Origin of the sequence: Sporosarcina sp. FSL K6-1540 (genome assembly GCF_038620285.1) — a bacterium.
Lineage (GTDB): Bacteria > Bacillota > Bacilli > Bacillales_A > Planococcaceae > Sporosarcina > Sporosarcina psychrophila.
This window is the reverse complement of record NZ_CP152018.1, coordinates 3,630,247-4,091,619: the sequence shown is the minus strand read 5'-3', so window position 1 is coordinate 4,091,619 and position 461,373 is coordinate 3,630,247. Positions and strand designations below refer to the sequence as shown.

The following is a 461,373-nucleotide window of genomic DNA, read 5'->3' as shown; positions in this document are numbered from 1 at the left end:
GCTTAACTACAGAAAATATTGACCCTTCCCTCCTTACATCATTAAATGGATTCATATCAGCTTTAAAATCCCAAGTACGCTTTATAATATCAAATTTGCAAGAGAACCTAAGTAATATGAGTGAAAAACAATTTACAGATTGGTCTAACAATATTAATCAAAAAAGTTTGATAGCTAAGTTACTAAAGGATGTAAAAATAACAAATAGTGAAGAAACAATTATATCAAACTTTACTCGAGAAACATTAAGTGGTCTTGAAGACCTTTATGGACAAGTTCGTAACAATTTGAAAGTAAAAGTCTATCTTAATCATGAAGAAAATGAAATTTCTTTTGCTGAAGCTAGCAATTTATCCTTGTCTCAGCCAGAACAATCTAAAAGGCACAATGTATTTAGAGAACTAAACAAAACCCTTGAAATAGAAGCAAATATTTTTGCTTCTATTTATAATCAAATGGTTGGAATAAGACTTAATGAAAACAAGATAAGAAAAGTAGATTACCTTGATGAATCATTACAATTGAATGGCATATCCAAATCAACACTTAATACTATGTGGGATGCAGTAGATTCCAATATTCATGACCTTTCCGGCTATTTAAGAATTAAAGCAGAAGAAGTAGGGAAAAAGAATATTTCTTGGCATGAGTTGATGACTTCATCTCAAGAAGTTTCTCTTCAGATTACTTTCTCACAAGCGATCGATGGAATAACAAAGTCTCTTGTAAATATTGACAGGAGTATGTGTGAATTTGTAAAAGAAGTAGTTACAAAGGGATGGGTAGATGCAGAACAACGTAAAACAAAATCTTCGGGTGGGTTTTGTGCTCCATTTACTCCAGAAGGCGAATCACGGATTTCATTAAATTATGACAATAGCATAGACAGTGCTAGAAGACTTGCACATGAATTAGGTCATGCTTGGCATTTCCAACAAATGAAATATGTTCCATCCCTTTCGTTCTCAGAAGATACATTTGAAATGACAATGGCGGAAACCTCTTCAATCTTTTTCGAAACTGCATTTATTGATTATGTAATTCAAAACACAAACGATGTGTCTATTAAAAAAGCAATTCTTGGTTCGAAGATTGAGCGTTCCCTAAATTACTTGATGTCTATTAGAGGAGCCTTCTTATTTGAAAAAAGGTTTTATGAGTTTAGAAAAGATGGACAATTAGATGCAAAACAGATGGAAGAACTTTCGTTACAATTTCAGGAACAAGCATATGGAAGCAGTTTAAGTGAAAATGAGCCTTTTGTATGGATTAAATATGGACAGTTCTATCAAGCGAATACTCCCTTTTATAATTATCCATACTCTTTTGGCTTCTTGTTAAGTATTGGACTTTTAGAACTTGCTAAAACGGATGAATCATTTAATCAAAAGTTTAAAGGGTTCCTAAGTGAAACTGGGATGCTGCCACTTGAACAACTAATTAAAAAACATTTCCAATTAGATCTTTCTGAGTTGGAATTTTGGCAACAGTCAGTCCGGAGGTTAATTCAAGATATAGAGCAGTATAACCAAATTTTATGAAATATTGTACTTCAACTTCCATGAAAATTAAATGCCAAACTTCGCAAAAATGACAACGCTAAAGGAGACACTGCTCAATATTTTTAAAAAAGAGTGCAGCGTCTAGTTCCTGACTCAGATTATTTGTTGGATTAGGAGACTTCTGGTTCAGTGATTGTAACGTTGTACCCTAAGTTTTCGAGCCTTCGAACAGAATACCGTACAATGGATTGTTGTTTTTGTTTGTCGAAATAATCTTCGCCTAAGTCTACATACATCTCTTTGCGTGTTAAGAGATAATAGGCGATCCTTAAAATGGCATGGGTGACTGAAATACCTGCACGTTTTTTACCTTTTCGTGCTGCAGTGCGCCTATACATGACTCCAAGATAGGTTTTTGACCCTCTTATTGAGTGAGCGGCTTCTATTAAAGCTGACTTTAAATATTTGTTTCCTTTTTTCATATTCGTGGATTTCCTTTTGCCAGCACTTTCGTTATGGCCAGGAACATAGATGGTAAGAGCTTGGAAATTGATTTCCGACATCGGTTCCGACTTCAGCTAAGATTTGTTCAGCCATACGTGTAGCAATGCCAGGAATAGAATCCAACCGCTCAATATCTTCTTGGTGTGAGGATAGTCTAGAAGCTACTTCCTGGTTTAGTAGCTCAACTTGCTCACTTAGAAAGTCAATATGAGTGAGAATGGTTTTTATCATGAGCCGTTGGTGTGAATTGATGTATCCACGAAGAGCGAGTTCAAGATCATCTTTTTTCTTTTTCATTGTACGTCGAGCGAAGCGCGCAATTTTTATAGGATCATCCTCGCCATCTGCGATGGCATTAAGCATGTCACGAGCTGAAACACCCATAATATCGGAGACTACGGAGCCCAACTTGATATTCGCTTCCTTCTAACACTTGTTGAATCCGATTATGTTGTCTTGCACGCTCTTCAATAATGCTGCGATGATAGCGAACCAACCCCGAAGTTCCCGTTGATTTCGATCAGGAATAAAACTCGCTTTGAGTAGTCCATGACGAAGTAACTTGGCAATCCATTCGGCATCCTTCACATCGGTTTTGCGACCCGCACTACTTTCATATGTTGGGCATTCACGACTAGAAACTCAATATTCTCAGATTCTAGTATGTTAACGATAGGCTTCCAAAAGACGTCTGTACTTTCCATCGCGACGTGGGTACACTAATGCTCCTTAATCCAGTCAATCAACTGTAATAGAAATACAGTCTTGGTAGAAAACATTCGAATCTCCTTTCCTTTTGGAGTCATAATACACGCAGTAATCGAATCTTTATGAACGTCCATACCGCATGCATGCTCAATGATTACTTCCATTGTAATCATCCTTTCTACGGCGAATAGTATTGGAGGCTAGTGCAACAACTAGAGTAGGATTAATCTCCCATGAGTGCTACTCGTAAGGGAGCGACATTCTGTGATGCACCGTGGTCGTTGGAGTCAGACTAACGGATGGGCTCTATGGCACCATAGTTGATCGACCTTCCTCTCCTAGCCTAAATATCCAATACCCGTTCTGTACACATTTTCATCCTCTGTGGTGTAGCGCTGACTTTGCGCTACATGTATGGCTAACGGGGCATTATAGTTGAATAATACATTTCAACTATAATAAATAAATGTTAGTATAAAATTATAATATTAAATCAATCTGAACTTACGCGGTTGAGGGAGGGCGATTTGTGAAAAATTTATTATTAGCAATCTTAGGGGCAGTTGTGGCAGCGGTAGTATTAAGTTTGATAACAAAAGATTTTGAAATGGATGTATTAATTTTCCTTATCTTAGGTATTGTACTTGGTTATAGCATTGGAAAGAAAGAAAAAGCAGACTCGAATTAGGGAACTATCTAACTGAATAGGGAAATTATTTTAGTAGTGTTACAATATCTTTTATTAAACTCCCATGAAAATTAAAGAACTCTCAAAATCAATAAAATGGCATAAAAAAAAGACTCAGAAATAGTTTTTTAAAAAAAGGCTGAGCCTACAAAAAGATTATATTAAGTTGAAAGTTAATCAAAAACCAACTCCATTCTTCATAGAATAAAGGCAGGCTGGTGCAATAACCAGAGTAGGATTAATCTCTCATGAGTGCTACTCGTATAGAGTGCGACAGTCTGTGATGCACCGTGGACGTTGGAGTCAGACTAACGGATTGGGTTCTATGGCACCATAGTTCATCGATTTTCTTCGCCACCCGTCCTAATCTATACCCGCTCTGCACACATTTTCATCCTCTGTGGTGTAGCGCTGATTTTGCGCTACATGTATGGCTAACGGGCGACTTAGTTGAATTATTAAACGTATTCAAAAATAGAAAGCATCAGTGCTATAATTGATGCTTTTTTGGTCTATAAAATAAGTGTTACTGTTTATGTCTTTTATCATTTTCCCCTTAAATAGAACCCATTACTGTATTTGAAGTCCTTTTTGTTTATAAATGATTTGCCCACTATATTAGTGATTACGGTCATAAGAATGTACCGCTTCTGCCATGTTTTTCACCAGCGATTCCCGCAAGACTAACCACTCGTTGCCAATGAGTTTACCAATGTGGTAACGTCAAGAAAGAGCAAAATTACAATGGTAAGGATTTTGAAAGATAAAAAAGCCTAACCCCATCGTATCTTGAAAGAGGAATTAGGCTTATGATCTTCCATAATCGCACCCGTTAATGGAACAATGGATTGGTAAAGTGATTTATATTTTTTTACTTAGGACTTCCCCTGATAAACCGTCTATTACACAAAACTCTTGGGATTCAAAACCCAGGTTACTCAATATCTTTTTAGAAGGGAGATTCTCTGGATCAATAATAGCTTTTAACACCATAATTTCTAATTGATTTGCAATTTCAATTATTTTTTTGGCCGTCTCTGTCCCATAACCTTTCCCCCAGTATTCTGGTAGCAACATATATCCAATTTCTGCTTCACTAATTTGTTTTTCATTTAGTGTCAAATGCCCAAGTCCAACAAAGGTCTCATCGAAACAATCATAGACTTTATACGATCCGTATTTTTCATATTTTTCATTGCGTTTTAACAACTTTTGAAAATCTACTTTGGCTTCGTCATAAGGGATAGCCCGCTCTGTTATTTGCGCCATTACACTCTCGTTCGAAACAAGACTATAATAACTATCAAAATCATCTTCTTGAAATTTTAATAATTCTAAGTCCATATTTACCCCCAAATTATTATTTTGTGTGCATATTAATTAACAAATTGTATAGTCAATAAATATCTTAATCCTTACTTAATTATCTGGCCCGATTGTGGAAGAGTAATTATTTGTTGTCTGGATGCCATTTCAAAAACATTTCTCTCTCTATTACATTCAAAATGCATGGTGAATTCACTTGCGATTCTAACTTACTATGTTCCTCTAGAAACTCTGATTGTACACCAATTCTTATATAAGGAAGATTCTCTTGGGCCTTTTGAGAACGGACATTTGATAACTTCGCTCCTGCAAATACATGTTCTAAATTCAATATTGTAAAGGCAATATATAGAATTTCTGATTTAGCTAATGCGTTATAACCTTTTCCCCAATATTGATGCCCTATCCAAGTACCAATATGACAAGTTTTAGTGATGCTATCAATGTCTTTTAGTGTAATTACGCCAATTAAATTTTCGGTTTCATCAAGAATGACTCTTGAATATTGCTTACCTAGTCTTTCTTGCACCAGAATAAACTTGATAAAATCAATAGTACCTCCAAGTGAAGTTTGGTCATTGGTAAGTCCTAATGCATCTTTTACTTGAGGTGCCGATGATAGTGCAGACATTGATTTTGCATAGATTTTATTATGTGGCACTAATGAAATCTTTAACAATCTTATCCCCCCAAAAATATTGATATTTAAAACTCTATCTAACAATCAATCTGGTCCGTTTGCGAAAGGTTGATCTTATTGAAAATCAGTCAAATTTATATAACTAGTATAACATTATCAATTCCGGAAAATCTGGTTTTCTATCTTTGATCAACCAGAAGGTATGAAGTGGTAATAACTATGTCAAGGAGGGTACATTTCATTGGGCGTAGTCAAATAAGCTATTATTGTATAGAAAGAGAGGGTATTTTGTATTTGCATTGAAACAATAGGCTTTATTAAGGTCTATTGTTAGTTTTTTGTATTCAACTAACGGACAGGTCAGTACATCAAAATACAAAAACAACGCCTAGATTGATAGGTTTAAATTATGGAGGAATGTTTATGTTATCTGACTTAGAATTGATGGAAAATCATGTAAACGTGTTATTTAAACACGATACTGAAAATCGAGTAACAGTCGTGAATGAACCACCATACGATGTTGCAACAAGAATTTTCATTGGCGGCACCAACCTGGGGAGTGTAGTAAGGTATTCAAATAAGCTGGATGCGAGCCTTGTAGGGAAGTTAGAACAGGTTATTGGTACAAATCCTGATGCTTATCTAGGAGAAGTAATCAATGTTTTAAGCATAGACAGTAAATTAAATAATTTATGGATTGGACCAGCGTATGTGTTTTCTGTTGTAAGGGACAAGGCCCATACACAAGCAATACAAGTAACTCATGAAAATAAAGAACTTTTAAAGCCTTATTTTCCATATACATTTGAGGATTTTGAGCATAAGCAACCTTGTTTTGTAATAGTTGAGGACGATATTCCAGTTTCCATTTGTTGTAGTGCAAGGAGTACCACAAAAGCAGACGAAGCAAGTATATTCACACATGAAGATTACCGTGGACGAGGATACGGTATAGATGTTACAAATGTTTGGGCAACAGAGGTGCAAAAACAAGGACGAATTGCTTTATATAGCACATCGTGGGATAACTTTGCATCCCAATCTTTGGCAATGAGGCTAGAATTGCTTCGGTATGGAACAGACATTCATATAAGTTAAAGTAACCGTAAAATGTAAGACTCCTTCTTCAGCTAACGAGTAGGTTTAATTTAGTTGAATTATTAAACGTATTCAAAATAGAAAGCATTAGTTATAGCTAAGCCGTTCAGTCTATAAAAGGGTACTAATTATTAATGGGATATGATTTTTGAAAGATATATGCTTAAAAATCTGAATAGTATTAGTGGACTGTTATTCAACTCCCGTGAAAATAAAAAACTCTTATTATTGATAATAGCACATAATAAAAAGCTCAGAAAAAATTTTTAAAAAAAGACTGAGCCCTGCAAAAAATAAAATTGAATTGAAAGGTAGATCAAGGATCAACTCGATTCTTCAAAAAAAATATAGCAAGGGTGGTGCAGTAACCAGAGTAGGATTAATCTCCCATAAGTGCTACCCTTATTGGGTGCAACATTATGTTATGCACCGTGGTCGTTGGAGTCAGACTAACGGATAGGGCTCTACGGCATCATAGTTCATCGACCTTCTTCGCCAGCCGTCCTAATCTATACTCGTACTGCACACATTTTCATTCTCTGTAGTGTAGCGCTGATTTTGCGCTACATGTATGGCTAACGGGGCAGGTTACTTGAAGAGTTTTTTATAATTTGTGTTCAACAATCGGACCAGGTTGTTGAACAACGCCAATCAATCTACTTTTAGGAGTTTATTATGAAAAAAATTAATTTCCCTATAATTTTTAATTTAATAGTTCTTTTATATTTATTTGCAACTTTTTTTCTTCAATATGAATTTTTATTTATAACTCGTATTGTTTTAATTGTTTTTACAATAGTATTTTTAGTGATTCAAATAAAAAAAGAGTATTTTTTGGTAAATAAAATGATATTTATTATTTTTAGCGTGATTATTATAATTGCTTTAATAGTAAGTATACTATTCGATAATACTTCCGCGAATAGCCTGACAAATAATAGGTTTTTTTTAATCCCTGTATTTGTTTTTACTCTTGTTGGTATTATGTATAAAGATTTATATGATAATAACAAATAATAAAAAGCTCCTTTTAGTTCAACCGTAAACGGCACTGACCTAGAAATATGAGACAAATAAAAACACCTTTCGTTGAAAAACGGGTATTGATACCCTAACTAGACAACGTGGAGGTGTTTTTTTATGGGAACAAGAGTGAGCTATCCAGTAGAAGTGAAAATGAAGGCAATTGAGATGCGTTTGGCCGGAATACCCGTGAAAGAGGTATTAGCGACGTTAACTATTCGGAACCACTCTCAATTAAAGACATGGATGAAATTGTATCGTGAGGGTCAATTACACCGCCTAGAACAACCAGTTGGAAAACAATATGCCTTCGGCAAAGGTCCTCAGTACGAAACGGAGACAGCTAAATTACAAGTAGAAAATCGTTATTTAAAACAACAGATTGAGGTCTTAAAAAAGTACGCAGAGTTGGAGAGGACGTGGTTCCCAAAATAGTCGTGCAGCTTGTCGAGGAATTAAGCGAAATTATGCCAATCACGGAAATTTGTAAGCATCTGGGTGTACCTCGTTCAACCTATTACCGTTGGAAAAAGGAAAGTGGAATTGAAACAAAGAAGGACAAGCATCTTACAAAGTGAACAAGTAATTTGTGAGAAAACAGTCCAAGATGTGATGCGAAAATACGGGTGGCAATGTCGTGTGAAAGTGAAGAAACGTAAGCGTACTGGACAGCTAGCTTATATTGCGCCGAATTTATTAGCACGTAATTTTAGATCGGAGAAACCGTTTGAGAAGCTGGTCACAGATATTACTTACTTGCCTTTTGGTCAATCCATGTTATATCTTTCAAGTATTATTGATTTGTTTAATAGCGAGGTCATTGCCGAAACGATTGGGCAAACGCAAGATACACAATTTGTCTTAGATACACTCAAGCAGTTGCCAGACTTGCCAGAGGGCTGTATCTTGCATAGTGATCAAGGTTCGGTTTACACGTCGTATGCCTATCAACACGCAGTGAAAGAAAAAGGAATTACCATGAGCATGTCCCGCAAAGGCACGCCCGCTGATAATTCCCGAATTGAGACGTTTCACTCCTCACTAAAGTCTGAAACGTTCTATCTCGACGAAATTCACCGGACAACAAATGCATATGTCATCCAAATCGTCGAAGACTACATTGATTATTATAACAATATCCGTATTCAAACGAAATTAAACAGCCAGTCGCCGGTAAAATACCGTCAACTGGCTGCACTATAAGGTGTTTTCTTACTGTCTCAAAAACGACAGTCAGCGCCAACTGAAAGGGGCTTTTGTTATAATAAGAGACTGTTAGTTGAAGAAAAATAAAGCTAATTAGCATTCTTGTTTCTATATTCGTTATTCCATAATAGTGTGCAATTGTTTAATAAGTGTCTCTGTTCTTCTTAAACTCACATGAAAATTAAAGAACTATCAAAATCAATAAAATAGCATAACAAAAAAGACTGAGCCTACAAAATGATTATATTAAGTTGAAAGTTAGTCAGTAACCAACTCCATTCTTCATAGAATAAAGGCAGGCTGGTGCAATAACCAGAGTAGGACTAATCTCCCGTGAGTCCTATTCGTATAGAATGCGACAGTCTGTGATGCACCGGGATCATGGGGGTCAGACTAACGGATGCTTTAGTTTAAGATCGAGAGGTCTTAGTTAGCTTTTTTTCTTGTTGAACTAACGAAGCAGTTTAGCTTAATAAGATATTAAAATATTGATATAATTCTACAAGTGAGGATAATTTGAAATAAATTAATTTTTAGGGGAGGGAAGTCTGAATGAGAAACATTATCTTGATACAGCATTGTCAATCAGAACACCATATAAATAACATGTCAGGAGGATGGACAGATACACCTTTAACAGATTTAGGGAGAAAACAAGCAAAACTTATAGGGGACAAATTAAAAGAGGAAATAGTAGATAATAACGAATATGCTTTTTATTCATCTGATTTATTAAGAGCAGCACAAACAGCAGAAATAATTGGCAATCAGATAAACTTAAAAGTCATCAAAAATAAAGGACTTCGTGAAATAAATACTGGTATTGCAGCAGGAAAAACAAAGGATTGGGCAAGAGAAAATAGAATACCAAGGAAAAATAGTGGATTTGATTTAGATTATCAAGAATTTAAAGATGGAGAGACATGGAGAGAGTTTTATAGTCGTGTTTGTAGTTGTATGGATAGGATATATGAAATGGAAAAGGGGGGAAATTTATTGATTGTCACACATGGTGGTACTTTGGGTTATATTATAGCTTGGTGGATGAAATTTGAACCTAAAAGGATTGTTAACGCATACTTTTCTTCATCAGTAGGAGGTATTACAGTTCTAAGTCAAAATAGTTTTCAGCAGAATGTTTTAAATAAGTTTAATGATACCTCTCATTTTCCTTTATTGAACTAACGCAGCATGTTAGTTCAATAAGGGATTCCATTTTTATAACAAAAAAGAGTTCGAAATAATATGATTAAACAAGAAATTGTACAGGGGCTTAATAGGGGAGATGGAAATATTGAAAATAATAAAAGTTATCTTATCAGTTATTGTTATAGCATTAGCAGGTTATGGTCTAATTACTAAAAACTTTGAGTTTATGCCATATATGATGTTGTTCTTAGGTGTGTTTATGTTGGTTACGGGGATTTCGGAACTACAAGCAAAAAAGAAAACAAGTGCGATATCTTTTATCCTTGCAGCAGCATTTTTATTTTTTGTTGCCATTTACACTTTTTAAGCTTACGGGGCAGGATACTAAATAAAGAGGGGAGTTGTATAAATACCAACTTGTCAGAATTGTGGTCGGAAATGGAGTTGGAAAGACACGATCACTCAGGTATTTAGAATCAATTTGAGATGTCCTTATTGTGAAGGTGTCCAGTATTTATCTGCAAAATAAAGGGTACGTGCTTCTCTTTTATATCTTCCAGTCCTTATTATTCAATTCTTTTTATTAACTTCGCATCTATCCTATTCTAGTATTATAGGAATCAATGTTATTTTGCTGGCTTTAGCAACCGTTCATATGCCATTCATTTATTAATTATGCAATGAAGAAGAACCTCTCTGGTAGAACTTTTCAATTCATTGTTATTCCATTAAAGAAAGGCTGCTTAAGTGGAAGATCATAGAGTTGCTAAAGCATCTCCTTTTTTACTTGAACTCCAATGAAAATTAAACGCCAAACTTCGCAAAAATGACAACACTAAAGGAGATACTGCTCAATATTTTTTAAAAAAGAGTGCAGCGTCTAGTTCCTGACTCAGATTATTTGTTGGATTAGGAGACTTCTGGTTCAGTGATTGTAATGTTGTACCCTAAGTTTTCGAGCCTTCGAACAGAATACCGTACAATGGATTGTTGTTTTTGTTTGTCGAAATAATCTTCGCCTAAGTCTACATAAATTTCTTTGCGTATTAAGAGATAATAGGCAATCTTCAAAATGGCATGGCGACAGAAATACCTGCACGTTTTTTTCCTTTCCGTGCTGCTGTACGCCTATACATTGCTCCAAGATAGGTTTTTGACCCTCTTATAGAGTGAGCGGCTTCTATTTGAACTGCTCAAATTGATTAGTTACCCATCGCTCTTGATTTTTCACAATGTATTTTCAACCGCTATTAATCAATGGTATTAGGGCGTTTGTTTGTTAAATTCATAAAACGAAACGATCTTTATCACGAACCTTACAGCTCATTTCATGCAGCAAATAATCCTCAACAGCTACTCGTATCTTTCCTTCCGATTCATTCCATCCCACCCGGTTTTCCCGATAGTTAATTTCTTCCTCTAGCCACTAAAAAAGGGGAGTAAGCACTTTGTAATTGTAAAATAAAAATGTATACCTCTAAAATTTCCTTTTGGTAATGTGCATATTAATAATATGTGTAACATTATAAACAATCTATGATGTAATAAAACATCATGTACAATTTCTTGTCTTTAATCATACAGAGTAGAGTGGGTGCCTTTTTTGTTTGTCGAATTAAAAAGGTATTCGTATGAATCAGGACTAATAAAGAGCGATGCTCTGTTTTTCTTCAACTATTGGGGAGATTAGGACAACAATCAGTTATTGTAGAAGTATAGAAATACGAGGGGGATAATAATGCTTATTGATTTATTGTCGAACCGGTCTGATTATGTTAATGATGTTTCAAATATGATATATAAAGAATTTGTAGTAAATACAGGTAGTAAAATGACTTTTGAAGAAGTCTGTATATACTTTTCAAATACAAATTCCGAACGATTTCCAATTACTTTAATTGCAATAGAAGAAAACGAGTGTACAGGTACTATATCAATATTTGAAAATGATTTAAAGGAACGGGAATTGTACAAACCATGGCTCGCTTCTTTATATACAAAACCTGAGCATCGGGGTAAAGGAGTAGGGCAAAAGCTGATAACTGAAACTTTAAAAGTTATAAAGAAATTAGGTTATAAAGAATTATATTTAAGAACAGAAAATGCTTCAGATTACTATCGAGATAGAGGATGGAGTTTTGTCGAGACTATTACAGATGATAAAGGTCAAAAAATTGATGTTTTCAAGTTTGATCTTAACAATAAAAAAATAATCAATTAAAGAGTGGTAATCAATAACTAATTAACTATTCCAATTACTTATTTTTCGGCATAATTAAAAGGAAGAGGTTGTCAAAATGACGAAAGAAGTTATTTTAAATTACGATGATTTATTAAATATGTTAGATAATCAATTAAGAGAACCTAGAGAATTTTGGGAAGGTTTTTATTCTAATCGTGATAAGGAAATACCATTCTTTAAAATAAAAGGTCCTGATGAGAACTTAGTTGAGTATTACGAGAATGGTCTAAATCCAACTCGTGTACTAGAAATTGGTTGTGGACCAGGTAGAAACGCTATTTATATGGCTCAAAAAGGTTGTAAAGTGGATGCTCTAGATATTTCACAGAATGCTATTGATTGGGCAATGGAAAGGGCAAGAAAAGATGAAGTAGATATAAACTTTTATTGCCATTCATTATTTAGTTTTCCCTTTGAACCTAATTCATATGACTTTGTTTACGATTGTGGTTTACTTCATCATTTAGCGCCACATAGGCGGTTATCATATTTAGAAGTAATTAAAAAAGCACTTAAACCAAATGGCTATTTTGGTTTGGTGTGCTTCAATACAGATGGTGCATTAGATACTTCTGATTGGGAATTTTATAGAGCGGGTAGTTTAAATAAAGGTATAGGTTATACAGAAAAGAGACTTAAAGAAGTATTAGCAAAGGACTTTGACATCCTTAATTTCAGGAGAATGAAAAAGATTACTCAACAAAGTGAATTTTTCGGAGAAGAGTTTTTGTGGACAAGCTTAATGCAAATGAAATAGTTTTTGAAATAACCGGGAGCGTTAGTTGAACAAAAAGAGATCTTCTATTGACGGTCTTACATTTGCTTGCTAGACGAACGTTTATTCGGTATAATGAATCAAGACAGGGAACGAATGTACGCAATCGGTTAATTAAGTCAGTTGAATATGACGAATCCCTAGATATGGATATACATGGCTGCAGACGAATCTAATCAGCAAACGAAGAATCAATGTACTGCAGGTCGCTGAGGTATCATTCCATGCCTAGTGTTTCTACGTAACCCCAATCAGAAATTTACACTTGATAACGTGCTGGCGCTTGTTCCCATCGTATATAAAGAAAGAATGGTGATCTAATGCCGTTAATCCCAGGAGAAGCATTACCGTATTTCGAGAATATGATTTATTTACCGATGATTATAAGTATCTTGGAGAGAGACCGAGAAGTGATTGAAACAAGCTCATTCAAGTTGAAAGCACCTTACACCTATATCGTTGAAAGTGCGTTAAAGACCGTTCGAGCTGAATTGGCAGAAACGAATAATTATGCACGAAGAAAAAACATGAAGTTAATTAAAAGGGGAAAAGATGGGACGTTCACCGAGTATGCATTTATTCATGGCGGCTATGAGGACAAGAGACGCTACTTGAATATACGGCTACGTAACAGGACGGAAGAATTGATTGGTATTTATTTTGCAATGGTAGAAAATCAAGGCATAAGGGGAGTTGCTACAACGTGATTGATCAGAGCGCTGAAGAGTTGGCCATATCACTGATGTTTAGGGAACACCTAGCGGAATTAAGAGACTGGTACAGAAAGAATGATGAAAATGGTAGCACTTCCAAAACCACCGAAATCAAAGGCTGCAGCGGTAGGCCCAAAACTAATAGGAACAGATGTTCTTGAAATTGGCGGGAGAATTGGTGAATCAATAGAATTCGCCGTAGAAGTTGGAATCATGATATTTGCCCATATGCGGTATGAATCATTTACAGGAGTCGTTAAAGATATAGAAAATCAGCGAGGTTTTTCGGTTTATGCAAAATTATGGAATTAACGTCTCGAACCAGTACAACGAGTTGATTATAGACGTAGCAAGCAACACTTATGCGGATATAAAAGAATGTGAAAATGGTAGTTGTATTTAATCTTTGTCGTCAGATTGGCAAGGGTTTAGAAAAGAAACAAGCTAATAGGTTGGTAGAAAAACTCAATAAATACTTTCATACTGAATTAAGCGGAGAGGACTTACATTTGATATATTTGGAACTCTGTTATAGGTCTAAGTTTGAAGATTTTAAAGACTTTATAAAACGCGGATTCCCTATTGAAGAACTAAGAAGGTAACACACAGTACAAACAAAGCGCATATAAAAAAAAGCCGATTAGGTTTAATCAGCTTTTGGTTTCTTGATTTTTATTATTTGGTAGATGTCATATAAAATCCTAACTGAGAATATAGAGACTGCTAACGCTTTCATCAGTATACTTCCGTTTTGGAGGAATAGAATTACATATATCAATACAAGTAAAAGGAAAATATTTATAACTTTGTTAGTTACCTCTGATATAAACAAGTAGAACACCAACTTTCTAAATATAAGCTTCGCTGGCCTCTGCCTTATGAATAGACCGAACGAAGGAACGAAGGAATGTGGGTACATGATGCCAAGAGACTTGGAAGGGTACGTCGACATAAGAAAACGCAGAGATCCAATGTGCATAACATATTGGATTAAAACCAGTTATTAGAACTGGTTTCGGCGAAGCGTACTACCATACTCGCAATTTTTAACACAAATTACATTATGTGTTTCTAAGACGGTTGAAAAATATTTTTTGGCACTCTGAAAAATGGTGATAACCGTTGGTGCATCAACATTTATAGGGGGAGTTATCTAATTTACGTATGTAAAACCAATAAGTTTCAAATGTTTCAATAATAATTGAGTCACGGTACGAACATTAAATGTAGGAAAAGAGACAAATCACTCTGTCTTTTTACCGTTAAATTTGTTTGGAATTTCTTTAAGTATAGTATTTCGTTCTTTTTGGACATTGATAAAACTGATAACGAACCAGATAATAACCAAATAAATAATGAAAATAAATATCGGAGTGAAAGACCCTATTGGATATCCCTCCCTTTTTAACTCGTTAAGGAGTATGACATAAAGTCAATTAAAGGTGAGTGATCAGTACAAAGAAGCAACGAATGGGGGAACCAAGTGACAGGTGAAAGTAGTGAATAAAATACTTGAATTGTTTGGTGGTATTGGTGCTCCAAGAAAGGCATTGATCAATCTAAGAATCAACCATAAATCCATTGATTATTAAGTGGTATTCGTATAAAATTGGGCAAATAAAGAACAATGCTCTGTTCTTATTCAACTGGCGGGACAAATTCGTTAAATAAGATCCCTTCCATCTGTTTGATTGTGTGTCAGCTCATGTTATAATGAGGAGCTTAGGATAATTACGACTTTAACTCATAATAGAACGGATGCCCAAAAAAAGCCTCCGCCTATAGATAAAATATGGAGGTGTAAGAGAATGATTAAACGATGGACGATCGATAAAATTAGAGAATTTGTTGAGAAAAACTCAGAAAGTAAGTTGTTAACGACTGAATATCTCGGTTTTTCTCAAAAGTTACAATTTAAATGTGCATGTGGTAGCAACTTTGAAAAAACATTTACGAAATTTAATAATAATAACCAACGTAAATGTGACGTGTGCCAACCGCCAAAAGCGTCACGCAGCGTAGAGTGAATAAATGAAGTGCTGATTTCTATTAAAGAGAAATTGGCGCTATTTTTATTTTATGGGAGTAAGATGAGATGCCCTTATCAAAATACAAACAGATGAACCATACATGTCTATAAAAGAAAGGAAACAAAATGAAAAATATGAATTTTAGTGAAGCCGTTGAACGTTCTTTACAATTAAGAAAAACCTACCATAATTTAGAACGACAGTATCATGAAAAAGAATGGACAGTAGAAGAAGATGCGCTAGCTTTCCTGACAGATGCTGGTTTGGTAGGTCGTCTAACAATGTCTCAACAAGGGCGTTGGCCAACAAATGGAGAAACTGAATCTGAACTTGAACATAAGCTTGGTGAATGTATGTGGTGGCTGATTAATTTGGCTGACCGCACGGATATTGATATTAGTGAAGCATTGGAAAAATTCTTAACCAAAACCGAAAAGAAAATAGGGGATTGAGCTAATAAGCTTATTGATAATAGCGCATAACCAAAAAAGCTGAGCTATAAGAATGATAATATGGAATGGATAGGTAAATGAAAAATCATCCCCATACATCCACCCACCCTAGAATATAGGCAAGGCTGGGGCAGTAACCAGAGTAGGATTGATCTCCCGTAAGTGCTGCCAATATTGGGTACGACAGTCTGTGATGCACTGTGGTCGTTGGAGCCAGGGCTTCTCTGCCCATCATAGTAGATCGACCCAATACCCGTTCAGCACACATTTTCATCCTCTATGGTGTAGCTCTGGTTTTGCGCTACATGTATGGCTAGCATGCGCATTAGTCGAACAACAGGAGATTATCTATTGACAGTCTTTAATATGGATAATCCGAGAACACTGTGGTATCAACGTTGCCTAGTTATCCATGAGAAGGTTAAATAAGTACAAAACCAAAGCTACCTGTCCACAAATTGAAATTGTGGCTGGGTCGCTTTTTTACGTTAAGCAAAAAGTTGCGTAATATCAAACCAAAAAGAGGACTTCCTCACTGTAAGTCGAATTACAAGTGTGGGGGAAGATGTAAATGCGTTACGATAGAAACAACTTAATCGTATTAATGAAAAGTGACCTTGCAAATGATCCTTGTCGAAAATATAATGATGAATCATTCACTAATAACGAATTATCAAAAAAGGATAAACAAATTATTGATAGTAGTAAATATAAAAAATGTAATGGGTGTGGTGGTAATATGTCTGCAGAAGAAAAAGAAAGAGAGAGATTAAAGGCAAAAGAACAACAGAAAAATCCAGGTAGCACTTTAAATAATACGTGGGCACAAGCAACCACAGGTGCACCAAGTGGTAGCTGTTTAATAAATATTATTTCATTCATTATGATTATAGTATTTGTGTTTTTAATTAGGGCTTGTTCAAATTAATACTTATTCAACTTACTGGAGCATCAGTTGGAAAAAGGATAAAATCTTTAAGAATAGCCGATTCTTCTTCAATAAGTAAGGTAGACGAAAAACTATGTTAGATTCAATTCGGCGAAAAATTGGAAAGGAGTTTCCACTTATGGATACGTTAACAATTAAAGAACTTCAATCACGCAATGAAATTATTGAAGCATTTCCTGTTATGAAGCAGTTACGAACTCACTTGGATGAAAATACTTATCTTGAAATAGTAATTGCTGCGCAAGAGAATGATAGATATAAAATGTTCGCTTTACTAGATGGTGGTGAAATTGTTGCAGTTACTGGTTTGAAGCCGATGATAACACTTTCTAGTGGCAGATTTATTTGGATTTGTGACTTGGTTACAGATACTACTATACGTTCAAAAGGATACGGTGAAAAACTACTTACATATGTTCATGAATGGGCAAAAGAAAATAATTATGAAAGTGTTTCTTTATCTTCAGGATTACAGCGTACAGATGCACACCGTTTTTATGAGGATAAAATGAAGTATGCCAAAACTAGTTATGTGTTTAAAACAACTTTAAAATAAATATGATATTTCACTAATGGATGTAATAGTTGAACAAGAGCATTCATTCTGTGCGTTTGGTGAAAAGAGGAAACTAGTGTGCATAATAAATGTGCTACAGGTTGGAGAAGTATCATTCCGTGTTAATTGTTTTCTATGCAAAACCAATTAAAGGGGCCTTACATCAATCTTATAGAAGAAACATCTTACGTTTTTGTATGATATTCAGTGGTGTGCCATTATAAAAATTCCTCTTATTGTTAGTCAGCTAACGACTATGATGAATGGGATTTTATAATGGCCATTTTTTGTCTAAGTTTAGTTGGCAAAGTTAATTATATAACTAGAATAAATTCAATCAGTAACTATCAAGCCTAATAGAGAAGCAAATTGAATTGCTTGGAAAGAACTCACTTTGCAGCCTTTAAGATCTGCTAGAGATACTGTAAGTGATTCAAAAGTAGAATTACTAATATCGATTCCTTTAAGTGGTGTCTTTTCAAAGGTTGCACTGTTTATGTTGCATAATCTAAATTCGACGTTTTTAAATATACAATCATAAAAATCAGAGCTTACTAATGATGTGTCTAGAAATTTAACTTTTTCTAGTTTTGAATTTCCGAATGAGGCTAAGTTCAGTGAAGAATTATCAAACTCAACATTGCCAAATCGAGACTCTGTAAAATCCAGACCTAATAATTTACAATTTTTAAATACCGTCCTATGTATAGAAGAACTACTCAAGTTAGCATTTGAAAAATCGCAGTTATCAAAAATAACATCAGTAATGTCGATATTACTAAAATTAGTATTGTTAAACTTACAATTTTTTAAAGACATTTTAGATAATCGCACTCTATGCAACACTTCATTAGCAAAAAAGGAATCATTAATTATACATAATTCAAGTTCTGGATCTTCTTGGTAAAAAATATCTTGGAAATTGATTGTAGGTAAATCGTTTGGTATTCTTGGTGAATCGATTTTCATTTAACTACCTCTCTCAAATATAAATTTTGTGCATTTGTTTAAGGAAAGTACTTCATCCCTTGAATAGCAACTCTAAGCTATTATTGATTATTATAAAAGACTATATTTTTAAGGGAATCTGTGTGCAACGTTAGGAGCTTTTCTTAAATTAACGGCGAGATTCAGTTAAATACGCGAAGTTTCTCCAACGCTAACTTATCAACATCAAGAAAATAAAGTATTCATTTCACTTTAATTTTTGTTATCGATGGATACTCAGAATAGAAAGTTATGGGTATTTGGGCAAGATGTGTCTGAAGATGATGGTAGAAAATTAAAAGACCTGCGAGCGAAAAGACAGAACTCAATGCAATCATTAAGGGGGAACCTGAATTACTATGTCACCATAGTCAAGGTGATATGATTTTCAGCTTTAATCAATTCTATAAAATATCTTGGTTTGATTCTATTTCTACAACAAACGAACACCTAGGTTGAGAGGTGTATTTTTTATGACCAATCTGAATCCTTTTATTAGGATTGATATTCCTTTTTTTGTCGGATATTATAGTATTTAAGCATTAAGGTGTTAGAGTGTTAAAGTATTAGATATATGAGGAGTGGTTTTATGAGTGGGGCTGTCAAAGTTTATGCTATTACTGAATTTGGACTGGGAGCTAGAGGGAGCAGTGAAGGAATTGTTGATTTTCAAACTGCGCAATTGATGATGGATGCGGACATTGTTAGGATAAGCAATAAATGCTACCGAGTAAAATACAAAGAGGTTACAGAATGTGGGAAAATAAATTTTTATTCTGAAGAAATTATCAGAAAAAGTTTTACGGAATTGAAATTAAGTGAAATCGAGTAATACTATAACGTTCGTCCATCACTGGCTATTATTTATTTAAAGGATTCCTTCCTCATTTGTCGAATGGTAGAAGGAAGAGGAGGGATTACATATGACTAATGAAGAAAGAAATAAATTATCAGATATACTATTACAAAGTCTTTATGATTATCATTTCGCTAATAATGGAGGAAGTTATAAATTACCCAAAGCAATGATAAATGCAGACGTAAACAGCAAACTGGCTATTGAATACCTAATCGAAAAGGAATATGCCATAGACAGTGGGCAAGGGTCAGATAATCTAGTATTAGCAATAACAACGCAAGGGATGGACTATATAAAAAACAAATAACTGTATGCATTAATCGATTAACAAGAACGTCTATCCGGGCGTTCTTTTTTATTTACCCATAAATAGAGAAAAGGGGAGTGAGGAGACAAGTGGAGGGGAAGAACATGCAGGATATAGTACAGGCCCCGGAAAAGAGGATTATCAGTCTGGAGTAGAACTATTAAGAAGTTCAACGTGAAGTGAAAAAATGACCGACACAATCGTCAGCAGCTCGATTCGTTGTCAGTGAGAAGGTTAAATTGAACAAAGCTAGAGCGACCCGTCCACAGATTAGTGAGGAGGTCGCCAATTCGAACATCAAGTAAAGTAATGAATGGGATGGACGCGTTCAAAGAGAAAGAACGATAAATTGTTATTTTTGATAAGTATATGGACACATTTGGTCGGCGTATTGCTCTACAGAATGTGGGACTGGATATGAGGTGGTTTCTTTCACTCTGTTACAGTCCTTTGGGGGTCCGATAAATGTAGAAGGCTCAACGGGAGCAATTGCTTTTTTCCATTGACTCTCATCCATACAATAGGTATGTGCCATAATATTCGAAGGCGTTAATTTTAAGAGGTCAGACCCTAGAATTACTTCCGGAGTTGGTGCATCAAAAATACCTAAAAAATGAGTGTTATTAGCAGTAGCTACTATATAGTGCCACCATCCTTGCGGCACGTTTGCAACTTGCCCAGGGGTAATAGGATAATTTTGGATTTCTTTTGTAAAAGGATTCAGAAATGAAACAGTACAAGCTCCAGAAATACAATAAACAAGCTCTGCAGCATGTTGATGGTAATGTGGCTCGATGACATTGCCAGCGCTAAGAAAGATATCAAGTAATGACACATTTTCTAATGTGTTTAATTGTTTGATACCTAACACATTAATAAAATTTTGATTGTCTTTTTTGAAAATCGGACTGTCATTTACGTCAAAAGTGAACTGAGTTGCTGGTGAAGTGTAATCAATATTCGAACTCATAAGTACATCCTTCCTTATATGATGTCAAATATGCATTGGTAGCATACTTTTACAGGATATGTATGAATCCACTTTAGTGTGAAGGGTCATTTACTTTCTTGCGCTGATACATGTGCGGTCCGATAAACAGTGGACACATTATGTGAAATAAAAAAAGCCATTAAAAATAGAAATAGACTTAATCGTCTATTTCCTTCTGCATCGCTGCCCATTGTGCTTTATGTTTAGATTTTGGGATGCCATGATACTGTTCATAGCAGCACATTCTACAAGAACAATGGACTTTTCCTTTGCTTAATGTCCCACGCACGGGCATGGACTCGCCTTCTCGTTGCAGAGCATCTTTTAGAATTGCCCATTTTCTTTGAATGATTCTCTCTCGCTGATGGCGAGTATAGGCTTTGGAACGGTTTTTCATTTGGATCAGCTCCCTTGGAGAAACCCGAGCTTGCAAGGCACGTCAAGGGGTGTTGCAGCACGCCCTACAAGCTGGGTATTGAGCTGATCAACTGTATTAATATAATCATGGCTTTAGTTCCTTTCATTATGTATTAAATGATAGTACCACAGAGGCAATCGAAACACATTATGAAAACTGTTTAATACGCAGTTTGAACATTAAGCGAAAGAGCAATATATGAATCCGATAAACTTAATAGCAAACATATCAAACGCATATCGCGCACGTATTTCCGAGTGAGGATAATACGGATATCATGCCTAAATTGATTGAAACAACAAAAGTAAGTGAATAATAAAAGTACATTATTGTTGTTCCAAGAAATGAGGGTATGGTATGAGTGAGAAATTGACGGGAGAGGAAGAATGTGTGAATATAACTTATTATTTCACGGTGATATTCACAGCAATTGGAACCGTTTTAGTCTTCTATTTTTTGTACCAAAAAGTAGGGAGGGTAGATCTTTTTATTATTTTACTTTCAACCTCTGCAGGCGGTATACCTATAGGGTTCATTGGTGCATTTATTGATTATAAGGTTTCAGCATATAAGTTTGAAAAGAGAAGTTATGAGCAATGAAAAAAGTCCGAATTCCTCTCGTATAACACTGTGAGGGGATTGGTAATGGCGGAATTAATAATAGAGTTTGCTATAGTGGATAAGTACTCCGGTTAGCTATACACACATGGCACTATTCGCAACACTACCCTCATAACGTGATAGAATGTAAACTAGACACTCTATTGAATGTTTGGTTATTTTGTGTTTTCACTGGGATATGTGATTGTAGCACCACACACTAATTATTATTTTAAATCTACGGTTTGCTATGCTAGACAGAAAGCTCGAATTATAAAAAATAGCGAACCACTTGGGTACGCATGACAAAGAGCCGTCTATGAAGATTTATTTAATTGTAAGACGGCTTATTTTATTTAGTGTTACATGCCACTTTAGTGTGAAAAGATACTCTCCATTACAGTGTTGTCCCAGCAGTTTTCTCTTCTTGACATGCTTGGAATAAAGCCAAGTTTCTTTGATTGTTTATGGTGTTGAAGTGATGTAAAGACAGTTCCTTGATCAATATGGAGAAGAAAACCTTCCATCCTAGATAGGATAATTAGAGTTCTTGCATAGACTAGACTATACCCTACTTTGTCCGTTTTAGGGGGATGACCAGAGTTTCCCTCAGCAATGAACGCCCAGAGCTATTTGTTTTACTGAAAGAAAGGAACGAGTAAATGTCTAAAAAAGTAACTAAACAAAACGCATTTCTTATTATTTTCGCGATTTTTGCGATATCCATTAACATGAGGCCAGCTATCACTTCCATTGGGCCCATGCTTGAAACAATTCGTGAGCAGTTGACGTTATCTAATGCACAGGTGAGTCTATTGACGGCGGTACCTGTCATTTGTATGGGCGTTTTTGCCTCAATGGCACCGGTGTTGAACCGGAAATTTGGATTGAAGTATACAATCTATGCAATGCTTATACTAATTGGACTAATGACCGCTTTACGCGGGTTCATTTCCAGTTTTTTAATTCTAATCGGAACAGCCTTCCTTATAGGTATCGCTATTGCAGTAATCGGGCCACTCCTTTCCGCAATGATCAAGCAGTATTTCCCGGACCGCGCTGCATCTGTTATCGGAATTTATTCATTCGGGATGGGGGTCGGGTCTGCAGCTAGTGCAGGACTGACGGCTGTATTTTTTGATAGAACAGGATCCTACTTGTTTGCACTTAGTATTTGGTCCATGCTAGCACTTCTCGGTCTAGTTGCCTGGTTTTTAGCAATGAGAGGGAACATGGAAGTACGTCAACTCGATTCCGTTGTCGTAAAGGGGAAACAGAAAAAGGTGAGATCCCCATGGAAAACACGGAAGGCATGGCTATTCTTACTATTTTTCGGTTTGCAGTCATCTGCATTCTTTTCAATTATTACTTGGCTCGCGCCAATTGCAATTTCTTCCGGAATGACATTGCTGCAGGCGGGAACTCTCCTTAGCATTATGACGACGGTCCAAATCTTTTTAAACATTCTCCTACCTTTGCTGATGGAGCGTTTTCCAGCACGAAAGTTTTGGCTTATGCTAATGCTTATTGCGGGGATGCTCGCAGTTGCGCTGTTCTGGACAGGGATCCATCCACTCATGTGGGCAGGCGCATTCATCATGGGGATACCACTTGGCGGTTTATTCCCCATAGCACTTCTTTTACCACTTGACGAGACAAAGACAGCTGAGGAAGCAAGTTCTTGGACTGCAATGATGCAAACAGGCGGTTTCATCATAGGGGGATTATTGCCTCTTCTGATTGCAGTTGTTTATGACGGGACGGCGAACCATCATTATACGTTCGGCATTATCATGTTACTGTATGTGATGATGCTCATCCTGACGTTTATGATTGGCGATAAAAAAATGCGTGAAGAATAATGAAGTAAATAGAGTGAAAACCCCACAGAGAAATATGTTCTTTGTGGGGTTTATTCAATTTAAGAGCTTTTAGAATAGAACTATTTTTACACTTCAGCTATAAATAAACATTTAAATGGTATTTTTACATTAAAAAAAGGTTTCCATTCGGTTCAAGAATGCTTTTGCAGATTGACTTAAATATTTATCAGTACGATAAAACATCTCTAAGTTCCTAGTAGGGGAATCCTTGATTGGAATAGCACGGATACCGAGTGATTGGAAACTTTCAATTAGTTGACTAGGTTGAATAGTAGCCCCAATCCCTGCTTTTACAAGTTGAAACAAAGATGTGGCTGATCCTGTTTCCAACAGGGCATCGATAGCAATTTCTTGACTTAAACACCAAGTCTCAATCAAATCTCGTCCAGAGAATCCCTTCGGATACATAACTAAAGGCAGATTTTCTAAGTCAGCAGGCAAGATAATACCTTTGTCTGCTAATTCATGGTCTTTAGTAACGAAAAGACTATACGATTCGGTATAAAAAGGGATGCGATTTAAACGACTGTCTGGTTGAATCGCTAGCCCAACACCAATATCAACTTCATTTTCTAACACCTTATTTAAAATATCAATCGATGGAATCACTTGCACTTTAGTATTTGGAAATTCTTTGTGAAAATCGATTAGTAATGCTGTTAATCGATAATCAAGATCGGATGGTAATACTGCTACACGTAAGTGACCGGTATTCAGATTTGTAAGATCTTCTATAGCATTTTTTGCGTTTTCTAGTTGTTGAACAATTTGCAATGCGTAGTGCTCAAGGAGATTACCTGCTTCGGTCTTAACGGTTTTTTTTCCAAGGCGATCGAACAGAGGTAGGCCTAATTCATCTTCCAATACCCGTATTTGCTGGCTTAGGGTTGGTTGTGAAATACCTAGTTTGTAGGCAGCTTCAGTAAAATGAAGTTCTTTGCATAACATAAGGAAATAGTGTAACTGCCTGATTTCCATTTAACATGCTCCTTTTATGATAGCTTACAGCTATGGTTTGTATAGAAAAAATAGTATTGAACTATTATAAGCGCAAATATACAATGAATGCAATGCTTAATGAAGGAGATGTTTCACATGCGTTTTGTTTATCTTGTGATGATTATATTTTTTGTTTCATTAAATTTAAGACCGTCGATTACTTCTGTTGGGCCTTTACTTGATATCATCCAAACGGATTTAGGTATGAGCGGGGTGACAGCTAGTTTACTAACCGCACTACCGGTTTTTTGTATGGGGCTATTTTCCATATTGGCCATTAAGTTAAATAAGCGTTTGGGAATGGAGAAGTCTCTGCTTATAGCAATGACTTTGATATTCGTTGCTACATTCCTTCGTATGTTCATTCATAATAGCTTTTTGTTGTTTGCGACAGCTTTATTCTCGGGGATTGGAATAGGGATTGCTGGACCATTAATTACAGGATTTATAAAAAAATACTTTCCCAACAATCATGGTTTAATGGGGGTTTATTCCGTGTCAATGGTGATTGGTGCAGCGGTTGCATCCAGTCTTTCTGTGCCTACATACCAGAGGATGAATGAATCTTGGCAACACGCATTAGGTTTCTGGAGTATATTAGCGGTTCCTGCATTTTTACTACTTATTCCACTTCTAAAAAAAGCAGAAAAGAGTACAGATACCCTGCCTATTTCAGCTTTGTTTGTAAAAAATAAAAGGGTGACATTATTCATGTTGTTTTTTGGATGCATGGCGGCTATCTTTTATTCGCTAACAGCTTGGTTAGCACCAATCGTACAATCAATGGGTTTCAGCTATTCTCAATCCGGTTTGATTCTGACTCTATTTACAGTAATCCAAATTCCCATAAGCTTTTTACTACCTATACTCGTTAGCAAAACGGGTAATAGAAAAGTTTGGTTACTAGTCTGTAGTTTTTCAGAAATAGTAGGGATTTTGATTTTACTGCTAAATTACTCTCCGTGGATAGCTACAGTTTTCCTTGGTATTGGGGCTGGTGGTTTGTTTCCTTTGGCACTACTTCTACCTATTCAAGAGGCCAAAAATAGTGAAGAAACAGTGTCTTGGTCTGCGATGATGCAATTTGGTGGTTATCTACTCGGGGCCCTCGGTCCTGCATTTATTGGATTAACAATTGATGTTTTTGATAATTTTGTTCCAGCATTGGGAGGACTATTGATTATTTTATGTGTAATGCTTTTCACAATCTTAAAAATAGGGAACAATGAACAAGTTGAAGGATGAAATTGCTAAATTGTATTGAAAGAGGCTATTTAAATATGAAGAATTGATTTATTGATTTGGCGCTGTGAAAATTTAATGTTGTTCTTTTTATTGTGATTCTACAATAAGAAGGTAGAATTTAGAATAGTAGCTACGTTTAACTGTGAAAAATTGGAGAGAAAAATCAACAATAACATTTACCAAAGCTGATAAAATCACAGAAATTGAGTTAACAATAAATAAGTAGGTGAAAAAAATGGAAATTATATATGAGACTAAACGTTTATATCTATGTGTGTTTAATGACTCTCACTTAGATTCAGTGAAAAAGTTTTGGGGTGATGAAGAAGTGATGGCATTATGCGATGGTGCTTCTTCAAGTGATGTGTTGGGCCAAGTTATCGAAGGCTATAGGAAATGTCATGAAATTAACGGTTTATCCGTGTACGCAGTAAAAGATAAAGAATCTAAAGAAATTATAGGTGCTGCTGGATTTAATTGTGTGAATTCATTAAGCGATGTGGAATTAATTTATCATTATAGTAAAAAATCTTGGGGCAAAGGTTTCGCAACAGAAGCGGCGTATGCTTGTGTAGAAATCGCCATAAATCATGGGGAAGTACAGGTTATCACTGCTTCTGCAAGTCCAGAGAATAAAGGGTCTTTAAAAGTATTAGAAAAGATTGGATTTCCTTTTAAATGCATGAAATGGTTTGAAGATACAGAGCAAGAAGAACTTTATTATGAATATAGGATATAGAAGTTATAAATAATCTACGAACTATAATGAATTGATAATAAAAAATCTCTAAAACCTCTTTTCTTTTTTTCCTATTTCGTGATAGAGTAGTCCCTTATGCTTCACGCGCAACTCTGATTTCGCTTTTTATGTTACCGTCGCGCGTATGTATCAACGGTTGAAATACTGTTGCTTTAAAAAACAGTTTGACAATCACCTCAAGATGGGCAAATTTTTCATACCTACTTGCTATCTGTGCTTGGAAGCTTTATGCGGTACATCTACGACATATAATAGCAAGTAAAGGATTTCTATCCATTCAAGACTGTATTGAATACACTGTTGATAGTAATTTTAGCGAGTTTTATCGAATATGGTTACATAGAGTTAACCGAAGACAAAAGGTAGACGAGCATTATTAGGAATTACCTAAAAAGGTTTGCTGAAAAATAAGGGGGTGCTGCATGTTAGATTTGAATCCGGATCAATTTATTTTGAAACCGGCATTTGCCACTATTCATTGTGAGCCGACTTGGAAATGGAAAAAGCGCGATAAACCGTTCCCTAATTATGATTTATTTTATGTTTGGAGCGGTGAAGGAATATTGGTACTAAACGGAAAGTCTTATGATATACAAAAAGGGCACTGTTTTCTTTTTAAACATGGAGACGTGACAACTGCCACGCATAATCCCCAAGACCCCCTAGTATTAACCTATATTCATTTCGACTTAACTGAAACACCACAATTGGTCCCTACCGCCCATCGGATGGTTGAAAATACTTTCAGTTTTGAATCACTCTTAACTCAATACGTTCGCTTGTTATTAGTGAAAACATTTGGAATGGAAATAGAGGCAAAGCTCATCTTAAAGCAACTAATGATTCACCTATTGAGAGCAGAAGAAGAAGAAGAAGAAGAAAAGGTAGAGCAACTGGCTTACACGAGCAATATCTTGCTGGAAACTGTTCGGGAAATAGCTAACTATATTCAGCAGCATCCCGGTGAACAACATTCAATTGGAAGTTTAGCAGCTCGGGCCAATCTTTCTCCAAGATATTTTTCTCTGAAGTTTAAACAAATAATTGGCCATACGGTTAGATCATATATCATTCGTTCGCGCATTGAACGAGCGGAACATTTACTCCGTTATTCAGGTATGACAGTGACAGAAGCTGCGTATGTCCTTGGATACAGCGATCTCCATTTTTTCAGCAGACAATTTAAAAAGTACACAGGTAAAAACCCTTCAGAAATTCGTTAAACTCGCCAGGCTCTTATGCTTGGCTTTTTTTATTGCAAATTTACTGTATCACTAAAAAAGTGCAAATGTTTAAGCAATAAGTCTAAATCAATTCCATTTAATAATCGATATTATAAAAGTAGAAAATGAATTCAAATAGTAGAGGAGAACAGAGGTAGGTTGGGCTATTCAAGAAGTATGGAGGTAGTCATTGAATGTAATGAGTACATCATAAGCAAAATGTCATGAATGTTTTGGGGGAATAGATATGTCAGCTGATTATATACAACAACTGTTTGCAGACCGTTTAGGGGGTCCGCAATTTGGTTTAAAAGAGGAAATCTATAAATTTGAAAAAATAAAAAGAATAAAAAAAGAAGCATTGCAGGCAAATCCTCATATGGAATTGATCGATCTTGGCGTTGGAGAGCCTGATGCAATGGCAGATGAAGCAGTTGTGGAAATATTGGCAGAAGAAGCAAAGAAGCCTGAAAATCGCATGTATGCGGATAATGGGATAGTTGAGTTGAAGCATGCAGCTGCCAAATATATGAAACATGTATTTGGAGTGTATGACCTCGACCCAGAAACCGAAATCAACCATTCGATCGGATCAAAGTCAGCCTTGGCGATGCTTCCTGCAGCCTTCATCAATTCTGGTGATATTACACTTATGCCATCGCCCAGTTATCCTATTTTAGGCACTCACACAGAATACTACGGAGGAGAAATTGTCCATCTGCCGCTATTGGAGAGTAATTCATTTCTGCCAAAACTAGATTCATTGAATGAGGGTATTCTCAAGAAAGCGAAGCTACTTTACTTGAATTATCCGAACAACCCAACAGGGGCTGTAGCAACTGTAGAATTCTTTGAGGAAGTAGTCCAATTTGCAAAGAAAAATCAATTGATCGTTGTGCATGATGCTTCTTATGCTGCTCTCGTATTCGATGATGAAAAGCCGTTAAGCTTCCTTTCTGTACCCGGGGCAAAGGAGGTTGGAATAGAGCTTCATTCCTTATCGAAATCATTCAATATGACAGGCTGGCGCATTGGTTTTATGGCAGGAAATTCGAAACTTGTCAAAGTGATTAAGACAGTGAAGGACACTATTGACTCTGGTCAATTTATCGCCATACAAAAAGCAGCGGAATTTGCCCTTTCTCATCCAGAAATTACAGAACAAACTGTAGCTAAGTATTCACGGCGTCACAATCTTTTGGAAAAAGTTTTACGTGAGTGTGGCTTTAATGTTAAAAAACCGAAAGGATCATTTTTCTTATATACAAAGATACCAAAAGCGGTAGCAAGCGGTCCTCACTTTCAGTCAGCGGAAGAGTTTAGCCAATATTTATTACGTGAACATTTAATATCCAGTGTTCCATGGGATGATGCCGGACACTATGTGCGATTTTCGGTTACGTTTCAAGCGAAAGGAGTGAAAGAAGAGCAACGAGTAATCACTGAAATCAAAGCGAGGTTGAGTACATCCAAATTCATCTTTTAAGGGGGGGATAAAGTTGTTGTTTACTAAAATGCATGGTTTGGGAAACTCCTACGTTATTTTCAATCAATTAGAAACTGAAATGGACTACCAAGACTATAATCAGCTTGCTCAAATAGTATCTGATGTGAACTTCGGTATCGGGTCTGACGGCATAATAATAATAGGCTCTTCGGATATAGCAGATTTTCAAATGAGAATTTTTAACGTGGATGGATCGGAAGCAAGGAATTGTGGCAACGGATTGCGTTGTGTAGCAAAGATTCTTTTTGATCAAAAGTACGCTACAACATCTCCTTTTACAATTGAAACGTTGGGTGGGGTGGTGAGTTTGGAAGTAGATGTAGACCATGAAAAGTACGTGCAGTATGTAACTGTTGATATGGGCGAGCCCAAACTACTAAAAAACAGGATACCGATGCAAGGAAATCCATTCTCGGTTGCGATAAATGAACCGCATTCTTTTGGAGGAGATGTGTATTACATGACTTGTGTATCGATTGGGAATCCACACGCAATCATGTTTGTTGATGATGTGAATGAAGTGCCATTAGATAAAATAGGTCCTGTAATTGAACACTCTGATTTGTTCCCAGAACGAATAAACGTCGGAATTGTTCATGTCAAGAACAGCCAAGAAATTGATTATCGAGTGTGGGAACGTGGATCGGGTATAACAATGGCTTGCGGAACAGGGGCTTGCGCTGCGGTAGTAGCTGCCACATTAAACGATATGTTGGATAGACATCTTCCGATAACCGTTCATCTACCTGGAGGAGACTTGACGGTAAGCTGGGATGAACATGGCCACATTTGGAAAAGAGGAAAAGCAACATATATCTGCCATGGAGAATTGGGGAGAGACACCTATATTAATGGTTCAGTAATCGATGAAGGCAATGATTTTAGACAAAAGGGGAGGATCTAAGTATGAACAGAGAATCTATTTTAGATTTGGCTAAGATGCAAAATGTAAGGTATGTTCGACTACAATTTACAGACTTATTCGGAAAAATAAAAAATGTTGAAATTCCGATTAGTCAGTTGCCGAAAGCACTCGATAACAAAATGATGTTTGATGGCTCATCAATTGAAGGATTTGTACGTATTGAAGAATCTGATATGTATTTATACCCAGATTTAGATACGTTTATTATCTTTCCTTTTACAACAGAAAAAGGAAAGATCGCGCGTCTCATCTGTGATATTTATCATCCAGATGGAACACCATTTGAAGGTGACCCTCGCAATAATCTCAAAAGGATTTTAAATGAAATGAAAGTACTTGGGTTTTCTGATTTCAATGTTGGACCTGAACCTGAATTTTTCTTATTTAAACTCAATGACAAGGGTGAACCATCATTGGAATTGAATGATCATGGCGGTTATTTTGATCTTGCACCAACTGACTTAGGGGAAACTTGCCGTCGCGATATCGTATTTGAACTGGAAGAAATGGGATTTGAGATTGAAGCTTCCCATCATGAAGTAGCACCGGGCCAGCATGAAATTGACTTTAAATATCAAAGTGCCATAAGAGCCTGTGATGATATTCAAACCTTTAAGCTTATCGTTAAAACAATTGCTCGCAAACATGGGCTACATGCGACATTTATGCCTAAACCATTATTCGGCATAAATGGATCTGGCATGCATTGTAACTTGAGCTTATTCAAAAATGGCGAAAATGCATTTTATGATCCAAACGGGTCGCTAGAAATAAGTGATACTGCAAGAAATTTTGTGGCAGGAATTCTGAAACATGCTCAGAGTTTTACTGCTATTACAAACCCTACTGTAAACTCCTACAAAAGGTTAGTTCCCGGGTATGAGGCGCCATGCTATGTGGCTTGGTCAGCAAGAAATAGAAGTGCACTTATTCGAATCCCCGCATCACGTGGAATGAGTACACGTGTAGAGGTTCGTAGTGTTGACCCTGCTGCAAATCCATATTTAGCCATGGCAGTCTTGTTAGCTGCGGGATTAGATGGCATTAAAAATAAATTAACACCTCCTGAAACAATTAACAAAAATATCTATTTGATGTCAAAAGAAGAACGGGAAAAAACCGGAATCATTGATTTGCCGGCTACTTTAGCTGAGGCACTAAAAAAATTAAAAGCAGACAAAGTGATTACTCAAGCTATAGGCAGCCATTTGTTGGAACGGTTTATTGAAGCAAAAGAAATTGAATGGGATATGTATAGGACACAAGTACACCCATGGGAACGCGATCAATATCTGTCGCAATATTAATGAAGCGGTGGATAGTGAAAAAAAGCTAATATGTAAATTTCTAATGAGAAGGAGTGATTGCGAGTGTGTGGAATAACAGGATGGATTGATTGGCATCAAGATTTGACACAGCAAGTATTCATTGTGGAAAAGATGGCGAATTCATTGACGAAGCGTGGTCCGGATGCTTCTAATGTATGGAGTTCGCGCCATCTGTTACTTGGTCATACCCGGCTTATAGTTGTCGATCCTGCCGGAGGTATACAGCCGATGTCAATAGAAAAAAACAACCATACTTTTACTATCGTATATAACGGAGAGCTTTATAATACAGAAGAAATTAGAAAGGAATTACTACAAAGAGGGTACTCTTTTCAGTCATATTCCGATACGGAAGTGTTACTGACGGCATATATCGAGTGGGGAGAAAATTGCGTAATGCATCTAAATGGAATTTTTGCATTTGCTGTTTGGGATCAACACCGAGAGCAGCTTTTTATGGCAAGAGACCGACTTGGTGTCAAACCTCTATTTTATCGTGAAGAAAACGAATCGCTCATATTTGGTTCAGAGATTAAAGCAATACTTGCACATCCAAAAGTGAAAAGTGAAGTGGACAGAGAGGGGTTTCAGGAAATATTTGGATTAGGTCCATCCCGGACTCCTGGTCATGGTGTCTTTCGGGGCATTAATGAACTTCGCCCAGCTCATGCATTAATTTACAATCGAAATGGACTGAAAACTTGGCGGTATTGGAATGTAGAAAGCAAAAAGCATCATCATACGTTAGATGAGACGGCTGAACAAGTAAAAATTCTTGTAAAGGATGCCGTTGAGCGCCAGTTAGTTGCTGATGTACCTGTTTGTACATTCTTATCTGGAGGAATTGATTCGAGTGCTATTAGTTCATTTGCTTCAGAATATTTTAAAAAAGAGGGACGCGGTACCCTTCATACGTACTCCATTGACTACGAGCACAACAATCAATATTTCAAAGCGAGTTCCTTTCAGCCTGATCAAGATGCACCATGGATAGAGAAAATGCAACAATATTTGGGGTCTATTCATCACTCGGCTATTATAAATAATGATCAGCTGGCAAATCTGTTGGAAGAAGCAGTGATGATGAGAGATTTACCTGGTATGGCAGACGTAGACTCATCATTGTTATGGTTTTGCGAACAGATGAAACAAGATTATACAGTTGCATTGTCTGGTGAGTGTGCGGATGAGATCTTCGGAGGATATCCATGGTTCTATAAAGAAAAACTGCTGCACGGAAAGGAGTTTCCGTGGATGCGGTCACAAACGGAAAGACAGCAGCTGTTGCTTCCACATTGGCAAAAGAAACTCGATTTGGAAGGGTATGTGAGGGATCGCTATAACGAAACGATTAGTGAAGTGCCTCTTCTAGGGGGAGAAACCCAAATAGAAGCACGGCACCGGGAAATGTCTTATTTAAATATGATTTGGTTTATGTCAACGCTTCTGGAGCGAAAAGATCGCATGAGTATGGGAGCAAGTTTAGAAGTACGGGTTCCATTCGCCGATCACCGAATTGTTGAATATGCCTGGAACATACCGTGGGAAATGAAAATGCTGAACGGCCAAGAGAAAGGAATATTACGAAAGGCTTTAGAAGGAGTACTTCCTAATGAAATTCTATACCGGAAAAAGAGTCCGTACCCTAAAACACATCATCAAACATATATGAAACTCGTAAAGACTAAGTTAAACAACATCCTAGATAATAAAACATCTCCCCTACTAGAACTTGTCTCAAAACAAAGAGTCAAGGACATCATCGATTCAGACGGATCCTCATTCAAAGTTCCTTGGTTCGGTCAGCTTATGACAGGCCCCCAACTCATCGCCCACCTATCCCAAATTAACATGTGGTTAGTAAACTACAACATAAACATCATTGATAACTAATCTCCTTCGTTCTTTATTGTTATTAAGTGGCCGCAAGCAGCAAACGTTTTATGTCAGTGACTCCGCTCATTTATATAGCTTGCTTGACGTGTGAATAAAGTAACCCCACGGGAATTAGCATAATCCTTGGGGTTATTATTCCCATATTATTTCGTTCAAAAGGTTTTTTCGCTTACCTTAAGAAAGAGAGGAAACCCCTGAGAATATAACCACAAAATGAACATGGATTTCAGGATATATTCATAATTAATTACTCCTTTGACGTAGCTAATGAAATTATAAATACTGCTGAATTTAATTGTATGAATTTATTAAGTAATATAGAATTAACTTATCATTATAATGAAAAATATAGTGGCAAAGGTTTCGCAAGAGAAACAGCGTAGTCTTACTTAGAAATTGCCGGAAATCATGTAGAAGTGCACGTGTACACAGCATCTGGAAGTCCTGATAGTCAAAGGTCACTAAAGGTATTGGAAAAGGTCGGCTTTACTTTTTTAGGTATGAAATGATTTGAGGATACGGGCCAGTATGAACCTAACTATGAGTATCCTTTTTAACTAATCATACATAAACTGTATTGGATACAACCAAAAAAAGCTTGATAATCCATTTTCTTTGTTGTAGGATATTAACTAATTCGATTTCAATGAATTTTAACTATACTTGTAACAGCGATGATAAAGACATGAATTGTTTTGATGGTTTCCAGAGAGGGAAGTATTGCTGAAATCTTCCTAACTTAGAAAAACAATTTACCACTTTTGAGCTGCATGAAGCCGTCTATGCTACGTTACAGCACCATGAGCAAACGCCATTGTTGGATGGTGTTAGAAATTTGGGTGGAATCACGAGCAAACACACTCGTCCCTTTACTAGGGATGGGTGTGTTTATTTGTATAGAAATATAACTGAATAACGATAAAAGCGATGACAAAGACATGAATTATTTTGATGGTTTCCAGAGAGGGAAGTATTGCTGAGAACTTCCTAACGCAGAAGATAATTTACCACTTTTGAGCTGTATTAGTGAAATGAAGTAACTAATTCCGTTAATGCTACGTTACAGCGCCATGAGTTAACACCATTGTTGGATGGTGTTAGAAATTTGGGTGGAATCACGGGTAAATCATACTCGTCCCTTTATTTGGGACGGGTATTTTTTTATACAAAAAATTGGATGGGGTGTTTTAAGATGAATGACAAGCAAATTGAGATTCGATTTCCAGACAGTAGCCGAAAGAATTTTCCTCTAGGTATTACATTAGCGGATATTGCACAGTCCATTAGCTTAAGTTTGAGAAAGAATGTTGTAGCGGGAAAAGTGAATGAACAATTATATGATTTATCACAATGCATTATGGAGGATGCTGCGATTACACTTTTCACAAAGGAATCGATAGAAGGACTCGAAGTTCTAAGGCACACAACTGCACATGTGCTAGGGCAGGCGGTTAAAAGACTTTATGACGATTCGAAGTTAGGGATTGGACCCATAATTGAACACGGTTTTTACTATGACCTTCTATCGGATACAAGCGTCACTTCGAATGATTTAGTAATGATTGAAAAAAAGATGCAAGCTATTATCGAAGAAGATTTGAAAATTGAACGTATAGAAGTCACGTATGGAGAGGCAGAAGAACTATTTGAGAAGCGTGGCGAATTGTTTAAGTTAGAACTATTAAAAGACATACCAGCGGACGAGAAAATTTCCCTTTATAAACAAGGAGAATTTATAGACCTTTGCCGCGGACCACATTTACCGTCAACTGGATGGATAAAAGCATTCAAGTTAACGCAGGTGTCAGGTGCTTATTGGCGGGGAGATAGTGATAATCAAGTGATGCAACGTATCTATGGAATTTCCTTTTTGAAAAAGAAAGACTTAGAACAGCATTTGTATTTTTTGGAGGAAGCAGAAAAAAGGGATCATCGAAAACTTGGAAAGCAACTTGAATTATTCATGTTCTCTGAGGAAGCACCAGGCATGCCGTTCTATTTACCGAATGGGCAGATAATACGCACTGAGCTAGAGAACTTTTCACGTGCACTTCAGACGAAGGCGGGGTACGCAGAAGTCCGCACGCCTTTCATGATGAATCAACGTCTGTGGGAGCAATCGGGGCACTGGGATCATTACCATGAGAATATGTATTTTTCAGAAGTGGAAAACGCAAAATTTGCGATGAAGCCGATGAACTGTCCTGGCCATATGCTAATTTTCAAAAATAGTCTTCATTCATACCGTGATTTACCAATACGTATGGCTGAATTCGGTCAAGTCCATCGCCATGAATTTAGTGGTGCTCTTAACGGACTATTAAGGGTTCGAACATTTTGCCAAGACGATGCGCATATTTTTGTGAGACATAATCAAATTAAAAGCGAAATAAAGCAAGTTATTCATCTTATTGATGAAGTTTATCGAACTTTTGGTTTTGAATATTCGATTGAACTTTCAACTAGGCCAGAACAATCACTAGGAAGTGATGAGATTTGGAATGATTCAGAAGAGGCTCTAAAGAATGTATTAGAGGATCTAGCGGTTACTTATCAATTAAATGAGGGGGATGGTGCATTTTACGGACCAAAAATTGACTTCCATATTAAAGATGCACTTGGACGCAGCCACCAATGCGGCACAATTCAACTCGATTTCCAAATGCCTGAAAAGTTTGACCTCACGTATATTGATGAAAACAACGAAAAAGTTCGGCCGGTGGTCATTCACCGTGCAATTTTTGGCTCAATCGATCGTTTTTTCGGCATACTGATTGAACATTTTGCAGGTGCTTTTCCAACATGGCTCGCTCCTAGGCAAGTACAAATTGTTCCTGTTTCAAGTGTACATTTGGATTACGCATTGTGTGTACAGTCCGTTTTAAGAAATGAAGGCATACGTGTTGAAATTGATCAGCGGAACGAAAAGTTAGGTTACAAGGTAAGAGAAGCCCAACTTCAGAAGGTTTCTTATACACTTATTCTTGGTGACAAAGAGGTTAGTGATGGAACGGTGAATGTTCGGGAATTTGGTAGTCAGAAAACGGAGTGTTTATCTATTGAAGGCTTTGCTTTGTTGATTAAACAACAGATAGAGCAGCGTGTCCTTTAAGAATCTCAAATCTTCGAAATTGTGAGTAGTTGGAATTGACGGTATAATTAGTTAAAAGGATATCTTTCCAATAAGTACAGGGGGGAATTGTCAATAGTAGAAGTTATACGTTTAAGACGTGAAATCACTAGTTTTCAGGAGAAAGAAATTCTGGGGACCTACTGGATCAAATCATAGATTCAGCTTTATGCACCTTCAGGGAATAATTTTCCTTCCCGTGAATTTATCGTCATTGAAAAACGTGGAAAAACTGGCTGTTTTGAAAAACGACACCCTTCATGAAATGGCTGTCTACTGCGCAAGTGGCGATTGTTGTGACTGGGCGAGCTGGTATCAGTAAATAGTGGCTGCAAGATGCATCCATCGCGACAGCATTTATGTGGTTAGCTGCATCGGATCTACAGCTCGGCGTTGGGTTTGATGCTGTCTATCATTCAGAGGATGCAGAAGAGTCGAGGGTTCGTGAAACAGATGTGAGGGAAGCTTTAAACATCCCGTCAGACCTAAAATTGTTGCAATTCTAGGTCTTGGTTTTCCTATAGAAAAACCAAAAGTCAAAAAAATATTGAATCGAGATGATATCGTCCATTACGAATTATTTCAAACCGACAACGAATAATAAAAAATGCTTACCTGGATTAGTTATTTCAGTTCTGAGTAGGCATTTTTTAGTTGGGCATAGTTTGACGCATACGTTTACTTAATACTTATCTTTACTTTCCGATACTATTGCTATTATTTTTACGTAAAATGTAATATTAAATGCAACAAAACATAAAAGTCCCCATTAACCATGACTCAGGCGATGTTAGCGAGTTCTTCTAACAAGCACTCTTATGGCGTGCGGTAGTCTAGAATCTTTCTAGGTAGACGGTTGCGCCAGTCCTCGGCGTAACGGATTGTTTCTTCCACATCAGAGTTACGAAATCCTGCAGCAACTCACCTTCACAAGGCCGGTAATGCTCACTATTAATTATTTGAAGGTCCAACATAAATTTCATCCTTGCATCGTTTGCTTTCCCATCCCCTTCAGCATTATAATAATCTCCTCGATCACAATTTCCGGTTCATCGTGATGAATATAATGTCCGCTCCGACCAGCAATCCGGTGTTTGCTTGACGTTGACAGCCACTGGAAATCTACTTGCAGCCTTTGCTCAATTTCCAGTATTTCCTTATCAGGCCATTCCCCGTCACTCTTATCCGGTAAGCCTCTTGTGATAATTGAGAGAGGAATGTCACTTATTCGGAAATAATCAACGATTTGTTTATAACTCTGTACCTTATCGATCTTCTCACTATTTAACATAGGATTCTCGAAATATTCCCTATTTCCTGCAACCAACTTTTCAGGCAAAACCTTTTCATACGCAAGCTCTTTATATTCGGGCGCAGCATCAACCAAAACTATACCGGAAATGACCTGCGGATAAAGGCTTGCATACAATCTGGCGACCAAACCGCCAAAAGAATGCCCCACCAATACATAGGGCGGTTGGACCTCAAGCTCTAGCAACAATTCGGAAAGCTCCTCTACCAGATCAAGGCAAGTCCGCGGGGCGGATGTCACACGGCTCCTGCCAACACCCGCCCTGTCGTAAGAAAAGGTAGATGTTTCCTGAGATATTCGGCCTTGGACCTCGTTCCAAGTCTCACAACTATCGCCTAATCCAGCTATGAAAATTACGCTCGGTGTACTTTTTTGTGAATATTTACTGTACAGCCTGCGGTTATCGCAGGTATCAATTAACTTTTTACGTTGAATAGTCACTTTTAATCACCCATTTAAATTATAAGCTAAACACTATTAATTTTTCTACCTTAAATGCAATAAATCATGAAAGTACAGACGAACCGTTACTCAAGCTATATTGGAGAGTTCTTCTAAGAAGCATTCATCAGGCGTTTGATACCCAAGAATCTTTCTAGGCAGGCGATTACACTAGTTTTCTGCATAGCGAATTGTATCTTCAGAAACTGAAGTGATTGTTTTCCACTTCGGGATAAAACGATGGATTAATCCATTATGGTCCTCATCCGTTCCACGTTCGCAAGATGTATAGGGATGGGCAAAGAAGACCTCTGTACCTTCACGGAAGACGGAAGTATTAAGTTCGGAGAATTCGGATCCGTTATCAGCGATAATTGTTTTAAACAGCTTTGCGAAGTTAGTCTCGTAGTTCACAGAAAGCAGCACTTACCGCTTAGCTACTCTTGGCAAGAATCCTTAAGGTGATCTCCTTACGGGTTTTACGTTCAGTAATTGTGAAAAGTGCCTCGTCCTGGCTCTTCTTTCCGATGGCAGTATCGATTTCCCAATCGCCGAATACTTCACGATCCTCGACTTCAGTCGGGCGCTCTTCGATACTACGACCAAGAACACGCTTGTTTACCCGGCTTCTTTTTGTTTTTGTGTTTAGGCGAACCTTCATAGGTAAATCAATATTTTTGACAGTGATGAGTCTGAGCTCAATATAGTTGTAAAATGTTTTTGTACAAACGCGTGCCTTATCAAAGAGATTGTTGCGCTATGCAAATCCGCAGACGTCGTCGGGTGACCACTCATCATACAATATCTTAGCCTCTACAAACTTGATAAATTCAATGGTTTCATCAAGCTTGGGTTTGGCACCGCAAGCTTTCTGATTTTCTTGGTATTTGACTTGGGCTGTCTCTGGGAAGTGGGCTTCGTACATGGTGCGGCCGGTTTTCAACTGTGTTACGGTACCACGCTTTAATTCACGCCAGATTATACTACGGTCATAGTCGATCGAGTTTGAGATGTCCTGCATGGATTTTCCCTTCGCCGTGAAGCGCTGCAATCATGCCTCGTTTATAGGTGCGTTTAAATGTGGTAGAATGTGTTTGTGCCATAGATAAACCTCCGTATTGATTGTGTTTTAGTCGACCTAATCATACACGGTTTGTCTGTGGCTTTTCATGTTTTAAGGTTGTTGCATTTGATTATACAACTAGTCAAAATAAGAAAGCTTGACTTGAAGGGAATGAAATTCATGGATGTTGTATTTAAAACTGAAAAAGCTGTATTTAATTATCGAGTAGCTGGAATTTGGATTGAAAATGGGCATGTTTTATTACATCGGGATGTAAATGAGTCGCAATGGTCTCTTCCTGGGGGAAGAGTTGAAATTGCGGAGGATTCGCAAAGCAGCCTTAAAAGGGAATTTCGTGAAGAATTGGGAATTGACGTGCATGTGGACCGAATGGCTTTGGTCATCGAGAATTTCTTTGAACATGGCGGGAGAGATTTTCATGAAATTGGCTTTTATTATGCGATAACATCAAAGGGGAATCCATCTTCATATAACGAAGCCCCTTTTCATGGCATTGAAGGCGAGCGATTAATATTTAAATGGACACCAATCAAAGAACTGAATGAAGTCGCATTATACCCTGAATGTTTACGTGCCGTTTTAAAAGATATGACGCCGTATATCCAACATTTTGTAGTTAAATAATAGAAGTTTATCAATCTTAATTCTAGTAAAATTGATTATTCTTTTAGAACAGGAAAAACTAAATAATGAGTACTTTGATAAGCGCTCATTATTCAGTTTTTTACATATATGATGGGACTTAGCTTGGAAGTCCTGCTTTAATCCCAAAAATAAAGAATATCATAGAAATTGCTAGTAGTTTAACGAAATACATTGTCGGGCACTCCAGTTCTTACTGTTACGACCAGTGCCCTGCGATAAATTCATCCCGACCAGAAAGTGCGCGGTCTTCTTCGTAATGCTCTTGTTCTTTTGCGTGATAATCCTGGTGATAGTCTTCTGCACGGTAAAATGTTTCAGTGGGACGGATTGGTGTCACAATCGGTTTAGAGAATGTACCGCTTGCACCAAGTTTATCTTTAGACGTTTCGGCAATTTGACGCTGCTCATCTGTATAATAGAAGATAGCTGTTGAATACGAATGTCCGCGGTCTTGGAATTGTCCATCTGCATCGGTCGGGTCGATTTGCTGCCAAAATACATCCAGTAATTTATCATAGGAAAAAACGGATGGATCATATGTGATTTCGACGACCTCTAAATGACCAGAGTCGCCCTTTTTGACATCTTCATATGTAGGATTCACAACATGTCCTCCCATATAACCGGATACGACGTCGTGGATACCGTCCCACTCTTTAAATGGTTTCACCATACACCAAAAACAACCACCAGCAAATGTGGCTTTTTCAACTATTTCTTTAGTCATCGTTACCAACACCCTTTCATTGCATATAAGTAAATTGTATCATAATTAGAATAGTAGAAAATAGTTGTTTGCCTCTGTTTAGTACAACAGCAAAAAGAGCGCCTACTAAGCGCTCTTACAGTTGAGAGATGCTAATGAGCGGTTGAGATTGGATTATTTTTTATATTAATAGATGAAGCTTGCGCCAATGATTATCAATAGTATAAAAAGCACAACAAGCAAAGCAAACGAGCTACCTTCTCCACCACCATGTTCACGTCCCATATCTTACACCACCTTTCTTCACCAACATCTATGTAACATATGCAGGGATGTAATGGGGGGAGTGGGGAACTGTTGTAAATCGACCATTATAGAATAAATATTAATGGATATAACTACATTAACAGACCTAGATCCGCGCAAAAAATAGTTAAGGTTAACCTCAAGGGCCCATCGTGTTATAATTGAAATAATTAGACGCAACCAAGAGACTTCCTGTTCGTCCTAATGGAGATATCACTTTTTGGAGGAATCAATAATGGAAGAACATTATGAAGGGCCAGTACCGAAAAGAAGAAGAAAGAAAAAACTTCGCATCGGCAGGGTCATCTTTTTAATAGTCACACTCTGTTTTATCGGAGCTGGGTTGTATTCATATACTGAATACAATGCGGGGAAATCGTTGGCAAAAAACAATGGGATTGACCCGGGTCCGTTTAAAGGGGATGCTACAGATCCGAAGTATACATCCGTTGAAAATTACTTACTGCTCGGTGTGGACGATGATGGCAGTGGGAAATCGCGGACAGATACGATGATGGTGCTATCTTGGGATAAGGGTGCTGGGAAGATACGGGTGATTTCATTTATGCGTGATATTTATGCGGAGATTCCAGCATACAAGTCGTATAAGTTAAATACCGCCTATTATCTCGGCAAACTGCAGACTACGAAAGACACGATAACAGGGATGTTTGGTGTCCCTATTCATCACTATGCAATTGTTGATTTTGCTAACTTTGAATCGATTGTTGATATTGCGTTTCCAGGCGGAGTAGAGATTGATGTTAAAAAAGAAATGTCAGAAAAGATTGGCGTTACACTTATGCCAGGAAAAAAACAGTTGAACGGCAAGGAATTACTTGGCTATGCGCGTTTTCGTGCAGATGAAGAAGGTGATTTTGGTCGAGTTGCACGACAACAAGAAGTAATCTCTGCGATGAAGGACGAAGCGATGCGACCAGGAATGATTGCAAATGTGCCGAAGCTTGCAGGAGCGTTATCAGGTTTCATCAATACGGACTTAACGTCAAAAGACGAAATTTCACGTGCAATCTCCCTTATAATGAAAAAAGGTGCAGAAGTTGAAACGATGACTGTTCCAATAGAGGGATCCTATTCATTTAATTCGTATCCACACGCTGGATCTGTTATTGAAGTGGATAAAGTGAAAAATAAAGAGGCGATCTCAAAATTCCTTAATATGAAGTTGGATTAATAGCACAAACTTGACGAGAGTAGAGGATGCCCATGGAAGCTGATGAGAATAGAAATAAACCGATTTCGAATATAATTCGTTTTTTAGGTGGGCGTAGCACGTTGTTTGTTCTCATTTCACTATTATTGATTGGCTTAATCATACTTATTTTTAATCGGATTTCTTTCATTTTTTATCCGATTACTGTCTTTTTCTCGACGGTAGTATTGCCAGTCATTCTTGCAACAATTGCTTATTACTTACTAAGGCCCATCTTACGTTTATTAGAAAAAATCAAAATACCACGAATCTGGGGTATATTAATTCTATTCATCGGAGCCATGGGTCTTATCACCTTGCTGGTCTTTATGGTATTTCCATTCTTGAAAATACAGTTTAATAACCTTGTCGAAGACTTCCCTACATATTTCAGCCAGATGGTGCTGAAAATCGATGAGTTTTTAAGAACATCGATTTTCGCTTCTTATTATGAAAGTTTGGATATTAATGTAAAAAATATCCTTGAATCTGGGCAAGGGGATATCGGAAAGTATTTCACGGATGCGGTCGGTGGAATTGCAAGTGGTCTTAGTTCTTTCATTTCTGCTTTAACTGGTTTTGTTCTTGCAATTATTACGGTGCCCTTTATTCTCTTCTATTTATTGAAAGATGGGGAGAAGCTGCCACGTTACTTTGTTCAGATGCTGCCTCCGCACATGCGTAATGACGCTAAAACCATTCTTCGCGATGCGGATCACCAAATTAGTTCTTATATCCAGGGGCAAATTCTTGTCGCGATTTGCATTGGTGTCATGGTTTCAATTGGGTTTCTTATCATCGGAATGAAATACGCGTTACTGCTCGGTGTCATTGCAATGTTTACAAGTGTCGTCCCGTACCTAGGACCGCTTATCGCAATTACTCCTGCAGTCATTATCGCCGTGGCATCGCCCTTCATGCTTATCAAGTTAGCAATCGTTTGGACAATTGTTCAACTCATCGAAGGGAAGTTTATTTCACCGCAAATTATGGGGAAATCATTGCATACACATCCGGTCACTATCATTTTTGTTTTACTCACTGCAGGATCGTTGTTCGGTGTGCCCGGTGTCGTTCTCGGAATCCCGGGATATGCACTCATTAAAGTTGGGGTAACACATTTATTTAAATTGTTCAAAATACGGTATAATAAACATGTAGCTGCTGAAGGCTTATATTATGAAGATCCGGATGGTCGAAGATTGGGGGAATAGAACATGGTAAGGCAGTTTTTATCAACGATTGAATATGGAGAAATGACCGTTAATACAAACGTCGATGGACCGAATGTCGCTTTTGGTGAAACACTTTCCGGCACGGTTTATATCGATGGGGATGCCAGTGATGAACTCGTCGATTTTATTGTGATTGAGTTGTTGAAACGGTCGGAAATTGATGAAGTGATTATTGCAAAACAATCTATTGAAATAATGAGTGACATCAAATCAAAAGAAACATGGATGATTTCGTTTGAAATGGTACCTGACGAGCGATGGGAGAGCGAATCGGAAACTCGAATCCAAACGCTTATTTTAAAGACCACGGTTCATCTCAAAAATGGAATTGATATCCAAGATGAAGGCGAAATTACATATACATGATATCCAACGCGTCCAACTATATGGACGCGTTTTTGCATTTCGCCAAAGCCACTCATATGCAAGGGATTGAATTTTCTATCAATACAGTTACTTATACTTTTCTTGCTGTATAATTGTAGAAAGAGTTGGTGGGGGGAATTCATTAATGGAAAAAATTATTCCTATTTTTCACTCGTTATCTAAAAGCATGCGTGGCATTCATAAGTCGAGTTGCAATGTGATTTCAATCGTTCAAAGTTCAATACTTTATGAGATTTCATTAATGAATAAACCGTCCATGCAAATGGTGGCTGAAGCTGTCGGTATGGACATCACGACGTTTTCCAGACAGATTGGTACGTTGGAGAAGAAAGAGCTGGTCGTCCGAACTCCTTATGAAGGAGACCGGAGAATATATTTATTGTCGTTAACTGGAAAGGGCAGTGACATGGTGGTGGCCATCAATGGAATCATTGCTTCCAAAATGGAGAATGCCTTGGCTTCTATGAATGACTTTGAACGTGAAACAGTCCTTCGCTCTATGCATGTATTGGAGGTAAAGCTGCGAGGGAACTAAGTAGTAATCAGGGATGAGGGGATTACTATGTGTGAAATTTGCATATTGCAAGTGATTAAATTGTCGATAAATTGCGGCATGTAAATAGATGAGGTAAATAATTTGCGAAATGCAAGTGAATAACTTCGCTTTTTTCATGAGGGTAGGTTGGTTTTGCTAATTATTTGTAGAGTGCAACTATTCTTTATATGTATACGAGTTACTAACTACTTGGTGTTTACGTATTAAGAATAATTTATGGACAGACCTTTTTAATAAGATTGATAAAGGAAAGGGTTCATACATTTCTAGCCGTTCATTCATGGTCTTTTTATTAACGAAATGTGTTTAAGTGACGGTTTGAATAGCTGTCACCAAATACTATTATAAGGTTTTTATAGCTTTTGCTTTAAATCTCGCTTGCTGAATTTCGTAATAAGTTTGTGAAGAAAGAATTCGTGATTAATTTATCAGTAGTAAAAAAAGAGGGACTTCAAAAAGAATAGTAAGGGACAAATCAAGAACGTCTAATCAGGCGTTCTTTTTAATTACCCAAAATAAGGAGTGATGGAATGGCTGACGGAGACGTTAAAATGATCATCTAACGGGCATTAAGACTTTTTTTAGCACAATGGCTAAAAATGACATGACTGAAGCTTTAGAATCCGCTAATTCGGCTTATTACAAGTTCGATAAGGGGGTAAGACGATATTGTATGTTGAACGGCACAGTGACTGTAGGAGTCCACATTGTAGTAATGGTAGCTTTGTTGTGGCAAAACATTCAATGGAAATACAGGAAATAGGCCGTTACCGAAAGGACGAGTAGTTCATAAAATAGTAGAAGGGAAAGAGGTGATTAAATGTTTGAAGTTTACGATGTAGTCTTAATTCCTCTGATATTGGGGATTGTGGAGTTGTTTAAAAGGGCTGGCGTGAGTAAAAAAGTGTTGCCGTTTATCGCTTTAGTAATCGGTATTGCTGTAGGTGTGATTTATGTGGCTGACTTTGATTTAAAACAGGGTATATTAGTTGGTGCAATGTTAGGGTTATCAGCCTCAGGATTGTATTCAAGTGCTAAAAACACTGTAGAGAAGAGTGACGAGTAATCGTTACTCTTTTTTAGGTGTAGCTTTGTTAAAATCTGATGAGAACGTACGCCCTTGCTTTGCTGGGATAAACAATAGAGAACGGAATTGTTTTGGATGATTTCCAAGGTAATGAATGTAGAAATCAGAAAGCTACTTATAGCGGGGCAATATAGGTTAAAAGAGTTTTTTTCTTACATAGAGGATTATTATCGAGGCTTCTCATGAGTTGTGTAAACTTTTGGGAACCTTCTTTTTTCTTTTCTTGTGTTACGTGGAGATAGACATTCTTGGTGATTTGATCATCTGAATGGGCAAGTCTACCCATGATTTGTTCGAGTGCGACACCTGCTTCTGCTAAAAGTGAAGTGTGTGTATGTCTCAATAAGTGAGGTGTTTAGTCTTTGTTTAATTTTGTGATTGCAATAAGTCTAGCTATCCTGAGTTGTACCATTTTAATGACGATAGGATATCTTGGATGTCTCTCTGTTTTAGCAAAGATGAAGTCTTGATTATTGTAAGCATCACCTAACTGCTGAATGGTTTTTGCTTGAGTTTCTTTGTGAAGGCTCAAAGCTTTGATCACATCTTCATCCACAACAATTTTCCGTCTAGATTTTTTCGTTTTTGGTGTCACCAACTGAAACTGTTTTCGTTTCCAATTAAAAGGAATGAAATGTTATTACTTATATTAAAGAAGGTTGCTTTTCTATTATAGGTGGAGAAAGCTTTAATACGATATATGCTACAATATTAAAAAAGGTAAACTTTGGAGGCACACCACTGCAATGAGACTTATAACGAAATTAAGTTCTTGATATATCCTGTCAAGGACATATTAAGAAACAATGCTTTAATAAAGGAGTTGTATAAAATGAATGAAAATAAAGGTACAGAAATAAAACGCTCATCAAAAGCAGAAAACATTCTCCCTCAGATCAATAGTAAAACTAAGCTAGGCGACTTACGAAAAATCGCGAAGGACATTAAAAAAGATCACGAACTAGCTGTGGAACTTTGGTCAACCGAAGAGTTCTTGCCCAGACTATTAGCAATCTTAATTATGGACAAAAAACTTCTTTCACAAGATGTGCTAAATAAGCTTGATAAGGATATGCAAACTCACACTTTTGATGAGCGAAATAACTTAATGGATTGGTTAATGGCTAATCAGCTCACCAAAGACAAGAAGAAAATTGCATTGATGGAGTCATGGGGAAATAGTCCTTCTGCTCTTCAAAGGCGAGCTTTCTGGTATTATCAAGGGCGATTGAGATGGACTGGACAAACACCGCCTGATAACACCGCAGACTTGCTATCTGCATTAGAAGCTAATATTACGCAGGAAGAACCGGAAGTTCAATGGGCTATGAATTTCACCGCAGGCTGGATAGGCGTTTATGATGAAAAGAATCGCGCACGTTGTATTAAACTTGGTGAGAAAACGGGTCTTTACAAAGATGAAATAGTAGCAAAAGGATGTACTCCCAGCTATTTGCCAGAGTTCATTAGGATTGAAGTTAACAAACGACTTAATAATTAGTTACCTCTGAAAAATTCATTAGGGTTTGATGCAAAAAATAAAGGAATTCAAAGCCTCAATATGAAAATTGTAATAGGCTTGGACCGGAAAATAAAGAAAACAACGCGTTTTGGCATCTATTCATTCGTTAAAGGAGACGAATTGAGATGACTAGAAAGAGTAACACAACTGCCATAATTCAACTATCCAAAGAAAAGTCGGAGAAGACAAGAATTAAGGTTGAAAATACAATTTCAGAGATGACATTGAAAAAAGAGAAGATTAATTTTAATTCCGTTGCACAAAAAGCAAATGTTTCAAAGTCATGGCTTTACAAACAAAAAGATATTAGAACTAGAGTGGAGACATTAAGGGATGCAAATGAGTGAGTTAAACCCTCGTAAAACTAGTAAAAGTGTCCGTTCAGAGGAAGTATTAATAAAGACCTTAAAAAAACGTATAAAGGCACTAGAAGAAGAGAACAAACAATTAAAAGATCAAGTTCAAAAATTACATGGTAAGTTGTTTTAGCTTTTTCGGTTTTCTTACTTTTAAATAGAAATTCAATGAATAGGTAGTGTTTTTAGTGTGATTTTAAAATAAAACTATTTCCATATAGAGGTGGATTCTGTGGCTAAAATTGACAATGTACTAGTAATTCTATGGATGCTTAGTTCAGGTGAAAAAATTACTGCAAAACAAATTTCAGAAAAGCTAGAGATGAATATAAGAACTGTATATCGTTATATTGATACACTTTCAATAAGTGGTGTACCTATAATTTCAGACGCAGGACATAACGGTGGGTACACTTTATTGAACAATTTTATTGAAGCTCCACTTTTTTTTGATTTTGAGGAGCAAACCTCGCTATTTCACGCTGCTATTTTTGCAGAAGAAGCGGGATATTATGGAGGTGAAGCACTAAATAGGGCTATTTCAAAGCTAAGAAAATATTCGAATCAAGAGCAGGAAACAAAGATAAATCAACATTTAACTAGTCTTGAAGTAATAAGTCGATTAAGTTCCCTCGCTATGGAACCTTTTTTGAAGGAATTGGAGCAGGCCGTAGCTGACGGATACTCTGTAAAAATTCTATACTATAAAAGTGGCGAAGGGCAATCAAAGTATAGAATGGTGGATCCGTACAGGATTATTTATTGGAATAATAAGTGGTATGTGATTGGATTTTGTCATCTTAGGAATGATATCCGTAGTTTTAGAGTAGATCGAATGGAAAGTCTAATGTTAACCGAAAATAAGTTTAACCGACCAGAAAATTTTTCAGCACGTGACTTCTTTATGAAAAACCTTGTTCCAACTATAGAAGATAAGGAAGGGATTATTTCTTTGGTTATTAATGGAGATAAAAGGGCATTGGGTGATATTTGCCAACATTGGTTTTTAGGACATTATTTACAAGAGTGGACTTCAAATCAAGCAGTATTTCTCCTTGAGAAAGATATGATACATACATATGTACCTTATTTGCTTTTACCGTACGGTAAATCTATTCGAGTTATTGAGCCAATCAGTCTTAAGAAAAGACTGGTTGAAGTTTTGTCGGAATTAATAAAATTTCATCAAATTTGTTAACTTCCCTGACGCTAGGTGTCAGGGAAGTCATGTTATATTTGGCTATATTAAATGTGATTGGAGTGTTATTGGATGCAAACAAAAAAAGTTTTTCTTTATGTATTTAATACAATGTCGGACTGGGAATATGGATATTTAATTGCTGAACTAAACTCAGGAAGATATTTCAAAAAAGATTTAGCACCATTAAAAGTAATTACAGTAGGAGCTAATAAAGAAATTATTACTACAATGGGAGGACTGAGCATAAAACCAGATATTTCCCTTGATGAGTGTACTCTTGAGAGTACGGATCTTATAATTTTACCTGGAGGGAATACTTGGGGAGAAGATATTCATCAACCTATTTTGAAAAAAATTGGCGAGGCTTTAAAGCTAGGCACTATTGTTGCTGCAATTTGTGGTGCAACTGAGGGACTAGCGAATGTTGGATACCTAGATTCTAGAAAGCATACAAGTAATGACTTAGAGTATATTAAAATGGTCTGTCCTAATTATAAAGGAGAAAAATTTTATGAGATGGAACCTGTAGTATCTGGCGAGAATTTGGTTACTGCATCAGGGGTAGCTCCTCTGGAATTTGCGATGGAAGTAATGAAGAAATTAGATGTATTTGCACCAGATACATTGCATTCATGGTATAACCTAAATAAGACTCATAAACCCGAATATTTTTTCCAGTTAATAGACTCAATAAGTAGATGAGCTAAAAAAATCAACTTAGCAGTTTAATATTAGTTTAAATAAAAACCATGCTTTAGACGATGTCTAAAGCATGGTTTTTGTATATAACTTAAAATAAAGACCTTAAGAAGCAGTATAAATGCAACTTGATCTTTCATTCTTTTTACCTGTTTTTCATAAAATAAGTAATTTAATTATGCCGACTTTGAAGTCATGTAGTCAAAGCAAAGAGGTTGCTGTCAAAATATTTTTTCACTTTACTCTTGATATTATGAACACTCCGCAAAGGAAGAGAGTGTGAATAGATGCTAACATTTTGCTCACGCAATCAAATGAAAAACGCTTAATTCTCGTTAAAGATGTTACACCTCTGATTAGCTAAAACTTTGATATACCGTACTTTTAGAACACATCGTTAAAGATATTACACACTTTCACCTTACGGGCGGCATGATGTAAGAAGAACCTTGAACCCTTGATATGTAAGGATTTGTAAGGTGAGAATTAGAGTAATGTCTTCTTCAAATTTCAATACGATATTAAACTGCTATTTAGAGAAGATCTTTTGTAAGTTCACTGAACTCACAAAAGGTCTTTTCTTCGATGTTTTTTGGTCATATTAGCGTAAATGTGAATTGTTGTATTAATATATTGATGTCTGAATGACCTAATCGCTCTTGGATATCTTGTACGACTGCCCCCTGCTTCAATCTGAGGGAAGTATGCTTATGTCAAAAGTTATTCGCCCTATCATTCGTCTCTTTAATAAATCCTTAAAACTCTGTTTCTCTTTGATTTATTAAAATTACACACCTTTAAATTGATTAATTTTTTTAAAAAATCAAAATTCATATTGACAGAATCTTCCCGGTTAAAGTACAATTAGACCACAGTCCAACTAGACTCTAGTCTAGTAATTAGAATGCATCTGTTTACTGACAGACTTTATTTATTGCAACTGAATCTTTAGCAACTAATCATCAATCACAAGAAAACACTTTCTCAAGGGGGATGAAAAATGAAAAAGGTAATTGAAAAAGAGGAATTAAGGGATTTAGTTAAAAGTGGCGATAAGTTATTAGTTGGCGGATTCGGTTTGTCGGGAACCCCATTAACAATTTTAGATGAGTTATTGGAAACTGACATCAAGAATTTGACAATTGTAAGTAACAATTTGGGAGATGACGGTCAAGGCTTACACAAATTATTCATGCAAGGGAAAATTAAGAAAGCGATTGGGTCATTTTTTACAACGAACAAAGAAGCAGTAATTGCTTGGCAAAATGGTGAATTAGAAATTGAATTAATACCCCAAGGAACACTTGCTGAGGCGCTTAGAGCTGGCGGTGCGGGCATTGGCGGATTCTATACAAAAACAGCTGTAGGAACAGAGCTGGCTAAAGGTAAGGAAGAGCGTGAAATTGATGGAGAACGTTATATTTTTGAAAAGGCCATTAAGGGAGATGTTTCACTAGTTAGAGCTAAGAAAGCAGATAAACTAGGTAACTTAATTTACCACACGACTGCGAGAAACTTTAATCCTATGATTGCGACGGCTGGTAAAATTGTCATCGCCGAGGTGGATGAGATTGTCGATGTTGGAGAATTAGACCCAGAATATATTGTGACACCACACGCTTATGTAGATTACATTATTGAAAGTAAATATGTAAAGAAAGGTGGCACATACGTTGGTTCAAAATAAAAGGTATTTAATCGCCAAACGCATTTCAGAAGAGTTAGAAGAAGGACAAATTGTAAATTTAGGAATTGGCATACCTACTTTAGTTACCGAGTATTTAGGAGGTAGGAAGATTTACTTACAGTCGGAGAACGGGCTGCTAGGCATGGGGCCTTCACCCATAGAGGAGAAGATTGACATAGATCTAATTAGTGCAGGTAAGGAGCCAGTGAGTATTTTAAAAGGTTCTTCATTTTTTAGTAGTGCTGACTCTTTTGGACTCATTCGCGGTGGTCATGTAGATGTTGCAATACTAGGAGTGTTGCAGGTTGATATAAACGGAGAAATTGCTAATTGGGCGGTTCCGAATCAACCAATTCTAGGTGTTGGTGGGGCGATGGATTTATTAATAGGAGCTAAGAAAGTCATTGTCGCGGCAACATTATTTAACAAACATGGAGAATCTAAGCTCGTCAAAAATCTAACATATAACACAAGTGGTATAAGGCGGGTAGACTTATTAGTTTCTGAATATGCTGTTTTTAAATTTACTGAAAATGGTGTTAAAGTGGTTGAAATACTTGAAGATATCACTATTGAAGCATTAAGTGAGAAAGTGGGCTTCGAATTAACGTATTTGAAGGACAAGGTACTAGAACGATAGAAAGCTTGGTTATTGAGATTAAGTTCTATTCAGTAGGAAAGGGTGAAACGTTTTGATTAAACAAGTTGGAATTCTTGGCGCTGGTACGATGGGTTTTGGGATTGCTTTTCAATTTGCACTTAATGGAACGAAGACGATGTTATGTGATCTATCTGAAGAAGCGCTTGATATTGCGAAGGGGAAATTCGGTATTTACTTAAAAATATTTCGTGAAGAGGGATATAACATTCCTATAAGTGTTGAAGAAGTTATGTCCAATATAACATTTACAACAAAATTAAATGATTTGGCAGACCGTGATTTCATCATCAAAAGTATTTCAGAAAATTTAGCATTGAAACAAAGGATCTTTCAAGAATTAGATGTTATTTGCGGGGAACAAACAATTCTAGCTTCTAACACGTCGAGTTTACGACTTTCAGAAATTACTGTGAATGTTGAGAAGCACAAAGATAGAGTAATGTTGACACACTTTTTCAATCCAGCCCATATCGTTCCTCTTGTAGAACTTTTAAGAACTGAAGAGACAGATGATAAGGTATTTAATGAAGTAAAAGATTTTTTAGAAGTGAATAATAAAGTAACGATTGAAGTTAAAAAAGAAGTAGCTGGCCTTGTTGCTAATCGGATTCAGATAGCACTTGCAAGAGAGGCACTTTCCTTAGTTGAAGATGGCGTGGTCAGTGAAAAAGATCTCGATACAGCTATTTTCGCCGGTCCTGGTTTTAGATTTTCTTCTAGTGGTTTAATGAAAATTATGGATTTTGGTGGGCTAGATATTTGGAACATAACCATTCGCGAATTACAGTCCAAAATTGAATCGAGTGACCGAAGTTACAAAATTATTGATGATCGAATTGAGGCAGGTGCATTTGGTGTGAAGTCTGGACAAGGATTTTACAACTATCCAGGCAAGGGCCTTGATGGTTATGTTATTGAACGTGATACGGACTTAATTAAACATTTACTAAGTACCTATCCAAGTTTAAAAAAGCAAAAGGAGGAAGCTAATAAATGAATACTTATATTATTGATGGTGCAAGAACTGCATTTGGTACCTTTGGAGGATCTTTAAAGGATATTAGCGAAGTCGATTTAGGAGTGATCGCAACAACACAGGCGATTAAGCGAAGTAGTATTCCAATTACGGATATTGATGAAATTATATTTGGTAACATCATTCAAACGAATAAAAATTCAGCGTATTTGGCTCGACATATTGGCTTAAAAAGTGGTTTAGAAGAGAAATCTTCGGCATTAACATTAAATCGACTTTGCGGATCAGGTTTACAGTCGATTGTATCTGGGGCACAGTCCATTGCTTTAGGGGATGCAAATGTAATCGTAGCGGGTGGGACAGAAAATATGAGCTTATCCCCACATGTATTAAGAAGTACACGTTTTGGATCACCAAACAAGGCGCCAATTGTTGAGGACATGTTATGGGAGACGTTAACAGATAATCATGTTGGATGTGGAATGGGAATGACGGCTGAGAACCTAGCAACAAAATATTCGATTTCGCGTGAAGAACAGGATCAATTTTCCGTAGATTCACAAAACAAGGCAATTGCTGCAAGAAATAGTGGTCGTTTTGCAGAAGAAATCGTCCCGGTTAGATTAAAAGGTAGAAAAGGTGAGGAAATCATCTTTGATAGGGATGAGCATATTCGTGAAGGCACATCTGTAGAAGGTTTAGCCAAGTTGATGCCTGCTTTTAAGAAGGAGGGAACTGTCACGCCAGGTAATGCTAGTGGAATTAACGATGGGGCGGCTGCTGTATTATTGGCATCTGAGGAATATATATACGAACATAATATAAAACCGCTTGCGAAAATTGTCTCGTGGGGCGTTGCAGGGGTAGATCCTAGTATTATGGGAATTGGTCCTGTACCAGCTAGCAAAAAAGCTTTAGAAAAAGCAGGTTTAACACTTGAAGATATTGATTTATTTGAGCTAAATGAAGCTTTTGCAGCTCAGTCTTTAGCGGTAATTAAAGAATTAGGACTTGATGCGAGTAAAGTTAATGTTAATGGAGGTGCTATTGCTCTAGGCCATCCGGTCGGCTCAAGCGGGACCCGTATTACATATTCATTAGCTTTAGAGTTAAAGAAAAGAGGAGCTAAGTATGGTCTAGCTTCACTTTGTATCGGTGGTGGACAAGGTATTGCCATTATTATTGAAAATACTGAGGCTTAAATAATTCAATTCTATCAAATAAAAACATAAGTGCTAATTGCAATCGATGGCAATATGTATGAAGAAAATGTATTTGGTTGCTAATGATGAAAGCGTTTTCGTTAGATTAGGCGTGTGGAAAGGCATTAACTCATCAATCGCAGATGTTGTTTTTTATGCGACGCTAGTGATCAACTCTCAGTAAATAGTAAGGAGGCTGATTATTATGTAAGGGTTTACACGCTTTTGGGATTGGTATCTTGGATATATTTGTTGGTCACAGAATATTTCTTAATACTAAACTTAACTTTGTTATCAGAAAAAAATGAGGGGGATTAAGATGAGAAAAAAACTTGTTAGTTCAATTCTTTTAAGCGTTTTATTACTTGTTACCGCTTGTAGTAATGAAAAAGAAGGTAGTAGTTCACCTAAAGAAGGTAATAGTTCACCTAGTGAAATAGTAATTGGTAATATCGGAGCGATGAGTGGAACAAGTGCTGTACTTGGGAAAGCGCAGTCACAAGGAGTAGAACTTGCGGTAAAAGAAATTAATGAGAATGGAGGTATCATGGGTGCTCAGGTGAGAATCGCCACACGTGATGATGAGGCTGACCCGACAAAATCCAAAACATTTGTGGAGGAATTAGTGGACAAGGAAAAGGCAAACTTTCTGATTGGACCTACAAATTCGACTCCAGCAGCAGCTTCAATGGCATATCTTCAGGAAAGTAAAGTTATTTCTATGTTGCCAGTAGCGACAGGTACAAATCTTATCAGCAAAGACAATCCCTATGCTTTTAGAATAACGCCGTCTAATGCTACACAGGCAAAGGCTCTTGTCAAAATTGCAGTAGAGAAAAAATATAAGAATATTGCTTTGGTTGCTGATACCTCTGCCCTTGGCGTGGATGGAATTGCTGTTATGGAAGAGACGCTAAAAGAATATGGCGTTGAGCCTACTATAATAGCTACTTATAAGTCGGATGATCCAGACATGACGCCTATCGCACAAAAAATAAAAGAGGCTAACGCAGATGTTGCACTGTTCTGGACCTTAGGAGCTGACGGGGCAAAGATTGTAAGGTCTCTGGAACGAATCGACTATATTGATAAATTGAATATTTTAGGCTATACAGGAGTGGCCATGCCAAACTTTAAGGAACTGGCTGGCCCTGGAGCTAATAAAGTGTCAGTTATTTCTATGAACAACTGGGCAGTGGCTTCTGGTAAAACAGAGTTAGAGCCAAAATATTGGGAGATATATCAAAATATTATTAATGAATACGGCGAATATGAAAAACGTGATACAAACCCTACTTCCGTAGTACCAAGTTATGAGGCAGTTTATTTACTAAAGTGGGCAATTGAAAAAGCAGGTACAACTGATACCGATGAAGTTAAAAAGGTATTGGAAAATAGTGTGGAGGAATTCGAATCGGTTTTTGTAAAACAATATGCCTTTTCGGAGGAATCTCACGAGGGATACCCTTTAGCAGAATTGGATATGGCCAGCATCTCAGAAATGTTTAATGGCGATCTTTATATAAAAAAATAGTTTAGAACTATATGATGTCGGTCTCCTTAATTTTTAATGTGATCCTTCTTTATCTGGTTAGCTGACAATGATGAGCAGTATTAGGGTAGTGAAGGAATTTGGGGAGGCCAACTTAACTTGGGTTTTATGTAAGTGGGAGACTTATCCTTTATATATGACCAGGAAATCAATAAAAGAAAATCTTATATAAGTTTAAATTTTGAAGCCGTGATCATTTGGAAAATAGAATTCAGAGATGAAATTCGGTTTAATTTTTGGGAGGGTAATATTATGGGGAAATTAAAAAGTAAATACGCAATTGTTACTGGGGGTGGTAAAGGTATCGGTGAATCTATAGTTAATCGTTTTCTAAAGGATGGTATTGCAGGTATTGCAGTACTTGAATATGATCTGAACATGGCGAAAGAAATGATTTCAAGACTCGATAATAGTGGTGCTAAAGTTCTGCCCATTCAGTGTGATGTATCAATTGAAAAACAAGTAGAAATAGCTGTCTCTCAAGCTATGGAACATTTCGGTACTATTGACATACTTGTCAATAATGCTGGTATTACACAGGACAGTATGTTTCACAAGATGTCAGAAGAGGCTTGGGATGCTGTTATAAATGTAAATCTTAAAGGTGCATATTACCTTTGTAAACACGTTATACCCATTATGAGGAATAAGGCCATCGGAAAGATTGTAAACATCTCGTCCATATCTGCATTTGGTAATGTAGGTCAGGCTAATTACGCAACATCAAAAGCAGGATTAATTGGCTTTTCAAAAACTCTGGCGAAGGAAGGGGGACCAAAGAATATTATCGTGAACTGCGTTGCTCCTGGTTATATTGAAACAGACATGTATAAAACTGTCCCAAAGGAAATTATGGATGAACATATAAAGAACACCCCCTTAGGAAGACTTGGAAAACCTAATGAAATTGCCAGTGTTGTGTCTTTCCTTTCTAGTGATGATGCAAGCTTCTTATCAGGGCAATGCATAATTGTAAGTGGCGCTGCTACAACATGATGAGACTGGGAAGATAAGAGAGGAGAGGAGAGTATATATGCAGGAACTAATATTTGCTCTTGCTAATGGAAGCATGTATGCCTTAATGGCGCTTGCCATAGGTATAATTTATTCTACAACACGTATCATTAACTTTGCACATGGCTCCGTTATTATGATAGGAGCCATGACAAGCTACTGGTTCATAAGTGCTTTTAATATGAATTACTTAGTTGCTATTTTGTTAGCAATACTTATTAACATATTACTAAGTATATTGATTTATAAGACAGCGGTCGAAAGATTAGGAGATTTATCGAAAAATTCAAGTTGGATTGTAACTCTCTTCGGTGCAAGTATCATTATAGACAATATTGCCCGAATGCTATTCGGAACGGAACCAAAAGCTTTCCCATTCCTTTTTGATGGTCAGGATATCCGTATTTTCGGTGCAAATATTATGTTGCACGAAATCATGATGATTATCATTGCAATATCGATAGGTATAGTTTATCAATTTGTAATTCAGAAAACTAGTTTTGGTAGAGCTGTTAGGGCTGTATCTTATAAACCGGATACAGCAAGAATCATGGGTATTCGAAGTAATGTCGTTGTGTTGACCTGTTTCGCGATATCAGGTGGTGTTGCGGCAATAGCAGGTGCACTTATTGCACCCATAACTTTTGCTAGCTATACAATGACATATGCAGTTGGTATCAAGGCTTTCGCAGCAGCGTTAATCGGAGGTTTAGGTAATACCAAAGGAGCGTTTGTTGGTGGGATTACCTTAGGTTTGTTAGAGGGAATTGTTGGAACGATGATCCCTGGTGGATTAAAAGATGCCGTTATCTTTTTAGTTATGATTATATTCATTATAGTTTTACCGGGAGGGATATTAGGTGCCAAAATTTTCAATAAAGGCAACTTCAGCGCAGAAAAAATATAGAATTTATTTCACTATCCTTTGGGTTGCTCTTTTATTGATTAGTTTAGTTATTCCACTAATGGCAGGTAGCTACTACTTGCGATTAGTAAGTTTAATATTCATATATATTATCCTAGCAATTGGATATAACATTTCTGCAGGCTTTAGTGGTATAACTTCTTTTGCTTTTGCCGCACATTTTGGTGTTGGGGCATATGTTTCAGCAGTGGCCATTACCGCCTACAACATGCCGTTTTTCGCGGGACTTATAGCAGGGGCACTAGCAGCTGCTTTAGTGGGTTTGCTAGTTTCCCTTCCGGCATCTAAAGTAAAACACCATTACCTAGCTCTTATAAGTATTGGTTTACTAGAAATGGCGCATCGAGTGTTTAATGAATGGACCTGGTTTACTGGTGGTTCACAGGGGCTATTCGTCCCTACTTGGAATATTTTCGGATTCACTCTAGATACCCTTCAAAAGTACTATTTCATATTACTAATAGTAGTAATTTGTGTTATCGTACAGAGGAACATCGTTAAAAGTCGATGGGGTAGAGATTTAATTGCAATGACAGACAATGAGATTGCAGCAGCCGGGGTCGGAATTAACTTTAGTAAATATAGAATAATAGGCTACTTTTTTAGTTCATTACTGGCTGGAATAGCCGGAGGTATTTATGCTAGTTATAGTGGCTATTTAAGCCCTGATACCTTCAGTTTTCAATTTACAGTATTCATTCTTTTGATGGTGGTTTTGGGTGGACAAGGGACTCTGAGTGGTCCAATAGTCGGTGCTATCATTGCTACGATGATACCGGAATTATTTAATGCAGCACCTGACTTGAAACAGATTGTCTATGGCGCTCTTCTTGTCATAATCCCACAAGTACTTCCGGCGGGTATCGCAGGAACCATTAAGAAGCATTTTAGAGAAATAGATGATAATCAATATATTATGGAAAAAAGGGACCAAAAAGTATTTGATATTAAGCGGAATGTTGTGAGTAATGGTAATAATTTTGATAATGATGATATTTTAATTATCAAGAATCTTACTAAGAAATTTGGGGGACATACAGCTGTAGAAAATCTAAACATGACGATTAAAAGAGGGACGGTTCACTCACTAATTGGTCCGAATGGTGCCGGCAAGACCACAACTTTAAACATAATTACTGGAGTTGATAAGCCATCAACAGGAATGGTTATTTTTAATGATAAGGACATTACAGGTAAAAGTATTATTGATCTAGTTAGGCAGGGGATCTCGAGAACATTTCAACATGTGAGACTCTTTAACAATCTTTCGGTGGTTGATAATGTTGCAATGGGGGGACGTCTATTTTATAGCTATTCACTGACCGATACCATGTTCCGTACAAGGAAAATGAAGAATGAAGAAAGAAAATCAATTTATGAAGCAATGGATTACCTTGATTTAATAGATCTAAGTAATCAAGCGAATAATGAACCGGAAAGCCTTTCAGCGGGCCAACAGAAGTTATTAGAACTGGCGCGAGCTCTGAGTATGAAACCAGAACTTCTAGTACTAGATGAACCATGTGCTGGCCTTTCAGATACAGAGACTATGGAGTTTTCTAAGTTGCTTAATAAAGTCCGGGAGGCTGGGATTACCGTTTTGATGATTGAACATCACATGGATTTAGTAATGGAAATATCCGATTATATTACAGTACTTGATTATGGCAAAAAAATAGCTGAGGGTGATCCGGCAAGCATAAATTCCAATCAAGTTGTCAGAAACGCTTATTTGGGTGAAGGGGCGTGAAACGATGTTACAAGTAAAGAATTTAACTGTAGGCTACGGGAAAACTGAAGTTGTTCATAATATCTCTTTCCAAGTAAGTCAAGGTGAGATCGTTACAATATTAGGAGCGAATGGTGCTGGAAAAAGCACAATTCTCAATACAATTGTTGCACTTCATAAGGGGAAAGGTGGAAGTATCTGCTTTCAAGGCAAAGAGATTTCCAATGATCGTCCCGATCAGCTAGTGCGCAAGGGAATTCGAATAGTACCGGAGGGGAGACAGATATTTCCTCAACATACTGTAATGGAAAACATTCTTTTAGGAGCGCATATTGTAAAGGATTCTAAGAAAACGCATGTTCTAATACAGTCGATTTTCGAACGTTTTCCACGACTCGAGGAAAGAAAAATGCAATTAGGGGGGACCCTTTCTGGGGGAGAGCAACAGATGCTAGCCATTGCAAGGTCGCTTATGACGGAACCATCCTTTTTAATTCTTGATGAACCCTCACTAGGACTTGCACCTATCATTGTAAATGAGGTTTTTGACCTTTTAAAGCAAATTAATTCCTCGGGTGTTACGGTGCTTTTGGTTGAGCAGATGGCAAATAGTGCATTAAAAATATCCGATCGTGCCTACGTCATAGAAACTGGGCGTATTGTTTTAGAGGGTACAGGAGAAGAGATACTTAATAATCCAGATGTCGCAAAAGCGTACCTTGGAAATGTATGAAATAATTCACTAGCGTCGGATAAAAAAATAGAATTCTAATAATGTAAATAGAGTTTTCTTTAAACATTTTTTCCATATCAATTTCTTGTAGAGGGCTTGATTATCTGCTCTTAAGTGAACGCGAATGTGTTTATATACAAGAAGATCGATGCTTTCATAAGCCTTCAACTAGTTGGAGTTGCGGGCTTGCTGGAAGGCAGTAAAATTGCTTCAATACGATGTTCATTCTAATAAAAAACAGAAGTTCACATAACTTGATCGGTGTTGAACAAAAATAATAAGAACAGGGGGATAAAGAATGAAATTTGTAAGTTTTATAAACATAAATGGTGAAGAAAGAGCTGGATGGATTGAAGGTCAAAAAGTTTACGACATGAATGAGCTATCTGATGGGATATTACCTTCTAAGCTACTTACATTTATTGAAGACCATGAAAAATATACCCCTATTCTTAAAGAATTATTAAAAGAAGAGCATAGCGGTACATATAACCTAGGGGATACTGAGCTTCTAGCTCCTATTCCAAGACCGCCAAGTGTGCGAGATTTTATGAGTTTTGAGTTGCATTTGAAAAATGCATATAAAAATTTAGAAAAAGAGATACCTAAAGAATGGTACGAAGCCCCGGCTTTTTATTTTACTAATCATCATGCGATTATCGGTCCGGAAACACCATTATCTTATCCCTCTTTTACAAAGTGTTTGGATTTTGAACTTGAGATTGCCTGTGTAATTGGAAAACAAGGTAAAGACATTAAAGCTGGAGATGCTGAAGATTATATTTTTGGATTCACGATTCTCAATGATTGGTCGGCTAGAGATATACAGATGGAGGAAATTAAAATAGGTTTAGGACCTGCAAAAGGAAAAGACTTTGCGACGTCAATTGGTCCGTATATTGTCACTAAAGAATCTCTACAGAAATATAAGATTGAAAATAGACATGATTTAACAATGACGGCGAGAATTAATGGGCAAGAAATTTCCAAAGGTAATTTAAAAGATATTCACTATTCATTTGCAGATATGATTGAAAGGGCGTCAATCAACGCCACGTTATACCCAGGAGATATTATTGGATCAGGAACAGTTGGAACAGGATGTCTATTAGAATTGAGTGGGGTCCAACAATCTTGGTTAAAACCAGGTGATACCGTTGAATTAGAAGTAACTGAGTTAGGTATTTTGAAAAACACGATTGTGGAATAACTAAATTGATTTCGCACAAGGAAGTTAAGATATAGGACACGATATTAACATGCTGCATAGTAAGTTAATTATAAGAGAAAGGTGACTTGAAAATGAAAATTGGTATAGTAGGCGTTGGAGCAATAGGAACTGTGTTAGGAACATTATTAAACTCAAAAGGCATTGAAGTGGATTTAATAGATGGCTTTAAAGAAAATGTAATAGCAATGCAAAAAAATGGTACTGAAATAAGAGGCTCTATTCAAGTGAAAACACATGGGCATGCTTATTATCTAGATGACTTAACTGATAAATACGATTTGTTATTTCTACTAACAAAGCAATTCGATAACAAAGAGGTCTTAAATAAGCTTTTACCACATCTTCATTCTACTAGTATTATTTGTACTCTTCAAAACGGGGCTCCCGAAGAAAGTGTAGCAGAAATTATTGGAAAAGATAGAACGATTGGCGGAGCTGTGGGTTTTGGAGCGACATGGATTAAACCCGGTGTTACTGAATTAACATCGAAGAAAAAGGCTTTAGAAGAGTTTGCCTTTGAAATAGGAGAAATGAATGGAGAAGTTACTGAAAGAATTAAAGCAGTTAACGCAATTCTGCAAAATGTGGGTGGTTCTGAAGTATCTAATAACTTGCTTGGCATTAGATGGTCTAAAATATTAATGAATGCTACTTTTAGTGGGATGTCGGCCGCGCTTGGCTGTACTTTTGGTGAGGTATTAGACGATCCTAGGGGCTATTGGTGTCTTGCACATCTTGCCGACGAAACGATTAAAGTAGCCTACGCGCAAGGTATAGATTTAGTTAAAATGCAGGACCAGGATCTCGGACTTCTGGAGTTTAATGATCGTACCCCAAAAGAAATACTAAGTAAATTTCCTTACTTTAAAAAGACCTGGGATCAACACCGTGACACGAAAGCAAGCATGTTGCAAGATTTGGAGAAAGGAAGAACAACCGAGATTAATTACATAAACGGAGTTGTTAGTAACAAAGGAAAAGAATACGGTATTGCAACCCCCTATAATGATATGGTAGTTAAAATTGTGAAAGCCAAAGAAAAGAACAAGGAAATTAAAACGCTTCATTATATTGATGAATTCTTTAAGTGAAAAGATGTTAGAATTTCTGAGGCTGTATAGGTGCAATTGAACGAAGCGAATCCAGTCGCAATGTAAGGTTTCGATTCTTTTGGTTAGGTGAATAATCAATAATAGACCGCATATTGAAAGGCAGGAATCAGAGAAGATTATCTCCTCTGATTCCTGCCTTTTTTATGCAGTATGAGTGAATTAATAGGACCAAGCTATTTGATAAATTCCCTTCGAATAGTGGCTTATAGAAAGGGGTGCTTGCAGGGGTACATTCTCGAATAATTAAACTTTCATAATTTCTGATGTGTAAGTGCCCATTTAAATATGGGGATAATCCACTTAGGGCAAATGAACCTCGTTCAAACTTTTCAGACCTTTGATCATTGTTTTTGTAACGTATTGAGCCAGCTCAGGTAACTTTCGATCGTCTTGGCTAACACTCCAATAGTATATAACGCCCATCATTGTTTGACTCATCATCATTAATAAATCCTCTACTTGAGAAGCAGAATCTATCGGTTGGTTTCTTTGGATTTCTTCAGCGAAAGATATGAAAATACGAGTTAGTTCTCGATCTTTATTTAAGAAATAAGTATGGTCATTTGAAACAAGCGCGGAACTATAAATGACTTTCATTAAGTCCTTTCCCATCTGATCATTAATGATACACAAAGCCTCATGAAAAAATATTGATATTTTTTCATACACATCGATATCTTCCGGCATAGCTTCTATTACTTGGGCATAGTGGTTATCTACTTCAAAGAATTTCACTAAAAATATAGTTGATTTTGATGAAAAATGCTGATAAAAAGAACCTTTAGATGACTCACTCTTTTCGCAAATTTCATCAACGGTTACTTTATCATAGCCTTTTTCAGTGAATAATTTCAATGCAGTTTCTAAAATTCTTTTTTGAGTCATTTTACCTCTACTTTGTTTATTTTCTTTTTTCATCAAAAAAATCACTCCAATATAGTGTTGTCAGAATATTATCTATTATATCATAATCAGGCTGCAATCCAGTTGAATTTGTACTTGGGTCTGGTTATGAAAGTTATTTTATAGTAAGTCAATCATTTTAGCAATTAATACTCAAGTAAACACTGGGTTTTGGAATTGTTTTAATGGTACTCTAATATCCTGTTGACAGAATATTGCTTCTTAAATTACAATTAGACTACAGTCTGATTGGAATTGTGCTGCAGTTTGGTTGAAAAACAATTTAATCTTGTTGGTGATAAATACTCAAGTAATAGAGAGCACTTTCATAGGTTTGAAGTCATCAATTATGAAAGTACGCTTCGAACTAGAGTATTTAAAGGGTAGAGTACTAGCTTAAAGAAATATACAAGGGGGAATGGGAATGTGGAGTATAACTACGATAGTTCTTTCATTAATTTTATTAATATTCCTTGCGTTAAGGGGATTTACAATTATCATTATTGCCCCGATTGTCAGCTTATTTGTTATAGTGCTAAACGGTATGCCAATTTTAGAAACATTTCAAAATGACTATATGGCTGGGTTTGTTAACTATGCAAAGAATTACTACTTAATTTTCCTTTTTGCTGCAATGTTTGGGAAATTCATGGATGACAGTGGAGCAGCAAGAAGAATCGCAGAATCATTGTTGAAAGTTTTAGGTAAAAACAGTAAATATAAAGTATTGGTTTCAATTATGGTGATTTGTGCATTTTTAACATATGGCGGTATTAGTTTGTTCGTTGTTATTTTTGCAGTTTTACCAATTGCTAAACCACTTTTCAAAGAAATGGATATACCTTGGCATTTATTTTTGGCACCCTTTTTCATTGGAATCGGAACATTTACGATGACAATGTTACCTGGAACACCTTCAATTCAAAATATTATTCCAATCAGTTATTTAAACACTAGTGTTACATCGGGAGCATGGATTGGAATTGCAGGAACCATCACTGTCCTTGTGCTTAATCTTTGGTATTTAAAATATGCCTTAAATAGGTCTGAGAAAAAAGGCGAAACTTATGCAACAATGAAAAATCTTGAGGATAAAAAAGATGAGGAAATCATCGATAAGTATGCTAACAAAAAATTACCCAATTTAATGTTAAGTATGACCCCGCCAATACTTTTATTAGTTTTATTAAACTTATTAAAAATAGAAGTCTTATATACATTAATGATTTCTGTTTTAATTTGTACAATCGTCTTTTGGAATTATATCGATATGAAAAAAGAAACAATCAACATCGGTGCAACGAATGCAGTTTTACCACTAATTAATACAAGTGCGGACGTTGGCTATGGAGCTGTTATTGCGGCAACATCAGGCTTTGCTATTTTCGTAGATATAATGACAAATGTTCCGGGAAGTCCGTTGATTTCACTTTATATTGCAACAACGGCTCTAGCTGGTATTACTGGATCAGCATCCGGCGGTTTAGGGATAGCGATGGAAACTTTATCAGAGACTTATGTGAATTTAGACTTAGATCCGAACGCAATTCATAGGATTGCAGCAATGGCATCTGGTGGTTTGGATTCCTTACCTCACAATGGAGCAGTAATAACGACTTTAGTTGTAACAGGACTAACACATAAAGATGGATACATACATGTTTTTATGACTTGCGTAATAGCTCCTATTCTATCAGCTATTCCGGCATTACTAGTTGCAATTTTGTTCTATTAATTATTTGATTAATCATGTTTATGTTGTTAGAGCGGGAATTCGGTATTTACTTAAAAATATCTTGCGGAGAGGTAATTGTTACTATCCTGCTTCAGAGAATTTAATAGTCTAGTAAGTCATTAGGACTTGTTATATTCCGTGTTGGAGGTGGTCAAGGTGTCGTAATCATTATAGGGGCAATGTGAAAGAGTACCAGTTGTTGGTGCAGCTGCAGCTACGTTATTTGGTAAACAAGGTGCATGGGTAGTCGTTCTTGATTTTGATCAACAAGCTGGGGATGCAAAAGTACAGGAATTACATTCATCCGGTATTGACGAGACTTTTTTCAAAGAAGATGTGTCGAACAACGAAGAAGTAGAAATAACGGCTACACAAGTACTTGAAAAGTTCGGGATAACGCTTTTCATCAAACGGAGAGTTAGCCTCAAAGTTAGTTGAAGCATGGATAATAAATGAATAAGAAGATAGCGAATCTATTTGTTTTAAAGAAGGGGACAAGAAAGAGCAATGATGATTGTAAGTTTTCTTTTAATCGGTTGGATATTAAGTTAGTTTAAGTTTAATGCGTTGTTTATTCAGGCATTCAAAGAACTGTTTAACAATGAAATCACGATTGCAAGTTATTATGTTGTGTTTTTTTGTGTTGGTACACTTGGCGATTTGATTTTATTTTTTAATGGAGCCTATAATGTTTGTTTTTACAAATCGTTTCTTCAACTAATAAGGAACTTTAGTTGAAGGTGGGCGTGAGATCATATACGGGCCATCTATTTGCATTGAAATCCGCTGGTCCAAAATATTCCGCAGCTGTAACTGTATGGGTGTTAGCGGTTAATATACTTGTTGCGATAAATAAGTAAGATAAAGTAAAAGCGACCCATCCACAGATTAGCGGATAGGTCGCATTTTGATTAATTACAGTCATTTATTTAATATAAACATGAACTACTCGTTTTACTAAGCTTTCCGTACCATTTCCAGTAACATATGCGCTAATGTGTGTTGCGCTTCTTTAGAACCGGAATTCCAAAGTTCCATTAGCATTTTTTCCTCCCTATTGCGGGGCTCTTCGTGTTTGGCGAGATAATTTGCAACTAATTCTGTAGTTTTGGCAAGTTTTTCTTCACTCAAGCCCATGTTTTCCCCTAACTCAACTTTCTCCGAAAGATACTGTTTGAATCGATTAAAGTTTTCTAAAATTTCGTCCTTTTTCTCGACGTCAATCTGAGATAATTCTTTTTGTACTTTATCCTTCATATCCACTAAAAACACTCCCTTTTTTGTTTGAACTTATAGTGTTCACTTAAACTCAGTGCTATAAACAGGAAAATAATTACTTCGATTTCTTTATGGAAATGAGTTTTTTATTTATATTACAAACAATAACTCGGTATGGTGAATCAAAAGGGGAAGCAAGTGTGTGCAATTAATTAGTTACGTCTGTTGAATATAAGGAGTCATTGTAAAGGATGTACATGGCGAAAGACTATTTAATCGGTAAATTGAATATGAAGTTTTTATAGAAGAATCCGAAGACGTGCGCGATAAAGTCAGCAATATACTTGAAAAGCTGAACAATAAAAGCAGTCAGCTTCTCAATCGAGATGATAGCTGTTTTTTTTTCGTTATGGGTTGTGCGCCTATCAGCGTTTTTTAAAATCCTCCCCAACCATCCTGTTTTATATCACTTCTTTTACAAAGCTGTATAATGTGAAGAAGCGCTAAACGCTGATATTACTGGGTTAGTAATTAATAAATACCTTCATTTGATAACCGTTGTTTATATTGAGTTTACATGCATCTATTAAAATGAATTAATTGTTGAGCAAAGAAAGAAGGTGTTCAAGCATGGCGAAGGTATTAATTGTAGATGATGATCCACATATGCGCGAGTTGGTCGGACTTTTCTTACGTCCAGACGGCCTTGAAATTGTTGAAGCATGTGATGGTGTTGAAGCTTTGGCAGCACTGGAGTCATTTAAGGCAGACCTAGTTATATTAGATATAATGATGCCAAACATGGATGGATGGGAGTTATGCCGAGAAATTAGAAAGCAGTATGATATCCCGTTGCTGATGCTGACAGCCAAAGGAGATACGACACAGAAAGTCAAAGGGTTTGAGTTGGGTACAGACGATTATCTTGTGAAACCATTTGAGCCAGCTGAACTTGTTGCACGGGTAAAAGCGCTACTTAAACGCTATCGAATTGCAATTTCGCAGACGGTTCAGGTAGGCGAACTGATGATGAATCGCAAAACATATGAAGTGTTCTTGGAAAATCGAAACGTGGAGCTACCGCTGAAAGAATTTGAATTGCTGTTTAAATTAGCGAGCTATCCAGGTAAAACCTTTTCGCGGGAGCAGTTGATTGAGGATATATGGGGGTATGATTACGAAGGTACAGATCGAACGGTTGACGTGCATATTAATCGATTGCGCGAGCGTTTTTCCGATCACTGTGATTCCTTTAAGATTAGCACCATTCGTGGATTAGGTTATCGCCTAGAGGTAGAAGGTTGAGAAAAGTGCTGCGTATTGGAACGGCCGTAATTGCGTGGTTAATCGTCACTGTTTGCTACTGGTCGCTAGCTTACTTAGGAACTTCGTTCATTCATAAGAAATGGGATTTGCATATCAGTGACTTCTCTAGAGGGCTGATTACACTATTTGCAATGATCTTCCTTTTTATTCTTACTAGCTGGATTTTTTCGAGGTTTGTTTCTCCACGCCGAATGGATTTTTTCACAATGATGATTGATGCCATGCGAAGAATTTCCAAGGGCGATTATGATGTCAAGTTGGCGAATCAATTTAAACATAAAAAGAATCATCCTTTTGGAAAAATAGTAGAGAGCATTAATGAGATGGCGGTAGAGCTGAATCAAATAGAGCAAATGCGTCAAGAGTTTATCTCCAATGTCTCGCATGAAATCCAATCGCCACTTGCCTCGATTAGTGGTTTTGCTACTGTCTTAAAGCAAAGCGATTTAACGTTAAAGGAACGGGAACATTATCTTGGGATTATTGAAACCGAGAGTAGGCGATTAGCCAATCTAAGCGATAATTTACTGAAGCTAACATCCATAGAATCTCAACATCATCCTTTTGAGCCAGTAGCGTATCGTTTGGATAAACAAATTCGTGAAATCATTCTATCTTGTGAACCTCAATGGGTTGCTAAATCGTTGGAGTTGGATATTTCATTAGATGAAGTGGAAATCATCGCTGACGAAGAGCTGATGAGTCAGGTATGGATTAATCTCATTAACAATAGTATCAAGTTCACACCTAGTGGTAGTAGTCTGAAAATAGTTCTATATCAGCGTGCGCAGGAAGCAGTTGTGACCATTGCGGATACAGGAATGGGTATAGCTGAGGAAGATCAAGCGCATATATTTGAGCGCTTCTATAAAGTGGATAAATCACGTAATCGTATGCTAGGTGGAAGTGGCTTAGGTTTGTCCATTACGAAGAAAATCATCGACATGCATGATGGTTCTATTCAAGTACAAAGTAAATTGAATGAAGGCACTATTTTTACAGTTACTTTGCTAATTTAAGAAAGTGATTGTCAGGAAGTCTATAGAACAAGGAGAATCTGTGGAATGTTAAAATTGTTAAAAAATTTATCCGTCTACAAATGGATTGTACTAGCGATATTAGGACTTGTTTTCATTCAATCGATGTCGGATCTATTTTTGCCGACGCTAATGGCGGATATTATCGACAAAGGAGTCGTTATTGGTGATATCCCGTATATTTGGAAGATTGGAGGAATCATGCTCTTAGTTGCTGCACTTGGGGCGATTGCATCTGTTGTTGCAAGTTACTACTCTTCAAAAGCGGCAATGGGATTAGGTCGGGATATCCGCCGAAAAGTATTTGATCATGTGGAGAATTTTTCACTTCAAGATTTTGATGAAATTGGCACGGCATCACTGATTACTAGAACGACAAATGATATCACGCAAGTGCAGCAAGTGGTCATTATGATGCTAAGGATGGTCGTAAGTGCTCCGATTATGCTGGTTGGCGGTATAATTATGGCTGTTTCAAAGGATGCAAAGTTATCGTTAATTATTGTTGCGGCGATGCCTATATTAATCGGTTCAGTGTTACTTATTCTTTATAAAGGAGTACCACTGTTCCAAACTGTGCAAACGCGATTGGACCGGCTAAACCTTGTTTTACGCGAGAACTTAACAGGTATTCGTGTGATTCGTGCGTTTAACCGTGAAAAACAAGAACAGGTTCGCTTAAAGAAAGCGAATAAAGATCTGACTGATGTATCGATAAAGGTTAACAAGATGATGGCATTTTTAATGCCTGTTATGATGCTCGTTATGAACCTAACCGTTGTTGGGGTAATTTGGTTTGGTGGGCTTAGAATTGATAATGGTGCCATGCAAATTGGGGATTTGATGGCATTTATACAATACGTTATGCAGATTATGTTCGCACTTGTTATGGCATCGATGATGTTTGTTATGATACCTCGAGCTGCTGTTTCAGCAAAACGGATTAACGAAGTTCTTGCGATGCAACCAACGTTTCTGGATGAAGGTACTAAAAAAGCGGACAAAGAGCCCGGAACACTTGAATTTGACAGTGTATCATTCAGCTACCCAGGTGCCGAGGCGCCAGCATTATCGGATATTAGCTTTACGGCAAAATCGGGTAAAGTGACCGCTATTATTGGCGGAACAGGCGCGGGAAAAACAACGCTTATTAACTTGATTCCACGCTTTTATGACGTTACTTCCGGTACGATTCGCGTCAATGGTGTTGATATTCGCGAATCATCACAAGAAGAAGTACGATCGAAAATCGGCTTCGTTCCACAAAAAGCGCTGCTCTTTTCCGGTACGATTGCTGAAAACATTCGTTTCGGCAAACAAGATGCAACGCAAGCTGAAATCGAGCATGCTGCTCGTACTGCGCAAGCTGAAGATTTCATTTCAAGGATGGATGACGGCTACGATGCTGTTATTTCTCAAGGTGGGTCGAATGTGTCAGGAGGTCAAAAACAACGATTGTCCATTGCGCGTGCGTTAATTCGCAAACCGGATATTTACATTTTCGATGATAGTTTCTCTGCACTTGATTACAAAACGGATGCAAATTTACGTGCTGCTTTAAAAGATGAAACGGAGCAAGCGACTGTCCTCATCGTTGCACAACGTGTTAGTACCGTAATCGATGCGGATCAGATCATTGTCATAGACAACGGCGGAATTGCCGGCATTGGTACGCACGAGGAACTTCTTGAACATAATCAGGTCTATCGTGAAATCGTCGAATCACAGATCTCGGAGGAGGAAATCGCATGAGTGAACAAAAACAGTCACGACCTCAAGGCGGAGCCCCAATGGGACCTGGCGGAGGAAATATGATGATGATGACAGGGAAAAAGGCCAAGGATTTTAAAGGTACATTACGCCGCCTGATTGGTTATTTAAAACCCCGTCGCAATTCATTAATCGCTGTATTTTTTGCGGCAATTTTAAGTACAGTCTTTATGATTGTAGGACCTAAAATAATGGGGAATGCGATTACCGAATTATTTGAAGGTGCTTATGGCAAGGCCACAGGTGTGCCTGGTGCAGGAATTGATTTTGAGGCAATCGGTAAGTTACTCCTTTTACTCGCAGGGTTATATGTCATCAGTAGCCTATTTAGCTATATTCAACAATACATCATGTCGAGTGTGGCACAAAAAACGGTGTATGATTTACGGGAAGACGTCAACGGCAAGCTTAAGAAACTACCGCTTAAATATTACGACGGCCGCCCGGTTGGTGAAACACTTAGCCGGGTAACGAATGATATTGATACAATTGGAAGCACATTGCAACAGAGTTTGACGCAATTTATCACATCAGTTGTTACAATTGTTGGGATTCTTATCATGATGTTAACGATCAGCCCTGTGTTGACACTTATTGCGCTCGTCAGTTTACCCCTATCGTTGTTTGGCATTCGGCCAATTTTGAAGAGGTCACAAAAGCATTTCGCTGCCCAACAACGTACGCTTGGTCAATTGAATAGCCATGTTGAAGAGATGTACACAGGTCACCAAGTCGTCAAAGCATTCGGCCATGAGCGAAAGTCCGTTGCTGAATTTGATGAGGTGAATGAACAATTATATGATGCTGGCCGTAAAGCCCAATTCATTTCCGGGATTATCATGCCAGTGATGTCTTTGATTGGGAACCTCAGCTATGTCGTTATCTGTGTAGTTGGTGGTATTTTAGTAACACAGCGCGCTATTTCAATCGGGGATATTCAAGCGTTCATTACGTATACACGTCAATTCACACAGCCGATTATGCAAACGGCAAATATCGCGAATATCATTCAGTCGACTGTCGCCGCAGCGGAGCGGGTCTTTGAACTTCTTGATGAGGGAGAAGAAATAAAAGAAGTTACAATAGCGAGTTTAACGCGTGCAGAAGGTACAGTGACATTTGAACAAGTCGACTTTGGTTACGGGGACGATTTGTTAATTGAAGATATGAACATTGACGTGAGCCCAGGTCAAACAGTCGCCATTGTAGGGCCAACTGGTGCCGGGAAAACAACATTGATTAATTTATTAATGCGTTTTTACGAACTGAACGGCGGGAAGATTACAATTGACGGACTCGACACACGTGATATGTCACGTGAAGATCTTCGAACGACTTTTGGAATGGTTCTACAAGATACATGGCTCTTTAATGGGACGATTAAAGACAATATCGCTTTCGGGAAAGAGGGCGCAACGGATGATGAGATTTTCGCTGCATCCAAAATGGCTCATGCCGATCACTTTATTCGAACATTGCCGGAGGGCTATGATACAGTCTTGAATGAGGAAGCATCTAACATTTCTCAAGGACAAAAGCAACTTATTACGATAGCTCGTGCCGTTCTGGCAAATCCTCCTGTTATGATTTTGGATGAAGCGACGTCGAGTGTAGATACACGGACAGAGCTCCTCATTCAACAGGCGATGAACCGCTTAATGGAAGGGAGAACGAGCTTTGTCATTGCTCACCGTCTTTCAACGATCCGGGATGCTGATCTAATCATCGTAATGGATCAAGGGAAGGTAATTGAACAAGGAACACATAACGAGCTGTTGGAAGAGAACGGCTTTTACGCAGATTTGTACAACAGCCAGTTTTCTAATAAACCTGCAGTGTAACAGCAAAAGCGGAAGCGTCTGTTCTGCCCCGATTAGCACTGGAAGGCTTGAAGATAAAGGCGCTCTTTGCCTTTATCAGCAAGACTGAAGTGACTCGAGGGGCAAGGCGCTGGAAGTCTGGACGAGACAAAAGCGGAAGCGCCTGTTCAGAGGCACTTAAGTCTAGACGAGGTAGAAATACCCCATCCACGAATTGATTTCTTGGATAGGGTATTTTTTATGCCTTGCGAAAGGTCCACTTGAGGTGCATACTATTTTAGTAGCTTATTATACGTATAGGAGTTAATAAAAAATGAAAACTGATGTAGCAACACTCAAAAAAATGACGCCTGCTTACGATCCATGGGAAGCATACTTGGATGTACAGGAGCATGGTAAACTGACATTGTCTAGCATTGAATTCACGACGACGTATTTATGCAATATGCGTTGTGAACATTGTGCAGTCGGGTATATGTTACAGCATAAAGATCCTGACGCATTACAAGTAGCATTGCTACTGTCTCGCCTAGATGAAATTCCACAATTACGAACTATAAGTATCACAGGCGGAGAGCCGATGTTCTCTAAAAAGTCGGTAGAGAACTATGTTCTACCGTTATTAAAGTATGCGCATGAACGTGGAGTCCGTACACAAATGAATTCGAACTTAACGATGCCACTCGACCGCTATATGGCAATTGCACCCTATTTGGACGTCTTACATATTTCACATAACTGGGGCACAGTTGACGACTTCGTGGACGGTGGATTCGCTAATATGGAACGTAAACCACCTCGAGAGCGTCGCGCTGAGCAATTCCAGCGGATGATCGATAACAGCCGAGCATTGGCTGAAGCAGGTGTCATGGTTTCAGCGGAAACGATGTTGAATAAACGGACGTTGCCGCATCTAGAACATATTCATCGACAAGTCGTAGAGGAAATGAAATGTGCGCGCCATGAGGTGCACCCGATGTATCCAAGTGATTTCGCTTCTCAGCTTGAAGTGCTTTCATTAGATGAAACGCGGAAAGCGATTCATGAGCTACTGGATCATCGTGACGAAGATGTCTGGATGCTGTTTGGTACATTGCCATTTTATGCGTGCAGTGATAACGAAGATGATTTGGCGCTGTTAAAACGAATTTACAACAGTAAAAACGTATCAGTACGTAATGACCCAGATGGCAGATCCCGTCTGAACGTCAATATTTTCACTGGTGATGTGATTGTCACGGATTTTGGTGATACACCGCCAATGGGCAATATTCAAACGGAATCGCTTCCTGTAATGCTCGACCGCTGGCTTGAGCGCCCACTTGCAAAAACGATTGGTTGCCATTGTCCCGCGGTTAACTGCTTAGGGCCTAATTTATTGGTAAAAGAAGCATATTATCCTGAGATGGACTTCACGAAGAGGATTACGGCTATTACACGTTAATCTAAACTAAAAACGACACGACTATGAGCATTGATCGCTTATAGTCGTGTCGTTTTTACGTGGATGCAGTGTTTTTCTTTAATTGAATAAAACATTAGGATTATTATGATAAAATGGAAGTGGGAAAAGAAAATGGAGGAGAACATAAAAAATGCCAATGATAACTATTGAAAAGGCATCAATAGCATGCGGAACTATTAACGAAGATTAAGAAAAAAACATTTGATGAAGAGGCTAGAAAATGGCTGCCAAAACAAAAGGATATTATTGATTATAATATCCAACCTTCAAACTATGCTTCAATCGAAGTTGCTAAATATATGATTAGAGAATTGAATTATTATAAGATTATCTATAATGGAGAGATTGTCGGTGGTGTTGTTACATTGTCGGGGAAAACTCACGGGAGAATTGACCGTTTATTTATAATTCCTTCATTTCAAGGGAAAGGCATAGGCTCAAAAGTCATTGGTTTATTAGAAGAATCGTTCGCTAAAGTTTTAACTTGGGACCTGGAAACCTCTAGTAGACAACTTAATGATCACTACTTTTACGAAAAATTGGGCTTTAAGAAAACCTTTCAAACTGAAGAGGAATACCGTTACAAAAAGCGGAAAAAAGTGTTTCGTTAGGAGTAGATTTACAAAGCCAAAGTTTAGAAATTAGGAATTTTCAAGTTCAAAATAAAGACCTTTCTAACATACAGTATGAAAATTGCGGTATGGTTGAAACCGATTATTATCAGGTTAACCTAACGGGCAGTTCATTTGATAATAGTAATCTGATGAAAATCCATTTTAACAATTGCAATCTTAGCCATTCAAAGTTTCAAAACATAAATCTAAGAGATACTCTGATTGCTGATTTAAATCTATCAAACAGTGATTTTACGCTGGTTACATTGGGCGGGGTTCATTTCACTGATACAAATCTTGGTGAAACAAAAGCGCCACTATCTTTTGAGAGGTGCGATCTTGAAGGAAGCAAGTTTATTGACTGTAATCTTAAGAATATTGATATACAACAAAGTGAGTTTTCCGGTATGAAAATTAATGGCATTCTAGTTGAAGAACTACTTGAAGCATATTATCAAGTAACTAAATCACCATAAAGAGGCATTCGTGAAAAGTGTCTTCAAAAAAAGAACATATGATTTAAAATAGAAAAATGACTTGTGACAATTAAATAAGGGAAATGAAAATGGTTTGAGGGAGGGTTAAAGTGGAAATTAATTTCAATAATTTTTTTAGAGAAGAATTAACGATTAATGATATACAAGCAGCTATGGAAAACGGAGAAGTAACGTCAAAAGAGTTGATCATGTATTACCTCTATAGAATAGCAAAGTATGATCAAAATGGTACAAAAATAAATTCTGTCCTTGAAATAAATCCTGATGCAATCTTTATCGCTGAAGCACTAGATTACGAAAGAAAAACAAAGGGTGTTAGAGGACCTTTACATGGTATTCCTGTATTACTTAAAGACAATATTGAAACAAATGATTCCATGCATACGAGTGCAGGAACAATCGCATTAGAAAGTCATAGTAGTAGTGAAGATGCATTCCTTGTTGAAAAACTTCGCAAAGCAGGTGCGGTGATCTTAGGTAAGGCAAATATGACAGAATTAGCGAATGGGATGTCGAATACAATGTGGGCAGGCTATAGTTCCAGAGGTGGGCAAGTACTGAACCCATATGGTGATGCTGAACTTTATGTTGGTGGATCGAGCTCAGGCTCTGCTGTGGCAGTTGCGGCAAATTTTACAGTATTGTCAGTTGGCACTGAAACAGATGCTTCTATTCTAAGTCCGGCGGTTACAAACTCGGTGGTAGGTATAAAACCTACTGTTGGATTGATTAGCCGTACTGGAATAATCCCTTTCACATATTCTCAAGACACGGCAGGACCAATGGCAAGAACGGTTACGGACGCAGCAATTTTATTAGGAGCTTTAGCTGGTGTCGATAAACTTGACGCTGCAACTCATAAAAGTGAAGGAAGGCAACAACAGGATTATTCAATTTACTTGGATTCTGTGGGGTTAAAGGGTGCTAAAATAGGTGTATTCACCAACGCTTCTAAAAAGTTTTATGAATCTGAGGAATACGATGATGAATTATTTAAGAATGCCATTCAAACCTTTAGTGAAGAAGGTGCTATGGTCATTAAGGATATCGAAATCCCTTCTTTTCATAGAGAGTGGAAAAGGGTGGTATTAATATCTGAGTTGAAACATAGCTTAGAAAATTATCTTTCCAAGCTTCCCTCTCATTTGCCTGTACACTCTATAACTGAATTGATTCAGTTTAATAACAGTGCCGCAGATAGAGCATTAAAATATGGGCAGAATAAGTTGGAGGAAATGGTTGGATTGCCTAACACGCTTAGGAATCCTGAATATTTGAAGGCAAAACTGGATGATTTATATTTTTCTCAGATAGGAATTGATTCTGCTTTAAAAAAGTATGATCTAGATGCTATTCTTTTTCCATCCTATATAGGTTCAACGATCTGCGCCAAAGCTGGGTATCCTTCCATTGCTATTCCTGCGGGCTATATGAGAAGTGGACGACCTTTTGGTATAACTTTGGCAAGTACTGCTTTTAATGAAGGGATTTTAATAAAACTTGCCTATGCATTTGAACAGGCTACTAATCATCGAAAAATACCTAACTTGATATATCACGAAAGTTAAATTGATGAGCAGCTATTTTGCGGTACTGTCACTCATTCAAACACTGCACTTTTCCATATTATCTCTAATGGATGTACCAAAAAGCACCCGATAAAGCGGCGGAGAGTGATAGGTAGCCTTACCGTCTTTTTCGCTAAATTAAAAACTCGTTATTGTTATTCAATCGTACTCTATACGATAAGAAATTGTATATCGCTCAATAATTGAGCTGAGATTGTTATTAATTACTATAATTCGAGCAAAAAGGAGGGATAAAAAAATATCTTATCCATATTGGATGAAATGAAACATGGATTTTGTCTGTATTACTTCACTTAACGGGGACTCTCTTGTAAATTTGGTAACCTGAATAGTTGTTTTCTTTCTTGCCAAAAAGAATATAAAATATTCGATGGAATCATTGCTTTTATTCCTAATTTCAATCTTGGCGAATGTCTCTTTAATCCAAAAGATAAATGGTCACAAGAGTTAATTCACTCAAGTTATGAGGTTTCACCAATTATTTTGCTAACTAATAGAAGGAGTTAAGCAACGAGTTCACTAAATTTAGTTGAACTCGTTTTTTATTGAAAAAAATAAAATGAACGATTTACCAGTTTGAGCTGTCTAATAGGTAACAGGGGGTGGGAGTATGGAGCTGGATTTGGCGAAAAGGGCCATTGCGGGTGATGAACAGGCATTGGTGAAGCTGTTGGCACAACATGAAGATACGCTCTATCGTACGGCTTATGCGTATTTGAAAAATGAGCATGATGCTGTTGAAGCTATGCAAGAGCTGACGTATCGAGCTTTAAAAAAGATGCATACCGTCAAAGAACCAACGTACATAGCAACCTGGCTTGTCCGAATTATCATCAATATTTGCCTAGATATGAAAAAGAAACAAGAGAAATTAGTCTACAATCATGAAATTGAACTAGCGTCGACAGATCATCAACCATTTGAAATGGCCGATATTATCACAAGTCTGCCAACAGAACAACAAGAACTTATCTATTTAAAATACTTCCAGGATCTGAAGAACGGAGAAATTGCACACTTGAAGCAAATTCCCGAAGGTACTGTGAAATCAAGGCTACATAAGACGTTAAAAAGATTACGCGTACTCATTGCAAAGGAGGAACTATAAATGACCAACTTGAATGAGCAGGACTGGCAGAAGCTAACTGAGGAATTGGAAGCGATTGAAATTCCTAAAGAAGCATTGCATCAAGCACGTACAAAGGCCATCCATCAGCATCGGTTGACCAAGAAGAGAAAGCGCCGTCTGTATTCAGTCGCCAGTGTAGCTGTTATTGTACTGCTACTTTTTGTGACGTCGATTCGCGTTTCTCCTGTGTTTGCACAGGCGGTGGCCAAAATTCCAGGGTTTTCTTCTGTCGTTGGCATGATTGCTTATGATAAAGGAATTAGTGACATTGTAGAAAATAATTACTATGAAGAACTCGGAATTGTGGTAACGCAAGGCGACTATACCTTGACTTTACAGAATGTCGTAGCTGATCATTCGGGTATGACTATATTTTATAAGCTTGAATCCCCCTTTGATCTTTCTAAAGTGAGTATAACTTCTTTAGAGGTGTCTCAACAAGGTATTCCATTTGGTGTCGCAAGTTCATACAATGTCTCTAGATCGGGTGAAAGGACTGTACAGGAAGACAAAGTTGAAATTACGTCTGCTGATGAATTATCGTATGCTAATATGTCATTTGAATTTAATTTGGACTTGAGTGATCCATCAGAGACAAAGTTCGCCGTGCCATTTACACTCACCAAGCCCATTAAACAACCAAAAGTATATGAAGTGAACCAATCTGTTGTCGTAGATGGTCAAAAAATTGACATTAAACAATTGAAAATTTCGCCGTTACGCGCAGAAATCCGACTAACTACTGACGAACAAAACACAATGCATTTACTAAAGTTTACATCGGTTCGTTTGATTGATGAGAATGGTGAAGATTGGGGTCAACTAAGAAATGGAGATGGCGGTCTATTGCGTGATGGCGAAGTAAGTTTATTCATGCAGAGCAATTACTTCAGGCAGCCGAAAAAACTAACGTTAGTGATGGAGAGGATCGAAGCACTTCCAAAAGGCTCGGATTATATCGAGGTCGATTTTGAGCAACAGAAAGTGCTGTATGTGCCGAGTGGACTGGATATTGCTGTGCAAGTGCCATCCCGCAATACATTGGAAGTCACTTATCGACCTGGCGGTTGGCTATTATTGGCTGGATTATTTGACAAAGAAGGCAATGATTTAAGTAATAGTTTAATCGAAATGCATGCTAGCAGAGAAGCACCTTATGTCACAACAGTCTCTACATTTGATTTTGAGAATGAAGTGAATCCAATTCGTCTGAATATTAATAGCTATCCGCTGTATTTGGACGACAAGGTGGAAGTGGATATTCCACTTGATTAATAAGTTTTCGCATCCTACCCATCAATTGAATATTGGCTATCAATTCATCAGGTTTTAAAACATAATGAAAACGATGTCTCTATGAGTAAATGAAATCTCATAAAGGCATCGTTTTTAATTTTCAAATAATGAAATGAATAGGTTGTTAGTAACGTATTAATGATAAAAGATACTTTTAGCAGAGTTAGCTATCTGAACAGAAATAAACCACTATTATTACAAGGAGCGCTGTTGTGAAAAAGCGATTATCGTTAATTGTTCTGATGTTACTATTAACCGGGTGCAATTCGGATTTTTCATTTTCAGAAATAAGCATAGGTAATGCAAATGATGCTGTACAGGAATTTATTGAATATGCTGAAGTGAAGAATGGTAATTATCTCTACCTTGATGGTGAAAAAAATATGTATGTATTTATAAATGGAATTTACGTTAATCAAGGAAATGATGCAGTTTATTTTAGTGACTTTAACGTAAGTGCTCAACAAGACACATTGAACGTGTTTATCAATCAAGAATATGATTCTGACTACTCAAACACCAAATTAAAATATCAAGTATTATATAAAATCAAAACGGTAGAGAAATATGATACGATAAACCTTTTTATCAATGGAAAACCCGTTTCGTTCGATGAAATATTCGGCAATGAACAGTTAATCGTGTATGAAATGTAGATACGCGTAATTGCTAACGACAATATGAGCGGCCCAATTTTGAAAGCTATTCATATGTGTCAACAAAACATATTGAAGGATCCTGAGAAGTCTTTGGATACATGATGACTACGCCTACTTGCAACTCCGAGTATTTCAATGGTTTTCCTGTCGCTATGAAGGTATCTTACATAAAGATAGGCTATCCGGAATCAGCAAAAACGTATAAAATGGATAATAAGGTCGGTAAAGTGGATATTGTTTATAGATCAAGATAAAAGGACTTACAGAAATGGGGTACAAGGATGGCTGGCTATAGTGAACCTTCCTTCTTACTATTTTCAATGGAGCATATGGCGGCAATAGGCGTGTTGTGCCTATCCATCTTATTGTTATTTATTTTAAGAAGGCGATGGTCGGTGTCGTCGAAGTATGAACGCCTTTTTGCGTTGACTTTATTGGTAATGGAAGTCTTTTATCATGTTTGGATGATTGTAACTGGGAGATGGGGATTTAGCGATTCGTTGCCGCTAGAATTATGCAGCATTAGTTTACTTGTTGCGATTGTTCTCTTATGGACAGGGAATAGGCATTTGTATGATTTCATCTTTTTTGCAGGTATTGGAGGGGCGCTTCAAGCGATGGCGACTCCTGTATTAGATGTTGGATTCCCGCATTTCAGGTATTTCCACTTTTTTTACACGCATATTGGAATCATAATAACGGCACTATACTTTACGTGGATGAAAGAATACAGACCTACTTTTATAGGAATCATCAAGACAATGATTATTTTAAACTTGTTGTTGCCACTTATATTTGCGGTTAATGTGTTTTTCCAAGGCAACTATATGTTCTTAAGGGAAAAACCAGTCAACGGAAGTTTGCTTGACTACTTAGGACCCTATCCGTGGTACATTTTAGCGCTCGAAGGAGTAGCATTTTTGATCTTCGTCTGTTTGTGGCTACTATTTAGAAAGTGGCGTTTTCGTGATGGGTCACGTTAACTACATCTTAAGACTGAGTTGCAATCACTTCTCAGGTCCATTTGAATTAAAATCCTATCCATTATACTAATTTGTAATCAGTGAATTGATTGCAACAGAGAGAAGGGTACAGAATTATGGTTGACTATACGATGAAAGTTCAAGAGGAGTTGCATTTTTGGAAGCGGAAAATGACAAAGCGATCAGGCATTATTAGCCGTACGTCAAAAAAAGCGCAAATGAAAGTGAATGGTCTTATTCCAGAAAAGTTTCATCAGGTAATGACAGAGAGCATAAAAAACATGGTGAAAGTCACTTTGGTCGGCTCTACTATCACGACGAAAAAAAGGCAATCAACCGTGCTAAGTCTATATGAGAGGGATGAGTTATTTAAGGAAAAGCTTTCGTCATTCCGCAAAACTGCTGTTATTGAAGGTGCAGGAACTGGAGCAGGGGGAATAATGCTAGGCCTTGTCGACTTTCCGCTTCTATTATCCATTAAAATGAAGTTTCTGTTTGAAGCCGCTGCGGTTTATGGATTTGATACGAATGAATATGAAGAGCGATTGTTCATTTTACATGTGTTCCAGCTTGCATTTTCAAGTGAGGAAACAAGGAAAGAGACATTATCTATTATTGAGAATTGGGAAGAAGAGAAACTTCTGATTGCTGATATGGATTGGAGGGACTTTCAGCAAGAATACCGAGATTACATTGATTTAGTGAAAATGTTTCAATTAATTCCTGGCTTCGGCGCGATTGTCGGCGCGTTTGCCAACTATAATCTGCTTGACCAGCTCGGGGAAGCGGCTATGAATTCATATCGGCTTCGTTTAATGCAAAGAACCTCGGATACAGAAAAAACTTAAAATCATAAATAAGGAGGTTTGGCATAAAATGTTTATTAGAAATAAAGTGTTCATTATCGTAGCGTTGGTATTGCTTATTGTTGGTGGAATTGCATTGATGTTCAATTCCGGGAATCACTTTGAAAATAACGCCAAGAAAAAAGTGATTGATGATCAATCATTTACGAGTATTGAAATTTTGACGACCAATGCAATGGTCGAGATTGTGCCAACCAAAGATTCGATAACGACAGTGTCGTATTCAGGGAAGACAAAGAAAAGGTCGAAATTCATTTTCGAGGCTGTTGTAAAAGAAAACACACTATCTGTTCAGTTCAAAGAAAAGCGGCGAAGTTTCATTAACTTTGGCTTATCCTCATTAAACTTAAAGCTAATCGTGAAAGTGCCTGAAAAACAGTATGATCGAATTCAAGCGGAAAGCAATAACGGCCGGATCAAAGTGGAGAATATTCAAACGAAAGAGTTGGCACTGGAGACAGACAATGGCACGATTGAGTTAAAAACCATTGATGCTACAGCTGTCAATGTTAAAACTGATAACGGAGCAATTATCCTAGATCATGTTGACGGTACGATTGTCGGAAGAACAGATAACGGGAGAATTTCCCTTGTAACAAACAATTTAGATCGACCGATTGAATTAACGACAGATAACGGTAAAATCGAGATTCAAACTGAAAAGGAACCGACGAATGCTACGATTGACGTTAAAACGGACAACGGAAGAATCGATGTTTTTGGATATGAAAACAAACATACGAAGTTCGGAAATGGTGAGAATTTAATTAAATTAAGAACGGATAATGGAAGAATAACGATAACGAAATGATAGGATACATTCTATCATTTCGTTTTTTCTATTAATTGGAGTGCTTCGTAATCAGCCTCTGTATCGACATCGAATACTAGCCTCTTATCAGCACAGGGTAATAGCTTTCCCATTTGGAGAAAATCACCTTGTAAAATTGCTTTTGCTCCTTTATCTCCGCGTAACTCCATCAGTTCGTTGTACATGGAAGACGAAAAAAGGACAGGCGGCATGATTGTCTGTTCATATGTGGTAGCGACGAATCTGCACATCTGGTTGTTATTCGTGCACGCAATCATTTCTTCGAGCATTTGGACGGTGATAAAAGGTTGATCCGCCAATATGACGATGACGGCATCCATGCGATCAGTTTGTGCCTCTTGAATGCCGTAGCGCAATGATTCGGATTGGCCATTATGAGCAGTTGGACATTTTATGAATGAACATCTCGCATCTAGTTTCATTTCAGCGGGAAGCCAATCTGCATCGTCCTTATCCTTTGTAATGATATAGACTTTATCGAGCGATGATTTCAAAGCTGTTTCAAGCGCTAAGCTACCTACTGTCATGGTTCCAACAGGTAGTGCTAATTTATTACTCCCCATACGGCTGCTGTTTCCAGCGGCAAGATAAATACCTGCGATTTTCATGAAATTCCCCCGCGTCTCACTGCTATAAGTTCTGCTACAATACTAACAGCGATTTCCTCAGGTCCATCTGCACCAATAGAAAGCCCTATAGGTGAATGAATCCAATTGGGAATTTCTTCGCCTAGTAAACGTTCAGTTCGTTTTTTTGACCCTAAAATACCAAGGTACAATAATTGATGGTCGCGGAGTCTATGCATTAGTTTCGCATCCAACTGGAAATCATGCGTCATAATGACAACTGAATCGAGTGGACTTAAAGAGATATTGTCGATTAGTTTCTCGGTGTCGTCAACCTGAAAAGATACTGCAGTAGGAAAATGAATTTCATTACAAAGTGCACTCCGAGAATCAAGCAGATGAACCGCATACCCAACGTTTACAGCAAGTCGTGCAAGCGGCCGTGCATCAACGCCTGCACCGATTATATAAAGGGCAGGTTGAGGCCATATAAGTTGAAAATACATCATTTCGTCTTCGTCGTCCTTACTTTTTTGTCCTACTTTGTTTTGAAACGGAGTGAAGGCATCTAGTTCGAAGGGGATTTCACTTTGCCAGTGGTCGAGGCAGTTTTTGCTTTCATTTAAAAATGCATAGTTGTCAAACTCACTTATTGATTGGATAAATAAAACGGGTTCCATGGCCAAGAACTGTTTGTGCATTAAGGTTAGAAAGTGCCGGAAATCATTATCGATATCGCGCACAAATATTGAGACAACTCCATTGCATCCCGCACCACGCCCCCAACCAAGGTCATCTTTAGCACTTAAGTCATAGTGAACAATTTCTACTTTTCCTGTATTAAACATTTCTATGGCACGATTATGTAAATCACTTTCAAGACAACCACCGCTGATGATACCTGTATGTGTACCATCCTCTTGAATGAGCATCCAAGTACCTTCTTTCCGGTAAGCTGATCCTTCCACCTGAATAATTATCGCAAGTACAACGGGTTGGGTATCAATCAAAACAATTTCAATCATTTGCTGAATCGATTGCAAATCCACACCTCATTTCTTTCCACCCACTGTCGCCATTTAGCTAACCTTCTATTCATTCTCTAATATCGTTACCACATTATAATCTGTCGTTGTTTTGGTTAGAATGCGAGAGAAGTATATAACTTTTCGGGGGTGTAGTATTTGGATAACTATTTACTTCCGGTCGTAGTCGGAATTGTTTTTGGATTTGTGGCACGAACACTCTTGTTACGTACTGATTTTCGGCAATACCCAACGTATCCGACAGGGCGAATCATTCACCTTTCCTTTGGTTTCATTGCGGCATTCATCGGTGCCGTAGCGATTCCAGCAGTGTTGGAATCTGATTGGACTGCCGTGACATTCCTTGGTCTTGCTGCTACACAGTTTCGTGAAGTTCGGAAGATGGAAAGGGAGTCACTTCAAAATATCGATAACTTCGAACTTGTAGAGCGTGGGACGCCATTTATTGAGGGGATGGCACAAGCGTTTGAAAGTCGGAATTATTTAGTGATGTTCACGGCTCTTATCACTACATTGTGTGCTGTGTTTTCCTTCTGGTTGGGAATTATCGGTGGGATTGTCATGCTAGTCATGGTGAAGTTCAATATGTCAGGACAGTTATTGAATGCAATCGCGGATGTTACAGAAGCAGAGATTCGTTTTGAAGGTCCGACGCTTTTTGTGGGTGATATCCTTATTAAAAATGTAGGACTGAAAGATACAAGAAAAATAATTACCGAAAAGGCAGTTGGTGCAATTATCATCCCGAAAAATCAAAACAGTATTGTCACTTTGTCCTTCCTAGGGCAGCGACAAGCAATGTTGCACCATGTTGCTACTGTACTGGGCAGTTATCTAGATTCCGGTGAACCGGCATTGATTCCACTTACGAAAAGAGATATGGAGGACGGGCGAATCGCATTGTTCTTTTTGCCGCGGGAAAAAGATTTCCATCAAATCAAGGCCGTATTAGACAATGTCCCCGTATTGGATAGTGCAATCCGGATGCCTAAAGAAGCGGATAAAGGAAAATAGGGGAACTAAATCTAAAATGCGTGACGTTTAAAGGACAGTAATCTGGAGTCTGTACTATAAGGAGTTGAGTGGTTTGGAAAATCAGCATGCAGAGATTGTCGCTATCATCACGATAAAACCAGAATCACTACAGGGCGGCGGCGCGCCTGTTTTCATTGTGAAAGATCAAAAGGAATTACAGAAAATCAGCATGACACTAGAGAAGATAATGGATGCTTCAGCGCATGAAGTTGACACGGATACACTTGTTATTGTTGCACGTTAAATTTTGTCCAGGAGGCGTTTGTGAATGACGAATAAAATATGGACAACGGTTGGCAAGTCTGAACAACGAATTGATGTGGTAGAAAAATCGACGGGCAAAGTTAGATATGTTGGGGATTATTCGGTACCTGGCCTAATGCACGCGAAACTTGTGAAAAGCACTCAAGCACATGCCTTGATCAAATCCATTGACACGACTGAAGCGTGGAAAATGCCTGGCGTGCGTGCAATCGTGACAGGAGAGGTTTTCCCATTTCATATTGGCCCGATTCTTGCAGACCGCCCACCATTGGCATTCGGCAAGGTGCGGTATTATGGGGAGCCGATAGCAATTGTTGTGGCGGATTCTGAACATCAAGGAAAACTGGCGGCAAACAAGGTAAAAGTAGAATACGAACCGCTCCCCGTCGTGAATTCAGTCCAGCAGGCATTCCAAGCTGACGCACCATTAGTACATGACAATTCCGGAGACTATACAAAAATAATCGATAACGTCTATCCTGTCCCTGGTACAAATATCGGCAGTCACATTAAAATCCGTAAAGGAGATATCGGAACTATCTGGGCGAATTGTGCAGAAACGATATCGGCTTCTTATTCATTCAACCTTTCCGATCATGCCGCGATGGAAACGCGAAGTACCCGGGTGGAGATCAATCCGGACGGGAAAGTGATTATCCATTCCTGTTCTCAATCCCCCTATATGATAAAAAAGGTATTTAACCAGTTTTTTAATATTGAAGTAGGTAATGTTATCGTTCACATCCCGTTGATTGGTGGTGCTTTCGGTGGGAAAGGAGCTATTCAATTAGAGCCACTTGCTTATTTGGCATCGAAAGCTGTCGGTGGGAAAATGGTCAGGCTACAGTATGAGCGCGAAGAGGATATGATAACCGCCCCGTGTCATATCGGACTTGATGCAACGATAAAACTGGGTGTGACGAAAGAAGGGAAATTGATGGCGGGACAGTATACCTTCCTCGTTGATTCAGGTGCTTATACAGACCATGGGGCGGGTATAACGCAGGCAATTGCACTCGATTGTACGGGGCCATATAATGTTCCAAATGTATGGTGTGACTCCTACTGCATGTATACGAATCATCCGTTCGCAACGTCATACCGAGGCTATGGGCATCCCGAGCTGACTTTTGCTGTTGAGAGAACGATGGACATATTAGCTAAGCAATTGAATATGGATCCGATTGAATTACGAATATTGAATGTGATTAAACCCGGAGACACAACACCTACCCAAACAGTACTCACTACAAATAATATAGGGGATACTGAAAAATGTATTATTCGAGTAAAAGAATTGATTGGCTGGGATGAAGGGCAAAGAATCGCAGTTGGTGAAAATTTAGTGCGCGCAAAGGGAATCAGTTTGTTTTGGAAAACGTCGAAGACTGCGACGAATGCCCAAGCAGGAGCAGTTATCACATTTGAACCAGATGGAGCTGTGAATTTAAACTGTGCTGCGATTGAGCTTGGACAAGGAACGAAAACCACCCTTGCACAGATTCTTGCTGAAAAGTTGAATATGCCGATGGATAAAATTCACGTGATCATGGAAGTGAATACACAGTATGATCCACATCAATGGAGCACCGTAGCGAGCAGCACGACATTCTTAGCGGGACGTGCAGTACTAGCTGCCGCTGAAAGTGCAATTAAGCAAATGAAAAAAACGGCTTCCATCGTATTGCAATGTTCTGAAGAGGATTTGGAAGTGGGAGGCGGACGCGTCTATTTAGTACCTGACCCCGCTTACGGAGTCGAAATAAAGGACATTGCTTTAGGTTACACATTACCTAGCGGCCATGCGGTAGGCGCGCAGATTATAGGAACTGGTTCTTATATTCAGCGCCATTTGACACCGATGGATAAGGAGACTGGTTTCGGGAAACCGGGGTCATGGTGGTCTGTCGGTTCACAGGCGGTAGAAGTCGAATTGGATGAACGTAATTTCACGTACAAAATACTTAAAGCTGTCACGGTGCTTGACGGCGGTACCATTATTAATCCCATGATGGCGACGCAGCAAATGCGGGGCGGCATGTATTTAGGGTTAAGTTTTGCTAGCAGTGAATCGTTTCATTTTGATGAAAATGGGGTAGTAGAAAACGCGGATCTGCGCACTTATCATATGCTTCGTTACGGGGAACAGCCGGTAGAGTATTTGGTCGATTTTATCGAAACACCATTTGCGGACGGACCGTATGGTGCACGGGGAATCGGGGAACACGGAGTAATCGGTATGGCACCGGCGTTAGCGAATGGACTTTCCGAGGCTGCGCAAGTTGAATTGAACGAACTACCGCTCATTCCAGAATTAATATGGAAAACAAAGAAGGAGAGCGGACAATGATTGCATTCGATTTTAACTACTATAAGCCTTCAACCATTGCGGAAGCTATAGAGACGTATATTACAGCGACTAGTCTCCGAAAAAAAGTTATCTATTATTCAGGAGGAACAGAATTCATTACGTTCGCACGGACGAATAAAATGCATGCCGATGTGGTAATTGATATTAAAGGGATTCCTGAATGCAATATATGTGAAATCCAGGGAGGGCAGCTTATTATTGGTGCGGCGATTTCGTTAAATAAACTGGTGGAAACAAATCTGTTTCCCTTATTAAGCCAAACTGTTAAGCAAATTGCCAATCATTCTTCACGAAACAAAATTACGATAGGCGGTAATATAAATAGTCAATTGATATATCGGGAAGGCGTTTTACCATTTCTATTAGCGGATGCAAAGGTGAAGATCGCCTCACAGGGAGAAGAAAAAGTTGTTTCATTGAAAAAAATATTCGATCGAAAGATGACTTTAGATGAAGGCACATTCCTTGTTCAAATTATCGTCGATGCATCATTTATCGATTTGCCTTACCTTAGTTTGAAACGGACTCAAATGACTAAAGTGGGTTATCCTGTCGTCACTTTGGCGGCTTTGTTGAAAGAGAACCAAATCCGTGTCGCTTTTAGCGGGTTGTGTAGTTTTCCATTTCGTTCAAAGAAGATAGAAGCGATTGTTAATGATGATTCATTATCTGAGAGGGAAAGAATAGAACAAATAGCCTCCCATCTTCCAGCATCAATTGTGGATGACTCGCATGCATCCGCAGCTTACCGTGGATTCGTGTTAAAAAACCTGTTAGTAGATACGTTTGAAGTTTTGGAGGGGAAAAAGTGATCAATTCCATTGATACAACAAAAACAATTATTAAACTTCTTGTGAATGGTGAAACCCATGACGCGGTCATCCGGTCTGCCGATACGCTTTTGCATACATTACGCGAGCAACTTGGCTTAACTGGTGCAAAAAAAGCATGTGAAAACGGCGATTGTGGGGCTTGTACAGTCCTTGTAAACGGGGAACCAATGCATTCATGTCTATCCTTGTCAGTTGAAGCGGTAAATGAACCAATTATAACAATCGAGGGGTTGTTGGATTCTCCGGTTCAAAAAGCATTCATTGAGAAATGGGCCATTCAATGCGGCTACTGCACGTCAGGGTTTATCGTCAATGCACATGCCCTTATTGAAAAGCATCCTGACGCTGAAGATGAGACGATTGAAGAGTGGCTTCAGTCGAATCTATGCAGGTGTACGGGCTATCAGGAGATTAAAGAAGCAGTAAAAGCGGCGTTACTTGAAAAGAAAAACCTGCCTTCGACTGGTTGAATGAGTCGAAGGCAGGTTTTTAACCTTTTTTGAAGCTATTATTTCCACTATTTAGCGAGTGGATAAGCTGTAAGGTTTGCGCAGCCTGTTCGATTTGTTGCCGAACTTGCTCCAATTGTTGCTGAACTGCGGTAGTCGATTTGGTAACCGCAGTCCCTTGCATTTGAACCAGCAGCTGTGATGCTTGTTGAAGTTGATGCTGTGCTTGTTGCAACAATTGGAGGTCAGTCGTAGAAGTGCTCAACTGAATCGTTTGCATTGCCTGTTGCATTGCTTGTAGTGCTTGTTTCTTTTGACCTTGGAATTGTTGCTCCGTATGTGCTTGGTTCTTATCAGACTGTTGTTTCAAGAGGAAGACTCCTTTCGTTTGAAATAGACTTGTCCTCGTTAGTGTTAGTGAAATCAGTCCTTTTTAATCAATGATTATAGGGACAGATTTGACAATTCAAAACGATATAAAAATAACCCATCCCTGAGTAAATAGCTCATTAGGATGGGTTATTTAAGCTTATTGGTAAGCAGTTGTTACGCTGATTGAGTGGTCTTTTTTATTCTAATCAATCTAATTTCGCGTGAATTATGTCCGGAATACAAAAAAAATCCTCAACCTTACCACTTTAATGTCATTAGTAAATGACAACATTCACCTGGATTTTCATCGTTGTTTAATTCAATACGAATTCCAGTTGGACTAAAATATGTTTTGATTTTTAATGTGATGCCTGTTGATACAATTAATTCATCTACCTTTTTTGTATTTGATAGTTGTGCTGCTTCCATTAACTCATGTGCGAATTCTTTAGAGTTAACGATCTTGCTTGCTAATAAATCCGCTTGTTTCAATAGATCTTGAAATCTTAGGGCCGAAGTATTCAACACTTGCGTATTTATAGATGGAAAAGGACTTGGCGGTCTTAAAATGGTCTGTGGTTGAACATGCTCGTTGTACAGCCACCGTGGATTAGAATAAGGATTGGCCCAGTGTGGATAAGGGTTATAGTGCATAAGAGTGCCTCCATTCCAAGTATCGGGTATCCTATCCTATGTTCAGTGACTCTGTACGGTTAAGGTTATTGGAAGTATCGATAATGAAAACTAGCGTATTTTTCGGATAGTAAAGTTGTCTTCCAGTAACAACCAATTTTGTGGGAATGGGTAACCAAGAACCCAGTAACTAATTCCGCGTAAATTATAGTCCTTTACCACATCAAACTTTGCCTGTGCACTGCGGGCATCTTCGAACCAGACTTCGTGGTTACGCCCCTCTGCATCCGTGTAGCGATAAAATGGTGACTGCGCTATTGGGTCATATTGAATGGCCACCCCATATTGAATAGCCCGGCGAATTGCTTCCTGTTGGCTAAATGTTTCTGCCTCTTGTCCTTGCACATGAGGAAGTAACCAGTCGCGCGCATAGATTTGAAAACCAAACAAGATTTTGTTTCTTGGTATTACGGTAACAGCGTAATCCAGCACCCTTTTTATTTCATTTAGCGGTGAAATTGCCTGTGGAGGACCTAATCGATAACCCCATTCATAGGTCATCAATACGACGAAATCGACAATTCTTCCGTGTTCTGCGTAATCATGTGCTTCATATAACAACCCTTTTTGCTCATCGCTAATCTTTGGAGCAAGGGCTGTTGAGACGGAATAACCTTCCGGATGCAAGCGATCCACTGCACGCTGCAAAAATTGGTTATAGTTTTCACGGTCGGCCGGCAACACATTTTCAAAGTCAATATTTAATCCTTGATAGCCTTTTTCTTTCATGACTTTTAAAATATTTGTTAATAAAACATCCTGGATATCAGTACTTGCAAGGACTGAATGCGCCAGACTAGATCCAGCGGCCGTGGCACTGAAATTTGTAATGGCCATCACAGGAACAACTCTTTCGGCAGCGGCAGATTGAAGCATAGCGGTATCGTCGATGGTACTTAGCCCACCATCTTCACGAATCGTATAAACAAAAGGCATCCAATAGGTTAAATATTGGCCAACTTCTTGAATTTCCCTAGCGCCTGTTTCCCCAGTATTGATTGTGTAAGCATTCACATCAATAACTGGTTTATGGGCGGGGATGGTTAAAATAGTTTCGGATAAAATCATATTGGGATTTTGAATTTGATTTATCTTACTAATTTCTTCGACAGTTGTACCATAACGCTGTGCAATTTGTGTTAAATTCTCACCAGGTTGTACAGTATGTGTCTGAGTAGGTGTTGGAACGACTAGAGCCAACCCACTTACTAGTTTACTTGGACTTTCCAACTGGTTGGCTGTCACGATTTGAGTTACGGTGACGCCGTAACGTTGTGCAATCAACCATAATGTTTCCCCTGGATGTACTACATGAATTTGCATATAGTTCTCTCCTCATATATTCATCTCTTTTATGATATTCAAAAGGGACGGGGGATAGTATTGCAAGAGTGTGAAATACCTCTTTTTGTATTTTTGAAGGTATTATTCCCGCTGTTAAATGATTGAATATATATATGTCACTACTTGTAGATAATCTCAGTAAAAAAGGACGGACTATGGCAATTAACGGACTTCCTAATCATGATATCTAATTACCAAGAATAGTTTTTCATAAATAAATTATTAAAATACCCATAAGATCTCCCCATGCCATCATTAGATAAAGAGAAAGAAGAATTTTCATTCTGGAGGTGGATGGTCATGGCGAAAAGAAACCGAGGAAAAGCAATAAAAAAGCTCCCTTCAAAAGGAAGAGGAGACTGTCCGTTGTGTACTCGAAATAGAATTAAGTTATTATACAATCATAAAACGGAAGCGAAAGAACTCATTAAAGTATGTAAAAACTGCAGGGATAGATAAGCTTACAAGGCTACTTTAAACGACTTTTTCATTTTAAATGTAAGGCATCTTTTTAGATGCCTTTATATTTACATAAAAATGATGATAGAGGTATAAATCTTTCATACAGGAATAGTGGAATTTGGGTTTGGAGGAACGTATGTATGGTATAATAGAAGAGTAATAGAATAGGTGACTCAAGGGTGGTCGGCTCACTTCCGTACGAAAGGGGGTGGTGCCAATGACAGTATTCGAATCGTTAATGTTTGCAATTTCTTTTGCAACATTGATCGTATTGGTACTTGCATTTAACCATAAAAAATAACCCATCCTTGAGTTAAAGGCTCGATGGGTTATCCCTGTCATTTTGCCAATCCCCTTGTAGGGAACCTGCTTATTACATTGACCGTTTGGTGTTAGCGCACCAAGCGGTCTTTTTTATTGTATTCTAATCTTATTCTTATTATACGTTTGAGGGGTTTAACTTTCAAGTGTTTGATTCGAATAAGCTTTTGGATATTTGTATTCTCGAATGAGCTCGGCAAACAATTTAATCATGTTGCGATGAAACCGCATGGTATATTAATGAAAAAGGGGTTGCTGTGTGTGAGGAATGAATTAACGATTAAGGAGCTTCAAACACGTAATGAAATTGTTGAAGCATATCCGATTATGAGGCAGTTGCGAACACATTTGGATGAAGATACCTACTTGGAATTAGTCTGTGAAGCACAGAGAAAGATCGTTACCAACTGTCTGTGTACAAAGTGAAAGGGATATCGTTGCAGTAATCGGTTTCAAGCCAATAATCACACTTTATTATGGTCGATTCATTTGGATTTGTGATTTGGTGACGGATACCACGAAACGGTCTAGTGGGTATGGGGAGAAGTTACTTACCTATGTCCATAAGTGGGCAAAAGACAACGGCTATGAAAGTGTTGCGCTGTCATCAGGCTTGCAACGAACAGCGCACATAGGTTCTATGAAGAGAAAATGGAGTATGACAAAGTGAGTTATGTATTAAAAAAGTCGTTAGAATAGATATTTAAGATAAACAGGGAAGTTAGGTGGTGTATTACTTGGATAACGAATGGTTAGTCATCTGGTTTAATAACAGCGGGACGGTATGAAGTATGAAATCTGAAGAGACTATCGTTGGGGAAGTACTGGCAGACAAAAGTGGAAGAGTTATTTCATCATGAACTATTAGTTAATCTAAGAACGTCTGTATGGTATAATTAAGAGGTAATAGAATAGGTGACTCAAGGGTGGTCGGCTCACTCCCCATGAAAGGGGGTGATGTCGATGTCAGTTTTTGAAACGTTAATGTTTGCTGTAGCTTTCGCAACTTTAATTGTGTTGATTCTGTCATTTAACCATAAAAAATAACCCATCCTTGAGTTAACGGCTCATAGGGATGGGTTATTCTCACTCCGTAAGTGCTGATCCCCTTGTAGGGAACCGACTATTGCATTGATTGATCGATGCTACAACATCGATCAATCTTTTTTTATTCTAGTCAAGCTATATCCTCATTATACGTTTGAATTGCGCCCCTGACAACTTATTAGTATATTTGGATTTAAGTAAATAGCTTAAAGGGAATAGTTCCGATCTTTACCGCCCTAGAAACTCACTTATTATTTCACATCGCTTACTACCTGACTTCCAAATTTTTCTATACTCGAATTGGCTTCTTGTTAAAATCCACTTGAGTTTTCAGCTTCACGCAAGTTGACGAGGCAGGCGGTGTTATCACCCATGAATCAATGAAAAAATAAGGAGTGATTTAATTGAAGGTCGCATTTTTTGATAGGGATGGGACTATTATTGAAGACTATCCTGACCACAAGTGGACGGATATAAAGAATCCTGTGTTTTTAGCCGATTCAGTTCAGACTTTAAAGAGCGTTGACCAAAGAGGCTATGAAATAATTATCATCACGAACCAATATCTAATAAACGAAGGATTTATATCATTAGAGCAGTACCATGACATTACAGCAAAGATGCTATATGAATTATCATGTCATAAAATAAAAATCCTGGATGTATTTCACTGTCCTCACAGTAGGGATGAAGGTTGTGATTGTATAAAACCTCAAACCGGGATGATTATGAATGCAATACTGAAATACCCAAATATAAATATTGATCAATCATTTATGATTGGCGACTCAATCGTTGATGTAGAACTAGCTATCAACATGAAGATGAAGGGGTTTGGAATAGGGGTAGGTTCATCTTCCAATATGAAAAACATTTACGTTCTGGACAATCTCAAAGAGGTACTCGCTTATATATAAATTCACTCCTTATAAGATATGTAATCGCCTATCCTCTTTATCAGCCATCATTTCGTATTCTTAACCAGTGATGACTCTAAGAGGCGAGACGAAACTACAACTTCGAGTGAGGAAATTGTATAATTAGACAAAAGCATTTTAGGAATTGTCTATTGGAATAATAATAATCCTATCTGATCCAACGGGAAAAGGGGTTATAAAATTGAACGCTATGAATAATGAATCAATTCCAATCAACTTAGTAGCTGATTTTGATGAGTTTGTTAGCTATATAAGCGGACATGTAGTTCAGCTAACAAAGGCAAAAGAGTACATATCAAGAAAGCATCTGCCCGCGATTAATGAACGTATGACCATAAGAACCAAGGATTGTACATCGTATACTGAACAGGCCTATTATTCTTTCATCCATTTCATCTATCACTTGGCTTTAAGCGGATGTTTGCTGGAAAAGGTGTCGGTAAAATCGGGACCGCTCCAACTGAAAGTAACAGAAAGAATGGATTTGTATAAAGAATTAACAGATGTAGAAAAATACTTTTTTTACTCGAAACGTTCTGGGTCGATGTGAATTGGGCGAGACTTCAGGATAAACAACATAATTCAATAGCTTTAACGCTCCCCGAAGTGTTTTCTATATTAAGTCGGGATGAGCCAGGACGAACTTGGGTAGTGAAGAACCCAAAAACCGATGTCGGGCGGATACTAGCAAGTTGTACATATGATTGGTATTACTTCAATCTCTATTTTGAGTGGTTGGGTTTATGGATTTGCGAAGAGGATGTAGAACGTAAAGAACAACGTGATAGCAAAAGTGTATATTACGCCAAAAAGATTGAGGTTACGCAGTTCGGTACTCAAATGATGCCTATTTTACTTATTTCGCGAAACGTATGTGCATGGAATATCGCGTTGCGTCGGGAAGATGGAGAGTTCAATGTTATACCAGGTTCAATATTAGATGGGAGATTCGGTGCGTATTTATCCGATGAAGACCAAAGCGCCCAGCCATTTTTTCAACCGTTTATAAATTTATTTTCAAAAGATGAATTGATGCATACCTTGCCTAGAAACCGAAAGCAATTCATTGATGGTCGTTACACGTTTAAGGTTTCACTAACAAATAAAATATGGAGAAAACTAACTTTTTCAGCTAAGCATACAATGGACGATTTCCATCAAATCATTATCAAAGCATTTGAATTTGACGATGATCATCTGTATTCTTTTTTCATGGATGGTGAAAAATGGTCACATGATTGTATCGCATCTCCTAATGATGACTTTGGTCATGCGGATGCTTCTAAAATACAAATTTGTGCTGTTGGTTTTATCACGAGGCAAAAGTTTCTGTATATTTACGATTATGGTGACGAATGGACATTTTTAATAGAAGTAGATGACATAAACGAGAATGCTGAACAAATACTTAATCCTTATGTGCAAGAGACAAGGGGAGAGGCACCAGAGCAATACAGTGACTTCTACTAATTAAAGTAATTAATGAGTAATCACTAACACCATGGAGAAAGGCGAGTGTTTTCAAATGACTATACCAATTAACCAAAGAAAATCAGAGCATATTCAAATCACGTTGAATGAGCACGTAACGGGTGACACTATCACAACCGGCTTCGAGAAGGTTAAATTTATCCATAATGCGTTGCCTGAAATCAATTTCAATGATATCGCAATCGATACGACATTTTTAGGTCATGATTGCAAAACACCATTTATTATCAGTTCGATGACGGGCGGGGCTGCATTTGCAGAAACAATTAATCGGAATCTTGCCGAAGCTGCAGAACAAAGAGGCTGGGGATTAGCTTTGGGTTCGACACGAGCGCTGATAGAAAGTGCGGAACATCGAGCTTCTTTTCAAGTAAGGAAATATGCACCGAGCATCCCAATAATCGCTAATTTAGGCGCGGTTCAGCTTAACTATGGCTTTGGCGTAGATGAATGTCGCCGAATCATTGACATAACAGAGGCGAATGCACTTGTCCTCCATTTGAACAGTATTCAGGAAGTGATTCAACCAGAAGGAAATACGGATTTCAAAGATTTATTGGAGAAAATTGAACGACTTTGCAGTGAGTTGGGAGTGCCAGTTGGTGTGAAGGAAGTTGGGTGGGGAATTGACGGGGCCACAGCTAAACGTTTATGCGATGCAGGCATTTCCTTTATCGACGTAGCGGGGGCAGGCGGCACATCATGGAGTCAGGTCGAAAAGTTTCGTTCAACATCTACAGTAAAGAGAAAAGCAGCTGAAGCGTTCAGTGATTGGGGCATCCCAACAGTCGAATGCATTACTTCGGTAAGGGGTAAAATTGTGGAGCAACCAATAATCGCAAGCGGTGGAATGCATACTGGCCTAGATGGAGCCAAAGCCATTGCACTTGGTGCAGACATGGTCGGATTCGGCAGATCGATTCTGAAGGAAGCCACGCAGTCTATGGAGGATGTCTTGGAAGTGATGGAAACGAGGGAATTGGAACTACGGATGGCAATGTTCGGTATAGGGTCGGCTTCGCTGGCTGAGTTGAAAGAGACGGATAGAGTCAGTTACCAGATCCGTTAACATCTAGAATACTATGTGGATAGTGAGTTATGGCAGACTTCGATGCGCCGTGGGATTACAATCACCCTGAAGAAACCGAGCGGGAATTTACGAGTTTGCTAAATTTGATTTGCCAAATAATCTACTGAATACATTGCAGGTGATTTTCAAAGAAGAAGACATGGTCAATGAGTGTATATGCAGAAGAGGCACTGTGAGAGAAGATTGAAAGGCAAGAGAAGACAGAATGATAGTTACCCTATAAAGAAAAAGAGCTGAATTTAAGCTCTTTTTTTGCTTTAATGAGATTAAAGCAAAGAAATGTCTCAAAATCCATAGGTATTCCAATTGAATCTAATAATTTATTACTAAAATGTTTAGCTGTGATAGGACTTGGAGTCATTACTTATAGTATATCTGTTTTACGAGATGGGTTACTCGACTAATTATATATGCTATAATTTTCTGAAATGTTAAATGTAGGAATGATTAATTGTCTAAAGAGGATAAATTTATAGCTATTGACGGACAAGCAGCTTACATTAAATAACCAAAAAATCCGAATTATATGCGTTATTTTTTAAGTGGTTGTTGTGCTTTTGTGTTGGAGAATAGTAGTGAATGGGATGAGAATATAAAAAAAGAATTATTTAGTGATTTATTAGACGGAAGGTATAACTAGTAGACTAATAGAGCCCAGTAGTAATCAAATTGAGGAAGGGTGTGTCAGGTGTGAATCTTATATTGACTAAAGGACTAGCTGAAAAAATAGAACAATCCGAAGTTGATGCACTGCTTTCAAGGCTGACTGCTGTACAAGAAATAAAAGGTAACCCTATGGGAGTCGACATACAAAGGTTTGGAAATGCCACAGCATTTTCAGTCAAAAATATTCCAGGGCCATCTTTTAATACGATTAAAGGGTTAAAAGATGGCGATGAGCAGTTTGTAGATCAACTAATCGAATTTTATAATGACAGAGAAATTCCTGTGCGTTTTGAGTTGACTCCTGCACACGTTTCTTCAGATTTCCTTACTTATCTCAATAAGTCAGGATTTTATCAGTCAGACTTTCATACAACTCTATATGCTTCGCTGTCCCAAGACTTAGCGCCAATTAATCCAAAGATTTTAATCCGCAGGTTGGAGAAAAATGAATTTGATACGTTTGCAGAAATTTATGCAAAAGGATTTCAAATGCCTGCATTTTTACAAAGTGGGATTGCTCAAAATAATGAAATCTTATATGACAATGAAGATTGGACTTTTTATCTTGCAATTGTTGAAAATGAACCCGCTGGAATTGGTGTGTTGTTCATTAAAGACGGGATAGCTACTCTTGCGGCGGCAGCTACTGTTCCACACTTAAGATATAAAGGAGTACAAAATGCTTTGATTAGAGAACGCATTCGTCATGCTAATACACTAAACAGCAAGTTAGTTGTAGGGCAAGCCAGATTCGGTTCCATTAGTCAAAACAATATGGAAAGAGTAGGAATGAAAATTGTCTATACAAAGGCAATTTGGGTAAAACAATAGTCTTCTTTCTTGAGTCGACATTCGGTGAATATGCTTGTAAACGATTGTTGGTACACATAGTTAGTGCTAAATAGGGGGGACTTGATAACTTAGACTCTATCTTCGGAATGACTCAGCTATTTTGATTAAAGGAGAGGTTTTTATGTTTACTTATAAAATTGATGAAAAAACAAAATTGAAAATGCTAAATCTAAATGACACAGAGCCATTATTTATGTTAACAAATCAATCCAAAGATAGTTTGAGAGAATGGTTACCATTCATTGATAGTACTAAATCCTCGGCAGATACGGAGGCCTTTATTAGGGGAACCATGAAACAATTTAGTGATAATAATGGGTTTCAAGCAGGAATTTGGTTTGAAGAACAAATTGCTGGTGTAATTGGATTTCACAAAATTGATTGGAACAACAAATCGACGAGTTTGGGGTACTGGTTAGGAAAAGGGTATGAAGGCTCAGGATTAATGACTAAATCGGTTAGGGCTTTTGTGAATCATGCGATCGGCGAGTTGGGTTTAAACAGAGTCGAGATCCGGGCGGCTGAAGAAAACACGAAGAGTAGAGCTATTCCAGAGAGATTGAATTTCACAGAGGAAGGCCGTGTTCGAGAAGCCGAATGGCTATGTGACCATTACGTGGACCATATTGTTTATGGAATGCTAGCTAAGGATTGGAACAAGAGTAATAAATAATGAAGTTTTATTTGAACAGTTGAAAATCTTTAAGGGTTCTTATAGTAAAAGAAGCATTAAAGAATGGATGATAGGTTTCAATGTGATAAAACTTGAGTGGAGGTTAATTTAATGGGAAAAGAATTTCCAATAATTGAAACTAGAAGATTAATCTTAAGAGAAGTAACAGCAGAGGATGCTAATGATGTGTTTAAATATCTATCGGATAAAGAGGTTGTGACACCTATGGGGTTAGCACCTTGCCAAACAGTAGAAGATGCTCAGAATGAAATAAGGTGGTATAAATCGATATACGAAGATGGTACAGGAATTAGATGGGGGATTACGCTAAAAGATTCTGGTGAGGTTATAGGAAGTTGTGGCTTTCTTAATATGCTTACCAAACATCATCGAGCTGAAGTCGGATATGAATTACGCAAAGATCACTGGGGTACAGGGATTGCTAGTGAAGCATTGGAAGCCGTTATTAAGTATGGCTATCAACACTATCAGTTAGAAAGAATTGAGGCTTTGATTGAACCGACGAATCTCCCGTCACAAAAGCTAGTAGAAAAGCAAGGATTTAGAAGAGAGGGATTACTGAGACATTATGAATTTACTTGTGGTAAATTCGATGATTTATATATGTACTCGATCATAAAAGCAGATCTTAATATTGACTACATAGATACTAAGTAATAGTGAGGAAATACAAATGGCGGCGGAAGAGAATGCGCTTATTAAGGAATTCCGCTTTATTGTCAATTACTAAGGTCAAATCGGTAAAAGCATTATAAAAGAAAGAAGGTCCATTGCTAATAAAATAGCAATGGACCTTCTTTTCATGGGAAATGTACTCAATAAATTGGAAACCCCATATATAAAATATTGATCAATGAGCTATTGTGAGTTTAAGTAAGTCGATAATAGTTCATACAATCCAACGCCTTAATTGGTAATGGCACGTAAGACAATCGAGAAGACGCTTTTGGGCAATTAAAATAAATTTTGATAAGGCGGCTTAACAGACTCTTTATGGAGTCTCGAAGTTGATCAATTAAGTGCACCTTAACTCTATTAACATCATCAAAAAAATAAGGCGCAAAGTTCGGTCAACTCAAAATGCGTATTGATATTGTGAACCACGATATAGTGGGGGCGGAAATGAAAATAGGGGAGCATACAGCGTTTATCCAACTAACACCAATCATGTAACATTTCCAATACAGTAAACGTTTGTTATATTAGCGAATTAAAAGAACACTAATTAAAAACACAAAGTGACTGAACGGCAGAAGAAAAACAACTATTGTTTAATGAGGTTGAAAGTAAGTTAACTGTTGAGGAAATTTAAGTTTTGAAGGTTTTAACTAACAATGTGTTCAAACGATGTTAAATCTTCATCGCAGACCAGCGTACAAGCTCGTATAAGCAGGCAATCTCAAAAAAGGATATAGTTAGCCTATTACGAAGAATCAGATGCTCTACAGCTCGTAGGAGTACAAATTAATGAGAAGGCGGCGGAAGCGAAAGTCGTCCGTAATAACGAAGCAGAATTGTTAAATAAGGGAATGCTATTTTTTTTAGCAATCCTACTGCAGGCGAAAACATTGGTCTATACGGCTATTCATTGTGGAAAAACCAAGAGCACACGTGGTTTTGGTTTTGGGGTAAATTGGATTATTCTAATTTAAGTGCCGAAATCACGAGGGTTGAACGTATGTTCCTATCGGTAGGAACATAATTGAGAGGTAAGAAACCATGTTCGAAATTTATTGTGGAAACAAAACGATATTTTAAACAAAACCAGTATATATTATCCAAGTAAAAAAGTTATTTTAGATTCTTTTGTTTAAAAACTCGTAATTTGGGTATATATAGCCCGAATAGAACACTAGTTCTATACCCTGTAAATGAGCATATTTTGTTGAGGGTATTGAATGTAATCAACGAAAAATCGTTCATTTATTAAGAAATGGCTCATCTATCAAGCTAATAGGAGGGAAGTGAAGGCTGTGTCGAGAAATCCAGGTATGACAGACGAAGCCATTATTAAAATGTATAAAAGTGGCATGTCGTTTAAAGAAATGGGTCCAATCGTCGGCCTGTCCGATCGGGCAATTCGGAATGTGATGTATAAGCATGGGATTTCAATGAATCGAGAACAATACTCTGGCCAACCTAGAAAGCATAAAGTGAATGAAGACTATTTTAAAGTATGGACACACGAAATGGCTTGGGTGTTAGGTTTATTCGTGACAGATGGACATGTGAATAAACAACTCCATAGCATATACTTTTCTCAAAAAGATGAACGTATTCTTCAATTGATTGCCAAGTACATGGAGGCAGACTATGTGCTTGTAGCTACAGGGCCAACAAAAACTACACCAACTTTAATCATTAATTCTAAAGAGATTAAAAAGGATCTTAAAATGTTGGGGATAATTTCTAATAAATCATTATCAGTTCCATTTCCCAATGTGCCAGAAGAATATTTAGCGTCGTTTGTAAGAGGCGTTATTGATGGGGATGGCTGGGTACAAAAATCAGGTTACGTTATGAATGTTACGTCAGGCAGTCAGGATTTTGCAGCTAGGCTCTTGTTCGTATTTCAATCATGGCAATTACGTTCAGAAATCACGATAACAGTAAGTCCGGCTGGAAATTATATTTATCGTATTTGGGTAAAAGGCAAATACGAGCTTCCAAAACTTGCGGAAATTATATATAATAATGCAGCATCTGATAATTTTATCTTACACAAAAGACAGCGAATGTCACAACGTTATTTCATATAGTAAGTAAAGAGTCCAGAATTAAATTTGAAATTTGATAAGGAGTGAATTAATTATGTGGAAGCTTGTAGATGGCAGATTGATTCAAACGACGGATACAGCAAGGACCAATTTTGTCACTAATATTAGTCAATCAATATTGGAAGATCTTAGATCCGTTGCAAAAGAAAATAACACGCATGTTAACTATTTAATTGAAAGTGGATTACAGTCATTATTGTCTGAAAATCAAATCTCATATAATAAAGATACTCGGCCAAAAGATCGAATAGCATTCAATAACAGCTGTGATAAAGAATTGCTTAATGAGGTTAAGCAGTTTGCCAAAGCGCATAAGTTATTCCTAAATGATGTGATAGAATATAGCGTTCAGTTCATAGATGTTGAAGATGCAAAGAAATCTAGTCATAGATACAGGATAGAGCTATGAATTTACGAGTTCATAGAACTACATGGTCATAATATATATTATCGGTAGTTGCGTTTCATTCGATAAGTATACTTGAAACAGTGAGATAAAACGGAAATTGTACAATGACAAGAATGTTTAAACTAAATGTTTAAACTAACTAAACAAGAAAACCTATACTAATTAGACTTTCTTGTTTAGTTTATTTGTACAAAACCCTATGGATTCATTGGTTAACACTTATTTATTCAGGCATCTAATAAATATTAGCTAATCCATTTAATTTTCAATCGTCTTTCGTCATCTTAATTACAAGACCCTGATAATTACTAACGCTACCCATTTGTCATCCATACAGCAAAAACACTGTACCACAGACTGTTATGAGAGTTTTCATGAAAGTTGAAAATGTTAAAGTATTACGCCTGAAAAGTCCCCTTTTAATACTTCTTTTTCATCCTGATTTTCACATACAAAAGATGCAGTAATAGCTGTTCTATTGTTTTTATTTTCTTGCCTTTCGTATTTTTCGATTTTAACTTCACAAATTATTGTATCACCAGTAAAAACAGGCCTTAAAAACTCAAAATTCATCGTACGAGCTAGCACATTATTGTCTCCACCTACTTTTGTTGGCAAAGTTGCCGTTAGTAACCCTTGAACTACAAGTCTTCCTTGTTCATCTGGGGTCAAGTGATGAATCCCTTCATCACCTGAAATCTCTATAAATAATTCAACATCCCTTACTGTAAATGACCGTTCAAACGTAATTATATCTCCTACTTTTAATGGCATATAAATTTCCCCCCTGAAGGTTTTATACTGTGTCGTTTATTAGGTGTGAATATTATGACTATTGAGAGCGGTATTCAACTATCCTTCTTCGTTATAAAAAGAGACTATTACTATCAGGTAAGATTCAACAGTTTTCCATCCACTTCCCACCTATTTTATTTATGTGACAAAGTAATGGGGTTCCCAATCTTTAGGTTTTATGTTCTTATTCATCCATTTCTCTTGTGGTGCTTGGTATGGCGCGGTAGCGATTAAATAATTGTTGTGCCAGCTAGCTGCACCGGAACGAATCATTTCATCGAGCAGGATTTGAATAAATTCTTCTGGCTGAACCTGGAAAGAGTAGCGTGCAAAATCTTGGAACCAGCCACATTTTAGTAGATAGTTACCGATATCTTCTTTTGCCAATCCGTTTTTAATGATTAGTGTGAATGAAAAAATCCTCTTGCAGGCATGCCATGAAACTTTGTCTGGCATACTAAGCCACTTTTCAAACCGTTTCCTCGCTGCATCAATGGCGGCCAGGGGATTCTCCATTTGAGGTCCATGCCCTGAATATGCCTGCTGAATCCGGAGCATAGACAACCGATCCAAACTTTCTAGTGATCGTTGGATAGATGAAACACCTTCGCGAAAGATATTCAACCATCCGATATCATTTTTGTGAAAGAGATCCCCGCAAATTAATATCTCTTCTTCAGGTTCATATAAAGAAATATGCCCTAACGTATGTCCAGGTGTATGCAGGACATTGAAGGTTCTCCTTCCCGTATTAATCTCATCGTTATCCAAGAGCCTTAGATCGACCCGATAAGGTTCCACAGGCTGATCTAACCATTCTGAACCGCATGCTTCAGTATCACAAGAATTAATTAAATCGGCTTCCCATTTATGAGCAGCAATCTTAACGCCATAATTTTTTTGAAGTTGATAATTGCCGCCTACATGGTCACTATGATAGTGCGTGTTAACGATGAGATGTAATTCTTCTGGTGAAACACCTTCTTCTTTAATTAATAGCTCAGTATCTTTCACATCACTTCCAAAACCAGTATCAATAAGAATCGGGAGCTGATCCTTAATAAGAATCATATTTGCACTTGGAAATTTTCTTTCAAAGAAAATAATATTGGATTTTTTCAGAAGCCATTCCTCCTTAAATTCAATGACTAAACAATTCTTTCTGCCACATCTATCAGATTTGAATTAACCTTATTTACACACCGACCTGACAAGAACCAAGTCTAACAATATGATATCTGTCTAGTAGTATTTCAGCATGCTATTCCATTAACATTGGTGATGAAATAATAATTAATACGAAAATCTTTTCTTTAATTTAAATGAGACATATATTCAAATGCCGTTATTCCATAGACGCTTTTAAAGTGTCTATTAAAATGGGTTAAATCAACAAAACCACATTCAGCTACTGCTGAATAAATATCTCCATTTTTACCTAATAACTGCTTTGCATGTTCTATCTTGCAGTTAAGAAAGTATTGGTATGGTGTGATACCAGTATGAGCCTTGAATAACCTGATAAACTGGAACTTCGATATATTAAGCTCTGCACAGATCTCGTCAAGTTTAATGACAGTTTCCAAGTTGGTATGCAGCATATCCTTTGCTATTCTAATTAGAGAGTCGTCTTTTTTAGTGTCCGTGGAAAGATTAGTTTGAATTAGGCTATCTGTGAGGGATATTAGTAATTCACTGCACAAAGTCTCGTCTTTTTCATTTAATATCGCATGGGATAGACGTAATACTCTTTGTTCAAGTCCATGATCATACACAATGGGGGTTGAAAAACGCACCAAATCCTTTTTCTCAATGACCTCCAACAGCAGTTGTTGTTCAATATAGAGCATGACATAATCAAGGCCTGTCTCATCATGTGCCATTCCGTCGTGTGCCTGTTCTGGATTAAAAAGCATCACACCATTTTGATAGGATAATTGTAAACTGCCATCTAAATTGTACTCTTGAATACCACGCAATGTTACCCCTATTGCATACTCCTGGTGAGAGTGCTTTTTATATGTAAAGTCAGTGATACTTGCAGCCAACGCAGTAATACCCGCCGATTTTTTATAGATAAATTTGTCCATTTAATTCACCTCAACATTAGCATTCCTACAACCATATCATGATTGCAGCATAAACTAAAAATAATGCCATAATAATATTAACAACTTTTTCATGCTTCTGTAAAAACTTCTTGAAGATTGTACCGAAAAGAACCCATGTCATAAATGCTAAAAACCCAATAAGTGTTATAACTATAACACTTATTGTTACCGCAGGAATTGCGGTATAATAGGGCAAAATAAAGCTAGGAAATACAGTCATTGTAAATGTTACTACTTTTGGATTTAAAAACTGCATGAGAAATCCTGACATAAAGGTCCCAGTCTGGTTTACGGTTTGTTTTGATTTATCCGTTTTACAGATTTGATAAGCAAGAAAGAGCATATAAATGCTTCCGATTATCTGCATAACAATCAAAATTTTCGGAATTACCGTTATAAGCATTGTATTCAACATAGCAGATAGGGCAAGCAATAAACCAAAAGCAATCGTTGCTCCATATGTATACTGCATTGCCCTTTTTGTCCCATGCTTATTCACAGTGGATAGTATGTCGATATTAGTCGGTCCTGGTGTGAAAGTAATAATAAAACAGTATATTAAAAAAGATGTAATATTCATGAGTAAACTCCTTTCACGTTTTCTCATGTAACTATACATCTTTATATTTAGTGGCTATAGTATGTTATTGCAGGATTAAAGCTTCTGTAATGTTAACTCTACAAATTCAGGATGCCGATATGTTGTATTTCATTCTGTAGCACAGATTAAAAGATGGATTTTACTAGTCATTGGGGAATATATGTGGTGAACTCGGACCTCGTGTCCAAGTGTTTAGAGGTTCCTGTCCTTGTAAAAAAACTTAAAAAACGTTCATCAAGCATTTACCGATGCTTGATGAACGTTTTTTAAGTCACTCTATGCTGATTTAAAAAAGTAAATCAGCTGAACTTCATTACAAATCCTGTACTTTTAGCAGTAAAACCATTTTTCAAATAAAATGAGTGAGCATCTTCCCTTTCAGCTCTATTTCCGCTATTTAAAGTGATTGCACTTCCACCTTTTTCAATAATGATTTCTTTTGCTCTTGCGATGAGCTGTTTACCAATACCATTTTTTCTATAGTGTTGATTCACTATTAAGCAGACAACTCTACCGTAACAACCACTAAATTCATATGATAGCCCAATGTATAATCCCAGTAGTCCTACTACTTGATTATCAATTTCCGCAACAAGAGTATGATAATCAGGATTGCAATTTAACTTCGATAATCTTTTAGTTACTTCCCTTTCGGTTGTTTCATACCCTAATTCAGACATAAGAGAAGTTATATCAGCTAAATCTGTTCCATGTGCATATCGTATTAATACCATGTAATCACCCCTTTCAAAGTAAAGTAACCTGCACCTATTACATCGATAAATACCAACATAAATCTCTTCTTCCCTATTGATTAAGTTACATTACTTAGTTCCCTCAATCTGCTTCTTCATAATAATGTTTATGCTGCTGACTAAAGACTTGAATACAAAGCAACAGCGTCATGACTACTGCGATACTAGCGAATCCAATAGCTGCCGTTTGTAGTGAGAACCACTCAGAAATCAGTCCTAGGGTAAAGGTAAATACAATTTGCATAAAGCTTTGGAACATCGACGCCAAACTACCAAAACGTCCCATGATCGCTGTCGGTACATTACTCTGGTAAAAAGTATCATAGCCTGCATTGCAAAATGCCATAAAGAATCCTAAAAAGATAAAAGCCACTGTTGCCGTCAAAAAATCAACTGTACTGTAGAACAACAAATAGCCGACTGCTGTTAAGACCATTCCAATACCTAAATACAATTGCAATGAGAAGCGCTTTGCAAAGGCGGCTGAAGCCGCTGCGCCTATTAATGCACCTACACCTGCAATACTGACGATGAGGCCATATAGTTGGTCAGACTGTGCTAGATCCTGCTTGATAAATGTGACCTCTTGGGAATCTAAAGCAAAAGCAATCATAAGCGAGGTCTGGAACAGCAAATAAACCTTCATAAAATAAGGATCCTGCTTAATGAACCCTTTTACAACTTGCCAATCAGAAGCCAGTATCTTCAAAGTAATTGGCTCACGTTGATTTAAGTTTTCATTTTCTACGTCAGGCAACCTTGCAATACAAAATGCACAGAAAAAGAACGTAACCGCGTTTAAAATCACACACCAAGTTGTACCAAATAAGGCGATGAGTACACCGGCTAGTGCTGGTCCGATTAAAAATGAACCTGAATTCATCATACTCATGATCGAGTTAAAACTTCTTCGATCGGTTTCAACCACAAATTTTGTGATATAAAAGGTCGAACTTGGACCAAAAAATGCTCCAGCGATATTTGTCGCAAATAGAATGGAGTAGACAATCCACAGCGAATCAAGAAATGGAACAAGTAAAATAAGCGAACCCCTTAGGACATCTGCTAAGACCATCAATTTTCGTTTATTAACACGATCAATGATGGAACCTGCCCAGAAATTTGTCAGCATTCGTGCAATTGGTCCGACAATGTAAATCCCTGCGACCGCAGCCGCTGAACCAGTCATATCTAGTACTAAAATATTTAACGCAATTAAATAAACCCAGTTTCCAAAAAATGAAACGCCTATACCACTTAACAGAAGTGAGTACTTCTTCCAAATTTTCATTGAAATCTCCCTGTATTCTTCGATGCCCTAAATTTCTAATTTAAGCTTATCAAATTTTTGGGGTAGAAATAGTTAGTTTTGGGGCAATAATGTGGATATTATGGGGTGAAAAGTTGAACCCCACTTGATTAAGTGGATAAATTCTGCTAAAAAGCTTATAATTAAAGAGTATAGAAAGGAGTCGTTTAGTGTGAAGGAAATTCAATTAAATTCTCCTGAGTTTAACCGCGTATTGAAAAATATGCAGCTTGAAAACTTACATTTAAGTCATTCGCTGCAACAAAAAGCTCTTGAAATTGTCAATTCGGGTATGCCAGTAACGCCTGCTTTGATTAAGGAAGCTTTGGCAAATGGCGAAATACAATGAATTTGAAAATGACGATTATCTTTTAACCACAAATTTGTTAGGTGTGACAAACTTTGCTGAGCTTGAGCAGGCCGAGGCGTTTACTTTCTCGATTCGTGCAACTCAAATTGAACAAGGCGCATACAACATCATGGATTTTTCGCTCATCAATTTTGTTGGACTTCACCGACATTTATTCCAAGACATTTACTCGTTTGCGGGACAATTCCGTGATTTGCAATTGATGAAAGGTAATACTCGCTTTTGCCAAGTACAATATATGGAGGCGTACGCGTCTAGTTTATTCACTCAATTAGACAATGAACCTGACTGGGATACTCTAGAGTATGCAGTTAAAAGGTTGGCTTATTTCAAATCAGAGCTGAATATGCTGCATCCATTTCGTGAAGGTAATGGTCGAACAATTCGTATTTTCCTACAAGCCTTTGCGAAGTCCAAAAGATTTTTATGGACATATGACAAAATCGATCGTGACGAATACATGCGAGCTATGATACGTGCAGTAACAAGTGAAGATTTCCTTGAAAAGTTATTGCTAGATACATTAAAACCCATAGATTAAATGCCGACGAACTTCCAAAATGGAAAGTTCGTTTTTTACATTATGTATAGAAAAAACCGCAAAAAGTTAAATACTTTTTGCGGCGATTTGTTTGGGTTGTTCTAATATGATATTTCTTTTTTTCATCTGAACAAAGAAAATTGCTGTCATGCTTAAACTGATTAATCCGAAAATGATAACCATTGATTGCAATCCGATAATATCGAGAAATGCACCTGCTGTTAGTAAAACGACCTGGAACATAACCCGTTCTAACATATTGCGGAACGAGAAGAATCGGCCATGGTACTCTTTTGGCATCTGTTTCTGAAATATAACCATTGCTGTTGGGAAAAAACAACCTAAGGCAAATCCAAGTACGGCAAAAGCACTTAACGTAATTACTATACTGTCTGCAAAAAAGAGCATGAATTCTGCTACTGCTACCATCGTTGCAAAGGAAAATAAGATTGTCGTCGTGCGCCATTTTTTAGAAATATACTTCACGGCAAATGTTCCGACCATGAATGCTACCCCTTCAAATGTATAAATAAGTCCTTTAATCGATGCAGAATCCTGGATTTCACTAATATTAATGACAATTAGATTGAATGATCCGATGAAAAGCAATGGAATAAGCGTCATAATGAGTGTCATGCCGACAGCAGGATATGCTTTCAACACAGGAAAAACTTCCATGAATCCACCCTTGTTACCCACCGATTTCACTTTGGCCTCTCTTCCCTCTCCCTCATCGATGCGCAACATCATTGTAAATAGTAGTAGGGCCCCGTAAGCAATCATAGATATCCAGTAGAGCGACATAAGCGACCAGTAGACGAGCATAATGCCCGCTAAGGCGGTGCCAAGCACACGTGAGATCGTAGCAACGTTCATATGCCACCCATTCATCGTCAGCAAATCATCATCTTTGACGACAAGCGGAATGGTTGCCTGCAGTGCAGGGAAGTAAAAGGTAGCAGATAGTTGAATGCTAACCATGAATGCAACCATCCACCAAACAGATCCGGTTGATATAGCAATCAGCATAAAGATAACACTGAGCATACGCCCTGCGCCTGATATAAGAAGTACGGTTTTTTTCTTTGATTGGTCTATGATTTTCCCTGCTAGCGGTCCCGCAATAATTCCCGCAAGAAGTCCTGCTGACATTATTAGTGCTTTAACGAAATCGGAAGGGATTTTTTCTTGCATAAACTCGAGATTTCCGATTATTCCCGTCCATAATCCTAAGCCTGCAATCATTTCCCCCGTTAATATTATCCAAATGTTTCTATTTTTCCACATACCCTATCCCCGTTCTATTATTAATAATTACTCAAAAAGTTCACACTTTTATAGGGTGTGCCATATTCTATATAGGTTGAAGAATTGAATGCGGTATATAAACTAGCGTAGGCGCCTGACAGTGGTAGCCGAAGCGTAATTCAATGAAATCAATCATTCAACCTATCTAGTACAAGTTCTCTTTTTGAACGTGCAATTTGTTTCGCTTATCGAACTATTATACGTTAGAAAAAATTAAAAGTCATGGGAAGATACTCCCATGACTTTTAAAGTTATTTATTCAATTTCAGCTTTTGGATCCTTGTAGATATGTGTTATGCTGCCATCTTTTTTCTCATCGACTAAACTACTACCGTTTGAATAGCGGTCAACTGGTCGCAATGATCCTGCTAAGATAGGGATTTTACTTCCCTTTTCCGTCGCTAAAACAATAATTTCATCATTTTTCACCATTAACGCCCCGCTAACACGATACGGATTTGACTTCAGTTCCTTCAGAACAACATTACCTCTTTGCGCTCTGGAAGCACTTTCGAGCTCTTTTAAGCCCATTCTTTTCACGCTGCCTCGCTGTGTCGCGATTAAGACGGAAGCCCCGTCATCTGAATTAATCTCCATAGCAACAAGCAGATCATCGTCCTTAAGGTTAATGCCACGTACACCGGCAGTCCTAATACCTGTTACTGATAACTCAGTAAGCGGGAAGCGTAGCGCATAGGCTTGCTGTGTGAAGAGGATAACATCTTCGTCCCCCCTAACGAGCCTTGCGTCAATCATTACATCATCCTTTTTCACGCCCATCGCTTTAAACAACCTTGAATAGCGCTGGACTTTAAAATCGGCAAGTTTTGATTGTTTGATTAGCCCATTTTGCGATGCTGTGACGATTAACGCTTCTTCATCGAAGTTTTCAAGGCCAATCGCTGCAACAATCGTTTCATTTTGCCCGAGTGGGATGATACTTGAGATATGTTGCCCAAGATCTTTCCATCTAATATCTGGCAACTCATGAATAGGCTGATAGAGATAGTTCCCTGCAGAAGTGAACAGCAAGAGATGATGCTGCGTGTTCATTGGCGCTTCTAATAGCGTATAATCGGATTCCTTCATTTCCTGTCCCGTGCCGTTTGAAGCGCTGTAAGAGCGGACGCTAGTGCGTTTCACATAGCCGTCTTTTGTGACGGATACAATAACTTCTTCACTTGGAACAAGGATATCAAGATCGACTTTAATTTCTTCGATTTTTTCCTCGATAACAGAGCGTCTTGGTTCTGCAAATTGTTTACGGATGTCAAGGAGCTCTTTTTTGATGACTGCAGAAAGTTTTTTATCACTTTTCAAAATTGCATCAAGCTGTTCAATCAGTTTTCGGAGTTCAGCATCTTCCTGCTGAAGTTCAGTAATATCCGTGTTCGTCAGTCTATAAAGCTGTAGCGAAACGATTGCTTCAGCTTGTATTTCGGAGAATTCGAATTTCGAGATGATATTATTTTTAGCATCACGTTTGTCTTTTGATGCGCGAATCGCTTTGATTACTTCATCCAAAATCGATAAAGCTTTCATAAGCCCTTCGACGATATGGAGTCGGTCTTGCGCTTTTTGGATATCATATTGGGATCTACGTGTGACAACTTCTTTTTGATGGCCAATATAGGCATCAAGCAACATCGGCAGTGACATTAATGTCGGTCTGCGCCCAGAGATGGCAATCATGTTGAAGTTATACGTCACTTGCAGGTCTGTATTTTTAAGAAGATATTGCAAGATCGCATTACCGTCGACGTCTTTTTTTAGCTCTATGACAACACGGAGGCCAGTCCGGTCCGATTCGTCCCTGACATCTGCGATACCATCTAGTTTTCGATCATGACGAAGCTCATCCATCTTCCTCACCATATTTGCCTTGTTAACGTCATATGGGATTTCCGTCACAACGATTTGCGATTTACCGCCTTTTAAGGGTTCGATGAACGACTTCGATCTGATGATAAAGCGTCCTTTTCCGGTCTCGTAGGCTGTTTTAATACCGTTTGTTCCTTGGATAGTACCGCCAGTTGGAAAATCAGGTCCTTTGATAACTGTCATCAATTCATCGACCGTAACATCCGGTTTGTCCATCCGCATAAGGACCGCATCAAGTACTTCATGAAGCGCATGTGGCGGGATATCCGTCGCATATCCTGCAGAAATACCTGTTGAACCGTTGACGAGCAAGTTTGGATATCTTGCGGGTAAAACAGTTGGTTCAGGTTCAGTATCATCGAAGTTTGGTATGAAATCGACAGTATTTTTACCCAGGTCACGTAGCATTTGCCCTGCTATTGTGGAAAGGCGTGCTTCTGTATACCGCATTGCAGCAGCCGAATCTCCATCGACTGAACCGTTATTTCCTTGCATTTCCACTAACATATGACGCAGTTTCCAATCTTGGCTCATCCGTACCATTGCTTCGTAGACGGATGTGTCACCGTGTGGATGATAGTTCCCGATGACATTCCCGACTGTTTTTGCGGATTTCCGGAATGCTTTCTCATGTGTATTACCTTCGTGGAACATCGCATACAAAATACGCCGCTGAACGGGTTTTAAGCCATCGCGTGCGTCAGGCAATGCCCGGTCCTGGATGATGTACTTACTATATCGTCCAAACCGGTCACCGATCACTTCTTCCAGGGGAAGGTCTTGGTAGCTTTCTGATGGTGTCATTCAAAATCCCCCTCAACGTGCAAAAATTCGTTGTCTAAAATATTGTGCTCTTCCTGTGTACCGAAATCGACGTTCTCTTCAATCCAGCGTCGTCTTGGCTCTACTTTATCGCCCATTAGTGTCGTTACTCGACGTTCAACTGTAGCGCTGTCTTCAATCGTTACACGGATCAATGTACGTGTTTCAGGATCCATAGTCGTTTCCCATAACTGATCGGCATTCATTTCCCCAAGACCTTTGTAGCGTTGGAGCATATATCCTTTGCCGACTTTCTCTATCGCTTTATTAAGTTCTGTGCCTTCAGTCCATGCATATGCAAATTTTTCGCTCTTCCCTGTCCCTTTGAAAACTTTGTAAAGAGGAGGCAATGCAATATATACTTTTCCTGCTTCAATTAGCGGTTTCATGTAACGGTAGAAGAACGTCAACAACAGCACTTGAATATGTGCACCGTCCGTATCCGCATCCGTCATTATGATTACTTTATCATAAGCGATGTCTGCGACTTGGAAGTCTGATCCTACGCCGCCCCCGATTGCATGGATAATCATATTGATTTCTTCGTTTTTCATGATATCCTCGAGTTTTGCTTTTTCAGTATTAAGTACTTTCCCTCGTAATGGAAGGATTGCCTGGAATACACGGTCCCGTCCTTGTTTTGCAGAGCCGCCGGCAGAGTCACCTTCGACCAGGTAGAGTTCGTTTTTCGCAGCATTCCTGGATTGCGCAGGTGTTAATTTACCCGATAGTAGTGTATCTGATCTTTTTCTCTTTTTACCTGAACGCGCATCTTCGCGCGCTTTTCGCGCCGCCTCACGTGCTTGATGCGCCCGAATTGCTTTACGTACGAGGGACGCACTTAAATCTGCATTCTCTTCAAGGAAATACAGAAGTTTTTGCGAAACGATTGAATCGGTTACGCCTCTTGCTTCACTTGTCCCGAGTTTGCCTTTCGTCTGTCCCTCAAACTGCAAAATTTCTTCCGGTATACGGACTGATACGATTGCCGCAATACCTTCACGGATATCCGCACCTTCAAGGTTTTTGTCTTTTTCTTTTAATAAACCCGCTTTTCTTGCATATTCATTAAATACACGTGTCATACCGGTTTTGGCACCGGTTTCATGTGTTCCACCGTCTTTTGTTCGAACGTTATTCACAAATGATAAAATCGTTTCTGAGTAACCATCACTAAATTGGAACGCAAATTCGACCTCTATGCCTTCTGATTCGCCTTCCAAGTAAGCTACCTCATGCAAAACGTCCTTCTCTTCATTCAGATAAGAGATGAAAGCTTCAATGCCAGTTTCGTATTGAAAGATTTCATGCTTGTCCGTTCCTTCTTCTTTTAGCTCGATTTTCAAGCCTTTTAACAGGAATGCAGACTCCCGTAAGCGTTCACTAATCGTTTCATAATGATATTTTAACGTAGAGAAGATCGTCGCATCCGGTTTGAAATGAATGAGCGTCCCTTTTTCACGTGTTGTTCCAATTTGTTCAAGTGTAGTGGCTGGCTTACCACCTTTTTCGAAGCGTTGACAGAACTTTTTGCCGTCACGAAAAATCGTGACTTCGAGTTTTTCTGACAATGCGTTTACGACTGATGCGCCAACGCCATGAAGTCCACCGCTTGTTTTGTATCCGCCTTGTCCGAACTTGCCGCCTGCGTGGAGAACGGTCAGGATTACCTCTGTCGTTGGTTTACCCGACTGGTGAATTCCTGTTGGCATCCCCCGCCCGTAGTCCCGCACACTGACGCTTCCGTCTTTATGAAGTGTAACGTCTACCTCATTACCAAATCCCGCTAGCGCCTCATCTACCGCATTATCTACAATCTCATAGACAAGGTGGTGAAGTCCACGGGAATCAGTTGACCCAATGTACATACCTGGTCTTTTTCGTACTGCATCGAGGCCTTCAAGTATTTGTATCGAATCATCATCATACGTATAATTATCTACGTTTTTCGTCAAAGTGCAACCTCCATCAAACAAATGTTCTCTATTATATAATCGTACTGCTTCCTTTAAAGCTTGTCAAATCAACGTTTTCGGAAGCTTGCTCAATTAATTGTATAGAAGATAGACTTTTATTGCAACGAAGACAGGAAATTGTTCGTCTCTCAAATCAGCTGTTAGGGGTACAAAAATCAGAAATCAGGCTATAACTGCTTAACTTGGTTCGCTCATTCTTCACATGAAGCCCATTGTCGCAACTTCACGGTTCTGCTAAACTAGGTCTATACATAGACAAACTAAAAAAGGAGTACGTCAATGGAACTTATCATACTTTTACTACTTGCTTATTTAATTGGCTCAATTCCTTCTGCACTCTGGGTTGGGAAACTTTTTTACAAGACCGACATCCGACAACATGGTAGCGGCAACCTAGGTGGTACGAATACCTTCCGTGTACTCGGCAAAACAGCGGGACTTACCGTAACTATTCTGGATATTTTAAAAGGTACTGCAGCTGCATTATTGCCGCTCTTGCCTATTTTCGACAGTGTTAGCGTCCACCCTCTTATTCCAGGACTTCTTGCAGTCGTCGGACATATGTATCCCGTCTTCGCCCATTTCAAAGGTGGCAAAGCTGTAGCGACATCCGGCGGTGTGTTGCTTGCCTATGAATGGCCTGTTTTCATCATTGTGCTCGCAACATTTTTCATCGCTTTAAAAGTAACGAAAATGGTGAGCTTATCATCAATGATCGTATCTGTCGTTGGATTTGTATACAGTATCTATTTTTACCTCCGAACAGGCGATATTTATTTGATGGTGATGATTGGTCTTTTCGGTGCCTTTATCTTCTATCGTCACCGGGAGAATATCGGTCGGATCAAAGCAGGAACCGAGCCAAAAGTGAAGTGGTTATAATACAATGGATGTAGCAACGGAAAGGCTGGTGTTTCCAATGAAGATTATTTTGTCGAAAGAAGCGCTTTTGTGGTTTAAAGAGGAGATGGAAGCTGAACCTGGTGATGCTATCCGCTTTTTTGCAAGATACGGTGGATCCAGTTCGATTCAGGCAGGCTTTTCACTTGGTGTAACGAAAGAGCAACCGGATGAAGTAGCCATTGAAACAGAGCATAATAGTGTTCGTTATTATATCGAAAGCCGAGACAAATGGTATTTCCTTGGTCATGACCTACATGTCAATGTGGATCCTAAACTGCATGAACTTATTTATTCATACGAAAAAGCGTGATGGCCATATGCCTCACGCTTTTCTTCATTTATTTATGAGTAGGTAAGGCTTTGCTGACAATAGACAATTATTAACTCCAAAAAACTTGAAACTGTTATACTACACACTCATTAAAGTAGATTGAACCGTTTTAATTGATTATGGAGTCCTTCTTTAAGTAAAATGTCTCGTTCGTGTTTACCAAACAAATCAAAATGAGGATAATCTTCCCTCATATCGATCCACTCCCGCTTCAATCCATATTGCTTGCCCCATTCGACAAGTTTGCTGATATCTGCGCAACCTGCTTTGGTTACTGTATTGTATCCTGGAAAGCGTTCATCAAGCCAGTAATGAGTTAAAAATGCCATTTCCCCTTCACTAACTGCTTTTTTCCAAGCTCGCAGTTCTACACGCTGTATCCCAAATGCCATTAGTCTTTACATCGCTTCACTTCTGTATATTTAGCATCCCAATCTGGCGCGATTTTCTTTAGGGAAACGGGACGAAATGAGCCTTTTCTCACGACGACATGTTCCGATTTTGCTGTTGCTGAAATTGTGCCGTCCTCATGGAGGATTTCATAGCCATAAGTTGTACGTAGCCTTCCGTGTGACTCTACCCACGTCCGTACAGTCGCTTTCTGTCCGTATTTCATCGCTGCCTTATATTGAATAGATAAGTCCGTCACCGGCGACAAGAAGCCATCTGCCTCCAGTTGCGCGTATGTATAGCCTAAGTCCTCAATCAACTTCGTACGTCCGATCTCCATCCATACTAAATAATTCGCGTGATAGACGATTCCCATCTGATCTGTCTCTGCATATCTGATTTCAATTTCTTTTTCACTGATAAACACTACCATCACCTCACTACCCATTATACAAAAGCCATGCTGAAAAAGCTGAACTGAAGTCTAAGCAGAAAAAAGGTGCCCGATTAAATCGGACACCTCTACCTATTAAAATTAGTTCGTTTTCATTTTATCACGAAGAACCATTTGCAGGATTCCGCCGTGACGGTAGTAGTCAACTTCAACTTCTGAGTCAAAGCGTGCTAGTACGTCGAATTCTTTGACAGAACCGTTTTTCGCAGTTGCTGTTACTTTCAGAATGTCGCGTGGTTTAACGCCTTCTGCGATATTAACGTTGATTTCTTCTTCACCAGTAAGGCCAAGTGTTTCAGCACTATCGCCTTTCATGAATTGAAGTGGAAGTACGCCCATCATAACAAGGTTTGAACGGTGAATACGCTCGTAGCTTTCAGCGATAACTGTTCTGATACCGAGAAGTGATGTACCTTTCGCAGCCCAGTCACGTGAAGAACCCATTCCGTAGTCTTTACCAGTGATGATTGCAAGACCCGTGCCTTCTTCTTGATACTTCATAGCAGCATCATAAATTGGCATAATCTCTTTTGTTGGCCAGTAAGTCGTGAATCCGCCTTCTGTGCCTTTCGCAATTTGGTTACGAATACGGATATTAGCGAATGTACCGCGCATCATTACTTCATGGTTACCACGGCGTGAACCGTACGAGTTGAAGAAACGAGGGCTTACGCCATTGTCGATCAAGTATTTACCAGCCGGTGTATCTTTACCGATTGCGCCTGCAGGTGAAATATGGTCCGTTGTGATTGAATCGCCAAATTTACCAATGACACGAAGCCCTGAAAGTGCTTGAATGTCAGCCGGTTCTTTTGCAAGTCCTTCGAAGAATGGTGGGTTTTGAATATACGTTGAGTTTTCATCGAAATCATACAATGAATCGTCTGTAGTTTCAATTGCATTCCATGCTTCGTTCTCAGTGAATACCCGTGCATATTCTTTACGGAATAACTCAGGAGTAACTGTTGATTTAACAACTGCTTGAATTTCTTCCGTAGTAGGCCAAATATCTTTGAAGAAGACATCAAAGCCTTCTTTGTCTTTACCAATTGGATCTTTTTCGAAGTCGATATCGACTGTTCCAGCAAGTGCATAAGCAACAACAAGTGGCGGTGAAGCCAAGTAGTTTGCTTTCACAAGTGGGTGAATACGTCCTTCAAAGTTACGGTTACCAGAAAGAACTGAAGACATTAGCATATCGTTGCCCATGATTGCTTTTTCAATTTCAGGAAGTAGCGGTCCAGAGTTACCGATACATGTAGTACAGCCGTATCCAACTGTGTTGAATCCGATTTGATCCAAGAACACATTAAGTCCTGAATCTTCCAGGTACCCTGTAACGACTTTTGAACCTGGTGCAAGTGATGTTTTCACGTAAGCTGGTGGTGTAAGTCCTTTTTCAACCGCTTTTTTCGCAACAAGTCCAGCACCCAACATAACATATGGGTTAGATGTGTTTGTACATGAAGTGATTGCAGCGATTGCAAGGTCACCTGTTTTAATTTCGACAGAACGTCCGTCTTCGAATTCGATTGTAGCTTTTTTCGTTAGCTCTTTAGGAGAGAATCCGAAACCTTGGTTCCCTTCAGGTGCAACAACTGCTTCGTTGAATGAGCTTTGCATTTCTGTAAGAGGAATCAAATCTTGTGGACGTTTCGGTCCAGCAAGGTTCGCTACAATACCAGTAAGGTCGATTTCGACAACATCAGTGTATGTTGGTTCTTCGTTTTCTACAGTGAAGAACATATCGTTCTCAACTAGGTATTGTTTAACTACTGCAATATCGCTATCTTCACGGCCAGTTAAACGCATGTAATCAAGTGCTTCTTCATCTACTGGGAAGAATCCGCATGTTGCACCGTATTCAGGCGCCATGTTCGCAATTGTTGCACGGTCTGCAAGTGGTAAGTGTGCAACACCTGGTCCGAAGAACTCAACGAATTTACCAACAACGCCATGTGCACGAAGTGTTTGTGTCACTTTCAGCGCTAGGTCAGTTGCTGTCGTTCCGTTTGGAAGCTGACCAACAAGTTTTACACCGATAACTTCTGGAATCGGGAAGTATGAAGGTTGTCCGAGCATGCCCGCTTCAGCTTCAATACCACCAACACCCCATCCAAGAACACCGATACCGTTGATCATCGTCGTGTGGGAGTCAGTTCCTACAAGTGTATCCGGGTATGTTTCGAATGTGCCATCTTCGTTTTCAACTGCATGGACAACATTTGCCAAGTACTCAAGGTTAACTTGGTGAACGATTCCTGTTGCAGGTGGTACTGCACGGTAGTTGTCATAAGCTTTTTGTGCCCAGCTTAGGAATTGGTAACGTTCTGCGTTACGCTCGAACTCAAGTTCCATGTTCAGGTTAAGCGCTTCTGCCGAACCATAACGGTCAACTTGTACAGAGTGGTCAATAACAAGATCAACTGGAATTTCAGGATTGATTTTATTAGGGTCGCCGCCCATTGCTGCCATTGCTGAACGAAGTGATGCAAGGTCAACAACAACAGGTACACCCGTGAAGTCTTGAAGGATAACGCGTGACGGTTTGAATGGTACTTCTGCATCCGCGTCCGCATCTTTCCCCCATTTCGCCAAGTTTTCGACATGATTGTCTTTGATGACATAGCCGTCGTGTTGACGTAGGACGGATTCAAGTAGCACTTTAATCGAGTAAGGTAGATTGGAAACTTTAGCGATACCGGCTTCTTCGAGTGCGGCAAGACGATAATAGTTATATGTCTTACCGTTCAGATCGAATGACGTACGGCTGTTGTGCAAATTGCTTTTTGCCATTATTGAATTCCTCCTTCTATCTGCTGAAAACTACTGAAAAGGCTATAAATAAGCGTCTTTTCTCTACTTCATCATATAATATCAACCCACATAAGTAAAATACATTAACTTTATAGTCTATCATAAGTTAATGTTATGACTCTCCTCCCTCTTAAGAACTCTTCATAATACGTAAGATAGTTTGCAAGTAATTTGTCAAAAAAACGCGACAAGGATCATATTGCTGTCGGATATGTTCATGAACCATTTGAGATTTGGTGACAGTTTCCGCATTTGTTCATTCTTCAAATCGTTCACTTTTTCGAAATGTGGCCGCCGTTGTATATCTCGATTAGCATGTATACCCATTAAATTTAGAGGCAAGCGTCCAATTCTTTGTACATAAGAAACGCGATGAACTCCGTTTCCTCTTCTTGCGTGGGACTGAGAAGAACATCATCATCAGTAGCGACTATGCATTCAATTGGGGGATGAACGCAAAATGGATGTGCATGCATGAAGTCATGAATTTCTTCGATGAAAGCTTCAAAAGTACGCTAGGGAATCGCATATTTCGTCTCTGTGAATTTGACGAGCTGCGGTGAAGGGAGCACTTAATAATACATACCCCTTTTTGGAGCGTTTGGAACACTTTTAGCAGAAATTAATGAAGTAGTCACTAAATTATGGCATGATGGAATGAAAAGGGGTGTTATAAAGTGAAGAAAGCGTTGTTAGTTATTGATTATACAATGGATTTCGTGGCTGAAGATGGTGCGCTTACATGCGGAGAACCAGGAATTCACTTGGAAAAATATATCACCGAGTTAACGGGGAAATTTTTAGACGACAATCATTTCGTTGTGATGCCAGTTGATGTGCATGATTTAGACGATTTGTACCATCCTGAAACAAAACAATTTCCTCCACATAATATACGTGGGACTTCCGGCAGGAATCTGTATGGTTCCCTTCAACAATTGTATGATGAGCGCAAAGAAGAAATCCATTGGATGGACAAAACACGTTTCAGTGCATTTGCGGGCACAGATTTGGAGTTGCTTCTTCGAGCACGCAGAATTACCGAATTGCATCTGGTTGGTGTCTGTACGGATATTTGCATCCTTCATACAGCTGTCGATGCATACAACCGCGGATTTGATATTGTCGTCCACGAAAAAGGTGTTGCGAGCTTCGATCCTACAGGTCATGCATGGGCACTTCGTCATTTTGAAAATACGCTAGGTGTTACTGTTGTCCGCTAACACTATTGAAGTTTCGGTAATTTTTTCCTTCAAGATGTTTAAAGGCATGTAATAAAGGTTATTGCAAAGACTATAGAGGAAATTTTAAATTACTAAAAAGGAGATGGACAGTATGAGTTTCATTTGGTTTTTGATTATTGGCGGGATTATCGGTTGGCTTGCAGGAATGATTTTGGGAAGAGATATCCCAGGTGGAATTATTGGTAACATTATCGCTGGTATTATTGGTGCATGGATTGGTGGAATGCTACTTGGGCAATGGGGTCCGAAAATTTCTGACTTCTATATTTTCCCTGCTTTCATTGGAGCGATTATCCTCGTGTTCATTGTGAGCTTTATTATGAAATCAATGCGTAAAGCTTCATAATTCCAATTAATAACGAAGTACAAAAGCGGAAACGCCTGCCACGTCTAGACGTGAAATATCGCCTTTCATAGGTGATCCCTAGGCCAAGAATTTTATAATTTACAAAGCAATAAAAAGATGGACCCCAATATACTGGCGGTCCATCTTTTTAATTTTATTTATTGGCTGCTTCCATGTCAACTCGTTGGACTTCGAATTCATTGAAAAATCGCAATACGTCCTGTACGTACTTTTCACTGCGGTTATAATTGAAAATAGCCTTTTCCAAGTCTCCATCTGCTGCGCCACTTTTTGAAAGATAGTTGGCGGCACTAAAAATTGCGTCTTCGATATCATATGGATCGGCTATGCCGTCACCATTCCCATCGACACCGTATCCGCCGTATTCTTTGATGATAGCGGGATTTGTCTTGTCTTTTTCAGGAATTTCGCCTTTTCCAAGACCGCTACATCCCGGGTAAGTCCAGCCGACAAATGTGCAAGGCATGAACTGCATATGTCCTTCTGCACCCACGGGTGAAAGAAGCGGATCCATCGTTGAAAACCGCGTTTCAATGCGGTGATGTGCTGCAAGGAGTGTCCACGGGATACCATAAACCTCCGCCGCCTCTTTATAGATAGGAATGTACTCTTCCGGAATTGACGTTGCAGTGTGACGTTCCCCTATGTCGAGCAATGCACTTGCAGATTTCCGAATTAGTTCTGGATTGTTCAAACCTGTCCAAATAATAGCTGTTAATATGAAGATAGTAACAGTAATCGGGATAAGCAGGATGATAAGCATTGCTTTCATTTTTATAGATAAGCCTTTACGTTTTTGTTTTTTCATCTTTCCACCCCGTTAGATCCAGTATTGCTTTTGTTTAGTTACGCACCTTCTTTACTAAGTGCTTTCATATCCTTGACGATTTCATCAAATGGTACATCTGTCATACCGTCATAGGTTTTGACGACTTCCCCTTTTTGATTGACAAGAGAAAAGTAAGTTGCGTGCATTACCTGATCCGAATCAGGTATATCAGCAACAAGCGTCTTGAAGGACTTCGCAGCGAAGTCAGTAATTTTCTCTTGTGTATACCCAGTCAGCATTTCCCATCTGCTTTGATCCAGGACGTCATACAAGTCAAGGTAATCTTGCATCGCTTCCGGTGTATCCACATCGGGATCAATACTGAATGATACGATTTTGTAATCTTCAATGCCTTCGTCAATAAGTTTTTTGTCAAGGTCTGCCATGTTCATCATCATCGGCGGACATGCACTTGTACAAACAGTGAAAACAAATTGTGCCAGCCATACTTTCCCTTTCATATCATCCAACGAAACCTTTTCATTGTGCTGGTTTGTAAATTCAAACGGTTCAATTTTATAATTATGCTCCGCTTTGAACCCACCAGCAGAACACGCACTTAAAATAAGCACTACAAGTAATACATAAGGTAGTAAAAGTTTTTTTCTCATTTGTCTTCCTCCACTATCAATTGATACGTTCATCATATCGGAAGTAATGGCTTCAAACAAGCGAGGAGCTGATTGCTTCCATGACGAATCCGTGACTTATTTGTGAAGTTCACTTCATCTTTAAGGAAAAGAGTACATAGTATATATCGACAAGTTTCGTTTCGATTCGGTGCAAGAGATAAAGTTAATCTTCAATCAGAGGGGGGGCTTCATCCCCCACTTATTCTTCTTGTGTCCTTGAAAACTTGAAATGGGGGTCTTACTGCCCATTAATGCGGGATAAAATGAAAAAAAGTGGAGAGTCATTTACCTCGAAAGCATCAGAATAAATTCCTCCAACCGCATTCTTAAATTTGCGGGTTGCCATGACTATCACCTTCTTTGTGTCCTTATATAGTCTGAAATTAAAGAAAGGAATACATTGTCCGTGTGTTTTTTTACAAAAGCTCTTATAATGGTGAATAGAATGGAAGAGGTGAAGACTGTTGCAGCAAGATCTATTTATGTGGTTCATCATTTTCTGGTGCGTTGTCCTCATAGGGCTATTCGGCATCGGCGGCTTTTTCATGTTCCGGAAATTTTTGAAAGTGTTCCCAAAAGCGGACGGAAAATCTACACTTGACTGGGAAGAGCATTATGTGGAGAGCTCTCTGCACCTTTGGAATGACGAGGCGAAACTTTTGTTGAATGAGCTAGTTGTCCCAGTACCGGAATTATTCCGCCCCGTAGCGAAGCAAAAAATCGCGGGTAAGATTGGCGAGATAGCACTTGAGGAAAATGCGAAGAAAATTGATTCCGATCTTATTGTCCGCGGATATATACAAGCAACGCCAAAACGGGACCATAAATTTTTGCGCAAGAAAATGGCCGAAATGAAGATTGATCTAACACCATATGAACATTTATTTTGATTGAACAAAAGTGGCTTAAAGGGCTTCTAAAATCTCTGAGTTTTAAATTATTCCCTGTGCGAGATTTCATTATTTTCTAAGGAACAAGTAAAAGGTGTCCGCATTTAATTGCGGACACCTTTTACTTGTTTACCTTCTTTTATTTTATTGTACTTGATAAGCATACCAATCCGCCAAGGGATAATCATGCCAAATGCAAGAATCCAGAACATGCCGCCCAGTTCCCCTACATCTATTGTATTACTTAGAAGCAGTTTCCCGACGAGCCGAACAATAAGAAGCCCAAGTAGAATAAATAGGAATGCTTTTGACCGTTTCATATAGATATCGTCATCTTTACGTTCGAAATTTGTCGTTTTTATCAAGATAATTGAGAACAGTATCCCAACAAGGAGGGCTTCTAGCACCTGGGACAGCGGCACCCGAAATTCTTCGAATATGAACATCAGCGCACCCGTCGACATAAAGAGGGGCGGCAAGATGATCTTCAGTGGGGTAACAGGTCTCTTCGCCGCTTTCGTCCTAACAATCAGCGCAATCAATCCCATAACTAGCGCAAGTACGGTTGAACCGATAATGAGGTAAACCGGGGGCACCTTTGTGAAAACTGTTTCAATTAGTTCGTTCATATTATTTCCCCCAAGCGATACTTCAATTCTTCTATTCGAATAAAACGTGCAAATCGCGCATACTCTTTCCCTTCATTGAACAGGAGGACAACTGGCGCTGTAAATAACGAAAGTTGTCCCGCTATTTCTGGCACTTCTGCCACATTCACTGTATAAAATGGAATTGGAAAGTCTACTTTCAGTGCTTTCACTTGTGGGTATAGTCCTTCACAGACTGAACAGTTATCGGTTTTCACGAAAAGGAGTAACGCGCTTTCTCTTTCAACGTATTCCATCCATTCACCGAATGATCCGATTTGCTTCATCGGAATCCCTCCCATTCAACTCAAAAACCTTGGAAATCTCCGAAAATCGGGCTGAGCAAACTTGTTAAATACGTCAATCCATCGAAGAACAGCAAAATTCCGAATGCAATCATGACGGCGCCCCCAATTTTCATTATCAAGCCACTATTTTTCCGAATCCAACCGAGACGCGTTATAAAGAACGACAGAACAAAGAATGGAATCGCAAAACCGAAGACATACATCAGCATATAGATAACTCCTGATCCTGGGTTTGTCGCAGAGAGTCCCATGATTACCCCGATTATCGGTCCTGAGCACGGTGTCCAACCTGCGGCGAATGCAAGCCCAATTAATACACTCCCAAAATAACCAGAAGGACGGTTTTTAAACTGTAGTTTCTTTTCGCCCATAAGAAACTTAGGTGTGTATACACCTGCAATCATAAGGCCAAATAACACCATAAAGACTGCCCCGAGTTGTCTTAGTATTTCTTGATTTTCTACAAAAAATGTCCCTACCAACGACGTAGCGAAACCAAGTACGACAAAAATAATTGAAAATCCGATTAAAAAGAACAGTGTATGTAGTGTACCGCTTCTGCTCATGCGTTTCGAATCCGATTTTAGATCATCCAGTGACATGCCCGTAATATACGAAATGAATGCTGGGTACAGCGGCAATGTACACGGAGAGATGAAACTTAAGAAACCGGCACCGAAAGCGAGAAATAGATTTAAGTCTGTTGCCATTATTCTCTCCCCTTCAATTTTTCTTCCTCAATCGTATCAAAAGAAGCGTCAAATTACGTCTAATATGTCTGTGAACAGTTTATGACAATTCCGCGGAACATAGTCACAGGTCTCTGTCTCTCGCTGCAATGACTGCTTAAAACCTATATACTGTCGGCTTAAAAACCGCCTACCCAATATGGGCAGGCGGTTTTAGTTCGTGACAATATGAAGGCAATCTAAATTCGCCACGTGCTGCGGGTGCATAGAAGGAGGTAGTTCAACCCTTCCTCATTGCATGGGCCACCCACTGCAGCTCAAGTCATTTATCAGATAACATCTTCCAAAATATTGTTTTGAAGGAGATACATCTTATGGTAGAGCCCTTTTTTCAGTAATAATTCCTGGTGTGTTCCACGTTCGACGATTTCGCCTTTGTGCAGGACGAGAATTAGTTCTGCGTCTTGAATTGTGCTGAGCCTATGAGCAATTGCGATTGTTGTGCGCCCTTTTCTCATTTTTTCAAGGCTCGATTGAATTGCCACTTCTGTTTCTGTATCGATATTGGCAGTTGCTTCATCCAGAACGAGAATTTTAGGATTCGTCGCGATTGTACGTGCAAATGCAACTAGCTGGCGCTGCCCACTTGAGAATGTGGAGCCACGTTCTGTTACTTTTTGAGCATATTTGTCTGGTAGTTTTTCGATGAATTCATTTGCTTGGACGAACTCAGCTGCTGCTCTTACTTCCCCAGACGTCATTTCCTTATCATGTAAACGAATGTTGCTTTCGATGTCCCCGTAGAATAGAAACGGGTCTTGCAAGACAAGTCCTGTCTTCTTCCGCAATTCTTCTTTCGGGTATTCTTTCAGCGAAACATCATCGATATAAATACCACCACGCTCATATTCATAGAAACGCATTAGCAAGTTGATGATGGAGCTTTTACCGCTACCGGTATGACCGACGAGGGCAACAGTCTCACCTGCATTCGCGGTGAATGAAATATTTTTCAGTACGTCGGCTTGTCCGTCATAGGAAAACGATACATCACGGAATTCGATTTTACCATTTTGAATTTCGGCTTGTTTATTATCTTGTTGCTCCGGTTCCATATCAGGATCATCCATTAACTTAAAGACTCGCGATGCTGCAACCATCGCTTGTTGGAAAATAGATAATCGTTGCATTACTTGTTGAACAGGTTGGAATAAACGGCCAATCAAAGTTGTAAATACATAGAGTATCCCCACTTCCACAGGACTGGCAAGAGATAAAAATCCGAAGTATCCGAGTACAAAAATGATTGCTCCAGCGTACAGTAAATCGATTGCTGGACCCAGCAGGACACTGTCAAATTTGATGTTACGCATTCCCGCACGGAAATGTTTTTCATTAATATCATCAAATTCTGCCTCTAACCGATCTTCCTGTCTAAAGGCTTGAATCATCCCCATTCCGGATAATGATTCAGCTATTTTAGCGTTGAGCTGACTTAATCGCTCACGAATATCTTGATAAAAATCAGCACTATAGCGTCTGTAGACGACAATAACGGCTAAAAACAAAGGCAATAATAACAAGGAAATAAACGCCAACTTTGCATTAAGTGAAAATAATGCAATATAAACGCCAATAATTACAAATATAGCTTGTAAAAACGTGACAATGACACTGACGAACATTTCTTTGATTGCTTCCGTATCATTCGTCACACGTGACACAATACTTCCAGCAGGTGTTTTATCAAAATAACGCATGCCGAGCCCTTGTACCTTTGAAAACACGTCGATGCGCATTTGCTGAATGATTTTCAGTGCAATATCTTGGAAACGTATCAACTGAAAATAAGAGACGATAACCATGAATATCTGAATAGCTATATAGACAATTGCGATATTCTTGATGAGACTCCTTTGAAAACTCATGGTAGCTAGATGGTTATCAATGAATTGTTGAATAATTAAGGGTCCTACGATACTGCCCGCGACCGTCAAAACAAGCAGGACAAGCGCAATAATTACGCTCTTTTTATGAGGGATGATATAACGCAACAATCTTATTAAGACAACCCATTGATCTTTCGCTGTTAATTTTGGTTGTTTTTCTGCTGACATTATTCCTCGCCTCCTTGTTCGACAAGCACTTCGAGTTGCTGCAGGTCATACATTTCTTTATATCTTCCATTCATTTCGAGTAGTTCTTCATGCGTTCCAGTTTCGACAATCGTACCTTCATGCAGAATGATGATTTTATGTGCATGTTGGAGGGCACTTAATCGGTGAGAGGTAATAATTGTCGTCTCGCCTGTACGTGTTTGTTTGAGTGATTGTAAAATCGCTTCTTCCGTTTTGGCGTCGACAGCCGATAAGGAATCATCCAAAAGCAGTAATTCGGGTTCCATAATTAATGCACGGGCAATGGAAATTCGCTGTTTCTGACCACCAGATAACGATACACCACGTTCTCCAACAATAGTGCCATATCCTTCCGTAAATCCTAAAATGTCTTCATGGATATGCGCAAGCCGTGCAGCTTCATGAATTTTCTCTGTTCCAATTCTAGGGTTTGTAAAGGCTATATTTTCAGCAAGTGTCGTTGAAAATAGGAAGTGATCTTGTGGTACATAACCGATCGACTCTCTTAAACGTTGCTGCTTATATTGATTGATAGGTTTGTCTCCATAGACGATACTTCCTTTGTATCCTTCAAACTCTCTAAGCAATAGTTTTAAAATCGCTGTTTTACCTGATCCTGTTTTCCCCACAACGCCCATTGTTTCTCCTCGTTTTAACGTGAAGTGAACATTGTGCAATGCAGCGCGTTCATCACCTGGGAATTTAAACTCGTCTATATCGAAGTGTAAATCGCCTTCTGGTCTTCTATCAATCGCACCCGTTACGTCTTTAATTTCTGGTGCAACGGACAACAATTCTGTAATCCGGCTGTAAGATGCATTTCCACGCTCTACAATATTAAATAGGAAGCCGAATGCAAGCATTGGCCAGACAAGAAGTCCAAGGTATGTACTGAACGCTACCATGTCTCCAATTGACATGTCGCCTGCAATAATAAACTTCGTTCCAAAATAGAAAGACAAAATGTATGAAATTGCAAATATCCCTGTAATCGTCGGATCAAATAATGCATCTACTTTGGCGACACGCATATTTTTACCAACGACATCTGTAGACAGGCTTGTAAAATCTTCAATATCTTCGTTTTTCTGACCGAATGTTTTGATGACCTTAATGCCAGATATACTTTCCTGCGTTTTGTCATTCAAATTCGAGAATGCTTCTTGGGCAAACCGGAATCGCTTGCGCAATAGTTTTCCATAATAGCTTGTCAGGAAAATCATGAATGGCAGTGGAATAAGTGCTATTAATGTCAATTTCCAATTGATGGTGATGGCCATCGTCAAAATGACAAATCCACCTGTTGAGATGGAATCGACCAGTGTCAAAATCCCCATACCGGCTGTTTGCTGCACAGCATTTATATCGTTTGTTGCATGAGCCATTAAATCTCCTACACGTCTTTTTTGGTAGAAAGATGGCGACATTCTCGTGAAATGATTGAATAACTTTTCACGCATTGTTCTGGATAACAAAACGGCTGAACCAAAAATCATAACACGCCAATAATAGCGCGCAATGTACATGAGGATACCTGCTACAGCTAGGATAATAAGCCATTTTGTGAGCCCTTCAGCTGTTAAAGAACCCTTTGTAATATCATCGACGATAATTCCGATAATTTTCGGAGGCAACAATTGCAATACGGAAACGAAAACAAGCATCGCAATCCCGAAAAGATACTGCTTCTTGCGCTGTTTAAAAAACCAGCCAAGTTGTAATAAAACCTTCACGCTACTCCCCCTACTTTTCATTAAAATTAGACCTTTGATTAGTTTAGCAAAAGTCTGAACAATATAAAAGGTCCGAGATTCAAATAATTCGGATTCAGAAGTAGTTTTAGTTTTCAAAATGGGATAATGTATGCTGCTTCTTCATATAATTGAGGTGAAACGCTAGCGGATCGTAAGGAGGTAATAAATATGAGGAACAAAATACACTTATATTTACTTGTACTAATAGCCATGATAGTCAGTTCAGCTTGTTCGTATACTAGTGAAAAAGCTGTTCTAAACGGTGATATCGTCAATATGCACGGGCCTGTCTATAACTATCCTGCGTTTGAATCGTTCTTGGAAAGTATGGAGATGGAGGAAGCAGCTACAGTCCGTATTGCGAATTACACGCTTGAAGGAGATCCAACATTATATAATCTTTCTTTCCAAGACTCCACGATCCACTTGGAGATAGATCGTTCAAAAAATAAAAATAGAGGCAAGGATCCCGTCAAAACGAATATGACATGTACGGATCTCCTAGAAGAGGAAGGGCAACAATTATTTATCTACACACTTAAAGGATGTGATTCATCCGCTGAAAGCTTTACGATTCTAAGCGTGTCGAAAGAGCATGTGGACGAACACGTGCATTAGGTATGGCTGATGGATACTTTATACAATGACTGATTTTCCAACACTTCTTGTAGTGGCATCCATATCTGGTACTCCCTTCCTTCTGGTATTGATTCTGAAACAAAAGAAAACAGATTAAGAGTTCTTTTACCAAAATGCGAAGAGTACGACGGATATCATTGGTAAAGTAATACACAGTAAAAAAGACCGTTTGATGTGCAACTACCAAACGATCTTTAATAACATAATATCGCTCCAAAGGCGATTAGCAAACTCTACAGAATAATCCGCTCATTTTCTTGGAGACTCAAGGGCGGATTATTTCATTTGTACTAATGCGATTTGAATAGCGAAGCGATCATAAGGACGATTGCTTGAAAGAGTTCACGAACAACACTGTCCTAGAGGATGTGGGTTATGCCTTGTAAAAGGTCCTCTCATGCTGAAGTAACCATTCCTTTCTCCACAAACCACCTGCATAACCTGTTAATTTCCCATTAGAACCGATAATTCGATGACAAGGAATCACGATACTTAGCTTGTTTTTTCCGTTTGCAGTTCCTACTGCCCTGACGGCTTTTTCATTCCCAATTGAAACAGCAATATCTTTGTAGGATACCGTTTCAGCGCAGGATACTTTTGTCAAAGCGCTCCAAACTGATTTTTGAAAGTCTGTTCCTTCAAAGTTATAAGGAAATGTAAATTCGTGACGCTCACCTTTAAAATATTGCTCAATTTGATCATAGCAAACCACTAAAGACGCGGGAGTTTCTGCTTGCATCCTATTTGTCACACTATCCTCTTCAGAAAACATTATTGAATATATAGCCTCATCTGTACCTATTATTTCAATTACTCCAATCGGTGATTCATAATCTAGTTTATGTAGTTTACTCATGTAAGAACCTCCGTAGATAAGGATGCTGATAATGAAGACTTTCGGATTGTATTAAGTCCCTCCTAAAACTTCTTTTGATTTTCTGTGTTAGATATTTAATGGGTACTAGTATTTTCTCAAATTGAAAAGAAATAGAAGTAGTTTTTTTCTTTCGTGAAACCGATTTTTTCATAAAGCTTTTGTGCTGTTATATTTTCTACATTGGTCTCAAGTAATATTCCTTTTGCACCTGTGTCCGCTGCAAATGAAATGGCTTTTTTAATTAACTTTTCGCCAAACCCTTTGCCACGAACACTTTCCATTACATACAAATCGTTTAAGATCCATGTCCGCTTCAGACTAACAGACGAAAAAGAAGGGTATAATTGAACAAAGCCAATAGGATTATTTTCATCAAAGGCTATAAAAATAACAGATTCCTCGTTGCTTAATCTGTCTTTAATAAACTCTTTTGCACCATTAATATTTGATTTTTGTTGATAAAATACTCTGTATAAGTCCAATAGTTCTGCTAATGAATCAAGGTCATTTCCTGTTGCTTTTAGAATGCTCATACGTGAATCCCCCTTATAATTATTATATTTCTGAATTAATCAACTTTACCATAAATTGATTTGTAATTGTCCTCGAACCAGCCTTTCTTTTTGTCCAGCTAATAGTTTGACTTGTTTTCTTTGAACTGTTATCCGAGGTTGAAAATAATTATTAGTTTACATAATAATATTATGTAACTTGAATTTGTTTAGCTTTCTATCCCACTTAACTTGACACTTTGTTCCTTATATAATCCTCATAACCAAAAAACGAGCTAAATATCAGCTCGTTTTTTGGTTACTAAAGATATTTATCATTCCATTTTCTCTTCCCTTTCAAATTTCTCCCGCACTGCCTCTTCCACATATTCACTCATTGACAGGTCTTTTTCTTTGGCAATCTCCTGCAATTTATCCAGCAGATTGTTTGGTAAATCAAATGTCGTGCGCCTGTATCCGCTAATAAGCGTCCACTCGCCTTCTTTAATTACAACATCGCCTAATACGAGAAATCTCTTTATAATACTTTCTGTAAGTATCTCCGGAACAGGTATAGATAGCTCAATTTCTCCGCTTTTTATCGACAAATCAATATGTGTGTCGTGCTCACGGATGCGAATGTTTTCAATCCCCCATATTTGATAGACGAAATCAAGGAAATCAAACGATTCCTGTAAGTCTTTTGGTAGTGAAAAGTCTGTATACCCTTTAACTCTACTATTCGGACGATGAATCGGATACACCGCTTCATACTGATAAATATGGATACCATTCGTAAAAGGAATCCATGTCCGCGATTGTAAATAGAAGCCCCATTCCTGGTTGTCGTTACGCAATACACGCATATCTTGTCCTTGTTGAGTACGGAAAAGCTGGTATAGTACGATGTCAAATTTAGCATCATAAAATTCAACCCGTGTCCCCCGCACAGACGCTGTCCGTTCGATTTCTTGTGTGATCCATACCGCCGTTTCATCTGGAATGGAATAGATTGTGCGTTCATCTCCAACAGGCAATTCATCCACGGGTAAATCAGTTTCTCGAATTAAGGCATAAATGCGCTGCGTTGTCACGCCCAATTGTTTAGCGAGTTCAGAAGGCCGAAGCCCCATCGGTTGATTGCGTTGTCGTTCTGCAGCAAGTGTGTCGACTTCTTCCCGTTTGTACCTCACTTCTCGTATCAGGCGATGTGGGTCTTCTATTTTAATGATTTTCTTTTGTTTCGCATAGTGGTAGACAGTAGCCTTCGATATACCAAGTATATCCGCTACCTCTAGTCTTGTGTACCAATCATTCAATTCAATCTCTCCTGTCTTAAGTGCATAAACTTAATAAATAAAATTAAATGAGCGTTACTACTTTATTTGACATAGCCTAAATTATATTTAGTAATTCAATTAATTTCACAATGATAAAGTCAGTGACATAATTCGATTAATAATAAATTCAATTCTTATATACTATAAAATAACTCAACTTTAATAGCAACTTAATATCATATCGAAATACAATAGAATTTAATCAATAAAATATTATACATAAACAAAGGAACTGTTTTTTTATGTTATATTAAAGTTGTGTTAAAATAGATAGGTTGATTGAAAATTAAAGTATCTAATTAAATGTTGAATGTTTTTCTATAGGGACTTGTTAGAAATATATAGATTTAGAATAAAGAGGGTTAAATCTTTACTATTTTAAAGGTAAATATAATAGTTGTAACTGACTATTTTCGAATTATTTACAGGACACACTAACTTTTCGTTTTATTATAAATAGTTTGACTTAAAAAGTGGAATTAGTGATAAAAATAATGATTGTATTCTAAAGAGACATAATGCGTATTTTGATGAATTGAATAAAGGGGTGTTAAGTCTATCGTATTTTCAGTGAGTGTAACTAAACAGTTGCAAATAAGTTTTTTAAAAATGGAGCTACAGGATCTATCAACTTTGCCGGCTCTTCAAAATCGTTTAGATGAAGCAGAGAAAGATGGACAAAAGGCTTTTCATGATTTTACGGATCCAGACATGATGAAATGGTTTCTTTACGAACGCCGCCACTTGAACCAAAAAAATGATCGGACGGAGAGGACAGTTAGAGAGTATGAGCGTGAACTTTTGCTCTTCATCGAACAGCTCTTAACATACAGTACAGAAATTGATGTAGATGTCGCCTATATAATAGAAGGTTCTCTGTTTAAATCACTTCAATCACGTCATTTAAGAAGGTATCAAGAGTGGTTAGCAACTGAAAGTCCGTATGTGGTGAGCAAAGGGGCATACTCCCCTGCAACGCTAGAACGGAAAACAACGATACTCAAAGCATTTATTGCATTTCTGCATCGTGTGGGCTATATTCAGGAACCGATTCACCAGGGATTACGGATTGCGACCGTTCGAAAAGATGATCGACCTAATCGGGATTTAGGACCAGTCGATGTCGTAATGCTACTGAATACATTTAGAGACATGCAGCAACCAATCATGTTTACGATTATTCACGTCTTAACAACAACCGGAATTCGGAATGAAGAATTTTGTACCTTGCAGGTGAAAGACTTAAAAGTGGATTCTATTCAAAGCGGCTATTATTTGGATGTGTTGGGGAAAGGCAATAAGAGACGGCATGTTCCGTTGAAAGAGAAAGTGGTCCATAGCATTCGTAGTTTTCGCAATGCACGGGGCCTATTGCCAATCGAACGAGCGCATCTGGATGATCCGCTTTTTACAACGAATACAGGACGAGCATATTCCCCCTCGTATTTATCGCAGTATGTGAAAAAGGAGATTACAAGCTTAGAACAGCTGAAGTTATCGGATCAAACGATGAAGATCACCCCACACGTATTCCGCCATGCCTTCGCAATCATCTCAAAGCTAAATGGCGTAGATATTTACGATATTATGAGAAGTCTTGGACATGAGAAGATTGAAACCACAATGATCTATTTGGAGAAGATCTTTGAGAAAGAACGCCACGCAATTCATGCATGGAAGCCAGATATATTTGGGGATTATATCTAATAAAAAAACCCTCGCTCAACAGGACTAAAACCGTAGTTTTAGAGCTGTTGCGCGAGGGTATTCCTCTTGAGTCGCATATGATTTATGAGTCTATTATACCATAATCGCCATTGTCATCAATCATCATTTCAGTTACCGCAACTTTCGACTAAAAGTTCTAATCAAATTTACCCTAAAAAAACAAGCCAGATCATTTGCGTACTGCTACCCATTTGTAAAAATAATGGTATTTAAATTTAAAACCAAAACATAAAACAAGCATAACCCCGTTCTAAATTAAGGACGGGTTATGCTAAGTTACTTCACTGTACAACTATTTTTTTCTGCTCCTGTGACCCCTCGACTATTAAAGTCCAGGCTTTGTTATACAGTATTTTCGGAATTAATTAACTTTCAATTCTACTTTCTCTTCATAATCTCCAGTTTTAGTCTGCCATTTAATTTCTATATAAGTGTGATTTAAGTCAATAATTGCTTCATCTTTAGTTGGTGGATGATTAGTTACGGACGTTCCAAAAGATATAGCGGTTTGGTTTTCTTCAGGATATCGTTCTCCCTTCCGGTTAGCTCCGGTGCTAGTAATTACCGCAAAAGTGACATAGATAAGTTCTTCATCTCCTGTATATTCAATCCCCCCTCTATCAGAGAGTTCTGAATTGGACACTTCGTATACCACATGCGCTTTCCAATATTCACCTTCACCAGCAGCTCGAATGGTTTCTTGTCTAGAACAACCTGTTAATAAAACGAAAACTATTAAAATTAATAAATTTATTCTATTCATGAAATTCTCCTTTCTACTGTATTTATTAATAGATTAATAATTAGTCCCTAATGCTGAACAGAAAATTAATTATCATATAAAATCATTACTTTTCCAAAGGTGAAAATTCATACCTTTTCATAGAAATAAGCTAAAGATTATAATTCTCACACGCGTTAACTCTCTAGATATTCGCAATTATAACATAAAACACATAATATATTGAATTATAATTTAAAAAATAAAATAGCAAAAGAAAAAACCATTTTGAATGCAATATTCAAAATGGTTTTTTCCTGATTAATCGACAGCCGAGTTACCATGTTTTATTATTTGAACGTTGAACACAAATGTAGAAGACCCTCTATTCACATTAACTGAAGTATTAGATGACACGCTGGCTACTCCAGTAAACATGCTCAACCACGGCCAAGTTGTTGGAGCGTGATATAGGTAAGAATTTGAGGTAGGGGATTTAACTTCATTACAATCATTATAGATGCATGCCTCTAATCCCACTTGTCCGTAGTGCACTTTTCTATTTGATAGAGAAAAAGCTGTATCTAATACTGTCCAACTTCCTTTGGTGCTAAAAACTTTCCATTTGATTTTCCCGTCATTCATTTGCTGCCAACGGATAGACACTTCACCACTTACGGTATATGAACCGTCTGTTTTGGTACCCGATGATCTTTCATCGTATACTACTACAGCATTTGTTACATAATCAGTAACTATTGACCCGTCTGATAATTGAGTTTCTTTGAGTTTCTGTGTAGTTTTAAACACTTCAAAGTCTTCTTCATTTATATCTTTCGAGTCACTTTTACTTAAAGATGGCTCAATTGCATTTTTCAAGCCATCTTTGGTAGTGATTTCAGTTACAGAAGGCACCACTTCAAAATCAAAATCATTTACATCTGTCTCTCCTTTAATAGCCCTTTCTACAATTTTGTCTATGTCCGTAATTTCCTCTTGTTCAAAAATTACTATTTCTTCAAAATTACCTGTGTTACTAGATGCAAATACAGAGTTAGGCACTAAAGCAATTAATGCTAATAAAAATACAAATACGCTTTTTTTCATTTTTCTCACTCCTTTTTATTGTGGATGAATCTCACTTTTGTTTATCAAGCTTATTTCAAATGAAAAAATTAATTAAACTAATTTTCAGCCTCCAGAAATCAACCAAATATCTAAAATAATAAAAATAATTTCCAATTTATTTCCCTCCTTTCTTATATAATAAATCTAAAGTACGGTATAAATACAAAATATGAGAAAAATAACAAATGGAGGGAATTATGTCGAATTATGGCGGGACAATTAAGAAGATTAGAAAAAATAAAGGATATACTCAAAAAGAGGTTACAGGAAACTTATTCACACAAGCAACCTATTCAAATTTCGAATCTGACAAATCGGATATTCTTTCGACAAATTTCATGCACCTTTTGTTACAACTCCAATTAACCACTGATGAACTTAGTTATATTCATAATGATTATCAATTCAATAAACCCACAGAAATAGTCAAAAGTTTTTTCCGTTTACCGTATAATAATAAGACTGAAATTTCTAAAGTTATAAGTTCAATAGATGAATATCATCTTTTTGGAAATAGAAATATTGTCTTAGAGGAATTGAGAAGTATCTGCGAATCTCTATTAATTATAGAGACTACTGGTGATTTTAAGAAGGCAAGAGAAAAAGTGAATAAAGTATGGGAAAGAATCTCATACTATGATCAATGGTATTTATTGGATATACAAATGATGAATGTAATTTTATACTTTTTTGATGATGATGTGGTTATATATATTACAGATAAACTTCTGGAAAGACTTAAAATTTATAAAAACTTTGAAGAAGCAATAAGGCTAAGATCAACTCTTACACTCAATTTATCGTTACTACTCATTAAAAACGGTATGTTTTCGGAAGCACTTAATAGATTGGAAAAACTTATAGAATCACATTTGCAAGAGTTATCCTATAAACCATTAGCAGTTTGTTATAATCGTATGGCAATATGTTATTCGTATACATCAAGGGGAAAAGAAGACACAATCAATCGAAAAATAGAACTTCTCTTAGAAATCTATGAGGATGAGTTGTTTAAACAGATGATTCAACTTGAATATAAAAAATACTCCTGTGACTGAATTTTTTTCATAACTTTGATTCCTTGCTATACAGGTTTTTTAAAAGTATCAATACATACCAATTTTAGCAGTACAGACCAATGCCTTGGTCTATACTGCTATATTTTTTATATAGCAGAGGTGTAGAGTAGGTTGTGTACTCCTTGGGAACTTGAACATAATAAAACAGACCTACTTCACTCCCCTCATTTGAGGTAGGCTTGAGTATCTTGGATCCTTTTAATCGTGTTCTAAGAAGATTGAAACGACAATGAACTATTTGGAGAAGATCTTTGAGAAAGAACGCCATGCGATTCATGCATGGAAACCAAACTTATTTGGGGAATACATCTAAGCATAAAAAAACTCACATAACAGAACTAAAACCGTAGTTTTAGAGCTGTTGCGCGAGGGTACTCCTCTTAAGTCGTCATCACAAAACAAGACATATAAAAAGGGTTACAAGGGCTTCACATCGTGAGAAGCCCTTGTAACCCTTCAATTTCTACCACAAAGATTCATCTTTATTACTCAACTTTAAGAATGTATCGTTGACACTTCCCGTTATTTTTTCCACTGGCGAAATAAAAAAAGAGTAACCGCAGCCACCCTTTTTTAAAAAACATTTGTCCAACAATCGCGCCAGATTGTTTTAAAATCAAATTACTTATTGTCCTCTCCCTTTTTAGCCCCGTAACCTAAGAGAACATCGATAAATAATGTAAACAAGTAATAATTACCGTCAAAGTTCTTTGTTTTTATACTTGACCAACAATAGCAAATATAAATGTCACAAATACAATTCCGAATAAGATAGAGATTACAGATATGTACTTCAAGAAACCCTTTTCTTTTATATATATAGCTATAAAACCTAGTACGATTCCAAGTAGGTAAATACTAAATCCAATAAAGATACCAGTCCATCCAAGAAAAGTTATATTCAATGGAGGGAACGACATAATCGACATGAAAATACCAATAATAATTAGTAATAATGAATAAATACTAAATTTCCTTTTCATTTGTAATCAACCTCTCTATTTACTTAATCTTCTAGTATCTCTTTTATTGACTTAGAATAACATAATCTATAATTGAACTAGGGATTTCCGTGACATTATTGATTTTTAATTTTTTTAAATCAAAAGATAAAAAAGTAGAATTATCATCTTTATTTGAAATAAAATACATCATATCTTTACTAAACTTCGGTTTTTCAATAGTATACCCTATTTCCGTACTTTCTAGTAATTTACTAAAATCATTATTATATTTAATTAATAATGACTTCCCAGAGTTAGAATATATAGCATAAACGTTATTTTTCTGTATATATACTCCAAGAATATTTTTTTCTTTTAATTTTTTTATTTCCAACTGCCAGTTTTCAAGGTTCAATGTATATATATAACTATCACCATTATCCATGTCTACCAGGGATATATATAACTCATTGTCATGAACAGACAAATCGGACGAAACCAAAGGTCCATCTATTACTAATTCTTTGACTATGCTATTGTCTATAGTATCGACAACACTTAATGTAAATTGATTTTCAATAGGTTCTGTAAAATCTCTACTGTAAATAAATAATGATTTTTTATCAGAAGTTATTGAAAAAGGAATTCCTTTTAGTCTGAATGGCTCTGAACCTTTTCGCCCTTCCATCTTATAAGTATAATAATTCATATCATTTTCTTTATCATAATTATAGACAAACATTTTTTCATTATTAAACGGAATCATAAATAAGGGGTGAGGGAGTTTAGAGTCAGTTATATCTATTTCATCTTTACTAACTGTAATATACTCAGATTTATAAGGGCTTATTGATAACAATTTTTCTTCATCATTGATCAATGACGTTAACCCATTACTTTTAATCACTTTTGTTTCTATTTCCTTGAGATTAGAATCTAAGAACAACAACTTACTGTCTTCATCTGTTAAATTACTTTCCAATAGTACAAAGTCTTCTTTTTGTTTCTGATTACACCCCAGCATAAATAGGAGAGAAAGGATTACAGTAATTAAGATAGATTTTTTCATTTCACATTCCCCTATTAAAAAAAGAAAGCAAATTCTGCTTTCTTTTTCACTTATTTAAATTGCTTTCACTTTACTGCCTTTAGTTAAGTCGATAGGCCAGACTGCAGTTCCTCCATTATAATCTAGTTCGACTCCTAGGTCATACCAAGCTCTCCATACTAATTGTGAGCAATAGAAAGCATCTGTTCTAGTTTTTTCATAGAATGAATAGTTATAAGGATCATAAAGTTCGTATTTAGCATTGTTAACTGCACTTTGCTTTTGACTTGCAGTTGCGCCAATTACTGTATAAGCCCGAGCATCTTTATATCGCTCTTTAAAGTTATTCGTCCAATATCTCACCCCATCAGTATCCTGCCTTAATCCCATAGCTTCTATTGTTGAATAACGATCAACAACAATTGCTGCGTGGCCTCCTACAGGTAGGGATGTAGAACTAAATCCACTTGGAGTATAAAGAATATCGCCTGTATTCCCCATAGAGCCATCTGGTATAGGTACAGCAAAAGTTTCTACATCGGAGTTAGTTAGTTTTTGATTTTCTAACTGCATATTTTTAATGTATTCAGCGGTATCTTTTTGTCCTTCCAAAACTTCATCATAGTAACCCTCAGGTATTGTGCTCTTAAATTCAATATTTTGGTCATTGACTTCTTCTGCTTTGACATTATTTTGTTGATTCGTTGCTAAAAAAGATACTGCTAATGCTAGAGATAACATGATTTTCTTTTTATACATATTTTCCATTCCCCTTTTTGGCATATTCAGTACTCACTAAATCAAGCGAGTAAATTTTATTTTCATTATTAGTCTGCAAGATAACCAAAAGCCGAAGTATTAGTGATATCCGGGTTTCCTCTATATACTTTAATTACATAAGTTGCTGGTACCATGTCTTTTATGGTAGTATTTAAAGTTTTTCCTGGTAGAACTACATATTCTTTAAGTAATTTATCAGGACCACCAGCATAAACGTAATAAATACCTACTGTAACAGCTCCATTTTCTGCTTGCATGTACACATTTCCTGTTCCGTCAATAATCTTTATACTATCCGATACAGCAACAAATTGATTTGTTTTTAACGTGACGCCAACCGCAGCAGAACCAGGATTAATAACAGCACTAGGTGTTAATGTTTCTTCACTGCTAATAGGTGTTAATATTTCTCCATCGCTATTAGCATATGCACTTTGGGATACCAAATTAAGAGATACAATAAGTATTACGAATAAAGAAATTATTTTTTTACGCATGAAATTTGCACCCTGCTTTCTAAATTTAATTTATTTTGGTTTACCGGTCAATTCTTTTAACCACCTCCAATAATCCATATATCTAACAAAACTAGTATAAATTCCATTGTGCACCCCCTGAATCTATAGTAAAGTAAGAATATTAAATAGCTACATAATATTCAAAAAAGAATATTGTTGAGGTGAAATAGTTTGCTGAATGGAAATACAATAAAAAAAATAAGGATAAATAAAGGGTATACACAAAAGTATGTTGCTAAAGACATCCTCTCCCAGTCATCATATTCTAAGTTTGAAGCTGAACTATCAGATGTTCATTCTATTGCCTATATAAATTTTCTGGATAGATTAGATATGACTTTGGAAGAAGTAAGATTTATTAATAATGATTTCAAACATGGACAGGTTCAGCAAATAATCAATAACTTCTTTTCATTACCCTATAATGATGTAACTGCATTGGAAAAGATAAAAATAGAAATTAATAATGCTTTAAAAAAACACCAAAACATTTTATTACTGGATATTAAACTTATATGTGAAGCACTAATATCCCTTAATATTAAGAATGATATTAATATCGTTCGTATAATTGTTGAACCAGTTTGGAATAGGCTTTCAAAACTTAATCAATGGTATTTAAGTGATATTCTTCTAATTAATACAATTTTACATTTCTTTCCAAATGATACTGCAATTGCAATTTCTTCTCGTATTATTGAAAGACTTGAACTTTATGATGGATTTCAGAATTCACAAAAATTAATAATTTCATTTAAAATTAATCTCACATTATTACTTATTAAAGAGGGAGACTTTTTAAAAGCGTTAGAAATGTTAACTATAATTATTCAAAAGCATAAAAAATCGATGTCATACCAATCACTTGCGGTTTGTTTTGCTAGAATTTCCATTTGCAATAATAAGTTAGGAAGAACCAACGCAACCACTTGTATCCAGCAAGCCCGACTGCTTCTAAAAATTTACGATGACTTGGATTTTTTGGTTAATGTCGAAAAAGAATATGCTTACTATAAATGATTAGATTGGTATAAAAATCCGAATGATAGATAAACTGGTAAGATGATTTTTCAAGTTGCATCTTCAGCTTCTGGTACTTCTAGGAATATAACAGTTAATGCATTTGCGTTAATCGCACTTTCAAAGTGAATCGGATATGATAAAAAAACCTTGAAACCTATACATACCAAGGACTCAGGGCTTTTTTGGGCATACATTAAATTCATGTTAATTACGACATCATGCGATCCCTTGGACACGAGAAGATTGAAACGACAATGATTTACTTGGAAAAGGTCTTCGAGAAGGAACGTCATGCAATTCATTCGTGGAAATCGGAAGGTTTTGGGGAGTATATTTAGAGATTAAATCAGGGCAGCCCCATAAGTCGTTGAAATTCCGACTTATGGAGCTGCCCTTTGTGACGCTTTCTATTTATCTGTAAAGCACTTGCTAGCTCAGTTGTTTCGAGTATTCCCAAGCTTTAAGATAGCCCTCTAAATCATGCGGATGGACCCTAATACAAATTCCGATCCGCGTATAAAGTTGGAAAATAACTTCTTCTATAAGTCTTGTTTCCTCTATAGGCACTTGTTTAAGTAATGAGAATGTTGAAAGCAATGTTTCTATATTCAAGTCATCAGATGATGAACAAAATGCATAGGTAAAGTCGTAGATTATAGGACCTACCATAGGTGATGGATCTATAATTCCGCTAAGTGTGTTATTTTGAAACACAAGATTGTGAACTCCGGTATCCCCGTGAAGCAAGTATTTAGTTTCCTGTTTTTCAACCGAAGCTATTCGTTCAACTATTGATTCCACCTTAAAATAATCTTCATTCGGCAATAAATCCCTTATATTTGTACGCGCTGATTCCAAACTACTTCTATTGAAATCATACCAAGTTTGTTGTGGTATTCCATCTAGTCTTCCCCAGCTGGCATTCTGATCGTATTTGACGTAGTGATTAAATAGTTCATTTACCAAAAGGGTCATCCATTCTATTTTTGAACCACGATTATAATGAGTAGTACCTTCTATATACGCATACAGAATAAACTTTTTTTCAGGATCTGTATAATAGAGTTTAGGAAGTAGACGAACATTTTGATACGTATGAAAAAAACGACTAGCAAAATTGATTTGTTGTGGATGATCCAATTTAAGCACATATTTGGGTACGTTATGTTCCGAAACGCTATAGACAAGGCCATCAGTCGTTCCACTCTTCATTTTAGTAATTCTTTGTTTATTGAGATTAATTATGCCTTTATCCTGTAGGCCAATGCATATTTCATCAATCTTTGATTGTTCGTTCATTAAATAACGCTCCTTGTAGACAATTCATTTTCATTTAATACCATCTGATGCTTTTAAGAAGTAAATAAAGGTTTATTTCTCACTGACAACACTAAGAAATCCAAATTATTAATTTGGATTTGCTGAATGCTACCCCTTTAGGATAAAAATGATGGACTGTTTGATTAAGAATGGACTGTTTTTATTTAGGAGTGAAATTAGCTTTCTCCCAATCGCTCAAATACATATTACTGGTTACGTTAGGATTGTTTTTCTCAACTTTACAGATAAATTCTAAACTGTTTCCATCTGGATCATTAAAATGTATTTTGGCATGGCCATATCTCTCGTTAGGCATAACGAATGGTTCGATTGGTTCAAAACCAAACGCTTTTTTAGCCTCGATATTTCTTTCTGCAAGCCATTTTCGCGAATTCCGTAAATCTTCTAGTTCTACATGGAAAGCAATATGTCGGATTGATGGGTGATAGTCGAGATTTACTTTGTCTGTTTGCCATAAACCTAACCAACTTTTGTCTTTTTCTATCCAAAGGAATGCTACTCGAGCCTCTATTCTATGGTCAAATTCTAATCCTAAACTTTCATAAAATTTAATTGAGCGTTCTAGGTCACTTACGGGTAAATGGGCTTCGTATAATCCTTTAATCATATTATTTTCATTATCTCCTATTTGTTTTCAACTGGTTAATTCCCTGTTCGTAGCAATGCTTTTCTCGATTGCATGAATACTCTCTTGATCAAAAGCCCTTATTCAACCAATCAATTTGAATACTCAACATTCACACCTAATTGCTGCAGTAAGTCAAAAAAAGTTGGACAAGTCTTTGACACACACCCTGGATCATTAATGAATACCCCTGGAACCTTTGCGCCAATCAATGCTAATGACATTGCCACTCGATGATCGTCATAGGAATCCAATGTTGCAGCTTGTGGTGTTCCTGGGTAAACGGTTAACCCGTCTTTATACTCTTCGACTTTAATGCCTAACTTTTGTAATTCTGTACAAATAGCGCTAATTCGGTCGGATTCATGATAGCGAATATGTTCCACATCTCGTATAGTAATCGGACCCGTTGCAAATGGAGCGATTGCGGCTAATGTCAACGTCTGATCTGACATATCGAGCATGCTAATCTCAAACCCGCCCTTCAACGTAGGTGTTCCAACTAACTCAATAAAGCCTTCTCCTCTAGTAACAGTGCACCCCATTTTTTCATAGACATTAATCATATTAATATCAGGTTGACTGTTTTCGGGTGAAAGATTGGTAATCTTAATGCGACCATTCGTAATAGCTGCTAAGGCTAAAAAATAACTTGCAGTTGAAGCATCTGCTTCTAAATCGAGATCACAGCTCTTGTATTCTGATTGAGGAATAACAATTTCCCTAAGGTCTTCAGTAAATTGGGCTTGTACTCCGAATTTCTCCATTAGATTTAGTGTTATTTCAACGTAGTCTGGCTGAACAATGTGATCAGGGATCGTTACAGTTACAGCTTTTTTTGCATACGGACTTGCCAGTAGCACGCCACTTATAAATTGACTTGAAATCTTTCCAGAAATACTAACTGAACCTCCCGTGAGTTCATTTGCTATTATACGGAGAGGGAAATAACCATCTTTATCCAGATAGTCGATCTTTGCTCCCATTGCGGTAAGTACGTCTATTAAAGGTTTTACTGGCCGTTCACTCATACTGTTACTTGCCTCAATAACCCAATTTCCGTTTTTCGCAACTGCTAATGCACCAGGAAGAAAACGAGCAATCGTGCCTGCAGCCCCAATGTATAAGTCTGCATTTTCATTTGGCCAAACTGCATTATTGCCATGAACGGTAATCGTATCCCCTTCTAGTTCGGTCTTGATGCCAAGGCTATTGAGTACATCGATACACCAATATGAATCATCACTTTTTAAGATTCCGGATAATGTTGAAGTTCCGTTAGCTAAAGCTGCTAGTATCAACGCTCTATTCGTAAGACTTTTACTCCCTGGTATGCTTATTTCACCGTTAATGGATTGCACTTCAGGTGGAGATAGACTTACACTTTGAACTTGATTTAAGTTTGACCACGGTGACCGTGCTTTCAAATCTACATTACTCAAATTAAACACCCTTCCCGAGATTGAATTTTCCGATATATCTTACTAGTACTTTATCATAAAACTACACTACTTGTGTTTATTTCAATTACAAATATGCTAAATAGATGTGTAATTCATACCGTTTTTAAAACGTAATGTAAGTATCTACGAACTTGGATGATTCGTTCAGTCAATGAAGCTGATACGATTATGTAGAATTGCTCACTTTCATCCGTTTTATATAATTTACGAATAGTTCTTCTTTCATCTGGCCAGAAACCAACCAATAAATTTGTTTCTTCCATTTCACGTGCTATATTGTACAAATAGCCATTAGATGGAGACCAACCAAACAAACTATTCAATTGCTCTTGAACCTCGGCCATATGAAAAGATTGACGATTTAAGCTAAGTCGCAGAGCCATAAATCGTACAACATCCTTTACAGATAGCAATTTTGATATAAATAATCTAAAGTCTGCGTGTAGTGGCTCAATCGAGGATTGTGGTAGCGATCCATTTTTAGTTAAAAAGTAATAGAACCTATCTATAACAGTCGAAACTTCACTAAAGCGAAGTGCATAAATAGTTTCGTATTCCAGAAGACGAGCTTTTCCTTTTTCAGTAATTTGAAAGACCTTTTTGCGGCCTTCTGTTCGGGAAAAAAGAAAACCATTATTTTCTAAAGCGGTGGTAGTACGTGCGACATATTCATAGGAAACGGAACGTCCTGGGAAATCCAAGTTAAAGTGTTCATAGAGTGCTTTTGAATAATTTTCTCGTTCAAGAATAGTTCTTAACAAGAACAAGGATAGGGCATCACCAACACTAAATCCAACAGCTTGCTGAAACGAAGGCAACTTCATAATTAGACAACCCCTAATATTTTTAATAATCATACACCTCGCTAGTACATATATCAATAGTATTATCGGTTGCGATGTTTCTTCATCATTTCAAGCTATCCCTCCTCCTTAGTTGATGTCAGTAATACTTATACGGGAGTGTTTTATAAGTGGAGAACAAACTAGTAGCGAGCGTTGTATTTTTATATGCACTAGCGAGGTTTCGTTTATCGGGTGTATATACACTATTCAAAATAATCTAAAGCAACCGTTAATTATATTTTTAGAGGTTCTGGCAGTAAAATATGGATTATCAACGTTAAGGAAAGTATAAATTAAAAAGCCCAATTTCTCTGAAAATTAAAATAGAGAAATTGGGCTTTAATGAAGTTCTTTCATCTATCTAGATTGAAACTTTTAATATTCTTTTAAGCCAAGCATTGATAAACCGCCATCAAATCACGTTTATTTAACTCACGTATACGATTGAAGATTGGAATATCTGCAACGGCCTCAGTATATAGGTTTTTCTCAACAACATCACTTACTTTACCAGTAAGCCATGTTTCAACTGCTATACCTTCGACAACTTCCTGAAGTCCTTCTTCAGTGATGCCACTTTCATTACAACTCACACATGGGATCGTTAATTTATATACGCCATCATGGAGATTATCTTCTGTAATGACTTTCTTTCCTTTACAGAATGGACATGGATGACTTTTTTTAATTTTATTAATTTGGGTTACAATTTTTTTATATCCAAAGGCTTCATAGACATAGACAAGCTTTTTATATTTTCCATTGGTGAAATACTTATCAATGATCGTTTCTCTGGTCTCAGTGATCTTATCAAAATCGCAGATCGTAACCTGGTTATTCGTGCTGATGGATTCGATATTGCTGCTAATTTTATCCCAGAATGGTAAGGCATTTTGTAACACCACTTCATAACCAGCAAAGCTTGCCATTTCCAATTCAAATACTTTCAGCGCGACTTGTGTTTCCCTAGGCAGTAAAGAGACATCTTCAGTCAAAGTCATATCTCCGCCGACAATAGATTTCAATTTTATCAGTTCAGGTAACGCTCCTACCGTTTTCAATGCTTGATCAATCGGCTGGTTTATAATCTCACGAATATCCGTATTTCCAAACTTGAGTTGATTATGATGGTTTAACACAGACCCTTCGCAAATCGGACATGATATTATCTCTTTGGATGCTTTCATATGCTCTTTAATAATCGATTTCGAAATAAACATATACATCCCAATTATACTATTGAAGCCTTGCCATGTTCTCTGTGCCTTAGCTGCTTTATCATAAAACGACTTTTCTAAATACCCATATAAAAAGGTATGCTTTTCTTCTTTTGTCATTTCATTATAACTTTTACTCATATCGTGACCGAGTTCATTCTTAATTTCATCAAAAATGAATTCCAATCTTGAATATTGATAATGTTTTAATACCTCCATCACATCTGGATGCAATAGGCCATCCCAGAACGGAGCGTTTTTGTCTTGAATCACAACATCTATATCAAACTTTTCAATCACTCGGCGGCCCGAGCAACTTGGACAATGATTGTCTTGATTATAGAAATCGAAGCGCTGCGTATTTTTATTGGTCGGATGAGCTGCTACAATATGGTTGATCAATCCACCCATTTCATAGAGAAAACTATATTGACTATACAAATGTCGTTCCAAATCAATGGCGATTACGGGTGCAATTGTTTCGGATTCGTATTCACCATAAATCAACCGTGCCATTGATGATAAGCTTTTTAAGATACCGCCCTTATAGACGTTTTCTGCATTTTTAAAATAGGCAATTTGATTTTCTTTTAAGTAGTTTACGCCATTTTGTTGATGGATGGTTGAAGAAATTTGCAACGGAGTAACTCTATCCGTCCTGTTTTGTTGACGATAATAATCATCATGACTCACAATATCAAGGTGTTGAACAGGTGCAAGCTGTCTTTTACCAAAATCAACGATAAAATCAGAGCTTTCCATCATATAAGAGTTATGTTCAATCATAATTATTGAAACAGATTCATCCTGTAGAATGACCCTAATACTATCAATGAATTGATTTAAAATATTTTGTGATAACCCTTTTGAAGGTTCGTCAAAAATAAAAAGCGTATGGGGGTTTCTCGAGTTGGCAAACAGCTCAGAAACTAAATGGACACATTGAAATTCACCATTCGATAAAGACTGTGTTTTTCTTTCCAACGTCAAATAACCAAGTCCAAGTTTAATCAATAGGCTCAGGCGTTTATAAGCGATGTCTTCATTCGGCAGTTCATCAATAATGTCTTCAATCGAGCGCTGAAAAATATCATCAATTTCTTCACTATATTTTTTGAGTTTCCTTTTAATATCAAGAAAAGTCGCAACTGTTGACCGACTGGTAATCGATTGGTTGCGATTTTGCCCCACCATTACCAATTTATCTTTTGGATATCGCTTCAGAAAATCTTTAGCCATACACTCATTGACAAGTGTAGATTTACCACATCCAGACTCACCCGTAAAAGTTATAAGTCTATTTTGGGGAATCTGAATTTCAGCCATTTGAATATTACGACAGTAAAGATCATGAAACTGGAAGTACTCCGTCGGCATTGACTGATTTCGTTCCGAAGAGATTGGTTTTGGACGTGGGGATTCTTCAACAATTTTCCCGCCATATTTACCACTACCAGGCCCAAAGAACAATTGCTGATCCGTTGTATCGAGCACCGTGTCAGAATGGTCAATGAGCCAAATTTGATTCTTATACCCCAATTGCTTAATCTCTGCTAAAATTTTCAATAGTGTTTGGTGATCAAGACCCACGGAGATTTCATCAATTATAATTACCGTATTTTCACTTGTTGCCATGAATTCTGCCAAGTAAAGTCGTGTTAATTCTCCACCAGACAATGTACCCATAATGCGATTTAAAGTTAAGTAACCAATATTCATATTGATAATATTTTTAAGAATATGTTGTTTCGCTTCACTAATATGTAATTCTTCTCCGAGAGAAAGAATTGATTCAATGCTTAAGTTGTTGATATCAGAAATGCTCTGTGGTTGCTCCAATAAATCTATCTTATATTGCTCAACTTCAGGATTATAGCGCCTGCCCTCACACTTTTTACATTCGACATTTTTAGTAGTTCCGCGACCTTTACAACCTGGACACCAGCCTAGCTCATTATTAAATGAAAAAACTTCTGGAGACAGTTCAAATTTTTCAGCAAGGGTAACACGAATGTCTTTAAATACGCCTGTATGTGTACCTATTGTAGAACGTGGATTGGAAGAAATCGCTGATTTTCCGAGAAAAAGGACTAAAGGCATTTCTTCCATCTTGATGGCACTGAAATTGGTTTCCATAATACGGGGAAATAAATACTGATATTCAGACTTTGGCAATAAGGAAACGAGACGCTTCTTGGATTCTTCACCAATTGTTTGACAAAAAGTTGTTTTACCAGATCCAGACAAACCAGCAATTCCTAACGATTTATCTACTGGTAGTGTTGCATCTAAGTTGTTAATATTGTTCGCAATTAATTGATTTATTTTCACAGTATTGTCCTCTCCATTCTCTAAATTTAGTCTTGCCACGTTTGCTAAATTATAATTCAAACAAAAATTGTTAGATTACTTAATCCTTACTTCCATTAAAAATGACGCTTTCCATGTTCCGGAAAAGCGCCATATTGTTGAAGAATGGATTATTTTTATAATAAAGTTAGTCCTGAAAAGCAGACATCATAAAGGATGAAGAAATCATTTTTACAGTTCTGCTAATACATTTTCGAGTTGCTCACCCATTTGCGTCCAAGCATATGTAGCTCCCTCGATGGCTCCTGGTTGTGCTTTTGTTGCTTCACTAAATCCAGTTTGATCGAAATGTAGATGGACAGTTCCATCTGAACCTTCTTTCAAAGTCCATGTAACAGTAGTGCTTTCTCCGGCACTTAGCCAAGTGTAAGATAATTTATGAGGCTCGTCCACTTCGAGCACCTCGCTATCTACAATGCCATCCCACCATTCGTTAGGCTCTGTCCGAAACTGGAATTTATGTCCAACGACTGGTTTAAAATCATTATCCCATATCCATTTCGCAAGTGTGTCCGAATCCGTTAAAGCGTTCCACACCTGCTCGATAGAACTTGTAAATTGATAATCTAATGATACATCTGATTTCATTTTTTCTCCTCCAATAAAAGATTTAATTTAGCAATTCTTTCATTCCAGAATCCTTCGTAAAAGGATACCCAATCTTGAACTTCTTTCAACGGGGTTGCATTCAGCCGATATCTTGTTTCCCTACCGACCTTTCGAGCAATTACTAGATTCGCCTCTTTAAGGATCGATAAATGCTTAGATACTGCTGTACGCCCCATTTGAAAATGAACGGTTATCTCATGTAGGGGTAATTCTTCAACATCCGCCAACATTTGAATTAACTTTCGCCTTGTTGGATCGGCAACAGCGTCATAAACATCCCTCACTTGACTTTTTTCGTTCAAAATCAGCCCCGCCTTTTCATTAATATTTCCTGTAACGTCACTGATTAAACTTCATAATAATTACGACACCTTTTGTTGTCTTATTTATTATAGGACACCTAAAGGTGACATGTCAAATTCCCTTGCTATTCTATTATCCGGTTCTTTAATGGAATTGGGCTGTATGGATTATTTTCTAATAAATTTAGCCCTGTATCCTTGAGTGATTTAATCTTGCATTTTCCCTCGTATTAAATCAATCAATTCAAATAAATTCTGCGTACTTCGAGTGATCCGAATTAAGTCTATAACGTAAATAATGTAATTTCCTCGTAGATACTCTAACAACTTCTAAAGTTGTTCACAATCCTTTGTTGCTTCAGAAAATTTTTCTTCAAAAAATATGTTTTTCAAGGTAAAAAGCCGGTAATTACGCCGGCTTTCGCAAAATGCTTATTCCTATTATTTCTTCATAAAATACTTCCGCCCCAACCGTTCGACAAGCGTCGGAGCGACTGCGTGGAGTTTACTCGTGACACCCATATACCAAGGTAAATTCACATCGCGAACTGGTTTCCCTACTGTTTTAACCACCGCATCGACCACGGTTTCCACAGTCAATAAATGCCTGCCAAGTGATGTGCGATAAGTACCTGTTTCATCCGCGAGATCCAGAAAGGGTGTGTCAATCGGACCTGGGTTAATAGTCGTCACATGGATATCGAATGGAGCCACTTCCATACGAAGCGCGTTCGTATAGCCGATAATCGCATGCTTAGACGCAGCATAAATAGAAGCCTTGGGTGTTGCCACTTTTCCAGCTTGTGAACCCAGAAAAATTAAATGTCCGCTGCGGCGTTCCATCATGCTCGGCAACAGAAGTTTAGTCAGCTGCATGGGTGCGATTACGTTGACTGTCATCATGCTTTGAATCGCTTCATCAGACGTTTCGTGAGCGAAATCGAATGAGCCAACGCCCGCCGAAAAGATGATGACATCGGGTGAACCAATCTTCGCCATCAATTGCTCAACATCTTCTTTTTTCGAAAAATCCGCAGGTATCGTATTCGCACCTTCACGTTGCAACTCCTCTAAAACGGCAAGTGCCCTACCTGTCGCCCACACCTCGTAACCTACTGCCAACAGCCGTTTAGTCAGTGCGTATCCAACCCCGCTAGTCGCACCTGTTATGAGTATCGATTTATGCTTGTTCATAATGCAGGACGCCGCCTTCATCCCTTGTTTCGCGAGCTAGCCCTTCATTGACAAGGTAATCAGTTTGCCCAATCGTTTCAGAGAGTGTAAGACCCAGTTCTTTTTCATAGACAGCCGGGAACAGTTCTCGGGTTAAATCGAAAATTGTCCTTGAGCCATCGTTCATCATAGCAAGTACCTTTAACGCACGTTCGCGCTGTTTCACTAGTCGACTTTCAATAAGTTCGTGAGCATTCCGTACTTCATTGCCATGCCCAGTATAAATAATGTCTACAGGCAATGTCAGTATACGTTTCAACGATTCGTTATATTGCAATAGAGAATGCGGCCGTCCCTGTGCAGGATCAAGTGGTGGTTCAATAAGCGGGTTTGAAGACACTTTTTCAAGCACTAAGTCTCCACCAATCATTGTTCTATTCTCTTCATCCCATAAGACGATGTGGCTTTGAGCGTGGCCAGGTGTTTCCATAACTGTCCAGCCAGTATGCCCCGGAAGCGCATCACCCTCGGCAATCATACTATCCAGTGGACGTTCCCCCATAAGTGCAGTGGATCGTTTCATCTTCTTAACCCAACCAAGGTACTGCTCAGGCACTCCTTCTTCGATAAGACAATCGAGATAAAACGCATCATGATAGCGGAAAAAAGCTTCATCCCGTTTGAGCCATAAATCGTTATACACATGACCAAGAACTTTAGCGTTATCAAACGCGTCAATCCAGCCAGCATGATCAGGATGATGGTGTGTCAAAATGACTTGTTCAATATCGTTGAATGCATACCCAGCTTCCTTGATGCCCTGTTGCAATGCTTCAAATGCTTCAGGGGTTTTCGGCCCCGCATCAACGAGTGACAATGTATCTCCTTTTATCAGAAATGCATTTACATCGCCAACTGCGAATGGTGTTGGTATAACAATTTTCTGTATCATATGTAAAATCCCCTTTATTAATATGAATGAGTATTCAGTCCATTGTACCTTTTTTAGTAGCAAGCGTCATCTTTTGAATCAATTCTCTACCATGAAGTTTTAAAATGGTATAATCAAAGTATCTATTTTAACAGTTATTTACGACGATATAGAATTACTAGGAGGGCTTAAGCATGGGATTATTCGGATTTTTCAAAAGTCAATTTATTGAAGTCATTGAATGGACGGACCAAAACGCAAGTACAATGGTTTACCGCTTCCCCGTCCAAAACAACGAAATAAAAATGGGTGCAGAATTAACCGTTAGGGAGTCACAAGTTGCCATTTTCGTCAATGAAGGTGAAATTGCGGATGTATTTGGGCCAGGACGTCATCTATTATACACACAAAACATGCCCATCTTAACGAAATTAAAGTCGTGGAAGTTTGGATTCGACTCCCCTTTCAAAGCGGAAGTCTATTTTGTGAATACGAAGCAGTTCATCAACCAGAAATGGGGCACTTCGAATCCAATCATGATGCGCGATTCGGAATTTGGCGTCATTCGATTACGTGGCTATGGCATATACTCATATCGCGTATCCGAACCTGTTGTTTTCTTAAAAGAACTGTTTGGCACGAGCGCATCCTATGACACCAGCAGCATTGAGGGTCAGTTGAAAAAAATGGTGCTGTCGGGACTTACAGATCTGTTTGCTGAATCGAATATTGCTGCTCTAGATCTAGCGATGAACTACGACGAATTAAGTGAAAAAGGCAAAGAGAAGATGAAGCAACGATTCAGTACATTCGGATTTGAAATCACTTCGTTGTATATTGAAAACTTATCACTCCCTGAAGAAGTGGAAAAAGTATTGGATCGAAAAACTGCAATGGGTGTTATTGGTAACATGAATCAGTATCAGCAATACCAGGCGGCAGAAGCAATTAGAGATGCGGCGCAAAATGAAGGCGGCGGATTAGCAGGTGCAGGTGCAGGCATTGGTGCAGGGGCTGCGATTGGCAGTGTGATGGCAAACGCTCTCCAAGGCAACCATCAACAAACTAATTCGCCTTCAGCACCGAAACCAGAAAAAATGACTTGCCCTCATTGTCAGGCACTCATTAATACGAACGCAAAGTTTTGCGGCGAATGTGGGGAAACTGTACAAAAGCAAAAAGTGCCATGCATTAGCTGTCAGGCGGCAATAAATGAAGATGCAAAATTCTGCGGGGAATGTGGCGCAAAACAAGTGACCGAAAAAACATGTGCGAAATGTGGAAAGGTAAATGCCCCGAATACAAAGTTTTGTGGGGACTGTGGCGACAATCTGCAACAGTGATGGATAGAGAGGTGTTCGAGTGTCCAGTTTAGAAAACAATGAGCGTGTGGAAGCGATGATAGTTGAACAAACGGAAGTGAATAAATGCTCTTCCTGCGGTGGTAATACAGTTTTTGATCCTTCAAGTGGAACACTTAAATGCCCATTTTGTGGGAGTGAAAAAGAAATCACGACATCGCGAGAAAACACGATTGAACTTGATTTCTTACAGGCACTAGAAAAAGAAGACCACAGTTGGGATGATGAAAAGCGAGTTTTCAAATGTGGAAATTGTGGTGCCGAAACCCTTTTAGATAAAGATAAGGTAGCAGATTTTTGCTCATTTTGTGGATCGTCGCATATTGCGGTAACGGAAAACCACGCAGGTATCAAACCAGCTTTGGTCCTCCCCTTTCAAATTACAAAAGACGTAGCGGTCGAAAAATTCAAGGTGTGGATGAAAAAGAAATATTTTGCTCCTTCCAAGCTGATCCAATCGTATAAATTAGACCATTTGGCTGGTGCTTATATTCCTTACTGGACGTTCGATTCTCAGACGAATTCATCCTACGTCGTACAAATTGGTACGTATTATTATGTTACAAAAACACGGACTGTAATTGAAGATGGCAAACCCAAACAAGTAACAGAACAAGTGAGAAAAATCAGGTGGCGTACAGAACATGGTCATTATAGCAAGTTCTTCGATGATGTATTGGTGAAAGCTTCACGTAATGTGGCCAGTGGATTGATTGATAAAGTGGAACCTTTTCATCTAAATGGACTTGTTGATTATAAAATGGACTATTTATCTGGATTTTTGGCAGAAAAGTATTCAATTCCATTGAAGGATGGATGGAATGATGCCAAAGTTGTCATAGACGATGGAATTACAAGTGGTATACACGGCAGAGTTCATGGCGATGTTGTTAATATAGTCAGTGTCTCCACCGACTATGACAGCATTACCTACAAACACATTCTATTGCCTTTATGGATTTCATCATTCCAGTTCAACAATAAGGTCTATCGCTTCCTCGTCAATGGACAAACTGGCAAAGTAAGCGGGAAATCCCCTGTGAGTGCCGTGAAAGTATCGATTGCCTTAGGGATAGTTATTGCGATTATGATTGCGATTTACTTTATCTTGAAAATGACCTAACGATAACTCAATAAAAATTAGATAGTTGACTTTTTTTAGACGACGTGCAATAATCGGTCTAATTCAAGTACATATAGGCGTTGACGAAGACAAGTAGTTGCGGCAATGGAGAACAGAAAATGTGGTCACCGGCTGAAAGCCACATCCCCTCTCCCGCTTCTAACCTCCTTCTGAGCTGCTGTGGAAACACAGGCGTGCCTTTCGCGTTAAGAAAGAACGAGATGTATCGGTGTTATGCCGGTAAATTTAGGTGGTACCGCGGAAACATGTGTTTTCGTCCTTATTTAGTAGGGACGAGAGCGCATTTTTTTATTGTCCAGATTTCAGCGCCTAGGTGCGTACGTTTTTATTAATGGAATGAAAGGGGTAATTTGAATGAAAACGATTGTATTTATAGGTGCCGGTTCTATGGCAGAAGCTGTTATTGCAGGAATTGTGGAACAAGGTGCAGTGGTACCTCATAATGTTTTTGTTATGAATAGATCTGATGATAAAAGGCTACTTTCATTACACAATAAATATGGTGTATCCATTGTCTGCAAGGAAAAAGAGGCGCTGAAAAATGCAGATCTCGTCGTTCTTGCGACGAAACCAAAAGATATCCATCAGGCGATGGCGGATGCACTTCCTTATTTGGACGATAAAACAGCGGTTTTGTCGGTTATTGCAGGCGTTTCAATTCAGACAATCGAAAATGGTCTTGGTGCAAGACCTATCGCACGCTCCATGCCAAATACCTCCGCTACAATCGGAAAATCTGCCAGTGGTATCGCGTGGAATCATGCGATTAGCGAGGAGTTGAAAAAACATATCCTCGGTCTCTTAGAGTCAATCGGAATGGTGAAAGAAGTAGAAGAAGATGACTTACATGCCGTCACTGCTCTTTCCGGTAGCGGCCCTGCATATGTCTATTATTTAGCAGAAGCACTTGAGGAAGCAGCGATCGGTAAAGGTCTTTCAAAAGACATTGCGCGCGCGCTTATCATCCAAACGCTTGAAGGCGCAGCGGCAATGTTGAAAGAAACAGGTACAGAGCCCGCGGAATTACGGAAAAACGTGACGAGCCCAGGCGGTACAACGGAAGCCGGATTGAATGCGTTGGAGAACGGGAAGTTCAAAGAAACGATTGCGCAATGTATTGGGAAAGCGGAGGCGCGTTCTCGTGAGCTAGGGGCGCAGTCTTAAAGCTATTCATTTTGCACTAAATAGTGGAACGCAAAACTCGAATAATAGGTCACTTTTATAAAACGTGTCTACTATTCGAGCTATCGTTCAAGTTTTAGAAGCTTGCCTTTTATCTTATCGAACTAGTTTACATATAACTAAATTTCCCCACTTTCAATATGACTAAAACGACTCGACGTCAAATCTTTCCTTCGATAGACACTTAATACGACCCCAATTAAAAAGGCATTCAATAGAATTGGCATTAATCCATAACTGATGAATGGCAATGACATAGAGGTCATCGGAAATTATCCGAATGACATTCCAATATTGCTAACAAACTGGATTGTATGCAGGTGCCCTACCGTCTTATTAAGAGGTAGGGCAACATTTTTTTGATTAACGTATTGAATTAAACCATTAGGAAATTAAATCCTGTATTCTATTCAAAGAGTTCATGAGGATAAGTAACGGAAACAGTGTAGCGAAAAAAATATGACTTCCCCAGACTGCAATCCAAAACTTCTCTCCCTTACGCAATTTTAAAATAAGAATGAGAATCGAAATGCTACTTGCAGTAAATAGAAACCAACAAAAATCTTTCTGCCGCTTTATTCCATAGTTCAATTCTTCAATTTTCCACAAATTATTTTCAGAAAATGATAAGGTAATGATATCCTTTTCTAGCCCAATTATATTAAATTTTTTTACGATTACACTGTCTTTTTGCTGTGAAACAATATCATAACCATTTGGTAAAAATGAAAGCTTGTAGACAGCAAGATATGACAGAGAGCCCACTATGATAATGAATAGAGTGAAGCCTAAAAGCGTTCTGATTTTATATTTTACTGAGGAATTCATTATTTTCATGCCTACCTTTATGCTTGGTCATTATTAACAAAGTGAAATAATCAACTATACCAAGCTATCGCTTTTCTATCAATCTCCAATGCTAGTTGTTCTTTTCCTTTAATGTATGATTCAATATCATAGGGAAAACGTTGAGACAGCTTCTCTTTTAAATCCCCATAATTTTGAGCAACATCTGGGTGTGCCCGTAAGTAATCCCGAAATGCAAGATGACGTTCAATTTCAGAATTCCCCCATTCATAAATATGAACATGATGAGTTCGATTATCTCCCCCTTTTTGGAAGTATCGACGTTCGGGTATACCATTTTCCTCCTTTGGATCATAGCCAATGGCAACCATTGCCTTGTGAAATTCATCAATTCGATTAATGTCCCTCACTACCGGCATTATATCTATAATGGGCTTTGCCAGCAGTCCAATTACAGAAGTGCTGCCGATATGGTGTATCTCGGTAATTTCAGAACCGAAAATCTCATGCAATTTATGGGACTCTTCTTCAAAGTTTGAAACCCATTGTTCATCATAAGGTTTAACTTCAACTATTCTCATTTAAATCTCACTTTCCGTCGTTCAATAAATCATTTTTTTTTATAGCTTTATTAAACGATGATGTTTATTCTGATGAACAGTATAAGAATTATAATAACAGGGGCTCATCTGTTCATTTATAAAATTATAGTCCCCGTTAACGAAAGCTAGTTCTTTCTTTCTCCTAAAAAGTATTAGAATAATAGCCGCATAAATCACATCTTCATTGCGAAAAATAAGAATTAGTAAAAAATATCATGATAATTAATCCTAACCCTGCTACTAGTAAATAGACTCCACTAACAGTGAAAAAAGATATCTCTAAAAGTTTACTAACCCTTTTTTTATTGATTTTCAAGCCTGCCATCCCCCTATTTAATCAAACAACGTCTCTTTATCAGGGTCCCTTGAAAACTCAAAAAGTGTTTTTATTTGTGATTCTATCACTCTATCTTCAGAAAGATCTGGTATATTGTTTTCAGAGAAAAACTGAATACCACTCGTTTCGATTCCGGTAGCTGGAATACCTCCAACAATTTCACACTGAATAAAAACTTTATAATAATGATACGGTTGCGGAGGATGCGGATGTTTATTTTTATCGAACAAAGCAAGCAGTTTCGTAGGAACTACATCATAGCCAGATTCTTCTTTTATTTCCTTTATAATATTTTCAGACGGCGACAACCCTATATCGCAAAAACCACCAGGTAAAGACCATCTATTATCCATATTTTCTTTTACCATTAATATCGTATTATCTTTAAAAACTACTCCACGAACATCGACTTTAGGGGTTTGATAACCTGTTTCATTCATAAATAAATCCTTGATTTTTTGCATTTCTACCCCTGTGTGTTCTTCCATGATTTCTGCACTAATCATGCGTAATTCTTCATAACGCTCGAGATCATACATGTCTTTTGAAAAGGTTAATCCTGATTGAGATATTGCTTGTATTCTCTTCGCCCATTCCAACCATTTAGTACTCATTAGTGACACCAATTTTCATAGAATCAATGAATTCTGTTACACTTTTAAAGATAGCATCAGGTTCAATCGTAAATTCCATTGAATGATAATCAGGTAACCATTGGACGCCTACAGTATGTACATTCGCTTGAACGCCAGCATCTATGTCTGCATCACTATCTCCGATAAATAGTGCCTCACTGCTTTCGACACCTAAAAGAGATAAAGCTTTTAATAACCCTTCTGGATCAGGTTTTGGTTTGTTCACATCATCCCCTGTTATGATGACTTCAAACAGCCCCTCCATCTGTAAAGCTTTCAAAGATATATCTAAACTTCTTTTTGCCTTTCCAGTAAAGATCCCAATTTTGAGTCCTACTTCTTTTAAGTGCTTTACCAGATCAACAATTTCCTTATGTGGTGTAACTAATTGGTTATGGCGTTCAGAGTACTTTGCATAGTACAACTCAATAGCTTCGTCTTTATTACTATTGGATAGGTTCTCTCGAATAATCCCAGTTTCTGACGGGCCAAACATTGCCTTTATTTCTTCAATAGAAAGATTTTTATTATCAAACTCCTGGAAGACACACTGAAAAGCATAATAACAAATTGGTAAGGTATTCGCTAATGTCCCATCAAAATCAAAAATAATCGCTTTGATAATCAACACGTCCTTCAATTCGATTTTCACTCCATCATTCGCCCTGTTTAGCGGAGACAAAATACGTACCACCTATAATATCGTAGATTCCTCTTTTATCTTCACGAAATATAAGGCTGGACTACCAATCCAGATTAGTCACTCTGTCCCCCATACTAATTCCTCCTCGTAAAGTCAAACTCTTATTTACTATTGTACCCTAATTGAATGAATTGTTGGAATTAATACAGTGAAACGAACTCTTTAAATGAAAAAAGACTTACCGATCAAATTAAATTGATCAGCAACTCTTTTATCCAACAATGATAGTACCACTTACCTCATTCTACCCCGCTCTCCAAAATCGAAAAAGTCCCCTTATCGCAATTGATCTTTGCCATCACACCGTAGGGCAAAACAATTTTTGGTTCTGTGTGGCCGAAATTCAAATTATAGAGAATCGGTAAATCCTCTAAGCCATACTCTTTCATGACCTGAAGAATAACTTCTTTATAGGATTCATAATATTTTTCGTCCTGTGGTTTCCCAAAAATGATGCCATTTGCCATTTGAAGAATACCTTGTGCAGCATAATTACGCAACCAGTATTTTATAAAACTAGGTTCGGGCTTTTCCTCCGATGTTTCGAAGAACAGAATGCTGTCCTTCCAATGCTTCTGTTCGGGCCAAATCTCTGTACCCTTCGCGAATTCTAGTACTTCGATACACCCACCAATCAATCTTCCTTGTACAACTCCCGACCCTTGAAGCAGTTCATATCCATGATTTGGTAGCATTTTCCGGCGTCTATTCTTATTCCTTTCATGCCATTCCAAACGCTCACTCGTCCATTTTAGAGCGGGTTTAATTTTACCGATAACATCATCAGAAAAAAGTATCCGCTTCAACATATCAATTGTATAGGAATCCATCTCAACGTTTTCAGCGAAATCAGTTAAAATCGCCGGACCATAAAAAGAAGATATACCTGCTTTATGGCAAAACAGATGAGTAATCGTCACATCAGAATAACCCATGAATATTTTCGGGTTTTTTCGTATTATGTTGAAATCAATATATGGTAGTAAACGAATACTTTCTTCCCCACCAATATTCGCAAAGATTCCTTTAATGCTCTTATCCTTAAATGCGGTCATTAGATCTTCTGCACGAGCCTGTGGATGTTCATAAAGGTACTCTGAACCTTTCAAACTATTCGGCATCGGGAGGACCTCAAGGCCAAAAATACTTTCTACTCTTTTAACCCCTTGGTCATAACGCCATCTAAGTTCTGAATCACCTGCCCCTCCCCAAGAAGGACTTACTGTTGCAATTTTATCTCCTGGTTGCAGTTTCTTTGGTTTTTTTAGCAAACTAATCCCCACTTTCCCCTGTTGTTATCAGTCTATGCAAAATATTGCTCATTATCAGCTTCAATCATTGAATAATCTTAAGGCCTATCGTAACTCATTACCCATATTATTACATCCTTTTTTTGCTTAGCTAGATAAGATTTTGCATCTTGGCAATCTGAACACATAGGTCTAGTGTACAATTTCAGTTACCTATTTTTACACTTAAATCCCCCTCTACACTAAAAAAAGCCATGCAGAATTTCCGCATGGCTTCATTCCTTTTACAATTTCACTTTTTGCAAGCGCAATGCATTCAATACAACGGACACCGAACTGAATGCCATCGCTGCCCCCGCAACCCAAGGGGCTAATAAACCAATTGCCGCAATAGGAATTCCGATTGTGTTGTAGAAGAATGCAAAGAATAGGTTTTGCTTAATATTGCGCATCGTTTTGCGACTCATAATAATCGCATCAGCTACACTATTAAGGTCTCCACGCATCAGTGTAATATCTGCTGCCTCTATCGCAATGTCTGTACCTGTTCCGACAGCCATTCCTATATTCGCCATCGCAAGTGCTGGCGCATCATTGATACCGTCCCCAACCATCGCAACTTTCTTACCTTGGTCTTGCAATTTTTTAATTTCATCACTTTTTTGTTCTGGTAACACTTCTGCAATGACATGAGATAGCCCAACTTGACGAGCTATTGCTTCCGCAGTTCGTTGGTTATCGCCTGTCAGCATGATTACTTCAAGACCCAATGCCTGCATTCTAGCAATGGCTTCTTTCGATGTTTCCTTCACTGTATCCGCGACTGCCACAATACCTGCAAGTTTATGATTCACAGCAATCAGCATCGCTGTTTTCCCTTCACTTTCAAACTTTTCCATAGCAGCATTCGAGTCTGAAATAGCGATTTTATAGTCGTTCATCAATTTTCTAGTACCGACTAATACTTCTTTACCACTAACATTTGCCCGGATACCATAGCCCGGTAATGCTTCAAAATCAGACACGTCAAGTAGTGATAACCCTTTTTCTTTGACGCCTAAAACAATGGCTTGTGCTAAAGGATGCTCGGACTGATTTTCAGCTGTTGCAACTAATTGCAGCACTTCATCTTCTGTAAAGCCTGCTGTCACTGTAATATCTGTTAACGCAGGTTGACCTTTTGTCACTGTACCTGTTTTATCCAACACGACAGTGTCAATTGAACGGGTATTTTCCAAATGTTCTCCGCCTTTAAAGAGTAAGCCCATTTCAGCTGCCCTACCTGACCCTGCCATAATCGATGTCGGCGTTGCCAAACCTAACGCACATGGACAAGCAATAACTAGAATCGAGATTGTTGGTATCAATGCCGAACGGAAATCGCCTGGTGTTACAATGAAAAACCAGATTAGGAACGTTGCAACTGCAATAACGACAACAACCGGTACAAAGATACCTGAAATTTTGTCTGCTAAACGTTGGATTTCAGCTTTCGAACCTTGTGCTTCTTCCACTACTTTTACAATTTGTGCCAATGCTGTATCTTTTCCAACTTTTGTTGCTGTGATTTGCAATGATCCATTCTTATTGATTGTCGCACCAATGACTTTATCACCTGCAACTTTATCAACTGGGATACTTTCACCTGTAATCATCGATTCATCGATGGCTGAACGTCCTTCAATAATTTCGCCATCCACCGGAATCCTTTCACCTGGCTTCACAAGAATTGTGTCTCCCACGATAACTTCTTCAATCGGCAGTTCCATTTCAACGCTACCTCTTAGGACTCTCGCTGTTTTAGCTTGTAAACCTAGCAACTTTTGAATCGCCTGACTCGTTTTACCTTTTGCACGAACTTCAAATAATTTACCAAGTACGATTAATGTAATGATGACAGCGGACGCTTCAAAATATAGCTCGGGACTTCCAACTTTGCCATTATTCATCCATTCAATCGATAAATAAAGGCTATAGAAGTATGCCGCACTCGTACCCAGAGCAACCAATACGTCCATGTTGGCACTTTTATTCCGTAGTGAATTAAAAGCACCTTTATAAAATTGAGCGCCAATGATAAATTGAACAGGCGTCGCAAATGCAAGCTGAAGCCACGGATTCATTAGAATATGGGGCATATAAATAAATGATAAAAACTCAAAATGCGCCACCATTGTCCATAGTAATGGAATCGTTAAAATCAGTGAAATAATGAACTTTTTCTCTTGCTTTTTGATTTCTTGTTCCTTGTGATCCATTTTGTCTTTGCTATCTTGTTTTGGAATTAATTCATAGCCCATTTTCTTAACGGCCGTAATCATCTCTGTTGTTTCAACTTGTTTACTATCATATTCGACTGCAATTGTTTCTAGCGCAAAGTTAACACTTGCGTTGGAAACACCATCCATCTTGCCAATACGTTTTTCGATTTTCGTCGCACATGCCGCACAAGTCATACCTGAAATGTCAAAAGCTACTTTTTCTTGAACGACGTTAAATCCAAGTTTTTCAACTCTCGCCTTAAACTCATTGACATTCGTTTTAGCTGGATCGTAGACGATTGTTGAACTTTCCAATGCAAAGTTAACGTTTGCTTTCTCAACACCCTCTATTTTTGAGAGCCCTTTTTCAATGCGATTCGCACATGCTGCACAAGTCATTCCAGTAATTTGTAACGTTTTTTCAGAAGTAGCCATTTGTCTCTCCTCCAATACTCGGTAGGGGTATATTTATTTCAAAAAGAAGGATCATACCAAAAAGTATAATCGTTTCTACTACTATATACCCCCACGTGGTGTAAGCTGACAGTCTATTCGTTAAACGAGTTCGTAGCCTTGCTCTTCAATCGTTTCCTTGATTTGCGCAAATGTAGTTGCATTGTCAAATTCTACTGATACTTCATTATTGCCAAGATCTACTTTGACTGTTGAAACACCCGTAAGTTCCCCAACGCTCGTTTCGATTGAATTAACACAATGATTACATGACATGCCTTCTACTTTTAACGTTTCTTTCAAATTAAAAACCTCCTGTTTTTGTTATTACCCTAAACTTACTATACCCCTGTTAGGTATGTCAAGCGAGGAGCATTTTTACTTCGTCATTGTTTTCATAACGTCCATCAATTCTTTAATAGCCGCATCACCATTCTGACCTTTAATGGCATTGACTACACAGTGATGTGTATGATCTTCTAACAAGGCTAAAGAAACCTTGTTCATGGCTGATTGAATCGCGCTAATCTGATGCAAAATATCGACACAATAGCGATCATTCTCGACCATTTGATGAACGCCTCTTACTTGTCCTTCTACACGTTTTAACCGGTTAAGAAGCTGTTGTTTATTTGGTTGGACTGTTGTTTTGGTTGATTCCTCCATGATTTTGCCTCCTTAAGCAGGTGCGCATACCCCGTACCCCTATATTAGCATTTTACTTGGTGTGGGTCAACGAGTTCGCTTTTTAGGTTATTTTCCTCAAAATAATGCACGAATTTGAAAAAAGATTCCCTTCTTTTGCCATGTTCACTATATTTTTCGGCTGCCTTAAATCGATCCGTCATCCCTGCAACTTTTCTTTCCACTACCTCAATGTACAGTTGCTGTGACGTCGTCAACTCCAGTTTATCGTCTTCCCCCATAATCATCCATTACTGCTAGTTGCTTGGAATTTAATATTGATCCAAATGCGATTCCACCATTCCCTGCTAGTTTAACCATTTTCTCTAAACTAAATCCTCCTTCATCTCTTTAGTTACACGATAGGTGTTGCATGTTGCAAATCAGACTTTTCAATTTGAATCGTTGTATGCATGATTTTAAACTGCTTCTCGATTTGTTGAATCGCTTGTTGAAGTATGCGCTGTTCATCTTGATTATCCTCTATTAGCAGGTGGCAAGTAAGTGAATCCAATCCGGATGTAATTGTCCATACATGAAAATCATGTACATTGATAACTCCTTCGATCGCTTCTAATGTCTGCTTGACCTCTTGCTGATCAATTGTAATCGGTGTCCCTTCCATTAGAATATGAATCGTCTGTTTAATAATCCCCCATGCACCTTTTAGGATTAACAACGCCACGACAACACTGATAATTGGGTCTGCAACATACCAGTCAAAGAAGTACATAACAATCCCGGCAATAATCGCTCCGACAGAACCAAGTGCATCGCCAAGGACATGCAGATAGGCACTGCGTAAATTTACATTATCCTTCACATCGCCTTTGCTAATTAAAAACCAAGCACTAAGTAGATTGGCCGCTAACCCAATGAACGCAATGATAATCATCGAACCACTCGCAACAGTCTGTGGCTCAAAGAAACGTCCATACGCATGATAAACAATCATTCCTGAGATGACAAACAACGTTACCCCGTTAAATAATGCCGCTAAAATCTCAAATCGATAATAACCGTATGTTTTTTTAGGTGAAGCCGCCCGCGCAGCAAACCAAATTGCCACTAAACTTAGCGCCAATGACCCCGCGTCACTCAACATATGCCCCGAATCGGCCAGTAAAGCCAAACTGTTCGTCAGCAAACCTCCAAAAAACTCTAACAGCATAATCCCGGCAGTAATTACAAATGCTATCGCAAGTCCTTTTTTATTTCCTTCTCTAGCGTGACTGTGATGATGACCGTGGTCGTGATCATGCATGATAAATCACTCCTTATCTTTTAGTCGTTCTCAAGTATAACTGTCGAGCTACTCATTTATGTTTGGCTATAATTATGTAGATTACCCATATACATAATGGGGGTATAATTTATTTAAAAAGAATGATTATACCTAAAGGCATAATCCCATAAACAACTTTCTACCCGTACATGACGTTTGAAACTGTTGATTTACTTATGTTGTAATTAGACGACGTTATAGCCTTCTTCAGTTCTTTGAGCATTATCAAACTCCACCACAACCTCATCACCACATACATCGACTTTGACAGAAGACACACCGATAAGTTTGCCAACACCACCCTCAATTGAATTGACACAACTAGTGCAAGACATCCCTTGTACTTGCATTAGACCCCTCATTTTGAACACCTCCTGTTTTATTAATGTTTTCAATTTACCATACCCCCATGCAGTATGTAAATCAAAGAATAAAAAGTCCATCCCTCATTATTTCGAAAAGGCTTACTATTAGTCTTCTAATACAATATCTTGTTTTTCAACCGTTATATAGAATAGCTCTAAAACTGTATTGGGGCGATGAAATCATACGGTTGTTTAAAATATGATAAGTCGACTATCTAGCAATCAAGGAACCTACATAATCAGCCGGTTTTCGGGCCGAAATTAACAATAATACATCTCGAATGGTAAAACCTAATTCATACGATGACTTCAAGTCATGAAATTGTCGGAACTCTTCCTCCATTTCGAATTTGCGAATGCTACACTGGATTAAATTGGTTTATCTGAGTAAATCAGATAAACAATATTAACAGTGAGTTGGAGGTTACTATTGGTATTGAAAATCAGACTTATGCATAAACATCAGTCATTCTACTCAGGTTGTAGTTTAAAGAGATCTTAAAAACATGTAAGAGGAGGCGTTCCATCTTGTCTACAAGTTCATTAATCAGTTTAAGCAGTACAGCACTTTATATATCCTTTTTTATCTACTTACTAGCAATTATTCCTTTTGGACTAGCAGTTAGGTCGAAAAGAAAGATATTTTCAATACTTGGAATAACACTGACTTGGGTAGGTTTCATTTTACAGATTGTTTATTTTATAACTAGATGGTCTGTTGCCGGACATGCACCAGTCAGCAACCTTTATGAATTCATGACTTTCTTTGGCATTATGCTCGTTGGAAGTTTCCTGATTATGTATTATTTATATCGCCAAAGTGTAATTGGACTCTTTGCTCTTCCGATAGCACTGCTAATTCTGGGCTATGCAAATGCATTTTCGAAAGATATAACGCCCCTTATTCCCGCTTTGCAAAGTAATTGGTTAACAATACACGTACTAACAGTAGCCTTTTCTAGTGCGGTATTGTCCATATCTTTTGTTACAGGTATTATCTACCTTTTAAAAATAGTTAATCCAACTGAAAAAAGCAAGAATACATTCTGTTTGGAGCTCGTCATGTATTTTATGGTAGTTGTATTGGGCTTCATTCTAATGACTAGCACATTTAATGCAGTCGGTTATACTAAAAATCTTCAATTCGAAAATCATAAATCTGAGGTGGACGTTTATAACTATAAATTACCAGCCATTACCGTTCCTAAAAACTCAGTAGTTGCCCAATCAGTGGATGCGAATTCTTATGAGACTGTCGATCAAAAAAACGGTATTATAGAGATTCCAAACTCGATTGATGCATTAAAATTGAATACAATAATATGGTCATTCCTTGTAGGGACTGTGCTCTACACAGTAATTCGTCTTTTCACGAAGCGAAAAATCATTTCTCTACTCAAACCACTTACTCATAAAGTAAATGCGAACTCTATGGATGAAATTACTTACCGAGCAGTCATCATTGGTTTTCCTTTGTTCACACTTGGTGGACTGATATTCGCTATGATTTGGGCCCAATTTGCTTGGAGCCGTTTCTGGGGGTGGGACCCGAAAGAAATTTGGGCTTTAATCACCTTCTTATTTTATGCCACAATGCTACATTTAAGGGTAGGGAAAGGATGGGAAGGAGAAAGAACTGCTTGGATGGCAGTCATTGGTTTTGGAATAATTATTTTCAATCAAGTCTTCGTGAACCTTGTAATTGCTGGGCTGCATTCATATGCTTAATAAAAAATATTGATAGATCGAGTTATGTTACTCACTAAACGCAAAAACGATTCCCCATTTCAACATGGTGGAATCGTTTTTTTTAACAGTTTGTTGAATTTAATTGTTAACTAAATTAAATCTCTAAATAGTAAATCAGACGATACAGGTTTCAATCCTATTTCTCTAGACCAAACAGATAATTGTCCAATATGATGAATTTCATGTGATAGTATATGTGTAATTATTTTATCAAACGAGAATGAATTAGTAGTACCATTTCTACTCTTTACTACCAAAGTTCTATCTTCAGATTCAGACGTATGTGATTTTATGAAGCTCTCTGTTGCTGGTTTGGTTAGATTAGAAAATGACTTAACATCATTAAGACTTGATATTCTATTTATATCTTTAATGATGACAGATGTACCTTGCATTTGATTAACCCATATTTGTTCGCAGTCAATTACATGAAATAGATTATGTATTATGCTCTGCATACCCCCCATACGTTTTTTAGTGAGTTCTTCGTATGGAATGGTTTCACACCACTTAAACCAGTCTTCTCTGATTTGCCAATTATACTGAAACATATTTATCAATTAAATCACTCCAAACTTTTTCAACGCGAACTCAATTCCGTCTTCACTTGACTTTTTAGTTACGAAATCTGCAATTGTTTTTATTTTTTCATTCCCATTCCCCATAGCTATACCAAGTCCTACTAATTCCAACATGTCTATGTCATTCTCTCCATCACCAAACGCAATAGCCTCTGATTTATCAATGTCGAAATACTTTAAAACTTTTATAATGGCTAATGATTTAGATACTTCTTCTTGTAGTACATTCAATACATAAGGATGCCATCTCTTAAATGTTAGATACGGAAAATTTTGAATATATTTCTCAACCATTTCGTCAGTTGCATACAAACACATTAAGTAAACCTCTTGATTATAAATCAGTTTATTTATTGTAGGATAGTTATTCAATGATAGAGTTTCCTTCAACGCTTTTACTATTTCAGTATCTTTTACACCATTCATGCTAAAATCTTCAGTGAAGAATGAAAGACCTTGATTCTCTGTGTAGGAAAATTCAACGACATCTTGAATCACATTTTTATCCATCGGCACTTTATGAATAACCTGGTGATTGTGTTTGACATACGCTCCATTCGCAGTGATGAACGTATCTATTCCTAGTGCTTTTATTTCTTCGCACATAGATAATGGTCTTCCTGTTGCCGCTACTACCCTTATTCCTTTGTTCACTAATGCTTTGACTGCTTCTTTAGTATTAATTGAAATACTCCCATCTTCATGGTGCGTAATTGTTCCATCAACATCGAAAAACACGATTTTGTAAGCCATAAAAATCCCCTTCAGTAGCAGTAAGTTGAAAAGTGAGAAAATTGACATTAAATCATACTATACGTTTTTGGATTAAGCTGCTGTTGCAGTAACTAATGATATACTTCGAAAATCTTAAAGCCATTTCAATTCTCTGCTCATCAGAAGTGAAAAACTCGATCCCAGCACCTTTACGAACATTTATTGCTTCCTTAATTATCTGATGCCATTCCTGTGGTAGATGCAGCAATCCATACTCGCCAGCACCAAGTTTTGATAGTACGTTATGTTCTTTTAAGGTATAATATTGGCGTAACAATCCGAGAATCGACCATTCAATTTCAAAATCAATCTCTTCAGCTGATAGATGAAGTAACTGTCCCAATGAACTCTCAATTCTTTGGATCCGTTGTGCCCAATACGTATTCATATTTTCATGTACATAAGAAACTAAGAGCTGTGGATCAACTTCAAATCTTAGCGCAGTTGGTTCTGGACCTAAAATGCTAATTCCATTCGTTTTCAGTATCCACCAAGTGATAGAGTTAAAATAAGCACCATAACTCAATTCACCATCGTTATAGAAAGGATAAATATTATCATCAGCTTCTAGTTTACCAATATCCTCCCAAAGAACATAGACTCCATCCATTTCTGGTTTTTGATAGTTACTGGCAATAATACTATGAATTTCGGCTAATACTTCCACTTCTTCTCCTGACAAACGGCGATTTATTATTGCAATAAAATCAATATCACTTGAATCATTCACATAGGCATTCAGTGCAATTGATCCTTGGATATAAAATCCTTCGAGTGTGTTTGGTAAACGCTCATGAAACAAGGCGATGTAGTCCTTTAGAATGGTCTGTACAACAACTGGTAATTGCTGCATCAAGTTCTCCCCTTAATAAAAATGCATAATTCTCCACTAGTACAATGAATCCTATTTACTGTGTTTTAAATAAACAATATCTCCATTTTTCGTCACATCAAAAACTTCGTTATCTTCTGAATATAAAATTTCCACATTGTCTGCAGAATCTGTACCTTCAAAGAATATCCCAAACTTATTACTCTCAGGATAGCCATATAGATAACAAACCACTTTTCCGTCTTTCACGAAAACGATTTGATTCATGCCCTCACTGACTGTTTCACTGATATTCCCCCACTTATATCCTATTATTTCATATATCGTTTCTTTTGAAAAATATGGAACGAATGAATAAACTTTATCCCATTCAAATGGGATAAATGTGGTCAAATTCACTTTTTTATTAGTTGCATTTTTTGATAAAATTTCATTTTTAAGCAATTTAAAATTAGAATCTCATATATCTTCTTTAAAAGGATTCATAACGAGTAAACTTACACATACAAGCAAAAACATTAAAATAACAACATATTTCCTTTGCTTCATAGTACATATCCCCCCTTTGTCAATGGGTTGCAAATTACTTCCATTAGTTAGACGAGCAGTATGACAAAAGGTTCAAATTATTAGCAAAATACAATAAAAGCTGCGCCGATTTAATACTAGAGAGGAGCCGGATTTCGATGTATCTTAGAATTAGGCTCCTTTCATTTTCTAACTTTACACACATACACCATAGAAGTACTTTTCACATTGAGCTCATTTTTATCCCAATCACCATATACCTGTAAGATCTCAAACCCATTCTCTTTAAGCACTCTTTCCATTTCGAGTGGAAATGAATAGCGTAATGAAATGCCATCTTGCTCTTTAGCAATTAAGGTTTCTCCTTGATAAATTTGTCGATCAGTATGGCAATGTAAGATCTGTGTCATCGAATTGTATTCTTCACGGTGAAATTCGATAATTTGATTACCATTATTATCGCTATACAGTTGCTCATATTCATCAACAGCTGCCAACTCGTGTAGTAAAGGATTTCGCGTGTCAAAAATAAAAATTCCATCCTCTACCAGATGTTGTCGGACAGATTGTACTAAGTCATCTTGTACTTCATTCGTTAGGAAATGTTGAAAGGAATTCCCAGTCATAAAAACTAACGAACTTTTGACGGATAAATTCAACTTCGTGCAGTCTTGCAATAAAAACTCAATTAATACCTTTTGTTCTTTCGCCTTTTGCTTTGCACGTTCCAACATACCCTCATGCAGGTCAACACCAACCATTTGAAATCCACGTTTTGCCATAGGAATGGTAAGTCGGCCTGTACCACACGCTAATTCAATAATCGGTTGATCTAGCTTGGCCCATTCTAAAATCAAGTTCAAATCCTTCTGATAACCTTCATATAAGTGGTCATACATTTCAGGATCAGCATATTTCTCAAAGTTTTCTTCAAATACATTCCTACTCATACATTCTTCCCTCCACAATTGCATATTCCAATGGTGTAGCAATAGGAAAGCAACCTTCAAAATTACTTTTCCACAAGGGAGAATTCCCGCAACATTGAAATACGCATAATAAATTCAGATTTAACCTAACAATTTAGACTATAGCTTGAAGGATCGTATACGATCTTGATAAGCCCTTCAAAAAGGTGTCTCTGGGATGGATTAGCCCAATCATCCTCTACATCGGCCATTAACCACATAACCTCATCTAGAAAAACATGCTCTACTGCTTTTTCCCAATAAACGTAATCTAGATCGGTAAGACTACTATATTTTTTATAGCCTTGCAGGAATAATTGCCATTGTTCAGGCGTAAATGGCTTGTCTGGAGCGGTTGATAATTCATTATGAAATAAAAGTAGGGCTAATGCTACATCAAAAATACGTGGAATCCAACTGGCATTATCAGGATCTATTAAATAAGGATCTGGTGTATAGATTAAGTTATTCGCTTTGAAGTCATGTGGAGTGAGTACAAATTGCAAACCGCTATTTTTCAATTCTTCTTGCTGAGTAACTACTTCTACTAATTTCTTTTTCAGTTGAATACCTTCAATTTTAAAATCATATCGTGCAGCGTTTTTTTCTATCTTTTGAACACTCTCTGCCACTTCGTCCACATTAAAATCAAAAACATCATATTCTTCTAATTCAAACGTATTTTCCATGGGCGAAAGGCTGTGTATTTCCCCCAATAGTTTGCCTGCTGCTATGATTTCGTCATTTTTACCGGAATACTGCACTCCCTTAATAAATGGATAAACTACATATGTATCCTCTCCGATTGATTGAGGGTTTTCCACACTTAAACTAACTGGTGTTACCACATTTACTCCATTTTCTTTTAAGTTGGTCGTATACCTCATCAGTCTTTGTGCACGCTCAATTGGTCTCTGTGTTTTCTTAACAATAAAATCATTCATTTCACTGTTAACTCGATATACCGGGGAGAAAGGATAAATACTTTTCGGTTCTTCTTGAGTTTGAAAGCTGAATCTCTTTAAAACTGCTAGTCCATTCATTATGTTTCCCCCCATATCAATTCACTTTGTTGATAGATTTATCGCCTTGAATACTTTCAAATTGAAAATCGCTTTTTGAGTATTCTCGTAGTGTAAGCTCCTTATTTTATAGTGTAGCAAAATCGAAACTAACCATTGAATGTCACTGACTCTTACACGAGTTCAAAGTTTATAAATGCCTTCATTAATTACAGAAAAAATGAGTTGCCGAAACAACTCATTTTTTCATTTCGACTATAAAACTTATATTTACCTCGTAACCATTAATATACCGCCACAATGCGATACGCGATGAAATTCACATTTACAAACATTTTTTAACGATGATTTGATTTCATTGGAGACTAAATAAAACTCATCCTCATCCCAATATTTAATGCTATCATTTCTACAAATTTCAAGCTCCTCACGTGTATGGAATGCAATATCACCAATGAATATTTTCCCATTCACTGAAAGTAGAGGTAGCAAACTCTTGATAAAGGTGATTTTCTCTTCATCCGCAATATGATGCAGCGCATATGTGCTTATAATAAAGTCATACTTATTGACTTCAAAAGAATCAGGTAAGCCCTTGGTAATATCCCACTCCACCAAATTTGCCATTGGCATTTTAGACTGAGCTACCGCAATCATCTGAGTAGAAAAATCTAAACCATCTATGCGATGCCCATTTTCATAAAGTCGACTCGTTAAAACCGCTGTGCCAAACCCTATATCTAAAATGGTTGATTGTTGCTTTTGCATGACCTCATTAAAAATAGTATTCAATATTTTTTTGTATCCAGCAAACGGATACAAATTATTTTCTTCACTTACTTGTACTGTTTGATCATAGTCATTCGCCCATAAATTAAATCCTAGCTGATTTAACATGAATGCTCCCCCTATAATTCGAACGAGCAATCGAGCATTTCTTTTTATTTAAAAATAGTCTTTTTAAATAATTTAATTTACCCGATTAGTCGCCGATCGTTTCCCCTAAGACGTTGCATCGATAGATAATAGTAGTTTTTTTCATAATAAACTCCACCTTTCATAGATACATAGATATTATCATAATATTCCGCATTTTGGAACCACTCAATATGAAATGATTTTTTTGAGGGATATAGCGCAACTCATATTTTGTGAAATAGTTTAGTATTGAAGACTTTCTGACAAAAGATTTAGCCTTATCCAGCATTTGATTTTTCCCATCAACGCTTCCTAGGGAGTAAGCCCTCGATGTTATTAACTTACAACGTTGAATAGCGGTTTAGTTATTGTTATACTCTCGAGCCTTTGCTTATATTGCATTCAATTTTAACTTTTCTAATTCGATCTCAATCTGATTTAAATCGATTCGTTCAAATAAAGGACTTACTTGAAAGGTTTGATATATTGATTTTTCTATGGGTTCCCAAGTAAATGGTGCTAAATTCAACATTGCTTTCACTTTATCACTTGAAAAAGGTAGGAATGGCGATAATAACTGAGCACAATTTGCAATAATATGCACACATGTAAGTAAAATATGCTTGCACTCTTCCCTGTTCTCATGGATTTCTTTCCAGGGTTGTTTTGTATCAAAGTATTTATTTCCGAAACGAATGGTTTCAAAAATCGTTTCAATCGCTTGTTTAAAATGACCTTGTTCAATCAAGTGACCAATCTCACCATATCTAAATTGAATCATTTCTATAATATCTAGATCCAGGTTTCCAGAAACAGCCCCTTCAAATGACTTGTCAATAAACTTCAACGTCCGATTTACGAGGTTACCGTAAGCACCAAGAAGCTCAGAATTATGACTGAAAATGAATTCACGCCACGAAAAATCAGCGTCTCTATTTTCAGGTGCATTTGCAGTTAGAAAGTATCGAATGGAGTCAGGATCATAACTTTCCAAAATGGCGGGAACCCACACAGCCCAGTTTTTGCTCGTTGATAGTTTCTTTTTTTCTAATGTTAAGTACTCGTTTGAAACGATATGTGTTGGAAAAGCGTCCTTTCCAATACCCGATAAAATAGATGGCCAAATAATCGAGTGGAAGGGAATATTGTCTTTCCCATGTACATAGTAAGATACGGTCTCTTCATTCCAAAAAGCTTCATCACTTTGATTAGTGTCAATCGCCCATTGTTGACTGGCCGAATAATAACCTGATACTGCTTCAATCCAAACGTACACTTTTTTATCCTCATAACCTTTTACTGGGACACTAACTCCATTTTGTAAATCTCTTGACACAGCGCGGTCATGTAAACCTTCTGTCAAATATCTTTCTGATAAATGGATGGCATTTTCTCTCCACGCTTTGTTTGCCCGAACCTTCTTAACTTGCTCTTCTAGCTCATGTTGAAATGAACTTAATGAAAAGTAGAAGTGTTCCGTTGCCTTTGTGGTTGGTTCATTGCCACAAATTTTGCATTTACGGTCAATTAAATCAAGCGGATCAAGGATGGTTGAACAATTATCACATTGATCCCCACGAGATGGATGTCCACAGTTCGGACAAACTCCCTCCACATACCGATCCGGTAAAAATTGGTGGTCAAACTCACAATAGGTTTGTTCAATCTCTTTTTTATAAATATATCCATTCTCAAGTAGCTGCAAGAAAATCCGCTGGACAACTTCATGATGTTGTTGACTATCCGTTCTGGAATAAAAATCATAACTAAATCCCAGTATCGCAAAGCTTTCTATAAATTCTTGATGATAGCGATCTGCGATATCTTGAATCGCTAGCCCTTCTTGATTGGCCCTAATCGAAATAGGTGTACCATTACAATCGCTACCAGACACATATAAGACGGATTCACCCTTTAGTCGGTAATACCTCGCTAAAATATCCCCCGGTAACAACGCTGCGATATGACCTAAATGCAATGATCCATTGGCATATGGCCACGCGCCCCCAATTAAAATTCTCAAACCAATTCCTCCTTTTTAGGGCATACAAAAAACCCCGCCACTTATCGTATCGATAAGGACGAGGTTAATATTTCACTCGTGGTACCACCTTAGTTCACAAATAGCTCACGCCACTTGTCTTAGTAAGTACGTCGCTACAAATCCTGCGAGTATACTTTGACATTTGTAACAAGTGCCAAATCTTGTTGCAGCCTACTCATCCGCGGATTTTCAGTGCAAAGCTCGGAGATCATGTTCATCAGACTAGTTTGCTTCATTTCCACCAACAGAAGCTCTCTATATAACATCGTCTCATTACTTTTCCTCGTCATTGCCGTTTGATATAAGGTTTGAATTGATTATAGAGAAGTGTGTGTGTAAATGCAAATAATAAATAAACGTATTTCGTGGTCATGTTAACCATACTTGTATCACAACGTCAGCGATACACTACAGTGGATTATTACAAGTAAAGGTGTCACCATGCATTACATATGGGATTTGTGAATAATGAGTTGCCCCAAAAATTATTTCGATTGTAAAACTTAATCTAGTTACTTTTATGTAAGTTATTTCCTCATTTAGACTATGCCATTTTGAGAACTTATATTCATTGTAATTATAATGTATTCTGTATAATTATATTTAAAATCTCTAATTTATCCAAGTCCTTATTGTTATTTTTTGTTCTTCTATAGCCATCTTCTAGCGATTTATTATAGACTTTAACGAAATCCAAAATCGTAGGTAAATAGTATTCTGAACCAGCATCTTCAAATAGGTTTAAACTTGTATAATCTACATCCGCAAATTCCAATAAATCTTCCGTAAAAGCAAACCCAATTTTAATATCATTTTTAATAAATTCATGTTCCTGTAAGTTAACCATTCTATAGCCTAGCTGTTCCATGGTATGTTGGAGAAATTTCCATTTTTCTTCTAAATAAGTTAAGGGCACAAGTATATCAATATCTTGAGGAGAAAAGTCGATATTTGTTACTTTTCCAAGACCTAATGAACCATATAAGACGGGTACAATGTCTAACTGTTGGTTTAATAATCCAGAAATACATATAAATTCTTCATATAAATAATGTTCTCTATTCATAATTTCCCCTTCTATCAGTCAAAACTATATTTATATATAGTAGTAACTTTCACTCGTTTTTTTTGCACAGAAATCGATTCGGTATTAAAGTTATTTATCATCTTTTGGTGAAAATTTAGCACTCTATTTTCCACTCCACTCATGAACTAAAATACTGTATAAAAGGGAATCACGCCATCCATCTTTTAGTAGTAAATCCTCACGCATTCTACCTTCTTTTGTCATGCCTATTTTCTCTAGCACCTTTGATGAAGCAACATTTCTTGGGTCGCATGTCGCATAAATACGATGGAGATTAAAATTTTTAAAACTGAATTCAATTAACAATTTCGCTGCCTCTGTTGCATATCCCATTCCCCAAAAATCTGGATTTATAATGTAGCCAATTTCTCCGATTTTATTGCTATAATCTTGGATATTTAACTCAGCTGCCCCAATCATGTTTCCGTTTCCCCTTAAAATTATGGCAAATACAAATCGACTTCTTGGTTTCTTTTTGGCATCTACAATAACTTGTTTTACAAACTCTTCAGATTCCTCCTCAGAGTTTGGTCCCCACGGTTGGTACTGACACACTAGTTGTTGCGATGCATATTTATGAACATCTACCCAATCTTTCTCTTCAATTTCTCGCATTATTACTCTTTCACTTTTAAGATATTCCCCAATCAAAAAAATCCCCATATCTAACTTTCCCACTCTCCTCTTCGTCAATTTTAATAAGGTTCAAGTCATTTTTTATTTAAAGGCTTGGAACCTTGTCAGTTCCTCTTCAATTCCATTCATAATGTCAGATGCTCCTGTTGACTTGTTTGAGCATACAACAACTATTTGAGATGAATTGGGAAAATAAGCGGAGTGAAAGCTAACTCCAGGATCATAGCCCATTACATGATACTTAAATACACCTTTTTCATTTTTCTTAATCCATATGCCATATCCATAAAAGCTATCTTCATCGACTTGAGTATGAGCCGTGAGTAACTGATTGGTTAGTACCTCATGTAGAAGTCGATGGTTCATCAAGGCTTCCCATAGCCTAACCATATCTTTTGCTGTTACATATGCTCCGCCATCCGAACCGCCTTTTACTGGTAGTGAATAAATATTCGTTTTCCATGTTCCGTCTGAATTATCTATATACCCTAAAGCAGTCCCTTGCGGAAGAGCATCAAACGCAAAGTATCCTGATTCTAACATGCCGACTTCTTTAAAAATACGTTCTTCAACGTAGTCAGTAAAGACAAGTCCACTTACTTGTTCAACTATCAAACCTAGCAAAATATAACCTGCATTATTGTAGTGAAACCGCCCTACTTTCGGAGATTTCATTTGCTCATTTTGAAAAAGTGGCAAAAAGTCGCTCAAACGTCTTAAGTGATACATCGGATTTTTGACCCACAGTTCCTCAAAGTCATCCATGACTTCTTCATCGAAATAATCTGGCATTCCTGTAGTATGCGTCAGTAAATGGTGGATGGTTATCTTTTCGTCTAAATATGGAAAATCTAAATCAAGACATTCTCCTAAAGTCGTATCAAAAGATAGTTTTCCTTCTTCTACAAGCTGACAAATTGCAATTGAGGTGAAAAGCTTACATCCAGACGCTATTCCATATCGAGATGTTCTTTGATTTTTTAATTGTTCAGAACGATTGGCATAACCATAGCTTACATCTGCCAAAATCTTTTCCCCATCTTTAACAAATACAGTACCTGAGAAATGATTACTACTTTGAATTTTTGCAATCTGCTCTGTAATTTTTATGTTCACTTTTATTCCCCCACTGTATTTGTTTTAAGTCATATCTTTGCTTCAACGTAAGTTAGATAGTTTATACTCTTTGACAAATTCCTCGTAATCCAATACTTCAATTACGTCTGACCAATGCCTAATGAAAATAACAGGTTTTCCATTCTCCTTGAAATCCTTAATAACATTCTTGATTATTGACAGCCCTCTTAAAAATTACCGAAACTCAAAATTCCATTTGTACATCTATAACTAATAAAGCCTCCATTTTCCACCTAATTTCCTTTGATAGATAACTCTTCTAGAATGATGATAACTTCTCCTGCTATATAGGGGGCCATTCACTGACACTTTTTTGTGAAATCGTGTTAATGCCAATCATCTTTCCAAGGCGGGACCCCCGCCTTATATTCCCGCATTTGTTATACTAATCGTATTAATCATTTAGGGGGTTAAAAACATGGCAAAGTTATTTGAACCATTTACAATACGCGATGTTGAATTTAAAAACCGCATCGTTATGTCACCGATGTGTATGTATTCGAGCCATAACGAAGACGGAATGATTGAGGATTGGCATAAGACACATTACGCCACACGTGCTGTCGGTCAAGTTGGCCTTATCATTGTTGAGGCTACAGCAGTACAACCTGCGGGACGAATTTCCTCACAAGATCTTGGCATCTGGAGCGACGACCATATTGCGGGATTAACAGAAGTGGTCCATCTCATGCAGCAGCAGGGCGCGAAAACGGGCATCCAGCTCGCACATGCTGGACGTAAAGCGACAGTCGACGGCGATATTTATGCACCGTCCGCAATTGCATTCAATGAAAAGTATAAATCGCCTGTTGAAATGACTTTAGACGATATAAAAACGACTGTACAAGCATTCAAGGAAGGTGCAATTCGTGCGAAGAAAGCCGGGTTTGACGTCATTGAACTCCATGGTGCACATGGCTATCTTATTAATGAATTCCTGTCGCCTTTATCGAATAAACGGACGGATGATTACGGCGGCTCTGCAGTAAACCGCTATCGCTTGTTACGTGAAATTATCGAAGTAGTTCGCACTGTTTGGCAAGGTCCCTTGTTCGTCCGAATATCTGCACATGATTATACTGACGGAGGCATGACGTCCATTGCGTACATTGAAATGGCGAAGTGGATGAAAGAGCAAGGCGTCGATCTAATTGATGTTAGTTCCGGAGCGGTCGTCCCAGCCGCAATTGATTCATTTCCTGGCTATCAAGTGAAATTTTCGGAAACAATTAAAGATGGTGCCGATATATTAACGGGCGCAGTTGGCCTGATCACAACTGGTATCCAAGCAGAAGAAATCTTGAAAAACGGCCGTGCCGATATGATTTTGCTGGCACGCGAACTATTGCGCGACCCGTACTGGGCATATACAGCGGCAAAAGACCTTCGTGTTGAGATCCAGTCGCCGAAACAGTATGAGCGAGGCTGGATGTTTTAAATAAGTTATCCTGCCAATATTGGACAGTAATTTATAAATGAAAAAGTAGTAGTGCAAACCCTGGCACGGGTTCGCACTACTACTTTTTTAGTGATATGCCTGTAGAGTATCCTCTTAGGTATCTACCAATAGTAAATATAATTTATTCACCTACTCGAGATATAAAATTCGTGGAAACTTCACGAACCAGATAAAGTATTTGTCTAACTCATTCAATTCTACGTAGTAGTTCCAAATATCTCCTAATGGAGTTATATAACCTTTCTGAGTGTTCACCAAAAATAAAGGTAAAGGTTATAACTTTGTAGAATATTGTCTATTAAACGAAAATGTTTGAAGGGATTGAGATAAATGCAGAAGTTAACGACTAGTGTTAAACAAGTACAAGAGAAACTATTGGAATTAGGACATCCAAACGAGGTCGTCAAATTGACAGACAGCGCTCGAACTGCTCAAGAAGCGGCAGATGCCTTAGGGTGTGAGGTCGCGCAGATTGCTAAATCGATTATATTCAAACTAAAAAGTACAAATGAGCCGCTATTAGTTGTTGCGAGTGGAATCAATCGCATTGATGAGAAGCTAGTTGCTCAAACGCTAAATGACAAACTAGGTAAAGCAGACGCTGATTTTGTCCGTGAATCCACAGGATTTGTTATTGGCGGGGTTCCCCCATTAGGGCATAAAAACTCTGTACTAACCTTAATTGACGAAGACCTTTTCAAGTATGAAACGATCTGGGCTGCTGCTGGACATCCGAAAGCAATATTTCAATTAACACCAGATGAACTCGAGAAAATGACAAATGGACAAGTTATTTCTGTAAAATAATGTTTGATACATACACTAAACCCGATTCTTCCTGCAATAGGAAAAATCGGGTTTCAGCTTACATATTTTCACATAAGATATTGCTATGTTCAAGTAGATGTAACGGCTGAAAAGCACCTATATCACTCTGAATTCATGTTTAGTCCCGAATAACTTCACCGTTTTTCCATTCGAACCGTGAGAAGTCTTCCGCAATATGGAGTGCAGGGAAAATGGCTTCCCCTTGTTTTTGCAATTGCGCCACGTCGCTAGGCATGAAACGGGCACTAATATGATTTGCAATAAGCGTTTTAGCTCCTGCTTCTTGCGCTACCCGTGCTGCATCCCCGATTGTTGAATGGCCATATTCTTTCGCCAGATTTCCCGTATCTATATCGAACGTAGCCTCGTGAACGAGAATGTCCGTGTCTTGCGCCAGTTCAACAGCGGCACTACAATAATTTGTATCACCAAGAATGGCAACTATAAATCCTTCTTGCGGTTCCCCGGTGACGTCCGAACTGGCAACAACTCGCCCGTCCTCCAATATCACATCTTCTCCGCTCTTCAACTGTTTCAGTAGCGGACCGTTTGGTACACCCGCTTCTTTCGCTTTGGTGATGAGTAACTTTCCTGGAAGAGGCTTTTGCTCAATCCGATAACCTAAACACGGGATAATATGCTGTAAACTTTTCGCAGTTACACGGTAATCGGCATCTTCAAAAACAACGCCTTCCCCGATTTCATGAACAATTAGCTCATAGTTTAAATGCGTATTGGTTACGCGCAACGTTGTCTTAATCCATTCATTCAACCCAGTTGGCCCATAAATGTCAAGTTGCTCCTCGCCACCAAGGAATGAGCGCGAGCCAATCAATCCGGGTAATCCGAAAATATGATCGCCGTGCAAATGCGTGATAAATATCTTGCCGATTTTCCGTGGTTTTAGCGATGTATGTAATATCTGGTGTTGCGTCGCTTCCCCACAATCGAATAGCCAATAACCGTCCCCTTCGGCCGATAAATTCAAAACGACAGCTGACGTATTACGCATTTTGGACGGCATACCCGCCCCAGTTCCTAAAAATTGTAGTTCCATAACGGATATCCACCTTTCATTTCATGCCCCGCTTCACTGTTCCAGGACCGAATTTTTGTTCCAACTGCGAAAGCAAAGTATCCATTGTCTCTTCTTTCGCATGTTTTTCAAAGTTATAAATTGATAGCTGTTCATGCAGTTCATTCATCATAACCACATTTGATATGGTAATACCAAGAAGACGAATTGGTTCGCCATCCCAATGCCTTGTAAATAAATCAGCAGCTTCTTTATAAATATCTTGTTCTTTATAAAGTGGATTAAGGACCGTCCTGCTTCGAGAATGATTACGCCAGTCTGCTGTACGTATCTGGATCATGACGACTGTGCCGGCTAATTGTTTAGTATCAAGACGGGCCGCTACTTTGGACGCCAACCATTTGAAAACCTTCAGGCATTCATCCAAATCAGTTTCATCTACCGGTAATGTCGTTGAGCTGCCGAAACTTTTTCGTTCTTCAGCAGCTTCAGGGTCTACAAGACGGTGGTCAATACCATTTGCACGTTCATGCAGTCGGATGCCGTGTTTCCCAAAAGACGATTTTATGGTGATCTCATCTGTTTTTGCCAAATCCCCGATTGTGAAAAGGCCCAACTCATTCATCTTTTTCTCTGTACTCTTCCCAATTCCATGCATTTCAATAACCGGAAGTGGCCACAAGATAGATTCAATTTCCCTCTTTCGTAAAATCGTAATACCCATCGGTTTTTTCATATCTGATGCAGTCTTCGCAAGAAACTTATTCGGCGCGATACCAATCGAACACGGTAAGTCCAGTTCCTGTAAAAGGCGTTGTTGCATAGCTGATGCAATATTTACAGCATTGGTCAATCCACCAATCGTTGTAATATCGATATACGCCTCATCAATTGACACCGGTTCTACAAGGTCAGTAAAGGTTCGTAACAAGTCGAAAACTGCAGACGAAGCGATTCGATATTTTTCGAAATCGGGCGGGACAATTACCAGATCCGGACATAGCCGTTTCGCCTCACCGACGGTCATCGTCGTGTAAATGCCAAACGATCTTGCTTCATACGAACACGTCACGAGAATGCCTTTCCGTGCTTTTGGATTACCGGCAACCGCCATTGCGATACCTTTCAAGGAAGGGTCATGCGCTTGTTCGACGGATGCGAAAAAACTATTCATATCCAGATGAAGAATGACCTTTGCTTGTGAATCACTAACCGTCGTCAAGACATATTCCCCTCCTTCACTTTAATACTACTTATGTAGAAATAAAGAATGCCATTGAATTCGCTCAGGTGCAAGGGGGATATCTCCCGCCCTAAGCCAAGCAGCTTTGCCACCATTCTTAGGGCCTCGTCTACCCCATTTAAGGCGTCTTCAGTTAGGTTATTTAGTATTCATTTGTTTAATATATTTAATTATAACATGCAAAAACCGGACAGATGGCACTGCCCGGCTTACAGGTTACTTTTCTTGTGCTAGTTGTGCTTCCACATACTCGCCGATTTTATCCATCCCAGCAAGCGTTTGGGATAAAATCTCAGGATCGACAACGGTAATCATTCGGTTTTCTAAATTTGCAACTGTCGTGAAATAAGGTGTTCTTGAGTACGCAATAAGCCCCGAGGAAGTTAAAGCACTTTCTGGAATATCAAGAATTTCTTTCGCATTCAGTACAAGTAAACCAATGTATAAACTGCCAGTTTGAACTACAACAACACGTGCATCTTCATATCCTTGTGCAGTTTTACCATAGAGAATCTGTTCAAAATCCAGAATTGGAACAAGTTCCCCACGAATCCGCATAAGTCCGAGCATATATTCAGGAAGATGTGGGATCGGGTTTATTTGTTCAAGACGCTCAATTGACACGACAGTATCAACAGCAATCGCGTATTCCTCGTTACCACATTGGACAATAACTGCTTTTAAATCACTCATCCTTTTCCCCCCTTTACTTATTTGCCGTTACATGGATGATTTCAAGCAAGAGTTCTGTCAGCTTGTTCAACTCATCAACAGGCATCCGCTCATTTTTCGTGTGAATTTCTTCGTAACCAACAGCTAGTGTAACTGTTGGAATACCTGCGCCATTGAATACATTACCGTCACTTCCACCGCCGCTAGTTATTAACTGTGGCGTTAGTCCGATATTCTTAATGGCCTTCATCGCCGTTTGCACGACTTCTGCGTCTTCTTCAAAACTAAATCCAGGATACATCAGCTGAACTTCTGTTTCAGCTGTTCCGCCCATTAGTTCAGCAGTCCGCTCAAATGTACGAATCATATGTTCTATCTGTTCATTCAGCTTTTCCTGATTGATAGATCTTGCTTCCGCTAAAATACGAACTTCATCACAGACAATATTCGTTGCTTGTCCGCCTTCAAAGCGTCCGATATTAGCAGTTGTTTCTGAGTCAATACGACCCAGGGACATTGCAGAAATCGATTTAGCCGCGATATTGATGGCCGAAACTCCTTTTTCAGGTGCAACGCCAGCATGTGCTGTTCTGCCATGGATTGTCGTCCATAATTTTGCTTGGAAAGGTGCAGCAGTTACGATACCGCCAACTTTTTGGTCACTGTCGACAGCATAGCCGTATTTCGCCGTAATCAATGATGCATCCATTTCTTTCGCACCGACTAGGCCACTTTCTTCACCTGCTGTTATAATGAACTGAATAACGCCGTGTGGTTTACCACTTTCTTTCAAAGTACGTGCCATTTCAAATAGGGCCGCAATTCCTGCTTTATCATCTGCGCCAAGAATTGTCGTACCGTCAGAATAGACATAACCGTCATCACGCAATTCCGGTTTAATACTTTGACCAGGAACGACAGTATCCATATGACATGTGAAATAAATTGGATCGATGCCTTCAGCAGTCCCTTTCAAAGTCGCAATAAGGTTACCTGCGCCATGTCCAGTGCGATCGTCAGAATCATCTTCCTCAACATCAAAACCGAGTGCTTCCATTTTTAGTGTTAAAACATCAGCAATCGCCCGTTCGTTTTTCGTTTCAGAATCAATTTGTACGAGTTCCAAAAATTCTTCTAGTAGTCTTTGTTTATTCATTTAAAGCATCCCCTTAATTATAACGGTATATTACCGTGTTTCTTCTTCGGTCTAGTCTCTTGCTTGTTGCGCATCATGTCAAGTGCTTGCAATAGTTTAATGCGTGTTTCACGAGGATCAATAACGTCATCGACCATGCCGTGTGATGCCGCAACGTAAGGATTTGAGAATTTCTCTCGATATTCCTCGATTTTTTCTGCGCGCATCGCTTCCGGATCGTCGCTATTGGCAATTTCTCTGGCAAAGATGATATTCGCAGCGCCTTGCGCACCCATAACTGCAATTTCAGCATTTGGCCATGCATAGACAATATCCGCTCCGATTGATTTAGAGTTCAGTGCTACATAAGCACCGCCAAATGCCTTGCGTAGGATAACCGTTATTTTTGGCACAGTTGCTTCCGAATAAGCGTACAAAATTTTTGCACCGTGGCGAATTATACCACCATGCTCCTGTTTAATGCCCGGGAAGAATCCAGTTACATCTTCAAAAGTAATGATTGGAATATTGAAAGAGTCACAGAATCGGATAAAACGTGCAATTTTATCGGATGAATCAATATCAAGGCCACCCGCCATTACTTTCGGCTGATTACAAACGAGTCCGACCGGTTCCCCTTTCATACGGGCCAATCCGACGACAGCATTTCTTGCAAATTCAGCTTGAACTTCCATGAAGGAATCCGTATCAACGACTTGTTCGATAACCTTCCGAATGTCATATGGACGAATGGTTTCATAGGGCACAACATCAGCCAGATTTGCACGGTAATCATCAGCTTCGTCATAAGCAGCGACTGGCGGTTTTTCTGTATTGTTTTGTGGTAAATAAGCAAGTAATTTGCGGACATTTTCGAGAACAGTCTTCTCATCTTTACCACGGAAATGGGCATTCCCGCTGATTGAGTTATGTACTTTCGAACCGCCGAGGTCTTCAGACGAAATCTTCTCCCCAGTAACCGTCTCAATTACTTTCGGTCCAGTGATGAACATCTGGCTTGTTTCATCCGTCATGAATACAAAGTCCGTGATGGCTGGCGAATAAACTGCGCCACCTGCACAAGGCCCAAGAATGACTGATATTTGTGGAATAACACCCGAGTAGATAGCATTACGGTAGAAAATTTCACCATAACCGTCAAGTGAGACGACACCTTCTTGAATGCGGGCTCCACCCGAATCATTCAGTCCGATGAATGGTGCACCATTTTTAGCAGCGAGATCCATGACATTGGCGATTTTCATGGCATGCATTTCCCCTAGCGCTCCTCCAAAAACAGTAAAGTCCTGTGAAAATAAATATATTGGTCTACCGTTAACTTTCCCGTAGCCAGTTACCACGCCATCGCCTGGGCCGACTTGCTTGTCCATCCCAAAGTCCCGCGTACGGTGGATAACAAACGGATTTAATTCAACAAATGAATTCGGATCTAGCAGCAAGTCAATTCGTTCCCTTGCGGTCAACTTCCCTTTTTCATGCTGTTTAGCAATTCGCTCGTCTCCGCCACCAAGTTCAATCACTCTTTTTCTATCATATAATTCATTGATTTTATCATAGATATCCATTTTGTCAGTCCCCTTTGCCGCTTTTATCGCATAGCTCATACAATACGCCGAATGATGATTTTGGATGGAGGAACGCCACATCCGCTCCACCAGCACCTGGTTTCGGTTCTTCTTGCAGTAACTGAACGCCTTTTTCCCGCAGTTCAGCCATCCTTGAACGAATATCCGTCACACCGAATGCGATATGATGAACCCCTTCACCACGTTTTTCGATGAATTTCGCAATTGCTCCATCTTCCCCCAGTGGTTCCAATAACTCAAGCTTAATATTCCCAGCGTCAATGAACGCGACGCGCACGTTCTGACTTGGGACCTCTTCAACTGCTAAAAGCGTAAGCCCGAGCGTATGTATGTAATAGTCTATTGATACATCGATACTTTTGACAGCGATTCCAACGTGGTCTACTTTTTGCATAACAATTCCCCCTCCCCCTATTGTACATTTTACCTCATTAAACGGCTAGATGTTGTGATATTCATAAATTCTGTTAAAATAGAATTATAAAGCTTAAGGAGTTTTGACTAATGAGCAATCGTAAAGTACAGAAAGTCGTTGTTTTGGTAATGGTTGGAGCAATGCTTGCTTCAAGTGTTATGTTCGGTCTTAGCATGATCATGTAAAAGCAAAAAACAGTCCGTATGTGCAATCTAGCACATACGGACTGTTTTTTGCATTATATGTCTAGCCTAAGTTCATTTTCAGACGCCCAGCACTTTTCTTATAGTTCTTCGCAATATTCCTCAAATTGACTTTGTAGATTTGTCACAACAGACATTGGATCATGTCCTTCGATTTCATAACGTCCAACTTCAGCGACAAGCTTGCCGTCTTTCAGAAGTACGAATGATGGTGATGAAGGCAGGTGATCTTCTCCGAAAAGCATACGTGCTTGTGCAGTCGCTTCTTTGTCTTGTCCTGCAAACACAGTTACTAAGTGATCCGGACGTTTGTCATAATGCACTGCGTGTGCAGCTGCTGGACGTGCGATACCACCTGCACAACCGCAAACCGAGTTCACCATTACAAGTGTTGTGCCAGAACGTTTAAACGCATCTTCAACAAGCTCAGGCGTTGTCAGCTGCTCATAACCGCTAGCTTCCATCTCTGAACGTGCTTGTCTAAGGATATCATTCATATAAAGATCAAAATTCATATTCATGTTAATCAAACCCCTCTCTATTTACTTCTTTATCATAGCAGGACAGGGAGTTTCCTGCAAAAAATCGATTTCGAAATAATTAATAACCCAAAATGAAACCTTTTCCAGTTTCTTTCGTAAAACTACTAACTACTAATTATTCGACAAGGAGGAGAACGAAGTAATGGAATTCTGGATCATCGGTTCGGTTTTCGTGATGTACTTTCTTGTTATGATTCCAGTTCAATATAGCAATATTGTAGCTACAAAAAAAGAGCTTGAAGAATCTGGTTTAACGCATAACGATACATATGAAGTAATGAGTTTTGAGCAGCAACAGTTACAACTTAATCTACAAGGTAATCTCTTTAATTTACCCGCGACATTAATGGCACAGTATATTTATTTCATGCGCCATCGAGGCAACAAAAAGGTTAAATAGATGAAGGCTGTTGGAAAAGTCAATGTAATTTTCAAAAAGGTAATCCTACCTCAATCTTATCGAGGTTGGATTACCTTTTTTACTGTATGTTTATACTTAAATTTGTCAGTTCGTACACCATGTTAATAGAACCCCCCCCACACGGTTAAGATATCCACTTTGACAAAAAAAATATTTGAAAGAACCAATTGAAATACTGGAACTAAGTGTACGGTTGACTAAGATACTTAAAAAGAATGACATTCACACGCTAGAGGACCTTATCACTGAAGATACCTTTGAACTTGAATGTACGGGTCCGATTTTTAGGAAAGAGTTAGAGGAAGTAATTGACGAGATTATATTAGAAGTTCAATAAAACAAATATAACGAACTTTCCCTAATCTGATTGGTCGTTGTTTTTTTTGCAAACCCTTCTTTCTTTCGGATTCCACGTCCCCATGGACACCCTTGCGTTAGGCTAACTGTTACTTCTGCCTTCAAAGTTCGGGACTTGCACCCTATAGACTACTCCCATGCAGGGCGCACGATAAAAAATCCAACATATTTCTGTTGTGCCGGTACATTATTTTTCTTTAACCAAAGGAATGATTGTCCAATACGTAATAACTCTCCAGATCCATTCAAGTGGGCCCATTTTAAAATAGCGTAGCCAAATCATACTGAACACCATCTGAATGGCACAAATTACTATGCATATATATAAGGTTCCCATATACGAAAGGTTTGCTGATAGATTAAAAACTCTACCAGCAAGTAGAATAAGTGCAGTTTGTCCTACATAATTGGTCAAGGCCATCCGACCATAATGCTTTAGCGGTGAAAGAACAAGTTTTATTACTTTTGATTGTAATAAAAGAAGCAACAATCCTACATAAAATGCTGACAGTACTGGGCCGACCATTATACCGGCTCTCAAAAATTTACTTACCGCGTCAATTGGCCCTTCTTCATCTATAACTATCATACTGAAAAACGGTTCGTAAGGTACTAATTGATACTGTGCATATAAGGCGAATCCACTGAAGATTAACGCGCTTGCTGTAAAGATAAAGAGACGTCTTTTTTCACCAAGGTTTTCAAAAATACGATATTGGCCACAAACCAAGCCCAATAAAATCAATGGAAATGTTAAGAGTAGTTTCTCTCCCATAACTGCAAACACGACAAGCAACATCATGCCTATAGCAAGGTTCACATGCTTGTTTACTTTAAAGAACGGTAATACAAGTAATCCGCATACAGCATAAACTGCTAATGCTTCTCCCGGTTGAAAAAACATATGAACCATCCCAAATACAAATAGAATTACTATTCTACGTAAAAACAATACATATCCATTTTGTTTTTTACTTCGTGCCCGCGTAAGAAAGATATAAAATCCCACTCCAAACAAAAATGAAAAAATGGAGTAAAAACGACCTTCTACAAATAAAAATAAAAATCGTTGATAACTTGCATCTATTGTATGCGGCTCAGGAATACCTATTTGAAGCAAAGCCAATATATTTACCAGAATGATTCCCAACAAGGCGAATCCACGTATATAATCCAATTCCTCAATTCGTTTATTCATTCTATATTTCTCCACTCCATTTCTGATTTCATTGTAGGATAAATCCCAATACCTATCCATCGGTTCGGGTGACGTTTACCTTACAGTTTTGCAACATCTAATAATTCCTGCTAGATCGGCTATTAGATGAAAGTTGGATTACGAATGAAGGAGTTGAACGAACAGCTGGGCACTTTTCTCCAATGTTTAATAGATGTAATTGAACAGCGAGACAGAAATTTGATGCATAATCTGACCCAAACGGTGATGTATGTACATTTACTTCTAATAGACATAACACCCGAATGAGGAAGTATTTAACTTCATTACTCAATAAAAAGCGGCCAACCACAATTAATTCTGTAGAGGGGCCGCTTTTTATTTGGTCTTGTTTAACCTTTCCACAGAAAACTGGACCAATAAAAAAGACCGTCAATTGACGATCTCCTCTTGTTGAACTAAAGCACCACAACTGTAGGCTTTTTCATTTCATATACTGCTTTAAAAATGGCTCAATTCCTGGATAGCTTTCATTTATTACGATGGAGAGCAATTGATTACTGTCGACGATACAGTGCGTCATTAACTGATGTAGGGCTGACGCTAAACATTTTTCAGCATTGATTTCTTCAACTAACTTACACGTTTTTGACTCCAATAATGCTATTACTTTACAATACTGTTCCTCCTTGGCTAAGGAAAGCACTGTATCAACTACATTTTTCTCTTGCACGAGTAGCCGAAGTGCTAAATGTAAGCATTTTTTTTGTGCCTGCAATTTTACCTCATCTACTATGCGGATAATAGGTGGCTCTGGGGGACGTGCATGAAGGAGAGTTTGATCAAAAGCCCAGACGTAAACACCCTCTCGATTATTAAAGTAGCTCGGATCTCCAAACTGTATCACACCACCACAATGCGTACAAACTGCCGTATAGTTTACATAAAACACATCAATCCCTGGCTTTTCCACATTTCTGTACGTCCTATACGGAATAAATACATCATGTGCGCAGAAAAGACAAATAAGCGGTCGGTTCAAAATAGTAATTCGACTTTCCTCACAGCTTAAATCTTCTACCATATCTAATCTACCTGTTTGTAAACGATATTCGTTTCCATCCCTTTCGTTAGTTGTTGGAACTGCTGAATATTACCACAGTCTTTGCAAGTTAAAGACTGCAGTGTTAATTGCTGCTTTTGCTCTTCATCAACAAACGGTACTACATCAATATATACTTCCCGATGACTAAAAATGACACCTTCACAGTGGGTACAGCTTAGCTGTTTACCTACAATCCTTATTTCATAATTACCACGTCTTTTAACCAATTTACGACATCCTCCCTTTTCTAAGCTTCGATAATATCCAAAATCCGCCCTCTGTTTAACTAATTGACTATGTATAGCTTTTCTTCTTCCACTAAACTGCTGTGTTGGTTAAACAAAAACAGTGCATTATTCTCTATTCGTTCTTATTCATTTGAATACCTCTGGAATTTGACAAATAAAAAACATACTAAGATCAGTAGTGCAGACCAAGGCATTGGTTAGCACTACTATTTTTTTATATAATAGAGGTGAAGAATAGGTCGTGGCAGCTTTGGGGTCTTGAATCCGTATAAAAAACCGACCTACTTCACTCCCCTTATTTGAATCAGGTTTAAGTATGTTGGATCCATCGAGATCGTGTATAAGAAATGGGAATCGATAAGGTGAAGGTGAGGTCTTTAAAACACACAAGGAGGGTGAATATGAAACACGTCATCGCATTTGATGTCAGTATGGGAAAGAGCTATATGGTCGTTTATAACGCGCTGAAGAAGTGTGAGTTGGAGAAAGAAATCGAGCACAATCGTCCCGAGTTCATCGAACTCAAAGTTTTGATCGATGACTTAATTGACGGATATGGAGAGCATCCTCACATCGTATTTGAAGCGTCAGGTGTCTACTCAAGGCCTCTGGAACGTTTTATGATAGAGAACAAATACAGGTATTGTCTTTTAAATCCCTTGGAAGCAAAACTCCAATGCGATTCTTTGCGTATGCACAAAACGGATCGAAGTGATGCACATCAATTGGCACTCACACACTTTACGACCGAAAGACGGATTGAAACAGTGTCGGATGATGTTTACAGACAACTGAAACGAATGTCTAGGCATTACAGTGAATTGGACGATGAATTGAGCGTCGCCCGGAGCCGAATGCATAAGGTCATTCAGGAAACCTTTCCTGAGCTCGAGAAGATATTCACAACCAAATCCGAGCTATTCCTGAACGTAGTACAATTATATCCGCATCCAGATCTTGTCATAAATCAATCAAAGACGGTCATTAAAAATCGGATACTTGCCAATACAAATAAACGATTGTCCGTTAAAAAAGCGGAGGAAAAGGCAGTTGAACTACTCAAGGCAGCAAAACAATCTTACCCAGCCGCCTCTTCAACTGATGTACTGTGTGATCAAGTACGTGTATATGCAAAACGATATCAAGAGCTCCTTCTTCAGAAGAATCAATGCATCGACAAAATGGAGTCCCTTGCCGAGGAACTTAAAGAATATGAAATTTTACGTAGTCTCCCTGCTATTGGAGCGAACACGGCCGTCCGAATCATAGCGGAAATTGGCGACATTCGTAGGTTTGACAACAACAGACAGCTAAACGCATTCTTGAAATCAAGATGACTCATCTTATAGGTGATCGGTTTGAAATTAGCATCCAACATAACCTTGCCCGTTTCCGGATGCCGTTGTTCCATCTCGATACTTCCGAACTCTACAAAGTCTGTTATGTCTGCAAAGGCTATTTGAATGTACTTATTCAACACATCCATCGCGGTAATGAAGACTTCCTGGTGCATTTCACCTTTCAGTCTTCTGACTTCGACTGCCACCTTAACATTTCTAAGCAACCGACTTCCATCGACGTGAGCACTATTTCTTGCATACCCACCCTTGATAGCTGCCATTGTCGCGTTAAAGCTTTTAATGTAGTAAATACAAAAAAGCCTCTGCTTATCGGTTAAATCATCCGTCTCGACAAACACTTCTTTGACTACCTTTTTCGTTGCGTCGCGCTTCACGTTTTCTCTTGACTATTTTTCTCGATTCTTTCTACTGCGAATGGTGGAATCTTTCACGCTATGCTTTCCGCTAAATCATTGAATGATATTTCACTTGTTTCCCACTCTTTCTGTATCTCTTCCCAGTTTGGCACATCACCGTCCACCTCCGTTATTTTTGGCATAGAAAAAGCACCACGACGGGTGCGAAAATAGATGGATTAGTTCAACATCGAGTGTCGATAACATTCTACAAGATGATCATTAACCATTCCTATTGCCTGCATGTATGCATAAATGGTTGTAGAGCCTACAAATTTGAATCCTAGTTTTTTTAAGTCCTTGCTGATCAGATCTGATAATTCCGTTGACGCAGGAACATCCGATATTTTAGTCCATTTATTTTTAATCGGCTCATGATTCACGTACTTCCATAGAAAAGAATCTAAGCTCCCATATTCATCAATTAATGATAAATACGCATTAGCATTTGTAATGACAGCATTAACCTTTAACTTATTCCTGATAATACCTGTATTACTCAAAAGTTCATCTATCTTGTCTTGATCATACTTCACGATTATCTTAGGATCAAAAAAATCAAATGCCTCATTTATAGTTTCCCGTTTTTTCAGAATCGTTATCCAGCTTAAGCCCGCCTGTTTACCTTCTAAAATAAGTAGCTCAAACAGTTTATTTTCGTCATGAACGGGAACCCCCCACTCATTATCATGATATTCTCTTTCAGTTGTATTCGTTTCAGCCCAACTACATCTACTAAACGGAATTTCATTACTCATTAGAATCACAACCTTACTCATTTAATTATATTTGTCCAAAAATTTATTAACATGCATTACTAACACTTGGAATAAACAGCTATTTATTCCCTCAATATATAACCCCTCCACATGACATCATTCGTCATAAAAAGGGGAAACCCTCTATTTATCTCTCGTATGTATCGGGGCTAGTAAGAGAGGTTATATCGCTCGCACGCACCCCTTAAATGCTCCATATCCCCCGCATCAAGCGCCATATCAGTCTGTAACAACAACATGTCCTCGTCCGTGATATCCGTTTCAATACTCGGATGATGTTCCAAATATTGACGGAATATCTTGGATCCTTCCGACATCTCAGCCATAAGTTTTCGAGAGTTGATTTTCCCCATTTTCCCTAAAGCATTCGCACACTCAGCGATCGAAAAGCTCTCCATCAATCTTTTAAACTTTTCACGTTCATGGTCGTTGTTCATCCTTCTCCACTCTTTCTGAGTCATATGACAAATGAGTTTTGATCCAATAATAATTTAGAAGTAGTCATCAATTACACCTGATTTTTATTTTATTATTGGTAAAAATCTAAATTAATATGAAAATAAAGCACTTTTGAAATTTTATTGACATGTATATTTTCTACCTTCGTTATAGATACTAAGATAAAATCGGGAGGTACAAACATGACCAATAAAAAACTTGAAGATATGGACAATCAAATTGAAACAGTAAGAAAGCAACTCAACAAACTAGCTAAGGAGAAAGCTCTATCTGACCCAATAGTCGTTGAAACAAGCCAATTGCTTGATTTATTATTAAATGAATACGAACGGTTGAAAAATAAAGATTTATGAATCATCCATAATTCCTCCTCTTCAATTCACCATGCCGAAATATCCCAATCCGATTAGACTTCGTAAACCAAACCTCGTACGGCTGTCTGGGCAAAACCTTTATAACCCGTCCCTCATGCGATTTGAGATAGTAATAATCCTCAACCTCTTTCTTCTCCACATTGACGACGAGTTCAACCATGTCACCAAGCCCAAACGCTATTGTTGGCACCGTATCAAAAATAGTGAGTTTCTGCACCACTACTATCCCTCCTTCACAAAATGTTTGGCATACCATACTGCTGATTATTTTACTTTCGTTTTAAATCCGCACCAAAGGTAATTTAATGCATTAAATTACAATGAAGCTCTTTTAAAATGACTAAGTTATGGAGGCGAAAAAATTGAATCCAAATAATCTTGAAGATCATCTTAGTGATAAACTCGCCTTTGTGGGATCAGCGATTTCCACAATTGGTGATGCTATTTCAACCATTGCAGCAATTATGTCATTAGAAGAATCAATACTCGATGATGTCCAGCAACAACAAGATCAAAAAGAACAAGATCAGAAATTCCAAAAGATGCAAAAACAAATTGACGTCTTGACAAGTGAATTATCAAAAATTAAATCCTGATTTTTTGAGCAATCAATAATCACTTTGTTCATCTATGAATAAATCTTTCACTCCCATAAGACAAGGTCCATATTTTTAGTCTTACTCATACACTGAGTAAATGAGCTGATTACAAAATGAATCAAAGTTCCATGCAATCTTCCCCAAATAAAGAAGTTCTAAATGATATTTCGAAAGCAATTAATGGTGAGTACACAGCAATTTACTGCTATGAACTATTAGCGAACCAGGCTCCAAACAACGAAATAAAAAAACGCATTCTTGAAATTAGAAGTGATGAAATCAGACACTACGAAACCTTTTGGCATCTTTATATTTCTTTAACAGGAAAAAAACCTTCTCCTCAAATCACAAAACAATGTCCTGCCGATTATAGAAGTGGGGTACTCGCTGCATTTATAGATGAACAGGAAACCGTTGACTTCTATCACGATATTTCAAGAAATACCGATAACCCAGTTATTAGAGACGCTTTTACACGGGCCTCAGCTGACGAACAAAATCATGCCGTTTGGTTTTTATATTTTATGAATAATTATTAACAAAGCCAAAATCGATCATTATGTCTATTGCCAAAAACTTCTACGTTTAATGTTTTTCTTGTTCACCAATACTGTTGCTATATCACAAGATGACTGTGATAAAGACCACTGATTATTTTTAATCAGTGGTCTTTTTATTCCTTCGCTTTTTGTTTGAACTACGCATAATTTTTTCATGTTTTATTACAAGTAAAGCCGCATTTACAATAATGTTATTGAAATACATAGGTTATTGATTATAATAAATGTAATCGAACGTGTGTATTTAGTGACCGTTTTATAAAAGGAGACTTAAAAATGGATAAAGCTAGACTTCAATTATTTTGTCAGACACTACCCGGAACGACACATGATTACCAAGTAGACTGGCAAGCAGATCGTTATCATGTTGGCGGGAAGATGTTTGCTATGATGGGAGGAGACTCTCAAAGAAAGCCAATTATCACTTTAAAGTGCGAACCTACTCGTGCTGAAGAGTTAAGAGAAACCTATCAAGGAATTATTCCTGGGCATTATATGAATAAAACACACTGGAACTCTATTTATTTTGATTCAAATCTATCCAACGATCTATTAGAAAATCTAATTCTGCATTCCTATAAGTTAGTTTTTGAAAAACTAACTAAAAAAGTCCAAAACCAAATTATTTCGAAGTAGTTTTTAACAACATCTTTAGTGCTATTATTTTTGTTTTCCAATTGAAAGAGTAACTTACTCTTTCTTTTTTTAATTTATATCGGATTTTGAACCCAGCCCGTTAATTTGCCCGACCGTGCATCCGACCAATATAATAAATCCCTAACGCGAGTAACAAGGCAGAAATAATAAATGCCCGACCTTCAAACGCAGTAATCATTGTCGTCATAACTTCCATCCCTCCCACTGATACAACAACCCCACACTCCGTTTATAACGTATTCCTCCGCCGCATAACCACATAATACATTACATTTTTCTCTCGTTTATCAAAAGCAGCCTTCGACCGTCCGATTTCAGACAACAGTTCCCCGTTACGGCCATTCTCGACTCTCATAGCCTGTAGCTGCTGGATAAGATAATCCCTCTGCATTTGCTTCATGCCGCCATCGCCTCCTCTTCGCCAAGTTCCGAAAGGAGCAATTGCACAGCTCCCTCCGGTGACTAGTCAAACTCAATAAAGGATTCAGCGTTGTAGCCGAATTTCTCTTCGACCATTTCCTGCGTAAATCGCTTCGGGACAAGGAGCCCGAATACTAAGAACAGTTACCGAGAGTTTCCCATGAGTGAAAATATCAATAATCTTTTACTTGTTTACAAAGAGTGGCATGAGCAGTCTATGGCGCCTTACCAGTCCCGGAACCCGCTTGGCTATGTATTTTCATTACTTACGCCGGAGAACCCCTTGGAGAACGGGACATGAAGTGTGTGATCGACTTGATATGCGAAAAAGAAAAAATTACCCACTTCACACCCCATTATTTTAGGCATACATTCGTTACGATCCAGTTATCAAATAACATAACGATTTCCACTGTTGCTGCACAAGTGGGAGATACCCCCGAAACGATTTATAAAACATACGCTCACTCGTTTGAGAAAGATGAAATTCAGGCATCTAATTTAATGGATGAAATCGTCAGTTTAGATTCTTTCGAAAAAGATAAAGAGTGAAATTGGGGTACGTGGTATTTGCTCATTTATCAACAACAAAACCACTTGGGGTTTACGTATTGCAGAAACTCCATAAACGCTGATATATCAATGTTTACAAAATAAAAAACGCTCGTAATTTCAACGGGCGTTTCAACAATTTTAGGATAACCATTTCGGTGGTGTGTCTTTTGCCCAATAGATATCACCGATTGAATGATGAGCTGTAAATTCATCAGCGGCAATATGATAGTGAAAATTGTAGTAGTAGCCGTCTTTTGGCCTTTTTTCAGTACGTACGTGGAAACGGATAAGATCTTTTCTGTCTTCTAGGTCGTATACATTGAAAATTTTCTCTGAGTAGTCTCCGGCAGGTTTTTCACTGATAGCAAGTCGGCGTTTATGTACGTCTCCTGAACTTGCAAGTGTCGATTGGATGGCTTCCTCAATTTTCGGGAAAATAACGCTGTCAAACTCATCGGCGATTACCGGACCGACTTTTGTTCCAAATTTCATGTACGATAGCTTCTTCGCAGACGTGATAAATAAATCTTCTATTGAGTCCGAATTATCTTCTAAACTATCATCGACTAACGAGTCTTCTAATCCGATTGAATAATCATTACTTTGTGATGGCCCAACTGCATGTTTCGATACATTTTTGTCTTGCAAGTTTGTCCAAATTTCATGATTCGGTGAAATAGCACCGAATGTCAAGAGTGCTACGGCAACAATGAGCGTTTTTTGTAACCATTTTTTCATAACATCTCACCCGCAATTGATTAAATTTTTGTTTATTAGTAGTTTATTTGACGAAAAAGTATTGAAAAGGTTTCTTCTTTCTTATTTTCATTGTACAATAAAAATGAAGATAATTGTATGTTTTTTTGAAGGAGGGTATCACTGATGGATGTGAATCTGTTTATCGGTATCGGAATGCTGGCATTGCTTGTGTATCTTAGCTCATTGAATTTCACCCACTAATATCAATAAACGCCGTCGCCCTCTAATTTGAGGAGGACGGCGTTTTTCATTTTTCGATAAAAGCGAAATGAAACTTCGTATTCGGTCTGATTTTTCGCTCCATATTGAATTGCTCAAATACGGGTGAATCAAACCGGTCTTTCACAACAACACGTCGTTTACATACACGAAGTGCTTGCTTAATCCACTCAGCTGTCAGCACACTATGTACGCCAGCTTGACGTAGCGGCGTAAAATTGGACGATTCCGTAATAGGTGCATGAAACATCGGATCCATATAGACAATATCCCACGATGAATCAGCTTGATGGCTCAAAAACTCAATCGCTTCCGACTGGACGACCTCAATTCGAGTCATGGCCTGAACTAGTTGCTCCGACTCAGATGGGAACGAGCGCAGTCCTCGTCTGGTTATGAACGCGACAGCTGGGTCTGCTTCGACGCCCAACACTTTGCCGCTTTCACCTGTAACGAAAGAAGCAATGATACTGTCGGAGCCAAGCCCAAGTGTACAATCGAGAAACGAATCATCTTCTTGTAATTGAGCTATCTCAATTAACGGATCCATTTCACCATTCAATAGCCTTTTCAATCTAAACGCTGCAGAATTGGGATGAAAGAAAAATGGTTCATCCATTCCAATACGATACAAATCATAGCGGTTTTTTCCCGCTACAATAACATCCGAACTGTGCGTGTTTTGTATTCGGGAAACCGCTTGCTTTTTACGTTCGACAATAGGATAGCCTAGAGTTTCAGACGCTTCTAGTGCTAGCTGCAGCGATTGATCATCAGGCCTGCCAGCGGTCGTGATGACTGTACTCATTATTTACAAACTTGATCGAGTACTTCCGATAGATGGTCTTTAATTTGCCCCATCTCAAAATTCTCAATTTGTTCCCTTGGAATAAAGTACGCAAGTGCCCCATCTTTCCAAAGTGCGATAGAAGGTGAGCTAGGAGGTACTTCAGGGAAATATTCCCGCATCATAGCTGTAGCTTCTTTATCTTGTCCTGCAAATACTGTGAACAAGTGATTTGGTTTATGTTCAGCTTCCTGTAATGCTTCCCTTACTGCTGGACGTGCAAGACCTGCGGCACATCCACAAACCGAGTTGATAACGACAAGAGCTGTCCCCTCAAGTGTCTTCATTGTTTCTTCAACAGCCTCAGCCGTCGTCAGTTCCGTAAATCCATTTTGTGCAAGTTCTTCACGCATCGGTTTAACGATGCCCTTCATGTAATCATCGTAAGCGTTCATATTTAATAATCCCCTTTCAATCTATTTAAATAGTGCTTGTTGTTAATGGTTTTTCCATCTTTCATATTACCTTGTCCTACGTATTTTTTCACTAAATAGCGACTATATAGCTAACTTAATTTCAACTTTTCGATTAGTTCGAGGATTGCAATGAAAATTCTACCCCAAATACTAAACATTATTTTACATACCTAATTATTCATTATTGGGAGAACATACGTCGTAAGAGGTGATTTTATGGCAAAGTTATTTCATATCCTTGTTATTTTATGCTTGATTTTTCCATCCATTATTTATTCGGAAACAAATGCTTCAGATGCAAAAGTAGCGTTTATTAGGGATGGCTATTTGTGGGTGAAAATTGATGATAAAGAAGAAGTACTGACTGTTGAAAAAGCAACATACCCTTATCCTCCACAATGGTCCTTCGATGGGAACTTGCTTCTTTATCAAAAAGAAGTCGAGGAATTAGTAAATGAACATAAACAGACCTCAAATCAATTGTGGGTATATGATATGAAAACAAAAAAGCACAGTAAAATCATTTATGATGGACGAAATCCAAAATGGTCTCCAACTGAAAATATTGTTGCTTTTATTGATGGTGACGTATTGAATGTATCGGATTTTAAGAAATTCTATAATATTGCTTTAGGAGTAAACGATTACGAATGGCAGCCTGATGGGAAGGGTTTTATTGCCTCCTCTAGTGCTTCTCTTCGGCCGGATGGATGGACCAATCCTGTCCTGTATACGATTTCTATAGCGAATGGTTATCAAAACATCGGAAATTTAACGAAAAACGTGACAGAATTCTTCGTGATTCCAAAAGAAGTAGTGAAAGACGACGTGAAAGTTCCTTCGATAAACGCGGAATCATTTGCTTATTCTTCAGATAAACAATGGATATCCTTCTTTGTGACTCCAACAGCTTCATGGGCGATGGATAGTGATATGCTATGTGTGATTTCTGTAGACGGAAAAGAATTTGAAGTATTAGATGAAGTTATCTGGGCATTCACTCCAAAATGGGCATATAGCGAAAACTTACTCGGTTATATTGCCGGCGGCGGAAGAATTGTTTTTGGTTTTAAAAATAAAAATCTAAAGGTAACGGAAATTTCCACTTATCATTCTATAAACCTAACGCCAAAAAACTATGCGGAGATGGATTTTTCATGGGTTAATGATAGTTCGCTTATTGTTTCAAGGGTAAAGGAAAGTGAGTGGTCAAATGACGCTGAGAAACGCCCTAAAGCTTCCTTATACTTTTTAACGCTAGCTGGTCAAAAACAACTAAAAATAACGACACCACCAAAAAATAAAGGTGATTATAAGCCCGAATATTTACCTTCAATCGATAAAATAACTTGGTTACGAAAAAGCGATTTCGTTTCTGCTAAAGGTGATTTATGGGTGGCTGATATTGATGGTGGCAATGCAAATTTATGGATACGTGATATAGGGTTGTACACCTTTTTCCCCTCGGAGTAATCTGATGAAAATTAAAACAAACCATCTTCCCTTATTAGGAAAAGATGGCTTGTTTCGTTTTACACCATAAAATTAGGATCTTTCAAGAACCCTTGGCGAACGACAGCCCTTTGGTGGCAAGAGTATCACTGATAAGATCCATGGCTTTTGGACCCGTACCATGTAAATAGCTTCCCTGAGGTTTAGCGAACTGTTCATGCCGCAAGTAACCGGTACCTGAAAGCGCTCGTGTTGCCGGTTTTGATAATTCGTTTGGCAAATCCCTTTCGATGGCATTGTCGTTGTGCGGCACAATAATTTCCCCCTTATTCGATGAAGATGAAATAGTAACAGCTATTATTTTCTAAGCTCGCTCTTTATGCTATTTCAAACTCACCATAATCGCTATTGTAGCTGATGGTTCTTATTTCACACTCCTCAAAATAAATGACACGCACTTACTTACCATCTACCAAAAGGCCACGCTCAATCGCTACATACAAGAGCCCAATTGCATCCGAGTCCGTCAATGTTCCCTTCAATAATTTTTCATGCCAAGTTGCTGATAACGGGCCATCTGGCATCTTTTCAAGTCGTTTTAAAACGGCGCTTGTCGAATTGATAAGTGATTGCGATGATGGTGTATACAACTTATTTGTTCCTTCCTTTGGTGAAAGTATCTGATTGCCTACGGAAGCAGTTAGCAGTTGCAATTTAAAGTATATAGCCAATCCTTCTGCGATTGCCTCACCTTGGGCTTGCAAATAGTGATCATCCCGTAACTTTAGTATGTCAACTGTTGAATCCATAAAGCCTCCCTCACTTAAGAATGCTGGCATAGCAGATTCCCGAAGAACGTGGAAGTTGGCACGCTTCATACCACGATCACTCAACCCCATGGCCATAACAATCCTAGGATGAATAGCACCAGCAATTTCCTTTGATTTTGGATTCGCTGTTGGGTTGTCCATTGTATATGTTTCAATACCGCTATGGCTGCCCCACTTATCCGTAAGGGTATTATGATGGATAGAAGCATATACATCGGCTTGCCATTCGTTCGCTAGAGTAGTGCGTGTAGCAAGCGGAACATCTGTCTGACCGGTCGGATCATCCACACGTAGAATTTCCACATTTTTGTATGTCTTTAGTTTAGCAATAGCGTATTTGGCTACTTTATTGTTAAACGACCACTCCCGTTCGTCATCCGGTGAACGTTTACCTGGTGTATTGAATCCGTGCCCAGCATCGATTACGATTTTAACCATTTTGTGACACCTCCTTTTTGTGCCCTATTAAAAAGTATTTGTTTTTTTAAATTGCCACAGCAATCCAAAGATACTTTTCTATCTATACTATTCACAAAGCGTTTTTGAATGGCGGCACTTGTCCGATTTTAAACAAATATGTAGAGGACATGCCAAAACTTAACGTTTTCAGATGTCTCAATTATATTGAACAAATGAATAATTATATAAACAAAGCGAAGGCGCTTTTCAAAAAGTAGCCGGAGCCCTAAGACCGGCGATATCCCCTTGTACCGGAACTAGACTTCTTTATTTCAACAAATATATTTAGTTGATTCTCAAGACTTTTTGAGTTTAGTTTTGTTAAACGGCAATCCTAATTGTTTCCTATAAAAATTGAAATTCAGTTCGACGTGGTGCAATAAACGCTTATTTTTATCAAATAACTTTAAACTATCTTCGTAGTGTTCCCATCGGATTTCCTTTTTAATGGACCAAATAATCGAATCTAAATCAGGATCAACTAGCTCATAGTTTCTTTTAATAACGTCTTCAATTTCAAAAAAAGACTCTTTTGTAATCCCGTCATATCCGTCGCCTGGCACAATTGCCGCTACTAGTAACTTTAATACTGGAGTGTAAACGTTTTTCAGGATTTCTGTTTTATATTTAACCGCTTCGTTTCGAATCTCTTTCATTAGTTGAAAATGATAGTTAAAAAAACTTGTGATGATGATTGTAATTGAAGAACTGACTAACGCGATGATGACTTCTTTCACTGCCTTCTCTCCTCTATTTATCCGATATAATCATTATATTCAGGTCACGAAAGACAGTGTCTACATTATCAGACAATAAAAAGCAGCCACCTACTCAAATGAGTAAGTGGCTGCTTTTAAACTCTGTTAGTTTTGTTCGACTTTTTCTCTTGAAAGTCCGAAATACGCGAGGACTGCAATTAAACTTGAAGCGAAGATAATGGCTCCCATCGGAATTGCGGTTTCTTCCCCTGCTATTCCGACAAGTGGTGCCGTAATTGCGCCTAAAATGAATGGCAGTAAACCAAGTAATGCGGATGCACTACCCGCAATATGCCCTTGCTTTTCCATTGCGAGTGAAAAGGATGATGTCGAAATAACACCAATCGAAGCGACGAAAAAGAAGATAGGCACAACGATTGTGAAAAGTGGACCATTCATTAACACGGCTATCAATAGCAATGTACCTGAAGTGATAGAGATGAATAAACCCGATTCTAAAAATCGTTTTTCTGAGACCACACCCGTTAAGCGCCCTACTACCTGGGTCCCGATGATTAGTCCAAATCCATTCATACCGAATAATATGCTGAATGTCTGTGGTGAGACTCCGTATATATTTTGATAAACAAACGGTGTCCCGGCGACATAAGCAAAAATGCCGGCCATGATGAAACCTTGTGCAAGTGCATACCCCATGAACTTTCTGTTTTTTAACAGAGACAGAAAGTTTTTTAATGTATGAGATAGATTACTTGGTACGCGCATTTCTTCTGGCAATGTTTCATCCATTCTCCATAGAACAATGACAAATAGTAAAAAGCCGATTACGCTTAAAACCGCAAATACACCAGTCCACTCAGTAAACGCAAGGATGCCCCCTCCAAGAACTGGTGCGAGGATTGGCGCTAAGTTATTAATTAGCATGAGTAAAGCGAAAAACTTCGTCAATTCTCGTCCGCTATATAAATCTCTGACGACAGCCCTTGAAATGACGATACCCGCAGCAGCAGCAAAGCCTTGCAAGAAACGTGCCGCAATGAAGAACCCGATATTCGGGGAAAATACACATAAAACTGAAGCGACAAAATAGACAATAAGTGCAATAAGTAACGGCTTTTTCCGTCCATGGACATCACTCATTGGGCCAAGAATTAGTTGACCTAACCCGATACCTAGTAGGCAGGCGGTTAGGCTTACCTGTACATAGGTAGCCGTAGTGCCAAAAGCACTTACGATTGTCGGGAATGAGGGTAGATACATATCAATTGTTAACGGACCCATCGCTGCTAGTGTTCCGAGAAGTAATGCAAATCGTATTCGTTTATTTCCTTTAAGTGGTCCCATGATTACTAACGACCTTTCTATAATTTAAAAACTTCCTATGTATGTGATGAAATCTCTAAAGAAGAATCACAAGTATCCTACTATATCACCAAAATGCCATACATTAAAGAAGGATGATTTAGTTTCAAACCATCCCCCCTACTTTATCAATGAAATCAGCATTATTTAAGGAATTCTTTATAAGCGATAACCTTTAATGCTAGAATTTCTTCCTCCGTTAACTTTCCTTCAATATCTTTTAACAGCTCTTGTATTTCCTCATTCGACATTCCCTTTTGGGCGTTGGATTGAATAGCTTGGATTTCACTAAACCCAATTTTTTTGATTAATACTCTTGTTGCCTGCTCTTTCGTTGTGAAAGGAAGATTACTACTTTCAACATTTGCACCTTCTTCAATGAAACGCATTAATTCAGGGTCATTTGCTACCATTTGTTTAATTTCGTTTAACTGTCCGCTATTTTCTAATTCAGCAGTTACAACGTTCATTACTTTGTCGGATGCAATATTAGTTCCAACATAATAGATTCCATACCCAGCTGCACCAATAATTAATACGATGAGGAGAAGGATCTTCAACAGTTTCATATGTCTTCCTCCCATTTTCAATAGATTAGGAAACTATAAAATCTCATAGCGTGGATAAGCTGCAACATAGAGATTTCATATCTAGACTCCAGCGTTTTTGTTCTTTAGAAAAAACGTTAGCAGAATGTAATTTTTCACATCCACTAACGTTTAACATATTGATAATTGTAGTCGTTACTTTACTCTTTTGAAGTCGTACGCGCCTCTGTCATTTGCTTCCAAACAGAACCTTTAGCATCTTCACCTTCAGCAATTCGTGCAATGGCCATCCGGATTTGAAGTTTCACTTCAAACTCTAAATCGTTTTCAGCCTCTTTCAAAGCAGGCAACGCCTTGTCAGTTCCTGTTTCATATAAAAACATAGCCGCACGCCAACGAACCAGTTTGTTTTTATCATTCAATGTTTCGATTGCCGCCTGTTCGAACCCTTCAAATCCAAGGTCGCTCATGCAGTCTCCAGCCGTTCGACGCACTGCCCAACTTTTATCTTTAAGCGCTTTTTCTACATATGGAATGACAGCGTCGTCTTCAATCATACCAAGATAGACCGTTGCAAGGCGTCTGATTGACATCTTTTCATCGTCCAGTGCTCGTTCGAGAAGTGGTGCATCCGACATGTCGGGGTCAGGGATTTGATCCAGCAGTTGGAATCTAGTCTCCCATTGATCCACTGAGAACTCCTCCAGTGAAATTTTTCTTCCGCGCTGGATATTTTCACTTTGTCCTTCATTTGCCATACGGATAATCGCTAGCAAACGTTCTTCTGGATACGCCGCCTCTATTTCTTGGATCACCGTTTCACCAATTTCAGCTTTTTCTCCGTAACGGATTCCGTAATCTGCCCATTTACGTAATAATATATAGTTTTCCACTTCACGTCCATGAACCTTTTCCATAGCTTGCACAAAACGTTCACTTAGTCCAAAACGTTCCTCAGATTCGCTATCGAATACTTTCACTTGAAGGGGAATATCTTTGTAGGTCTGAACGTGTACGTATACTTCTCCGTAGTTGTCGTCAATCTCTTCCATAGATTCAGTCTGATCACTTTTCTCTTCATTGAAAACAGCCTGAACGTCTGCAAGAATTGATTCCCATGCGACATTACCAATTCGCTCGACGGCCATGAAGTTCATGACATGATAGATTCCTTTTACGCCATGAATGTTCAATAATGCTGAAGCTGGATAGGATGCTGTTTCTGCATCACTTTTTTTATAATTATGACTCGTCCCTTTTGGTAACTCTGTGTCGAGCACGATTTTCATGGAATTGGGACTTGGTGTTGGTTCGATTGTTACGATTTTCATTTGTATTTGCCCCTTTCGTTAGGATTTATTCAATTCTTGTAAAAAAGACCAACGTTCAATGAGTGTTTCATATTTGCCGTTCAATTCGTCAAGTGTTGCCGTCAGTTCTCTTAGCTTATCGTAATCGGAGCCAGTGGATGCCATTTCTGCCTCCGTAGCTTCGATTGACTTCTCTACATTTTCAATAGCTGATTCAATTGTTTCGTACTCTTTCTTTTCAGCGTACGACATTTTCTTTTTGGTTTCCTGCTGAACCGGTATCTCTACCTCAACGATTGGCTCATGTGCCACTTTTTCTTTAGGTACATAGGTTTCAAGGAAGTCAGAATAGATACCAAACCATGTGTCGACATCCCCTGATCCATCCATTACCCATAGCTTTGTTGATGTTCGATCTAGGAAGAATCGATCATGTGAAATGGTGATGACAACGCCTGGGAATGTATCGATGAACGTTTCCAGTACTGAAAGAGTCTCAAGATCGAGGTCATTTGTCGGTTCATCCAAGAGCATGACGTTCGGTTGTTCCATTAACAGTTTCAACAAATAGAGTCTTTTTCGTTCGCCACCTGATAATTTACCGATGGGTGTCCCGTGTGCTTGTGTGGGGAATAAAAACCGTTCTAGCATTTGCGAAGCTGAAATTCGTACTCCATCAGCACCCTCAATATCATTTGACGTATCACGAATGTATTCGATAATTCGCTTTTTCTCATCCATAATTGGCGTGTGTTGTTGGAAATGAGCAATTTTCACTGTCGTTCCTTTGTCGATGATTCCACTGTCCGGTTGACTTTCTCCAGAAAACATATTCAATAACGTCGTTTTCCCTGCCCCGTTAGGTCCGACAACAGCGATACGATCACCTGATTGAAGGATACTAGAGAAATTATCAATGATTTTTCTTCCGCCGAACGACTTCGAGATGCCGACCGCTTCAATCACTTTCTTACCAAGACGTGTCGACTTAAGCGCGACTTCCATTTCTCCACCCGTATCTTCTTTTTTGACTTTCTCCGATAGGTCATCGAAGCGGTCAATTCGTGCTTTTTGCTTTGTCGATCTCGCTTTCGCACCTCGTCTAATCCATTTCAGTTCTGAACGGTAGCGATTTCGGAGTTTATCGTCCGTCGATGCAGCCATCTCCGCACGAATGGCTTTCGATTCAAGATAATTCCCGTAGTTACCTGTATGTGCATATAACGTTTTATCTGCAAGTTCATAAATATTGGTGGATAACTCGTCCAAAAAGTAGCGGTCATGGGTAACAAAGATGACAGCTCCTTGTTCATTTTTCAAGTAATCTGACAGCCACATAATTGAATCGACGTCGAGATGGTTTGTCGGTTCATCGAGTAACAAGAGATCGGCAGGCTCAATCAATACTTTTGCAAGTGTTACCCGTTTTTTCTGTCCGCCTGAAAGCTCGCCCATCTTCTTATCGAACGTTTCAATACCAAGTTTCGACAAAATCGTCCGTGCTTTTGAGTTTATATCCCAACCAGATAGATCGTCCATCTCGATTTGAAACTTTGAATATTGTTCCTGGTTTAGTGAAGATTCCGGATCCGCAGAAAGTGCTTGAAGTGCGTACTCATACTCTAAGTTGACCTTGATAATCGGTGCGTCACTCTTGAACACCGTTTCCATCACTGTAAGGTCCGGGTCAATTTCTGGCTCTTGTGGTAAATAAACAATACGGTATCTATTCGGATGTTCGGCCGAAATCGAATCAGCTTGTTCGACTCCTGCAATGATTGACAATAACGTCGATTTGCCTGTTCCATTGATTCCGAGTAGGCCTACTTTTTCTCCGCTTATGACCGTAAACGCTATATTTTTAAACAATGTTTTCTCCCCAACAGTCTTCGTGAGGTTTTCGATTATCAATTGACTCATAACAACACTTCCATTTCTAATATGTACCTCATCCTATCATAGCCGATTTACCTTGCTTTTTAAAAGAGTATTGTACTATCGCATGCATCTTATTAGTTGAAAAATGCATGTTACCCGAGAAGTATTGTTCCAAATTCCACAAAATGGTACGATTCTATCCATAAGATTTCCGCGAAAGGATGTGATGATCATTCGTTTGACAGTTAATGAATCCAATATCTATAACGAGGTTGAAATCACTATCAACTGTCCACAAATTGACAATGAACTTGAACGATTAATCAAACAGATTAACCAACTACATATAACCTTAACTGGAACAAAAGATGGGCGGACATATTCCCTTCTCGTCGATAACGTGTATTATATTGAATCGATTGATAACCGTTCGTTTCTTTACAATGAAAAAGATATCTACGAAAGTGACTTGAGGCTATACGAGATTGAGAAGTTGCTGGCAAGCACACATTTCATCCGCATTAGTAAAAACTTAATTGTCAATACAGCTCTAATTGACAGTGTGCGAGCCTTATTTAATGGGAAGTTTGAAGCGTCTTTGATGAACAGTGAAAAAGTCATCGTCAATAGACATTACGTCAAATCTTTCAAAGAAAAATTTTTAACGTGAGGAGGAGATCATTTTGGACCTAGTTAAGCATTACATTTCAGCAAGTTGTATTTCATTCACATTTAGTAGTCTATTTTATCTTTTTTTTAGTTGGTTAAAAGTTTTCCCACCTATGGATCAAGCAATGATTGTTCATATGCTGATTATTTCAATTTGCATCATCTGTTTGATTTTTATTACGCATCAGTTACCCATTCAAAATCCGCTCATTTTAAGGTTCATTGAATTACTAGATGTCATCATTGTACTTCTTGTTGCAGGTGCAGTTTTCAAAGTTTTCCCATTCACTTGGTATGATACACCGTTCATTATCACTACTGGAATATTGACTTATATCGTAGTCATTATCGTTACGTTTATGGGTAATCAAATGAGCGCTACGCAAATTAACGCCGCCATTGCAGGTAAAAAAAGGGGAGTCCCTATTGACTAACATAATTGAGGTAATTGGATTGTCGAAATCATTCGGAAAAATAAAAGCTGTAAACGACATCAGTTTCTATGTAGAAAAAGGCGCCCTCTTTTCTTTTTTAGGTACGAATGGTGCTGGGAAATCGACGACTATTTCAATTCTCTTGACGCTCCTCCAGCTAGACAGTGGTCATGTCTATGTAAATGGTTATACTGTCGGCAAGCACGACCAAGCCATTCGCCAGGAAATCGGCGTCGTATTTCAAGAGAGCTTACTTGATCCTTTATTGACCGTCAAAGAGAATTTAGCGATTCGGGGATCTTTTTATGGGATGCCGCGGCAAGAACGTAACGTTGCGATTACTCGAGTTATGGATATCGTGGATATACAGTCTATTTCGAATCGACCTTATGGGAAATTATCAGGTGGACAACGACGACGAGTGGATATTGCGCGCGCCCTTATTCATAAACCGAACATCTTAATTTTAGACGAACCGACAACAGGGCTTGATCCAGAAAGTCGAAAAAACATATGGGCTACCATACTGCAACTTCAAAAAGAAACAGGTATGACTGTTTTTCTAACGACACATTACATTGAAGAAGCAGCAAACTCGGATTATGTTGTCGTTATGAAAAAAGGCAGCATCGTGGCAAAAGGAACTCCTGAACAGTTGAAAAATAACTATTCAACAGATTTACTGACAATTTCTACGGAGCGAGCAGATGAGCTGCGAAGCTTGCTCATGTTAGATGGATTGGATTTCGATGACGAAAAGTCGCTGTTTACTATCCGCCTTAATCATACGACGGAAGCGATACCAATTTTGGTGAAATTCACTTCTTTCATCTCATCTTTTGAAGTGAAGAAATCCAGTTTGGATGATGTTTTTATCGCCATCAATGGAAAGGTTGGGAATCCGGATGATCGCATTTGCTAAACGGAATATCTTATTGTATTTTCGGGATAAAGCCACTGTCTTTTTCTCACTTCTAGCCGTCATTATTTTAATCGCATTGTACGTTTTATTCTTAGGGGATATGACCGCCAAAGGGCTTCCGGACTTCCCTGCAAAAAAGGCAGTGCTCACTACCTGGTTCATTGCAGGGATCCTAGCGGTAACCTCTATGACAACGACACTCGGCTCATTTGGCATCCTGGTAGAAGATCGCGCAAATAAAACATACATGGATTTTTACTCTTCCCCTATTTCAAGAACAAAGTTGGTGGGTGGCTATATCATCAGCGCATTGGTTATAGGTTTTATCATGTGTATGATTACGCTTCTTGTTTCAAATCTATTTCTCTTCGTTTCCGGAGAAGTGGTGCTGTCGTTCGGTAAAATGATGGCGGCAAGCGGTGTAATTATCTTATCCGTATTAGCTAGCGGATCAATGGTGCTTCTGTTGGTTTCCTTTTTCAAAACGTCAAATGCATTTGCCGCAGCAAGCACGGTTATCGGAACACTTCTTGGTTTTTTAGCTGGCATCTATATTCCGATTGGTGGACTGCCTGATTACATCCAATCAGTTGTCAAGCTGTTCCCGGTTTCCCATTCAGCCGCACTGTTTCGGCAATTAATAATGGAGGCACCCCTTCTAGAGGCCTTCTCTACCGCGCCAGTTGCCATGAAGCAAGCATTCGAAATTGATATGGGCATGTTATACGACATCAATGGTAAAAAAACTACCCAGTTATTTAGTATTATGTATCTCTGTGGTACAACATTGCTTTTTTTCGGACTATCGTTACTTGTTATGCGAAGGAAAAATAAATAAGCTTACACGTGCACATAGAGGGTGTTCCTCAATGCACGTGCAAGCTTTTATGTCATTCATTAATTCACCAAACGTCCCGTTATTCCTTGCGCTTCCCAGTAAGCATCGCGAATTTGGACTTTTTGAATTTTGCCAGATGCTGTTTTTGGAAGTTCATTGACGAAAGTTATGCCTGTAACTGCTTTGAAATGGGCTAACTTTTCTTTGCAGAAAGCAATAATTTCCTGTTCGGTTGCGTTTCTATGCTCGCGTAATACAATATATGCGTGAGGTGTCTCTCCCCACTTCTCATGTGGAACCGCAATGACAGCAGCTTCCAGTACCGCAGGGTGTTCGTATAGGACACCTTCTACTTCAATCGATGATATATTCTCTCCGCCACTAATGATGACATCTTTCTTTCGGTCTACGATGTTGATATAACCATTTTCATCAATAGTCCCCATGTCCCCTGTTAAAAGCCGGCCATTTTGCAACGCTTGTTCCGTTGCATGATCGTTTTTCCAATAGCCTTTCATAACACCATGACTCCGCACTGCCACTTCCCCGACTTGTTTCCCGTCATGGGCAACTTCCACTCCATTTTCATCGACAATCCTAACATCGCTACCAATCATCGAGAATCCAGCCTTCGCTTTCAATTCAGTCTGTTCATTTTTTGACAACCCGGTCAAATGCGAGTGGATCGTTGAAATGAGGCTAAGCGGAGAGGATTCCGTCATACCATATACTTGGATGAACTCCCAACCCAGCTCTTCTTCGACCCTGACGATGAAGGCAGGAGGTGGTGCAGATCCTGCAATCACCACGCGAATGTCTTGATTGATGACCGGATGATGCTGATCATGATACAGCAGCAACGCATTTAATACGGTTGGTGCCATATGCAAGATGGATACTTTATGTTCTTGAAGTGCTTTAAATATGGATTCAGGCGTCGATTTTCTTGAACATATATGTGTAGCCCCATTTGCCGTGTAGTAAAAAGGAGAGCCCCAGCCATTGACATGGAACATTGGAAGAACGTGCAAATAGACGTCCGAGTCAGTGACCCTCAAATGATGCATCGTACTAAGCGCATGTAGATAATTATTACGATGCGTCAACATGACCCCTTTTGGATCTCCCGTTGTTCCACTCGTATACAGTAAGCTACAGACATCATTTTCATCCAGTTCTGCACGGTCAAATGCATCAGATGAGTAAGTAGCAAGCCAGTCGTCATAGGCCGTTTCTAGTGTTTCTTGATCTTTGTAGTGAACAATAATATGCTTTACCGTTTCAAATTGATCGATCACTGGTTTAATTAAGCCATAGAGATCTTGGTCGACAAAAAGAACTTTGGCTTCACTATGATTTAAGATGAATACGTAATCTTCCGGCTTTAAACGAATATTGAGCGGAACCATTACTGCACCAATTTGAAAAACGCCATAAAACCCTTCCAACATTTCAAGAGAATTCCCTGCTAAATAAGCGACCCTGTCCTCTTTTCCAATCCCTAACTCGCGTAGCCCTCTAGAAAGTTGGTTTACTCTATTATTCAGTTGTCGGTATGTAAAAACACGTTCTTCACAATGTACCGCATCCTTTTCTCCATACAAAGCAACTGCTCGATCGAGAAATTGCGGTAATACTAGTGGCATATTCATATAGATCACCTCACCATTTTGATATAGTATATAACACCTTGAATTTTCTGTCATTAGCAATTGTGCAACTTAGTGAGTAATTAATATGGATATGATTTATTAATAGAATGGAAAAAGTCTGATCTGTTAGCTAGAAAGCTCACTAACAGATCAGACTTCCTTATCTCATGCTTTACACTAGAACGGTCCAAAGTAGCATCGTAACTATAATTGTTGTTACGCCTTGTAACAGCGTTGCCATCGTTTGTGCCTTATACGCATCCGTCACTGTCATGCCACTAAATTGTGTAACAACCCAGAAGAAGCTGTCATTCACATGGCTAACAGTCATTGCTCCGGCACCAATCGCCATTACTACAAGCGCAAGTGGAATCGCTCCTTCAATTCCCATTGAAGGCAATAGTGGTGCTATTAATGTTGAGGTGATGACAAGTGAAGCAGTCGAAGATCCTTGGGCTGTTTTCAATGCGGCTGCGATAATAAATGGAATAAGGAGGAACAGAGCACCACCCGCTAACGCCTCCATATTCATGTTTGCGATAAGGTCTGCAATACCTGAATTTGAAATAACTTTCCCGAATGCTCCTCCTGCCCCAGTAATAAGAAGAATAGGAGCAGCTTCCTTCAATGCATCGCCAATCCAACCTGAAAGCGTTTCCTCATTAAATTTAGGAAGTAACAAAAACGATGCCAGCACACCGAATAGAAGCGCGACGGATGGTGCTCCTAAAAATCGTAGGAAGTTGATAAAAGCAGTGTCTTCGCCAGTAAGTGCTGCCACAGAACCGATTCCAATCAATACTATTGGCAGTACAATTGGCAAGAATGCTTTGAACGTGGAAGGCATTTTCCCGAACGATTCAACAATCTCTTCGTAATTCAGTCCGCCTTCCTCAGTATCTTCCGGTACTTCGATTTTTGAGGCTACTTTTACTGCCCAGAAATAACCAACAATAACTGCTGGAATCGCAACGAAAAGTCCAATTAAAATAATAGTCCCTAGATAATTTTCCGCGCCGATATTACCAGCTGCAGCAATTGGTCCCGGTGTTGGCGGAACTAACGTGTGTGTCGCATACAATCCGGTTGCAAGTGCAACTGACATGGATGCAATCGCCACTTTTGAACGTTTCGCCAATGCCTTTTTCAAACTTGCTAATATAATGAAGCCAGAATCACAAAAAACAGGGATTGATACGATATAACCGATGATTGACATTGCCAACTGAGGGCGCTTTTCACCGATTACTCGTAAAACGACTTCCGCCATTCTATATGCCGCACCCGACTTTTCTAGAATGACTCCAATAATAGTCCCCGCGACAATGACAATCCCAATCGATTTCATTAATCCGCCGAATCCTTCATTGACATTTTCCACTACTGTGAGCAACGGCATGCCTGAAGCAATACCGACGAAAAATGCGCCAAGCAGTAAAGATAAAAACGGATGAACTTTAAAAACAGCTGTCAACACAACAACGAGCACAACACTAAGTGCAATAACTGCAAATAACATCTCTACACCCCTTTTGTATAGTTAGTTAAATAATTCTCCATTACCAACTTTGTTTTCGCTCTTAAATAATGACTTGCATGCGCAATCGACTCTTGTGATGAAACCGTTCCGTCTGTAATCGCATGTAATTCGTTGAATATGGGCGCCAATAGATCCCGGCTCTCTTGATCTATCACACCTGAAATAAGAATGATTGGCTTTCCCTCTTTATAGGCCACTTTCGCAACTCCAAATGGTGTTTTACCCGATAATGTCTGACTATCAGTTTTGCCTTCACCTGTAATAATTAAATCTGCGTCAGTAATTTGTTTGTCGAATGAAATCGCATTCAACACAACGTCGATACCCTGTTCCATTTCCCCAGGAAAAAAAGCTTGAAAAGCACCTCCGGCTCCCCCTGCCGCACCTGCTCCTTTTTTCCCGTGAAGAGAAATGCCGGTTAGTTGTTCAATTACATGGGCTAACCTCATCAAGTTTTCGTCAAGTCTATTTACCATCGCAGGACAAGCCCCTTTTTGTGGACCGAAAACAGCGGAAGCACCAGTTGGCCCGACAAATGGGTTACTGACATCACACGCAATTAGGAAAGTGCTTTCTGAAATTCGTTTATCAAAATCATGCATATCGATTGCATGAAGATTACCAAGTGAACCTCCCCCCCTTGACAATTCCACTCCGTTTCCACCCAGAAAACGCATTCCAAGTGCCTGTAACATTCCTACACCACCGTCGTTTGTCGCACTTCCCCCAAGCCCAATAATAAAATTGCGTAAGCCCGCGTCAAGTGCATGAACAATCAATTCGCCCGTGCCATAAGTCGATGTAACAAGTGGATTTCTTTCCTCTTCGTGTAACAGCATCAATCCAGATGCTTCCGCGATTTCAATGACAGACGTTTTCCTATCTCCAAGAACGCCATAAGCCGCCCCGACTTCTCGGCCAAGCGGATCTTGTACGACGACGGATACGATTTCTCCCCCCGTAGCGCCAACCAAACTGCTCATCGTTCCTTCCCCGCCATCAGCCGCAGGAAGCATAACTGTCTCGATAGAGGGGTCAGCATCATAAATGCCTGCCACCATCGCTTCAGCTGCTTCAACGGCCGTTAAACTACCTTTAAATGAATCTGGTGCCACAACTACTTTCAAAAATACTTCCCCCTTAACTAAAGCGCTTACTAATAGTATAGTTGAGCTATTCAGATAATACGTTATGCTAATTGTATAGAATTACCCGTAATATTTCCGGAAAAGTTATACATGGGGGATAGAATAATGCTGACAAAGCAACTTGCAGATGAAATTGTTGAACAAACGATGGTCCGGTTAAACCGTAATTTGAATGTCATGGATACGAATGGAATGATTTTGGCTTCAGGTGAAGAACAGCGCATCAACAAAATACATGAAGGTGCAGCATACGTCGCAAAAACGAAGGAAATATTATGGATTACAGAAGAAAACATGGTAAATTGGCATGGCACAAAACCAGGCGTCAATATGCCGATTCATTTTCAGCAACAATTAGTTGGTGTCATTGGAATAACCGGTAATCCTGCAGATCTCCGAGAAATCGCAACACTTGTACAATTAACAACTGAAATGATGGTTCACCAGTCACTCATTACCTCGCGGGCGGAATGGAAACGGAAGATGAAAGAACTGATTTTTGAAGAGTTAATTAGCGGTGAGCCGCTTTCGTTGATTGTTAAGGAGAGACTTTCTCTTTTGGGATTTAGCACAATAAATCCATACACAACACTTTTAATCGAATTTAAGAGCTTCCTACCTTCCTCTCAAAGAATCATTGAAAAATTGGAGGATCAATTTGAAAAAAACTCTGTTCTCATTGGACATTCACAATTGAATGAGGTATTCATTTTAATTAGCGGAATGACTGAAACTACTTTGAAGAGAAAACTTTCTATTTTACTACTTACTTTGCAGAAAGACTCCCTTGTCAGAATTGGCGTTGGCTATCCCGTCAATTCTTTAGATGAAATTCGCTACTCCTATACTACCGCCAAAAATGCATTGCAATTTGCACAACCAACACAACATCTCATATACTTTGAGGATGTCGAGTTATTGGCCCTACTGAAAAAAAACGCCTCATCGAGTGAGACGTTCAGATTTTCAAGTAGAGTGTTAAAGGGATTGAATGAACAAATGAAACGTTCACTCTCCATCTATTTTTCTTGTAATCAGAACAACACTATAGCTGCTGCAACCTTAGAAGTTCACCGCCACACATTAACGTACCGGCTTCGAAAAATAGAAGAAATAAGCGGCTATAACCCAACCCTCTTTCATGATGCAGTTTTATTGAAAATCGCTCTTTTACTAGATGAAAAATAGGTATCGATCCCCCTTAAGCTATCCATTGCCTAAGGGGTTTTCCACATTTTCTCTATTCAGTTTTCTCGATTACCGTTCTCCCTCCCGCATACAACCCACTTGCGGATAAGCCCATCATCAAACCCACAAGTATACCTGCCTTAATGTCTTCTGGATAAATATAAATAATGCCCCCTACAACACCGAAGAGTAGTGATATGAACGGCAGTAGCCGCCTTGGCATCCCATACATCTTCAATAATTCCACGATTCCGATGATAAGCGGAATTAAAACGACATCATAGATTTCCAACGTTTCTCCTCCTCGAATAATTAGTCTACAATCGGATAACTGCTCAATAAAGTAAATGAATACGTAAATTTACATGTGAAATCCAGTGGAGGTTCAACGGATTGGATGTGAATGTACAGAATTGTTGGTTGCATATAGAGCCAATGGTTATGTAATGAACTAACAATCAGCCTTTGCCGGGAAATAGAGTGCATGAATACTATGACAACTGACGTGCATTGCACACTTTGAGCTGCACCTTTTAAGGATATTCATCGAATTTAGCATCTACATCTCCTACACTCTATGAAAAGTGACATGGATACATGTGTATTAATCTCCCAGACTTTTACTATATAATTAATTTATTATCATAAAATATCTATTTATTAGATTTAGAAAATTATCACTATATCGAAACGTTGTAATATAAACGTTAATTGAAATAACAGCGTTTCCAATAATTATTTTTGACAATTGAAAACGTTTAATTGTATTATAGTGAAATATGAAGGAGGCATCATCATGTCACAGCTAACTAAGAAACAGATCGTGGAGAGTGTTCCGCAAAAAGGCTTCTTCGGGCACCCGAAAGGTTTGTTCACATTATTCTTCACGGAATTCTGGGAACGGTTCTCGTATTATGGTATGAGAGCAATACTCGTGTACTATATGTACTACGAAGTATCAAATGGCGGACTTGGATTAGATAAAACTATCGCCTTGTCCATCGTGTCAATCTATGGTTCGCTGGTCTACATGTCAGGTATTATTGGCGGCTGGTTAGCTGACCGGGTATTCGGTACCTCAAAAGCAATTTTTTATGGTGGAATATTCATTATGCTTGGTCATATCGCGCTTGCAATTCCCGGTAACATTTCACTGTTCTTCGTTTCGATGATTCTTATCGTAATTGGTACAGGGTTACTAAAACCAAACGTCTCCAGTGTAGTTGGTGATATTTACCCTGAAAACGACAACCGTCGTGATTCAGGATTCAGCATCTTCTATATGGGTATTAACTTAGGTGCATTCATCTCACCACTTATCGTTGGTAGTTTAATGAAAACAAGTTTCCATCTAGGATTCGGTGTTGCTGCTATTGGAATGTTTTTCGGTTTATTAATGTTCGTTTTGACAAAAAAGAAAAGTCTCGGCTTAGCGGGTACACAAGTAGCGAATCCATTACAACCGTCCGAGAAAAGAAAAGTATTCTCAATTTTCGCAATTGCGGCTGTAGTGATTGGGATTCTTGTTGCAATTGCCATCCCTCAAGGTTGGCTGACTTTTGAATCATTCATTATAATTGTCGGTATTCTCGGCTTCCTTATCCCAACGGTTTATTTTATTGTTATGTATAGGAGTCCAAAAACAAATGATGTGGAACGGTCCCGAATAATTGCGTTCATCCCGCTCTTCTTATCAGCTGTCGTATTTTGGGCAATTGCCGAGCAAGGTTCAACAATTCTTGCAGTTTATGCAGATACACGAACAAACCTTAATATTTTTGGCTATCAAATTTCACCAGCCTTTTTCCAATCATTTAACCCATTGTTTATCATTACAATGGCTCCTGTCTTTGCATGGCTATGGATGAAACTTGGTGATCGGCAACCGAATATTCCGCAGAAGTTCTCGTTAGGTCTTCTGTTTGCCGGTTTATCATTCATCATTATTTTAGTGCCCGGCTATTTAGGTGGGACAGATGCTCTCGTGAACCCACTATGGCTCATCCTAAGCATCTTTGTCGTCGTCTTAGGGGAACTGTGCTTATCTCCGGTAGGATTGTCAGCTACGACTAAACTGGCGCCGGTAGCGTTCTCTGCGCAGACGATGAGTCTGTGGTTCCTATCGAATGCTGCTGCACAAGCGCTTAACGCACAGATCGTTAAATTATATAAACCTGAAACTGAAATGATGTATTTTGGAATCATCGGTGGAACAGCGATTCTATTAAGTTTCCTCTTATTCGCAATGTCGCCGGTTATCCAACGATTTATGAAAGGCGTACGCTAATACAATTGAAACAAAACAAGCAGCCCTGTGAGTTTACAGGGCTGCTTGTTTTGTTTCAACATAAGTCTTAAATCTTGCATTTAACAACCTCGAGTAAACTAAACATAGGATAGTTTACAGTAAGTTCCCCGTTCTATTGGATGAACATATAGTATCTAATAGAATGAAATAATACGTTAGTTAATATGGTCAAGGAGTGATAACTTTGAGAAGAAGCGACTCAGTATTCAATACGGGATTACAAAATAACGATAGTTCAACGGATACTGGTGCTAAAATTTCATTATGGGGTTCAGCAATTTCTACCTTAGGGGATGCCCTACAAACCCTAGGGGCCGCTATTTCAATCGAAGAAAGTAGGATTTCTGACATCCAACAGCAACAAGAACTTGATAAATTACAGAATCAAATTGACGAATTAAAAAATGATCAAGTACAGAATAACTCGCAGAGTACTGATATTGAGAAACTCAATAAGTTTTTGGAGATAATTGTTAAACGCTTAGAAAAGGAAGACGATACAAAAGAAAATTAAATACGCAAATTGAGTGGAGTAAAATCGCAAGATTCAAACTCACTTGAAAATATCAGTTTTTAATTCGTTTACAAGCTTCACTAAATTATTCGTCATCTACTTTCCAATATTATGATTATGATAACAAATTGTACTGATTAAGATTAAATCATCGCCAGTTCGCAATAACCACCGATTCTACCATGTCCCTCTATTCTCCATATGAATTACAAAACCACGGTCACAAGCGTAATGAATTCCCTTGAGGCGGACAAAACAACTAAATAGCTTAGTAAATAACAAATCGCAGTCTTTTCAACGCAGAACAATCAATATACAAGACTTTTTGAATGCTGATAACTCTAATGTGACAAAAGGAGAATTATTATATTTCGAGTTTCTTGATTAAGACCTTAACTTTTAAGAACCTGTCACGTTTCAAGCATCTATTACGACTGATAAAAATTCAAGCGACAAAATAGCGATAACTTCGCCCCTACTATTTGAACTGTTAAGGGCGAAACATTCGAAGGAATAAAAAAGTACTTATTTATATTGAACAAATAGAGAGCGAAGTCGCCTAACGAAGGAAAGTAGGCATCACCTCCCCCTAGATAATTCAATGGGTTCTTAATTTCAACATATCTTTTGCACTATACACAAAATTTTTTTTAGATTTAGCGAGAAATTAAACCACTTAGTGAATCTAGGTGGTTTTTTTGTTTATTTAACTTCTGAAAAAGTACGATTTCTTCTGTTTTTTTGCTTCATTCAAATAGAGAATTTGGAATCTCAACTCAATCATACATTTTTAATTTCAGAATAGAAGAAATTAATTATCCTGTTGAATTCATTTTTATAATAAATTGTTTTTCTATTACTATTTCAATGATAAGATGAATTTGACCCTATTTTTAGATTAGAATGAAAAGGAGGATAATTATGATTGTTGGCTTGTCTATTATTTTAATACTAGTTTTATTTTTGCCGTTCACTGTAAAAATAGTTGAACGGAACTTAGAAGTGTTTTTATTCATTATGGGGATTTCCGCGGTCCTTGTCAGTCAAGTACTTGACTCAACTTTGATCGTTAAAGCCCTGGAGGATCCGATACATATAACCCTAGCCGTTATTATCGCTGGATTAGTATTCCGCTGGTTACAAAAACCTTTCGAAAAAAGTATACGAGGCATGAGCAAAGCAATTCCATTTCGCTTATTCTTAGCACTTATCGTTATCGTTTTAGGAATCCTTTCTAGTGTCATTACAGCAATTATTGCAGCAATTGTCCTGGTCGCAATAGTAGGCGTTTTGCGCCTTGACCGTAAATCAGAAATCCGTCTTGTCATCATTGCTTGTTATTCAATTGGGCTTGGTGCTGTTCTTACACCAATCGGGGAACCTCTATCAACAATCGCAACAAGCAAATTGGATGCAGACTTTTTCTATTTACTACGATTAATCGGTCCTGATATCATTCCAGGCGTCATTGCTTTTGGAATACTGGCCGCAATCATAATCAAGCCTTCAAACAAGTTGAACAGTTTAAAAGTTAATCAAGGAACCGAATCGTATATGGATATTATTATTCGTGGGATTAAAGTATATCTGTTCGTAATGGCCCTTACACTGCTTGGTGCAGGTTTCGAACCATTTATCGAAAGATACCTATTAGATTTAAACCCTCTTGTATTATATTGGATTAACATGATTTCAGCAGTGCTTGATAATGCTACATTAGCTGCAGCAGAAATCAGCCCTGTTATGAATGATTCGACAATTAAAGCCCTTTTACTTGGACTGTTAATCAGCGGAGGTATGTTAATACCCGGAAACATCCCAAATATCATAGCTGCCGGAAAACTTAATATTAAAAGCAGTGAGTGGGCTCGTTTTGGTGTTCCGATTGGCTTGATTGCAATGGTTATTTATTTCATAGTGATCGTGACTGTCGGATGAATTGAAAAAAGGATGTAAATTGAGGGGTTCCCCATTTTACATCCTTTTCCGTTTCTTAGGATATTATAAAAACTCGTACTATGGATAAGTTACCACATAGAGATTTCACGTCCAGACTCCTAAGCCTCCGAACAGGCACTTGCACTTGCACTTGCGCTTTTGTTTTTTATACTTATTTCTTCTTGGTAACTCTTCCAAGAGCGAAAGCTCCGACAGCCAAGCCAAGAATTGTATTTGTTTTCTTATTGAACACTTGTTTAACAACAAGATTCAAGTTTTGTGGTCTTTCAGCAAGGCGACGCATGAAATAGCCGTACCAGTCATTCCCAAAAGGAACGTATGTACAGAAATTATACCCTTCGCTAGCCAATTGCAATTGCATGTCCTTTCTAAAACCGTATAGCATTTGGAACTCGAATTTATCATTCGGGATGTCATTTTCTTTAACAAATTGTTTTACATGATTAATGACATGATGATCATGTGTTGCAATTGACGTGAATTTACCATTTAACAAATGCCATTCGATCAATTGAATATAGTTTTCATCGATTTCTTTTTTATCTTGATAAGCATATTCTTCAGTCTCTTTATAAGCACCTTTTACAATACGCAAACGGAAATTTTTGTAATTTTGAATATCTTCTACCGCGCGGAAGAAATAAGCTTGAATTACCGTTCCGATATTGTCATAGTCCTTAGACAACTCATCGAGGAGATCAAATGATGGTTGCAAACGAGCATGATCTTCCATATCAAAGTTAATAAAAATTTCATAACTTTTTGCTTTAGCTGCAATTTCTTTTAGATTTTCCAAACAGAAATCAATATCTATATCTAAACCTAATTGAGATGGTTTTAGAGAAATATGAGCATCGACCCCGTGTTCGTGAATAGCTTCGATGACTTCCAAAATTTGTCTTTTCGCAGCTAATGCTTCCTCTTTTTCAAAGACGAATTCCCCAAGGTTATCTACCGTACAAGAAATCCCATGTGCATTCAGTTCTTTAATACTTTGGATAGTTTCAGCTACATTAGTTCCTGCTACAACATTTTGTGCTCCCATTTTTAAGCCGTATTTTTTTGCCGCACTATTCAAAAGCTGGTTTTGGGACAATCCGATAAAGAAGTCTTTTAACATGTTATATGCTCCTCAATATTGTTTTTTATTTTTTAATTATATCACACGACCGTGCTTTTGCTGAAATGATAACTGGTTACAGAATCATTAGTTGTTCAAAGAACTTTTTTCTAGATAATTTTGCCACACTTCGACAAGTAAGCAAATGCCCCAATAGATTAGACCTACCAAAATATAAACCGTCATATAGTCGAATTCCCTGCCCCCAACGATTTTTGCGCGTTGAAACAGATCGGGCACAGTAATCATCGCAGCCAATGAAGATGCTTTGATCAAATCTAGTAGAACATTAGACAATGGCGGAATTGCGATTCGTGTTGCTTGTGGTAAAATTACAAAAAGCAATGACTGCCAATAGGACATCCCTAATGCAGTGGCAGCTTCCCATTGTCCCTTATCAATTGAGTTAAGCGACGATCGGATAATCTCAGCCATATAAGCTGAAGAGTGAAGGCTGAAGCCTATTAAAGCGGCAGTGACAGCTGAAAATTGAATTCCGATATTAGGCAAACCAAAATAGAGTAAAAATAGGAATACAAGCATCGGTGTACCCCGCATATAGGATATGAAGATACGTGCTGGCCACCTAAATAGTACTAATTTAGACGTTCTGCCTAGCGCCAGGAAGAAGCCCAATATCAGCCCGCACACCATGCCCCCAAAGGAAATGAGTATGGTGTAACCAACCCCCTGCAAAATATACGGAAATGACTCGATGGCAAGCTGCAAATCGAAAATGTGTTGCCATTCAATTCCACTCACATTACAAGCCGCCTTTTCGATTATTCAAAATCATAGTCTTGTTCAACTGATACATCTTCCCCACCAAAGAATTGCTTCGACAATTCAGAAATTGTTCCATCCGCGTGCATTTCGACAAGTACGGAGTTCACTTGCTTTAGTAGTTCATCATTGTCTTTTTTCATGATGATTGCTTGGACATTCGGATGATATTTGATATCCGGATGGATCATGATTTCAAACTCCGGAAATGCAGCAAGTGCCAATTTTTGTAAGTAGTAATCATTCAAGATGACATCCGTACGGCCTATAGAAACATCACGCAAATACACATCATTTGTGACGTTATCATAAATCACCTCTTCAGCACCGTGGTCGCGTCCAACTTGCATATAAACGGAAGTTGCAGCCCCAGCCGCTTTTTTTCCTTTCAAATCTTCAAGAGACTCAATACCTGAATGATCCGATTTCCGTACGATAGCAGTACCGAATGAATACTTATAAGGCTCAGAAAAAGTGAATTTCTCTTCCCGTTCGGGTGTGATTTCAATATCATTCACTGCTAGATCAGCTTGCCCACTATTCAAAGAAGTAAGCATTCCGTCTAGACCCATTTCAACGTATTTGATCTCCAGCTTCAGACGCTTTCCTAGCTCGTTCATTATTTCAACTTCGTACCCCGTTAGTTCCTTGCTTTCGCCGTCATGGTATGATGCTGGATAAAGAGTTCCTGACGTTGCGACAACAATTTCACCTTTTTCTTGAATGTTCTCCCAAGTGGAAGTTTTAGAACCACTCTCCTTATTTGTATCGCCACTAGCACCACAAGCAGCTAAAACAACCATCATTGAAAATAGTAATAAAGACAGGAAGATTTTACTAAGATGTTTTTCTTTTGTCATCGAGATTCTCCTTTTGAAAATAGTATTTTACAAATAATTGTCCACTGAAAATTATAATACATTCTTAGTTAAGATGTAACCCTTATGATTCTAAATTAGGAATACAGATAGTTTAGAATTGGGGGGTTATTAGAGAAAAATGAAAAATAGTGATGGGATTATGGTATATTCATAAACAATTAGTTTTATATTCAGAGTAAAAGGAGATGTTCCCAAATGTGGGGATCTTTCAAGTTGGATAGCATTAAAGACCTGATACGTATTTCACTTAAAGGGTTTTCTCAAGTAATGTTAATCGACAATGCAATCTCAGGAGGGTTAATTCTTTTAGGGATAATGCTACACTCTCCCCTTCTTGGATTAATGGCACTACTGTCTTCCATGATTGGTACGGTGACGGGAAAATATTGTGGAGGAGACCAAATTGCAGTTAGCCATGGAATATATGGAGTTAACGCCATCCTTTCCGGTATCGCGGTAATGTTATTTTTACAAAATGATTGGAACTGGGTTATTGCACTATTTGCTGCAATAGCAGCTGCTTTGCTTATGGCTATCTTATCGAAGTTTTTAGCCAAGTGGAATATTCCCTTGCTCACTTTTCCATTTCTTTTTGTAACATGGGTTAGCCTTTTTGCGGCATATCGTTTTAGCGCAATGCATGTAAACCCGTCATTTGTCACATCATCTCCTGCTAACTGGAATCTTCCAGTTGAAGGTAAACCCAATTTCTTTCTCGGTTTAATAAAAGGTGTAGGTGAAGTATTCATTATTGACTCTCTATGGGCAGGTTCGCTTATTCTAATTGCTCTCTTCGTGGCTGGATGGAGATTTGGTGTCTATGCGATTATTGGGACATTTGTGTCTTGGCTAACTGCATACTCGCTAGGGGTCGATGTTGAATTGCTAGATTTAGGTCTCTAAAATTATAATGCCGTGTTAGCAATGATTGCCGTGGGTCTAATGTTCGATGAAAAAAATAATTTCCCCCTAATGGGTATATTTGCAGCTGCAATGACAGTCCCAATTGCAGCAGGTATGGATTTAATTCTTTATCCGAAAGGGCTTCCCGTATTAACATCTCCCTTTATCATTAGTACATGGCTATTTTTAGCGATGAGGAGAACGATACCCATATTTGAGCCACAAATCACAGAAAAGTAGCAAGAAAATACATAATTAAAATGTGTAAAGACCCGCAAAAGCAATTAGCTTTTTGCGGGTCTTTTTTTAATAAGAATAAGAAAGTATTAGTTTTTTGACTTAGAATAGTGTCTAGCTCCAGGCGCTTTCGCTTTTCTTAATTATTCCAATCTGAACTGCCCGACAAGTTTCTCCAGATCTTGTGCCATATGACTCATTTCAGTAGAACGTGTTGCAACTTCTTCAATTGAAGCTGATGTCTGCTCTGTTGCAGCCGAGATATTGTTAGACATATCTTCAATTGAATGAATCGATTGCGTCAAGTCATTGATGAGTACTACTACACGATTTGAACTTTCTGCTTCAGCTGTCGTTAATTCTGAAATTAAGTTAATTTCCTTAACAGTTTCAGAGACGGCAATTGAAATGTTACTTAAGGAAGTTGCAGTCAAACGAACCGTTTCTGTTCCGGATTCAATAAGTTTTGTGCTCTCTGATGTAGAAGTAACAACTCGACCGATACTTTCAGTAATATCTTGCACTAGCTTTTCTACTTCAAGAACTTCTTTATTGGACTGTTCTGCAAGTTTTCTTACTTCCTCCGCAACGACCGCAAATCCTTTGCCATGTTCACCCGCACGTGCAGCTTCTATCGATGCATTAAGCGCAAGTAAATTCGTTTGGGCAGCAATGCCTGCAATTGAACTGGTGATATTTTGAATTTTAGTTGTAGATTCAATTAGATTTTGAATCGTACCACCTGCTTCATTTGAGGAGACTCTGATTTTCTCCATATCATTACTAATGTCATTTACGCTATGCTGACCTTCTTCTGCAATTTTCATTGTCCGCTCAGAGTTCCCCGCACTTAGTTCAGCTTTCTCTTTTGAATCCTGAAGATCATTCGCCAGAGAAGACAAGATTTTGGATGCATGTTCTGCATTGATTGTCCCGTCGGAGATAGAAGCTGCGGTTTCACTCATATTGTGTGCGACCTGTTGAATCGCCATCTGCATTTCATTTAATGAAGCAGCTGTGTCAAGTGAGTTTTGCGTTAATTGAACAGCTGTTGTTTTGACTGTCCCAATCGTATTGCGCAAGTTCGCTGTCATCATGTTTAATGTTCGTCCTAAATCGCCAACTTCATCTTTACTTGTTACAACTGTATCTTCAATGCCGAGATTTCCATTCGCAATTTCTTTCGCATGTGCGATTAAAGCTGAAATCGACTTTGTTTTACGTCTGATTAGCATAATTGTAATGATCGATGCGATGATCATTGGAATAAGGCTGATTAAAATACCATTCCGAACAACATCCCATGTTCTTCCAGCAACAATTGAACCATCAAAATCGATAACGCTGATTGCGATGATTTCTCCATTTGGATCGTGATTTTCAAATATCGGTGCATAACCAGATAGACGTTTTAGACCTGCAAATTCATAGAGCTCTGTGTAAGTTGAATGCTTCATATCCAAGAGCATTGCAAGCGCTTTTTCATCAACCGGAACCGAATCACCTGGTTCGAATCCTTTTGCACTTAAATGGTCATCAAGTGCTAGAATTTTCCCATCTAGATCAATGATGTATTGAGTCTCGAAAATAGCTTTATGATTGAGTGTCCAGTTAAGCTGTTGACCAACCTCATCCATCGTTTCGCGGTCACCTTTAAGCATTTTTCCCACGTCTTCCGGCCGGATCAAACCTGTTGTAATACTCGCGCATCCGTACGCTTCAACACCTGCGGCATCATATAATTTATCGTAAGCTGTTTTATATGTTGCGATGGACGTAATCGCTAACATTGCAACCATGATACCGACAATAATCGTTCCCAATTGTACCGTTAGTGTATTTCTCATTGTTTTTCCCCCTACTATTCTACTAGTCTATAATACTCTATAAATCAACAAAAACAAAGTCCGTAAGACATAGATTATTCGTCCGTTTCATGCCTAATTAGACAAATTTCTGTTATTTTTGATGTTATCTTCTATGATAAGAGGGGATTATCTTCTGTATTGCCTACGGATAAATAATATAATTAGATATATTGAATTAAAGAATCCCATTGAATCTGTCGTGGCACTCAATAATAAGAGAGGTGTAATTCGGGGTGTGGATTGTAGAACGCTTGGCTCTAGGGGATGCCTCTCACCATAAGCCAGATGAGGTATTCTTTAACCTATCTGGAATAACCTCTTGGCATTAACTGTATAATTTCTGCAAAGAACGCAGAAATTATACAAACCGAACTCTTCGTTGTTCGGTTGGCTACCCCTGTTAAGGCGCCTTCGCTCAGTATATATACCGGATTCAACATATATAATTATAGTCAAGAAAGACGCAATCCAGGTTGCAGATTTCACCACTGATAATGAAATGCTCTTTCTAACATAGACCATCCAGCAAAGGCGCGACTTCGTGGTAGCCGGAGCGATAAGACTAAGGAGGGATGCAGTTCAATCCCTCCCAAGGGGTCTTCTTTCTGGCTTATCGCGGGAGGCATCCACAAAGCGTCGAAGCGGTATTGGCAGGAATTCTAATTTGCTCTAAATAGTGGGACTTTTTCAGTGACCTCCTAAAAGCCTTTATTAAGCGCATACGCCGTATTCATTTGTTCAACATATAAAGATATGGTGAAATAAAGAATTCCATTGAGTCCGCTACGCCTTAAATAGATTCATTTAATTATTCTACTTCAATGGAGTATAATAATTAATACGTACTTTTAATGAGCAGTTAACTAGTATATTTTTCTCGAAATAATGAAATGGGGTGCTGAAATGGAAGTCCTCAACTACTTAGCTAGGTTTTGCGGAACACAGAACAAAGAGATATCCCTCTTTGATTTAACCGAGTTACAACGATTGCATGTCCAACATATCCCTTTTGAAAATTTGGATGTGATTCGCAGGGTACCAATTTATCTTAACTTACAACATATTTATGATAAAATCGTCCGTCGTAAACGTGGCGGTTATTGCTACGAGTTGAACGGGCTTTTCAGTTGGCTACTAACCGAATTGGGGTACGATGCACATTTAGTTGCAGCTACAGTTCTAAGGCCAAGCGGAGAGTGGGCAAAAGCAGATACTCATGCAGCTATTATTGTACAACTTGATCAACCCTATCTTATAGACGTAGGTTTTGGTGACTCCACTTCTTTACCGATTCCACTAAACGGGGAGGAACAAACTGATATAAGCGATACATATAGGGTTATTCAACAGCTAGATCAATCATTTTATCTGGAACGAATCAGTGACACTGAGATAAAAACGTTATATCGATTCGATTTAACCTCAAAAGCACTTGTCGATTTTCATGAGGGCTGTGTATTTAATCAAGTTGCAAAAGAATCATCTTTTACACACTCAGATATCGTCACCCGCGCCACTACTACCGGTCGAATTACATTATCAGATCAGACAGTAACTATAACCGAAAATAATATTAAAACTAAAACAATACTTTCAATAGAAGAGAAAGTACACTTCTTAGAAGATGTTTTTGACATCCGTCTATAAAAAATGACAAAAAAAGCTAACCGGAATGGCTCGTAGCATTGATTCCGGTTAGCTTTTTTCTAGTTGCCCCTATTCTTTTTATAATAATCCTGACCTTGCATTTTCACGAAACCGACTGATTCATATAGGCCAAGTGCACGATTATTTTTCGCTTCTACTTCAAGCCAGATTTGATTGCCAGCATCGTGCTCACTTTTCACGATATTGCGGAGTACCTTCCTACCGTACCCTCTCCCCTGGAACTCGGGTAAAATGGCGAATCCGTAAATCCATGCTTCACCATCCATGCGATTGATCCGGACCTTACCAATCGTTCTGTTATCTGCCTCAATCATCAAAAACTGCTCGTCCTGTCTTTCTTTTATGCGCTCCAGATGAGAACGCGCATCTTCTTCATCCATTCCGAATGCAAGGACATCGAGCTTCACTTCAAGGTTCGCATCACTTTTTTTCGCCACACGAATCAGAACCTCGTCGCTCGCTTCAATCGGCTGTTCTGACCAACGCATCTGATATTCAGAAAACGCATAGGAATAGGGCTGACTTGCTAACCATCCCTTAGCGGTATTGGACAAAGACGGGGTGTTCAATAAAATTGTTTGAAAACCATATTGTTCGATTGGTGCTAATGCTTGTTGCCATAGTTCGGTAAAATGCCCTTTCCTTCTATTCCTCGGATTAACCATTCCACATACTTCAACGGTAGAGCCAAAACCAAATAAAGCTAAATAAGCGACAAGTTCTCCATCCTCTTCATGAAAAAAATCCATTTGACGTCCTTCTCGTTCTCTGAGCATCTCCCAATTTAACTTCAGTTGAATACCATCCGTTTTTTCACATTCTTTTTGAAGCTGTTTAATCGCAATTAATTGACTTTCTTTTAACATATATAATCCTCCAATTCAAAAGCTTCTTGCTTTTGATATGTAAATGCCTAATTCAATAGTAACACGTATTGCAAGTTCTCCCCTTCACATATTTCCCCCGACATCATCGATATCCAAGTAAGCGCTAGCAGTTTCTCTTACCACCTCATGATAATAGCTAAAGAGATCCGGGAATTCGTGCAACTCATTTTTTCCAATGTCACTAATCATATATATTCCTCGTTGAATTTTATCAAACCAACCATAATAGTTTTTATTTAAAATTGTTAACGTTTTTTCCCCAGTCCCCATCTTCCGTAACGATTTTGGAGATAAAGGTCCCGATTCCAAAAGGCAACAAGCTATATGAATGCAGTTTTCTTTATAGGCTGTCATTATCTTAGTCTGGCAACTCCCGCCAATATTATAGTCTCCAAGTCTGCCTTCCATTTCAGTCAACATCGCATTTCTTTTTTTCTTACTACGTTGCATACTTTTCTTCCGATCAAAAGACGCGGGATGAAACACTATTTCCACCTGTGCATCATTTTCCAAGAATGAAACAAGGATGAGGCCTAACTCTAGTCTTCTCACCAAATGACAACTATCTTTCCACTTTTTCGAACGAAAGTTGAGTTTAGGTCTAGGAATTGCGACATAGACTTCATTAGTCAGCCGCTGTCTTTTTGTCGCTTGGATTAAAAGATCAATTGATAGCGATAATTTCAATTCAATAAGGACCAGCTCTTGATCTCTTACAGCCGCAACGTCACACTCATTTACTTCACCATGGACATCATAACCTTGTTGTGTGAAATATTCTTTTACTGGTTTATATAAATCCACTTCATATCGTTTGGTTTCTTTGCCTTGCATGTTAATCTCACCTCATTATGATGGTATACATAATTGAACGAAACTACCACCCCAAAATCCCCCTTAATGATGGTACACTAGTAATGCGCGAAAAAATAAAAAGTTATTTGGAGACGTATTATGAGAAAAGGATGGGGAAAATCATGTCTACTCAGACAATCTTTGAACTACTACATACGATTGAACAAGTAACACATAAAATGCATGTAAAGTGGCGGCAGCAAGTAGATTACGATCTTGGTGTATCGCATATTGTTGCCTTGCACGAATTACAGATGAATGGGGAAAGCCGACCTTCTGAGCTTGCCCGCCTATTAAACTTTACACCTGCATCTCTCACACACCTTTCCACTAAACTATCGAACAAAGAACTAATCACCCGTCGGCAGGACGATACTGACCGCCGTATCATCTATTGGAAAATTACGCAAAAAGGCGAAGATTTATTGAATCAAGCACAAAAAGACGGTCAACATCTCCGCATGAAGGTCTTTTCACATTTAACAGAAACAGAGCAGCAATCGTTACTTTCCATTTACACAAAGTTAAATAAGTCGTTAATATGAAAAAAGAGCATCTTCTCAACGGAGATGCTCTTTTAGTCTGTTCAATTAGTTGGTTTACCTAAGTTTAGTAATTCCACCATCGACCATTAATGTTTGTCCTGTAATGTAATCAGAATCGGCACCTGCCAAGAATACAGCAGCCCTCCCGATATCATTTTCTAGGTCACCAAGTCGTTTTAACGGAATCTTAGACACCATTGTTTCGAAAGCTTCAGGTTGTGCTTTTGCCCATTGCTGAATCCCAGGAGAATCCGCAAGTGGTGCAATTAAGTTCACATTGATTCCGAATGGACCAAATTCATTTGCAGTAACACGCGTAATCGCCCGGATTGCTTCTTTTGCCGCAGCGTATGTAGCTTGGTTAGCGTCTCCGTTTATACCTGCTCCAGAAGCGAAGTTAATGATTTTACCTTTCGTCTCCTTTAAATAAGGCAATGCAGCCTGCATTAAATAGAACGTCGGATAAAATCCTGTGTTGAACGATAAGTCTAGATCCGCTTGCGTAATCTCTTCGAATGGCTTATTTGTCGATGCGTGTGCATTGTTTACTAAAATATCCAACTTACCGAATTTCTCGACGGTTTGCTTCACTATTTCCGGCAATTTATCATGCTCGGCTAAATTCGCTTGGATAAAAATCGATTCCGGTTGATAAACTTGCAATTCCTTAATTGCCTGTTCCCCTAATTCCCCATTTAAATCGACGATGACAACTTTAGCACCTTCTTTTACGAATGCAGTCGCCATCCCTTTACCAATACCTCCGGCTCCGCCAGTAATAATTGCAACTTTGTCTTGAAGTTTCATAATTAATCAAACCCTCTCTTAAATCGTCTATTGTTAACTTTTCTATATGGATTATCTATTGAATTCTTACGATTTTGCTTGTGACATTAACTGATGAAAGTCAGCAATACTTGGGTTGCTTAAATAGTGACCACCTTCAACTTGAATCGTTTGGCCAGTAATAAACTTGGATTCATCAGAAGCTAAAAATAAGACGGTATTTCCAATATCGTCAGCTTCCCCATGGTATGGTAATGCGTTATATTTCTCAAAAATATCAAGTACTTCTTGTGACATATTTTGTTTTGCAGCAGGTGTTAAAATCAAACCAGGAGCAACTCCATTACAACGTATATTGTCTTTTCCATATTGCGTTGCGATATATTTCGTCAAGTTTACAACTGCAGCCTTCGATGCACCATAAGCTGAACGGACAGAATCCCCCGCAAAGGCAGCCATGGATGCAGTATTAATAATAGAACCTCCGCCTGCTTTTTGCATATGTGGAATTGCATATCGGCTTCCTAGTAAAACACTTTTTGCATTCACATTCATTAAACGATCCCACTCATCTAAATCAATATTCACGACATCCAAATCTTTTTGCAAATTTGTCGTCCCTACATTGTTATAGAGGATTGTAATGGTACCAAACTGTTCAACCGTGAAATCAATCGCATCTTTAATTGATTGTTCACTCCCAGCATCCAAAAATACAGCAACGGCTTCTCCACCGTCGTTTAAGATATTTTGGGCAACTTGTTTCGCACCTTCCAGATTAAAGTCTGCAACGACCACTTTTGCACCTTCTTTTGCAAGAAGTGTAGCAGTAGACAACCCGATACCTGATGCCCCACCTGTTACTAATGCAACTTTATCCTGTACTCTTCCCATAAATTTACCCCTCTCAATTTCCAATTTAGATAGTACCACTCAATATACTTTAACATTAAATCATATTGAGAGGAAGCTTTAACTTCGTAAGCCTATAGATCCAAATGTGCTACTATGAAAATAGTAGCATTGGGGTATGTTATGTATCTTTTCATCGTAAATCCATTATCGGGAAATTGCCAAGCTTGCTCATTATGGGATGAAATCGAGAAGAAATTGAAGCAAAAAAATAGAGAATACAGTGTGATTGTCAGTGATTCAGAAGTTACAGCACGCAAATTCATCACAACTTACCTTCAGTCAACTACCATTCATGCTGTGACAGTTATCGGTGGAGATGGCACAATGAGTTCTGTCATACAAGACATTGCTGGAACCGGTATTCCACTCGCTATTCTACCTGCTGGTTCAGGAAATGACACTGCTCGGATGTTCCGCCTAACTACTCACCCTGATCAGTTTATCAAAGGACTATTAGAGCATCGGACTGTTGCCATTGATTTATTAAACATAAATGACCGTTTTGGCATTACTGTCGCTGGAATCGGGCTTGATGCAAGGATTGGTCAACGTGTAAATCACTCATTTTACAAACCGATATTAAATAAGCTTGGCTTAAGTTCATTCACTTATACCATTGCTGCGATAATTGAGTTACTGTCATTTAAGCCGTTTAAAAGTACAGTCACAATCGATGATATGACCTATACATACGCTATTACCTGGCTCACTGCTTGTGGAAATACTTCCTCCTATGGCGGCGGATTAGTTGTTTGTCCCGGAGCCTCTCCAACAGATAGTATGTTAAATATTACAATGCTTCATGATGTAGGGCGGATGAATGTCTTAATGCGCCTATTTCCTGCTTTGCTTCGGGGTCAACCGATTCTCAGGAAAGGCGTTACATACAGAACGGAAAAAGAAATCACAATTGAAACAGACAGGCCAATTCTCGCAATCATCGATGGAGAAGTTATAAAGTCCACCCCACTCCATGTTGCAATTCATGAAAAAGCATTGAATCTTATTCTAACTAGATAAGACAGATTGCCATTTTCCCTTTCGAAATTAACTCATAATTACAAACATTGATGTGTTTATTCTCCTTCTGTCATGTTAGTATAGAAAAATGATCTATTTATATGGAGGGTGCTGAGATTACTATGAATCTAACAAAGACGGAACCAACTGGAATTCAAGTCGAGGATATACTGATTGCCAATCAATTACTAAAAGATGTAGTCGCACATACTCCTCTACAAAAGAATGAACGACTATCAGAAAAATACGACTGTCGAGTCTATGTAAAAAGGGAAGATTTACAACATGTTCGTTCCTTTAAATTACGGGGTGCCTATTATAAAATCAAAACCATAGAAGCAGCTGCGCTTGAAAAAGGTGTTGTCTGTGCCAGCGCAGGTAATCATGCGCAAGGAGTCGCTTTTGCTTGTGCGCATCTAGGTATTGACGCAAAAATATTCATGCCACAGACAACTCCGAAGCAAAAAATTAACCAAGTGAAAATGTTTGGACGGAATTATGTAGAAATCATTTTAGTGGGCGATACATTTGATGATTCATCCGCTTCAGCGGTCGAATGTGCGACTGCTGAAGACAGAATTTTCATCCACCCATTTGACGATTACGATGTCATTGCCGGACAAGGAACAGTCGCGGTTGAAATCATGAATGATATAGAGGAACCTGTTGATTTTGTCTTTGCCAGTATTGGGGGCGGCGGCCTTATGTCTGGTTTGAGTACTTATATTAAAAACCTGTCACCACATACACGTATGATTGGTGTAGAGCCTGAAGGTGCTGCTAGTATGAAAGCAGCATTAAAGAATAATGAAGTGACAACCTTGGATACAATCGATAAATTCGTTGATGGGGCAGCCGTACAAAGTGCCGGCCAACACACATTTGAAATTTGCCGTAAGTACCTGGAAGACATTGTACTAGTTCCAGAAGGTAAAGTGTGTACGTCTATCTTGGAATTATATAACCAACATGCAATTATCGTAGAACCAGCAGGCGCGTTATCTATCGCCGCATTGGATTTTTATAAAGATGAGATTAGGGGGAAGTCTGTCGTATGTGTCATAAGTGGCGGGAATAATGATATTGGTCGAATGCAGGAAATTAAAGATAAATCATTGATTTATGAAGGACTTCTTTATTATTTCATTGTTAACTTTCCTCAGCGTTCTGGTGCGTTACGTCAATTCTTAGATGAAGTACTTGGACCTGACGACGATATCACTACATTTGAATATACAAAGAAAAACAACAAAGAAAGCGGCCCTGGACTTGTAGGAATTGAAGTAAAGAGGAAGTCAGACTACGAAGGACTTATTCAGCGAATGCATGATTGCGGTTTCTCTTTTAAAGAGGTTAACAATGATAGCACATTATTTGAGTTACTTATCTAACTTGCTTTTTGATAAATAAAATCTTGCTTATGGCGATTATGTCCTAAGCAAGATTTTTTCATTGTGCCACGGAGGAAACCCTTGTCACCTCCATGATTCTTTTACAATCCACTTGCTTTAAATGTATCTCCACCCTCAATGGTGCCGTTTTCAAATCCTTTAGTAAACCAGCGCTTCCTTTGTTCAGAAGTTCCGTGAGTAAAGCTGTCGGGGACAATATACCCTTGGGCTTGTTCCTGAATGCGGTCATCACCTACAGCACTCGCTGCTGTAATGGCTTCATCAAGATCACCTTCTTCAAGAAAATTCATGTCCTTCTGATGCCTTGCCCACACACCAGCAAAATAATCTGCCTGTAATTCAAGGCGTACCGAATATTTATTAAACTCTTCTGTGCTCAGTTTTGGGCGAAGAGCATTCACTTGCTCATTGATGCCTAAAAGGGTTTGTACATGATGTCCTACCTCATGCGCAACAACATAGGCCATCGCAAAATCCCCAGGAGCTTGGAACTTGTCTTGAAGTTCTTGATAGAAACTTAAATCAATATAAAGTTTGTGGTCGCCTGGACAATAAAATGGTCCAACGGATGCTCCTGCTGCTCCACACGCAGATTGAACGCTATCTGTATATAACACGAGGATTGGTTCCTCGTATTCCAACCCTTGTTCGCGGAACAATTTTGTCCAAACAACTTCTGTATCTGCAAGAACTACTGAAACAAATTCCGCAAGCTCCTTTTCTTCAGCCGATTCTTCATATGGAACCGAGGGACCCGAATCCGCACCTTGTAAGTCATTCAAAACTTCACTTGGACTGCCTCCAAGAAAAGTAATAATAAGTATAAGAATTAAGCCGCCAATACCGCCCCCGGCTAATACTATACCCCCTTTTCCCTTGCCTCTTCGATCTTCAACATTCGAACTTCCTTTTCTGCCTTTATACTCCACATAACTTCCTCCCGACATCTGATTTATGCATTGAATACTCAAATTGTACATATGTATTTCTTGCTATACCCAAAATGTCCAGAAAGTAATTATTACAAAAAAATACATGACACTAAAAAAACATCGAGGTAAATATATCCCGATGTTCAAATTCACATTATTATTTAATTGTTGAATTAGTTATAGCAGTTGCAATACGGTCTAGGATAGGAATCGTACTGGATTTGTGATCCTGCGTTAGGACACTGAAAATGAGCGTTTCTCCATCTTTTGTTTGTGCATATCCTGCCAATGCACTGACATTTGTCAAGCTCCCCGTTTTCGCAATGACATTACCTTTAGCAGTTCCCGTTTTCATGCGATTCCTAAGCGTACCTCCGATGAATCGGTCCGGTGCCCCAGCAACAGGTAGTCCTTGCGCAAACGACCCGTACCAGGGTGCCGTTCGCACTTGATACAATAACTCAGTCAGTTGTGCAGATGTCACTTTATTCGCATGGGACATACCGGATGCATCTTCAAACAACCATTCGTTCACATCTAAACCGACTGACTCAGCATAGTCGCGCATCACCCGTAAACCTGCATTCCAGCTGCCATCCCCATACTTCATTTTCCCCATTGCCTTCGCCAATACTTCAGCATGTGAGTTATTACTTAATTTCATAAAAGGTCTCATCAAGCTCTTTAATGGCATGGAATTTTTAGTTACGAGAATTTTGGATTCTTCTAGAGTTTTTCCCCGTAATACTTTAGATGAGGGATCAAAATTTATCCCTTTTGCTAGTAATGATTTTTTAAAAATATCAAGTGCATAGGCAGTTGGGTTGGACACAGTAATCCACTCTTTCCTGCCAGCGGAACCAATCGGGACATTTCCAGTAATCATAATGTTATTCGTACCGTATTGACGTTCAATTTTCAAAGTGTTTTTAGTCCCCTTAGGAACTGTCTTAGAACGATTGACCACTCGAACAACGCCAGTTTCCGGGGTTAGCATTACTTTTGCTACTTTCCCGCGTGCAGCTGGCTTTGCGTCTACAATGACCGTTCCAGCATCGTAATCCGTATTCGGAGATACAGTCAATGCTGAAATCTGAGCTGCATAGTAATAAGATTCATCATTTTTATCAATACTTGGTGATAAACGAATCGTATCGAACCAAGTGTCATCCCCTACCAGATTACCTGAAATCCGTTTGACTCCAAGTATAGCCAACTTCGAAGCAAAATCATCAAAGTCTTTTTTCAACAACGTAGGATCGCCTGTCCCGCGAAGGTATAGATTTCCGTCTAGTATTCCATTTGTTACTTTGCCATTTGTTAATACATCTGTAGTGAAACGATAATTTTCACCAAGTGTCTCAAGTGCTGCCGCTGCTGTGAGTATTTTCAGCGTGGAGGCGGGTGTAATCCCTTTATCACCCTGTTTTTGGTAGATGATTTCCCCAGTTGAAGCTTTGCGCACGGTTACGCTGCTAGAAGCTGCACGCATTCTACTATCTGCCATAATCGTATTAATGGTGTTTTCCAAACCCTCATACGAAACAGCTGCAGACACGGTTGAATGTTCTGGAACCGTTGTAAATAGCATTCCAACGAACAATAATACAGATAGTAACGATAGTGCTATTCTTTTTTGAATCAAACCTGTACCCCCTTAAAATTTGCACGAACTATGAATATTCTACCATAAGAAATAGATTGCGAGGACTTGCTATACTAAATCTATTTTCCCATTGTGTTAAGATTATAAATAGAATTGTAATCGAAAGGTGGAAAAATAATGGAGAAAACTGAACCAGTAAAATTGACTTCCCTTACAAAAAAAGGAGGCTGTGGCTGTAAAATCGGACCTGCAGATTTGGCGGAGGTATTACGTAGCCTACCAGTTGCGACTCCCAATCCTAATTTGCTCGTTGGTCTCGATACGAGCGATGACGCGGGTGTTTATAAACTGACTGATGAAATAGCCATGGTACAGACGCTCGACTTTTTCACGCCAATTGTCGACGATCCTTACGATTTCGGTCAAATTGCTGCAACAAATGCAATCAGTGACATCTACGCAATGGGTGGAACTCCAATTACAGCGCTAAACATCGTTGCTTTTCCAATCGCTACGCTGGATAAAAAAATCCTGACAGAGATCCTTCGTGGTTCCGGTGATAAATTAAAAGAAGCAGGAGTTACACTCGTCGGCGGACATTCAATAGATGATCAAGAACCAAAATTCGGTCTTGCCGTAACCGGAATCGTTCATCCCGATAAAGTACGAACAAATGCCGGTGCACAACCAGGTGATAAATTACTTTTAACAAAACCAATCGGTGTCGGGATTTACACAACTTCATTGAAAAATGGTTTATTATCGGAAGATGAAATTGTCTATGTTACAAAAATTATGACCACACTTAATAAAACGGCGGCAGAAACAATGGCGACATACGATGTCCATGCTGCCACAGATGTAACTGGCTTCGGACTACTTGGACATGCATCTGAAATAGCGAAAGCAAGCGACGTGGGTATACGAATCTTTGCAGACCAAGTACCAACACTCCCCCGCACAAAAGAACTGGCGGAAGCTGGAAAAGTACCTGGCGGAACAAAGAACAATTTCGCCCACGTAGCGGATGTTGTCACGTACTCGGAAACAATGGACCAATTCGACCGTTGGATTTTATGTGATGCAGTTACTTCTGGTGGACTGCTCATAGCACTCCCTGGAGACCAGGCGAGTCAACTGTTGGATGAACTTCAACAAAAAGGCGTAGACGCACGGGTAATCGGCGTAGTAACAGAAGATAATAAAGGACGGATCACTGTCATTTGATAAAATGTAAATTTTGGTTAGAAGGTGTATTGAATGTTTCGAGATCTGATGTTGGAAGATATATTTACATTGCAAGAAAAAGGCCCACATACATTCATTGATGTCCGTTCTCCTAAAGAGTTTAATGAGGCGACGATTCCTGGAAGCATTAACATTCCTGTCTTTGATGATGAGGAACGCGCGGAAATCGGAACTCTTTATAAACACAATGGACAAGAAGTTGCCATGGAAAGAGGGCTTGAAGTCTTTTCAGAGAAATTGCCGGATTTTATTCGTGCTTTCAAACTTATTAAAACGCCTATGACGGTATTCTGTTGGCGTGGCGGCATGCGCAGTAAGACAGCGGCTACTGTCCTTGATTTAATGGGCATTCATACCACTCGACTAAGTGGAGGGATCCGTTCGTATCGCCAATGGATCGTTCATGAATTGGAAAAGGAGAACTTTCCGCCAAACTTCATTGTATTGAATGGCTATACGGGTACTGGTAAAACAGAGATTTTGAAGCGTCTAGCGAACAATGGCTATCCAGTCATCGATTTCGAACACATTGCTGGTCATCGCGGTTCTATTTTCGGACAAATAGGACTTGAGCCAAGCAATCAAAAAAAATTCGACTCATTATTAGTCCGTGAATTAGAACGTTTTAAAACTGAGCAGTATGTTTTCATAGAAGGTGAGAGCAGAAGGATTGGGAAAGTAAGTTTACCGCAATTTATTTATGAGAAAAAGGAAATTGGGATACAAATTGTCATTCACCTCCCTCTTGAGGAACGGGTCAAAATTGTTTTAGCAGACTATGAACCGTGGAACAACCCGGAACGTTTCAAGGAGGCTTTTCAATTAATTAAAAAACGATTACATACCCCCATTGCCAAGGAGATTGAAACGCATTTGGAAAATGGTGAGTTTGCATGGGTAGTCGAGTTGCTACTTGAACACTATTACGATCCAAGGTATAAACATTCTGGTTATCAAAATACTGACATACAGAAAGTAGATATCGATGCGAAAAATATAGAAGACGCATTTCAAAAAGTTCTTCATACAATCGAGCGAGAGCAATTGCGCCTAGGTGTAATTGCGTCCGAATTTTGAATTGCGCTTGTTTCCGTAGGACGAGGCGATTTTAGTCTGAATTCTCCTAATCAGTAGGGATTTCTGCTGATTCAAGTTAACATTGCCTCTTTATCGAGAAAATGAACTGCCTGAACAATCTACCTTATCGTTGACTGTTCAGGCAGTTTTTCATTGTTGAGATATGCCGAATCACAGAATTCTCTTTAACGTTTAATTAATTTTTATCATACCCGTATAATTTTACTGACTTTTCCGTTAATAAAAGTTAATATAGAAGGAGAATCCTATTTTCCGAATTGCCTGCGTCTCATTTCTAAGTTTTTTATATACCTTCTAATTGAGAATGGATATATGTAATTCTCCCCCTCTTCATTCAGTAAAAGTACATACGAAGCTACTTACGACTTGAGGATATGCAGCCTTTATAAAAGAATTAATTTTAGTAGATGTTATTAGTAGATATATTGTTTCTTTTTTAGTATGATTATCATGTAGGAATTAAAACAATCTAGGGAGTGAGAATCTATGACAGAAAAAGACAATAATAAAAAATTAACAACTGCTGCTGGTGCTCCAGTTGTGGATAATCAAAACTCAATGACTGCTGGGCCTAGAGGGCCAATACTATTACAAGATGTTTGGCTATTGGAGAAGCTCGCGCATTTTGATCGCGAGGTTATTCCTGAACGGCGTATGCATGCAAAAGGATCTGCTGCGTATGGTTCATTTACCGTAACACATGATATTTCACAATATACAAAAGCAAAAATCTTCTCTGAAATTGGTAAGAAAACAGATATGTTCGTTCGTTTCTCAACAGTAGCCGGTGAACGTGGTGGTGCTGACGCAGAACGCGATATTCGCGGATTTTCAATGAGATATTATACAGAAGAAGGTAACTGGGACCTTGTCGGAAATAACACACCTGTGTTCTTCTTTAGAGACCCAATGCAATTCCCAGACTTGAACCATGCTGTTAAGCGTGATCCACGTACAAATATGCGTAGCGCCAATAACAACTGGGACTTCTGGACATCACTACCTGAGGCACTTCACCAAGTAACAATTGTTATGAGTGACCGCGGACTTCCAAATTCGTACAGAAATATGCATGGTTTCGGAAGCCATACCTTTAGTATGATCAACGCTGACAACGAACGTGTTTGGGTGAAATTCCATATGCGTTCACAGCAAGGCATTGAAAACTTGACTGACCAAGAAGCCGAGGCAGTTGTTGGGAAAGACCGTGAAAGCCATCAACGCGATCTATATGACAATATCGAAAATGGGAACTTCCCGAAATGGAAAATGTACATCCAAGTAATGACAGAAGAACAAGCCAACAATATGCCTTACAACCCGTTTGATTTGACAAAAGTATGGTATAAAAAAGACTTCCCTCTTATTGAAGTTGGCGAATGGGAATTAAACCGAAATCCTGATAACTATTTTGCAGAAGTAGAGCAAGCTGCTTTTACACCCGCAAACGTTGTACCAGGTATCAGTTTCTCTCCGGACAAAATGCTACAAGGTCGTCTCTTCTCCTATGGAGATGCACAGCGTTACCGTTTAGGCGTGAACCATCACCAAATTCCGGTCAACCAACCGAAATGCCCAGTTCATAGTTTCCACCGTGACGGCGCGATGAGAGTCGATGGCAATATGGGTAGCACACTTCATTATGAGCCGAACAGCTATGGTGAGTGGAAAGAACAACCAAAATATAAAGATCCAGCACTAGATCTTTTCGGTGCAGCAGACCAATGGAATTTCAGAGAAGATGACGATAATTACTTTGAGCAACCAGGTAAACTCTTCAACTTAATGAGCATAGAACAACAACAAGTTTTGTTCGAAAATACGGGTCGTAATATGAATGGCGTTGAGAAACATATTCAGCTTCGTCATATTGTTCACTGTTACAAAGCGGACCCTGCTTATGGTCAAGGTGTAGCAGATGCACTTGGTGTTTCTTGGCACGAGGTGGAAGCAGCTGTTGGTTCTGAAGATTAATTATTGAAGCAAATAAGGAGTGTACTTCGCATAATAATGCGAGGAACACTCTTTTTTTATAGGCAATCCCTATCCCTACACCCTTTTAGACATTCACTATGATACTACTGACTTTTAAGTGAATCACAGGTAGAATAGAAAGTGTATTTAGAATATACAGTAGGGGGAAACTATAGATGTCTATTACTTTTATAGCAAAAGAAGAATTTTTTACGTTTCATGATCCGATGCAAGATGGAAAATTGATTGACCGCAAAACTGAAATTCGAATGGATCCGCTAACAGGAGAAACATCCCGAATCATTTTCGACCCAGGTGCATCCTTTACGTCAATAGATTATTCTGAGCTCGCAACACAAACCGCGGGTAGTAAATGTCCATTCTGCATTGAAAACGTACACACAGTCACACCTAAATTCCCGAATGATTTAACCGAAGACGGCAGGATAATTCAAGGAGAAGCCGTCGTTTTTCCAAACCTCTTCCCTTACAGCAAGCATAATGCGGTGGTCCGAATGTGTGATCAGCATTACGTTAAACTCGATGAATTCACAACACCAATGATTGCCAACTCCTTTTCTGCCGCACATAACTATTTGAATAAAGTTATTGCCCAGGATCCGGAAACTGCATATGCATCCATCAACTGGAACTACTTACCCCCTTCAGGCGGTAGCATTTTACACCCACATATTCATGTGCTGGCCTCTGAGATGCCGACCAACTATCAATTGATAACATTAGCAAGCAGCGAGCAATTTCACACAGAAACAGGAAGAAACTATTATGATACATTAATAGAAAGTGAGCAAGATATTGGTGAACGTTTTATCGCGACGGTGGGTTCCATCGACTGGGTTCATGCATTCGCACCTAAAAGTCATATTGATTTCATTGGAGTTTTAGGTGTTTCTTCGTTAGGTGAATTAACGGATACCAACTGGCAGGATCTCGCAGAAAGTCTCACGGGCTTTTTCAATTACTTTGAATCAATCGGTATCGCAAGCTTTAACCTCGCCTTGTTTATCCCTGTAAGTAAGAATTCATCTGACCGTGTTCACGTTCGAATTGTTCCCCGATTGACTATGGGCGCACTCCAAACAAGTGATATGAACGTATTCAATTTCTTGCACGGAGAACCGCTAAGTTTAAAAGTACCTGAAGAAATCACAAAAGAAATAGCTGTGTATTTCAGTAAATAATTTGTACAAGTTCTCAAATAATTTCGGGATAAATAGGTTCCTGTAATTTAAAAATCCTCTCATGTCATAATAGACACGAGAGGATTTTCATTTTTGCATACTTGTATTATTTATCACCCTGACACTTACGTGGTTTGACCATTCTAAGATAGCTTGAAATTTCTTGTTTAATTAAATGCTGGCAATGTAACAAGAATCATCAGTGTAAACAGGATAGCTACATAATTCACCGAACACATGAACATCAGATGTGCCCACTTCATATCGTTTTTCGTGAAAAATCCGGCGATAGTCGCAATTAACCACCCAATGTTCATCAACGAGGCAATAATAACAAATACTGTACCAAGCGATCCTAAAAAGAATGGTAATGGCAGTAAGCATGCGACATAGATAACCATTTGCCGCTTTGTAAAATTAAACCCGTGAACGACTGGAAGCATCGCCACTTTTGCCAAACTGTATTCTTCCACTTTCTTCATGGCAATAGCAAACGTATGCGGCATTTGCCAAATGAATAGGATAAGCGTCAGTACGATTGGCACGATATGATAACCAGGTGCAATTGCAGCCCATCCAATTAAAGGTGTCACCGCACCTGATACACTGCCAATGACTGTATTTAGCGTATATCTACGTTTTGACCACATTGTGTACAAAATAACATACGTAAACCATCCAATAAATGCGTAGACAGCCGCTTCAATTGTTGTAAAAGCTAGAAGTACTAAACCTACTACAGATAATATGATTCCTAATCTAAAGACAAACTTAAGTGTAAAGTTTCCAGTAACTGTCGGACGGTTTTTGGTCCGCTCCATCACTGTATCAATATCGACGTCGTACCAGTTATTCAAGATAAGTGCCCCAGCCATAACAAGTGTACTGCCTGAAATCGTCAACAAAAATACATCCCAGTTTGCTAAAAAAGTTCCATTCGTAAAATAGAGTGCTAACCAAAATCCAGTAAGGACAGGTAGCACATTAGAGATTAAGACTATCGCCTTAAATAAAGATTTAAGATCTGCGAATAGCGTAGAAAGATTTTTTTCTTTCGAAACAGTTTTTTCATTAACCTTCTCCCAAGAAGGATCCATTACTTTAGTCATCAATTCGTCTCTCCTCAAAAAAGCCAGGTGCTTTTCCAATTTGGTGGATTCCCAATTCGTTCAGTGGCTGGCATACTTAACTCCATTTTACTCTTAGTTTTCAAGTAAGACAAAGGAAAGCTTTGTGACATTTTCAAAACTACGAGAAAAAAGAATTGGAAACATCAATATGATGTTTCCAATTCAATAAAATTAGTTACGTTTTATTATTTTCCTTCTATAAACTTCAACTGATCCAATTGAATTAAACCTTCAATATCGCTACTAGGGATATATCCTGCTTCCTTACTGATATCAGCCATTTCCTGAATTACTTCGTCATTGACTGAAGTAGTTACTTTTAGGCGCTTAAATGCGACTTCGAGTTCAGCTTTGTTAATCTCTTTTCCCGTTAATTCTTTGATGTGTTTAATGACAAGATTTTGACTTTCTTCAGGATTTTGCTCAATAAACTCAACTGCTTTTACATGAGCTGTTAAGTAGGCTTTCACCAACTTGTCATTCTCCAAAAAATTCTTACTTGCGGCGACAACAGTATTTGGTGATTCTTTCCCCCATGCGAATGATTCCCAGTCCAATAAAAGCTTACCATTTGCCTGTGTTTCCAAAATATAGCCCCAGGGTTCTGGTATTGCAGCTGCATCTAGAGACTTTTGAATAAATAGTGTTGCTGTATCGGCTGGTGCTGCCGCAAACATTTCGACTGTTCCTCCATTTGCTGTCGGCTTCAGACCCACATCTTTTAGTGCTTTACGCAACATGATATCTTGAGTACCCCCAATTCCAGGTATCGCAACTCTCTTCCTATCCAAATCAGCAAGCTCATTAACGTTACTATCTTCACTAGCAATAAGGACTGCACCACCATTTACAGCGCCTGAAATTATATGATAGTTAGGGTCTCTTACGTAAAAGTTCAGTACAGGACCTGGTCCTACTGTTCCCACATCAATGGATTTAGTAGCCATCGCTTCCATGAACAGTCCGCCGTTACTGACGGTCTTTGTGTTGATTGTAATATCTTCCCCAAACGCTTCAGTGAAATAACCTTCCTCCAGCGCAACGATTGTAGCCATGTGCGTTAAGTTCGGGAAATATCCAATGTTCACGACTTTACTGCCTGGTGCTCCTTGTTCTGCTTTAGCGCATGCAGCACAAATACTCAATATAACTAAGGAAATAAGCGCAAGTACGAAAAATTTACGTTTCATCCTTTTCTCTCCCCATCTGTTTCTATAAATAACCTCTTAACTTATTCCCCATTTATTCTGCACACTGCTCTCCAGTCGAAAAAAACTAGATTATCTACGTTTGTATCGATGCCGCCAATAATGATCATTACCTATTACATGTGTTGATTAACCTAAGCTAACCAGTAAATGATTGCTTACTTTTGTGATAAAACACTAGATACCCTATGTACAGGTGCTTTCGGATCAGTTTGGACTAAACGACTACTGCACCATTAACGAACGCAGTAGGATTATAAACATCATTATGATGTTTATAATCCTACTAAATCAGTAACGCTTTACATTTTATTATTTTGCTTCTATTGACTTCAACTGTTTCAATTGAATTAAACCGTCAATATCATTACTAGTAACATACCCTGCCTCTTTACTAATATCAGCCATCTCCTGAATAACTTCTTCATTGACAGACGTGGTTACTTTCAGGCGCTTAAATGCGGCTGCGAGCTCAGTTTTATCAATCTCTTTTCCTGTTAATTCTTTGATGTGCTTTATAACTAGATCCTGACTTTCTTCAGGATTTTGCTCAATAAACTCTACTGCTTTTACATGTGCTGTTAAATAGGCCTTCACTAATGTTTCATTTTCCAAAAATTTCTTACTTGCTGCAACCACGGTATTTGTCGATTCTTTCCCCCAAGCGAATGATTCCCAATCTAACAACAATTGACCGTTCGCCTGCGTTTCCAAAATGTAGCCCCATGGTTCCTGGGTTGCTGCAGCATCCACAGACTTTTGAATAAAGAGCGTTGCTGTATCAGCTGGTGCTGCAGCAAACATTTCGACTGTGCCACCATTTGACGTCGGCTTCAGACCCACATCTTTTAGTGCTTTACGTAACATTACATCTTGGGTACTTCCTATTACAGGAATCGCAACTTTCTTCCCGTCTAAATCAGCAAGTTCTTTAATATTACTATGTTCACTCGCGACGAGGACGGCTCCCCCGTTTACAGCGCCTGAAATAATATGATAGTTGGGATCTTTTACGTAGAAGTTCAGTAATGGACCGGGTCCTACTGTTCCTACATCAATGGATTTAGTCACCATCGCCTCCATAAACAAGCCGCCGTTACTGACGGTTTTTGTGTTGATTTTAATATCTTCTCCAAATGCTTCAGTGAAATAATCTTTTTCTAGCGCCACAATTGTAGCGATATGCGTTAAATTAGGGAAATAACCAATGTTCACTTCTTTACTGTCTTGTGCTCCTTTTTCTGTCTTTCCACAGCCAGATACAATTGCCAATACAGCTAAAGAAATAAGCCCAAGTAAGAACAAATTACGTTTCATTCCGTTCTCTCCCCTTTTTTATCTATTATCTATTCTTCAACGCCCAGACACTTGGTCTGCACGATTCGGGTCATCAGTGGGGAGGGATTGAACTTCCCCCTCCTTGTTGTGCCATGAATATCACGTATTTAGACTACCATCCTTCAAAGTCATTCCTGCTTATGCCTGTCACGTCGTAGCATGCTGTTTCCGCTTTTCCCTTAACTAATTCCCCATTTTTTCTGCACACTGCGCTCCAATCGTAAAAAGACAAGATTATCCATGATTGTACCGATAACACCAATGATGATCATTACCGAGATAACCAAATCCATTTGTCCGAGTGATCTTCCCATTTCCAAGAGATACCCAAGCCCTCCTCCACCACCAAGAAGTTCCCCTGCCATTAACGCGCGCCAGGAAAATGCCCAGGCGATTCGTAATCCAGATATGAGTTGCGGGACAGATGCTGGCATAATAACTGTTCGCAAAAAGTGAAAACCGCTAGAACCTAATGTTTTAGCTACTTGTTGATAAAGCCTTGGCACATTTTTAAAACCACTTGTCGCATTGATTGTCATTGTCCAAGTCGCACCGATTGTTACAATAAAAAGAATAGAGAAATCATTCAAACCGAACCAAATGATTGCAAGTGGGAACCAAACAATACTCGGAATCGATTGCAATGCTGTGACAAGAAATCCAAGTGTGTCTTCCACTAACTCAGAACGCCATATGAGGTAGCCTAAAAAAAGACCAAGGATTGTCGCAATTGTAAATCCTATTAATAGACGACTCATGCTAGTAAGGATTGCAGTCATTATTTGACCACTCAAAATACCTGTGTAAAGTGTATGCAATACTTGGCTGAGACTCGGAAACATGAAATCGGGTAAGCTTGATAATCTAGATGTGACTTCCCATATCGCCGCTAGAATCCCGATGAAGAGGGTTCGTCTTAAAAATGTAGTCATCCCCCATTTCCTCCTTTAACACTTTCTCAATTTCACCTTGCAGTGATGCCAATATCTGTTTTTCCAAATGAAAGGTTACATCATTTGGCATAACGCCGTCTTTCATTGTTTTTGAAGAATAAATCTCTTTTATTCTTCCAGGACGTGTTTCAAATACAATAATCTTTTCGGATAAAAGGACAGCTTCCCGAATGTTATGCGTAACGAAAAAGATTGTCACCTTCGTTTTTTGCCAAATTTCCAGAAGTTCATTATGTAACACCATTCTGGTCTGCTCATCCAGTGCCGCAAATGGCTCATCCATCAGTAAAATTGCGGGCTCCATAACAAGTGCACGTGCGATAGCAACACGTTGTTTCATACCTCCGGACAGCTGATGTGGATAGGCGTCGATAAAATTACTTAGATGGACCATTTTCAACATTTCTCTGGCTTTGTCCTCTGCCTCTTTTTTTGGCAGACCCTTTAAACGTAAGCCATACGTGACATTATCAAGAACCGTTAACCATGGAAATAATCCATCCTGTTGGAATACAACGACACGATCTGGTCCGGGATCTGTCACTACTTTTCCAGCAATCCGAATTTCCCCTTGATCAGCCTTTTCAAGACCAGCAATCAGATAGAGCAATGTCGACTTCCCGCAACCGGAAGGACCAACAATTGAAACAAACTGTCCTTTTTCCACGTCTAACGAGATATTATCCAGCACTTTGACATGACCATTTTCTTTGTGCGGAAAGCTTTTCACAATGCCGTCTATTGTTAAATACATTCAAATACCCCTTCCCTAAAATTCCCTACAAGTAAATCTATATAGGTTGAAATAAAGAATTCCTTTTAAGGCCACTTCGTTTAGTTTATATAGGTTTTCATATGTTCAACTAATTTAGTAGCAATATTTATTATTCACGCACTCCGTAAATTGAAGATTTGGTATTAAAATCCGAACAGATCGCTCGATAAATAGCGTTCACCGGAATCTGGTGCAATACAGACGACCGTATCATTTGGAGTCAATCGTCTTGCAACAGTCAAAGCCGCGTATACGGCGGCGCCTCCCGAAGGGCCAATAAGAATCCCTTCATTCGCAGCTAAAGACCGTACTGTCTCGTAAGCTTCATCGTCTTGTATCATAAATATTTCATCATAGACGTTCGTATTCAAAACGGAAGGAATAAAACCTGGACTTGTTCCAACAAGCTTATGCTTACCAGGCTCTCCGCCCGATAAGACAGGTGATCCGGCGGGCTCAACAACATGAACCGTTATTCTAGCATCAAGTTCTTTAAGTGCTTCTCCGGTACCTGTCACTGTCCCTCCCGTTCCTGATGTACAAACAAAAGCATTAAGCTTTCTTCCAATGGACTTCATCGCTTCACTAATTTCAACAGCCGTTGTTGTCCGATGAATATCCGGATTTGCAGAGTTTTCAAATTGCATGGGGATAAAACTGTTTTCAATTTGTGCAGCTAATTCATTTGCTTTGGCGATTGCACCTGGCATTCTTTCCTCACTTGGAGTTAGAACGACCTCCGCACCATATGCTTTCATTAAATTAATGCGTTCAATCGTTGCATTATCCGGCATGACGAAAATCGCTCCATAACCTCTTGCCGCGGCATTCATTGCCAATCCTATTCCTGTATTGCCTGATGTCGGTTCAATAATCGTTGCCGCCGCAACCAATTCCCCACTTTTTTCTGCTTCGTCAATCATATTGTAAGCAGCTCGGTCTTTTACGCTCCCGCTTGGATTAAAATATTCAAGTTTCACATAGACAGCTGCTCCTTCTGAATCTGGCAGTCTATTCAATCTCACAAGCGGAGTATTTCCAATCAATTCAGCTATATTGTTTACGACGCGCATATCTGTCATCCTCCCAGTTACATTTAGGACATGTTTTGATATCCACTTATTAATTCTAGAAAGGCATTTTGCATGTTGTTAGATTGCCTGTACGTGTCATTCGTGATTGCTTTAAGTAATTTCGTTTTTATTGTTTGATCAAAGATAGAATGCTTAACTTTTTCTCTCGACAGCGTTAGAAATTCAAGATAATCGCCATAAGTATCGTCGTAAATTACGGCAAGTTCATCACGAATGCTTTTGGAAAGTGTCGGACTTCCGCCGCCCGTTGCAACACTTATCGTTAGGTCACCCCTTGTCAGCTTTGCAGGGACATGAAAGGTGCTTAACTCCGGATTATCAACGATATTGACCAGTTGATGCTTGCCAGCAGACGATGCAACGAATGTGTTCACGATTTCACTATTTGTGGCTGCAATAACAATCAATGCGGAATCAAGATCAACCGGTTCAAACAATTTATTTTTCCAGGAAATCTTGTTCTCAATAAAGAGTTGTTCTATTTTCGAATGAATCACCGGACTAATCACAGTTATATAAGCACCTGCCTGTAGCAAGCCGGTAATTTTTCTGTAGGCAATCAGACCACCACCAACTACTACTACAGCTTTGCCTTCGATGTTCAACATAATCGGGTAGGATTTCATTGTTTTATCCACCTGCCGCTGTAAAGTTATTCTGGAAAAGACCGTAAAATCAGCGGTCCTACTTAGCTTTTTTATATTATTAGAAAGTATAAGTTTTTCACTTGGAGCATTGTCTAGACTCCAGCGCCTAGACCTTCGAGTCGCTTCAGTCCTTAAGTTAAAGGCAAAGTACGCCTTTATCTTTAGGCCCTCCAGTGCTTTTCGGGTCTACCTAGGCGCTTGCGCTTTTCTTATTGTCTAGACTCCAGCACCTAGTCCCTCGAGTCGCTTCAGTCCTTAAGTTAAAGGCAAAGTACGCCTTTATCTTTAGGCCTCCAGCGCTTTTCGGGTCTACCTAGGCGCTTGCACTTTTCTTATTAATCGTGAAAGTCCAATCCAGATTGGACTGCTTTCACATGTCCTGCACGGATAACAAAATCTCCAAAATGCTCGCCTTCTTGTCTTTCCTTCGCGTATTGGAAAAATAGTGGTCTAAGTAGTGCTAGAATCTCTTCTTCTCCAATGTTTTCTCGGTATAATTTGTTCAGTCGATCTCCAACAAAGCCAGCCCCTAGATACATATTATATTTTCCAGGAGATTTACCGATAAAGGCTATTTCCCCTAAAGAAGGACGAGAACAACCGTTCGGACACCCTGAAATACGTATGATAATCTCTTTTTCACGCAATCCCGCTTCATCCAAAATCAGTTCCATCTTATCCAACAGCGAAGGAAGATAACGTTCAGCTTCAGCCATCGCTAGTCCGCAAGTTGGAAAAGCAACACAAGCCATTGAACTTCGACGTAATGCAGAATGATGCTGTCCATCAGTCAATCCATGCTGTTCAATCAATTCGACGATTTTTTTCTTATTTTGACTCGAAACATTGCTGATAATCAGGTTTTGGTTTGGGCTAAGGCGGAAATCTCCTGTGTGAATCTTGGCAATTTCGCGCAAGCCAGTCATCAGTGGATAATCATCCAAGTCTTGGATTCGACCATTTTGGATAAAGAGCGTGAAATGCCAAGTGCCATCGCTTCCTTCTATCCAGCCATAACGATCTCCATTATGTTCAAAATGATAATCACGCGCGGTTTCTAGTTCCCAGCCTAATCGCTCATTGAGTTCTTTTACGACCCATTCAAGTCCACGTGTATCAATTGTGTATTTAAAACGTGCATACTTTCGAACAGAACGATTCCCGTAATCACGTTGAATCGTAATGATTTTTTCGGCTACTTCGATAATCTGATCTGTTGTACAAAATCCAATCACCCGTGCCAACTGAGGATAGGTCTCTGTATCTCCGTGTGTCATCCCCATGCCGCCTCCGACTGCAATGTTGAATCCTACTAATTTACCTTCTTCTAAAATGGCAATTAGACCAAGATCCTGCGAAAAGACGTCAACATCATTATTAGGAGGAACTGCTACACCAATTTTAAATTTCCGTGGTAAATAGAGCGCACCATATAATGGTTCGATTTCTTCCTCTGTTTCTTGACTGTCGATTACTTTTTCACCATCAAGCCAAATTTCATGATACGCATTGGTCCGTGGCGAAAGATAATCACTTAGTTTCTGAGCCCAACCATAGACCTCGGCATGAATATCCGATTGATAAGGGTTTGGGTTACACATGACATTCCGGTTCACATCCCCACAAGCCGCTAGTGTATCCATCAATGCCGCATTAATTTCCTGAATATTTTCCTTCATATTCCACTTTAAAATCCCATGCATTTGAAATGCTTGTCGGGTAGTCAATTTCAACGTTCCATTACCAAATTTATTGGCAACACCGTCCATTGCGAGCCATTGCGCCGAGGTTGCAACGCCGCCCGGAGCGCGAACACGGACCATGAACTGGTATGCCGGCTCTAATTTTTGACGTTGTCGCTCATTGCGTAAATCCCGATCATCTTGCAGATAACTCCCATGGTGTTTCATCAATCGATTATCGTCGTCAGGTATCCCCGAACTAATCGGATATTCAAGCGTCTCCACAAGCGTTCCTCGTAAATAGTTACTCTCACTCTTAATCCGCTCAACATCACTAGGTGGACCGGGTTGTGGCGGAAGAATTATTTTTTTAGTCATGTAACTAGCTCCTCTCTCACTTGTTTCAATAGACATCACGTTGATAACGTTTCTGCTGTTGCATGTCAGCTAAATAATCAGATGCTTCCTTGGTACTCATGGCACCTTCTTTTTCAATGATTTTTTCCAAAGTAGTATGGACGTCAGCAGCCATATGCTTTTCATCACCGCAGACGTAGAGTACAGCACCCTCTTCTAGCCACTTAAAAATAGCTTGGCTGTTCTCAATCATTCTGTGTTGGACATAGACTTTATCTTTCGTATCACGGGAAAATGCAACATCCATTCTCGTCAATACACCCTCTTTGAGCCATTGTTGCCATTCAACCTGATACAGAAAGTCTGTAACGAAGTGTTGATCACCAAAGAACAACCATGTTTTCCCTTCGGCGCCAATCTCCTCGCGTTCTTCCAAGAATGATCTGAACGGAGCTATTCCAGTACCAGGTCCAATCATAATCAAAGGCGTGTTAGGATCTTCTGGTAATTTAAAGTTCGAGTTACGCTGAACATATACCGGTAAATGATCTCCTGGTTGCGCACGTACAGCACATTCATCTGAACAGACACCAACCCGATCGCGACCATGTGCCTCATAACGAACAGTTCCAATCGTGAGATGAACTTCATCTGGATTTGCTTTTGAACTACTGGCAATTGAATATAAGCGCGCGGGTATTTTACGTAATATTGCGACAAAATTACTTAGAGTGACTTCCCATGGCGCAAAATCCCGTACTAGATCCAATAGATCACGACCATAGAGATAATCCCTGCATTCTTGGTCCTTTGCTGATTCCAAGAGTTCCTTTAATTCATTGTTAGCGGTAAATTGCACTGCTTTTTGTAGTAATGGTTTCGTCAATACAGTGATTTCAAAATTAGAAATCAACGCCTCGCGCAAGGGCTTAAGCTCCCCCTGGTTATTGACCTTCACTGCTTCGCTAGCATTCCAGCCCATCTCTGCAATCAAGGTATCTACTAATTCTGTATCATTTTCTGGAAAAATGCCTAAACTGTCTCCTGGTTCAAACTCAAGGTTCGATCCTTCAAGTGATAACTCAAGATGACGTGTTTCTTTGTTTGACCCACGGCCATTTAAATTCAAATTCTCTAGGATTTCAGCTTTAAATGGATTTGTTCTAGAATACTCCAACTGTTCCGTAACACCCTTGTTGACTGGTTGTTGGACCGTTGTAGAACTGCTTCCTTGTTGCTCATTTAATGTGGCTAAAACATTCGTAAACCATTCCGCAGCAGATTCATCATAATCCAAGTCGCAATCCACACGTGGACTAAGCTGTTTTGCACCTAACTTCAGTAATCGTTCATCAAATTGTTTACCTGTCTGACAGAAAAACTCATAAGAACTATCTCCCAAAGACAGGATCGAATAGTGCAGATTATCCAATTGTGGCGCTCTTTTACCATGAAGAAATTCATAGAACGGCAATGCATTATCTGGTGGATCACCTTCACCATGTGTACTTACAATAAGTAGTAAGTTCTCAATTTTCTTAAGCGAATTCGGTTTGAATTCATTCATAGAAGCAAGCGTTACTTGGAACTCTTCTGCTTTTAAATTCTTCGTCAGTTTTTCAGCTAAAGCCTGCCCGTTACCAGTCTGAGATCCATAGAGAATTGTCACTTCTTTTGAGATGACTTCTATTTTTTTTGACGGAGCTTCCAGAACAGCCACGCTGCCTGAAGCGTTTGATTGCGTAGCTAATTGACTCGCACTCAGATAGCCGCCCAACCAGATTTGTTGTGTCTCTGTCAGTATCGGTAAAAGTTGATTTAGGAGTTCTACCTGCTCCTGATTAAAAGGACTGTTTATCACTTGAAGCGCCAAAATTTCCCACCCCGCAAAATTAGTATTTTACATATATATGCTGAACACGCGAATACTTATATAAACTAAGCTGAGGTCTCCTCAAGCGTCATAGCGAATTCAAAAGAATTCTTTATTTCAACATACACAGCTATAAAAAGAGCATTATTTTAATCTGATTTTCTCGTTTCTCTCTATTTGAACCACAACATTGTCTTGAATAACCAATGTGATAGAGCCATAATTCATCGTGCTCAGCATCTTTTTAACATTTTCAATAGTAAGTTCAAGATTTTGTTCCCGTTTCTCCATAGTCCCTTTCATCCTCTCAGACAAAATATCTTCATTTAAATAAGCTGACTGATTTGCTCTTTTTCAAGTAACTCATTCACCCGTTCTACAAGTACATCCTGGACATATTTGTGATAACCAAGATTTTCACAAAGAATAAGCTGCTGGTTATTAGTAGACTGTGTCACAATCTTTTTCTCAATGCCATTCATTAAAATACCTGTAAATAGTAAGTACGGAATAATGAAAACTTGCTTTTGAGGTGCTTCCTGTAGTTGCAGTAATGCTTCATCGAAATGAGGATCTGCTCCGTAAAGAAAACAAACAGTTACTTTATTAAAGGCGTACTTGTCAGCAAGAAGCTGTGCAATTTCATTTAAATCATGCTTAACTGCGGGATCACTACTCCCCCTGCCTACGATTAACACTTGAGCATCTTCTGCAATCACTACTTGTTGTTCAACAACTCGGTCATATAAACTATCAACAATCTTCGGATGAATGCCAAATGCTTTTCCGTATGTAAATTCGATATCGGGATACATGATTTTTCCCACTTCGATTTCAAATGGAATATCTTCATTTGCATGCGCTGCGGATAATAAAAGTATAGGTACAATGGCAATTTTAGTTGCTCCGCGTTCCACGCATTTCGTAATCCCTTCATCCACGCTTGGTGCCGCTAGTTCTAAAAAACAAATCTCTTGAATCGGAACATCGATCATTGCTTGACTGCTCTTAATAAACTGAATGGCTTCTTCGACACCTGCTTTAATTCGGCTACCGTGGCCCACATATAAAACTGCCTGCATGCTAATCCCTCCTCGTATCAAGTACGCCTCGGCGTAATAAGGTAACCTTTCTTTATTATTAAGCGGGGATTTTCACCCCTGCTGAATGAAGTTAAACTGCTAGTATGCAGATACTTCTTTAATACTATTTTGGTTCAACTCTGTTTGTTCAAACCATTGAATCTTCTCTCGCAATTTCACAACTTCGCCGACAATGATCATACTTGGGTTTTTAATTTCAGATTCTCTCGCAATCTCTACAATGGTCGACAGTGTACCTGTAATCGTATACTGTGCTTCTGTCGTCCCCCAATGAACAAGTGCTACTGGCGTGTTTTCAGGTCGGCCATGCTTAGTCAGTTGCTCACAAATATAAGGTAAGTTTCCGACACCCATATAAATCGCTAATGTATCAATACCAACTGCAAGACTTTCCCAATGAATGGAATCGCTTTTTCCAGCACGCATATGGCCAGTTACAATCGCAAAACTAGAACTTAAATCACGATGCGTGACTGGGATTCCCGCATAAGCAGGAGCCGCAATTCCAGCAGTAATTCCTGGAACCACCTCAAAAGGGATTCCGTTGTCTGCAAGAACTTCTGCCTCTTCAGCACCTCTGCCAAAAACGAATGGATCTCCACCTTTTAAGCGTGTGACGATTTTTCCCTGCTTCGCATATTTCACTAAAAAGTGGTTAATCGTCTCCTGAATCATTGCATGGTAATTTGGGAGTTTTCCGCAATAAATCAAGTCCGCTCCCGGTTTTGCATAGGAGAGCAGCTCTTTATTAATTAAACGATCATACAAGATGACATCCGCTTGTTGAATACATTTCATCCCTTTAACGGTGATTAAATCAACATCTCCAGGTCCAGCTCCAACTATAAATACTTTTCCCATTCTCATCTCTCCTCTCACCGCTCAGTTCTACAATAAAATCATCGTTATGAATGAATCTCTTCTTTTTGCATTCCTGCAATTAATACTTCGATCACTTCCGGTCGGCTAAATGTCGATGGCAGTTGTTCTCCCTTACGAAGCATTTCTCTCACTTTTGTTCCCGACAAGATCACATGGTGACTGGCATCATGCGGACAAGTTTTTGGTGTTGCCATGTTACCGCATTTATTGCAGTAAAAGCTATGCTCGAAAAATAATAACGTGATCCCAAGTTCTCCAAGCGTAAAGTTGCTAAAGATTTTCTGAGCATCATACGTACCGTAATAATTACCAACACCCGCATGATCACGACCGACGATAAAGTGTGTGCAACCAAAATTCTTTCGAACCATCGCATGAAAAACAGCTTCTCTTGGTCCGGCATAGCGCATTGCTGCTGTAAATACACCTAAAAACACGTGCTCTTTCGCATAATATTTTTCTAGTAAGACTTCATAGCTTTCCAGGCGCACATCTGCTGGAATATCATCTGATTTCGTTTCACCTACAAGGGGATTCAAAAATAATCCATCTACAATTTCCAATGCAGTCTTTTGAATATATTCATGTGCCCTATGAACTGGGTTTCTCGTTTGGAAACCGACGACTGTTTCCCAGCCTAGCTCTTGGAATTTCCCTCTTGTTTCAATCGGGTCATATAGGTACTCCGAAAACTCATTCAGCGGCCTTCGCTGAATCAGTGTGATGGTTCCACCCAGGTAGACATTAGGGCGCTCAAACAACTTCTTGACGCCTGGGTGCTCACGGTCTGTCGTTTGATAGACTAGTTTAGCTTCTTTTTCCTTATCTGGTGTGAAAATATCCGATACTTCGAGAACACCATAGACAACTCCATCTCTCACCAATTTCACAAATTTCCCAACAGCGATACCTTGTGCGTTCACCTCTGTCGTTGGCAATGTAATCGGAATTGTCCAAGGTACTCCAGTAGATAATCTCATTGTTGTAACAACAGAATTGTAGTCTACTTCTGTAAGAAATCCACTTAAAGGGCTATAAGCACCCGTACCAATCAAATCCAAGTCACTACTAGCAATTTCGTCTAATTCAACTGTTTCAGTTATTCCTTCGTATTGAAAACCAGGATTCCAGCGATTAATTAATGTACCACCATGCGGTTGACTCAAACTCATTTAAATTCCCCCATTTTCGTTAGCATTATGCAAGCCACACTCTGTCTTCGCCTGATTTGCCCAGCGCCCTGACCTCGACCCCGTCGTTGTATCCCCTTTGAATGTGCAGTGTGAACAACCGATACTGGGATAGCCTTGGTCATGGAGTGGATTATATGGCAAATTATGTTTTTTTACATAATCCCAAATATCAATCCACGTCCAATGAATCAGCGGGCAAATTTTAACCGATTGAAAGGTTTCATCTTTGTTCACAAAGTTTGTCTGACTTCTTGATGGTGATTGTTCACGCCTAAGTCCTGATAACCAAGCGGTCGTACCGCTCATTGCTTCACGGAGTGGAATTACTTTCCTCATATGACAACAACGATCCGGCTGTCTTTCCCATAGTCGATCGCCATACTTGTCAGCTTGTTCCTCAACCGTTAAGCCGGGAGTCTTCATTTCAATTACAAGCTTTGGATAACGTTTCTTTACTTCATCGATTAAGGTATGCGTTTCTTGAAAATGAAATCCGGTTTCGAGAAAGACCACTTTAGCAGTTGGTTTTATTTGCGAGATTAAATCTATCATTACGATACCTTCAACCCCAAAACTACACGCATATACAAGTTCATCGTCGTATTCTCCGTAAGCCCATCGCAAGACGTTTAACGCACCTTTTGACTCGTCATCGATTGGAAAAACTTCACTAGTCTCAGCCCAAGATTTGTACGTCAACTTCGCCATACTAATCCCCCCTCTAAACTCAATAACTCTATTACATTATCTTTTTTTAAAAAAGGCGACTTTAATCTACTATTGATTAAAGTCGCCTCTAATTTTTTAGTCAGCGAATTGTTCGTATGTTCACGATTGTCCATTAGCTTCTGGATTTCCAGTCGGCATGTGATTAGCGTTTATACTAACTTTATTAATCCTATGTGTCAAGTAGGTTTAAATACATTCTATTCCTAAAACCCCAATATGTTACGCATTTTGTAATTTTTTTAGATATAGTTATTTTCTTTTAAATAAGAAACGATGACTTTGACAGACTCTACAATATTTAATTGATTGGTATCAATGATTATTTCCGGGTTAACAGGTTCTTCATAAGGAGCATCAATTCCTGTAAAGCCTTTAATTTCACCCAATCTTGCTTTCTTATAAAGCCCCTTCGGATCCCGTTCTTCACAAGTTTCTAAACTTGCCTTAACGTATATTTCGATAAACTCATCGGATTTGACAATTTCTCGCACCTGATCTCGATCTTCCTGATAAGGCGATATGAATGCTGTCAATGTGAATAAGCCAGCGTCGACCATTAGTTTTGAAACTTCACCGATTCTGCGAATATTTTCCGTCCGATCATTTGGACTAAACCCTAGATTCTTATTTAAACCGTGCCGGACATTATCTCCATCCAGTCGATAAGTATGAATGCCTTTCGCGTGTAACTCTGTTTCTAGCGCTACTGAAACTGTTGATTTCCCTGACCCTGATAGCCCAGTGAACCAAAGAATAGCACTCTTATGGCCCTTTAGTTCTTGACGATTTTTTTTTGTTACCTCTGATTCATGCCAAACGATATTTGTAGACTCTGTCATTGTTTGCCCCCCTAAATCATTTGTTTCAGTTTAATTTTTATATACAAAAAAGACACCTTTTTCCGATTCAAATAATCGATTAGAAAGTTGCCTTTAGTTGTCTAATTAGCATGTATGAAATTGTTAAAATGATAAATGACTTACAACCTTTACAGTAAAGAAATAAAAAAACCACTTCTAAATAGAGCAAGAAGAGGTTAATAGAATCGAACACATATTACTCCTCTTATCTGCTAAACTTTCGTTTACTGGAATTGGCACAGTACTAAACAGTCTGTTGCCGAGGTTTCATCGGGCCAGTCCCTCAACCTCTCTAGATAAGATATAAACTATTAAGTTGAGACCAATACTACATTATCGAAAATTCAAAGTCAATGACTTATCAGAATTTATTTTCAATCATATCAGTTTAGTTGGAATTAAAGGCGATCTTCTTGCACATATAATAGGCACTTTAAACTACTTTTCAGTGCGCTAGGAAACATGTTAGTTAACTCTCACTTAACCTTTCGTTGTTCTCATCGGTTTTCTCTATTTCCTTTTCATAATTATTTTTCCAATTAACAAGAAAGATTCCTGCAAATATTAGTAATCCACCAAAAAGGATAGACCAGGTTAGTCTTTCATGGAGTAAAAACCATCCTGTGAGTACACCGAAGAATGGCGCTAAAAAAAGGAATGCACTAGTTCGTTCTTGATTACCTCTTTGGAGAAGATAAAACCAAATAGAAAACTGAATAATTGAGGCTGCAATGGTAAGCCATAACAAAATCAGGATAGATTGAGTAGTCATTTTAAAGAAAGTCTCTTCCAGTAGTAAGCTTCCCAGAAAGAGAATTAATCCACCAAAAAGCATTTGATAGGCTGTCATTACATACGTATCAAATTTGAAACCATGTATTTTTATCAATAGCGTAGCAATCGCCCATGAAACAGCCGACAAAAGCCCTAATATGGTACCGACTTTAAAGTCAAGATGTGAACCTAACGTGAGAAAAACCCCGATAAAACCTAACAGTACACCTATCCATTGCTGAATATGGTAACGCGATTTTAAAAAAAGCGTCCCAAAAACGACAACGAGTAAAGGATTCATAAACGTTAGGATAGACGTCTCTCCAGAAGTGATTGTACGCAGTGCCATAAATATACAGCCCATCACAAAAGCTGTTTGGAAAAGTCCAATTAGAACAAGCCACACCCAGTCGATTGCTTTTACTGGATGTGGCTTGTTTAAGATTTTAACGATAGTTGCCATAATAATCCCTGCAAGCGTAAAACGCAGAGCGACTAATAGGAGTGGAGATGAATAGGCTAACCCTAACTTCCCTATTGTAAAAGAAGAACCCATTAGTCCAGTCGTCAAAATCACTAACAAGCAAAAACTGATTCGATTCATCCGATCCCCACCCCATTATTACTATAAAACGTTTAAAAGAAAATGCTGATCAATTGATTTCACTTTAAGTTTTCAAAGAATACACGGATAACGTCGGCTCCGCCTAAGAAGGTCCCCAACGTTCCTCCCAAGTTAGTCAAAACGATTACCAACAAGACCCGTGTCACCTTATTTGCCCAAAAACCTTTAATCGTAAAAACATCTGCAGAAAGCGTTTCAAAGTCACCAACACTTGGGCGGCGAAAAAATGCTTGAACAATTCCTGAAACCCAACCGGCCGCTATCAGTGGATGCAAGGTAGTAATAGGGGCTGATACAAAGGCCGCTAAAATGGCCAGCGGGTGTCCAAGAGCCACCGCAGCACCAATAGCTGACAGGCTACCTGTCCATAAGACCCAGCTTAACGCTTGATCGAAACCGGCAGATGGATTTGCGATAAAGGTGTAGGCGATAATTGATAATAGAAGAATCGGAATTGCCCATCCGATAATTTTTGGGATTTTTGATTTTGGTGGTGTTTGCGCTAATGCGACTAAATCATGGTCATTATAGATTTCTTTTGTAATCCCTGGAACATGTGCTGCACCAATGACTGCAACGACCTTTTTACCTGGTGCATCTTTGATTTTCTGTGCTAAATACTGGTCTCTCTCATCGATTAAGGGCGTCTTTAACCTTGGAAATGATTCCGTAAAGTCAGTTAGAACGGCATTTAGCGTGTCCTTTGATTTCATTTTCTCCAATTCTTCTTCAGAAATCGTCTCTTTGCTGAAGATACTATAAAAAACCGACATCAGAAGCTGACTTTTCCCCTTAAGTCCAATATTCCCCCAAATTCGGGAAAAAGTAATTTGGATATTACGGTCAGCCAGCACCAAATTTGCACCGACTTCTTTTGCTGATTCAATCCCCTGAATCATTTCCTGTCCAGGTTTAATATCAAATTGCTTTGCCAAACGATTTTGAAAGGAGGATATTGCCAGATTCATTAAGAGCAATGTAGCTTTCTTCTCTTTAATCACCTTGAAAATATCCGTTTCTTTCCACTTATTACTATCCATTATAGATTGAAACCTTTGTTCATCCAATTCAATGCATACTGAATCGGGTCTTTCCTTGTCGATTACCTCTTTTACTTGTTCTGCACTTTGCTTGGAAACATGGGCAGTTCCAATAAGTATTAGTTCTCTACCGTCTAATTCTATTCTCGTAATGTTAGTCTCTTGCATTGACAAACTTCCTTTATGAACTTATTTCTTCTGAGCAACCTTAAGCCAAGGTTTACTAAAAAGACGGTCTAGTTATTATAATGAATCAGTTTGAATGAAATTTCAATTATCTTTCATTATTAATATAATGAAAGTCACCCTCATGGATAACGACTATTAAATATGATACGTAAAGTCCTCGGGCAATACCCTTTTTAAAAATTTCTGTGTTCGTTCTTCCTTTGGATTTACAAAGATTTCATGGGGTGCTCCTTCCTCTACTACGACTCCCCCATCCATAAATATTACTTTGTTAGCTACATCCTTCGCAAAACCCATTTCATGGGTGACAACTAACATAGTTGTTCCTTCTTTCGCGATATTCTTCATAACTGTCAAAACTTCCCCGACTAATTCTGGATCCAATGCAGAAGTTGGTTCGTCAAATAAAATAATGTCTGGATTCAAAGCAACTGCTCTTGCAATGCCTACCCTTTGCTGCTGCCCTCCCGATAATTCACTGGGATATGCATTGTATTTATCCGATAGCCCCACTTTATCCAACGCTTTTTTCCCTATCTCAACCGCTTCTGCTGTCGGGATTTTTCTTCCGATAATAAGTCCTTCTGTAACGTTTTCTAAAGCTGTTTTATTATTGAACAAATTATTGTTTTGAAATACAAAAGCGATTTTCTGTCTAATCTGATGGATTTGTTTTTTGGATGCTGTTTTTAAATTCACGTCTATATCCCCAAAAATAGCACGGCCTTGATCCGCTTTTTCTAAAAAATTGATACATCTCAGTAATGTTGTCTTACCGGATCCACTTGGCCCCAGTATAACAACAACATCGCCTTTATCTATTGTTACGTCAACACCTTTTAAGATTTCAGTTTTACCGAATGACTTATGGATATCTCTAATTTCTAACATGCTTCGGATCCCTCCTTTTCATACTTAAACGACTGACGGTTTATATTTACTCAAACGTTTTTCATATAGTTTAAATGCGAATTCGACTGCACTGCATAACAGTAAATAGACAAGAAAGATATCGATATAGGCCTCAACATAATTGTAGCCTACGTTCGCTGCCACTTTTGCTTTCAGCGTAATTTCTTGTAATGACATTGCATACCCGAGAGATGTCGCTTTGATTAAGTTGACTGTCGCTGTACAGATATTCGGCATTGCAACGACCAATGCCTGTGGAATAATAATTCTTCTGTACGCTTGCACATTCGTTAGCCCCACTGATTGGGCAGCTTCCAACTGCCCCTTGTTCACCGTGCTTAGTGCAGAGCGAAAAACTTCAATCAGGACCGCTGTAGTGTTAAAAGTGAAGACAATGAATGCGTACCAAATTGGATTCACATCATACACATTCATCCCAATATTAAACTTTGTAAATAGTGAACTTAGCAATAAGGGGACACTACTATAGACGATGAAAATCTGAATGATAATTGGGGTTCCTCTGACAAAAGAAACGTATACTTGTGCAAAACGATGTAACACGGGAATTCGATTGATTCTTGTTAGTGCCAGTAAAAATCCTAACGGCAACGCAAAGAGCAAAGCTACAATTGTAATGAATAGCGCTATAGGAACACCTGATAATGCGATAAAAAATGTATCTACTAAAAACTTGTAATTTAATCCTTCAGACACTTTCTCACCCCCTTATGCAGTTTTCAATCCTTGTTTCCCCTTACTAAATACTTTCTCTAATTTTAAGAAGAACTGTTCAATTGCTATTGAAAGTATCCAGTAAATAATTGCTAATGCAAGAAATATTTCTAATGCATGAGCGTTATAGTTGCCCGCAATAATAAGATTTGCTTTTCCGACAACATCTATCAACCCGATTGTATAAGCTAACGATCCTTCTTGAAGTACTGCCAGCAAGCTGTTTCCAAAGTTCGGTAATGCGACTACAAAAGCTTGGGGAAATACGATTCGTCTATAAGCCTGTGAATTGCTTAGCCCAACACTTACTGCGGCCTCAAATTGTCCCTTGTCAATTGATTGAAAAGCTGAGCGCATGACCTCGGACATAGCCGCCGCAAATTGAAGTGTAAAAGTGATTATGACAAATACAGCTGTGTGTATATTGTTCAAATTCAGACCGACACGATCACCGATTGCAGGAAGTCCATAATATACTAAAAAAAGGAGTACGATAGAGGGTGTACACCTTAATATTGTTGTATAACCATTAGCTACCTTCCTTGCAAATTTACTTTTCCCTATTTTCGCCGCCGTTAAGATAAAGCCCAGGAACGTACCGAACAGGACGGAAAGACCTGCAACCATAAATGTCATTTTTAAAAAAGGAATTAGTAGTGGGATGGACTCCCATATATATGATGCGTCAAAATACTTCTCCATGTATCCACCCCGCTTTCATTTTCAAATTGTAACCATTTGATTGACAAAGGCTGTTGAGCATATCGCACACCCAACAGCCTTTATATCTTTAGCGTTATCTCTCTACAGCGTCCAACACTTCAAACAAATCTCTGCCGTAAAACGATGTGCTTAATTCACTTGTCTTCTTTTCTTCTTTCAATTGTTTAACTGCTTGATCATAGGCATCCGCAAATTCCTGTTCTTTCTTATTGAATAAAGGCCATGTTTTTATGACTGCAAATTCATTGTAAACAACCTCGTCTGCCAGATTATGATACGGGCCATCTTCAGCAGTCACTTGCTTTTCAAAAGGACCCTCAATGATAACACCACCATCTACGCGACCTTCATTCACCCACTGAACAACGTCAACTGTGAAAGCATCTCCAGCTTTCAACTGCACTTTATTACCCGGATTTTCTTTGTTATATTCATCAATTACAGTGTATTGAGCATTATTAGCTGCAATAGGTGCCAACGAAAAGCCGGCAGAAGCGAAGTCTGATAGGGATTTGATATGTTCATTCTCTTTCTTAAGCACAAGACCCGCACTGCTTAAGCCGATAAATTCTTTCGGGAAGATAAATTTTTCTGTTCTTTCCTGTGTCCAAAATGCATTTTTAACCCCTACCTGGTATTTCCCTTGTTCGACACCCACAAGTAGGTCATCGCTTGTCGTTCCAACGTACTCAAATTCGTATTGTGGAAGTAATTCATCAACTAGTTTCATCACTTCAACATCATATCCAGTTGCATTTCCTTTTTCATCCAACCAGGACATTGGTTTTGAAGCTTGATCATAGGCGATTTTTACTTTTTGTATGTCTGAATCATTACCATCGGCCGCTTTACTTGAGTTACATCCAGCTAAAATAGTAGTTAATGCTAAACCAATTGCCGCAAGTTGAAACACGCTTCTTCTCATCATGAAATCCCCTTTTTCGCTTCAATCCAATATGCTTACATTTGGATAGCGTTTTTTATTGTATCTTGTTCAATTGCAGTCAGTGCCAATTTCTTAATTGTCATATCGTCCATAGGAGGATTGTGCAAACCTGCCCTGACATCCCGATAATAGCGCTGTAATGGATTCGTCCGTTGAAGACTTTTTGCACCTACAATTCTCATTGCTTTATCGACAATCGTAATGGCTGAATTCGTAATGGTGTGCTTGACAACAGCGACCTCATTTGTCAGATAGCCTCTTCGTGATTCATCATCATAGGCCTCCGCCACACTATAAATCAGATGCCTTGCCTGGGTTAATTCCAAATCAATTTCTCCTAGTAATTGTTGAACATTTGGCAATTGACTAATTGGTCCATTCAGGCTGTTAGGTGAATAATTATTTGCAAAATGCACAGCATAATCACGTGCTGCCTGTGCAATTCCTAGATAACATGCTGGGATGTGAAGAAGCCAACCACTAAACGGAGCGCCACTTGGCTTGTCAGGAAGTTCAACAAGTTTTGACTCTTCGACTTTGACATTATCGAGAACGAGATCGTGACTTCCAGTTCCTCTCATTGAAATGACGTCCCATGTATGATCAATTGTTAGTCCTTCTAAATCTTTGTGAAGCAGGAAGAATCCTACTTGTTGTTGTTCTTCAATCCACGCAGATGTTAGAAAATATGTTAATACTGGAGAAGCCGTTGTAAATGTTTTACGTCCCGATAATACCCATGAACCATCTTGTTTTACCGCATTTGTACCAGGACGTCCTCCCCGAGTTGGACTCCCTGTTTGTGCTTCACTCACAGAGCGGTTCACTAAAGCTCCATTCAGAACTTCCTTGGCAAAGAATTCAAGATTTTTATCATTCCATAACCCTTTTCCGAAAAGTTCTCCGACAACTCCGAGATTCCATCCGATGGAAAGTGCTGTATTTCCATCAAAACTCGCTAATGTTTCTTGAAGGAGTACCATATCGTACACCTTTAACCCTTCTCCGCCGTAAGCTGTTGGAATTGTACTACTCGTATAACCCATTTGGATTAACTCTTGAATGTTTTCCGTAGGGAAGATGGCTAACTCATCAGTTTGTGCTGACGTATTTTTGAAATTCATTTCTTTCTTATACAACTTCTCTAACCAAGTCTTTTGACGTTCTGTTTTGACAAATATGCTATTCACCATTTCTCCCCCTAATGTCTTCTAATGAAGCTAAGCTATCTTTTAATTAGTAGTTTATATTATGCTAATCATTCCGATAGGTTTCATCGGAATTTAACTTATAGTAAGCTACGAATAATTACTCTGTCAAGATAATTCGCTTTTTTATGAATTTATGATAAAAAATACCCCTTTCTAAATCGAAAGAGGTATTAGCTATTATATGGTTAAAAGATTACTTAACTAACAGCCTCATACACGATGCCAATTTAATCAGAAATACAGACATCTGTAATTAAATAATAGCCATTTTCATTGATTATAATATGATATTCTTTATTGCGCACTAACGGTCAGTAAGACCCCCCACTATGATTGATGATTAACTTCATTGCGCTCCTATTATTTCAGATTAAATGAAAGGCGAAAAGGTGTTTTCAACATATATGCATCAAGCGTTAATTTGTAATTTTTATAGACATAAAAACTACTTACAAGACTTTATGCCATAGAAGGAGGCGCTGCAATTATTCTACTTTTGACAAAAATCGTCTTGTCCTTTCCTCTTTTGGAGTTTGAAATATTTCTGCTGACGTTCCTTGCTCAACAATTAATCCTTCATCCATAAATACGATCCTATCGGCGACATCTTTCGCAAAGTTCATTTCATGTGTCACAATTATCATAGTCATTCCCTCTTGAGCCAAATCTTTAATAACTTGCAAAACTTCACGAACAAGTTCTGGGTCGAGAGCAGAAGTAGGTTCATCAAAGAGCATAACCAACGGATTCAATGCAAGCGACCTGGCGATTGCTACCCTTTGCTGTTGGCCACCCGACAGTTGGGCTGGATAATGATCACAACGGTCCCCAAGTCCAACTTTAATAAGCAATGCTTCCGCTAATTTCCTCGCCTCGACCGGTTTAGTTCCATGAATAATAATAGGTCCTTCCATTACATTTTCAATGGCGGTTTTATGAGGGAATAGATTGAACGACTGAAACACAAATCCTGTTTTTTTCCTTAATTCTCTTATTATTTTTTTTCGTTTGCGTTCTATTTTTCCACCTGCAAGCACTGTAAACTCACCAATTTCAATGATTCCATCGGATGGCTCCTCCAAGAAAGTTAAACAACGTAAAAAAGTTGATTTCCCAGATCCACTTGGCCCCATTATTACGACCACTTCACTCTTATTTATAGTTAGGTCGATTCCCTGCAAAACTTCATTCAATCCAAAGCTCTTTTTCAAATTGGTAATTTGAATAATACTCATGGTTTTCTCCTCACATTAGTATTTTCAAATATTTTATTTAACGAACTAAATAGTTGGATGTTTTAATCTCTAGTTTGTTTAATAGCGTTGTAAAGAAAGTTATGAGAACCCAATAAATTGCAGCGGCAATTAAATAAATCGTGAGGGGTTCAAATGTTTTTGCGATTATCAAGCTCGACATTTGTAATAATTCCGTTACAGTGATGACAGAGACAAGTGAAGTATCTTTAATAAGCACGATAAATGTGTTTGACAATGTGGGAATAGCAATTCGTAGACTCTGTGGTAGTATTATTCTCCTTAAGGCTTGAGAATAGGTCATTCCCATTGACATTGACGCTTCCATTTGCCCATTGTCCACAGCAAGTATTGATGCGCGAAAAGATTCAGACAGATAAGCACCTGCATTTAAACTTAAGGCTAAGATCCCCGATGATATCGGGTCTAAAGCAATTCCTACTTGCGGTAAACCATAATAGAATACAAAAATTTGCACAAGAAGTGGCGTTCCACGGATTATTGAAATGTAGGTACTAGCGATCCCATTTAAGATTTTAACTTTTACTATCCTTACGATTGCTGTGAAAAAACCAATAATGAGTGCAATTACTATTGATATAGCTGCCAAAAAAATGGTCATCAACGTAGCTTTAAGTAGAGATGGTAATGAATCAATAATGATTGTGGCGTCCATACATCCTCCCCCTGTCAGACAAGCTACTCAGTAAAACCATTGATTATACTATGGTTTCCTCTTTACGTTCAATTTCAATTCCTAAACTGGCCAACTCTTCAATAAATGGTTGAAACCGATCTTTGATGATTATGCTTTCTATTGGAACAACACCTGTCTCTGTTATTTTTTTCATAGCAATCCATTTGGCTGCCAATGAAGCAGGAATAGCAGTAGTTTTTGCCATTGAAGTGATATTCCGGCCATGATCATAGTAGTCAATCATTTCCCAAGTATACTTTGTGGACTTTCCACCTTTAACCCCGCTTACCTCAACCCTTACTACAGTAATATCTTCATTCGAATCTCCAACCATTTTTGTTGCTAGTATTTTTTCTGCTAATGCACGAGGCGTAGTTGTAATTCCATCAATTGTAATGGGATCGATATCTAAAAAACCTAATTCGCCTAAAACACTCATTTTCCCCCAATGTCCTGGATAGCGAACCGTTTTTTCATATAAATTTTTCACTTTATCTTTTAAAATGAACGCTGTGCTATGTGCATCTGTAATAACAGCTTCACAGACACCTACCGGATCTGGAAAAATAATCTTCTCTAGCCCTGAAAGAGGAGGCAACTTTACAAGTTTTCCATCTTTAACGGCCATTGCAGGTTTTGTATAAAGACCTAATACGCTTTCAAGACGGAAAACTACTTGATACCATAGTGGTGGAACAGGATATCTTGGAATGCCACCGCAAGTCATTATTGCCTCTTCTGCTTCATCTAACATCTCAATACCTTGCGCAGCTAAAAAGTTTGTTATTCCGGGAGCAACACCACAGCCAGGGATGATGATTACACCTGCTTCTTGTGCTTCGTTATCCAATGCTATTTTTTCATTAAAGTTTGATCCGACAAGGTCCACTAGATGGCATTTTGCTTTTATTGCAGCTTTTACGGCTAATAAGCTCAAAGAGTGTGGTAGACATGCCACAGCTACGTCTACATCTTTTAGCACTTTTGCAATATCATCCTCAGTTTCTAACGTGGCCACTTTCCCTATCACTTTGGGATTATTGGCGATTTCTAAACACTTATCAATACTCCCTTGACTAACATCAACAGCTGTAATTGCATCAATACCAGTAAATTTAGCAATTTCACTAACTACTGTCGTACCTATCATTCCGGTTCCCAATATGGCAATGTGCAAATTAATCTGCCCCCAATACTTGGTTTTTACATGTAATAAAACATAGAGCAATCAATATCTCCCCTTTGATCACTCTATGCTTACTTTTATTTGTCTAAAGGCTCTGTTCCAAACCATTTTTTATAAATATCATTATATGTTCCATCCTCTTTCATTTCACTCAATGCTTTATTTACTTCCGTAATAAAATCTTCGTTTCCCTTATTAACTGCCATCCCTATTTCATCTTTATTTACTATGTCACTTGTAATTTTTAATGGAAGGCTATTTTCTTTAATATTGTAGGCCATTAATAACTGGTCGTTGATAATGACATCCAACCTTTTATTCGTAAGGTCTTGAATATAGTCACTTACAGCTTTGTATAATTTCACGTCAGCACCTTCGACGCTATTCGCAACTTCTTCAAAAGTTGTTCCACCACCAACGCCGACTTTCTTGCCTTTAATGTCCTCAAGTTTTGTAATGTCATCGGTATCTTCACGAGTTATTAATACGGAACCAGTTATGACATACGGGTCAGTGAAATCAACGCTTTTTTTGCGTTCTTCCGTTACAGTCATCTGCCCAATGATGATATCAAATTTATCGGCCTTTAGACCGCCGATTAGTCCATCCCATTTTGTTGCAATAAAGTTGGCTTTGACGCCTAATTTATTGGCTATTTCATTGGAGATATCTACGTCAAAACCTTGAAACTCATCTTTGTCATTTAAAAAATTAAAGGGAGGATATGTGCCTTCGAAAGCGACATTCAATACTTTCGATTTTTCAATGCGATCCAACACGCCTTTTCCACTGCTTTCTTTTTCTTGCCCTTTTTCGTTATCTGTACCACAACCCACAATAATACCAATCATAAAAATCGTGATTAGTACCAAAATTAGATTCTTCTTCATTTCTTTTCCCCCTTCTATTTACATACTATTTTAATCTGTTTTCTCCATTTTTCATCAGATAAAACAGTTTAGTCTCATGTGAATTGAAAACGCTTACTAGCTTTCCATACACACTAGAATGGCAATAGAAACTAAAGAATCATACAACTAAAATACTGATAAAGTCACTGTTAATATAATCTATCCTGCCAATTTCCCCGTACTCAGTAGCGCAACTACCATCTTTCCTATTCCTTTATTATCGAACAAAGGTATTTGAAAGTCAATCTACATATCTAATAATTCAATAATTTCTGTAAATTAAACAAGTGAAAATTACCATATTTTGTATAGATTCATATCCTCAATAAATCGTTAAACATCGTGCGGTGTAGGCAGTGTTTTTTTCAATTATCGAACAAGAATATAGTCCAATTAAAATCGGTTACTCAATAATTCGTAACAAGTTAATAGACTTTTGAGCGCTTTGGAACTCCAATTATAGCAATTCCGATAAAAATTCCCGTGTGCTAAACAATGGGAGTTTGGACAGGTCTCTAACAAGAGAAATTCATCCTTTTTTCCTCTCGCCTCGTACTCAAACAAAGCCAATACTAAACATATGAGATATGAATATAAAAATACTCCTCCTTCTAATGTGCAAAAAACTTAGCACATCAGAAGGAGGAGTACAGACGTTACACCAGATCAATTAGAAAGAAATGACCGTATTTTAAGGGAATTAAGTGACCATTAATATTCATATAGCCACTTCTTTTCCTTTTGCCTTATACATCTCCCCATCAGCAATTTGTATCAACTCTTGAAAATCTTGCCCATCATCCGGATAAATCGAAAAGCCAAGAGATACTCCTATTGATGGGAATTCATCAAAGTTCTCATTTTCCAATTTTCGTTGAAATTCCGGTATATAATCTGACTCAAAATCATTAGTACTTGTAGGTACTAGAATCAAAAATTCATCTCCACCCCAACGTGCTACCCTATCACTCTTCTTAACAGACTTGTTTATAATATAGGCAAGATGGATCAATAGTTCATCACCTTTATGATGTCCATATGTATCGTTAATTTCTTTAAATTTGTTGAGGTCGATCATAATGACACCTAATTTTTGATCCTTGTTTCTAATTGTTCGTGTGATTTCCCGAAAATATTTTTCTACCGTTCGACGGTTGTAAGTATCCGTTAAAGGATCTTTTTCAGAGTAGTATTTTACTCGATCGAACTGCATTCCACACCACAAAGCAACCGATAAAAAGATGAATGTCAAAATAAAAAAGTTCGCTTTAAATGGAAGCTCCAAATATTGATGATAATAAAAATACCGTAGAATATTGAATAAACTAACTACTGACATCGCGATTATTCTACCACTATATTTCATGTTATTCACTCATCTCCATATTTCCTATAGGTATAATACACCACTAAAGAACTACCCGCAACTTAATATGACAATCAACACATACTGAAAAACGATTGCAGCTATTTTGCAATCGTTTTTCAGTATGTATATAACTTTGAAACGTTTTACTTTTTATTTGCCGTCTCCCAAACGTTTTCAAGCCATGCTTCAAATTCATCGCCTTTGTCACCTTCATAGGTATCATACAAATCAAGTCTCATATTTTTCAACTTTTCTTTGTACTCTTCGAACGAGTGATCTCTTGGCAAGCTTTTCTTAATTCGAAGGAAAACTTTGTTGGCATCTTTAATCAGTTCAAATCGATTTCGTGGTGGTAATTCAACATCTTCACCAAATTTCACAAGATTACGGTGAGCGGCTTCTACCACTTTATATACGGCATCGTTGTTCATTCTGTGTAAAAGTACATCGATAGTCCGTTTATGTTTCCATTGTCCTAATTCTTCAATAGCTTCTAAACGTAGTCTCCAATTCGATGCTCGGTTAACTGCCTTCCGTAATTCATCGTAATTTGGCGGCATTTCGTTTTTAATTCCATTAGTCAAGTGATCCAATCTCCTTCTATTTCAATATCCTGTTTAGTTAAGGGTAACGCTACATATTAAATACAATACCCTTCAATATGTATTGTACCATTATCTGCTGAACTACATACCTTTTTTCATGTAATCAGCCGCTTATTAAGTGTAATCATCTGTTAATATTCCGTTCACCTAGTCAGATTATAGTTAAGTTATTAAGAAATACGGGGGGCGCAAAGATGAATATTGCATGGAAAGAAATTAAGAAGAATAAAACAAAATTTATTATTTTAGGATCAATCATTTTTCTCGTCAGCTTTTTAACATTTATCATCTCGGGGTTATCGAACGGTTTATCCCAAGATAACGCAGCGTTAATTAAAGATTTACCAGATGGTCAATTTTACATGAACGCTGATGCAAACGAAACATACAACCTTTCAAGAATAGATGAAAGCGTACAAACCACTGTTTTAAATGAACAAAAAGATGCAGCTGCACTCTCCATTCAGATGGGTTTTGTCAACGATATGGACGACAAGCAGTATAGTATAGCTTTCGTTACTTCAACAGATTCAAAATCGTTTGAATCTGTCGGTAAAGGAGAAGTCATCCTAGATCGTTCATTAGAAGATGAAGGGATTAAGGTTGGCGATATATTAACCAATAATCAGTTCAGTGGTGAATTTAAAGTAATGGGCTTTGTTGAACAAAAGAAATACAGCCATGCGCCTGTTGCTTTTATCAACATGGAAAACTATAAAGAAATTTACCGTGTCAATGAAATGCAATTGATTTTTGTACCAGGTACAGAACATGCACCAGTGGTGACGGGTTTACAATCATTTTCAAATAAAGAATTCCTCAATACAATTCCAAGTTACAGTGCAGAACAGATGTCACTTAATATGATCATTTGGTTTTTGGTTGCCATTAGCGGAATGTTGTTCGCAATATTCTTCTACATGATGAACGTTCAAAAGATTGGATTATATGGCATCTTAAAAGCACTTGGCGTTAAAACAAGCAGATTGTTCGGTATGATGTGGTACCAGATGATTTTCATCACCGTGATTGCACTTGGACTGTCAGTTGCTTTAAGCCAAGGCTTCTCGTTAATTGCACCTCAAGGAATGCCATTTAGTTTAACACTTGAAACAACTGTTCAATTATCGGTTGTATTCCTTATCATTGGCTTTATAGGGGCGACGCTGTCCGGTCTGCAAATTAAAAAAGTAGAACCATTGCAAGCTATCCAACAAGGAGAGGTTTAATATGACGATTTTCACAATTGATGAAGTTACAAAAACATTTACGAATGGTGAAGTGGACGAACAAGTATTAAAAGGGATTAATATTTCACTTCGAGAAGGTGAAATAACAGCGTTAGTAGGCGCTTCAGGTTCTGGTAAAAGTACGATTCTTACAATAGCAGCGGGACTTCAAAGTGCAACGGACGGAAAAGTGCTATTTGAAGGTCAAAACATGACTGACATGAATCAGGATCAGATCAGAAAAATTAGAGCGAGCGAGTTCGGATTTGTCTTTCAATCCTCACACCTAGTCCCTTTTCTAACCGTAGAAGAACAATTATTGCTGATGCTTGACGTTTCTGAAACCAAGCTTAAAAAACGTGAACAAAAAGTGGAAGTCGAAAAAATCCTCAAATTGGTGGATATGAATCATCGAAAAGATGCCTACCCTGCTTCATTATCAGGGGGTGAAAAACAGCGTGTGGCAATTGCCCGTGCGATTATCCACAAACCGAAGATGTTGTTTGCAGATGAGCCGACAGCAAGCCTAGATTCTAAAAGATCGAAAGACGTCATGACATTGATCCGTGAGTTGACGAAAACATTGAACATTACAACGTTGATGGTAACTCATGATGAAGAAATGCTTTCTTTTGCGGATCATATCATTACAATGAAAGATGGATTGGTGTTATCTTAGAAAAATGCACCCTTGTATAACCGGGAAATTAAAAGTGATAAAACCGCTCAAATATTTTTTGCGAGATAGATTTCCATGAAAGTATAGTTAATTTTTTTCCTTACTATATCCTGAATAAAGATTGCCCGAAACAGCCATTCTCTTACATGGCTGTTTTTATTCTTATCTCATATATTTATGTTTTTCAAACAAGTGTGCAAATGGATACTCTTATTTTTTGCGGAAGTATAAAATCCTATTAGCTTTCACCCGGATTTTTCTGATGAAAGTAATTAGGTTTAACGACGTCATTGCTATAAGGTTTGTGAAAGACATGAGTCGTTGCAGGCGAAAGCGGTGGAATCAGCCAAGTCCAATTTCCTGTGATACCTCGCCCTACTGTACACTCATTTTTTTCAAAACTTTTAAATTGCTTGGCGGCAGTATGATGGTCGACTAACGTAACACCCGCTTTTTGATAAGAATTCAACACCGCAATATTTAGTTCTACTAGCGCTTTATCCTTCCATAGTGAACGGTTTGATCTTGTATCCAGTCCCATCAACTCTGCAACTTTTGGGAGTAGATTATAACGATCTTCATCCGCCAAATTTCTCGCACCGATTTCGGTTCCCATATACCATCCATTAAATGGAGCGGTCGGATAGTTAATCCCACCAATCTCCAACCGCATATCCGAGATAATTGGCACCGCATACCATTTTATACCCAGTTCTTCAAAACACTCTAGTTGTGGATGGGTAATCGTCACTTCTTTTACTAGTTTTTTTGGTATTTCAATGATTCGGGGCGATTCTCCTTCCAATTGAAAGACAAGAGGAAGAACATCATAAGGAGTCCTCTCCCCTTTCCAACCTAACATTTCGCACATCCTCGTAAATTCAACTGATGTGGAATCTCCAATAATCTGTTCAGCCTCTTCATATCCTGCGTAGCGTATAAGCTGATGGTTCCATATTCGTATCGGATCAATTCCGCCATGTCGTGGTGGGAAAATCGTAATCGATGAACGAATTTTTCCGTCATTTGTCGCATATTCAATATGGTTCAATAATGCGCTGTACACATCTTCAGCGGTTTCTAATGCCCTCTCGTCAAACACTTGAAGCCTGTCCCAAAATAAACGTCCAATACAACGATTATTATTACGCCAAGCCATTCTAGCTCCATGTTGAAGTTCTTGCGAAGTATGGCTATACGTTCCAGTTTCATTTATTTCACTTCGCACTTCCTCTATTCGCTTCATCTGTTGCTCTGTTGTCATCCCAAGTTCTGCATAACATCTATGTATGAATTGCTCGGCTTCTAGATGTAATCTATGTTTTTCAGTCTGTAAACTCAAAGTTCATCATCTCCAATATTGCCAGTATACCATTCAAAATGAGCTTGTTTCTTCTTCAATATAGCCAACTTTTCGAACTTTGTATTTTAATTAATGGAACACATAAAGTACTAGATCTCCCCTGGACTTACACATGTGTTGATTAACCAAAATTCACCAAAAAGACTTACTCAAATATCAAGGACTCCGTGTATAGTTGCTTTTGGTTCGCTTTGAATTGAACCACTTCTATACCATTATCGAGATGCCTTGAATAATTCTTCGAAAGCGGACCGGAAATGATCCAGTGAATATGGAGTTTTTCAATCCTTTATTACCTGCACGTAATTCAATAAAATGGTTAATCAACAGACGTTTTATTTCTCCAAAAAAAACGCAAACCAATAGGTAATCGGTTTGCGCTGTTACATTATGACCCCATTTTTCTACGGGCACTGCTAACTTTTTTTGCTTGTTGGCTTTGCATTTTTTTAGCAGATTGTGCTGGATTGCCTTTTGCGTTGTTATCAGCAGTTTGGTTCTTCTTCGCTTCTAACTGTTGTTGTATCACTTCTTTTAAGCTTATCTTTTTCTTTGGCGCTTCGTGTTCATTTGTTTCATTGTTTTCAGTCATTTAAAATCCTCCTTACTATTGAATAATGATTGATTTTACTTCTCTCTAGTATAACCGAAATTCGATGACTACTGGGGATTTTCTAAAATTAATTAAAAAACCTATAGTTTTTCTATTTTATCAGTCAATTCACATACGGAAATAGCATACGATTAGTCCCTAGACCATAATGCGTTCAATTTGAACAATAAAACCTAAATCATGACCTATATGATGACAAGAGTCCTTTTTATATAGGAATGCAACGATTTTCCTTTCTAATAATAACTGTTTTTGCAAGTTCTTGAAAAGTGTTCAAAAGTAACCTCCACAAATTAATGAAAGATGAAAAAAATCACCGAACAATTGGCAAGCTCTCTCAAACAACAATCGTTGGTATTAAAATAAAGCCAGAGAATTAAATAATGTATCGACGATTTTAACTGTATTTCTACTTTGAAGTATAGGTGCTACAGGCTGAAGGTCAATAATCCTGAGTTTCAACTCTCCCTGCCCCTTTCCTTCACAGCAAGTCACATTCCTGTACATGATAATTTTCATATTGTAAAGTAATTGATGAAATGTAGTAAGTAGAGGAAGTGGAATCATGTTAAAAAATGCTTTAGGACGTTTTCGTTTGATTGGTATATTGGAAGGCATTTCACTACTGATCCTATTGTTTATCGCAATGCCATTAAAGTATTGGTTCGGTATGAAGAGTGCAGTAACAATCGTCGGAACACTTCATGGCTATATATTTCTAGCTTATATCGCAGCAATTGTATATACGATGATTAAGGTGAAATGGCCGTTTAGGTTTACGATTGGTGCCCTTCTTTCAGCATTTATCCCCTTTGGCAATTTCATTTTGGACAGACGACTCAAAAACTTGAAAACGAACTAAAAATATATTTATATGTTGAACTAATGATTCTATATAATCTCCAGCAAAGGCATCCCCGAGCGTTGTTGAGAGGATTCTTTATGCCAACATATTATAGTATAATAGATTCTGTCAAAAAAAAAGCGAAGCCCATTTCAATAAAAGAGGCTTCGCTTTTTTTAATTTGCTTACGCAAGCCTATTTACTCTTTTATCTCAATTACTGTTGAATTATTTCCGGTTCACCCTAAAAATGAAGATTAAGAATAATAAGCAATCCCCTTTCTTATTTTTCCAACAAATGGTTTATTTTCAGTATTATGATTAGATTATTGAAAGCCAGCTTTATACAAATTAATTAGATTTAAATAAAATTCTTGTTAATGGTAACTTTTTGCTTTATTATAGAAAAATGTTATGGAGTAATCCGTAATTAATGATACTTAAGGAGAGTGGTATGATGAGGAATTATACAAAAGAAGACATTCGCAAATTTGTAGGAGAAGAAAATGTGAATTTCGTTCGACTTCAATTCACAGATATTTTAGGTATGATCAAAAACGTGGAAATTCCCATCAGCCAGCTCGATAAGGCGCTTAACAATAAAATGATGTTCGACGGCTCTTCAATTGAAGGATTTGTGCGTATCGAGGAATCCGATATGTACCTCATACCAGATCTTAACACATGGATGGTGTTCCCTTGGCCCTCAGGAAAAGGAAGGGTAGCACGTCTTATCTGTGATATTTCTCTTGCCAATGGTTCTCCGTTTACAGGTGATCCTCGTGGGAATTTAAAACGTGTATTGACAGAAATGAAGGAGCTCGGATTTACTGATTTCAATCTGGGACCAGAACCAGAATTCTTCTTATTCAAGCTCGATGAAAATATGCAACCGACAATGGAATTGAATGACAACGGCGGCTATTTCGATCTTGCACCAATGGACCTTGGAGAAAACTGTCGACGAGATATCGTCTTGGAGTTAGAGGAAATGGGCTTCGAGGTTGAAGCATCGCACCATGAGTGCGCTCCAGGACAACACGAAATCGACTTTAAATATGCGGATGTTCTTACCGCTTGTGACAACATTCAAACATTCAAACTCGTCGTCAAAACAATTGCTCGTAAACATGGCTTGCACGCAACGTTCATGCCAAAACCCCTTTTCGGTGTCAGCGGATCAGGTATGCATTGTAATGTTTCCCTATTCAAAGACGGTGAAAATGCCTTTGTTGACGAAAATGGTGAATTACAATTAAGTACAACAGCATATCAGTTCATGGCTGGCGTTCTCGAACATGTTCCTGGATTTACAGCAATTACAAATCCAACAGTTAACTCTTATAAGCGACTTGTTCCCGGCTACGAAGCGCCCTGTTACATCGCCTGGTCTGCCCAAAACCGCAGCCCTCTTATCCGAATTCCAGCATCTCGGGGAATAAGCACTCGCATCGAAGTCCGTTCCGTCGACTCGGCTGCAAACCCATATCTTGCAATGGCGGCTATATTAAAAGCAGGTTTAAATGGCATTAAACGTGAACTCGAACCGCCAATGCCAGTCGACCGCAATATTTACGAAATGAAACCTTTCGAACTTCAAGAATTAGGTATCGGGACACTACCTACTGACCTTGACCATGCACTCATCGCGCTAGGTAAGGATGAAATTATCCAAGAAGCTCTTGGCAATCACATTTTCACAAACTTTATGGCAGAGAAAAAATTAGAATGGGAAAGTTACCGAATTACCGTACACCCTTGGGAAGTTGAACGTTATATGAAGATCTATTGATAAAAAGGTCTCGTAAGAAGATAACAGACTTTTAAACCATTGAAACTTCGATACCCCCGATTCGGTAATATGGGATACTCACCATTCAATGCCTCTCTTTGCGTGTTTGTACAGTAGATGCTATCGACACATAGAAATAAGCAAAAAGAGTCCACGAAAGCTCTTTTTGCTTATTTTTTAATTATTTGTATAACAAAAAGTAGTTATTAAACTCAAAAGGAAATGGAATCAGATTTTATACGTTTTGCCAATCACTATTAAATATTTTGACATACTACCTAAATTGTTGTAAATTATTAAAGTGCGAACGTTCCAAACTAAACGAATGATATTATTCGGATTTCGAGGTGCTATCTATGGAAAACGTATTTGATTACGAAGATATCCAGCTGATTCCTGCAAAGTGTGTGGTAAATAGTCGTTCTGAGTGTGACACTTCTATACTACTTGGCGGACATACATTTAAAATTCCAGTTGTACCAGCAAATATGCAAACAATTATTGATGAAAGTATCGCTATCCAATTAGCTGAAAGTGGTTACTTCTATATTATGCATCGTTTTAACCCAGAAAAACGAGCAAACTTTGTTAAAGACATGCAATCACGTAGTTTAATCGCTTCTATTAGCGTTGGTGTTAAAGATGAGGACTACACTTTTATTGTACAACTAGCTGCTGACGAACTTACACCTGAATTCATCACAATCGACATTGCTCATGGACATTCCAATGCAGTCATTAATATGATTCAACATATTAAAAAGCATCTGCCTGAAAGCTTTGTCATCGCTGGTAACGTTGGCACACCAGAAGCCGTACGCGAACTTGAAAATGCCGGGGCAGATGCTACGAAAGTTGGTATTGGACCTGGTAAAGTATGTATTACAAAAATAAAAACAGGCTTCGGTACAGGCGGTTGGCAGTTAGCTGCACTACGTTGGTGTGCGAAAGCAGCTACTAAACCTATCATCGCAGACGGCGGCATACGTACACACGGTGACATTGCTAAATCGGTACGTTTCGGTGCTTCAATGGTCATGATCGGTTCTCTATTTGCTGGACACGAAGAATCTCCCGGTCAAACAATTGAAAAAGATGGACAACGTTTCAAAGAATACTTTGGATCAGCCTCTGAATTCCAAAAGGGCGAAAAGAAAAACGTTGAAGGTAAAAAAATGTACGTCGAATATAAAGGTCCACTAATGGACACTTTAGACGAAATGCAACAAGATTTACAATCGTCCATCTCCTATGCTGGCGGTAGCAAACTTGAAGCCATCCGAACAGTGGATTATGTCATTGTAAAAAACTCCATTTTTAATGGAGATAAAGTGTACTGAAAATTTATAGCTATTAAAAATCCAATCAAGATATTTTATATCTTGATTGGATTTTCTATTTAGGGAGATCTTAATTGAATGAAAACAACATCAAGATTATTACTGACAGCTCAGTATTTTCATTTTAACTTCCATGATAAAACAAGTTCTAAATGCGTTTTGCGTACTTCAGAGTATTCAATCCACTTCGCGCATCTTTTAACAACAGCCTCATTTGTAACCCTCGCACTTAATATTACTTATTACAAAAAAATCGAAACTGCACTATACATCAATAACAATGCCATCACAATATTAAATTGCTTTCTATAATCCGAGAGGAATTTCTGAAATATCGAACCAAAAAGGCTCCAACAACAAGTGCTCATTATACCGACGAAACCTAGAAACAACGAAAATAGTAGTAAGTCAATTGTTGAACTATAATATGGAAGAATGAACGTTGCAATTACCGTAATACCATATAAAACACCTTTCGGATTGACAAACTGTAACAGCATCCCTGCCAAAAAACTGTTATATTTACCGCCCTCATCACCATTAGTACTAGTCGAACTAGTAATTATTTTGATTGCCAGATACAGCATATAGGCCGCACCTAGAAGCATCATAGGCAACTCAATTTTCGGAATGAAGTTATGTAGGATTAGATTAAAGTAACTCGATAATATCATGATGACAAAAAAACCTGCGCCTACGCCTAGGCAAAATCGAAGTGTCTTCTTAAATCCATACTGATTCGCAAATAACATCGCCATAATATTATTCGGACCTGGCGTAAAACTCATGACAAAAACATACAACAAGAATGTTAGTACTGGCATATTCGACCTCCCCCTAATGAATATGTTATACTGTCCATAACAGGCACTATAACGTTTTCTTTTTATTGTACAGTTCAGACGTTATATTGTACAGAGAAATAGGAGTGTTTTAAAAATGGAAATTCATCTTATCATTGCCAAGAATTTAAAAGCAATAAGGGAGAGTAAAAAATTAAGTCTTGAAAAAGTGGCTGAATTGACTGGTGTAAGTAAAACAATGATCGGTCAAATTGAACGTGGCGAATCAGCTCCAACCATTACAACTATCTGGAAAATAGCCAATGGTTTGAAAGTTTCTTTTACTTCACTCATCAATCACCCTCAGCCCGACACAATAATAGTATCGAAAAGTGATATTCAGATCTTGTCCGAAGATAATGGAAAATATCGAGTATACCCCCATTTTCCATTTGATGAAGACAAACGCTTTGAAGTGTATGCAGTTGAGATAGACAAAGGTGGATTCCTAAGTGCAGATTCACATATGGAGGGGACCGAAGAGCTATTAACAATTTTTGAGGGGGAGCTAACGGTACGTGTAAATTACGAGGAGTATACCATTGAAAGCGGTGATTCCATCCGATTTAAAGCCGACAGACCCCATAGCTATCATAATTCAGGAGAAACATTGACTCGTTTAAGTATGGTATTGTACTACCCAAATTAAAAAGGGGCTGTCCATGAGTTGTAAATTATCGGCTGATGGGACAGCCTCTTTGTACCAATGCAATTATTAATCTTGCCTGCTACGTTTAATTTCCTAATGCATTTCTATTCCACTCACTGTGGGATTTGCTCTATCTTTTCATGCACATGTAACTGTTTTATCCACAAGAATTGAGAAGCACTCTACACTAATCGTATTTATATATTACAATGATAATTTCTTGGAAAATCGAACCATAGCCTTGACAGTCAAGCAAAACCTATCCCGCTCAATCAAATCCATAGCTTGCAAAAGTTACTTCAATCTAAAATTAACCCCCTCTTCTGCAAATCATTTGCGGATTTGTTTAGCTACTATCTAAGCGTAAGCAATCTATATCCTTACTAATTTTGTAAAAACCAGGTTCTTAGCAAATTTAGAGAAATTTAATATAAAAAAAGGGTTTCCTACTGTACAATATATCAGTTTGACTGATGTGAACAGTTCTCGAACAGAATATTCTCCATCAGGCCCCTGAAAAATAAGCCGTTGAGATATTCTCAACGGCTTATTTTTCACTAGAAATTACACTTGATTCAATTGTTTATTTTCATTTTTTCTTGCACTGCTTTTTCAAGACGGTTCTTCTCTTTTACGAATTGTTCGTGCGATTGACTTTGTTGTTCACGTTCGAGCTGTTTTTGCGTCTGGTAATCACTGTAATTTCCTGAATAGACATGTACTACTCCGTCATTCACTTCCCATACTGTGGTAACGAGCGAGTCTAAAACAGCGCGGTCATGGCTAATTAATACTAGTGCCCCGTAGTAATTGCGCAGTTCATCGAGTAAAAAAGATATACCTTCTTGATCTAAATGCGTAGTCGGCTCATCAATCAATAGTGCTTCGTAATAATGCGTAAACAACTGTGCCAACTTCAACCTTGTTTGCTCACCACCACTTAGCTCTTCAGAATATTGCGGAACTGCCAATCTTCCAAGTAAGGCCCCGTCCGCTTCTACAACAGTGGGGCTTCCAGTTGCTCAAAGTAACCGCCCTCCACATGAAGTTTCACTGTTCCACGTGTCGGTTTAATATTATTAGCTAACAATTTCAATAATGTACTTTTCCCAGCACCATTTTTCCCAACAATACCAATCCGGTCAAATTGATGGACAGCTAACCGTTCAATTTTCAATATTTCTTTATCTAAATAAGTCATTTCAACATTTTTTATTTCCAAACAGATTTGTTCCAAATTCACTACCTCCGAAATATTATAATTTCGTACCGATAGCTAGAATCGATACGAGCTTCTATTTCAAGCTCGTATTAAAAGAATAATAAAAATTGCATGTCGCTTCCTCCTTCTTCACTTTTATAGTCACTGCCGCATTTAGAACAATAAGGAGACCTGCCGCGCTAAAGAAGACGGCTACATTCGTGAGTTCCGTAAAAAATCCAGCTAAACCTAATCCAATTGGTGCTGCCAATAACGATAGACTTGTCACAAAACTGAATACCCGTCCAAGCAATTGAGGTTCAATTTCCGCTTGGATAAAAGCATAGAATGGCGCTGAAAATAATGGACCAGCTAAACCGACTAAAAAACTCATCACTACGAACACATAGAACATCGACGGCAAAAGCAGACCGGAAATAAATAAGGAAATGCCCATCAAGATCATGCCTGCTGCCATTGTTTTAACCTTATCGAACCGATCTCCCAGTACACCTAAAAACGAAGCGCCTACAATCAAACCAATTGCAAATACGATCTCAACGATACCTGCTTCTACTACGCCTTTTTCAAAATGATTCCGTACCATAAGCGGGAAATAAGTTCCAACGGGAATGAATAGAACAGCTACAACGATCATCACGATGGTTAGCTTTAGGACAAGGCGATGTTTCACAATCGCATGATAGCCTTCTTTCATTTCAGCTATCAAGTTATCAGTGGCCATTTCTTCTGTTCTTGTTACGCTCGGAATTCGGATGAACAATAGCACGCTACAAGCGATAATAGCGCCAAAAACATCGAACAATAACACCCATTCAAGGGAGCTAACTGCCAGTAACGACACCCCTACTGCGGGTCCTGCAATATTGGTCATTGAACTCACCATCTGCCCCCAGCCTGCAACCATTGTAAGATGCTCTTTTGGTGCAAGCAATGGTACAGAAGCTTGCATTGCCGGCATATGAAAAGCAGTCGCAAGGGATCGAACAATTAACACAAGTATGACTAACGTGATATCTGGCTCGCTATAATACATCCATAAAAACAAGAATAAACTACCCAGTGCAACAATCAGATCTGCTAAAATCATCATCACTTTACGGGAATGACGATCAACAATCGTCCCTGCAAATGGACCGAGCAAGGCTTGCGGTAAAAAGCCGGCTATCCCAGCCAGTGCTAATACAAGTGGAGAACCCGTTGTATCTGTCAACCACCAAATAATACTAAATTGAACAGCGGCACTACTCAGCAATGAGAAAAACTGTCCTGTATATAACGCAATAAATTTTCGTTTCCAATTTCTATTTTCCATTATAATCGATACCTCCTGAATTTGCGTATCGATTCTTCACCGATACGAGCTTGACTTACTAAGCCCGTATCAATAGAAAAGTAACATCATCATAGTGAAATCCCTCCAAATCATAAAATCACAATGCGACTGCTTAGAAACGACTATAGCACCTGTCTCCCTGAGTCTATAAAAAAAGTACGCATTTTACTGCGTACTTAAAAAATGGTAAAGATATCTGTAGAGCGATAAAGCTTCTACTTCCTATCTAACCTAGTACGCACAACAAATAACCCCTCAAAAGAGTGGTTAACAAAATATGTACATATCGATCAGTATAGTTGTAAAAATCCCACCTCTATCGCTCCTTTCAAAGCTTAAAATTATACTAACTTGTTCCTAATGGTATGTCAATGCATATCACGTTCTTCCATCCCCTCCCAGTTGCGTTCTTGAGGCTTTCGATTTCCCTTCAATACTAATCCAACTCTATTTTTAAGACTAATGGTTTACAATACTTTTCCTTTTGCATAAAAATCATGATCCTCTTTATTCATCTCATCACCTAACGCCTATTTTATTGCAGAATCATTAGCTGACTTAACAGCATCAAGACTGTTCTTGCTTATTGGTGTCAGATTCACATTGCATACTCCTGTTTTTGGTAAATCCAGTTCCACTTTTTGTGCTGATTCAAAGTCGTACGTTAGATATTCATCTTGGGATCGACCCCTTCATAAAAAGATAATAATATATTTATATGCATTTCGGAATAAAGGTCGAGAGATGGTTTCTCCCGACCTTTATTAATTATTTATTTCCCAGTTTCAGCAAAGTACCTAATACGATCACCAATTTCATTACGAACACGTTGGAAAAAAGCCCACTTCTCTTCATTCGTTCCTTCTGCCTTTGCAGGATCATCAAATCCCCAATGATCACGCTTTACATGGGGTGGTGTCATCGGACACTTGTCAGCAGCATCCCCACAAAGCGTGACGATAAAATCTGCATCATTTAAGATTTGTGGATCAATACTATCCGAAGTTTGATTCGAAATGTCGACGCCAGCCTCATTCATGGCTTTGACAGCATTTGGATTAACTCCATGTGCTTCAATTCCAGCACTGAGAACCTGCCATTCTTCACCAAGATACTTTTTGCCCCAACCTTCAGCCATTTGGCTACGGCATGAGTTACCTGTACATAAGAAATAGAGTGTTTTTTTCGACATAATTAAAGCCACCTTTTGTGTTTTATTGTATGATTGACAGCCATAAATACAGTCCTATTAGTGTAATCAGAAGTGTAGGAACCGTTAAAATAATTCCGATTTTAAAATAGCTACCCCAAGATATCTTCACACCTTTTTGAGATAAAACATGTAGCCATAGTAAAGTGGCCAACGAACCGATTGGCGTTATTTTGGGACCTAAATCCGATCCGATGATATTTGCATAAATCAAAGCCTCGCGAATAGGACCTGTCGTAGTCGTTTCTGATATAGCTAACGCGTTAATCATGACCGTAGGCATATTATTCATAAGTGAGGACAATATCGCTGCAATAAATCCCATAGAAATCGTTGCAATAAAGAGTCCTTGATTGGCTGCCAATTGAATGACATCGCCCAATACAGCTGTAAGACCAACATTACGCAATCCGTAGACAACAACGTACATCCCAACAGAGAAGAAAACGATGGCCCAAGGTGCCCCTTTAAGTACTTGCTTCGTGTGTACAGCTGGACTTCTTTGTGCCATGGCCATAAAGAATATCGCCGTAAGCCCAGCAATAATAGAAACAGGCAATCCCGTAAACCCACTAGAGAAATAACCTAAGAGTAATACGCTTAAAATCAGCCAAGTTAGTCGGAACATTTTTATATCCTTGATAGCATCCTTCGGTTCTTTTAAATCCGAGACATCATAGTCTTTAGGAATACTTTTACGGAAGAATAACAACAACACTAAAATGCTCGCAACTAATGCAAATAAATTCGGAACAATCATTCTGGTTGCATATTCAACAAATCCGATACCGAAAAAGTCTGCTGAAACAATATTGACTAAGTTACTCACAACTAATGGCAACGAAGTGGTATCAGCTATAAAACCACTGGCAATAATAAATGGAAAAATCATCTTTTCATTGAAATTCAAATTTCTTACCATTGCAAGAACAATTGGCGTTAGTATTAATGCAGCCCCATCGTTTGCGAACAAAGCCGCAACAACTGCACCTAAAATACTGACGTAAACAAACATGCGAATCCCACTGCCTTTAGCTAATCTAGCCATATGTAAGGCAGCCCACTCAAAGAATCCGATTTCATCTAAGATCAATGAGATGATTATAATGGCGATGAAAGCAAGAGTGGCATTCCATACAATCCCTGTAACATCAATAACGTCTTGAAAGTTAACCACTCCTACTAATAAAGCGATTATTGCTCCAATACAAGCGGACCATCCAATTGATAAATTTCTAGGCTGCCAAATAACAAAAATAATTGTAATGATGAATATCAATGATGCCATTATTACTGAAACCAACGCCCTTTCCCCTTCCTACTCGCAGCAAACTCTAAGCCCTTGCGCTTCCAGTCTAGCTATAGACTCATTCTGTTCAGGAAGCTGTTCAAGAATGCTTTGAATAAACGGATAGTCTTCATGATTTTTGTTAATCGAGAAGAAAATCCATTGTCCTCTACGTTCTTCTTTCACTACCTTAATATCTCTAAGTTTACGCAAGTGTTGGCTGATTGCTGGCTGACTCATATTAAAAATCTCAACAAATTCACACACACAGCATTCATGTGACTTGAGTAGCTGCATCATGGTCAAACGGGTTGGATCTCCGAGTAATTTTAAGAGTTGCGATGCTTGCTGCATATCAATCGTTACTGTTTCATTCATTAGTCAACCCTCCTCAGATCATCATATAAGAATATACTTATATTCACAAGTGAATTATTCTACTTAACTATATTATATTGGGTTTTACTCGAAAGAAATTTTGTTAGGACATGACCAAAAGATATTAAACCGATTTAAAGTTCCAATTTGTTGTTTGTATTTCTATTTAGTGAACCTCTTATTCTAAACGCCAAATAATACCCTTTTGATTTTCAAGTAAGCATTATTTGGCGTTTAGGGAAAGGATTTCCCACGCCATTATCGGATTTATTAACATATTAATCAGAATATCCGTAATTCTCTACTCTCTTTTTCATCACCTTCGCCATTTGTTGGGAACTTGTTTCTTCTTCCCCATGCAGTTTATCAACGATGTTAAGATAATCCTCCTCATTGCGATTCTGACTTAATTTATAGGCAGCTTGAATTTCTCCTACTTTAATTTTAAATCCAACAATTCCTTTTAGTTCTTTTTCTACTAACTGAGGAGATAGTTTGTTCCATAAAACCGGATTCTTTCGATGCTTCTCGTATTTTTGTAGCATCATTATTAGGTCTTGTTTTAACTCTTCCTCATCCAAAATGCTCGCAATGCCATATACATGTACGGCTTGATAATTCCATGTTGGAACATTTTCATGCCCGTACCAAGAAGAAGAAATATAAGCATGTGGCCCCTGGAACATAACTAGTACATCATCACAGCCTTCGAATGTTCTCCATTGTGGATTCCCATATGCCATGTGCCCGGTAATATAATAATCATCTCCTTTTTTATTTAGCGCCAAAGGTAAATGACTAGCAATTGGTTTATTTTGTTTTATTGTAACAATAGTTCCAAATGAGTTCTCTTGAACAAATTCTTTAATTTCATCTACGTCTGTAACTTTAAAATACTTGGGAATATACATGATTAACCTCCTCTTTGATTACTAAAATGGCATTCATTGCCACATTAATTGAAAATGATTGGTATGCAGATTTCATAATTCAAACACGTAGTACCGACCTAGATACACTCATACAATAAATCCCATTGAATTCGATTTGGTACCTTCGCAAAAATAAGAAGACCGATCCTGTCTTTAAGGTTTAAATACTAATCCAATTTCCTCCAAAGAGTTTCTAAGTATAGGCAGAGAAGCTGGGCCAATACCGTGAAATTGTAAAATTTCTTTTTCGCTAAACATTGATAGTTGTTGTAACGTTCCAATACCGTGATGCTCAAACGCTCTCCTTGCAGGTGCTGAGAGCTTTGAGAGAAATCCCTTGTCCGGCTCACGTTCTTTCTCGCATATCGGACAGCTTGGACAATCACTACTTTTATAATAGTTGTGTCCGTTGCTGCATATTCGTAAACTCCTGTTTGAAGTTCCCATTGTAAAATGTCTCCTTCCTTAAAATCTATATTCCCTTAATTATAGAATACTTCGAGTATACTTTTTATTGAATGATACCAGGTTCTGAAACCATTAGTCATTCAAAGAGACTCGTGTACTCCGAACTTATTTCTTGATTAATTCCGTAATGATTTTGTTTACCATCTTATCCATTTTGGATGATTCATATCTCCGCATCCAAGAAAAAATTTCCATACCTTTAATCTGTCTTGAAGTACGGCTTCATTGCGATCACCATATGCGCTAAACGAGTACGAATGAAGCTCTCTACTTTAGATTTCCCTTAATGAACCCGTACAGTTTCAACTCCCCTTGTACATTTATGCACTATTATCAATAATATGAGTTTTTTTATTTTCCTAGGAGTTTAAGTACATTCCTCAACAAACTTCCATATATCATTTCATTTATTTCTATAAATCCAGTTTACACTCAACTGTTTCATTAAATAAGCCCTTTTACAACGAAACACCCCTTTGGATAAATATCCAAAGGGGTGTTTCGTAACTTTTTTATAAACGTCGCATTTTTTTACAAACATCGCGACTTTATTTTAAATCCACAACTTTATTTCAAAGCTACATCACATCAAAAAAATTGATACTCAAACTAACCTCACTCCACCGTAACTGATTTTGCTAAATTACGAGGTTTGTCAACGTCGCATCCTCTATGAAGAGCAGCGTAATAGCTAATTAGCTGCAAGGGGATAACGGCAACAAGAGGTGTAAGTAAGGCATGCACTTTGGGCAGAACAAAACGATCATTCTCTTCTTCCAACCCTTCCATTGACAGTATGCAAGGATTCGCTCCGCGCGCGACAACTTCTTTAACATTACCACGAGTGTTGAGACTCACCGCTTGTTGTGTAACAATTGCAAACACGGGTGTGCCCTCTTCAATCAGCGCAATCGTCCCATGTTTTAATTCCCCACCTGCGAAGCCCTCTGCTTGAATGTAGGAAATTTCTTTTACTTTAAGTGCACCTTCTAAGCTAACGTAATAGTCTAGGTTCCGCCCGATGAAGAAAGCATTTCGAGAAACTGCTAAGAATTCATGTGCGATTTGCTCCATTTCCTCTTTTGAATCCACAAGTGTTTGGATTGCATTCGCTGTGATGGCAAGCTCTTTCTTCAAGTCAATTTCTACTGTTTTCCCTCGTTTTTTGGCCACAACATAAGCTGCGATAGCAAGAACTGCTACTTGAGCTGTATATGCTTTTGTCGAAGCTACGGCAATTTCCGGACCAGCGTATAACAGTAATGTATGATCCGCTTCACGAGAAAGTGTGGAGCCTGTAGCGTTTGTTAACGTAATGCTTGGGTAGCCTAACGCTTTTATTTTCACCAATACTTGACGGCTGTCCGCAGTCTCTCCAGATTGTGTAATGAAAAGAAATAACGGTTTTTCCGAAAGAAGTGGCATGTTATAGCCAAATTCACTTGAAATATGCACTTCAACCGGAATACCAGCAATTTTTTCAAAATAGTGCTTGCCGATTAGACCAGCGTGATAGCTTGTGCCCGCTGCAATTATATAAAGACGGTCAGCTTCGTTAAACGCATTTACAATATTCTCATCCATTGCAAGTTCACCTTGCTCGTTTTCATATGCTTGAAGAATTTTACGAATAACACCTGGCTGTTCGTCCATTTCTTTCAGCATAAAGTGAGGGTACGTGCCTTTCTCAATATCACTCATATCAAGCTCTGCTGTAAAAGGTGCACGGTCAATAGTTTCGCCAGCCAATGTCATCAGTTCGATTGCTTGTTTACGAACAATGACAACTTCTTGATCATGTAGTTCAACGTATTGGTTTGTTACTTGTAACATCGCCATCGCATCAGAAGCAACCACATTGAAGTTGTCTCCAACTCCTATTAATAATGGGCTCTTGTTTTTGGCAACAAAAATAGTGTCTGTCTCATCAGCATCTAACATGGCGATTGCATAGGAACCATGGAGTAAAGACAGTGTGTGACGGAAAGCTGTTTCAGTAGTCATACCATCTTTAACAAACTTTTCAACAAGTTGTACGATAATTTCTGTATCCGTGTCAGAAATCATTTGAACGTCCTGTAAATATTCTTTTTGAAGGTTATGATAATTCTCGATTACACCATTATGCACAAGTGTAAACCGACTCGATGTACTTTGATGTGGATGTGCATTCGTTTGATTTGGAACGCCATGAGTCGCCCAGCGTGTTTGACCAATTCCAGTTGACGCTAACACTGTTGAATCCACTGCTGCACGTAGGTCTGCAATACGTCCTTTTTCTTTTATAACAGTAACACCTTTTTCATTGCGGAGTGCGATTCCCGCCGAGTCATACCCACGATATTCTAACCTTTCAAGTCCCTTTAATAGAATTTCTTTCGCATCTAAATCACCAATATAACCTACTATTCCACACATATTTTTTCCTCCGATATTTGCAAAATAAGCAATACTTAACTACACCTCAGCTGAATTAGCGAAGTGTCCTTACATATTGCTTGAATGATTTTGCCTTTTTGCTCCTTTGTCCATTCGATTGCTCAAATGATTTACTAGCAAAAAATACAACCGGGCAATTGCGATTGGGAGGCTTCCGCCGAAAGTTCGATACTCCTCCACCTCGTCTGCTGAAAATTAGTAACGTCCGATTTCTTCAGCACTGGCGCTTTAACTGTTTTCCGATTTACATTTAACGCGCGATTTTCACTCCTTTTACACGCGGTGACCAATAGCTTATCTAGTACTAGTAGCTATGAATCAACTTTATCATCTTACATAACTTGCTGTTTTTTTGTCAATAAATAAAGAGAGTAAGACTAGATTTTTTTCTAATCCCCCTATTCACTAATATATGCAGAATGATAGTGAGATCACAACAGTTTTGGGAAATCAAAAAAATCAGTCACTTTCGTTAAATGGCTGATTACTCGTCCTATATTCAATTGGTTTAAGAACAAAAAGTCAGTCAAGATTAATTAGCTTTTGTATCAAAGTATCCTGCTATCCCGATGTCATACAAGGGAATAATTTGATTCTAATAACACAAGCGGTTCTCTTACTTATCTAGTTGTAACTACACTATAATTATCAGTTACTGCTTACTCAAACATATAATTCTATTCATTTTAATAGCTAGCTTTTGTGTAACATTTCAAAGTTATTAGACTGAAAGAGATGGAAAACCCGCACGACTCCACAACCATAAAGGGGTATGAACATCAATTGGAGATAACTCACTATCAATTAGTGCCTTTTCCCATGATTTAGCAACTATCTGTCTATTATCCGACGAACCATCTAATACCTCAGAAGAACATAGACCTAAATTTACGCTAGCTTTCAAAATATGCGTATCAGGAGCTATTGTAATCAATTCTCGAGACCTCCAGCAAACTCCCGTATACCTTTCCATGGCATATAACCAGTAATTGAAAATCTTAGGTCCAGAAAGATATGGAAATTCTGGCTTTCTATTGATTTCCATAATGCTTTTTAAGATGGCTATATCAAATTGAGCAGATTCAATCAATCCTATTACGTCACCTCTTTGAGATGATTGAGTTATTCCCTTAGACACACGTTGCCAAATTTCCGGGTGGCGATTGGGTTGTAAAGCAACTCGGTAATAAACCAAAATACTACGTAATTCATCCAAATTACTTTCAGATACGACTTTTGGATTAAAGATCCAACGAGAACTTTTATCCAAATAAGCTTGTGCAACCGACTCCCATAATTTATATGAGTTTCTTTGATAATTTAAAGCCATTCCTAATGTCAGTACATTCATTAAATCATCTTTGGGAACAATTCCAATCAGAGCATCCTCTGGCATTATTTCACCACCAAGCAACCCTTCAGCATGCATTTGTATTAGTAATTTCACATTTCCAATAAAGGTTTTGTTTTCCATTCGATCCTCCGAACCTATTTCAACTATTATTTCTATAATCTCATTTGTCGTAATCCCAATGTTTGTAGGTACAATTTCACTTTTCTCCAAATTTAACTATGCTCAAGTTCACTTTTTATCGCTGTAATAATCGCTCCATCAATCGGATACATGAAGCTCCTGTTAACACGGACAGCCGACCCAAAATGAACTTCTTCTATCCCTGTTGCAGACACCAATGAAGACAGCGTTTCAGGGTTCATACCATTCCCCGCTAAAATTAGGACAGAAGTATCTTTAGACTTGTCCACCAACTTTTTCAGCTGTTCAGCAGCTTCTGGCGCTGGTGCTTGTCCCCCTGAAGTCAAAATCCGCTGAATCTGTGGGAAACGAGCAATGACTTCTAAAGCTTCCAGCTGATCTTCTATCTCATCAAATGCACGGTGAAAAGTGACTTTCATCTCTCCAGTTTCCTCCAACAAACGTGAGAGGGCATCCGTATTCACTTTACGCTCTTCAGTTAGTACTCCAACAACAACTCCCGCAGCTCCCGCACGTTTAATATGGCGAATGTCAGCTATCATTACAGCTAAATCGTTGTCATCATAGTGAAAAGTTCGACTATGTGGCCGAACGATTACATGGACTGGAATATTTACACCTGCAACCACTGCTTCCACCAATCCCAAACTTGGCGTTAGGCCACCTTCAGTCAAAGCTGCGCAAAGTTCCAATCGGTCGGCACCACTTCGTTCTGCAGCAATTGCATCCGTCAAACTTGTAGCTATAATTTCTAACATCATTTTGGTTACACCTCCTATGAATGCATTTTATTTTTGTAAATCAAATACGACTTTTCTTTCCCCGACAATCACATTATTATCATTTATAATTTCTTTTGGCGCTAACTTATACAAACGCTCAATCGTTTCATGGTTTTCATAACCGATCTGCTCCAAAATAGATGCAATAATGATTGGCCACACAAGCTCGGATCCATCCATTACTTTTAATGCAAAGCCCATTCGCTCATTCTTAAGTGCAAAACCATACACGCCCTTAGCTCCACCTTTAGCAACGATATTTGGGTCCGCCAATAAAACAGAGCAAATGAAATCATGACTCGCAATCATTTCCGGATGTGCATTCATATAGCGAGTAATTTTAACGACAGCTTCTCTCATTTCTCGTTGCTGAATCAAATCTGGACAAGCAAGTTTCAGGTACGCTTGAGCAATGTTCTGAAGCGGCATTGCATACACAGGGAATCCACATCCATCAATTCCAATGCCAAAGTCTTTCTTCGGATAATTGGCCATATCAGCCATCGCGGCCAAGCTCAGCTGCTGTACCGGATGTTCCAACTTCCAATAACCGTCAATGTCGTATCCCAGCACTTTTGCCAAAGCGATAAAACCGCTATGCTTTCCTGAACAGTTATGGTAAAGCTTTCGCTGCTTCCCGTGCTTTCGATGATAGTCCGCTTTTGGTTCTTCATTCAGCGGATAGGTTGGACAGCAATAAAATTGCTCTTCATTAATTCCGACCTTTTGTAAAATCGAATCCAGCGCCTCAATGTGATAGTCTTCTCCACGATGCGAAGCAGCAAATAAAGTAGCTTCTTTGGATGTAAGTCCGAACTTGTCATCTACTCCATTTTGAATAACTGGAATCGCCTGAAATGGTTTTGCTGCCGAACGAAGAAATGTCATATGATTTTCGTTGCCAACAGAATAAAGGATATCGCCATCTGCATTGATTCCACAAATAACACCCATATGAACGTTTTCTAAAATGTCATTACGATATTCTTCCACTATTACTTGTTGGTCCACTGTTTATTCCCTCCACTTGCTCGTTATGAAAGAATTCCCTACAGGTGGTAGCTCATCACAATGAGTTCACCACTTCTCCCCATCTCCCGAACGCCTTCATCAATATAGCCACACTTTTTATACAGGGCTTGAGCTATCTCATTTTTAATATTTACAGCTAGTACGATCTCATCAATGCCAATAAAATTACTTCTAACAAATTCTGGTATAAGCATCAATGCTTTCTTCCCATAACCTTTACCTTGCTGATGAAAATCCGTTGAAAAGCTTCTAATTAATATAGCATCGTCATTAGGAGAAAAAGGGTTAACCCCTTCACCTTTATGTAAGCTAAAGAACGTTACAAGTTGCTCATTTTCTACCGCTAAAATCGAATAGCGATTCTCTTCCGTATTCGAAAGATCAATAGAATCTTTTGGGGTTCCCGTAAATCGTTGCTGTTCGCTAGTTAGTGTATAGTTTTCTATGAGTTTAGCAAAAGCATGATTATAAAAATGCAGTTTCATGTATTCTACTCCCTTCCACAAAAGTACGTACGTTCCAGTTAAGAAGTTCTATGTATGCCATTAACATAATAACCAATTACTTAAATGACTACGTCACCTCCTGCGTTTACTGAGAACCGATTATTCCAAAGAGTTAAATTCCATTATATCAGCACTTGCCCTAACAAACTTAAATTATTTCATTACAATTAAAGGATTACCATTTACCAACATTTGCAAGAAAATCCCAACACTTATAAGCAATAAAAAAAAGACTCCAAAATTTATGGAGTTCCTCCTTTGCAGTGCTTCATGACAAAACAAATATGTGAATCTACCTATATAATGGCACCTCCCATTTCTCTTTGTCTTCTTCATACTAAATACAGTTTTTATGATTTTTTGTTTTTCTCCAAGACTTTGAATGACAATGCCACCCGTGAAGAGTCAGCATATTCACTTGCTATAACGAGTTTAAGATACAAATCAATTCATTTTTTGATGAAATAAAAAAAGAACATCCCACTCCATTTTTTCAAATGAGTAGGATGTTCTTTATAAAAATATGGATCAATCTTTGCTAGTATAATACGCATTTAAATCATAATAATATTTATTCAATGAAGAGGTAGACACTTCAAACCATTCAGCAATCTCTTTCACAGTTATCGTAAGAGGTTCAAATAAGGCATTTTCTTGGCCAAATCGAATTGCTCCAGCTGCAATCGCCACTTCTTTACGTGCGTTCGGCTGCTGTTCTACTAAATAATCTTCTATTATTTCTATTAATTGCTCAGATTCACGTTCATTTTCCTCTAAAAACTCTATTGCTTTTTGGAGTACACCCGCTTCAAAGTTTGTAAATTCTCCTCCGTCGTAGCCATCCTCACCAAGTAGCTTCCAAAATGCAATTCCATTTTCTTTTAAAAATGAGGGAACAGATTGTTCTTCTTGTGATTCAAATTGCTTCACAAATCTCCCGAATGCTTTTGTATAATCGGTTGGGAAGAAAATCAAGCTTGAAATCGCCAAATAGTGATTATCTTTGGATGAGCCATCCGGTAAAATGAAGCAATACACATGGACGCCTACTGGAACAGGCTTTTCACTTTCACGTCGTAAACGTATCGTTTCGTCTTCTAATATATTTTTAATGGACATATATGTATCATCTACAGCTACTACTTCTCCAATGAAAATACGTGGATCAGACCATGTTTCTAACACTTTCACTACAGATGGACGGATAATTTTCTTTTGTTGTTTCTTCATATAATTCGTCCAAATGTCCGGTTTGTGATGGAAAAAGAATTCATCCATGACAATCGCTTCAATCATTTCCTCGACTAAATATTCCTTAAGTGGCTCACTCCATTTTTTCACCAAGCTCAAGAATTCATTTAGGTCACGTTTTTCAGGATACTCTTCATAAAACGCTTGCAAAATTCTTTCAAGCTCTTCCGATTGCACTTCTTCTATTGAAAATGTCGCTTTCGATTCACAACATTTTTTATATTTTTTCCCACTGCCACAGAGGCATGGATCATTACGTCCAATCACATAAACACGTCCTTTAACTAATTAAGAATACATTTAAGTGTAACATGACTATACAAAAATAATAAGTGTACATTTTAGTTTGCCAGTTTGGTGTATTCATCTACAACGTGTGTATTTACGGTACTATAAATGTAGAAATAAAGAACCTTATTGAATTCGCTACGACGCTAGGGCTTCGACTGCCCCTTGTAAAGCTCCTTCGCTCAGTTTATATTGGTATGGATTTATAACTCTTCCCTAATCAGAATCAGTTTTGAAGATAATTATTAGAACAATGGATACTCATCTATACTACGACACACGTCCTTTAAAATAATCAAAAAAACGACTGTCAGGGCTTTTGCCCGTTAAGTCGTCTGTCCTCTTTTTGCAGTGAAAGAACTCGCTTCTCTCCACTTGTCATTCTCCTAGGCTTTATTTGTCTTCGATGCTCCTCAATAATCGCCTGTAAATTCACAACATCTATCATGCAATATTCCCTCCGTTTCATACTCACTCAATAGCGTATGAACTACAAGCGGAATGGATACACTTTATTAACATGTTGTATTTTTCTGAAAATACAGCCACGAAAGATATTATTCCCATCTTTTACCGTGTCAGATAAATTATCTAACGCAAAGTAATCTTTAAAATACACATACTCTCGTTAAGAATTCCTTGTATTAAGAATAATCAAAATTAGTTTCCCAGGAAATAATCTTCTAACATTTTGAAAGCATCCTATTTCCCGAAGAACAAAATTAATTAATAAATAAATTTTTACAATTAATATATATTACAAAAATATTAATTCTCCATTTTTATTTACACTACTTCAACCTATTTTCTATCCCATTTTTTTCACAGTCAACTAACACTGAATTTAAAAACTATTGACGAAAGATTAAACTTTAGTTTACACTTTTCATGAAGCTCCTTTTAATAGTATAGGTAACTGATTTAGTCGTCGTTTCCTTACTACTAATTAGGGGCATTTTTTCGCAAGTAATTAATAATATTTTAAAGTAGTTCCACTTTTTTTCTACTGCAACTCTAGTGAATGCCTACTAAATATTTTATCTGCATATACCTATATCAACCGAGCGTAGGCCCCTTACAAAGGGTAGCCGAAGCCTTAAGACTGGCCGCGAAGCTGCTTGGCTTAAGGCGAGAGGCATCCCCTAGCGCCGAAGCGAATTCAATGGGATTCTTTATTTTAATTTATGAAGAATAAATTCTATTGACTAAGAAATGTTATACTTTATAATAAGATTTGTTTTACATGAAAGGCGTGATGGTAGGGTTGGAAAATAAGCTGAAGCTTTATGGCTTTAACAACCTCACAAAGACTCTTAGCTTCAACATCTATGATGTTTGCTATGCGAAAAGTGAGCGGGAGCAAAGTGAATATATTGCTTATATTGATGAGCAATATAATTCCGATAGATTAACCAGTATCCTGTACGAAGTGACAGATATTATCGGGGCACATGTCTTGAATGTCAGTAAACAGGATTATGATCCACAAGGTGCAAGTGTGACCATTCTTATTTCGGAGGAAGCCTTTCCTATCGCATTGATTGATGAATCGTGTAATAAAGGTGAACGTACCATTTTGGGAACTCGTAAAACAGTCGTTGGTCACCTGGATAAAAGTCACGTTACCGTTCACACATATCCGGAATATCATCCCGATAATTCTATCGCTACTTTTCGAGTCGATATTGATGTTTCAACGTGCGGCACAATTTCCCCGTTGAATGCACTTGATTATCTGATCGGGAGTTTCGACTCAGACATTATTACAACTGATTACCGAGTGCGTGGATTTACACGCAATATGGAAGGCGAAAAATTGTATATAGATCATTCTATAGAGTCCATTCGGGATTATATTGACAGCAATACATTGCTGAAATACCATTGGAAAGATATAAATGTACACCAATCCAATATCTTTCATACAAAGCTACTTATCAAAGACATAAACCTGCAGGACTATTTGTTCAATACAGATGTCTCGGAGCTACCTCTTAATGAAAGGCTCGAAATCACAACCATGCTACGAAAAGAGATGACTGAAATTTTTAATGGTTCTAATATAGATGAATGAGGGGTGATTACGTGACACATCTTTTGCAACATAAAGCCCCCATAATGGAGGCGCTGAATCAATACAAATCAATGCGCGTCGTCCCTTTTGACGTTCCAGGTCATAAACGTGGAAGAGGTAATCCTGAATTAGCTGCATTTTTAGGTGAACAATGCTTGAGTATGGATGTCAATTCCATGAAACCACTTGATAATCTCTGCCACCCTGTTTCGGTTATAAAAGAGGCAGAAGAATTAGCAGCTCAAGCATTTAATGCTAAGCACGCCTTTTTCATGGTGAATGGTACCACATCTGCAGTACAGGCAATGATCATGACGGCATGCAAAGCTGGGGATAAAATCATTATGCCACGCAATGTACATCGCAGTGCGATTAATGCCCTCATTTTAAGTGGTGCCGTTCCTATCTATGTTAATCCGGGCGTACACAGTGAACTTGGCATTCCTTTAGGAATGGCCGTAAAAGATGTAGAACAAGCTATCTTAGAAAACACAGATGCTAAAGCCATTCTCATCAACAATCCTACTTATTATGGGATTTGTTCAAACCTGCAAGCTCTTACCGATCTTGCACATCAACACGATATGCTCGTCCTTGTCGATGAGGCACATGGTACTCATTTTTACTTTGGTGATAATCTTCCCGCTTCTGCTATGTCAGTTGGTGCTGATATGGCATCCGTTAGTATGCACAAATCCGGCGGGTCATTGACACAAAGCTCTTTTTTGTTGATAAACAATGACGTAAGCGAAGGTTATACGAGGCAGATTATCAATTTGACACAAACGACAAGCGGATCTTATTTACTGCTCTCTTCCCTGGATATCTCGAGAAGAAGTTTAGCGCTTAACGGAAAAGAGATATTTCAAAAGGTTGCCGAAATGGCACACTATACAAGGACTGAAATCAATAAGATTGGCGGCTATTACGCCTATTCGAAAGAATTGATTAATGGAGATACGATTTTCGACTTTGATGTTACGAAACTTTCGGTGGATACCCGCGACATTGGCTTAGCCGGAATTGAAGTCTATGACATTCTTAGAGATGAGTATGATATTCAAATTGAATTTGGCGATATCGGTAATATTTTGGCTTATATTTCTGTCGGTGACAGGCATCTAGATTTGGAACGGTTAGTCGCAGCACTCGCTGAAATAAAACGCCGCTATTCTAAGAATAAAAACAGCGTTTTCATCCATGATTACATTCGTCCGCAAGTTGCTTTCACACCGCAAGAAGCCTTTTATGCGCCTAAGCAAAAGTTGCCCATTTCGGAGAGCGCAGGTTATATTTCCAGTGAATTCGTTATGTGTTACCCCCCAGGTATCCCGATTTTGGCGCCTGGTGAACGAATTACAGAGGAAATTTTGGATTTCATTCAATACTCCAAAGATAAAGGCTGTTTCTTAACAGGTACTGAAGACAGCGACATTGCAAATATTAATGTGTTGAAGGAGTTGGCGAAATGAATTTATGGTATACAGAAAATCATTCGCCTAATGTCCGTTTTTCATTGGAAGTGGAAGAGCACCTCTACACGGGTAAAAGTGATTTTCAAAAAATCGATATTTTACAAACGTCGGAGTTTGGCCGTGTTCTTACACTAGATGGACTCGTAATGTGTACTGAAAAAGATGAATTTATATATCACGAGATGATTACGCATGTAGCAATGGCAACCAATCCGACTATAAAAAAAGTACTAGTCATTGGGGCTGGTGATGGTGGAACAATCCGTGAATTGTCTGCTTACCCAACTATTGAACAAATCGACATGGTTGAAATTGATAAGATGGTTGTTGATGTCTGCAGAGAATATTTACCGCAGACAGCCTCGAAATTAGATGACCCGAGGGTTAATCTGTACTTTGAAGACGGGCTAAAATTTGTTCGTAAAATCGAAAATGATTATGATTTGATCATTGTGGACTCGACAGATCCATTCGGTCCAGGTGAAGGGCTATTCACAAAAGAATTCTACGGCAACTGTTATAAAGCGCTGAAAGAAGATGGAATTCTTGTGAATCAACATGAAAGTCCCTTTTACGCTGAGGATGCGCTTGGTATGAGGAAAGCACACCAAAAAATCGTGGGCTTCTTCCCTGTTTGTAAAGTTTATCAATTTCACATGCCAACTTATCCATCCGGTCATTGGTTGTTTGGTTTTGCGTCAAAGAAATTTGACCCTATTCAAGATTTGGATGCAACAGCATGGAATGACCTTGACCTGAAAACAAGGTATTACAATACAGACATTCATGTTGGTTCATTTGCACTTCCAAACTATGTAAAGGAGCAATTAAAAGATGTTGAATAGAAATGTTGAAACGTTTATTGGTTGTGACAATGAGTATGAAGAATCGAAAATCGTTATTTTTGGGGCTCCATTTGACTCTACAACTTCTTTTCGTCCTGGTACACGCTTCGCAAGTAAAGCAATGCGTGGTGAATCGTTTGGAATTGAGACGTATAGCCCTTATCAGGATAAAGACTTAGAGGATATCGCTGTATTTGACGGTGGCGATTTAGAATTAAGTTTTGGGAACACGACAAGAGCATTAGGACAAATTGAAGATTTCACAACTCAAATTTTGGATGACGGCAAGATTCCCTGCATGATTGGCGGGGAACATCTGGTGACACTCGGTGCAATGCGTGCTGTTGCCAAAAAACATCCTGACCTTCATGTCATTCAATTTGACGCACATGCAGATTTACGTGAGGACTATCTTGGGGAAACCCTTTCTCATGCCACCGTTATTCACAGAGTATGGGACTTACTCGGAGACGACAAGATCTTCCAATTCGGTATCCGCTCTGGAGACCGCAGTGAATTCCAATGGGGTAAAGACCATGTGTTTACGAACAAGTTTAACTTTAACGGATTAGAAGAAGTCGTTGAAAAGCTTAAAGGTAAACCAGTCTATTTAACCATCGATTTGGATGTATTGGACCCTTCTGTATTTCCTGGAACAGGTACACCTGAAGCCGGCGGAGTCAGCTTTATGGAATTACTGAATGCCATGTTAACAGTAAGCGGCCTCAATATTGTTGCTTGTGATGTAAACGAGCTATCTCCGATTTACGATCAAAGCGGTGTCTCGACAGCGGTAGCATGTAAAGTACTACGCGAATTGTTATTGGCAATTTGAATTCGGTGGCAGTAACTGGCACCGGGGTGTGGCGTTTGGATACATGTACAAACTGAGCGTAGGCGCCTTAAAAGGGATAGCCAACCGAACAACGAAGAGTTCGGTTTGTATAATTTCTGAGTACTTTGCAGAAATTATACAGTTAATGTCCAGAGGTTATTTCCTTTAGGTTCAAGGATATCTCGACTAATCTTGGCGGGAGGCATCCCCTAGCGCCGCAGCAGATTTGAAGGAATTCTTTACTTCAACTTTTCAATCTAAAAAAAACTATATTATAGGCGGGTGTTCATTATGGGAAAAGCGTTAATTATTGGTGCTGGTGGAGTTGCAGGAGTAGTTGTTCATAAATGTTGTCAGGTTCCTGACGTATTCGAAGAAATCTGTATCGCAAGTCGTACAGTATCTAAATGTGATGCGTTAAAAGAAAAACTGGATGGCGGCCGTACTAAAATTCAAACGGCGCAAGTAGATGCTGATAATGTGGAAGAACTGGTTGAACTTATTAATAAATTCCAACCAGATATCGTCATTAACGTTGCATTGCCATATCAGGATTTAACGATCATGGATGCATGTCTTGCTACTGGCGTTGACTATGTCGATACTGCAAACTACGAACCTCTTGACGAAGCTAAGTTTGAATACAGCTGGCAATGGGCTTACAGAGAACGTTTTGAAAAAGCTGGCATCACTGCACTACTTGGAAGTGGCTTCGATCCGGGCGTTACAGGTGTCTTCTCTGCGCATGCACTAAAACATCATTTCGATGAAATTCATACGATTGACATTGTGGACGCAAACGCTGGTGATCACGGCTATCCGTTCGCTACTAACTTTAATCCTGAAATTAACATCCGTGAAATCACAGCTAATGGAAGCTATTTTGAAAATGGTGAGTTCATCGAAACTGAACCATTATCAATTAAACGTGTCTATAATCTTCCTGAAATCGGTCCAAAAGATGTTTACTTATTACATCACGAGGAACTGGAATCCCTTGCACTCAATATTACAGGTATCAAAAAAATTCGTTTCTGGATGACGTTCTCAGAGAACTATTTGAACCACTTAAAAGTGCTTGAAAACGTTGGAATGACTTCTATTGAACCAATCCTTTTCGAAGGGAAAGAAATCGCTCCCCTTCAATTCTTAAAAGCTGTGCTACCGGATCCAGCTTCTCTTGGGCCAAGAACAATAGGAAAAACGAATATCGGCTGTATTTTCCAAGGTATCAAAGACGGCGAAGAGAAAACGTATTATGTTTACAATATTTGTGACCATCAAGAATGTTACAAAGAAGTAGGTTCACAAGCAATTTCGTATACAACAGGTGTCCCTGCAATGATCGGTGCGATGCTGGTAATGACGGGTAAATGGAAGAATCCTGGCGTACACAATATCGAAGAGTTCAATCCTGATCCATTCATGGAAGCACTCAACAAATATGGTCTACCATGGCAGGAAAGCTTCAATCCTGAATTGATTGACTGAGGAGGGCTTGAAATTGAATATTGATTTAAATGCACTCCCCTCCCCCTGCTATGTAGTGGACGAAGGATTGCTTATTAAAAACTTGGAAAAAATGAAGTCTGTTATTGACCAGACGGGCTGTAAGATTCTACTTGCTCAAAAAGGATTTTCGATGTTCTCAGTTTATCCGTTAATCGGAGAATACTTGAACGGGGTAACATCTAGTTCCGTACACGAAGCAAGACTAGGCTTCGAAGAAATGGGCAAGGAAGTACACACCTACGCCCCTGCCTTTTCGGAAACAGAGATTGATGAGATTCTTTCTTATTCAGATCACATCGTCTTTAATTCGTTTCAACAATATAATCAATTCAAAGAAAAAATTAAAAACCATCCAAAACAAATAGAAATTGGACTTCGCATTAATCCTGAATACTCTGAAATCGAAGTCGATATGTACAATCCTTGTTTTTCGCATTCAAGGTTTGGCGTTACGCTTGAGAATTTTGAAGCGGACCAACTTGAAGGCATCGATGGCTTACACTTCCATACGATGTGCGAACAAAACTCTGATACGCTGGAGCGCACCGTGCAAGTTGTCGATGAAAAGTTTGGGGAATACATTAAAAATATGAAGTGGATCAACTTCGGCGGTGGGCATCATATCACAAGACCCGATTATGATATCGAAACACTTATCCGTTCGATACTGTTTATGAAGAATAAATACGGTGTACAAGTGTATTTAGAGCCTGGTGAAGCTGTTGCATTGAATACTGGCTATCTTGTTGCGACTGTTTTGGACACCCTCCACAACGGTATGCCAATTGCTATTTTAGATACTTCAGCAGCATGTCATATGCCTGATGTACTGGAGATGCCCTATCGCCCTGAAATCATTGGTGCAGGAATGCCAAACGAAAAGGCTTACACCTATCGATTCGGTGGACCTACTTGCCTAGCTGGAGACGTCATTGGCGATTATTCTTTTGATGAGCCATTAAAGCCTGGTGATAAGCTTGTCTTTTGTGATATGGGCCACTACTCGATGGTGAAAAACAATACATTTAATGGTGTTAACTTACCTTCTATCGCCTTAAATACCGTTAGTGATGGTATTCAAGTGATTAAACAGTTTGGGTATGACGATTTTAGAAACCGTCTATCTTAACCAAAATGAAAAACCTGTGCAAAAATACTATTTTTGCACAGGTTTTCTTTATTAATTGAGTACTTTAAGTTTCACTTTTTTGACTCCCCACTCCATTGCATTATTATAAGATGGAATGAAAACATCGATTTTATTCCCTTTAATGGCTCCTCCTGTATCTCCAGCTATCGCTTCTCCATAGCCTTCCACCCAAACCTTTGTACCTAGCGGAATAAGTTTTGGATCTACTGCAATTACTTTCTGATTTGGATTAGAACGTAAGTCAATGCCGTAAGCGGTAGTTCCTGAACAGCCCGTACAGTAGGCTGTATAGGCTGTCGCTGTAACCAGCATCTCTTTTCCATCACTTGCAGGTGGTGGCGTTGGCACGATTGCAGCCGCAATTGTATCTTTCGTTCCCGCATCTGCTACATGCCCACTGACGATTAATACATCACCAGGGTGGATCACCTCGCCTGTTAGGCCGTTCCAACTCGTGAGAGAATCTATAGTAATGTTATGATTAAGTGCAATTCGATACAAATTATCGCCTGCGTTTACTGTATAGCTTTTCGGCTTCGGAGTTGATTCCACTGGTGCGACTAATTCCTGATCTACTACTTCTTGATCAGGTACCTTACTTTCTTCTGCTTCTCCCAAAATCATGTCAACTGCATTTGAAAGGGTTTGTAAATATGTCAGTTCATCATCACTCAGTTGGGCATCTGAGAGTATCGCCGCATCTGTTACTGAATAAGTGGAAAACGCAAAAATTAGAGCTAACAAAAATATTTTCATTTTCAACAAAAGTCTCCTCCTTCATTTCAAATACGATTGCTTATCCTAAACAGCAATCGATAATTTGTTTCCACAAGTATTGCCCCGAATCTTTGAAAAACAAACATTCTAATTAAATAAAAAGAAACCCTTCTCCAAAACAACTAAAATTTGTTTTGAGAATAGGGTATTATTAGCGATTTAGCGATGAAATCTTATTACATAATGTGTAAGTTATCGAATTAAATCCACGAAAATAAAAACAACAATCAGCCATTCATTTGAATGACTAATTGTTGTTTTCACTGTAGGCAATTGTAATAGATCATTTATGTCTCCAATTAGTTAAGATAATAATCCAACCATCTGCAATCCGTAAGCAATACCATCTTCGCCCACATCTTTCGTAACATATCTTGCTGCTTTTTTCACTTCCTCAGGTGCATTCCCCATCGCAACACTATGTCCAGCATACTGAAGCATTTCAATATCATTTAAATTATCACCAAAAGCATAGACTTGATCTTTCGAGAATCCTTTCTTCTCAATGAACTTTTCAATTCCCTTCGCTTTAGAGCCGCCAAGAGGTAGAACATCCATCGAATATTCATGCCAACGGATAAAGTTCAATTTTCGCAAATTGTCTCGATATAATGTTTCTTCATGTTCTTTGCAATACAGGAGTGTTTGATAAATTTCAGTATCGTTGTAGTAACTAGCGTCCATTTCTATTTGAGTAGTATCAATATTAAGGGAGGTAAGAGATTCTTCTATATCAGAATGATAGTCAAAAGTGGATCTCATAAATTCTGCACCCATATAAACAAGTGGATGATTTTGCGTTGTGGAAAAACCCGATAAATGCGCTAATAATTCTCTATCAATAGGGTTTTTATAAATGACTTCATTTTCAATTTCAACATACTGACCATTAAAACAAATGAAAGAATCAATCTCCAATTCTTTCCTCAAATCTTCGATAAAGTAAGGAGCACGCCCCGTCGCAAAGGCAACTTCATGTCCTGCTTCTTTTAAAGATTTAACAGCTTCCTTCGCAGAAGCAGGTAATTTCTTATCGTGGTCTAAAAGAGTTCCGTCAATATCAAACATAATCATTTTTTTAGTCATTTTATTTCCCCCATTACAGAATGAATTCATATTTGGTTCAATTTTAAAAGTGTGATTCTTATTTCATACTAATTCGAGGCTAATTGCGGGGTAATTCTAACATACATCAACAAATAAGATTCTTTAGAATGGCGTCGTAGGAATAACAGTGGTGTTGGTGTTTGACACAAGAATACAGCAAAACAATAAATAAAGACAACACCCCTGAACGATTAATCAAGTTCTGGGATGCTGTTTTATGATAACTGTTTTGAATTACAAATTGCTGCGGGCCATAACTGCTTGAACTACATCCTCAGCTGTTGACATCTGCAAGGCTTCATTCGCAAGTTCTACCATATCGCTTTTGTTCAATTTTAGAATTTGAGTACGGGCCTTTAAAATGGATGTGGCACTCATCGAGAATTCATCAAGGCCTAGTCCCAATAGTAAAGGAATAGCGATTTCATCCCCTGCCATTTCCCCACACATCCCAGTCCATTTTCCTTCCTTATGTGAGGCGTCAATAACCATCTTGACCAACCGTAGAATTGCTGGATTATAAGGTTGATATAAATAGGCAACGCGTTCATTCATACGATCAGCAGCCATCGTATATTGGATTAAATCGTTGGTTCCAATACTAAAGAAATCAACTTCCTTCGCGAACTGATCTGCCAGTATTGCAGTGGAAGGGATTTCTACCATGATGCCAACCTCAATAGTAGTGGCAACATTTATATTGTTATTTAGGAGTTCTTGTTTCTCTTCCTCCAAAATTGCTTTAGCCTGGCGGAACTCATCAAGAGTTGCAATCATCGGGAACATGATTTTCAAATTCCCATATGAACTGGCTCTTAAAAGAGCTCTTAATTGCGTTCTGAAAATATCCTGCTCTTCCAAACATAAACGAATAGCGCGAAGTCCTAGGAATGGATTCATTTCTTTAGGGAGATTTAAATAAGGGAGTTCTTTATCCCCGCCAATATCAAGGGTCCGAACAACGACCGGTTTACCTGACATTCCCTGTAGAACCTTCTTATATGCCTCGTACTGCTCTTCTTCAGTTGGGAGTTGGTTTCTGCCCATATACAAAAACTCGGTTCTGTATAATCCGATCCCTTCTCCACCATTACTGATGACTCCCTCTAAGTCTTCCGGGGTGCCGATATTTGCAGCTAACTCAACATGATGACCATCAGCAGTAGTTGTTTTTTCATCTACTAGCTTTGTCCATTCAGCTTTTTGTTGCTCATACTTCAATTGTTCATTTTCGTATGTAGCAATGACATCCGGAGTAGGATTAATATGTACCTCTCCTTTAAACCCATCAACAATAATGATGTCACCGTCCTGAATAAGCTTAGTCGCCTCCTTCGTACCTACAACTGCGGGAATTTCCAATGTGCGCGCCATAATCGCAGAATGGGAAGTCTTCCCACCAATATTAGTTGTAAAACCTTTTACAAATTCACGATTTAACTGCGCCGTGTCTGAAGGTGTTAAATCTTCTGCGATAATAATTACTTTTTCAGAAATCATGCTCGGATTTACAATTTCAACATTTAGCAAATGGGACAGCAAACGTTTCGCAACATCACGAATGTCCGAAGCCCGTTCTCTCATATATTCATTATCCATTTGCTCGAACATTGTAATAAACATATCAGACGTTTCTTTGAGTGCGTGTTCAGCATTCACATGATCTGTTTTAATTTTATCTTCAATTGAAGTCAGAAGCTCCGGATCAAGTAAAACTAATATATGTGCATCGAAGATAGCTGCTTCATCTGCACCAAGTCCTTTTGCAGCGGTATCGCGAATTGACTCTAACTCACTTTTCGAAATAGAGACAGCTGACTGAAAACGTGAAAGTTCTTCCGGAATGTCTTCAACAGTTTTTTTACTGAAAGATAGATCTGGCTCAACAAAACGGTACGCTTTTGCTATCGCTATACCATTTGATGCAGAAATCCCATGAAGTAGGCTCATTAGTTAGTCAGTCCTCCGTTTTTCAACGCTTCTTCAAGTTCGTTAAGTGCATCCTGTTCATCGATTCCAGTGGCGCTAATTTTAAATTCTCCACCTAAACCAATACCTAAAGACATTACGCCAAGAATTGATTTTAAATTGACGTTTTTCTCATTGTAAACCAAGTTTATATCGGATTTGAATTTGGTTGCTGTACTTACTAATATTGAAGCGGGTCGCGCATGAATCCCCTGCTCATCCGTAACTATAAATTGTTTTTCAACCATTTAAATCATACTCCCTCATTAAAATAATACTTACTTACCAAGCTTATCATTTTGGGTCGGGATAGAAAAGGATCTAACCCAAAAAAACTCCTCTTTTACATCTTCATTACACATTTCTGATCCTTCATTTAATTGTAATCGATATGTTATCATCGGCCCTTACTCATATAAGGAACGGACATAACTCCTATACTGGCTTCTTCCCTTAGCAGACAGCTAAATTCTTCACTTACTTGATTCCGGCAAGGTAGCACTTTACTAACCAGGTCCCAAAATATGATTCTCACATATACTACTAGGTATATATCGAAAAAGGAGGCACTCAATTTTGTCTGACGATCAGTTTCCAGTCCCGCACAATCCCAATAACTCGGAACTCCCCTTTGGACAGCCACATTATCCAAAAAATCAAGAACAAGTTCAATTTACGAAACAAGGTGCAGCACCGACCAATCCACCGCCATCTACTATCCCAAAACAACAAACTGGACCACTTTCCATAGATCCAGGCGCGTTACGAGGTTGCTTATATCGCGATACTTACCTACGTCTCGTAAACCGAACATCATTTTGGTTTCATCCAACTTACATCGATTATTTTACAACCACGGGTTTTAAATGGGATGGCTATGCATGGCTTCCATGGAGAATAGACTTGGATAAAATCATATCTTTTCAGTGCACATAGTAATAATTCAATAAATAAAAAGGACCAGTTTCTACTAAACACGACATTGTAATCATTCGTGTTTAATTGAGAAATTGGCCTTATTTATTATGTCGTTACATTGACTTACATACTGATTCCAGGCGCTATGAAACTAGATTCCTTAACTATTTAAAATCTGTACCAAACGCAAAAACCCAATATTAATGAAACACAATCGTTTTGTTACCTTCGACAATAATTCGATTTTCGAGGTGCCACTTTACAGCTTTTGCAAGAACACGTCGCTCAATACGGCTTCCAATTTTTTTCAAATCTATTACGTCATCACGATGATCTACCCGCTCGATATCCTGTTCAATTATTGGACCTTCGTCAAGATCGTTTGTTACATAATGGGAAGTAGCCCCTATCAGTTTCACACCACGATCATATGCCCGTTCATATGGTCGGGCTCCAATAAACGCCGGCAAGAAAGAGTGATGAATGTTAATGATTCGATGTTGAAAATGATTTACAAAGTCAGGCGTAAGAATTTGCATATAGCGAGCAAGAATTAGTAAATCAACACTATATTCTTCCATTAGGCGAATCTGTTCTTCTTCTACTTTTTTCCGAATGTCCTTATTGGCAGGAATATAGTGAAAAGGAATTCCTAAAGATTCGACCATCTCCCGTGCGTCCTCATGGTTACTTACAACGACTACAATATCTGTGTCCAAGTCACCATTTTGCCATTCCCACAAAAGTTCAATCAAACAATGTGGCTCTTTTGAAACAAAGATAGCTGTCCGCTTCCGTTCACTTTCGTAAGCAAAGTGGTAATCCATAGAATGATTGGTAGCAATTTCCTCAAAATCACTTTCCATTTGCGCTGACTTTTCTTTCAAATTTTCACAGTAAAATTCCATTCGAATAAAAAAGTTTCCCTTTTCGGGATCATTCGAATACTGACTTGATTCAATGATATTCGAATCATGATTAAGTAAAAATGTCGACAACATCGATACAATTCCAGGTTTATCCGGACATTTTACTAACAGTCGCCCCCGATTTTCACTTTGATTTCCCTGTTGTTTCAATTTCATTTCAACTTCTGTTTTAATAGACATTTACGAACAGCTCCTAATGATAATCATGCTATATGTGTTGAAATAAAGAACTCCATTGAACTAACTATATCGCTAAGGATACTTCCCGCCCTATGCTAACTTGCTTCGCTGCAGCATTAGGACTTCGGCTACACCTTGTAAGGTGCCCTCATTAAGTTTATATAGGGTATTCATTTATTCAACTACTATAGTTAATATTATTGGTCATACTACGCGCTTGAGCAATGTTTTCAATTGTACCCCATTTTTTAAAATCATGATAGTTTTCTTAATAGATGCTTTTAAAAGAAAAAAGTATTAATCCTCTGTTTTTGCTCATCATAATAAAAAGGAGGTGTGATACTATGGCTCAAGAAATTCTTTGCGAAGTGAGTAACTGTAAATTCTGGGGTCCCGGAAACAAATGTAAAGCGAATTCTATCTACGTAGTCAGCCAAAAAGGAAAAAAAGCAACAAGTAGTGAAGAAACGGATTGTAAAACATTCGTGCCAAGAGATTGAATGACGACGTATTCGATTATTTATAATTTAGTTCAAGCTTAGTATCATGCACTGTGGAAAGCGCCAGATTCTAAAGCAATTCTGACTGTTTTGGAATCTGGTGTCTTTCATTTTCTTGAATAATTAACAATTTATAACGTGTTTATTTACATAAATCGGATCACTCGCAATGGCGACATTAATGGCAACAACTGGTTCAGCATATAACATACTTGCAACTGAACCCGTCTCTCCCAATGAAAGTTCCGTAGCCCATGTAACATAAGCAGCTGCCTCCGGAAAACCTCCAAATAAATAGTCGACAAATTAGCTTCATTTGTAGCACCCTGAATGCCTTGTAAGAGACCTGGGAAGTAAATGAAGAATGGCAGTTCCCCCCCAAGTGAAGTATGTGGTTATTTCATTGGAACGATAACATCTCAATAGTGATTTTTGGAAAACGAAGAAAAAAGATGTTACAATAGATGCGCTCAAAATGAAAATAACTCCTTTTGAAATAGTGAAAGATGTTCCCTTAGATCCAGCTGTAATGAGAAAAATTTCGATAATCCCGACAAACATCCCCACCCAAGCGAGAGTACTTAACCGCTCTTTCAGAAATATGACAGCTATCAATGCTGTGTAAACAGGTGCAGAAGCAATGAAAATTTCTTCGGAACCTGAAGAAACTGTCACTTCTTCTATATGTAACTCCCCAGTGGTAGACACTAATCCCAATCTAACCAAGTACACCTATCTTCAGAATATCCTCTTTTTTTAGGTGACCGGAATTTAGTTCCAAGCCAGAGGGCATAAATTACGAAAACGCTAGATACTATTAAAACCGAGTAAGTATCAAATTGCCTGGTTATAGCCTCCTAGTAAACTAGCACGTATAGTAGCGAATCCTGATCCCATTCAATGACTGTAAACATCGCAAGTAAAAAGCTTTTTTATTCATAAATTAACCCTTTACTGAAAACAATTTTGGTTGTTTACATCTAGAAGCGTCACTTGTCCTTCAACGCAATGCTGTCGCTTTGACTAATGAATGATGCAAGAGTAACTATGCAATACACTGAATAGAATAATGATTTAAAGTCAAAATATAATGGGTCTCTTTTATATGTATGGAAACCTCGAACTTCAATTTTAGGTAAATATCTAAAACCTGCTCTATTTTTATTCCTCTTACTCATGTACATTCCGGTCACCATAACATATAATAGTATAAAATCCAATTAGAATAGTAGGTTTTAATGTGAAAACAATACCAAAACCTTTAGTAATGGCAAATCAATGGACGATTGTTTTGACTGTAATTATTGCACTTCTAACACAGTCAGCTTGGATATTACTCATTCCATTAATCGCAAATGTTTCAAGTTTATTGACGGGATTCCATCCGATTTTAGTACTTGTTAAGCATTTTTTAGCTAAACCGGCTAATCAATATATTCAAGAAGACTACGCGCAGTTACGATTTAACCAATGGTTGGCTGTCGGATTTTTATTCGTTGCATGTGTAAGCTTTTTATTGAATTGGACTATATTATTTAATATCGCTACGACGATGGTTGGCATAGCTGCACTCATCGCAATCCTAGGTTTTTGCATAGGTTGCTTTGTACGCTTCCAATACCAACAATGGAGTTATCGACGTAATTAAGTACTGTGTAACACAAAATGAAATCAGCCATTAACATGTATGGCTGATTTCATTTTATTTGTGTGTAATCGAGACGTATTACTGGTACTTTTTCGAACCTTCTACTACTTGCTATCTTATTCTAACCCTTTGCCCATCCCTTTCAGAAAATCTAGTCCAAATTTCACGGCACGGTTCGTATCAGGATCATTTAATGCAGTCATCAATTGAAAAATACTTACTTTTTGCCCATTACCGCTATAAAGCTCAGCTTCATTCAATCCACTTTTAACGCTCGCAGCAAGTTTCGCTGTAACATCAGGGTCAATAGATGAAATCACACTAGTTGCATGTAGCACATGGTTGATAATATTGGTTACTGGGTCACGTGATGCTTGGTCTACTGCAATTTTCGCGATATCAGCCTTTGCTTTCACCATCGCCTTCAGTGCATCGAAGACGCCTGCGTCATCCAACTCCCCAGTAATTTCAAGTATTTTATTGAGTGCCTGGTCTTGTTCGGCAATTAATGACTGTAGCTCACCCAGTTTATTCTGTTTGATTTCTTGTGGTGTCAGTTCGTTCCATTTAATAGAAGTAATTGGTGCCGCCATCGTATATCACCTTTCTTTCTTAGCTTCAGTTAATTGTATATATCCTGGACGAGCCCATTTCCGCTCCACTTCAACACCATTTTGTGGGTGACGCTCTTTATTACGATGGTTCGACTTAGGCAACGGGTTTTCGCCTTCTTTTCGAAGTACTTCCATTCGTACCATCGTCTGTTTATACGCTGGTGTATTCGTGCGCTGATCGACTGCAGGACCGGTTAGGAAATTAATGGCTGATTCTTTTTCAACTGAGTTCATCGGCAAGAACAATTCATTTTTCTTTACACGGTCCGTTACGAGTGCTGGTAATTTTAAAGCGCCATATGGCGAAATCAAGCGTACAAGGGAACCGCTTAACACACCACGCTCTTTCGCAAGTTCCGGTGAAACTTCAACGAAAACCTCCGGCACTTTCTTCTGAATTCCATCCGATTTATTCGTCATATTGCCTTCGTGGAAATGTTCTAGCAAACGCCCGTTATTGATGTGGAGATCATATTCTAAGGGAAACTCTACAGGTTCCACCCAGTCAGACAGAGCAAAACGAGCCTTTTTATCAGGGAAATTAAATCCGTTCACGTACAACAGCGGTGTACTTTCACCATCCAAACTGCCCCATAAGAAGCTGTCCCAATCTTCCATTACGCTATAATCAGCTTGACTAAATAACGGTGAAAGGCTAGCCATTTCCGCAAAAATCTCACTCGGATGACTGTAGTTCCATTCTGCACCGAGACGGTTAGCGATTTCCTGTACAATCCACCAGTCCGCCCGTGCGTCTCCCAATTCCGGAAGTGCTTTGTATAAACGCTGCACACGTCTTTCCGTATTTGTAAATGTTCCGTCTTTTTCAAGTGATGGAACCGCCGGTAAAATGACATCTGCATATTGCGCAGTCCTTGAGAAGAAAATATCCTGCACAACGAGAAAGTCGAGCTTAGACAAGACATCGTGTACATAGTTCGCATTAGAATCGACGAGCGCCATATCTTCACCAACTATATACATGGCTTTCATGATTTCAGCATCGACGGAATGTAGCATCTGAATATTATCAAGTCCGGGCTTATCATGGATTTTCACGCCGTATGCCTTTTCGAACTTTTGACGTGCTTTATCATCAGTGACGTGTTGATAGCCTGGTAGCCATCCTGGTAGCGATCCCATATCACATGCACCCTGTACGTTATTATGTCCACGTAGCGGATAAGCCCCAGCACCAGGACGTCGATAATTACCTGTCGCAAGTAACAAATTGGAGATTGCGGCGGAAGTATCCGATCCACCAGTATTTTGTGTGACACCCATTCCCCAAAGAATACAAGTACCGTCTGCATCACGAATCATTTCCGCTGTCTTGATTAGCATATCCCTTGATACACCACATACTGTTTCAGCATAGTCGAGTGTATATTTCTCAAGAACTTCTTTGAATTCACCCAAGTAATGGACATTTTCATCAATAAACGACTGATCATGCCATCCTTTATCAATCATGTACTTTGTCACTGCCATGAGCCATACTTGATCAGTTCCCTGCTTCGGACTTATAAAGATATCAGAGCGGTCAGCCATTTCATTTTTTCGCAAATCGGCGACAATCAATTTTTGTCCGTGCAGCTTATGTGCACGCTTCACACGAGTGGCCAGAACTGGATGTCCTTCAGCTGGGTTAGCCCCGACAATAATGACAAGACCAGCCTTCGCTATGTCTTTAATAGTTCCAGCGTCTCCGCCCATCCCTACTGTACGGAATAGACCGTCTGTCGCTGGTGATTGACAATAGCGTGAGCAGTTATCAACGTTATTTGTTTCAAATACTTGACGTGCTAATTTTTGAATCACATAGTTTTCCTCATTTGTAATCTTCGAAGATGAAATGATGCCAACAGCTTCTTTTCCATACTCTTTTTTTATTGTACCTAGTTTCAAAGCAACAAGGTCAAGCGCTTCTTCCCACGTAGCTTCAACAAAAGAATCGCCTTTTCGGATAAGTGGTGTCGTAATTCGTTCCTCGCTGTTGACGAAATCCCACCCGAATTTCCCTTTTATACATGTCGAAATCGCGTTGACTGGGGCATCTGAAACGGGCTGGATTTTCAAAATTTTTCTATCTTTCGTCCACACTTCAAATGAGCACCCAACACCGCAGAATGTACATACTGTTTTCGTTTTCTTCGTCCTCGTATCGCGCATCGCCGATTCAACATCTGATACGGCCATAATGCCGCTATACCCGGGCTCAACATCTTTGACAAGTTCAATCATCGGCGTCAGGATTTCCTCTTTTAGCCCGGTCATGAATCCGGCTTCACCAAGCATTGATTTTTCCATTAGTGCATTGCATGGGCATACGGTAACACAGTGGCCGCAGCCTACACAAGATGAGTCATTAATTTTCGCGCCCCCATCCCACAGAACAATTGGACGGTCCCTCTCCCAATCAATCGATAAGGTTTCATTTACCTGTAAATTTTGGCATACTTCAACACACTGGCCGCAAGCAATGCACTGATTTGGGTCGTAACGGTAAAATGGGTGTGTAAAATCAACACTTTCCTGTGTGCATTTTGGTTCATATGGATATTTTTGATGTTCGATTTCCATCATATCCACCGTATTATGTATTTTACAGTTGCCATTATTGTTGTCACACACTGTACAATACAAAAGGTGATTTTCTAGAATTCGATCCATTGCCTCCGTCTGCGCTTCTTTAGCACGAGTTGAAGCCAGCTCTACGCTCATTCCAGAGACAGCTTTTGTTGAACAAGCACGCATTAGACGGCCATCTACTTCCAAGATACACGTATCACATGTCTCAATTGGGTCCACTTCAGGTAAGTAACATATTTGCGGATGATCAATTTGATACTGATTGATCACCTCAAGGATCGTCTTGCCTTCCACGAAGTCATAATTGGAACCGTTAATCTTGATTGGCATGTATGCGCCTCCTTTTTTATAAATAAAAAACCACCATGAAAAAATACACCGACTTGACAAGTGCACTTTCATAGTGGAATAGTCTTCTAACAGGACATGTTAAACTACCAATCCATATTTCTATTTAACGTTCGATAATGCCACAGCAGTTCATACTGTAACACCTCTTAGACACTAGTATATTTTAAGTTGAAAGAATAAACAATCTATTTTTCAGCTTTTGAACTATTTTCTTTTACCACGGAGGAGGAATAAATACATGTTAAAAAGAATACATGATTTTAATGATATTATCAGAAAGCTACGCAAAGACTTATTCGGGAAGGGACCTGAAAGAATCCACACGGTTTTTGTTGATAATATGATTATTTCAACACTCTACGGGAACTTGACTCCAACTGAAAAATTTATTGCCAGTACACCAGAAGGAAAAGAAATGATCCATGCTGCAAGAACTAGAATGATTCAAGATGTCTATCAAAAAGCACCACCCGATGGCATGGAAGAACTCGTCGGGGCTAAATTTGTCCACCTTTTCTCGGACATCAAATTGGAAGAGGACATTGCAATTTCCGTATTTCTTTTCGACCGGCAAATTGAACACAAGGGGGGAAAGTAGATGGAACAAGATAAGAAACGGACTGTTTTTCGATACTCAAACGGATATTTCTCGAAAAAGGAAGACCAAATTGTAGTCGAACACCCCGTCACTATCAAAATCAATGACCAAGAATTTGCAACAATCGTTTGCTCGCCTGAGTACATCGAAGACATGGCGGTCGGTTTTTTGGCATCTGAAGGTGTCATCCCAAAGTATGAAGATATCAAAGACATTTCTCTACAGGAAGAATTGGGTATTGTCCATATCAAAACGGACAAGATGTATCCTTTTTACGAAAAATTGCTGAACAAACGCTACATCACCTCCTGTTGCGGCATGAGCCGACAAGGTTTTGTGTTTGCTAACGATGCATTAACAGTGAAAAGAATGACAGGAACCCATGTAACGCTTACCCCGGAAGATTGCTTTTTTCTGATGGAGCAAATGGATCAATCAGCAGACATGTTTCATAAAACTGGAGGTGTCCATAATGCAGCACTCTGTGATCCTACTGGCATTGTGCTGTCAAGGATGGATATTGGCAGACATAATGCTTTAGATAAAATTTACGGTCATTGTTTAAGAAATACTATTTCAGTAAAAGACAAAATAATTGTGTTTAGTGGCCGTATCTCATCGGAGATTTTATTGAAAGTGGCAAAAATCGGCTGTGAAATTGTACTTTCAAAATCAGCCCCTACTGAATTGGCATTGACACTCGCAGAAGAACTCGGAATTACTACAGTCGGATTTATACGGCAAAATTCATTCAATCTGTACACTCACCCGGATCGGATCATTATCGAAGAAAACAACAATATTTTTCAACACTAAAAAAACATTCGTGACAAAATTGGCAATGAATGCTAAGATGACTGAAATGTCTAACATTAACACATTATACATCTTTCATGTAAATAAAAGGCTATTTAAATATAGGGGCTCAGCTGCTCGAAATTACCTTTGGGGATTACAGGTTTATATCTGTTTAATTTCATATTTTCATAAAGGGGGAAAAGGTTTGAAGGGGAATAAAACGAAGAACAGGTGGTTGATTGCCGCATCCGCAGTTGGTATTCATATTTCTATCGGCTCAGTATATGCTTGGAGCAATTTTACAAATCCATTAATCGATCAGTTTGGTTGGTCCACAAGTCAAGTACAACTCACATTCAGTATCGCCATTCTATTTTTGGGGCTGTCTGCAGCATTTCTTGGTCACTTCGTGGAGAAATATGGGCCAAGGAAAGCGGGAATCATGGCAGCTATTTGTTTTGGCTCGGGTGTAATTGGTTCCGGGTTTGCTGTAAGCGCTTCCTCGCTTCCATTACTATATTTATTTTATGGGGTACTGGGTGGGATTGGGCTTGGCGTTGGTTACATTGCGCCAGTTTCCACTCTTGTAAAATGGTTCCCTGACCGCCGTGGACTTGCGACCGGTCTTGCCATTATGGGATTCGGTTTTGCTGCAGCTATTAGTAGCCCAATTATGGAAGCGCTTATTACTTCTGTTGGGCTAAAAAACACATTCTTTATTTTGGGTGTTTCTTACTTTTTAGTTATGATTTTATCCTCTTTATATCTTGAAAAGCCTGAAGAAGGCTGGGCACCCGCTGGATTTATTGAAAAAGTTAAAGCAGGAAAAATCGAACAAAAGAGAGACTTGGCACAATTGACAGCGAATGAAGCAGTGAAAACCAAACGTTTTTACTATTTATGGCTAATGCTCTTTATTAATGTCACATGTGGCATTGGTATATTATCAGCCGCAAAACCACTCGCAATTGACAGTATCGGTATGACAACTATACAGGCTGCAGCACTCGTCGGGGTCCTCGGTATCTTTAATGGAGCCGGCAGACTTGGCTGGGCGGCTACTTCTGATTATATAGGTAGACAAAACACATATACCACATTTTTTGTAATCCAAATCTTTTTGTTTGCACTATTGCCTTTCACAACAAATGCACTGCTATTTCAAATTATGCTCGCAGTCATTTACACATGCTATGGCGGTGGTTTCGCATCCATTCCCGCATACATTGCCGACATTTTCGGAACGAAACAGCTTGGTGCAATCCACGGTTATATACTAACTGCTTGGTCGGCAGCTGGTCTTGCTGGGCCTATGTTCGCTGCATGGATGAAAGATATGACGGGTAGTTACGAAAGCAGCTTGCTCTATTTCGCTGGTTTGTTTGTAGTTGCATTCGTTATTTCCATATTAATCAGAGTTGATATTAGAAAAGTTCAAGTGGAAGGCGAAAAACCCGCACTTAAGCCCTTAGAAAAAGTTGTAAGTGGATGATTATCACTGCCGCAAGTAATCTCGAAAACATGGATAGCCATCTCAAATTCTAAATGCTTAAGCAGCTAATCCATCTCTACCTGACAAAACAAGATCGATTTTAACTTCATTTTTTCTTATATAAAAAGAAGCTCATCTGCATGCAAATGAGCTTCTTTTTATATAGATGACAACTCCTTATACTTTCAGCCATCATTCAATTATGTCATTACTGTAATTTAATTTCCCTTAAGTTTTTGATATCCCTCTTCAATCGCTGTAAATAGAGCTGTTCCAGCCTTCAAACCAGTAAATGTTTCAATTGCATGACGAACACCTTGCCGCTGAATTGTTTCTTGAATGAGCTTTGCTTCGGGATCTTCCAAATAATCATAACGCAATGCTGCTGCAATTCCCATCGCCAAGAAAGTCGGTGTCTCGTCAAACAACTCCACGTATTGAGTTGCTGGGCCGACCAGCCTATCATTGAATTTGAGTTTACGTAAAGGTGAACGACCCACTCGTGTTACATCATCAGATATAAAGGGATTTGCAAAACGCCCCATAATTTTTTGTATATAATCGCCATGCTCTTGCTCATTAAATTGATATTTAGCAATGAGTAATTTACCGGTTTCTTGCAAGACATTCTCAGTCATAGTTTTGATTTCTTCACTCGCAAGTGCTTCGTCCATTCTCCTGATACCTGCCAAATAACCAAAGTAAGCAACGGCAGCATGGCCTGTATTTACCGTATATAATTTCCTTTCAATATATGGTTCCAAATCTTTAACGAACGTAATCCCTTTAACAGGCGGATTTTCACCAATGATCTCCGATTCATCAACTACCCATTCATAAAATGGCTCCACTTGAACCGCTGTCTTGTCTTCATTTATCTGGTTCGGGACAATCCGATCTACCGCTGCATTCGGAAAGCTAAAACAGTGATCGAATTGGGATTTTTCGTCTTCAGTTAACTTTTCATATACTTTTTCTTTAAGAAAAGCACTTCCACCAATCATATTTTCACAAGCGATGATTGTTAACGGTTGTCCCGTTTGAATGAGACGCTCCTTAAGTCCATCAGCAAGTAATCCCGCGATAAAGGGCAATACATTCGGCCCAACCGCCGCTGTTACAAGATCGGCTTTGGCAATTGTTTCGATTACTAATTCCGGATCCGTCGCACTATTAATAGCGCGAACATTTTTCACAAGTAGTCCTTCGTGAGCTTCATTTGCAAGTTCAACACGGTATTGTTTTTTTTCGTTTATCAAATTAACAAGCTCGCTGTTCACATCTACAAAGCATGTTTCAAATCCGGATTGATACAATAAGTTTCCAATGAAACCTCTTCCTATATTTCCAGCGCCAAAATGAACAGCGATCATGTTAGTTCACTCCTTCAAAGAAGGATAAGACTTCATCTTTAGATGATGCATACACAATTGCTTCTACATTTTCTTCATCAGAAACTACGATTGCAATATTCGACAGGATTTCTAAATGCTCATCCCCTTTTCCAGCAATCCCAAAGATCAATTTCACGATATTCCCATCTCCGAAATCCACACCCCCAGGCACTTGAATAATCGCAATACCTGACTCCTTCACTTCTTGTTTTGCATCGTCTGTACCATGTGGAATGGCTACAAAATTGCCCATGTACGTAGATGTCATTTCTTCACGTTGAAGCATTTTTTCTATATAACTTGACTGAACATAGCCTCTGTCAAAAAGGATTTTCCCTGTTAAGCGGATTGCTTCTTCTTTTGTTGCCAGTACTTGATTCAACACAATGTTTTCGATTGATAAAATTGGTAATGTCATTATAAAAACTCCTCTAGTCAATTTATTTTTTCATCTATGAACTGCACAAATTTCTGTGCCAAATAAGAATGGATAAGCGTCCCCTGATTGGATTCAAACAATTCGACACTTTTTTCGTTTTCAATAATTAGTGCACTAATGAAACTCAGTACTTCTAAACCCTGTTTATGGTATTGATGGGGTGCTAACAACAGTAATAAATGCTTGACTTCGCTATCATTTCCGTCCATTGCTGTCATAACGATTGGGTCTTTGAGTGTTTGAATCGTAAACGAAGGCTTTAGAACTTGTTCATGACGGGTGTGAAATAAAGCGAGCTTTGTTTCAGGTATTCCTATCCCACCAAGAGCTTCTCTTGCAAATAGAGCATTTGCTACAATTTCATCATCTTTTATAATTTTTTGCATTTCCAATTGATGGCATGCTACCCGTATACACTTTTTTATCGACATATATTCATTTTGTGATGAATGCTGAAAACCCGATAATAACTCGGCTACAGTTTCCGTGTATAATTGGATATTTTTCATTCTGTTAATTATTTCATCAACGCTTGAACGAACACGATTTAACAAGGCAACCGGTTTTTTTATAAGCATCTGCCTTCTTGCATACAGCTGAACTTGCTTAATTTCTTCTTGTGTCATAAAAGGACTGACGATCATATATTCCTTAGTAAAATCTTGTAAGTAAATAGTGGAAATAATTAAGTCTCTATCTGAGATTTGAAGTTCATTCAATTCAAATAGAGATACATTCACTACTTCTGCAATTTCTGGTATTTCCCGTTGAAGTCGCGATACAAGCATTTTCGAAGTTCCAATGCCACTAGAACAAACAATATAGGCTTTTAAGTCCTTTTCGCCCCTCAAGCCAAGTAAAACAGATCCGAAGTGCATAACTAAGTAACCTATCTCTTCATCGGGAACTCGTAATTCTGGAAATACTTCTCCTACTGCATCCTTAACTAGTTGAAACAGTTCTTCATAGTCTTTACGAATATTTTTCAACAATGGATTGGTGATACCCATATTCTGTCGAATTCGATAAATCGCAGGCTTCAAATGTGTAACAAGACCTTCTAGAAGGGGCGCGTTATCCTTCAAATCTTCACCCGTAGCATCTTCCATGTACTGAATCAGTTTCTTCGCTTGCATGAACGTTTCCAAATTGGAAGCTTCAAGTAATTGTCCTTCATTATGACGAAGCTTAGCTCCTTGAAGATGCATCGTAATATATCCAATCTCAGCATTAGGGATATCAATCTGGAAACGGGTCGCTAATTTAGTGATAATTTCGTGTGCAATATGGTATTCCGGTTCCTTTGTTAACTGCTCCAAATATATCGTATCCATCTGAATGTTTTCACCTAACATAATACGTTCAATTGCCAAAGTTAAATGAACGATGAGTCCGACATAAGCATTGTCCGTAATTGGAAATGGTAGTACTCGATTTAATTGTTGCATGACATCTTCAATAACAAGTAATTTTTTCCTATCAACAAGATGTAATAACCGTTTGGATATAGAACTTTCGTGATTCCCAGACTTCTTCTGGATACGTTCTTTAATAAATGAAAACAACTCGTCTTCTTTTAAAGTCTTGGCAATCACGTAGCTCATTGCTCTTCGTTTTGCTTTTTCGGATCCGCTTATTTTAATTCCATACCCTCTTTTTTTCACTATTAAAAGTTGAAAGGGTTTTAATTGTTCCTCTAGCTTTAGTAAATCTGAACTAATCGTTGCAATCGCTACTCCTAGTTCATTTGCGAGCGCAAACAGCTTCACAGGTTCTGTTGATTCATATAATGTGCAAAGAATCATTGTTTGCCTTTCGTCCAATGTATACTCGCGAGAGGAGAAAGTGTTTAGCTTTTGTTTTAATATTTCCTTATTTGTTTCTTCCCCTAGAATCTGAATGCCAACCCCAGTTTTCCTTATAAGTTCAAGGTTGTATGGATGCAATAACTTTTCTATCGTATTCAAATCGCGGTGAATGGTCCGAGGGCTGACTGCTATTTTCTCCGATAACTCTTTAATTGTTACTTCTTCACTTCTGTTGATCAATTCATCCAAGATAACTTTTTCCCGAGCTGAAATATCCACGTTAAACACCCCACTGAAATGCTCTATAATCATTGGTAAAACTCAGCCTAATTTCTTTCGAATTAGGCTGAGTTTAAGTGTACACTCATTACTTTTTCAGTTTTTCAAGAAGTTCATCGTATCTCGGACTATTTAAAAAGTTTTCGACAGAAATATGATATGCGTTTGGTGATTTTGCTTTCGCACGCTCAGTTAGATCTTTATGAGTGATTACTACTTCCGCATCGGGCGGTAAGTTACTGATAGCCATATTCGAAACCGCAACATCAATATCAGCTTTTTTCACTTTATTCCTCAAAATTGAGGCACCCATTGCGCTGGAACCCATGCCTGCATCACATGCAAAAATAATACTTTCGACATTTGCAAATGACACTTCTTGAACAGCTTCTTCAGCAATCGATTGTTGCATAAAGTCTGCTGCACGGCTCTCTTTACCTTTTAACGCAGACGTTTTTTCCGTAGCTTTTAACAAGTCATCCTCTTCAGTTTCCTTGCCTGTTTTTAAGATGATCGATGCTACAATGAATGACACAACTGTTGCAAAGAGCACGCCCGCGATAACAGCTACAAAGCCACCTTTTGGCGTCATGGCAAGGATGGCAAAAATACTACCTGGCGATGCCGTGGCAACCAAGCCGCCTCCCAATAATTGAAATGTAAATACGCCCGTAGCGCCTCCTGCAATGGCAGCAACCAATAGCAATGGTCTCATTAAAATGTAAGGGAAATAAATTTCATGAATCCCCCCGAGGAAATGAATGATCCCTGCCCCTGATGCCGTTTGCTTCGCCATCCCTTTACCAAAAATCATATACGCAAGTAATATCCCGAGACCGGGTCCTGGATTGGCCTCTAATAGAAAGAGAATCGATTTACCTGTTTGTGTAGCTTGCTCAAGCCCAATCGGACTTAACACACCATGGTTAATAGCATTATTTAAAAACAACACTTTTGCTGGCTCTATCAATATGCTAGCAATTGGCAATAAATTCGCATCGACAATCGCTTGCACACCTGCTCCAAGAGCTTTATTCAACGCCTCTACAACTGGGCCAATTCCTTTAAAAGCAACTAAAGCTAAAATGAAGCCAATAATACCTGATGAAAAGTTATTGACAAGCATTTCAAAACCTGATTTTATTTTCCCTTCAACTAATTTATCAAATTGTTTAATGGACCATCCACCTAAAGGTCCTACAATCATTGCACCGAGGAACATTGGAGCATCTGGTGCTCCAACAATAACCCCCATTGTGACAATTGCCCCAACGACTCCCCCACGAATATCATGGACAAGACGGCCACCTGTAAAACCGATTAAAATTGGTAATAAGTAATAAATCATAGGATCTACCAATTCACTAAAGCTTGCGTTCGGAATCCAACCCGTCGGAATAAATAATGCTGTAATAATCCCCCAAGCAATAAATGCACCGATATTCGGCATGATCATCCCACTTAAAAAACTTCCAAAACGTTGGACTTTCATTTTGAATCCTGAATTTGTTTGCTGTTCATTTTCCATAAACATACACTCCCTTCCTTTTTTATAAAGCGACAACTGTTTGATTACTACCAATAATAAAGCGTTTACATTCGTTAAGCAATTGAATGTAAACGCTATTTTGTCACTTCTATTGTTGCCATGTGTGTGCTTGATGGAACTAAGTATACACATAGCTCTTCTTTATTGTCAGAATTAACAGTTCTCGAACTAGTTAATGGTCAACGCATATCTATCTGCTGATAAATCGTAATTAATTCTCCGGATATTGTGTTTGCAAAAACGTAACCGATTGAGTAATTAACTCTTTTAATACGTTCGTATCGATATCATCGACTTTATTAATGTACACACATGCTTTGCCAGAAGTGTGTTTTCCAAATGTCGCGAACAATGCATCACGTTCGCTATCTCCGGGTGCAAAATACAAACTAGTTTTTGCTTTTCGCGGAGAGAAAGCTGCCAAAGGTGCGTCACCTTCGTGGCCCGTTTTGTATACATAATGATACGATCCAAAACCAATAATGCTTGGTCCCCACATTTTTGCTTCAAAGCCAGTCGTCTCTTTAAATATATCAAGTAGCGTGTAAGCATCTGCACGTTTTTTCGGATTTTCTACATTCTCAATAAATTCAATAACATCATTGTCTGTTGCCTTCATTTTTTGTTCGTACATATTTTATTCCCCCTCTCTTCTATCACCCTACGAACTCGTCTAGACATTTTTTACATATGCATGATTTTCTCAATTGATCGTAAGGTACTAGGTCGAAAATTGCTTTCGGAAAGAACTCTCCACTACACCAACATATACCTAGAGATTTCTCTGTGGAATTACAGCAATTATTATTGCCTTTACAAATAGGACATTGGTAACTTTCTGCTGTATCGAATGCTTGGACCATCGTTTTGCCTCCCTTATTTATACAGATTATTTCAGAGCTCATTATACATATCTCACACATTTAAACGGTCATAGGACTAAACGATTAGTATTGCTTACACATCAGAAGAAATTTTTGATTAATTAATATGAAGATATACGAGCAGTTGATTTCATTTCACTGTTCCTTAAATAATTTAAGTGATGAATTTCTACTCTATAAATTAAACTTTTTATATGTTTCTGTAAAAAAGGTTTAACTTTTCCGTTGTAATCCTCAAGTGATTTGCATACATAGTCTTCGTCCATAGAAACAGTAAAACTACATGTGATCACTACAGATTGTTCTTCCTCAGTAGTTGAATACCGCTCGGTTATTTCAATAATTTTCATACTTACAAATTTGTTTTTCATATATGTTTTTGTTTTTGGTAATTTACTGTTGGACAGAAAAGATACAATTCCTTTTACATAAATCATTCTATTTACCTCCTAATTAAGCTGGGAAAATAGATTTCTATATAGCTAGTGAAATCCTTAATATATTGATTCAGATATTGGTAAGATACACGCCATACTCCCCCTGCTTATGCAAATGCTTTGCATGTATTGTATCACAATAAGAACATCGGTTTCATTATTTTTCGTCGCTTAATTCATGCTAACAACAAGGGAACTTGGTTCTCTAAGTCAAAATTTAACTTTGCAACATAATTGAGCAAAGCATCGTCCAATTAGAAAGAACTACAAGAAACGAGTGGATGATATGAAAAAGAAAATAGTCATAGCTGGCGGAACGGGTTTTATAGGTCAATACTTTGAAGAGAAGTTTACGAATTTAGGCTATGAAGTAATTATCATTTCAAGACAGCCCCATCATCTTTTTTGGACGGATAGCGTAGGCATTGTAGATTCCTTAGAAGGTGCCGAGATGCTCATCAATCTTGCTGGGAAGTCCGTCAACTGTCGCTATAATGAGAAGAATAAAAAAGAAATCCTAGACTCCAGAACTGGGACCACAGAAATACTTGGAAATGCTCTGCTAGCCTGTAAAAATCCACCGCCATTATGGATCAATTCGAGCTCGGCTACGATTTATCGACATGCGGAGGATCGACCTATGACGGAGGCTAGTGGCGATATTGGAACCGGATTCTCCGTAGAAGTAGCACAAGCTTGGGAGAAATCCCTATTTGATTTTCAGCTATCCCAAACAAGGAAAGTCGCTTTAAGAATTGCTATTGTCCTCGGTGAGGATGGTGGAGTGATGGAGCCCTACCTCAACCTCGTCCGCTTTGGGCTCGGCGGAGTACAAGGAACAGGTAACCAAATGTTTAGTTGGATTCATATAGAAGATGTGTTTCGAATCATCCTATTTCTTCAAAGCAACGAACAATTGAATGGCATATTCAATTGTTCGGCTCCCCAGCCGATCACGAATCGAGTATTCATGACACAACTGCGAAAAACAATGAACCGAAAGATCGGATTACCCTCGCCAAAATGGATGCTCGAAATGGGAGCCATCTTTATGAACACTGAAACGGAATTGATTTTGAAAAGCCGTTGGGTTATTCCTGACCGATTAGAAAAGGAAGGTTTTCAGTTTACATTTGGTACAATCGGGGAGGCACTTCAACAAATACTAAAAAGTTCTAATAAGATACAATGATTAATATGGACATAAAAACGGTTCAAGGAATAATACCCCCTTGAACCGTTTTTCATCGTAAAGTATTGGGTTTCAATTCCACTGTACATATTCCTCAATTCATCTAAAAAGCTAGTCGCCTATCGTATTTCCGCTTCAACTCGTCAGTGACTGGGACAGCACCATTTTTACCACATGCTCGTTGATAATGTCCTATAATTTCACTCCGCTGTTGATAGGCTTTTCGACTATATATGTTGAACAAATGAATACGGCGTATACGCTTTACAAAGGCTTTTGGGTGGCCACTGAAAAGCCCCACTACATAGAGCAAATTAAAATTCCTGCCAATACCGCTTCGACGCTTTGTGGATGCCTCCCGCGATAAGCCAGAAAGACGCACCTTCGCTGGATGGACTATGTGAGAAAGAGCATTTCGTTACCGGAATGAGACCTGCAATCTCTAGTCCGTCCTTCTTGAATTAAATCACTATCAAAAAATAATCACATTATAATCTCGGCATATACACTCCGAATCATAACTCTCTTCAATAATGAACAACGCTAGCGTAGGCGCGGCAAAGGGGTAGCCGAAGCCGTGAGACTGGATGCGAAGCGCCAATCCAGGCTTAGGGCGAGAGGCGTCAAGCGTTCTACACACCCCGAATTACACCTCTCTCATTATTGAGCGCCACAGTAAATTCAATGGGATTCTTTAATTCAACATATTTAGTTGCAATTTGCATTTTTTTGAATGAAACTCTTCTCTACTCTCTTTTAAACTAGTATTTGCAACAATCTTGTTTGCGTTAGATTCTGTCACTTGACACCTATTTCACTTTATCGCCCTTTAGGTTTATTTATCATCTTTTTTATAATTCGAATCTGACCTCGATGATTTAGTTCGTCTTCAAATACATGAAACCATTTAAAATAATTGTTCGTGGGTAGTCCATCCCAAAATGACATTTGTTCAAATAACCATTCATCTTTCAATGTTTTAAACGTTTCAATTGTTTTGTTCCTTGTTTCAGCTAATTGTTCCAAATAGAAATCAATGCTATTTCCTTTAATTTGATCTCGCGCACTATTCCCTAAATCTAATCCTGGATTTAACGTACTACTATCATCATCTGTAATATCTCGATTTTCGAACGTGAAGATTTGGTATGCCTTTTCAACCGATATCATATGAGCAAGCAACATTCCGATTGAATTCGATTCTTCTCCATAAAGAAAATCCAATTCTTCAACTGTTAAACTTTCGATTTCACGAATCGTTGTAACTCTAGTATAATCCATCATAGAAACCAGTTTACTGAACTCTAGACTTAACCCCTCTTTTTGATCAATTAAAAATATCGTATTATTCTCCAAAAGTAGTTCACTCCCGAAAGTATTATTTAAATGACAACTGCCGAAACTAACTAGGAAATTGAATCGGTATATCAGCTTGAATGAGATTGAATCTCTACTGATACACTTTGCTTGGTGGTTAATTCCCTGCTACACTAACTATCTAATGAAGCAATTCGATAATGAATTGGACATCGTTACCATTTTCTTCTCTTCAATTATGATAGAAATAAAGAACTTAGGCTCGATGGATCTTTTTAGTCGCCAAGCCGAAAAATATTGTCCAATATTTCAGACATCATTATCTTAACATATATAGGAGATATAGTGATACATACCTTACCCTAGATCAGCATCTGCGACGATTGAACACTAGTCGTGATAAAGTATTAATTGAACGAATAGGGCTTTTCTCAGCTGTTATCCCACCTAGAATGTTCGTACTGTAATTTTTTAAATGGGGCTCATATCCCCCTTTGCAGCGAGATGAAAGATTTTATTAAGAAGAGGTGCAATAATGATGAATATATTTACACAACACAACCCGACGAAGTTATATTTTGGTAGGGGGCAAATTAGTCAATTATCAACAGAAGTTGCTCATAAGAAAGTCCTTCTAGTTTATGGTGGAGGCAGTATTAAGCAAAATGGTGTCTATGAAGATGTGATGAAAGAACTCACTAAAGCAGAAGCTACGGTATTTGAATTACCTGGTGTGGAACAAAATCCACGTTTAACAACGGTGCATAGAGGCGTTGAAATTTGCAAATCAGAGGAAATCGATATTCTTTTAGCCGTCGGTGGCGGAAGTGCAATTGATTGTACGAAAGCTATTGCTGTTGGAGCTAAGTATGATGGAGATGTTTGGGATTTAATTACCCGAAAAGCTCCGATAACATCAGCTCTCCCAATCGGAACTGTCCTTACATTAGCGGCAACTGGCTCTGAAATGAATCCGATATCTGTTATTTCAAACTGGGACACAAAGGATAAACTTGGTTGGGGTTCGCCACATGTATTCCCGCAGTTTTCAATCCTGGATCCGACTTATACGTACTCGGTGTCCCGTAAACAAACAGTATATGGAATTGTCGATAGTATGTCTCATGCTCTTGAAAGTTATTTCCATCGTACAAGAAACACGCCTATGATCGATGGATTCATTGAATCCCTACTCCGAACAGCGATTCGAACTGCACCAAAATTACTTGAAGACTTAACTTCTTATGAACATCGTGAGACGATGATGTATATTAGTACAACTGCATTTAATGAAACATTGTCGAATGGAACAGATGGCGGTGACTGGGGGTCTCATCGAATAGAACATGCACTTTCGGCTGTTTATGACATACCACACGGTGGAGGACTGGCCATATTGTTCCCAAACTGGTTAGAGCATGTACTTGAAGATGATCCATCCCGAGTAAAAATGTTGGCAATGAACGTTTTTGGTATTTCTGATAAAGGCAAGAGTGATATTGAAGTCGCAAAAGAAGGAGCGAAAGCGCTTCGTACATTCTGGGATTCTCTCGATGCTCCCAATCGTTTGAGCGACTATGGGATTGACGACAAAGATATTGAATTAATTATCGATAAAACTTTTATCAAACCTGGGGTTGGCCTTTACAAAGAATTAGATCGAGAAAGTGTCAGAGATATTTTAATTCGTTCCATGTAAGGTTGCAGGTCAATACATCAAATAGAAAGCCATAGAAAAGAAACCACTTTTGAAATAAAGTGGTTTTTTCTTTGTCTTATAACTGAACACTAACACCTGACTATATGCTATTTTAGGGACTCTGAAAGCCAGACCGTAATTTAACAAATTCGAATAACAAAGGCACATTACTATATTTTTGCAATGAAGCCGTCCTTTCAGAAATCTTTTCCCAGCTTTCCTTATAAGAATCTGCACCATTTACCAATGGCATAGATCCCTGTAAAAAGTCTTCAATTGGTATCTCCAACTGCTCAATAAACCGTTCTACTTCTGGAAATTTCCTATCCTTTTCTGGATTGGGTTCTTTGAATAGAACATGTTCCAAATTTCTTGAAAAGTAATACATACGGTAGTCGATTTCACCAGCAATTATCTTATCCAATGCCTTCATTATATTGATATTTGTACTTCTATCCATATTTCTAGCTGCTATTTGTTGCTTTTGTTTTTCATGCGGAACAGTTATTCGATCCTCGTGGTAAAGCGTTAATTCTTTTTGGGTGTCATCAATAACAATCGCATCTTCAGGGATGAAACAGCCATCCATATCAATAATATGCAATACACAGAATACATCTTCAGGACGAAATTTACTTTTTATCATAAATTCATTTACTGCATTTCCAATCACAGACTTGATAGGTTCTTCCGGCCTGTCCAAGTCATATAAAATATCGCCGTGCTGAATATGGAAACGTATATTATGCTGCTCGAAAAGACTGCGTAACCGATTGTATAGCAATACCTCTTCGCAGCTTCCCTCGACAAGTAATAACACGACCTTCTTTTTAGTATTTGTCATGTATAATCCCAGCTTTTCGGAATGCCGTTTTAATATCATATAAATTCGTTTCTGCATAGACTTCTTCGTCTTGACCGCCCAGTTGCACTGCACGTAGATAGATATCCCGTGCATTGCTTAGCCTTTCAACACCTTTTAATTGTTGGTATCTATCCTCTTCGTTAAGAGTCGTAAACCATAAGTTTCGAATTGGAAGCACTTCTAATATTCTTAAATTATGAGAAGTGAAAAAAAGTTGACCTTGTGCATTTTCGTTCAGAACTTCTAATATTTCGCCAAGTAAGTATTCAAAAATCCCTGCATCGAGCTCATCAATTACAACACAAGCGTTCGGATTATTATAAACTGCAATAAGAGTACTTAAGATAGAAATAATTTTCAATGTACCTTCCGATTCACTTCGTAAAGGAAGTTCAATCTCCCCTTGTTTTGATAAAAACTCAAAGCGAACCCCTTCACTGCCATCACTCAACTTCTGCTTATTGATCTGCCTTATCTTTATTAGAAGGCCTGGGATAATGGTCTGCAAGACAATATTCGTCTGACTAACCACTTGGTCAATCGTTTTAAATAAGTCCAGTGGTAACACCATTGTGTCCGCCATCTCATAGGGTATATGTCCACGCTTTCTTTCCAAATGAACACTAAAAGGCATAACAAGATTGGCAACTAATAAACCATATTGAATCGTATCAATGATGTGTAAATCACGATTAAGGTCATCTGAAAGACTTTTCATGATTTCAATTTCAGTTTCTTCTAAATGCTCTTCATATACTTCCTTTAACTCTTCTCGAAATACAAAAGAAGTTGAGTTACTAGTGGCCATTCTATTGGCTACTATGACTGAGACCCTTGCAGATTCATTCATTTCATGTGATTCATTAGCTCCTATCGTTAATCCTTTAACAGTTTTCGAAATTAGAACTTTGAATGGCTCATTTTCCTTATTTTCTCGATATACTACTTGTTCTTCGACAATTTGATACCTTCCTTTTCCCGCCGTCAAAGAGACTGAATAGTTAACGTAGAATTCACCGAATTGATTTTCAATAATAAATTGAAACAATAAACGAATAGTCTTTTCATTAAAATATAGCAAATTAGATGTGAGCTTGGGAAGTGGAGCATTATAATTGGCTGATAATAAAGTCTTTAACAGATTGAACGCTTCCACTGCCGCAGTTTTCCCAGAACCATTTTGACCATAAAACCCTATGACATCAGCTTTCTCCAATGTATTGAAAGTTGAATTTGTGTGAAACTCACCATTTTTAACGTTTTTCAAATTAGTTATTTCTACTTTGGTTACCCTGACAATACTTTTCATGGAGGTCCTCCTATGAATTCTACATAAAATGAAGATATTCATTTACTTTCAATGATAAATACATTTAAAGAGTAAATTATTAAATGCGTTTATCGGCGGTGAAAATGTAATTTACTTATCAATATGCTCTTACTTGTCATAAGTTATTCAGGCTAGCAATTGGAAGCTGTACTGAAATTAGGGTGTATTGACTGAGTAGCTTTACACAGACGTCTACCTAAAACTAATTTTCAATGCTTTAGAAATATTTACGTTATATTTAAGACAACACAAAAATGCCTACCGAAACGATAGGCATTTTAACATACGTTTTATCTTTGAAAAGTCTCGCCGTTGATTATGACTTGTGTGGCACGGAATGGGATATTTACATTCATTGAGAAATACGGCTCCAAAATGCTATAAAATGACTCCCATTGACTATCTACTTCATCATATTTACCATTAAGCTCCAAGTCAATGATGCCAGTATAAATTTTTTGTAGTTTAGAAAGATTTTCCTTAGATACTTCGAAATCATAATAAGCCATTTGTTCATCAAATGTGGGCATTGGATTGGCAGCGCGATAATACGGTCGCATCACGGAGTCAAATGCCTCCCATTTATCCATCGCCAGTTGATCGTCTCCATCACTACTAGCCTGGCGAGCATCCTCATATAATTTCTTTATCACCGGAAAATCTGTTTTGGAAATAGTCGTACCTAAATCTATAATATACTCTTCAAATGTGGGCTCTACATAATAAGTATTGACAATTTCAAAAAACTGATCTAATTTAACGCCAGATTCTATCTCCGCCCCACTTTTTGCAAGTGAAACCCATTGATAATATAGTTCTTCCAGTTGCAGCAGGTCATTAGCCGTAAATGGATATTCAAACATACTTATATAGACGTCAAATGCTTCAGGCTCCCAATTTGCAAGATAATATGGATTGGTTATTCGATTAATTTGCACCCATAGTTCTCCTGCCTCCTCCCATAACTCATCCTTTTCTAAAGTCATTACCTCATTGTAAAGAAGTTCAAGCTTTTTAATTTCATCTTTTGTCACCCCGAGCGGTAGATTTTTAACAAAGTAGTCAAAGCTATATAAATCCGCAATGCTTTCCAGGACTTCTCCTTCGATTTGCACCAAAGCTCCAACTGAGAAATTCATCGCCTGGATTTTCTCCTCAGTAAAAGTATGCAATCCTACATGGTAGCGTTCACCGCTATCACCTTTAACGATTATTTCATTACCCCAATTTTCAACGACTGTCCCTTTGACAATCTGTCCAATTTGAAAGTGTGATCCAGCTTGTTCCACCGCTGCGAAAGTATAAGATGGCATCACTCCGCCAATCCCAAGTGCTAATGCTATAGAAAGGACCAACATTCTCTTCTTTTCTCTGCTCATATCTCATTCCCCTTTTACTAAATAATTGTGTAAGAAAAATACGCTTGGACTATATTCATTCTTCCATCTAAATGTCATTGAACCATTCATTATATGTTCTGACTTAATAAATGATGACAAACAAATAAAAGAAAAAACGTTGTATTCTTTCCTTTGCTATAATGAACTATAATGAAATGTATTTAATAGTTAGGGTGTGCGTGCATGAATTCGAATGAAAAACAACCGCCTGATTTAAAAGACGTTGATTCAAATGAGGAAATTGATGATGAAGAGCTACAAGCACTGGTATTAGAAGCACAACAGGAGGTCCTTTATAGAGAGGCGCAAGAAAAAACAACCCCCAAAACGAAACGCCCATTTCCAAAATGGCTATTTTGGCTTATCTCCATTGTGATGGTTTTCAACACATTTGCGATCATTTTTGAAGTGTATTCAATCCCAGCCATTGAATTCTTACAAACTTCCTCAAAATTATCGAAGCAAGAAAACATTGGTACCTATAAGAAATCTGTTGTTGTTATTCAATCCGCTGAAAGCAAAGGCACAGGTTTCTCCATTTCGAGTGACGGAACTATTCTAACAAACTATCATGTTGTCAAAGGAATCGACACTGTAAATGTCTTTTTCCCAGAAGAAGGACGTTTTACGGCAGAAGTTGTGCATACCTATCCATCAGTCGATCTTGCTGTATTAAAAGTCAATGGACAAGACCTACCCCATTTAGAACTCGCTGAAAAAACGACTTTTACAGCTAATGAAGCCATAAACTTTATTGGTAATCCTTTAAGTTTTAAGGGCATTGCAAATGAAGGTACGATAATTGATTATATCCAGCTACCAGATTGGGATGTACCTGTCGTTATGATGAAGGCACCGGTTTATCGAGGTAATAGCGGTAGCCCCGTATTTAATAGCAAGGGGCTGGTGATTGGCATTGTTTTCGCCACGTTAGATCATGAAACGCATGGAAAAGTCGGTTTATTTGTTCCGGTAGATGAGTTTTATGATCGACAATAAGTAGTGTTTGTAGATAAGATGTTAAATAGATATATAGGTGGTGTTTGGCAACCATTTTCAACATCAAAGAATCCAAATACAAAGCCACTAAAGGAAAATTAATTCCCTTAGTGGCTTTACTTTTTAATCTTATTTAATTCGTAATTCTGATTCGCTATCGAAAAAGTGTGCTTTATTAAGGTCAAATGCTAAGTCGATTGTTTCTCCAGCCACAACATTGAAACGCGCATCTACACGTGCAACAAAATCTTGGTCATTTACCTTAGAATAAAGAATTATCTCGGCACCCATTAATTCAGCAACTTCAATCGAAGCCCTGATTTTTGTTTCAGGAGAAAAATCAAGGAATAACGGTTCATCATGAATATCTTCTGGACGAACTCCTAGAATGATATCTTTACCAATATAGTTTTGCTCGCGAAGATATTTCATTTTACCCTCGGGTACCAGAACCTTTACATCTCCCATGACAAAATGATTCTCTTCTAGTTTACCGTTTAAGAAGTTCATTGCTGGAGAACCAATAAAACCACCAACAAAAACATTGTTAGGTTCATCGTAAACTTCTTTAGGGGCTCCTACTTGCTGAATAAATCCATCCTTCATTACTACGAGGCGCGTGGCCATTGTCATCGCTTCCGTTTGGTCATGGGTTACATAAACAGTTGTTGTTTGCAGGCGCCTGTGCAACTTTTGAATCTCCGCACGCATTTGTACGCGTAACTTAGCATCTAAGTTAGATAATGGCTCATCCATTAAGAATACTTCGGCATCACGTACAATAGCACGTCCTAAAGCAACACGTTGACGCTGTCCACCTGAAAGTGCCTTTGGTTTACGATTTAAGAGGTCCTCAAGTCCCAAAATTTTAGCCGCATTATCAACACGTTTTTTTATTTCATCTTTTTTAAATTTACGTAGCTTCAAACCAAATGCCATATTATTGTAAACGTCCATATGTGGATATAATGCATAGTTTTGGAAAACCATAGCAATGTCACGATCTTTTGGTGGGACATCGTTCACTCTTTTACCACCGATGAAAAGATCGCCTCCTGATATTTCTTCCAAACCAGCAATCATTCTAAGTGTTGTTGATTTTCCACAACCTGATGGACCAACTAATACTAAAAATTCTTTATCTCTAATTTCCAAACTAAAATCTTTAACAGAAACAACATCTTTATCATATACTTTTCTTATATTTACCAATTTCAAGTCTGCCATTTTATTCCCTCCAGTGTATGTAAGTGCTTTCATCTACTATTAATAGAATACAATATTTACACTATTTAAGTAATGGTGAATATGCACAAAGATCTGGACACTCTTCGTGCATATTTACTATGAACGAAGTTTCCTAACAAATGGAGTTACTTTCTTGCTAAAAGGGCCAGGTAAACTGTCATTGCATGATGAAATTGTCGGACATCAATCCCCGTCTTTTCAAAAAAACGATCCAACCGATATTGTAGGCTATTTCGGTGCATATGTAATACTTTTGCAGTCTCCGATATATTTAAATTACATTGAAGAAACGTTTCAATCATTTTCAGTGTTTCTTCATCGTTTATGTATTCTTGTAAAATAGTTTTGCCAATATCGGAACGTAAATCTGATTCTGTTTGATTGATAAGTAGATAGGGCACAGCATCAATATACGTTACTACTGTCTTATTCGTATATATAAATACTTTCTTAGCCGCATTTATTAATGAGTGATAATACTGAGCGATGTCCTCCAAACCGTCTTTATAAGATCCTATAAAGAAGTTGATTTTCACATATAAATCGCTCATGAGTATATCTTTAATCTCTTCAAAAGAGATGCTATCTTCATAGACTGTCTGTTCTTCTATGATAATCCCTTCATGTCCATTTTCCCATAGAATAGGAACTGGATTTGCAAATAGTTCATGAATGGCATCTTTAAATATAATTGGGTCAATTTGATTTTTTTTGATTGAAAAGTAAATAAAGCGATAGGGATTTTTAATTTCAAAGTTAGAATTTACTTCAGTCGAATGAACTGTGTTTCTCCACTTTTGTTCTTCAGCGGTAGGTAATGGTAAGTTTATATTATATGGTAATAAGAAAGTAGTTAATAATGATAAATCTTTGGAAGTTAATTCTTCTTCACTAATACCAATAATTTCATTGTCGTCTGTCACAAACCACTTATATGTACGGTCTAGGTTATCCTTTCTCTCAGAATATACAAGAAGTGAAGAATAAATTTTACGTAATTGATTGATCATCAAAGCACCTCTTTACCTTTTTCGAAAAACATTTTCACTTTAGATTATTATGTCAAAATTAATAGTACCACATTAATACTTACATACGCCTTGCAATTAGATGATTCCGTTTTTGCAACTACACATAAACATAAATATGATGCAGTTCCAGTAAAACAAAGTAATGTAAAAATGCCTAAGGAATTTTCCCTTTGGCATTTTTGTGATAACCAATGTATTAGTAAAAGTTTCTGCTGAAACAAGCATAGACGCTTTTTACAGCCTCATTACAAACTCAATACGCCCCTCTAATTTCCCGTTGCACTTCATCCTTGTAAAATTTCGCCAATTTGGTCATTTCCTTTTCCGTAAAACTTTCTACGTTTACAGTTTGCAAGTTATCTTCTACTTGAGCAACGCTTTTAAATCCAGGTATTACACAAGAAATTGCATCGTGTTCTAAAATCCACTTGAGTGCTGCCCGTGTCATATTCCCTCTATTTTCAGCTATCCAAGTAAGTTTGTCACTTAACTCTATACCCTTTGCAAATTCTACCCCTGCAAATGTTTCTCCAATATTAAATGCTTCTCCATCTCGATTAAAATTACGATGATCATCTGTTTCAAACTGTGAATTGGCTCTAAACTTCCCTGTTAATAACCCACTTGCTAGTGGAACTCGCGCGAGAATACCAACCCCCTGTTCCTTTGCTTGCGGAAATAGTGCTTCTAACGGCTTTTGACGAAATAGGTTAAATATGACTTGCAATGCACTAACATTAGGTTGCTCCAAGCAAAATAAACCCTCTTCAACAGTTTCAACACTAACACCATAATAGCGAATTTTCCCCTGTTCTTTCAAACGATCAAGTACTTCAAACACTTGACCAATCTTTAAAATCTCCATTGGTGGACAATGAATTTGAAACAAATCAAGTTGATCGCGATTAAGTCGTCTTAAGCTGTCTTCACAATACTTTGTAACACTTTCCATTGAGTATGTTTTAGGGTCATGTACATCCCCTGCTCGACAGAATTTAGTTGCTATATGAATTTCAGATTGTTTTCCTTTGGTTGCTTTCGCTAATAGTTCCTCACTATGGCCATCTCCATAAACATCTGCCGTATCGAAAAAGTTTACACCTTTTCCTATTGCGTGGTCTAAAGCTTTCAATGCTTCTAGATCATTCGTTCTTCCCCAAGCTCCGCCAATTGCCCAAGTACCAAAGCTGAGCTCACTTACCTTTAAATCTGTATTGCCAATTTGACGATAATTCATTTTTCCTCACTCCACTTATCCAAGTATTTTTTAACAAAGCCTATAACAACAGATTTGAAATACAAGAACAATAGCTTTAATACGTATACTAATGAATAAAAGCCGTTTTGGCACTCACGATAATATTAATTATTCACTCTTTTACGAACAAATCATATCCATTTCATTTCCGCAAAACTTCGGTGAACATGCTTCAAACTGTATATAATAGTTCTATCCTATTTGGATTCACTTGTTCTTGTTAGATCTCATTAGTGACTTTTATGTCAGAATTTCACACTTAGCTGTTATGTTCGTCATTAACTTCTTCACCGTTATGCAGAATAGTTACTAGTATTTCTATAAATAAGAGTCCCAACTAACTAGTTGAGACTCTTATTTAAAAGGACTACCTACGGAATTCTAAAAGCCTTCGATTAATATCTTTTGTTTGACCGTAAATATCCTGATAAATAGCGAACATCTTTTTATATTTTTCCACATTAGTTTTATTGGGATGAAATCGTTTATCTTCCTTCAAGAACTCATTCGCGCAATCCTTCAATGAATCAAACCATGAACATCCATAAGCTGCTAACATGGCTGCCCCCATACCTGGTCCTTGTTCGCTTTTAAGTCTAACAATATCAGCATCGAAAATATCAGCCTGCATCTGAAGCCAATCTTCATTTTTCGCACCACCGCCAATTGATATGACCGTATCGATTTGTTTGCCCTTTTGACGAAAAATATCAATAGTTTCATTTAGCGAAAATGTAATCCCTTCAAGAATTGCTCGAACAAAATCTTTTCTGTGATGAGAACTGTCCATTCCAATAAAACTTGCACGAATTGCAGCATCTGCATGTGGTGTTCTTTCACCCACCAAATAAGGAGTAAATACCAGTCCATTAGATCCAACAGGGACAGAGCCAACATCGGCTAGTAAATCATCGAAAGATTCGTCCCCCGCAAAAACATCTTTAAACCAAGTTAAGCTATAACCCGCAGCCAGAGTAACACCCATTGAGTAAAATGCGTCGGGAGCACCATGATTAAAGTAATGAACCTTTCCTTGGAAATCTTTATCAGGACTTGCTTCATAAGACAAAACGACACCAGATGTCCCAATACTACAAAGTGTTTTTCCATCCTCTAAAATCCCTGAACCAATAGCACCACAAGCATTATCAGCACCACCTGCAAATACACGTGTAGAGTTGGCAAGACCAGTAGATTCTGCAAATACAGATGTTATCTTACCTACTTCCTGATAGGAGTGAACTAATGGTGGACAAAGACTGGTATCAATATCTAGTAATTCACAGAGTTCTGTACTCCATTCCTTTTTACTGACATCCAAAAGAAGTGTTCCAGCTGCATCAGAGTACTCCATTTGTAATTTACCTGTAAGCTTGTAACGCAAGTAATCTTTTGGAAGAACAAACGTCTTAACCTTACTAAATAACTCTCGCTCATGTTCTTTAACCCATACTATTTTTGGTAAAGTGAATCCTTCTAATGCGTGGTTTTTTGTTATAGATAACAAACGCTTTTCTCCAACGACTTCATAAATTCGCTTGCACTCCGCTGTTGTCCTTGTATCATTCCAGAGAATCGCATGACGTAATACTTCATTATTTTCATCTAACAAAACAAGTCCATGCATTTGCCCAGAAAAACTAATGCCTTCAATATCTTCTGGATCCCCATCGAAATCCTTCAAAAGATCAAGTAGACCCGATACAGTCTGATCAACCCAATCTTTAGGGTTTTGCTCACTATATCCCGTTTTCTCTTGAATTAGAGGGTAAGATTTCGATACCTCTTGAACAACAGCGCCATGTTGATTGACGAGTAAAATTTTAACAGCACTTGTTCCTAAATCTATACCTATTACATATTTCATAGCTACATCTCTCCTGCCATTCAAAACTTAATTAGTTAGCGAAAGCTTTCAATAAGTATTGATTGATTGTTGCTTTAATTTGTTCTAAGCGACCAGATGTCTGTTTTATATCTGATAAACCATAAGCATACTCTTCCAGTTTACGGAAGTCTGTTTTTCCTTCAACAATAGCAAGTCCAATACCTTCTGTGTAAGTCTGATAGCGATTTTCGACTATACTTTCCAAGACCTTATCATCAATTAAATTTTGTGCCACCCTTAAACCTACTGCAAAAGCATCCATTCCAGCAATATGTGCATGGAATAAATCTTCTGGCTCAAATGAACCTCTTCTTACTTTCGCATCGAAGTTTAGGCCGCCCCTACCAAGTCCGCCATTTTTAAGAATTTCATACATTGCAAGTGTTGTTGACCATAAATCCGTAGGGAATTCATCTGTATCCCATCCGATAAGTGGATCCCCTTGGTTTGCATCAACTGAACCCAGCATATTATTAATGCGTGCATAGTGAAGTTCATGTTCAAATGTATGTCCCGCTAGTGTCGCGTGGTTTGCTTCAATATTGAACTTGAAATGATCTTCAAGACCATAACTTTGCAAGAATGCATGTGCAGTAGCTACGTCATAATCATATTGATGTGTTGAAGGCTCTTTTGGCTTAGGTTCAATTAAAAATTGGGCATCAAAGCCAATTTCTTTGGCGTAGTCAATAGCCATATTATAGAAACGTGCTAAGTTATCCAGCTCCAGCTTCATGTTTGTATTCAGAAGTGTTTCATAACCTTCGCGGCCACCCCAGAATACATAGTTTTCTGCACCAAGTTCCTTACCGATTTCTAATCCCTTTTTCACTTTAGCTGCAGAATAAGCAAATACATCTGCACTACTTGAAGTGGCAGCACCATGAACAAATCGTGGGTGTGTAAAGTTATTCGCCGTATTCCAAAGTAATTTTGCTTTACTATCTTTCATATAGTCTTTGATCATACTTACAATTGTATCTAAGTTTTGATTAGACTCTCTTAAACTGCTACCCTCTGGTGCTATATCAATATCATGGAAACAGAAAAATGGTACATCAATTTTATCGTAAAATTCAAATGAAGCATCTACGCGGGCTTTAGCTAAATCCATACCACTAAACTTATCCCACGAGCGAATCATGTTGCCTCCGCCAAATGGATCTGAGCCATTCATCGTAAATGTATGCCAATACGAGACTCCGTAGCGTAATATTTCTTCCATTGTTTTATCACCGATTTTTTCCTCGGGATTATAAAATTTAAATGCATATGGATTTGTTGATAATGAACCCTCGAATTTAATCTTGTCAATGTTTAGGAAATAAGTCATTGTTTGTACCTCCTAGATTTTTTATGTTACAAAGCAACAGCGAATGTAAAGGCTTACATTTGTAATTATAACACAAATCATTAGTTTGTCTATTAGTTGAACAAAGTTTTTAACTTAAAAAACTGATTGCATTTATCACTGGAAATGATGAACTTTTTATATGAGTAGTGTATGCTTTTAATGATTCCTCTTTCTATTAAATAATGAGATTGGCTTATTCTATAAGTCAGGAAATAAGGGTGGTTGTCAATGAATCCTACTAGTGGCTTTATTTATAACGTTTTTGAATGGATAACAAGGTTTGCCTATTTAAATTTATTGTGGATACTTTTTTCATTAGCAGGCGGAATAATTTTCGGCTTTTTCCCAGCTACTATAGCAATGTTTGCAATAACCCGAGAATGGTTAAAAGGAAATACAGAAAAGCCAATTTTAAAAGCCTTTTGGGAATACTATCGGAGAGACTTCTTAAAAAGCAATCTTTTGGGAATATTTATTAGTATAATAATCTTCTTAATTACGATTGATATTATTTACATTCAAGGTAATACTAACGGGGATTTAACATGGACATATATACCTTTATTTGCATTTATGTTACTTTTCATTATGTTATTATTTTATATCTTTCCTGCCTTTGTTCATTACGATATAAAAGTACAATATGTTATGAAAAACAGCTTTTTTATTATGTTAATAAACCCCTTCAATAGTTTATTGATAATACTCTGTCTTGTACCACTCTTTTTTATTATGAAAAGTTTTCCTGCCTTGGCATTCATATTTGGTGGAAGTTCATACGCATACATAACAATGTGGGTCAGTTTACATGCTTTTAATAAAACGAATAAGAAAAATGGCAATCCCGTTAATATCGAGAATTAACGACTTTTTTCACGAAAAAAACTTCACACAACGGAGCAGTTCAATCCCCCGTTGTATGAAGTTTTTTTATGTGCCATACACTTATTACCCTTTCACTGCACTAGCAGAAATCCCTTCAACGACTTTATTACTAAAGAAGATGAATGCAACAATAATTGGTAACACACTAATGATTAACGTTGCTCCGATTGCTCCCCAGTCTGTCATATATTGCCCAATAAAGTTTTGAATACCTACGGTTAATGTTTTATATTTTTCTGAACTTATAAACGTATTTACAAATACAAATTCATTCCAATTATAAATCATATTAATAACCACAGTAGTAGACATTACTGGCACAGTCATCGGAAGAATAATTTGGAAAAACAATCGATGAACTGAAGATCCATCTATAATTGCGGCTTCTTCTATTTCACGAGGTAATGTGTAATAAAAGCCGAGTAATATCATCATTGTGATTGGTAAATTATAAGCCGTATATGTAATGACAACAGCGAAAGGATTATCAATTAAGTCTACGCTTAAGAACATACTGAAAAGTGGTATCAAAGCAGAGTGTATTGGAATCATTAGTCCAACCATAAACAACCCCAATACGAAACCGCTTAACTTCCATTTCATTCTTGTAATTGCGAAAGTTGCCATGCTCGCAAACAATACTGTTAGGATAATCGCTAGACCAGTAATCCAAACACTATTGAAGAAATAAATGCCTATTCCACCATCCCAAACCTTTTGGTAGTTTTCCCATCTAAACTCCGACGGTAGAGCAAATGGTGATCCAGCAAATATCTCTTTATTATCTTTTAATGAGAAAATGAAAAGCCATATTATTGGGAGTATCTGGAACAACGCTACAGCTGCTAGACAAACGTAAAGAAAAAAGTAACCAATGCGACCCATATCATAAACCTCCTTCTAATATTCTATTGGCTCGTTGGAAGTAGTAAATTTCCGAACAACTAACGTTACTACTAAGGTAATGATCAACAATAAGAATCCAATGGCACTTCCATATCCAAAATCATAACTTGAAAAAGCTAGTTTATACATATAGGACGCCATAACCTCACTCGCTCCATTTGGTCCTCCACCAGTCATAACATAAATCAAATCGAAGTACTTTAGTGATCCAACAATAGCTAATACGACTGTGACGCTTACTACTTCTTTAATTAGAGGTAGCTTAATCCTAAGGGCAATTTGAAAAGCAGATGCACCATCAATTTTCGCTGCCTCTATCATCGATTCAGGAATATTTTTAAGTGCTGCATAGTAAATCAAAATATAAAATCCAGCATATTGCCACAAAATTGGTATGAAAATAGCAAATAATACTAGTGATGGCTCGGCCAACCACGCGGGCGGATTATCAATCCCTATTTTGATAAGAATAGCATTTAAAATACCATTCGACGGATTGTATACTTTGATCCAAAGTTGAGCGATCGCAACTGAAGACAAAAGCATTGGAATCAGGTATATTTTCCTCAGTAAATCAGCGCCTTTTATTTTGGATGCCAATATTAATGAAACTAACAAATATAGCGCTAAGCTCATTGTCGAGAAAATTGCTAGTAAAAACGAATGATAAGCACTACTCCAAAATTTGAGATCCTTAATCCCATTAATATAATTTTCTAATCCAATAAATTTCTTTGCACCAATGCCGTCCCAGTCCATTAATCCATAGTAACCCGTAAGGATTAATGGAATAAATATTAGTACAGTAATCAACAGGAGTGCTGGTAAAATATAAAGTGCTATATATAGCTTATTTGACATTACTTTATTCATTACACTCAACCCCATATCTTATGAAGTAGAAGAGGACCATCCGATGTTAAGGATATGTCCTCTTCATTGTTAATTTGACTTTACGCAATGCAGAATGCTTTTTACTATTTCGAAAGGGCTTCTTCGTGCGCTTTCGCAAACTCTTCAGGTGTCATTTGATTCCCAAAAAGTGCTTGAATCGCATCTAAATGCACTTGTGCTACACTTGGACTCATTTGAACGTCAGCAAACATAGTAATATTGCTTGCTGAATTAAGTTCATCCAATATATCGATATACATTTGTGGCAGGTCTAAGGATCCAGCATCCACTTTTGATGCTGGAATAACGCCAGCTTTTGTGACAGATTTCTCGCCCCATTGTTTAACAAAAAATGCGGCAAATTCTTTAGCTTCTTCTTTTACATCAGAATCTTCTGCAACAAATAATCCAACCCCAGGTCCCCCAATAAAACTATTCATATCTCCCTTCCCATCCACAGTTGGAAACTTGAGATATTCTACAGAATCTCTAAATTCTTGAGGTACATCTTCATTTGTTGTGTAATTTGGTAAATCCCATGTTGCAATTAAATACATTGGTGCTTGTTCATTCATAAACATACTTTTCGCTTCTTCATCAGAGAGACCATTAAATCCTTTGACAAATGCCCCCATATCGACAAGGTTTTGTACTTTTTCTGCTGCTTCAATTAATGCTGGATCCTCGAAAGTACCGGATCTATCGATCGCTTTATTAAGGACTTCAGCACCACCAATTCGGTCTGCTAGATACATATACCATAACGAACCTGTCCAAGGATCTTTGTTACCTAAAGCGATAGGTTGTATTCCATCTGCCTTAAATACATTAATTACATTTTCTAGTTCCTCAAATGTTTCTGGTGCTTCGAGATTATGCTCTGCAAACATAGTTTTATTATAATATATTGTCGCAATGTTCAACTCTAGTGGAAGACCGTAAGTCACCCCATCTATTGCATAAGCCTCTACAGTTCCTGGAATGAATGTATCGCTTAATTCTTTATCAATAAGATCATCTAATGGAGCAAACATATTACCACCTACATAGGGTTCTAAAAATCCTGCTGCCCAAGTCATTCCAACGTCTGGTAATTCTTTAGATGTTGATAGAACCTTTAACTTATCTTTGTATTGCTCATTGCTTAACACTTCTAAATCAATTTTGACACCTTCATGTTCCTTTTCAAAATCAGCAATAATTTCACTTACAATTTCATGATGCTGTTTAGAGCTCCCCTCGGGCCATAGATGCATAAACTTTATTTCAGTATCACTAGATGTTTTACCTGAATCTGAACAACCTACTAATAATAAAGTCAAAACAAAAGTGGATAACAGAATTGTAAACGCTTTCTTTTTCCTCATTATTTATCTCCCCCAACTCAAGTTTTTGAAACAACAATATTCAGATTGTTGTATGCATTTTCATTATAGCAAACAGGAAGTTGTTAGTCTAGTGGATGAACAAAGTTTTTTTCTACCTCTATTTTTGTGATTTTCAATTGTGTTTTTCCCCCAAAATAGGAAAAGGACGTTATAATTCTTTCCACAAAAGTTAGGTAGACACTCAAATCAGTTGAATACGAAGTTGTATCTAATCAAGTTTTTATTTGTTAGAATGAAAAAAAAGAGAGAAAGAGTTGAATGGAATGAAGATGGATGCTAATCAAACTTGGAATCATCATGTAGTCAAAAAAGGCAATAAATCTTTAGTTTTAGATAAAATTAAAAATAACTCCCCTATTTCAAGGGCTGCTGTTGCAAATCAAACTGGTTTAAACAAAGGAACCGTCTCATCCTTAGTGAGCGAATTACTAGAGGATCACTTAATCTATGAGTCTGGTCCAGGTGAATCTAGCGGCGGGAGAAGACCTGTCATGTTATTATTTAATAATTCAGCTGGCTATTCGATAGGAATAGATCTAGGGGTGAATTACTTACTCGGCGTTTTAACTGACCTAGACGGAAATATTTTTCAAGAGAAAGTAATGACTTTTAAGAACCTTTCTTATAATGAAATTGAAGAACAATTATTTAACACCATCGATTCCCTAATTTCTTCTGTGCCACCTAGCCCTCACGGAATCGTTGGAATCGGTGTTGGTGTACCGGGAATAGTTGATAATAGTGGGGAAGTTTTGCTAGCGCCAAATCTAAACTGGACAAACGTTAATTTAAAGTCAATTTTACAAAAAAAATATAACCTTCCAGTCATTATTGAAAACGAGGCAAATGCTGGTGCCTACGGAGAGAAGAAATTTGGTGCTGGAAAAGAGTTTGAAAATATCATTTATGTAAGTGCTGGGATTGGAATAGGTGTCGGACTTATTCTTAATGGTTCTTTGTATAAAGGGTCCAATGGTTTTTCTGGTGAGCTTGGCCATATGACAATACAAGTTAATGGTTCTAAATGTCGTTGTGGAAATGATGGTTGTTGGGAATTGTATGCGTCAGAACAAGCATTAATCAATAACGCTGGACTGTTAGATATCCCCCTCCCTTCTAACAAAGAAGGCGACTTAAATAATTTATTAACTCTCGCAGAGAATGGCAATAAAGAGGTTATCAAACTATTTGAACAAACTGGGGACTATTTAGGTGTAGGCATAAATAACATTATTAATATCTTTAATCCACAACAAGTGATTATTGGTAATCGGATGGCCTCTTCTAAAAAGTGGCTAGAGGAATCTTTGAATACAAGAGTAGCTAACCAAGCTCTATGGTTTCAACGAAGTGATTTACAAATTGATTTTTCGGAGTTATCCACACTCTCGTCCGCATTAGGCGTAGCTGCTTTTTCAATAGAAAACTTTTTAAGTGTTAGTATCCAACAAAGAAGTATAATTCAAATTTAAAGTAGTAGTAACGGCAAACCTTTTGTTACTTTAGTCATTCGTTAATCAACTATCACTAATTTGCTAATCCAATTAACTAGTGTATTATCTAATATAGTATTGTGAAAATTGCTAATTAATGATTTCATTTATTTATTAATCCCATTACTCCCCTGCCAATAACTGTCGGATTATTGATAAACAATAGGTCATTAATTAGTATTTTTATAATTGTATTTAACCTTTCTCCATTTTGTAAGCACTTACATGCATTCACTATTTTTCAGGGTGCTCAGATTTGGTGAAAGATAAAAATTATGTAAAGGGTGAATTAAAATGACAATCATTCGGAATCCAATTTTACCTGGATTCAATCCAGATCCAAGCATTTGCCGCGTAGGAGAAGATTATTATATTGCCGTTTCTACCTTTGAGTGGTTCCCTGGAGTGGGTATATATCATTCCAAGGATTTAAATAATTGGAGATTAGTTTCAAGGCCCCTTAATCGATTAAGCCAATTAAATATGATGGGAAATCCTAATTCAGGGGGTGTATGGGCCCCCCAACTCTCACATAGTGACGGTAAGTTTTGGCTAATCTATACGGATGTGAAGGTAACAGAAGGACAATGGAAAGATTGCCACAATTACCTTGTAACCAGTGAAACTATTGATGGAGAATGGTCTGAGCGTACTTACTTAAACAGCTCCGGCTTCGATCCATCATTGTATCACGACGAAGACGGTAGAAAGTATCTAGCGAACATGTACTGGGATCATCGTATCGATCATCATAATTTTTATGGTATAGTTCTTCAAGAATATAACGTCGAGGAACAAAAACTAGTTGGAGAATCTAAAATAATTTTTAAAGGGACAGATATCAAATTAGTTGAAGCCCCTCATATATATAAAATCAATGATTATTACTACTTATTAACAGCAGAGGGTGGTACAAAATACGATCATGCTGCCACGATCGCACGATCAAAAAATCTTTGGGGACCATATGAAGTGCATCCCGAGAATCCATTGATTACATCATGGCCATATCCTAGAAATCCACTTCAAAAGTCTGGACATGCTTCAATTGTTCATACACATACAGATGAATGGTTTTTAGTACACTTAACAGGCAGGCCCTTACCAAGAGAAAACCAACCATTGTTGGATGATCGAGGCTATTGCCCACTTGGACGGGAAACTGCCATTCAAAGAATGGAGTGGAAAAATGATTGGCCATATGTGGTTGGGGGTAACGGACCGTCCCTTGAAATTGAAGGACCTGATATCGAAGAAGTAAAATGGAAGAATGATTATGATGAGAAAGATGACTTTGATATTGATGAATTAAATAATCATTTTCAATCACTGCGTATCCCATTAGGCGAAGATATTGTTTCACTAAAAGACAATCCTGGCCACCTGCGACTATACGGAAAAGAATCCTTGACTTCAAAGTTCACTCAGGCTTTTATAGCTAGACGTTGGCAACATTTTAACTTTACTGCAGAAACGAAAGTGAACTTCACTCCAAACTCTTTCCAGCAATCTGCAGGACTAGTCAACTATTATAATACAGAAAACTGGACAGCACTTCAGATTTCCTGGCACGAAGAGAAAGGTAGAATCCTTGAACTCAGCACTTACGATAACTTTATATTTGCTCAACCGCTTCAAGGTAAAGAAATCGTCATTCCAGATACTATAGAATATGTTCACCTCAGAGTTGATGTAAAAACCAATTTTTACGAGTATTCTTATTCCTTTGACGGAGTGAATTGGACTGTTATACCTGTCAAATTTGCGTCACATAAGCTTTCTGATGACTATATCAAAGGTGGAGGCTTCTTTACTGGTGCATTTGTCGGCATGCAGTGTCAAGATACATCAGGTCAGAATCGACATGCTGATTTCGATTATTTTATTTATAAAGAAAGGATATAAAGATTCCTGTATTTAAACTGAGTGGAAGCAAATATCACCCCAAAAAGACATGTGTTCCAATAGGAATCACATGTCTTTTTTGATTGAGTAAACACAAACAGAAGTATATAAACTATTACATCACAATGACATGAAGCACGAATGAACTATTTTCTCATTGTCCTTCGATTAAATTAAGCTTTGCGATGTTTTGGGATAACAAGCCCTTTCCTTGAATCATTTGATAATACTGGGTTTCGATTATCCTGGAATCTAGGATATAATATCAGTACTATATAACAACGTATTATTATTAAGTTTTTATAAATCTATATATTGTATAACTGGGTACCTAAATAAACTAAGTAAAGGTGCTTAAAAGGTGTAGCTTAAGCCCTAAGAGTTGCGCCGAAGCTCCTTGACTTAGCGTCGGGGGAAAATCCCCCATGTCATAGTAAATTCAATGGGATTCAATATTCCGCATATCAATATATATATAATATTCCCCATATTTCATGTTACTGGACCTTCACTTCTTTTCCATTTTCAAGATTAATAGACTTTCCGTTGTGTGAGATAGTTAACGCCTCTCCCTCTATTACCAAATAAGTTACTTCAGTTCTATCCATATGGATTTTTAGTAGCCTGCCTAGATATTGTAAATAAAAACCGAGTGAATCCCATTCACTAGGAAGAGAGGGTGTTAATGAAAGCCCCCCTTCTTTCACTCGTAAACCAGCAAATCCATAAACGATTGCTAGCCAAGTCCCACCCATATTGGCCATATGAAGGCCATCTTTTGTATTTCCATGTGTATTATCCAAATCTAGGCGAACCGTTTCATTAAAATAATCATATGCTTTCTTTTCGTAGCCTAGTTTGGAAGCCATTATGCTAAATACACAGGAAGATAATGATGAATCATGAGTGGTGATTTGTTCGTAATAATCGTAGGATCTTTTAATTGTTTCGAAATCTTGTTCATCTTCTAGCAGAAAATGAGCCAAGACAGTATCTGCTTGTTTGCATACTTGATATCTATAAAGTGTTAACGGATGATAATTCAATAAAAGTGGGAACTTATCTTTCGGAGTATTCTCTAAATCCCAACGCGCTTTTTGCAAAAAACTATCGTCCTGAGCATTGATTTTATAAGTTTCATCATATGGCAGATACATTTTTTCACCTGCTTCAGTCCATTTGCTTACTTCTAATTCTGTCAGTTCTAACCTTTCAGCTAATTGTTTTAGATGATTACCATCCTCTTCTTTTAACAGATAATATACTTTAGCAGCCCACAGTAAATTATGTTTTGCCATGACATTCGTATAATAATTATTATTCACAACGCATGTATATTCGTCTGGACCAGTTACACTATCAATTCTAAATAAGCCATTTTTCATGTGACCAACATCACCCCATAAACGTGCAGTTTCAAATAGGACTTCTGCCATATACTCTTTTAAAAATGCCTCGTCCTTCGTTACTAAATAATATTGAATATAACTATATGCGATATCTGCACTTATATGATACTGCGCAGTTCCGGCAGGGAAAAACGACGAGCTTTCCGGACCGGAAATCGTTCTCCAAGGGAATAAAGCCCCTTTTTCATGTCCCATCTCCATAGCTCTTTCCTTAGCACTCCCTAAAATAGAGTATCTATGAAGTAATAAGTTTTTCGCAATTTCAGGGCTCGTCATTAAGAATACCGGAAACATATAGATTTCAGTATCCCAGAAATAATGCCCTTCATAACCTTCACCAGATAAACCTTTTGCTGCAATATTACTTACCGGATCTTTGCCGACTGATTGTAAAAGTTGAAAGAGATTAAAACGAATGCCTTCTTGAAGCTGTGCATCACCATCAATCTTCACATCGGATTTACTCCAGAAATTATCTAGATATTCTCTTTGCTCCAGTAAAAGATCTTCAAAAGAAGATCCTTTAAGCTGCCGTTGAATAGCAATTGCATTTTCAATAACTGTTTCTCCATGTCTGAGTGTATCTGTATAAACATTGTATTTTGTAAATTGCACTGTTTCATCACCAACGCATGAGTAAGTCTCTTCTACGTAATTATCTGCGGTTTTACTTTCATACATACACTTTCCAGATTCAATCACAGAAGAAGTAACACAAGCCACTTCAAGCTTGGTAACATAGGTACTATTTTTTACTATGCTAAATTCTTTTTCTTTTCGAACTTCCGTTACATGTAGTCTTTTAGCATGACCTGAGGCTACCCGGGGGTCATTTTTATCAACAAAGTTAGAGACATCGCCATTAACAGTCGAAACAATTTTTAGCTGCTGAATATGGCTTAAAGGCTCTATATTAATATCTACTGCAAATAATTCCCTTCTAACAAAAGAAATGAGTCGTTTAAAATGGATTTTAACTTCTTTTCCTTTAGGTGATCTCCAATGTACAATTCGTTCGGCAAAACCCGCATCCATATGCAGATTTCGTTGGACATTAATTACTTCTCCTTCAAACATAGAAAATAGTTCGTCATCCAAATAAATATGTATAAATTGCCCATCAATGACATTCAGGATCTTTTGCTGTGTTTCTGGAAACCCATGCAACTTCTCTCCATAATTTATTTCTGTTTCATCATGAAAAGCATTTATATATGTACCTCGAATCGATTTATATGTATCCTTATAGCCCTCCTCGAAATTCCCTCTCACACCTAGATACCCATTGCCTAAGGACAAAAGACTTTCATTTAGCAGTAAGTTTTCATTATCTAACTCTGACTTCGTTAATTTCCACGTCATTGATATATCACTCCTTAGTCAATTAATATTTGTATGAAGATTTAAATTTCTTTATTCAAATTTGATTAAATTATATTTTCTCATTATATCGTTTTACAATTTCTTCAAAAATCAATTCAGACGTATTTCCTACTAGATAGTCTGCATGGGATAAATGTTCTAATGCACCAACGCCAACAGAAAACATATTTGCTTTATTAATTGCCTCTACACCTACGGCTGCATCTTCTAGACCGATACATTCAGAGTAGGGAATATTCAAGAAGTCCGCTGCTGTTGTAAACGTTTCAGGATTAGGTTTTCCTTTCGTTACTTTTGTAGCATCTACAACGTAATCAAAATAATTTGTCAATAAAAGTTTCTCTAATACCTTAAGTGCATTTTTACTAGCTGAGCCAAGCGCAATTTTAATATGCTGAGCTTTGATTTTCTTCAATAGACTTTCAATGCCAGGCAATATATAATCTGGATTTATCAAGTCTATAAACTCCAAATAATGGTCATTCTTTTGATTTGCCAGTCTTAATCGCTCCTCATAAGACAAGCTTCGCGAGGAGGGGGTCAATTCCAAAATACGCTCTAAAGATTCCATACGACTTATTCCTTTAAGTTGTTCATTAAACTGTCTATCCATCGATACACCAAGTTCCTGTGCAAGCTTTTGCCACGCCAAAAAGTGGAACTCTGCTGTATCTGTGATAACGCCATCAAGATCGAATATAAAAGCTTTTGGGTAGTGTGTCATGTCTTACTCCCCTTTCTTTTTAAGTAATTATATCGGGATTTGGCAGCTTCTTTACTTACGTAACGCCTTGACACTTTCCCGTTCGAGTAACTGATAGTCGACATAAATATGCTTCTTATCTAGTTTGTTTTCCATCAAACTTTGTAGCAACTGCGCTGAAAGCCTTCCGATTTCAATGAAATCCTGTCGAATTGTAGTAAGTTTCGGTTGGGTATAGCCACTAAGTACTAAATCATCAAACCCAGTAATAGAAATATCCTCAGGAATTCTTAATCCTGCTTCTTTTACTGCCCTCATTACACCAAATGCCATCAAATCACTAAAGCAAAGAAACGCTGTTGGTTGTTTAGTTTGCAGATACTTTTCCGCCAAAATATACGCTTGCTGCTCGGAAAATTGAGCATAAAGCACGTCTTCATCACACATCTCCAAGTCATTTTCTTTAAAAGCTTCCTGAACTCCTTTAATCCTCTCTGCATTTACATCGGTTTCTTTTGTCCCCGCCACGATAACAATGTCTCGATGATTGCGTTCTATTAAGTAACCAGCAATCTCTCTACTAGCTTTGGCGTTGTCAATAGAGACACTGCCAATCAATCCATTGTTCATATCTGTCATAATGTCGACAATCACACAGGGGATATTGGTATCGATTAGTTCTTTATAATATGGATCATCAGTGCGTATTCCCTGTAAAATCGCACCACCAATATTTCGCTCCCGACAATATTGAGCATAACTTTTTTGTTTCTGCTTCAATGAATCTATTAGAAAAATCGACAATTCATTTTGACTTTCTTCAACAGCGGTATACACTCCTTTGAATATATCGAATGCGTTGTTATCTTTTTCATTATTGTTAAGAACGCCAGATGAAATCAATCCAATAGTCATTTGCTTTTTTGATGATAAATTTTTGGCTACAACATTAGGTGTATAATTCAATTCTTTTGCGATAGCGAAAATTCTTTGTCGTGTTTTTTCACTAATATCAACATAATTATTGAAAGCTTTTGATACGACACCAATGGATACACCTGCTTTTTTTGCAACATCTTTTATTGTAGTCATTTTAGAATCACTTCCTTAATTAGTTAATATTAATAACGGGCAATCGCATTATCTATAGAGTCGAACCCGATAATGCTCCCATAAAACCCGAAAACACTTGCATTCTCTTTCCCACTGCAAGAACGAATTTATTTCACTGCTCCTTCCCCAATACCTTTAATAATATGTTTTTGTGCAAGTACATAGAAAATTACAACTGGAATGATTGTCAACATCAATCCCGCCATTGCTAAATTCCACTTAATCGTAAATTCGCCAAAGAAATAAAAAGTTGATAGTGGTATTGTTCGAAGCCCCTTGTCAGTAAGTGTTAGGGACGGTAATAGATAATCATTCCAAATATTAATAACGTTTAGGATCATCACAGTAACAGTAATCGGTTTCAACATCGGGAAAATGATTTTCCAAAAGACCCCAAACTTTGAAGCTCCATCAATCGTAGCTGCTTCTTCCAAAGTGATTGGAATAGACTTAATAAAACCATGATATAGAAAGACAGAAATACTTGAACTAAATCCAACATGCATAAAAATTAAACCTTCACGAGTATTGAACATTGGAATGTGTAACGTATTCGTAATAGTACTCATGAGTTGCATTAAAGGCATCATCAATGTTTGGAAAGGTATAAGCATCGTTGCTATAAAAGTCATGAAAATAATTTTGCTCAACTTATTGTCCGTTCTAGCTAACATCCATGCAGTCATCGAAGATAAAACAACAATAATCACAACTGAGAAAATAGTAATATATAATGAGTTTCCCAGCGCAGTCAAAAAATTCATCTTTTCCATAGCTTCTAGATAATACTGAAAACTGAATTTCCCAGGCAATGCAAGTGCATTTTCATAAAGTTCACGGCGATCTTTAAATGAGTTTACAATGATTATGTAAATGGGAGATAAGAAGAAAAGTGCTGCCAATAAGAGTAATACTTCTTTTGTAATTCCTCGTATTTTTTCCATCACATCTCTACCTCCCGCTTCTTCGTAATATAGACTTGAGTCAGTGTAATAGCAGCAACAACAAAGAAAAATACAATTGCTTTCGCTTGACCAAATCCATAATTACCATAACCAAAAATTTCATTATAAATATTCATCGCAAACATTTCCGTCGAATTAGCTGGGCCACCACCTGTTAAGGACAAGTTTACATCATAAATTTTAAATGCTGATGAAAGAGTTAAAAATAAACTGATTGTAAAAGCTGGCATTAATAAAGGAAAAGTGATTTTTCTAAGTCTTTGCCACCCATTTGCACCATCAATTTTAGATGCTTCGACTACGTCATTGGGAATACCTTGAATTCCCGCGATATAAATGATCATGATGTATCCCGCCATTTGCCATGTGAAAACGAGAACTAGGGCATATAATGCATAATCAATATCGATTAGCCAATTAAAAAATACATTGTCTAGTCCAGTCACTTTACCTATCAATGTAAATACATCCAAAAAGATAAATTGCCAAATGTATCCTAGTATTAGTCCACCGATCAAATAGGGCATAAATACCATTGTACGTGCCATATTTGCAATTCTGAGTTTGGATGTCACCAGTAAAGCAAAAGCTAGTCCTACCACATTTACTGAAATAACTGCTAAAAATGTAAACAATGTCGTTTTCCATGTAGATGCAAGAAAACGTGTGTCACCAAATAACTTGATGAAATTATCAAATCCTACAAATACTTTTTGGTTTGCTGCAATCCCATCCCATTCGAAAAAGGAGTAGTAAATTCCTATTAAAAAAGGAATAATCACTACCGTAACAAAAATTAGCAATAGCGGAGCAGTAAATAATATGTACCACCCTTTATTATTTTTTCCTGGCATGTAACCACCACTTTCTAGTAGTTTGTCTATCTTTCAACTAGTTAATAAAGGAAGATAGATTATAAAAATCTATCTTCCTATTCATGATAACTATGATGTTATAGTGATATTATTTCACTGCGTTTTTCCATGCTCCATCCATTTTTTGAATGAATTCATCACCTGTCATATCTTTTGACAAGAAGAATTCTTCTGCAGCTGGCGCAAAATCATTCGGAATAATATTAGCTGGGAAATAATTTAGTGCCCAAGGTATTGTTTGACCACTATTTGAAGCTTTTAATACATCTTGAGATAGTGGATCTAAATTGCCTGCATCGATATTTGTCAAAGCAGGAACAAATCCGAATTCCTCAACAATGTATTGATGACCCGTTTCAGTTGTAAACATCCAGTTCAAAAAGTCATTTGCTGCTTTAACTTCAGCCTCATCTTTTTCCCCATTAATCGTCCAGTTGTTACCGACTCCAACAGCCAATTTATCATTGCCCATTAATGGGAACGGTAACATGCCTACTTCAAAATCCACATCGAAATCAGACAGCATCCCCCACGCCCAGTTACCTTGATGAATCATTGCAGATTTACCAGCAGCAAAGTCACCTACTTCTTTGTCATACGTTACATCCAATGGACTTACCGTATTCGTTTTAATAGCATCCATAAATTTCCCAAACTCTTGGAATTCTTTCGTGCCTGCCATCGTAACTCCACCATCTGTCAATTTATCGATGAACTCGTAATGATCGTTTTGCAATGCGAAAGGATAGTTTGCAATATGGCCAATTAAGAAATAAGCTTCTTTAGAAAGACCAAAACCATTAATATCTTCAGCTTTAAACTTTTCTAATGTACTTACAAAAGATTCATAGTCGGCAACGTCTTCAGGTTTAACTAAATCTTTGTTGTAAACCATACCAAATCCTTCGACGCCATATGGAACACCAACGATCTTATTATCAATTTCTAATTCCATTCCAGGAGCAATGTGTTTTACATATCCTTCAGAAGTCATATCGTAAGCATACGATTTTAGTTTTTCAGCTTCTGTCACATTTTGAAGACTAAAAATAGACGGACCTTGATTACTGTTCAGACGAATTTGTAGTTGTTGGAAGTAATCATCACCTGTTGTCCCCCAGACTTCCACTTCGACGCCTGTTTCTTTCGTATATTCTTTTGTCAGTGCTTCCAACTGATCTGATATTTCAACCTTACTTTGGAAAATCGTGATTTTTTGAGCTGCTGATTTTTCAGGCTCTTTAGTACTTTCTTCCGATTTTTCACCATCTTCTTTTCCACTACTACATGCAGTTAAAAGAAGTAATAAAGCTATTAGCAATAGACTACTAATCTTTCTTTTTTGATGCTTCATTTAATTTCCCCCTCTTATCATTTGAATTTTTATAGTGAATAAAATGAATAATCATTTTATAACTACCAACATTTAATACACCCTTTACTAGTTATCCTGCATTAGTTAGCTTTATATGCAGAGGATGCAGGTCCTCCATCGAGTGATATTTCACTCTGTTAAACCAAATGGTATTTCTATAAAATCATCACACTCATGAATTTCACCAAAAACCTCAAATATTATGCTCTCCTTGTTTTCTACCTTTACTGACAAGGTAGATTTTGTTATTGAAATAGTAACCTGCTGAGCCTGCCAATGAATCGTAAACTTCATATGATGCCAATGTTTTGGTATTCTTGGGTTTATTCTCAGTCTTCCATCGACAAGCCTGATTCCAGCAAAACCAAAGATTGCTGATTTCCAAATACCACCAATAGAAGCGGCATGAACACCATCATCTGATGTATTCATCAGTGGTCCTAAGTCGATTTCACTAGATTTTTTAAATAAAGAATAGGCTAAATCAATGTCACCAATATCATTTGCTACGATTGCGTGTGTCGCCAAACTTAGCGATGAATCATGTAATGTCTTCGGTTCATAATAATTAAAATTTGCTCGTTTAACAGCTTCTGAAATGCGTTCATCATCATTTAAAAAAGTTTGTTCTAACAAGTAAAACAAGATTAATGTGTCCGCCTGTTTCGTAACCTGCAATTTATTTATTTGTTCCGAATTATAATCTCGATAGATACCTCTAACTTTCTCCTGATTTTTATATTTCGCGAGATCAATTTCTTTTAACAGTAAATACGTATCATCTTGCGGTATTACTAGATCTTCTTCGCGCGGTTCTGGTAAATAGATTTTTCCTGCTTTATCCTGCCAATGTTGATATGCTTTATCCAAATTCAACTTTTTGGTTAGTTCTTTTAAACACATCGGGTTTTCCATTGTTAACTTTTCATAATAGCGGATTGCTAGTTTCATATTGAAATACGCCATATAATTCGTAAAGGCATTGTTATCTACATGTTCTTTGTACTCATCCGGACCAATTACATCATTGATATGATATTTTTGTTTTTTCTCGTTCCACTCAAGCCGACTTGCCCAAAACGTTGCTGTATCAAAAATAATCTCATAACCATAGTGGTCCATGAATCCCTGATCAGCTGTAACATTATAGTATTGATAAACAGCAAAGGCGATATCTGCAGTAATGTGCTGTTCGATAAATCCTGACCAAATTTTCGTCTGATTTCCAGTAACGATATCAATATCTCCCCAAACTGGCGTTACTTCTCCATCTGTCGGCCAGGCTACTTCCCACGGATACATCGCACCAAGGTAACCATTTTCTCTAGCTTTTTTCCTTGCTCCTACTAAACCATGGTAACGATAGGTTAATAGCGATTTTGCAACTTTGGGATTAGAATAGATGAAAAATGGAAGAATGAATAATTCTGTATCCCAAAACGAATGTCCTTTATAACCTTCTCCACTTAACGCTTTTGCTGCGATTCCCATTCTGTCATCGTGTGCTGGTGTCATAATGGTTAAATGGTAAAGCGAAAAACGCAATGCAAGTTGATCAAAGTCATCATCGCTATTAATCTCGAAATTATATGCTTCCCATATCTTGTTCTGCCACGTCTCCAAATGTGACTGAAAAAGTGTATCATATCCTTTTCCGGAGCTGTCTTGTAAATCTTGTAATGAATGGTCGCGAAGTTGTTGTATATTGTATTCAGCTTTTTCGAATTCCTTATCTCGGCTAGTGAACACTGTTGTTATTTTTTCTATTTCCAGTTTATCAGTAGGCTGAAGACTGAAATCATAAGTCAACCATACTTTTCGACGATCCATATTCATCTCAGGAACTTTGATTCTTTCCTCATCATTAACCGTAATTTTATGAGTTGTGTTAATTACAACATCAATTTTAGATTCATTAGTTGTTTGGACTAACTGAATGAATTGCTTATCAAAAATTCTTCGTTCACCTTCAAGAAAATGTTGTGATCCAGAATTGCTCATTTGTGCATTAATACCGGAATCAAGGGAAATTCGAACTGGATCTGTAAGACTTTCAACCATCATTTTCATCCCAATTAAATGTAAGTTATCCAGTGAAACAAACCGTCTAAAATGGAATCGTAATTCTTTTCCTCTTGGTGAAGTCCAGTCAAAATACCTTGTCAGCTCAGCCGTTTTTAGATTTAATTGTCGCTGGTAATTCTTCGTTTCTCCAAATTCAAGGCTAAAACGTTCACCATCTATCCGTATATCAAACCTTGTAACATCCGCTAAATTTGGTAACTCCGTAACTTCATTTTCCTCAGCTCTATTAAATGTTCCATTTATAAGCAAATTTCTTTTGTCTTTTATGTATGGCTCTTCAGTAGTAGATCTCAATCCCATATATCCATTTCCAAGATACATAATTGATTCACTTTTCCCTAATGTATCAGGAGAAAACTCAACTTCGGAAACAACCCAATTCTTGAGTTCTCCTTTACCTTGCGAATAATTCATCATACAATGAAAGTCCTCCCTTCAGTGAATACGCTTTCATTAATTCACGAAAACGTTTTAGTTTTAAACTAAAAAAATATACGCTTTGATTGAGATGCTCAATGTGACCATTTGCGAAATCGTTTTAGATTTTGTTTAAAAACTAATATATGAGCTTACAACGAATTATAGAACCGATATTCTAAATTGTCAATCAATTTATTTTGATTTCTATGATCCTTTAGTCTACTAGTAATCTGTTCGAAAGGAATATCTATCGATTCATTGACTTCAAAAAAGTTGCTATCCCCTATGACAAGGAAATCTTGCCCATAAGTTCTAACAACTTTATATCTACTAATTCAAAGTTTCCTTTTCAACATTCCCAGTTTCTACTTGCCTCCTCATTACGAGTCAGAAGTTAACCCCTCTACTACCGTCATAACTGCCTCTTTTAATTTCAATAAAAGCGCGTCACTTTCAACTTTTGTCGCGCCCTTCACTCCAAAATAGAACTTAATTTTCGGTTCTGTTCCAGATGGACGGATGGCGAACCATGCACCATTAGACAATATAAATTTAAGAGCATTCGCGATAGGTAAATTGAGTGGCCGCCGATCCCCCGTTTCAACGATAACAAAATGTCCAGATGAATAATCTTCAATGATTGAAAGGGGTTTGGTAAACTCTTTTACAAATGATGTCGACCGGAAATAATTCACGATTTCATCAATTTTCGCCATTCCAGTCTTCCCTCTTAGCGTTATCGATTCTAAACTTTCTTGATAAAAGCCGTGCTCTTCATACAGTTCGTGTAGTCCATCCAATAATGTTTGGCCTTTTACTTTATAACGAGCGGCCACTTCAGCAATTAAAACCGATGCTTGGACAGCGTCTTTATCCCGTACGAAATCGCCAATCAGGTAGCCATAGCTCTCCTCATAACCAAATAAGAAAGTTGACTCTGCAGTTTCTTCAAATTCTAAGATTTTTTCACTTATAAATTTAAACCCTGTAAGGACGTCCATCGTTTTAACACCATACTTGTCTGCAATCGCCCTACCAAGTTCTGATGTGACGATTGTTTTTAAAACAACACCATTTTTCGGCATTGTATCGCGGTCCGACTTATCTTCCAACAATGCATTTAATAGTAATGCACCAATCTGATTACCTGTTAAAAAAACATATTCTCCTTCTAAATCCCGTACTGCAACTCCCATTCGGTCTGCATCTGGATCAGTAGCTATGAGTAGATCCGCTTTCACTTTATAGCCATATGTAAGTGCCATTTCGAAGGCTTGTGATTCCTCCGGATTTGGGTACTTAACGGTTGTAAAATTCGGATCTGGAATTGCCTGTTCACTAACTATGGTTACGTCCGAGAAGCCTGCTACCTCTAGTCCTCTACTAACTAATTTGCCCCCTGCTCCGTGAAGTGGAGAATATACAATCGATAGACCTTTATCCGGCTCTCCGCCTAAAAGTATTCCATTCAAATGCAATACATACCGGTCGCTCATTTCATGATTCAAATAAGTAAGCAATCCCTCTTTTAAGAGAATAGCCTCTTCCGCGACCTCAACCGAAAATAGATCATTAATACTCTCCGTATGAGCAGTAATCGCATTTGCGGCTTCTAAAGTTACTTGTCCACCATCTTCTCCGTATACCTTCAGTCCATTGTATTCTGATGGATTATGGCTTGCTGTAATGACAATGCCCGAAAACGTATTCAACTCCCGCACTGCAAAGGATAACAATGGAGTAGATTGAAGTTCATCAAACAAATAACAACGAATGCCATTAAACCCAAGGACTTTCGCCACTTCAAGACCAAATTCCGCAGATTGATGCCTCGGATCATAAGCAATTACGACGCCCCTATTTTCTGCAACCTCCCCGCAGCTTTTTATATATAAAGCAAGCCCAAGTGCCGCTTTCCTAACAGTGTAGATATTCATCCGATTCGTACCAAACCCCAGTTCTCCGCGCAAGCCAGCCGTGCCGAATGAGAGATTTTTATAAAAACAATCTTCCAGTAATTCTTTATTATTTTTTTCACCCAGAAGTTGTTTCTTTAGTGCAACTTCTAAATCACCATAATTAAACCATTTTGCTGCTCCATCTTGCCACGCCACATGAATAACCTCCCAAAGTCATTTGAATGCACCACTACGTTCATATGCTACAGAACCCCTACAAATTGTCAACTCGACTGAACCTTCTTGCCCTAGAACAACAACATCAGCATCTTTACCAGTCATTAATGATCCTTTTCGTCCTGATAGCCCTAAACGATTCGCTTGGTTTATTGAGGTGATTTGCAGTTGTTCATGGATAGACAACTCTAGCCACTTGGCGAGGTTCAATCTAGCGCTATTCATCGTCAGTATGCTTCCAGCCAAAGAACCAGTCGACGTTAATAAACATTTGTCGTCGCGCACAGTCACTTCCTGGCCGCCCAAATCATACTCCCCATCTGGCATCCCTTTCGCACGCATCCCGTCAGTTATGACTAGTACTTTTTCAAGCCCTTTCATTTTCACAATGAGTTTCATTAAATCTGGATGAAAATGAATGCCATCTGGAATAATTTCAACATGGATATCGTCCTGTAAAAGAACTGCTCCAACAACTCCAGGATCACGATGGTGCATTCCTTTCATGCCATTAAACAAATGCGTTGCATGGCTAACCCCGTGTGATATGGCATGAACCGATTCATCATAGGATGCATTTGTATGACCCATCGATGGAATCACATTGGTTTTGTTAAGTTCAGTTAGAAGTTCAAAATCGTTATCCAACTCCGGCGCATATGTGATGATTTTAATAGAACATCCAGATAATTCCTGCCATTCTTTAAATAAATTAGCATCCGGCGTAATAATAGCATTTTCTGGTTGGGCCCCTTTTTGTGTTTTATTAATAAAAGGGCCTTCTAAATGAATACCTAGCATTTCCGCGGTTCCCGGATCATTGCTTTCTACTCGATATCTCCCAAGACTTTTTAGCGTTTCACTAGTATAAGAGACTGGGTTCGTTATGGTTGTTGCCAGGAATGAGGTCGTCCCCTCTTTTGCTAGAGCCAGCGCAATTCCTTCAAAAGCTTCCTGTTTACCATCCATAAAGTCAAACCCTGCCGCGCCATGAACGTGAATATCAATCATACCTGGAATCACATATTGTTTCCCTTTACAATCGATTACTCGATCCGCCGTAGCCAAAGAGGGGAAATCTCCCATTACACCAATAGACTCGATTTTTTCTTCTTTAATATGTATAAACCCTTCGTACAATACACTATCTTCCAAAACTAGTGTAGCATTAATTAAATATAAGTTTCCCAAGAATAACTTCCTTCCATACGTTCAGTCTAGTATTGCAATATAAATCGACACTCATTCAATTATGCACAATCACACTTATCCTCTTTCGATTCTATCGACCAACATCTGCTCAACAGCCCACTCTACTTTTTCTGCATTAATGTGACCCGTTTTTTCTTCCAGCGCATTTAGAACACCAATTGATAGTCCATATTTGATTAAGGCTGCATCTTCTAAACCACGGGCTATTCCCGCAGCAAACCCCGCAATTACGGAATCACCAGAACCTACAGGATTAATCGCCTTAATCTTAGGGGCCTTTGCTCTGTAAAGGGTCTTGTTATTTTTCACAATTGCGCCATCCGCGCCTAGCGTGACAACAACCCAAGGGATATCTGTAAATAGCGTTGATTCTAGCGCTTCCATAATTTGTGTTTCATCAAGAGACGTTTGACCAAGTAAATCTGCAAGTTCTTCCTCATTCGGTTTAATTAAATAAGGCTTATGTTCACTTGCTACTAGTGCTGTTAATATAGCCCCATTTGAATCTAGTAAAACCTGGGTATCATATTGGTTGCAAATCTTCACTAATTCAACATAAAAATCCGTCGGCAAGCCTTTTGGCAGACTTCCAGATAGTGTTACAATCTCAACCTGTTCTGCATATTCAGTAAATTTATCTAAAAAAAGTGCCGCTTCACCTACTGATATTACTGGGCCAGTTTCTAATATCTCCGTCTGTTTTCCTTCATGGATTACAGCTATGCAATTGCGCGTTTCACCATCTATCGGAACAAAAAAATCTTGAATTCCAATTACCGCAAGTTGCGTACGAATGAAATCTCCTAAGCTACCACCTAAAAAGCCCGATGCAGCGACATCTTCGCCTAGTTGTTGCAATACCCGTGCTACATTCAACCCTTTTCCGCCCGCAGTTTTAGATACATCTTCGACCCTGTTTACCGTATCAAGCAATAAGTTATCAAGCTTATAACTAATATCTACTGCTGGATTTAATGTAATCGTTAATATCATCGTATACCACTCCATTCTCAATAATACATTACAAAGTTTACCCCTGTATACTCAAATGGAGTGAGAATATTCTCTCACTCCACATCGTCATGCTTTTCCGTCACTCATGCACATGATTATTTTCTCTTTAACTGCGTTCCTCATAGCGTCTTTAGCTGGTTTCATATACTTTCTTGTATCTGTTTCATTTGGATTTTCTATTAAATACGTGCGCAATGCTTCAGAGAACGGGATCTTTAGCTCCGTCGAAATATTTACTTTTGCACAACCAAGTGAAATACATGTTCGAACATCCTCTTGTGAAATTCCCGAAGCACCATGAAGCACAATTGGAATTTCTACTAAGTTTTTTATCTTTTCTAGACGATCAAAGTCAAGATTCGGTTTAGTCTCATAAAGACCGTGACCTGTGCCAATCGCAACAGCGAGTGAGTCAATACCTGTTCTCTCAATAAATTCTTGTACAGTATCTGGATCTGTATACGCTGCATCTGCTGCTTCAACAATAATATCATCTTCTTGCCCAACTAATTTCCCTAGTTCAGCTTCGACAGTCGCACCATATTTGTGAGCTTCATCTACTACTTTTTTAGAGAGAGCAATATTTTCTTCAAAAGTACCATGTGATCCATCCACCATGACCGCTTTTACACCTAACTCAAGCGATTCTACAATCGATTCAACTGTTTCATGATGATCTAAGTGCAATGCAATTGGTATATCATTGCTCTTTGCTGCTACTTCAGCAATTGCTTGAATATATTCACGACCACCATAAGCCATCGTTCCAGGAGTCGCCGCTAGGATGACGGGCGATCTTAATTCAACTGCTGCCTCAATGACCACTTGGATTGTTTCTAGATTATGAATATTAAAAGCAGGAACAGCATACCCTTCTTTTCTAGCTTTAATGAGCATTTCTTTCGTGTTTTGTACGTATCCCATCACTTTTCCCCCTAGTTATTCCATTAATGAATTGAATCGATTTGATAACTGGATAACTTATTTTTTATAGTCGTAAATAGTAACTCCTTTAACGACACGGCTAATCGCTCCATCCGGACTCGGATTGTCTGGTGTGATTCCTAATTGAATTGATTTTTTCAATGCTAGAGCTTGGGCGAAAATGATATACAATAATGCAAGATGGAAGTCGCTTGAAAGTGATTCTGTGCCAGTATTTACTGAAATAACCCAGTCAGCTAGTTTTTCAACTTCTTCATCCTTCGTTTCAGTAAGTGCTACAATTTTCATGCCAGATTTTGCTGCCGCTAATTCCCGTAAAATATCCAGATCGTATTTTCTTGTATAGGGATCTTGTGACATGAATAAAACGACTGCTGATTTGTCATTCAAAATTGATTTCGGACCATGACGGAATCCGAGTGATGATTCGTGGATTGCAACAACTTGTCCACCGGAGAGTTCAAGCATTTTTAAAGCTGCTTCATGTGACAGTTGAGCAAGTAAACCTGAACCTAAATATGCAATTCGTTCAAAATCAAATCCCAATACTTCATCAACAGTGTTCCCTAGTCTTTCAATTAACTGTTCCGCACTAGTAATAACTTGTGTTGCTACTTCTTTCGTAAAGACATCCTCAGTAAACAACACATAAGCAGCAATGGTCATACTCGTGAAACTACTTGTCATTGCTAATGATTGATCATTTGCTTTTTCAGGCATTAACAGCGTAATACTTTTGTCATCGCCTTGAATATTTTTCGCTAATTGTCCATCCTTATTACATGTAATAACAACTTGATAAAAGTCAGTAACAATCTCTTGCCCTAATGTAACAGTCGCAACACTTTCCGGGCTATTACCGGACCGTGCAAATGACACCAAGATTGTTGGTATCTCTTTAAATAAGTATTCTGTTGGATTGGAGACAATATCAGTTGTTGGGATTGATTCAAATTGGACGTTTTGTTGATTTTGTCGTGCTAATTCTGGAACTAAAGTGTCGCCAACAAATGCAGATGTACCGGCACCAGTTAAAATAACTCGAACAGTATCATGTTTTTTGTAAATGGATGTAAGAAATCCTTTAAATGTTTCTTGCTGCTCTAATAAATCTGTAACCAGTTCCTTCCATACAACTGGCTGTTGATGTATTTCCCTTGACGTATGTACCGCATTGCTTTTCTTAATTTGGTCTGAAGTTAGATTAAACATTTTTAACATCCTCCACTTCTTCAATGAATACTTCCCTTACTTTTTCACACTATCGCGAATAATAAGTTTGGTCGAAACAAGTATTTTCTTCGCTATTTTTCTGCCTTCTAGTCGTTCTAATAATGTATCTACAGCTGTTTCACCCATAACTTCCGTATATACTCTAATCGTACTTAATGATGGATACATATATTTCGAAACTGTCATGTCATTTATCCCAATAATACTGACCCGGTCTGGGATTGTTATATTAGCCTCATGAAGTGCTCTTAAACTACCAATGGCCATAACATCACTACTCATAAAAAAGGCAGTCGGTAAGTCTTCGCCTAAGTCTTCTATAGCTTGTTTCATTAAGTTGTAGCCATCTTCAACTGAAAATGAGCCCACATAGACAAATCGTTCATCAAACAGTCCATTTTCCCACATATAGGATTTATACGTCTTTTCCCTTAAATCTTCTATAGGTTCGGTCTGGCCTTTCAGTAATTCTCTCCCGCCAATAAATCCTATTTTACGATGATCAGTGGAAAGGAAAAAATCGATTATTTTCTTTGTAGCTTTTTCAAAATCAATGACAATTGAATCATATTTATCTTCATTAGGACTGTAATCGACAAAGACAACCATTGGATTAATAGTTGTTAATTCCTTAACTTGTTGTTCGCTAAATTTACCAACAGCAATAATACCCTCTATTTCAGCAGCCTTTATATCTTTAATATTATTGAAAAAATATACTTCTGGCTTCATACCAATTTCTTTACATCGTTTTTCGATTCCAAGCCTTATTGATAAATAATAAAGGTCATTTAATTCTTCTTTTTCCGTATACCAATGCACAACAGCGACCTTTTGATCGACATACCTCTTTGACGAAGTTTTTCGGTATGATAATTCTTCTGCTACTTCAAATATCTTCTTCTTCGTTTCATCTGCTACCGATAAGCTTGCATCATAATTAAGCACCCGAGAAACTGTTGCAGAAGAGACACCCGCTTTTTCTGCTATATCTTTAATCGTTGCCACTCTCAATCACCTTTTCCATTTCTATAATTACCGTATTTAGTAGATTACCTACAATATATACATCATACAGTATTTATAGTCATAGAACAGATTAGCAACTGTCCTATGATTTAGCCTAGTTTATGTGTGTCTATTAGCGAGACTTTAGGAGCCGCTGTTCCATGTAATTCAAAAATAATAATTTCATTTTCACCTTTTCTTACTAACGGACCTGGCAAGTATAATGTTTCTTGCGGCCCAACTTCCCAGTACCTGCCCAGATTAAATCCATTAACAACGACAAATCCTTTTGTCCACCCAGGTAATTCCACAAAAGTATCGCCAATCTCTTCTACATTAAATGTTCCTTTGTAAAATGCAGGCCCAGTAGTCTTTTCATTGTTTTCCTTAAACGACAGTAATTGAAGATTGTCCATTGGTAAAGGATACATCGTCCAGTCAAATAAGAATTGTCGTTCAAACCGAACACCTTCTGTAATTCCTTTTGGATCATTCATCAAAGGGCCATAATTAATACGCCCCATATTTTCAACTAGTAAATCGATTTGTACACCTTCTTTAGGTACTGCAAATGAAATGGTGTTATTTTTCCACCGATCAATGACTCCCTTATACTCATTATCAACAAATACCAGCGCACGATCACGGACTTCTTGGATTGTTAATGCCGCTTCTTCTTTTGGGCCTTCTAAAAACGTACGATAAAGTGTAAATCCATAATCTTGGCCCAACTTCTCCATTGTTTCCGGGTTTGCCTTTTGGATTGGCTTACTAATCATTTCTAGTGCATCAAATAACTGAACTGACTCCGTCATTGTAACAGGTCCATAATTCATTTTAGGGATTGGTTCAGGTAATATTAATTCGCCAATGTCTTTATGCTTGGCAATTTCCTTACGTACTGCATGGAATTTAGGTGTGATATCACCTGCCTCACTTACTGGACAATCATAGTCGTAACTCGTAACCGTCGGCTGATATTCATCACCGTAGTTGGCACCATTGTAAAAACCGAAATTTGTGCCTCCGTGGAACATATAGAAATTAACCGAATCCCCACGTTCAAGCATCTCCGAAAAAGTTGCGGCGGTTTCAGCTGGGTCCCGCTGATGATGCTCTTCGCCCCAGTGATCAAACCACCCATTCCAGTACTCCATGACGATATTAGGTGTATTCGGGAAATACTCTTGCAACTTGTTAAACGCTTCTGTTGGTCTAGATCCAAAATTAACTGTCGCAAGAACGTTCTCAACCGAACCACCTTGGAGCATCGAATCTGTTGGCCCATCAGACGTAAATAATAATACATCTATATCTCTTATAAGCATCGCATCTTTTATATGCGTAAGATACTTTTTATCATTTCCATAACTCCCATATTCATTCTCAATCTGCATCGCAATAATGGGACCGCCATTTGTTGTTAAATATGGGACTAGTTTTTTTAATAAAACGTCATAATACTTATCAACTTTTTCTAAATACGGTTCATGATATGACCTAAATCTCATATTACTATCCGCTAATAACCAAGCAGGCAAACCACCAAACTCCCACTCTGCACATATGTATGGACTAGGGCGAACAACGACATGCAATCCTACACGATCTGCTATCCGAATGAATTCCTCTATATTAGCAATTCCTTCAAAGTTAAATTCACCTTCTTTTGGCTCATGTAAATTCCATGGTACATATGTTTCGACACAGTTAAAACCACATGCTTTTAACTTCAATAAACGGTCTTCCCAGTATTCCGGTACAATTCTAAAATAATGGATTGCACCAGAGATAAGTTGTATGGGCTCGTTGTTTATGTATAGACTTTTTCCTTGTACTATTAAATTCGACACAATAAGCAACCCCTTTATTTTTTAGTTAGAGAGCTTCGTTAGCAAAATTAGCAATATGAATGACTTTACCATTTTGTCGCCTTGAAGCTTCGGCCCCAAATGCTAATAAATGACTTTCAAGTGATACAGCAGCGGATGATTTGCTTTCATTTCCATCGTAGTTTCTTGCTTCTTGTAAAAAGTCTCTAACAATGGCTTCATCGCCACCACCATGGCCACTACTTGGTTCATTCAATTTCGTAATTGTTTCATTTTTTGTTAGGAAATCAAATACAGATATCAAGTTTTCATCCATTTTCCCTCTAATTTCACCTTTTGTGCCCATGATTTGTACAATCCTCGTTTGCTCTCTTGTGAATCCACACATACTAAAAGTAGCTGTAGCCCCATTTTCAAATTCCAGATTGACTACTTGATGATCGACAACATTATTATCCGATCGATAGACACATTTTCCATATGACGTTGTATTTAACGCATGAATAATACCTTCTCGCGAATGATCTGTTGTAAACTTTTTCGCCCAACCTTTACCTTCACCTAAATAATATTTCCCAGCATGAAATGCGCAGTCGTTTTCGATAGGACATCCATCCAAACAACGTAAAGGGCCGTCTTTAGGCGCATTTGATTCCTTAAAATGCATCAACGATCCGAAGGAACTGACATGCTTACATTTCTGATCCATCAAATACATTAAGATGTCCATATCATGACATGACTTTTGTAAAATCATTGGACTAGATATATCACTATTATTCCAGTTTCCCCGTACAAAACTGTGTGACATATGCATAACTTCGACATTTTCATTCAATTGAATCGAAACAATGTCCCCTATCTTCCCTTCATCGATGATACTTTTGATTTTTTGCCAAAATGGTGTATACCTAAGAACATGGCAAATCGTTAGCAGTTTATCATGTTTCTTTGCAATCTCCACCATGGAAATACACTCTTTAGGATCAGGTGACATAGGTTTTTCTAGTAAAACATGGTATCCTTTTTCGATTGCTCTTACTGTAGGTTCATAATGTTCCCTATCCAATGTACAGATGAAAGCTATATCTGCATCGATGTCAGCTTCTAGCATCTCTTCCCACGTGGCATAACATTGGTTTTCTAAAAGTGAGTACTGTTGTGCGAACGCCTTTCTTCTCTCAGGATTTAGCTCAGCAACAGCTACAAATTCTAATTCGTGTGGATAATCGTTGGCATAAGGAGCGTACGCTTTAGCTCCCCTGTCACCGGCACCAATTAATACAGCTTTTGTCTTTTTCAAAGTCTACTCATCCTTCTTTTTTTAATCTTTAACTGCTCCTGCTGCAATATCCGAAATAAATTGTCTACTTACAATTAAGAATAATATAATCAGCGGTAATGTCCCTAGTAATGTTCCAGTCATAACAGCTGCAACATCTGTTTGATGTAATCCTTTTAAATTTGCTAAAGCGACCATTAATGTGTATTTAGAGGGGTCATTCAATACAATTAGCGGCCATAGGTAGTCGTTCCATACACCCATAAAAGTAAATATCCCTAAAAAGGCTAATGCTGGCCTTAGAACTGGCAATGCAATACTCCAGTACATCCTGAAAATACCACAACCATCGATTCTCGCTGCATTCAATAGATCGTCATGAATTGCTCCCTCAGCATACTGCTTGACCCAAAATATCCCAAACGCACTAACAAGTCCCGGAATTATTAAAGCTTTATAACTATCAATCCAACCAAATTGTTGCATCATAATAAACATTGGAATTAGAGATAGTTGAGCCGGAATCATCATCGTAGCAAGCGTAAATACAAATAGTTTGTTCTTACCAGGAAAATCAAATTTAGCGAAAACAAATCCTGCTAATGAACTAAAGAACAAAACTAATACTGTTGATATCGTTGAAACAAGAATTGTATTAGCAATTGATTTTAAAAAGTCAACTTCTGCAAACACCTTTTGGATATTTACAAAGAGTTGATCTCCAAATGTCCAAACAGGTGGAAATTTAAAACTTGCACTTGAATCATTCGTTGCCATAACTATTAACCAATAGAATGGAAATATTGATATAATAACTCCTAAGGTTAAACTTGCATGTAATACTATTTTCTTCATTTTAGTCAAATTATTTCACCTCTTTTATCTTTATCAACTTTTTCGTTGTATAACCTTCCAGTTAATCAATGAAAATAGCATTATTATTACAAATAACCCGATTGCGATTGCTGAACCATAACCATAAAGGTTTTTCACAAACGCTTGTTGATAAAGGTATAAAACGATTGTTAACCCTTCTCCCCCAGCTCCTCCAGAATTACCTACGAGTAGTTGTGGCTCTACAAAGGTCTGCATTCCACCAATAGTAGAAGTAATTACAACGAATAATAGAACTGGTTTTAATAATGGTATTGTTATCTTAGTAAAAATTTCAAATGAATTTGCCCCATCAATTCTAGCAGCTTCATATAAATCACCGGATATCTTTTGTAAACCAGCAAGAAAAATAATCGCATTATATCCTGTCCATCTCCAAATAATCATAGCGGAAATAGCTAGTTTCACCCCAGCCGAATTATTATGCCAATCAATGGCTTCAAATCCAAGTAAGGTAACAAAATAGTTTATTAACCCATAACTTGGTGCGAATATTACACTGAAAACGATTGCAACAGCTACAATTGCTGTTACGTTTGGTAGGAAATACAAAGTCTTATAGAATCCACTAAACTTAACAAACGCTGAATTTAACAAAAATGCAATAACTAGAGCTAAAATTATCATAGGTAGTGTTGATAAAAACCAAATGATAAGTGTATTTGCAATCGACTTCCAAAATAGGGAGTCCTTAACTAGAAATTCGAAGTTTCGTAACCCTACAAATTCCATCGTTCCTATTCCGTCCCAACTAGACAGTGCAAGGTAAATAGAGAATAAAAGTGGGAATACACCAAATACTAAAAAAATCAAGAAAAATGGTGATATTAGTAAATAGGCTCCTTTATTCTTCTTTATTTCTTTCCATGTATCTTTTTTAATTACTTGACTATTGTTAATCCCGATTTTAACTCACCACCTGAATTTATATTTTAATAGGAGGAATGGCTATTCCCCCTATTAAATATTACAGACCGAGGTCCCGTTCTATTTTAGCGAGAGCATCTTTCCACGCTTTTTCAGGATCTTTATTTTTTATTTTAACTAAATCTAATTCGTCCCTAAACGCTGTAAACACAATAGATTCTTTAGGTCCTCTATATGCTTCTTTTACATTTTTAGCAGATTCAGCAAATATTTCCGTTGTGTTTTGACCGCCAAAGAACTCTTCGTCATGATTAATCTCATCACTCTCTAATGCTTTTATTTCTGCTGGAAATAAACTCAAATTTTTATATGAAGTAACTTGATTATCAGTCGAATTAATAAATTTAGCGATTTCTGCACTTACTTTAGGATTTTTCGATGAATTTAATACTGCTAGGAATGACCCACCATCATTTCCATCACTAACTGGTGATCTGGAAACCTTCCACTTACCTGCAGTATCCGGCGTTGCATCAATTAGTATGTCCTTTGCCCAAACTGGTCCATCATAACCAACAAGTTCATCATTATTAATTGCCGCATTCCACTCTTGTGACTGTTCTTCGATATTACCAAAAACAAGTCCTTTTTCATTTAATTCAATTACTTTATCCCAAATTTCTTTAATATGTTTTTGGTCACCAATAAAGTTGTCCTCTTCATCAAAGACGCGCTGATCTAGTTTATTAACTTGACCAGAAAAAGCGTCTTTAATTGAAGAAACAGCATATCCGTCTGTTTTATCTTTAAGTGCTGTTAACACATCCACATAGCCATCCCATGTACTCATTTTCTTTGATAATTCTTCTGGTGAATTAGCTATTCCTGCTTGTGAGAAAACATCTTCTCTATAGAAGAAACCTGTTGGAGATGTATCAACTGGGACCGCTATCATAGTCTTTCCATCACCAGTGATAGCTTGACTTGTTTTCCATTTAGGATATATTTCTTCAATTTCTTCCCCACCATAATCATATAAATTTACAAATCGATCAGCATGGGGTAAAAACTCCGAAACCCAGATGTTCATTAAAACCATATCAGGCGCATCATCACTATTTTTAGATGCTAATAAAGAACTCAATTTCGTTTTATAATCACCGCCTGGTGGTAACTTCTGAGCTTTAAACTCAACTTCCGGGAACTCTTCTTTCACTTTCTCCAAAACACTTTCATCAAGTCCTCTGTTCCAATACCACAAAGTTATTTCATTATCAGCTTTAGCATCTTCGCTATTACTTCCACAAGCTCCAAGAATAACGAGTAAAAATAGACCAAAAAGTAATCCTACAATTTTCCTCATTTTTAAAAACCCCTTTTCCCCATATTTCATTCCCTTTTCGACTTAAACATTACTAAATCCGCTAAAATATACTTCCCAATACTTTATCGCTCCCCTTTCTATAGTTGCTAATTAACTACTCAATCCCTTTTAAACCTGCACCAACAATCCCTGAATCTCCTTTTAATTTACTTATAAATAAGCGTTCTAGGATATGTTGTTGTTCAGGGATTAAATATTGTTTCAATGACTCTTTTATTAAATTTAATAAAAGAGTATTGTTATTAATAACTCCACCACCAAGTACAATCCTGTGTGGATCTAACAAACATATAATTGAATAAATACCATGTGCTAAAGATCCGACGACTTCATTCATTAATACTATTGCATCTTCATCATTCTCTTCATATTTCGAGAAAAATTCGCCTGTTGTTAGATTTGGATTATTAAATCGCTTTCCCGCAATTTTTTTTATAGCAGGGCCAGATGCTGACTTTTCCAAGTTTTCGATTCCATTTAATGATGCCCCTGCCAAAACTGGAAACAAACCAAGTTCACCCGCAAAACCATTCCCGCGCATAAACGAGCCTTGATGAATAATAGCGCAGGAAATTCCTGTACTAATTGTTAAATATACAAATGTATCCTGTTTATTTGTATCTGATACTTTCCATTCTGCAAATGTAGCCATATATACATCATTATCGATTACAATGTTTTGAAAAGAAAAGTAATCTTGCAACCGACTTACAATTGGAAAGTCCCTCCAAGGTAAATTGTTTTGAAAAACCGCAATCCCATTCTCACGATCTATTTTTCCTGGTACACCAACCCCCATACCTTTGATGTCTTTAAGATGTATTTTTGAACCTTCTAACACCATTTCAATACTTTTAATGACCTGCTCAAACATCTTTTCTTTATCTGATGGATCACTTGCAACTTCTGAACGTTTATATATTTCTCCATATTGATCAATTATCACGGTCGCAATTTTTGTACCACCAATATCAACACCCAATGCATATGCCACATAATTCACCACACAATCTCTTCATCTACTTTTCTATCTGACTTTGAAACCAAGTAAAATTACAAGTAAAACTATTACTAATGTTTTTCATACTAACAGACACTCATTATTCTGTCTATATAGAGTGTTAGTATTAAATAATCCCCTCCACAAAAACTACACTACAACTGTTGCCAAAAACTAAGACGCTCCTCAAGTTACTATTACAAGGAAATGAGTAAAAGAATTATTTTACGCTCCTTACTTCCCGGCCGCTTCGATATACATCCACTTATAACTGAAATCGCTTCCGAAGGGATTGATAGCAATCCCTTTTACAGCTGGATTCCTAAGAAACATTCCTCCGCGTTGATACGTCGGCGCAATTGCTGCATCATCTTCAAGTAGAATTTTTTCAGCTTCCGCAAATACTTCAAAACGTTTGATTGGATCATTAGCATAAGTTGTTTTTGTAGATTCAATTAGTGCGTCATATGCTGGGTTTGTGTAACCCATTTTATTCTGCGGGCTTCCCGTTACAAACAATTCCATAAATGAAATTGGATCCTGGAAGTCAGGGCCCCACCCTGTTGCTTGGATATCATAATCACTAGTATCATCAAGTTCCAGACGCACTGCCGAAGGAACTTCTTTTAGTTTGATTGTTAAACCTGGTAGATTTCTTTCAAGTTCCGACTTGAACCACTCTTGTTGTTTCTTAGAGCTTTCAGCGTCTCCACCAAGAAGCTCGATTGTTACGTTATCTGTCCCGAGTGCTTTTAGTCCTTTTTCCCAAAAAGCTTGAGCTTCTTTAACATCGTAAACAGTGAAATCCTTACTGTAATCACGGAAGTCTTTACCGTTTTCATCGAGCACGAAGTCATTTGCTACGAGGAAGTTAGCAGCTTCAGCACCATTCGCTAAGACCACTTCTGCAAGTTCTTCTTTATTGAATGCTCTTGCAATCGCTTTACGAATGTCAGCGTTGGCAAGCAGCGTTGGTTTACCATCACGCATTTGGTTCATTTTGAAATAGAATACAGCCGTTTCAACCTCATTGATAATGTTTGGATCATCGGCATATTGCATTGCATACTCAGCAGTCAGTACTACACGATCTTTCTTACCTTGTTCATATAATTTTACTGCCGTAGCTGTTTCTTTAATAATATCAACAATGATTTCATCGAGTTTTACAGTAGCAGCATCCCAATACGTGTTATTTTTAACGTATTTCCAGCTACCTGTACCGTCCCAATCTCCCAATGAGAATGGACCATTATAAATCATTGCATCAGAGCTAGCAGCATATTTGTCACCTTGGGCAGTTACGAATTCTTCGTTAAGTGGTAAAAATGTCGCAAAAGCAGTAAGAGATAGGAAGTAAGCAACTGGGCGTTCCAGTTGAACAACAAGCGTTTTATCGTCTTCTGCCTTAATACCAAGGTCTGCTACTTCCATCTCACCTTCTCCGATTTCAGTCGCATTTTCAATCATGCCCGCCATCAAATACGGTCCGTAAGGTGAAGCCATGTCAGGATCGATAGCACGTTGCCACGCATATACGAAGTCATGCGCAGTTACAGGTGTTCCATTGGACCATTGTGCGTCACGAATTTTGAACGTATACGTCATTCCATCTGCACTGATTTCAGGCTCCGCTTCAGCCATAGCTGGCGTTAGTAATCCTTCCTGATTCACACGGTATAGTCCTTCCATTACGTTATTGAGTACCTTAGTGCTTATTGCGTCTTCAGCAATTGCTGAGTCAGCAGATGCAATTTCCGCTACTTCAATCAAGTTCAGAACTTGTGATACATCTTTTAATGATTCTTCTGCCGCCTCTTTTTCTACTCCATCAACAATGTCAGCGCTTTCTTTTACGTCACCACACGCTGCTAATAACACACTAAGTACGAGAATCATACTAATAATCCAAACAGTTTTATAATTCTTCAAATCGATTACCTCCTCTACATATCTCTCAAACTGGTATATTATTTTTTAAATAACTCAAACAAGTAAACATGCCTTTTTGGCACTTCGCAATGCACAAGAACAGAGTACTTTAGAGAAACCAATTATAAATCTGTACAATACGTTTCATTACTCGTTCTCATATTTTTCCATACCTACAAAATCACTTGCCGCCGAATTTCTGTATTTTTATAGCGTTCAATTCGCATGAGTGTGACCATCTGCAACCAAAATATATTTCACCACACATTCTTTTTAGCTGCTCAATAAATAATCTTCCGCATTTAAGTAAACCTTTAGTAAATATAGTAAGTAAAATATTTACTTAACGTTTTTCCAATAATAACATACATGTATTATTCCGTCTATACAGAATACAAAAAATATTTGCATGTAAATGCTCTCATGAAAAAATCCCTTATGTCGCTAAGGACATAAGAGATTAGCATACTTCTTCAATAACTATTAAATGAGTACCAGATACTTATCTAGCTCAAATTTACTTTAACGGCTTAACAACGTAGTAATTTGAGTGTTTTCTTGCACTTCTTTCATTTAAATTTACTAGCTAAGCTAACCGCTATACGTTATATTCTAGTTAAATTGTATATTCAATTTGGGTCAAATACGTCAACTAAAAGTAAAGACACAGCACCTATAAGTGTTGCATCATCCCCCAGTTTAGTTATGGTTACTTCAGTCTGCTTTGCCCGTGGTGTCAATGCACATTCTTCAATCGTTTTTAGTATGACTGGTAAAATAAATTCTTTTGCTTTTGTTACCCCACCACCAAGTACAATTTTTTGCGGATTAATGATATGTATTAAATTTGTTAAACCTATCCCAATAACTCTTCCAGTTTCTTTTAATAACGTCACAAACTCTTCATTACCCCTAATAGCTAATTCATAGACTTCCTCTGCAGTGATAAGTTCTTGGGATATGCTCTTCATTGCTCGCCTAGCAATCGCGGGACCCGTTGTGAACGTTTGCAAACAACCCCGATTACCACATTCACAAATTTCTCCGTTCAAATCGATAGTCATATGTCCCACTTCACCTGCAATATCTTGTGCCCCGTGGTATAAATTCCCATCAATGATCAGGCCCGCGCCGACACCCCGTCCAATATTCACAACTAACATACTCGTTAATTCACCGTGATCTCCAAACCAAGATTCGCCTAACGCCATTGCGCGTGCATCATTTTCTACTTTAACTTCTAGTTCAAATTCTTTTTCCAATTCTTCTTTAATCGGAACATTTGTCAGACTTAAAATAGGAGCAAACAATGATGTACCAGTTTCCACGTCCACAACTCCATGCATAGCTATACCTATACCAATAATTTTTTTACTAGTTGAGGGTATGTCTTTTATACAATTGTGAATACAGTCTTTTAAAATAATGAGAAATTGGTTGTTTGTTAGTGGTGTAGTCAACTTACTTAAAGTCCGATTCAAAATTTTTCCCGACAAATCGGTGAGGATACACTCTATCATTTCCGGTCCCGCGTCTACTCCTACTACATAAAATTCTTGGTTATTGATTAAGAGCATCGTTGGCTTACGGCCACCTTGAGACTCACCAAGCTTACTTTCTTTTACAAGCCCTTGCTCAATCAACTCTTTCACATTACTACTAACCGTAGGCGGCGTTAATTTAGTCTCTTTAGCAATTTGCGCTCTAGAGATGGGTGCGTCCGTCCTTATTTTATTTAATATAATGGACTTGTTTACTGATTTCATCCACTGGAATGTGCCTTGCCGCATATTAAAGCCTCCTATTATTATAGATTTATAGATAAATAACATCCCTATTTTACTTCTAACACATTAATCTATAATACCAATCAAATCGTTTTTTCATGACAGGAAACCGCTTTAACTAGTTGATATTTAATAGCTTCTCAATTTATGCTCGAAAGGCTAACCATTATTATCATTACACGAATCGCTCATTAGCATTAATACTATCACTTATCTCTTTAGTAGAATAGACAGACAGTATTGTTTGAGTGTGAAAAGTTCAATTTTTCTTCGAGGTTTTTCCAATTGCCTTTGGCCGCATGAATTCGAGCTAAACCGCCCTACTTTTCGCCCAAATACTGAGCAATGTAATCTCTTTTCTATAAATCAAATATAGAACTAGTGTCTGCTGGCATTAGACAAATTCCATATCGATTGACGAGCTTCCCCAGTGATTCTTTGCACAATTTCCATTTTCCTACAGACGAACATAGTTTGCAAAAAATTCATAAATGGTTATCTCAAAATCACCCGTTAAGTTGGCTTATTTAGATTCACTATAGATTCCATACTAATTCATGAATTCATTGTCGGGCATTTTCAATCATTCCATTGGAAGCTTCTTAATTTTGATAATAATTATTTCGCTAGGACAAGAAAAACTCTGTCGAACAGGCAAGTTGATATTTATCGCATTCATTGGTATTATCAGTCTCTATGTATAAGAAAGGGGACAATTATGATACACCTAATTGCAATTGATATGGATGGAACAATATTAAGCCCTGACCACAGCATCAGTACTAGAAACAAACAAGCAATTTTAGCTGCGCAGTCAAATGGAATTGAGGTTGTAATCGCTACTGGAAGAGGTTTCTCAGAAGCCTATGGTCCTGTTAGGGATAGTGGATTGAATCTTTCATACATTTGTCTTAATGGCGCAGAAATTAGAGATGCGTTTGGGGAATTGGTTTCCGCAACCCATATAGTCGAAAATGACATCACAAAAATCACATCTATTTTGGATACTCACACAATCGATTATCAATTATATATTGATACGCTCATTTATATTAATAGTATTGAAGATCAAATCGATACTTTCATTCAACTTGCTGAGGCAGCTAACCAGATCCCCGTCGTAGATAAAATTCGACAAGAAGTAATGGATAGAGTAGAACAAGGTTATATCCGCCAAGTTGATTCTTACAAAGAGCTGATAAACCAACGTGGAAGTGAAATATATAAAGTATTTGGAACGTCCTTTAATAGACTGAATTTGGATAAAGCTAGAGAAGCACTTCAGTTGTTGCCTGGACTTGCTATCAGTTCATCTGGAGCGGGAAACCTCGAGATTACAAATATCAATGCACAAAAAGGAATAGCAGTTGAAAAATACGCCAAGAGTAAAGGGATTTCAATGGAAAATGTTATGGTAATCGGTGATAGCTATAATGATTTATCAATGATGGTACGTGCAGGACGCGCTGTTGCTATGGGTAATGCTCCAGCAGCAATTAAAGCTGCTTGCACTGAAATCACAACAACAAATGAACATGATGGTGTTGGATTAGCAATTGAAGCTATTCTGCAACGTCAACTTTAAATTAAGTAAGTCGTAAGGCACCGTTATATTTGAACGTAGCCTTAGTTCACGACATCCTTTCGCAATAAGGAGGGATGCCGTTCAATCGCTCCTTATTGCGAAAGCGCTGGAGGAATTGATGGAAAGGGCAATCTTGTCCATTGCCATCAATTCTTAGGCAACTCGAAGAAGCCGACAGATGGACATAGACACTGTTCCATATCGAAAAACTTATAGTTCCTTTATCTATCAAAATCCCCCTCTTCGATTGTCTATCTAATTATAGAGGAGTTTCTTTGTTGTTTTTTATCGATACATAGCAATCATCTATTTTTTAACTCAAAATGCATTGCTCAATTTCACAGGTGATCCTTTTATTGCCGATTCTAACGCAGCCGTGGTTACTTTATGCGTCTTATAAGCATCTCCGTAGTCTGACAAAATTCTAGATGGGTCACCTGTGCGTACTGCATTGATAAATACTTCATTTTCTGTTTGATAAGGATTAACCGTGTCGATATAGTCTGCTGTAGACCCTTTCATCTTAATCTCTAAACGTTTGGGTGACCAATCTACCATTCCTTGATTTGTAAATAAGGTGATTCCCGATTTCCCAACGCTTTCTGGGAGTATACAAGTATTCGATATATTAGCTACAATCCCATTACGTAGTTTCATGGTTACCGTTCCTACATCCGCAACTGTGACAGATTCGTCTTGCGTAGAAAGAATCTGGCTACCAAATACCGCATAAACTTCTTCGACTTCCCCACAAATATAGCGAAGTAAATCGACAATATGCGTTGTCTGTTCGATAAATTGTCCCCCGGAACTAGCTTGATTTCGCCACCACGGCACTTTTGGCATACTCCCCATATACTGCCCAAGGACAATACCGATATTCTGGTCATTTAGTATACTTTTTAAATGCGAAATCGAATCACTATAGCGATAATGATAGCCTACTGATGTAAGCAAAGACTTTTGTTTGATCTCCGTAAATATAGTTAAAGGTGTTTCATTGTCTTGACTCAATGGTTTCTCCACAAAAAACGGAATTCCTCGCTTAATTAATTCCAGTTCTATCTCTCCATGTGCCATTGGCGGGACACAAATATAGACAGCATCCAAGTGAATGGCGTCCAGCATACCTTCCAAATTGTTATACCCTCTCGCATGCGTAAACTTTGATGCCATTGACTCCGCTTTTTCTATACTTGTCCCATATATAGCTGTTATTTTGACACCTGCTAAACCCGATAAAATCTTTGCATGGAATATGCTGAAGTAACCTGTTCCAATAATCCCTACATTTATAGTCAATATAACTCCCCCATTAACTTGATTTTATTCCTTCTATAGTAATCACTGGTTTAGCGGAAATCGAATTAGGGATTTTCTGCGTTATGGCAAGTTTGAATTGATTGAACTGTGGCGCCACTGGCTGGCTTGTTAAATGGCCTTTTTCTCGTATGGCGCTGCTTCTAGCAATTCAATTATTTCCACTCTAACAACCAGCATTTCTAACCTTGTTTCATTTAAATGAGCAGAAGCTTTATGAATAGGTAGATCAAAAATTTCCTTATCTGCTGACACATCTGCCAATGAGCTTAAACAATTTGTTTTATTTTTGATACACCTCAAAATTCACTCTCTTCTATTACTTTAACAAACTAAGTTATTTCAATAGAATGTCATTCGGTGAAGTTTTACGACTCACAATCCCTTCTTGCATTGACTAATTACAGGAGCAGTACCTACAATACTTTTCTTAACATTTCCAACTGAACTCTCAATGATCTTCTATTGCTTTATCCACTGTTCTATTCAAGCTTCGTCCCATAAACGACGTACATTATCCATACCCATTTTCGAAGCTTGTTTACACTCTTCTATTCCTTCAAATTCAACTGATATATAGCCGTTAAAACCTGACTCTTTAATAACTTTGATAACTTCTCTCATATTAATATCCCCATGACCCACAATTGAACCTCTTAAATAATTACCTGATGTTGTTTGCATCCAGCCTTCTCCAGGATAAAGATGTGCTTGTCTCAGATAAAAGTCCTTGATATGTACTACAGATGCATATGAGATGTTTTTCTTAACAGCAGATACTGGATCTTCATCTACACACATAAAGTTCCCAACATCTAATGTTGTTTTAAAGTTAGAACGATTTACATGATTTATTAACGACTGTACTCGATCACTTGCTTGAATAAAAAAGCCATGATTTTCTACACTAGTTGTAATTCCATATTTCCCAGCATAATCTGCAACTATTTGACAAGCTTTTGTTAGCTTAGGTAAGTCAGATTCGAATTGTTTGATTGTTGAGTCGGAAATAGGTAGTGACGCTACATCATGGCGCATGAATTTTACCCCAAGACGATTAGCAATATCTACTTCTTTTTTAACTCGCTCAATTTCTGTTTGAAAAGCTTCTTCACCTTCTGTGATAAAATTAGCTCCAATCGCATAATTAGAAATATCAATCCCAACAACACTAGCTTTCTCTCGAATAGCATCAACTAATGCTGGATTATCTTCAAGTTTAAAACCAAGATTCGGGACAATTTCAATATGCTCTCCCCCCTGATCAGCTACCCATTGGATCGCCTCAATAATTGACATTTCCTTACTTTTCAATATTCCATATAGACTGTAAGAACTTAAACCAACTTTCATAATAAGCATCTCCTTCTATAGTAGTATAGCGGGGCTAGTCTAGAAATTTTGGTATATGTTAGTTAAATCTTTAGTCAAAAATAATGCTTGCGATATAATATTCTATGCCCACCACATATCAGTAGGTTGCTCTTCAATTAAGACTGACTTCAAATTCTTTACTGCGCGCGAAAATCCTTCTTCAATCGACATCAATGGATCCTCATGTTCAATGCTCACAACATAATCATACCCATATGTTCGCAGAGCACTCATCATATCTGACCACTCTTGAATACTATGTCCACATCCAACAGACCTGAATGTCCATGCTCGACTTTGTACCTCTCCATAAGACTGCATATCAGTTAATCCGTGCATGTTTACATTTTCCTGGTCAATAAAGGTATCTTTTGCATGGAAATGATGAATTGCATTTTCTTTACCCAAAATCTTAATCGCTGCTACTGGATCAATACCCTGCCACCAGAGATGACTCGGATCCAAGTTAGCACCGATAGAATTGTTTGTAGCATCTCTCAATTTCAGCATCGTGTATGGTGTATGAACTGAAAACCCACCATGTAACTCTAAGCCAATCTTTACACCATGATCTTCGGCAAATTTACCCTGTTCTTTCCAATAAGGAATCAACTTTTCTTCCCATTGCCATTTATAAATATCGGAATATTCCGATGGCCATGGAGATATTGGCCAATTTGAATATTTCGAATCTGGATGAGACCCGGGTGTCCCAGAAAAGGTATTAACAACAGGCACATCTAATAATTTTGCCAATCTTACCGTTTTGGTAAATGTCTCATGTGCATTTCGGGCAATTTCTTTATTGGGCGAAACAGGATTATCATGACAACTAAACGCACTAATGGTTAAACCACGTGAATGCACGTGATCAATATATTCTTTTCTTTTATCTTCACTCCCAAGTAATTCATCTAAATTACAATGGGCATTACCTGGATATCCACCTGTACCAATCTCTACCCCGTGCAATCCAGCTATTTGCACATAATCTAGCATTTCTTCAAATGTTTTCCCCGCAAATAGTACTGCAAAGACTCCTAATTTCATAATTATTTTCCCTCCCAATTTTAGTCGCATAGGTAGATAACTTTTGTGCTGAAATAACTGTAAACTAATACATTTATTTTAGAAGTATAGACTGCTTATATCCTGTTACTGTTAGGAAAAAGGCAGTCTATATTTCTCTTAAGTTCTTTAATTCGTCTAAATAGTGGCCTTATAACGGATCCAATTTATAATACTGGAATATGAATATCTACTTCCTTTCCTTTTTCAGAAGACCTGAAAATACCATCAATGATTGCTTGGTTGATTAGGATTTCTTCCCCTGGAATTGGTGCAGGTTTATCTTCTTTGATAGCAACAACAAAATCGCGTACTTTCGCATCAAAAATGTTGATGTCATGTACTTGTAGAGGAATAGCTGTTTCTGTTTGATGACTATCCACATCATGAAACATGCTAATTGATCCAATTCCTCCATCCCAAACCCCACTCCAGGGTCCACTACCTGCAGGCATTAACTTTAAACCAGCATCTTTTCCAAGAAAAATCGTAGGCCCTAATGTATCCATATGCATTGCCCAAGATATTTTAAAGTTAAGTACCATACCGCCTTCTAAACGAATCATGGCAACACCAAAATCTTCTACTTCGAACTTATCCGCTTCAGGATGATAAATCGGATTCTTCCCAAAATGATTCGATGTATATGCCGAGACTGTTAGCGGCTTTGGATGACCTAATGCATTTAGCGCTAAGTCAAGCGAGTATGTTCCTATATCACCCATAGCTCCTACACCCGCCAATGCTTTATTAATAAACGTGCCACCTGGCATCCCGCGACGGCGTCCTCCCCCTACTTCTACATAGTAGATGTCTCCAAGCTGGCCAGACTGAACAATGTTTGTTACCTTTTGCATATTTGGATCATATCGTGGTTGAAAACCAACAGAGAGCATTTTCCCTGTCTTTTTCGCTACTTGAACCATTTCAATTCCTTGATCAAGTGTGACTGCTAAAGGCTTTTCGACAAGTACATGTTTTCCGGCTTGCAATGCATCAATACTTGTCATATGATGAAAAATATTTGGGGTGCAAATACTAACACCATCTATATCTAGATCGAGCATTTGTTTATGATTTTCAAATGCTTGGGCATCCTCAATCGCTAAGTTATTAATGAATTCCTGTGCCTTTCCTGGTACAACATCTGCCACCCCTACAATCTGAACACCTGCCATTGCTTGATAAGCTTTTGCATGACTGACTGCAATTCCACCACTGCCAATAATGCCTATTTTAATTACTTTTGTCATCACTTAATCCTCCAGATTATTATACTAATTACGAAATTAGCAATTCTATATATTCAGTTTTTAAAATCTATATTTTTATGTCCAATAGAAAACCAAAACAATTTTATTGAAGTAGTCGAGCATAGTCAATGCACACTATTTATCAATTTATTTGATCAGTTTGATATCGTTCATATAAGATACATTCAATATTATTTTCAACAACCTATTCTTCGTTTAGACTCTTTTATTATCAGCTATAATAGAGTTATTCATTTCCTTAAAGCAACAGACTTTTTCATGGAGCTAAATTGATCTCCATATAGAAAAATGGTCGGAGTATCGTTATACTTGCATAACCTTTCTTCACATTTATGATTTTTCACTAATTCTCCTTAGTTCTTTAGCATTTTGTGCTGCACTTTCTACTGGGTCACCTGTAAAGTCTTCTTGTTCAATAACAAACCAGTCAACTTTATGTTCTCTACCCGCTTCTAAAAACTGGGCAATATCAAGTGTTCCTGTACCAATTTCAGTTGAAACAGGCTTACTATTAACAAGCTTTAGATCTTTAATATGTAACGAAACACAGCGATCTGCATACTTTTTTATTATTTCAACTGGACTGTTCCCAGCATGTGCAGCCCAAAAACAATCTAACTCCATTTTCACATATTGCGGATTCGTATTTTCATATAATAGTTCAAAACCTGATTTCCCATTAAATAAATCAAATTCAAATGCGTGATTATGATAGCCAAATGAAAAACCTGCTTTAGCTACTTTCTCACCCAAATTATTAAATAATTCAGCTGTCCGTTTATAATCATCCTCAGTTGTCCGCATGTTTTCTGGTAGATATGGACAAATCAGTAGACGATTATCTATACCTTCATGATAACGTAGTAAACCATCAACATCATCTTGTAATTCCTCAATTTGAATATGTGCACCTGCTGCCTTGATTCCTACTTCATCCATTTTAGCTTTTACATCTTTTGCTGTATGGTCAAAGAAACCTGCAAATTGAGCACCTTCATACCCCATATTGGCAACTTGCTCAAGTACACCAAGTAAATCCTGTTCAGCTGCATCTTTAATTGAATACAATTGTAATCCTAACTTCCCCATTACTTTCTCCTCCTTCAAATTCCACATTTACTCATTAGTGATCTCCTGTTACTTATAACTTAATAGCCCTTTTCAATTCACTTGATTGATATGCTGCTAACGACACTTCGAGTGATTTGAGCCCATCATAGCCGGTAATGGAGGGTTCTTTGCCTTCTTTCACACAGTTTACGAAATCAAGAATCAAACCATAGTCCATATCATTTCCAAAAAACACGTGCTCTAAAGACTTGCTACCACTACCAAACATCCTAAAATGCTCTTTAAACGCGTCAACTTTTACTGTTTGTTTCGTTCCAATCACTTCAATTGTTGCGTCACCCCATGTTGGGTATTCAGTAAAGCGTGACCAACTGGCATCATGGGAAGCTATGACACCATTTTTAAATTCAAACGTAAGAATCCCTGCATCATCAATGTCAACATCATGAAAATAAGAATCGACAAACGCTCTTACCTCGGTTACTTCTTCATTTAAATACCAACGCATAATATCAAGCATATGAACAGTATGGTCGAGTACAGCCCCACCACCTGATTGCTCTTCATCAATAAACCAGCCTCCAGGATTTTGGCCACGGTTTGTTGAACGAAATGCGACAATATCACCGAGTTCCCCTTTATCTATCATCTCTTTCAATTCTCTAATTGGTGAGCTAAATCTTACTGGGTAAGCGATTTGTAAAGTAACATTATTGTCTTCGCAAACTTGAATCATTTCTGTAGCATCATCAAGACTGGTTGCAATTGGCTTTTCACACAAGATATGTTTCTTTGCCTTTGCTGCGTTCAAAACCATTTCTTTATGTCGATTGTTTTCACTGCAAATAATGACGGCATCCATTTCTTGTGCTAAGAAGTCTGCTTGATCACTGTAATGTATTGTATTATAGTTCACCGCGACTTCTTGTCCTCTTTCAACGTTATCATCATAGATACCAACTAATTCAACATTGGGTATGTTCTTTAACCCCTCTGCATAACTATATGCGTGCATATGTGCGAAACTCATCATACCTATTTTCATTTAGTTGCACCTCCATCGACAAGCAATCCAAGATGATTCATTCGATCAATAAGCGCCTGATCAACTTTGTATGCTGTAGCTAAAATGGAATCAACTGAATAGGTTAACGGCAATGCCGTCTTACTTCCAGGTCGGACTGGTCTCATTTCATCACTGTCAAATTCAATAATAGTATTAATCCCACTCCATTCAAACTCAATTCGTTCCTGATCAGTAACCGTATACTCAATATGAGCCATTGTTCCGCTACCGAAATACAACATAATAATGATATAAGCCGGGGTCACAGTTTGATCAGTCCGTTTTACATGAACATCTTGTGGCTCACCTAAAAGTGCTGATAACACATATAAATCTCCCGCAAGTAATGAAACATCTTCAACATGCTTCACAGTGCGTCTAAAGCGAAAAACACCTTTACGTTTATCTTCTTTACTAATAATCTCTTTCGCCTTTTGGTAAAATGGATAGTTTTCTAAATCAAAATAAACACTCGAATCCAGATTTTGATTGTTGGTTGTTATCAGATTTGATGGAATATAAACTTGGTGTGCATGATTCTTTACTGCTTGCAAGTTTTCAACTGTAGCTGCTAGGACGATAATCGCTTCGCCATTTTCATTTTCTCTTAATTGTTCAGCAGACTCCAAAACACTTACATTTTCTAAAGTCGTTCTAAAGTCGATCCTGTCAAATCTACTGAATATCATTTTCATCAATTTAAAGAGCCTCCTACTTTATTACTAAAGTCCCCTTATAAATAAACTTCTTTACCTATTTTTGCGGATTCATAAATTGCATTAAGCATTTTCATTACTTCGACACCATCAGCTATAGGTGCAATTGTTTCATGGCCAGATTGACAGCATTCTACAAAATGATTGATTTCATTTGCGAATGATTTTACAAAGTCAAAACCTAAATTGTCAATTTGAGGAGTAACATTCAAGATTGTATTATTCTTCTCCAAAACAAGTGCTAATGCAGGCTCAATTTCAGCCCCGCCCTTGTCTCCATATAGTTTAACCGACGTTTCATCCTCCTTAGCGTGTAGTGTAAAACTAACATCAACAAAAAGTGATGCTCCATTTTCAAAACGGATGAGTGCATTTGTTAGATCTTCTACATCATTTAATGTTGGATTATAGTCTGCTGCTTGATAAGATGATAGATTTTCAATATGACTACGATTGCCAAGCCTATGGTATGTATTTCCACTTACTGAAACGGGTCGCGGTTTCCCCATTAAATACCACATAATATCAACTACATGAACGCCCAGGTCTATCAACGGACCGCCGCCTGATTTTGTTTGATCACTAAACCAACCACCTGGATTTCCCAATCGTCTCAAGTATGATGCTTTTGCATAATATATTTCACCAAGCTCATCATTATCGATAAATGCCTTTAAAATTTTCACATTATCTGCATGTCGTCTGACAAAACCAACTTGTACAGTTTTTCCAGACTTTTTAGCTGCAGCCTCAACTGCAAATGCTTCTTCGACAGTCATACTTAATGGTTTTTCAACTAAGACGTGTTTACCAGCTTCGAGCGCAGTAATAGCAATTTCCGCATGCGTGTTGTTCCACGTACAAATACTTACAGCGTCAATTCCCTGATTATTTAATAGTTCCTGATAATTAGTGTATAACTGGCTAACACCAAATAACTTACCTTTCTCAACTAAGCGCTCTTCATGAATATCACATAATGCGACTAACTCTACTTCCTTATTTTGAGAATACGGTGTAAGATGCATCTCCGATATTGAACCTACCCCAATAACTCCAACTTTCAACATATAATCTACTCCCTTGAAAATGTAAATAAAATAAAAAAGAGAGATGATCAGCAAGGTTTTATAAACTTAGTTTATAACTAATTTTGCTGGTCATACTCCCTAATTCTTAACATACTATTTTTTCTTGTTTCAATTATATAATTAGCTATTTTCAGTTCCACATAACAGTTCAATATTTCACTTGAAATGCATTACAACTCAATCCGACGTCCTTCATCATGAGATTTCACTGCCGCTTCATTAATTAGTGTTAAATTAATGACATCTTCTTTGGTAATCGTTGGCGGTGCCCCTGTTTTAATCGCATTAACCCACTGCACCATTGGCATTGGTAATGCCGGTAATACTTCTGTTAAGTCTTGTGATTTTATATTGGCACTATTAATGTGAATTTTATCATCACTAATACGTAACGTCCCTTCCGTTCCATATAACTCCAACTGGAACGGGCTGCCATTTGACACAAAACTTGTTTCAATAATACCAAGTGCTCCCGACTCATAATCTACTAATAGTGCAGAATTATCATCTACAGTTGTACTGTTTGCTTTATGAAGACGTGCATAAACACCTGCTGCTTTTCCAGCTAAGCGATTCGTCAAATAGATTGGATGTGCGCCAAGGTCAATCATAGCTCCCCCACCAGTTTGTTCCTTATCATAGAAACGTGCAGGCAACCATCCATTTTCTTGTCCTTCTGGCGCTACGCCACCGTTATGAGCGAAACGACAACGAACCATTGTAACTTTTCCTATCCAACCTTCATTAATTGATTTCTCAGCATATAGGAAGTTATTATCAGTTAGTCTCGGTAAAGAAACCATTAGCTTGACGCCAGCTTCTTGAACGGCTGCATATATCTCTTCAGCGTCCTGAACCGTAAATGCTAAAACCTTTTCAGTGAAAATATGTTTTTTATGTTTCGCTGCAGCAATGATAACTTCTTTGTGCATATTTGTTGGTGTATTTACGATGACTGCATCAATATCTGGATTAGCTAAAACAACTTCCAAGTCTTGTTCAAATGGAACATTTAGCTCATTTGCCCAGCCTTCTCCCCGTTCGACTTCTTCATCCCAAACAACTTCAATCGACATGTTGTCGTTTTCTTTAACATTACCAGCATAGTCATCAGCGTGTACATGCCATCTACTTAATAAGGCTACTTTAATCATTTTTATCACTCACTTTTCTATATTTTATATTTAAAACATAAATACTTCATAAGCTAAATGTACTCGCTTTCAAATCTCGCCATTTTAATACAGATACTTATTAGTCGAAATAAACAGCTTTACCAGTTTTAGCAGACTCATAAATTGCTTCTAAAATTTGCGTCACAACAAAAGCTTCTTCTGGTTTAACAGTTGGTTCTGTGTCATTAATAATGCAGTCAATCCATAAACGCGCTTCAAGATCGGCATTGCTTTCTGATGCGCCGTCATAATAAGCAACACCACCTGCACCTAATTCTACATTTCTAGTATACAAGTTGCCCATGTCTTCTCCATTAATACTCAGACCATTTTTCATATCTGCCCCACCTTTTGAACCACTTAGGGAACATTTAGCTTCATCAACATCAAGTGTATTTAATGCCCAACTTGCTTCTAAGGTAATTGTTGCACCATTTTCCATTGTAATAAAGCCAAATGCAGAGTCTTCAACTTTGAATTTTTCAGGATCCCAAGGTCCCCAAGCATTTGCAGCATTTTCGTTTTTACCCAATACATGATAAACATTACCCATTACAGATTTCGGCTTATAATTATCCATCATCCATAATGTTAGATCAAGTGCATGTGTCCCAATATCAATTAGCGGACCGCCACCTTGCTTCTCCTCATCGAGGAACACTCCCCAAGTCGGCACAGCACGTCTACGAATTGCATGTGCTTTGGCAAAGTAAATGTCTCCTAGGTCACCACGTCTTGTAATTTTATGCAAGCTCTGACTATCAGGCCTAAAGCGATTGTCATAACCAATTGTGAGCTTTTTACCAGTTCGTTTAGCTACTTCAACCATTCGTCGCGCTTCTTCAGATGTTTTAGCCATTGGTTTTTCACATAAAACGTGCTTCCCTGCTTCCATTGAAGCAATTGAAATTTCTGCATGAGAGATATTTGGAGTTAAAACATGAATAACATCAATTGAATCATCTTTTAATAATTCTTGATAATTCTCATAAACCTTAGCATTTTCAGTCCCATATTGTTTAACTGCTTTTTCAGCCTTATCTAGTTCTATATCACAAAATGCAACAAGTTCAACGTTCTTTAGTTTACTTAAGCTTGGGAGGTGCTTCCCATTTGCAATTCCGCCACAACCAACTATACCCAGTTTTAATTTTTCCATCATTTTTTTCCTCCTTGGACTTCCTATTTTCCCAATCTTACGAATCAAAATTCCCAAACGCTCTACTCATCTACAATGTCAGTGTAGATGAGTAACAGCCAGCACTTGGTTTCATCAAAAATAACCCCTCATTCAGACAATCTAAATCTGGCCATATCTCGTTATTCAAAATTCGGTAACAGATTAATTCTTTGCTTTGTTATTTATTTGGAAGTTGGTCATATTCAATCCTTTCCTAAAGGAAAACTTTAACCTTTTCCATCTCTTTGAACTACAAGTTATATCAATTCACTTAACTTGCTGCCCAACGATCATAAGCTACCTGGTAGATTTCAATGTACTTGTCAATATTCATATCTTCGATTGTTTTTACATATTTATCCCAATTAGATAATGGCTCAACACCTGTGATGAATTTTGCTTCCATTTGCTGAATATACGATTGTAGGTCTATTTCAATTGTGTTAACTTGTTTCTGCTCTTCTGACGTTAAGTACACAAGTGGAAAAGGTACTTCTGCAAATGGATCGATTTTCCCATTAGTTTCAGACTCGATAAACTTATCAAATTCTGATATCTTCTTCCCTTCTACTGGACCACTTAAAGAAGGTGCGGGAATTCCGTAATCAGGTGTTAATGTCCCACGGTATTCCTCTGAGGATTCATAGCCCTCTGGCGGATCAAGATTTACTATAGCCCCTCCTTCTTCGTCAGCCCATTCCCAAAGTGCCCCCTTAGGACCCATATTTAAAAATGCATAGCCCTCTGGTGAATAGAAATAGTCAATCCATCGTATAGAAGCCTCTGGATTTTGATTCCCACTTGAGATCGAGAAAGCCCCTCTTTTGATTCCCGGACTGCGTGGTACCAATGGTTTATCCGAAAAGGGGCTAGTTAACGGTTGAAACATGGGATTAGTCATTGCATCTTCTTCCTTTTCTCCTGTTGTAAAGAATGAAAAGTAATCTGGGAATATCCCAACTCTATTAGCTTGTCCTTTTGCTTTTTTCTGTTCATCGGATTGGGAGAATGTCTCTGGGTCTAATAGTTTTTCCTCATAAAGCTTATTCATATACGTTAGATACTCTTTATATTCCGGAAGTTTCGGCGCATATCGTACTTTACCATTAATTTCTTCAATCCCCTGTTCTTTCATGCCAAAAGCACCTAAGAACCATGCACGAGTGCCATCCATTTTTACATCAAGCAATGGAATTTCATCTGCTTTTCCATTTCCATTGGGATCTTCGTTTTTGAATCGTTTTAATAGATCATAAAACTCATCTGTAGTTTTCGGTAACTCTTTAACATTCAACGCTTTTAGCCATTTACCGTTATACCACATTGGTCCTTTATACCAGATAGATGTTGGCCCACTAGAAATCACTGGTAATGAATAAATATGTCCATCGATTGTAGTAATAGACTTTTTCACATCCGGTCTTTCTTCAAGTACTTTTTTCAGATTAGGAGCATACTCTTCTATAAGGTCTTCTAAAGGTAATAAAACCCCTTGTTCTCCATAGTCAGTTTCCATAGCTGGTGTTAAATTATTTGTTCCAGCTGCATATATAATATCTGCTATTCCTCCACTAGCAAATGCCAAATTTAATTTTGTTTTAAAGTCGCTCATTGGAGGTGTTTCATAATCAAAAGAGATATTCGTCATTTCCTCATATTCTTGTAATGTAGCCATGTCTTTCCATTCAGCTAGGCCAATACCTGGTGCAATCATAGATAACTTTATTTTTTCCTCAACAATTGGAAATCCTGTTTTATTTACTTCAACATTTGTACTTTTGGATGCATCTTTATCCTTTTCCCCTTTATCTGATGAGCAAGCTACCATAATCAATATAGTTAATATAGCTACAAAAAGTAACGTAATTGTTTTTTTCATGCTCCATTCTCCTTTTTTAACTACTATTATTTCCCAAGAATTGCTTCAATCCTTATACGCATCACCCCCTAAATATCATCTATGTTTATGCGTTCATCTTAACTAGCCTTTAAGTGATCCAATCATGACCCCTTTAACGAAGTGACGTTGCATAAATGGATACATAATGATAATAGGTAGGGTAGACACAATCATAACTCCATATTTGATAATAGAGGCTAGTTGTTGCTTACTATGAAGTACCTCAGCCATACTACTTGACATATTTATATTCTGTGATGACATTTCCTGTAATACCAGTATTTCTCTTAATACTAATTGTAGCGGATAAAGATTTCTGTCTGATAAATAGATTAAGGCGTTGAAATAGCCATTCCAATGTGCTACCCCATAGAATAGTGCCATAACCGCTATTATTGGAGCCGATAATGGTAGTATAACTTTAAAAAACATTTTAAAATTGGTGGCTCCATCAATAGTTGCCGATTCTTCCAATTCTTTTGGAATCGTAACTTCGAAAAATACACGAGCAATTATTATATTATAAACCGCAGCGGCATTAGGTAAAAGCATCGCCCAAATTGTATCAATAAGCCCTAAATTTTTAACAACTAAATAAGTTGGAATCAATCCACCACCAAAAAACATTGTCAGAACAAACATACCCATGAATAGATTTCTACCTGCAAGATCTCTACGTGATAATGCATAAGCAGCTGGAATTGTAATGGCTAAGTTTATAAATGTACCGAGTACGGTATAAAAAATAGTATTAAGATATCCCCTCCAAATATCACTATTTTCAAAAATTAACTTGTATCCGTCAAATGTTATCCCTTTAGGAAGTAGCCACATCGTTCCTGAGTTTACAGCTGCGGGATCACTTATTGATGCACTAACAATATAAAGCAAGGGATACAACACTACTACCGCTGCCAGTGTAAGAAAAATATAGTTAAAAACATTGAACAATTTGTCTTTATTTGTTTCTTTTATTACTGCCCCCATATTCTTACCTCCTCACCATAGACTTGTTTCACTCGTTTTTTTCGCAATTTGGTTTACACTAATGAGTAAAATAGCATTAATAACTGCATTGAACAATCCAACTGCAGAAGCAAAACTATATTGGCCATCTAATAATCCAGCTTGATAAACAAATGTAGCGATAACGTTCGAGGATTCGAGGTTAAGCGGATTTTGTAATAATAAAATTTTCTCGAAGCCAATTGCTAACATATTCCCGACGTTCAATATTAATAGAATAACCATTGTTGGGAATATCCCCGGAATGTTTATATACCATATTCGTTGTAAACGTGAAGCTCCATCTACAATGGCCGCCTCATGTTGCTGTGTATCAACACCGGCTAAAGCAGCCAAGTAAATAATTGTTCCCCAACCTGCATTTTGCCATACTCCCGAAAATACATAGACCGTCTTAAACCATTTTGGATCCGTCATAAAAGAAATAGGTTCAAAACCAAGTAATTGAATAGCATGATTTATTATGCCTGTTGTTGGGGCAAGGAATGCAATGACCATCCCTGTCATTACGACTATTGATATAAAGTGTGGTGCATATGTAACCGTTTGCACAGTTCTTTTATATAAACCATCTTTTACTTCGTTTATTGCTAGTGCCAAAATAATTGGTAACGGGAAACCTACAATCAACTCATAAACGCTAATTCCTAATGTATTCTTAATTAAATCCCAAAAATAATATGACTCGAAAAATCGGATAAAATGTTCGAAACCTACCCATTCACTACCCCATATACCCAATGATGGAATAAAGTCTTTAAATGCGATTTGTACCCCATACATTGGAATGTAGTGAAATATCAAAAAGTATAAAAATGCTGGCAATATAAATATGTATAATTGCCAATTCTGTAGGATTTTACTTGATCCAAGCTTTTTTTTTGATTTTGCTTCCTTTTGTTGGGTAGCTGTACTCATGCTCATTCAAATATCCTCCTTTATCCATTAATGTGAAACTACCATCATCTTAGCTCGTTATGTAATTTGTAAGCAATATGTTGATTTTATTAATTCTTGTTTCTGCGATGAGTAGTAACGCAATTCAGACTTGCGAGACATGGGATTGATAATGAAATGGATATGTCGATTTTATATTCATATGTCGATTTAATACATAAGGATTTAGGTCATGTTTAGAGTGAAACTGAAGCACATACTGCCAATCCGTTCTTAAACCTACATTTAAATTAACGAAAAAAAAAAGCCCTCACACAATACGAAGGACTTTAGAGTTATTTGATTACTTTCTATTCAATTTACGATATTCACCAGGTGGGATTCCTTCCCTCTCCCTGAATTTCCGTGTGAAATTTGATACATCCTTGTAGCCAACATCGAGAACAATTTTCTTAATTGGCCAATCCGTGTCCTTTAATTTTCTCTTTACATCTTCCATGCGCAGTTTCAATACATACTCCGTAAAAGTGCTACCAGTTTGATCTTTAATAAATCGGCTAAGATAAGGTAAGGTAAGATGAAAATTTATTGCTATGCTTTCCAGACTTAAATCGAACATTTTATATTTCACTTTAATGTATTCAAGAACATCATTTCGCAATTCCTCATTATTTGACCTCTTCTTACTCTCAACCTTTTTACATATTTTTATGGCTACTTCGCAAAGCTGTTCTTCTAATTGTTTTATAGAATTAAAATCTACAATGCTATTGAAGTCGTCTATATACTTCGTTAATTCCATTTCAGAAGCCGTTTTCATTACCGTATTGATAATATCAAAACAGATACATTTTAAAACTTGTATGGACAATTCCTCTTTCGCAAGTCTTGTAAACATGTCGCGCAGTGTTTCTGTTGCAACTATATGATCCCCTTGCTTCAGACTTTGGGCAAGCTTTATTTGGTCTTCTACTGGATACCCCAACCCCCGTTCTGACTGGGAACTTATTTCCTCAAAATAAATGATACTCCCCTGTGGTACTGCAAACTTATATTCTATTGCCGCAAGTGCTTCAATATAAGATCGATTAATATAGCTTTTTTCCTCATACATTTTCCCTACTGCAACAGTAGGGTTAATTACAGTAGTTTCCTGTATATACTGTTGGATTTGTGAGACAAGTATTCGGCGTTGATTGACAGCTTTATTTGGATCTTGGTTCATACTTATAATTAATGCCAATGCATCATAATAAATCAAATCAACTCCATGTACTGCGGCATCCTGTATTGTTAGTTTCGATAATAGCTGTAGAAAATTCTCTTTTTCTTTCATTTTATCGAAATATACAATTGTAACAAAATAACAATCATCCCTCATTACAACATTTAGCGCATGCATTAATGAATCTATTTCTTTGTTATCCCTTAAATCACCTTTCAGTAAATTAATAAGTAGTTGCTCTTTTGCAAATGGTTTTTGTAAAAAGATTGTTTCATTCAAACTCTGATGCGTTAGGAATGCCTTTGCAATTGTATTTCCGATGTTCTCGAATTCATTTAACTCCATAATTTCCACATTTTGTTTGTCGTTTTTTTGTGTTAGTTCAAATAACTTTCGAATTGGTTTATATTGTTTACTCCCAAATAAAACAGCTATTATAATACCAACAAAAAGGAGGAAAATCAAAATTGTGATGATAAATGTTCGCATATGGAAAACCCGTTCAAGAAACTGATCTGTATCCATCAGTGTTATAAATGTCCATCCACTAATTTCTGATTTGACAGAAACGAGAGAGTACTCTTTTCCATTTATCTCTACATTCCTTATCTCTTGATCATTAATAGTTGTTAAATTTAAATTCCCCTCACTAATCTCCTGTACATTAATACTAGATGCAACCTTCTGATTATTCTCGTCAAAAATATACGTATTTCCTTGAAAGTTACCTAATATGTTTTGAGTGAGATCTGTCAGGACCTTTTCTTTGATAAAATACATAACGGTTCCGTAAGGGTAAAGACTATTTGGAACTATTGGGTATAGGAAAGCAATTATACGATCTTGCGTACCATTATTCAGCGTTACGTTCCCAACAGTCTTTAACATTGGCTTTGTAATATATAAATCATTTATCAAGCTCTCTTGTTCTTCTTTATCGAATTTATACATTCTCTGTGTAAATGTATCCAGCGAAAAGGAGCCACTTAAGGTATATATATGGTCATTTTCATGGTAATAAACAAACAAATCTTCAATAATTGAACTGTTTGACTTATATTTTTTCAACTCTTCAATTGCCTCTCCACTGTAATAATTATGTTTCATCATGTACGGTGTCAAGCGGGGATCATAGGCTATATTTGTCGCAATTTTTTCTAGCTCCTTTATCCGTTCGTTTGTAATGTTTTCTACTTGTTTCAATTTATTAATATTAGATTGTTCGATTTCCTCTCGTAAATTGTAAACCGAACTATAATAAATAAATGCACTCATTAACATGAAAGGAATGAGGAAAACTAATAAATACGACACAATGTACTTAAATAATAATCGGGATTTTGTCCTCTTAAGCCAATGCATATATTCAACTTCCTTTCTGTACAAAAAAGTTGTAAATATTCTAGGTTGCTTTCTTTCCTTCTATTTGTTTGAATGCTTGAGAGGCGAACCACATAAGCGAATACGCAATAAGTGAAGACCCTACAAATATCAAGAGAATCGGTAGAAAGTTAAATAAATAATAGAGAAGTATCAAACTAATAACCATTGCGATTGTTTCAAATGGTCTAGCCAATGCAATATAAAACGATTGCTTAAAGTTCTGAGAATACTTAAGCTTATATCGTACAAATACAGGGAAAAAGTATAGTAAAGTAATTAAATACAAGAAACCAATAATCAATAAAATAATATGTAAATAAAAAGATTGGACTAGCTGCTTTGAAATTTTCATATCAATATATAAAAATATACCAATAGCTACTAAAAATGTCCCTAACGCATTGGATTTTAGAAAGTGGGTTTTATACGATGCGAGGAAGGTCTGAAATACTGGAATATCGTTATCATCTTCCATCCATTTACGAATTACCGTAAACATTGCTGTCGTCGCCGGCATAACACCAAACACCACAAGACCCATTAATGAGAATATAACCCATAAGAGGTGGAGATACATCATTTTACTAAGCCATTTTCCTATTTCAAAAATCGCTTTAAAGATACCATTTAAAGATTTCATACGATTAGTTCCTCCTTTAAATCATCTTCAACCCAACTATAGATAGAACCGATTTCAGCCAAAAGTTTCATTACTAGATCCAGGGTTCATATTATTCGCTTTATTAAATCTATACGGAAGAATATTAATATAGAAAATCTTAATAAATCAAATAAAAGTAAATCACTACTTAGTCCTTCATCCTTTTAATACACTCCATGTCCACCGTCAATTAAACACCACGTTCGGTTACATCAATTACTACTTAAAGTGGCTTTCTAAGAACGTCATAATATCAATATAGCTATTGGTCCTGAACCGATATGTAACTTTAATAGGAGTGACATTTCATTCGCAAATTTGCGAGCAATTTTTTACGGTTTATTCCCGTTGTCTCCATTTACACTTTTACTCATCAGCACCTTTAATTTGAAGATATGATCCGAATACTTTCTCACTGCTCGATTAATCCATTCTAATTTGATAATTCATCAACCTGCAAGAAATTACTGAAACAATAAAAAAGCCGATATATTCTGTATACCTCATTCACCTCTAGCAATTAAATCTGAAATTCGTTCGGTGCCACATCTTCCTACTTCAACAATCATTGTCACTCCCTGCTTAACTCTGATTTCATTGATATCATCGCCATAAGCATTGAATGATGGGAACGCATGGACATGTAAATCAATCCAACCACTTGATATATATATCTGAACAATTAATAATATACTGCCCTTGTCCATTTCCAACTGTCGTTATTTCGATTACTTTAACATTATTTAATATACGAATTCGTAAATACATACCTTCCGTTTTCATTAAACTATTTCCCTGATTCTATATGTAAGTTATTGCAAGAGAAGTCTTATTACTATAGAAAAGGAGGCCAATATTCTGGCCCCCAAAGTTATTTCAATACTAAAAACGATTTTTCCAACTTTGTTTTGAATTTCGCTAAAAAACAAAAAGATCATTCTTATTATATAAATACACATGAATTGTAGTCGGCCAAGCCTAGTCATCATTGTTTGTGATAAACGATAAAGAATGCTAAACACGTAAATCTGATGAACCGGTAAGTTTGTTCCATCTAACATCGCTACTATACCTTGTTTCTGTTGAATAGCGTATATTGTACACATTTCATTAACTGTCTTTTACCAGATATCAAAATAAAAACCAGTTTTCACCAAATCGAACTCCTGAACCCCCAAAAAATACATTCCTAGTATTAAGAATATACTGAAAAATACTTTAATGTCAAGTATTTTTGGAAGACTCTCTTATTATTAAATCCACATCATATTGAACTATCCGGTCATAATGTGCCTTTCCAATGATTTGATAGCTTAATTGGTCTGCTAGTGTTCTACCTATTTCTTTTTTCGGGATATTAATTATTGTTAAAGTCTTAGTAGCCATACTAGCTAGTTCTATATTACAATTCCTATTGCTGAAATAGCTAAAGGTGTTTTTCCGAGACTAAGTAATTGACCACGTTGCACGTGTAGCAATAAATCATTAGAAGCAGCCACCTATTATTCACTTTTCCCCTTCATCCGTAAGAGTATTAACATTTTAAAAAATCACACTACTATTCATAGATCCTAATTCGTATTATAGATTAACTTCATTTTTTTTCTTCTAGAGTAATCGCTAGTTTGACGGAAATCAACTAACCAATTTTCGTGCTATAACATTTTTTATATAAGCTTAGATATTGAATACGGATTATAAACCGAACAAAGGTATCCCAGAGCGCAGAAGCAGTTTTGAAAGAAATCTATTTTTCAACCTTTCAGTTGATTGAATACGCATCTTTATCCCCACCTCAACATATAGCGGACTATATTGAATAGTCTTTCAAAGTATAGTACACTATACTTAATTAAATTAATTTATTAACTTCGGGAGGTAACACCTTTGACTAATCCAGATCTGCCAAATAAATTCCGATCAATCTTCGACTCTACCGAAACACCACGCACGTTTTTTGCACCAGGACGAATTAATCTAATTGGTGAACATACGGATTATAATGGAGGCCATGTATTCCCCGCCTCAATCTCATTTGGAACGTACGCACTTGCTCAAAAACGCAATGATCAAAAGTTACGTTTTTACTCGTTGAACTTCCCCTCTATTGGGACCATTGAATGTGATCTTGCCGATTTAGACTATAATGAAGCACATGATTGGGCGAACTTCCCCAAAGGTATGATTCATTATATGAAGGAAAGCGGACTCCAAATAACGACTGGAATGGATATCTTATTTTATGGTGACATTCCTACCGGCGCCGGGCTCTCCTCTTCTGCTTCTATTGAAATGGTCACTGGTGTCCTTTTGGAAGGACTATTTGATTTAAATATTGATCGTGTAAAGATGATTCAACTTGGGCAAAAAGTAGAAAATGATTATATCGGCGTCAACAGTGGAATTATGGATCAGTTTGCAATTGGTAAAGGTAAAAAAGGGCATGCCATCCTATTAAACTGCCAAACTTTAGCCTACAACTATGCCCCTATCGAGCTTGCTGACCATGTGATTATCATCATTAATACCAATAAACAACGAACACTTGCTGGTTCAAAATATAATGAACGTCGCGTGCAATGTGAACAGGCTTTGACGAACTTGCAAACAGATCTTCAAATTAAGGGGCTTGGTGACTTGACGAAAGAACAATTTGAACAACACAAACACCTTATTACTGATGAAACAAACCAAAAACGTGCAAAACATGCTGTCTATGAAAATCTACGGACTGTTGAGGCTCTTCAGCAATTACAACAAGGCAATTTAGAGGCATTTGGGCAATTAATGAATGAGTCACATAAATCTCTTCAACTGGATTATGAAGTAACAGGCATCGAACTAGATACGATTATCCAAGCAGCATGGGATCAACCAGGCGTTGTGGGCGCCCGCATGACAGGCGCAGGTTTTGGTGGTTGTGCAATTGCAATTGTTGAAATAGACAAAGTTGATAGCTTCAAGAACAATGTAAATAAAATATATAGAGGAAAAATTGGTTATGAGGCATCATTTTACACCGCTGCAATTGGTGACGGAGCAAGAGAACTTACTGAAGGAGTGTACTAAATGAGTGTATTAGTTCTAGGTGGAGCTGGATATATCGGTTCACATGCGGTTTATCAGTTAATTGATCAACAGACGGACGTCATAGTGATTGATAATCTACAAACTGGGCACAGAGAAGCTATCCATCCTGATGCGACATTTTACGAAGGTGATAGTCGAGACATCGAGTTTATGCGTAATGTATTTACTAATGAACCTATTGATGCAGTTGTCCATTTTGCTGCGAATTCCCTTGTCGGTGATTCCATGGCAAATCCATTGGAGTATTATGATAATAATGTCTATGGCACACAAATATTACTGCAAGTGATGACAGAGTTCAATGTCAAAAAAATTGTCTTTTCATCAACAGCAGCCACTTACGGGGAGCCAGAATCTGTCCCAATCACAGAAGAGATGCCAACCAATCCGACAAGTACTTATGGCGAAACAAAACTGACGATGGAAAAAATGATGAAATGGTGCGAACAAGCCTATGGCATTCGCTATGTTGCTTTACGCTACTTCAATGTGGCAGGTGCACGGGAATCTGGAGAAATCGGCGAGGATCATCATCCTGAAACACATCTCGTACCAATCATTCTCCAAGCAGCACTCGAACAACGTTCAAATATCACTATTTTCGGAGAAGATTATGATACACCCGATGGCACATGTATCCGTGATTATGTCCATGTAGAAGACCTTATTCAAGCGCATCTTCTAGCACTTAATTATTTAAAAAATGATGGAGAAAGCGATATTTTCAATCTTGGCAGTAATCAAGGATTTTCAGTCAAAGAAATGATTGATACAGCACGAGCAGTTACAGGTAAAGAAATCCCTGAGAATTCAGGTAAACGTCGTGCGGGTGATCCTAGTATCCTAATCGCAAGCTCTGATAAAGCTGCCACTCTTTTAGGTTGGCAGCCAACGCGAACTTCAATTGAAAAAATCATTCAAGATGCTTGGAACTGGCATGTCAACAACCCAAATGGTTACCAGAAGGACGTGACAGCTAAATGATTTACTCAGATATTAGAGGACTCCTTCAAAAAGGTATCGAAGTGGGACTAATCGATACCGCTGATCAGAATTATGTGACGAATCAAGTACTTGCACTGCTCCATCTCGAATCTATGCCTGCAACAACTGAAGGCACAACAGATGATTCAATTCCAAATCTACTCGACAAAATTATTGCCTATGCTACCGAAAATAATGTCATTGACAATGTTTTTGATGACAAAGAAATACTTTCAGCCACAATCATGAATTGCTTTGTGGAAAGGCCATCTGTTATCAATGCAATTTTCCAGAAAAAATATAGTAACTCCCCAAAAAACGCAACAGATTATTTTTATGAATTAAGTAAAAACAGCAATTATATTCAGATGAACCGCATCAAGAAAAACATCCATTTTAAAGCTACAACAATCTATGGTGAAATGGATATTACCATTAACATGTCAAAACCCGAGAAAGACCCTGAACAAATCAAGAGAGAAAGCGAATTGAAACATGATGTTGATTATCCAAAATGTCTATTATGTATCGAAAACGAAGGATACGCTGGCCGGACAGGTTATCCAGCTAGGGCAAATCATCGTATCATTCAAGTACCACTTGTAAATGAAAATTGGTATCTGCAATATTCACCCTATGTTTATTATAATGAACATAGTATTTTACTTGCTGAAGAACATCGTGATATGAAAATTGGTAAGGATACTTTTAAACGGTTACTTACTTTTATAGAGAAATTCCCACATTATTTTATTGGCTCAAATGCCGATTTACCTATTGTCGGTGGCTCTATTTTGAATCATGATCATTATCAAGCAGGAAGTTATAATTTTCCAATGACAACTGCAACAACTGCACTTTCGTTTACGTTAGAAAACTTTCCAAACATAACTGCATCTGTCCTGGAATGGCCGTTAACAACCATTCGCTTGCAGAGCGATGAGATTGAGCCATTGATTCAAGCAGCTGACCATGTCCTTACCACATGGAAAAGTTATAGTGATGAGGAAGCGGATATCAGAGCCTTTAGTAATGAAACTCCACATAATACAATTACACCGATTGCCCGAATGCGTGCTAACAAGTTTGAACTCGATCTCGTCTTACGCAACAATCGAACAACTGAAGAACATCCACTAGGGATTTTCCATCCCCATGCAGATGTCCATCATATAAAAAAAGAAAATATTGGGCTTATTGAAGTAATGGGTCTGGCAGTTTTACCGGCTCGTCTTAAAGATGAATTAGCTGAAATCAAGAAGTTTTTACTCGATCAAACAACTTCTGTAGCCCCCTATCATCAACAATGGGCAGAGCAAATGAAAGCTAACTATGGAGAATTATCAAACCTAGAGCAAATTGAGTCCATTTTAGAAAAAGAACTTGGGATTAAATTCGCCAAAGTGCTTGGAGATGCAGGCGTTTTTAAAGTACAAAGTGAGTGTGAACGATTCATCCAAACATTAAATAGGTAGGTGGCTAGCCAGATGAAAATAGAGACCCAAGATATACTGAATAAGTGGAAGTTGTATACATTAACAAATAATAACGGTATGACAGTAAGTTTTTTGAACTTCGGTGGTATCATCACTGACATAAGCGTTCCAAACAGGCATAATCAACTAGAAAATGTGGTCCTTGGCTATACAAATTATACCGATTATGAAGAAAACCCAAATTTTTTTGGTGCGATAATCGGCCGCGTTGCCGGAAGAATTCAAGATGCTTCATTTACTATCCAAGATCAACCATATTCATTGGCAGCAAATGAAGGTGGCCATCATTTACATGGAGCAGACGAAGGATTTCATCAAGTAATCTGGCAGTCTAGTCCCTTTCAGTCAGATGATACAGTTGGCGTGAAATTAAACCATAAAAGTTTAGATGGTGAAGGTGGATATCCTGGTACTATTGAAGTTGCTGTTACCTATACATTGACTAATAATAACGAGCTCATCCTTGATTATTCAGGAACATCCGATAAAACGACTGTGCTTACTATGACAAATCATTCCTATTTTAACTTAAGTGGAAATCTAGCCGCCACGATCCACAACCATCATGTTACAATGGAGAGTGATGACTTTGTTGAACTTGATACGGAACTAATTCCAACAGGTAAAAAAATCAATGTAGTGAATACGCCATTTGATTTCCGAACTGGAAGAAAACTTGTTGACGGCATTAACTCCATATCAACACAAAATAGGGTTGCTAATCATGGATATGATCATTACTTTATTCTCAATCAAACTCAACAACAAAACATCCGTGTAAAAGAAGAAACGAGTGGCCGCCTGATGACGATTAAGACCAACCAACCAGGCGTGGTTATGTACACATCGAATACTCTCGATGAAGGACTTAATCTAGCAGAAGGTAATTCAAAACCTTATTTAGGTGTCTGTTTTGAAACACAAGCCTCCCCTGCCTCATTGCATCACAAGGGCTTTCCTTCCGTTATCTTAGAGGCCCATGAATTATATGACAAACAAACAGTGTTTTCATTTGGCATTGAGGGCTAGATCCGCCTTATAGGGCAAGAACTACTTATTATCAACTATATATTGTACAAATGAACATCTATATAAACTGAGCGAAGCTGCTCGTCTTAGAGCGTGAGGCATCCCCGAGCGCAGTAGCGATTTTAATGAAATTCTTTACATCAACATATATAACTAAAAGGGGCTATTTCTATGAAGTTTGGAATTATCGGAACGAATTGGATTACAGATCGATTACTGGCAGCAGCTAAAGAACATCCCGAATTTAGTGTCGGTGCAGTCTATTCAAGGACTGAGGAGACAGGGAGAGCATTTGCAGAGAAACATAATATCGAACATGTGTATACAGATATGATAGAAATGTTTCAAAGCGGTGATATTGAAGCCGTTTATATTGCATCACCCAATGCGTTTCATGCAGAACAAAGTATTTTAGCTATGAATAATGGCATTCACGTTCTTTGCGAAAAACCCGCTGTCACTTCCTTAATTGAAATGGATCAAGTAATTAAAGCATCTAATGACCATCAAACAACCTATATGGAAGCAATGAAATCAACAGTTACACCTACATTTCTCAACTTAAAAGAGAACCTAGCTAAGATTGGTCCACTCCGACGATTCGTATTTCATTATAACCAGTATTCTTCGCGTTACGATAAATATAAGGATGGCATTATTGAAAATGCTTTTAAACCCGAACTGGGGAATGGCGCTAAAACAGACTTAGGGGTTTACTGTATCGCGCCTATTGTGCATCTAGTCGGCGAACCTAAATCTGTACTTAAAAATACTTATTTACTATCCACTGGTGCAGATGGTCAAGGAAGTATGATCTTAAATTACGATGAATTTGAAGCTGTTATTATGTACTCAAAAATTTCAGATTCCCATTCACCAAATGAAATACAGGGCGAGAATGGCGTCATCGAAATCGATAAAATCAGTGATCCGGAAAAAATTATTATTAAATACAAAGACGGTCAAACTGAGGATATTTCTATTAAACATGAATTTAATACTATGTACTATGAAGTTGAAGAGTTTATAAAATGCGTGAAAAATAATCAAATAGAATCTACAATTAATACGCATGAAATTTCTCGCAGTGTGACAAAAGTTCTTACTTTATAAAAAAAGGTTGTGCAGTATGAATTCAACATTCATACTGCACAACCTTTTTTATTACTTGTTACACTTATTCGATCTTTACTCAATCCTTACACTTTTCCCCGTTTCCGCGGCTTCGATAATACCCAATACTACTTTCAATGAGGCCAATGCATCTAACCCAGTAACAATCGGCTCTTGATCTAACCGGACACTATCAATAAATGCATCGATAACACCGCTATTTATTTGATTGTCATTCGTCTGGATTGATTCAAGCTGGTAGTTGATTCTTTCTCCTTCTTTCATAATCACTTCAATTGGGTAGTCAGGGTTATTATATATTTTTAATATGCCATTTGCACAGTAGATTGTCGTACTATTATCTTCTTCTCCATAATATGTCCATGAAAAGGTAGCCGTTCCAATTCGTCCTTGTTTCGTTTTTAACACACATACGATATTGTCGCATACTTCAATTGGATTTCCGTCTTTATCCACTTTATCAAGTGTTCCTTGCATAGCATTTACTTGATCAATTTCATCGTCTAATAAGTAGTGGAGTAAATCGATTTTGTGAATGCCTAAATCACCTGCTACACCAAAGCCAGATCGATCTTTTTTAAAGAACCAAGTTGAGTTTGTTTTATCCACTCCCCACTTTTCCGGTCCCGAGTGTCCAAACGTCGTCCTAAAAGTGAGCACATCACCCAATTGGTTTTTCTCTATTATTTCCTTCGCCCTTTGATGTGCCCGGGTTAATCGTTGATTATGATCAACCATCAGTTTTCTCCCCGATCTACTTTGGGCTTCAATTATTTTTTCTGCATGTTCGATAGTTAAAGCGATTGGTTTTTCACATAATACATGCTTTCCACTCAGTAATGCTTTTGTAGAAAAAATATGATGAAATTCATTCGATGAGCAGTCACTGATCACCAAAATAGAAGGGTCGGCTAGTAATTCTTCCGCAGTTTCCGCTACACCACCGCCGAATAAATCTGCTAACGCTTGTGCACGTTCTATATTTCTATCATAAAAAATAATCTCACTAACATATGGATTGGCTTTATATTCTGGTGCATGCCGTAGTTTAGCGATTGAACCGCATCCAATAATTCCAACTTTTATTTTCAATTATACTCCTCCCCTCTATATTCTTTTTTGGAATATCAAATCATTTCTAATCGTTTTATGGTATTTTATCAAGATTATATTCGAGGTCTGCAATCTGAACAATAGCCCCGCTGTTTAATACCTATCTCATCCATCTTCGCTACCTTTCAATCATCCCCAATTTATCCTTTTCCACTTCTTCTCGAATGGACCAAAATTGTAAATCTAGTGCACCCGTGCTTTTTCCTCATCTAAATACTTCAAAACACTATCGCTTTCCCAGTCTCCGCAGATTCATAAATCGCATTAACAATCTTTTGAATAATTAACCCTTGTTCTGGCGTACTTAATGGGGTCTTGCCTTCCAAACAGCACGCTACAAATTGATTGATTTCAAGTTGATGTCCATTTACTTCTGGTAGATAAGCAGGAGTACTATCGATTAATGTGTTGTATTTCTCTTGATAAATTTTCAAAGGGAAAATATCGGCTCCCCCTTTATTCCCCATCAAGGAAACCTGCATCGTCTCATCTTTTTCGACATTTGCAGCAAAAGCAGTTTCCAAAGTTAAGGTAGCTCCATTTTTAAATGTCACCATACCAACAGCCATATCTTCTACTGTATAGTTTTCAAAGTCCCACTCACCAAACAGCCCTACTCCTTTTTTATGGCCAATTTGTTGATGGATTTTCCCCAATACAACTTCAGGCTCTGGATAGCCCATGAGATAGAGCGCGGTATCTAGCATATGAACGCCAATATCGATTAGCGGACCACCGCCTTGTAATTCCTTATTCGTAAATACCCCCCAACCCGGAATACCTCTCCTACGGATAGCATGAATGCGTGCTGAGTAAATATCGCCCATTTCTCCAGCATCAATAAACGATTTTGCGATTTCTACTTCAGGTCGATAGCGATAATGGAAACCGTACGTTAAAATTTTCCCTGAATCGCTAGCCGCTTTTACCATCAATTGTGCTTCTTCCACAGTCATTGCCGGTGGTTTTTCACACAACACATGACAACCTGCCTCAAGCGCAGCAATCGTGGCTTCTGCATGAAATTTATTAGGCAAGCAAACGCTTATCGCATCTAATTCTACGTTCTTAAGCATTTCTTTATAGGAAGTAAAGACATGAGGAATTGTAAATTGTTCTGCAACTTGTTGTGCACGTTCCTCTACAACATCAGCAATAGCGACTATTTCCACCTTATACCCGCTGTTCAAATAATTAGGGATGTGTACACCACTTGCAATTCCCCCAGCACCAATGATTCCAACTCTCAATACACTCATTCATAACACTCTTTTCGTTTTGGATTGTCTATAAGTTGTTGTTGATCATTCAATACAGGTCTACTATATGAATACATGCATTAATTTACTCGTCAAAAAAATTGCGCTGCATGAAAATCTACCTCATACAACGCAACTTTTTTCCGTTTGTTACACCCACCACATATCAGTAGGCTGATCTTTTATCATTACAGATTTCAAATTCGTCACTGCACGTGAAAGCCCTTCATCAACTGACATTAACGGATCCTCATGTTCAATACTCACAACATAATCATAGCCATATGTGCGTAATGCACTCATCATATCCGACCAATCTTGGATACTATGCCCACATCCGACAGATCTAAATGTCCACGCGCGAGATTGCACATCTCCGTAGGGTTGCATATCTGTTAAGCCATGCATGTTCACATTGTCCTGGTCAATAAAAGTATCTTTGGCATGGAAATGATGAATGGCATTTTCTTTCCCTAAAATTTTAATAGCCGCAACCGGATCGATCCCTTGCCACCAGAGATGGCTTGGATCCAAATTGGCTCCAATGGCCGGTGAAGTTGCTTCTCTTAATTTCAACAGGGTATAAGGTGTATGTACTGAAAACCCACCATGAAGCTCAATCCCTATTTTTACACCGTGATCTTCCGCGAATTTCCCTTGTTCTTTCCAGTAAGGAATGAGTTTTTGCTCCCATTGCCAGTTATAAATATCCGAGTACTCTGTTGGCCATGGAGATATCGGCCAGTTTGAATGTTTTGAGCCCTCATGTGATCCCGGCGTTCCTGAGAATGTATTGACAACGGGCACATTTAATAACTGTGCTAGTTTAACCGTTTTCACGAATGTGTCATGAGCGTTTTGTGCGACTTGTTTATTTGGAGAAACTGGATTGTCGTGACAGCTGAACGCACTAATCGTTAATCCGCGGGACTGAATTTTATCAAGATACGCCTTCCGTTTATCCTCACTTGCAAGTAGCTCATCTACATTACAATGGGCATCCCCTGGATTTCCACCCGTTCCAATTTCTATTGCTTGTAAACCTGCATCTTTTACATAGTCTAGCATCTCTTCAAATGGCATTTGTGAAAATAAAACTGCAAATACGCCTAGTTTCATGAATCGTACCTCCAATGGTTAGTCAAATTCTGGTAAACCGTTTTGTTTCCATTGATTCTAAAGCCGCCAGAATTACCTCTAATGACTTCATACCTTCCTCGCCATTAATGAGTGGTTCAGTATCTTGCACAATCGAGTCCACAAAATGTTCGATGATGTGTGTTGTTGTTTGACCACCTTCGGCATTAGACTGAATTCCACCTAATTCATAGTTAACGACTTCACCATTTTTATACTGAACAATTAACGAATAGTTTGGATCATCTTCTAGACGTAATGTAGCATGTTCACCATAGATAATCGTGGAATTATCTTCTTTTGCCGTATAAGCCCAACTAGCTGCAAGTGTTCCAATCACACCGCTTTCAGATTTCAAAATACAAACGGCATTATCATCAACATCTGTATTTTCTTTCGCACTTGTTTCAATAAAACCAGCTACTTCGACAAATTCTTCACCAAGTAAGTAGCGAAGCAAATCAGCTTTATGTACGCCAAGATCCCCCATCGCACCAATAAAGGCTTGCTCTTTATTGAAGAACCAACTGTCTTTACCGTCAACACTCCATCCTTCTGGCCCGCCATGTCCAAATGCAGTTCTGAAGCTATAGATTTTACCTACCTCACCTTTTGCAATTAAATCTCGGGCCTTAGCATGCGATGCTACAAAGCGTTGATTATGCGCGATCATTAATTTTTTATTATTATTTTTTGCAGCTTCAATCATTTCCGTAGCTTCAACTCTCGATGTTGCCATCGGTTTTTCGCATAAGACATGACAGCCCGCTTGTAAAGCAGCAATGGAAACAGGAGCATGTAAATAGTTTGGTAAACAAACACTCACTGCATCCGGCTTTTCCACTTCAAATAACTTTTCATAGCTAGTATAAGCTTTTGCTCCATATTGTAGTGCAATCTCTTGTGCTCTTTCTTCGATAATGTCACAGACTGCGACAATTTCTACTCCGGAATGGCTATTAAATTCTCCTAAATGTCTATTTTTAGCAATACTTCCACATCCAATAACAGCAACTCGTAATTTCGACACTTTTTTCACTCCTCTTATTGTTTTCATTGAATATGAATATATATGTTGAAATTAAGAATCCCATTACATCCGCTACAGCGTGAGAGGCTGCTTCCTGCCTAAACCAAGGATTTTCCCCGCCAGCCTTAGGATTGCGGCTATCCCTTTAAGAGGGCTTCACTGAGTTATAAAAGTATTCATTTGTTCAACATATTAGTAATTTTCTCTAACGGTTTAGCATTGCCATAGATTGGCGTTGGTGTGTTCGAATTGGTAGCCCATTTTGCTGCATTACGAATCACCTGTTGCACATCTTTATTGTAGTATGTAGGATATGTTTCATGTCCTGGTCGGAAATAGAAGATCTTCCCTTTGCCACGCTTAAATGTTGCGCCACTTCTAAATATTTCCCCACCTTCAAACCAACTAACAAAGACTAGCTCATCAGGTGCTGGGATATCAAAATGCTCCCCATACATCTCTTCTTTTTCAAGTTCGATATACTCCCCGATGCCTTCTGTAATGGGATGGCTCGGATCAACAACCCATAATCGTTCTTTCTCATCTGCTTCGCGCCATTTAAGATCACAAGTCGTTCCCATCAACGTCTTGAATATCTTAGAAAAATGAGCCGAATGCAAAACAATTAAGCCCATACCTTCCAATACACGCTTCTTAACTCTTTCTACTACCTCATCTTGTACTTCATCATGCGCAAGATGACCCCACCAGACGAGTACATCTGTATCATTCAAAACCTCTTGCGTTAAACCATGCTCTGGTTCATCGAGTGTTGCTGTTTTTACATGTTGAGCGTCCTGTTGTAAGAAATCTGCAATTGCTCCGTGTATTCCTTTTGGATAAATACCCGAAACAACTGGATTTTTTTGTTCATGACGATTTTCATTCCATACGACGATATTCATAAATAGTTCCTCCTTCAAATAGTCTGTTGCACGAATTTAAGCAACCGGTTGCATTTATATATAAAATTACGTATTCTCCTTATTTACAAAGCTGAACACGAATTTCTTTCCACAATAACAGTTGGTATGATAACACTTTTTCTAAACATTTGCGGATCTTTCACCAGTTCGATTAAACAGTTTGCCGATTCATACCCTAATTGAAATATTTGTGTATCCACAGTTGTTAATGGTGGATTGGCTACTTTTGATATCACTGAATTATTAAAAACAATCATACTCATATCGTCTGGTACTTTAATGTTTTTCTCACTCAAAGCAGTCAACACAATTAACGCATTTAAGTCATCTGAGACAACTAATGCAGTAGGCGGTTCAGCTAAGCCCATTAATTCAGTGATAACTTGTTTCCCATGATGAGGATCGAATTGAATATTTTTGATATAGCCCTCTGATACAGCCAACCCCTGCGCTTTTACCGCTTGAATGAAGCCATTTAACCTGGCTTCACTTACTTCAAACTGATCATCTTCACCAATAAATGCGATCTTTTTATGTCCAAGGTTTAGTAAAAAATCAGTAGCTTCTTTCGCCGCTTGGACGTTGTCATTATCTACAAACATGATCTTACTGGATTGAATTAGAGGTTTGCCTATGACGACGAATGGAATACCAGATTCTATTAAATAAGGAACGACTTTATCATCTTTTTTTGAGTATAAAACGATCATGCCATCCACTCTTTTTCCGCGTACCATTTTTACAGTATCAGCAAAGATTTCTTCCTCAGATTCCCCTGTGGTTAAACTGATACTAAAGTCATACTTGCTGCACAAGGCGCTGATACCCCGAATAACTTCTGGGAAAAAGGAGCTATGCATAAACTCTGACGTAGAGTTTTTCATAATAATACCGATTGTCTTCGTTGATTGTGTAGCAAGCATTTGCGCATTATAGTTTAAATGGTAACCCATTTCATCCATAACTTTTTGGACTTTTCGTTTCGTTTTCTCACTAATGAGGGGGCTATCTGAAATTACACGTGAAACCGTAGATGGGGCTACATTTGCTTGAGCCGCAACATCTTTGATCGTTACTGACATAACCTTCATCCTTTATAGTTTTATTTAACGGCACCTTCTGATACCCCTTCGATAATTTGCTTTTGCGCAAAGAAATAACCGATAATAACTGGAATCACGGCGATTGTTAACCCTGCTAATGCTAAATGCCATTGTTTTGTGTATTGACCAAAGAATAGGAACATTTTTATAGGAATTGTCGCACTCGAGTCCGATAATATCAGAGATGGTAATAAGTAATCATTCCAAATCCAAATCACATTTAATATTCCTACTGTAACTGAAATAGGCTTAAGTAATGGGAATATGATCTTCCAAAACACTTGAAATCTATTCGCTCCATCGATAATGGCAGCCTCATCCATTGAACTTGATATTCCAGTCATTGCACCATGATATAAAAATATAGATAAACTAGAACCAAATCCTAAGTACATAAAGATAAGGCCTGGACGATTCAACATATCCGCTTGTCCAAATAATGAGACAAGTGGAATCATAACTGATTGAAATGGAATTAACATAGCAGCAACAAAAACTAAGAAAATAATGCCACTAAGCTTACTCTTATTCCGTGCCAATGCATATCCCGCCATAGATGAGAAAATAATGATAATTCCTACACCTGAAACAGTAATTAGTATAGAGTTCAAAAGGGCACTCATAAAATCTAAATCAATAAAAGCCTTCACAAAGTTATCCATCGTATATTCTTTAGGTAATCCGAGTACATCCGTGAAAATTTCCCGCTTTGTTTTAAATGCATTAACAATCATTAAGTAAAAAGGTGAGAGCCATAATAAAGCAAGCAATAGGCCAAAAAATTCTATAATATATAAATTACGTTTACTTTGCTTCATTACAAATCCACCTCTCTTTTTTTATTAAAGTAAACTTGCGTGACGGCAACAGCGGCTATAATCAGGAAGAAAATAACGGCTTGCGTCTGGGCATAGGCCATTTTATTTTCAGTAAAAGCTGCTTTAACAATACTCATCGCAACCATTTGCGTGGAGTTATAAGGTCCGCCATTAGTCAACGACAGGTTTTGGTCATAGATCTGAAATGAACTAGACAGTGTTAAAAACATACTAACCGTAAATGCAGGTGCTACTAGTGGAAAAGTGATTTTCCAAAAACGCTGATAGCTAGATGCTCCATCAATTTCTGCCGCTTCTATCAAATCTTTTGGTATGTTTTCCAAGTAAGCAATATAAATAATCATAATGTACCCAGCCATTTGCCAAGATGTTAAAATGACTAGTCCCCAAAAGCCAGTTGCGGTCGTAGACAACCAACCTGTTAAGGCCTCAATTCCCAGCAAATCTCCTAATCTCCCAAAAACACTTATGAAAACAAACTGCCAAATGAATCCTAAAATGAGCCCACCAATTAAGTTTGGCATAAAGAAAACAGTTCGCATAAAACTACTCGTTTTCATTTTCCGTGTCACTAGCAAAGCTAGACCTAGTCCTAAAAAGTTAAGGAGTATGACGGAAGTTACTGCAAATTTAGTAGTAAACCATATCGCTGCTCTGAATTCTGCATCTTTAAATAAAGTGATATAATTCTTAAAGCCGACAAAGTCAGTTACTACCATACCATTCCAATTTGTAAAGGAGTAAATAACACCATAAATAAATGGGATAATAATCACAATACCTAAACTCAAAATCACTGGCATTAGAAATAACCAAAATGATAAATCACGGTTACGCATTACTTGCACCCCCAATATGTAGTACAGCTAACAAAAATTTGCATGAACTTTTGTTAGCTGTATTTTTCTGTAGATCAAATCATTTTCGTTCTTCTTCCCATTTAACTTGTACTTCATTAATCATTTCATCCCAAGCGATACCACCACTTAAATACTTTTGCATGCTAGCTCCAAGTACATTTTCACTCCAGCCCGTTGGAGCCCCCTGGAACACCCATCCTTGTATAGTGTTCCCCTTGGAAGCATATTCATAAATTGTTTGAGATAGAGGATCTGCTATTTTAGATGAATCATAATCTTTATACGCAGGAATAAATTTAAAGTCTTCTAATACAGCATTTTTACCAGTCTCAGATGTATACATCCAATTCAAGAAATCTTTACTTGCTTGAACTACTTTTTCATCACTATTACTATTTACAGCCCAATACATCGGAACTCCGGCTGGAATATGACCTTCCAATCCTTCAACAGGAACTGGAATAATACCGATGTTATTTTCAGCTAATTCTGGATCCATATCATAAATCGAGTTATAAACCCAGTTACCTTGTTGAATGATAGCAACTTTTTCTAAAGAAAATAATTGTTCTACTTGTTGGGAGTAATCTAAGCTGAGAACAGGTTGAACAGAATATTTATTCTCCAGGTCAAGATGCCTTTTCAATTCATCACTTTTTTCAAATGCTATCGTCTTACCATTAAAAGCCTCTATAGCATCATTATTGAATTCTGGTGCAAAGAAGATGTTTGCTAAATGGTTTCCAATTACCCATTTTTCTTTAGCTGCAAGTGCAAATACAGCGTCGATGCCTAGTTTCTTCTTTTGGCTGTCCAATGACTCAACCGCATTCTCTAAATCGTCAAAAGTAATAATTTCATCTGGATTAATTCCAGCCTCTTTAAAAATTCTTTTATTATAAATTAAGCCATAGCCTTCTTGATTAAACGGCAATCCCAGAACTTCATCACCATTTCGCACAGTGTCTAGTGTACCTTCAAGGGCAATTTTTGCTGCATCTGTATCGGATACGTCTGCTAAATAGTCTTTATACTCTTCAACAGCAGATGGCCCACCTACATTAAAAATATCTGGTTCTTCACCTGAAGAAAATGCCGTTTTTAAAGATGCGCCATAATCATTTCCCCCACCGACAGTTTTAACATTAATCTTTACATCAGGATTTTCTTTTTCATATACTTCTACAAGATTTTCAAATTGATCTTTAATTTCTACTTTAAATTGAAAAATATCAACTGTTACCTGATCCCCAGATGCATTGTCTTTTCCTTCGCCTTCCGAACCTGAGCATCCGACTAATGCAAGACTAGAAATTAGAAATACGGAAACTAAACCCCAAAAACGCTTCTTTTTTCTCAATATAATCTCCCCTTTTTTGTTTTCCCCCAATGAAAGCGGTTGCACAATTTAATTCTAGTAGCCATTAATTATCGACTTATCCCCCTAGACCAATCATGAAACCGGTTGCATTGATTTACATCTTTAGACTAACATCCAATTTCTAATTGTGCAATACAAATAATTGATTTATTAGATTCCATTAAATTTTAGGTGATTTCAGTTTTTACTTTTATCAATTATTTTTAGGTAATTTCTATAAAAAGCGGAAAAGCATAAAAAGGCAATAAGCGAGCCTGTTAAAAAGGGAAGGAAGAATCTGAAAACGTTTAGGCTTATATATAGGACTACACCACTACTAATTGCCACAGCAATAAATAATACTGGACTTCCTATCGTTAGGAGAAATGTATTTTTTAATGCAGTAATCAACTTCATATGATAATGAACTGTAACCGAAAAAAGATTGATTGAAAAGACAAATAAGATAATACCCAAAATCATAAAAAGAAACATCAAAATACTACTTTTATCAACAAAATAATAGACATCTACCGCCCAAATCATCCAAGCTATTGTTAAAATAAGGCCACTTGAAGCACTTCTTTTATAATTTTCTTTATAGTACCGCCAATAAGTCTTGAAAAGATGACTACTATCTTCATCTTTAATAATCCACCCTCTTACCATCCCAAACATTGCGGTCGTTGCAGGGAAGAATAAAATTGGCATTAATAGTATTAAGGGAATCAATAAAAGGGGTAATTCTTCTATTTGTTCAATAAATAATAGATTTAAAAGCAAAAAAACAATTGGTATATTAAAGAGAATCCAAAATAGATTAATCAAAGAAAACTTCATAATCCATTCACTAATGGCATACAAGCCACCCATAAAACCCGTTTTGTTGTTCATACTTATATCACTCCCTATTTTCTAAATTGAATGGTGTCATCGTATACAAATACCAAAAAGAGAGTTAACCACTTAATGTGATCACTCTCAATCATAGAAGTAACAAAAGGAGCTATCTCTCAAAGTTTCGACCTTCACAAAGCTTTATAGTGTATACTTTCTCTAGTCCTTGCTAGGAAAATGCAATGATGCCGCACCTAATAATCCTGCTTTATTACCAAGCGAAGCTTTCAATATTTCCACATTAGAAAAACTTTTCAACATTAATTCTTTTGCTTTATTAGTCACCATTGCTACTAATCTTTCTTGCTCCATGACCCCACCACCTATAATAATCGCAGGAGGATTAAAGATATGTGTTAGTGAAACGAGGCCATATGCTACTTCAAGTACCCAGTCATTAAGAACCTCTTCTAATTTCACATCACCTTGTTCAAGGCCTTCAAAAATCTTTCGACCATTGATATACTTTTTATCAAGTTGCGATGCTTTTTTTACTAAAGCTGTGGTCGATCCATACATCTCGTAACATCCCACACAGCCACAATTACACTTCTCGCCTCCAGGATGCAAAATCATATGTCCAAATTCACCTGCACCTCCATTAAGCCCCTTATAAACAGTGGAATCAATTACTATTGCTCCGCCTATACCTGTTCCGTAAGTTAAGCATAAGAAATCGTTAAAGTTCTTACCAGCACCAAAATAGTTTTCCCCTAGTGCAGCCGCATTCACATCGTTCTCAACTTTCACAGGAACGCCGAACTTAGCTTCAAAAATCGCTTTTATTTTCATACCCGTATAATTCGGAAAATTTTCATTCGCATAAATGATAGAGCCCTCTTCACTATTTACTTGACTGGCTGTACTAATACCAATGGCATCAAATCCTGTATAAGCGTCTATGATTTTCGTGATTATATTATCAACTAAATGTGGTCCACCCTTCTCAGCTTCAGAATCGAATTCTTTAAAAGCAGAAGCATTCCCTTTCTCATCAGCTATACACATCTTAATAGATGTTCCCCCAATATCCACTGCTACTATTTTCATATATTCCATCCCTACATTTCTTATTTTTTATACACTAAACTAGTTGAACTTGTCTGCGAATTAACTGTAGCACAAGTTTTTGATTCTATCCACCCAAATAAGAGACCTTTTAATACTTCTATCTGACACTCTAACAATTATTTCATACGTACTACTAGGACAACTACAAGGCGAAGTTTATGCAATGAATAAACGGGAGATTCCCCAACTAAAGGATTCTCCCGTTTCACCTAGATATCTGTATCAAATTCATTATAAATATATCTCTCGCCACTTTTTCCGTTCTTTTTCATTCAATTGTGCTTCGAGCGTCTCATCCCAGTGTTCTGACAGCGTATTCCACACCCTTGCATAGAGTAAATCCTCTGCCTCGTTATACAGATGAAATTCAATGCATGGAACCAAATCGACTTGAATGTCAGAAGCAGATACAATTTCAGACACAACAATCTGAACGTTTCCTTCTCCTGATTCTACGCCCATCGCTTTAAGCGCATCTATGAGAACCGAATCCTCAAGCTTCGCTACAGACCAATCATCAATTTCGCTTTTAAAGCGATAAAGTTCCTTCTCTTCATACGCAATATTCTTTATTTCTCCATTCAGAAATGCTTGATGGCATGGACTGTAAAGCGCATGTGTAGAGCCACTTTCTGGTTCATGTACGAAAATACCCGTTTTAAACTGCCGGACCCCAACTTCTGTTAAAGAGTAAAAACCTTCTCTTTTTTCGATTACACCAGTTCTCGACATTTTATCAATCAAATCATTGATAAAAAGCTGTTCAACGAGTAGAATATCACTCAACTCTTCAGCAGTTGCAATATCGGCTTTTCCAAAAGCAATCAACATCATTTTCATCAGAATATCCACTTTCGTGCGCATAACGGTTTGGTAGACAATTTCGACTGAATTAACAGGTAAACTCCATGATAGAGAACCCTTTATTTTTACATTAAAGTCCTGTTGAAGTTCTTTTGTTAACCGTCCCTTTAAGTCATTCATACACAGGGATCCCCCTATAAATCATACTTTTGCAGTTCCTTCAAGATTCCTAAGCCCATTTTTCAATTTGATGCTTTCTAAAAGACGTCCATACATTTCCCTTGAACTTGGATGTTTTGTCCTCATCGTGAACATACCCGAACTCCCCACGATTATGAGCAACTCGCGTGCACGTGACAAAGCAACATTTAGACGCCTGTAGTCCCTCGCAAACCCGATGTCACCACCCTTATCCTGGTGATTCCGAACGAAACTTAAAATAATGACGTCCATTTCCATGCCTTGAAACTTGTCCACTGAACCTGTTCTGCAATGTAGATGCTGCGGGATTAATTCTTGCTGAATTAACCGGTCTACTCTTTTCACCTGTTCACCATAGAAGCTTATTACACCAACACTTTTTTTGTCTTCCTGCTTCATTCTTCCAGCATTTTTCGCATTTTCAGTTGCCTTATCTAAATCCATCAAGAGTTTTTTTATCATCGTCAATTCAGCCTGATTAAAGCGACTAGTACCCCCTTTAACCTTCTCCTCGAAATACTTCGGTTCATTTGGCATGTCAAACCAGAGAAGATGATCTTTCCTATGCACATAGCGGGATTCCATCAAGTGATCACGAACAGAATCTGAGTCCGTTAAACCACACTGAAGACCATAATTTCCTTCTTTGTAAAAAGGCGTAATTGTTTCCATTATACTTTCGTGCATACGATACTGGATGGCTAGCATCGTTTTGTTTTGCTTCGGTAATGTTCTAAAAAGACGTTCAAATAATGATTCTTTCAACAATTTTTCTAGTTCATTCTTTTCTTCAGTATTGTCGCTCTCCTCAAGTAATTCCTCCAGTGTATCTTGCCCCATAAGTGGTGGTAACTGATGATGATCCCCCACTAAAATAATCTTTTTCCCTTTTAACATTGGTAGCAATAATTCGGGAGGTGTTGCTTTAGAAACTTCATCTATAATGACCACATCGAATGTCGGATACTCCTCCATGAAATCACGTCTCGCAGACGCGACGCAAGTTGTCCCTATGACATTCGCATGCTGTACATATAGTTTTCGGATTTCGTCAAGATCATATTCATTCGCTTCCGTGAGCAGTGTCCTCCATTCATTTTGAAGTGAATGGTTGATAGGCAAACGTTCTTTATCGATTTTGAGTTTCTTCACTTTTTTCGATAAAGTCATGAGTGAAGTTTGCGCTTGTTGACGCTGTTCTTCGGGATTCTGGGCTAGCAATTCCACTAAAGGTGCTAGTTGACTTTCCTGCTCCAGGCGCTCTGCATTTATCGAATCAAGTTCTTCACTTATGACTTGAAGCCTAGCTCTATTGTTTTGTAATCTTTGATTATTAACGTCGACTTCACTGTTTTTAGCATCCAACTCATTGATATATCGTTTAAGTGTCGCCTTCTTATCCATATAGTCGGCATAGACTTGTTCTTTTTGCTTCAATTTTTCTTTCGCTGCTCTAAGTGATACCGTTTCATCGACAGTTCCAACTTCTTCTTGATTTTTTTCAGCAGTTCGCTGAAGGTCACTTAGCGTTATTTGGTGACTCTCCGCATTGCGCTGCATTGCGCTTCTTTCCTGTTCTATTTCTGATATAAATTGATTGGTATGATCAATTATTTCTGTCTTAATAACAGCAAACATTTTTTTGGCATCCAACCTAATTTGATTTTGTTTTTCCAAATTTCCGCCCTGTGTCTGCACATAATTCTTTCTTTCACGTAACATTTCTAAAGCAATCGCGATTTTATCAAGATTATCATATTTTTGAGCCGAATAATTCCTCGTTTCAAGACTACTTTTAGTCGCTGGATCGATTAGAAATTTCCCAACACGATCAATGAGCCCATGAATATCTGTTACTGAACTATACTTTTGGTTCACAGTTCTTTTAACTGCATTTGGCAAAAATCCATGCTCTTTCAACAAACGCTCTATCATCTCAATAGCCGCTAAAAGTCTTTTTTGTAATTCTTGCCATTCACTGTATTCGCCACTAGACGTGTCGGATTTAATTGAATCAATCAACTTATTTAATTCGGTCATTTTCCAATTCGTATTGAATGTCGGCACTATTCCGAAAAACTCTAGTCGATTTTTCAATAAGTCAATTTTGGTTATTGAATCTAACTGTTTCACAAACACATGAATAGTATCAATTTTATTGCTTTTTAGTTCCAGTTCTTTACCTATACTTGCGATAGCATTTTCTGACTCGTCAATCATGTGTATTGTTTGACGATAGCTTATGTAAAAACGCATTTGCTCTAATTGAGGTTCTAATTTCTCCATCTGTTCAATTGTCTCTGGACTCATGTTTTCAACTTGTATAACTTGTTCAAGTTGAGTGATTTCCTTGTTTAATGCGTCCGCTAATTTGTTGAAGTCAGCTTCATTTCCTACTAATTCTTCACATTCCTTTTTATAGATTACTGCTTTTTTACTGAGCTTCATGATTTCGCTAGAGAGGAGAAGATGTTGTGCTTCGGCCTCTTCTTTTTGCTTTATTTTTTCATCTAGCGACAGCAGGTCCTGTTGAAGTTTTTTCAATCGCACTTCACAATTCACTAACTCATCTTGAAGTTGTGCTTCTTTTTCAGTATTTGACTGAAGTTGATTATTCACTGCATCTAACGTTACGTTTTTCCAGTTCAAAGCTACATTTTCTTCAATAAACTTTTTTCCTTCTTCTTCAATACTATCTGTCCGACCGTAACGTAAAATCCGAATATCTTGATGCGTTAATAATCTACCGAGCGCATTGTCCACCGCTAGATTTGCTTGTGAGGCGACGAGTGTACGCAACCCCGCCTTGACATTTTGATGACAAATTTCAGAGATAACTGTCGTCTTTCCGGTCCCCGGAGGCCCTTGAATCACGTACAAATCATTTGACGTCATGGCCCCAGTTACAGCTTCTTGTTGAAACTCATTTAATTCATTATGAAAAACAAGCTCTTGCTGTTTTTTTGAAATACGAACGACTGGCCGCTCCTCGAAAAGGACCTTTTCTAAATTTGCATTGGCAGCTAGACCATCTTGGAGATCTTTAAAACCTTTCCTTAATCTTTTTACTTGGCTAAGTTCAGCAAAGTTACTAAATACAACTTCCTTATACGATTTCGGATGCCATTCATTCCGTCTTGCCATCTCTTTATAATTCCGACTCAGTTCGATTTCAATAACTTTCTTAGACCTATCTGTATTTATGACGCTACCAATGTCATTTGATAGCCCTTTCATCTTGGCACCAAAACCTTTAATTGTATTCCATTCATTTCCTTTTAACCCACTGCAAACAATACTCAGTTTACTGAAATCTTCATTAAAACTGGCCATTGAAAAAGTTGCTGTCAAATCTGCAACATCCGCATTACTTTCTTGAATTCGTAAATAACCTTCCCAGCTGGCAATTCTTTTCTTCACGTACTCAGAACGTTCTTGTGCAATCGGTAATTCTCTAATGCTTGTGTACAAATCGATAGGCATCGCGACGCCGGCACTACGGCCTAGAAGAAACTTCAATCGTACTGGAAGACGTCTGTTCGTCTGTACGGGTTCTCTACGGCCCCTAACGTGGAAACCAGTCGCTAAAAAACCATCATTTTGATAAACACATTCCATTACAGCTACTCTATCGTTTAAACGCTTCGATAAAGCTTCGTTTGAGCCATTGTCGAAGAACAACGAAAAGGACATATTGCCCTGTCTATTATTGGGACGCTTTTCAATATGTACATCGAAGGCAACCTGCATCGAAAAAAAGGCGTGCTCATCCGTTGACCATTTTATGAGTTCTTTGCGTGCGTTAGCCGTAATTTCAAGCCCACAGCGCATCGCCACATTTATGGTTGATTTATGTCCCATTAAGCATGCCTTCCTTTCGTAAATTGGGTCTATTCTTAAGTATGACACTGTATTCAGGATAAATGTATACAATCACTCAATTGGTTCAATTACTAATAGAGGTGACAGTTAATCTGATTTATAAAGGCCACATTTCCAGACCTATATTTGGACAACTAAAAACTGATTGCTCCATATTCGGAAACAATCAGTCACAGGTTTTTCAATCTTATAATGAAGACAAGGATATTGCACCTAAAAGCCCTCGAATGTCTTCAACTTATAATTAAATCGTGATACTTATATTTTCAGGAATCTTGTACTCGATCTTTAATTCCTTTGTTGAAATAGTTTCTTCGATTACTATATTTAATAAATCCCCTTTAGTTAATTCAGGGATATAGGCATCAATTAGTATATAATTTTTCTGCTTCGTAGGCTCTCCGTTAAACGAATTACTGTTCTGATCAATTATCGTTATACGTGCTAATTCAAATTCTTTAGTCGGTTTCTCGAATCCCAATGTTAATTTTCCATCATTCACATTATAGGATGATGAAGAAATTTCTATATTAGACTGATTCTCAAGTTGCTTAGCAGTCTCATTATTACCAAGGTTCAACATGGCGACAACAATTACAAACAATACGCCTGTGGCAATCAGAACATTTTTTTCTGATAATTTCATTGGACACTCCTAAATGAGTTTTTATTTACAAATTAACATTTTACACTTTTTTTTGTATAAGTAAAGCCCTTTTCGTGGTACTATACTTAAATAGTATTTAAAAGGTACTTTATATCACTATTTTTTGCGCTCATTGGACAACTAATTATGAACTCTTTAACGCAAATAATAAACAGGAGATGTCCAAATGCGGCAAATTAATTCAAATCCCACACTTCTTAATAAGTTTATAATTCTTATTTCAGCGTCATTAAAAGGCTTTTCGCAAGTTATTTTAGTTGATAATGCTTTTTCAGGGTTTTTAATACTAATGGGGATTACGCTTCATTCACCATTTCTTGGTCTAATGGCTTTTCTTTCTTCTATAATAGGAACCCTAACCGCGCAGTATTGCGGTGGAGATCATTCGCTGATTCGGGCTGGAATTTACAGTTTTAATTCCGTTCTAAGTGGAATGGCGGCAGTTCTTTTTTTAACTGGGGGAAATCGCTGGCTGATTGCACTGATTGCCGCTGCAATTGCTGCTTTATCAATGGCTATACTAACGAAATGGATTGCTAAATGGGGAATCCCTATACTAACAGTGCCGTTCGTTTTTATTACTTGGATTGGGCTACTTGTTACTTACAGGACCGACGTGCTTCACATGGATCCTGGTTTCGTCATCAGCTCCCCCGCGCGTTGGAATTTACAAACTGAGGGAACGCCAACTTTATTAGTTGGATTGATAAAAGGAATTGGTGAAGTTTTCATCATTGACTCTCTTTTGACAGGCTCCCTAATTCTTGTAGGGCTTTTCTTGGCAGGTTGGCGATTTGGAGTTTATGCAATTATCGGTACGTTTGTATCCTGGCTTGTTGCTTATTTTATGGGTGTAGATGCGCAATCATTGAATTTAGGTTTATATAATTACAACGCTGTTTTGACAATCATAGCCGTCAGTCTCGTATTTGATAATAAACCAGAAAAAACGCCGCTGACTGGAATAGTAGCTGCCACCTTGACAGTTCCAATTACTGCAGGATTGGAGTTCCTTCTCGATCCACTTGGTCTGCCTGCGCTAACGTTCCCTTTCATCTTATGTACTTGGTTATTTATAGCAGCAAGAAAGTTATTTCCGAAAATCTAAAAAGTGCGCGTGCAGATGAGCTAGTTCTGCAGTCGCACTTTTTTAATGAATGGAACTAGTTCTGTGTGCCAATTATTGCTGATGTTAAAAGTGTAAACCATGTTATACTATCATCCAATAGAAAATTTTAATTTGTAAAGGATGAAATTTTTATGATATATGATGTATTTTTATTTGATTTAGACGATACATTGTTTGATTTTGGCGAAACAGAAAAACGGGCGTTCACTCACTCTTTCGAATCAAACGGCTTTCCGAATGGGTTGAAGGACTATAGGGATAGTTACAACGCAATCAGCAAGTTGCTATGGGATGATTTGGAACAAGCGCATATCACACTGATGGAGTTAAAAACAGAAAGGTTTAAGCGATTGTTCATGCAACACGGCCTCGATATGAATGCGGAAGTTTTTGGGCAAACTTATCTTGATAACTTGGGTAAAGAAGTTCATCTTATTGACGGTGTGACAGAAATGCTGAGTAGCCTTAAAGGTTCCAGATTGGCGATATTGACGAACGGATTTAAAGATGTTCAGTTAGCTCGAATCGGTGGATCAGTCTTAAAAAACTCTTTCGAAGCTATTATTACATCTGAAGAGGCAGGTTACCAAAAACCACAGTCAAAGATATTCGAGTATACATTCAATAAATTGCAACTAACAGACAAGTCCCGTGTCCTAATGATTGGGGATTCACTTTCATCTGATATTCAAGGCGGAAATAACTTTGGTATCGATACTTGTTGGTTCAATCCGCAACAAAAGAAAAACTCAACTACCGCTAAACCTACATATGAAATTCAGAACTGGAACGAATTCAATTTCGGTTTCCGGAACATTTATTGAAACAGAAAATCATGTCTTGTAAAAGCGTATTGGACAGCAAAAGTTGCTGAATCGATACGCTTTTTTATACTTATGTCCTATTTTAGCCTAGTCCGGTGAATTTGGTTCTTTCAATTCACTATACCAACCTCTTCAGAATCAAGCGTAGTTTCAAGTTCAAAATAAAACAATAGAGAAGCATTACTGCAGACACCTAGAATAGTTTTGGATAAAACTTTTTTATCGCAATATAATGACTATTAACCCCTCTATTGTTCGGTTAACTGAAAACATGTTAAACTTTCATTAGGGTATTAATTTTCAATTGTATGATATTTTAAACAAGACATATAACTAGTAGAGAGTGGGAAATTCGTATGCAGGAACAACAATTGGCAAGAGGCCTAAAAAACAGGCACGTACAACTAATTGCCATTGGGGGAGCAATCGGAACAGGATTATTCCTTGGTGCCGGAAAGTCGATTCATTTAGCAGGACCCTCCATTTTATTTGCTTATTTGATTACAGGCATAGTTTGCTTTTTAATCATGCGCGCACTTGGAGAACTGCTCTTAACCAATTTGGAATATAACTCTTTTGTTGACTTTGTACAAGACTATATGGGGAATATGGCTGCGTTCGTTACAGGCTGGACTTATTGGTTCTGCTGGATTTCAATCGCAATGGCTGACTTAACTGCCGTTGGTCTGTATACCCAGTTTTGGTTCCCTACAGTGCCACAGTGGATGCCAGGATTAATTGCACTTGTCATTTTGCTATTTATGAATCTTGCAACTGTTAAACTTTTTGGCGAAATGGAATTTTGGTTTGCATTAATTAAAATCATCGCGATTCTTGGACTCATTGTTATCGGAATCTTCATGATTATAAAAGGTTTTTCTACCGATTCAGGTCCATCCAGCTTCTCTAATCTATGGAGCCACGGTGGTATGTTCCCTAATGGCATTCATGGCTTTATCTTATCATTCCAGATGGTTGTATTTGCATTTGTAGGCATTGAACTTGTAGGACTGACAGCAGGGGAAACCGAAGACCCGGAAAAAGTTATCCCGAAAGCAATCAATAATATTCCTATTAGGATTTTAATATTCTATATCGGTGCTCTGATTGTTATTATGAGTATTTATCCGTGGAATGCTATCAATCCACTGGAAAGCCCGTTTGTCCAAGTCTTCGTTGCAGTCGGTATCGCTGCAGCTGCTGGTATCGTTAATTTCGTCGTCCTAACATCTGCAGCTTCGGCATGTAACAGCGCCGTCTTCAGCACAAGCCGTATGATATACTCGCTAGCTAAAGATAATAATGCACCTGTACCATTTACAAAACTGACTACCAACAAAGTCCCTTCCAATGCACTGTTCTTTTCAACCGTTATTATTCTGATCGCTGTTGTTTTGAACTATGTGATGCCGGAAGGCGTATTTACACTGATTACAAGTATTTCTACAGTGTGTTTCATCTTTATTTGGGGAATAACTGTCATCTGTCATTTGAAATACCGTAAAACTAGACCAGACCTTGCGAAAGTGAACAAGTTTAAAATGCCACTTCATCCATTTTCCAATTACTTAATCCTTATTTTCCTTGCATTCGTTCTTGTCGTACTAGCACTTGCAGAAGATACACGTGTTGCTTTGTTCATTACTCCTGTTTGGTTCATTTTGCTGATTGCTATTTATCAAATACGAAAAAATAAGAACCAACGGAACAAAATACAAGTCCTGTGATTCGTAAATAGTCTTTTATAGTAAAAATGAAAATGCCCTGTCTCTTGTTTCGAGACAGGGCATTTTCTATCTGGTCATACCAATGTGTTGAACACCTAAAGTCTATTTGGTATTTTTCTTTTTAGCTCTTTCTTCCAGTTTGCTTTTTGGCTCTTCAGCGAATTCAGTATCTCCATAACCTTGAGGCGTTACACTAGTGGCTTTCTTCCCTTTATCGTTATTGTGATCACTATTGATATTTTTGTTTTTCGTCATTAGTTCTTTCACCTCCATTTAGACATACTACAATTTTTTAGTTCAAATTATAGTATGTCCAAATGTTGTATATACACTCCCGTGAATATACATTTAATCATACAACCTTTCATTTTAACCCAGCTACTTCTTCTTTCGATAATTGACGCCATTCACCAAGAGCTAACGTACCAAGGGGGAGTTTTTTAATCCTCACACGTTGTAAACGAGTGACATTAATTTGAAACCGTCTACACATTCTTCTAATTTGTCGGTTCAATCCTTGTGACAAGGTGATTCTAAAGCAATTATCATCTATTTGAATGACTTTACACGGCTTTGTTAGAACATTCCCCTTTTTTCTAGGATTATAAATTTCCACGCCTTTAGCCATTTCATCTATAAACGCCGCCGTTATTTTTTTATCAACTGTGACCATATAGTCTTTTTCATTATTATTTTCTTCCAGTAAAAGCTCGTTTACAATGCTGCCATCATTCGTCAGAAGAATTAACCCTTCAGACTGCTTATCTAGACGTCCAACAGGAAAAATCCTTTCCGGGTAATTGACGAAATCGATAATATTCCCTTCAATTCGGCTCGCCGAGGTGCACGTCACACCCGTTGGTTTATTGAGCATAAGATAAATATCATTTTCTTTCGCTTTGATAAGTTGCCCATCCACTTCTACCCGGTCCCCTTCACAAATCACATGTCCTAGTGAAATCTGATTCCCATTCACAGTCACTTTCCCCTCTTTTATCAACACATCGACCTTTCGCCTGGAACAAAGCCCCGATGAACTAATAAATTGATTCAGCCTCATATTGTTTCCTCCATTTACATCGTAAACAATCTGTTTGCTCTTGATTCCGTTCAACTCCACAGATCATTGCTTACCCTATTTTACCACACTAAATTTACCGTATTCGCCCACATATATAAGGACCGTCTCATGACAGTAAATGACTAACAATTTCATTTAAAAGAATAAAAACACAAAAATAAATCAGCCATTCACATAAATGGCTGATTTTAACTATATTTCCGGAACCTAATTCTGAATTATGTTAGAATCCGATTCCATTCTCTTTTGTATGATTTTAAATACCAAATACATACTATGTTATTAAATTTAGGTTCATAAACGATCATCGGAATCCTGCTTATAATCCTCTTCCCAAAAATCAGCATTTTTTATGCCCAGCTTCTTGGGATCAAAAACAGGATCAAGCCCTAATTTCTTCTGACTTTCATAATCTTTCAAGGCAAGTAGCGCTGGTTTGGTCAGTAGTAAAATCGCAATGACATTCAGCCATACCATAATACCTAAACCCGCATCTCCAAGTGCCCAGGCCAACTCTGCCGTTCTGATTGTTCCCCAAAAAGTCATGATTAGAATGACGATTTTCAATATGAGCATGGCCATTTTCGTGTTCTTTTTTCGTATTAAATAAGCTATGTTTGTTTCTGCAATATAATAATAGGCCATGATTGTTGTAAAAGCGAAGAAAAATAGCGCAATGGCTACAAAGCCTGCTCCAAAACCAGGAAGAGCACTGTCAACTGCTGCCTGTGTATATCCTGGGCCCTGTTCTACACCAGGGATATTATTGACGATATATGTTCCATCCTCTGCCTGTGTGTTATACATTCCCGTAAACAGGATCATAAATGCTGTCGCTGAACAGACGAACAATGTGTCAATGTAGACGGAAAAAGACTGAACCAAACCTTGTTTGACTGGATGGGATACTTCTGCCGCCGCGGCCGCATGAGCTCCAGTTCCCTGTCCTGCTTCGTTTGAAAATATTCCCCTCTTCACGCCCCACATAATCGCCATACCAATGATACCGCCAAAAGCGGAATCTATGGCAAAAGCACTTTTAAAAATCAATGCAAAGACTTCAGGTAATAGATTGATATTCATTACAATAATTACGAGTGCAACCAGCATATACCCCAATGCCATGAATGGAACGATAATCTGTGCAACGTTCGCAATTCGCTTGACTCCACCTAAAATGATGAAACCTAAGATAGCTACAATTACAAGCCCTGTTCCCCATTGGGGAATACTAAATGCATTATTCATCCCAACGGCAATTGAATTGGATTGGACACCTGGCATGAGGACTGCCATCGCAATTAGAGCAGCAATTGCAAATAGAGTTCCAAACCACTTCCATCCTATTCCTTTCTCAATAAAATAAGCTGGACCACCGCGATATTGTCCATCTTGTTTCACTTTGTATATTTGTGCTAGTGTGGATTCAACAAAGGCACTTGAGGCCCCAATGAAAGCGATTGCCCACATCCAAAAGACAGCTCCTGGTCCTCCGTAATAAATTGCCGTTGCCACACCCGCAATATTACCTGTCCCAACCCGCCCGGAAAGTGCAATTGATAACGCCTGGAAGGAGGAAATACCAGCATTTGAACTTTTCCCCTGAAACATCAATGTAACCATCTCTTTAATGTGCCTCACCTGCAAAAAACGCGTCAATACAGAAAATAATAAACCGACCCCAAGTAAAATATAAATGACTGGCGTACTCCATAAAATGTTATTCAGTCCATTTACAAAATCCTCCATTAAACACCCCTCCACCCTTTTTTAAATTTCCAGACAATACCTTCTGATTATATGATAGAATTTCAGTTTGTAGACGAGTTCTATTCGGTTTTTAGTAAGGCATTTTCTTTATGCGAAATTACTATCAACTCACATATCCATATAAACATACAAAAGATACCAGACATTCACTTACATACCTGATACTCTAATTATTAATATGCAACTGTAGTTTCTGCATAGCCTTTTAGTTATTTTGAAAATGAACGTAACTGTTCAGAGCGATAGATCATCATTCTTTGCTTGTTCAATTGGGCATTGTAATACATAGAAAGGGTGAAATTCTCGGCTGCAATTACTCTGTATTTTTTCAGAGGACCTCGAATAATAAATGGAATGGCATTATTCGAGGTCCGCTCTTCGCTCGCCAAATCTGAATTCAAACCGATTGCCAAGTAAAAGTAATGGACGTAAATTCGAGATTGTCTCATACATAATCATAGCCAGTATCTGTTTCAATTCGCCTTTCATTATTAAACAGAAAATGACGATTCAGGATTGGTATTCATCGCACTGATTATAAAAAATCACCTCGGCCGATTTGATTAAGCAAAATTTGAATTCGTCAATGCATCCTCAATATCGACTTTATATAGCGCTTCCTTTGACGTAGCTTTCTTAATCGTAAAATTGATGCAAACATATAAAGGTTTAAAAATTTCCCGATATCAATTACTTATCGGTATCCGGAATTTCTGGCTCCTAGTTCGGATGAAATACCAATTTGTATTTGTATCAGATACTTTTTCCCAAATAAATATCCCTGTCTATGTTCTGTTGACATAGACAGGGATATTTCCAATAATATCGCAACTTCACTCTGTTTCCATTATTTCTTCTTTTTTGAAGAACCTTTACTCTTACCCTTAATATTATTTTCAACAGATTTCTTTTCGACTGATACCTGTTCTTTTGAAAAGTCTGTCTCCTCCCCGAATTCTGTGTCGTAGTTGAGATTGTTAAAGTTGCGATGATTTGTATCCTCAACTACTTCTTCCATTGGTTTAAACAAAATCCCTAAGCAAACCAGTCCACTTAGACCAACAAGAACATAAATCACCCTTGACAAAAATGCCTCTTGCCCACCAAATATTGATGCTACTAAATCAAATTTAAAAATCCCAATTAAACCCCAGTTAATAGCACCAATAATTACTAATGCCAAAGCAATCCGTTGTATCGCTCTCATGAATTAACACCTCCTCCATATTACTATTCCGTTTTATAAACTAATCGCCGCCGCAATCACTAATGAAATATTCTTTTTTCTCATCGTAAGATCTTTCCCGAGTGCTGTCTGGATGATACCTTCAGGAATGGTCACAATAAAAACAATTCATCCGTAAATCGCTAAGACTTGTTCTTATCTTCTGCCAATAGAGTGTTTTAATACATTAAATTATAATTCGTGAAAATCTAAAGACTAATCACGTTATTTTAATTTTCGATACCTATTAAGAAGGTCTAACGGGAGGATGTGAATGCTTAGCATTGACTGAATCCAATTATGCATTTATTGGTATGACAGGAAATATTACTTTTCAATAGTTCTTGTAAACTACTTTTTCGGGAAAAGTGCTTGTTCTTTTCTCCATAGATTGATTTCCTGTCGATTCACTAATTTGAGTGTGAATCAATGCATTAGTGTTTGTCTAGGTTAAATTTCAACGCCATATGACATGGATTAATGAAAAAATAGCCACTTTAAGATTTGGATTTCCATCTCTCAAAGCGGCTATTCGTATTGAATTAATAATCTACGCCTGATGCTTTTCCAAAAATGCCAGCATCAAACTATATACTTTAATTTCATTCTCTTTTTTCGAGAACCCATGTCCTTCATCTTCCAAAACGAGATACTCGACATCACGGCCCTTTTCTTTTAATTTTGCAACGATTTGGTCAGACTCTTCTTTGACGACTCGTGGATCTTTTGCTCCTTGAATGACAAGCATAGGCTTTACCATGCCGTCTAAGTAAGTAACAGGTGAGTCTTTGATGAAACGTTCTTTATCGCGCTCGGGATCCCCAAGCCATCGTTCCATTATCGGCTTCCAGTGTGGTGGAACAGAGTTGATGAAGGTAAATAAATCAGACGGCCCGAAAATATCAACAACTGCTCTGAAATAGTCTGAATGTCGCCCATGCAATAATAGTGCCATGTATCCGCCATAGCTACCGCCGACAAGGAACAGCTTATTTCGGTCTGTAAACCCACTTTCAAACAACCACTCGATTCCAGCGATACAGTCAAGTCTTGGTCCCTCGCCCCAATCCAGCTCAACTAGCTTTGTGAATGCCGATCCATATCCTGTACTTCCACGGAAGTTCGGCGCAAAAATTGTATAACCTCTATTAATGAAGCATTGGAACATCGAACGGAACATTTTCCGCTCAGCTGATTGCGGTCCACCATGTGGCCAGAAAATCGTATAACCGTTATCATTTTCGGGCTTCGCTTTGAACAATAAAGCCTCGATTTCCATCCCATCAAAGCTTGTATAGGAAACAATGTCTGGCTCCACCATATCCTCTGGACTTAATCCCAAGACACGATTGTTCGTCAATTGCTTCCACTCTACACCGTTAGACGATTGATAGACATTATGTGGTACGGTTGCACTGCGTCCTAATATATAAAGATTTCCCGATTTCGCCACTTGTATTTGTTCTATGATATCAACAGGCAACGAGCATTCTTCAACTTTGTCGGTGGCAACGTCATACCGATATAAAATATCTGTAACACCTTTGACAGTGATAAGATAGAACGCTTTGTTGTCCTTATCCCATTTAACCGATTGAATACTTTCCCCATCAAAGGCTAGGACTTTGGAAAACTCTTTGGATGTCAAATCGAACTTAGCCAAATACATTTCGTCGCTGTCGTAATCCGTTGCAAAGTAAATTGTTTCATTATCTGTGAAAACTGGTTCCATGGCAACATGGACCTTCTCTGGGTCCGGTGTAATGTTGAAGGTCTCTTCCCCCATCTTTACAAAGCCAACGATATATGTATTGGCAAATGCTCGTAAATAAACAAATGATTCTTCATTCTCGGATACTGCAGCTAGTTCGGTAGTTGATACTTCTCCGACATTCAGCAGTCTATCCTCTCCTGTTTCCAAATTACGAATCCGCGTGTTCAAAAAAGATGGATTCTCTTTTGATGTCTCATAGTACACGCACTTTCCGTCTGCACTCAGATGGCTAAAATAATACTTTTCAGATGCATCTCCTGTAATAAGTGGATGCGGCAATCCACCTTCGTTCGGTATCGCATAAATTTGATAATTCTCATCTCCATCCTTATCAAATCCCGCTAACACATACCGGTTCTCTGGATCGAATTTTATAAAATTACATGATTCATCCCTATGAGCAAACAGATATGGATAAGTGTCCGGCAAATCCATCGCCCACAAATTCATTTTGCCATTTAAATTAGCGTTAAACACTAATCGCTTTTCATCGCTACTTACTGCAAAGTTTGTAATCGTATACGTACGGAAAAATTGCTCGACTGTTGGTTTCGGAAAATTAATCATTATGAACCCCCTAAATGGTAGTAAAGCAATTTCATTTCTTCCTATTAGTATACCATTTATCAGATAAAATAGAATACCACAAGGATTCCGCTTTTTGAGAGTGGTAATGACTTATTTTTTATTACACACATAAGCAAGCTGTGCCAAAAAAATTCAATAGAGAAAGGACATAAAAAGTAGAAATGATTATTATAGGTGCATTTTTTTGCAACTGTATATTCTAACGGAACTAATAGTCCACCATAGCCTACGGTGACAACTTTGACCTCTACCTCTTATAGGTGTCTCCTATACAATCGGGGGTACTATTTTAGTATTGCTTGGTGTACCAGCGTTCCCCCCCACCAACCAATGTCTAGATGGTTCTTCAATGAATGGTGCTAACACTATTTTCACCATTCATGGTACCGACCACTATCATCAGACGTATCAAGTTACTACAACCGTCTCACTACTTGCCGGCGCTAGACTGATGCTAAATGGTATTTCCTGATTCAATTGTTTCCCTCGCTTCGCTGTAGCTGCTGCATCAAGTTATATTTATAATTGATTTTCCCCTTGTCATACACACGTAAAAAAAGGTACTCATGTAATTCAATATACTTTAAATCATACTTAGTCCAGATACCCATAAGTTGAATTTCAAAATAAAAAAGCAGTGATTATCGCTTATTACCGACAATCACTGCTTTTTTAAGTAGCTCATTGTTGAATAGTGCTGTGTTCCCTATCGCTTGAAAAAAATTACCGAAAGCTTCAATTGTACTTCGTTTAGCAACTAACTCCTTGACTTTCATCTCCGGTCATTTTTTCTTTCGTTATTCCTATAGCGGTGACACCAGACTAACCGCCATAATCTAGGCTCTAGAATAAATAAGTTCCTCTCCATGATTCTTCAGCATATACAGACCTATATATGTTGCACTAATGATTCTATATAATGTCCAGCGAAGGCGCCTCATAGGGGTAGCCGAAGCAATAAGACTGACAGCGGTTTTCTGTCTGGCTTATTGCGAGAGGCATCCCCTAGCGCGGGCATTGTTGAGAGAATTCTTTATGTCAACATATATAGTCTAACTTCTGATTTCACCCATTCAAAAATCTTCCAAATCAGCAACAGAAATAGGAAATAACCTATGAACGAATAGATATGGTTCCATTGATTCTCATGATAAAAAAAACCTAATTGCATTGACTTTTTCTCAATGAATGGCACGAGTGCGCTAAGAAAAAAAGTAAAAATCAGCCTACTCCATTTTGACATTTTATCTACCAAATAAAGATATAGCCCTATTAACATAGGTAGGATGATTAATGTAAATACAATATTAATCGGAAATACATCTGGGAAAGGGCGAACCGGGAACTCATATAATTGTTTTCCAACAAAATACAAATCTAAATAGGTACCCAGTAAAGAAGCCACTAAAATAGATGGCAAATACAAGAATGCATTACGTGAAGATAGCCGTTTTCGCGATAGCGGCGAGTTCAAGCCTTTCAAGTGTTTCACAGTATTCACCCATCACCTTTCCATTAATCGGTTCTTTTACTTCTACTAAGTAATCAACAACACGCCAATGCTCGAACCAATCTCCAGTTTCCGCTTCGTGATGAGGGATGTTTTCCCACACATACTCAAGCCGCGGGCTATACAACCTAAGCGCTCCTTTTCTTAGCGCACAAGACTTTAACCTCCTCGTAATAGCCAATCCTGGCACCCCTTCGAACACATCATTAAAAACATCCGGCCAATAGTCCTTACGCGAACCAGTATGTGGGTGGGTAGTTGCCCAGCGATAAACTTTTTCTAATAGGTCTGCCTCATGAAATAGTAATCGATACAAATCCTTTCCGAGCATAATACGTTCATGTAGCGATCCAAATTGATGAAGCGTTAATCCCGTAAGAGGTGCCTTTTCAGTTGACTTTCCACTGTCAGTAAAGGGAAACAAAATTTGATTGAATGAAAGCAGATCCTGGAGTACGAATTCGAACGTCTGAAAAACCTTTCTTTGATAGAAGGAATTTCGCACGATTCTGTTCTCCAAATAATTTTGTTCATTAATTATGAGTGCAATCGCAAGCGTATAGGAATCACTTTCCTCCCAGAAACGATTCCAAATCACTTCCATAAAAGCAGAAACATTTAAGTAAGGCAACAAATAAAACAAATTTCGACTTTGAAATAGACTTTCTTCATATAATAAGAACTGCGGATATACATCTTGGAATATAAGCCAGTTCCCACGTTCCAAGAATGAATAGAAATCTTGTTTTGTTTTTTCATTCATAAGTCTAGAAAGGAACTCTCCTTTTAAATCCGTCATATTCCATCCGCCATTTCTCGAAACCATATGTCCTAGGAATGCCCAGTGAATTTCTGGCCGAAAAATATAGAAATCGAGGTAAGCTTTTGTTCTCGTCACATTATTCAGGTTCAACTGTTTCGTTTTTAAACGAATCAGTTGAAGAAGTTGCTGATCCCCCCAAGATAAGTGCTGTTCCTCCAGAATAGGAACAGAGTTATACTTCTTCAAATCAGCTTTAATTAATAGTAAACTTTCCGGAAGTTGTTGTTTTCCCCCTATTTTTCTTAATAAATTAAACACGGGCCGCCCCCCTACTAAAAATCATTCCTCCTTTAGGATTATGAATAGGGATATATAGATATGAATAACCTTTACTAAGGAGATGATGAGACGTTGACATATCGTACCGAACAGTTGATTAGCCAATTAGTCCAACAACTAAAAACTGACCAGACACCCGATGGTTCGTGGGATTACCCCTTTGAAACGGGTATTTCAACAGATGCCTATATGATTATTTTAGTAAGGACACTGGAAATAGATGATGAAAATTTAGTTCGCGAATTAACTGAAAGAATATTGAGTAAACAGGAGGCAAATGGCGCTTGGAAACTTTTCCATGATGAAGGTGATGGGAACATATCCGCTACGGTTGAAGCCTATTACTCACTTCTTTATTCAGGCTATGTCAGCAAGGAAGACTATAGATTGCTTGCGGCAAAAAAGTTTATTTTGGCAAACGGTGGTCTTGAAAAATCACATATGTTAACAAAAATCATGCTGGCGTTAACCGGTCAATATCAATGGCCCGCATATTTCCCAATACCGGTTGAAATTATCCTCTTGCCGCTCAATTTCCCCATCAATTTCTATGACCTTTCTGTGTATGGAAGAGCAAATCTTGCTCCAATTATGATTTTAGCAAATAAGAAATACGTAAAAACAACAAAAAGCAGCCCTAATCTATCTGAATTATTCCTTCCAGAGACAGCTGATGATTTTTTCAATATACAAGATATCCAAGAACTTTTTTCTATAATTGAACATGACCTTAAAAGTTTTCTGGGTTTATCTCAAACTTTCAATTCTTTAGCCATCAATCAAACAAAACAGTATATGCTCAATCACATTGAGCCAGATGGAACCCTTTACAGTTATTTTAGTTCTACGTTTCTTATGATATTTTCCCTGCTCTCTCTTGGTCACTCCAACAGCGACCCGATAATTTTAAAGGCGGTCCAAGGACTAAAAGCGATGCAATGCACGATTCATGGTCAGCAGCATATACAATATACAACTGCAACGGTGTGGAATACGTCCTTAATTAGCTACGCTCTTCAAAAAGCAGGAGTTCCTTCGACTGATTCGGTAATCGAAAAGGCAAGCGAATACTTGTTAGAGCAGCAGCAAACTAAATATGGCGATTGGGCGATTCATAATCCTGGAGTTTTATCCGGGGGCTGGGGATTCTCAGCTGTAAATACGATGAATCCTGATATAGATGACTCAACGGCTTCACTAAGGGCTATTTCACAGCTAGTTCAGAAAGACACTCGCATTCATCAAGCTTGGGACAAAGGAATTCTTTGGGTAATGTCTATGCAAAATAGTGACGGTGGATGGCCTGCATTCGAAAAAAATGTTGATAATCAATTATTGAACTTGCTTCCAATTGAAGGCGGTAAATTTTTATTGACAGATCCAAGCAGTGCCGATTTAACCGGTAGAACACTTGAATTTCTAGGTGAATATACGAACTTACCGAAAAATCATGACCTTATGAAACGCGGGGTAGATTGGCTAATTCATAATCAAGAAGTGGATGGTTCATGGTACGGGCGCTGGGGAATTTGTTTTATTTACGGAACATGGGCGGCAATTACTGGTCTTATCGCGGTAGGTGTAAGCCCAGGGAGTCCAACTATTCAAAAAGCTGTAAACTGGTTACTTTCGATACAAAATCATGACGGCGGTTGGGGAGAATCTTGCAAAAGCGACCTCGCATCTAAGTACATCCCTCTTGGTTCCAGCAACCTAACTCAAACAGCATGGGCACTGGATACACTCATTGCGGTTTCAGAAAAGGCAACACCCGTAATTGATGCAGGGATTTCCTATTTGCTAGAAACCTATAATAAAGTCGATTGGACGTTATTCTATCCGGTTGGACAAGGAATGGGTGGAGGTTTTTATATCCACTATCATAGCTATCAATATATCTTTCCTTTGCTTGCGCTTACCAATTACGAAAAAAAATTTCAAGGATAATTGTTTTTATTGTATATATAGGGCTTTTACGCCCAAAGTGATACGACCATCATTTTCTTTATAAAACCATGTATACGAATAATCGCGTCACCTGGGAGATCTTCAAAACTATATTGAATATCTATTTTTTCCACTGAATATGTTCCAGACCTCGTCAATAAACTTTAAATAATAACAATGAAGGGATGGAGAATTGAAACAAGTATTAATATTTGGTGCTACCATAATAATTGGAATCATTCTTGGGATAATCGCAACCTATATCATGAAATGAAAGAAAAATGACTGTTTGACTATCACAAACCATTTCTCAATCAAAGTATTCGTAATAGTCCAGTGAAAGGGAGCAATTATTCTTATTAGAAGGCCAGAAGTAACTTAGCACCCTTAATACTAAGTTATTTATGGTCCTTTTATTTTTCATCAAAATCAATATTATTAATAAAAGAGTTTTCTTTTGTAAACTGTTGGAATCTGCAGAAGGGATACTCTTTTTGAAAAGAAATTCAAAGAAGTTGACGGACTCTTTTATTAAGTCCATCAACTTCTTTGAATCATCTTTAAAACTATAATGCTACTTTTCCAGAATACTCATAACAATCTCCAAGCCATTCGGTAGATTTCATGAATAATTCATTTTCAAATGTGTAGCTTGAAAATGTATGATCTGCATCCTCAATATAATGCGTGTTTACTCGGTCAGGAACAAGTCTTTGTTGCAATGATGCAGAATAACGCGCAGCATGTTCTTTCGGTATATCCTTATCCTGTTGTGCATGAATGATCAACGCTGCCTCTTGGTACGAACGAATCGCTTCAAGAGGGTGATGGTTTTTCAAATCAGTTAAAAATGATTGACTCACATAAAACCCATGATAATCAACTACCCCATTTAGTGCCGCTGTTTTCATAGCGTTCTCGCCTAAAATTCCGGTAATATCTTTATAAGGTTTCCCAACTGGTGACCATAAAATAAGTTTACGAATTCGACAATCTACTGCAGCAGTTAATGAAGCGACAGCACCTCCAAGACTATGACCGATTAATATAATATTGTTTGCATCTATTTCAGGTAACTTGGATACATAATTTAACACCGCCTGAACCTCACTTAATTGCTTCGTGACCGTAACATCCGCATAATCCCCGTCGCTTTCCCCACAACCACTAAAATCAAATCGAAAAACCGCATAACCCTTCTCTGTGAAATACCGTGCTGCTTTCACAAATAACCGATGTTCTCCGACTTTGCTACCGACAAATCCATGTAATAATACAATAAGCGGAACCTTTCTATGATGCACTCTTTCTGGAAAATGAAGAACCCCCGAAAGATAAAGTTGATTAGCATAAATTGAAATCGCTTTACTTGTCATAGTAAACACCCTTTCAAGGATACTCTCCAAATAAACTATCCTTACCTGTTTACTAGGTATTATACGTATGTGATTTATAGAAGTCAATGAGTTGGCGCGAGGTAGTTAAACTTTTAACGGTACATCTTGTATAGGTTCCTTAAAAAACTTTGATATAAAAATGCCACAGGAGTTTTTATGTCCCCTGCGGCATTTTACCTTTCATATAAAACTAACCACTATTCAATCCACTAATCATTAATGGACTTCTTCACCAGCGATATTGATTAATGTAACAGATTCTTTTCTCGATTTCGCTACGACTAGACCAATAACAAACCCAATGATCCCCGTTACAACCCATCCCGCACCATTTTCAAATAATGGGATAAATCCAAACATCGTATTGATGGCTTCTGGAAAAATAGTCGCCTCCTTTAAAGCATCAAGAATTGCAACAAAACCGACACCAATCACAGTTCCTACATAAACCGATTGATGGCCATTAAACAAGTTATTTGCAAATATTAGAACGATTAAAGCAATTGCTATAGGATAGAGTAAAAGCAAAATTGGAGACGCCAACGTCAGGATAGTCGTAAGTCCAAAGTTTGTAATAACTAGACCTAAAGTAGCAAATACTATCAACCACTTTTTATATGAAACAGTAGGCATAATTCTTTCAAAATACTCCGCAACAGCTGCTAAACAAGCAACATTTGTTGTAATTCCTGTTAACAAAATAACAGTTCCTATAATATAAATTCCAAACTGTCCAAATAAGACGATAGCACTTTGCGCTAATACTTCTCCACCATTAGCCATATAGCCAATTGGATTGACACTGGAAGCACCTATCCATGCCATCGAGACTTGTAAAGCCACCAAACCAATAATTGTAATTATTCCAGCTTTAATAAATAACTTGGATACTTCTTTTTCAGACTTTATACCAAAGGCACTAATTGATTTGATGAATATTCCACCGAATACAAAAGCCGCGAGAACATCCATTGTATAATACCCTTGGGTGAATCCTTTTAAGAAGGCCCCCTTTATATAATCACCTTGGGGATCCCCAAAACTCCCCATAGGTGTAATAATGGACTTGCCAACAAGTACAATTAAGAGCACTACAAAAATCGGCGTTATGATTTTGCCTAAGCGATCCACAAACTTTGTTGTGTTCCATGATAGGTAAATCGTCAGGACTATAAATAACAACGAGAAAATAAAAAGAAAGAGACTGGTGTTTGATTTATCTAGCACTAACGGATTGATTGCAATTTCATAGACCACCGATGTTGTTCGTGGAACCACATAAATCGGCCCTAGCGTTAGGAATAGTAGTATCGAGAATACTGTTGCAAATAGGGGATGTACCCTTCCCGCTAGTTTTTCAACAGTTCCTCCCCCACGCGTTAATGCAATAATTGCAAGAAGAACCATTCCAACACCTGTTATTAAGAATCCCCCCATCGCAATCCATGTATTTGTTCCTGCCTCTTGACCTAACATTGGTGCAAAAATAACGTTTCCAGCACCTAAGAACATAGCAAAAAGCATAAAACCAATCGCTATTAATTGTGAAAACGGCATTTTTTTCTCCATGTAAATTCCCCCTAAATTTCGCATCTAAAAATGCATATTTTCATATAAGATCGTTTAGTACATCCCCAAAAATAGCTAGCTGATATGCTTAGATTCTTTTCTTTTTACTGACTCTACCTAATAAAAATGCGCTAGCCCCAATGCCGATCATTGTATTGGTCTTTTTATTGAACATCTGCTTCGCAACAAGATTAAGGTTTTGTGGCCGCTCCGCCAGTCGACGCATGAAATAGCCATACCAATCTACTCCAAATGGTACATATGTACAGAATTTATACCCCTCATTAGCAAGCTCCAGTTGTAATTCATTCCGAAAGCCATATAGCATTTGGAATTCAAACTTGTCCTTGGAGATATTATTATCTTTCGCAAACTTTTTAACATGATTGATAACATGATGGTCATGTGTTGCGATAGACGAAAATTTACCATTCAGCAAATGATATTCAATCAATCGAATATAATTCTGATCAATATCTTTTTTATCTTGATACGCTAAGTTTTCTGGCTCTTTGTAAGCACCTTTAACGATTCGCATGCGGTAGTCTTTGTATTTCTGAAGGTTTTCATCCGCCTCATAAAAATAGGCTTGGATAACTGTTCCGATATTCGTGTAGTCATTTGAAAGCTCATCAATGATGTCAAAGGATGGCTGTAAATGTCCATAATCCTCCATATCAAAATTGATGAATATAGCATAGTCGTTTGCTTTTGCAACAATTTCTTTTAGATTATCTAAGCAGAAATCATAGTCAATATCTAAGCCAAGCTGTGTAGGCTTCAAAGAAATATGCGCGTCCAATGCATGTTCATGAATCGCTTCGATGACTGCTAGGATTTGTGTTTTTGCCTCAATCGCCTCTTGCTTCTCGAAAACAAATTCCCCAAGGTTATCGATTGTTGCAGCAATACCTTTTGCATTTAATTGCTTTACGCTTTCTACCATTTGTTCAACGCTCGTTCCTGCAACAACTGACTGTGCCCCTAGTTTTAACCCCCATCGTTTTGCACCGCTATTCAAAACTTTGTTTTGTGACAGTAAAATAAAGAAATCTCTTGTTAATCCCATGATCAATACCTCCATTTTGTGTGATTACTATTAATTATTTTAATAAAAAACCTTCTACATATGGGTCTGTTGCATCCAATGAAAACTGATGAATCCCTGTCATCCAAGCAGATCCAGTAATCTTCGGTATAATTGCTTTAATATTTTGGACTTCCGTATAATCAACGACTGCCCCTTTAAATCGTGATCCAATGATACTTTCTTGGATGATTTCTTCACCTTTGTTAAGATCTAATGTTGCAAGTTTCGCGCATGTCCCTGTTCCACAAGGCGATCTGTCAATTTGTCCGTCTCCAAAAACAACTGTATTTTTATAGTGATTCTTTTCTACTTCTAAACTAAATTCCACAAGGTCAACTGTATTAATTTCTGGAATTTCAGGATGTACTATTGTTAGTTGCTCATTTACAGCTTTCCTAATCGCAATTCCAAGTGCCGCAATTTTATCTTGTTCTTCAATATTTAATTCCAAATTGAATTGCTTGGCATCCACAATCGCAAAGAAACTACCGCCGAATGATATATCCAAATTGACATGCCCTACGCTATCTACTAAAACGCTTACATTCCTTTTCAACAAAAATGCGGGTACGTTAATAAAGGAAACTTCTTTAACTTTGTCATTTTCGTACACGATATAACATTCAACAACTCCAGAGGGTGTATCCAATATTACCTTGTCCCGTTTCTCAATCAGCCCTTGATCGATTGCTATTGTTACAGCCGCAATCGTTCCATGCCCACACATATTTAGATAGCCGCCACTATCCATAAATAATACACCAAGATCACATTCCACATTGCAAGGTTCGGTTAAAATTGCACCAAACATATTCAAATGACCTCTTGGTTCATGCATCAGCAGCTTCCGTATATGATCCATTTCAGTTTGCATATAGTTTTTCTTTTGCATCATGCTATTCCCTTGGATTGATGGGATCCCATCAATCACTATTCTGGCTGCTTCACCCATAGTATGAGCATCAATCGTCCGTATACTTTTCCCTATCATCACCATAAAGCGTTTATACCTCCCAAGTACATAGTTATTTCTTGATCACTACTATACTTGCAAGAAGCGTGCCAACTCACAAAAGTATATCTAATCACCATATTGCAATCGTTCGTATAATTCATTACAATAGGAACTGTTCATTAAGTTTACAGTATTGTAAATACAAAATTAACACTAACAACTTTACTCAGGGAGGATGTTGTAAGCAATGAATACTATCCCCATTGAACATTCGCACTATTATTTGAACACATTAATCGAAACGAGTTCTGATGCAATTGCCATTATTAACGCCTTAGGAGAAGTAGAATATTGGAATTCTCAAGCTGAACAAATTTACGGAATACCGCTGGCAGCTATAAAAAACAACAAGATTAGTACCTTTTTTAAAAAGGAAGATTTAAAGTTATTAGAGATTCTTGAAACGAAAAAGCCCGTTTATAATGTCTATCATCAACCCCTCCCGGATAAGCATGTCCTCATAAGCTCATCCCCTATTCTAGATAGTGATGGGAACTTAATCGGAGCCATTTCAATCGATCAAGACATAACAAGCATTGTAAAATTAAATGAAAAGTTATCATTAACAACTACAGAATTACAAAAGGTCAAACAACAATATAATTTACAGGGACAAATAGGTCCTTTCTCTGAAATTAAAGGACATAGTAGTGCCATACAATCCACAAAGGAATTAGCGTTAAAAGTTGCGAAGACAGATGCGACGGTGTTAATTCAAGGGGAAAGTGGTGTAGGTAAAGAACTTTTTGCACAAGGCGTACACGAAGCAAGCTTACGTAAAGATCAACCTTTTATCCCCATAAATTGTGGTGCAATTCCCGAAGCTCTTTTCGAAAGCGAGTTCTTTGGGTATGAAAAAGGATCTTTTACAGGCGCTCACAAGGACGGAAAAGCTGGAAAAGTGGAGATGGCTGACGGCGGTACATTATTTCTAGACGAAATTGGGATGTTACCTCTTGATATGCAAGTAAAGTTACTTCGTGTCTTACAAGAAAGAGAAGTTTCTCGAATAGGAGGCAACGTATCAATAAAAGTAAATAGCCGAATCGTCGCTGCAACTAATAGTAATTTAGAAGACATGATTAAAAAAGGGCTATTCCGCGAAGATTTATATTACCGCTTAAATGTTGTTACTTTGAAAATCTCCCCACTCCGAGAGCGAATCGAGGATATCCCAATTTTAGTCACTAGTTTCGTTCAAGAGTATTGCGCAAAATATCAAAAAGAAATACCCACACTTCTGAACAGCGCCATGGAGATGTTCATAAACTACCAGTGGCCAGGTAATATTCGAGAACTACGAAATGTTGTTGAACGAATGATTATCATTATTGATAATTCAACGATTCATGCAGAAGACATTATGGCTATATTCCCCGTCACAACTGACAACCTTGTAAACAAAAAAGGATTAGCCCAAGAGAAAGCTCAATTGGAACATGAGCGTATCAAAGAAGTACTTATTGAAACATACGGAAACAAAAGTGCCGCAGCAAAAAAATTAGGTATTTCGAGAGTCAGTCTTTATAATAAAATTAAACAGTATAATATTGATGTTTAAATTAAGGCGAACAGTTTCTACCTATAGTTCTTCGCAAAAAACAGAGTGAACTACCAAAATTGGTAGCCCACTCTGTTTTTCATCTTAATCAACAATATCCCATAGCTTTGCTTGAGCAAGATATGACTTCCGTACCTGCAAAGTGACTGTAATCACACCCGGATGACGACCGATTTCTATGGAGCCTAGACCGTAACACCGAATAGTTTCGCTGCATGCGCAAGGCCATTGTCGGTCGCCACGTTTAAAGTTGGACCTGTTCCGAAGATTCACTGAGCAAATGATTCCTTAAGCACTTTCATCCCCATATAGAATCGTCGAACTAATGATACAGCTTCATTTAATATTTCTTTTGTTTTAACCGGTTGGAACTTCACTAAATAATCGCTCCCTACACGCAATGACCGACTGATCATTGCGTTTTCACACTTTATTTAGGTTAGAATCCGCAAAAGGATACTCTTTTTGAAAAGAAATTGATTATATATGTTGATTTAAAGGTTACCATTGAATTTACTGTGGCGCTCAATAAGGAGAGAGTTGTATTTCGGGGTGTGGATTGTAGAACACTTAGCGCTTTGGAGATGCCTTTTCCATACCTTCGATAGGGTGTTCATTATCGAGAGAAATGTGATTTTGAGATGAATATGCCGAGATCACAAGGCGATTACTACTTGATACTAATTGTATTCAAGAAAGACGCACTCTAGGTTGCAGATTCCATCACAGATAATGAAATGCGCTTTCTCAAATAGACCATCCAGCGCAGGCGCGTCTTCGTGCTAGCCGGAGCGATAAGACTGAAAGTGGTTTCCTTTCTGGCTTATCGCGGGAGGCATCCACAAAGCGTCGAAGCGGTATTAGGGGGAATCCTAATTCATTCCAATTACAAGGACTTTTTCCGAGATTCAAACTCCTATATACAGAAATGAAAATAACCCTAAGCACTCCATAAAAGGAGCCCTTAGGGTTATTAGTTGAATTAGTTGAAGAAATTGATTATATATCCTATTAGAATACCTATAACACCGAAATCAGAATCACCAAAAGTTGTACCTTCAAATCCAAGTGAACCTAGAACGGGCATCAACATTGCGGGAAGGAAACTGATTAACAATCCTTGTACAAAAGCACCAATTATAGCACCTCTACGCCCACCCACTGCGTTGCCGAATACTCCGGAAGCAGCTCCACAGAAGAAGTGTGGAACGAGTCCGGGGACGATAACAGCTAACCCTGCAAGCGGTAGTAAAAACATACTTAACAGTCCTGCTGCAAAGCTTGATAAGAATCCAATGATAACTGCGTTTGGTGCAAATGGGAATACGATAGGAACGTCTAATGCAGGTTTCGCATTTGGAACAATTTTATCTGCGATTCCCTTAAATGCAGGAACGATTTCCGCTATTAACATACGAACACCCGCCAAGATAATGAATACACCCGCGGCGAACGTAATTGCCTGTAACAAAGAGAACACTAAGAAGTTTGCACCATCGCTCAGGTTTTCTTCAATGTATGTAGGACCAACAACCAAAGCAACCACAAAGAACATAATTGCCATTGTTAATGCCAATGCTACAGAAGAATCACGTAAGAACCCAAGTGATTTTGGCACTTTTACATCTTCAGTCGATTTCGTTTTGTCTCCAGTCAATTTAGCAACTTTAGCTGCTACAAAATAACCGAATGAACCGAAGTGACCTACAGCAATATCATCCGAGCCCGTAATTTCTCTTACTGTAGGTTGTAGCATTGCAGGTAGTAGAACCATTAATGCACCTAAAATAAGTGAGCCTACGATTACTATCATTACACTACCCATGCCCGAAGTTGACAGAACAGCAGCAAGTAAACAGGCCATGAACATTGTGTGATGCCCAGTTAAGAAGATGTATTTAAATTTCGTGTATCTTGCTATGACTATGTTAACCAGCATACCAATTAACATAATCATAGCTGTTTCAGCACCGAAAGCAGTTTGTGCCATAGCTACAATTGCTTCATTGTTCGGGATAACACCTTGAATATTGAATGCTTTTTCAAACATATTTCCGAAGATGTCAAGTGAACCTACTAATACAGCCGCACCTGCTCCAAGAATAATGAAGCCCATTATGGTTTTTAATGTTCCAGAAACAACATCAGTAATTGCTTTCTTCTGCAATAGTAAACCAAATAAAGCGAACAAACCAACCAAAATGGCAGGTGTTCCTAAAATATCCTTCATTATCAGATCAAACATATTATTGCTCCCCTAAGATATGAGAAGTCAACGCTTTCTGGATTTCAACTGCACTGACCATATTAATGATACCAATTGTTTTTCTATTACCGTCTTGCAATTGTTCCATAATTTCAGGGGTACCAATGTAGTAATCAGCTGCCTCTGATTTTGCACTCGCTAAGTCCATATTTTTGCATTCGGCATCAATATTCAATTCTTTTAGTGCTTTATTTACGTTCATTGACAGAATAAAACTCGTTCCTAGTCCGTTCCCACACACTGCTAAAATTTTCATCTTATATTCCTCCTATGATTGCTTGTTTTAATCGTACTTTTCAATTTCTTATATAGAACGTTACAAACCTACTGAACTGAGAACTCTGAAACTAAGTCAAGAATATCCTGTTTTGTCTTCGCCTCCTTTAAATATTGCAATTTAATAGGATCACTTAACAACTTTGTCAATTGAGCCAACGCCTTTAGGTGTGTTTGATTATCAATCGCAGCTAAACAAATAAATATTTCAACTTGATTGGCTTCACTGTTTAATAAGTGCGCAGATTTTTTTAGTTTCAACAAGCTCATTCCTAATTTTTTAACACCGAATTCTGGGCGTGCATGAGGGATTGCAATTTGCTCTCCAATGATAATGTACGGTCCCATTGTCTCAACGTTCTCAATCATTACGTCAATATATTGATTTGTAATTGAATCGTTTAACAGTAGCGGTTCTGCTGCTTTCTTGATTGCATCTTTCCAATTTTCGATTTCATCCATAAATTGAATATTTTCTTCGATTAATAAATCTTTTAGCACCGGTTGTTTCCTCCTCGTATTCAAGCTATCCTTTTGAAATAACGCGTGCTGCAATGCACTTTTTAACAACTCTGGCTGTTTGATGTCTGCATATTGGCGAACGATTTTCATTAATTCATCCGAAGTTGGATAATGGTAAGGCTGTTGAAGCGTCATCCCTTTTACCGTTTGGACGAGTTCATTCTTTTCCATTTCGCTCATGATCGGTCTAATCATATACAACGGTTTTTTTGTTTTAAGTAAAACAGTGGAAAATACTAAATCATACTTCGCTTCATCGAGATGCTGAAAGTCATAGGATGAAAGCGATGAAGTCCAATGAAATTGCGGAAAAAGCGATTTTAATTGGTTTTCTAGCATTATGCTTGAACTAATCCCATTTGGACAAACAATTAGAGCCCTGAATACTTTGCTTTGACTCTCACTATCCAATTTAAGTAACCCACCAAAATGAAGGGTAAGGAAGCCAACCTCATCTTCAGGTATTTTAATATTCAGCATTTCTTCAATAGGTTTTAGTACTTCCTTTACAACTGTAAACAAATCATGATGCTCTTCCTTAATTTCAGCAAGCAACGCATTTGTAATTGGTATTTTAAAGAGCATTCGGTAATAAGCCGGTTTAAAATGCAAATATAACGTTTCAATTGCTTTGTTTCTATCTAGCAATTGGATACATGCATAACGTTCAAAACTAACAACAATTTGTTCCGTGATTTCAAGCAGAGTATCAGTCCTAGTAGGGCTAACTTCTCCTTGGCATATACCGAGCAGCTGGATTGTTAGAAAGGATACTTCTTCCGGGTGAGTCGTATATCCTAAACGTTGCTGAATCAATCCCGAAACTATGAAAGCTTTTTTCTTTTCTAGAAAACTCACCGTATCCGGATAAATCAACACCCTTTTTTGTTGCCGTTGGCGAATATGGATCATTTGAAGTAAGTAAATAAATTCATCCAATCTTTCTTCAATGAATGTAAATGAATATTGCTGTTCAAAATCCTTCAAAATTTGCTGATAAAGATCATATTGATTCTCAAACTGTTGCTGCTGAAATATAAAAGTGAATTTCTCATGTGCATGTGGCTTAACTTTCAATATTGAAATCGCCTTGAGCATCAAATTCCGCTTATCTTCTTCTGATCCTTTTAAATGATATCCTTGCTCACGTGTATAGCGCATCTCAACTCGGAAATCGATACAAAACCGATTGACCCGTTTTACATCTGCACTGACAGTATTTTTACTAATTCCAAAAGTATTTTGAAAGTGAAAATTAGAAAGGGGTTCGCGCCTGATAAAGGTATATAACAAGATAATGATCACGCGTTCTTCCTGGTCAAAAGAAAATTGATTTGTTGTAAAATCTGTGTTGTTATCTTTCCAAAAATTAATAACCTCAGTTGGTATGAGAATTCGGTCATTTGAAATGCGAATCGGTGACATTCCCTCGCCAATTAAGTAGTTATTTATTTTTTCTACATCATATTGAAACTGACGTCCGGATAAGTTCAGCATGTCAATAAACCAGGATAGCTGTACTGGCTTCAATTTCATTAATTGGAAATATGTATTCAAGCTTCTGCTCTCCAACATAACTAGCTCCCCCTTACAAAAACTATACTCGAAAACGCTTTCACTTAATATTACATTTGGTCACAAAAGTTGTCTGAGTGTTCGTGTTCTATTGGTATTCACTTTTCTATCGTATTTAACTTTGGGCATTTCCACTTAATTTTAGGGATCTATATATGTTGAACAAATGAATACGGCGTATGCGCTTTACAAGGGCTTTTGGGAGGCCGCTAAAAAAAGTCCCAATACTTAGAACTAATTAGAATTCCCGCCAATACCGCTTCGACGCTTTGTGGATGGTCTATGTGAGAAAGAGCATTTCATAATTTGTGATGAGATCTGCAACCTGGAGTGCATCTTTCTTGAATAGAATTAGTAGCAACTAGTAATCACATTATAGTCTCGGCATATACATCTCAAAATCACATTTCTCTCGATAATGAATACCCTAGCGCAGGCGCGGAAAAGGCATCTCCAAAGCGCCGAGTGTTCTACAATCCACACCCCGAAATACAACTCTCTCCTTATTGAGCGCCACAGTAAATTCAATGGGATTCTTTAATTCAACATATATAGTACTAATACGTTAGTCCCAGGCACCCTTCACAGCGAGCCATTTGATAACAATAATTTGTCCATATAAACTTTCAAGTACTCTTAAAATACTTCAGTCAAAACTCCTTTATTGTAAAACATAAATACATGAATTGAGACCAAAGTAAGTAGACTTTCGTCCTCCATCCCCAGAAAATAGTATGCCCTTTTCAATGTACGATACGAAATCCTCTGGTCAATCAGACAGCGTATTCCATGCTCGTCCTATAATTTCCAAATCCTCTCCAAGCATAAACAGGCTCTAGCTCTTCATCCGCTAAAGAGACTGTAAATATCATGTATTCTTCAATGTATTCGATCGATATACAGCGCTCTTGAAACTGATCGAAGTTTCCAGCTAGCTGCTTGTGGCATTTAGCATACACTTGCAATTCAACCTGACCCAATTTTCACCGCCAAAACACAGTACTGCTGCCCCAATTATACCTCGATTTCACTTTAATTCACCAAGGAAGCTTTAACTCCACTGACACATCAAACTTCATAAAAACATCGAAAAATATGGCTTTGTCGATTAATCCATGTGACACATCGTCATAATAATCGAATAGATTGAGCGGGGATCATTGGTTTAAAGAACTTGAACCTAACTTTCAAAGGAAGCAATTGAGAAATTCAGAAAGATGAATTGATTTTATTGCTTAATATAGAGTGCCACATGTGAAAGTGATTTTGTTTGGTATCCGTAGGTAGCATCCACTAACAAAAACGACCTCATCTATAAATAGATGAGGTCGTTTTTGTTAGTTAGATCAATTAATCTTCTTCTATTTCTTTACGGTTTTTCTTGAAAAGCTTGGATAATAGTTCGTAAGCGATCGGAACAACAATCAGTGTCAATAACGTTGAACTGATTAAACCACCGATTACTGTAATACCAAGACCTTTGGAGATCAAACCGCCACCGCCGCCTGATCCAATTGCTAATGGAATTAGTGCACCGATCGTAGCAATCGCAGTCATAAGAATTGGACGTAAACGCGTCACACCCGCTTCAAGAACTGCTTCACGCATTTTCAAACCGCTACGTTCCATACGGATAATACGGTCTACTAGTACAATCGCGTTCGTAACAACGATACCGATTAACATTAATAGCCCCATCATGACCGATACAGAGATTGTTTCACCCGCGATTAATAAACCAACAAATGAACCAATGACTGCAAATGGTAACGAGACGAGAATCGCGAATGGTGCGACGCCCTCACGGAATGTTACAACCAGGATGAAGAAGACAATTGCTACTGCCGCAAGCATTGCCACAATAAGTTGTGTAAATGTTTCCGTCATATCCGCTGCCACACCAGCAACACCGACCGTAACACCTTTAGGTAAATCAAGTTTATCAATTGCTTTATCTACTTCAGATGTCGCTTTTGAAATATCAGCATCAATGATTGTTCCTGAAACTGTTGCGTAATATTCACCTTGGCTTCGAGCAAGTGCATTTAACGTTGTCCCTTCCTCAACTGTTACCAGCTCAGAAAGTTTCATTGTCGTACCGAGTGCTGTCGGTATCTCTGTCGCCAAAAGATCATCGATTGATTTTGGTTGTACAGCTTCTTCTTGCTGCACGATTACTTCTAATGTATTTTTATCTTTTTCAACCGTTGTTAATACATCGTTTGTACGCATCGGGTTTAGCATCATGACGATTTGCCCCGTTGTTAAGCCATACTGCAGTAATTCATCTTGCTCTACTTTGAATTTGTATTCAACGTAAGCATCTTTTGCACTTGAAGAAACATCTTCTAAGCGATCGTTTTCATTTATAACACCTTCTACCATTTTTACAGCTTCATTTAGTTTATCTAAATTTTCACTGTAGAATGTGTAGCTAACCCCACCCGTAGGCATTGACATTGAAGTGAAGTCTTGGCTCTTCCATTCGCCTGATTGACCAATGTCGAACACATAGTCTTCAATTTCCGTACGAGCTTCCGCAAAGTTCTTCATATCCGGGTCGAAAATGAGGTACATTAAAGCGCCACCAGATCCTCCGCCCATCATCGCGGACATTGCATCGCCGGAATCAGTAACAGATAGTTGAACAATGTCAATATCTTTATTTTTCAATAACTTTTGTTCTACAATTTCAATATTTGCTAACGTATCTTCCATTAGCTCGCCTGTTTCCGGCGTGTACGTTAAGTACATCACTTTTTCTTCTTCACTACCCATAAAGCTAAAACCAATTAATGGCGTTAATGCCACACTGCCTGCCAACATAACGACAGCAATTAGTGAAGTAATGACTTTATGGTTTAATGTCCAGCCCAGAACACCTTTGTACCATGTAGCTAATTTACCGACCTCTTTATGGCGGCTTTCTGTCTTCTCACTATATAACTTTTTCTTAAATAAGAAGTGAGATAATGCAGGTACAATTGTAATGGCAACAATTAACGAAGCAACAAGCGCAAACGTCATTGTTAATGCAAACGGTAAGAATAGCTCACCGACCATACCACCAACGAAAATAAGTGGCGCAAATACCGCAACTGTCACTAATGTTGAAGACATGATTGGTTTGAACATTTCAATCGTCGCTTCACGCACAAGTGCCCGGCCTGATAATTTTTCTGTTTTTAAATGCAAACGACGATAAATATTTTCAACGACGACAATCGAGTCATCGATTACACGTCCGATGGCAACCGTAATCGCACCAAGCGTCATAATATTTAACGTAATACCCAACCAGTTTAGTAACAGTAAAGCCATGAAAATCGAAACTGGAATGGATATGATCGAAATAATTGTTGATTTGAAATCACGAAGGAACAGAAGAATGATTAAAATGGCGATCAAACCACCAAATAACGCTTTTTCAATCATCGTTGATACTGAAGCTTCAATTGGCGCACCTTGGTCAAGTGATACATCGATGACAAGACCGTCTATTGTTTTCTGTTCTTCTTTAATTAAGTCCTTCACAGCGTTTACAACATCAACTGTGTTTGCTTGTTGCCCTTTAATAATTTGAATGGCAATGGCATTTTCACCGTTTGTACGTGAAACCGACTCTTCTCTACCTACGACATCAATTGTAGCAATATCGCTAAGCTTCACAAATGGTGCTGTGTTTGTTGCGGATGGTGTTACAGGAATAAGCATTTCCTTTAATTCATCAGCAGTCATGAACTTGCCGTCTACTGAAACAGCTTGCTCACCTTCTTCAAACTCGTAAAGACCCAGTGACACAGCTAAATCACTTGCTTCGATCATTTGCTTGACTGTATCTGGCGTTATGCCCAGTGCAGCCATCTTTTCATCTTTATACGTAAGTTGCACTTCTTCAATATGCTGACCTGCAATCGTTGCAGATGCAATTCCATCGATTTTCTCGATTTTCGGAAGTAGTATTTCCTCTACTGTTGACGTTAATTCAACAATATCTTCTGTTTGACTACTTACACTTAGTGCGACAACCGGCATCATATTCATGCTAATTGCTGTAATCGTTGGCGCTTGTGCTCCTTCTGGTAAAGACACTGCATCTAGTGCAGAAGTTAATGCACGTTTCGCCTCTTCCATATCTATGCCATATTCGTATTCCACTTGAATACTTGACATATTAGAATAAGAATTTGAAAAAACGGCTTTCACATGTTCAAGATTGTCTACCGCTTTCTCTAATGGAATGGAGACATCTTTCATCACTTGCTCTGGAGTAGCTCCAGGATAGACACCCATTACCATTAAGTAAGGAATTGATATATCTGGCAACGTCTCCGTTTTCATTTGTGTACTTGAATATATACCGGATACAACAATGATAATTGTAAGTAGCCATACTGCTAATTTATTCTTTAGGACAAAATTGACTAACCCTTTCATTCTTACACCTTCCCCAAATTGACTTTACGAACTCAAATATTTATACTAATGACTAACGAGTCAGTTGTCAATGATAAACCCTAGGAGCGATATAATCATAATGATAAAAAAACAACTAATTATGGATAAGGCTTTAGAACTTTTTGCAGAACAAGGTTTTGAAGCTACCTCTGTACAACAGATAACAGCACATTGCGGGATTTCTAAAGGCGCCTTCTACCTATCTTTCAAGTCAAAGGACGAATTGATTTTAGCATTGATTGATCATTTTATGATCCAATTTATAACCAGTATTGACTACGAAGTCAATACCACGAAAAATGATGAAGATTTGTTATTCAATTTTTATTACACGACTTTCGATTCTTTTCATAAGCACTCTGACTTTGGCAAAATTCTTATTAAAGAACAAATGCAATCATTTAACGAAGAGTTCATCTTAAAAATTCGTGCATACGATCAATTGATGGAGAAAGTAATTTTATCGATGGTTGAACGATTATACGGCGAAGAAATTGAACAGATAAAGCACGATTTAATTTACTGCATTAAAGGCTTTATGAAAAACTATTCAGAGTTATTTTTATTCTATAACTTGCCATTAGATTCGAAATTACTTGCTCAATCGCTGGTTGAGAAAACGAATATACTAGCCAAGCACATTACCCTTCCATTTATTTCAAACGAGCTAGTTCAACTGTTTAAACAACCAATGCAGGAAGAAACAACAAAGGAGCAAATCCTTGAAATCATTGAACAAAATATAAAAGAAATTGAGGATTCTATTGAAAAAGAATCGTTAATTCTGCTTAAGCAACAGCTACTTAAACCTACTTTAAGTCCTGCTCTTGTGAAAGGGTTACTCGAAAACATTCGAAATCATCCTCATTGTAAATGGGTGGCTTATTTACTTCGGAATTATTTTGGGTTTTAAATGACATAGGATTAGACTTTTGGGCAGGTCAATTGTACTCGCCATTAATTATGGAAATACGAAACAAATCCTTGAATCTGCTCGGAATTTTTACAAAGATAACACTGACTTTAATGATAAAATCACCACTATTGATAGGAACGATGAAATAATTGCCCCAAAATCAACAAGACATAGTTGAGGAAGCAACAAAAGCGTTAATGCAAGCAGATAAAAATTCGATAGTCTATCAGACAAATAATGAACGCATTGTTATCGAAGTCCAAAAATCTACTGAGCTAAGAGGATTGGTCAGTTGAAAATTTGTATGAAGGTGTGCTACTTCTCACTTCATTTGAAATCTCCTTTAAGGGAAAACAACAACACTAGTGAATATCCCATAACACAATACTACAAAGAGCCCTTGGAAACTCTTACTGGAGTTCCCAAGGGCTCAAAATCTATTAAACATACTATTCAAATATAGGGCATTGTTTTGCTAAGATCTACACTAAGAAAAGGACAACAGGATCGTGAAAAATCAGTTGCAAAATGGAATATCCAGCGCGATCTTTTGCTTTGACATCAAGGACACCCAATAAAGGTAACATAAAGAATGGATTTATCATGTTGGGAAGTGCTTCTGAAGCATTGTATACTTGCACAATCCAGGCCATGCTCATATTTAATCCTTTTGCGGCAGCGAGCAAGTACGGCGCTTCCACAATCCACTTTCCACCGTCTGAAGGGAGAAACAACCCTAGAATGGCTGAGTATATTCCGGCAATAAATGGAGATTAGGTATTAAAACGAAAAAAGATGCGTATAATTCTTTTACGCTAAGAAATTTTCTGCAACTATTTACAGAAGATAGCTCTTTCTCTAAGTGAAAGTATTTATATACTAAATTAGGCATATAATTACGACACAATTCAGTATTAAGTGAGTAGGATATAAAGAAATTCCGAAATCAACGCGAACCCAGCCTTCTTAACTAACGCAATGCTAATACGTACCTAATACATCTGTTACAACACCTAAAAAAACGCTTGGATATTTAATATCTAAGCGTTTTTGAATAGATTGGCTACAAAATCCTAAACTTAAAATCTTACTTGCTACTATGCCAAATACGCTTCGCGGACTTCTTCATTAGTAATCAAATCATAGCCGTTTCCTTGAAGTTTTATTTCTCCTGTTTGAATAACATAACCTCTATGCGCAATTTGCAGCGCTTGATAAGCATTTTGTTCCACAAGTAAAATGGTTATGCCTTCTCGATTTAATTCTTTTATGATTTCAAAAATTTGTTCCACAATTATTGGGGCAAGCCCCATTGAAGGTTCGTCTAGCATTAATAAATCCGGTTCCATCATGAGTGCTCTCCCAATGGCAAGCATTTGCTGTTCCCCTCCGCTCATCGTACCGCCCTTTTGCTCGATACGATCTTTTAATTTCGGGAAATAGTGAAATACTCTTTCCATTCTTTCATTAATCACATTTTTATTTTTCACAGAGAATGCTCCCATTAGCAAATTCTCCTTAACCGACAGTTTCGAAAAAATCCTTCTACCTTCGGGAACATGAGCAATTCCTAATAAAGTCGTTTCATGGGCAGGCTTGTTTGAGATTTCCTGTCCATTATATATAATGTTGCCAGTCTTTACTTTCACCAATCCGCTTATGGTTTTTAGTGTGGTTGATTTTCCAGCTCCATTACTACCTATAAGTGTTACAATTTCTCCCTTTTTCACTAACACGTCTATACCCTTTAAGGCATGTATACCACCATAATAGGATTCAACATTTACTAATTGAAGCATATAGTGTCCCCCTATCCCGTTTGAATAGCTCCCGATCCTAGGTATGCTTCTATAACCTTTGGATTATTTCTGATGTTCTCAGGCTTACCTTCCGCAATTTTTTCGCCATGATCCAATACAACAATATGTTCGGAGATTTCCATGACGAGCTTCATATCGTGCTCAATCAAGATAACGGTTAGATTGAATTCATGTTTCATGCTCTGTATAAGCTGAGTTAGATTTTTTGTTTCTTTTGGATTCATGCCTGCCGCAGGTTCATCTAATAATAAAACCTTTGGATTAGCAGCAAGGGCTCTTGCAATTTCCAGTCTTCTTTGTGCGCCATAGCTTAGATTACATGCTTTTTCATTTAAAAGATGAGCTAGTCCTACATATTCCAATAAGTTATATGCATTCATTTCTGAAGCCTTCTCTTCCTTCCGAATGGCAGGAAGATTTAATAAAATACCCATTAGACCTGCTTTTAAATGGGTATGCATACCAACGAGGACATTTTCAAGTACTGACATTTCATTAAACAAACGGATATTTTGAAATGTCCTCGAAATCCCTTTTTTTGAAACGTCATGCGGCTTTAATCCGTTTATTTTTTCATTTTCAAGGAGGATTATGCCCGACGTTGGCTGATAAATACCGGTTATCATATTAAAAAATGTTGTTTTTCCAGCACCATTCGGTCCAATAACTGCTGTAATTGAGTTTTTCTCTACTGTCATTGATACATCTTGATTTGCTGTTAGACCGCCAAATTTTTTTGTTATATTTCGAACTTCTAAAATAGACAATTACTGCACCCCCTTCTGCTACAGCTTCTCATTTTCCGATTGTTCCTGCGTTGTTACTAACTTAGCTTTCCTATTTACTCCTTGTAAATCCTTTTCGATAAATATACGGTTTTTTGCTGGCAAGAGTCCCTTTGGTCTATATAAAGCAAAGAGGATTAATAGGGCTCCAAATATGAAACGTTGCATTTTAGCTGGTGATAATGCATATGGAATCGAAATTATCCCCGACAAGCTTAGTTGATTTAACCAATTTGTCATTTCCGTCAATACTTGGAGATTCAGAATCGTCATAACGGCCGCCCCAAGAATAACGCCCGGGACACTTCCCATACCACCCAAAACCACCATTACTAATATCGTAATTGACTCAAGTAGTGTAAAGCTTGTAGGGTCTACAAATGCTTGTTTAGCAGCAAAGACGACACCCATCATCCCTGAGAAGGTAGCACCAATCGCAAACGCCATTAGTTTTGTCCGAACTAAAGGTACACCCATAGCTTGAGCAGCTATTTCATTTTCCCTAACAGCCTTCCACGAACGCCCTATTTTGGAGTGTTCAAAACGACGAACTGTAAAGATCGTGAAAAATAGGAGAACAAGTACAATGTAATAAAATTGGCTAGGATATAGGAAATCGATCCCAAATAATCTAGGTGGAGTTACGGAAGAAATCCCCATTGCACCGTTTGTTATATTAATGGGGCGATCTAGATTATTAAATATAATTCTAATGATCTCTCCAAAACCTAACGTAACAATAGCTAGATAATCTCCCTTAACCCGGAGAACTGGAATTCCAAGTAGAATTCCAAACAACGCAGCTACCAATCCACCTATGATAATAAATAGCCAAAAGCTTTCTCCCGATAAAGGGAAAGTTCCAAATGGCATAAAATTAGATGCTTGCGCTGTAGCAAAAATACCATATGTGTATGCCCCAACTGCGAAAAATGCTACAAAACCCAAATCAAGAAGCCCAGCCATACCAACTACAATATTTAATCCTAAAGCCATAGCAATATAGATACCAACAAGTGTCGAAACTTCCATGTAAGATTGATAAGCATCACCATTACTAGCTGTGAACGGCAGTAAAAACACTAGTACAAAACCCGCTATCAACCATTTTGTGAGATTAGTAAACTTTGTAAAATATAGTAGTAATAACGAAGTTAATAGAAGTAGAAAGGCGGCAACTGACTTCTGTGCCGTATATAAACTTAGTGATGTAACTCCGATGTAAATTAGAAGAAAGATTCCATGCGCAAGTTTGTTTTGTTCATATTTTTTCCATAGAGTTTTCAATCTTCTCACCTACACTTTCTCAGTGACCGGTTTGCCTAATAAGCCCTCCGGTTTAAAAAGTAACACGATGATCAATATCGCAAACGCAAACACATCTTTGTATTCGGCACCAAATACTCCACCAGTTAAAAGTGTTAAATTAGCAGATGCAAACATTTCTAATACCCCAAGTAGTAAACCGCCAATCATTGCGCCACGAATATTTCCTATGCCCCCTATTACTGCCGCGGTAAATGCCTTCAACCCAAGAATAAATCCAATATAAGGATCTATGGTTCCGTATTGTACAGCAAATAATACCCCCGTTGCGCCCCCAAGAGCAGATCCTACAAAAAAGGTTATTGAAATAACTTTATTCACATTTACTGTCATCAAGGAAGCTGTTTCTCGATCTTGTGCAACAGCCCGCATCGCCATTCCCCATCTTGTCCTATTCACAAATATATCTAGAGCAATCATCATAATTACCGCTGTAACTAACACAATAATAAATGATGTTTTTATAGATGCATCATTAAAAATGGAACTTATGGAAGAAGTTTTAATCAAAACTTGTTCTGTAAAAAGACTAGGTCCCGTTACAATGTAGTTTCCTTTTGTTAATTCTGCTATGAATCTTACAATATCTTGTAATAAAAATGAAATGCCAATCGCTGTAATAAGCGGGATTAATCTAGGTGCATTGCGTAATGGTCTATATGCCAATCTTTCAATACCCATCCCCAAAAAACCTGTAAGGAAAGCAGTTACAATGAGTACAATAATTAGCATAACAATGGCAGGTAGCGCCGCCCCCCATCCAGTGCCTGTCATAAAGATTAATAGGGCTGTCCCAATAAAAGCACCTGTCATAAAGATTTCCCCGTGTGCAAAGTTAATTAATTCTAATATCCCATAAACCATTGTGTACCCTAAAGCAATTACAGCATACACAGTTCCTAGGGCAAGGCCATCAATCAAGACTTGCGGGATCGTTTGTATTATTTCGTTCAGCATAAGCTACCTCCTTGTCCAAGGTGTATAAAAGAAAGCGCAAGGCGCCGCACAGCTCCGACAGACATAAGCCGGTCTGACTTATGACCGAGGAGCTGGCGCCTGGAGCTAGACAGTCAAAATGAATCGTACCCTTCCAAGCTACTTAATTTTCGACTTCACCTTCTAATTGCGGTGGATAACTAGCTTCTTTATAATTAAAAATAAATACTTTTGCATACTTATTGTCGCCAATGTCATCAAAGCTTACTGTTGTCAACACACCTTGATAATCTTTTATTCCACGAACAGCATCTCTTACTTGCTCGCGTGTCGGCAATTTATTATTATTTGCTGTAATTGCATTCTCGATACCTTTTAATACCACTCCCATAGTGTCATAGCCGTATACTGAGTATGCTTCTGCATCACGATTGTTAATTTCTTTGTACCTTTCCATAAACTCTTTTCCAGCTTCTGATTCAGCAGGATCTCCTGCTAGAGTAGTAATGTACGTATTTTTAATTGCATCTCCAGCAATTTCAACGAGTGTAGAAGAATCTAATCCGTCTCCACCCATAATCGGGATATCAATACCTTTTTCTCTCGCTTGTTTTATTAATAGCCCGCCTTCTGCGTAGATTCCCCCGAAGTATACTAGATCTGGTTTCTTAGAAAGGATTTGGTTTAGAACTCCATTAAAATCTTTCTCTCCAAGCGTAATCCCTTCAAACCCAAGAATTTCAGCTCCTGCATCTTCAGCACCTTTTTCGAAGGCTTTCGCAAGCCCCGTACCGTATGCTGTTTTATCTTGAACGATAAAGATTTTCTTTGCTTTTAAAGTGTTAACTGCATAATCAGCCCCTGCTGGACCTTGAGAATCATCTCGAGCAACAATACGATTCACTGTTTTTAATCCTCTATCTGTAACTTCAGTTGCTGAGTTGGCTGGTGAAACCATTGGAATACTGTATTTTTCATATACTTCTGAAGATGGGATAGCAACACCTGAGTTGAAGTGACCGACAACTGCGAATATAGATTTATCTGCACCTATTAATTGAGCATTGGCCACCCCTTTTTTGGGATCGGCTTGGTCATCGAAAGGGACGAGTTGCAACTCAAATCCTAATTCTTTAAACTTTTCCTTTTGGTCGTCTAATGCAAGCTGTGCACCTAGCTTAATTACTTCTCCAATTGCGGCACTACCTCCTGATAGTGGTGTCTGAGTAGCGATTTTAATAATCGGTAAATCTTTTCCCCCAGTCGTTTTGGGCTTTGAACCACAGCCCACTAACATACCTACCACCAAAACTCCCGCTAACAATAAAGCTAAAGATTTTTTGACCTTCATGTTGACCCCCCATTCTTCTTAATTGAAGTACAAGCCTTTGTATATGTATATTGATTAGAAACAAGAATTAGGACAGATTATTCATTTTTATTTTCAGGAATTTAGTTCCAGTTAAGCACAATAATGAGAAATCCACAAAAGAATGTTTGTTTTGTGCCATATTCAATAAAAAAACCTCTCCCCAGTTCAACCAGTGAACCGAGAGAAGTCTATGATTTAAGCTGCCTACGGCAAATGTTAACTAAAGTTGGATGCAAGTCCAAGATATCCCGTTATTTTTACGGACGCGTAATGAATCTGTAATCAAATTGCTGTTGTACTTGCATATTCAGTTCTCTACTATTAAACGTATAGGCATTGACCAGTCAATGATTAATAGAAAAGGTGGCTGAAATACATAATGAGAAAAATTGCATGTTCACTACTTTTAGCAGGCACTTTAGTATTCGGAATGGCAAATAGCGATGTAGAAGCGAGCACGCATACAGTTAAAAATGGGGAGTCACTATGGAACATTTCAAAATCAAGCAAGGTATCCATAACCAATCTAAAAAAATGGAATAACTTAACGTCAGATTCACTCTATCCAAATCAAATCTTACAAACATCAGCTAAGAAAACCAATTCAGCGTCTAACGGCATTTCAGCAAAAAAGGGAACCTTTAAGACAAAATCCAATGTCAATGTGCGTTCCGCTGCTGGTACAACAAATAAGGTTGTTGCTAAGGTAAAAAAAGGGACGACGTTAACTGTTTCACAGCAAAAAAAGTTGGGGAACGATGTTTGGTTTCACGTAAAAGTTAACAAAACATCCGGATGGATACTTAGTTCTCTTTTAACAAGTGCAAACAAATCAACTTCCAAATCATCCACTGCTTCTCAAAACGTTGTTGATCAGGCAATGAAGCTAAGGTTTATACCCTACCTATTTGGCGGGACGACAAAAAACGGCTTTGACTGTAGTGGTTTCGTACAATATGCTTTCAAACAATCAGGGAAAAAAATCTCACGCACCACGCTTAGCCAATTTGCGCAATCGAAGAAAGTAACCTCGCCCAAACCAGGTGATTTGGTCTTTTTCAAAAATACATATCGTAAAGGCATTTCACACGTCGGCATTTACATTGGCAATAATAAGTTCGTGCATGCTGGGGGCAAGCAGTCGCAAGTAACAAGCTTAAGTAACAGCTACTGGAAATCAAAATTTGATAGTTTTAAACGGCTGTAAAAAGAAACCCTGACTCGTAAAACCAATGGAATCCGTTATGAATGCGATTATTCTAACAGCCGTATTATCTGCAGGTAACTCTGGCATGTATACGTCCACTCGCGTTCTTTGGGACTTGGCGCACGAAATAAAAGAGCTTCCAAATCGTACAAAATGGTTCCTGCTTGGTCCATTATTGGTGCTATTTCTATGTATTTTCATTATTTTAGATCAAAACTTTCAAGCTTTCATGGGTAGCGGAATTGATTGGAATAGCGTAGTCATTCCCTACGTCGGTTTACTATTGTTCTTAATCGTTTGGCTAGTCTATAAAGTAGAACACAAATCAAAATTGATTCCATTGAAAGACTGTGATTTTGAAAACAAATACCCATAAGTAAAACAGCTGAAAGAAAAGGAAATCCTTTTCTTTCAGCTGTTTTTTCCTTTTTGTAAAGAACCCCAACTTTCAGCTTGCCATTGTCTCAATGTCTCCTGTTATTTTGCGTTTCATTTCTGGAATTTGAGATTGATTTCAACGATTTCAGCACGGCTACCGATTCTAAGAGGGGGGCCCCATGTACCAAAACCAGAAGTTACGATTGAGTGAAGCTGACCTTTCATTATGTGGCCATAATGATTTTCAAAAATCCATCGAGTAATTAGATTAGCTGGAAATAGTTGACCTCTATGCGTATGTCCCGATAACAGTAAATCGATGCCACTGTCACTTGCCTCGTCAAATTCAACGGGCTGGTGGTCCATCATAATCATTGGTTTGTTTTGGTCTAAGTCGGCAACTAATGCAGTTGTTGTAATCCTACTCTTTGCCGCCAGATCTTTTCGACCAATGATGTAAAAGTCATCGGAAACGAGTGCTGTTTCGTCTGCTAGTACATGGATGCCGATTTTATCCATTTCGATAACTAATTGATCAACATCATTGCCATAATAATCATGATTCCCAGGTACTGCGTAAACGCCAAGTGGTGCATGAAGTTTCCCTAATATTTTCCCCATCTCTTTATCCAGGTATGGAGCAATGTAGTCATCGATAATATCACCAGGAATTAAGATTAGATCGGGGCGTAATACCTCAATTTCGGCAACTAAACGTTCCAAATGCTTTTCACCGACAATGCTTCCGAGATGAAGATCGGATACAACGACAAGTTTTAACTCTTTTTCTGTAGCTGGTTTATCAATAGCTACCTCATACGTTGTGACAACGGGACTCCAAGCATTGTACGAACCGTAGATAAGCACAACAACAAAGAATAATATCGTCCCTAATCCGATTTGAAAAATCAATTTCTTTTTCAATAAGCAGATCGCGAGATTGATCAAAGGTAATAATAGTAAACTATAGCCAAAAATCACGAGCCAAAATCCGCCGATGAATTGGATAGGTACCCATGACCAAAACCGTCCGATGAAAAAGGACAAACTAAGTAAGATCATGAGCATTATATAGGTTTTCTTGAAGGCAGCAAATTGCGTTGTTTTCAGCCATACCCAGCCATTGTATCCGATATAAAAACATAACAGTAAATAGATCACTAAGACGAGCAAAATTAATAAAATAGTTGTAAATGACATCTGTTGTTTCCCTCACTTTATCACATCAATTACCGAACAAAGTTAGAGAGTAATGGTAACCGTAAAAATTGTTCCCTTCCCCTTCTCGCTTTGTATAGTTTTTTTAGCCATGAAGATCAATGATTATTTTTGCGATAGATAATCCTAGTCCGCCACGGTATTCACCTAAAAAAAGTACCTAAGTAACATCCAAAGATGCAACCAGGGTACTTTACTTTTAACTATTCTATCGTATTATTGTTCGCCGCTCAATTTAACAAGAATCTTCGCTTGCGTTTTGTCATTCGTTAACGCATCAAAACCTTTTTCAACAAGCTCTTCAAGCTCAATACGGCTCGTAATAATTTCTTTAGGGTTAATTTCGCCAGAATCCATCATATCAATTGTTTTCTGGAATACTGCAGGCTCATAAGCTAGTGTTGATGTAATTTTAATACCGGAAGCCGTTAAATCCATTGGTGAGAAGGAAACTGGTTTCGGGAATATAGATACAATAACAACCGTCCCCCTCGTTTTTGTGATTTTAAT

General features: G+C 37.9%; 412 protein-coding genes, 13 pseudogenes, 1 riboswitch and 2 other annotated features (2 of these 428 cut by a window edge). Of the genes and pseudogenes, 159 read left to right on the top strand and 266 right to left on the bottom strand.

Annotated features, from left to right (window positions below; translation table 11 throughout):
• Window positions 1-1,541 carry the 3' portion of a M3 family metallopeptidase gene (locus MKY15_RS19255; protein ID WP_342538268.1) on the top strand. Its footprint begins 211 nt before the window's first position, so 1,541 of the gene's 1,752 nt are visible here — the last part of the coding sequence; the start codon falls outside the window, past its left edge; the stop codon is at window positions 1,539-1,541.
• A gap of 131 nt (window positions 1,542-1,672) precedes the next feature.
• Here the strand turns inward: MKY15_RS19255 and MKY15_RS19250 are convergent.
• A pseudogene (locus MKY15_RS19250) lies at window positions 1,673-2,878 on the bottom strand (IS110 family transposase).
• 365 nt (window positions 2,879-3,243) lie between these two features.
• On the opposite strand from MKY15_RS19250, the gene MKY15_RS19245 reads away from it, so the two are divergent.
• Complete coding sequence (locus tag MKY15_RS19245) at window positions 3,244-3,402, top strand: hypothetical protein (RefSeq protein WP_342538266.1); 159 nt, start codon at window positions 3,244-3,246, stop codon at window positions 3,400-3,402.
• Window positions 3,403-4,263: 861 nt separating this feature from the next.
• Here the strand turns inward: MKY15_RS19245 and MKY15_RS19240 are convergent.
• Both MKY15_RS19240 and MKY15_RS19235 read right to left on the bottom strand, forming a co-directional pair.
• Complete coding sequence (locus MKY15_RS19240; protein WP_340742154.1) at window positions 4,264-4,746, bottom strand: GNAT family N-acetyltransferase; 483 nt, start codon at window positions 4,744-4,746, stop codon at window positions 4,264-4,266.
• Window positions 4,747-4,852: 106 nt separating this feature from the next.
• Window positions 4,853-5,407 carry a GNAT family N-acetyltransferase gene (locus tag MKY15_RS19235; RefSeq protein ID WP_338656581.1) on the bottom strand — a complete coding sequence of 185 codons (555 nt, stop codon included), beginning with the start codon at window positions 5,405-5,407 and terminating at the stop codon, window positions 4,853-4,855.
• A 384-nt stretch (window positions 5,408-5,791) separates the two neighbouring features.
• Here MKY15_RS19235 and MKY15_RS19230 point away from each other — a divergent pair, with 384 nt between their 5' ends.
• The 13 genes and pseudogenes from MKY15_RS19230 to MKY15_RS19170 all read left to right on the top strand — a co-directional run bounded on the left by MKY15_RS19230 (window position 5,792) and on the right by MKY15_RS19170 (window position 17,564).
• Entirely contained in the window at window positions 5,792-6,469 is a 678-nt protein-coding gene (locus tag MKY15_RS19230; RefSeq protein ID WP_342538265.1) for a GNAT family N-acetyltransferase, read from the top strand.
• A gap of 675 nt (window positions 6,470-7,144) precedes the next feature.
• Entirely contained in the window at window positions 7,145-7,486 is a 342-nt protein-coding gene (locus MKY15_RS19225) for a hypothetical protein (RefSeq protein WP_338656584.1), read from the top strand.
• Window positions 7,487-7,609: 123 nt separating this feature from the next.
• Window positions 7,610-8,695 (top strand): annotated as a pseudogene (locus tag MKY15_RS19220) (IS3 family transposase).
• Between the two features lie 555 nt (window positions 8,696-9,250).
• Window positions 9,251-9,883: a histidine phosphatase family protein gene (locus tag MKY15_RS19215; RefSeq protein WP_338656586.1), complete on the top strand. Its 633-nt coding sequence runs from the start codon at window positions 9,251-9,253 to the stop codon at window positions 9,881-9,883.
• Between the two features lie 100 nt (window positions 9,884-9,983).
• Window positions 9,984-10,214: a DUF3953 domain-containing protein gene (locus MKY15_RS19210; protein WP_231885671.1), complete on the top strand. Its 231-nt coding sequence runs from the start codon at window positions 9,984-9,986 to the stop codon at window positions 10,212-10,214.
• 1,371 nt (window positions 10,215-11,585) lie between these two features.
• Window positions 11,586-12,068, top strand: coding sequence for a GNAT family N-acetyltransferase (locus tag MKY15_RS19205; RefSeq protein ID WP_338656588.1), 483 nt, complete (start codon window positions 11,586-11,588; stop codon window positions 12,066-12,068).
• Between the two features lie 76 nt (window positions 12,069-12,144).
• Complete coding sequence (locus MKY15_RS19200) at window positions 12,145-12,846, top strand: methyltransferase domain-containing protein (protein ID WP_342538264.1); 702 nt, start codon at window positions 12,145-12,147, stop codon at window positions 12,844-12,846.
• 338 nt (window positions 12,847-13,184) lie between these two features.
• A complete protein-coding gene (locus MKY15_RS19195) occupies window positions 13,185-13,571 on the top strand; it encodes a hypothetical protein (protein WP_067209546.1) in 387 nt (128 codons plus the stop codon).
• Between the two features lie 81 nt (window positions 13,572-13,652).
• Window positions 13,653-13,889 (top strand): hypothetical protein, encoded by a 237-nt coding sequence (locus MKY15_RS19190; protein WP_067209543.1) that lies wholly within the window; start codon window positions 13,653-13,655, stop codon window positions 13,887-13,889.
• Window positions 13,890-15,385: 1,496 nt separating this feature from the next.
• Window positions 15,386-15,604 (top strand): hypothetical protein, encoded by a 219-nt coding sequence (locus MKY15_RS19185; protein ID WP_067209539.1) that lies wholly within the window; start codon window positions 15,386-15,388, stop codon window positions 15,602-15,604.
• Window positions 15,605-15,732: 128 nt separating this feature from the next.
• Entirely contained in the window at window positions 15,733-16,059 is a 327-nt protein-coding gene (locus MKY15_RS19180; protein ID WP_338656595.1) for a MazG-like protein, read from the top strand.
• A 571-nt stretch (window positions 16,060-16,630) separates the two neighbouring features.
• Window positions 16,631-16,987 (top strand): hypothetical protein, encoded by a 357-nt coding sequence (locus tag MKY15_RS19175; RefSeq protein ID WP_342538263.1) that lies wholly within the window; start codon window positions 16,631-16,633, stop codon window positions 16,985-16,987.
• 139 nt (window positions 16,988-17,126) lie between these two features.
• Window positions 17,127-17,564 carry a GNAT family N-acetyltransferase gene (locus tag MKY15_RS19170; protein ID WP_338656598.1) on the top strand — a complete coding sequence of 146 codons (438 nt, stop codon included), beginning with the start codon at window positions 17,127-17,129 and terminating at the stop codon, window positions 17,562-17,564.
• A gap of 333 nt (window positions 17,565-17,897) precedes the next feature.
• On the opposite strand, the gene MKY15_RS19165 is transcribed toward MKY15_RS19170, so the two are convergent.
• Complete coding sequence (locus MKY15_RS19165; RefSeq protein WP_342538262.1) at window positions 17,898-18,533, bottom strand: pentapeptide repeat-containing protein; 636 nt, start codon at window positions 18,531-18,533, stop codon at window positions 17,898-17,900.
• 607 nt (window positions 18,534-19,140) lie between these two features.
• On the opposite strand from MKY15_RS19165, the gene MKY15_RS19160 reads away from it, so the two are divergent.
• The gene (locus MKY15_RS19160; RefSeq protein WP_338656599.1) at window positions 19,141-19,383 is read left to right on the top strand and encodes a hypothetical protein; all 243 of its coding nucleotides are present in this window, start codon (window positions 19,141-19,143) and stop codon (window positions 19,381-19,383) included.
• A 91-nt stretch (window positions 19,384-19,474) separates the two neighbouring features.
• On the top strand, window positions 19,475-19,717 hold the full coding sequence (locus MKY15_RS19155) for a hypothetical protein (RefSeq protein WP_338656601.1): 243 nt from the start codon (window positions 19,475-19,477) through the stop codon (window positions 19,715-19,717).
• Between the two features lie 352 nt (window positions 19,718-20,069).
• Here the strand turns inward: MKY15_RS19155 and MKY15_RS19150 are convergent, their stop codons facing one another.
• Together MKY15_RS19150 and MKY15_RS19145 are read right to left on the bottom strand one after the other, a co-directional pair.
• The gene (locus tag MKY15_RS19150; protein ID WP_067209523.1) at window positions 20,070-20,687 is read right to left on the bottom strand and encodes a cupin domain-containing protein; all 618 of its coding nucleotides are present in this window, start codon (window positions 20,685-20,687) and stop codon (window positions 20,070-20,072) included.
• Between the two features lie 178 nt (window positions 20,688-20,865).
• Window positions 20,866-21,105 (bottom strand): hypothetical protein, encoded by a 240-nt coding sequence (locus tag MKY15_RS19145; RefSeq protein WP_340742147.1) that lies wholly within the window; start codon window positions 21,103-21,105, stop codon window positions 20,866-20,868.
• 378 nt (window positions 21,106-21,483) lie between these two features.
• Between MKY15_RS19145 and MKY15_RS19140 the strand changes: the two genes are divergently transcribed.
• Together MKY15_RS19140 and MKY15_RS19135 are read left to right on the top strand one after the other, a co-directional pair.
• The gene (locus tag MKY15_RS19140; protein WP_338656604.1) at window positions 21,484-21,726 is read left to right on the top strand and encodes a hypothetical protein; all 243 of its coding nucleotides are present in this window, start codon (window positions 21,484-21,486) and stop codon (window positions 21,724-21,726) included.
• Between the two features lie 662 nt (window positions 21,727-22,388).
• Window positions 22,389-23,588 carry an MFS transporter gene (locus tag MKY15_RS19135; RefSeq protein ID WP_340742146.1) on the top strand — a complete coding sequence of 400 codons (1,200 nt, stop codon included), beginning with the start codon at window positions 22,389-22,391 and terminating at the stop codon, window positions 23,586-23,588.
• Window positions 23,589-23,717: 129 nt separating this feature from the next.
• Here MKY15_RS19135 and MKY15_RS19130 read toward each other — a convergent pair whose 3' ends face one another.
• A complete protein-coding gene (locus MKY15_RS19130; RefSeq protein WP_342538261.1) occupies window positions 23,718-24,587 on the bottom strand; it encodes a LysR substrate-binding domain-containing protein in 870 nt (289 codons plus the stop codon).
• Window positions 24,588-24,704: 117 nt separating this feature from the next.
• On the opposite strand from MKY15_RS19130, the gene MKY15_RS19125 reads away from it, so the two are divergent.
• From MKY15_RS19125 to thrS, 8 genes are all read left to right on the top strand, one after another.
• Window positions 24,705-25,853, top strand: a complete 1,149-nt coding sequence (locus tag MKY15_RS19125; RefSeq protein WP_342538260.1) for an MFS transporter — start codon at window positions 24,705-24,707, stop codon at window positions 25,851-25,853.
• Between the two features lie 235 nt (window positions 25,854-26,088).
• Complete coding sequence (locus MKY15_RS19120) at window positions 26,089-26,592, top strand: GNAT family N-acetyltransferase (protein ID WP_342538259.1); 504 nt, start codon at window positions 26,089-26,091, stop codon at window positions 26,590-26,592.
• A 443-nt stretch (window positions 26,593-27,035) separates the two neighbouring features.
• The gene (locus MKY15_RS19115) at window positions 27,036-27,836 is read left to right on the top strand and encodes an AraC family transcriptional regulator (protein WP_342538258.1); all 801 of its coding nucleotides are present in this window, start codon (window positions 27,036-27,038) and stop codon (window positions 27,834-27,836) included.
• A gap of 247 nt (window positions 27,837-28,083) precedes the next feature.
• On the top strand, window positions 28,084-29,322 hold the full coding sequence (locus tag MKY15_RS19110; protein ID WP_342538257.1) for an LL-diaminopimelate aminotransferase: 1,239 nt from the start codon (window positions 28,084-28,086) through the stop codon (window positions 29,320-29,322).
• Between the two features lie 13 nt (window positions 29,323-29,335).
• Window positions 29,336-30,247, top strand: a complete 912-nt coding sequence (gene dapF / locus MKY15_RS19105) for a diaminopimelate epimerase (RefSeq protein WP_342538255.1) — start codon at window positions 29,336-29,338, stop codon at window positions 30,245-30,247.
• Between the two features lie 2 nt (window positions 30,248-30,249).
• Window positions 30,250-31,575, top strand: coding sequence for a type I glutamate--ammonia ligase (gene glnA, locus MKY15_RS19100; RefSeq protein ID WP_342538254.1), 1,326 nt, complete (start codon window positions 30,250-30,252; stop codon window positions 31,573-31,575).
• A 63-nt stretch (window positions 31,576-31,638) separates the two neighbouring features.
• Window positions 31,639-33,489, top strand: a complete 1,851-nt coding sequence (asnB, locus tag MKY15_RS19095) for an asparagine synthase (glutamine-hydrolyzing) (protein WP_342538253.1) — start codon at window positions 31,639-31,641, stop codon at window positions 33,487-33,489.
• Window positions 33,490-34,410: 921 nt separating this feature from the next.
• Window positions 34,411-34,635: a binding site (T-box leader), on the top strand.
• A gap of 49 nt (window positions 34,636-34,684) precedes the next feature.
• Window positions 34,685-36,604: a threonine--tRNA ligase gene (thrS, locus tag MKY15_RS19090; protein WP_342538252.1), complete on the top strand. Its 1,920-nt coding sequence runs from the start codon at window positions 34,685-34,687 to the stop codon at window positions 36,602-36,604.
• A 997-nt stretch (window positions 36,605-37,601) separates the two neighbouring features.
• Here the strand turns inward: thrS and MKY15_RS19085 are convergent.
• Window positions 37,602-38,375, bottom strand: coding sequence for an alpha/beta hydrolase (locus tag MKY15_RS19085; RefSeq protein ID WP_342538251.1), 774 nt, complete (start codon window positions 38,373-38,375; stop codon window positions 37,602-37,604).
• 90 nt (window positions 38,376-38,465) lie between these two features.
• Window positions 38,466-39,478 (bottom strand): annotated as a pseudogene (locus MKY15_RS19080) (IS30 family transposase).
• Window positions 39,479-39,564: 86 nt separating this feature from the next.
• Between MKY15_RS19080 and MKY15_RS19075 the strand changes: the two are divergent.
• Window positions 39,565-40,083 carry an NUDIX hydrolase gene (locus MKY15_RS19075; RefSeq protein WP_255428430.1) on the top strand — a complete coding sequence of 173 codons (519 nt, stop codon included), beginning with the start codon at window positions 39,565-39,567 and terminating at the stop codon, window positions 40,081-40,083.
• Window positions 40,084-40,300: 217 nt separating this feature from the next.
• Here the strand turns inward: MKY15_RS19075 and msrA are convergent, their stop codons facing one another.
• On the bottom strand, window positions 40,301-40,831 hold the full coding sequence (gene msrA / locus MKY15_RS19070) for a peptide-methionine (S)-S-oxide reductase MsrA (protein ID WP_187044881.1): 531 nt from the start codon (window positions 40,829-40,831) through the stop codon (window positions 40,301-40,303).
• A 165-nt stretch (window positions 40,832-40,996) separates the two neighbouring features.
• Entirely contained in the window at window positions 40,997-41,095 is a 99-nt protein-coding gene (locus MKY15_RS19065) for a YjcZ family sporulation protein (protein ID WP_082786576.1), read from the bottom strand.
• Between the two features lie 256 nt (window positions 41,096-41,351).
• Between MKY15_RS19065 and MKY15_RS19060 the strand changes: the two genes are divergently transcribed.
• From MKY15_RS19060 to MKY15_RS19040, 5 genes are all read left to right on the top strand, one after another.
• Window positions 41,352-42,311, top strand: coding sequence for an LCP family protein (locus tag MKY15_RS19060; RefSeq protein ID WP_067209453.1), 960 nt, complete (start codon window positions 41,352-41,354; stop codon window positions 42,309-42,311).
• Between the two features lie 26 nt (window positions 42,312-42,337).
• Entirely contained in the window at window positions 42,338-43,543 is a 1,206-nt protein-coding gene (locus MKY15_RS19055) for an AI-2E family transporter (RefSeq protein WP_187044880.1), read from the top strand.
• A 3-nt stretch (window positions 43,544-43,546) separates the two neighbouring features.
• Window positions 43,547-43,930 carry a sporulation protein gene (locus MKY15_RS19050; RefSeq protein ID WP_067209440.1) on the top strand — a complete coding sequence of 128 codons (384 nt, stop codon included), beginning with the start codon at window positions 43,547-43,549 and terminating at the stop codon, window positions 43,928-43,930.
• 145 nt (window positions 43,931-44,075) lie between these two features.
• A complete protein-coding gene (locus tag MKY15_RS19045) occupies window positions 44,076-44,486 on the top strand; it encodes a MarR family winged helix-turn-helix transcriptional regulator (RefSeq protein ID WP_067209437.1) in 411 nt (136 codons plus the stop codon).
• Between the two features lie 841 nt (window positions 44,487-45,327).
• On the top strand, window positions 45,328-45,573 hold the full coding sequence (locus tag MKY15_RS19040; protein WP_067209436.1) for a hypothetical protein: 246 nt from the start codon (window positions 45,328-45,330) through the stop codon (window positions 45,571-45,573).
• Window positions 45,574-45,709: 136 nt separating this feature from the next.
• On the opposite strand, the gene MKY15_RS19035 is transcribed toward MKY15_RS19040, so the two are convergent.
• Together MKY15_RS19035 and MKY15_RS19030 are read right to left on the bottom strand one after the other, a co-directional pair.
• Entirely contained in the window at window positions 45,710-45,937 is a 228-nt protein-coding gene (locus MKY15_RS19035) for an integrase (RefSeq protein ID WP_255428429.1), read from the bottom strand.
• 12 nt (window positions 45,938-45,949) lie between these two features.
• Window positions 45,950-46,150 (bottom strand): hypothetical protein, encoded by a 201-nt coding sequence (locus tag MKY15_RS19030; RefSeq protein ID WP_255428428.1) that lies wholly within the window; start codon window positions 46,148-46,150, stop codon window positions 45,950-45,952.
• Between the two features lie 276 nt (window positions 46,151-46,426).
• On the opposite strand from MKY15_RS19030, the gene MKY15_RS19025 reads away from it, so the two are divergent.
• The 15 genes and pseudogenes from MKY15_RS19025 (at window position 46,427) to MKY15_RS18955 (ending at window position 62,173) form a co-directional block, all read left to right on the top strand.
• Window positions 46,427-47,095, top strand: coding sequence for a DNA alkylation repair protein (locus MKY15_RS19025; RefSeq protein ID WP_342538249.1), 669 nt, complete (start codon window positions 46,427-46,429; stop codon window positions 47,093-47,095).
• Between the two features lie 146 nt (window positions 47,096-47,241).
• A pseudogene (locus MKY15_RS19020) lies at window positions 47,242-47,605 on the top strand (DUF6262 family protein).
• A 99-nt stretch (window positions 47,606-47,704) separates the two neighbouring features.
• A complete protein-coding gene (locus MKY15_RS19015; RefSeq protein WP_342538248.1) occupies window positions 47,705-48,670 on the top strand; it encodes a YafY family protein in 966 nt (321 codons plus the stop codon).
• Between the two features lie 72 nt (window positions 48,671-48,742).
• A complete protein-coding gene (locus MKY15_RS19010) occupies window positions 48,743-49,375 on the top strand; it encodes a type 1 glutamine amidotransferase family protein (protein ID WP_067209427.1) in 633 nt (210 codons plus the stop codon).
• A gap of 997 nt (window positions 49,376-50,372) precedes the next feature.
• Window positions 50,373-51,059: a CoA transferase subunit A gene (locus MKY15_RS19005; RefSeq protein ID WP_342538247.1), complete on the top strand. Its 687-nt coding sequence runs from the start codon at window positions 50,373-50,375 to the stop codon at window positions 51,057-51,059.
• Window positions 51,046-51,699: a 3-oxoacid CoA-transferase subunit B gene (locus tag MKY15_RS19000; RefSeq protein ID WP_342538246.1), complete on the top strand. Its 654-nt coding sequence runs from the start codon at window positions 51,046-51,048 to the stop codon at window positions 51,697-51,699. Before MKY15_RS19005 ends, MKY15_RS19000 begins: the two co-directional genes overlap by 14 nt.
• A gap of 52 nt (window positions 51,700-51,751) precedes the next feature.
• Entirely contained in the window at window positions 51,752-52,717 is a 966-nt protein-coding gene (locus tag MKY15_RS18995) for a 3-hydroxyacyl-CoA dehydrogenase family protein (protein ID WP_342538245.1), read from the top strand.
• Window positions 52,714-53,898 (top strand): acetyl-CoA C-acetyltransferase, encoded by a 1,185-nt coding sequence (locus tag MKY15_RS18990; protein WP_342538244.1) that lies wholly within the window; start codon window positions 52,714-52,716, stop codon window positions 53,896-53,898. The genes MKY15_RS18995 and MKY15_RS18990 overlap by 4 nt, the downstream gene beginning before the upstream one ends.
• 319 nt (window positions 53,899-54,217) lie before the next feature.
• Window positions 54,218-55,432: an ABC transporter substrate-binding protein gene (locus tag MKY15_RS18985; RefSeq protein ID WP_342538243.1), complete on the top strand. Its 1,215-nt coding sequence runs from the start codon at window positions 54,218-54,220 to the stop codon at window positions 55,430-55,432.
• 270 nt (window positions 55,433-55,702) lie between these two features.
• Window positions 55,703-56,446, top strand: a complete 744-nt coding sequence (gene fabG, locus MKY15_RS18980) for a 3-oxoacyl-ACP reductase FabG (protein WP_342538242.1) — start codon at window positions 55,703-55,705, stop codon at window positions 56,444-56,446.
• 37 nt (window positions 56,447-56,483) lie between these two features.
• On the top strand, window positions 56,484-57,371 hold the full coding sequence (locus tag MKY15_RS18975; RefSeq protein ID WP_067209413.1) for a branched-chain amino acid ABC transporter permease: 888 nt from the start codon (window positions 56,484-56,486) through the stop codon (window positions 57,369-57,371).
• A complete protein-coding gene (locus MKY15_RS18970; RefSeq protein WP_342538241.1) occupies window positions 57,325-59,139 on the top strand; it encodes a branched-chain amino acid ABC transporter ATP-binding protein/permease in 1,815 nt (604 codons plus the stop codon). Before MKY15_RS18975 ends, MKY15_RS18970 begins: the two co-directional genes overlap by 47 nt.
• A 4-nt stretch (window positions 59,140-59,143) precedes the next feature.
• Window positions 59,144-59,851, top strand: a complete 708-nt coding sequence (locus MKY15_RS18965) for an ABC transporter ATP-binding protein (protein ID WP_067209409.1) — start codon at window positions 59,144-59,146, stop codon at window positions 59,849-59,851.
• A 298-nt stretch (window positions 59,852-60,149) separates the two neighbouring features.
• Window positions 60,150-61,061: a fumarylacetoacetate hydrolase family protein gene (locus MKY15_RS18960; RefSeq protein WP_067209406.1), complete on the top strand. Its 912-nt coding sequence runs from the start codon at window positions 60,150-60,152 to the stop codon at window positions 61,059-61,061.
• A gap of 92 nt (window positions 61,062-61,153) precedes the next feature.
• A complete protein-coding gene (locus MKY15_RS18955; protein WP_342538240.1) occupies window positions 61,154-62,173 on the top strand; it encodes a 2-dehydropantoate 2-reductase in 1,020 nt (339 codons plus the stop codon).
• Between the two features lie 321 nt (window positions 62,174-62,494).
• Here the strand turns inward: MKY15_RS18955 and MKY15_RS18950 are convergent, their stop codons facing one another.
• Complete coding sequence (locus tag MKY15_RS18950; RefSeq protein ID WP_255428695.1) at window positions 62,495-63,112, bottom strand: TetR/AcrR family transcriptional regulator; 618 nt, start codon at window positions 63,110-63,112, stop codon at window positions 62,495-62,497.
• A gap of 409 nt (window positions 63,113-63,521) precedes the next feature.
• On the opposite strand from MKY15_RS18950, the gene MKY15_RS18945 reads away from it, so the two are divergent.
• On the top strand, window positions 63,522-64,832 hold the full coding sequence (locus tag MKY15_RS18945) for a GntP family permease (RefSeq protein WP_342538239.1): 1,311 nt from the start codon (window positions 63,522-63,524) through the stop codon (window positions 64,830-64,832).
• 957 nt (window positions 64,833-65,789) lie between these two features.
• Here MKY15_RS18945 and MKY15_RS18940 read toward each other — a convergent pair.
• Window positions 65,790-66,089, bottom strand: a complete 300-nt coding sequence (locus MKY15_RS18940; RefSeq protein WP_067213947.1) for a DUF3243 family protein — start codon at window positions 66,087-66,089, stop codon at window positions 65,790-65,792.
• A 591-nt stretch (window positions 66,090-66,680) separates the two neighbouring features.
• Here MKY15_RS18940 and MKY15_RS18935 point away from each other — a divergent pair.
• The 13 genes and pseudogenes from MKY15_RS18935 to MKY15_RS18875 all read left to right on the top strand — a co-directional run bounded on the left by MKY15_RS18935 (window position 66,681) and on the right by MKY15_RS18875 (window position 81,912).
• Window positions 66,681-67,355, top strand: a complete 675-nt coding sequence (locus tag MKY15_RS18935; RefSeq protein ID WP_067209392.1) for a response regulator transcription factor — start codon at window positions 66,681-66,683, stop codon at window positions 67,353-67,355.
• 5 nt (window positions 67,356-67,360) lie between these two features.
• On the top strand, window positions 67,361-68,395 hold the full coding sequence (locus MKY15_RS18930) for a HAMP domain-containing sensor histidine kinase (protein ID WP_231885836.1): 1,035 nt from the start codon (window positions 67,361-67,363) through the stop codon (window positions 68,393-68,395).
• Between the two features lie 45 nt (window positions 68,396-68,440).
• Window positions 68,441-70,165, top strand: coding sequence for an ABC transporter ATP-binding protein (locus MKY15_RS18925; RefSeq protein ID WP_067209387.1), 1,725 nt, complete (start codon window positions 68,441-68,443; stop codon window positions 70,163-70,165).
• Window positions 70,162-72,024, top strand: coding sequence for an ABC transporter ATP-binding protein (locus MKY15_RS18920; protein WP_187044865.1), 1,863 nt, complete (start codon window positions 70,162-70,164; stop codon window positions 72,022-72,024). Before MKY15_RS18925 ends, MKY15_RS18920 begins: the two co-directional genes overlap by 4 nt.
• Window positions 72,025-72,316: 292 nt before the next feature.
• On the top strand, window positions 72,317-73,447 hold the full coding sequence (gene yfkAB, locus MKY15_RS18915; protein WP_067209383.1) for a radical SAM/CxCxxxxC motif protein YfkAB: 1,131 nt from the start codon (window positions 72,317-72,319) through the stop codon (window positions 73,445-73,447).
• 151 nt (window positions 73,448-73,598) lie between these two features.
• Window positions 73,599-74,558 (top strand): annotated as a pseudogene (locus MKY15_RS18910) (GNAT family N-acetyltransferase).
• 110 nt (window positions 74,559-74,668) lie between these two features.
• Window positions 74,669-76,147, top strand: coding sequence for an amidase family protein (locus tag MKY15_RS18905; RefSeq protein WP_342538238.1), 1,479 nt, complete (start codon window positions 74,669-74,671; stop codon window positions 76,145-76,147).
• A gap of 631 nt (window positions 76,148-76,778) precedes the next feature.
• Window positions 76,779-77,276, top strand: a complete 498-nt coding sequence (locus MKY15_RS18900; RefSeq protein WP_342538237.1) for a sigma-70 family RNA polymerase sigma factor — start codon at window positions 76,779-76,781, stop codon at window positions 77,274-77,276.
• The gene (locus MKY15_RS18895; protein WP_342538236.1) at window positions 77,277-78,572 is read left to right on the top strand and encodes a DUF4179 domain-containing protein; all 1,296 of its coding nucleotides are present in this window, start codon (window positions 77,277-77,279) and stop codon (window positions 78,570-78,572) included.
• 233 nt (window positions 78,573-78,805) lie between these two features.
• The gene (locus MKY15_RS18890; RefSeq protein WP_342538235.1) at window positions 78,806-79,249 is read left to right on the top strand and encodes a lipoprotein; all 444 of its coding nucleotides are present in this window, start codon (window positions 78,806-78,808) and stop codon (window positions 79,247-79,249) included.
• 284 nt (window positions 79,250-79,533) lie between these two features.
• Window positions 79,534-80,235 (top strand): TIGR02206 family membrane protein, encoded by a 702-nt coding sequence (locus MKY15_RS18885; protein ID WP_342538233.1) that lies wholly within the window; start codon window positions 79,534-79,536, stop codon window positions 80,233-80,235.
• A gap of 116 nt (window positions 80,236-80,351) precedes the next feature.
• Window positions 80,352-81,083: an EcsC family protein gene (locus tag MKY15_RS18880; protein WP_342538232.1), complete on the top strand. Its 732-nt coding sequence runs from the start codon at window positions 80,352-80,354 to the stop codon at window positions 81,081-81,083.
• A gap of 28 nt (window positions 81,084-81,111) precedes the next feature.
• Window positions 81,112-81,912, top strand: a complete 801-nt coding sequence (locus MKY15_RS18875; protein WP_342538230.1) for a DUF4097 family beta strand repeat-containing protein — start codon at window positions 81,112-81,114, stop codon at window positions 81,910-81,912.
• A gap of 14 nt (window positions 81,913-81,926) precedes the next feature.
• On the opposite strand, the gene MKY15_RS18870 is transcribed toward MKY15_RS18875, so the two are convergent.
• Both MKY15_RS18870 and MKY15_RS18865 read right to left on the bottom strand, forming a co-directional pair.
• A complete protein-coding gene (locus MKY15_RS18870; protein WP_342538229.1) occupies window positions 81,927-82,541 on the bottom strand; it encodes a nucleotidyltransferase family protein in 615 nt (204 codons plus the stop codon).
• Entirely contained in the window at window positions 82,538-83,542 is a 1,005-nt protein-coding gene (locus tag MKY15_RS18865; protein WP_342538228.1) for an XdhC family protein, read from the bottom strand. The genes MKY15_RS18870 and MKY15_RS18865 overlap by 4 nt, the downstream gene beginning before the upstream one ends.
• A 141-nt stretch (window positions 83,543-83,683) precedes the next feature.
• On the opposite strand from MKY15_RS18865, the gene MKY15_RS18860 reads away from it, so the two are divergent.
• The 5 genes from MKY15_RS18860 to MKY15_RS18840 all read left to right on the top strand — a co-directional run bounded on the left by MKY15_RS18860 (window position 83,684) and on the right by MKY15_RS18840 (window position 88,518).
• Window positions 83,684-84,559: a YIEGIA family protein gene (locus tag MKY15_RS18860; RefSeq protein ID WP_342538227.1), complete on the top strand. Its 876-nt coding sequence runs from the start codon at window positions 83,684-83,686 to the stop codon at window positions 84,557-84,559.
• 73 nt (window positions 84,560-84,632) lie between these two features.
• Window positions 84,633-84,824, top strand: a complete 192-nt coding sequence (locus MKY15_RS18855) for a hypothetical protein (protein ID WP_067209356.1) — start codon at window positions 84,633-84,635, stop codon at window positions 84,822-84,824.
• Between the two features lie 24 nt (window positions 84,825-84,848).
• Entirely contained in the window at window positions 84,849-87,194 is a 2,346-nt protein-coding gene (locus MKY15_RS18850) for a xanthine dehydrogenase family protein molybdopterin-binding subunit (protein ID WP_342538226.1), read from the top strand.
• The gene (locus MKY15_RS18845) at window positions 87,191-88,027 is read left to right on the top strand and encodes an FAD binding domain-containing protein (RefSeq protein ID WP_082786571.1); all 837 of its coding nucleotides are present in this window, start codon (window positions 87,191-87,193) and stop codon (window positions 88,025-88,027) included. Before MKY15_RS18850 ends, MKY15_RS18845 begins: the two co-directional genes overlap by 4 nt.
• Window positions 88,027-88,518, top strand: coding sequence for a (2Fe-2S)-binding protein (locus MKY15_RS18840; RefSeq protein WP_342539785.1), 492 nt, complete (start codon window positions 88,027-88,029; stop codon window positions 88,516-88,518). The genes MKY15_RS18845 and MKY15_RS18840 overlap by 1 nt, the downstream gene beginning before the upstream one ends.
• 19 nt (window positions 88,519-88,537) lie before the next feature.
• On the opposite strand, the gene MKY15_RS18835 is transcribed toward MKY15_RS18840, so the two are convergent.
• The 3 genes from MKY15_RS18835 to MKY15_RS18825 form a co-directional block, all read right to left on the bottom strand.
• Window positions 88,538-88,867, bottom strand: a complete 330-nt coding sequence (locus tag MKY15_RS18835) for a hypothetical protein (protein WP_342538225.1) — start codon at window positions 88,865-88,867, stop codon at window positions 88,538-88,540.
• Window positions 88,868-89,127: 260 nt separating this feature from the next.
• Window positions 89,128-89,523: a hypothetical protein gene (locus MKY15_RS18830; protein WP_231885665.1), complete on the bottom strand. Its 396-nt coding sequence runs from the start codon at window positions 89,521-89,523 to the stop codon at window positions 89,128-89,130.
• A 90-nt stretch (window positions 89,524-89,613) separates the two neighbouring features.
• Window positions 89,614-90,885: a LysM peptidoglycan-binding domain-containing protein gene (locus tag MKY15_RS18825; RefSeq protein ID WP_338656677.1), complete on the bottom strand. Its 1,272-nt coding sequence runs from the start codon at window positions 90,883-90,885 to the stop codon at window positions 89,614-89,616.
• Window positions 90,886-91,908: 1,023 nt separating this feature from the next.
• On the opposite strand from MKY15_RS18825, the pseudogene MKY15_RS18820 reads away from it, so the two are divergent.
• From MKY15_RS18820 to MKY15_RS18775, 10 genes and pseudogenes are all read left to right on the top strand, one after another.
• Window positions 91,909-92,388 (top strand): annotated as a pseudogene (locus MKY15_RS18820) (GNAT family N-acetyltransferase).
• A gap of 752 nt (window positions 92,389-93,140) precedes the next feature.
• Complete coding sequence (locus tag MKY15_RS18815; RefSeq protein ID WP_067209342.1) at window positions 93,141-93,653, top strand: HAD-IIIA family hydrolase; 513 nt, start codon at window positions 93,141-93,143, stop codon at window positions 93,651-93,653.
• 202 nt (window positions 93,654-93,855) lie between these two features.
• Complete coding sequence (locus MKY15_RS18810; RefSeq protein ID WP_187044852.1) at window positions 93,856-94,224, top strand: hypothetical protein; 369 nt, start codon at window positions 93,856-93,858, stop codon at window positions 94,222-94,224.
• A gap of 101 nt (window positions 94,225-94,325) precedes the next feature.
• On the top strand, window positions 94,326-95,144 hold the full coding sequence (locus MKY15_RS18805) for a plasmid pRiA4b ORF-3 family protein (RefSeq protein ID WP_342538223.1): 819 nt from the start codon (window positions 94,326-94,328) through the stop codon (window positions 95,142-95,144).
• Window positions 95,145-95,199: 55 nt separating this feature from the next.
• Window positions 95,200-96,234 (top strand): type 2 isopentenyl-diphosphate Delta-isomerase, encoded by a 1,035-nt coding sequence (fni, locus tag MKY15_RS18800; protein WP_342538222.1) that lies wholly within the window; start codon window positions 95,200-95,202, stop codon window positions 96,232-96,234.
• 711 nt (window positions 96,235-96,945) lie between these two features.
• On the top strand, window positions 96,946-97,752 hold the full coding sequence (locus MKY15_RS18795) for a GNAT family N-acetyltransferase (protein ID WP_342538221.1): 807 nt from the start codon (window positions 96,946-96,948) through the stop codon (window positions 97,750-97,752).
• A 142-nt stretch (window positions 97,753-97,894) separates the two neighbouring features.
• Entirely contained in the window at window positions 97,895-98,446 is a 552-nt protein-coding gene (locus MKY15_RS18790; RefSeq protein WP_067209329.1) for a GNAT family protein, read from the top strand.
• 111 nt (window positions 98,447-98,557) lie between these two features.
• Window positions 98,558-99,124, top strand: a complete 567-nt coding sequence (locus tag MKY15_RS18785; RefSeq protein WP_342538220.1) for a GNAT family N-acetyltransferase — start codon at window positions 98,558-98,560, stop codon at window positions 99,122-99,124.
• 1,316 nt (window positions 99,125-100,440) lie between these two features.
• Window positions 100,441-101,226, top strand: coding sequence for an LAGLIDADG family homing endonuclease (locus tag MKY15_RS18780; RefSeq protein WP_342538218.1), 786 nt, complete (start codon window positions 100,441-100,443; stop codon window positions 101,224-101,226).
• Window positions 101,227-101,278: 52 nt separating this feature from the next.
• Window positions 101,279-101,653 (top strand): rRNA methyltransferase, encoded by a 375-nt coding sequence (locus MKY15_RS18775; protein WP_067209323.1) that lies wholly within the window; start codon window positions 101,279-101,281, stop codon window positions 101,651-101,653.
• Between the two features lie 390 nt (window positions 101,654-102,043).
• Here the strand turns inward: MKY15_RS18775 and MKY15_RS18770 are convergent, their stop codons facing one another.
• From MKY15_RS18770 to MKY15_RS18745, 6 genes are all read right to left on the bottom strand, one after another.
• Entirely contained in the window at window positions 102,044-102,427 is a 384-nt protein-coding gene (locus MKY15_RS18770) for a MaoC family dehydratase N-terminal domain-containing protein (protein ID WP_187044846.1), read from the bottom strand.
• 159 nt (window positions 102,428-102,586) lie between these two features.
• A complete protein-coding gene (locus MKY15_RS18765; RefSeq protein WP_342538217.1) occupies window positions 102,587-103,519 on the bottom strand; it encodes an MBL fold metallo-hydrolase in 933 nt (310 codons plus the stop codon).
• Window positions 103,520-103,761: 242 nt separating this feature from the next.
• Window positions 103,762-104,538, bottom strand: a complete 777-nt coding sequence (locus MKY15_RS18760) for an AraC family transcriptional regulator (protein ID WP_187044844.1) — start codon at window positions 104,536-104,538, stop codon at window positions 103,762-103,764.
• Between the two features lie 25 nt (window positions 104,539-104,563).
• Window positions 104,564-105,139 (bottom strand): LysE family transporter, encoded by a 576-nt coding sequence (locus MKY15_RS18755; RefSeq protein ID WP_187044843.1) that lies wholly within the window; start codon window positions 105,137-105,139, stop codon window positions 104,564-104,566.
• A 320-nt stretch (window positions 105,140-105,459) separates the two neighbouring features.
• Complete coding sequence (locus tag MKY15_RS18750) at window positions 105,460-105,894, bottom strand: GNAT family N-acetyltransferase (RefSeq protein WP_187044842.1); 435 nt, start codon at window positions 105,892-105,894, stop codon at window positions 105,460-105,462.
• Between the two features lie 103 nt (window positions 105,895-105,997).
• Window positions 105,998-107,206: an MFS transporter gene (locus MKY15_RS18745; protein ID WP_187044841.1), complete on the bottom strand. Its 1,209-nt coding sequence runs from the start codon at window positions 107,204-107,206 to the stop codon at window positions 105,998-106,000.
• A 190-nt stretch (window positions 107,207-107,396) separates the two neighbouring features.
• Between MKY15_RS18745 and MKY15_RS18740 the strand changes: the two genes are divergently transcribed.
• Both MKY15_RS18740 and MKY15_RS18735 read left to right on the top strand, forming a co-directional pair.
• The gene (locus tag MKY15_RS18740; RefSeq protein ID WP_187044840.1) at window positions 107,397-107,573 is read left to right on the top strand and encodes a Zn-dependent hydrolase; all 177 of its coding nucleotides are present in this window, start codon (window positions 107,397-107,399) and stop codon (window positions 107,571-107,573) included.
• Entirely contained in the window at window positions 107,557-108,135 is a 579-nt protein-coding gene (locus MKY15_RS18735; protein ID WP_187044839.1) for a Fic family protein, read from the top strand. Before MKY15_RS18740 ends, MKY15_RS18735 begins: the two co-directional genes overlap by 17 nt.
• Window positions 108,136-108,201: 66 nt before the next feature.
• Here MKY15_RS18735 and MKY15_RS18730 read toward each other — a convergent pair whose 3' ends face one another.
• The 3 genes from MKY15_RS18730 to parE form a co-directional block, all read right to left on the bottom strand.
• The gene (locus MKY15_RS18730; protein ID WP_187044838.1) at window positions 108,202-109,422 is read right to left on the bottom strand and encodes an MFS transporter; all 1,221 of its coding nucleotides are present in this window, start codon (window positions 109,420-109,422) and stop codon (window positions 108,202-108,204) included.
• 276 nt (window positions 109,423-109,698) lie between these two features.
• Entirely contained in the window at window positions 109,699-112,128 is a 2,430-nt protein-coding gene (gene parC / locus MKY15_RS18725) for a DNA topoisomerase IV subunit A (RefSeq protein ID WP_067209305.1), read from the bottom strand.
• Window positions 112,125-114,101: a DNA topoisomerase IV subunit B gene (gene parE / locus MKY15_RS18720; protein WP_067209303.1), complete on the bottom strand. Its 1,977-nt coding sequence runs from the start codon at window positions 114,099-114,101 to the stop codon at window positions 112,125-112,127. Before parE ends, parC begins: the two co-directional genes overlap by 4 nt.
• A gap of 300 nt (window positions 114,102-114,401) precedes the next feature.
• Here parE and plsY point away from each other — a divergent pair, with 300 nt between their 5' ends.
• Complete coding sequence (gene plsY / locus MKY15_RS18715) at window positions 114,402-115,004, top strand: glycerol-3-phosphate 1-O-acyltransferase PlsY (protein WP_067209301.1); 603 nt, start codon at window positions 114,402-114,404, stop codon at window positions 115,002-115,004.
• 37 nt (window positions 115,005-115,041) lie between these two features.
• Complete coding sequence (locus MKY15_RS18710; RefSeq protein ID WP_067213944.1) at window positions 115,042-115,335, top strand: HesB/YadR/YfhF family protein; 294 nt, start codon at window positions 115,042-115,044, stop codon at window positions 115,333-115,335.
• A gap of 110 nt (window positions 115,336-115,445) precedes the next feature.
• Here MKY15_RS18710 and MKY15_RS18705 read toward each other — a convergent pair whose 3' ends face one another.
• The 3 genes from MKY15_RS18705 to acnA all read right to left on the bottom strand — a co-directional run bounded on the left by MKY15_RS18705 (window position 115,446) and on the right by acnA (window position 118,996).
• Window positions 115,446-115,748, bottom strand: a complete 303-nt coding sequence (locus tag MKY15_RS18705; RefSeq protein WP_187044836.1) for a hypothetical protein — start codon at window positions 115,746-115,748, stop codon at window positions 115,446-115,448.
• Window positions 115,748-116,173 carry a thioesterase family protein gene (locus tag MKY15_RS18700; RefSeq protein WP_067209295.1) on the bottom strand — a complete coding sequence of 142 codons (426 nt, stop codon included), beginning with the start codon at window positions 116,171-116,173 and terminating at the stop codon, window positions 115,748-115,750. Before MKY15_RS18700 ends, MKY15_RS18705 begins: the two co-directional genes overlap by 1 nt.
• A 108-nt stretch (window positions 116,174-116,281) precedes the next feature.
• On the bottom strand, window positions 116,282-118,996 hold the full coding sequence (acnA, locus tag MKY15_RS18695) for an aconitate hydratase AcnA (RefSeq protein WP_067209291.1): 2,715 nt from the start codon (window positions 118,994-118,996) through the stop codon (window positions 116,282-116,284).
• Between the two features lie 698 nt (window positions 118,997-119,694).
• On the opposite strand from acnA, the gene MKY15_RS18690 reads away from it, so the two are divergent.
• On the top strand, window positions 119,695-120,240 hold the full coding sequence (locus MKY15_RS18690) for an isochorismatase family cysteine hydrolase (protein WP_342538216.1): 546 nt from the start codon (window positions 119,695-119,697) through the stop codon (window positions 120,238-120,240).
• A gap of 112 nt (window positions 120,241-120,352) precedes the next feature.
• Window positions 120,353-120,607 (top strand): GlsB/YeaQ/YmgE family stress response membrane protein, encoded by a 255-nt coding sequence (locus MKY15_RS18685; protein WP_067209287.1) that lies wholly within the window; start codon window positions 120,353-120,355, stop codon window positions 120,605-120,607.
• Window positions 120,608-120,761: 154 nt separating this feature from the next.
• On the opposite strand, the gene MKY15_RS18680 is transcribed toward MKY15_RS18685, so the two are convergent.
• The gene (locus MKY15_RS18680) at window positions 120,762-121,436 is read right to left on the bottom strand and encodes a lytic transglycosylase domain-containing protein (RefSeq protein WP_067209284.1); all 675 of its coding nucleotides are present in this window, start codon (window positions 121,434-121,436) and stop codon (window positions 120,762-120,764) included.
• 38 nt (window positions 121,437-121,474) lie between these two features.
• Entirely contained in the window at window positions 121,475-122,068 is a 594-nt protein-coding gene (locus MKY15_RS18675; RefSeq protein ID WP_067209282.1) for an SCO family protein, read from the bottom strand.
• Between the two features lie 503 nt (window positions 122,069-122,571).
• On the opposite strand from MKY15_RS18675, the gene MKY15_RS18670 reads away from it, so the two are divergent.
• A complete protein-coding gene (locus MKY15_RS18670; RefSeq protein WP_156476164.1) occupies window positions 122,572-122,979 on the top strand; it encodes a DUF2621 domain-containing protein in 408 nt (135 codons plus the stop codon).
• Between the two features lie 104 nt (window positions 122,980-123,083).
• Here MKY15_RS18670 and MKY15_RS18665 read toward each other — a convergent pair whose 3' ends face one another.
• From MKY15_RS18665 to MKY15_RS18645, 5 genes are all read right to left on the bottom strand, one after another.
• Entirely contained in the window at window positions 123,084-123,608 is a 525-nt protein-coding gene (locus MKY15_RS18665; RefSeq protein WP_187044833.1) for a cytochrome c biogenesis protein CcdC, read from the bottom strand.
• The gene (locus MKY15_RS18660; RefSeq protein ID WP_067209275.1) at window positions 123,605-123,913 is read right to left on the bottom strand and encodes a thioredoxin family protein; all 309 of its coding nucleotides are present in this window, start codon (window positions 123,911-123,913) and stop codon (window positions 123,605-123,607) included. Before MKY15_RS18660 ends, MKY15_RS18665 begins: the two co-directional genes overlap by 4 nt.
• 20 nt (window positions 123,914-123,933) lie before the next feature.
• Window positions 123,934-124,644: a cytochrome c biogenesis protein CcdA gene (locus MKY15_RS18655; RefSeq protein ID WP_067209272.1), complete on the bottom strand. Its 711-nt coding sequence runs from the start codon at window positions 124,642-124,644 to the stop codon at window positions 123,934-123,936.
• Between the two features lie 308 nt (window positions 124,645-124,952).
• Complete coding sequence (locus MKY15_RS18650; protein WP_342538215.1) at window positions 124,953-126,740, bottom strand: ABC transporter ATP-binding protein; 1,788 nt, start codon at window positions 126,738-126,740, stop codon at window positions 124,953-124,955.
• A complete protein-coding gene (locus MKY15_RS18645; RefSeq protein ID WP_338656705.1) occupies window positions 126,740-128,494 on the bottom strand; it encodes an ABC transporter transmembrane domain-containing protein in 1,755 nt (584 codons plus the stop codon). The genes MKY15_RS18650 and MKY15_RS18645 overlap by 1 nt, the downstream gene beginning before the upstream one ends.
• A gap of 189 nt (window positions 128,495-128,683) precedes the next feature.
• Here MKY15_RS18645 and MKY15_RS18640 point away from each other — a divergent pair, with 189 nt between their 5' ends.
• Window positions 128,684-129,133: a DUF4362 domain-containing protein gene (locus MKY15_RS18640; protein WP_187044830.1), complete on the top strand. Its 450-nt coding sequence runs from the start codon at window positions 128,684-128,686 to the stop codon at window positions 129,131-129,133.
• Between the two features lie 394 nt (window positions 129,134-129,527).
• Here the strand turns inward: MKY15_RS18640 and MKY15_RS18635 are convergent, their stop codons facing one another.
• The 3 genes from MKY15_RS18635 to MKY15_RS18625 all read right to left on the bottom strand — a co-directional run bounded on the left by MKY15_RS18635 (window position 129,528) and on the right by MKY15_RS18625 (window position 131,841).
• Complete coding sequence (locus tag MKY15_RS18635) at window positions 129,528-130,010, bottom strand: methylated-DNA--[protein]-cysteine S-methyltransferase (RefSeq protein WP_342538214.1); 483 nt, start codon at window positions 130,008-130,010, stop codon at window positions 129,528-129,530.
• 116 nt (window positions 130,011-130,126) lie between these two features.
• Window positions 130,127-130,564, bottom strand: a complete 438-nt coding sequence (locus tag MKY15_RS18630; RefSeq protein ID WP_067209263.1) for a GNAT family N-acetyltransferase — start codon at window positions 130,562-130,564, stop codon at window positions 130,127-130,129.
• Between the two features lie 293 nt (window positions 130,565-130,857).
• Window positions 130,858-131,841, bottom strand: a complete 984-nt coding sequence (locus tag MKY15_RS18625) for a helix-turn-helix domain-containing protein (RefSeq protein WP_342538213.1) — start codon at window positions 131,839-131,841, stop codon at window positions 130,858-130,860.
• 630 nt (window positions 131,842-132,471) lie between these two features.
• On the opposite strand from MKY15_RS18625, the gene MKY15_RS18620 reads away from it, so the two are divergent.
• Window positions 132,472-133,569 (top strand): tyrosine-type recombinase/integrase, encoded by a 1,098-nt coding sequence (locus MKY15_RS18620; protein WP_342538212.1) that lies wholly within the window; start codon window positions 132,472-132,474, stop codon window positions 133,567-133,569.
• Between the two features lie 382 nt (window positions 133,570-133,951).
• Here MKY15_RS18620 and MKY15_RS18615 read toward each other — a convergent pair whose 3' ends face one another.
• A complete protein-coding gene (locus tag MKY15_RS18615; RefSeq protein ID WP_067209255.1) occupies window positions 133,952-134,353 on the bottom strand; it encodes a hypothetical protein in 402 nt (133 codons plus the stop codon).
• Window positions 134,354-134,632: 279 nt separating this feature from the next.
• Window positions 134,633-135,418 (bottom strand): hypothetical protein, encoded by a 786-nt coding sequence (locus MKY15_RS18610; RefSeq protein ID WP_342538211.1) that lies wholly within the window; start codon window positions 135,416-135,418, stop codon window positions 134,633-134,635.
• A gap of 218 nt (window positions 135,419-135,636) precedes the next feature.
• On the opposite strand from MKY15_RS18610, the gene MKY15_RS18605 reads away from it, so the two are divergent.
• On the top strand, window positions 135,637-136,497 hold the full coding sequence (locus MKY15_RS18605) for a helix-turn-helix transcriptional regulator (RefSeq protein ID WP_338656716.1): 861 nt from the start codon (window positions 135,637-135,639) through the stop codon (window positions 136,495-136,497).
• Between the two features lie 737 nt (window positions 136,498-137,234).
• Here MKY15_RS18605 and MKY15_RS18600 read toward each other — a convergent pair.
• From MKY15_RS18600 to MKY15_RS18585, 4 genes are all read right to left on the bottom strand, one after another.
• The gene (locus tag MKY15_RS18600) at window positions 137,235-137,501 is read right to left on the bottom strand and encodes a hypothetical protein (protein ID WP_067209249.1); all 267 of its coding nucleotides are present in this window, start codon (window positions 137,499-137,501) and stop codon (window positions 137,235-137,237) included.
• 43 nt (window positions 137,502-137,544) lie between these two features.
• On the bottom strand, window positions 137,545-138,531 hold the full coding sequence (locus MKY15_RS18595; protein WP_338656717.1) for a hypothetical protein: 987 nt from the start codon (window positions 138,529-138,531) through the stop codon (window positions 137,545-137,547).
• Window positions 138,532-138,585: 54 nt separating this feature from the next.
• Entirely contained in the window at window positions 138,586-139,269 is a 684-nt protein-coding gene (locus tag MKY15_RS18590; RefSeq protein WP_067209245.1) for a YiiX/YebB-like N1pC/P60 family cysteine hydrolase, read from the bottom strand.
• A 68-nt stretch (window positions 139,270-139,337) separates the two neighbouring features.
• Window positions 139,338-139,787, bottom strand: coding sequence for a hypothetical protein (locus MKY15_RS18585; protein WP_067209243.1), 450 nt, complete (start codon window positions 139,785-139,787; stop codon window positions 139,338-139,340).
• A 192-nt stretch (window positions 139,788-139,979) separates the two neighbouring features.
• Here MKY15_RS18585 and MKY15_RS18580 point away from each other — a divergent pair, with 192 nt between their 5' ends.
• Entirely contained in the window at window positions 139,980-140,828 is an 849-nt protein-coding gene (locus MKY15_RS18580) for a hypothetical protein (RefSeq protein ID WP_342538210.1), read from the top strand.
• Window positions 140,829-141,260: 432 nt separating this feature from the next.
• On the opposite strand, the gene MKY15_RS18575 is transcribed toward MKY15_RS18580, so the two are convergent.
• The 10 genes and pseudogenes from MKY15_RS18575 to MKY15_RS18530 form a co-directional block, all read right to left on the bottom strand.
• On the bottom strand, window positions 141,261-142,130 hold the full coding sequence (locus MKY15_RS18575) for a phosphotransferase (RefSeq protein WP_342538209.1): 870 nt from the start codon (window positions 142,128-142,130) through the stop codon (window positions 141,261-141,263).
• A gap of 181 nt (window positions 142,131-142,311) precedes the next feature.
• Complete coding sequence (locus tag MKY15_RS18570; RefSeq protein WP_338652353.1) at window positions 142,312-142,779, bottom strand: VOC family protein; 468 nt, start codon at window positions 142,777-142,779, stop codon at window positions 142,312-142,314.
• Window positions 142,780-142,889: 110 nt separating this feature from the next.
• Window positions 142,890-144,239 carry a 3-phosphoshikimate 1-carboxyvinyltransferase gene (aroA, locus tag MKY15_RS18565; protein WP_342538207.1) on the bottom strand — a complete coding sequence of 450 codons (1,350 nt, stop codon included), beginning with the start codon at window positions 144,237-144,239 and terminating at the stop codon, window positions 142,890-142,892.
• 113 nt (window positions 144,240-144,352) lie between these two features.
• Window positions 144,353-145,084, bottom strand: coding sequence for a hypothetical protein (locus MKY15_RS18560; protein ID WP_338652355.1), 732 nt, complete (start codon window positions 145,082-145,084; stop codon window positions 144,353-144,355).
• A gap of 407 nt (window positions 145,085-145,491) precedes the next feature.
• The gene (locus MKY15_RS18555) at window positions 145,492-148,653 is read right to left on the bottom strand and encodes an ATP-binding cassette domain-containing protein (RefSeq protein WP_342538206.1); all 3,162 of its coding nucleotides are present in this window, start codon (window positions 148,651-148,653) and stop codon (window positions 145,492-145,494) included.
• A gap of 210 nt (window positions 148,654-148,863) precedes the next feature.
• The gene (locus MKY15_RS18550; protein WP_338652358.1) at window positions 148,864-149,280 is read right to left on the bottom strand and encodes an SRPBCC domain-containing protein; all 417 of its coding nucleotides are present in this window, start codon (window positions 149,278-149,280) and stop codon (window positions 148,864-148,866) included.
• On the bottom strand, window positions 149,277-149,603 hold the full coding sequence (locus MKY15_RS18545; protein ID WP_067209217.1) for a metalloregulator ArsR/SmtB family transcription factor: 327 nt from the start codon (window positions 149,601-149,603) through the stop codon (window positions 149,277-149,279). Before MKY15_RS18545 ends, MKY15_RS18550 begins: the two co-directional genes overlap by 4 nt.
• A 158-nt stretch (window positions 149,604-149,761) precedes the next feature.
• A pseudogene (locus MKY15_RS18540) lies at window positions 149,762-149,987 on the bottom strand (recombinase family protein); the annotation flags it as partial.
• A 57-nt stretch (window positions 149,988-150,044) separates the two neighbouring features.
• Window positions 150,045-150,797 carry an SDR family NAD(P)-dependent oxidoreductase gene (locus tag MKY15_RS18535; protein ID WP_338652362.1) on the bottom strand — a complete coding sequence of 251 codons (753 nt, stop codon included), beginning with the start codon at window positions 150,795-150,797 and terminating at the stop codon, window positions 150,045-150,047.
• Complete coding sequence (locus MKY15_RS18530) at window positions 150,784-151,728, bottom strand: MBL fold metallo-hydrolase (protein ID WP_342538204.1); 945 nt, start codon at window positions 151,726-151,728, stop codon at window positions 150,784-150,786. Before MKY15_RS18530 ends, MKY15_RS18535 begins: the two co-directional genes overlap by 14 nt.
• A 173-nt stretch (window positions 151,729-151,901) precedes the next feature.
• On the opposite strand from MKY15_RS18530, the gene MKY15_RS18525 reads away from it, so the two are divergent.
• From MKY15_RS18525 to proC, 3 genes are all read left to right on the top strand, one after another.
• On the top strand, window positions 151,902-153,050 hold the full coding sequence (locus tag MKY15_RS18525) for an SPFH domain-containing protein (protein WP_338652365.1): 1,149 nt from the start codon (window positions 151,902-151,904) through the stop codon (window positions 153,048-153,050).
• 19 nt (window positions 153,051-153,069) lie between these two features.
• On the top strand, window positions 153,070-154,191 hold the full coding sequence (locus tag MKY15_RS18520) for a hypothetical protein (protein WP_338652366.1): 1,122 nt from the start codon (window positions 153,070-153,072) through the stop codon (window positions 154,189-154,191).
• A gap of 375 nt (window positions 154,192-154,566) precedes the next feature.
• Complete coding sequence (gene proC, locus MKY15_RS18515) at window positions 154,567-155,376, top strand: pyrroline-5-carboxylate reductase (protein WP_338652367.1); 810 nt, start codon at window positions 154,567-154,569, stop codon at window positions 155,374-155,376.
• 137 nt (window positions 155,377-155,513) lie between these two features.
• Here the strand turns inward: proC and MKY15_RS18510 are convergent.
• From MKY15_RS18510 to MKY15_RS18455, 12 genes and pseudogenes are all read right to left on the bottom strand, one after another.
• A pseudogene (locus tag MKY15_RS18510) lies at window positions 155,514-155,705 on the bottom strand (FtsW/RodA/SpoVE family cell cycle protein); the annotation flags it as partial.
• Between the two features lie 73 nt (window positions 155,706-155,778).
• Complete coding sequence (locus tag MKY15_RS18505; RefSeq protein WP_338652368.1) at window positions 155,779-156,222, bottom strand: hypothetical protein; 444 nt, start codon at window positions 156,220-156,222, stop codon at window positions 155,779-155,781.
• Between the two features lie 50 nt (window positions 156,223-156,272).
• Window positions 156,273-156,782 (bottom strand): GrpB family protein, encoded by a 510-nt coding sequence (locus tag MKY15_RS18500; protein ID WP_342538203.1) that lies wholly within the window; start codon window positions 156,780-156,782, stop codon window positions 156,273-156,275.
• A 354-nt stretch (window positions 156,783-157,136) separates the two neighbouring features.
• Window positions 157,137-157,754 (bottom strand): NUDIX hydrolase, encoded by a 618-nt coding sequence (locus MKY15_RS18495; protein ID WP_338652370.1) that lies wholly within the window; start codon window positions 157,752-157,754, stop codon window positions 157,137-157,139.
• Window positions 157,744-158,400, bottom strand: coding sequence for an HAD family hydrolase (locus MKY15_RS18490; RefSeq protein WP_338656850.1), 657 nt, complete (start codon window positions 158,398-158,400; stop codon window positions 157,744-157,746). Before MKY15_RS18490 ends, MKY15_RS18495 begins: the two co-directional genes overlap by 11 nt.
• A gap of 317 nt (window positions 158,401-158,717) precedes the next feature.
• Window positions 158,718-159,749: a S66 peptidase family protein gene (locus MKY15_RS18485; protein ID WP_338652371.1), complete on the bottom strand. Its 1,032-nt coding sequence runs from the start codon at window positions 159,747-159,749 to the stop codon at window positions 158,718-158,720.
• Window positions 159,750-160,012: 263 nt separating this feature from the next.
• Window positions 160,013-162,424, bottom strand: coding sequence for a heavy metal translocating P-type ATPase (locus MKY15_RS18480; RefSeq protein WP_067209187.1), 2,412 nt, complete (start codon window positions 162,422-162,424; stop codon window positions 160,013-160,015).
• Between the two features lie 120 nt (window positions 162,425-162,544).
• Window positions 162,545-162,745, bottom strand: a complete 201-nt coding sequence (gene copZ, locus MKY15_RS18475; protein WP_082786566.1) for a copper chaperone CopZ — start codon at window positions 162,743-162,745, stop codon at window positions 162,545-162,547.
• A gap of 75 nt (window positions 162,746-162,820) precedes the next feature.
• A complete protein-coding gene (locus MKY15_RS18470) occupies window positions 162,821-163,108 on the bottom strand; it encodes a metal-sensitive transcriptional regulator (protein WP_067209184.1) in 288 nt (95 codons plus the stop codon).
• 44 nt (window positions 163,109-163,152) lie between these two features.
• A complete protein-coding gene (locus MKY15_RS18465; RefSeq protein WP_338652372.1) occupies window positions 163,153-163,368 on the bottom strand; it encodes a hypothetical protein in 216 nt (71 codons plus the stop codon).
• Window positions 163,369-163,481: 113 nt separating this feature from the next.
• Window positions 163,482-164,390, bottom strand: coding sequence for a cation diffusion facilitator family transporter (locus MKY15_RS18460; protein ID WP_338652373.1), 909 nt, complete (start codon window positions 164,388-164,390; stop codon window positions 163,482-163,484).
• Window positions 164,391-164,596: 206 nt separating this feature from the next.
• A complete protein-coding gene (locus MKY15_RS18455; protein ID WP_338652374.1) occupies window positions 164,597-164,773 on the bottom strand; it encodes a cation transporter in 177 nt (58 codons plus the stop codon).
• Between the two features lie 531 nt (window positions 164,774-165,304).
• Between MKY15_RS18455 and ccsB the strand changes: the two genes are divergently transcribed.
• Window positions 165,305-166,504 (top strand): c-type cytochrome biogenesis protein CcsB, encoded by a 1,200-nt coding sequence (gene ccsB / locus MKY15_RS18450; protein ID WP_342538200.1) that lies wholly within the window; start codon window positions 165,305-165,307, stop codon window positions 166,502-166,504.
• A 110-nt stretch (window positions 166,505-166,614) separates the two neighbouring features.
• Here ccsB and MKY15_RS18445 read toward each other — a convergent pair whose 3' ends face one another.
• The 11 genes from MKY15_RS18445 to MKY15_RS18395 form a co-directional block, all read right to left on the bottom strand.
• A complete protein-coding gene (locus tag MKY15_RS18445; RefSeq protein WP_338656851.1) occupies window positions 166,615-167,076 on the bottom strand; it encodes a DinB family protein in 462 nt (153 codons plus the stop codon).
• A gap of 9 nt (window positions 167,077-167,085) precedes the next feature.
• Window positions 167,086-167,859, bottom strand: a complete 774-nt coding sequence (locus tag MKY15_RS18440) for a Cof-type HAD-IIB family hydrolase (protein WP_338652381.1) — start codon at window positions 167,857-167,859, stop codon at window positions 167,086-167,088.
• A 52-nt stretch (window positions 167,860-167,911) separates the two neighbouring features.
• Window positions 167,912-168,733, bottom strand: a complete 822-nt coding sequence (locus tag MKY15_RS18435) for an aminoglycoside adenylyltransferase domain-containing protein (protein WP_342538199.1) — start codon at window positions 168,731-168,733, stop codon at window positions 167,912-167,914.
• A gap of 51 nt (window positions 168,734-168,784) precedes the next feature.
• Entirely contained in the window at window positions 168,785-169,156 is a 372-nt protein-coding gene (locus MKY15_RS18430) for a hypothetical protein (RefSeq protein ID WP_338652383.1), read from the bottom strand.
• A gap of 266 nt (window positions 169,157-169,422) precedes the next feature.
• Entirely contained in the window at window positions 169,423-170,190 is a 768-nt protein-coding gene (locus MKY15_RS18425) for a class I SAM-dependent methyltransferase (protein ID WP_338652385.1), read from the bottom strand.
• A gap of 125 nt (window positions 170,191-170,315) precedes the next feature.
• Window positions 170,316-171,251, bottom strand: a complete 936-nt coding sequence (locus tag MKY15_RS18420) for an aminoglycoside phosphotransferase family protein (protein WP_338652386.1) — start codon at window positions 171,249-171,251, stop codon at window positions 170,316-170,318.
• A 249-nt stretch (window positions 171,252-171,500) separates the two neighbouring features.
• Window positions 171,501-172,127 (bottom strand): class I SAM-dependent methyltransferase, encoded by a 627-nt coding sequence (locus MKY15_RS18415; protein WP_342538198.1) that lies wholly within the window; start codon window positions 172,125-172,127, stop codon window positions 171,501-171,503.
• A gap of 412 nt (window positions 172,128-172,539) precedes the next feature.
• Window positions 172,540-174,171: a methionine--tRNA ligase gene (gene metG / locus MKY15_RS18410; RefSeq protein WP_338652388.1), complete on the bottom strand. Its 1,632-nt coding sequence runs from the start codon at window positions 174,169-174,171 to the stop codon at window positions 172,540-172,542.
• Between the two features lie 51 nt (window positions 174,172-174,222).
• Window positions 174,223-174,491, bottom strand: a binding site (T-box leader).
• 278 nt (window positions 174,492-174,769) lie between these two features.
• Entirely contained in the window at window positions 174,770-175,258 is a 489-nt protein-coding gene (locus tag MKY15_RS18405; RefSeq protein WP_067209151.1) for a hypothetical protein, read from the bottom strand.
• A gap of 123 nt (window positions 175,259-175,381) precedes the next feature.
• A complete protein-coding gene (locus MKY15_RS18400) occupies window positions 175,382-175,942 on the bottom strand; it encodes a GNAT family protein (RefSeq protein ID WP_338656852.1) in 561 nt (186 codons plus the stop codon).
• 54 nt (window positions 175,943-175,996) lie between these two features.
• A complete protein-coding gene (locus tag MKY15_RS18395) occupies window positions 175,997-177,031 on the bottom strand; it encodes a serine hydrolase (RefSeq protein ID WP_342538196.1) in 1,035 nt (344 codons plus the stop codon).
• Window positions 177,032-177,470: 439 nt separating this feature from the next.
• Between MKY15_RS18395 and namA the strand changes: the two genes are divergently transcribed.
• Together namA and MKY15_RS18385 are read left to right on the top strand one after the other, a co-directional pair.
• Window positions 177,471-178,490: an NADPH dehydrogenase NamA gene (gene namA, locus MKY15_RS18390; protein WP_342538195.1), complete on the top strand. Its 1,020-nt coding sequence runs from the start codon at window positions 177,471-177,473 to the stop codon at window positions 178,488-178,490.
• Between the two features lie 351 nt (window positions 178,491-178,841).
• The gene (locus MKY15_RS18385) at window positions 178,842-179,318 is read left to right on the top strand and encodes a YbaK/EbsC family protein (RefSeq protein ID WP_342538194.1); all 477 of its coding nucleotides are present in this window, start codon (window positions 178,842-178,844) and stop codon (window positions 179,316-179,318) included.
• Between the two features lie 139 nt (window positions 179,319-179,457).
• On the opposite strand, the gene rnz is transcribed toward MKY15_RS18385, so the two are convergent.
• The 6 genes from rnz to mce form a co-directional block, all read right to left on the bottom strand.
• The gene (rnz, locus tag MKY15_RS18380) at window positions 179,458-180,396 is read right to left on the bottom strand and encodes a ribonuclease Z (RefSeq protein WP_187044803.1); all 939 of its coding nucleotides are present in this window, start codon (window positions 180,394-180,396) and stop codon (window positions 179,458-179,460) included.
• 16 nt (window positions 180,397-180,412) lie between these two features.
• Window positions 180,413-181,597: a DNA polymerase IV gene (locus MKY15_RS18375; RefSeq protein ID WP_342538193.1), complete on the bottom strand. Its 1,185-nt coding sequence runs from the start codon at window positions 181,595-181,597 to the stop codon at window positions 180,413-180,415.
• A gap of 237 nt (window positions 181,598-181,834) precedes the next feature.
• A complete protein-coding gene (locus MKY15_RS18370; protein WP_067209139.1) occupies window positions 181,835-182,311 on the bottom strand; it encodes a chemotaxis protein CheW in 477 nt (158 codons plus the stop codon).
• 13 nt (window positions 182,312-182,324) lie between these two features.
• Window positions 182,325-183,446 (bottom strand): M20/M25/M40 family metallo-hydrolase, encoded by a 1,122-nt coding sequence (locus MKY15_RS18365; protein ID WP_342538192.1) that lies wholly within the window; start codon window positions 183,444-183,446, stop codon window positions 182,325-182,327.
• 17 nt (window positions 183,447-183,463) lie between these two features.
• Window positions 183,464-185,011: a carboxyl transferase domain-containing protein gene (locus tag MKY15_RS18360; protein WP_187044800.1), complete on the bottom strand. Its 1,548-nt coding sequence runs from the start codon at window positions 185,009-185,011 to the stop codon at window positions 183,464-183,466.
• A 4-nt stretch (window positions 185,012-185,015) separates the two neighbouring features.
• Complete coding sequence (gene mce, locus MKY15_RS18355; protein WP_340764300.1) at window positions 185,016-185,426, bottom strand: methylmalonyl-CoA epimerase; 411 nt, start codon at window positions 185,424-185,426, stop codon at window positions 185,016-185,018.
• 110 nt (window positions 185,427-185,536) lie between these two features.
• Between mce and prli42 the strand changes: the two genes are divergently transcribed.
• A complete protein-coding gene (gene prli42, locus MKY15_RS18350) occupies window positions 185,537-185,632 on the top strand; it encodes a stressosome-associated protein Prli42 (protein ID WP_156476017.1) in 96 nt (31 codons plus the stop codon).
• Between the two features lie 98 nt (window positions 185,633-185,730).
• Here the strand turns inward: prli42 and MKY15_RS18345 are convergent, their stop codons facing one another.
• Complete coding sequence (locus MKY15_RS18345) at window positions 185,731-186,171, bottom strand: BrxA/BrxB family bacilliredoxin (RefSeq protein WP_067209130.1); 441 nt, start codon at window positions 186,169-186,171, stop codon at window positions 185,731-185,733.
• 163 nt (window positions 186,172-186,334) lie between these two features.
• Between MKY15_RS18345 and MKY15_RS18340 the strand changes: the two genes are divergently transcribed.
• Window positions 186,335-186,592 (top strand): DUF3949 domain-containing protein, encoded by a 258-nt coding sequence (locus tag MKY15_RS18340; protein WP_187044798.1) that lies wholly within the window; start codon window positions 186,335-186,337, stop codon window positions 186,590-186,592.
• Window positions 186,593-187,157: 565 nt separating this feature from the next.
• Here MKY15_RS18340 and MKY15_RS18335 read toward each other — a convergent pair.
• The 3 genes from MKY15_RS18335 to MKY15_RS18325 all read right to left on the bottom strand — a co-directional run bounded on the left by MKY15_RS18335 (window position 187,158) and on the right by MKY15_RS18325 (window position 189,479).
• Complete coding sequence (locus tag MKY15_RS18335) at window positions 187,158-188,168, bottom strand: DUF418 domain-containing protein (RefSeq protein ID WP_342538189.1); 1,011 nt, start codon at window positions 188,166-188,168, stop codon at window positions 187,158-187,160.
• A 463-nt stretch (window positions 188,169-188,631) separates the two neighbouring features.
• Window positions 188,632-189,120, bottom strand: coding sequence for a hypothetical protein (locus tag MKY15_RS18330; protein WP_187047738.1), 489 nt, complete (start codon window positions 189,118-189,120; stop codon window positions 188,632-188,634).
• A gap of 113 nt (window positions 189,121-189,233) precedes the next feature.
• The gene (locus tag MKY15_RS18325; protein ID WP_340742077.1) at window positions 189,234-189,479 is read right to left on the bottom strand and encodes a hypothetical protein; all 246 of its coding nucleotides are present in this window, start codon (window positions 189,477-189,479) and stop codon (window positions 189,234-189,236) included.
• A gap of 422 nt (window positions 189,480-189,901) precedes the next feature.
• Here MKY15_RS18325 and MKY15_RS18320 point away from each other — a divergent pair.
• A pseudogene (locus tag MKY15_RS18320) lies at window positions 189,902-190,822 on the top strand (transposase); the annotation flags it as partial.
• A 613-nt stretch (window positions 190,823-191,435) separates the two neighbouring features.
• Here MKY15_RS18320 and MKY15_RS18315 read toward each other — a convergent pair.
• Together MKY15_RS18315 and MKY15_RS18310 are read right to left on the bottom strand one after the other, a co-directional pair.
• On the bottom strand, window positions 191,436-192,014 hold the full coding sequence (locus tag MKY15_RS18315) for a DNA-3-methyladenine glycosylase I (protein ID WP_067209109.1): 579 nt from the start codon (window positions 192,012-192,014) through the stop codon (window positions 191,436-191,438).
• A gap of 170 nt (window positions 192,015-192,184) precedes the next feature.
• On the bottom strand, window positions 192,185-192,472 hold the full coding sequence (locus MKY15_RS18310) for a hypothetical protein (protein ID WP_342538187.1): 288 nt from the start codon (window positions 192,470-192,472) through the stop codon (window positions 192,185-192,187).
• A 204-nt stretch (window positions 192,473-192,676) separates the two neighbouring features.
• Here MKY15_RS18310 and MKY15_RS18305 point away from each other — a divergent pair, with 204 nt between their 5' ends.
• Complete coding sequence (locus tag MKY15_RS18305; protein WP_342538186.1) at window positions 192,677-192,847, top strand: aspartyl-phosphate phosphatase Spo0E family protein; 171 nt, start codon at window positions 192,677-192,679, stop codon at window positions 192,845-192,847.
• A gap of 1 nt (window position 192,848) precedes the next feature.
• Here the strand turns inward: MKY15_RS18305 and MKY15_RS18300 are convergent, their stop codons facing one another.
• Window positions 192,849-193,088 (bottom strand): hypothetical protein, encoded by a 240-nt coding sequence (locus MKY15_RS18300; protein WP_067209103.1) that lies wholly within the window; start codon window positions 193,086-193,088, stop codon window positions 192,849-192,851.
• 142 nt (window positions 193,089-193,230) lie between these two features.
• On the opposite strand from MKY15_RS18300, the gene MKY15_RS18295 reads away from it, so the two are divergent.
• The 3 genes from MKY15_RS18295 (at window position 193,231) to MKY15_RS18285 (ending at window position 194,663) form a co-directional block, all read left to right on the top strand.
• The gene (locus tag MKY15_RS18295; RefSeq protein ID WP_342538185.1) at window positions 193,231-193,464 is read left to right on the top strand and encodes a hypothetical protein; all 234 of its coding nucleotides are present in this window, start codon (window positions 193,231-193,233) and stop codon (window positions 193,462-193,464) included.
• A gap of 116 nt (window positions 193,465-193,580) precedes the next feature.
• Complete coding sequence (locus MKY15_RS18290) at window positions 193,581-194,006, top strand: ferritin-like domain-containing protein (RefSeq protein ID WP_338652401.1); 426 nt, start codon at window positions 193,581-193,583, stop codon at window positions 194,004-194,006.
• Window positions 194,007-194,303: 297 nt separating this feature from the next.
• Window positions 194,304-194,663 (top strand): MmcQ/YjbR family DNA-binding protein, encoded by a 360-nt coding sequence (locus MKY15_RS18285; protein ID WP_342538184.1) that lies wholly within the window; start codon window positions 194,304-194,306, stop codon window positions 194,661-194,663.
• Between the two features lie 250 nt (window positions 194,664-194,913).
• Here the strand turns inward: MKY15_RS18285 and MKY15_RS18280 are convergent, their stop codons facing one another.
• A complete protein-coding gene (locus MKY15_RS18280; protein ID WP_342538182.1) occupies window positions 194,914-195,084 on the bottom strand; it encodes a hypothetical protein in 171 nt (56 codons plus the stop codon).
• A gap of 317 nt (window positions 195,085-195,401) precedes the next feature.
• On the opposite strand from MKY15_RS18280, the gene MKY15_RS18275 reads away from it, so the two are divergent.
• Window positions 195,402-195,656: a hypothetical protein gene (locus MKY15_RS18275; RefSeq protein ID WP_342538181.1), complete on the top strand. Its 255-nt coding sequence runs from the start codon at window positions 195,402-195,404 to the stop codon at window positions 195,654-195,656.
• A gap of 141 nt (window positions 195,657-195,797) precedes the next feature.
• Here the strand turns inward: MKY15_RS18275 and MKY15_RS18270 are convergent, their stop codons facing one another.
• The 3 genes from MKY15_RS18270 to MKY15_RS18260 form a co-directional block, all read right to left on the bottom strand.
• Window positions 195,798-196,397, bottom strand: coding sequence for a YpjP family protein (locus MKY15_RS18270; RefSeq protein WP_342538180.1), 600 nt, complete (start codon window positions 196,395-196,397; stop codon window positions 195,798-195,800).
• A 268-nt stretch (window positions 196,398-196,665) separates the two neighbouring features.
• Window positions 196,666-197,445: a class I SAM-dependent methyltransferase gene (locus MKY15_RS18265; RefSeq protein WP_342538179.1), complete on the bottom strand. Its 780-nt coding sequence runs from the start codon at window positions 197,443-197,445 to the stop codon at window positions 196,666-196,668.
• Window positions 197,445-197,879, bottom strand: coding sequence for a BrxA/BrxB family bacilliredoxin (locus tag MKY15_RS18260; RefSeq protein WP_067209080.1), 435 nt, complete (start codon window positions 197,877-197,879; stop codon window positions 197,445-197,447). The genes MKY15_RS18265 and MKY15_RS18260 overlap by 1 nt, the downstream gene beginning before the upstream one ends.
• 354 nt (window positions 197,880-198,233) lie before the next feature.
• On the opposite strand from MKY15_RS18260, the gene MKY15_RS18255 reads away from it, so the two are divergent.
• Window positions 198,234-199,373 (top strand): TolB domain-containing protein, encoded by a 1,140-nt coding sequence (locus MKY15_RS18255; protein ID WP_342538178.1) that lies wholly within the window; start codon window positions 198,234-198,236, stop codon window positions 199,371-199,373.
• Between the two features lie 82 nt (window positions 199,374-199,455).
• On the opposite strand, the gene MKY15_RS18250 is transcribed toward MKY15_RS18255, so the two are convergent.
• From MKY15_RS18250 to MKY15_RS18220, 7 genes are all read right to left on the bottom strand, one after another.
• A complete protein-coding gene (locus tag MKY15_RS18250; protein ID WP_342538177.1) occupies window positions 199,456-199,665 on the bottom strand; it encodes a DNA-binding protein in 210 nt (69 codons plus the stop codon).
• A 145-nt stretch (window positions 199,666-199,810) separates the two neighbouring features.
• A complete protein-coding gene (locus MKY15_RS18245; RefSeq protein WP_342538176.1) occupies window positions 199,811-200,620 on the bottom strand; it encodes an N-acetylmuramoyl-L-alanine amidase in 810 nt (269 codons plus the stop codon).
• A gap of 317 nt (window positions 200,621-200,937) precedes the next feature.
• Entirely contained in the window at window positions 200,938-201,378 is a 441-nt protein-coding gene (locus MKY15_RS18240; RefSeq protein WP_067209070.1) for a hypothetical protein, read from the bottom strand.
• 126 nt (window positions 201,379-201,504) lie between these two features.
• Window positions 201,505-202,704 (bottom strand): Bcr/CflA family multidrug efflux MFS transporter, encoded by a 1,200-nt coding sequence (locus MKY15_RS18235; RefSeq protein ID WP_342538175.1) that lies wholly within the window; start codon window positions 202,702-202,704, stop codon window positions 201,505-201,507.
• Between the two features lie 161 nt (window positions 202,705-202,865).
• Entirely contained in the window at window positions 202,866-203,291 is a 426-nt protein-coding gene (locus tag MKY15_RS18230) for a hypothetical protein (protein WP_342538174.1), read from the bottom strand.
• A 179-nt stretch (window positions 203,292-203,470) separates the two neighbouring features.
• Entirely contained in the window at window positions 203,471-204,601 is a 1,131-nt protein-coding gene (locus tag MKY15_RS18225; protein ID WP_342538173.1) for a conserved virulence factor C family protein, read from the bottom strand.
• 18 nt (window positions 204,602-204,619) lie between these two features.
• On the bottom strand, window positions 204,620-206,500 hold the full coding sequence (locus MKY15_RS18220; protein WP_342538172.1) for an ABC-F family ATP-binding cassette domain-containing protein: 1,881 nt from the start codon (window positions 206,498-206,500) through the stop codon (window positions 204,620-204,622).
• 184 nt (window positions 206,501-206,684) lie between these two features.
• On the opposite strand from MKY15_RS18220, the gene MKY15_RS18215 reads away from it, so the two are divergent.
• From MKY15_RS18215 to MKY15_RS18200, 4 genes are read left to right on the top strand one after another with little or no spacing between them, the layout of a single operon-like run.
• Window positions 206,685-207,128: a LytTR family DNA-binding domain-containing protein gene (locus MKY15_RS18215; RefSeq protein ID WP_342538171.1), complete on the top strand. Its 444-nt coding sequence runs from the start codon at window positions 206,685-206,687 to the stop codon at window positions 207,126-207,128.
• Between the two features lie 13 nt (window positions 207,129-207,141).
• Complete coding sequence (locus tag MKY15_RS18210; RefSeq protein ID WP_342538170.1) at window positions 207,142-207,561, top strand: hypothetical protein; 420 nt, start codon at window positions 207,142-207,144, stop codon at window positions 207,559-207,561.
• Window positions 207,554-208,483 (top strand): ABC transporter ATP-binding protein, encoded by a 930-nt coding sequence (locus tag MKY15_RS18205; RefSeq protein WP_067209047.1) that lies wholly within the window; start codon window positions 207,554-207,556, stop codon window positions 208,481-208,483. The genes MKY15_RS18210 and MKY15_RS18205 overlap by 8 nt, the downstream gene beginning before the upstream one ends.
• Window positions 208,467-209,321, top strand: coding sequence for an ABC transporter permease (locus MKY15_RS18200; RefSeq protein ID WP_338652426.1), 855 nt, complete (start codon window positions 208,467-208,469; stop codon window positions 209,319-209,321). Before MKY15_RS18205 ends, MKY15_RS18200 begins: the two co-directional genes overlap by 17 nt.
• 59 nt (window positions 209,322-209,380) lie before the next feature.
• Here MKY15_RS18200 and MKY15_RS18195 read toward each other — a convergent pair whose 3' ends face one another.
• The 3 genes from MKY15_RS18195 to MKY15_RS18185 all read right to left on the bottom strand — a co-directional run bounded on the left by MKY15_RS18195 (window position 209,381) and on the right by MKY15_RS18185 (window position 213,640).
• Window positions 209,381-210,973: a long-chain-fatty-acid--CoA ligase gene (locus MKY15_RS18195; RefSeq protein WP_342538169.1), complete on the bottom strand. Its 1,593-nt coding sequence runs from the start codon at window positions 210,971-210,973 to the stop codon at window positions 209,381-209,383.
• Window positions 210,974-211,145: 172 nt separating this feature from the next.
• On the bottom strand, window positions 211,146-212,492 hold the full coding sequence (locus MKY15_RS18190; RefSeq protein ID WP_338652428.1) for a GntP family permease: 1,347 nt from the start codon (window positions 212,490-212,492) through the stop codon (window positions 211,146-211,148).
• Between the two features lie 2 nt (window positions 212,493-212,494).
• Window positions 212,495-213,640, bottom strand: coding sequence for a glycerate kinase (locus MKY15_RS18185; protein WP_338652429.1), 1,146 nt, complete (start codon window positions 213,638-213,640; stop codon window positions 212,495-212,497).
• A gap of 126 nt (window positions 213,641-213,766) precedes the next feature.
• Between MKY15_RS18185 and MKY15_RS18180 the strand changes: the two genes are divergently transcribed.
• The gene (locus MKY15_RS18180; RefSeq protein ID WP_342538168.1) at window positions 213,767-214,849 is read left to right on the top strand and encodes a sugar diacid recognition domain-containing protein; all 1,083 of its coding nucleotides are present in this window, start codon (window positions 213,767-213,769) and stop codon (window positions 214,847-214,849) included.
• A gap of 52 nt (window positions 214,850-214,901) precedes the next feature.
• Here the strand turns inward: MKY15_RS18180 and MKY15_RS18175 are convergent, their stop codons facing one another.
• Both MKY15_RS18175 and MKY15_RS18170 read right to left on the bottom strand, forming a co-directional pair.
• Window positions 214,902-215,141: a hypothetical protein gene (locus MKY15_RS18175; RefSeq protein WP_067209032.1), complete on the bottom strand. Its 240-nt coding sequence runs from the start codon at window positions 215,139-215,141 to the stop codon at window positions 214,902-214,904.
• 20 nt (window positions 215,142-215,161) lie between these two features.
• Window positions 215,162-215,338 (bottom strand): annotated as a pseudogene (locus tag MKY15_RS18170) (DUF1259 domain-containing protein); the annotation flags it as partial.
• A gap of 307 nt (window positions 215,339-215,645) precedes the next feature.
• Here MKY15_RS18170 and MKY15_RS18165 point away from each other — a divergent pair.
• The 3 genes from MKY15_RS18165 to MKY15_RS18155 all read left to right on the top strand — a co-directional run bounded on the left by MKY15_RS18165 (window position 215,646) and on the right by MKY15_RS18155 (window position 219,609).
• Window positions 215,646-217,136, top strand: coding sequence for a peptide MFS transporter (locus MKY15_RS18165; RefSeq protein WP_342538167.1), 1,491 nt, complete (start codon window positions 215,646-215,648; stop codon window positions 217,134-217,136).
• Window positions 217,137-217,341: 205 nt separating this feature from the next.
• Complete coding sequence (locus tag MKY15_RS18160) at window positions 217,342-217,671, top strand: hypothetical protein (RefSeq protein WP_067209027.1); 330 nt, start codon at window positions 217,342-217,344, stop codon at window positions 217,669-217,671.
• Window positions 217,672-218,592: 921 nt separating this feature from the next.
• The gene (locus MKY15_RS18155; protein WP_340742067.1) at window positions 218,593-219,609 is read left to right on the top strand and encodes a DUF1646 family protein; all 1,017 of its coding nucleotides are present in this window, start codon (window positions 218,593-218,595) and stop codon (window positions 219,607-219,609) included.
• Between the two features lie 172 nt (window positions 219,610-219,781).
• On the opposite strand, the gene MKY15_RS18150 is transcribed toward MKY15_RS18155, so the two are convergent.
• From MKY15_RS18150 to MKY15_RS18140, 3 genes are all read right to left on the bottom strand, one after another.
• Entirely contained in the window at window positions 219,782-220,750 is a 969-nt protein-coding gene (locus MKY15_RS18150) for a proline dehydrogenase family protein (RefSeq protein WP_342538166.1), read from the bottom strand.
• An 87-nt stretch (window positions 220,751-220,837) separates the two neighbouring features.
• Window positions 220,838-221,512 (bottom strand): amino acid ABC transporter permease, encoded by a 675-nt coding sequence (locus tag MKY15_RS18145; RefSeq protein WP_067209019.1) that lies wholly within the window; start codon window positions 221,510-221,512, stop codon window positions 220,838-220,840.
• A 20-nt stretch (window positions 221,513-221,532) separates the two neighbouring features.
• Window positions 221,533-222,339 carry a transporter substrate-binding domain-containing protein gene (locus MKY15_RS18140; RefSeq protein ID WP_255428691.1) on the bottom strand — a complete coding sequence of 269 codons (807 nt, stop codon included), beginning with the start codon at window positions 222,337-222,339 and terminating at the stop codon, window positions 221,533-221,535.
• A gap of 270 nt (window positions 222,340-222,609) precedes the next feature.
• Here MKY15_RS18140 and MKY15_RS18135 point away from each other — a divergent pair.
• Window positions 222,610-223,557, top strand: a pseudogene (locus tag MKY15_RS18135) (urea transporter).
• Window positions 223,558-223,697: 140 nt separating this feature from the next.
• On the opposite strand, the gene MKY15_RS18130 reads toward MKY15_RS18135, so the two are convergent.
• On the bottom strand, window positions 223,698-225,401 hold the full coding sequence (locus MKY15_RS18130) for a methyl-accepting chemotaxis protein (protein WP_187047718.1): 1,704 nt from the start codon (window positions 225,399-225,401) through the stop codon (window positions 223,698-223,700).
• A gap of 924 nt (window positions 225,402-226,325) precedes the next feature.
• Here MKY15_RS18130 and MKY15_RS18125 point away from each other — a divergent pair.
• Window positions 226,326-227,069 (top strand): arylamine N-acetyltransferase, encoded by a 744-nt coding sequence (locus tag MKY15_RS18125; RefSeq protein WP_187047717.1) that lies wholly within the window; start codon window positions 226,326-226,328, stop codon window positions 227,067-227,069.
• A 59-nt stretch (window positions 227,070-227,128) separates the two neighbouring features.
• On the opposite strand, the gene MKY15_RS18120 is transcribed toward MKY15_RS18125, so the two are convergent.
• Both MKY15_RS18120 and MKY15_RS18115 read right to left on the bottom strand, forming a co-directional pair.
• Window positions 227,129-227,956: a GNAT family N-acetyltransferase gene (locus MKY15_RS18120; protein ID WP_067209007.1), complete on the bottom strand. Its 828-nt coding sequence runs from the start codon at window positions 227,954-227,956 to the stop codon at window positions 227,129-227,131.
• A gap of 84 nt (window positions 227,957-228,040) precedes the next feature.
• Window positions 228,041-228,811: a DUF2161 family putative PD-(D/E)XK-type phosphodiesterase gene (locus tag MKY15_RS18115; RefSeq protein WP_187047716.1), complete on the bottom strand. Its 771-nt coding sequence runs from the start codon at window positions 228,809-228,811 to the stop codon at window positions 228,041-228,043.
• A gap of 143 nt (window positions 228,812-228,954) precedes the next feature.
• Here MKY15_RS18115 and MKY15_RS18110 point away from each other — a divergent pair, with 143 nt between their 5' ends.
• A complete protein-coding gene (locus tag MKY15_RS18110; protein WP_067209002.1) occupies window positions 228,955-229,377 on the top strand; it encodes a MarR family transcriptional regulator in 423 nt (140 codons plus the stop codon).
• A 54-nt stretch (window positions 229,378-229,431) separates the two neighbouring features.
• Here the strand turns inward: MKY15_RS18110 and MKY15_RS18105 are convergent, their stop codons facing one another.
• Both MKY15_RS18105 and MKY15_RS18100 read right to left on the bottom strand, forming a co-directional pair.
• A complete protein-coding gene (locus tag MKY15_RS18105; RefSeq protein ID WP_082786558.1) occupies window positions 229,432-230,187 on the bottom strand; it encodes an SDR family oxidoreductase in 756 nt (251 codons plus the stop codon).
• A 63-nt stretch (window positions 230,188-230,250) separates the two neighbouring features.
• Window positions 230,251-231,057 (bottom strand): SDR family oxidoreductase, encoded by an 807-nt coding sequence (locus MKY15_RS18100; RefSeq protein WP_067208996.1) that lies wholly within the window; start codon window positions 231,055-231,057, stop codon window positions 230,251-230,253.
• Between the two features lie 141 nt (window positions 231,058-231,198).
• On the opposite strand from MKY15_RS18100, the gene MKY15_RS18095 reads away from it, so the two are divergent.
• On the top strand, window positions 231,199-232,098 hold the full coding sequence (locus MKY15_RS18095; RefSeq protein ID WP_342538165.1) for a diacylglycerol kinase family protein: 900 nt from the start codon (window positions 231,199-231,201) through the stop codon (window positions 232,096-232,098).
• 122 nt (window positions 232,099-232,220) lie between these two features.
• Window positions 232,221-233,489, top strand: coding sequence for a threonine ammonia-lyase IlvA (gene ilvA / locus MKY15_RS18090; RefSeq protein ID WP_067208991.1), 1,269 nt, complete (start codon window positions 232,221-232,223; stop codon window positions 233,487-233,489).
• A gap of 101 nt (window positions 233,490-233,590) precedes the next feature.
• Here the strand turns inward: ilvA and MKY15_RS18085 are convergent, their stop codons facing one another.
• Window positions 233,591-234,439 (bottom strand): neutral zinc metallopeptidase, encoded by an 849-nt coding sequence (locus tag MKY15_RS18085; RefSeq protein ID WP_342538163.1) that lies wholly within the window; start codon window positions 234,437-234,439, stop codon window positions 233,591-233,593.
• Between the two features lie 160 nt (window positions 234,440-234,599).
• Window positions 234,600-236,087: a D-alanyl-D-alanine carboxypeptidase/D-alanyl-D-alanine-endopeptidase gene (dacB, locus tag MKY15_RS18080; RefSeq protein ID WP_342538161.1), complete on the bottom strand. Its 1,488-nt coding sequence runs from the start codon at window positions 236,085-236,087 to the stop codon at window positions 234,600-234,602.
• A 138-nt stretch (window positions 236,088-236,225) separates the two neighbouring features.
• On the opposite strand from dacB, the gene selD reads away from it, so the two are divergent.
• The 4 genes from selD to MKY15_RS18060 all read left to right on the top strand — a co-directional run bounded on the left by selD (window position 236,226) and on the right by MKY15_RS18060 (window position 241,570).
• Complete coding sequence (gene selD, locus MKY15_RS18075; protein WP_067208986.1) at window positions 236,226-237,275, top strand: selenide, water dikinase SelD; 1,050 nt, start codon at window positions 236,226-236,228, stop codon at window positions 237,273-237,275.
• Between the two features lie 33 nt (window positions 237,276-237,308).
• On the top strand, window positions 237,309-238,373 hold the full coding sequence (gene mnmH, locus MKY15_RS18070; RefSeq protein ID WP_342538160.1) for a tRNA 2-selenouridine(34) synthase MnmH: 1,065 nt from the start codon (window positions 237,309-237,311) through the stop codon (window positions 238,371-238,373).
• A gap of 507 nt (window positions 238,374-238,880) precedes the next feature.
• Window positions 238,881-240,368 carry a catalase gene (locus tag MKY15_RS18065; protein ID WP_342538159.1) on the top strand — a complete coding sequence of 496 codons (1,488 nt, stop codon included), beginning with the start codon at window positions 238,881-238,883 and terminating at the stop codon, window positions 240,366-240,368.
• Window positions 240,369-240,544: 176 nt separating this feature from the next.
• Window positions 240,545-241,570 carry a hypothetical protein gene (locus tag MKY15_RS18060; RefSeq protein ID WP_342538158.1) on the top strand — a complete coding sequence of 342 codons (1,026 nt, stop codon included), beginning with the start codon at window positions 240,545-240,547 and terminating at the stop codon, window positions 241,568-241,570.
• Between the two features lie 167 nt (window positions 241,571-241,737).
• Here the strand turns inward: MKY15_RS18060 and cyoE are convergent, their stop codons facing one another.
• The 28 genes from cyoE to MKY15_RS17920 form a co-directional block, all read right to left on the bottom strand.
• On the bottom strand, window positions 241,738-242,679 hold the full coding sequence (cyoE, locus tag MKY15_RS18055) for a heme o synthase (RefSeq protein ID WP_067208977.1): 942 nt from the start codon (window positions 242,677-242,679) through the stop codon (window positions 241,738-241,740).
• A 206-nt stretch (window positions 242,680-242,885) separates the two neighbouring features.
• On the bottom strand, window positions 242,886-243,890 hold the full coding sequence (locus tag MKY15_RS18050) for an aliphatic sulfonate ABC transporter substrate-binding protein (RefSeq protein ID WP_342538157.1): 1,005 nt from the start codon (window positions 243,888-243,890) through the stop codon (window positions 242,886-242,888).
• 330 nt (window positions 243,891-244,220) lie between these two features.
• Window positions 244,221-245,225 (bottom strand): ABC transporter substrate-binding protein, encoded by a 1,005-nt coding sequence (locus MKY15_RS18045; RefSeq protein ID WP_342538156.1) that lies wholly within the window; start codon window positions 245,223-245,225, stop codon window positions 244,221-244,223.
• 200 nt (window positions 245,226-245,425) lie between these two features.
• Window positions 245,426-246,178: an ABC transporter permease gene (locus MKY15_RS18040; RefSeq protein WP_067208970.1), complete on the bottom strand. Its 753-nt coding sequence runs from the start codon at window positions 246,176-246,178 to the stop codon at window positions 245,426-245,428.
• Entirely contained in the window at window positions 246,111-246,953 is an 843-nt protein-coding gene (locus MKY15_RS18035) for an ABC transporter ATP-binding protein (RefSeq protein ID WP_067208968.1), read from the bottom strand. Before MKY15_RS18035 ends, MKY15_RS18040 begins: the two co-directional genes overlap by 68 nt.
• 164 nt (window positions 246,954-247,117) lie before the next feature.
• Window positions 247,118-248,047, bottom strand: coding sequence for a cysteine synthase A (gene cysK, locus MKY15_RS18030; protein ID WP_338652445.1), 930 nt, complete (start codon window positions 248,045-248,047; stop codon window positions 247,118-247,120).
• A 23-nt stretch (window positions 248,048-248,070) separates the two neighbouring features.
• Complete coding sequence (locus MKY15_RS18025) at window positions 248,071-248,694, bottom strand: NAD(P)-dependent oxidoreductase (protein WP_187047705.1); 624 nt, start codon at window positions 248,692-248,694, stop codon at window positions 248,071-248,073.
• A gap of 356 nt (window positions 248,695-249,050) precedes the next feature.
• The gene (gene cysI, locus MKY15_RS18020) at window positions 249,051-250,775 is read right to left on the bottom strand and encodes an assimilatory sulfite reductase (NADPH) hemoprotein subunit (protein WP_338652448.1); all 1,725 of its coding nucleotides are present in this window, start codon (window positions 250,773-250,775) and stop codon (window positions 249,051-249,053) included.
• Window positions 250,776-250,800: 25 nt separating this feature from the next.
• Complete coding sequence (locus MKY15_RS18015) at window positions 250,801-252,627, bottom strand: assimilatory sulfite reductase (NADPH) flavoprotein subunit (protein WP_340742058.1); 1,827 nt, start codon at window positions 252,625-252,627, stop codon at window positions 250,801-250,803.
• Window positions 252,628-252,771: 144 nt separating this feature from the next.
• Window positions 252,772-252,918 (bottom strand): YezD family protein, encoded by a 147-nt coding sequence (locus MKY15_RS18010; RefSeq protein ID WP_082786557.1) that lies wholly within the window; start codon window positions 252,916-252,918, stop codon window positions 252,772-252,774.
• A gap of 35 nt (window positions 252,919-252,953) precedes the next feature.
• On the bottom strand, window positions 252,954-253,709 hold the full coding sequence (locus tag MKY15_RS18005) for a sirohydrochlorin chelatase (protein ID WP_340742057.1): 756 nt from the start codon (window positions 253,707-253,709) through the stop codon (window positions 252,954-252,956).
• 99 nt (window positions 253,710-253,808) lie between these two features.
• Window positions 253,809-254,591, bottom strand: a complete 783-nt coding sequence (cobA, locus tag MKY15_RS18000; protein ID WP_338652453.1) for a uroporphyrinogen-III C-methyltransferase — start codon at window positions 254,589-254,591, stop codon at window positions 253,809-253,811.
• Between the two features lie 44 nt (window positions 254,592-254,635).
• On the bottom strand, window positions 254,636-255,784 hold the full coding sequence (gene sat, locus MKY15_RS17995; RefSeq protein ID WP_067208941.1) for a sulfate adenylyltransferase: 1,149 nt from the start codon (window positions 255,782-255,784) through the stop codon (window positions 254,636-254,638).
• Entirely contained in the window at window positions 255,785-256,513 is a 729-nt protein-coding gene (locus MKY15_RS17990) for a phosphoadenylyl-sulfate reductase (RefSeq protein ID WP_067208939.1), read from the bottom strand.
• Window positions 256,514-256,773: 260 nt separating this feature from the next.
• Window positions 256,774-257,373 (bottom strand): adenylyl-sulfate kinase, encoded by a 600-nt coding sequence (gene cysC / locus MKY15_RS17985; protein WP_067208936.1) that lies wholly within the window; start codon window positions 257,371-257,373, stop codon window positions 256,774-256,776.
• Between the two features lie 223 nt (window positions 257,374-257,596).
• Window positions 257,597-257,697: riboswitch (SAM riboswitch) on the bottom strand.
• 166 nt (window positions 257,698-257,863) lie between these two features.
• The gene (locus MKY15_RS17980) at window positions 257,864-258,772 is read right to left on the bottom strand and encodes a DMT family transporter (protein WP_338652457.1); all 909 of its coding nucleotides are present in this window, start codon (window positions 258,770-258,772) and stop codon (window positions 257,864-257,866) included.
• A 59-nt stretch (window positions 258,773-258,831) separates the two neighbouring features.
• On the bottom strand, window positions 258,832-260,001 hold the full coding sequence (locus tag MKY15_RS17975; protein ID WP_067208930.1) for a TraB/GumN family protein: 1,170 nt from the start codon (window positions 259,999-260,001) through the stop codon (window positions 258,832-258,834).
• A 156-nt stretch (window positions 260,002-260,157) separates the two neighbouring features.
• Window positions 260,158-260,913 (bottom strand): amino acid ABC transporter ATP-binding protein, encoded by a 756-nt coding sequence (locus MKY15_RS17970; protein ID WP_340764517.1) that lies wholly within the window; start codon window positions 260,911-260,913, stop codon window positions 260,158-260,160.
• 24 nt (window positions 260,914-260,937) lie between these two features.
• A complete protein-coding gene (locus tag MKY15_RS17965) occupies window positions 260,938-261,651 on the bottom strand; it encodes an amino acid ABC transporter permease (protein WP_067208928.1) in 714 nt (237 codons plus the stop codon).
• Between the two features lie 12 nt (window positions 261,652-261,663).
• A complete protein-coding gene (locus MKY15_RS17960) occupies window positions 261,664-262,371 on the bottom strand; it encodes an amino acid ABC transporter permease (protein ID WP_338652460.1) in 708 nt (235 codons plus the stop codon).
• A 94-nt stretch (window positions 262,372-262,465) separates the two neighbouring features.
• Window positions 262,466-263,317, bottom strand: coding sequence for a transporter substrate-binding domain-containing protein (locus MKY15_RS17955; RefSeq protein ID WP_342538148.1), 852 nt, complete (start codon window positions 263,315-263,317; stop codon window positions 262,466-262,468).
• Between the two features lie 35 nt (window positions 263,318-263,352).
• Window positions 263,353-264,528: an acyl-CoA dehydrogenase family protein gene (locus MKY15_RS17950; RefSeq protein WP_067208921.1), complete on the bottom strand. Its 1,176-nt coding sequence runs from the start codon at window positions 264,526-264,528 to the stop codon at window positions 263,353-263,355.
• A gap of 506 nt (window positions 264,529-265,034) precedes the next feature.
• Window positions 265,035-265,778: an amino acid ABC transporter ATP-binding protein gene (locus tag MKY15_RS17945; RefSeq protein WP_342539782.1), complete on the bottom strand. Its 744-nt coding sequence runs from the start codon at window positions 265,776-265,778 to the stop codon at window positions 265,035-265,037.
• A gap of 43 nt (window positions 265,779-265,821) precedes the next feature.
• Window positions 265,822-266,478: an amino acid ABC transporter permease gene (locus MKY15_RS17940; RefSeq protein ID WP_342538147.1), complete on the bottom strand. Its 657-nt coding sequence runs from the start codon at window positions 266,476-266,478 to the stop codon at window positions 265,822-265,824.
• Between the two features lie 43 nt (window positions 266,479-266,521).
• Window positions 266,522-267,676: a saccharopine dehydrogenase C-terminal domain-containing protein gene (locus MKY15_RS17935; protein WP_067208915.1), complete on the bottom strand. Its 1,155-nt coding sequence runs from the start codon at window positions 267,674-267,676 to the stop codon at window positions 266,522-266,524.
• An 86-nt stretch (window positions 267,677-267,762) separates the two neighbouring features.
• Window positions 267,763-268,575: a transporter substrate-binding domain-containing protein gene (locus tag MKY15_RS17930; protein WP_067208912.1), complete on the bottom strand. Its 813-nt coding sequence runs from the start codon at window positions 268,573-268,575 to the stop codon at window positions 267,763-267,765.
• A gap of 739 nt (window positions 268,576-269,314) precedes the next feature.
• Window positions 269,315-269,962 carry a GGDEF domain-containing protein gene (locus MKY15_RS17925; RefSeq protein ID WP_342538146.1) on the bottom strand — a complete coding sequence of 216 codons (648 nt, stop codon included), beginning with the start codon at window positions 269,960-269,962 and terminating at the stop codon, window positions 269,315-269,317.
• 146 nt (window positions 269,963-270,108) lie between these two features.
• Window positions 270,109-270,549, bottom strand: a complete 441-nt coding sequence (locus tag MKY15_RS17920) for a HEAT repeat domain-containing protein (protein WP_338652464.1) — start codon at window positions 270,547-270,549, stop codon at window positions 270,109-270,111.
• A 215-nt stretch (window positions 270,550-270,764) separates the two neighbouring features.
• Here MKY15_RS17920 and MKY15_RS17915 point away from each other — a divergent pair, with 215 nt between their 5' ends.
• On the top strand, window positions 270,765-271,799 hold the full coding sequence (locus MKY15_RS17915; protein WP_342538145.1) for an ABC transporter permease: 1,035 nt from the start codon (window positions 270,765-270,767) through the stop codon (window positions 271,797-271,799).
• Window position 271,800: 1 nt separating this feature from the next.
• Window positions 271,801-272,478 carry an ABC transporter ATP-binding protein gene (locus tag MKY15_RS17910; protein WP_067208901.1) on the top strand — a complete coding sequence of 226 codons (678 nt, stop codon included), beginning with the start codon at window positions 271,801-271,803 and terminating at the stop codon, window positions 272,476-272,478.
• Between the two features lie 238 nt (window positions 272,479-272,716).
• On the opposite strand, the gene MKY15_RS17905 is transcribed toward MKY15_RS17910, so the two are convergent.
• Both MKY15_RS17905 and MKY15_RS17900 read right to left on the bottom strand, forming a co-directional pair.
• The gene (locus tag MKY15_RS17905) at window positions 272,717-273,742 is read right to left on the bottom strand and encodes a nitric oxide synthase oxygenase (RefSeq protein ID WP_067213935.1); all 1,026 of its coding nucleotides are present in this window, start codon (window positions 273,740-273,742) and stop codon (window positions 272,717-272,719) included.
• Window positions 273,743-274,229: 487 nt separating this feature from the next.
• Window positions 274,230-274,433 carry a hypothetical protein gene (locus MKY15_RS17900; protein ID WP_067208898.1) on the bottom strand — a complete coding sequence of 68 codons (204 nt, stop codon included), beginning with the start codon at window positions 274,431-274,433 and terminating at the stop codon, window positions 274,230-274,232.
• Between the two features lie 586 nt (window positions 274,434-275,019).
• Between MKY15_RS17900 and MKY15_RS17895 the strand changes: the two genes are divergently transcribed.
• The 4 genes from MKY15_RS17895 to guaC all read left to right on the top strand — a co-directional run bounded on the left by MKY15_RS17895 (window position 275,020) and on the right by guaC (window position 278,429).
• Window positions 275,020-275,316 (top strand): DUF3817 domain-containing protein, encoded by a 297-nt coding sequence (locus MKY15_RS17895; RefSeq protein WP_067208896.1) that lies wholly within the window; start codon window positions 275,020-275,022, stop codon window positions 275,314-275,316.
• A gap of 80 nt (window positions 275,317-275,396) precedes the next feature.
• Entirely contained in the window at window positions 275,397-275,558 is a 162-nt protein-coding gene (locus tag MKY15_RS17890) for a hypothetical protein (RefSeq protein WP_340742052.1), read from the top strand.
• Window positions 275,559-275,754: 196 nt separating this feature from the next.
• Complete coding sequence (gene glnA, locus MKY15_RS17885; RefSeq protein WP_067208894.1) at window positions 275,755-277,089, top strand: type I glutamate--ammonia ligase; 1,335 nt, start codon at window positions 275,755-275,757, stop codon at window positions 277,087-277,089.
• Between the two features lie 356 nt (window positions 277,090-277,445).
• Window positions 277,446-278,429, top strand: a complete 984-nt coding sequence (guaC, locus tag MKY15_RS17880; protein ID WP_187047692.1) for a GMP reductase — start codon at window positions 277,446-277,448, stop codon at window positions 278,427-278,429.
• Window positions 278,430-278,671: 242 nt separating this feature from the next.
• Here the strand turns inward: guaC and MKY15_RS17875 are convergent, their stop codons facing one another.
• Entirely contained in the window at window positions 278,672-279,253 is a 582-nt protein-coding gene (locus MKY15_RS17875; protein WP_067208889.1) for a LysE family transporter, read from the bottom strand.
• Between the two features lie 115 nt (window positions 279,254-279,368).
• Between MKY15_RS17875 and MKY15_RS17870 the strand changes: the two genes are divergently transcribed.
• Window positions 279,369-279,920 carry an XRE family transcriptional regulator gene (locus MKY15_RS17870; protein ID WP_067208887.1) on the top strand — a complete coding sequence of 184 codons (552 nt, stop codon included), beginning with the start codon at window positions 279,369-279,371 and terminating at the stop codon, window positions 279,918-279,920.
• Between the two features lie 587 nt (window positions 279,921-280,507).
• Here the strand turns inward: MKY15_RS17870 and MKY15_RS17865 are convergent.
• The 13 genes and pseudogenes from MKY15_RS17865 to MKY15_RS17805 form a co-directional block, all read right to left on the bottom strand.
• A pseudogene (locus tag MKY15_RS17865) lies at window positions 280,508-281,157 on the bottom strand (ATP-binding cassette domain-containing protein); the annotation flags it as partial.
• A gap of 58 nt (window positions 281,158-281,215) precedes the next feature.
• Complete coding sequence (locus MKY15_RS17860) at window positions 281,216-282,457, bottom strand: MFS transporter (protein WP_342538143.1); 1,242 nt, start codon at window positions 282,455-282,457, stop codon at window positions 281,216-281,218.
• 793 nt (window positions 282,458-283,250) lie between these two features.
• Entirely contained in the window at window positions 283,251-283,670 is a 420-nt protein-coding gene (gene arsC / locus MKY15_RS17855) for an arsenate reductase (thioredoxin) (protein ID WP_067208883.1), read from the bottom strand.
• A gap of 22 nt (window positions 283,671-283,692) precedes the next feature.
• Window positions 283,693-284,991 carry an arsenic transporter gene (locus MKY15_RS17850; protein ID WP_304627124.1) on the bottom strand — a complete coding sequence of 433 codons (1,299 nt, stop codon included), beginning with the start codon at window positions 284,989-284,991 and terminating at the stop codon, window positions 283,693-283,695.
• Window positions 284,992-285,006: 15 nt separating this feature from the next.
• Window positions 285,007-285,354: a metalloregulator ArsR/SmtB family transcription factor gene (locus tag MKY15_RS17845; RefSeq protein WP_067208877.1), complete on the bottom strand. Its 348-nt coding sequence runs from the start codon at window positions 285,352-285,354 to the stop codon at window positions 285,007-285,009.
• Between the two features lie 278 nt (window positions 285,355-285,632).
• Window positions 285,633-286,265: an FMN-binding negative transcriptional regulator gene (locus MKY15_RS17840; RefSeq protein WP_342538142.1), complete on the bottom strand. Its 633-nt coding sequence runs from the start codon at window positions 286,263-286,265 to the stop codon at window positions 285,633-285,635.
• A 174-nt stretch (window positions 286,266-286,439) separates the two neighbouring features.
• Window positions 286,440-286,733: an RNA polymerase alpha subunit C-terminal domain-containing protein gene (locus tag MKY15_RS17835; protein WP_342538141.1), complete on the bottom strand. Its 294-nt coding sequence runs from the start codon at window positions 286,731-286,733 to the stop codon at window positions 286,440-286,442.
• A 636-nt stretch (window positions 286,734-287,369) separates the two neighbouring features.
• A complete protein-coding gene (gene glmS, locus MKY15_RS17830; protein WP_342538140.1) occupies window positions 287,370-289,172 on the bottom strand; it encodes a glutamine--fructose-6-phosphate transaminase (isomerizing) in 1,803 nt (600 codons plus the stop codon).
• 742 nt (window positions 289,173-289,914) lie between these two features.
• A complete protein-coding gene (locus MKY15_RS17825) occupies window positions 289,915-290,667 on the bottom strand; it encodes a hypothetical protein (protein WP_067213934.1) in 753 nt (250 codons plus the stop codon).
• Window positions 290,668-290,759: 92 nt separating this feature from the next.
• Window positions 290,760-291,449 (bottom strand): copper homeostasis protein CutC, encoded by a 690-nt coding sequence (locus MKY15_RS17820; protein WP_187047688.1) that lies wholly within the window; start codon window positions 291,447-291,449, stop codon window positions 290,760-290,762.
• Between the two features lie 27 nt (window positions 291,450-291,476).
• A complete protein-coding gene (locus MKY15_RS17815) occupies window positions 291,477-292,481 on the bottom strand; it encodes an asparaginase (protein WP_342538139.1) in 1,005 nt (334 codons plus the stop codon).
• Window positions 292,482-292,519: 38 nt separating this feature from the next.
• Window positions 292,520-292,987: a GNAT family protein gene (locus MKY15_RS17810; protein WP_067208863.1), complete on the bottom strand. Its 468-nt coding sequence runs from the start codon at window positions 292,985-292,987 to the stop codon at window positions 292,520-292,522.
• 549 nt (window positions 292,988-293,536) lie between these two features.
• A complete protein-coding gene (locus tag MKY15_RS17805) occupies window positions 293,537-294,526 on the bottom strand; it encodes an SEC-C metal-binding domain-containing protein (RefSeq protein WP_342538138.1) in 990 nt (329 codons plus the stop codon).
• Window positions 294,527-295,790: 1,264 nt separating this feature from the next.
• Here MKY15_RS17805 and speD point away from each other — a divergent pair.
• From speD to nspC, 6 genes are all read left to right on the top strand, one after another.
• The gene (gene speD, locus MKY15_RS17800; RefSeq protein WP_231885804.1) at window positions 295,791-296,621 is read left to right on the top strand and encodes an adenosylmethionine decarboxylase; all 831 of its coding nucleotides are present in this window, start codon (window positions 295,791-295,793) and stop codon (window positions 296,619-296,621) included.
• Window positions 296,622-296,665: 44 nt separating this feature from the next.
• Entirely contained in the window at window positions 296,666-298,093 is a 1,428-nt protein-coding gene (locus tag MKY15_RS17795; protein WP_340742603.1) for an aminotransferase class I/II-fold pyridoxal phosphate-dependent enzyme, read from the top strand.
• On the top strand, window positions 298,090-298,941 hold the full coding sequence (gene speE / locus MKY15_RS17790; RefSeq protein WP_187047685.1) for a polyamine aminopropyltransferase: 852 nt from the start codon (window positions 298,090-298,092) through the stop codon (window positions 298,939-298,941). Before MKY15_RS17795 ends, speE begins: the two co-directional genes overlap by 4 nt.
• A complete protein-coding gene (gene speB, locus MKY15_RS17785; RefSeq protein WP_187047684.1) occupies window positions 298,931-299,776 on the top strand; it encodes an agmatinase in 846 nt (281 codons plus the stop codon). Before speE ends, speB begins: the two co-directional genes overlap by 11 nt.
• A gap of 291 nt (window positions 299,777-300,067) precedes the next feature.
• Complete coding sequence (locus MKY15_RS17780; RefSeq protein WP_187047683.1) at window positions 300,068-301,267, top strand: saccharopine dehydrogenase family protein; 1,200 nt, start codon at window positions 300,068-300,070, stop codon at window positions 301,265-301,267.
• 13 nt (window positions 301,268-301,280) lie between these two features.
• A complete protein-coding gene (nspC, locus tag MKY15_RS17775; protein WP_067208849.1) occupies window positions 301,281-302,417 on the top strand; it encodes a carboxynorspermidine decarboxylase in 1,137 nt (378 codons plus the stop codon).
• A gap of 51 nt (window positions 302,418-302,468) precedes the next feature.
• Here the strand turns inward: nspC and MKY15_RS17770 are convergent, their stop codons facing one another.
• The 4 genes from MKY15_RS17770 to MKY15_RS17755 form a co-directional block, all read right to left on the bottom strand.
• Window positions 302,469-303,194: a 3D domain-containing protein gene (locus tag MKY15_RS17770; protein WP_187047869.1), complete on the bottom strand. Its 726-nt coding sequence runs from the start codon at window positions 303,192-303,194 to the stop codon at window positions 302,469-302,471.
• Between the two features lie 324 nt (window positions 303,195-303,518).
• Window positions 303,519-304,301: a Cof-type HAD-IIB family hydrolase gene (locus MKY15_RS17765; protein ID WP_342538136.1), complete on the bottom strand. Its 783-nt coding sequence runs from the start codon at window positions 304,299-304,301 to the stop codon at window positions 303,519-303,521.
• Window positions 304,302-304,556: 255 nt separating this feature from the next.
• Complete coding sequence (gene ptsP / locus MKY15_RS17760; RefSeq protein ID WP_340742044.1) at window positions 304,557-306,272, bottom strand: phosphoenolpyruvate--protein phosphotransferase; 1,716 nt, start codon at window positions 306,270-306,272, stop codon at window positions 304,557-304,559.
• A complete protein-coding gene (locus MKY15_RS17755; RefSeq protein WP_067208839.1) occupies window positions 306,272-306,538 on the bottom strand; it encodes a phosphocarrier protein HPr in 267 nt (88 codons plus the stop codon). Before MKY15_RS17755 ends, ptsP begins: the two co-directional genes overlap by 1 nt.
• 328 nt (window positions 306,539-306,866) lie before the next feature.
• On the opposite strand from MKY15_RS17755, the gene MKY15_RS17750 reads away from it, so the two are divergent.
• On the top strand, window positions 306,867-307,226 hold the full coding sequence (locus MKY15_RS17750; protein WP_187047679.1) for a collagen-like protein: 360 nt from the start codon (window positions 306,867-306,869) through the stop codon (window positions 307,224-307,226).
• Window positions 307,227-307,408: 182 nt separating this feature from the next.
• Here MKY15_RS17750 and purU read toward each other — a convergent pair whose 3' ends face one another.
• Window positions 307,409-308,317, bottom strand: coding sequence for a formyltetrahydrofolate deformylase (gene purU / locus MKY15_RS17745; RefSeq protein ID WP_340764576.1), 909 nt, complete (start codon window positions 308,315-308,317; stop codon window positions 307,409-307,411).
• A 344-nt stretch (window positions 308,318-308,661) separates the two neighbouring features.
• Here purU and MKY15_RS17740 point away from each other — a divergent pair, with 344 nt between their 5' ends.
• Together MKY15_RS17740 and MKY15_RS17735 are read left to right on the top strand one after the other, a co-directional pair.
• The gene (locus tag MKY15_RS17740; protein ID WP_082786555.1) at window positions 308,662-308,817 is read left to right on the top strand and encodes a DUF1540 domain-containing protein; all 156 of its coding nucleotides are present in this window, start codon (window positions 308,662-308,664) and stop codon (window positions 308,815-308,817) included.
• Between the two features lie 1,240 nt (window positions 308,818-310,057).
• Window positions 310,058-310,465: a DUF4395 domain-containing protein gene (locus tag MKY15_RS17735; protein WP_342538134.1), complete on the top strand. Its 408-nt coding sequence runs from the start codon at window positions 310,058-310,060 to the stop codon at window positions 310,463-310,465.
• 116 nt (window positions 310,466-310,581) lie between these two features.
• On the opposite strand, the gene MKY15_RS17730 is transcribed toward MKY15_RS17735, so the two are convergent.
• Complete coding sequence (locus tag MKY15_RS17730; protein ID WP_187047676.1) at window positions 310,582-311,058, bottom strand: DUF1641 domain-containing protein; 477 nt, start codon at window positions 311,056-311,058, stop codon at window positions 310,582-310,584.
• Window positions 311,059-311,064: 6 nt separating this feature from the next.
• Complete coding sequence (fdhF, locus tag MKY15_RS17725) at window positions 311,065-314,001, bottom strand: formate dehydrogenase subunit alpha (protein WP_342538133.1); 2,937 nt, start codon at window positions 313,999-314,001, stop codon at window positions 311,065-311,067.
• A gap of 259 nt (window positions 314,002-314,260) precedes the next feature.
• Between fdhF and MKY15_RS17720 the strand changes: the two genes are divergently transcribed.
• From MKY15_RS17720 to MKY15_RS17710, 3 genes are all read left to right on the top strand, one after another.
• Window positions 314,261-314,620, top strand: a complete 360-nt coding sequence (locus MKY15_RS17720; protein ID WP_067208827.1) for a DUF2294 domain-containing protein — start codon at window positions 314,261-314,263, stop codon at window positions 314,618-314,620.
• A complete protein-coding gene (fdhD, locus tag MKY15_RS17715) occupies window positions 314,621-315,436 on the top strand; it encodes a formate dehydrogenase accessory sulfurtransferase FdhD (protein ID WP_187047673.1) in 816 nt (271 codons plus the stop codon).
• A 187-nt stretch (window positions 315,437-315,623) separates the two neighbouring features.
• On the top strand, window positions 315,624-316,910 hold the full coding sequence (locus MKY15_RS17710; protein WP_338652487.1) for an OFA family MFS transporter: 1,287 nt from the start codon (window positions 315,624-315,626) through the stop codon (window positions 316,908-316,910).
• A gap of 218 nt (window positions 316,911-317,128) precedes the next feature.
• Here the strand turns inward: MKY15_RS17710 and MKY15_RS17705 are convergent, their stop codons facing one another.
• The 7 genes from MKY15_RS17705 to MKY15_RS17675 all read right to left on the bottom strand — a co-directional run bounded on the left by MKY15_RS17705 (window position 317,129) and on the right by MKY15_RS17675 (window position 323,700).
• Window positions 317,129-318,283, bottom strand: a complete 1,155-nt coding sequence (locus MKY15_RS17705; protein WP_342538132.1) for a mannitol-1-phosphate 5-dehydrogenase — start codon at window positions 318,281-318,283, stop codon at window positions 317,129-317,131.
• Window position 318,284: 1 nt separating this feature from the next.
• Window positions 318,285-318,722, bottom strand: coding sequence for a PTS sugar transporter subunit IIA (locus MKY15_RS17700; protein WP_067208818.1), 438 nt, complete (start codon window positions 318,720-318,722; stop codon window positions 318,285-318,287).
• 17 nt (window positions 318,723-318,739) lie between these two features.
• Window positions 318,740-320,830, bottom strand: coding sequence for a PRD domain-containing protein (locus tag MKY15_RS17695; RefSeq protein WP_342538131.1), 2,091 nt, complete (start codon window positions 320,828-320,830; stop codon window positions 318,740-318,742).
• An 88-nt stretch (window positions 320,831-320,918) separates the two neighbouring features.
• Window positions 320,919-322,358, bottom strand: a complete 1,440-nt coding sequence (locus MKY15_RS17690) for a PTS mannitol transporter subunit IICB (protein WP_067213927.1) — start codon at window positions 322,356-322,358, stop codon at window positions 320,919-320,921.
• A 232-nt stretch (window positions 322,359-322,590) separates the two neighbouring features.
• Complete coding sequence (locus tag MKY15_RS17685) at window positions 322,591-323,013, bottom strand: DUF1801 domain-containing protein (protein ID WP_342538130.1); 423 nt, start codon at window positions 323,011-323,013, stop codon at window positions 322,591-322,593.
• A 22-nt stretch (window positions 323,014-323,035) separates the two neighbouring features.
• Window positions 323,036-323,242 (bottom strand): cysteine-rich CWC family protein, encoded by a 207-nt coding sequence (locus tag MKY15_RS17680; RefSeq protein WP_187047868.1) that lies wholly within the window; start codon window positions 323,240-323,242, stop codon window positions 323,036-323,038.
• A 122-nt stretch (window positions 323,243-323,364) separates the two neighbouring features.
• A complete protein-coding gene (locus tag MKY15_RS17675; RefSeq protein WP_342538129.1) occupies window positions 323,365-323,700 on the bottom strand; it encodes a hypothetical protein in 336 nt (111 codons plus the stop codon).
• A 286-nt stretch (window positions 323,701-323,986) separates the two neighbouring features.
• Here MKY15_RS17675 and MKY15_RS17670 point away from each other — a divergent pair, with 286 nt between their 5' ends.
• Window positions 323,987-324,892, top strand: a complete 906-nt coding sequence (locus tag MKY15_RS17670; RefSeq protein ID WP_338652497.1) for a TIGR01777 family oxidoreductase — start codon at window positions 323,987-323,989, stop codon at window positions 324,890-324,892.
• Window positions 324,893-325,711: 819 nt separating this feature from the next.
• Here MKY15_RS17670 and MKY15_RS17665 read toward each other — a convergent pair.
• Entirely contained in the window at window positions 325,712-326,176 is a 465-nt protein-coding gene (locus MKY15_RS17665; protein ID WP_067213926.1) for a DinB family protein, read from the bottom strand.
• 571 nt (window positions 326,177-326,747) lie between these two features.
• Here MKY15_RS17665 and MKY15_RS17660 point away from each other — a divergent pair.
• The gene (locus MKY15_RS17660; protein WP_342539781.1) at window positions 326,748-327,908 is read left to right on the top strand and encodes an iron-containing alcohol dehydrogenase; all 1,161 of its coding nucleotides are present in this window, start codon (window positions 326,748-326,750) and stop codon (window positions 327,906-327,908) included.
• A gap of 112 nt (window positions 327,909-328,020) precedes the next feature.
• Here MKY15_RS17660 and MKY15_RS17655 read toward each other — a convergent pair whose 3' ends face one another.
• The 3 genes from MKY15_RS17655 to MKY15_RS17645 all read right to left on the bottom strand — a co-directional run bounded on the left by MKY15_RS17655 (window position 328,021) and on the right by MKY15_RS17645 (window position 331,482).
• Complete coding sequence (locus MKY15_RS17655) at window positions 328,021-328,752, bottom strand: hypothetical protein (RefSeq protein WP_067208802.1); 732 nt, start codon at window positions 328,750-328,752, stop codon at window positions 328,021-328,023.
• Window positions 328,739-330,082 (bottom strand): AAA family ATPase, encoded by a 1,344-nt coding sequence (locus MKY15_RS17650; protein WP_342538128.1) that lies wholly within the window; start codon window positions 330,080-330,082, stop codon window positions 328,739-328,741. Before MKY15_RS17650 ends, MKY15_RS17655 begins: the two co-directional genes overlap by 14 nt.
• A 311-nt stretch (window positions 330,083-330,393) precedes the next feature.
• Complete coding sequence (locus MKY15_RS17645) at window positions 330,394-331,482, bottom strand: hypothetical protein (RefSeq protein WP_342538126.1); 1,089 nt, start codon at window positions 331,480-331,482, stop codon at window positions 330,394-330,396.
• Between the two features lie 204 nt (window positions 331,483-331,686).
• Between MKY15_RS17645 and MKY15_RS17640 the strand changes: the two genes are divergently transcribed.
• A complete protein-coding gene (locus tag MKY15_RS17640) occupies window positions 331,687-332,502 on the top strand; it encodes a serine protease (protein WP_067208795.1) in 816 nt (271 codons plus the stop codon).
• A 129-nt stretch (window positions 332,503-332,631) separates the two neighbouring features.
• Here MKY15_RS17640 and ugpC read toward each other — a convergent pair whose 3' ends face one another.
• From ugpC to xylA, 5 genes are all read right to left on the bottom strand, one after another.
• Window positions 332,632-333,729 carry a sn-glycerol-3-phosphate ABC transporter ATP-binding protein UgpC gene (gene ugpC / locus MKY15_RS17635; RefSeq protein WP_067208792.1) on the bottom strand — a complete coding sequence of 366 codons (1,098 nt, stop codon included), beginning with the start codon at window positions 333,727-333,729 and terminating at the stop codon, window positions 332,632-332,634.
• Window positions 333,730-333,875: 146 nt separating this feature from the next.
• Window positions 333,876-334,760, bottom strand: coding sequence for a helix-turn-helix domain-containing protein (locus tag MKY15_RS17630; protein WP_067208789.1), 885 nt, complete (start codon window positions 334,758-334,760; stop codon window positions 333,876-333,878).
• Window positions 334,761-335,034: 274 nt separating this feature from the next.
• Window positions 335,035-336,018: an aldo/keto reductase gene (locus MKY15_RS17625; protein WP_342538125.1), complete on the bottom strand. Its 984-nt coding sequence runs from the start codon at window positions 336,016-336,018 to the stop codon at window positions 335,035-335,037.
• Window positions 336,019-336,406: 388 nt separating this feature from the next.
• Window positions 336,407-337,906, bottom strand: coding sequence for a xylulokinase (xylB, locus tag MKY15_RS17620; RefSeq protein WP_342538124.1), 1,500 nt, complete (start codon window positions 337,904-337,906; stop codon window positions 336,407-336,409).
• 31 nt (window positions 337,907-337,937) lie between these two features.
• Window positions 337,938-339,260: a xylose isomerase gene (gene xylA, locus MKY15_RS17615; protein ID WP_338652503.1), complete on the bottom strand. Its 1,323-nt coding sequence runs from the start codon at window positions 339,258-339,260 to the stop codon at window positions 337,938-337,940.
• Between the two features lie 249 nt (window positions 339,261-339,509).
• On the opposite strand from xylA, the gene MKY15_RS17610 reads away from it, so the two are divergent.
• The gene (locus MKY15_RS17610; RefSeq protein WP_340742028.1) at window positions 339,510-340,145 is read left to right on the top strand and encodes a YesL family protein; all 636 of its coding nucleotides are present in this window, start codon (window positions 339,510-339,512) and stop codon (window positions 340,143-340,145) included.
• A gap of 84 nt (window positions 340,146-340,229) precedes the next feature.
• Here MKY15_RS17610 and MKY15_RS17605 read toward each other — a convergent pair whose 3' ends face one another.
• The 3 genes from MKY15_RS17605 to MKY15_RS17595 form a co-directional block, all read right to left on the bottom strand.
• Window positions 340,230-341,051: a carbohydrate ABC transporter permease gene (locus tag MKY15_RS17605; RefSeq protein ID WP_067208777.1), complete on the bottom strand. Its 822-nt coding sequence runs from the start codon at window positions 341,049-341,051 to the stop codon at window positions 340,230-340,232.
• A gap of 15 nt (window positions 341,052-341,066) precedes the next feature.
• The gene (locus MKY15_RS17600; RefSeq protein WP_067208774.1) at window positions 341,067-341,945 is read right to left on the bottom strand and encodes a sugar ABC transporter permease; all 879 of its coding nucleotides are present in this window, start codon (window positions 341,943-341,945) and stop codon (window positions 341,067-341,069) included.
• Window positions 341,946-342,049: 104 nt separating this feature from the next.
• Window positions 342,050-343,333, bottom strand: a complete 1,284-nt coding sequence (locus MKY15_RS17595; protein WP_342538123.1) for an extracellular solute-binding protein — start codon at window positions 343,331-343,333, stop codon at window positions 342,050-342,052.
• A 290-nt stretch (window positions 343,334-343,623) separates the two neighbouring features.
• Between MKY15_RS17595 and MKY15_RS17590 the strand changes: the two genes are divergently transcribed.
• Together MKY15_RS17590 and MKY15_RS17585 are read left to right on the top strand one after the other, a co-directional pair.
• Window positions 343,624-344,826 (top strand): ROK family transcriptional regulator, encoded by a 1,203-nt coding sequence (locus tag MKY15_RS17590; protein WP_067213924.1) that lies wholly within the window; start codon window positions 343,624-343,626, stop codon window positions 344,824-344,826.
• Between the two features lie 315 nt (window positions 344,827-345,141).
• Window positions 345,142-346,752 (top strand): glycoside hydrolase family 43 protein, encoded by a 1,611-nt coding sequence (locus tag MKY15_RS17585; protein WP_342538122.1) that lies wholly within the window; start codon window positions 345,142-345,144, stop codon window positions 346,750-346,752.
• Window positions 346,753-347,249: 497 nt separating this feature from the next.
• On the opposite strand, the gene MKY15_RS17580 is transcribed toward MKY15_RS17585, so the two are convergent.
• The 21 genes from MKY15_RS17580 to MKY15_RS17480 all read right to left on the bottom strand — a co-directional run bounded on the left by MKY15_RS17580 (window position 347,250) and on the right by MKY15_RS17480 (window position 375,608).
• Entirely contained in the window at window positions 347,250-349,523 is a 2,274-nt protein-coding gene (locus MKY15_RS17580) for a glycosyl hydrolase family 65 protein (RefSeq protein WP_342538120.1), read from the bottom strand.
• A 70-nt stretch (window positions 349,524-349,593) separates the two neighbouring features.
• A complete protein-coding gene (gene pgmB / locus MKY15_RS17575) occupies window positions 349,594-350,268 on the bottom strand; it encodes a beta-phosphoglucomutase (RefSeq protein ID WP_338652509.1) in 675 nt (224 codons plus the stop codon).
• A gap of 51 nt (window positions 350,269-350,319) precedes the next feature.
• Entirely contained in the window at window positions 350,320-351,339 is a 1,020-nt protein-coding gene (locus MKY15_RS17570; RefSeq protein WP_340764606.1) for a LacI family DNA-binding transcriptional regulator, read from the bottom strand.
• Window positions 351,340-351,467: 128 nt separating this feature from the next.
• Window positions 351,468-352,304, bottom strand: coding sequence for a carbohydrate ABC transporter permease (locus tag MKY15_RS17565; RefSeq protein ID WP_338652511.1), 837 nt, complete (start codon window positions 352,302-352,304; stop codon window positions 351,468-351,470).
• Window positions 352,304-353,179, bottom strand: coding sequence for a sugar ABC transporter permease (locus MKY15_RS17560; protein ID WP_342538119.1), 876 nt, complete (start codon window positions 353,177-353,179; stop codon window positions 352,304-352,306). Before MKY15_RS17560 ends, MKY15_RS17565 begins: the two co-directional genes overlap by 1 nt.
• Before the next feature lie 109 nt (window positions 353,180-353,288).
• Window positions 353,289-354,554: an extracellular solute-binding protein gene (locus tag MKY15_RS17555; protein ID WP_342538118.1), complete on the bottom strand. Its 1,266-nt coding sequence runs from the start codon at window positions 354,552-354,554 to the stop codon at window positions 353,289-353,291.
• A 150-nt stretch (window positions 354,555-354,704) separates the two neighbouring features.
• Entirely contained in the window at window positions 354,705-357,077 is a 2,373-nt protein-coding gene (locus MKY15_RS17550) for a glycosyl hydrolase family 65 protein (RefSeq protein WP_342538117.1), read from the bottom strand.
• Window positions 357,078-357,460: 383 nt separating this feature from the next.
• The gene (locus tag MKY15_RS17545; protein WP_342538116.1) at window positions 357,461-359,194 is read right to left on the bottom strand and encodes a phospho-sugar mutase; all 1,734 of its coding nucleotides are present in this window, start codon (window positions 359,192-359,194) and stop codon (window positions 357,461-357,463) included.
• Between the two features lie 18 nt (window positions 359,195-359,212).
• The gene (gene nagA / locus MKY15_RS17540; RefSeq protein WP_342538115.1) at window positions 359,213-360,406 is read right to left on the bottom strand and encodes an N-acetylglucosamine-6-phosphate deacetylase; all 1,194 of its coding nucleotides are present in this window, start codon (window positions 360,404-360,406) and stop codon (window positions 359,213-359,215) included.
• Window positions 360,407-360,481: 75 nt separating this feature from the next.
• Window positions 360,482-361,420, bottom strand: a complete 939-nt coding sequence (locus MKY15_RS17535) for a hexose kinase (RefSeq protein ID WP_342538114.1) — start codon at window positions 361,418-361,420, stop codon at window positions 360,482-360,484.
• A gap of 87 nt (window positions 361,421-361,507) precedes the next feature.
• Window positions 361,508-362,365, bottom strand: coding sequence for a tagatose-bisphosphate aldolase subunit GatY (gene gatY, locus MKY15_RS17530; RefSeq protein WP_187047615.1), 858 nt, complete (start codon window positions 362,363-362,365; stop codon window positions 361,508-361,510).
• A 57-nt stretch (window positions 362,366-362,422) separates the two neighbouring features.
• Window positions 362,423-363,598 (bottom strand): SIS domain-containing protein, encoded by a 1,176-nt coding sequence (locus MKY15_RS17525; protein WP_342538113.1) that lies wholly within the window; start codon window positions 363,596-363,598, stop codon window positions 362,423-362,425.
• 36 nt (window positions 363,599-363,634) lie between these two features.
• Complete coding sequence (locus MKY15_RS17520; RefSeq protein WP_187047613.1) at window positions 363,635-364,627, bottom strand: LacI family DNA-binding transcriptional regulator; 993 nt, start codon at window positions 364,625-364,627, stop codon at window positions 363,635-363,637.
• Between the two features lie 110 nt (window positions 364,628-364,737).
• Entirely contained in the window at window positions 364,738-366,480 is a 1,743-nt protein-coding gene (locus MKY15_RS17515) for a beta-galactosidase family protein (protein WP_342538112.1), read from the bottom strand.
• A 25-nt stretch (window positions 366,481-366,505) separates the two neighbouring features.
• The gene (locus MKY15_RS17510) at window positions 366,506-367,762 is read right to left on the bottom strand and encodes a Gfo/Idh/MocA family oxidoreductase (RefSeq protein WP_338652519.1); all 1,257 of its coding nucleotides are present in this window, start codon (window positions 367,760-367,762) and stop codon (window positions 366,506-366,508) included.
• Between the two features lie 21 nt (window positions 367,763-367,783).
• Entirely contained in the window at window positions 367,784-368,596 is an 813-nt protein-coding gene (locus MKY15_RS17505; protein WP_187047864.1) for a carbohydrate ABC transporter permease, read from the bottom strand.
• A gap of 33 nt (window positions 368,597-368,629) precedes the next feature.
• Window positions 368,630-369,367 (bottom strand): sugar ABC transporter permease, encoded by a 738-nt coding sequence (locus MKY15_RS17500; protein ID WP_255428655.1) that lies wholly within the window; start codon window positions 369,365-369,367, stop codon window positions 368,630-368,632.
• Between the two features lie 235 nt (window positions 369,368-369,602).
• The gene (locus tag MKY15_RS17495) at window positions 369,603-370,865 is read right to left on the bottom strand and encodes an ABC transporter substrate-binding protein (protein ID WP_342538111.1); all 1,263 of its coding nucleotides are present in this window, start codon (window positions 370,863-370,865) and stop codon (window positions 369,603-369,605) included.
• Window positions 370,866-370,980: 115 nt separating this feature from the next.
• A complete protein-coding gene (locus MKY15_RS17490; RefSeq protein ID WP_342539780.1) occupies window positions 370,981-371,880 on the bottom strand; it encodes an ROK family protein in 900 nt (299 codons plus the stop codon).
• 240 nt (window positions 371,881-372,120) lie between these two features.
• On the bottom strand, window positions 372,121-373,818 hold the full coding sequence (locus MKY15_RS17485; protein ID WP_342538110.1) for a peptide ABC transporter substrate-binding protein: 1,698 nt from the start codon (window positions 373,816-373,818) through the stop codon (window positions 372,121-372,123).
• 629 nt (window positions 373,819-374,447) lie between these two features.
• Window positions 374,448-375,608 carry an ROK family transcriptional regulator gene (locus tag MKY15_RS17480; RefSeq protein WP_338652523.1) on the bottom strand — a complete coding sequence of 387 codons (1,161 nt, stop codon included), beginning with the start codon at window positions 375,606-375,608 and terminating at the stop codon, window positions 374,448-374,450.
• A gap of 715 nt (window positions 375,609-376,323) precedes the next feature.
• On the opposite strand from MKY15_RS17480, the gene MKY15_RS17475 reads away from it, so the two are divergent.
• Window positions 376,324-377,190, top strand: coding sequence for a Cof-type HAD-IIB family hydrolase (locus MKY15_RS17475; protein WP_342538109.1), 867 nt, complete (start codon window positions 376,324-376,326; stop codon window positions 377,188-377,190).
• A 318-nt stretch (window positions 377,191-377,508) separates the two neighbouring features.
• Here the strand turns inward: MKY15_RS17475 and MKY15_RS17470 are convergent, their stop codons facing one another.
• The 17 genes from MKY15_RS17470 to MKY15_RS17390 all read right to left on the bottom strand — a co-directional run bounded on the left by MKY15_RS17470 (window position 377,509) and on the right by MKY15_RS17390 (window position 396,324).
• Entirely contained in the window at window positions 377,509-378,492 is a 984-nt protein-coding gene (locus tag MKY15_RS17470; protein WP_342538107.1) for a Gfo/Idh/MocA family oxidoreductase, read from the bottom strand.
• Between the two features lie 129 nt (window positions 378,493-378,621).
• On the bottom strand, window positions 378,622-378,813 hold the full coding sequence (locus tag MKY15_RS17465; protein ID WP_187047605.1) for a hypothetical protein: 192 nt from the start codon (window positions 378,811-378,813) through the stop codon (window positions 378,622-378,624).
• 183 nt (window positions 378,814-378,996) lie between these two features.
• Window positions 378,997-379,863, bottom strand: coding sequence for a sugar phosphate isomerase/epimerase family protein (locus MKY15_RS17460; RefSeq protein WP_338652525.1), 867 nt, complete (start codon window positions 379,861-379,863; stop codon window positions 378,997-378,999).
• A 102-nt stretch (window positions 379,864-379,965) separates the two neighbouring features.
• Window positions 379,966-380,934 carry a sugar phosphate isomerase/epimerase gene (locus tag MKY15_RS17455; protein WP_338652526.1) on the bottom strand — a complete coding sequence of 323 codons (969 nt, stop codon included), beginning with the start codon at window positions 380,932-380,934 and terminating at the stop codon, window positions 379,966-379,968.
• A 185-nt stretch (window positions 380,935-381,119) separates the two neighbouring features.
• Window positions 381,120-382,205, bottom strand: a complete 1,086-nt coding sequence (locus MKY15_RS17450; RefSeq protein WP_340742006.1) for a Gfo/Idh/MocA family oxidoreductase — start codon at window positions 382,203-382,205, stop codon at window positions 381,120-381,122.
• 351 nt (window positions 382,206-382,556) lie between these two features.
• Window positions 382,557-383,315 (bottom strand): sugar phosphate isomerase/epimerase, encoded by a 759-nt coding sequence (locus MKY15_RS17445; RefSeq protein WP_187047601.1) that lies wholly within the window; start codon window positions 383,313-383,315, stop codon window positions 382,557-382,559.
• Window positions 383,316-383,367: 52 nt separating this feature from the next.
• On the bottom strand, window positions 383,368-384,342 hold the full coding sequence (locus tag MKY15_RS17440) for a Gfo/Idh/MocA family oxidoreductase (protein WP_342538106.1): 975 nt from the start codon (window positions 384,340-384,342) through the stop codon (window positions 383,368-383,370).
• Window positions 384,339-385,061, bottom strand: coding sequence for a hypothetical protein (locus MKY15_RS17435; protein ID WP_187047599.1), 723 nt, complete (start codon window positions 385,059-385,061; stop codon window positions 384,339-384,341). Before MKY15_RS17435 ends, MKY15_RS17440 begins: the two co-directional genes overlap by 4 nt.
• A 35-nt stretch (window positions 385,062-385,096) precedes the next feature.
• Window positions 385,097-386,149 carry a Gfo/Idh/MocA family oxidoreductase gene (locus MKY15_RS17430; RefSeq protein WP_187047598.1) on the bottom strand — a complete coding sequence of 351 codons (1,053 nt, stop codon included), beginning with the start codon at window positions 386,147-386,149 and terminating at the stop codon, window positions 385,097-385,099.
• 191 nt (window positions 386,150-386,340) lie between these two features.
• Window positions 386,341-387,324, bottom strand: coding sequence for a Gfo/Idh/MocA family oxidoreductase (locus MKY15_RS17425; RefSeq protein WP_338656868.1), 984 nt, complete (start codon window positions 387,322-387,324; stop codon window positions 386,341-386,343).
• Window positions 387,325-387,424: 100 nt separating this feature from the next.
• Window positions 387,425-388,507, bottom strand: coding sequence for a Gfo/Idh/MocA family oxidoreductase (locus tag MKY15_RS17420; RefSeq protein ID WP_342538103.1), 1,083 nt, complete (start codon window positions 388,505-388,507; stop codon window positions 387,425-387,427).
• Between the two features lie 289 nt (window positions 388,508-388,796).
• Window positions 388,797-390,404: an extracellular solute-binding protein gene (locus MKY15_RS17415; RefSeq protein ID WP_187047595.1), complete on the bottom strand. Its 1,608-nt coding sequence runs from the start codon at window positions 390,402-390,404 to the stop codon at window positions 388,797-388,799.
• 102 nt (window positions 390,405-390,506) lie between these two features.
• On the bottom strand, window positions 390,507-391,412 hold the full coding sequence (locus tag MKY15_RS17410; RefSeq protein WP_187047594.1) for a carbohydrate ABC transporter permease: 906 nt from the start codon (window positions 391,410-391,412) through the stop codon (window positions 390,507-390,509).
• Between the two features lie 12 nt (window positions 391,413-391,424).
• Window positions 391,425-392,369: an ABC transporter permease subunit gene (locus tag MKY15_RS17405; RefSeq protein WP_342539779.1), complete on the bottom strand. Its 945-nt coding sequence runs from the start codon at window positions 392,367-392,369 to the stop codon at window positions 391,425-391,427.
• A 322-nt stretch (window positions 392,370-392,691) separates the two neighbouring features.
• Complete coding sequence (locus tag MKY15_RS17400; protein WP_342538102.1) at window positions 392,692-394,935, bottom strand: AraC family transcriptional regulator; 2,244 nt, start codon at window positions 394,933-394,935, stop codon at window positions 392,692-392,694.
• Between the two features lie 40 nt (window positions 394,936-394,975).
• On the bottom strand, window positions 394,976-395,596 hold the full coding sequence (locus MKY15_RS17395) for a YesL family protein (protein WP_187047591.1): 621 nt from the start codon (window positions 395,594-395,596) through the stop codon (window positions 394,976-394,978).
• A gap of 524 nt (window positions 395,597-396,120) precedes the next feature.
• Window positions 396,121-396,324 (bottom strand): hypothetical protein, encoded by a 204-nt coding sequence (locus MKY15_RS17390; RefSeq protein ID WP_187047590.1) that lies wholly within the window; start codon window positions 396,322-396,324, stop codon window positions 396,121-396,123.
• 1,180 nt (window positions 396,325-397,504) lie between these two features.
• Here MKY15_RS17390 and MKY15_RS17385 point away from each other — a divergent pair.
• The 5 genes from MKY15_RS17385 (at window position 397,505) to MKY15_RS17365 (ending at window position 403,329) form a co-directional block, all read left to right on the top strand.
• Window positions 397,505-398,686, top strand: coding sequence for a galactokinase (locus MKY15_RS17385; protein ID WP_187047589.1), 1,182 nt, complete (start codon window positions 397,505-397,507; stop codon window positions 398,684-398,686).
• Complete coding sequence (gene galE / locus MKY15_RS17380; protein WP_342538101.1) at window positions 398,687-399,691, top strand: UDP-glucose 4-epimerase GalE; 1,005 nt, start codon at window positions 398,687-398,689, stop codon at window positions 399,689-399,691.
• Complete coding sequence (gene galT / locus MKY15_RS17375; protein WP_187047587.1) at window positions 399,688-401,166, top strand: UDP-glucose--hexose-1-phosphate uridylyltransferase; 1,479 nt, start codon at window positions 399,688-399,690, stop codon at window positions 401,164-401,166. The genes galE and galT overlap by 4 nt, the downstream gene beginning before the upstream one ends.
• 12 nt (window positions 401,167-401,178) lie before the next feature.
• The gene (locus MKY15_RS17370; protein WP_187047586.1) at window positions 401,179-402,216 is read left to right on the top strand and encodes an aldose epimerase family protein; all 1,038 of its coding nucleotides are present in this window, start codon (window positions 401,179-401,181) and stop codon (window positions 402,214-402,216) included.
• Window positions 402,217-402,387: 171 nt separating this feature from the next.
• The gene (locus MKY15_RS17365; RefSeq protein WP_187047585.1) at window positions 402,388-403,329 is read left to right on the top strand and encodes a Gfo/Idh/MocA family oxidoreductase; all 942 of its coding nucleotides are present in this window, start codon (window positions 402,388-402,390) and stop codon (window positions 403,327-403,329) included.
• Window positions 403,330-403,404: 75 nt separating this feature from the next.
• Here MKY15_RS17365 and MKY15_RS17360 read toward each other — a convergent pair whose 3' ends face one another.
• The 14 genes from MKY15_RS17360 to MKY15_RS17295 all read right to left on the bottom strand — a co-directional run bounded on the left by MKY15_RS17360 (window position 403,405) and on the right by MKY15_RS17295 (window position 420,478).
• Entirely contained in the window at window positions 403,405-404,442 is a 1,038-nt protein-coding gene (locus MKY15_RS17360; protein WP_342538100.1) for a Gfo/Idh/MocA family oxidoreductase, read from the bottom strand.
• Window positions 404,443-404,681: 239 nt separating this feature from the next.
• Window positions 404,682-405,722, bottom strand: a complete 1,041-nt coding sequence (locus MKY15_RS17355) for a Gfo/Idh/MocA family oxidoreductase (protein WP_342538099.1) — start codon at window positions 405,720-405,722, stop codon at window positions 404,682-404,684.
• A 150-nt stretch (window positions 405,723-405,872) separates the two neighbouring features.
• Window positions 405,873-406,841 carry a sugar phosphate isomerase/epimerase gene (locus MKY15_RS17350; protein ID WP_067208664.1) on the bottom strand — a complete coding sequence of 323 codons (969 nt, stop codon included), beginning with the start codon at window positions 406,839-406,841 and terminating at the stop codon, window positions 405,873-405,875.
• 22 nt (window positions 406,842-406,863) lie between these two features.
• Window positions 406,864-407,889, bottom strand: coding sequence for a Gfo/Idh/MocA family oxidoreductase (locus MKY15_RS17345; RefSeq protein WP_342538098.1), 1,026 nt, complete (start codon window positions 407,887-407,889; stop codon window positions 406,864-406,866).
• A 176-nt stretch (window positions 407,890-408,065) separates the two neighbouring features.
• Complete coding sequence (locus tag MKY15_RS17340) at window positions 408,066-408,794, bottom strand: ThuA domain-containing protein (RefSeq protein ID WP_187047581.1); 729 nt, start codon at window positions 408,792-408,794, stop codon at window positions 408,066-408,068.
• A gap of 83 nt (window positions 408,795-408,877) precedes the next feature.
• A complete protein-coding gene (locus MKY15_RS17335) occupies window positions 408,878-409,897 on the bottom strand; it encodes a LacI family DNA-binding transcriptional regulator (RefSeq protein WP_187047580.1) in 1,020 nt (339 codons plus the stop codon).
• 20 nt (window positions 409,898-409,917) lie between these two features.
• Complete coding sequence (locus MKY15_RS17330) at window positions 409,918-410,736, bottom strand: carbohydrate ABC transporter permease (RefSeq protein WP_067208654.1); 819 nt, start codon at window positions 410,734-410,736, stop codon at window positions 409,918-409,920.
• Window positions 410,736-411,596: a sugar ABC transporter permease gene (locus MKY15_RS17325; protein WP_067208651.1), complete on the bottom strand. Its 861-nt coding sequence runs from the start codon at window positions 411,594-411,596 to the stop codon at window positions 410,736-410,738. Before MKY15_RS17325 ends, MKY15_RS17330 begins: the two co-directional genes overlap by 1 nt.
• A 79-nt stretch (window positions 411,597-411,675) precedes the next feature.
• On the bottom strand, window positions 411,676-412,977 hold the full coding sequence (locus MKY15_RS17320) for an ABC transporter substrate-binding protein (RefSeq protein WP_187047579.1): 1,302 nt from the start codon (window positions 412,975-412,977) through the stop codon (window positions 411,676-411,678).
• A gap of 198 nt (window positions 412,978-413,175) precedes the next feature.
• Entirely contained in the window at window positions 413,176-413,871 is a 696-nt protein-coding gene (locus MKY15_RS17315; RefSeq protein ID WP_067208645.1) for a DUF624 domain-containing protein, read from the bottom strand.
• Between the two features lie 162 nt (window positions 413,872-414,033).
• Complete coding sequence (locus tag MKY15_RS17310; protein WP_067208642.1) at window positions 414,034-414,924, bottom strand: ROK family protein; 891 nt, start codon at window positions 414,922-414,924, stop codon at window positions 414,034-414,036.
• 252 nt (window positions 414,925-415,176) lie between these two features.
• Window positions 415,177-415,929: a hypothetical protein gene (locus tag MKY15_RS17305; protein ID WP_187047578.1), complete on the bottom strand. Its 753-nt coding sequence runs from the start codon at window positions 415,927-415,929 to the stop codon at window positions 415,177-415,179.
• Window positions 415,930-415,950: 21 nt separating this feature from the next.
• The gene (locus tag MKY15_RS17300; protein ID WP_342538096.1) at window positions 415,951-419,811 is read right to left on the bottom strand and encodes an AAA domain-containing protein; all 3,861 of its coding nucleotides are present in this window, start codon (window positions 419,809-419,811) and stop codon (window positions 415,951-415,953) included.
• A 265-nt stretch (window positions 419,812-420,076) separates the two neighbouring features.
• Entirely contained in the window at window positions 420,077-420,478 is a 402-nt protein-coding gene (locus MKY15_RS17295; RefSeq protein ID WP_067208634.1) for a hypothetical protein, read from the bottom strand.
• A 187-nt stretch (window positions 420,479-420,665) separates the two neighbouring features.
• On the opposite strand from MKY15_RS17295, the gene MKY15_RS17290 reads away from it, so the two are divergent.
• The 3 genes from MKY15_RS17290 to MKY15_RS17280 all read left to right on the top strand — a co-directional run bounded on the left by MKY15_RS17290 (window position 420,666) and on the right by MKY15_RS17280 (window position 424,179).
• Window positions 420,666-421,607: an urea transporter gene (locus MKY15_RS17290; RefSeq protein WP_342538095.1), complete on the top strand. Its 942-nt coding sequence runs from the start codon at window positions 420,666-420,668 to the stop codon at window positions 421,605-421,607.
• Window positions 421,608-421,759: 152 nt separating this feature from the next.
• On the top strand, window positions 421,760-422,452 hold the full coding sequence (locus MKY15_RS17285) for a YjjG family noncanonical pyrimidine nucleotidase (RefSeq protein WP_067208628.1): 693 nt from the start codon (window positions 421,760-421,762) through the stop codon (window positions 422,450-422,452).
• Window positions 422,453-422,808: 356 nt separating this feature from the next.
• Entirely contained in the window at window positions 422,809-424,179 is a 1,371-nt protein-coding gene (locus MKY15_RS17280; RefSeq protein ID WP_067208625.1) for an amino acid permease, read from the top strand.
• Window positions 424,180-424,281: 102 nt separating this feature from the next.
• Here the strand turns inward: MKY15_RS17280 and sspL are convergent, their stop codons facing one another.
• From sspL to MKY15_RS17245, 7 genes are all read right to left on the bottom strand, one after another.
• Window positions 424,282-424,434 carry a small, acid-soluble spore protein L gene (gene sspL, locus MKY15_RS17275; protein ID WP_067208623.1) on the bottom strand — a complete coding sequence of 51 codons (153 nt, stop codon included), beginning with the start codon at window positions 424,432-424,434 and terminating at the stop codon, window positions 424,282-424,284.
• Window positions 424,435-424,543: 109 nt separating this feature from the next.
• Complete coding sequence (locus MKY15_RS17270) at window positions 424,544-425,239, bottom strand: pseudouridine synthase (protein ID WP_338652540.1); 696 nt, start codon at window positions 425,237-425,239, stop codon at window positions 424,544-424,546.
• 315 nt (window positions 425,240-425,554) lie between these two features.
• Complete coding sequence (locus tag MKY15_RS17265; protein WP_067208616.1) at window positions 425,555-427,009, bottom strand: alanine/glycine:cation symporter family protein; 1,455 nt, start codon at window positions 427,007-427,009, stop codon at window positions 425,555-425,557.
• 868 nt (window positions 427,010-427,877) lie between these two features.
• Window positions 427,878-428,237, bottom strand: coding sequence for a DUF378 domain-containing protein (locus MKY15_RS17260; protein ID WP_067208613.1), 360 nt, complete (start codon window positions 428,235-428,237; stop codon window positions 427,878-427,880).
• A gap of 568 nt (window positions 428,238-428,805) precedes the next feature.
• On the bottom strand, window positions 428,806-430,596 hold the full coding sequence (locus MKY15_RS17255) for a S9 family peptidase (protein ID WP_067208610.1): 1,791 nt from the start codon (window positions 430,594-430,596) through the stop codon (window positions 428,806-428,808).
• Between the two features lie 1,054 nt (window positions 430,597-431,650).
• Window positions 431,651-432,022 carry a CBO0543 family protein gene (locus MKY15_RS17250; RefSeq protein ID WP_304627129.1) on the bottom strand — a complete coding sequence of 124 codons (372 nt, stop codon included), beginning with the start codon at window positions 432,020-432,022 and terminating at the stop codon, window positions 431,651-431,653.
• A gap of 28 nt (window positions 432,023-432,050) precedes the next feature.
• On the bottom strand, window positions 432,051-433,208 hold the full coding sequence (locus tag MKY15_RS17245; RefSeq protein WP_187047571.1) for a DUF2515 family protein: 1,158 nt from the start codon (window positions 433,206-433,208) through the stop codon (window positions 432,051-432,053).
• 93 nt (window positions 433,209-433,301) lie between these two features.
• On the opposite strand from MKY15_RS17245, the gene shc reads away from it, so the two are divergent.
• Window positions 433,302-435,176 carry a squalene--hopene cyclase gene (shc, locus tag MKY15_RS17240; RefSeq protein WP_338652549.1) on the top strand — a complete coding sequence of 625 codons (1,875 nt, stop codon included), beginning with the start codon at window positions 433,302-433,304 and terminating at the stop codon, window positions 435,174-435,176.
• Window positions 435,177-435,742: 566 nt separating this feature from the next.
• Here the strand turns inward: shc and MKY15_RS17235 are convergent.
• The 4 genes from MKY15_RS17235 to MKY15_RS17220 form a co-directional block, all read right to left on the bottom strand.
• Window positions 435,743-436,552, bottom strand: a complete 810-nt coding sequence (locus tag MKY15_RS17235; protein ID WP_342538094.1) for an alpha/beta fold hydrolase — start codon at window positions 436,550-436,552, stop codon at window positions 435,743-435,745.
• Between the two features lie 237 nt (window positions 436,553-436,789).
• Window positions 436,790-438,142 carry a branched-chain amino acid transport system II carrier protein gene (gene brnQ, locus MKY15_RS17230; protein ID WP_338652553.1) on the bottom strand — a complete coding sequence of 451 codons (1,353 nt, stop codon included), beginning with the start codon at window positions 438,140-438,142 and terminating at the stop codon, window positions 436,790-436,792.
• 88 nt (window positions 438,143-438,230) lie between these two features.
• Window positions 438,231-439,211, bottom strand: coding sequence for a proline dehydrogenase family protein (locus tag MKY15_RS17225; RefSeq protein ID WP_187047569.1), 981 nt, complete (start codon window positions 439,209-439,211; stop codon window positions 438,231-438,233).
• Between the two features lie 34 nt (window positions 439,212-439,245).
• The gene (locus MKY15_RS17220; RefSeq protein WP_342538092.1) at window positions 439,246-440,229 is read right to left on the bottom strand and encodes a proline racemase family protein; all 984 of its coding nucleotides are present in this window, start codon (window positions 440,227-440,229) and stop codon (window positions 439,246-439,248) included.
• Window positions 440,230-440,434: 205 nt separating this feature from the next.
• Between MKY15_RS17220 and MKY15_RS17215 the strand changes: the two genes are divergently transcribed.
• Entirely contained in the window at window positions 440,435-441,808 is a 1,374-nt protein-coding gene (locus MKY15_RS17215; protein WP_342538091.1) for a sigma 54-interacting transcriptional regulator, read from the top strand.
• A 982-nt stretch (window positions 441,809-442,790) separates the two neighbouring features.
• On the opposite strand, the gene MKY15_RS17210 is transcribed toward MKY15_RS17215, so the two are convergent.
• From MKY15_RS17210 to MKY15_RS17190, 5 genes are all read right to left on the bottom strand, one after another.
• A complete protein-coding gene (locus tag MKY15_RS17210; RefSeq protein WP_067208586.1) occupies window positions 442,791-444,053 on the bottom strand; it encodes a PTS ascorbate transporter subunit IIC in 1,263 nt (420 codons plus the stop codon).
• Between the two features lies 1 nt (window position 444,054).
• Complete coding sequence (locus tag MKY15_RS17205; RefSeq protein ID WP_067208583.1) at window positions 444,055-444,330, bottom strand: PTS sugar transporter subunit IIB; 276 nt, start codon at window positions 444,328-444,330, stop codon at window positions 444,055-444,057.
• Between the two features lie 68 nt (window positions 444,331-444,398).
• On the bottom strand, window positions 444,399-446,447 hold the full coding sequence (locus MKY15_RS17200) for a BglG family transcription antiterminator (RefSeq protein ID WP_342538090.1): 2,049 nt from the start codon (window positions 446,445-446,447) through the stop codon (window positions 444,399-444,401).
• Window positions 446,448-447,220: 773 nt separating this feature from the next.
• Complete coding sequence (locus MKY15_RS17195) at window positions 447,221-447,427, bottom strand: hypothetical protein (protein ID WP_342538089.1); 207 nt, start codon at window positions 447,425-447,427, stop codon at window positions 447,221-447,223.
• 370 nt (window positions 447,428-447,797) lie between these two features.
• Window positions 447,798-450,884 carry an efflux RND transporter permease subunit gene (locus MKY15_RS17190; RefSeq protein WP_187047566.1) on the bottom strand — a complete coding sequence of 1,029 codons (3,087 nt, stop codon included), beginning with the start codon at window positions 450,882-450,884 and terminating at the stop codon, window positions 447,798-447,800.
• 100 nt (window positions 450,885-450,984) lie between these two features.
• Here MKY15_RS17190 and MKY15_RS17185 point away from each other — a divergent pair, with 100 nt between their 5' ends.
• The gene (locus MKY15_RS17185; protein ID WP_067208575.1) at window positions 450,985-451,818 is read left to right on the top strand and encodes a TetR/AcrR family transcriptional regulator; all 834 of its coding nucleotides are present in this window, start codon (window positions 450,985-450,987) and stop codon (window positions 451,816-451,818) included.
• Window positions 451,819-452,303: 485 nt separating this feature from the next.
• Here the strand turns inward: MKY15_RS17185 and MKY15_RS17180 are convergent, their stop codons facing one another.
• The 6 genes from MKY15_RS17180 to MKY15_RS17155 all read right to left on the bottom strand — a co-directional run bounded on the left by MKY15_RS17180 (window position 452,304) and on the right by MKY15_RS17155 (window position 458,039).
• Window positions 452,304-452,522 carry a TIGR00366 family protein gene (locus MKY15_RS17180; protein WP_255428653.1) on the bottom strand — a complete coding sequence of 73 codons (219 nt, stop codon included), beginning with the start codon at window positions 452,520-452,522 and terminating at the stop codon, window positions 452,304-452,306.
• 396 nt (window positions 452,523-452,918) lie between these two features.
• Window positions 452,919-453,620, bottom strand: coding sequence for an ABC transporter ATP-binding protein (locus MKY15_RS17175; protein ID WP_187047565.1), 702 nt, complete (start codon window positions 453,618-453,620; stop codon window positions 452,919-452,921).
• 11 nt (window positions 453,621-453,631) lie between these two features.
• On the bottom strand, window positions 453,632-454,408 hold the full coding sequence (locus MKY15_RS17170) for an ABC transporter ATP-binding protein (RefSeq protein WP_067208570.1): 777 nt from the start codon (window positions 454,406-454,408) through the stop codon (window positions 453,632-453,634).
• 18 nt (window positions 454,409-454,426) lie between these two features.
• Window positions 454,427-455,713: a branched-chain amino acid ABC transporter permease gene (locus MKY15_RS17165; RefSeq protein WP_067208567.1), complete on the bottom strand. Its 1,287-nt coding sequence runs from the start codon at window positions 455,711-455,713 to the stop codon at window positions 454,427-454,429.
• A gap of 9 nt (window positions 455,714-455,722) precedes the next feature.
• Window positions 455,723-456,709: a branched-chain amino acid ABC transporter permease gene (locus MKY15_RS17160; protein WP_187047564.1), complete on the bottom strand. Its 987-nt coding sequence runs from the start codon at window positions 456,707-456,709 to the stop codon at window positions 455,723-455,725.
• Between the two features lie 142 nt (window positions 456,710-456,851).
• Window positions 456,852-458,039 carry a branched-chain amino acid ABC transporter substrate-binding protein gene (locus MKY15_RS17155; RefSeq protein ID WP_187047563.1) on the bottom strand — a complete coding sequence of 396 codons (1,188 nt, stop codon included), beginning with the start codon at window positions 458,037-458,039 and terminating at the stop codon, window positions 456,852-456,854.
• Between the two features lie 400 nt (window positions 458,040-458,439).
• Here MKY15_RS17155 and MKY15_RS17150 point away from each other — a divergent pair, with 400 nt between their 5' ends.
• Both MKY15_RS17150 and MKY15_RS17145 read left to right on the top strand, forming a co-directional pair.
• Window positions 458,440-459,267, top strand: coding sequence for a C40 family peptidase (locus MKY15_RS17150; RefSeq protein WP_187047562.1), 828 nt, complete (start codon window positions 458,440-458,442; stop codon window positions 459,265-459,267).
• 31 nt (window positions 459,268-459,298) lie between these two features.
• Window positions 459,299-459,643: pseudogene (locus MKY15_RS17145) on the top strand (hypothetical protein); the annotation flags it as partial.
• A 113-nt stretch (window positions 459,644-459,756) separates the two neighbouring features.
• On the opposite strand, the gene MKY15_RS17140 reads toward MKY15_RS17145, so the two are convergent.
• Window positions 459,757-460,845 (bottom strand): metallophosphoesterase, encoded by a 1,089-nt coding sequence (locus tag MKY15_RS17140; RefSeq protein ID WP_342538088.1) that lies wholly within the window; start codon window positions 460,843-460,845, stop codon window positions 459,757-459,759.
• A 234-nt stretch (window positions 460,846-461,079) separates the two neighbouring features.
• Window positions 461,080-461,373 carry the end of a 2,3-butanediol dehydrogenase gene (locus MKY15_RS17135; RefSeq protein WP_067208552.1) on the bottom strand. 756 nt of this gene lie beyond the right edge of the window, so 294 of the gene's 1,050 nt are visible here — the last part of the coding sequence; the start codon falls outside the window, past its right edge; the stop codon is at window positions 461,080-461,082.

Coding starts and splice junctions, on each gene's coding strand:
- MKY15_RS19240 (WP_340742154.1), bottom strand. CDS start 4,746: ATGGACTTAGAATTATTAAAATTTCAAGAAGATGATTTTGATAGTTAT.
- MKY15_RS19230 (WP_342538265.1), top strand. CDS start 5,792: ATGTTATCTGACTTAGAATTGATGGAAAATCATGTAAACGTGTTATTT.
- MKY15_RS19225 (WP_338656584.1), top strand. CDS start 7,145: ATGAAAAAAATTAATTTCCCTATAATTTTTAATTTAATAGTTCTTTTA.
- MKY15_RS19215 (WP_338656586.1), top strand. CDS start 9,251: ATGAGAAACATTATCTTGATACAGCATTGTCAATCAGAACACCATATA.
- MKY15_RS19210 (WP_231885671.1), top strand. CDS start 9,984: ATGGAAATATTGAAAATAATAAAAGTTATCTTATCAGTTATTGTTATA.
- MKY15_RS19205 (WP_338656588.1), top strand. CDS start 11,586: ATGCTTATTGATTTATTGTCGAACCGGTCTGATTATGTTAATGATGTT.
- MKY15_RS19200 (WP_342538264.1), top strand. CDS start 12,145: ATGACGAAAGAAGTTATTTTAAATTACGATGATTTATTAAATATGTTA.
- MKY15_RS19195 (WP_067209546.1), top strand. CDS start 13,185: ATGCCGTTAATCCCAGGAGAAGCATTACCGTATTTCGAGAATATGATT.
- MKY15_RS19190 (WP_067209543.1), top strand. CDS start 13,653: ATGATGAAAATGGTAGCACTTCCAAAACCACCGAAATCAAAGGCTGCA.
- MKY15_RS19185 (WP_067209539.1), top strand. CDS start 15,386: ATGATTAAACGATGGACGATCGATAAAATTAGAGAATTTGTTGAGAAA.
- MKY15_RS19180 (WP_338656595.1), top strand. CDS start 15,733: ATGAAAAATATGAATTTTAGTGAAGCCGTTGAACGTTCTTTACAATTA.
- MKY15_RS19175 (WP_342538263.1), top strand. CDS start 16,631: ATGCGTTACGATAGAAACAACTTAATCGTATTAATGAAAAGTGACCTT.
- MKY15_RS19170 (WP_338656598.1), top strand. CDS start 17,127: ATGGATACGTTAACAATTAAAGAACTTCAATCACGCAATGAAATTATT.
- MKY15_RS19165 (WP_342538262.1), bottom strand. CDS start 18,533: ATGAAAATCGATTCACCAAGAATACCAAACGATTTACCTACAATCAAT.
- MKY15_RS19160 (WP_338656599.1), top strand. CDS start 19,141: ATGAGTGGGGCTGTCAAAGTTTATGCTATTACTGAATTTGGACTGGGA.
- MKY15_RS19155 (WP_338656601.1), top strand. CDS start 19,475: ATGACTAATGAAGAAAGAAATAAATTATCAGATATACTATTACAAAGT.
- MKY15_RS19150 (WP_067209523.1), bottom strand. CDS start 20,687: ATGAGTTCGAATATTGATTACACTTCACCAGCAACTCAGTTCACTTTT.
- MKY15_RS19145 (WP_340742147.1), bottom strand. CDS start 21,105: ATGAAAAACCGTTCCAAAGCCTATACTCGCCATCAGCGAGAGAGAATC.
- MKY15_RS19140 (WP_338656604.1), top strand. CDS start 21,484: ATGAGTGAGAAATTGACGGGAGAGGAAGAATGTGTGAATATAACTTAT.
- MKY15_RS19135 (WP_340742146.1), top strand. CDS start 22,389: ATGTCTAAAAAAGTAACTAAACAAAACGCATTTCTTATTATTTTCGCG.
- MKY15_RS19130 (WP_342538261.1), bottom strand. CDS start 24,587: ATGGAAATCAGGCAGTTACACTATTTCCTTATGTTATGCAAAGAACTT.
- MKY15_RS19125 (WP_342538260.1), top strand. CDS start 24,705: ATGCGTTTTGTTTATCTTGTGATGATTATATTTTTTGTTTCATTAAAT.
- MKY15_RS19120 (WP_342538259.1), top strand. CDS start 26,089: ATGGAAATTATATATGAGACTAAACGTTTATATCTATGTGTGTTTAAT.
- MKY15_RS19115 (WP_342538258.1), top strand. CDS start 27,036: ATGTTAGATTTGAATCCGGATCAATTTATTTTGAAACCGGCATTTGCC.
- MKY15_RS19110 (WP_342538257.1), top strand. CDS start 28,084: ATGTCAGCTGATTATATACAACAACTGTTTGCAGACCGTTTAGGGGGT.
- glnA (WP_342538254.1), top strand. CDS start 30,250: ATGAACAGAGAATCTATTTTAGATTTGGCTAAGATGCAAAATGTAAGG.
- thrS (WP_342538252.1), top strand. CDS start 34,685: ATGAATGACAAGCAAATTGAGATTCGATTTCCAGACAGTAGCCGAAAG.
- msrA (WP_187044881.1), bottom strand. CDS start 40,831: ATGACTAAAGAAATAGTTGAAAAAGCCACATTTGCTGGTGGTTGTTTT.
- MKY15_RS19065 (WP_082786576.1), bottom strand. CDS start 41,095: ATGGGACGTGAACATGGTGGTGGAGAAGGTAGCTCGTTTGCTTTGCTT.
- MKY15_RS19060 (WP_067209453.1), top strand. CDS start 41,352: ATGGAAGAACATTATGAAGGGCCAGTACCGAAAAGAAGAAGAAAGAAA.
- MKY15_RS19055 (WP_187044880.1), top strand. CDS start 42,338: ATGCCCATGGAAGCTGATGAGAATAGAAATAAACCGATTTCGAATATA.
- MKY15_RS19050 (WP_067209440.1), top strand. CDS start 43,547: ATGGTAAGGCAGTTTTTATCAACGATTGAATATGGAGAAATGACCGTT.
- MKY15_RS19045 (WP_067209437.1), top strand. CDS start 44,076: ATGGAAAAAATTATTCCTATTTTTCACTCGTTATCTAAAAGCATGCGT.
- MKY15_RS19040 (WP_067209436.1), top strand. CDS start 45,328: ATGTTTGAAGTTTACGATGTAGTCTTAATTCCTCTGATATTGGGGATT.
- MKY15_RS19025 (WP_342538249.1), top strand. CDS start 46,427: ATGAATGAAAATAAAGGTACAGAAATAAAACGCTCATCAAAAGCAGAA.
- MKY15_RS19010 (WP_067209427.1), top strand. CDS start 48,743: ATGCAAACAAAAAAAGTTTTTCTTTATGTATTTAATACAATGTCGGAC.
- MKY15_RS19005 (WP_342538247.1), top strand. CDS start 50,373: ATGAAAAAGGTAATTGAAAAAGAGGAATTAAGGGATTTAGTTAAAAGT.
- MKY15_RS18990 (WP_342538244.1), top strand. CDS start 52,714: ATGAATACTTATATTATTGATGGTGCAAGAACTGCATTTGGTACCTTT.
- MKY15_RS18985 (WP_342538243.1), top strand. CDS start 54,218: ATGAGAAAAAAACTTGTTAGTTCAATTCTTTTAAGCGTTTTATTACTT.
- fabG (WP_342538242.1), top strand. CDS start 55,703: ATGGGGAAATTAAAAAGTAAATACGCAATTGTTACTGGGGGTGGTAAA.
- MKY15_RS18975 (WP_067209413.1), top strand. CDS start 56,484: ATGCAGGAACTAATATTTGCTCTTGCTAATGGAAGCATGTATGCCTTA.
- MKY15_RS18965 (WP_067209409.1), top strand. CDS start 59,144: ATGTTACAAGTAAAGAATTTAACTGTAGGCTACGGGAAAACTGAAGTT.
- MKY15_RS18960 (WP_067209406.1), top strand. CDS start 60,150: ATGAAATTTGTAAGTTTTATAAACATAAATGGTGAAGAAAGAGCTGGA.
- MKY15_RS18955 (WP_342538240.1), top strand. CDS start 61,154: ATGAAAATTGGTATAGTAGGCGTTGGAGCAATAGGAACTGTGTTAGGA.
- MKY15_RS18950 (WP_255428695.1), bottom strand. CDS start 63,112: ATGAAAAAAGAAAATAAACAAAGTAGAGGTAAAATGACTCAAAAAAGA.
- MKY15_RS18945 (WP_342538239.1), top strand. CDS start 63,522: ATGTGGAGTATAACTACGATAGTTCTTTCATTAATTTTATTAATATTC.
- MKY15_RS18940 (WP_067213947.1), bottom strand. CDS start 66,089: ATGAAGGATAAAGTACAAAAAGAATTATCTCAGATTGACGTCGAGAAA.
- MKY15_RS18935 (WP_067209392.1), top strand. CDS start 66,681: ATGGCGAAGGTATTAATTGTAGATGATGATCCACATATGCGCGAGTTG.
- MKY15_RS18925 (WP_067209387.1), top strand. CDS start 68,441: ATGTTAAAATTGTTAAAAAATTTATCCGTCTACAAATGGATTGTACTA.
- MKY15_RS18920 (WP_187044865.1), top strand. CDS start 70,162: ATGAGTGAACAAAAACAGTCACGACCTCAAGGCGGAGCCCCAATGGGA.
- yfkAB (WP_067209383.1), top strand. CDS start 72,317: ATGAAAACTGATGTAGCAACACTCAAAAAAATGACGCCTGCTTACGAT.
- MKY15_RS18900 (WP_342538237.1), top strand. CDS start 76,779: ATGGAGCTGGATTTGGCGAAAAGGGCCATTGCGGGTGATGAACAGGCA.
- MKY15_RS18895 (WP_342538236.1), top strand. CDS start 77,277: ATGACCAACTTGAATGAGCAGGACTGGCAGAAGCTAACTGAGGAATTG.
- MKY15_RS18885 (WP_342538233.1), top strand. CDS start 79,534: ATGGCTGGCTATAGTGAACCTTCCTTCTTACTATTTTCAATGGAGCAT.
- MKY15_RS18880 (WP_342538232.1), top strand. CDS start 80,352: ATGGTTGACTATACGATGAAAGTTCAAGAGGAGTTGCATTTTTGGAAG.
- MKY15_RS18875 (WP_342538230.1), top strand. CDS start 81,112: ATGTTTATTAGAAATAAAGTGTTCATTATCGTAGCGTTGGTATTGCTT.
- MKY15_RS18870 (WP_342538229.1), bottom strand. CDS start 82,541: ATGAAAATCGCAGGTATTTATCTTGCCGCTGGAAACAGCAGCCGTATG.
- MKY15_RS18850 (WP_342538226.1), top strand. CDS start 84,849: ATGACGAATAAAATATGGACAACGGTTGGCAAGTCTGAACAACGAATT.
- MKY15_RS18845 (WP_082786571.1), top strand. CDS start 87,191: ATGATTGCATTCGATTTTAACTACTATAAGCCTTCAACCATTGCGGAA.
- MKY15_RS18830 (WP_231885665.1), bottom strand. CDS start 89,523: ATGCACTATAACCCTTATCCACACTGGGCCAATCCTTATTCTAATCCA.
- MKY15_RS18825 (WP_338656677.1), bottom strand. CDS start 90,885: ATGCAAATTCATGTAGTACATCCAGGGGAAACATTATGGTTGATTGCA.
- fni (WP_342538222.1), top strand. CDS start 95,200: ATGACTATACCAATTAACCAAAGAAAATCAGAGCATATTCAAATCACG.
- MKY15_RS18790 (WP_067209329.1), top strand. CDS start 97,895: ATGTTTACTTATAAAATTGATGAAAAAACAAAATTGAAAATGCTAAAT.
- MKY15_RS18785 (WP_342538220.1), top strand. CDS start 98,558: ATGGGAAAAGAATTTCCAATAATTGAAACTAGAAGATTAATCTTAAGA.
- MKY15_RS18775 (WP_067209323.1), top strand. CDS start 101,279: ATGTGGAAGCTTGTAGATGGCAGATTGATTCAAACGACGGATACAGCA.
- MKY15_RS18770 (WP_187044846.1), bottom strand. CDS start 102,427: ATGCCATTAAAAGTAGGAGATATAATTACGTTTGAACGGTCATTTACA.
- MKY15_RS18765 (WP_342538217.1), bottom strand. CDS start 103,519: ATGATTCTTATTAAGGATCAGCTCCCGATTCTTATTGATACTGGTTTT.
- MKY15_RS18760 (WP_187044844.1), bottom strand. CDS start 104,538: ATGGACAAATTTATCTATAAAAAATCGGCGGGTATTACTGCGTTGGCT.
- MKY15_RS18755 (WP_187044843.1), bottom strand. CDS start 105,139: ATGAATATTACATCTTTTTTAATATACTGTTTTATTATTACTTTCACA.
- MKY15_RS18750 (WP_187044842.1), bottom strand. CDS start 105,894: ATGGTATTAATACGATATGCACATGGAACAGATTTAGCTGATATAACT.
- MKY15_RS18745 (WP_187044841.1), bottom strand. CDS start 107,206: ATGAAAATTTGGAAGAAGTACTCACTTCTGTTAAGTGGTATAGGCGTT.
- MKY15_RS18735 (WP_187044839.1), top strand. CDS start 107,557: ATGGCGAAATACAATGAATTTGAAAATGACGATTATCTTTTAACCACA.
- MKY15_RS18730 (WP_187044838.1), bottom strand. CDS start 109,422: ATGTGGAAAAATAGAAACATTTGGATAATATTAACGGGGGAAATGATT.
- parC (WP_067209305.1), bottom strand. CDS start 112,128: ATGACACCATCAGAAAGCTACCAAGACCTTCCCCTGGAAGAAGTGATC.
- plsY (WP_067209301.1), top strand. CDS start 114,402: ATGGAACTTATCATACTTTTACTACTTGCTTATTTAATTGGCTCAATT.
- MKY15_RS18710 (WP_067213944.1), top strand. CDS start 115,042: ATGAAGATTATTTTGTCGAAAGAAGCGCTTTTGTGGTTTAAAGAGGAG.
- MKY15_RS18705 (WP_187044836.1), bottom strand. CDS start 115,748: ATGGCATTTGGGATACAGCGTGTAGAACTGCGAGCTTGGAAAAAAGCA.
- acnA (WP_067209291.1), bottom strand. CDS start 118,996: ATGGCAAAAAGCAATTTGCACAACAGCCGTACGTCATTCGATCTGAAC.
- MKY15_RS18685 (WP_067209287.1), top strand. CDS start 120,353: ATGAGTTTCATTTGGTTTTTGATTATTGGCGGGATTATCGGTTGGCTT.
- MKY15_RS18680 (WP_067209284.1), bottom strand. CDS start 121,436: ATGAAAAAACAAAAACGTAAAGGCTTATCTATAAAAATGAAAGCAATG.
- MKY15_RS18675 (WP_067209282.1), bottom strand. CDS start 122,068: ATGAGAAAAAAACTTTTACTACCTTATGTATTACTTGTAGTGCTTATT.
- MKY15_RS18670 (WP_156476164.1), top strand. CDS start 122,572: ATGTGGTTCATCATTTTCTGGTGCGTTGTCCTCATAGGGCTATTCGGC.
- MKY15_RS18665 (WP_187044833.1), bottom strand. CDS start 123,608: ATGAACGAACTAATTGAAACAGTTTTCACAAAGGTGCCCCCGGTTTAC.
- MKY15_RS18660 (WP_067209275.1), bottom strand. CDS start 123,913: ATGAAGCAAATCGGATCATTCGGTGAATGGATGGAATACGTTGAAAGA.
- MKY15_RS18655 (WP_067209272.1), bottom strand. CDS start 124,644: ATGGCAACAGACTTAAATCTATTTCTCGCTTTCGGTGCCGGTTTCTTA.
- MKY15_RS18650 (WP_342538215.1), bottom strand. CDS start 126,740: ATGTCAGCAGAAAAACAACCAAAATTAACAGCGAAAGATCAATGGGTT.
- MKY15_RS18640 (WP_187044830.1), top strand. CDS start 128,684: ATGAGGAACAAAATACACTTATATTTACTTGTACTAATAGCCATGATA.
- MKY15_RS18635 (WP_342538214.1), bottom strand. CDS start 130,010: ATGAGTAAACTACATAAACTAGATTATGAATCACCGATTGGAGTAATT.
- MKY15_RS18630 (WP_067209263.1), bottom strand. CDS start 130,564: ATGAGCATTCTAAAAGCAACAGGAAATGACCTTGATTCATTAGCAGAA.
- MKY15_RS18620 (WP_342538212.1), top strand. CDS start 132,472: ATGGAGCTACAGGATCTATCAACTTTGCCGGCTCTTCAAAATCGTTTA.
- MKY15_RS18615 (WP_067209255.1), bottom strand. CDS start 134,353: ATGAATAGAATAAATTTATTAATTTTAATAGTTTTCGTTTTATTAACA.
- MKY15_RS18610 (WP_342538211.1), bottom strand. CDS start 135,418: ATGAAAAAAAGCGTATTTGTATTTTTATTAGCATTAATTGCTTTAGTG.
- MKY15_RS18605 (WP_338656716.1), top strand. CDS start 135,637: ATGTCGAATTATGGCGGGACAATTAAGAAGATTAGAAAAAATAAAGGA.
- MKY15_RS18600 (WP_067209249.1), bottom strand. CDS start 137,501: ATGAAAAGGAAATTTAGTATTTATTCATTATTACTAATTATTATTGGT.
- MKY15_RS18595 (WP_338656717.1), bottom strand. CDS start 138,531: ATGAAAAAATCTATCTTAATTACTGTAATCCTTTCTCTCCTATTTATG.
- MKY15_RS18590 (WP_067209245.1), bottom strand. CDS start 139,269: ATGTATAAAAAGAAAATCATGTTATCTCTAGCATTAGCAGTATCTTTT.
- MKY15_RS18585 (WP_067209243.1), bottom strand. CDS start 139,787: ATGCGTAAAAAAATAATTTCTTTATTCGTAATACTTATTGTATCTCTT.
- MKY15_RS18575 (WP_342538209.1), bottom strand. CDS start 142,130: ATGAACGAACAATCAAAGATTGATGAAATATGCATTGGCCTACAGGAT.
- MKY15_RS18570 (WP_338652353.1), bottom strand. CDS start 142,779: ATGATTAAAGGATTATACGAAGCCCATTTACCCGTAAGTGACCTAGAA.
- MKY15_RS18560 (WP_338652355.1), bottom strand. CDS start 145,084: ATGAAGTTGCCTTCGTTTCAGCAAGCTGTTGGATTTAGTGTTGGTGAT.
- MKY15_RS18550 (WP_338652358.1), bottom strand. CDS start 149,280: ATGAAATCAGATGTATCATTAGATTATCAATTTACAAGTTCTATCGAG.
- MKY15_RS18535 (WP_338652362.1), bottom strand. CDS start 150,797: ATGAACAAGCATAAATCGATACTCATAACAGGTGCGACTAGCGGGGTT.
- MKY15_RS18530 (WP_342538204.1), bottom strand. CDS start 151,728: ATGATACAGAAAATTGTTATACCAACACCATTCGCAGTTGGCGATGTA.
- MKY15_RS18525 (WP_338652365.1), top strand. CDS start 151,902: ATGGGATTATTCGGATTTTTCAAAAGTCAATTTATTGAAGTCATTGAA.
- proC (WP_338652367.1), top strand. CDS start 154,567: ATGAAAACGATTGTATTTATAGGTGCCGGTTCTATGGCAGAAGCTGTT.
- MKY15_RS18505 (WP_338652368.1), bottom strand. CDS start 156,222: ATGAATTCCTCAGTAAAATATAAAATCAGAACGCTTTTAGGCTTCACT.
- MKY15_RS18500 (WP_342538203.1), bottom strand. CDS start 156,782: ATGAGAATAGTTGAAGTTAAACCTTATGATGAACAATGGGTTTCAAAC.
- MKY15_RS18495 (WP_338652370.1), bottom strand. CDS start 157,754: ATGAGTACTAAATGGTTGGAATGGGCGAAGAGAATACAAGCAATATCT.
- MKY15_RS18480 (WP_067209187.1), bottom strand. CDS start 162,424: ATGGCTACTTCTGAAAAAACGTTACAAATTACTGGAATGACTTGTGCA.
- MKY15_RS18470 (WP_067209184.1), bottom strand. CDS start 163,108: ATGGAGGAATCAACCAAAACAACAGTCCAACCAAATAAACAACAGCTT.
- MKY15_RS18465 (WP_338652372.1), bottom strand. CDS start 163,368: ATGGGGGAAGACGATAAACTGGAGTTGACGACGTCACAGCAACTGTAC.
- MKY15_RS18460 (WP_338652373.1), bottom strand. CDS start 164,390: ATGCATGATCACGACCACGGTCATCATCACAGTCACGCTAGAGAAGGA.
- MKY15_RS18455 (WP_338652374.1), bottom strand. CDS start 164,773: ATGAGGGGTCTAATGCAAGTACAAGGGATGTCTTGCACTAGTTGTGTC.
- MKY15_RS18445 (WP_338656851.1), bottom strand. CDS start 167,076: ATGTTTCAGTATAATTGGCAAATCAGAGAAGACTGGTTTAAGTGGTGT.
- MKY15_RS18440 (WP_338652381.1), bottom strand. CDS start 167,859: ATGGCTTACAAAATCGTGTTTTTCGATGTTGATGGAACAATTACGCAC.
- MKY15_RS18435 (WP_342538199.1), bottom strand. CDS start 168,733: ATGCAGCAATTACCAGTTGTTGTACAGACCATTCTAAAGGACTACATC.
- MKY15_RS18425 (WP_338652385.1), bottom strand. CDS start 170,190: ATGAGTAGGAATGTATTTGAAGAAAACTTTGAGAAATATGCTGATCCT.
- MKY15_RS18420 (WP_338652386.1), bottom strand. CDS start 171,251: ATGAATGGACTAGCAGTTTTAAAGAGATTCAGCTTTCAAACTCAAGAA.
- MKY15_RS18415 (WP_342538198.1), bottom strand. CDS start 172,127: ATGTTAAATCAGCTAGGATTTAATTTATGGGCGAATGACTATGATCAA.
- MKY15_RS18405 (WP_067209151.1), bottom strand. CDS start 175,258: ATGAATAGAGAACATTATTTATATGAAGAATTTATATGTATTTCTGGA.
- MKY15_RS18400 (WP_338656852.1), bottom strand. CDS start 175,942: ATGGGGATTTTTTTGATTGGGGAATATCTTAAAAGTGAAAGAGTAATA.
- namA (WP_342538195.1), top strand. CDS start 177,471: ATGGCAAAGTTATTTGAACCATTTACAATACGCGATGTTGAATTTAAA.
- MKY15_RS18385 (WP_342538194.1), top strand. CDS start 178,842: ATGCAGAAGTTAACGACTAGTGTTAAACAAGTACAAGAGAAACTATTG.
- rnz (WP_187044803.1), bottom strand. CDS start 180,396: ATGGAACTACAATTTTTAGGAACTGGGGCGGGTATGCCGTCCAAAATG.
- MKY15_RS18370 (WP_067209139.1), bottom strand. CDS start 182,311: ATGAGTGATTTAAAAGCAGTTATTGTCCAATGTGGTAACGAGGAATAC.
- MKY15_RS18365 (WP_342538192.1), bottom strand. CDS start 183,446: ATGAATAAACAAAGACTACTAGAAGAATTTTTGGAACTCGTACAAATT.
- MKY15_RS18360 (WP_187044800.1), bottom strand. CDS start 185,011: ATGGATATCTATGATAAAATCAATGAATTATATGATAGAAAAAGAGTG.
- mce (WP_340764300.1), bottom strand. CDS start 185,426: ATGCAAAAAGTAGACCACGTTGGAATCGCTGTCAAAAGTATCGATGTA.
- prli42 (WP_156476017.1), top strand. CDS start 185,537: ATGAGCAATCGTAAAGTACAGAAAGTCGTTGTTTTGGTAATGGTTGGA.
- MKY15_RS18345 (WP_067209130.1), bottom strand. CDS start 186,171: ATGAATATGAATTTTGATCTTTATATGAATGATATCCTTAGACAAGCA.
- MKY15_RS18340 (WP_187044798.1), top strand. CDS start 186,335: ATGGAATTCTGGATCATCGGTTCGGTTTTCGTGATGTACTTTCTTGTT.
- MKY15_RS18335 (WP_342538189.1), bottom strand. CDS start 188,168: ATGAATAAACGAATTGAGGAATTGGATTATATACGTGGATTCGCCTTG.
- MKY15_RS18315 (WP_067209109.1), bottom strand. CDS start 192,014: ATGAGTAATGAAATTCCGTTTAGTAGATGTAGTTGGGCTGAAACGAAT.
- MKY15_RS18310 (WP_342538187.1), bottom strand. CDS start 192,472: ATGAACAACGACCATGAACGTGAAAAGTTTAAAAGATTGATGGAGAGC.
- MKY15_RS18305 (WP_342538186.1), top strand. CDS start 192,677: ATGACCAATAAAAAACTTGAAGATATGGACAATCAAATTGAAACAGTA.
- MKY15_RS18290 (WP_338652401.1), top strand. CDS start 193,581: ATGAATCAAAGTTCCATGCAATCTTCCCCAAATAAAGAAGTTCTAAAT.
- MKY15_RS18285 (WP_342538184.1), top strand. CDS start 194,304: ATGGATAAAGCTAGACTTCAATTATTTTGTCAGACACTACCCGGAACG.
- MKY15_RS18280 (WP_342538182.1), bottom strand. CDS start 195,084: ATGAAGCAAATGCAGAGGGATTATCTTATCCAGCAGCTACAGGCTATG.
- MKY15_RS18275 (WP_342538181.1), top strand. CDS start 195,402: ATGAAGTGTGTGATCGACTTGATATGCGAAAAAGAAAAAATTACCCAC.
- MKY15_RS18270 (WP_342538180.1), bottom strand. CDS start 196,397: ATGAAAAAATGGTTACAAAAAACGCTCATTGTTGCCGTAGCACTCTTG.
- MKY15_RS18265 (WP_342538179.1), bottom strand. CDS start 197,445: ATGAGTACAGTCATCACGACCGCTGGCAGGCCTGATGATCAATCGCTG.
- MKY15_RS18260 (WP_067209080.1), bottom strand. CDS start 197,879: ATGAACGCTTACGATGATTACATGAAGGGCATCGTTAAACCGATGCGT.
- MKY15_RS18245 (WP_342538176.1), bottom strand. CDS start 200,620: ATGGTTAAAATCGTAATCGATGCTGGGCACGGATTCAATACACCAGGT.
- MKY15_RS18235 (WP_342538175.1), bottom strand. CDS start 202,704: ATGGGACCACTTAAAGGAAATAAACGAATACGATTTGCATTACTTCTC.
- MKY15_RS18230 (WP_342538174.1), bottom strand. CDS start 203,291: ATGAAACTGTTGAAGATCCTTCTCCTCATCGTATTAATTATTGGTGCA.
- MKY15_RS18225 (WP_342538173.1), bottom strand. CDS start 204,601: ATGAAAATCGTAACAATCGAACCAACACCAAGTCCCAATTCCATGAAA.
- MKY15_RS18220 (WP_342538172.1), bottom strand. CDS start 206,500: ATGAGTCAATTGATAATCGAAAACCTCACGAAGACTGTTGGGGAGAAA.
- MKY15_RS18215 (WP_342538171.1), top strand. CDS start 206,685: ATGATCATTCGTTTGACAGTTAATGAATCCAATATCTATAACGAGGTT.
- MKY15_RS18200 (WP_338652426.1), top strand. CDS start 208,467: ATGATCGCATTTGCTAAACGGAATATCTTATTGTATTTTCGGGATAAA.
- MKY15_RS18195 (WP_342538169.1), bottom strand. CDS start 210,973: ATGAATATGCCACTAGTATTACCGCAATTTCTCGATCGAGCAGTTGCT.
- MKY15_RS18190 (WP_338652428.1), bottom strand. CDS start 212,492: ATGTTATTTGCAGTTATTGCACTTAGTGTTGTGCTCGTTGTTGTGTTG.
- MKY15_RS18180 (WP_342538168.1), top strand. CDS start 213,767: ATGCTGACAAAGCAACTTGCAGATGAAATTGTTGAACAAACGATGGTC.
- MKY15_RS18165 (WP_342538167.1), top strand. CDS start 215,646: ATGTCACAGCTAACTAAGAAACAGATCGTGGAGAGTGTTCCGCAAAAA.
- MKY15_RS18155 (WP_340742067.1), top strand. CDS start 218,593: ATGATTGTTGGCTTGTCTATTATTTTAATACTAGTTTTATTTTTGCCG.
- MKY15_RS18150 (WP_342538166.1), bottom strand. CDS start 220,750: ATGTTAAAAGACTTCTTTATCGGATTGTCCCAAAACCAGCTTTTGAAT.
- MKY15_RS18140 (WP_255428691.1), bottom strand. CDS start 222,339: ATGATGGTTGTTTTAGCTGCTTGTGGTGCTAGTGGCGATACAAATAAG.
- MKY15_RS18130 (WP_187047718.1), bottom strand. CDS start 225,401: ATGAGAAATACACTAACGGTACAATTGGGAACGATTATTGTCGGTATC.
- MKY15_RS18125 (WP_187047717.1), top strand. CDS start 226,326: ATGGAAGTCCTCAACTACTTAGCTAGGTTTTGCGGAACACAGAACAAA.
- MKY15_RS18120 (WP_067209007.1), bottom strand. CDS start 227,956: ATGTTAAAAGAAAGTCAATTAATTGCGATTAAACAGCTTCAAAAAGAA.
- MKY15_RS18115 (WP_187047716.1), bottom strand. CDS start 228,811: ATGCAAGGCAAAGAAACCAAACGATATGAAGTGGATTTATATAAACCA.
- MKY15_RS18110 (WP_067209002.1), top strand. CDS start 228,955: ATGTCTACTCAGACAATCTTTGAACTACTACATACGATTGAACAAGTA.
- MKY15_RS18100 (WP_067208996.1), bottom strand. CDS start 231,057: ATGGGAAGAGTACAGGATAAAGTTGCATTAGTAACAGGTGGGGCATCA.
- MKY15_RS18095 (WP_342538165.1), top strand. CDS start 231,199: ATGTATCTTTTCATCGTAAATCCATTATCGGGAAATTGCCAAGCTTGC.
- ilvA (WP_067208991.1), top strand. CDS start 232,221: ATGAATCTAACAAAGACGGAACCAACTGGAATTCAAGTCGAGGATATA.
- selD (WP_067208986.1), top strand. CDS start 236,226: ATGGAGAAAACTGAACCAGTAAAATTGACTTCCCTTACAAAAAAAGGA.
- mnmH (WP_342538160.1), top strand. CDS start 237,309: ATGTTTCGAGATCTGATGTTGGAAGATATATTTACATTGCAAGAAAAA.
- MKY15_RS18065 (WP_342538159.1), top strand. CDS start 238,881: ATGACAGAAAAAGACAATAATAAAAAATTAACAACTGCTGCTGGTGCT.
- MKY15_RS18060 (WP_342538158.1), top strand. CDS start 240,545: ATGTCTATTACTTTTATAGCAAAAGAAGAATTTTTTACGTTTCATGAT.
- cyoE (WP_067208977.1), bottom strand. CDS start 242,679: ATGACTAAAGTAATGGATCCTTCTTGGGAGAAGGTTAATGAAAAAACT.
- MKY15_RS18050 (WP_342538157.1), bottom strand. CDS start 243,890: ATGAAACGTAAATTTTTCGTACTTGCGCTTATTTCCTTAGTTATATTG.
- MKY15_RS18045 (WP_342538156.1), bottom strand. CDS start 245,225: ATGAAACGTAATTTGTTCTTACTTGGGCTTATTTCTTTAGCTGTATTG.
- MKY15_RS18040 (WP_067208970.1), bottom strand. CDS start 246,178: ATGACTACATTTTTAAGACGAACCCTCTTCATCGGGATTCTAGCGGCG.
- MKY15_RS18035 (WP_067208968.1), bottom strand. CDS start 246,953: ATGTATTTAACAATAGACGGCATTGTGAAAAGCTTTCCGCACAAAGAA.
- cysK (WP_338652445.1), bottom strand. CDS start 248,047: ATGCGCGTCGTAAACAATATAGCTGAATTGATTGGAAATACTCCGCTT.
- MKY15_RS18025 (WP_187047705.1), bottom strand. CDS start 248,694: ATGAAATCCTACCCGATTATGTTGAACATCGAAGGCAAAGCTGTAGTA.
- cysI (WP_338652448.1), bottom strand. CDS start 250,775: ATGACTAAAAAAATAATTCTTCCGCCACAACCCGGTCCACCTAGTGAT.
- MKY15_RS18010 (WP_082786557.1), bottom strand. CDS start 252,918: ATGGAGAAACGGGAACAAAATCTTGAACTTACTATTGAAAATGTTAAA.
- MKY15_RS18005 (WP_340742057.1), bottom strand. CDS start 253,709: ATGCAGGCAGTTTTATATGTGGGCCACGGTAGCCGAATTAAAGCAGGT.
- cobA (WP_338652453.1), bottom strand. CDS start 254,591: ATGGGAAAAGTATTTATAGTTGGAGCTGGACCTGGAGATGTTGATTTA.
- sat (WP_067208941.1), bottom strand. CDS start 255,784: ATGAGTTTGAGTCAACCGCATGGTGGTACATTAATTAATCGCTGGAAT.
- MKY15_RS17990 (WP_067208939.1), bottom strand. CDS start 256,513: ATGGCGAAGTTGACGTACAAATCTTGGGCTGAGACTAGTGAAGTTTTT.
- cysC (WP_067208936.1), bottom strand. CDS start 257,373: ATGACAGAGTCTACAAATATCGTTTGGCATGAATCAGAGGTAACAAAA.
- MKY15_RS17980 (WP_338652457.1), bottom strand. CDS start 258,772: ATGAATCGAATCAGTTTTTGCTTGTTAGTGATTTTGACGACTGGACTA.
- MKY15_RS17975 (WP_067208930.1), bottom strand. CDS start 260,001: ATGCAAGAGACTAACATTACGAGAATAGAATTAGACGGTAGAGAACTA.
- MKY15_RS17970 (WP_340764517.1), bottom strand. CDS start 260,913: ATGTTAGAAATTAGAGATATCCATAAGTCATTCGGTAAAACTGAAATC.
- MKY15_RS17960 (WP_338652460.1), bottom strand. CDS start 262,371: ATGGAGAAGTATTTTGACGCATCATATATATGGGAGTCCATCCCACTA.
- MKY15_RS17955 (WP_342538148.1), bottom strand. CDS start 263,317: ATGAGAAGAAGCGTGTTTCAACTTGCGGCAATTGGTTTAGCATTAACT.
- MKY15_RS17940 (WP_342538147.1), bottom strand. CDS start 266,478: ATGGACGCCACAATCATTATTGATTCATTACCATCTCTACTTAAAGCT.
- MKY15_RS17930 (WP_067208912.1), bottom strand. CDS start 268,575: ATGAAGAAGAATCTAATTTTGGTACTAATCACGATTTTTATGATTGGT.
- MKY15_RS17925 (WP_342538146.1), bottom strand. CDS start 269,962: ATGAAATATAGTGGTAGAATAATCGCGATGTCAGTAGTTAGTTTATTC.
- MKY15_RS17915 (WP_342538145.1), top strand. CDS start 270,765: ATGAATATTGCATGGAAAGAAATTAAGAAGAATAAAACAAAATTTATT.
- MKY15_RS17910 (WP_067208901.1), top strand. CDS start 271,801: ATGACGATTTTCACAATTGATGAAGTTACAAAAACATTTACGAATGGT.
- MKY15_RS17905 (WP_067213935.1), bottom strand. CDS start 273,742: ATGACAACAGAGCAACAGATGAAGCGAATAGAGGAAGTGCGAAGTGAA.
- MKY15_RS17900 (WP_067208898.1), bottom strand. CDS start 274,433: ATGACTGAAAACAATGAAACAAATGAACACGAAGCGCCAAAGAAAAAG.
- MKY15_RS17895 (WP_067208896.1), top strand. CDS start 275,020: ATGTTAAAAAATGCTTTAGGACGTTTTCGTTTGATTGGTATATTGGAA.
- MKY15_RS17890 (WP_340742052.1), top strand. CDS start 275,397: ATGCCAACATATTATAGTATAATAGATTCTGTCAAAAAAAAAGCGAAG.
- glnA (WP_067208894.1), top strand. CDS start 275,755: ATGAGGAATTATACAAAAGAAGACATTCGCAAATTTGTAGGAGAAGAA.
- guaC (WP_187047692.1), top strand. CDS start 277,446: ATGGAAAACGTATTTGATTACGAAGATATCCAGCTGATTCCTGCAAAG.
- MKY15_RS17875 (WP_067208889.1), bottom strand. CDS start 279,253: ATGCCAGTACTAACATTCTTGTTGTATGTTTTTGTCATGAGTTTTACG.
- MKY15_RS17870 (WP_067208887.1), top strand. CDS start 279,369: ATGGAAATTCATCTTATCATTGCCAAGAATTTAAAAGCAATAAGGGAG.
- MKY15_RS17860 (WP_342538143.1), bottom strand. CDS start 282,457: ATGGAAAATAGAAATTGGAAACGAAAATTTATTGCGTTATATACAGGA.
- arsC (WP_067208883.1), bottom strand. CDS start 283,670: ATGTCGAAAAAAACACTCTATTTCTTATGTACAGGTAACTCATGCCGT.
- MKY15_RS17845 (WP_067208877.1), bottom strand. CDS start 285,354: ATGAATGAAACAGTAACGATTGATATGCAGCAAGCATCGCAACTCTTA.
- MKY15_RS17840 (WP_342538142.1), bottom strand. CDS start 286,265: ATGTATATTCCCAAGTATTTTAAAGTTACAGACGTAGATGAAATTAAA.
- MKY15_RS17835 (WP_342538141.1), bottom strand. CDS start 286,733: ATGGGAACTTCAAACAGGAGTTTACGAATATGCAGCAACGGACACAAC.
- glmS (WP_342538140.1), bottom strand. CDS start 289,172: ATGTGTGGAATAGTAGGTTATATTGGTGATTTAGATGCGAAAGAAATT.
- MKY15_RS17825 (WP_067213934.1), bottom strand. CDS start 290,667: ATGGAAAACAAAACCTTTATTGGAAATGTGAAATTACTAATACAAATG.
- MKY15_RS17820 (WP_187047688.1), bottom strand. CDS start 291,449: ATGATGTTAGAAATTATAGCTACAAGTTTGACGGATGCAATTGCTGCA.
- MKY15_RS17810 (WP_067208863.1), bottom strand. CDS start 292,987: ATGAAACTGCATTTTTATAATCATGCTTTTGCTAAACTCATAGAAAAC.
- speD (WP_231885804.1), top strand. CDS start 295,791: ATGAAAGGCGTGATGGTAGGGTTGGAAAATAAGCTGAAGCTTTATGGC.
- MKY15_RS17795 (WP_340742603.1), top strand. CDS start 296,666: ATGGAGGCGCTGAATCAATACAAATCAATGCGCGTCGTCCCTTTTGAC.
- speE (WP_187047685.1), top strand. CDS start 298,090: ATGAATTTATGGTATACAGAAAATCATTCGCCTAATGTCCGTTTTTCA.
- speB (WP_187047684.1), top strand. CDS start 298,931: ATGTTGAATAGAAATGTTGAAACGTTTATTGGTTGTGACAATGAGTAT.
- MKY15_RS17780 (WP_187047683.1), top strand. CDS start 300,068: ATGGGAAAAGCGTTAATTATTGGTGCTGGTGGAGTTGCAGGAGTAGTT.
- MKY15_RS17770 (WP_187047869.1), bottom strand. CDS start 303,194: ATGAAAATATTTTTGTTAGCTCTAATTTTTGCGTTTTCCACTTATTCA.
- MKY15_RS17765 (WP_342538136.1), bottom strand. CDS start 304,301: ATGACTAAAAAAATGATTATGTTTGATATTGACGGAACTCTTTTAGAC.
- ptsP (WP_340742044.1), bottom strand. CDS start 306,272: ATGAGCCTACTTCATGGGATTTCTGCATCAAATGGTATAGCGATAGCA.
- MKY15_RS17755 (WP_067208839.1), bottom strand. CDS start 306,538: ATGGTTGAAAAACAATTTATAGTTACGGATGAGCAGGGGATTCATGCG.
- purU (WP_340764576.1), bottom strand. CDS start 308,317: ATGTCTATTAAAACAGAAGTTGAAATGAAATTGAAACAACAGGGAAAT.
- MKY15_RS17740 (WP_082786555.1), top strand. CDS start 308,662: ATGGCTCAAGAAATTCTTTGCGAAGTGAGTAACTGTAAATTCTGGGGT.
- MKY15_RS17730 (WP_187047676.1), bottom strand. CDS start 311,058: ATGGCGGCACCAATTACTTCTATTAAATGGAACGAACTGACACCACAA.
- fdhF (WP_342538133.1), bottom strand. CDS start 314,001: ATGCCAATCAAGATTAACGGTTCCAATTATGACTTCGTGGAAGGCAAG.
- MKY15_RS17720 (WP_067208827.1), top strand. CDS start 314,261: ATGTTAAAAAGAATACATGATTTTAATGATATTATCAGAAAGCTACGC.
- fdhD (WP_187047673.1), top strand. CDS start 314,621: ATGGAACAAGATAAGAAACGGACTGTTTTTCGATACTCAAACGGATAT.
- MKY15_RS17705 (WP_342538132.1), bottom strand. CDS start 318,283: ATGATCGCTGTTCATTTTGGCGCTGGAAATATAGGAAGAGGTTTCATT.
- MKY15_RS17700 (WP_067208818.1), bottom strand. CDS start 318,722: ATGACATTACCAATTTTATCAATCGAAAACATTGTGTTGAATCAAGTA.
- MKY15_RS17690 (WP_067213927.1), bottom strand. CDS start 322,358: ATGGAAAATGAACAGCAAACAAATTCAGGATTCAAAATGAAAGTCCAA.
- MKY15_RS17685 (WP_342538130.1), bottom strand. CDS start 323,013: ATGTACGAACAAAAAATGAAGGCAACAGACAATGATGTTATTGAATTT.
- MKY15_RS17680 (WP_187047868.1), bottom strand. CDS start 323,242: ATGGTCCAAGCATTCGATACAGCAGAAAGTTACCAATGTCCTATTTGT.
- MKY15_RS17675 (WP_342538129.1), bottom strand. CDS start 323,700: ATGATTTATGTAAAAGGAATTGTATCTTTTCTGTCCAACAGTAAATTA.
- MKY15_RS17670 (WP_338652497.1), top strand. CDS start 323,987: ATGAAAAAGAAAATAGTCATAGCTGGCGGAACGGGTTTTATAGGTCAA.
- MKY15_RS17665 (WP_067213926.1), bottom strand. CDS start 326,176: ATGATGGATTATACTAGAGTTACAACGATTCGTGAAATCGAAAGTTTA.
- MKY15_RS17660 (WP_342539781.1), top strand. CDS start 326,748: ATGAATATATTTACACAACACAACCCGACGAAGTTATATTTTGGTAGG.
- MKY15_RS17655 (WP_067208802.1), bottom strand. CDS start 328,752: ATGACAAATACTAAAAAGAAGGTCGTGTTATTACTTGTCGAGGGAAGC.
- MKY15_RS17650 (WP_342538128.1), bottom strand. CDS start 330,082: ATGAAAAGTATTGTCAGGGTAACCAAAGTAGAAATAACTAATTTGAAA.
- MKY15_RS17645 (WP_342538126.1), bottom strand. CDS start 331,482: ATGAGCAGAGAAAAGAAGAGAATGTTGGTCCTTTCTATAGCATTAGCA.
- MKY15_RS17640 (WP_067208795.1), top strand. CDS start 331,687: ATGAATTCGAATGAAAAACAACCGCCTGATTTAAAAGACGTTGATTCA.
- ugpC (WP_067208792.1), bottom strand. CDS start 333,729: ATGGCAGACTTGAAATTGGTAAATATAAGAAAAGTATATGATAAAGAT.
- MKY15_RS17630 (WP_067208789.1), bottom strand. CDS start 334,760: ATGATCAATCAATTACGTAAAATTTATTCTTCACTTCTTGTATATTCT.
- MKY15_RS17625 (WP_342538125.1), bottom strand. CDS start 336,018: ATGAATTATCGTCAAATTGGCAATACAGATTTAAAGGTAAGTGAGCTC.
- xylB (WP_342538124.1), bottom strand. CDS start 337,906: ATGAAATATGTAATAGGTATAGATTTAGGAACAAGTGCTGTTAAAATT.
- xylA (WP_338652503.1), bottom strand. CDS start 339,260: ATGACTTATTTCCTAAACATTGACAAGATTAAATTCGAGGGTTCATTA.
- MKY15_RS17610 (WP_340742028.1), top strand. CDS start 339,510: ATGAATCCTACTAGTGGCTTTATTTATAACGTTTTTGAATGGATAACA.
- MKY15_RS17605 (WP_067208777.1), bottom strand. CDS start 341,051: ATGGGTCGCATTGGTTACTTTTTTCTTTACGTTTGTCTAGCAGCTGTA.
- MKY15_RS17600 (WP_067208774.1), bottom strand. CDS start 341,945: ATGAATAAAGTAATGTCAAATAAGCTATATATAGCACTTTATATTTTA.
- MKY15_RS17595 (WP_342538123.1), bottom strand. CDS start 343,333: ATGAGGAAAAAGAAAGCGTTTACAATTCTGTTATCCACTTTTGTTTTG.
- MKY15_RS17590 (WP_067213924.1), top strand. CDS start 343,624: ATGGATGCTAATCAAACTTGGAATCATCATGTAGTCAAAAAAGGCAAT.
- MKY15_RS17585 (WP_342538122.1), top strand. CDS start 345,142: ATGACAATCATTCGGAATCCAATTTTACCTGGATTCAATCCAGATCCA.
- MKY15_RS17580 (WP_342538120.1), bottom strand. CDS start 349,523: ATGACGTGGAAATTAACGAAGTCAGAGTTAGATAATGAAAACTTACTG.
- pgmB (WP_338652509.1), bottom strand. CDS start 350,268: ATGACACACTACCCAAAAGCTTTTATATTCGATCTTGATGGCGTTATC.
- MKY15_RS17570 (WP_340764606.1), bottom strand. CDS start 351,339: ATGACTACAATAAAAGATGTTGCAAAAAAAGCAGGTGTATCCATTGGT.
- MKY15_RS17565 (WP_338652511.1), bottom strand. CDS start 352,304: ATGGAAAAAATACGAGGAATTACAAAAGAAGTATTACTCTTATTGGCA.
- MKY15_RS17560 (WP_342538119.1), bottom strand. CDS start 353,179: ATGCCAGGAAAAAATAATAAAGGGTGGTACATATTATTTACTGCTCCG.
- MKY15_RS17555 (WP_342538118.1), bottom strand. CDS start 354,554: ATGAAGCATCAAAAAAGAAAGATTAGTAGTCTATTGCTAATAGCTTTA.
- MKY15_RS17550 (WP_342538117.1), bottom strand. CDS start 357,077: ATGATGAATTATTCGCAAGGTAAAGGAGAACTCAAGAATTGGGTTGTT.
- MKY15_RS17535 (WP_342538114.1), bottom strand. CDS start 361,420: ATGATATTAACGATTACATTAAATCCAGCAGTAGATATTAGTTATAAG.
- gatY (WP_187047615.1), bottom strand. CDS start 362,365: ATGGGATACGTACAAAACACGAAAGAAATGCTCATTAAAGCTAGAAAA.
- MKY15_RS17525 (WP_342538113.1), bottom strand. CDS start 363,598: ATGTTTAATCTAACTTCAGACCAAATTAAGAAAAGCAATGCGGTACAT.
- MKY15_RS17505 (WP_187047864.1), bottom strand. CDS start 368,596: ATGAAGAAAATAGTATTACATGCAAGTTTAACCTTAGGAGTTATTATA.
- MKY15_RS17500 (WP_255428655.1), bottom strand. CDS start 369,367: ATGGAATTTGTAGGGTTACGAAACTTCGAATTTCTAGTTAAGGACTCC.
- MKY15_RS17495 (WP_342538111.1), bottom strand. CDS start 370,865: ATGAGGAAAATTGTAGGATTACTTTTTGGTCTATTTTTACTCGTTATT.
- MKY15_RS17480 (WP_338652523.1), bottom strand. CDS start 375,608: ATGCGGCAAGGCACATTCCAGTGGATGAAATCAGTAAACAAGTCCATT.
- MKY15_RS17475 (WP_342538109.1), top strand. CDS start 376,324: ATGATACACCTAATTGCAATTGATATGGATGGAACAATATTAAGCCCT.
- MKY15_RS17460 (WP_338652525.1), bottom strand. CDS start 379,863: ATGAAAGTTGGTTTAAGTTCTTACAGTCTATATGGAATATTGAAAAGT.
- MKY15_RS17455 (WP_338652526.1), bottom strand. CDS start 380,934: ATGAAATTAGGAGTCTTTGCAGTACTATTTGCGGGGAAAACATTTGAA.
- MKY15_RS17450 (WP_340742006.1), bottom strand. CDS start 382,205: ATGACAAAAGTAATTAAAATAGGCATTATTGGCAGTGGTGGAATTGCA.
- MKY15_RS17445 (WP_187047601.1), bottom strand. CDS start 383,315: ATGGGGAAGTTAGGATTACAATTGTATTCAATTAAAGATGCAGCTGAA.
- MKY15_RS17440 (WP_342538106.1), bottom strand. CDS start 384,342: ATGAAAATAGGTATGATGAGTTTCGCACATATGCACGCATATAGTTAT.
- MKY15_RS17430 (WP_187047598.1), bottom strand. CDS start 386,149: ATGTTGAAAGTTGGAGTTATTGGGGTAGGTTCAATATCGGAGATGCAT.
- MKY15_RS17425 (WP_338656868.1), bottom strand. CDS start 387,324: ATGATTAAAGTAGCCTTATTAAGTAGATGGCATGTACACGCTGATGAC.
- MKY15_RS17420 (WP_342538103.1), bottom strand. CDS start 388,507: ATGATGGAAAAATTAAAACTGGGTATAGTTGGTTGTGGCGGAATTGCA.
- MKY15_RS17415 (WP_187047595.1), bottom strand. CDS start 390,404: ATGAAAAAAACAATTACGTTACTTTTTGTAGCTATATTAACTATATTG.
- MKY15_RS17410 (WP_187047594.1), bottom strand. CDS start 391,412: ATGGGGGCAGTAATAAAAGAAACAAATAAAGACAAATTGTTCAATGTT.
- MKY15_RS17405 (WP_342539779.1), bottom strand. CDS start 392,369: ATGAGTACAGCTACCCAACAAAAGGAAGCAAAATCAAAAAAAAAGCTT.
- MKY15_RS17400 (WP_342538102.1), bottom strand. CDS start 394,935: ATGCATTGGCTTAAGAGGACAAAATCCCGATTATTATTTAAGTACATT.
- MKY15_RS17395 (WP_187047591.1), bottom strand. CDS start 395,596: ATGAAATCTTTAAATGGTATCTTTAAAGCGATTTTTGAAATAGGAAAA.
- MKY15_RS17390 (WP_187047590.1), bottom strand. CDS start 396,324: ATGGACAAGGGCAGTATATTATTAATTGTTCAGATATATATATCAAGT.
- galE (WP_342538101.1), top strand. CDS start 398,687: ATGAGTGTATTAGTTCTAGGTGGAGCTGGATATATCGGTTCACATGCG.
- galT (WP_187047587.1), top strand. CDS start 399,688: ATGATTTACTCAGATATTAGAGGACTCCTTCAAAAAGGTATCGAAGTG.
- MKY15_RS17370 (WP_187047586.1), top strand. CDS start 401,179: ATGAAAATAGAGACCCAAGATATACTGAATAAGTGGAAGTTGTATACA.
- MKY15_RS17365 (WP_187047585.1), top strand. CDS start 402,388: ATGAAGTTTGGAATTATCGGAACGAATTGGATTACAGATCGATTACTG.
- MKY15_RS17355 (WP_342538099.1), bottom strand. CDS start 405,722: ATGAGTGTATTGAGAGTTGGAATCATTGGTGCTGGGGGAATTGCAAGT.
- MKY15_RS17350 (WP_067208664.1), bottom strand. CDS start 406,841: ATGAAACTAGGCGTATTTGCAGTTTTATTTTCACAAATGCCATTTGAA.
- MKY15_RS17340 (WP_187047581.1), bottom strand. CDS start 408,794: ATGAATATCGTCGTATGGAATGAAAATCGTCATGAACAAAAAAATCCA.
- MKY15_RS17335 (WP_187047580.1), bottom strand. CDS start 409,897: ATGTCAGTAACGATCAAAGATGTTGCGGCTCAAGCAAATGTAGCCCCA.
- MKY15_RS17330 (WP_067208654.1), bottom strand. CDS start 410,736: ATGAAGCAAAGTAAACGTAATTTATATATTATAGAATTTTTTGGCCTA.
- MKY15_RS17325 (WP_067208651.1), bottom strand. CDS start 411,596: ATGCGTAACCGTGATTTATCATTTTGGTTATTTCTAATGCCAGTGATT.
- MKY15_RS17315 (WP_067208645.1), bottom strand. CDS start 413,871: ATGAACAACAAAACGGGTTTTATGGGTGGCTTGTATGCCATTAGTGAA.
- MKY15_RS17310 (WP_067208642.1), bottom strand. CDS start 414,924: ATGAAAATAGTAGCAGTGGATATTGGGGGAACATCTATTAAGATGTGT.
- MKY15_RS17305 (WP_187047578.1), bottom strand. CDS start 415,929: ATGAATGACTTAAAGGGACGGTTAACAAAAGAACTTCAACAGGACTTT.
- MKY15_RS17300 (WP_342538096.1), bottom strand. CDS start 419,811: ATGGGACATAAATCAACCATAAATGTGGCGATGCGCTGTGGGCTTGAA.
- MKY15_RS17295 (WP_067208634.1), bottom strand. CDS start 420,478: ATGAAATTATCAGAAAAAAATGTTCTGATTGCCACAGGCGTATTGTTT.
- MKY15_RS17290 (WP_342538095.1), top strand. CDS start 420,666: ATGCGGCAAATTAATTCAAATCCCACACTTCTTAATAAGTTTATAATT.
- MKY15_RS17285 (WP_067208628.1), top strand. CDS start 421,760: ATGATATATGATGTATTTTTATTTGATTTAGACGATACATTGTTTGAT.
- MKY15_RS17280 (WP_067208625.1), top strand. CDS start 422,809: ATGCAGGAACAACAATTGGCAAGAGGCCTAAAAAACAGGCACGTACAA.
- sspL (WP_067208623.1), bottom strand. CDS start 424,434: ATGACGAAAAACAAAAATATCAATAGTGATCACAATAACGATAAAGGG.
- MKY15_RS17270 (WP_338652540.1), bottom strand. CDS start 425,239: ATGAGGCTGAATCAATTTATTAGTTCATCGGGGCTTTGTTCCAGGCGA.
- MKY15_RS17265 (WP_067208616.1), bottom strand. CDS start 427,009: ATGGAGGATTTTGTAAATGGACTGAATAACATTTTATGGAGTACGCCA.
- MKY15_RS17260 (WP_067208613.1), bottom strand. CDS start 428,237: ATGAGAGCGATACAACGGATTGCTTTGGCATTAGTAATTATTGGTGCT.
- MKY15_RS17255 (WP_067208610.1), bottom strand. CDS start 430,596: ATGATTAATTTTCCGAAACCAACAGTCGAGCAATTTTTCCGTACGTAT.
- MKY15_RS17235 (WP_342538094.1), bottom strand. CDS start 436,552: ATGACAAGTAAAGCGATTTCAATTTATGCTAATCAACTTTATCTTTCG.
- brnQ (WP_338652553.1), bottom strand. CDS start 438,142: ATGGAGAAAAAAATGCCGTTTTCACAATTAATAGCGATTGGTTTTATG.
- MKY15_RS17225 (WP_187047569.1), bottom strand. CDS start 439,211: ATGGGATTAACAAGAGATTTCTTTATTTTACTGTCACAAAACAAAGTT.
- MKY15_RS17220 (WP_342538092.1), bottom strand. CDS start 440,229: ATGGTGATGATAGGGAAAAGTATACGGACGATTGATGCTCATACTATG.
- MKY15_RS17215 (WP_342538091.1), top strand. CDS start 440,435: ATGAATACTATCCCCATTGAACATTCGCACTATTATTTGAACACATTA.
- MKY15_RS17210 (WP_067208586.1), bottom strand. CDS start 444,053: ATGTTTGATCTGATAATGAAGGATATTTTAGGAACACCTGCCATTTTG.
- MKY15_RS17205 (WP_067208583.1), bottom strand. CDS start 444,330: ATGAAAATTTTAGCAGTGTGTGGGAACGGACTAGGAACGAGTTTTATT.
- MKY15_RS17200 (WP_342538090.1), bottom strand. CDS start 446,447: ATGTTGGAGAGCAGAAGCTTGAATACATATTTCCAATTAATGAAATTG.
- MKY15_RS17190 (WP_187047566.1), bottom strand. CDS start 450,884: ATGAAAGGGTTAGTCAATTTTGTCCTAAAGAATAAATTAGCAGTATGG.
- MKY15_RS17185 (WP_067208575.1), top strand. CDS start 450,985: ATGATAAAAAAACAACTAATTATGGATAAGGCTTTAGAACTTTTTGCA.
- MKY15_RS17175 (WP_187047565.1), bottom strand. CDS start 453,620: ATGCTTCAATTAGTAAATGTTGAATCCTATTATGGTGGTATACATGCC.
- MKY15_RS17160 (WP_187047564.1), bottom strand. CDS start 456,709: ATGCTGAACGAAATAATACAAACGATCCCGCAAGTCTTGATTGATGGC.
- MKY15_RS17155 (WP_187047563.1), bottom strand. CDS start 458,039: ATGAAGGTCAAAAAATCTTTAGCTTTATTGTTAGCGGGAGTTTTGGTG.
- MKY15_RS17150 (WP_187047562.1), top strand. CDS start 458,440: ATGAGAAAAATTGCATGTTCACTACTTTTAGCAGGCACTTTAGTATTC.
- MKY15_RS17140 (WP_342538088.1), bottom strand. CDS start 460,845: ATGTCATTTACAACTATTTTATTAATTTTGCTCGTCTTAGTGATCTAT.